Annotated in this window: 257 protein-coding genes, 2 tRNA genes, 1 pseudogene and 1 riboswitch; of the genes and pseudogenes, 99 read left to right on the top strand and 161 right to left on the bottom strand. The window is 71.9% G+C overall.

Annotation, left to right across the window (positions count from 1 at the left end; all coding sequences use genetic code 11):
- A partial coding sequence (locus tag AB0C38_RS15560; protein ID WP_360672661.1) for an ATP-binding protein occupies window positions 1-1,462 on the bottom strand: 1,462 nt, incomplete at its 3' end.
- Window positions 1,463-1,880: 418 nt separating this feature from the next.
- On the opposite strand from AB0C38_RS15560, the gene AB0C38_RS15555 reads away from it, so the two are divergent.
- The 3 genes from AB0C38_RS15555 (at window position 1,881) to rfbB (ending at window position 5,259) form a co-directional block, all read left to right on the top strand.
- Window positions 1,881-3,173, top strand: coding sequence for a histidine kinase (locus tag AB0C38_RS15555; RefSeq protein ID WP_360672658.1), 1,293 nt, complete (start codon window positions 1,881-1,883; stop codon window positions 3,171-3,173).
- A 206-nt stretch (window positions 3,174-3,379) separates the two neighbouring features.
- The gene (gene rfbA / locus AB0C38_RS15550; RefSeq protein WP_360672655.1) at window positions 3,380-4,267 is read left to right on the top strand and encodes a glucose-1-phosphate thymidylyltransferase RfbA; all 888 of its coding nucleotides are present in this window, start codon (window positions 3,380-3,382) and stop codon (window positions 4,265-4,267) included.
- Window positions 4,268-4,287: 20 nt separating this feature from the next.
- Entirely contained in the window at window positions 4,288-5,259 is a 972-nt protein-coding gene (gene rfbB / locus AB0C38_RS15545) for a dTDP-glucose 4,6-dehydratase (protein ID WP_360672652.1), read from the top strand.
- A 1-nt stretch (window position 5,260) separates the two neighbouring features.
- On the opposite strand, the gene AB0C38_RS15540 is transcribed toward rfbB, so the two are convergent.
- A complete protein-coding gene (locus AB0C38_RS15540; protein WP_360672649.1) occupies window positions 5,261-6,754 on the bottom strand; it encodes a glycosyltransferase family 39 protein in 1,494 nt (497 codons plus the stop codon).
- A 215-nt stretch (window positions 6,755-6,969) separates the two neighbouring features.
- Between AB0C38_RS15540 and AB0C38_RS15535 the strand changes: the two genes are divergently transcribed.
- On the top strand, window positions 6,970-8,205 hold the full coding sequence (locus AB0C38_RS15535) for a macrolide family glycosyltransferase (protein ID WP_360672646.1): 1,236 nt from the start codon (window positions 6,970-6,972) through the stop codon (window positions 8,203-8,205).
- 84 nt (window positions 8,206-8,289) lie between these two features.
- Here AB0C38_RS15535 and AB0C38_RS15530 read toward each other — a convergent pair whose 3' ends face one another.
- Both AB0C38_RS15530 and AB0C38_RS15525 read right to left on the bottom strand, forming a co-directional pair.
- Entirely contained in the window at window positions 8,290-9,138 is an 849-nt protein-coding gene (locus AB0C38_RS15530; RefSeq protein ID WP_360672643.1) for an ABC transporter permease, read from the bottom strand.
- 3 nt (window positions 9,139-9,141) lie between these two features.
- Window positions 9,142-10,164 carry an ATP-binding cassette domain-containing protein gene (locus tag AB0C38_RS15525; protein ID WP_360672640.1) on the bottom strand — a complete coding sequence of 341 codons (1,023 nt, stop codon included), beginning with the start codon at window positions 10,162-10,164 and terminating at the stop codon, window positions 9,142-9,144.
- 181 nt (window positions 10,165-10,345) lie between these two features.
- Here AB0C38_RS15525 and AB0C38_RS15520 point away from each other — a divergent pair, with 181 nt between their 5' ends.
- The 4 genes from AB0C38_RS15520 (at window position 10,346) to AB0C38_RS15505 (ending at window position 14,217) form a co-directional block, all read left to right on the top strand.
- The gene (locus AB0C38_RS15520) at window positions 10,346-11,557 is read left to right on the top strand and encodes a macrolide family glycosyltransferase (RefSeq protein WP_360672636.1); all 1,212 of its coding nucleotides are present in this window, start codon (window positions 10,346-10,348) and stop codon (window positions 11,555-11,557) included.
- Between the two features lie 26 nt (window positions 11,558-11,583).
- Window positions 11,584-12,768, top strand: a complete 1,185-nt coding sequence (locus tag AB0C38_RS15515) for a cytochrome P450 (protein ID WP_360672633.1) — start codon at window positions 11,584-11,586, stop codon at window positions 12,766-12,768.
- A gap of 478 nt (window positions 12,769-13,246) precedes the next feature.
- Window positions 13,247-13,837, top strand: coding sequence for a LuxR C-terminal-related transcriptional regulator (locus AB0C38_RS15510; protein ID WP_360672630.1), 591 nt, complete (start codon window positions 13,247-13,249; stop codon window positions 13,835-13,837).
- 233 nt (window positions 13,838-14,070) lie between these two features.
- Window positions 14,071-14,217: a hypothetical protein gene (locus AB0C38_RS15505; RefSeq protein ID WP_155545886.1), complete on the top strand. Its 147-nt coding sequence runs from the start codon at window positions 14,071-14,073 to the stop codon at window positions 14,215-14,217.
- Window positions 14,218-14,641: 424 nt separating this feature from the next.
- Here the strand turns inward: AB0C38_RS15505 and AB0C38_RS15500 are convergent, their stop codons facing one another.
- Together AB0C38_RS15500 and AB0C38_RS15495 are read right to left on the bottom strand one after the other, a co-directional pair.
- Window positions 14,642-15,700 (bottom strand): ketoacyl-ACP synthase III family protein, encoded by a 1,059-nt coding sequence (locus AB0C38_RS15500; RefSeq protein ID WP_360672628.1) that lies wholly within the window; start codon window positions 15,698-15,700, stop codon window positions 14,642-14,644.
- Window positions 15,697-16,911 carry a macrolide family glycosyltransferase gene (locus tag AB0C38_RS15495; RefSeq protein ID WP_360672625.1) on the bottom strand — a complete coding sequence of 405 codons (1,215 nt, stop codon included), beginning with the start codon at window positions 16,909-16,911 and terminating at the stop codon, window positions 15,697-15,699. The genes AB0C38_RS15500 and AB0C38_RS15495 overlap by 4 nt, the downstream gene beginning before the upstream one ends.
- Before the next feature lie 264 nt (window positions 16,912-17,175).
- Here AB0C38_RS15495 and AB0C38_RS15490 point away from each other — a divergent pair, with 264 nt between their 5' ends.
- Window positions 17,176-18,369 (top strand): aminotransferase class I/II-fold pyridoxal phosphate-dependent enzyme, encoded by a 1,194-nt coding sequence (locus tag AB0C38_RS15490; protein WP_360672622.1) that lies wholly within the window; start codon window positions 17,176-17,178, stop codon window positions 18,367-18,369.
- 52 nt (window positions 18,370-18,421) lie between these two features.
- On the opposite strand, the gene AB0C38_RS15485 is transcribed toward AB0C38_RS15490, so the two are convergent.
- The 15 genes from AB0C38_RS15485 to aceA all read right to left on the bottom strand — a co-directional run bounded on the left by AB0C38_RS15485 (window position 18,422) and on the right by aceA (window position 111,798).
- Entirely contained in the window at window positions 18,422-19,672 is a 1,251-nt protein-coding gene (locus AB0C38_RS15485) for an activator-dependent family glycosyltransferase (RefSeq protein WP_360672619.1), read from the bottom strand.
- Window positions 19,673-19,683: 11 nt separating this feature from the next.
- Window positions 19,684-20,442 (bottom strand): alpha/beta fold hydrolase, encoded by a 759-nt coding sequence (locus AB0C38_RS15480; protein WP_360672616.1) that lies wholly within the window; start codon window positions 20,440-20,442, stop codon window positions 19,684-19,686.
- The gene (locus AB0C38_RS15475) at window positions 20,435-30,766 is read right to left on the bottom strand and encodes a type I polyketide synthase (RefSeq protein WP_360672613.1); all 10,332 of its coding nucleotides are present in this window, start codon (window positions 30,764-30,766) and stop codon (window positions 20,435-20,437) included. The genes AB0C38_RS15480 and AB0C38_RS15475 overlap by 8 nt, the downstream gene beginning before the upstream one ends.
- 31 nt (window positions 30,767-30,797) lie before the next feature.
- Window positions 30,798-39,782 carry a type I polyketide synthase gene (locus AB0C38_RS15470; RefSeq protein ID WP_360672610.1) on the bottom strand — a complete coding sequence of 2,995 codons (8,985 nt, stop codon included), beginning with the start codon at window positions 39,780-39,782 and terminating at the stop codon, window positions 30,798-30,800.
- Complete coding sequence (locus AB0C38_RS15465; protein ID WP_360672674.1) at window positions 39,779-64,096, bottom strand: type I polyketide synthase; 24,318 nt, start codon at window positions 64,094-64,096, stop codon at window positions 39,779-39,781. The genes AB0C38_RS15470 and AB0C38_RS15465 overlap by 4 nt, the downstream gene beginning before the upstream one ends.
- 107 nt (window positions 64,097-64,203) lie before the next feature.
- A complete protein-coding gene (locus AB0C38_RS15460; RefSeq protein ID WP_360672607.1) occupies window positions 64,204-77,592 on the bottom strand; it encodes a type I polyketide synthase in 13,389 nt (4,462 codons plus the stop codon).
- 244 nt (window positions 77,593-77,836) lie between these two features.
- Complete coding sequence (locus tag AB0C38_RS15455; RefSeq protein WP_360672605.1) at window positions 77,837-92,221, bottom strand: type I polyketide synthase; 14,385 nt, start codon at window positions 92,219-92,221, stop codon at window positions 77,837-77,839.
- 1 nt (window position 92,222) lies between these two features.
- Window positions 92,223-103,943: a type I polyketide synthase gene (locus AB0C38_RS15450; protein ID WP_360672602.1), complete on the bottom strand. Its 11,721-nt coding sequence runs from the start codon at window positions 103,941-103,943 to the stop codon at window positions 92,223-92,225.
- Between the two features lie 127 nt (window positions 103,944-104,070).
- The gene (locus tag AB0C38_RS15445) at window positions 104,071-105,270 is read right to left on the bottom strand and encodes a cytochrome P450 (RefSeq protein WP_360672599.1); all 1,200 of its coding nucleotides are present in this window, start codon (window positions 105,268-105,270) and stop codon (window positions 104,071-104,073) included.
- Window positions 105,267-106,487, bottom strand: coding sequence for a macrolide family glycosyltransferase (locus AB0C38_RS15440; RefSeq protein ID WP_360672597.1), 1,221 nt, complete (start codon window positions 106,485-106,487; stop codon window positions 105,267-105,269). Before AB0C38_RS15440 ends, AB0C38_RS15445 begins: the two co-directional genes overlap by 4 nt.
- A gap of 9 nt (window positions 106,488-106,496) precedes the next feature.
- Window positions 106,497-107,927 carry a cation:proton antiporter gene (locus tag AB0C38_RS15435; RefSeq protein ID WP_360672594.1) on the bottom strand — a complete coding sequence of 477 codons (1,431 nt, stop codon included), beginning with the start codon at window positions 107,925-107,927 and terminating at the stop codon, window positions 106,497-106,499.
- A gap of 107 nt (window positions 107,928-108,034) precedes the next feature.
- Complete coding sequence (locus AB0C38_RS15430) at window positions 108,035-109,384, bottom strand: NAD(P)/FAD-dependent oxidoreductase (RefSeq protein WP_360672591.1); 1,350 nt, start codon at window positions 109,382-109,384, stop codon at window positions 108,035-108,037.
- A 31-nt stretch (window positions 109,385-109,415) separates the two neighbouring features.
- Window positions 109,416-109,688 (bottom strand): acyl carrier protein, encoded by a 273-nt coding sequence (locus tag AB0C38_RS15425; RefSeq protein WP_155545874.1) that lies wholly within the window; start codon window positions 109,686-109,688, stop codon window positions 109,416-109,418.
- A 64-nt stretch (window positions 109,689-109,752) separates the two neighbouring features.
- Window positions 109,753-110,373, bottom strand: a complete 621-nt coding sequence (locus AB0C38_RS15420) for a hypothetical protein (RefSeq protein ID WP_360672589.1) — start codon at window positions 110,371-110,373, stop codon at window positions 109,753-109,755.
- A 129-nt stretch (window positions 110,374-110,502) separates the two neighbouring features.
- Window positions 110,503-111,798: an isocitrate lyase gene (gene aceA / locus AB0C38_RS15415; protein WP_360672586.1), complete on the bottom strand. Its 1,296-nt coding sequence runs from the start codon at window positions 111,796-111,798 to the stop codon at window positions 110,503-110,505.
- Window positions 111,799-111,987: 189 nt separating this feature from the next.
- On the opposite strand from aceA, the gene AB0C38_RS15410 reads away from it, so the two are divergent.
- Complete coding sequence (locus AB0C38_RS15410; protein WP_360672583.1) at window positions 111,988-113,415, top strand: UbiD family decarboxylase; 1,428 nt, start codon at window positions 111,988-111,990, stop codon at window positions 113,413-113,415.
- A gap of 193 nt (window positions 113,416-113,608) precedes the next feature.
- Here AB0C38_RS15410 and AB0C38_RS15405 read toward each other — a convergent pair whose 3' ends face one another.
- The 9 genes from AB0C38_RS15405 to AB0C38_RS15365 form a co-directional block, all read right to left on the bottom strand.
- Window positions 113,609-114,196 carry a UbiX family flavin prenyltransferase gene (locus AB0C38_RS15405; protein ID WP_360672580.1) on the bottom strand — a complete coding sequence of 196 codons (588 nt, stop codon included), beginning with the start codon at window positions 114,194-114,196 and terminating at the stop codon, window positions 113,609-113,611.
- Complete coding sequence (locus AB0C38_RS15400; RefSeq protein ID WP_360672577.1) at window positions 114,189-115,355, bottom strand: aromatic ring-hydroxylating dioxygenase subunit alpha; 1,167 nt, start codon at window positions 115,353-115,355, stop codon at window positions 114,189-114,191. Before AB0C38_RS15400 ends, AB0C38_RS15405 begins: the two co-directional genes overlap by 8 nt.
- Complete coding sequence (locus AB0C38_RS15395) at window positions 115,355-116,716, bottom strand: peptidase dimerization domain-containing protein (protein ID WP_360672574.1); 1,362 nt, start codon at window positions 116,714-116,716, stop codon at window positions 115,355-115,357. The genes AB0C38_RS15400 and AB0C38_RS15395 overlap by 1 nt, the downstream gene beginning before the upstream one ends.
- On the bottom strand, window positions 116,713-117,579 hold the full coding sequence (locus AB0C38_RS15390; RefSeq protein WP_360672571.1) for a VOC family protein: 867 nt from the start codon (window positions 117,577-117,579) through the stop codon (window positions 116,713-116,715). Before AB0C38_RS15390 ends, AB0C38_RS15395 begins: the two co-directional genes overlap by 4 nt.
- Before the next feature lie 20 nt (window positions 117,580-117,599).
- Window positions 117,600-118,469: an alpha/beta fold hydrolase gene (locus tag AB0C38_RS15385; RefSeq protein ID WP_360672568.1), complete on the bottom strand. Its 870-nt coding sequence runs from the start codon at window positions 118,467-118,469 to the stop codon at window positions 117,600-117,602.
- A 57-nt stretch (window positions 118,470-118,526) separates the two neighbouring features.
- Window positions 118,527-118,605, bottom strand: a tRNA-Trp gene (locus AB0C38_RS15380).
- Window positions 118,606-118,661: 56 nt separating this feature from the next.
- The gene (locus tag AB0C38_RS15375; protein ID WP_360672565.1) at window positions 118,662-119,756 is read right to left on the bottom strand and encodes an FAD-dependent oxidoreductase; all 1,095 of its coding nucleotides are present in this window, start codon (window positions 119,754-119,756) and stop codon (window positions 118,662-118,664) included.
- Window positions 119,756-120,835: a hypothetical protein gene (locus AB0C38_RS15370; protein ID WP_360672562.1), complete on the bottom strand. Its 1,080-nt coding sequence runs from the start codon at window positions 120,833-120,835 to the stop codon at window positions 119,756-119,758. The genes AB0C38_RS15375 and AB0C38_RS15370 overlap by 1 nt, the downstream gene beginning before the upstream one ends.
- Before the next feature lie 14 nt (window positions 120,836-120,849).
- Entirely contained in the window at window positions 120,850-121,815 is a 966-nt protein-coding gene (locus AB0C38_RS15365) for a hypothetical protein (protein WP_360672558.1), read from the bottom strand.
- Between the two features lie 236 nt (window positions 121,816-122,051).
- Between AB0C38_RS15365 and AB0C38_RS15360 the strand changes: the two genes are divergently transcribed.
- Complete coding sequence (locus AB0C38_RS15360; RefSeq protein WP_360672555.1) at window positions 122,052-123,113, top strand: LLM class flavin-dependent oxidoreductase; 1,062 nt, start codon at window positions 122,052-122,054, stop codon at window positions 123,111-123,113.
- A 65-nt stretch (window positions 123,114-123,178) separates the two neighbouring features.
- Here the strand turns inward: AB0C38_RS15360 and AB0C38_RS15355 are convergent, their stop codons facing one another.
- Complete coding sequence (locus AB0C38_RS15355; RefSeq protein WP_360672552.1) at window positions 123,179-123,841, bottom strand: GPP34 family phosphoprotein; 663 nt, start codon at window positions 123,839-123,841, stop codon at window positions 123,179-123,181.
- A gap of 322 nt (window positions 123,842-124,163) precedes the next feature.
- Here AB0C38_RS15355 and AB0C38_RS15350 point away from each other — a divergent pair, with 322 nt between their 5' ends.
- Entirely contained in the window at window positions 124,164-125,762 is a 1,599-nt protein-coding gene (locus AB0C38_RS15350) for a beta-N-acetylhexosaminidase (RefSeq protein ID WP_360672549.1), read from the top strand.
- Complete coding sequence (locus AB0C38_RS15345) at window positions 125,747-126,502, top strand: class I SAM-dependent methyltransferase (RefSeq protein ID WP_360672547.1); 756 nt, start codon at window positions 125,747-125,749, stop codon at window positions 126,500-126,502. The genes AB0C38_RS15350 and AB0C38_RS15345 overlap by 16 nt, the downstream gene beginning before the upstream one ends.
- A gap of 70 nt (window positions 126,503-126,572) precedes the next feature.
- On the opposite strand, the gene AB0C38_RS15340 is transcribed toward AB0C38_RS15345, so the two are convergent.
- The gene (locus tag AB0C38_RS15340; protein WP_360672544.1) at window positions 126,573-128,012 is read right to left on the bottom strand and encodes an AMP-binding protein; all 1,440 of its coding nucleotides are present in this window, start codon (window positions 128,010-128,012) and stop codon (window positions 126,573-126,575) included.
- Window positions 128,009-129,139: an acyl-CoA dehydrogenase family protein gene (locus AB0C38_RS15335; RefSeq protein ID WP_360672541.1), complete on the bottom strand. Its 1,131-nt coding sequence runs from the start codon at window positions 129,137-129,139 to the stop codon at window positions 128,009-128,011. Before AB0C38_RS15335 ends, AB0C38_RS15340 begins: the two co-directional genes overlap by 4 nt.
- Window positions 129,140-129,226: 87 nt before the next feature.
- Between AB0C38_RS15335 and AB0C38_RS15330 the strand changes: the two genes are divergently transcribed.
- Window positions 129,227-130,393 (top strand): macrolide family glycosyltransferase, encoded by a 1,167-nt coding sequence (locus tag AB0C38_RS15330; RefSeq protein ID WP_360672538.1) that lies wholly within the window; start codon window positions 129,227-129,229, stop codon window positions 130,391-130,393.
- Window positions 130,394-130,450: 57 nt separating this feature from the next.
- Here the strand turns inward: AB0C38_RS15330 and AB0C38_RS15325 are convergent, their stop codons facing one another.
- Together AB0C38_RS15325 and AB0C38_RS15320 are read right to left on the bottom strand one after the other, a co-directional pair.
- Window positions 130,451-131,284 carry an ABC transporter permease gene (locus AB0C38_RS15325; protein ID WP_360672535.1) on the bottom strand — a complete coding sequence of 278 codons (834 nt, stop codon included), beginning with the start codon at window positions 131,282-131,284 and terminating at the stop codon, window positions 130,451-130,453.
- A 1-nt stretch (window position 131,285) separates the two neighbouring features.
- Entirely contained in the window at window positions 131,286-132,257 is a 972-nt protein-coding gene (locus AB0C38_RS15320) for an ATP-binding cassette domain-containing protein (protein ID WP_360672532.1), read from the bottom strand.
- A 229-nt stretch (window positions 132,258-132,486) separates the two neighbouring features.
- Between AB0C38_RS15320 and AB0C38_RS15315 the strand changes: the two genes are divergently transcribed.
- A complete protein-coding gene (locus AB0C38_RS15315; protein ID WP_360672530.1) occupies window positions 132,487-132,753 on the top strand; it encodes a hypothetical protein in 267 nt (88 codons plus the stop codon).
- 102 nt (window positions 132,754-132,855) lie between these two features.
- Here AB0C38_RS15315 and AB0C38_RS15310 read toward each other — a convergent pair whose 3' ends face one another.
- Window positions 132,856-143,109 (bottom strand): SDR family NAD(P)-dependent oxidoreductase, encoded by a 10,254-nt coding sequence (locus AB0C38_RS15310; RefSeq protein WP_360672527.1) that lies wholly within the window; start codon window positions 143,107-143,109, stop codon window positions 132,856-132,858.
- A complete protein-coding gene (locus AB0C38_RS15305) occupies window positions 143,106-144,326 on the bottom strand; it encodes a macrolide family glycosyltransferase (protein ID WP_360672524.1) in 1,221 nt (406 codons plus the stop codon). The genes AB0C38_RS15310 and AB0C38_RS15305 overlap by 4 nt, the downstream gene beginning before the upstream one ends.
- 165 nt (window positions 144,327-144,491) lie before the next feature.
- On the opposite strand from AB0C38_RS15305, the gene AB0C38_RS15300 reads away from it, so the two are divergent.
- The 3 genes from AB0C38_RS15300 to AB0C38_RS15290 are packed head-to-tail and all read left to right on the top strand — an operon-like array spanning window position 144,492 to window position 147,717.
- Window positions 144,492-145,937: an NDP-hexose 2,3-dehydratase family protein gene (locus AB0C38_RS15300; protein ID WP_360672521.1), complete on the top strand. Its 1,446-nt coding sequence runs from the start codon at window positions 144,492-144,494 to the stop codon at window positions 145,935-145,937.
- Entirely contained in the window at window positions 145,916-146,932 is a 1,017-nt protein-coding gene (locus AB0C38_RS15295; protein WP_360672518.1) for a Gfo/Idh/MocA family oxidoreductase, read from the top strand. Before AB0C38_RS15300 ends, AB0C38_RS15295 begins: the two co-directional genes overlap by 22 nt.
- Window positions 146,932-147,717: an NAD-dependent epimerase/dehydratase family protein gene (locus AB0C38_RS15290; RefSeq protein ID WP_360672515.1), complete on the top strand. Its 786-nt coding sequence runs from the start codon at window positions 146,932-146,934 to the stop codon at window positions 147,715-147,717. Before AB0C38_RS15295 ends, AB0C38_RS15290 begins: the two co-directional genes overlap by 1 nt.
- A gap of 130 nt (window positions 147,718-147,847) precedes the next feature.
- On the opposite strand, the gene AB0C38_RS15285 is transcribed toward AB0C38_RS15290, so the two are convergent.
- Window positions 147,848-148,810, bottom strand: a complete 963-nt coding sequence (locus AB0C38_RS15285) for an ATP-binding cassette domain-containing protein (RefSeq protein WP_360672512.1) — start codon at window positions 148,808-148,810, stop codon at window positions 147,848-147,850.
- A 251-nt stretch (window positions 148,811-149,061) separates the two neighbouring features.
- Window positions 149,062-149,625 (bottom strand): hypothetical protein, encoded by a 564-nt coding sequence (locus AB0C38_RS15280; protein WP_360672509.1) that lies wholly within the window; start codon window positions 149,623-149,625, stop codon window positions 149,062-149,064.
- Between the two features lie 115 nt (window positions 149,626-149,740).
- On the opposite strand from AB0C38_RS15280, the gene AB0C38_RS15275 reads away from it, so the two are divergent.
- Entirely contained in the window at window positions 149,741-150,328 is a 588-nt protein-coding gene (locus AB0C38_RS15275) for a TetR/AcrR family transcriptional regulator (protein WP_360672506.1), read from the top strand.
- A 6-nt stretch (window positions 150,329-150,334) separates the two neighbouring features.
- On the opposite strand, the gene AB0C38_RS15270 is transcribed toward AB0C38_RS15275, so the two are convergent.
- On the bottom strand, window positions 150,335-151,891 hold the full coding sequence (locus AB0C38_RS15270; RefSeq protein ID WP_360672503.1) for an alpha-L-arabinofuranosidase B: 1,557 nt from the start codon (window positions 151,889-151,891) through the stop codon (window positions 150,335-150,337).
- 357 nt (window positions 151,892-152,248) lie between these two features.
- Here AB0C38_RS15270 and AB0C38_RS15265 point away from each other — a divergent pair, with 357 nt between their 5' ends.
- Window positions 152,249-152,602 (top strand): hypothetical protein, encoded by a 354-nt coding sequence (locus AB0C38_RS15265; RefSeq protein WP_360672500.1) that lies wholly within the window; start codon window positions 152,249-152,251, stop codon window positions 152,600-152,602.
- A 3-nt stretch (window positions 152,603-152,605) separates the two neighbouring features.
- Here the strand turns inward: AB0C38_RS15265 and AB0C38_RS15260 are convergent, their stop codons facing one another.
- From AB0C38_RS15260 to AB0C38_RS15240, 5 genes are all read right to left on the bottom strand, one after another.
- On the bottom strand, window positions 152,606-153,358 hold the full coding sequence (locus AB0C38_RS15260) for an MBL fold metallo-hydrolase (protein ID WP_360672497.1): 753 nt from the start codon (window positions 153,356-153,358) through the stop codon (window positions 152,606-152,608).
- A gap of 12 nt (window positions 153,359-153,370) precedes the next feature.
- Window positions 153,371-154,621: a DUF6596 domain-containing protein gene (locus AB0C38_RS15255; RefSeq protein WP_360672494.1), complete on the bottom strand. Its 1,251-nt coding sequence runs from the start codon at window positions 154,619-154,621 to the stop codon at window positions 153,371-153,373.
- Complete coding sequence (locus AB0C38_RS15250) at window positions 154,618-154,941, bottom strand: YciI family protein (protein WP_360672491.1); 324 nt, start codon at window positions 154,939-154,941, stop codon at window positions 154,618-154,620. Before AB0C38_RS15250 ends, AB0C38_RS15255 begins: the two co-directional genes overlap by 4 nt.
- Window positions 154,942-154,958: 17 nt before the next feature.
- Window positions 154,959-155,570, bottom strand: coding sequence for a dihydrofolate reductase family protein (locus AB0C38_RS15245; protein ID WP_360672489.1), 612 nt, complete (start codon window positions 155,568-155,570; stop codon window positions 154,959-154,961).
- 124 nt (window positions 155,571-155,694) lie between these two features.
- A complete protein-coding gene (locus tag AB0C38_RS15240; RefSeq protein ID WP_360672486.1) occupies window positions 155,695-156,291 on the bottom strand; it encodes a TetR/AcrR family transcriptional regulator in 597 nt (198 codons plus the stop codon).
- A 36-nt stretch (window positions 156,292-156,327) separates the two neighbouring features.
- On the opposite strand from AB0C38_RS15240, the gene AB0C38_RS15235 reads away from it, so the two are divergent.
- Window positions 156,328-156,675, top strand: coding sequence for a cytoplasmic protein (locus AB0C38_RS15235; RefSeq protein WP_360672483.1), 348 nt, complete (start codon window positions 156,328-156,330; stop codon window positions 156,673-156,675).
- Window positions 156,676-156,710: 35 nt separating this feature from the next.
- On the opposite strand, the gene AB0C38_RS15230 is transcribed toward AB0C38_RS15235, so the two are convergent.
- The 3 genes from AB0C38_RS15230 to AB0C38_RS15220 all read right to left on the bottom strand — a co-directional run bounded on the left by AB0C38_RS15230 (window position 156,711) and on the right by AB0C38_RS15220 (window position 158,791).
- The gene (locus AB0C38_RS15230; RefSeq protein ID WP_360672481.1) at window positions 156,711-157,721 is read right to left on the bottom strand and encodes a HEAT repeat domain-containing protein; all 1,011 of its coding nucleotides are present in this window, start codon (window positions 157,719-157,721) and stop codon (window positions 156,711-156,713) included.
- Window positions 157,715-158,380: a HEAT repeat domain-containing protein gene (locus AB0C38_RS15225; RefSeq protein WP_360672478.1), complete on the bottom strand. Its 666-nt coding sequence runs from the start codon at window positions 158,378-158,380 to the stop codon at window positions 157,715-157,717. Before AB0C38_RS15225 ends, AB0C38_RS15230 begins: the two co-directional genes overlap by 7 nt.
- Before the next feature lie 338 nt (window positions 158,381-158,718).
- Window positions 158,719-158,791 (bottom strand) — tRNA-Asn (locus AB0C38_RS15220).
- Between the two features lie 166 nt (window positions 158,792-158,957).
- On the opposite strand from AB0C38_RS15220, the gene AB0C38_RS15215 reads away from it, so the two are divergent.
- Entirely contained in the window at window positions 158,958-159,128 is a 171-nt protein-coding gene (locus AB0C38_RS15215; RefSeq protein ID WP_166641722.1) for a hypothetical protein, read from the top strand.
- Here AB0C38_RS15215 and AB0C38_RS15210 read toward each other — a convergent pair.
- From AB0C38_RS15210 to dnaG, 3 genes are read right to left on the bottom strand one after another with little or no spacing between them, the layout of a single operon-like run.
- Window positions 159,125-159,886: a trans-aconitate 2-methyltransferase gene (locus tag AB0C38_RS15210; protein WP_360672475.1), complete on the bottom strand. Its 762-nt coding sequence runs from the start codon at window positions 159,884-159,886 to the stop codon at window positions 159,125-159,127. The genes AB0C38_RS15215 and AB0C38_RS15210 overlap by 4 nt on opposite strands.
- A 45-nt stretch (window positions 159,887-159,931) precedes the next feature.
- Window positions 159,932-160,453: a hypothetical protein gene (locus AB0C38_RS15205; protein ID WP_360672472.1), complete on the bottom strand. Its 522-nt coding sequence runs from the start codon at window positions 160,451-160,453 to the stop codon at window positions 159,932-159,934.
- Between the two features lies 1 nt (window position 160,454).
- On the bottom strand, window positions 160,455-162,362 hold the full coding sequence (gene dnaG / locus AB0C38_RS15200; protein WP_360672470.1) for a DNA primase: 1,908 nt from the start codon (window positions 162,360-162,362) through the stop codon (window positions 160,455-160,457).
- 60 nt (window positions 162,363-162,422) lie between these two features.
- Here dnaG and AB0C38_RS15195 point away from each other — a divergent pair, with 60 nt between their 5' ends.
- Window positions 162,423-163,376, top strand: coding sequence for a sigma-70 family RNA polymerase sigma factor (locus AB0C38_RS15195; RefSeq protein WP_360672467.1), 954 nt, complete (start codon window positions 162,423-162,425; stop codon window positions 163,374-163,376).
- Here AB0C38_RS15195 and AB0C38_RS15190 read toward each other — a convergent pair.
- The 3 genes from AB0C38_RS15190 to AB0C38_RS15180 form a co-directional block, all read right to left on the bottom strand.
- Window positions 163,348-164,118, bottom strand: a complete 771-nt coding sequence (locus AB0C38_RS15190; RefSeq protein ID WP_360672465.1) for a hypothetical protein — start codon at window positions 164,116-164,118, stop codon at window positions 163,348-163,350. The genes AB0C38_RS15195 and AB0C38_RS15190 overlap by 29 nt on opposite strands.
- Before the next feature lie 65 nt (window positions 164,119-164,183).
- The gene (locus tag AB0C38_RS15185; protein WP_360672461.1) at window positions 164,184-164,750 is read right to left on the bottom strand and encodes a carboxymuconolactone decarboxylase family protein; all 567 of its coding nucleotides are present in this window, start codon (window positions 164,748-164,750) and stop codon (window positions 164,184-164,186) included.
- A gap of 23 nt (window positions 164,751-164,773) precedes the next feature.
- Entirely contained in the window at window positions 164,774-166,132 is a 1,359-nt protein-coding gene (locus AB0C38_RS15180; RefSeq protein ID WP_360672458.1) for an MFS transporter, read from the bottom strand.
- Between the two features lie 24 nt (window positions 166,133-166,156).
- On the opposite strand from AB0C38_RS15180, the gene AB0C38_RS15175 reads away from it, so the two are divergent.
- Window positions 166,157-166,609, top strand: a complete 453-nt coding sequence (locus tag AB0C38_RS15175; RefSeq protein WP_360672455.1) for a MarR family winged helix-turn-helix transcriptional regulator — start codon at window positions 166,157-166,159, stop codon at window positions 166,607-166,609.
- Here the strand turns inward: AB0C38_RS15175 and AB0C38_RS15170 are convergent.
- Window positions 166,606-167,310, bottom strand: coding sequence for a carboxymuconolactone decarboxylase family protein (locus AB0C38_RS15170; RefSeq protein WP_360672451.1), 705 nt, complete (start codon window positions 167,308-167,310; stop codon window positions 166,606-166,608). The two genes, AB0C38_RS15175 and AB0C38_RS15170, sit on opposite strands and share 4 nt — an antisense overlap.
- A 103-nt stretch (window positions 167,311-167,413) precedes the next feature.
- Here AB0C38_RS15170 and AB0C38_RS15165 point away from each other — a divergent pair, with 103 nt between their 5' ends.
- Genes AB0C38_RS15165 through AB0C38_RS15155 form a run of 3 tightly spaced genes read left to right on the top strand, consistent with a single transcriptional unit; the run spans window position 167,414 to window position 168,787 of the window.
- A complete protein-coding gene (locus tag AB0C38_RS15165) occupies window positions 167,414-168,013 on the top strand; it encodes a TetR/AcrR family transcriptional regulator (RefSeq protein WP_360672448.1) in 600 nt (199 codons plus the stop codon).
- Between the two features lie 38 nt (window positions 168,014-168,051).
- Window positions 168,052-168,396, top strand: coding sequence for a VOC family protein (locus AB0C38_RS15160; protein ID WP_360672445.1), 345 nt, complete (start codon window positions 168,052-168,054; stop codon window positions 168,394-168,396).
- A gap of 4 nt (window positions 168,397-168,400) precedes the next feature.
- Complete coding sequence (locus AB0C38_RS15155; protein WP_360672442.1) at window positions 168,401-168,787, top strand: VOC family protein; 387 nt, start codon at window positions 168,401-168,403, stop codon at window positions 168,785-168,787.
- A 10-nt stretch (window positions 168,788-168,797) separates the two neighbouring features.
- On the opposite strand, the gene AB0C38_RS15150 is transcribed toward AB0C38_RS15155, so the two are convergent.
- Window positions 168,798-169,337: a DinB family protein gene (locus tag AB0C38_RS15150; RefSeq protein ID WP_360672440.1), complete on the bottom strand. Its 540-nt coding sequence runs from the start codon at window positions 169,335-169,337 to the stop codon at window positions 168,798-168,800.
- 49 nt (window positions 169,338-169,386) lie between these two features.
- Between AB0C38_RS15150 and AB0C38_RS15145 the strand changes: the two genes are divergently transcribed.
- On the top strand, window positions 169,387-170,067 hold the full coding sequence (locus AB0C38_RS15145) for an alpha/beta hydrolase (protein WP_360672437.1): 681 nt from the start codon (window positions 169,387-169,389) through the stop codon (window positions 170,065-170,067).
- Window positions 170,068-170,071: 4 nt separating this feature from the next.
- Here AB0C38_RS15145 and AB0C38_RS15140 read toward each other — a convergent pair whose 3' ends face one another.
- The 12 genes from AB0C38_RS15140 to AB0C38_RS15085 all read right to left on the bottom strand — a co-directional run bounded on the left by AB0C38_RS15140 (window position 170,072) and on the right by AB0C38_RS15085 (window position 182,974).
- Window positions 170,072-171,883, bottom strand: a complete 1,812-nt coding sequence (locus AB0C38_RS15140) for a glycosyl transferase (RefSeq protein ID WP_360672435.1) — start codon at window positions 171,881-171,883, stop codon at window positions 170,072-170,074.
- Window positions 171,880-172,971, bottom strand: a complete 1,092-nt coding sequence (locus AB0C38_RS15135; RefSeq protein WP_360672432.1) for a serpin family protein — start codon at window positions 172,969-172,971, stop codon at window positions 171,880-171,882. Before AB0C38_RS15135 ends, AB0C38_RS15140 begins: the two co-directional genes overlap by 4 nt.
- A 340-nt stretch (window positions 172,972-173,311) precedes the next feature.
- Window positions 173,312-174,586, bottom strand: coding sequence for a deoxyguanosinetriphosphate triphosphohydrolase (locus AB0C38_RS15130; protein ID WP_360672429.1), 1,275 nt, complete (start codon window positions 174,584-174,586; stop codon window positions 173,312-173,314).
- Window positions 174,587-174,618: 32 nt separating this feature from the next.
- A complete protein-coding gene (locus AB0C38_RS15125) occupies window positions 174,619-175,272 on the bottom strand; it encodes a YdcF family protein (RefSeq protein ID WP_360672426.1) in 654 nt (217 codons plus the stop codon).
- Window positions 175,273-175,304: 32 nt separating this feature from the next.
- Window positions 175,305-175,910 (bottom strand): response regulator transcription factor, encoded by a 606-nt coding sequence (locus AB0C38_RS15120; protein WP_360672423.1) that lies wholly within the window; start codon window positions 175,908-175,910, stop codon window positions 175,305-175,307.
- Entirely contained in the window at window positions 175,907-177,109 is a 1,203-nt protein-coding gene (locus AB0C38_RS15115) for a sensor histidine kinase (protein WP_360672420.1), read from the bottom strand. The genes AB0C38_RS15120 and AB0C38_RS15115 overlap by 4 nt, the downstream gene beginning before the upstream one ends.
- Before the next feature lie 28 nt (window positions 177,110-177,137).
- Window positions 177,138-177,878 (bottom strand): ABC transporter permease, encoded by a 741-nt coding sequence (locus AB0C38_RS15110; RefSeq protein ID WP_360672417.1) that lies wholly within the window; start codon window positions 177,876-177,878, stop codon window positions 177,138-177,140.
- A complete protein-coding gene (locus tag AB0C38_RS15105; protein ID WP_360672415.1) occupies window positions 177,875-178,807 on the bottom strand; it encodes an ABC transporter ATP-binding protein in 933 nt (310 codons plus the stop codon). The genes AB0C38_RS15110 and AB0C38_RS15105 overlap by 4 nt, the downstream gene beginning before the upstream one ends.
- Window positions 178,808-178,960: 153 nt before the next feature.
- Window positions 178,961-180,349, bottom strand: a complete 1,389-nt coding sequence (locus AB0C38_RS15100) for a glycine--tRNA ligase (protein ID WP_360672412.1) — start codon at window positions 180,347-180,349, stop codon at window positions 178,961-178,963.
- Between the two features lie 88 nt (window positions 180,350-180,437).
- Window positions 180,438-181,082 carry a class F sortase gene (locus tag AB0C38_RS15095; RefSeq protein ID WP_360672409.1) on the bottom strand — a complete coding sequence of 215 codons (645 nt, stop codon included), beginning with the start codon at window positions 181,080-181,082 and terminating at the stop codon, window positions 180,438-180,440.
- Between the two features lie 170 nt (window positions 181,083-181,252).
- Window positions 181,253-181,891 carry a class F sortase gene (locus tag AB0C38_RS15090; protein WP_360672406.1) on the bottom strand — a complete coding sequence of 213 codons (639 nt, stop codon included), beginning with the start codon at window positions 181,889-181,891 and terminating at the stop codon, window positions 181,253-181,255.
- The gene (locus AB0C38_RS15085) at window positions 181,892-182,974 is read right to left on the bottom strand and encodes a hypothetical protein (protein WP_360672403.1); all 1,083 of its coding nucleotides are present in this window, start codon (window positions 182,972-182,974) and stop codon (window positions 181,892-181,894) included.
- A 277-nt stretch (window positions 182,975-183,251) separates the two neighbouring features.
- On the opposite strand from AB0C38_RS15085, the gene AB0C38_RS15080 reads away from it, so the two are divergent.
- Window positions 183,252-183,617, top strand: coding sequence for a metalloregulator ArsR/SmtB family transcription factor (locus tag AB0C38_RS15080; protein ID WP_360672671.1), 366 nt, complete (start codon window positions 183,252-183,254; stop codon window positions 183,615-183,617).
- Window positions 183,617-184,030, top strand: coding sequence for a Fur family transcriptional regulator (locus tag AB0C38_RS15075; protein WP_360672400.1), 414 nt, complete (start codon window positions 183,617-183,619; stop codon window positions 184,028-184,030). The genes AB0C38_RS15080 and AB0C38_RS15075 overlap by 1 nt, the downstream gene beginning before the upstream one ends.
- 143 nt (window positions 184,031-184,173) lie before the next feature.
- On the opposite strand, the gene AB0C38_RS15070 is transcribed toward AB0C38_RS15075, so the two are convergent.
- The 19 genes from AB0C38_RS15070 to hrcA form a co-directional block, all read right to left on the bottom strand.
- On the bottom strand, window positions 184,174-184,914 hold the full coding sequence (locus AB0C38_RS15070) for a TIGR03943 family protein (RefSeq protein WP_360672397.1): 741 nt from the start codon (window positions 184,912-184,914) through the stop codon (window positions 184,174-184,176).
- A 238-nt stretch (window positions 184,915-185,152) separates the two neighbouring features.
- A complete protein-coding gene (locus AB0C38_RS15065; RefSeq protein ID WP_360672394.1) occupies window positions 185,153-186,154 on the bottom strand; it encodes a permease in 1,002 nt (333 codons plus the stop codon).
- A 119-nt stretch (window positions 186,155-186,273) separates the two neighbouring features.
- Entirely contained in the window at window positions 186,274-186,699 is a 426-nt protein-coding gene (locus AB0C38_RS15060; protein ID WP_360672391.1) for a YbjN domain-containing protein, read from the bottom strand.
- Window positions 186,696-187,508, bottom strand: a complete 813-nt coding sequence (locus AB0C38_RS15055; RefSeq protein WP_360672388.1) for an isoprenyl transferase — start codon at window positions 187,506-187,508, stop codon at window positions 186,696-186,698. Before AB0C38_RS15055 ends, AB0C38_RS15060 begins: the two co-directional genes overlap by 4 nt.
- 59 nt (window positions 187,509-187,567) lie before the next feature.
- Window positions 187,568-188,374 carry a DNA repair protein RecO gene (gene recO / locus AB0C38_RS15050; protein WP_360672385.1) on the bottom strand — a complete coding sequence of 269 codons (807 nt, stop codon included), beginning with the start codon at window positions 188,372-188,374 and terminating at the stop codon, window positions 187,568-187,570.
- 60 nt (window positions 188,375-188,434) lie between these two features.
- The gene (locus tag AB0C38_RS15045; protein ID WP_360672382.1) at window positions 188,435-188,905 is read right to left on the bottom strand and encodes a CD225/dispanin family protein; all 471 of its coding nucleotides are present in this window, start codon (window positions 188,903-188,905) and stop codon (window positions 188,435-188,437) included.
- A 69-nt stretch (window positions 188,906-188,974) separates the two neighbouring features.
- Window positions 188,975-190,021: an RDD family protein gene (locus AB0C38_RS15040; RefSeq protein ID WP_360672380.1), complete on the bottom strand. Its 1,047-nt coding sequence runs from the start codon at window positions 190,019-190,021 to the stop codon at window positions 188,975-188,977.
- A gap of 186 nt (window positions 190,022-190,207) precedes the next feature.
- Window positions 190,208-190,657 carry a DUF2752 domain-containing protein gene (locus AB0C38_RS15035; RefSeq protein WP_360672377.1) on the bottom strand — a complete coding sequence of 150 codons (450 nt, stop codon included), beginning with the start codon at window positions 190,655-190,657 and terminating at the stop codon, window positions 190,208-190,210.
- A complete protein-coding gene (locus AB0C38_RS15030) occupies window positions 190,654-190,977 on the bottom strand; it encodes a CD225/dispanin family protein (RefSeq protein ID WP_360672374.1) in 324 nt (107 codons plus the stop codon). Before AB0C38_RS15030 ends, AB0C38_RS15035 begins: the two co-directional genes overlap by 4 nt.
- Before the next feature lie 28 nt (window positions 190,978-191,005).
- Window positions 191,006-191,308 carry a CD225/dispanin family protein gene (locus AB0C38_RS15025; protein WP_360672371.1) on the bottom strand — a complete coding sequence of 101 codons (303 nt, stop codon included), beginning with the start codon at window positions 191,306-191,308 and terminating at the stop codon, window positions 191,006-191,008.
- A gap of 1 nt (window position 191,309) precedes the next feature.
- Window positions 191,310-192,206: a GTPase Era gene (gene era, locus AB0C38_RS15020; RefSeq protein ID WP_360672368.1), complete on the bottom strand. Its 897-nt coding sequence runs from the start codon at window positions 192,204-192,206 to the stop codon at window positions 191,310-191,312.
- Window positions 192,203-192,541 (bottom strand): cytidine deaminase, encoded by a 339-nt coding sequence (locus AB0C38_RS15015; protein WP_360672366.1) that lies wholly within the window; start codon window positions 192,539-192,541, stop codon window positions 192,203-192,205. The genes era and AB0C38_RS15015 overlap by 4 nt, the downstream gene beginning before the upstream one ends.
- Complete coding sequence (locus tag AB0C38_RS15010) at window positions 192,534-193,880, bottom strand: hemolysin family protein (RefSeq protein ID WP_360672363.1); 1,347 nt, start codon at window positions 193,878-193,880, stop codon at window positions 192,534-192,536. Before AB0C38_RS15010 ends, AB0C38_RS15015 begins: the two co-directional genes overlap by 8 nt.
- 9 nt (window positions 193,881-193,889) lie before the next feature.
- Window positions 193,890-194,462, bottom strand: a complete 573-nt coding sequence (gene ybeY, locus AB0C38_RS15005; protein ID WP_360672360.1) for an rRNA maturation RNase YbeY — start codon at window positions 194,460-194,462, stop codon at window positions 193,890-193,892.
- Complete coding sequence (locus AB0C38_RS15000; protein ID WP_360672357.1) at window positions 194,459-195,532, bottom strand: PhoH family protein; 1,074 nt, start codon at window positions 195,530-195,532, stop codon at window positions 194,459-194,461. Before AB0C38_RS15000 ends, ybeY begins: the two co-directional genes overlap by 4 nt.
- An 87-nt stretch (window positions 195,533-195,619) precedes the next feature.
- On the bottom strand, window positions 195,620-195,982 hold the full coding sequence (locus tag AB0C38_RS14995; protein ID WP_360672354.1) for a histidine triad nucleotide-binding protein: 363 nt from the start codon (window positions 195,980-195,982) through the stop codon (window positions 195,620-195,622).
- Window positions 195,983-196,357: 375 nt separating this feature from the next.
- Window positions 196,358-197,110, bottom strand: coding sequence for a 16S rRNA (uracil(1498)-N(3))-methyltransferase (locus AB0C38_RS14990; RefSeq protein WP_360672351.1), 753 nt, complete (start codon window positions 197,108-197,110; stop codon window positions 196,358-196,360).
- Between the two features lie 3 nt (window positions 197,111-197,113).
- Window positions 197,114-198,283 carry a molecular chaperone DnaJ gene (gene dnaJ / locus AB0C38_RS14985; protein ID WP_360672349.1) on the bottom strand — a complete coding sequence of 390 codons (1,170 nt, stop codon included), beginning with the start codon at window positions 198,281-198,283 and terminating at the stop codon, window positions 197,114-197,116.
- 31 nt (window positions 198,284-198,314) lie between these two features.
- Window positions 198,315-199,337, bottom strand: coding sequence for a heat-inducible transcriptional repressor HrcA (gene hrcA, locus AB0C38_RS14980; protein WP_360672346.1), 1,023 nt, complete (start codon window positions 199,335-199,337; stop codon window positions 198,315-198,317).
- Between the two features lie 244 nt (window positions 199,338-199,581).
- On the opposite strand from hrcA, the gene AB0C38_RS14975 reads away from it, so the two are divergent.
- From AB0C38_RS14975 to AB0C38_RS14960, 4 genes are read left to right on the top strand one after another with little or no spacing between them, the layout of a single operon-like run.
- The gene (locus AB0C38_RS14975) at window positions 199,582-200,106 is read left to right on the top strand and encodes a YbaB/EbfC family nucleoid-associated protein (protein ID WP_360672343.1); all 525 of its coding nucleotides are present in this window, start codon (window positions 199,582-199,584) and stop codon (window positions 200,104-200,106) included.
- The gene (locus AB0C38_RS14970) at window positions 200,106-200,432 is read left to right on the top strand and encodes a type VII secretion target (RefSeq protein WP_360672340.1); all 327 of its coding nucleotides are present in this window, start codon (window positions 200,106-200,108) and stop codon (window positions 200,430-200,432) included. The genes AB0C38_RS14975 and AB0C38_RS14970 overlap by 1 nt, the downstream gene beginning before the upstream one ends.
- On the top strand, window positions 200,429-201,625 hold the full coding sequence (locus AB0C38_RS14965) for a hypothetical protein (RefSeq protein ID WP_360672337.1): 1,197 nt from the start codon (window positions 200,429-200,431) through the stop codon (window positions 201,623-201,625). The genes AB0C38_RS14970 and AB0C38_RS14965 overlap by 4 nt, the downstream gene beginning before the upstream one ends.
- The gene (locus tag AB0C38_RS14960; RefSeq protein WP_360672334.1) at window positions 201,622-202,107 is read left to right on the top strand and encodes a hypothetical protein; all 486 of its coding nucleotides are present in this window, start codon (window positions 201,622-201,624) and stop codon (window positions 202,105-202,107) included. The genes AB0C38_RS14965 and AB0C38_RS14960 overlap by 4 nt, the downstream gene beginning before the upstream one ends.
- Here AB0C38_RS14960 and AB0C38_RS14955 read toward each other — a convergent pair.
- Window positions 202,088-202,948, bottom strand: coding sequence for an aldo/keto reductase (locus AB0C38_RS14955; protein WP_360672331.1), 861 nt, complete (start codon window positions 202,946-202,948; stop codon window positions 202,088-202,090). The two genes, AB0C38_RS14960 and AB0C38_RS14955, sit on opposite strands and share 20 nt — an antisense overlap.
- A 68-nt stretch (window positions 202,949-203,016) precedes the next feature.
- Window positions 203,017-204,513, bottom strand: coding sequence for a CoA-acylating methylmalonate-semialdehyde dehydrogenase (locus AB0C38_RS14950; RefSeq protein ID WP_360672328.1), 1,497 nt, complete (start codon window positions 204,511-204,513; stop codon window positions 203,017-203,019).
- A 132-nt stretch (window positions 204,514-204,645) separates the two neighbouring features.
- Here AB0C38_RS14950 and AB0C38_RS14945 point away from each other — a divergent pair, with 132 nt between their 5' ends.
- Entirely contained in the window at window positions 204,646-206,280 is a 1,635-nt protein-coding gene (locus AB0C38_RS14945; RefSeq protein WP_360672324.1) for a PucR family transcriptional regulator ligand-binding domain-containing protein, read from the top strand.
- A gap of 28 nt (window positions 206,281-206,308) precedes the next feature.
- Window positions 206,309-206,671 (top strand): SSI family serine proteinase inhibitor, encoded by a 363-nt coding sequence (locus AB0C38_RS14940; RefSeq protein ID WP_360672321.1) that lies wholly within the window; start codon window positions 206,309-206,311, stop codon window positions 206,669-206,671.
- 100 nt (window positions 206,672-206,771) lie between these two features.
- Here AB0C38_RS14940 and AB0C38_RS14935 read toward each other — a convergent pair whose 3' ends face one another.
- The 3 genes from AB0C38_RS14935 to AB0C38_RS14925 form a co-directional block, all read right to left on the bottom strand.
- A complete protein-coding gene (locus tag AB0C38_RS14935) occupies window positions 206,772-208,121 on the bottom strand; it encodes a DUF4173 domain-containing protein (protein ID WP_360672318.1) in 1,350 nt (449 codons plus the stop codon).
- 552 nt (window positions 208,122-208,673) lie between these two features.
- A complete protein-coding gene (locus tag AB0C38_RS14930; RefSeq protein WP_360672315.1) occupies window positions 208,674-209,690 on the bottom strand; it encodes an ATP-binding protein in 1,017 nt (338 codons plus the stop codon).
- Window positions 209,687-210,379: a response regulator transcription factor gene (locus tag AB0C38_RS14925; RefSeq protein WP_360672312.1), complete on the bottom strand. Its 693-nt coding sequence runs from the start codon at window positions 210,377-210,379 to the stop codon at window positions 209,687-209,689. The genes AB0C38_RS14930 and AB0C38_RS14925 overlap by 4 nt, the downstream gene beginning before the upstream one ends.
- 220 nt (window positions 210,380-210,599) lie before the next feature.
- On the opposite strand from AB0C38_RS14925, the gene AB0C38_RS14920 reads away from it, so the two are divergent.
- The 7 genes from AB0C38_RS14920 (at window position 210,600) to AB0C38_RS14890 (ending at window position 218,655) form a co-directional block, all read left to right on the top strand.
- A complete protein-coding gene (locus tag AB0C38_RS14920; protein WP_360672309.1) occupies window positions 210,600-212,153 on the top strand; it encodes an NCS1 family nucleobase:cation symporter-1 in 1,554 nt (517 codons plus the stop codon).
- A gap of 10 nt (window positions 212,154-212,163) precedes the next feature.
- Window positions 212,164-212,946: a nitrilase-related carbon-nitrogen hydrolase gene (locus tag AB0C38_RS14915; protein ID WP_285480918.1), complete on the top strand. Its 783-nt coding sequence runs from the start codon at window positions 212,164-212,166 to the stop codon at window positions 212,944-212,946.
- On the top strand, window positions 212,946-214,328 hold the full coding sequence (gene hydA, locus AB0C38_RS14910) for a dihydropyrimidinase (protein WP_360672306.1): 1,383 nt from the start codon (window positions 212,946-212,948) through the stop codon (window positions 214,326-214,328). The genes AB0C38_RS14915 and hydA overlap by 1 nt, the downstream gene beginning before the upstream one ends.
- Before the next feature lie 10 nt (window positions 214,329-214,338).
- Window positions 214,339-215,337 carry a TIGR03842 family LLM class F420-dependent oxidoreductase gene (locus tag AB0C38_RS14905; protein ID WP_360672303.1) on the top strand — a complete coding sequence of 333 codons (999 nt, stop codon included), beginning with the start codon at window positions 214,339-214,341 and terminating at the stop codon, window positions 215,335-215,337.
- A 72-nt stretch (window positions 215,338-215,409) separates the two neighbouring features.
- A complete protein-coding gene (locus AB0C38_RS14900) occupies window positions 215,410-216,855 on the top strand; it encodes an alpha/beta fold hydrolase (protein WP_360672300.1) in 1,446 nt (481 codons plus the stop codon).
- Between the two features lie 125 nt (window positions 216,856-216,980).
- Entirely contained in the window at window positions 216,981-217,556 is a 576-nt protein-coding gene (locus AB0C38_RS14895) for a GNAT family N-acetyltransferase (protein WP_360672297.1), read from the top strand.
- A gap of 172 nt (window positions 217,557-217,728) precedes the next feature.
- Window positions 217,729-218,655: a restriction endonuclease gene (locus AB0C38_RS14890; protein ID WP_360672294.1), complete on the top strand. Its 927-nt coding sequence runs from the start codon at window positions 217,729-217,731 to the stop codon at window positions 218,653-218,655.
- Here AB0C38_RS14890 and AB0C38_RS14885 read toward each other — a convergent pair.
- From AB0C38_RS14885 to AB0C38_RS14870, 4 genes are all read right to left on the bottom strand, one after another.
- Window positions 218,634-219,863: a serine hydrolase domain-containing protein gene (locus tag AB0C38_RS14885; protein WP_360672291.1), complete on the bottom strand. Its 1,230-nt coding sequence runs from the start codon at window positions 219,861-219,863 to the stop codon at window positions 218,634-218,636. The two genes, AB0C38_RS14890 and AB0C38_RS14885, sit on opposite strands and share 22 nt — an antisense overlap.
- 109 nt (window positions 219,864-219,972) lie before the next feature.
- The gene (locus AB0C38_RS14880) at window positions 219,973-220,785 is read right to left on the bottom strand and encodes a siderophore-interacting protein (protein WP_360672289.1); all 813 of its coding nucleotides are present in this window, start codon (window positions 220,783-220,785) and stop codon (window positions 219,973-219,975) included.
- A 29-nt stretch (window positions 220,786-220,814) separates the two neighbouring features.
- Window positions 220,815-221,090, bottom strand: coding sequence for a hypothetical protein (locus AB0C38_RS14875; protein ID WP_360672286.1), 276 nt, complete (start codon window positions 221,088-221,090; stop codon window positions 220,815-220,817).
- 92 nt (window positions 221,091-221,182) lie between these two features.
- Window positions 221,183-221,599 (bottom strand): SgcJ/EcaC family oxidoreductase, encoded by a 417-nt coding sequence (locus tag AB0C38_RS14870; protein WP_360672283.1) that lies wholly within the window; start codon window positions 221,597-221,599, stop codon window positions 221,183-221,185.
- 80 nt (window positions 221,600-221,679) lie between these two features.
- On the opposite strand from AB0C38_RS14870, the gene AB0C38_RS14865 reads away from it, so the two are divergent.
- A complete protein-coding gene (locus AB0C38_RS14865) occupies window positions 221,680-222,384 on the top strand; it encodes a TetR/AcrR family transcriptional regulator (protein WP_360672280.1) in 705 nt (234 codons plus the stop codon).
- On the opposite strand, the gene AB0C38_RS14860 is transcribed toward AB0C38_RS14865, so the two are convergent.
- Window positions 222,381-223,301: an NADP-dependent oxidoreductase gene (locus tag AB0C38_RS14860; RefSeq protein WP_360672277.1), complete on the bottom strand. Its 921-nt coding sequence runs from the start codon at window positions 223,299-223,301 to the stop codon at window positions 222,381-222,383. The two genes, AB0C38_RS14865 and AB0C38_RS14860, sit on opposite strands and share 4 nt — an antisense overlap.
- A 61-nt stretch (window positions 223,302-223,362) precedes the next feature.
- A complete protein-coding gene (hemW, locus tag AB0C38_RS14855; protein ID WP_360672274.1) occupies window positions 223,363-224,580 on the bottom strand; it encodes a radical SAM family heme chaperone HemW in 1,218 nt (405 codons plus the stop codon).
- An 83-nt stretch (window positions 224,581-224,663) separates the two neighbouring features.
- Between hemW and AB0C38_RS14850 the strand changes: the two genes are divergently transcribed.
- From AB0C38_RS14850 to AB0C38_RS14805, 10 genes are all read left to right on the top strand, one after another.
- Complete coding sequence (locus AB0C38_RS14850; protein WP_360672270.1) at window positions 224,664-224,786, top strand: hypothetical protein; 123 nt, start codon at window positions 224,664-224,666, stop codon at window positions 224,784-224,786.
- Between the two features lie 13 nt (window positions 224,787-224,799).
- Entirely contained in the window at window positions 224,800-224,934 is a 135-nt protein-coding gene (locus AB0C38_RS14845) for a putative leader peptide (RefSeq protein ID WP_360672267.1), read from the top strand.
- A 98-nt stretch (window positions 224,935-225,032) separates the two neighbouring features.
- Window positions 225,033-226,721: a nitrite/sulfite reductase gene (locus AB0C38_RS14840; RefSeq protein ID WP_360672264.1), complete on the top strand. Its 1,689-nt coding sequence runs from the start codon at window positions 225,033-225,035 to the stop codon at window positions 226,719-226,721.
- The gene (locus AB0C38_RS14835; protein ID WP_360672261.1) at window positions 226,718-226,873 is read left to right on the top strand and encodes an Insertion element protein; all 156 of its coding nucleotides are present in this window, start codon (window positions 226,718-226,720) and stop codon (window positions 226,871-226,873) included. The genes AB0C38_RS14840 and AB0C38_RS14835 overlap by 4 nt, the downstream gene beginning before the upstream one ends.
- Window positions 226,870-227,565 carry a phosphoadenylyl-sulfate reductase gene (locus AB0C38_RS14830; protein WP_360672258.1) on the top strand — a complete coding sequence of 232 codons (696 nt, stop codon included), beginning with the start codon at window positions 226,870-226,872 and terminating at the stop codon, window positions 227,563-227,565. The genes AB0C38_RS14835 and AB0C38_RS14830 overlap by 4 nt, the downstream gene beginning before the upstream one ends.
- Window positions 227,566-227,576: 11 nt before the next feature.
- Entirely contained in the window at window positions 227,577-228,497 is a 921-nt protein-coding gene (gene cysD, locus AB0C38_RS14825) for a sulfate adenylyltransferase subunit CysD (protein WP_360672255.1), read from the top strand.
- Window positions 228,497-229,759 (top strand): GTP-binding protein, encoded by a 1,263-nt coding sequence (locus tag AB0C38_RS14820; RefSeq protein ID WP_360672252.1) that lies wholly within the window; start codon window positions 228,497-228,499, stop codon window positions 229,757-229,759. Before cysD ends, AB0C38_RS14820 begins: the two co-directional genes overlap by 1 nt.
- Window positions 229,756-230,493, top strand: coding sequence for a CbiX/SirB N-terminal domain-containing protein (locus AB0C38_RS14815; RefSeq protein WP_360672249.1), 738 nt, complete (start codon window positions 229,756-229,758; stop codon window positions 230,491-230,493). Before AB0C38_RS14820 ends, AB0C38_RS14815 begins: the two co-directional genes overlap by 4 nt.
- Before the next feature lie 167 nt (window positions 230,494-230,660).
- Complete coding sequence (locus AB0C38_RS14810; RefSeq protein WP_360672245.1) at window positions 230,661-231,290, top strand: cyclase; 630 nt, start codon at window positions 230,661-230,663, stop codon at window positions 231,288-231,290.
- Window positions 231,291-231,375: 85 nt separating this feature from the next.
- Window positions 231,376-232,149, top strand: coding sequence for an enoyl-CoA hydratase family protein (locus tag AB0C38_RS14805; RefSeq protein WP_360672242.1), 774 nt, complete (start codon window positions 231,376-231,378; stop codon window positions 232,147-232,149).
- 89 nt (window positions 232,150-232,238) lie between these two features.
- Here the strand turns inward: AB0C38_RS14805 and AB0C38_RS14800 are convergent, their stop codons facing one another.
- From AB0C38_RS14800 to AB0C38_RS14790, 3 genes are read right to left on the bottom strand one after another with little or no spacing between them, the layout of a single operon-like run.
- Entirely contained in the window at window positions 232,239-232,607 is a 369-nt protein-coding gene (locus AB0C38_RS14800) for a barstar family protein (RefSeq protein WP_360672239.1), read from the bottom strand.
- Entirely contained in the window at window positions 232,604-233,062 is a 459-nt protein-coding gene (locus AB0C38_RS14795; RefSeq protein ID WP_360672236.1) for a ribonuclease domain-containing protein, read from the bottom strand. Before AB0C38_RS14795 ends, AB0C38_RS14800 begins: the two co-directional genes overlap by 4 nt.
- Window positions 233,063-233,073: 11 nt before the next feature.
- The gene (locus AB0C38_RS14790; RefSeq protein ID WP_360672233.1) at window positions 233,074-233,277 is read right to left on the bottom strand and encodes a hypothetical protein; all 204 of its coding nucleotides are present in this window, start codon (window positions 233,275-233,277) and stop codon (window positions 233,074-233,076) included.
- Between the two features lie 59 nt (window positions 233,278-233,336).
- Between AB0C38_RS14790 and AB0C38_RS14785 the strand changes: the two genes are divergently transcribed.
- From AB0C38_RS14785 to AB0C38_RS14775, 3 genes are all read left to right on the top strand, one after another.
- Window positions 233,337-234,302 carry a zinc-binding dehydrogenase gene (locus tag AB0C38_RS14785; RefSeq protein ID WP_360672230.1) on the top strand — a complete coding sequence of 322 codons (966 nt, stop codon included), beginning with the start codon at window positions 233,337-233,339 and terminating at the stop codon, window positions 234,300-234,302.
- Window positions 234,303-234,438: 136 nt separating this feature from the next.
- Window positions 234,439-235,482 (top strand): alpha/beta hydrolase, encoded by a 1,044-nt coding sequence (locus AB0C38_RS14780; protein ID WP_360672227.1) that lies wholly within the window; start codon window positions 234,439-234,441, stop codon window positions 235,480-235,482.
- Between the two features lie 93 nt (window positions 235,483-235,575).
- Window positions 235,576-237,042, top strand: a complete 1,467-nt coding sequence (locus AB0C38_RS14775; protein WP_360672224.1) for an amino acid permease — start codon at window positions 235,576-235,578, stop codon at window positions 237,040-237,042.
- Here the strand turns inward: AB0C38_RS14775 and AB0C38_RS14770 are convergent.
- The 3 genes from AB0C38_RS14770 to AB0C38_RS14760 are packed head-to-tail and all read right to left on the bottom strand — an operon-like array spanning window position 237,039 to window position 239,033.
- Window positions 237,039-238,088 carry a nitronate monooxygenase gene (locus AB0C38_RS14770; RefSeq protein ID WP_360672221.1) on the bottom strand — a complete coding sequence of 350 codons (1,050 nt, stop codon included), beginning with the start codon at window positions 238,086-238,088 and terminating at the stop codon, window positions 237,039-237,041. The two genes, AB0C38_RS14775 and AB0C38_RS14770, sit on opposite strands and share 4 nt — an antisense overlap.
- An 18-nt stretch (window positions 238,089-238,106) precedes the next feature.
- Window positions 238,107-238,463 (bottom strand): nuclear transport factor 2 family protein, encoded by a 357-nt coding sequence (locus AB0C38_RS14765; protein ID WP_360672218.1) that lies wholly within the window; start codon window positions 238,461-238,463, stop codon window positions 238,107-238,109.
- A gap of 60 nt (window positions 238,464-238,523) precedes the next feature.
- A complete protein-coding gene (locus AB0C38_RS14760; protein ID WP_360672215.1) occupies window positions 238,524-239,033 on the bottom strand; it encodes a MarR family winged helix-turn-helix transcriptional regulator in 510 nt (169 codons plus the stop codon).
- A gap of 107 nt (window positions 239,034-239,140) precedes the next feature.
- Here AB0C38_RS14760 and AB0C38_RS14755 point away from each other — a divergent pair, with 107 nt between their 5' ends.
- On the top strand, window positions 239,141-240,913 hold the full coding sequence (locus AB0C38_RS14755) for a family 20 glycosylhydrolase (protein ID WP_360672212.1): 1,773 nt from the start codon (window positions 239,141-239,143) through the stop codon (window positions 240,911-240,913).
- A gap of 27 nt (window positions 240,914-240,940) precedes the next feature.
- Here AB0C38_RS14755 and AB0C38_RS14750 read toward each other — a convergent pair whose 3' ends face one another.
- The 4 genes from AB0C38_RS14750 to AB0C38_RS14735 form a co-directional block, all read right to left on the bottom strand.
- The gene (locus tag AB0C38_RS14750) at window positions 240,941-241,591 is read right to left on the bottom strand and encodes a hypothetical protein (protein WP_360672209.1); all 651 of its coding nucleotides are present in this window, start codon (window positions 241,589-241,591) and stop codon (window positions 240,941-240,943) included.
- Window positions 241,592-241,709: 118 nt separating this feature from the next.
- Window positions 241,710-243,797: a hypothetical protein gene (locus AB0C38_RS14745; protein WP_360672206.1), complete on the bottom strand. Its 2,088-nt coding sequence runs from the start codon at window positions 243,795-243,797 to the stop codon at window positions 241,710-241,712.
- A 5-nt stretch (window positions 243,798-243,802) separates the two neighbouring features.
- The gene (locus AB0C38_RS14740) at window positions 243,803-244,771 is read right to left on the bottom strand and encodes a hypothetical protein (protein WP_360672204.1); all 969 of its coding nucleotides are present in this window, start codon (window positions 244,769-244,771) and stop codon (window positions 243,803-243,805) included.
- A 22-nt stretch (window positions 244,772-244,793) separates the two neighbouring features.
- Window positions 244,794-245,519, bottom strand: coding sequence for a Crp/Fnr family transcriptional regulator (locus AB0C38_RS14735; protein ID WP_360672201.1), 726 nt, complete (start codon window positions 245,517-245,519; stop codon window positions 244,794-244,796).
- 354 nt (window positions 245,520-245,873) lie between these two features.
- Between AB0C38_RS14735 and AB0C38_RS14730 the strand changes: the two genes are divergently transcribed.
- Together AB0C38_RS14730 and AB0C38_RS14725 are read left to right on the top strand one after the other, a co-directional pair.
- Window positions 245,874-246,320 carry a pyridoxamine 5'-phosphate oxidase family protein gene (locus tag AB0C38_RS14730; protein WP_360672198.1) on the top strand — a complete coding sequence of 149 codons (447 nt, stop codon included), beginning with the start codon at window positions 245,874-245,876 and terminating at the stop codon, window positions 246,318-246,320.
- Between the two features lie 26 nt (window positions 246,321-246,346).
- Complete coding sequence (locus tag AB0C38_RS14725; protein WP_360672195.1) at window positions 246,347-246,916, top strand: PH domain-containing protein; 570 nt, start codon at window positions 246,347-246,349, stop codon at window positions 246,914-246,916.
- A 7-nt stretch (window positions 246,917-246,923) separates the two neighbouring features.
- On the opposite strand, the gene AB0C38_RS14720 is transcribed toward AB0C38_RS14725, so the two are convergent.
- On the bottom strand, window positions 246,924-247,493 hold the full coding sequence (locus AB0C38_RS14720; protein WP_360672192.1) for a Uma2 family endonuclease: 570 nt from the start codon (window positions 247,491-247,493) through the stop codon (window positions 246,924-246,926).
- A 132-nt stretch (window positions 247,494-247,625) separates the two neighbouring features.
- Window positions 247,626-249,467 carry a translation elongation factor 4 gene (gene lepA / locus AB0C38_RS14715; protein ID WP_360672189.1) on the bottom strand — a complete coding sequence of 614 codons (1,842 nt, stop codon included), beginning with the start codon at window positions 249,465-249,467 and terminating at the stop codon, window positions 247,626-247,628.
- A 115-nt stretch (window positions 249,468-249,582) separates the two neighbouring features.
- Here lepA and AB0C38_RS14710 point away from each other — a divergent pair, with 115 nt between their 5' ends.
- Window positions 249,583-250,203, top strand: a complete 621-nt coding sequence (locus tag AB0C38_RS14710; protein WP_360672186.1) for a class I SAM-dependent methyltransferase — start codon at window positions 249,583-249,585, stop codon at window positions 250,201-250,203.
- Here AB0C38_RS14710 and AB0C38_RS14705 read toward each other — a convergent pair.
- Window positions 250,200-250,574: a VOC family protein gene (locus AB0C38_RS14705; RefSeq protein WP_360672184.1), complete on the bottom strand. Its 375-nt coding sequence runs from the start codon at window positions 250,572-250,574 to the stop codon at window positions 250,200-250,202. The two genes, AB0C38_RS14710 and AB0C38_RS14705, sit on opposite strands and share 4 nt — an antisense overlap.
- A gap of 23 nt (window positions 250,575-250,597) precedes the next feature.
- Window positions 250,598-251,461, bottom strand: a complete 864-nt coding sequence (locus AB0C38_RS14700; RefSeq protein WP_360672181.1) for a DMT family transporter — start codon at window positions 251,459-251,461, stop codon at window positions 250,598-250,600.
- A 354-nt stretch (window positions 251,462-251,815) separates the two neighbouring features.
- Between AB0C38_RS14700 and rpsT the strand changes: the two genes are divergently transcribed.
- Window positions 251,816-252,076 (top strand): 30S ribosomal protein S20, encoded by a 261-nt coding sequence (rpsT, locus tag AB0C38_RS14695; protein WP_360672178.1) that lies wholly within the window; start codon window positions 251,816-251,818, stop codon window positions 252,074-252,076.
- Between the two features lie 73 nt (window positions 252,077-252,149).
- Here the strand turns inward: rpsT and holA are convergent, their stop codons facing one another.
- Window positions 252,150-253,130, bottom strand: a complete 981-nt coding sequence (holA, locus tag AB0C38_RS14690; RefSeq protein ID WP_360672175.1) for a DNA polymerase III subunit delta — start codon at window positions 253,128-253,130, stop codon at window positions 252,150-252,152.
- 136 nt (window positions 253,131-253,266) lie between these two features.
- A riboswitch (SAM riboswitch) is annotated at window positions 253,267-253,400 on the top strand.
- A 12-nt stretch (window positions 253,401-253,412) separates the two neighbouring features.
- On the opposite strand from holA, the gene thrC reads away from it, so the two are divergent.
- On the top strand, window positions 253,413-254,678 hold the full coding sequence (gene thrC / locus AB0C38_RS14685) for a threonine synthase (RefSeq protein WP_360672172.1): 1,266 nt from the start codon (window positions 253,413-253,415) through the stop codon (window positions 254,676-254,678).
- A 173-nt stretch (window positions 254,679-254,851) separates the two neighbouring features.
- Here thrC and AB0C38_RS14680 read toward each other — a convergent pair whose 3' ends face one another.
- The 7 genes from AB0C38_RS14680 to nadD form a co-directional block, all read right to left on the bottom strand.
- Window positions 254,852-257,233 carry a ComEC/Rec2 family competence protein gene (locus tag AB0C38_RS14680; RefSeq protein WP_360672169.1) on the bottom strand — a complete coding sequence of 794 codons (2,382 nt, stop codon included), beginning with the start codon at window positions 257,231-257,233 and terminating at the stop codon, window positions 254,852-254,854.
- Window positions 257,230-257,949 carry a ComEA family DNA-binding protein gene (locus tag AB0C38_RS14675; RefSeq protein ID WP_360672166.1) on the bottom strand — a complete coding sequence of 240 codons (720 nt, stop codon included), beginning with the start codon at window positions 257,947-257,949 and terminating at the stop codon, window positions 257,230-257,232. The genes AB0C38_RS14680 and AB0C38_RS14675 overlap by 4 nt, the downstream gene beginning before the upstream one ends.
- A 321-nt stretch (window positions 257,950-258,270) precedes the next feature.
- Entirely contained in the window at window positions 258,271-259,128 is an 858-nt protein-coding gene (locus AB0C38_RS14670; RefSeq protein ID WP_360672163.1) for a DegV family protein, read from the bottom strand.
- 4 nt (window positions 259,129-259,132) lie between these two features.
- Window positions 259,133-259,861 carry a diglucosylglycerate octanoyltransferase gene (gene octT / locus AB0C38_RS14665; protein ID WP_360672161.1) on the bottom strand — a complete coding sequence of 243 codons (729 nt, stop codon included), beginning with the start codon at window positions 259,859-259,861 and terminating at the stop codon, window positions 259,133-259,135.
- 3 nt (window positions 259,862-259,864) lie between these two features.
- Window positions 259,865-260,479 carry a histidine phosphatase family protein gene (locus AB0C38_RS14660; RefSeq protein WP_360672158.1) on the bottom strand — a complete coding sequence of 205 codons (615 nt, stop codon included), beginning with the start codon at window positions 260,477-260,479 and terminating at the stop codon, window positions 259,865-259,867.
- Window positions 260,476-260,871, bottom strand: coding sequence for a ribosome silencing factor (gene rsfS, locus AB0C38_RS14655; RefSeq protein WP_360672155.1), 396 nt, complete (start codon window positions 260,869-260,871; stop codon window positions 260,476-260,478). Before rsfS ends, AB0C38_RS14660 begins: the two co-directional genes overlap by 4 nt.
- A gap of 59 nt (window positions 260,872-260,930) precedes the next feature.
- Complete coding sequence (gene nadD, locus AB0C38_RS14650) at window positions 260,931-261,524, bottom strand: nicotinate-nucleotide adenylyltransferase (protein ID WP_360672153.1); 594 nt, start codon at window positions 261,522-261,524, stop codon at window positions 260,931-260,933.
- Window positions 261,525-261,697: 173 nt separating this feature from the next.
- Between nadD and AB0C38_RS14645 the strand changes: the two genes are divergently transcribed.
- From AB0C38_RS14645 to AB0C38_RS14625, 5 genes are all read left to right on the top strand, one after another.
- Entirely contained in the window at window positions 261,698-263,809 is a 2,112-nt protein-coding gene (locus AB0C38_RS14645; RefSeq protein ID WP_360672150.1) for a RecQ family ATP-dependent DNA helicase, read from the top strand.
- 165 nt (window positions 263,810-263,974) lie between these two features.
- Window positions 263,975-265,246, top strand: coding sequence for an MFS transporter (locus AB0C38_RS14640; protein WP_360672147.1), 1,272 nt, complete (start codon window positions 263,975-263,977; stop codon window positions 265,244-265,246).
- Window positions 265,247-265,314: 68 nt separating this feature from the next.
- Entirely contained in the window at window positions 265,315-267,036 is a 1,722-nt protein-coding gene (gene argS, locus AB0C38_RS14635; RefSeq protein ID WP_360672144.1) for an arginine--tRNA ligase, read from the top strand.
- A 12-nt stretch (window positions 267,037-267,048) separates the two neighbouring features.
- A complete protein-coding gene (locus AB0C38_RS14630; protein WP_360672141.1) occupies window positions 267,049-267,438 on the top strand; it encodes a PPOX class F420-dependent oxidoreductase in 390 nt (129 codons plus the stop codon).
- A complete protein-coding gene (locus AB0C38_RS14625; protein WP_360672138.1) occupies window positions 267,435-267,719 on the top strand; it encodes an antibiotic biosynthesis monooxygenase family protein in 285 nt (94 codons plus the stop codon). The genes AB0C38_RS14630 and AB0C38_RS14625 overlap by 4 nt, the downstream gene beginning before the upstream one ends.
- Before the next feature lie 135 nt (window positions 267,720-267,854).
- Here AB0C38_RS14625 and proB read toward each other — a convergent pair whose 3' ends face one another.
- The 5 genes from proB to AB0C38_RS14600 all read right to left on the bottom strand — a co-directional run bounded on the left by proB (window position 267,855) and on the right by AB0C38_RS14600 (window position 274,272).
- On the bottom strand, window positions 267,855-268,964 hold the full coding sequence (gene proB / locus AB0C38_RS14620; RefSeq protein ID WP_360672135.1) for a glutamate 5-kinase: 1,110 nt from the start codon (window positions 268,962-268,964) through the stop codon (window positions 267,855-267,857).
- On the bottom strand, window positions 268,961-270,421 hold the full coding sequence (gene obgE / locus AB0C38_RS14615) for a GTPase ObgE (RefSeq protein WP_360672132.1): 1,461 nt from the start codon (window positions 270,419-270,421) through the stop codon (window positions 268,961-268,963). Before obgE ends, proB begins: the two co-directional genes overlap by 4 nt.
- Before the next feature lie 107 nt (window positions 270,422-270,528).
- Window positions 270,529-270,789 (bottom strand): 50S ribosomal protein L27, encoded by a 261-nt coding sequence (gene rpmA / locus AB0C38_RS14610; RefSeq protein WP_155545674.1) that lies wholly within the window; start codon window positions 270,787-270,789, stop codon window positions 270,529-270,531.
- 43 nt (window positions 270,790-270,832) lie between these two features.
- Window positions 270,833-271,147, bottom strand: coding sequence for a 50S ribosomal protein L21 (rplU, locus tag AB0C38_RS14605; protein WP_003067132.1), 315 nt, complete (start codon window positions 271,145-271,147; stop codon window positions 270,833-270,835).
- 164 nt (window positions 271,148-271,311) lie between these two features.
- On the bottom strand, window positions 271,312-274,272 hold the full coding sequence (locus AB0C38_RS14600) for a translation initiation factor IF-2 N-terminal domain-containing protein (protein ID WP_360672129.1): 2,961 nt from the start codon (window positions 274,270-274,272) through the stop codon (window positions 271,312-271,314).
- A 545-nt stretch (window positions 274,273-274,817) separates the two neighbouring features.
- Between AB0C38_RS14600 and AB0C38_RS14595 the strand changes: the two genes are divergently transcribed.
- The gene (locus tag AB0C38_RS14595; protein WP_360672127.1) at window positions 274,818-276,260 is read left to right on the top strand and encodes a S8 family serine peptidase; all 1,443 of its coding nucleotides are present in this window, start codon (window positions 274,818-274,820) and stop codon (window positions 276,258-276,260) included.
- 220 nt (window positions 276,261-276,480) lie between these two features.
- Here the strand turns inward: AB0C38_RS14595 and AB0C38_RS14590 are convergent, their stop codons facing one another.
- From AB0C38_RS14590 to AB0C38_RS14560, 7 genes are all read right to left on the bottom strand, one after another.
- Entirely contained in the window at window positions 276,481-277,311 is an 831-nt protein-coding gene (locus AB0C38_RS14590) for an ABC transporter permease (RefSeq protein ID WP_360672124.1), read from the bottom strand.
- Complete coding sequence (locus AB0C38_RS14585) at window positions 277,311-278,117, bottom strand: ABC transporter permease (protein WP_360672121.1); 807 nt, start codon at window positions 278,115-278,117, stop codon at window positions 277,311-277,313. Before AB0C38_RS14585 ends, AB0C38_RS14590 begins: the two co-directional genes overlap by 1 nt.
- The gene (locus AB0C38_RS14580; protein WP_360672667.1) at window positions 278,117-279,073 is read right to left on the bottom strand and encodes an ABC transporter ATP-binding protein; all 957 of its coding nucleotides are present in this window, start codon (window positions 279,071-279,073) and stop codon (window positions 278,117-278,119) included. Before AB0C38_RS14580 ends, AB0C38_RS14585 begins: the two co-directional genes overlap by 1 nt.
- Before the next feature lie 30 nt (window positions 279,074-279,103).
- The gene (locus tag AB0C38_RS14575; RefSeq protein WP_360672118.1) at window positions 279,104-282,418 is read right to left on the bottom strand and encodes a phosphodiester glycosidase family protein; all 3,315 of its coding nucleotides are present in this window, start codon (window positions 282,416-282,418) and stop codon (window positions 279,104-279,106) included.
- A gap of 113 nt (window positions 282,419-282,531) precedes the next feature.
- On the bottom strand, window positions 282,532-283,251 hold the full coding sequence (locus tag AB0C38_RS14570) for a maleylpyruvate isomerase family mycothiol-dependent enzyme (RefSeq protein ID WP_360672115.1): 720 nt from the start codon (window positions 283,249-283,251) through the stop codon (window positions 282,532-282,534).
- Between the two features lie 52 nt (window positions 283,252-283,303).
- Window positions 283,304-283,714 (bottom strand): nucleoside-diphosphate kinase, encoded by a 411-nt coding sequence (ndk, locus tag AB0C38_RS14565; RefSeq protein ID WP_155545666.1) that lies wholly within the window; start codon window positions 283,712-283,714, stop codon window positions 283,304-283,306.
- A 242-nt stretch (window positions 283,715-283,956) separates the two neighbouring features.
- On the bottom strand, window positions 283,957-285,504 hold the full coding sequence (locus AB0C38_RS14560; RefSeq protein ID WP_360672112.1) for an alkaline phosphatase D family protein: 1,548 nt from the start codon (window positions 285,502-285,504) through the stop codon (window positions 283,957-283,959).
- A 123-nt stretch (window positions 285,505-285,627) separates the two neighbouring features.
- Between AB0C38_RS14560 and AB0C38_RS14555 the strand changes: the two genes are divergently transcribed.
- Window positions 285,628-287,982, top strand: a complete 2,355-nt coding sequence (locus tag AB0C38_RS14555; RefSeq protein ID WP_360672109.1) for a penicillin acylase family protein — start codon at window positions 285,628-285,630, stop codon at window positions 287,980-287,982.
- A 1-nt stretch (window position 287,983) separates the two neighbouring features.
- On the opposite strand, the gene AB0C38_RS14550 is transcribed toward AB0C38_RS14555, so the two are convergent.
- Both AB0C38_RS14550 and AB0C38_RS14545 read right to left on the bottom strand, forming a co-directional pair.
- Complete coding sequence (locus tag AB0C38_RS14550) at window positions 287,984-288,343, bottom strand: DUF4233 domain-containing protein (RefSeq protein ID WP_360672664.1); 360 nt, start codon at window positions 288,341-288,343, stop codon at window positions 287,984-287,986.
- A gap of 35 nt (window positions 288,344-288,378) precedes the next feature.
- Window positions 288,379-290,034: a folylpolyglutamate synthase/dihydrofolate synthase family protein gene (locus tag AB0C38_RS14545; RefSeq protein WP_360672107.1), complete on the bottom strand. Its 1,656-nt coding sequence runs from the start codon at window positions 290,032-290,034 to the stop codon at window positions 288,379-288,381.
- Between the two features lie 74 nt (window positions 290,035-290,108).
- Between AB0C38_RS14545 and AB0C38_RS14540 the strand changes: the two genes are divergently transcribed.
- Together AB0C38_RS14540 and AB0C38_RS14535 are read left to right on the top strand one after the other, a co-directional pair.
- Complete coding sequence (locus tag AB0C38_RS14540; protein WP_360672105.1) at window positions 290,109-290,744, top strand: class I SAM-dependent methyltransferase; 636 nt, start codon at window positions 290,109-290,111, stop codon at window positions 290,742-290,744.
- A gap of 72 nt (window positions 290,745-290,816) precedes the next feature.
- The gene (locus AB0C38_RS14535) at window positions 290,817-291,677 is read left to right on the top strand and encodes an SGNH/GDSL hydrolase family protein (protein ID WP_360672101.1); all 861 of its coding nucleotides are present in this window, start codon (window positions 290,817-290,819) and stop codon (window positions 291,675-291,677) included.
- On the opposite strand, the gene AB0C38_RS14530 is transcribed toward AB0C38_RS14535, so the two are convergent.
- Both AB0C38_RS14530 and AB0C38_RS14525 read right to left on the bottom strand, forming a co-directional pair.
- Window positions 291,661-292,437 (bottom strand): alpha/beta hydrolase, encoded by a 777-nt coding sequence (locus AB0C38_RS14530; protein WP_360672098.1) that lies wholly within the window; start codon window positions 292,435-292,437, stop codon window positions 291,661-291,663. The genes AB0C38_RS14535 and AB0C38_RS14530 overlap by 17 nt on opposite strands.
- 11 nt (window positions 292,438-292,448) lie before the next feature.
- The gene (locus AB0C38_RS14525; RefSeq protein ID WP_360672095.1) at window positions 292,449-293,246 is read right to left on the bottom strand and encodes an alpha/beta hydrolase; all 798 of its coding nucleotides are present in this window, start codon (window positions 293,244-293,246) and stop codon (window positions 292,449-292,451) included.
- An 85-nt stretch (window positions 293,247-293,331) separates the two neighbouring features.
- Here AB0C38_RS14525 and AB0C38_RS14520 point away from each other — a divergent pair, with 85 nt between their 5' ends.
- Window positions 293,332-294,219, top strand: coding sequence for a LysR family transcriptional regulator (locus AB0C38_RS14520; protein WP_360672091.1), 888 nt, complete (start codon window positions 293,332-293,334; stop codon window positions 294,217-294,219).
- A gap of 81 nt (window positions 294,220-294,300) precedes the next feature.
- Here AB0C38_RS14520 and AB0C38_RS14515 read toward each other — a convergent pair whose 3' ends face one another.
- Window positions 294,301-296,922 (bottom strand): valine--tRNA ligase, encoded by a 2,622-nt coding sequence (locus tag AB0C38_RS14515; RefSeq protein ID WP_360672088.1) that lies wholly within the window; start codon window positions 296,920-296,922, stop codon window positions 294,301-294,303.
- A 57-nt stretch (window positions 296,923-296,979) separates the two neighbouring features.
- Here AB0C38_RS14515 and AB0C38_RS14510 point away from each other — a divergent pair, with 57 nt between their 5' ends.
- From AB0C38_RS14510 to AB0C38_RS14490, 5 genes are all read left to right on the top strand, one after another.
- The gene (locus AB0C38_RS14510) at window positions 296,980-297,279 is read left to right on the top strand and encodes a hypothetical protein (RefSeq protein ID WP_360672085.1); all 300 of its coding nucleotides are present in this window, start codon (window positions 296,980-296,982) and stop codon (window positions 297,277-297,279) included.
- A gap of 49 nt (window positions 297,280-297,328) precedes the next feature.
- The gene (locus AB0C38_RS14505; RefSeq protein WP_360672082.1) at window positions 297,329-298,330 is read left to right on the top strand and encodes a hypothetical protein; all 1,002 of its coding nucleotides are present in this window, start codon (window positions 297,329-297,331) and stop codon (window positions 298,328-298,330) included.
- A 108-nt stretch (window positions 298,331-298,438) separates the two neighbouring features.
- Window positions 298,439-298,876 (top strand): MarR family transcriptional regulator, encoded by a 438-nt coding sequence (locus AB0C38_RS14500; protein WP_360672079.1) that lies wholly within the window; start codon window positions 298,439-298,441, stop codon window positions 298,874-298,876.
- A gap of 65 nt (window positions 298,877-298,941) precedes the next feature.
- Window positions 298,942-300,243, top strand: coding sequence for an MFS transporter (locus AB0C38_RS14495; protein ID WP_360672076.1), 1,302 nt, complete (start codon window positions 298,942-298,944; stop codon window positions 300,241-300,243).
- Window positions 300,244-300,289: 46 nt separating this feature from the next.
- Window positions 300,290-302,596 (top strand): FdhF/YdeP family oxidoreductase, encoded by a 2,307-nt coding sequence (locus AB0C38_RS14490; protein WP_360672073.1) that lies wholly within the window; start codon window positions 300,290-300,292, stop codon window positions 302,594-302,596.
- Window positions 302,597-302,600: 4 nt separating this feature from the next.
- On the opposite strand, the gene AB0C38_RS14485 is transcribed toward AB0C38_RS14490, so the two are convergent.
- From AB0C38_RS14485 to AB0C38_RS14470, 4 genes are all read right to left on the bottom strand, one after another.
- Entirely contained in the window at window positions 302,601-303,176 is a 576-nt protein-coding gene (locus tag AB0C38_RS14485; protein ID WP_360672070.1) for a hypothetical protein, read from the bottom strand.
- Between the two features lie 299 nt (window positions 303,177-303,475).
- The gene (locus AB0C38_RS14480) at window positions 303,476-304,882 is read right to left on the bottom strand and encodes an LCP family protein (RefSeq protein ID WP_360672067.1); all 1,407 of its coding nucleotides are present in this window, start codon (window positions 304,880-304,882) and stop codon (window positions 303,476-303,478) included.
- Between the two features lie 57 nt (window positions 304,883-304,939).
- The gene (locus AB0C38_RS14475) at window positions 304,940-305,065 is read right to left on the bottom strand and encodes a hypothetical protein (protein ID WP_284742082.1); all 126 of its coding nucleotides are present in this window, start codon (window positions 305,063-305,065) and stop codon (window positions 304,940-304,942) included.
- Window positions 305,065-306,420, bottom strand: coding sequence for an OFA family MFS transporter (locus AB0C38_RS14470; protein ID WP_360672063.1), 1,356 nt, complete (start codon window positions 306,418-306,420; stop codon window positions 305,065-305,067). The genes AB0C38_RS14475 and AB0C38_RS14470 overlap by 1 nt, the downstream gene beginning before the upstream one ends.
- A gap of 103 nt (window positions 306,421-306,523) precedes the next feature.
- Between AB0C38_RS14470 and fdhD the strand changes: the two genes are divergently transcribed.
- On the top strand, window positions 306,524-307,348 hold the full coding sequence (gene fdhD / locus AB0C38_RS14465; protein WP_360672060.1) for a formate dehydrogenase accessory sulfurtransferase FdhD: 825 nt from the start codon (window positions 306,524-306,526) through the stop codon (window positions 307,346-307,348).
- 9 nt (window positions 307,349-307,357) lie between these two features.
- Here fdhD and AB0C38_RS14460 read toward each other — a convergent pair whose 3' ends face one another.
- Complete coding sequence (locus AB0C38_RS14460; RefSeq protein ID WP_360672057.1) at window positions 307,358-307,483, bottom strand: hypothetical protein; 126 nt, start codon at window positions 307,481-307,483, stop codon at window positions 307,358-307,360.
- A gap of 9 nt (window positions 307,484-307,492) precedes the next feature.
- Window positions 307,493-308,932 (bottom strand): carotenoid oxygenase family protein, encoded by a 1,440-nt coding sequence (locus tag AB0C38_RS14455; protein WP_360672054.1) that lies wholly within the window; start codon window positions 308,930-308,932, stop codon window positions 307,493-307,495.
- Between the two features lie 73 nt (window positions 308,933-309,005).
- Here AB0C38_RS14455 and AB0C38_RS14450 point away from each other — a divergent pair, with 73 nt between their 5' ends.
- Both AB0C38_RS14450 and AB0C38_RS14445 read left to right on the top strand, forming a co-directional pair.
- Complete coding sequence (locus AB0C38_RS14450; protein ID WP_360672051.1) at window positions 309,006-309,713, top strand: TetR/AcrR family transcriptional regulator; 708 nt, start codon at window positions 309,006-309,008, stop codon at window positions 309,711-309,713.
- A gap of 76 nt (window positions 309,714-309,789) precedes the next feature.
- Window positions 309,790-310,755, top strand: a complete 966-nt coding sequence (locus tag AB0C38_RS14445) for an alpha/beta hydrolase-fold protein (protein ID WP_360672048.1) — start codon at window positions 309,790-309,792, stop codon at window positions 310,753-310,755.
- A gap of 127 nt (window positions 310,756-310,882) precedes the next feature.
- Here the strand turns inward: AB0C38_RS14445 and AB0C38_RS14440 are convergent, their stop codons facing one another.
- From AB0C38_RS14440 to AB0C38_RS14410, 7 genes are all read right to left on the bottom strand, one after another.
- Window positions 310,883-311,803: an anti-sigma factor RsbA family regulatory protein gene (locus AB0C38_RS14440; protein ID WP_360672045.1), complete on the bottom strand. Its 921-nt coding sequence runs from the start codon at window positions 311,801-311,803 to the stop codon at window positions 310,883-310,885.
- A gap of 53 nt (window positions 311,804-311,856) precedes the next feature.
- Entirely contained in the window at window positions 311,857-312,264 is a 408-nt protein-coding gene (locus AB0C38_RS14435) for a hypothetical protein (protein ID WP_360672042.1), read from the bottom strand.
- 50 nt (window positions 312,265-312,314) lie between these two features.
- On the bottom strand, window positions 312,315-313,610 hold the full coding sequence (clpX, locus tag AB0C38_RS14430; RefSeq protein WP_360672039.1) for an ATP-dependent Clp protease ATP-binding subunit ClpX: 1,296 nt from the start codon (window positions 313,608-313,610) through the stop codon (window positions 312,315-312,317).
- Between the two features lie 229 nt (window positions 313,611-313,839).
- Window positions 313,840-314,493, bottom strand: a complete 654-nt coding sequence (locus tag AB0C38_RS14425) for an ATP-dependent Clp protease proteolytic subunit (RefSeq protein ID WP_360672036.1) — start codon at window positions 314,491-314,493, stop codon at window positions 313,840-313,842.
- A gap of 28 nt (window positions 314,494-314,521) precedes the next feature.
- Complete coding sequence (locus tag AB0C38_RS14420; RefSeq protein WP_326943371.1) at window positions 314,522-315,127, bottom strand: ATP-dependent Clp protease proteolytic subunit; 606 nt, start codon at window positions 315,125-315,127, stop codon at window positions 314,522-314,524.
- A gap of 138 nt (window positions 315,128-315,265) precedes the next feature.
- Window positions 315,266-316,657, bottom strand: a complete 1,392-nt coding sequence (gene tig, locus AB0C38_RS14415; RefSeq protein ID WP_360672032.1) for a trigger factor — start codon at window positions 316,655-316,657, stop codon at window positions 315,266-315,268.
- 129 nt (window positions 316,658-316,786) lie between these two features.
- Window positions 316,787-317,377 (bottom strand): TetR family transcriptional regulator, encoded by a 591-nt coding sequence (locus tag AB0C38_RS14410; RefSeq protein ID WP_360672029.1) that lies wholly within the window; start codon window positions 317,375-317,377, stop codon window positions 316,787-316,789.
- Window positions 317,378-317,515: 138 nt separating this feature from the next.
- On the opposite strand from AB0C38_RS14410, the gene AB0C38_RS14405 reads away from it, so the two are divergent.
- Window positions 317,516-319,612 (top strand): fatty acid desaturase, encoded by a 2,097-nt coding sequence (locus tag AB0C38_RS14405; protein ID WP_360672026.1) that lies wholly within the window; start codon window positions 317,516-317,518, stop codon window positions 319,610-319,612.
- A 34-nt stretch (window positions 319,613-319,646) separates the two neighbouring features.
- On the opposite strand, the gene AB0C38_RS14400 is transcribed toward AB0C38_RS14405, so the two are convergent.
- A complete protein-coding gene (locus AB0C38_RS14400) occupies window positions 319,647-320,210 on the bottom strand; it encodes a hypothetical protein (RefSeq protein WP_360672023.1) in 564 nt (187 codons plus the stop codon).
- Window positions 320,211-320,399: 189 nt separating this feature from the next.
- Here AB0C38_RS14400 and AB0C38_RS14395 point away from each other — a divergent pair, with 189 nt between their 5' ends.
- From AB0C38_RS14395 to AB0C38_RS14385, 3 genes are all read left to right on the top strand, one after another.
- Window positions 320,400-321,938 carry an ATP-binding protein gene (locus tag AB0C38_RS14395; protein WP_360672020.1) on the top strand — a complete coding sequence of 513 codons (1,539 nt, stop codon included), beginning with the start codon at window positions 320,400-320,402 and terminating at the stop codon, window positions 321,936-321,938.
- Window positions 321,939-321,942: 4 nt separating this feature from the next.
- Window positions 321,943-323,832, top strand: coding sequence for a glycosyltransferase family 39 protein (locus tag AB0C38_RS14390; protein ID WP_360672018.1), 1,890 nt, complete (start codon window positions 321,943-321,945; stop codon window positions 323,830-323,832).
- Window positions 323,833-323,926: 94 nt separating this feature from the next.
- The gene (locus AB0C38_RS14385) at window positions 323,927-324,484 is read left to right on the top strand and encodes a GNAT family N-acetyltransferase (RefSeq protein ID WP_360672015.1); all 558 of its coding nucleotides are present in this window, start codon (window positions 323,927-323,929) and stop codon (window positions 324,482-324,484) included.
- On the opposite strand, the gene AB0C38_RS14380 is transcribed toward AB0C38_RS14385, so the two are convergent.
- Both AB0C38_RS14380 and AB0C38_RS14375 read right to left on the bottom strand, forming a co-directional pair.
- A complete protein-coding gene (locus tag AB0C38_RS14380) occupies window positions 324,429-325,607 on the bottom strand; it encodes a hypothetical protein (RefSeq protein WP_360672012.1) in 1,179 nt (392 codons plus the stop codon). The two genes, AB0C38_RS14385 and AB0C38_RS14380, sit on opposite strands and share 56 nt — an antisense overlap.
- Window positions 325,604-326,662: a helix-turn-helix transcriptional regulator gene (locus AB0C38_RS14375; RefSeq protein ID WP_360672009.1), complete on the bottom strand. Its 1,059-nt coding sequence runs from the start codon at window positions 326,660-326,662 to the stop codon at window positions 325,604-325,606. Before AB0C38_RS14375 ends, AB0C38_RS14380 begins: the two co-directional genes overlap by 4 nt.
- 235 nt (window positions 326,663-326,897) lie before the next feature.
- Here AB0C38_RS14375 and AB0C38_RS14370 point away from each other — a divergent pair, with 235 nt between their 5' ends.
- The 6 genes from AB0C38_RS14370 (at window position 326,898) to AB0C38_RS14345 (ending at window position 332,380) form a co-directional block, all read left to right on the top strand.
- Window positions 326,898-327,515, top strand: a complete 618-nt coding sequence (locus AB0C38_RS14370; protein ID WP_360672006.1) for a hypothetical protein — start codon at window positions 326,898-326,900, stop codon at window positions 327,513-327,515.
- Between the two features lie 21 nt (window positions 327,516-327,536).
- A complete protein-coding gene (locus tag AB0C38_RS14365) occupies window positions 327,537-328,199 on the top strand; it encodes a Crp/Fnr family transcriptional regulator (protein ID WP_360672003.1) in 663 nt (220 codons plus the stop codon).
- A gap of 80 nt (window positions 328,200-328,279) precedes the next feature.
- Window positions 328,280-328,552 carry a hypothetical protein gene (locus AB0C38_RS14360; RefSeq protein WP_360672000.1) on the top strand — a complete coding sequence of 91 codons (273 nt, stop codon included), beginning with the start codon at window positions 328,280-328,282 and terminating at the stop codon, window positions 328,550-328,552.
- A gap of 110 nt (window positions 328,553-328,662) precedes the next feature.
- Window positions 328,663-329,166, top strand: coding sequence for a hypothetical protein (locus AB0C38_RS14355; RefSeq protein WP_360671997.1), 504 nt, complete (start codon window positions 328,663-328,665; stop codon window positions 329,164-329,166).
- A gap of 101 nt (window positions 329,167-329,267) precedes the next feature.
- Window positions 329,268-330,524 carry a bifunctional glycosyltransferase family 2/GtrA family protein gene (locus AB0C38_RS14350; RefSeq protein ID WP_360671994.1) on the top strand — a complete coding sequence of 419 codons (1,257 nt, stop codon included), beginning with the start codon at window positions 329,268-329,270 and terminating at the stop codon, window positions 330,522-330,524.
- Window positions 330,524-332,380, top strand: a complete 1,857-nt coding sequence (locus tag AB0C38_RS14345; RefSeq protein ID WP_360671991.1) for a glycosyltransferase family 39 protein — start codon at window positions 330,524-330,526, stop codon at window positions 332,378-332,380. Before AB0C38_RS14350 ends, AB0C38_RS14345 begins: the two co-directional genes overlap by 1 nt.
- 39 nt (window positions 332,381-332,419) lie before the next feature.
- Here AB0C38_RS14345 and AB0C38_RS14340 read toward each other — a convergent pair whose 3' ends face one another.
- Window positions 332,420-333,007 carry a hypothetical protein gene (locus AB0C38_RS14340; RefSeq protein ID WP_360671988.1) on the bottom strand — a complete coding sequence of 196 codons (588 nt, stop codon included), beginning with the start codon at window positions 333,005-333,007 and terminating at the stop codon, window positions 332,420-332,422.
- A 316-nt stretch (window positions 333,008-333,323) separates the two neighbouring features.
- Between AB0C38_RS14340 and AB0C38_RS14335 the strand changes: the two genes are divergently transcribed.
- On the top strand, window positions 333,324-334,082 hold the full coding sequence (locus tag AB0C38_RS14335; RefSeq protein WP_360671985.1) for a hypothetical protein: 759 nt from the start codon (window positions 333,324-333,326) through the stop codon (window positions 334,080-334,082).
- Here the strand turns inward: AB0C38_RS14335 and AB0C38_RS14330 are convergent.
- Window positions 334,061-334,789: an AfsR/SARP family transcriptional regulator gene (locus tag AB0C38_RS14330; RefSeq protein ID WP_360671983.1), complete on the bottom strand. Its 729-nt coding sequence runs from the start codon at window positions 334,787-334,789 to the stop codon at window positions 334,061-334,063. The two genes, AB0C38_RS14335 and AB0C38_RS14330, sit on opposite strands and share 22 nt — an antisense overlap.
- A 112-nt stretch (window positions 334,790-334,901) precedes the next feature.
- On the opposite strand from AB0C38_RS14330, the gene AB0C38_RS14325 reads away from it, so the two are divergent.
- The 3 genes from AB0C38_RS14325 to AB0C38_RS14315 all read left to right on the top strand — a co-directional run bounded on the left by AB0C38_RS14325 (window position 334,902) and on the right by AB0C38_RS14315 (window position 339,281).
- Window positions 334,902-335,612, top strand: a complete 711-nt coding sequence (locus AB0C38_RS14325) for a serine/threonine protein phosphatase (RefSeq protein ID WP_360671980.1) — start codon at window positions 334,902-334,904, stop codon at window positions 335,610-335,612.
- A 115-nt stretch (window positions 335,613-335,727) separates the two neighbouring features.
- Complete coding sequence (locus tag AB0C38_RS14320) at window positions 335,728-337,722, top strand: hypothetical protein (protein WP_360671977.1); 1,995 nt, start codon at window positions 335,728-335,730, stop codon at window positions 337,720-337,722.
- Window positions 337,723-337,742: 20 nt separating this feature from the next.
- A complete protein-coding gene (locus AB0C38_RS14315; RefSeq protein WP_360671974.1) occupies window positions 337,743-339,281 on the top strand; it encodes an ABC transporter substrate-binding protein in 1,539 nt (512 codons plus the stop codon).
- Here AB0C38_RS14315 and AB0C38_RS14310 read toward each other — a convergent pair.
- Window positions 339,267-339,752, bottom strand: a complete 486-nt coding sequence (locus AB0C38_RS14310) for a DUF2127 domain-containing protein (protein ID WP_360671971.1) — start codon at window positions 339,750-339,752, stop codon at window positions 339,267-339,269. The genes AB0C38_RS14315 and AB0C38_RS14310 overlap by 15 nt on opposite strands.
- A 181-nt stretch (window positions 339,753-339,933) precedes the next feature.
- Between AB0C38_RS14310 and AB0C38_RS14305 the strand changes: the two genes are divergently transcribed.
- From AB0C38_RS14305 to AB0C38_RS14295, 3 genes are read left to right on the top strand one after another with little or no spacing between them, the layout of a single operon-like run.
- On the top strand, window positions 339,934-340,203 hold the full coding sequence (locus tag AB0C38_RS14305) for a hypothetical protein (RefSeq protein ID WP_360671969.1): 270 nt from the start codon (window positions 339,934-339,936) through the stop codon (window positions 340,201-340,203).
- Window positions 340,204-340,231: 28 nt separating this feature from the next.
- Window positions 340,232-340,807 (top strand): DUF6879 family protein, encoded by a 576-nt coding sequence (locus tag AB0C38_RS14300; RefSeq protein WP_360671966.1) that lies wholly within the window; start codon window positions 340,232-340,234, stop codon window positions 340,805-340,807.
- Window positions 340,804-343,092, top strand: coding sequence for an NB-ARC domain-containing protein (locus AB0C38_RS14295; RefSeq protein WP_360671963.1), 2,289 nt, complete (start codon window positions 340,804-340,806; stop codon window positions 343,090-343,092). The genes AB0C38_RS14300 and AB0C38_RS14295 overlap by 4 nt, the downstream gene beginning before the upstream one ends.
- Here the strand turns inward: AB0C38_RS14295 and AB0C38_RS14290 are convergent.
- Window positions 343,082-343,516 carry a hypothetical protein gene (locus tag AB0C38_RS14290; RefSeq protein ID WP_360671960.1) on the bottom strand — a complete coding sequence of 145 codons (435 nt, stop codon included), beginning with the start codon at window positions 343,514-343,516 and terminating at the stop codon, window positions 343,082-343,084. The two genes, AB0C38_RS14295 and AB0C38_RS14290, sit on opposite strands and share 11 nt — an antisense overlap.
- The gene (locus AB0C38_RS14285; RefSeq protein ID WP_360671957.1) at window positions 343,498-343,692 is read right to left on the bottom strand and encodes a zinc finger protein; all 195 of its coding nucleotides are present in this window, start codon (window positions 343,690-343,692) and stop codon (window positions 343,498-343,500) included. Before AB0C38_RS14285 ends, AB0C38_RS14290 begins: the two co-directional genes overlap by 19 nt.
- Window positions 343,693-343,770: 78 nt before the next feature.
- Here AB0C38_RS14285 and AB0C38_RS14280 point away from each other — a divergent pair.
- A pseudogene (locus AB0C38_RS14280) lies at window positions 343,771-343,944 on the top strand (Scr1 family TA system antitoxin-like transcriptional regulator); the annotation flags it as partial.
- 38 nt (window positions 343,945-343,982) lie between these two features.
- Here AB0C38_RS14280 and AB0C38_RS14275 read toward each other — a convergent pair.
- From AB0C38_RS14275 to AB0C38_RS14265, 3 genes are read right to left on the bottom strand one after another with little or no spacing between them, the layout of a single operon-like run.
- Window positions 343,983-344,558 carry a TetR/AcrR family transcriptional regulator gene (locus AB0C38_RS14275; RefSeq protein WP_360671954.1) on the bottom strand — a complete coding sequence of 192 codons (576 nt, stop codon included), beginning with the start codon at window positions 344,556-344,558 and terminating at the stop codon, window positions 343,983-343,985.
- 54 nt (window positions 344,559-344,612) lie between these two features.
- Window positions 344,613-346,943 carry a GH92 family glycosyl hydrolase gene (locus tag AB0C38_RS14270; RefSeq protein WP_360671951.1) on the bottom strand — a complete coding sequence of 777 codons (2,331 nt, stop codon included), beginning with the start codon at window positions 346,941-346,943 and terminating at the stop codon, window positions 344,613-344,615.
- Complete coding sequence (locus AB0C38_RS14265) at window positions 346,940-347,944, bottom strand: hypothetical protein (protein ID WP_360671948.1); 1,005 nt, start codon at window positions 347,942-347,944, stop codon at window positions 346,940-346,942. Before AB0C38_RS14265 ends, AB0C38_RS14270 begins: the two co-directional genes overlap by 4 nt.
- Window positions 347,945-348,141 lie beyond the last annotated feature (197 nt).

Here is a 348,141-nt window from a genome sequence, read left to right as displayed (position 1 = left end):
TCTCCCGTTGTGCCCGCGCCCCCCGGGGGCGGGGGCTGCCCGGGGCGCCCCCGCGCCCGGGCCGGCCGTGTGCGGGGGTCCCCCACCGGTCCGCGAGGTCCCGGGCACCGGGGTGGCGGGCCGCGGCCGCGCGGGGGGCGGTCGCGGCCCGGTCCCGCAGCAGGCCGCGCGCGGCCTCCCGGGTCGTGGCCGCGGCGGCGAGCGCCGCCACCGGCACCGCGGGCGAGTCCGTGCCGAGCCGTTTGGCCAGCCGGTCGACCAGGCCGCCGAGCGGCGCCTGCCGCCGGCCCGCGGCGTCCGCCGCGGTGACCGCGAGCGCGAACAGCACAGCCACGGCGCAGTGGTCACGCCGGTCGCGGGCGTGGCCGGCGGCCGTGCGCAGCTCGGTCATCGCCGCTTCCGGGTCGAGCTCGAGCCGGGCGGCGGCCAGCGCCAGCCGGACGTCGAGCCGGGCCGGCTCGGCGGCGGCCGCGCGGGACAGGTGGGCGACCGCGCTCGCCGGGTCGCCCCGGTGCTCCGCGGCGGTCGCGGCTTCGAGCGCGAGGTCGATCATCCAGCGCTCCTCGAGCCGCGGCAGCGCGCCGAGGTGCGGGGCGACCTCGGCGGCGGGCCGGGCGTCGTCGTTGAGCACCCTGGCGGCGCGCAAATGCAGGTGAGCGAGTTCTTCGGCGGGCGTTTCCGCGAGCAGGCGGGATCGGACCGACCGGTCGAGCACGCTTCCGGCGAACAGATTCGCGCGTCGAATTCCGTCGATGGCGATCCGCACCGGCCGCGCGGGCAGCCCGCACAAAGCGGCCACCCTCGTCACGTTCTGTTCGTCGAGGACCGCGACGGCGGTGGCCACGGTCCGTGCCTGCGCGGACAGCCCGGCCAGCGCGTCGACCGGGCTCGACGCGGCGACTTCCCAGCGGTGGCACCGGTCCTGCGCACCGATCTGCCCCAGCGCCCAGGTGCCGGGGCCGGACTCGTCGGGGCGGCGGCAGAGGACGAGCAGAAACCGCTCCGCGCGGCCGCACCGCAGCAGGAAGTCGAAGAACCGCACCGACGATTCGTCGCACCATTGGGCGTCTTCGACGACGATCACCGAATTCTTTTTCCGCAATGGTCCCGAAAGCAGCAGCGACCGCAGAGTGCGGAATTTCCGGTGGAGTGCGGAACCGTCTTCCGCGGGCAGTTCCAGCGTGCGCGCAATGGCTCCGCCCGGATCGGCGTGACCCGCGAACAGTTCGGTGAGCGCGTGGAACTCGGGAGGCTCGGCGACGCCCCCGCCGGAAAGACGAAGAATATTCGCAGACCGGCCCGCGGCCGTCGCTTCGAAGCCCGTGAGCAGGGCGCGGACGCCGCCATCGGGCGTTCCGTCCACCAGCGCGGCCTGCGCGGACTCCGTCCACGCGAGTACCGCACACCGGGACAACGTGCCCGGATCACCGGCGAAGACCGGATTCGGAGTGGGTTCCGACATGCCGCCATCGACCTTTCCTGCAAGCCCGGCAAAACCGAGCCCTTTCCCGCAGCCCCCAGAGCCGCCGAAGGATCTGACCGTCCGAACGCTATTGACACCGCCGCCGGGATGAAAACCACCGGCAGTGTCCGATCTGTGCCACTTCCTCCACTAACAGGTGACCGTACCAGGCGCGACGCATGCTGTCAGCGAAGACCACCACCCGGACGGGTGACATACTTGTAGCATTACCGAGCGCCTAAAACTGGACATTTAACCAAGACTTGAGGTCCCCCTTGTTGCCCGTGGGCCGACGGGGTGAAGGGGAACCAACGAAAGTTGTCGGTCCGTCCACCGCGGGGCAACTTTCGTCGCTAGTCCGGTCCGGGAAGCGGCGGTCAGCCTCCGGGCGGGTGACCCGGGAGCTAACGTGGAGCCCGTGTCGGACGTCACTCCAGGTACTCGAACCACGCTGCGTGAGCAGCTTGGCGCCCGTGTGGGGCCCAAGCACGAACTGGCGACCCTGCTCAGCGTGGCGGTGATCTTCGGCGCGCTCGACGTGGCGATCAGCATCAACAGCCACCCCACGACCGGCTGGGCCGGCCCCCGCGCCGACCTGATCCTCCAGCTGGTGGTCGACGTCTCGGTGCTCGGGCTGCGCCGCTTCCCCAAGACGGTCGCGGGCATCGCGCTGGCGGTGACCTTCGCGACGGTGTTGGCCGACGCGCTCACCCCCGGCCTGCTCTCCCCCGAGGACCCGGCCAGCCCGCTGATCCTGCCCCGCGTCACGTCGGTCATCGTGATCTTCCTGGTCCGGCTGGAGAGCCCGCGCGTCGCGTTCGCCTTCGTCGGCGCTTTCGCGGTCATCGGCAGCGAACCGTGGGCACCCAGCTGGACCATCACCCCGGTCGGCCTGCTCAGCACGATCGGCCCCGCGGCGGTCGTGCTCTACCTGGACGCGCGCAAGCAGCTGCTGCAGGAGCTGCGCGACCGCGCCGAGCGGGCCGAGCGCGAGACGCACCTGCTGGCCGAGCAGGCCCGGTTCGAAGAGCGCCGCCGCCTCGCCGCGGAGATGCACGACGTCCTCACCCACGGGCTCAGCCTGATGGTCCTGCACGCCGGGGCGCTGGGCATCAGCTCGAAGGAACCCGACGTCCGCAAGGCCGCCGAGGAGATCCGCGCCCGCGGCGCGATGGCGCTCGACGAGCTGCGCGACCTGGTCGGGGTGCTGAACACGACCTCGGCCGACATCTCCGAACGGATGGCGAACCCGAGCCCGCGCACCGGCTCGGCGGGCACGCCGGAGCAGACGCCCGACCCCTCGACGCTGGTCGCCGAGTCGGTCGCGGCCGGGATCCCGGTGGAGCTGGACGTCGAAGGCGAGCGCTCGCAGATGTCCCCCACGATCGCGCGCACGGTCCACCGGATCGTCCAGGAGGCGCTGACCAACGCCCGCAAACACGCCGCGGGCGCCGAGATCCGCGTCGAACTGCGCTACCGGCCGGACGGCGTCGGCATCCGCGTCGTCAACACCCCGCCCCGCCGCCAACCGGACGAGGTGCTGGCCGGCAGCGGCTCCGGGCTCGGCCTGTCCAGCCTGCGCCACCGCGTCGAGCTGGTCGGCGGCACCCTCCAGGCCGGCCCGACGCCGGACGGCGGGTTCCGCATCGCCGCGGACCTGCCGTCGTACGTGCCGACGACGGAGACGCGCCAGAAGTCCGCCCACCGCTGACCCCCGCCGCGATGCCATGAACGACCCTTTCACCTCGTCCGACGTCATGAACGAGTCGTTCATGACGTCCGGCGGCGGCTCCCGCGGTGCCGGTGGCCCGACCCGTGCGAAGGGTCCGCCGGGCCAGGACTGGAGATTCTCCTACTACTCCCGCGCTTAGGGTCGGGCCGACCGCGATCCTTACCGACCAAGAACGTGGGGCCCACATGAAAGGCATCATCCTGGCCGGCGGCAGTGGCTCCCGACTGCATCCGGTCACGCTGGGCGTCTCCAAGCAGCTCGTCCCGGTCTACAACAAGCCGATGATCTACTACCCGCTGTCGGTGCTGATGCTCGCCGGCATCACCGAGATCCTGCTCATCTCGACCCCGCACGACCTGCCCGCGTTCAAGCGGCTGCTCGGCGACGGGGCCGAGCTCGGCCTTCAGCTCAGCTACGCCGAGCAGGCCCACCCGAACGGTCTCGCGGAGGCCTTCATCATCGGCGAGGAGCACATCGGCGACGACACCTCCGCCCTCATCCTCGGCGACAACATCTTCCACGGGCAGGGTTTCTCGGACATGCTGCGCGCCGCGACCCACGACCTCAAGGGCTGCGTCCTGTTCGGCTACGAGGTCTCCGACCCGCACCGCCACGGCATCGGCGAGGTCGACGCCGACGGGAACCTGATCTCCATCGAGGAGAAGCCGGCCGACCCGAAGTCGAACCTGGCGCTCACCGGCCTCTACTTCTACGACAACGACGTGGTCGAGATCGCCAAGGGGCTCAAGCCGTCCGCGCGCGGCGAGCTGGAGATCACCGACCTCAACAACGTCTACCTCGACCGGGGCCGCGCAAGCTGCGTCGACCTCGGCCGCGGCTTCGCCTGGCTGGACACCGGCACGCACAAGTCGCTGCTGGACGCCGGCCAGTACGTGCAGACGATGGAGGCACGCCAGGGCGTGCAGATCGCCTGCCTCGAAGAGATCGCGCTGCGCATGGGCTTCATCGACGCCGACCGGTGCTACGCGCTGGGCGAGCGGATCGGCAGCTCGGGCTACGGCGAGTACGTCATGGACTTCGCGCGCCGCGCGCGGCCGCTCACCACGGTCTGAACCCCCGGAGGATCCTTCCCATGCGCATGGTGGTCACCGGCGGCGCCGGTTTCATCGGCTCGGCCTACGTCCGCAACGTGCTTTCCGGCCACTACGCCGGTTTCGAGCCGGACGAGCTGGTCGTGCTCGACAAGTTCACCTACGCGGGCAACCGCGCGAACCTGGCGCCGGTCGCCGCCGACGAACGCCTGCGTGTCGTCGTCGGCGACATCTGCGACCCCGAGGTCGTCGAGCGGGAGCTGACCGGCACCGACCTCGTCGTGCACTTCGCCGCCGAGTCCCATGTGGACCGTTCGATCGCGGGCTCGGCGGAGTTCGTCCGCACCAACGTGCTCGGCACCCAGACCCTGCTGCAGGCCGCGCTCGAGCGCGAGGTCGGCAAGTTCGTCCACGTGTCCACCGACGAGGTGTACGGCTCCATCGACGAGGGCTCCTGGCCCGAGGACCACCCGGTCGCCCCCAACTCGCCCTACTCGGCGTCCAAGGCGTCCTCGGACCTGCTGGTCCGCGCCTTCTTCATCACCCACGGGCTCAACGCCTCGATCACGCGCTGCTCCAACAACTACGGGCCGTACCAGTACCCGGAGAAGGTCATCCCGCTGTTCGTCACCAACCTGGTCGACGGGCTCCAGGTGCCGCTCTACGGCGACGGCCTCAACGTCCGCGACTGGCTGCACGTCGAAGACCATTGCCGCGGCATCCAGCTGGTGGCCGAGCGAGGACGCGCCGGCGAGGTCTACAACATCGGCGGCGGCACCGAGCTGACCAACCGCGAGCTCACCGAGCGGCTGCTCGAAGTCACCGGCCGCGACCACACCGCCATCCGGCCGGTCGAGGACCGCAAGGGCCACGACCGCCGCTACTCGGTGGACATCACGAAGATCTCCACCGAGCTCGGCTACACCCCGCAGGTCGACATCGACACCGGCCTGCGCGACACCGTCGACTGGTACAAGAACAACCGCGACTGGTGGGAGCCGCTCAAGGGCTGACCTACTGCGTACGCAGCTTGGGCCACAAGGCGTCCCACGCGGTGTTGCGTCCACTGAAGACGGTCATCAGCTGCGGCACGACGTCCTGCCGGTGGGCGAACGCCCCAGTCACCAGCGGGCTCGCGTCGCCGACGAACAGGACGCTGTCGACGCTCTCGTCCGGGTGCCCGAAGTAGAAGTACCCGCGGTGCGCGCTGTAGACGTTCGGAAGTCCACGCTCGGCGCCGAAGAGCTGGAGGTCGGCGGCGAACGCGTAGCTGTCGGTCATGATCGCCGTCCGGGCGCGCTGCTCCGGCGGCAGCGACCGGTAGACCTGCACCACGGCGTCGGAGAGCTGGCCCAGCTGACCGTCGGACTGCACGAAGACCTTCGCCGTCAACGGCACCAGCGGCACGTCCGGAATTCGCTCGGCCCAGGACTTCGGGTAGATCGGCATCGCCACGAGCGCCTGCAGGACCGACGCCGCGACCAGGAGCCAGCCGACCGCCTTCGCGGCCGTGGGCCACTTGACGTCCTGCAGGCCCACGGCACCGGCCGCGAACAGCAGCGCGTACAGGCTGTAGACGTAGTAAGAGCGGCCGGAGGTCAGCAGGTAGGCCACGATCAGCAGCAGGAACGCGACGCCCAGGAAGCGGTAGGGCCGCAGGTCACGCGCGGCGAGCAGGCGCCCGAAGCCGAACAGCGCGAGCGGCACGCCGATCACCAGGCCGGGCCCGGACAGGAGCTCGAGCAGGAACGGGCCGGTGCCCGGGAACTCGGCCGCGACGACCTCGGACATCCGGGCGTACGGCCAGCCGTTGGCGGCCTGCCAGACCAGCGTCGGCACCGTGGTCAGCGTCGCGACGAGCGCGCCCGCCCACAGCAGCGGACGGCGCACGAGGTCGCGCGGCCCGAAGACCAGCGACGCCGCGGCGAGCGCCACCCACAGGGCAGGCACCAGGAACTTCGTCTGCAGCGACACGGCCGTGACGAGCCCGGCGGCGAACAGCAGCCGGTCGTCGGCCACGCCCTCGCGCCGCTGCCGGGTCCACCGCACGACCAGCCAGACGATGAGCGACCAGAAGAACGGGTCGATCGAGTAGGTCGCGAGGTAGTGGCAGATCAGCGTGGCGCCGGACATCGCGTACGCCGCGGCGGCGACGGTCTGCGCGACCCGGCGGCCGCCCAGCTCGCGGGCGATCAGCGCGCTCAGCACGATCCCGCCGACGGCGGCGAGCGTGGCGGGCAGCCGCAGAGCGACCAGCGAGCCGGGGAACAGGTGGTCCAGCCCCGCGGCCAAGAACGGCACCAGCGGTGGCTGGTCGAAGTAGCCCCACGCGGGGTGGTCGCGGCCGGCCACCACGAAGTAGGCCTCGTCGAAGGAGAACCCGTAGTTCCGGCTGGCGATGAGGAGCAGGGCTCCGGCGACTCCCGCGATCAGGAGAACCGGAGTCCGCGCGAACGCCGGGCGCGTGCGGCCCGGCCGGCTGTCGGTGGTCTCACTGGTAAGGGTCATACCTCAAGTAGACCCAAGGTGACCCCTCCCGCGAGACGGCCGGGAGTCCTCATTCCGAGCAACGAAAGTCGATCAAGACGCGCGGATCCGCAACCTTCGTAGTCACTCTGAAGTGATGTTTAAGCACGTAAAGTGAGGGTAACGAGCCCGAGGGATTCCCCTAGACTTCGCCGCGAAACCGGCTCCGGCCTGGGCTTTCTCGCGATACTCCAGCGATGACCCAGGGCCGGCACATCGTCTTCTTCAGCTTTCCGGGCGTCGGGCACATCAACCCGATGCTGGGCCCGGTCGCAGCGCTCGCCGAGCGGGGCCACCGGGTCACGTTCGTCGTCGCCGACCAGTTCACCGGCCTGCTGCGCGACAGCCCCGCCGACGTGCTGCCGTACCACTCGGACTTCCCCGCGTCGGTCACCAAGGTCGACAGCGCCGACGACGCCGTCACGATGATCATCGACCTGATGCGCGAAGGCTTCGCGGCGCTCGAACCGGCGCTGGAGCGCTTTTCCGGCGACCGGCCCGACCTCATCGTCCACGACACGATCAGCGGGAACGCCGCCCGCGTGCTCGGGCGCGCCTGGGACATCCCGCTCGTCGAGAGCTGCCCCGTCTTCATCGAGAACGACGACGACGAGATCCCCGGCTCGCCCCAGCCGCCCGAGGACCACCCGGCCGCGACCGACTTCGACCACCAGGACCCGCGCCTGGCGCGGTTCGGCGAGGAGTTCGGCGCCGGCGTCTCGGCGCTGCTCACCCGCCACGGCCTGGACCCGAACCTGGCGATGGAAAGCCTCAGCCCGGCCGGCGACGAGCCTCGCCTGGTCTTCATCCCGAAGGCGTTCCACTACGGGAGCGAGACCTTCGGTTCGCGGTACCTGTTCGTCGGCCCGACCGTGGACTGCCGGCCCCTCGAAGGCCACTGGACCCCGCCGGGCGACGGCCGGCCCGTGGTGCTGATCTCGCTGGGCACGTCGATGAGCAAGGACCTCGGGTTCTTCACCGGCTGCATCGAGGCGTTCCGCGGCACGCCGTGGCACGTGGTGCTGACCCTGGGGCGCGGCGCGGACCTGGCCGCGCTCGGCGAGCTGCCGCCGAACGTCGAGGCGCACAACTGGATGCCGCACCCGTCGGTGCTGAAGTACGCGTCGGCGCTCGTGTGCCAGGCCGGGATGGGCAGCGTCCTGGAGGCGCTGCGCTACGAGGTCCCGATCGTCGCGGTCTCCCACAGCGGCGAGACCCTGGCCAACGCCCACCGCGTCGCGGAGCTGGGCCTCGGCCGGCACATCCCGGTCACCGAGGCGAGCGGCCAGGTGATCTTCGACGCGGTGACGGCGATGGCGGCCGACGACTCGCTGACCGCCCGGCTCGGGCTGATGGCCAAGGAGATCGAGCAGGCGGGCGGCGCGGCCGCGGCCGCCGACGCCCTGGAAGCCTTGCTGGCGAAGCAGAAGTAGGGGTTTCGGCCTCGGCCCGATGCAGTGAATGACTCATTCCTGGCGTCCAACGCCAGGAATGAGTCATTCACTGCGTCCGGAACCTCAGGCGGAGCGGCGGAAGCCCCGCGTGGCGACGATCGCCCCCGTGATGCCGATCAGGCCGGCCGCGCCCAGTGCCGCCAGACCGCCGATCCCCACCGGGTTGCCCAGCGCCAGGTTGCGCGACGCGTCGACCGAGTACGTCAGCGGGTTGACCGTGGCCACCGCGCGCAGCCACGCCGGCAGCGACGACAGCGGGACGTAGGCCGAGGACGCGAACATCAGCGGGAACATCACCATGGACGTGACGCCCTGCATCACCTCGACGTTGGAGATCCACACGCCGATCGCCATGAACATCCAGCTGAGCGACCAGCCCACCGCGATGCACATCAGCCACGCCAGCAGCACGCCGGTGAAGCCGCCGCCGGGCGAGAACCCGAACAGCGTCGCGGCCAGCACCAGCATGATCGCCAGCTGCAGCGCGTGCCGCACGACGTCCGCGAGGCTGCGCGCCACCAGCACCGACGCCGACGCGATCGGCAGCGTGCGGAACCGGGCCACGACGCCGTTGCGCATGTCGTCGAGCAGGCCGACGCCCGACTGCAGCGCCACCGACAGCGAGCCCATCACCAGCACCGCCGGCATCAGGTAGTCGATGTAGGACACCCCGGCCGGGAACGAGCTGGTGCCGGCCAGGCTCGCGAACACCTGGCTGAACAGGATCAGCATGATGAGCGGCTGCAGCAGGCCCAGCAGCACGAGTGCCCGGGACGCCACGACCGCCCGCAGCGAGCGGCCGGTGAGGATGATGATCTGCATCGGCACCGAGGTGCCCCGCCACGGACCGCTGCCGCCCGGTCCGGCCACCGCGGAATGGTCCGAAGTGGACAACGTCGTCGGTGCGCTCATGGGTCAGTGCCTCTCGGTGTCTGTGGGGGAATCGACCGGCCCGCCGGAGAGCGCGAGGTACACGTCGTCGAGCCGCGGGTCGACCAGCGCCAGCTCGACCGGCTCGACCGCGACGTCGTCGAGCGCCCGGACCACGCGCACGAGGTCGGTGGACTTCTCCACCGGCACGGTCAGCGCGAGCCCGGCCAGTTCGTCCACTCCGGACACCCGCGGGTCCAGCCCGGCGAGGCGCACGGCGTCCGCGGCGCGCTCGGCGTCGGGCTTGTCGGCCAGCGTCAGGGTGACCGTGCGCTTGCCGACCTGCGCCTTGAGCGAGGCCGAGGTGCCGGCGGCGATCACCTTTCCCTGGGCCAGCACGACGATCTTGTCGGCGAGCCGGTCGGCTTCGTCGAGCATCTGCGTGGTGAGCAGCACGGTCGAGCCGTCGCGCACGAGCTGTTCGACGATCTCCCACATGGCGATCCGGGCCGCCGGGTCGAGGCCCGTCGTCGGCTCGTCGAGGAAGATCACGTCGGGGTGGCCGACCAGGCTGGCGGCCAGGTCGAGCCGCCGCCGCATGCCACCGGAGTAGGTCTTCGCCGGGCGCCCGGCCGCTTCGCGCAGGCCGAACGCGGTCAGCAGCTCGTCCGCCCGTTCCTTGGCCTCCTTGGTGGAGGCGCCGAGCAGGCGGGCGATCAGGATCAGGTTGCGGAAGCCGGAAAGCTGCTCGTCCACCGATGCGAACTGGCCGGTGAGCCCGATGCGGCTGCGCAGGGCCACGGCGTCGCGCTGCACGTCCAGCCCGGCGACACTCGCCCGGCCCGACGTCGGCGTAACCAGCGTGGTCAGCACGTTGACCAAGGTCGTCTTGCCGGCGCCGTTGTGGCCCAGCAGCCCGCACACGGTGCCGCGCGGCACCTGCAGGCTGACGTCGTCGAGCGCGCGGACCTTGCCGAAGTTCTTGGTGATCCCCTCGGCTTCGACCATCACGTCGGAGGTGGCGGGCCGGGCGGCAGGCGCCGGCACGACGGGCAGGGTGCCGGTCACGGCGCGAACCTGCCGGAGATCGGGTGCACGATCAGGATCACGGCCGGTTCCTCCAGTTCGCAAAATCGGACATGTCTACGGGTAGCACACGGAGAATCCCCTTTTCCCTGCTCACGGCGTGACCCGAGGGGTTCGCCTAGACATGGTTGACTGCCCGCCGCGCGCGACTAGCTTTCGATGCATGACTCCCCCGCCGGGAAGCCACATCGCCTTCCTCAACTATCCCGCCCACGGGCACCTCAATCCGACGCTGCCCGTGGCGGCCGAACTCGTGCGCCGCGGCCACCGGGTGAGCTACGTCGTGGCCGAGCAGTACGCCGATGCCGTGCGCGCCACCGGCGCCACGGTGCTGCCGTACGAGTCCCACGTGCCGAAGTCGTGGGACACCGTGGCGATCCCGGAGGAGATCACCGGCGACGTCGTCGCGGAGGCGGGCCTCGCCCAGGCGCTGGAAGGCTTCGCGCCGCTGCCGACGGCGCTCGGCGCCTTCGAAGCCGACCGGCCGGACGTCTTCCTGTACGACGCTTTCGGGTACCCCACCGGACGTCTGCTCGCCCGCAAGTGGGCGATCCCGGCCATCCTGTCGTGCTCGACTTTCGTGGCCAGCGAACGGTTCTCGCCGTACGCCTCGATGGCGGGCAAGGTCCCCGCGCCCGACCCGGAGCACCCCGCGCTCGCCAAGGCCGCGTCGGTGGTCGGGGACGTGCTCGCCGAGCACCTGCCGGGCACCTCCGCCGCCGAGCTCGCGGAAGCCCGTGAGGACACCAAACTCGTCTTCCTGCCCCGGGAGTTCCAGCCCGGCGGCGACACCTTCGACGACGGGTTCGCCTTCGTCGGCCCCTGCCTCGGCGACCGCGCGGGCGGCTGGACCCCGCCGGACGACCGGCCGGTGCTGCTGATCGCCATGGGCAGCTTCGGCTACCACCACCAGCGCGAGTTCTTCGCCTCGTGCCTCGAAGCGTTCGCCGGCTCGCCGTGGCACGTCGTCATGACGATCGGGCGCCTGGTCTCGCCGGCGGAGCTGGGCCCGGTGCCGCCGAACTTCGAGCTGCACCCGTGGGTGCCGCAGCCGGCCGTGCTGAGCCGGGCGAGCGGGTTCGTCTCGCACGCCGGGATGGGCAGCACCATGGAGTCGCTCGCGCTGGGCGTCCCGCCGGTGGTCGTGCCCCGCACGCTGGAGCAGGAGCTCGTCGCCGACCGGCTCGCCGAGCTCGGCCTCGGGGTCCGGCTGGAGCCCGGCGCCGTCGGGGCGGAGTCGCTGCTCGAAGCCGTCACCGACCTCGCCGAGGACGCCGGCGCGCACGAGCGCGTGGCGCGGATGCGCGAGCACATCACCGACGCCGGGGGTGCCGCGGCGGCCGCGGACCGCGTCGAGGCCCGCCTGACCGCCTGACCGCCCGACCCAGGAGTGAATTCGACGTGGACACCACCGAGCTGACCGCTGCCCCGGAGATCGCCCCGGACGGCGGCGCCTCCCTGCTGACCTGGCTGGAGAAGATGCGGGCGGACACGCCCGTGTGGCAGGACGAGGCCGGGGCGTGGCACGTGTTCCGGTCCGCCGACGTCCGCCGCGTCAGCACCGACGCGCAGCTGTTCTCCTCGGACACGACGCGCCTGACCTCCCCCGGGGACCAGGCGCCCCCCGGCACCCTGCTGGTCATCGACCCGCCCGAGCACCGCAAGCTGCGCCGCCTGGTCAGCCAGGCGTTCACCCCGAAGGTCGTCGCCGACCTCGAGCCGCGGATCACCGAGCTCACCCGGGAGCTGCTGGCCGAGGTCAAGCCCGACGCGACGGAGTTCGACCTGGTCGACGTGCTGGCCTACCCGCTGCCGGTGATCGTCATCGCCGAGCTGCTGGGCGTGCCCGCCACGGATCGCGCGCTGTTCCGGGGCTGGGCCGAGGCGCTGATGGCCCTGCAGGTCGACGACCCCAGCACCGGCGAGAAGCTGGCCATCGCGATCGAGGAGATGGAGGCGTACCTCAACGCCCAGATCGCCGACCGGCGCGCCCGGCCCCGCGACGACCTGCTGACCCGGCTCGTGGAGTCCTCGATCGACGGCGAGCGGCTGACCGACGAGGAGGTCGGCAACTTCACCGCGCTGCTGCTGCTCGCCGGGCACGTCACCACCACCATGTTGCTCGGCAACGTGCTGCTCTGCCTGGAGGACGCCCCCGGCGTCTACGAGCAGGTGCGGGCCGACCCGGCGCTGGTGGAGCCGCTGCTCGAGGAGGTGCTGCGGCTGCGGCCGCCGTTCCCCCGGGTGGTCCGGGTGACCACGGCCGACACCGAGGTGGCCGGCACGGTGATCCCCGCCGACTCGATCGTCTGGGCCTGGGTGGTGTCGGCGAACTACGACGAGCGCGAGTTCACCGACCCCGGGCGGTTCGACCTGGACCGCAAGCCGAACAGCCACGCCGCGTTCGGGCACGGCATCCACTTCTGCCTGGGTGCGCCGCTGGCGCGGCTCGAGGGGCGGATCGCGCTGGAGCTGCTGTTCGAGCGGTTCGAGCACCTGCGGATCACCCCGGGTGCCCCGGTGCCGTTCCACGCCGGCGGTGTGTTCGGCGTCCAGCAGCTGTCGGTCACGACCACCGAGGGCTGAACCCTTCGCGGGCGGAGGGTGAACGCCCGGTGCCGCCCGACCGTAGGTGTGTCCCGGGGTGCCGTACCTCCGGTCGGGCGGACCCCAGTGTTAGCCCCCAACCCCCGCACCGGCATTGACGGGCCATACCCCGTTGGCTAGCGTACGAGACGTCGTTTGGTTTGTTTCCAACGAAACGGACCGAAGCGGATCTGGCCGGGTGGACTCGAGGATCGTTCTGGGGAAGGAACTCGAGTTTTCCGCTGGGGTGGTGTGAAGAACCCATCCGGACAGGTGCCGTGGACCCTCTTGAGGGGAGAGCTCGGGGGTCGTCGACGTCTTTCGTCCGTGGACAATGCCTACGAAAACGTAGAACGAATCTGGGGGTTCGAACTCTATGAACACGCGTGTCGATTCCTTGGTCGAGCGTCCGGCGGCCATGGCGCACGGCCTTCCGGCCGTCGCCGAGAGACAGAATCAGAACGTCCCCTCCTGCGACATGTCCGATGTCTGCATCGCGAATCTGGCGCCCGACCTCCGGGTGATCGAGGCCAATGGTGACTTTCTCCGCCAGCTGGGCCGGACCGCGTCCGACGTTTTTGGACAGAGCTTTGTGGACTTCGTGCACCCGAGTGCGAAACAGTTCACCCTCCAGCAGCTGGCGCGGCTGAACGAAGGCCGCCGGGACCGCTTCAGCGCGCGCCTGGTGGGCGTCCGGCCCGCGCAGCCGGTGCTCTCGGGCGGGCTGACCGGCATCGCGGTGCGCAGCCAGTCCGGCCAGGTCACCACGATCGTCGTGCTGATCAAGCCGGACCGCGCCGCGGAGGCCCCGCGCCCGGCGATCGAGAAGACCAAGCTGCTCAGTGAGCTCGACGCGAAGGTGCTCGAGGGCGTCGCGGCCGGGATTTCGACCGTGCAGCTGGCTTCCAAGCTCTACCTCAGCCGGCAAGGGATCGAGTACCACGTCGGCGCGATGCTGCGGCAGTTCAAGTCGCCGAACCGCTCGGCGCTGGTCTCGAAGGCGTACTCGCAGGGCATCCTGTGCATCGGCCAGTGGCCGCCGAAGGTCACCCCGCAGTACATCCGCTGATCGTTTTTCCTGGGCCGGCCGGGCCGCCCGGGTTGGGGTCGATGTCCGGTTTGCGCCGGTATCGACGTCCACCCGGCGACCCGGCCGGTTCTTTTTCCCGAGAGCCGGGAAATCCCTGGGATATGGGTCGCCGAGGGTGCGCTCGGCGGTACCCTGCGCTATCCTGCGAAGGCAGGGATCGATTTTCACCCGGTTCCTTTCGGACCCACTGGCGTAAAGAAAGGATGAAGCGGATGGGCGTTTTCGGGAAAAAGGAAGACGATTCCAAGAAGAAGCCGTCGGACTCCAAGGCGGACAACGCGAAGGCCGACGACGAAAAGAACCGCAAGCGTCGCAGCCGCCTTCTGGGTGGCGCGTACGGCGGCGGCAGCGGCGGCTGACCCCGCACACAACCGACCGAACGAATCGGGTGGGACGAGGGCAACCTCGGACCACCCGATTCGCGTTTCCGGGTATGCGCAGGGACTGTGTAATGAGTTCACGGGATGTTGGTCAGTTTCCACCTGCAGTCTGCGGTGGCTACTCTGTGGCAGCTGTGGTCGCACCCGGAGTGACCGGTGTGGTGCGATGTGGGCGGTTCAGGGGGTGGTCCGGCGTGGTCCGTAGGGGTCGGTGCGGGGTACCCCGCACCGGGGAGGTGGCGGACGCGCGGGCGAAGGTCATGAACGACTCGTTCACCTCGTCCGACGTCATGAACGAGTCGTTCATGACGTCGGGAGCCTGCCGGCCCACCGGCACCGGGCACGCGAAAAGGCCGCCCCCACCGGACCGCGTCCGCTGAAGGCGACCTCAGGCTTCCCCGCCTCAGCTCGTCCGGGGCACGACCGGCCCGGCCCACTCCGGCACGTCGAGGATCTCCACCACCGCGCCGGCCACGCTGACCCCCGGGGCGATCCCGACCATCAGCACGTGGTCACCCGGCGCCAGCTGGCCCGTTCCGAGCATGTTCGCCAGCGACGCCACCTGGTCACTCGCCCCGAGATGACCCAGCCCGCGCCCGAAGTCCCAGTTCGACTTCTCCAGCGGGATGCCCAGCATCGCCAGCAGGCCGTCCTCGACGTACTTGCGCGAGCCGTGGTTGTACGCGATGCGGCTCACCCCGTCGATCCCGATGCCCGCCTCGGCCAGCACGCGGTCGATCAGCTCGGAGCGCGTCTTCAGCAGGTTCAGGCCGCTGTGGAGCATCGTGTCGCGGTTCTCGAAGCCGAAGAAGTCGATGCGCTCGGCGAAGTCCATGAACCGGCCGATCGTCGCGCCCGGGGGGAACATCGGCTCGTCGCCGCGGTGCATGCCCTCCAGCTCGGGCACCGTGATCGAGCTCGCCGACTTCAGCCGCGCGAACCCGGACGTCGTGTTCAGCACGACCGCCGTCGCGCCGTCGCCGATGACGAAGTCCGGGCGCAGGCAGCGCCAGCGGTTCACCAGCGGGGACGTCGAGTTGTCCGACGCCACCGTCATCGCCGTCCCGCCGCCGCGCGCGATCAGGTACGTCGACGCCAGCTCCAGCGCACCGAACATGCCGTTGCAGCCCTGGCGCAGCTGGGCCGCGAGCAGGTCGCCGCCCACCAGGTGCCGCTGCAGCCAGAACTGCGGGAACCAGCCGTCCGGGCCCGAGTGGTAGTTGTCCGCGTACAGCAGGACGTCCAGCGCCTCCGGGTCGACGCCCGCCCGGGCCACGGCCTCCTGCCCGGCCCAGAGCGCCATGTCCGGGGCCGGGGTCTCGCCGGCGCAGGCCGCGCCGGTCAGCCCGGACGTCTCGGCGTCCTCGGCGGTCATCCACCCCTGCTCGATCGCCGCCTCGACGCCGGTGGTCGCCGGCACGTACGTGCCGATCCCGCTGAGGTAGACCTCCGCCAGCTTCACTTCGCCTCCACTTTCGCTCGGAGCCACGATTCGACGGCGTCGGCCGCGCGGGTCTCCCCGCCGGCCAGCGCGACCTGCCCGCACATCCACCGGACGCGCTGGGCGACCACGGGATCGGACGCGGTCGTGGCGACCGCTTCGAGGAGTTCCTCCTCGGTGACGTCGGTCCGCGAAACCACCTGGCCCAGCCCTAGATCGGCGATCCGGGCCGCGGTCACCACCTGGTCGCTCTGGGACGGCGTCACCACCATCGGGACGCCGTAGTGCAGCGCCTCCATCGCGCTGCCCAGCCCGCCGTGGGTGACGAACACCTTGGTGTGCGGCAGCAGCGCCGCGTGCGCGACGAACGGGTGCGCCTCGATGGTGTCCGGCAGCGGGCCCAGCTCGGCCGGGTCGACCCAGCGCCCGAGCGTCAGCACGACGTGGTACGGCTGCCCGGTGAAGGCGCGCACGCACTTGCGGAAGAAGCCCACCTGCTCCCGGCTGCGCGAGGTGCCCAGCGAGATCAGGACGAGCGGCAGCCCGTCCGCGGGCGGGGTCCACTCCCCCGGCGGCGCCGTCCGGTCGAAGCACGGCCCGATGAACGCGAAGCGGTCGCTGAAGGTCTCGCCGTGGATCTGGAACGCCTTCGGCAGGTAGACGAGGTGGTAGCCGGGGTCGCCGCCGGCGGTGTCCAGTTCGGACAGACCGTGCCGGGCCAGCAGCTGCCCGGCGTGCTCCACGAACGCGGCCAGCGCGGGGTCGGTGAGGTCCGGCGGCGCGGCGGCGTCCGTCTCGGCCTGGGCCTCGTTCAGGCGGAAGTGCTCGTTGGAGGCGAACTCCGGGACCGACTGCACCGTGGGCACCGAGAACTTCCGCGCGATCAGCCGTGCCGTCTCGGACGCCGCCAGGTCGTGCACCACCAGGTCCGGCGGGTCGTCGGCGAACCGCCGCATGGCGGCGTCGAGCGGCGCGAGGCCCTCGCCCATGAACGCCAGCATGGCCCGCAGCGCGTAGCCGTCGGAGGCGGTGTCGCCCAGCCCGGTCGCCCACGGGAACGTCGAGGTGTAGGGCAGCACTTCGGCGCCGGTCGCCGCCACCTTCGCGGCGAACTCGTCGACCACCGCGAAGGTGACCCGATGGCCGCGGCGCACCAGCTCGGCGACGATCGGGAGGACCGGCGCGACGTGGGCGTACGCGGGGAAACTGAAGACGGCGATGTGCCTGCTCACCGGTGCATCGTCGGGCACCGGGACCCCGTGTCGCACCGGCTACCACGCAAGTTCTGGCTATTCCCCCCAAAACCGCTTTGAACGTTTCTACGCCGGGACGACTAGGGGGTTCCACAGAGTTTCGCGCCAGGATCCGTCACGCGGTCACGGCGTACTTATCCTGCAGAAGACCGCACGAGGGGGATCTCAACACCTGTTGTAAAGCAACGAAATGCACGTCATCGCGGGAAAGGGCAGACCGCGACCCCTGGGGAAGGACCTTTCATGAAGACGAGCGTTGACGACCTGGCACTGTTCGGGGGCCCGATGGCCTTCGACAAGACTCTGGTGGTGGGGAAGCCGAGCACCGGTGACCGGGCGAAGTTCTACGAGCGGCTCGAGGTGGCCCTCGACAGCGGACGGCTGACCAGCGGCGGCCCGCTGGTCAGGGAGTTCGAGGCGCGGATCGCCGACCACGCCGGTGCGAAGCACTGCGTCGCCACCTGCAACGGCACGATCGCGCTCGAGGTGATGGCCCGGGCGGCCGGGCTCACCGGCGAGGTCATCATGCCGTCCATGACCTACGTCGCGACCGCGCACGCGATGCGCTACCTCGGCCTGACGCCGGTCTTCTGCGATCTCGACCCGGCCACCGGGTGCATCGACCCCGAGCAGGTCGAGCGCCTGATCACCGACCGCACGACCGGGCTGGTCGGCGTGCACCTGTGGGGCCAGCCGGCGGCCATCCAGGAGCTCGAGAAGATCGCCGAGCTGCACAACCTGACCCTCTTCTTCGACGCCGCGCACGGCATCGGCTGCACCTTCGGCTCCCAGCCCCTCGGCGGGTTCGGCAAGGCCGAGATGTTCAGCTTCCACGCGGCGAAGGTCGTCACCACGTTCGAGGGCGGCGCGATCGTCACCAACGACGACGAGTTCGCCCAGCGCGCCCGCTACACCCACAACTTCGGCTGGGGCGAGGAGCACGTCACCGAGTTCGCCGGCACCAACGCCAAGATGAGCGAGGCATCGGCGGCCATGGGGCTGACCTCGCTGGACGCGCTACCCGCGACCATCGCCGCCAACCGCGCCCACTACGAGCAGTACAGCGCCGAGCTGGCCGGGCTGCCCGGCCTGGAGATGCACCGCTACGACGACGAGAACCGCAACAGCTACCACTACAACGTCGTCAAGGTCGACGAGGACGAGTGCGGCCTGTCCCGCGACACGATCCTCGACCTGCTGCGGGCGGACAACGTGGTGGCGCAGCGCTACTTCTCGCCGTGCGTGCACGAGTGCGAGCCCTACCGGACCGAGCGGCCGGTCTCGCTGCCCGCCACCGACGCGTTCTCCCGGCGGGTGCTGACGCTGCCGACGGGCCCGTCGGTGACGAGCGAGCAGGTCCACGAAGTCTCGGCCCTGGTCACCTTCGCGATCGAGCACGCACCCGAGATCCGCCGCCGCCTGGCCTCCCGCGGCTGACGCACTGCCATGAACGACTCTTTCATGTCGCCGGACGACATGAAAGAGTCGTTCATGACTTCTCGGCGACCAGCTTCTCCAGGTCGGCCACCAGCTCGGCCGGGGTCGGCTGGGCCAGGGCGAGGTCACGCAGGCGACGCGCGTTGGCCGCGAACTCCGGTTCCCCGACCAGCCGGGCCACCGCAGACCGCAGGTCTTCGGCGGTGAAGCCGTTGTGGGTGAACAGCAGTCCCGCGCCTTCGTCGACCAGCCGCTGGGGACGCACGAGGTGGTCGGCGATCGGCGTGGTCACCGTCAGCTGCGGGACCCCGGCCACCAATGCCGCGCCGTAGCTGCCGAAACCGCCGTGGTGCACGATCGCCGCGCAGCTCGGCAGCACCGTGTGCAGGGCGACCGACTCGACGACCCGGACGTTCTCCGGGACTTCGTCCAAGGCCTTCCGTTGCTCGGGCACCAGCGCGGCGACCACCTCGATGTCCAAAGTGGACAAAGCGGTCAGGATGTCCGGAATGGACACGTAGTCGCCGCCGAACGCGTCCGTGTTGGACGAACCCAGCGTCAGGCACACGCGCGGCCGTGACGGCGGTTCGCGAAGCCAGTCCCACACCACCGCCCGGCCGTTGTAGGGCACGTGCCGCACCGGCAGCCGCCGGACGCCGGAGTGCGCGCCGAGCGACTCCGGCAGCGGGTCGATCGTCGCCTGGCCGGTGACGAGCTCCTCGTCGAAGTCCACGCCGAACGGGCGCCCGGTCAGGTCGAGCCAGTCGAACAGCGGATCTTCCCGCTCCTCGGCCGGCTGCTGCGCCATCACCTGGAGGAACGTCCGGCGCATGGCGCACCAGACGTCGGCCCAGCACAGCTGCCGGACGTGCGCGGCGCCGCACGCCTTCGCCGCGATCGCCCCCGCGTAGGTCAGCGCGTCCCAGACGACCAGGTCCGGCTGCCACTCCCGCGCGTAGGCGACCAGGTCCCCGACCATCTCGTCGTTGTAGATGGCGAACCCCGCCCACACGGTGAACGTGTAGCGCTGGTGCAGCGCCTCCCAGGTGTGCGACGCCGGGTCGGTGTCGTTCCAGTTCGCGATGTCGGCTTCCTGCGCGTCGCGGTTCTGCTTCATGCCCTCGTGCATCGTGTTGTCCACGCCGACCGGCACCGCGGTCAGCCCGGTGCCGGTGACGACGTCGGTGAACCCGGGCGACGCGGCCACCCGCACCTCGTGCCCGGCCGCGACCAGCGCCCAGGCAGCCGGGACCATGCAGAACAGGTGGGACTTCTCGTCCAGCGTCACGAACAACACGCGCACGGGAGTGCCTTTCAGTGGTGGCCGGAGAACGTGCCCGCGAGCCGCGTCGAGATCAGCCGCAGCACCTCGGGCTGGTGGTCGGCGAGGAAGAAGTGCCCGCCGTCGAACACCTTCAGCTCGAACTCGCCGTCGGTGTGGTCCTGCCAGGCGCGCGCCTCGTCGAGGGTGGTCTTCGGGTCGGCGTCGCCGGTCAGCACGGTGATCGGCGTGCTCAGCTTCGGTCCCGGCGCCTTGACGTAGGTCTCGGCGGCCTTGTAGTCGTTGCGGATGGCCGGCAGCGCCATCCGCAGGATCTCTTCGTCGCCCAGCACCGCCGCGTTGGTGCCGCCGAGCTTGCGCATCTCCGCGATGACCCCGTTGTCGCCGAGCTTGTGCACGGACTCGTCACGGCGGCACGCGGGCGCCCGGCGGCCCGACGCGAACAGGTGCAGCGGGGACACGCCGTCGCGCTCCAGCCGGGTGGCGACCTCGAACCCGAGCGTCGCGCCCATGCTGTGCCCGAACAGCGCGAACGGCCGCCGGGTCCGCTCCGCCAGTACTTCGGCGACCCGGTCCGCGAGCTCGGGAATGGAGTCGATCCCCGGCTCCAGCCGGCGGTCCTGGCGGCCCGGGTACTGCACGGACAGGACCTCGACCGAGCGGCCGAGCCCGGCGGACATCGGGAAGTAGAAGCTGGCCGAGCCGCCCGCGTGCGGCAGGCAGAACAGCTGGACGGCGCCCGCGTCCGCGTCGTGGTAGCGGCGGAGCCAGAGCTCCGGGTTCTCAGTCATGCGTGAACTCCGTCCTCAGGGTGGTGCCGAGCCAGCCGCGCACGGTCTCGGCGGTGGTGGCGGCGTGGTCCTCGACCATGGTGAAGTGGTTGCCCGGCACATCGACGACGGTGTCGGCGGTGTCCCAGTGCGTCTGCCATTCCTCGGGAGCCAGCCGCCCGTCGTCGACAGGGGGTTCCGACGAGCGGACCAGCAGCAGCGGGACCGACAGCTTCGCGGGCGACCAGCCGGCCATGAGCCGGAAGTACCAGCTCATCGCCGAGAGCCGGGCGACGTCCATCGGCGCGAACACCTCTTCGCGGTCGAACATGCCGCCGAACAGCTCGTCGCGGAACCGGTCGAGCGGTGAGTCCTCTCGCGGCAGGTAGCTGTCGAGCAGCACGACGGCCAGCGGCGGGGTGCCCCGCTCTTCGAGGACCTCGGCGGCGGCGTGCGCGAGCATCCCGCCCGAGGACGAACCGAGCAGCACGAACGGCTCTCCGCCGGCGACGCGCAACACCGAGTCCGCTTGTACCTCGGCCACCGCGCGGACGCTGTTCGGCAGGGCCTCGCCCTTGACGAACCCGGGCGCCGGCAGTGCGTGCACGTCGTGGTCGCCGCGGAACGGCGAGGCGAACCGGGCGTACTGGTGCACCCCGGCCAGCGCCACGTACGAGCTGAAGCAGATCAGCTTCGGCGTGCGCTCCCCGGCCGCCAGTTGCACCGACCCCGGCTGCTCGGCCAGGTCGGCGGGCGTGTCGAAGGTGGGCCGCAGCAGCGCGGCGTTCTGCAGCAGCTCGAAGCCCTCCTTCATCTTGCCGAGCTCGCAGGCCGTGCGGAACAACGCGCTGAGCGTCTCGCCGGCGTCCACAGTGGACGCCGGTTGCGCGTCCGCGCCGACGTTCAGCTCCGCCCGCAGGTGCGCGGCGAGGTCCGCCGGTGCCGGGAAGTCGAAGACCAGCGTGGGCGGCAGCCGCAGGCCGGTGGACGCGCCCAGGGCGTTGCGCAGCTCGACCGCGGTGAGCGAGTCGAAGCCCGCGACGAGGAACCCGACGTCCGGGCGCACGGCCTCGGGGCCGGCGTGGCCCAGCACCGTGGCCGCGGTGGCCCGGACCAGGTCCAGCAGCACGGTTTCCTGGTCCTGCTGAGCTTTCCCGGCCAGGGCGGCACGCAAGGCGGCCTCGCCGGACACCGGGGCGGCGGCCGACGCGGCCCGCTTGGCCGGGCGCACGAGTCCCTTGAGGACGGAAGCGACGTGGCCGCCCAGTCCCGTCAGGTCCAGCTTCGCGGGGACCAGCGCGGGTTCGGCGAGCGCGGTGGCGGTGTCGAACAACGCCAGCCCCTGCTCGACCGGCAGCGCGTGGACGCCGCCGCGCGACATCCGCTTCCGGTCGGCGGAGTCCAGCGCGGCACTCATCCCCGTCCCGGCGTCCCACAGGCCCCAGGCCAGCGCCTGGGCGGGCAGGCCGCGGGCGGCGCGATGGGCCGCGAGCGCGTCGAGGAAGGCGTTCGCGGCGGCGTAGTTGCCCTGCCCGGGTCCGCCGAAGGTGGCCGACACCGAGGAGAAGAGCACGAACGCCGAGAGGTTCCGGTCCGCGGTCAGCTCGTGCAGGTGCCAGGCGGCGTCGACCTTGGGCCGCAGCACCGCGTCCATCCGCTCCGGGTTGAGCGAGGACAGGACACCGTCGTCGAGCACCCCGGCCGCGTGCACGACCCCGGCGAGGTCGGGGATGCCCGTCAACAGTTCGGCGAGCGCGGCCCGGTCCGCGGTGTCGCAGGCGGCGAGCCGGACGTCCGCGCCCAGCGCGGCCAGCTCGTCCCGGAGCTCGGTGGCGCCGTCCGCGTTCCGGCTGGTCAGCACGAGCCGCCGGACGTCGTGCGCGGTGACCAGGTGCCGGGCCAGCACGCGGCCCAGGCTGCCGGTGGCGCCGGTGAGCAGCACCGTGCCGTCCGGCCCGAAGGGACGCTTGCCGGTGGCGGCTTCGGTGGTGGCGCGGGTCAGGCGGGCGGCGAGCAGGGCACCTTCCCGGATGGCGAGCTGCGGTTCGTCGGCGAGGACCGCCGACGGCAGCGCCGCCGCGGACTCGTCGTGGTCGTCGAGGTCGATCAGGCGGACCCGGCCGGGGTGCTCCGACTGCGCCGAGCGGACCAGGCCCCACACCGGCGCGCATGCCAGGTCAGGGACGTCGTCGCCGGCCGCGGCGGCCACCGCACCCCGGGTCACCACGACCAGGCGGGAGGCGGCGAACCGCTCGTCGGCCAGCCAGTCCTGCAGCAGGGAGAGCACGTCGTGCGCGGTCGCCCGCGCGGCGTCCGGCAGCTCGCCGGCGGCCGGAGTACGCACGGCCAGCACCGCTTCCGGCACGGCCATGCCGAGGCCGACCGCGGCACCGAGTGCCGCGAGATCCACATAGGACTCACACGTGACGCCGGACGCGTCGAGCACCGGCCCGAGCTTGAGGTCGTCCTCGCCGACGACGGCCCACCGCCGGGCGACGGCTTCGACCGGCGCCGGCGGGACGGGCTGCCAGTCGAGCCGGAACAACGACTCGGGGGTCTTCCGGACCGCCGGCACCGACCCGGCGACCAGCGGGCGCAGCACCAGCGCGTCGACCGACGCCACCGGGTGACCGGCCGGGTCGGCCAGGCTCAGCTTGACCGTGTCGTGGCCGTTCGGGGTCACCGTGACCCGGACCGCGGTGGCGCCGCTCGCGTGCAGCGTCACCCCGCTCCAGGAGAACGGGAGGTAGTTCCGGCCCGCCCACTCGGCGACCGTGCCGAGCACGTGCAACGACGCGTCGAGCAGCGCCGGGTGCAGGCCCGACCGGGCCGCGTCCGCGTGTTCTTCGGGCCGCAGGGCCACTTCGGCGTGCACCTCGTCGCCGAGCCGCCAAGCCGCGCGCAGGCCCTGGAAGGCCGGGCCGTAGCCGAACCCGCCCTCCGGGCCCCCGGTGTAGAGGCCGTCGAGGTCCAGGGGCTCGGCCCCGGGCGGCGGCCACTGCGTCAGGTCTTCGGGGACGGGACCGGGTTCGGCGGCCAGCCGGCCGCTGGCGTGCCGGGTCCACGGCTCGTCGTCGAGTCGCGAGTGGACGGTGACCGGCCGCGTGCCGCTGTCGTCCGGCGCACCGAGGACGACCTGCAGCTGGACGCCGTCACGGGCGGGCAGGGGCAACGGCGTTTCGATGACCAGTTCATCGATGCCGCCCGCGGCGACCTGCTCCGCCGCGCGCAGGACCAGCTCGACGAACCCGGTGCCGGGGAACAACGTGCTGCCCGCGACGACGTGGTCGGCGAGCCAGGGGTGGGTGCGCGGCGAGATCCGGCCGGTGCACACCACGGCGCCGTCGTCGGCGTTCGTGACCGACGCGCCCAGCAGCGGGTGGTCCGGCCGGTCGAGGCCCGCCATCGTGACGTCCCCGGCCGGTGTCAGGGAGAACTCGGGCCAGAACCGCTCGTGCTGGAAGGCGTACGTCGGCAGCGACTCCGGTTCGCCGGTTCCGCCGAGGACGGTCCCCCAGTCCACGGTGGAGCCGCTGACGTGCAGTTTCGCCAGTGCGGTCAGCAGTTCCCTCGGCTCGTCCCGGTCCTTGCGCAGCGCGGCGGCGACCAGTGCCCGGTCGTCCAGGCAGGACGCGGCCATCGCGGCGAGGACGCCGTCCGGGCCCAGCTCCACGAACCGGGTCACGCCCGCTCCGGCGAGCGTGGCGACGGCGTCGGCGAACCGCACCGTCCCCCGGGCCTGGCGCAGCCAGTACTCCGGCGAGGTCAGCTCGGTCGCCGGTGCGCCGGTCACCGTCGAGACGATCGGGATCGCGGGCGGCGCGAACGTGACGCCGGCCAGGACGCGGCCGAACTCCGCGAGCATCCCGTCCATGTCCGGCGAGTGGAAGGCGTGCGAGACGCGCAGCCGCCGGGTCTTGCGCCCGGCCCAGTGCCGCCCGACCTCGAGGACGCCGTCCTCGGCGCCGGAGACCACGACGGACGTCGGCCCGTTGACCGCGGCGAGCTCGACACCGGCGGGCAGCGTCGGCACGACCTCGGTCTCGGTGGCCTCGATCGCGAGCATCGCCCCGCCCGCGGGCAGGGCCTGCATGAGCCGGCCGCGCGCGGCGACGACGGCGCAGGCGTCGGAAAGCGACCACACGCCCGCGACGTGCGCGGCGGCCAGCTCGCCGATCGAATGCCCGGCGAGCTGGTCCGGCCGCACACCCCAGGACTCCAGGAGCCGGAACAGGGCGACTTCGACCGCGAACAGCGCGGGCTGGGTGTAGGCGGTCTCGTCGAGCAGCTCGGGTTCGGTGTCGACGACATCCCGGAGCGGCCGGTCGAGGTGGCCGTCGAACTCCGCGCACACCTCGGCGAAGGCCTCGGCGAACACCGGGAACTCGCGCCGCAGTCCGGCGCCCATGCCGAGCCGTTGCGCGCCTTGGCCGGTGAAGAGGAACGCGGTCGCACCCTCGGCGCGCACGCCGGTGGTGACGCCGGGCGCGGGACGGTCGGCAGCGACAGCGGCCAGGCCCCGGACCAGTTCGTCACGATCGGTACCCACGACGACGGCGCGGTAGCCGAACACGGTACGGGCGGCGAGAGCCGTCCCGATCTCGGCGGGCTCGGCCGAGTGGGCCGCGGCGTGGCTCAGCAGCCGTTCGGCCTGCCCCCGCAGAGCTTCCGGAGTGTGGCCCGACACCATCCACGCCGTCAGGTCGCGCGTCTCGCCGGGCTCCGCTTCGGGCAGGGTCGGCGCGGCCTCGATGATGACGTGGGCGTTGGTGCCGCTCACCCCGAACGACGAGACGCCGGCGCGGCGGGGACCTTCGCTTTCGGGCCACGGCACCGGCTCGGACAGCAGCTTGACCGCGCCGGCGGACCAGTCCACATGGGACGAGGGCACGTCGGCGTGCAGGGTCCGGGGCAGCAGGCCGTGCCGCAGGGCCAGCACCATCTTCATGACGCCGGCCACGCCCGCCGCCGCTTGGGTGTGGCCGACGTTGGACTTGACCGAACCCAGCCACAGCGGCCGGTCGCGGTCACGACCGTACGTGGCGATGAGCGCCTGCGCCTCGATCGGGTCACCCAGCGACGTCCCGGTCCCGTGCGCCTCGACGGCGTCCACATCGGACGGTGCCAGGCCCGCACTCGCCAGCGCGGCCCGGATGACGCGTTGCTGCGAAGGACCGTTCGGGGCGGTCAGCCCGTTCGACGCGCCGTCCTGGTTCACCGCGCTGCCCCGCACGACCGCCAGCACCGGGTGCCCGTTGCGGTGCGCGTCGGAAAGCCGTTCCAGCACGAGCATCCCGGAGCCCTCGCCCCAGCCGGTGCCGTTCGCGTCGTCGGAGAAGGCGCGGCAGCGGCCGTCCGGCGACAGGCCTCGCTGCCGGCTGAACTCGACGAACGAGCCCGGCGTCGACAGCACGGTGACCCCGCCGGCGAGCACGAGCGAGCACTCCCCCGCACGCAGGGCCTGGATCGCCCAGTGCAGAGCGACCAGCGACGACGAGCACGCCGTGTCCACGGTGACGGCCGGGCCCTCGAGCCCGAGCGCGTAGGAGATCCGGCCCGAGAGCACGGAAGCGGCGTTGCCGGTGCCGAGGTAGCCTTCGGCGCTCTTCGGCGACAGCGCGAGCAGTGCGGGGTAGTCCTGGCCGTTGGTCCCGGCGAACACCCCGACGGGCTGACCGCGCAGCGACTCCGGGTCGATGCCCGCGCGTTCGAGGGCTTCCCAGGACGTCTCGAGCAGCAGCCGCTGCTGCGGGTCCATGGCCAGGGCTTCCCGGGGCGAGATCCCGAAGAAGGCGGGGTCGAACAGCGTGGCGTCGTCGAGGAAACCGCCTTCGCGGGCGTACGACGTGCCCTCGCTGTCGGGGTCCGGGTCGTAGAGCGCGTCGAGGTCCCAGCCGCGGTCGGCCGGGAAGCCGCCGATCGCGTCGCGGCCCTCGGCGAGCAGCGTCCACAGCTCGTCCGGGCTGTGGACGCCCCCGGGGAACCGGCAGGCCATCGACACGATCGCGATCGGCTCGTCGTCGGTCCGGGCAGCCGCGGGCGCGAGCACCGCCGGTCCCGCGTCGCCGGCCAGGTGCGCGGCCAGGGCCTTGGGGGTGGCGTAGTCGTAGATCAGCGTGGCGGGCAGCGGCTGCCCGGTGGCCGCGGCCAGGCGGTTGCGGAGTTCGACGGCGGTCAGCGAGTCGAAGCCGAGGTCCTTGAACGCCCGGTCCGGCTCGACCGCCGCGGCGTTCGCGTAGCCGAGCACGAGCGCCACCGCGGTGCGGACGACGTCGAGCACGTTGGCCGGCCGGTCCGCGGCGGGTTCGGCGACCGGCCGGGTCCGCGGCGGGACGAGCCCGGTGAACACCGGCGGCAGGACCGGGGCGGCGCCGAGCACGTCGAAGTCGAACCGGATCGGCAGCACGGCGGGCTCCCCGCCGCGGCAGGCCGCGTCGAACAGCCGCAGACCCTCCACAGTGGACAGCGGGATCATGCCGGTGGCACCCAGCCGGCGGCGGTCGCGGTCGGCGAGAGTGCCGGTCATGCCGCCGGCCTGCTCCCAGAGCCCCCAGCCGAGCGCGAGCGCGGGCCGGTCGTGGTCGCGGCGGTGGCGGGCCAGCGCGTCGAGCCAGACGTTGGCCGCCGCGTAGTTCGCCTGCCCGGCCGGGCCGAGCGTGCCGGAGATCGAGGAGAACACGACGAACGCGGTCAGCTCGACCTCGGCCGTCAGCTCGTGCAGGTTGGTGACGGCGTCGATCTTCGGGCGCAGCACGGCGTCCAGGCGCTCGGGGGTCAGCGCGGACACGACGCCGTCGTCGAGGACGCCGGCCACGTGGACGACACCGGTCAGCGGCCGGTCCGCCGGGATACCGGCCAGCAGCGCGGCCAGCGCGTCCCGGTCGACGGCGTCACAGGCCGCGACCACCGGTTCCGCGCCGAGCTCGGTCAGGTCCGCGACCAGCTCGGCCGCGCCGTCGGCGTCCGGGCCGCGACGGCTCGCGAGGAGCAGGTGGCGCACCCCGTACCGGGTGGCCAGGTGGCGGGCGACCAGCGCGCCCAGCGCCCCGGTCCCGCCGGTGACCAGCACCGTCCCTTCCGGACCGAAGGACGCCGACGGGCCGGGCTCGGCCGACGTGAGCTTGGCCAGGCGTGCCGCCCGGATCTCGCCGTCGCGCAGCAGGAACTCGGGTTCGCCGGTGGCGAGCGCGGCGGGCAGCAGCCGCACGGCCGCCGGCTCGTCGAAGTCGGCGAGCACGAACCGGCCGGGGTTCTCCGCCGCGGCCGACCGCACCAGGCCCCACACCGGAGCTTGCGCGAGGTCCGTGACCCCGTCGGCGACGGCGGCGGCGCGGGTCAGCACCACCAGGGTGCGGCCGTCGAACCGCTCGTCGGCCAGCCAGGAGCGCACGAGGTGCAGCGCGCGCCGCGCGGCCTCGCCCGGGGTGTCCGCTTCGGACCGGGACAGGAACGGGGCGACCAGGACATCGGGCAGCGCGCCCGCTTCCGCGACGCTGTCGAGGTCGGGGTGGCAGGCCAGCGCGCCCAGCTCGGCGAGCAGGGCGGCGCCGAGCTCGCGGTGGCCGGAGCCGAGCACGGCCCACGCCGCTGGGATCGGCTCCCCCGCCGGGACCGGCACCCAGTCGAGCTTGAGCAGCGAGTCCCGGGTGGCGCCGCCGACCGGTTTGGGCAGGTCGGGCCAGTAGGTCTCGCGTTGGAAGGCGTACGTCGGCAGTTCCGCCGCCCGCGCGCCGGTGAACAGCTCGCCCCAGGCGGCCCGCGCACCGCGGACGTACACGCTCGCGACGGCGGACAGGGCGGTCCGGACCTCGTCGCGGTCCTTGCGCAGCAGCGAGGCGACCGTCGCGCCGGGCAGGCACTCCTCGGTCATGGCGGCGAGGACGCCGTGGGGGCCGAGCTCCAGGAACCGGGTGGTGCCGAGGTCCGCGAGCGCGGCCACGGCGGTGGCGAACCGGACGGGCTCCCGGACCTGCCGCACCCAGTAGCCCGAGGTGGCCAGCTCGTCGGTCACCGGCACCCCGGTCACCGTCGAGACGATCGGGAGGCGCGGCCGGGCGTAGGTGATCCGCTCGGTGACCCGGCCGAACTCGGCCAGCATCGGGTCCATCAGCGGGGAGTGGAAGGCGTGGGAGACGGTGAGCCGCCGGGTCCGGCGGCCGAGCGCGGCGAAGTGCCGCTCGATCTCTCCGGCGGCGGCTTCTTCGCCGGACACCACGACGGAGTCCGGGCCGTTGACCGCCGCGAGGGAGACGGCACCGGTGAGCAGCGGCGTCACCTCGTCTTCGGTGGCCTGGACGGCGACCATCGCGCCTCCGCGCGGCAACGCCTGCATGAGACGTCCGCGCGCCGCCACCAGCTCGGCGGCGTCGGCGAGGGAGAACACGCCCGCGACGTGCGCGGCGGCCAGCTCGCCGATCGAGTGCCCGGCGAGGTGGTCGGGGGTCACGCCCCAGGACTCCAGCAGCCGGAACAGCGCGACCTCGACCGCGAACAGCGCGGGCTGGGTGTAGGCCGTCTCGTCCAGTTCTTCGCCCGACCAGACCACTGTCTTGAGTGGACGGTCGAGGTGCCGGTCGAACTCCGCGCAGATCTCGTCGAACGCGGTGGCGTAAGCGGGAAAACGCTCGTACAGTTCGCGGCCCATGCCGGCGCGCTGCGCGCCCTGGCCGGTGAACAGGAACGCGGTCAGCCCCTCGGCGACCGCGCCGCGGACGAGCCCGGGCACGTCGTCGCCCTTCGCGAGCGCGCGTACGCCCTCGGCCAGTTCGGCCGCGTCGCCGACCAGCACGGCCCGGTGCTCGAAGGCCGAGCGGGTCGTGGCGAGCGCCAGCCCGATCCCGACGGGGTCACCTTCGACCCCGGCCAGCCGGGCGGCCTGGGCGCGGAGCGCGGCCTCCGTCCGTCCGGAAAGGACCCACGGCACGACCGACGGCGTGGTTTCGTTCTGGGGTAATGCTTCTTCGGCCGGGGGCGCGGCCAGGAGCACGTGCGCGTTGGTGCCGCTGACGCCGAACGCCGAGACGCCCGCGTGGCGCACCCGCCCGTCCGCCGGCCACGGGACCGGCTCGGTCAGCACGCGGACGTCGCCGGCCGACCAGTCCACCCGCGACGTCGGCTGCTCGACGTGCAAGGTCTTCGGCAGGACGCCGTGCCGCAGGGAAAGCGCCATCTTGATGACGCCCGCCACGCCGGCTGCGGCCTGGGTGTGCCCGAGGTTCGACTTGATCGAGCCGAGCCACAGCGGGCGTCCGGCCGGCCGGTGCTCGCCGTAGGTGGACAGCAGGGCCTGCGCCTCGATCGGGTCGCCCAGGCTGGTGCCGGTCCCGTGCGCCTCGACGGCGTCCACATCGGACGGTGACAGACCCGCATCGGCGAGCGCGGCGCGGATGACCCGCTGCTGCGACGGGCCGTTCGGGGCGGTGAGCCCGTTCGACGCGCCGTCGGAGTTGATCGCCGAGCCCGCGACGATCGCGAGCACGGGGTGCCCGTGGCGCCGGGCGTCGGACAGCCGCTCCAGCAGGACGACGCCGGCGCCCTCGCCCCAGCCGGTGCCGTCGGCGCCGTCGGCGAACGCCTTGCACCGGCCGTCCGCGGCCAGTCCCTGCTGCCGGCTGAAGCCGATGAACGCGCCGGGTGTGGTCATGACGGTGACGCCGCCGGCGAGCGCGAGGTCGCACTCCCCCTCGCGCAGCGCGTGCGCGGCCCAGTGCAGCGCGACCAGCGAGGACGAACACGCCGTGTCGACGGTGACGGCCGGGCCTTCCAGCCCGAGCGCGTAGGAGATCCGTCCGGAAAGGACGCTCGCCGCGTTGCCGGTGCTCTCGTAGCCGTCGCCGACGCCGGGCGCGAGGCTGAGCAGCCCCGGGTAGTCCTGGCCGTTGGTCCCGGCGAACACGCCGACCGGCGCACCCCGCAGGGACGCCGGGTCGATCCCGGCCCGCTCCAGTGCTTCCCACGACGTCTCGAGCAGGAGCCGCTGCTGCGGGTCCATGGAGAGGGCTTCGCGGGGCGAGATGCCGAAGAAGGCCGCGTCGAACGCGCCCGCGTCGCGGACGAACCCGCCCTGGCTGACGTAGCTCGTGCCCGGGTGGTCCGGATCGGGGTGGTAGACGGTGTCGAGGTCCCAGCCGCGGTCGTCCGGGAAGTCCGTCAGCGTGTCGGTCCCGGTTTCGAGCACCCGCCAGAGGTCCTCGGGCGTCTCGACGCCACCGGGGAACCGGCAGGCCATCGACACGATCGCGATCGGCTCGGGCGTGGTGGATTCGGCCTCCCGCAGCCGTTCCCGGGTCTCGTGCAGGTCGGCGGTGACCTTGCGCAGGTACCCGAGCAGCTTCTCCTCGTTCACGTCGCACCCCGCCCGCCGGCGAACCCGCGCGTCACGCGAGTCCCAGCTCGTTGTCGATGAAGTCGAAGATCTCGTTCGAGCTGGCCGTTTCGAGCTTCTGCCGCGCGGTCCCGGCCTCGTTGGGAGCCCCGGTTTCGGCCAGCCGGCCCAGCAGTGCCTGCAGCCGGGCGGTGACCCGGGTGCCGGCGAGCTGCTCGGCGGTAAGCCCGGCGAAGGCCGCTTCGATCCGGTCCAGCTCGGCCTCGGCCGCCGCGGCCGGGTCGGCCGGGCCGAGCTCGCGGCCGAGGTACTGGCCCAGCGCCGCCGGGTTCGCGTAGTCGAACCCGAGCGTCGCGGGCAGGGGCAGGCCGGTGACGGCGGCCAGCCCGTTGCGCAGCTCGACCGCGGTGAGCGAGTCGAGACCCAGTTCCTTGAACGCGAGCCCGGGATCCACTGTGGACGGAGTGGCGTAGCCGAGCACGGCGGCGACCTCGGCGCGCACCAGGTCGAGCAGCGCACGCTCCCGCTCGGGTCCGGTCAGGACGTCGAGCTTCGCCCGGAAGTCCGGCTCGGGCTTGACGGCCGCCATGAGCGCCCGCCGCGCCTCGGGCAGGTCGTCGAGCAGCCGGGCGGCCCGGACGGCGGTGAAGCCGGGGGCGAACAGCTCCCAGTCGACGTCGGCCACGGCGACCACGGCCTCGCCGCCGCTCAGGGCGCGGTGCAGGGCCGCGGTGGCCACGTCGGGGGTCAGCGGGCGGATGCCGCCGCGTTCGGCGCGGGCGCCGGTCCCGGCCGCCATGCCCGCGCCGGCCCACGGGCCCCAGGCGATGGAGGTGGCGGGCAGGCCGAGTCCGGCCCGGTGCTCGGCGAGCGCGTCCAGCACGGCGTTGGCCGCGACGTAGTTGCCCTGCCCGGCCGCGCCGAGGGTGGCGGCCAGGGAGGAGAACAGCACGAACGCCGACAGGTCGCGGTTTCGCGTCAGCTCGTGGAGGTTGACGGCGGAGTCCACTTTGGATCGCAGGACGGTCGCGAGCCGTTGCGGCGTCAGGGAGTCCAGGACGCCGTCGTCGAGGACACCGGCGGCGTGCACGACGGCGTCGAGGCCCGGCAGCGAGTCCAGGAGCTCGGCGGCGGCGTCGCGGTCGGCGAGGTCGCAGGCGGCGATCGTCACCTTGGCGCCGAGCGCGCTGAGCTCGGCTTCCAGCTCGGCCGCCCCGGGCGCGGCGGGGCCACGCCGGCCGGCCAGCACCACGTGCGGCGCACCGGTGCGCGCCAGCCACCGGGCGACCTCGGCGCCCAGCGCGCCGGTGCCGCCGGTGACCAGTACCGGGCCGGTCGGGGTCCAGGACTCGGCGGGCTCCTCGCTCGGCGCCCGCACGAGCCGCCGGGCGAAGGCACCGGCCGGGCGGATGGCGAGCTGGTCTTCGCCGCTGGCTCCGGCCAGGGCGGCGACGAGCCGGGTCAGCTCGGGTTCGCCGGGCTCGGCGGACAGGTCGGCCAGACCGCCCCAGCGGTCCGGGTGCTCCAGCGCGGCGGCCCGCCCGAGGCCCCAGATCCCGGCGGACAGCGGATGCGCGAGAGGTTCGGATCCGACGGCGACGGCGCCGGTGGTGACCGCCCACAGCGGCGCGCCGAGGCCCGCGTCCCCGAGCGCTTGGAGCAGGGTGGTGCTCAGCGCCAGGCCGAGGGGTACGGCCGGCTGACCCGGGGTGGCGCGGTCGGCCAGGCCGAGCAGCGAAAGCACGCCGGCGATGGGCACGCCGGCGGCGGCCGCGCCGAGCGCTACGGGAGCGGGCTCGCCGCCCACACCACCGACCGAATCGGCACTCACGCCGAGGTCGGTCCCGCCGACCGAGCCGAGGTTGCCCTGCGCCGACTCGGCGCCCGAGCCGAGGCCGAGCAGCTGCCCCGCGAGGGTGTCGCGGTCGAGGTCGGCCTCGCCGAGCGTCACCGGCACCGGCTCGGCACCCGCCTCGACCAGCGCCGGGAACACCGCCTTGACCAGCGGTTCGTCGGCACACCCGGCCGGGACCACGACGAGCCAGCGCCCGGACAGGGCCGCCCGGGGCCGGTCCGCGATCGGGCGCCACGACACGCGGTACTGCTTGCTGTCGGCCGGTGCGGCCACCGGGACCAGCGGCTCCGGCCAGAACGCCTCACGTTCGAAGGGGTAGGTCGGCAGCGCGACCTGCCGCACGCCCGGGGAAAGCGGCGTCCAGTCCACCGCCTGCCCGCTGACGTGCAGGTTCGCCAGCGCCAGCAGCGCTGTCATGGCTTCCGGCCGGTCCTTGCGCAGCATCGGCGTGGAGCCGCCGGCCAGCGCGCTCAGCGTTCCGTCCGGGCCCAGCTCGACCAGCCGGGTGACCCCGGCCTCGCGCAGCGTCGACACCGCGTCGGCGAACCGCACCGGCTCGCGTACCTGCCGGACCCAGTACTCCGGGTCCGTGAAGTCGGCGTCCGGGGTCACCGTGGACACGACGGGGATGCGCGGCCCGGCGTAGCCGATCCCGCGCGCCACCTCGGCGAACTCCTCAAGCATCGCGTCCATACGTGCCGAGTGAAACGCATGCGAGACCCGTAAATCCCTAGACTTCACCCCGCGCGCGGTCAGCTCGGCGGCGATCTCGGCGAGCGCGGCGGCCTCGCCGGACAGCACCGTGGACAGCGGCCCGTTGACCGCGGCCAGGTCCGCGCGGCCCGCGGCGATCTCGAGGACGTCCTGCTCGGCGGCCTGCACGGCGAGCATCGCGCCGCCGGCGGGCAGCGCCTGCATGAGGCCCGCCCGGGCGGCGACGAGCTTGCCCGCGTCCGCCAGGGAGAACACCCCGGCGACGTGGGCCGCCGCCAGCTCGCCGATCGAGTGCCCGGCCAGGTAGTCCGGCCGGACGCCCCACGACTCCAGCAGGCGGAAGAGCGCGACCTCGATCGCGAACAGCGCGGGCTGCGTATACCCCGTCCGGTCGAGCGCCGAGGCGTCGCCGAAGACGACGTCGCGCAGCGGCCGGTCCAGCTCGGGGTCGAGCACCGCGCACACCGCGTCGAAGGCGTCGGCGAACACCGGGAACCGCTCGTACAGCTCGGCCCCCATCCCGACGCGCTGCGACCCCTGACCCGCGAACAGCAGCCCGGCCTTGCCGTCACCGGCCTGCCCGGTGACGACCCCCGGGTGCTTCGCGCCCGAGGCGACGGCGGTCAGCCCGGCGAGCAGGTCATCCCCCGTTACGACCGCACGGTGGCCGAACACCGCCCGGGCGGCCAGCGAACGGGCGACATCGGCCGGGGGCACGTCCGCCCCGTCGACGAACTCCGCGAGCCGCTTGGCCTGCGAGCGCAGCACCGCCTCCGACCGGCCCGACAACGGCCAGACGACAACGTCGGCCGCGGGCGCCTCCATCGTTTCCGAAACGGGCGGCTGTTCGAGGATGACGTGGGCGTTCGTGCCGCTGAAGCCGAACGACGACACGCCCGCGCGGCGCGGCCGCTCCGAAAGCGGCCACGGCTGCGTCTCGGTCAGCAGCGCCACCGCGCCGCTGTCCCAGTCGACGTGCCGCGACGGCCGGTCCGCGTGCAGGGTCTTCGGCAGCACGCCGTGCTCCAGCGCGAGAACCATCTTGATGACGCCGGCGATCCCGGCCGCCGCCTGCGTGTGCCCGATGTTGGACTTCAGCGACCCCAGCCACAACGGCTGCGAGCGGTCCCGGCCGTAGGTCGCCAGGAGCGCCTGGGCCTCGATCGGGTCACCCAGCGCGGTGCCGGTGCCGTGCGCCTCGACGACGTCCACATCGGACGGTGAAAGGCTCGCGTTCGCCAGCGCCGCCCGGATCACCCGCTGCTGCGAAGGCCCGTTCGGGGCGGTGAGCCCGTTCGACGCGCCGTCCTGGTTCATCGCCGAGCCGCGCAGCACCGCGAGCACCGGGTGCCCGAGCCGCCGCGCGTCCGACAGCCGCTCGACCAGCACGACACCGGCGCCTTCGCCCCAGCCCGTGCCGTCCGCCTCGTCGGCGAAGGCCTTGCACCGGCCGTCCGCCGCGAGCCCGCCCTGGCGGGAGAACTCGACGAACGCGCCGGGCGTCGCCATCACCGTCACGCCACCGGCCAGCGCCATCGCGCACTCGCCCGAGCGCACCGACTGCGCGGCCAGGTGCAGCGCCACCAGCGACGCCGAGCACGCCGTGTCCACCGTCACCGCCGGGCCGCCGAGGCCCAGCACGTACGACACCCGGCCCGACACGACCGAAGCCGCGTTCCCGGTGCCGACGAACCCGCCGAAGTCCTCGCCCGAGCCCGCGAGCACCGCCGGGTAGTCCTGCCCGTTGGTACCGAGGAAGACACCGATGTCCGGACCACCCAAAGGGTCGACCCCGGCGCGTTCCAGGGCCTCCCACGCGGTTTCCAGGACGAGCCGCTGCTGCGGATCCATCGCCAGGGCTTCACGCGGCGAGATGCCGAAGAAGGCCGGGTCGAACTCCGTGACGCCGTCGACGAACGCGCCGCCGCCCGTGACGACCCCGGCCGCCGCGAGGCCCGCGAGGTCCCAGTGCCGGTCGGCGGGGAAGCCCGCGACCGCGTCACCGCCGGAAACCAGCAGCGCCCACAGGTCTTCCGGGGTCCGCACGCCGCCGGGGAACCGGCAGCCCATCGCCACGACGACGATCGGATCCTCTGTGGACACCGCCGCGCGCTCGACGACCGGCGCTTCGCTCGGCGTGCCCGCCAGGTGCTTGGCCAGGTGGGCGGCGGTCGGGTAGTCGTAGATCAGTGTCGCGGGCAGCTCGGTCCCGGTGGCCAGGCCGAGCCGGTTGCGCAGCTCGACCGCGGTCAGCGAATCGAACCCGAGGTCGGCGAACGACTTGTCCGCGGCGACCTCCTCGGTGTACCCGAGCACCGCCGCGACCTGACGGCGCACGAGCGTCAGGAAGTCCTCTCCGGACAGCTCAACCCGCGGTGCTTCGCCTGCTGCTTCAGGGAGTTCGGTGAGCAGGCGGCTCGGCCGCACGGCGGTGAGCGCGGGGCCGTAGACTGGCCAGTCGATGTCCGCGAGCGCGACCGTGACGTCGCCGGCGCCCAAGGCCCGGTCGAGTGCCGACAGGGCGAGAGCGGGGTTCAGCGGCGTGAGCCCGCCGCGCCGCAGCCGGTCGCGGACGGCTTCGTCGGCCGCCATCCCGGCGTCGGCCCACGGCCCCCAGGCCAGCGAGGTCGCCGGGAGTCCACGCGAACGTCGATACGCGGCCAAGGCGTCAAGGTAGGCGTTCGCCGCCGCGTAGTTGCCTTGCCCGGCGGAACCGACGGTGCCCGCCAGCGACGAGAACAGCACGAACGCCGAAAGCTCGCGATCGACGGTGGCCTCGTGCAGCAGCCGGGCGGTGGTGGCCTTGGCACGCAGCACGCGATCGAGCTTTTCGGGGGTGAGGCCGTCGAGCACGCCGTCGTCGAGGACACCGGCCGCGTGCACGACGACACTCAGGTCCGGCAAGGAGTCAACGAGCGCGGTGACCGCGTCCCGGTCGGTGCAGTCGCAGGCCACGACGGTGATCTCAGGTGCGGTCGGTTCGGCCGCGCCGCGACGGCTCGCCAGCACGACACGGGACGCCCCGCGCTCGACCGCCCAGCGGGCCAGGTGACCACCGAGCGCGCCGGTTCCGCCGGTGATCAGCACTGTTCCGGCGATCGTCCACTCAGGACGCTCAGCGGACAGCGGTGCGCGCACGAGCCGCCGGGCGAAGACCCCGGCCGGCCGGATGGCGACCTCGTCTTCGGCGCCGTCGGCGAGCACGCCACACAGCCGGTCGAGGGCACGGTCGTCGAGGCTCTCGGGCAGGTCGACCAGACCACCCCACCGGCGCGGGTGCTCCACCGCGGCGGACCGGCCGAGGCCCCACACCTGAGCCTGGTCCGGGTGCGCGAGCCGGTCGGACCGGCCGGTCGAGACCGCGCCCCGGGTCGCGCACCACAGCGGCGCGGACCAGCCGAGCCTGCCGAGAGCCTGCACGAGCGCGAGCGTGTCCTCCACCGCCAGCAGCGAAAGGACACCGGCGGGTTCGTCGCCCGGCAGGGCAGCGACGGCCGGGACGTGCAGCACGTCCGCGCCCCGGTCGCGCAGGCCTTCGACCAGGTCGCCGGCCCCTTCGCCCACCACGAGCCAGCGGCCGGACAACCGGGTCGCGATCGTCCCGGCGACCGGGCGCCAGCCGATCCGGTACCGCCAGTTGTCCACTATGGACTCTTCGTGGTGACGGCGGCGCCAAGCGGCCAGCGCGGGGACGACGTCGCTCAGCGGGGTCTCCGGAGGCACGTCGAGCGCACGGGTCAAGGCGGCGAGGTCCGCGCGCTCGACCGCCGACCAGAACTCCCCCGCGCCGGTGTCCACCACCTCGGACGACTCCGGTGAGGTCAGCCAGAACCGTTCACACTGGAAGGCATACGTCGGCAGCTCGACGCGGCGGGCGCCGTCGAGCAGCGCGGTCCAGTCGGGCGAGCCGCCCCGGACGTGCAGCTCGGCCAGCGCGGACAGCACCGACTCCCGCTCGTCGCGCGACGCGCGCAGCATCGCCACGACGGGGACGTTCGCCATTCCGGTGAGGGTTCCGTCCGGGCCGACCTCGACGAACCGCGTGGCACCCTTGGCTTCCAGTGCCGTCACGCGGTCGGCGAACCGGACCGGCTCGCGCACGTGCCGCACCCAGTACTCCGGGTCGGTCAGCTCGGCGGCTTCGCCGGTGACGAGGGGGATCTTCGGCGCCGAGAACGTCAGCCCGGACACGACCCGCCGGAACTCGGCCAGCATCGGGTCCATCAGCACCGAGTGGAAGGCGTGCGACACGGCGAGCCGCTTGGTCTTGCGCCCGCGGGACGCCAGTTCGGCCGCCGCGGCGAGCACCGCGTCCTCGTCGCCGGACAGCACGACGGAGTCGGCCGCGTTGACCGCGGCGAGGTTCACCCGCTCGCCCAGGAGCGGCGCGACCTCGGCTTCGGTGGCCTGCACGGCGACCATCGCCCCACCGGCCGGGAGGGCCTGCATCAGCCGGGCCCGCGCAGCGACCAGCGTGCAAGCGTCGGCCAGCGAGAGGATCCCGGCGACGTGCGCCGCCGCCAGCTCACCGATGGAGTGCCCGGCCAGGAAGTCCGGCTTCACGCCCCAGGACTCCAGCAGCCGGAACAACGCGACCTCGACGGCGAACAACGCGGGCTGTGTGTAACCCGTGTCGTTCAGGGACTCGCCCGAGATCGCTTCGGCAAGGGGAAAGTCGAAGCCCGCGCACACCGCGTCGAAAGCCGAAGCGAACACCGGGAACTCGCGATGCAGCCCCGCACCCATGCCGATCCGCTGGGAACCCTGACCGGAGAAGAGGAACGCGGTCTTGCCGGTCTTGCCCGGCGCGACACCCTCCACAAGGGACGGCGCCGGTTCGCCGGCCGCCAGCGCGTCCAGCGCCGTCACCGCTTCGCTCGCGTCGGCGGCGAGCACCACGGCCCGGTGCTCGAACGCCGAACGTTCGGTGGCCAGGGACAGCGCGGTGTCGGCGAGCGGCAGATCCGGGTGCCCGAGCAGGTGTTCGCGCAACTGGACGGCCTGCTCGCGGAGGGCTTCGCCGGACCGCGCGGACAACGCCAGCGGCACCGGTCCGCCGGGCGAAGAAGCCGGCGAGGCAGGCACCGGGTCGTAGCTTTCCAGGACCACGTGCGCGTTGGTCCCGCTGATGCCGAACGACGAAACGCCGGCCCGGCGCGGAGTTTCGCCGGCCGGCCACGAAACGCTGTCGGTGAGCAGCTCGACGGACCCGGCCGACCAGTCGATGTGCGGCGAGGGCTCGTCGACGTGCACCGTGCGCGGCAGCACCCCGTGCTGCATCGACAGCACCATCTTGATCACCCCGGCCACCCCCGCGGCGGCCTGGGTGTGGCCGATGTTGGACTTGACCGAGCCGAGCCAGAGCGGCCGGTCGCGCTCCTGCCCGTAGGTCGCCAGCAGCGCGTGCGCCTCGATCGGGTCGCCGAGCGTGGTGCCGGTGCCGTGCGCCTCCACGGCGTCCACATCGGACGGCGTGAGCCCGCCGCTGGCCAGCGCGGCCCGGATGGCCTGCTGCTGCGCGGGACCGTTGGGCGCGGTGAGACCGTTGGACGCGCCGTCGGAGTTGACCGCGGACCCGCGGACCACGGCCAGCACCGGGTGCCCGTTGGCCAGCGCGTCGGACAGCTTCTCGACCAGGACGAGCCCGACGCCCTCGGACCAGCCGGTGCCGTCGGCCGCGGCCGCGAACGGCTTGCACCGCCCGTCGGGCGCGAGGCCGCGCTGGCGGCTGAACTCCAGGAACATGCCGGGCGTCGACATCACCGTCACGCCGCCGACGAGCGCCAGCGAGCACTCGCCGCGCTTCAGCGCCTGGGCGGCCCAGTGCAGCGCGACCAGCGAGGACGAGCACGCGGTGTCCACGGTGACCGCCGGGCCCTTGAGCCCGAGCTGGTAGGCGACCCGGCCGGAGATCACCGCGGTCGAGTTGCCGGTGAGCAGGTGCCCTTCGACGCCGTCGGGCAACGCGGTCAGGCCGGAGCCGTAGCCGGTGGACGTGCCGCCGACGAAGACTCCCGCCTTCGTGCCGCGCAGCGACAGCGGGTCGATCCCGGCGCGTTCGATGGTCTCCCACGCCGTTTCGAGCAGCAGCCGCTGCTGCGGGTCGGTGGCCAGCGCCTCACGGGGGCTCATCCCGAAGAAGCCGGGGTCGAACTCCGCCGCGTCGTAGACGAACCCGCCCTCGCGGACGTAGCTGGTGCCCGCCTGCTCGGCGTCGCCCGAGTACAGCGCCGCGGGCCAGCCGCGGTCGGTCGGGAAACCGGCCATGCCGTCGCCGCCGGCGGCCAGCAGCTGCCACAGCTGCTCGGGGGTGCGCACGCCGCCGGGGAACCGGCAGCCCATGCCGATCACCGCGACCGGCTCGGCGTCCCGGTCCTCGACCTCGCGCAACCGCTGGTTCGCCGCCCTCAGGTCGGTGGTGACCTTCTTGAGGTAGTCGAGCAGCTTCTTCTCGTTGTCGGAGGTCACGCCCCGAACTCCTTGTCGATCAGGTCGAACAGCTCGTCGGCGGACGCGGCCGCGACTTCGTCGTCCGACTGTGGGTCCTCGGGGGTGGTGCCGGTCCACCAGGCGAGCAGGCTCTGCAGCCGTTCGGTGATCTCCTCGCGGCCCTCGTATCCCTCGGGAAGTGAGGCGAGCGAACCGCGCAGGTCCTCGACCAGGCCGTTCGCCGAAGGCGCCGGCGGCGCGATCTCTTCGAGCAGGTAGCCGGCCAGCTCGAGCACCGTGGGGTAGTCGAACACCAGCGTGGCGGGCAGCCGCTTCCCGGCGACCGCGCCGAGCCGGTTGCGCAGCTCGACCGCGGTGAGCGAGTCGAAGCCCAGCTCGCTGAACGCCTTGCCGGCGTCGATGTCCACTGTGGACGCGTGGCCGAGCACGGCGGCGACCTGGCCGGAAACCAGCTCCACCACCAGGTCCTCGCGGTCGGCGACCGGCGTCGCGGCCAGCCGCTCGGCCAGGCCGGCCGGCTCGGCCTTCGCGACGGACGCGACCGCCCGCCGCGCCGGGGCGGTGACGAGCCCCCGGAACAGCGGGGCCACCGCGCCCGAGGACGCCAGCGCGGCCGTGTCGACCCGCATCGGCACCACGGCCGCCTCGCCGGAGGCCACGCCCGCGTCGAGCAGGGCGAGACCGAGCTCGGCCGACAGCGGCAGCAGCCCGGCGCGGGCCATCCGGCCCAGGTCCGTCTCGGTCAGCCCGCTGGTCATGCCGACCGCGGCCGACCACGGGCCCCACGCCAGGGCCACCGCGGGCAACCCGAGAGCGTGCCGGTGAGTGGCGAAGGCGTCCACGAAGGCGTTCGCGGCCGCGTAGTTCGCTTGCCCCGCACCGCCGAACAGGCCGGCGGCTCCGGAGAACAGCACGAACGCGGTGAGGTCGGCGTGGCGGGTCAGCTCGTCGAGGTGCACGGCGGCGTCGACCTTGGGCCGCAGCACCTTGTCGAGGCGGGCCGCGTCCAGCGAGCCGACGACACCGTCGTCGAGCACCCCGGCGGTGTGCATGACCGCCCGCAACGGGTGGTCCCCGGGAATGCCGGCGAGCAGGTCGGCCAGGGCGTCGCGGTCGGCCGCGTCGCACGCCGCCACCGTGACGGTCGCGCCCAGCCCGGTCAGCTCGTCCCGCAGCTCGGCCGCACCGTCGGCCGCGAGGCCGCGGCGGCTGGTGAGCAGCAGGTGCCGCGCGCCGTGCTCGGTGACCAGGTGCCGGGCCAGCAGCCCGCCGAGGCCGCCGGTGCCGCCGGTGATCAGGACCGTGCCCTCGGGGTCGAGCGGCGCGGGCACGGTCAGCACGACCTTGCCGACGTGCTTGGCCTGCTGGAGGTGCTTGAACGCCGCCGGTGCGCGGTGGACGTCCCAGGCGGTGACCGGCACCGGCCGCAGCACGCCCCGGCCGAGCAGGCCGAGGATCTCCCGCAGCATCTCGGCGATCCGGTCGGGCCCGGCCTCGATGAGGTCGAACGCCTGGTAGGCGACACCCGGGTGGGCCGCGGCGACGTCGGCGGGGAGTCGAACGTCGGTCTTGCCCATCTCCAGGAACCGGCCGCCCCGCGGCAGCAGCCGCAGCGACGCGTCCACGAATTCCCCGGCCAGCGAATCGAGCACGACGTCGACGCCCCGGCCTTCGGTGGCCGCGAGGAAGCGGTCCTCGAAGTCCAGGGTGCGCGAGGAGGCGATCCGGTCATCGGCGAGGCCGTGCTCGCGCAGCGCGTCCCACTTGCCGGCGCCGGCGGTGCCGAACACGTCGGCGCCGAGGTGCTTCGCGAGCTGGACCGCCGCCATGCCGACGCCGCCGGCGGCCGCGTGGACCAGCACGGTCTCCCCCGCCTGGACGCGGCCGAGGTCGACCAGCGCGTAGTAGGCGGTGAGGAACACGATCGGCACGGACGCCGCCTCGGCGAACGACCAGCCGTCCGGGACGCGGGCGACGAGCCGCTGGTCGGCGACGGCCAGCGGCCCGAACGCGCCGGGGAACATGCCGAGCACCCGGTCGCCGACGGCGAGCCCGGTGACCCCGGGGCCGACTTCGGTGACGACGCCCGCGCCTTCCAGGCCCATCGCCCCGGCCTCGCCGGGGTACATGCCGAGCGCGTTGAGGACGTCGCGGAAGTTCACGCCCGCCGCGCGGACGGCGATCCGCACGTGCCCGTCCGGCAGCGGTCCGGCGACCTCCGGGCACGGCAGCAGGGTGAGGTTCTCCAGGATGCCCTTGTCGACGATGTCGAGCCGCCAGTGCCCGTCCTTCGGCGCGCTGAGCACGCCTCCGGCGGCTTCGGCGCGGACCAGCCGGGCCGCGTGCGGCTCGCCGTCGCGCACGGACACCTGCGGTTCGCCGGCGGCGAGTGCGGCCGGGACCGCGCCGTAGGACGCTTCCTTGCCGTCGACGTCCACCAGCTGGAACCGGCCCGGGTTCTCGGCCTGGGCCGAGCGGACCAGGCCCCAGACCCCGGCGTTGGCCAGGTCGGTGACCTCGCCGCGGTGGGCGACCGCGCCGGAGGTGACGAACACGAGCTTCGCGCCTTCCAGGGCGTCTTCGGCCAGCCAGCGCTGCACGGTGGCGAGCGCCAGCCCGGTGGCCGCGCGGACCGAGCCCGGCAGGTCCGCCGTCCGGCCGGCGGGGGCGAGCGGGGCGAAGACGACCTCGGGCGACGTGGCGCCGCCGGTGATCGCGGCCACCAGCGCGTCGATGTCCACATGGGACGCGAGCGGGCCGGACGTGCCGAGCTGGACGCCGAGCTTGTGCTGGTCCGGGCCGAGCACGGCCCAGGACCCGGTGTCCGGTTCGGACCCGGTGTCCAGGGGGACCCAGTCCACCTGGAACAGCGAGTCGCGCAGCCCGCTGGGCTCCGCCGTGGCGAGCATCTCCGCCGAGACCCGGCGCATCGCGAGTGAGTCCACGGTGGCGACCGGGTGGCCCGCGTGGTCGGCGATGGTGAGCGCCAGCGCGTCCGGTCCGGCCAGGCTGAGCCGGACACGCAGGGCGCTCGCGCCGGACGCGTGCAGGGTGACGCCCGACCAGGAGAACGGGAGCCGGCTCTGCCCGGACCCTTCCAGGGGCAGGTAGAGCAGGGCCTGCAGCGCGGCGTCGAGCAGGGCCGGGTGCAGTCCGAAGCGGCGCGCGTCGGCGCGGGCCGATTCGGGCAACGCGATCTCGGCGTACACGTCGTCGCCGGACCGCCAGGCGGCGGTCAGGCCGCGGAAGGCGTCTCCGTAGGCGAACCCACCCGCCGCGTAGGTGTCGTAGAAGTCCTCCACGGCAAGGGGTTCCGCCTTCGCGGGCGGCCACTCGGACAGCGGTTCGCCGGGGTTCCCGGCTTCGACGGCGAGCAGGCCGGTGGCGTGCAGGACCCACTCGTCGGTGCCTTCGACCCGCGAGTGCGCGGTGAAGGCCCGTGTCCCGTCTTCGCCGGGGGTTCCCACCGAACACTGCAGCTGGACGCCGCCGCGTTCGGGCAGCACCAGCGGCGCGGCCAGGGTCAGCTCCTCCACCCGGGCGCAGCCGGCCTGGTCCGCGGCACGGACCGCCAGCTCCAGGAACGCGGTGCCCGGGAGGAGCACCTGGCCCATGACCTCGTGCCCGGCCAGCCACGGGTGGGTGGACAGCGCGAGCCGGCTGGTGAACAGCACCTCGTCGGCCCCGGCCACGGAGACCGCCGCGCCCAGGAGCGGGTGGTCGACCGCGGTGAGGCCGGCGGCGGCGACGTCGCCCAGCGGCATGCCGGACAGGTGCGGCCAGAAACGCTGGTACTGGAACGCGTACGTCGGCAGTTCGACGCGCTGGGCAGCCGTCCCGGCGAACACTGCGGTCCACTCGGGACTCTGGCCGTGGACGTGCAGTTCGCCGACGGCGGCCAGCACGGTGACCCGCTCGTCGCGGCCCTTGCGCAGGGTGGGCACCACGACGGCCGCGTCGACCATCGGTGCGAGGACGGCGTCCGGCCCGATCTCGACGAACCGGTTGACGCCCAGGCCGTGCAGGGTCGTGACGGCGTCGGCGAACCGCACCGCCGCGCGCACCTGGCCGACCCAGTACTCCGGCGTCAGCACGGACATGACCGCACCGGTCACCGTGGACACGATCGGCAGGCTCGGCTCGGTGAAGGTGACCTGCTCGGCCACCTTCGCGAACTCGGCCAGCATCGGGTCCATCAACGGCGAGTGGAACGCGTGCGACACCGTGAGCCGCTTGGTCTTGCGGCCCAGCGCGGTGAAGTGCTGCTCGATCCCGTCGAGGTCGTCGCCGGAGACCACAATGGACGTCGGCCCGTTGATCGCGGCGATGCTCACCGTGTCCGTGAGCAGCGGCGTGACCTCGTCTTCGGTGGCCGACACCGCCAGCATCCCGCCTCCGCGAGGCAGCGCCTGCATCAGCCGGCCACGCGCGGCGACCAGCCGGCACGCGTCGGCGAGGGAGAACACGCCGGCGACGTGCGCGGCGGCCAGTTCGCCGATCGAATGCCCGGCCAGGTACTCCGGCCGCACGCCCCACGACTCCAGCAGGCGGAACAGCGCCACCTCGACCGCGAACAGCGCGGGCTGGGTGTAGCCGGTCTCGTTGAGCAGGTCTTCGTCGCCGAAGACGACGTCCCGCAACGGCCGGTCCAGCTCGGTGTCGAAGTGCGCGCACGCCGCGTCGAACGCTTCGGCGTACACGGGGTGCGCGTCGTACAGTTCACGGCCCATGCCGAGCCGCTGCGCGCCCTGCCCGGTGAAGAGGAAGCCGATCCGGCCTTCAGCCGCCGGACCGGGGAGAGGTCCGTCGGCGAGGTCGCGCAGACCCCGCAGCAGCTCTTCGGTCTCGGTGCCGATCACCACCGCGCGGTGCTCGAACGCCGAGCGGCCGGTGGCCAACGACCAGCCGACGTCGGCCGGTCGCTCCCCGGCGATGCGGCCGGCCAGCTGGGCGGCCTGGGCCCGCAGCGCGGCTTCGGACCGTCCGGAAAGGACCCACGGCACCGGGCCGGACCACGTCGGTTCGGCCGCCGGGGACTCTTCGGGAGCCTGCTCGACGATCACGTGGGCGTTGGTGCCGCTCACGCCGAACGACGAGATCCCGGCGCGGCGCGGGTGCCCGTTGGGCGACCACGCGACGGCGTCGGACAGCAGCCGGACGTCGCCGGTGCTCCAGTCCACATGGGACGACGGAGTAGCCGCGTGCAGCGTCTTCGGCAGCAGGTCGTGGTGCAGGGACAGGACCATCTTCATGATCCCGGCCGCGCCGGCGGCGGCCTGGGTGTGCCCGATGTTGGACTTGACCGAGCCGAGCCACAGCGGCCGGTCGCGGTCCTGCCCGTAGGTGGCGAGCACAGCCTGCGCCTCGATCGGGTCGCCCAGCACCGTGCCGGTGCCGTGCGCCTCGACAGCGTCCACTTCGGACGGCGCGAGACCCGCGTCGGCCAGCGCAGCGCGGATGACCCGCTGCTGCGACGGTCCGTTCGGGGCGGTCAGGCCGTTCGACGCGCCGTCCTGGTTGACCGCCGAGCCGCGCACCAGCGCGAGCACCGGGTGCCCGTTGCGGCGCGCGTCGGACAGCCGTTCGAGGAGCACCATGCCGGCGCCCTCGCCCCAGCCGGTGCCGTCGGCGTCGTCGGAGAACGCCTTGCAGCGGCCGTCGAGCGCGAGGCCGCGCTGGCGGCTGAACTGGATGAATCCGGAGGGAGTCGACATGATCGTGACACCGCCGGCCAGCGCGAGCGAGCACTCCCCCGACCGCAGCGCCCGGGCGGCGAGGTGCACCGCGACCAGCGAGGACGAGCAGGCCGTGTCGACCGTGACGGCCGGGCCTTCGAGGCCGAGCGCGTAGGAGATCCGGCCGGACACCACGGATCCCGCGTTGCCGGTCATTGTGTAGCCCTCGACGCCCTCGTCGTCGCCGAGCGCGAGCAGCGGGGTGTAGTCCTGCCCGTTGGAGCCGGCGAAGACGCCGACCGGGCCGCCGCGCAACGACGCCGCGTCGATCCCGGCGCGTTCGATGGCTTCCCAGGCGGTCTCGAGCAGCAGGCGCTGCTGCGGGTCCATGGCCAGGGCTTCGCGCGGGTTGATGCCGAAGAACGCGGCGTCGAACCGGCTCGCGCCGTCGAGGAAGCCGCCACGGCGGGTGTAGGACGTGCCCTGGTGGTCGGGGTCCGGGTCGTAGAGCGCGTCGAGGTCCCAGCCGCGGTCGTCGGGGAAGTCGGTGATCGCGTCCGCGCCGCCGGAGAGCAGCGCCCACAGGTCCTCCGGCGAGCGCACGCCGCCGGGGAACCGGCACGCCATCGAGACGATGGCGATCGGGTCGTCCTCGACGGTCCGCGGCGCGATGTCCACTGTGGACGTCGTCTCGGCCGGTTCGCCCAGTTCGCCCTTGAGGTGCGTGACCAGGGCGGTGGTGGTCGGGTAGTCGAAGATCAGCGTCGCGGGCAGCTTGAGCCCGGTCGCGGCGCTGAGCCGGTTGCGCAGGTCGACGGCGGTCAGCGAATCGAACCCGAGGTCGGTGAACGCCCGGTTCGGCTCGACGTCGGCCGGTCCGGCGTAGCCGAGCACTCCGGCGACCTGGGTCCGGACGAACTCGAGCACGTCACGCTCGGTCAGCCCGACGCTCTGGGTCTTCTCCCCCGCGGCCTCGATCGCGGCGCGTGCCTCGGGGATGCCGAGCAGCAGCGGGCTCGGCCGGACGGCGGTGAACGACGGCACGTACCGCGCCCAGTCGACGCCCGCCACGGTGAGGGTGGTCTCGCCGTGGTCGAGGGCCTGCTGCAGCGCCGAGATCGCCAGTTCGGGGTCGAGCGCGTGGATGCCACCCAGTCGCTGCCGTTCGGCGACGGCGGTGGCGTCGGCCATCCCGGTGTCGGCCCACGGGCCCCAGGAGATCGACGTCGCGGCCAGCCCGAGCGAGCGCCGGTGTTCGGCGAGCGCGTCGAGGTAGGCGTTGGCGGCGGCGTAGTTGCCCTGGCCGGGCCCGCCCCAGACACCCGCGGTGGAGGCGAAGGAAACGAACGCCGACAGGTCGAGGTCCTTGGTCAGCTCGTGCAGGTGGAACGCGGCGAGTGCCTTGGGCTTGAGCACACTCGCGAGGCGGTCGGGAGTGAGCGAGGACAGCACGCCGTCGTCGAGCACACCGGCGGCGTGGACGACGGCGTTCGGCGGGTACTCGGCCACGAGCGCGGTCAAGGCGTCGCGATCGGAGACGTCGCAGGCCACGACGGTCGCCTCGACACCGAGTCCGGCGAGTTCTTCGCACAGCTCGGCCGCACCCGGGGCGTCCGCGCCACGACGGCTGGTCAGCACCAGCCGCTCGGCGCCGCGGCCGGCCAGCCAACGGGCGACCTTCGCGCCCAGGCCACCGGTACCGCCGGTGACCAGGACGGTCCCTTCCGGCGTCCAGGCGCGGTCCGGGGTCGCCGAGCCGAGCGGAGACCGCAGGAGCCGGCGGGCGAAGACCCCGGACGCCCGGACGGCGACCTGGTCTTCGTCCCCGGTGAGCGCGGCGACCACGCGGGCGAACGCGCGCTCGTCGAGGTCTGCGGGCAGGTCGAGCAGACCACCCCAGCGACCGGGGTGTTCGAGGGCGGCGACGCGGCCGAGACCCCACACCGGGGCCTGCGCCGGGTTGCGCAGCGCGTCGGCCTTGCCGGTCGACACGGCACCCCGGGTGAGCGTCCACAAGGGAGCTTCGAGGTCACCGAGGGCTTGGATCAAGGTGAGCGTGTCGACGAGCCCGCGGTAGGACTCGTCGGTGCCCAGCAGCGACAGGATCCCGGCCGGTTCGACGTCCCCGATCCGCTCGGCGAGGGCGGCGCGGTCGATGCCGACTTCGGCGTCGACGGTGATGGTTTCCGCACCGAAGCGGTCCAGCGGCAACCTGGTCTCGTCATCCGGGCGGCGCACGACGAGCCAGGTGCCCTGGAGGCGCGGCGAGACGTCGACGGTGACCGGCTGCCAGCCGACGCGGTACCGCCAGTTGTCCACTGTGGATTCTTCTCGGCGGTGCCTGCGATAGGCCGCCAGTGCGGGCAGGAGGCCTTCGACGGCCGACGCGTCCAGCCCGAGCGTCTTGCCCAGTTCACCGGCGTCGTCGCGTTCGACGGCCGACCAGAACCCGGCGTCGGCCGCGTCGGAAGCCGCGGCGACGTCGCCCGGGCCGGGCAGCGTCGGCCAGTACCGTGCGCGCTGGAACGGATAAGTCGGCAAATCCACAGTGGACCCACCGGCGAGGACCGGCGAGAAGTCCACTTCGGCCCCGCGCGCCCACAGTTCGCCAGCCGAGGTGAGGAAGCGGGCGAGCCCGCCCTCGTCGCGGCGCAGCGAACCGGTGACGACGACGTCGTCGAGGGTCCCGGCGATCGCGGTGCCCAGCACGGGGTGCGCGCTGGACTCGACGAACACGCCGAAGCCCTGCTCGCCGAGCGCCACGGTGGCGGGCGCGAACAGCACGCGCTGCCGCAGGTTCCGGTACCAGTAGGCGGCGGTCAGCTCGGTGGTGTCGAGCCAGTCGCCGGTGACGGTCGAGTAGAACGGGATCCGCGCCGGTTCCGGCGAGACCGGAGCCAGGACGTCGAGCAGCTCGGCCTCGATCGCCTCGACGTGCGCCGAGTGCGACGCGTAGTCGACCTGGACCTTGCGGGCCCGGACGCCGTCGGCGGCGCAGCGGGCCACCAGCGCGTCGACCTGGTCCGGCTCGCCGGAGACGGTCACTGCGGCGGTGCCGTTCAGCGCGGCCACGGACAGGCCGGGGTATTCGGTGAGCAGCAGTTCGACGGCTTCGGCCGGCAGGGCCACCGACGCCATCGCGCCCCGGCCCGCCAGCGACGTCCGGATCACCTGGCTCCGCAGCGCGACGACGCGCGCGCCGTCTTCCAGCGAGAGCCCGCCGGACACGCAGGCCGCGGCGATCTCGCCCTGGGAGTGTCCGATCACGGCATCGGGCCGGACGCCGAAGGACTCCCACAGCGCGGCGAGCGACACCATGACGGCCCAGCAGACCGGCTGCACGACGTCGACCCTCTTCAGGGCTTCCGCATCTCCCAGGACGTCGGTCAGCTGCCAGTCCACGAACGGTTCGAGCGCGGTGGCGCACTCGGCGAGCCGGTCGGCGAACACCGGCGCGGCTTCGGCGAGTTCAAGGGCCATGCCGACCCACTGCGAACCCTGGCCGGGGAAGACGAACACGGTCTTGCCCGGCGTACCGGCGACCCCGCGCACGGCGGGATCGGTCAGGCCTGCCAGCAGCGCGTCCCGGTCGGCACCGACGACGACGGCCCGGTGTTCAAAGGCCGACCGCGTGCTGGCCAGCGACGACGCGACATCCGCGATGTCTTCCGTGGCCAAGACACTGGCGAGCCGCTCAGCCTGCTGCAGCAGCGCGTCGGCGGTCCGCCCGGACAGCAGCAGCGGCACCGCGACGGGCGTCGCACGCTCAGGCCGTTGCGCGACCTCTTCGGAGAACTGTTCCAGGATCACGTGCGCGTTCGTGCCGCTCATGCCGAACGAGGAAACACCGGCTCGGCGCGGACCTTCGGCAATCCACGGCAGCGTTTCGGTGAGCAGGCTGACGTCGCCCGCCTCCCAGTCGACGTGCGGTGACGGGACCTCGGCGTGCAGCGTCTTCGGCAGCAGGCCGTGGCGGATGGCCTGGACCATCTTGATTACGCCGCCGACGCCGGAGGCCGCCTGCGCGTGCCCGACGTTGGACTTGAACGAACCCAGGTGCACCGGCCGGCCTTCGGGCCGCTCGCGACCGTAGGTGGCGATGATGGCCTGGGCCTCGATCGGGTCGCCGAGCTTCGTGCCCGTGCCGTGCGCCTCGACGACGTCCACATCGGACGGCGTCAGCCGCGCGTTGGCCAGCGCCCGGCGGATCACCCGCTGCTGCGACGGCCCGTTCGGGGCGGTGAGGCCGTTCGACGCGCCGTCGGAGTTGATCGCGGAGCCCTTGATCACCGCGAGCACGCGGTGGCCGTTGCGCTCGGCGTCGGAAAGCCGCTCCAGCAGCAGCATCCCGGCGCCCTCGGCCCAGCTCGCGCCGTCGGCGTCGGCCGAGAACGGCTTGCTGCGCCCGTCCGCGGCCAGCGCCCGCTGGCGGCTGAACTCCACCAGCGAGACCGGCGTGGACATGACGGTCACGCCGCCGGCGAGCGCCAGCGTGCAGTCGCTCTCCCGCAGCGACTGGCAGGCCCAGTGGATGGCCACCAGCGACGACGAGCACGCGGTGTCGATCGAGACCGCGGGCCCTTCCAGGCCGAAGGTGTAGGCGACGCGGCCCGACAGCACGCTCGGCGAGTTGCCGGTGCCGAGGAAGCCCTCGAAGCTGTCGGTCGCGGCGCCGAGGAGGCCGCCGTAGTCCTGGTAGGTGATGCCGGCGAAGACGCCGGTGCGGCTGCCGCGCAGCGTCGCCGGATCGATCCCGGCGCGTTCCAGCGACTCCCAGGACACTTCCAGCAGCAGGCGGTGCTGCGGGTCCATCGCGACGGCCTCGCGCGGGCTGATCCCGAAGAAGCCGGGGTCGAACGCGCTCGCGTCGTGCAGGAAGCCGCCCTCACGGGCGTAGCAGGTGCCCGGCGCGTCGGGGTCGCTGTCGTAGAGCGCCTCGAGGTCCCAGCCGCGGTCGGTGGGGAACGGCGAAATCGCGTCGCCGCCCTCGGCGACCAGCCGCCAGAGGTCGTCGGGGTCGGCGATGCCGCCGGGGTAGCGGCACGCCATGCCGACGATCGCGATCGGCTCGTCGACCCGGGTGACGACCTCGGCGGTCTCTTCTTCCTCGCCGAACAGCTCGGCGTGCAGCGCCTTCGCCAGCGCGACCGGGGTCGGGTGGTCGAAGACGGAGGTCGCGGGCAGGCGCAGGCCGGTCGCGGTGGTGAGCGCGTTGCGCAGCTGGACGGCGGTCAGCGAGTCGACGCCCAGCTCCTTGAACGCCCGGTCGGCGCCGACCGACTCCGGTCCGGAGTGGCCGAGGACCAGCGCGGCCTCGGTGCGGACGATGTCGAGCAGGGCCCGGTGCCGGTCGGTTTCGGGCAGCCGGGCGAGCTTCTGGTGCAGCGCGTTGCCCGCGTCGGCCACCTGGGCGACCACGCGGCGGGTCTTGACCGGCTCCTTCGCCGTCGCCTTCTCGACGGTGCGGAGCGCACCCCTCGTACCCAGCAGGTCGAACGTCTCACCGGGACGGCAGGCGAGCGCACTGCGCGCGACGGCTTCGAGCACCGCGGTCTGCGCCGCGACCAGGCCGTCGCCGCCCGCGGCGGTCAGGACCACGAGCTCGACGCCCAGCTCGGCGAGGTTGAAGGCGATGTCCGCGCGGTCGCGCAGCTCGGCCGCGCCCTCGCCGAGTCCGATGTGGACGGCGGTGGTGACGTCCGGGACGTCCCGGAGCGCTCGCGCCAGTTCGTACCGGTCGGCGGGGTCACAGGCGATGAAGTCCCCTTCCCGCAGGGGTTCCGAACCGAGCACGACGAGCCGCTGGACGCCCCGGTCCTCGACGAGGTGCCGCGCGACGGCGGCGCCCAGTTCGCCGGACGCCCCGGTGAGCAGCACGGTCCCTTCGGGCTTCCAGGCGTCCGGCGTGACCGCGGTGGTCCGGGGCTCGTAGCCAACACCGTCACGGAAAGCGAGCCGATCCGCACCGGGCTCGACGGCGGCGCCGTCGACGAGGGCGAACCGGCCGGGGTGTGCGGTGAGCAGCGGCTCGACAGCACCCCAGACGGCGGCTTCCACAACGTCGGGAATTTCGCCATCGCGCACGGCGACCGCGCCGCGGGTGACGAAGACGAGCCGCGAACCGGCGAACCGCGGGTCGGCCAGCCAGGATTCGGCGAGCGCGAGGGCACGCTGCGCCGAAGCCCAGACGGCCCAGGTGAGGTCATCGGTGTCCTCGGGCCGGCAGGAGGCGAACACGACCTCGGGCACGGCACCGGCGGCCGCGAGTTCGGCGAACTCCTGGTAGGTGGGGAGGCTGTCCAGGCCGAGACCGCCGAGGTCCCCGAGCCCGGCGGCGCGCGAGAGGTCGACGCGCGGGCCGGCGGCACCCGCGATCCACTCCACGCGGTGGTGCGTGGTGGCCGCGCGGCGGGTCGCCGGGCGCAGGACCACCGCGTCGGCCGTCGCGACGATCCGGCCCGTCGGGTCCGCCAGGGTCAGCTGGACCGTGCTGCCCACCCGGCGCAAGCGGACTCGCAGCTCGGTCGCGCCGGTCGCGTGCAGGCTGACGCCCGACCACGAGAACGGCAGCATGTCCGGCAGGTCGGCGAAGGCCAGCGCGTGCAGGGCCGCGTCGAGCAGCGCCGGGTGCACGCCCCAGTCGTCGGCGGAAGTCCCCGCCGGCAGGGCGACCTCGGCGAACACGTCGCCGCCCGAGCGGTACGCCGCCCGCAGGCCCTGGAACGTCGGCCCGTAAGCGAACCCGGCCGCCGCGCGCTGGGTGTAGAAGTCTTCGACCGCCACCGCACCGGACGGCGGCCACTTCGTCAGATCGTCCGAAGTGGACAGGCCGGTCGCCAGGAACCCGGTGGCGTGCCGGACCCAGCCGTCGCCGCGGGTGTGGATGCCGAACGCGCGCCGGCCGGCGCCGTCCGGGGCCTCGACGCGGACCTGCACCGGCACGCCGCCGCGCTCGGGCAGGACCAGCGGGCTCTCCAGGACCAGCTCTTCGACCTGGTCGCAGCCGGTCTCGTCGGCCGCGCGCAGCGCCAGCTCCACGAAACCCGCGCCGGGGAACAGGATCTCCCCGTCGACGCGGTGCTCGGCCAGCCACGGCGAACCCTCGGCCGACAAAAGCCCGGTGAGCACGACGCCGTCCTCGCCGGCCAGGTCCACGGCCGCACTCAGCAGGCCGTGCGACGCACCGGTCTGCCCGAGCGACGCGGGGTCGCCGTCGACGTCCGGCACCTCCAGCCAGTACCGCTCGCGCTGGAAGGCGTAGGTGGGCAGCTCGACCCGGACGCCGTCGCGCAGCACCTGAGCCCAGTCCACCCCGCCGCCACCGACCTGCACCGCGGCGAGCGAGGAGAACAAAGTGCGGACCTCGGGACGATCGGCCCGCAGTGCCGGCACGGCGACCACGTCGTCGTCCGAGCACTCGGCGACCATCGCGGAGAGGATCCCCGCCGGGCCCAGCTCGAGGAACCGGGTCACCCCGCGCCCGGCCAGCGTGCGGACGCCGTCGGCGAACCGGACCGTCGCGCGGACCTGCCGGACCCAGTACTCCGGGTCGCCCAGCTCGGCCGCCGAAGCGAGCGAGCCGGTGACGTTCGACAGCACCGGCACGACCGGCTCGTGGTAGGTCAGCCCCGCCGCGACCGCGCGGAACCCGGCGAGCATGCCGTCCATCCGGGCGGAGTGGAACGCGTGGCTCACCCGCAGGCGCCGGGTCTTCACCCCGCGCTCGGCGAACACGTCAGCCACCGCGAGCACGGCGTCCTCGTCGCCGGAGAGCACGACCGACGACGGCCCGTTGACGGCAGCCAGCGACACGCGGTCGGTCAGCAGCGGCGTGACCTCGTCCTCCGTGGCCGCGACGGCCACCATCGCCCCGCCCTCGGGCAGGGCCTGCATCAAGCGCGCGCGGGCGGCGACGAGCGTGCACGCGTCCTCGAGGGACAGCACCCCCGCGACGTGCGCGGCGGCGAGCTCGCCGATGGAGTGGCCGCCGACGAAGTCGGGACGCACGCCCCAGTCTTCGAGGAGCCGGTACAGCGCCACCTCGACCGCGAACAGCGCGGGCTGGGTGTATTCGGTCCGGTCCAGCAGCTCGCCGGCGTCGATGACGCCGCGCAGCGGCCGGTCCAGGTCGGCGTCGAAGTGCGCGCACACCGCGTCGAACGCCGTGGCGAACACCGGGAACTCGCGGTACAGCTCGCGGCCCATGCCGATCCGCTGCGCGCCCTGCCCGGTGAACAGGAACGCCGTGCGGCCGGGCGCGGACGTCCCGCGCACCACCGCGGCGGACTTGCCGCCCTCGGCCAGCGCCGTGAGCCCGGCCCGCAGTTCTGCGTCATCTTCCGCGAGCACGACGGCGCGGTGCTCGAACGCCGAGCGGGTCGTCGCCAGCGACCAGGCCAGGTCGGCCGGGTCGCTCTCCGGGAGAGCGAGCAGCCGCGCGGCCTGCGCCCGCAGCGCCGCCTCCGACCGGCCGGACAACGCCAGCGGGACGAGCCCGGTGCGGCGCGGCCGCGGCAGCTCGGGAGCGGTCGCGGGCGCCTCTTCGATGATGACGTGCGCGTTGGTGCCGCTGACGCCGAACGCCGACACCCCGGCCCGGCGCGGACGCTCGTCGGCCGGCCACGGCATCGCTTCGGTGAGCAGCGAGACGCTGCCCGCCGTCCAGTCCACTTCGGACGAAGGCTGCTCGGCGTGCAGGGTCTTCGGGAGCAGTCCACCTTGGAGGGAAAGCACCATCTTGATCACCCCGGCGACCCCGGCCGCGGCCTGGGTGTGCCCGAGGTTGGACTTCAGCGAACCGAGCAGGAGCGGACGCTCGCGGTCGCGGCCGTAAGTGTTCAGCAGGGCGTGCGCTTCGATCGGGTCGCCGAGCCGGGTGCCCGTGCCGTGGCCTTCGACGGCGTCCACATCGGACGGTTCTAGGCCGGCGTCGGCGAGCGCGGCGCGGATCACCCGCTGCTGCGACGGGCCGTTCGGGGCGGTCAAGCCGTTGGACGCGCCATCGGAGTTCACCGCGGAACCGCGCACCACGGCGAGCACGGTGTGCCCGCGCCGCTGCGCATCGGAAAGCCGTTCCAGCACGAGCATGCCGACGCCTTCGGACCAGCCGGTGCCGTCGGCCCCGTCGGAGAACGCCTTGCAGCGGCCGTCCGGCGCGAGGCCGCGCTGCCGGCTGAACTCGACGAACGCGGCGGGGTTGGCCATCACCGCGACGCCGCCGGCCAGCGCCAGCGAGCACTCGCCCGAGCGCAGGGACCGGGCGGCGAGGTGCAGCGCGACCAGCGAGGACGAGCACGCGGTGTCCAGCGTGACGGCCGGGCCTTCGACGCCGAGGTGGTAGGCGATCCGTCCGGAAAGGACACTGCCGGCATTGCCGGTGAGCAGGTGCCCGCCCAGGCCTTCGGGGGCCTCGCGCAGGCCGGCGGCGTAGCCCGAGACGCCCGCGCCGACGAACACGCCGGACGCGCTCCCGGCCAGCGACCGCGGGTCGATGCCGGCCCGTTCCAGGGCCTCCCAGGAGCTCTCGAGCAGCAGCCGCTGCTGCGGGTCGGTGGCCAGCGCCTCGCGCGGGCTCATCTCGAAGAAGGCCGCGTCGAACTCGCCCGCGCCGGTCAGGAAGCCGCCGTCGCGGGAGTAGCTCTTGCCCTCGGCGTCGGGGTCGGGGTCGTAGAGGCCCTCGACGTCCCAGCCGCGGTCTTCGGGCCAGGCCGAAATGGCGTCGCCGCCGTCGGCCAGCAGCCGCCAGAGCTCTTCCGGCGAGGTGATCCCGCCGGGCAGGCGGCAGCTCATGCCGACGATCGCGATCGGCTCGTCGACGTCCTGCTCGCGCTGCGCCGGGGCGGCGACGGTGTCGGTGCCGAACAGCTCACCGGTCAGGAAGTCCGCGAGGACGGTGGCCGACGGGTGGTCGAAGACGAGCGTCGACGGCAGCTTCAGCCCGGTGACGGTGCTCAGGCGGTTGCGCAGCTCGACGGCGGTCAGCGAGTCGAAGCCCAGGTCGCGGAAGGGCCGGTCGACGGCGACGTCGCGCGGGTCGGCGTGCCCGAGGGCGGCCGCGGCCTCGGCCTGGACGAGCTCCAGCACCTCGCCGGCGGACAGCTCCCGCAGCGGGGCGTCGTCGACCGGGACGTCGAGCGCGTCGCGGACCTCGGGCAGGTCGCCGAGCAGGGCGCTGGCCCGGACCGACGTGAACCCGGGTGCGAACCGCGCCCAGTCGACGTCGGCCACGGTCACGGCGGTGTCGCCGGTTTCCAGGGCCTGACGCAGGGCGGTGATCGCCAGCTGCGGGTCGAGGGGCCGGAGGCCGCGACGGCGCAGGTGGTCTTCCGCGCCCTCCTCGGCCAGCATGCCGCCGCCTGCCCAGGGGCCCCAGGCCACCGAAGTCGCGGCCAGCCCGGCCGCGCGGCGCCGGCGGGCGAGGCCGTCGAGGTAGGCGTTCGCGGCCGCGTAGGCACTTTGGCCGCCGCTGCCCCAGACGCCCGCGATGGACGAGAACAGCACGAACGCGTCGAGGTCACGGTCGCCGAGGACGGCGTCGAGGTTCGCGGCGCCGGCGAGCTTCGCGGCGGTGAACCCGGCGAACTCGGCCACGCCGAGTCCGGAAAGAGGCGCGGACTGGGCGACTCCGGCGGCGTGCACGACGGCGCGCAGCCCGTCGATGCCGTCGATGAGCGCGGCGACGGCTTCGCAGTCGGTGACGTCGCAGGCCGCGATGGTCACGGTGACGCCCAGCTCGGTCAGCTCGTCCCGCAGTTCGGGCGCGCCGGCGGCGTCGAGGCCGCGGCGGCTGGTCAGCACGAGGTGGTCGGCGCCGCCGCGGGCCAGCCAGCGGGCGACCTCGGCGCCGAGCGCCCCGGTCCCGCCGGTGACCAGCACGGTCCCGGTCGGCCGCCAAGCCGGGCCGGACGTCGTGGCGGGTGCGCGTTCGAGGCGCGCGGCGAAGACCGCGGAGTCGCGAACGGCGACCTGGTCCTCGGCTCCGCCGAGGACACTCCCCAGCCGGGCGACCACGCGGTCGTCGAGGGTGGCGGGCAGATCGACCAGGCCGCCCCAGCGGTCGGCGTGTTCGAGGGCGGCGGTGCGGCCGAAGCCCCAGAACGCCGCCTGCGTCGCGCTGCGGACCGCGTCGGCGCGGCCGACGGAGACCGCGCCCGAGGTGGCGCACCACAGCGGTGCGCCGTCGCCGAGCGTCTGCACGAGTTCCAGGGTCGCGGCGAGGCCGATCGTGATCTCCGGCGCGTCCGGCGCGGGACGCTCGTCGAGGGCGAGCAGCGACAGCACGCCGGCGAAGTCACCGTCGATGCCGGCCAGGTCGGCGACCCGCACCGGGACGCAGTCGAGGCCCGCGGTCAGCGCCACGAGGGAGTCCGGCTCGACGCCGCGCTCCGGGAGCACCAGCAGCCAGGTGCCGGGCTTTCCTTCGGCCGGCGTCAGCGGACGCCAGTTCACCGTATACCGCCAGTTGTCCACAGTGGACAGGTCGGCCCGGTCGCCGTGCCAGCGAGCGAGCAGCGGCAGGGCGGTTTCGAGGCCCGCCAGCTCGGCCTCGGCGACGTCCAGGGTCGAGGCGAGCGCGGACAGGTCCGCGCTTTCGACCGCCGACCAGAACTCGCCGTCGACCACGTTCGCCGGAGTAGTGATTGCCTCGGGTGTGCGCGGCCAGAAACGCTCGCGCTGGAAGGGATAGGTGGGCAGCACGACGAACGACGCCGGACGCAGGATCGCGGCCCAGTCCGGAACGTGCCCGGAGACGTGGAGGTGGGCCAGCGCCGCGAGCAGCGTCCGCTCCTCCGGCCGGTCCTTCCGCAACGTCGCCGTCGCCGTCGCGGGCAGGGTGTCCTGCGCCAGCGCGGTGAGCACCCCGTCCGGGCCCAGTTCGACGGACCCGGTGACGCCCAGCCCGCTCAGCGCGGCGACCGCATCGGCGAACCGCACCGGCTCGCGGACCTGGCGCACCCAGTAGACCGGCGTCAGGATCTCGTCCCCGGCCAGCCGACCGGACACCGTGGACACGATCGGGATCTTCGGCGCGTGGAAGGTCAGCCCGTCGGCGACGGCCGCGAACTCGTCCAGCATCGGGTCCATCAGCGCCGAGTGGAACGCGTGCGACACCGTGAGCCGCCGGACCTTCCGGCCCAGCCCGGCGAAGTGCCGTTCAACGGCCTCGACGGCGCCGACCGCACCGGACACGACCGTCGCTTGAGGACCGTTGATCGCCGCGAAGCCCGCGCCGTCGCCCAGCACGGCGGCGACCTCGTCCTCGGTGGCCTGCACGGCGAGCATCGCGCCGCCCTCGGGCAGCGCCTGCATCAGACCCGCCCGAGCCGCCACCAGCTTGCAGGCGTCCTCAAGGGACAGCACACCAGCGACGTGCGCGGCGGCCAGCTCGCCGATCGAATGCCCGGCGACGTAGTCCGGCCGGACGCCCCAGGACTCCAGCAGCCGGAACAGTGCCACCTCGACCGCGAACAACGCGGGCTGGGTGTACCCGGTCTCGTCGAGCGCCGAAGCGTCGCCGAAGACGACCTCCCGCAGCGGCCGATCCAAAGAAGAGTCCACCAGCGCGCAGACCGCGTCGAAAGCGTCCGCGAACACCGGGAAGCGCTCGTACAGCTCCGCGCCCATCCCGGCGCGCTGCGAACCCTGACCGGAGAACAGGAATGCCGACTTCCCGGCGCTCTGCGTGCCCCGGACCAGGTTCGCCGCCGGCCCACCGGCCGCGAGGGCTTCCAGGCCGGTCGTCAGCTCGGCGAAGTCCGCGCCGAGCACGACGGCCCGGTGCTCGAACGCGGCACGCCCGGCCAGGCCGGAGGCCACGTCCGCGATGTCGTTGTCCCGCAGTCGCAGCAGGTCGCGGGCAGCGTCGCGCAGCGCGGCCTCGGACCGTCCGGACAGGACCCACGGCACGAGACCGCCTTGGGCCGTCGGAGTCTCGACGGCGGGAACGCCTTCGAGGATGACGTGGGCGTTCGTGCCGCTGACGCCGAACGACGACACGCCCGCGCGGCGCGGGCCGTCGTGCTCCGGCCAGGACCGCGCCTCGGTCAGCAGCGCCACCGCGCCGCTGTCCCAGTCGATGTGCCGCGACGGCTGGTCGACGTGCAACGTCTTCGGCAGCAGGCCGTGGCCCAGGGAGAGGACCATCTTGATGATCCCGGCGACGCCCGCCGCCGCCTGCGTGTGCCCGATGTTGGACTTCAGCGAACCCAGCCACAGCGGCTGTTCGCGCTCCCGGCCGTAGGTGGCCAGCAACGCCTGCGCTTCGATCGGGTCACCCAGCGTCGTGCCGGTGCCGTGCGCCTCGACGGCGTCCACATCGGACGGTTCGAGACCCGCGTTCGCCAGCGCCGCCCGGATCACCCGCTGCTGCGAAGGACCGTTCGGGGCCGTCAGCCCGTTCGACGCGCCGTCCTGGTTGACCGCGGAGCCGCGCACGAGCGCCAGCACGGGGTGTCCGTTGCGGCGCGCGTCCGACAGCCGCTCCACGAGGATGAGGCCGACGCCTTCGCCCCAGCCTGTGCCGTCCGCGCCGTCGGCGAACGCCTTGCACCGGCCGTCTTCGGCCAGCCCGCCCTGCTTGCTGAACTCCAGGAACGCGCCCGGCGTCGTCATCACGGTCACGCCGCCGACCAGCGCCATCGAGGACTCGCCCGAGCGCAGCGACTGCGCGGCCCAGTGCAGCGCGACCAGCGACGACGAGCACGCGGTGTCCACCGTGACGGCGGGACCTTCCAGGCCCAGCACGTAGGAGATCCGGCCGGAGACGACCGAACCGGCGTTCCCGGTCCCGGCGTGCCCTTCCGAGCTGCCCTCACCGGATTCGCGCAGCAGTGCCGCGTAGTCCTGGCCGTTCGTTCCGATGTAGACGCCGACCTGGGAGCCGCGCAGCGACGACGGGTCGATGCCCGCGCGCTCGAACGTCTCCCACGAGGTCTCCAGCAGCAGCCGCTGCTGCGGGTCCATGGCGAGGGCCTCGCGCGGCGAGATCCCGAAGAAGCCGGCGTCGAACTCGGTGACGCCGTCGAGGAAGCCGCCGTGGCGCGTGTAGCTGGTGCCCTCGTGCCCGCGGTCCGGGTGGTACAGCTCGGCCAGGGGCCAGCCGCGGTCCTCGGGGAAGGTGCCGACGGCGTCGCGGCCGCCGGCGAGCAGGTCCCACAGGTCTTCGGGGGACCGCACGCCGCCCGGGAGGCGGCAGGCCATCGACACGATGGCGAGCGGCTCGTCCTCGACGGCCGCGGCGGGCCGCGTGACGACCGGCGTCGCGACGGAACCGGCCAGCTCCTCGCGCAGGTAGGTGGCGACGGCGGCCGGGGTCGGGTAGTCGAACACCAGCGTCGCGGGCAGCGGGCGCCCGGTCGCGGCGCCGAGGCCGTTGCGCAGCTCGACGGCGGTCAGCGAGTCGACGCCGAGGTCCTTGAACGCCCGCTCGGGCTCGACCGCCTCCGGTCCGGGGTAGGCGAGCACGGCGGCGGCCTGGGTGCGGACGACGTCGAGCAGGAGCAGCTGCTGGTCCTCTGTGGACAGCTCGGCCAGCCGTGCGACCAGGGGCTGCTCTTCGGGAGCGTGCATCGCGTCCCGCGCCTCGGGCAGGTCGCCGAGCAGCGGGCTGGGGCGGGTGGTGGTGAACCCGGGCACGAACTTCGCCCAGTCCACGTCGGCGACGATGGGGTTCGCTTCGCCGCCGCCGATCGCGCGGCGCAGGGCGGCGACGGCCAGGCGCGGGGCCATCGGCGGCACGCCGCCCCGGCGCATCCGGTCGGCGACCAGGTCGTCGGCCGCCATGCCGCTGCCGCCCCACGGGCCCCAGGCCACGGAGGTGGCGGGCAGCCCGGCAGCGCGGCGCTGTTCGGCCAGCGCGTCGAGCCCGGCGTTGGCCGCGGCGTAGGCGGCCTGCCCGACCGCGCCGAGGCTGCCCGCGAACGACGAGAACAGCACGAACGCGGACAGGGCGCGGTCGCGGGTCAGCTCGTCGAGGTGGCGGGCGGCGTCGACCTTGGGCCGGAACACGGTGTCGAGCTGCTCGGCGGTGACGCCGTCGAGCACGGCGTCGTCGAGGACGCCGGCGGTGTGGATGACGGCGTCGAGGTCGGGCAGCGGCTCCAGGAGTGCGGCCACGGCGTCGCGGTCGGCGACGTCGCAGGCGGAGATGGTGATCCGGGTGCCGAGCGCGGTCAGCTCGTCTCGCAGCGCCGTCGCACCCGGGGCGTCGAGCCCCCGGCGGCCGGCCAGCACGAGGTGTTCGGCGCCGGCCTCGGCGAGGGTGCGTGCGACGACCGCGCCCAGCGCGCCGGTGCCGCCGGTGATCAGCACGGTCCCGGCGGGCGACCACGGCTCGGCAGCCGGGCCGGTGGTCCGCTTCAGCCGGCGGCCGAAGACGCCGGACGCGCGCAGCGCCACCTGGTCCTCGGCCGAGGTCAGGACGGCCGTCAGCCGGTCGAGGGCGCGGTCGTCCAGCTCGCCGGGCAGGTCGACCAGACCGCCCCAGCGCTGCGGGTACTCCAGCGCGGCGACGCGGCCGAGGCCCCACAGCGGGGCTTGGCCGGCGGCGCTCAGCGGGTCGGACTGTCCGGTGGAGACGGCGCCCTGCGTGGCGATCCACAGCGGCGCTTCGACGCCCGCGCGGATCAGCTCGATCGTGCGCAGCAAGGCTTCGGTGTCCCAGGCCAGCAAGGAAAGCACGCCGTCCACATCGGAGTGTTCGGCGAGCCGGTCGAGCGTGACGGGGATGAACCCGCGGCCCACCAGTGCGTCGAGCACCGGCGAGGTGAAGTCCGCGGGGACGACGGCCAGCCAGGTGCCGGAAAGCGGTTTCGACGACGGCGACACCGGCAGCCAGCCGATGCCGTAGCGCCAGGCGTCCACAGTGGACTTCTCTTGCCGCTTCGCGCGGTAGGCCGACAGCGCGGGCAGCAGCTCGCTGATCGCGTCTTCCGGCAGGTCCAGCACCTCGGCGAGCGACCCGGAGTCCACCGCGGACCAGAACGCGTCGTCGCCGGTCGCGGTGGTGACCGAGGGTTCCAGCCAGTAGCGCTGCCGCTGGAAGCGGTACGTCGGCAGTTCGAGGCGGCGGCCGCCGCCCAGCACGGCCGACCAGTCGGGTCCGTGGCCGGCCACGTGCATCCGGGCCAGACCGGTCAAGGCGGCCGGTGCCTCCGGGCGGTCCCGGCGCAGGAGCGCGGCCACGGCCGCACCGGCGGGCAGGCAGTCCTGGGCGAGCGCGGCCAGCGCGCCGTCGGGGCCGAGCTCGAGGAATCCGGTCACGCCGGCTTCGCTCAGCCAGCCGACGCCGTCGGCGAACCGCACGGCCTCGCGGACATGCGAAACCCAATAGTCGGGCGAGGTCAGCCTGTCGGCGAGGGTGCCGGTGACGTTGGAGACGACCGCGATCTTCGGCGGGTGAAAGGTGAGACCTCCGAGGACCTGGCGGAACCCGTCGAGCATCCCGTCCATGCGGGCGGAGTGGAACGCGTGCGAGACGTCGAGGCGCTTGGTCTTGCGGCCGAGCCCGGCGAAGTGCTCCGCCGCGGCCAGCACGACGTCCTCGTCCCCGGAGAGCACGACCGACGACGGCCCGTTGACGGCCGCGATCGACAGCCCGTCGACCAGCTCGACTTCGTCTTCGGTCGCCTGGACGGCGACCATGGCGCCACCGGTGGGCAGCGCCTGCATGAGGCGGCCACGAGCGGCGACGAGCGTGCACGCGTCGGCCAGCGAAAGGACCCCGGCCAGGTGCGCCGCGACCAGCTCGCCGATGGAGTGACCCACCAGGTAGTCCGGGGTGTAGCCCCAGGACTCGGCCAGCCGGTACAGCGCGACCTCGACCGCGAACAGCGCGGGCTGGGTGTACGCCGTCTCGTCGAGGTGCTCGCCCGAGGTGATCACCGTCCGCAGTGGACGGTCGAGGTGGCGGTCGAACTCCGCGCACACCTCGTCGAAGGCGGCGGCGAAGACCGGGAACCGCGCGGCCAGCTCGCTACCCATGCCGGCGCGCTGGGAACCCTGGCCGGTGAAGAGGAAGGCCAGCTTCCCCGGCCGGATCGCGCCGCGCACCAGGCCCGGTGCGACGCCGTCCGCGGCGAGGGCGTCGAGGCCGCGCAGCAGCTCGTCCCGGCTGTCGGCCAAGACGACCGCGCGGTCGTCCAGGGCCGCCCGGCCGGTGTCCAGCGACCAGGCGAGGTCGGCCAGGTTCGCTTCCTCCGCGACGGACCGGAGGCTCACGGCCTGCTCACGCAGAGCGGCCGTGCCGCGTGCGGAGACCAGGAACGGCCACGGACTGGCCGAAGCCGGGACTTCTTCGGTCGCTTCGGCCGCGGGCGGTTCGGAGAGGAGGACGTGGGCGTTGGTGCCGCTGACGCCGAACGCGGACACGCCGGCGCGGCGGGGCGCGTCGCGCTCCGGCCACGGCATCGGTGCGCCCAGCAGCTCGACCGACCCGGCGGTCCAGTCCACGTGGGACGACGGCTCGTCCAGGTGCAGGGTGTGCGGCAGGTGCCCGTGCCGCAGGGCCAGGACCATCTTGATGACGCCGGCCGCGCCGGAGGCGGCCTGGGTGTGCCCGATGTTGGACTTCACCGCGCCCACCCGCAGCGGCCGGTCCGCCGGGCGGTTCTGCCCGTAGGTGGCCAGCAGCGCCTGGGCTTCGATCGGGTCGCCCAGCGTGGTGCCGGTGCCGTGCGCCTCGACGACGTCGATGTCGGCGGGCGAAAGACCGGCGGCGGCCAGCGCCGCGCGGATCACGCGCTGCTGCGACGGGCCGTTCGGGGCGGTCAGGCCGTTGGACGCGCCGTCGGAGTTGACGGCCGAGCCCTCGACCACGGCGAGCACGGGGTGGTTGCGGCGCCGCGCGTCGGACAGGCGCTCGAGCAGCAGCAGGCCGACGCCCTCGCCCCAGCCGGTGCCGTCGGCGGCCTCGGCGAACGGCTTGCAGCGGCCGTCACCGGCGAGCCCGCCCTGGCGGGCGAACTCCAGGAAGACGGCCGGGGTCGACATGACCGTCGCGCCGCCGGCCAGCGCGAGCGAGCACTCCCGCTTGCGCAGCGCCTGGCAAGCGAGGTGCAGGGCGACCAGCGCCGACGAGCACGCCGTGTCGACGGTGACCGCGGGCCCTTCCAGGCCGTAGCTGTAGGCGAGCCGGCCGGACAGGACGCTGCCCGCGTTGCCGGTGAGCAGGTGCCCGGCGACCTCGCCGGTGTCGCTGCCCACGCCGTATCCGGACGGCGTCGAGCCGACGAAGACGCCCGCGGACGTCCCGGCCAGTGAACCCGGGTCGATCCCGGCGCGTTCGAAGACCTCCCACGACACTTCGAGCAGCAGCCGCTGCTGCGGGTCGGTGGCCAGGGCTTCACGCGGGCTGATCCCGAAGAACGCCGGGTCGAACGTGGTGGCGGTGTCGATGAAGCCACCGGTGCGGGCATAGTCGCCGTCGCTGACTTCCCAGCCACGGTCGGCCGGGAACGCCGACATCGCGTCGGTCCCGCCGTCGACGAGGTCCCAAAGCTCCTCCGGCGAGGTGACGCCGCCCGGGAACCGGCAGCCCATCGCCACGATCGCGATGGGCTCCCGCTCCCCCTCCTCCAGCTCCTGGAGGCGTTGCCGGGTCTCGGCAAGGTCGGTCGTAACCCACTTCAGGTAGTCCCGGAGCTTGTCCTCGTTCACCAGCGCCCTCGCCTGTGGTCCTTATGGGGCCTCTTTCCGGGGGCTCCGGGTGGCGAAGCCCCCGGCCCGGGGCGAAGCCCCGCATGTCACGGTCCACCGGCGCCGGGCCATCACGACCTGCCTAGCTCCCGGTGGATGAAGTCGAAAATTTCGTCGTCCGTCGCGCCTTCGAGCTGCTGGGCCGCCCGGGGGCGGCCGTCGGACGCCCGGGCTTCTCCCAGCTTGTTCAGCATGGTCTGAAGTCGGCTGGTGATTTGACCAAAGGCGTCATCGTCTGGGGAAACCCCTGAAACCATCGCCTCGATCCGGTCCAGCTCCGCCAGTGCCGCCGCCGGGCCCGCTAGGGTCTCGCCGACCAGCGCCGAGAGCAGGAACCCGGCCAGTGCCGACGGCGTCGGGTGGTCGAAGACGAGGGTGGCGGGCAGCTTGAGCCCGGTCGCCCCGCGCAACCGGTTGCGCAGCTCCACCGCGGTCAGGGAGTCGAAGCCGATCTCCTTGAACGGCCGGTTCGCGTCGATCTCCTCGGCTCCCGCGTGCCCGAGCACCCGGGCGATGGCGTCGCGGACGTGGTCGAGGACCACCCGCTCCTGCTCGACGGGCGGCAGGCCGGTCAGCCGGCCCGCGAAGTCCGCCGGCGTCGACTCGGCCTCGGCCGGCCGGGCTTCGAGGGCCCGGCGGACGGCGGGGAGATCGTCGAGCAGCGGCCGCGGCCGCGCGGCGGTGAAGCCCTGGATGAACCGCTCCCAGTCGACGTCGGCGACGGTGAGGACGGCCTCGTCGCGGTCGATCGCCTGGCCCAGCGCGAGCAGTGCCCGCTCCGGCGGCATCGCGCCCACGCCTCGGCGGCGCAGGTGCTCTTCGGCGTCGTTGTCGCCCGCCATGCCCGCGCCCTGCCACGCGCCCCACGCGACCGAAGTCGCGGTGAGCCCGCGGTCGCGGCGTCGCTGGGCGAGCGCGTCGAGGAACGCGTTGCCCGCCGCGTACGCGCCTTGCCCGCCGCTGCCCCAGACGCCGGCGTTGGAGGAGAACAGGACGAACGCGTCGAGGTCTTCCAGGAGCTCGTCGAGGTGCGTGGCGCCGGCGACCTTGGCCGACACGACCTCGGCGAACTCGGTCAGCTCGGTGTCGTCGAGCGCGGTGCCCTGCACGACGCCGGCCGCGTGGAAGACGGCCCGGACGGGCTCACCCAGCTCGTCGAGCAGCGTTTTCAGGGACGCGCGGTCGGCGATGTCACAGGCGGCGATCGTCGTGCTCGCGCCGAGCGCGGTCAGCTCCTCGCGGAGTTCGGCCGCGCCGGGTGCCGCTTCGCCGCGCCTGCTGGTGAGCACCAGGCGTTGCGCGCCGCGGCCGGCGAGCCAGCGGGCGACGTGGGCACCGAGGGCGCCGGTGCCGCCGGTGATCAGGACGGTGCCGTCCGGCCGCCAGTCGCGGGCCGGGGCGCCGTCGCCGAGCGGGGCCGGCACCAGGCGGCGGGTGAGGACCCCGGACGCCCGGACGGCGACCTGGTCCTCGTCGCCCGCCGCGGCCAGGACCGCGGCCAGCCGCTGCCGGTCGCGCTCCCCGGTCGTGTCCGGCAGGTCGACCAGGCCGCCCCAGCGGTCGGCGTGCTCCAGGCCGATGACCCGGCCCAGCCCCCAGACCTGGGACTGCGCCGCGTCCGTCACCTTGTCGGCCCGGCCGGTGGCCACCGCGCCCGCCGTGGCGAGCCAGAGCGGAGCCGTGATCCCGGCGTCGCCGAGCGCCTGGGTCAGGAGCAGGGTGTTCGCGACGCCGCGCGGGAGCACCGGGTGTGCGGTCGCGTCGAGGGCCAGCAGGGAGAGCACGCCGTCCACCGGAGCGAGATCGACCAGGCGCTTGCCGAGCGCGGCGCGGTCGGTGGCCCCGACGGTGATCGGGACGACGGTGGCGCCCGCGTCCTCGATCGCCTGCCTCGCGGCGTCGATCCACGCGTGGTCGCCGCCCTCCGGCGTCACGACCAGCCAGTTTCCTTCCAGGGGTTTCTGTTCGGTGGTGAGGGGTTTCCAGGTGATGCGGTAACGCCAGCCGTCCACAGTGGATTTCTCGAGCCGGGTGCGCCGCCAGGACGCGAGCGCGGGCAGGACGTCGCCGAGGGGTTCCGGCGCGATGGCCAGGGTGCCGGCGATCGACGCCAGGTCTTCGCGTTCCACCGCGGCCCAGAACTGGTCGTCGACCGGGTCGCCCGTGGCCATCACGGGCTGCGCGGTCTTCGGCCAGAAGCGCCGGTGCTGGAACGGGTAGGTGGGCAAGCCGACTGTGCGCGTCTCGGGGACGAAGGTCCGCCAGTCGACGTCGTGCCCCTGCGTCCACAGCTCGGCGACCGAGGTCAGGAACCGGCGGGGGCCGCCTTCGCCGCGGCGCAGCGTCCCGACGACGACGCCCGGGGTGTCGTCGAGGGTCTCCTGGATCGCGGACAGCAGCACCGGGTGCGGGCTGACCTCGACGAAGAACCGGTGTCCCCGCTCGACGAGCGCGCGGGTCGTGTCCAGGAAGCGGACCGGCTCGCGCAGGTTCCGGTACCAGTACCCGGCGTCCAGGGTCGCGGTGTCGACCGGCTCGGCCGTGACCGCGGAGTAGAACGGGACGTCGCCCGTGCGCGGGCTCAGGCCCGCCAGGACCTCGTGGAGATCGTCGCGGATGCCTTCGACGTAGACCGAGTGGGAGGCGTAGTCGACCGGGATGCGCCGGGCCCGGATGTCCTTTTCCGTGCACTGGGCGATGAGTTCGTCCAGTGCGGCCGGGTCGCCGCAGACGACCGTCGAGGTCGGGCTGTTGTAGGCCGCGATCGCGACCCCGTCCGGCAGCAGGTCCGCGACGCGCTCGGCGCCGAGCGCGATCGAGGCCATGCCGCCTTGGCCCGCGAGTCCGGCGGCGATCGCCTTGCTGCGCAGCGCTACGACCTTCGCACCGTCCTCGAGGGACAGTCCGCCCGCGACGACCGCGGCCGCGATCTCGCCCTGGGAGTGCCCGGCGACGGCGTCGGGCTCGACTCCGTGCGCCCGCCAGAGCGCGGCCAGGGACACCATCACGGCCCACGAAGCCGGCTGCACGACGTCGACCCTCTTGAGGGCTTCCGCATCGCCCAAGACGTCGGTCAGCGACCAGTCGACGTGCGGGGCCAGCGCTTCCGTGCATTCCGCGAGCCGCTGCGCGAAGACGGGCTCGTCGAGCAACTCGACGGCCATGCCCGCCCACTGCGCGCCCTGGCCGGGGAAGACGAACACGGTCTCCCCCGCGGCCCCGGCGGTCCCGGTGACGGCGGCGGTCAGTTCGCGGAGGCCGGCGCGGTGCTCATCGAAGACGACCGCGCGGTGCTCGAACTGGGACCGGGTTTCGACCAGCGACCAAGCAATCTCGGCGACGCTCCCGGACACCTCGGCCAGCGCGGCCGCCCGGTCACGGACCGCCGGCTCCGACCGGGCGGAGATCACCCACGGAACCAAGGCTCCTTCCACGTCCACAGTGGACTCGACCGGCGGTTCGGGGACCTGCTCGACGATGATGTGCGCGTTCGTGCCGCTCACGCCGAACGACGAGATTCCGGCACGGCGCGGGCCTTCGCGCTCGGGCCACGGCTGCGGCTCAGTCAGCAGGGATACCGCGCCGCTATCCCAGTCGACGTGCCGGGACGGCTCGCCGACGTGCAGGGTCGCGGGCAGCACGCCTTCGCGCATCGCGAGGACCATCTTGATGACTCCGGCGACGCCCGCGGCCGCCTGCGTGTGCCCGACGTTCGACTTGATCGAGCCGAGCCACAGCGGCTCTTCCGCGTCGCGGTCCCGGCCGTAGGTCGCCAGCAACGCCTGCGCCTCGATCGGGTCGCCCAGCGTGGTGCCGGTGCCGTGCGCCTCGACGGCGTCCACATCGGACGGTGTCAGGCCCGCGTTCGCCAGCGCCGCGCGGATCACGCGCTGCTGGGACGGGCCGTTCGGCGCGGTCAGGCCGTTCGACGCGCCGTCCTGGTTGACCGCGGTGCCCCGGACAACGGCGAGCACCGGGTGCCCGTTGCGGCGGGCGTCGGAAAGCCGTTCGACGAGCACGACGCCGACGCCCTCGCCCCAGCCGGTGCCGTCCGCTTCGTCGGCGAAGGCCTTGCACCGCCCGTCGGGCGCCAGCCCGCGCTGCCGGCTGAACTCGACGAACAGGCCGGGGGTGGACATGATCGTCACGCCGCCGGCCAGCGCCAGCGAGCATTCGCCCGCCCGCAGCGACTGGGCGGCCAGGTGCAGGGCGACCAGCGACGACGAGCACGCCGTGTCGATGGTCATCGCCGGGCCTTCCAGCCCGAGCTCGTAGGAGATCCGTCCGGAAAGGACACTGCCGGCGCTGCCGGTGGCGAGGTAGCCGTCGACGCTCTCCTCGCCGAAGTGCAGCGCCGCGGTGTAGTCCTGCCCGTTGGTCCCGGCGAACACGCCGACGGGCGCGCCGCGCACCGAAAGCGGGTCGACGCCCGCCTGCTCCAGGGCTTCCCAGGAGGCCTCGAGCAGCAGCCGCTGCTGGGGGTCCATGGCCAGCGCCTCGCGCGGCGAGATCCCGAAGAATTCGGCGTCGAACTCGTCGGCGCCGGCCAGGAACCCGCCTTCGCGCACATAAGTCGTTCCGGCGTGGTCGGGATCGGGGTCGTAGAGCGCGTCGGTGTCCCAGCCGCGCTCGGCGGGGAACTCCGAAACCGCGTCACGGCCCTCGGCGAGCAGCGCCCAGAGTTCGTCGGGGTTGCGCACCCCGCCGGGGAAGCGGCAGCTCATGCCGACGATGGCGATGGGCTCGTCGGTGTTCTGCACGACGGCCATGTGTTCGGCCTCGGCTTCGCCGAGCAGTTCCGTGCGCAGGTATCCCGCGAGCGCCGTCGCCGTCGGGTAGTCGAACGCGAGGGTGGCCGGGAGCCGCAGACCGGTGGCGGTGTCGAGGCGGTTGCGCAGCTCGACGGCGGTCAGCGAGTCGAAGCCGAGCTCCTTGAAGGTGCGGCCGGCCGCGACGTCGTCGGCCGAGCGGTGGCCGAGGGCGAAGGCGACCTGCTCGCGGACCAGTTTGAGCAGCTGCCGGTCAGCGTCCACCGTGGACAGTCCGGCGAGGTCGAGCGAGCCCGTGGTGGCCGGTGCGAGCTGCCGCACCTCGGGCAGGCCGGCGATGAGCGGGCTCGGGCGGTGCGCGGTGAGGGCGGCGGCGAACCGCTCCCAGTCGACTTCGGCGACGGTGACCACCGGGCCGCCGCCGGTCGCGGCCTGCAGCGCGGCGATGGCGCGATCGGGCCGCAGCGGGGCGAGCCCGGTGCGGCCGAGGTGCTCTTCGGCGGCGGCCGCGGTGGCCATTCCGCCGTCTGCCCAGGGGCCCCAGGCGATCGACGTCGCCGCCAGCCCCTGGGCGCGGCGCTGTTCGGCGAGGGCGTCGAGGTAGGCGTTGGCGGCGGCGTAGTTGCCCTGCCCGGCCGCGCCGAAGGTACCGGCGCAGGAAGAGAACAGGACGAACGCCTCGAGTCCGGCGGTGAGCTCGTGCAGGTGCCGCGCGGAGACGGCCTTGGCGTCGACGACCTCGGCGAGGCGTTCGGGGGTCAGGGCTTCGAGGACTCCGTCGGCCAGGACCCCGGCGGTGTGCACGACGGCGGTGAGTTCGCCGACGGACCCGAGAGTCGCTTCGAGCGCGGCGCGGTCGGTGACGTCGCAGGCCAGGACGTCGACGCGCACGTCGAGTTCGGCCACCAGGTCCTGGGCACCGGGGGCGTCGAGGCCCCGGCGGCCGAGCAGGACGAGACGTTCGGCGCCGGCCTTGGCCAGCCACCTCGCGACGTGCTTCCCGAGGGCGCCGGTGCCGCCGGTGACCAGGACCGTGCCGCTGGGCTGCCACAGTGCCGCCGGGCGCGGGGTGCGACGGACGAGGCGGCGGGCCAGGACCTGCGTGCCGCGGAGGACGACCTGGTCTTCCCCGGTCGTGCCGCCGAGGATCGAGTGGAGAAGCCCGAGCGTCTCCTCGTCCACGTCGACGGGCAAGTCAACGAGCCCGCCCCAGCGGTGCGGGTGCTCCAGGGCGACCGTGCGCCCGAGGCCCCAGACCATCGCCTGCGCCGGATCCGGCACGTCACCCTCGGCCGCGGCGACCGCGCCCTGGGTGACGCACCACAGCGGCGCGTCGATCTCGGCGTCACCGAGGGCCTGGACCAACGCGAGCTGGCCTTCGACATCCAAAGTGGACAGCAGGCCGTCGAGGGTCCGGCCCTGCAAGCGTGCGGCGAGGGACGCACGATCGTCGGCGGGGCCGACTTCGAGGACGTCGTCGAGGAGCCGCGTGCCCGAGCCGGCGGGGACCACCGCGAGCCACCGGCCGTCGAGCCGGGTCTCGCCGGTGTCGACGGGCGTCCAGGTGACTTCGTACTGGCCGGCCGGCGACTGGCCGCGCTCGCGCCAGGCCGCGAGGGCCTCGACGTCGCCGCTCTCGACGGCCGCCCAGAACCGCGCGTCGGGCGCCGGGCGGGTGTCCAGCCAGAAGCGTGTGCGCTGGAACGGGTACGTCGGCAGCGTGACGGCGCCGGCGGGACGCCCCGGGTGTGCCGCCTGCAGGAGCGCACGCCAGTCGACGGTGTGGCCGCGCGTGTGCGCGTCGCCCAACGCGGTGAGCAGACTCGCGTACTCGGCACGGTCCTTGCGCAGCAACGGAAGCGCGGGGAACGCGGCCAGTGCCGAGAGCACACCGTCGGGGCCGAGTTCGACCCCTCGCGTCACGCCGAGGCTGGCGAGCGCGGCTGAAGCGTCCGCGAACCGGACCGGCTCGCGGACCTGGCGCACCCAGTACTCCGAGCTCAGGATCTCGTCCCCGGCCAGGCGACCGGACACAGTGGACACCAGCGGGATCTTCGGCGAGGTAAAGGTCAACGAGCCGGCCACGCGGGCGAACTCGGCCAGCATCGGGTCCATCAGCGCCGAGTGGAACGCGTGCGACACCGTGAGCCGCCGAACCTTGCGCCCCAGCCCGGCGAAGTGCCGCTCCACCGCTTCGACGGCTTCGACTTCACCGGAGACAACCACGGCCTCGGGGCCGTTCACCGCGGCCAAGCAGACGCCGTCGGTGAGCACCGTGGCAACTTCGTCTTCGGTGGCCTGCACAGCCAGCATCGCGCCGCCCTTGGGCAGCGCCTGCATCAAGCCCGCCCGAGCGGTCACCAAACGGCAAGCGTCCTCGATGGACAGAACTCCAGCGACGTGCGCCGCGGCGATTTCGCCGATCGAGTGCCCGGCAACGTGGTCCGGGACCACGCCCCACGACTCCAGCAACCGGAACAGCGCCACCTCGACCGCGAACAACGCCGGCTGCGTGTACCCGGTCTCGTCGAGCGCCGAAGCGTCACCGAAGACAACTTCACGCAACGGTCGATCCAAAGAAGAGTCCACCAGCGCGCAGACCGCGTCGAAGGCGTCCGCGAACACCGGGAATCGCTCGTACAGCTCCGCGCCCATCCCGACCCGCTGCGAACCCTGGCCCGAGAACAGGAACGCTGTCTTGCCCGGCTCGGCGAGGACCGGGGTCGTCGCGGCGAGCCCGGCGAGCAGGTCGTCGCGACCGTCTCCCACGACCACGGTCCGGTATTCGAACGCCGAACGCGCGGCCAGTGCGAGCGCGATGTCGACCGGGTCGCCGTCCGGCAGCCCGCGGGCGGCGTCACGCACCGCCTGCTCGGTCCGGCCGGAAAGCACCCACGGCACGACACCGACCTCGGGTTCATGGTGGACAGCGGGAACCGCGGGCGGCTCCTCGATGACGACGTGCGCGTTGGTCCCGCTGACCCCGAACGACGACACGCCCGCGCGGCGCGGCCCGTCGCCCTGCGGCCAGGCCTGGGCCTCCGTCAGCAACCGAACTTCGCCGGACGTCCAGTCCACCCGGTCCGACGGCCGGTCCACGTGCAGCGTCTTCGGCAGCGTTCCGCCGCGCAGGGCGAGGACCATCTTGAGCACGCCCACCGCGCCCGACGCCGCCTGCGTGTGGCCGACGTTGGACTTCACCGAGCCGAGCCACAGTGGACGGTCACGGTCCTGGCCGTAGGTTTCCAGCAGAGCCTGCGCCTCGATCGGGTCGCCCAGCGTCGTGCCCGTCCCGTGCGCCTCGACGGCGTCCACATCGGACGGTGCCAGGCCCGCGTTCGCCAGCGCCGCGCGGATCACGCGCTGCTGCGACGGGCCGTTCGGAGCGCTCAGGCCGTTCGACGCGCCGTCCTGGTTCATCGCCGAGCCGCGCAGCAGCGCGAGCACCGGGTGGCCCAGTCGTTGCGCGTCCGACAGGCGCTCGACCAGCACCAGCGCGACGCCTTCGCCCCAGCCGGTGCCGTCGGCCGCCTCGGCGAAGGACTTGCACCGGCCGTCGCCAGCCAGGCCGCCCTGCTTGGCGAACTCCTGGAACGCTCCCGGCGTCGCCATCACCGTGACGCCACCGGCCACCGCCATCGACGACTCGCCGGAGCGAACCGACTGGGCGGCGAGGTGCAGCGCCACCAGGGATGACGAGCACGCCGTGTCGACGGTCACCGCCGGGCCTTCGAGACCGAGCACATAGGACACTCGTCCGGACACGACCGCGCCGGCGTTCCCGGTGAGCAGGTGCCCTTCGACCTCCTCTGCCGCTTCGGTGTGGCCGGTCGCGTACCCCTGCGTGCCGCAGCCGACGAACACACCGGCCGCGCTGCCGCGCAGCGAGCGCGGGTCGATCCCGGCGCGCTCGAAGACCTCCCACGCGCTCTCCAGCAGCAGCCGCTGCTGCGGGTCCATGGCCAGGGCTTCGCGGGGTGAGATCCCGAAGAAGCCGGCGTCGAACTCGTCGGCGTCGTGGACGAACCCGCCGATGCCGGTGACCGCGTCGAGGTCCCAGCCGCGGTTCACCGGGAAGGCCGAGAGGCCCTCGGCGCCCGAGGAGACCAGGTCCCACAGGTCTTCCGGCGAGCGCACGCCGCCGGGCAGGCGGCAGGCCATCGACACGATCGCGATCGGCTCGTCCGCGTCCACCCGGGACACAAGCTGATCGGCCGCCACGGGGCCGGCGTCGAGCAGCTTGTGCCCCAGCAGCGCGGCGAGCCGCCGCGGGTCCGGGTGGTCGAACAGCACCACGGCGGGCAGCTTGAGCCCGGTCGCCGCGACGAGGCGGTTGCGCACCTCCAGCGCGATCAGGGAGTCCACGCCCAGGTCGCGGAAGGCCCGGTCCGGCTCGACCGAGCCCGGCCCGGGGTAGCCCAGCACCGCGGCGGTCTCCGCGCGCACGAGGTCGAGCAGTGCTTCCGCCTGTGCGGACCCGGTCATGGCGGCAAGCCGTTGGGCCAGCGGAGAATCCGTCTCGACCGGCGTCGTTTCGAGGACTCGCCGGACTTCGGGCAGCTCGTCGAGCAGGGGCCGCGGGCGGGCCGCGGTGAAGGCAGGGGCGAACCGCGCCCAGTCCATGTCCGCGACGGCCAGGAACGTCTCGTCGGCGTCGAGGGCCTGCCGCAGCACGGTGAGCGCGAGGGCGGGGTCCATCGCGCGGATGCCCCGGCGGCGCAGCTGTTCCGCGGAGCCGTCGCCGGTCATACCCGCCCCGGCCCACGCGCCCCAGGCCACCGACGTCGCGGTCAAGCCGCGGTCCCGGCGGTGCTGGGCCAAGGCGTCGAGCGAGGCGTTGGCCGCGGCATAAGCGGCCTGGCCGCCGCCACCCCAGACCCCGGCGTTGGAGGAGAACAGGACGAACGCGTCGAGGTCCCCGGTGAGCAGGGCGTCGAGGTTGGCGGCGCCGTCGACCTTCGCGCGCAGCGTGTCGGCGACCTCGGCGCGGTCGGTGTCGGCGAGGGCGGCCGAGCGCCCCACCCCGGCCGCGTGCACGACGGTGCGCGGCTCGACGTCGGCGAGCAAGGCGGCCAGGGCGTCGCGGTCGGCGACGTCGCAGGCGGCGATGGTCACCTCGACGCCAAGCGCCGTCAGCTCTTCGCGCAGCTCGGGGGCACCGTCCGCGTCGAGACCACGGCGGCTCGTGAGGACGAGGTGCTCGGCACCCGCCCCGGCCAGCCAGCGCGCGACGTGCGCGCCGAGCGCGCCGGTGCCGCCGGTGATCAGCGCGGTTCCGCTCGTCCGCCACTCGCGGGCCGGGCGGGTGGTGCCGAGCGGCGCCGGGACCAGGCGGCGGACCAGCACCCCGGCCGCCCGGATCGCGACCTGGTCCTCGCTCGCGTCGGCGAGCACCCTGGCCAAGCGGCCGAGCGCGCGTTCGTCGAGGTCTTCGGGGAGGTCGACCAGGCCGCCCCAGCGGTCCGGGTGTTCCAGGCCGACGACGCGGCCCATGCCCCAGACCTGGGCTTGGTCCGGGCTGGTCAGCCGGTCGGCGCGGCCCGTGGAGACAGCGCCGCGGGTCAGCAGCCACAGCGGCGCGGCCACGGCCCGAACCAGCTCGATGGTGGCGTAGAGGCCGTCGTCGGCGAAGGCGAGCAAGGACAAGACGCCGGTGACGTCCTCGGTGGGCAGCTCCGGGAGCGGGGCGCCGGGCTCGACGGTCAGCAGGACCGGCTCGGCACCGTGCGCGGCCAGGCCCTCGACGAGGCCCTCGGCCGGGTACCCGGCCGGGGCGACGACCAGCCAGCGGCCGGTGAGCTCCGCCTGGGGCGGGTTCGCCGGCTGCCACGTGATCCGGTAGCGCCAATTGTCCACAACGGACTGTTCGGTACGGCGTTTGTGCCACTGGGCGAGGCCGGGCAGGACGTCGGCGAGCGCCGTCGCGTCCACGTCCAGGGAGCCGGCCAGCGCGTCGACGTCGCCACTGTCCACAGCGGACCAGAACTGCTCGTCGGCCGCGCCCTCGGTCTTCTCGGCGGCGGTCAGCCAGTAGCGTTCGCGCTGGAACGCGTAGGTGGGCAGGTCGACGTGCCGCGCGCCGGGGAAGAGCCCGGCCCACTCGACCGGGCCACCGCGGCTCCACAGCTCGGCCAGCGACGTCAGGAAGCGCGGCAGGCCGCCTTCGCCGCGGCGCAGTGACCCGACGACGACGGGCCCGTCCAGGGTCTCCTCGACGGCCGCGGCGAGCACGGGGTGGGCGCTCACCTCGACGAACGTGGTGAACCCCGCCTCGGCGAGGCCACGCACGGCCGTGTCGAACAGGACCGTGCGGCGCAGGTTCCGGTACCAATAGGCCGCGTCCATCGTCGCGGTGTCGATCCGTTCGCCGAGCACCGAGGAGTGGAGCGGGATCTCGGCTTCGCGCGGGGTGACCGGGGCGAGCGCGGTGAGCAGGGCGTCCTCGATCGCCTCCACGTGCGCGGAGTGCGAGGCGTAGTCCACCGGGATGCGGCGGGCGCGGATGCCTTCGGCCACACAGGTTTCGACCAGCTCGTCGAGGGCTTCCGGCTCACCGGACAGCACGACCGAGCCGGGGCCGTTGACGGCCGCGACGCTGATCCGGTCGTCGAGGCGGGCGGTGACGTCCTCGAGGGACAGCGCGACCGACGCCATCCCGCCCTTGCCGGCGAGGACCTCGGCGATGAGCTTGCTCCGCAGCGCGACCACCCGCGCACCGTCCTCAAGAGACAGTGCACCCGCGACGCAGGCCGCGGCGATCTCGCCTTGGGAGTGCCCGACGACGGCGCCGGGCCGCACGCCCGCCGACTGCCAGAGCGCGGCGAGCGAGACCATCACGGCCCAGGAGGCCGGCTGCACGACGTCGACCCTGGCCAGCGCGTCCGCGTCGCCCAGGACGTCGGTCAGCTGCCAGTCGACGTGCGGGGCCAGCGCGACGGCGCACTCCGCCATCCGAGCCGCGAACACGGGCTCGTCGAGCAGGTCCACGGCCATCCCGGCCCACTGCGCGCCCTGGCCGGGGAAGACGAAGGCCGTCTTGCCCGGCGGCGTGGCGACGCCCCGGACGACCTCGGCCGACGGCGTCGCGTCCGCGAGCGCGTCCAAGCCGCGGACGAGGTCCTCGACGGTGTCGCCGAGGACGGCGGCGCGGTGTTCCCAGGCGGTGCGGGCGGTGGCCAACGTCATTCCGACGTCGGCCGGCTTCTCGTCGGTGACCCGCTTGCGCAGCAGGTCGGCCTGCTCGCGCAGAGCTTCGGCGGTGCGGGCGGACAGCACCCAAGTCGTCGGGCCTCGCGACTCCTCGGTTTCCTCCGGCGCGGGTGTGGGCTCGGCGGCTTCGAGGACGACGTGGGCATTGGTGCCGCCGACGCCGAACGAGGACACGCCGGCCCGGCGGGGTGCGCCGGTCTCGGGCCAGGCGGTGTGCTCGGTGAGCAGCTCGACCGAGCCCCGCGTCCAGTCGACCTGGGTGGACGGCTCGGTGAGGTGCAGCGTGCGGGGCAGCTCGCCGTGGCGCAGGGCCAGGACCATCTTCATCACGCCGGCCACGCCGGCGGCGGCCTGGGTGTGCCCGATGTTCGACTTGATCGAGCCCAGCCGGAGCGGGTGCTCGCGGTTCCGGCCGTAGGTCGCGAGCAGGGCTTGCGCCTCGATCGGGTCGCCCAGCGTGGTGCCCGTCCCGTGCGCCTCGACAGCGTCCACTTCGGACGGTTTGAGGCCGGCGTTCGCCAGCGCGGCGCGGATGACCCGCTGCTGCGAAAGGCCGTTGGGGGCGGTGAGGCCGTTGGACGCGCCGTCGGAGTTGACCGCGGAGCCGCGCAGGACCGCGAGCACCGGGTGGCCGTTCTTGCGGGCGTCGGACAGCCGCTCGACGAGCAGCACGCCGGCGCCCTCGCCCCAGCCGGTGCCGTCGGCGGTGTCGGCGAACGACTGGCACCGGCCGGACGCGGAGACGCCGCCCTGGCTGGTGAACTCGACGAACACGGCGGGCGTGGCCATCACGGTGACGCCGCCGGCGAGCGCCATGGAGCACTCCCCCGCGCGCAGCGCCTGCACGGCGAGGTGCAGCGCGACCAGCGAGGACGAGCAGGCGGTGTCGACGGTGACGGTGGGGCCTTCGAGCCCGAAGGTGTAGGCGATCCGCCCCGACGCGACCGACACGGCGCTGCCGGTGAGCAGGTGGCCGCGGACCTCGTCGGGCAGGCCGTCGAGGTCGGTGGAGCCGTAGGCCTGGTTGCTGCAGCCGATGAACACGCCGGTGTCGCTGGCTTGCAAGGTCTTCCGGTCCAGCCCCGCGCGTTCGAAGGTCTCCCAGGAGACTTCGAGGAGCAGGCGCTGCTGCGGGTCCATGGCGAGGGCTTCGCGCGGCGAGATGCCGAAGAAGCCGGGGTCGAAGTCAGCGGCCTTGTCGAGAAAACCGCCCTCGGCGGTGTTGCTGCCGGCCAGCTCGTCGGCGGTCCAGCCGCGGTCGGCGGGGAAGCCGGTGATGGCGTCGCCGCCGTCGCGTAGGAGGTCCCACAGCTGTTCGGGCGAGCTGACGCCACCGGGGAACCGGCAGCTCATCGCGACGACGGCGATCGGTTCCCTGGAGGCGGCCGCGAGCCGGTCGTTCTGCTCCCGCAGCCGCTTGTTGTCCCGCAAGGACGCCCGGAGCGCTTCGACGACCTTGTCCTTGTCCGAAGACAGTGCCACCAGGTACCTCCAGGTTCACGGCGTGGTCGCCTCGAGTGAAACGCATGGGGCACCCGCAAATCCCTAGACTTCCCGCCCCGGTCCGCCCGCCTCGGACGCAGTGAATGACTCATTCAGGTCTTGGCTGGCGCGCTCGGCCGCGACAGCGGTCATGAACGACCCTTTCACCTCGTCTGACGCGGTGAAAGGGTCGTTCATGACGTCTGGACTGCCGTGGCCCGGCCGCCGGGGCCCCGCCGCCGGGTCAGTCCAGGTCGAGCTCGTCGATCAGGGCGAACATCTCGTCGTCCGTGGCCGACTCCAGCTTCTCCTCGACCGCCGTGACCGTGCCGGCCGCGCCGTTCACCCGGGCCAGCAGCTCCTGCAGCCGCGTGCCCAACGTCGCCCGCGCCGACGAGTCCGCCAGCAGCTCCGGCAGTGCGAACTCCACCCGGTCCAGCTCCGCCAGTGCCGGCAGGATCGCCGCCGGGACGTCCGGGACCAGCTCGGACCTCAAGAACTCCACCAGCACCGTCGTCGACGGGTAGTCGAACAGCAGCGTCGCCGGCAGGCGCAAGCCCGTCGCCGCGCCCAGGAGGTTGCGCAGCTCCACCGCGCTCAGCGAGTCGAAGCCCAGCTCGAGGAAACCTCGGTCCGGCTCGATCGCGTCCGGGCCCGCGTAGCCCAGGACCGTCGCCGCGTGCGTGCGGACCAGGTCGACCAACGCTCCGTCGCGCTCGGCCTCCGACATCCCGGCCAGCCGGTGGGTCAGGCTGTCCACCGGGTCGGCCGGGGCCGCCGTCGCCCGGACCGCGCGCCGCACCGGGGTGCGGATCAGGCTGCGCAGGATCACCGGGATCGCGTCCTCGCCGACGCGGTCGCGCATGGCCTCCACGACCAGCCGCACCGGCAGCAGCACCGCCTCGTCGAGGGTGCAGGCCACGTCGAACAGGTCCAGCCCCTCCTCCGACGGCATCGGCTCGACGCCGCCGCGGGCCAGCCTCGACAGGTCCGCCTCCCCGAGCTTGCCGGTCATGCCGCTGCGCTCGGCCCACAGGCCCCACGCCAGCGACAGCCCGGGCAGCCCCTGCGCCCGGCGCACGTGCGCCAGCGCGTCGAGGAACGCGTTCGCGGCCGCGTAGTTCGCCTGTCCGGTGCCGCCGAACGTGCCGGCGAGCGAGGAGAACACGACGAACCCGGCCAGGTTCATCCCGGCGGTCAGCTCGTGCAGGTGCCAGGCCGCGTCGACCTTGGGCCGCAGGGCCGTGTCCAGCTGGCGGGTGGTCAGCGCGGACACGACGCCGTCGTCGAGGACGCCGGCCGTGTGCACCACCGCGGTCAGCGGGTGCTCGGCGGGGATGGCCGCGAGCAGCGCGGCCACCGAGTCCCGGTCGGCGACGTCGCACGCCGCCATGGTGACGTCCGCGCCCCACGCCGTCAGCTCTTCGACCAGCTCCTGGGCACCTTCCGCGGCCGGCCCGCGCCGGCTGGTCAGCACCAGCCGCCGGGCGCCGCGCGCGGTCACCAGGTGCCGGGCGACGAGCGTGCCGAGCGTTCCGGTGGCCCCGGTGATCAGCACCGTGCCCTCGGGGTCCCACGTGGTGACCGGCGCCGGGCTGGTGGCCGGGACCCGCGCCAGCCGCGGCACCTGGATCGCGCCGATCCGGACCGCAACGTGCGGTTCGCCGCAGGCCACGGCGGACGGGAGCGCCGCGTAGGAGACTTCGCGGTCGTCGAGGTCGACGAGCACGAACCGGCCGGGGTTCTCCGACTGCGCCGAGCGGACCAGGCCGACGACCGCCGCCGTCGCGAGGTCGGTGATGCCTTCGCCGACCCGCGTCGCGATCGCGCCCGTGGTGACGAACACCAGGCGCGAGCCGGCGAAGCTCTCGCTCGCCAGCCAGCCCTGCACCTGCTCCAGCGCGCCGTGCGTGGCGGTCCGGACCGCGCGCGCCACGTCCTGGTCGGCCTGCGGGGCGCTGGTCATCACGACCACCTCGGGCACCGGGGCACCCGCCGCCACGGCCGCGCCGAGCGCGTCGAAGTCCGGGTAGGACTCCACCGGGACGCCGGCCGTGCCGAGCGCCTTGGTGACGCGGACGCCGACGTCGTGCCCGACGACCGCCCAGCGTTCGGCCGCCGAGTGGCTGACCGGGGTGATCGGGGCCATCACCCAGCCCACCCGGAACAGCGACTCGTGGTACGCCGACCGCGCGACGTCGAGCTGTTCGGCCGAGACCGGCCGCAGCGTCAGCGCACCGATGGTGGCCACCGGCAGCCCGTCCTGGTCGGCGACCGCCAGGGAAACCGTGTCGTCGCCCTGCCCGGTGACGCGCACCCGCAGGGCCGACGCGCCGCCGGCGTGCAGGGTCACCCCCGACCACGCGAACGGCAGCACCGCCCGGCTTTCGTCGCGCAGGGCGACGGTGTGCAGCGCGGCGTCGAGCAGCGCCGGGTGCAGGCCGAAGCGTTCGGCTTCCGCCCGCTCCTCCTCCGGCAGGTCGACTTCGGCGAAGATCTCGTCGCCGACGCGCCAGGCGCGGTGCAGCCCCTGGAACGCGGGGCCGTAGTCGAACCCGTTGGCCGCGATGCGGTCGTAGAGCCCGTCGAGGTCGATCGGCTCGGCGCCGGCCGGCGGCCAGGCCCCGGTCAGGTCACCGGCCGCGGGGGCGGCCGTCGCGGCGAGCGAGCCGCTGGCGTGCGTGGTCCACGGCTCGTCCTCCATGGCTTCGCCGGGGCGGGAGTAGATGTCGATCGAGCGGGTGCCGAACCGGTCGGGGCCGCCGACGGCGACCTGCAGCCGGACACCGCCGGTCTCCGGCAGCACCAGCGGCGCGGCGAGGGTCAGCTCCTCGACGCGTTCGCAGCCGACCTTCTCCGCGGCGTGGACGGCCAGTTCCATGAACGCCGTCCCGGGCAGCAGCACGCTGCCGAGCACGACGTGCTGCGCGAGCAGCGGGTGGCTCGTCGCGGAGAGCAGGCTCGTGAACAGCGCGCCGTCCGAACCGGCCAGCGAGACCGACGCGCCCAGCAGCGGGTGCTCGGTTTCGCTGAGGCCGGCCCCGGTGACGTCGCCGGCCACGGCCGGGACGTCCAGCCAGTACCGCTCCCGCTGGAACGCGTAGGTCGGCAGTTCGACGTGCCCACCGCCGGCGAGCACCGCGGCCCAGTCGACGTCGGCGCCGGCGGTGTGCAGCCCGGCGAGCGCGGTGAGCAGGGAGCGTTCTTCGTCGTGTCCCTTGCGCAGCACCGATCCCACGCTCAGCTCGGCCGGGCCGGCGCAGTCCGGGACCAGGGCGGCGAGCACCGCGTCCGGACCCAGTTCGACGAACCGGGTGACGCCTTCCGCGGCCAGGCCGCGGATGCCGTCGGCGAACCGGACGGCCTCCCGCACGTGCCGCACCCAGTACTCCGGCGTGGCCAGCTCGTCCGGGTCGGCGAGCGTGCCGGTCACGTTCGACACGACCGCGATCCGCGGGTGGTGGTACTCGAGCCCGGCCGCGACCGCGGCGAACTCCTCGAGCATCGGGTCCATCAGCGGCGAGTGGAACGCGTGCGAGACCTCCAGGCGCTTGGTCTTGCGTCCCAGCGCGGTGAAGTGCTCCTTGAGCGCCAGCACGGCTTCGGCGTCGCCGGAGACCACGACGGCCGCCGGGCCGTTCACCGCGGCCAGCGAGACCCGCTCGTCGAGCAGCGGGACGACTTCGTCCTCGGGTGCGGCGATCGCCACCATGGCCCCGCCTTCGGGCAACGCTTCCATGAGCCGGCCGCGCGCGGCGACCAGCTTCGCTGCGTCGGCCAGGGAAAAGACGCCGGCGACGTGCGCCGCGGCCAGCTCGCCGATCGAGTGGCCCGTGAGGAAGTCCGCGCGGACGTCCCAGGATTCCAGGAGCCGGAACAACGCGACCTCGACGGCGAACAGCGCGGGCTGGGTGAAGCCGGTCCGGTCGAGCCGGGCGGCGTCGTCACCGAAGACGACGTCGCGCAGCGGCAGGTCGAAGTGCGCGCACACCGCGTCGAAGGCGTCGGCGAAGACCGGGAACCGCGCGTACAGCTCCTGTCCCATGCCGAGCCGCTGCGCGCCCTGTCCGGTGAAGAGGAACGCCGTCCGGCCGGCCCGCGCAGTGTGCTGCCGCAGGCCGGCGGCGGGCCGGTCGGCGGCCAGCGCGGCCAGTCCGTCGCGCAGCTCGCCGAGGCTCTCGCCGACGACCACCGCGCGGTGCCCGAACTTCGCCCGGGCGGCGAGCGAGCGGGCGACGTCGGAAGCATCCACTTCGGACTCGAGGAACGTCAGCAAGCGCCGGGCCTGGCCGCGCAGAGCGGCTTCGGTCCGGGCCGACACCGGCCACGCGGTGAACTGCTGCGATGTGACGACGTCCGAAACCGGCTCGGGCAGCGAGGGAGCCTCTTCGAGAATCGTGTGCACGTTGGTGCCGCTGACCCCGAACGAAGAAACCGCCGCGCGGCGCGGGTGGCCGTTCGTGGCCCACTCGACCGGCTCGGACAGCAACTGGACCTGCCCGGCAGACCAGTCGATGTGCGGCGACGGGGTCTTGGCGTGCAGCGTGCGCGGCAGGACGCCGTTGCGCAGCGCCTGCACCATCTTGATCACGCCCGCGATGCCCGACGCGGCCTGGGTGTGCCCGATGTTGGACTTCACCGAACCCAGCCACAGCGGCCGTTCCCGGTCCTGCCCGTAGGTGGCGATGAGCGCCTGCGCCTCGATCGGGTCACCGAGCGTGGTGCCCGTCCCGTGCGCCTCGACGGCGTCCACATCGGACGGCGTGAGCGCGGCGTCGGCCAGCGCGGCGCGGATGACGCGCTGCTGCGCGGGCCCGCTCGGCGCGGTCATGCCGTTGGACGCGCCGTCCTGGTTGACCGCGCTGCCGCGCACGACGGCGAGCACCGGGTGCCCGCGCCGCCGCGCGTCGGAAAGCCGTTCCACCAGCACCATGCCGACGCCCTCGGCCCAGCCCGCACCGTCGGCGTCCGCGGAGAACGCGCGGCACCGGCCGTCCGGCGACAGCGCGCGCTGCCTGCTGAACTCGACGAACGTGTCGACCGAGGAGATCACCGTGACGCCGCCGGCCAGCGCGAGGTCGCACTCGCCGGAGCGCAGGGCCTTGACCGCCCAGTGCAACGCCACCAAGGACGACGAGCACGCCGTGTCGACCGTGACCGCCGGGCCCTCGAGCCCGAAGGTGTAGGCGATCCGGCCGGACGCGACACTGCCCGCGCTGCCGGTCGCCAGGTGCCCCTCGAACTCGCCCGGCGCGTGTCGCACCCGGGAGCCGTAGTCGTGGTAGTTGGAGCCGACGAACACGCCGGTCCGGCTGCCGCGCAGCAGCGCCGGGTCGATGCCCGCGCGCTCGACGGCCTCCCACGACGTCTCCAGCAGCAGCCGCTGCTGCGGGTCGATCGCGGGTGCCTCGCGCGGCGCGATCCCGAAGAACGCCGGGTCGAAGTCGGCCGCGTCGTGCAGGAAGCCGCCGCCGCGCGTGTAGAACGTGCCGGGCTTGTCCGGGTCGGCGTCGAAGAGGCCTTCGACGTCCCAGCCGCGGTCGGCCGGGAACTCGCCGACCGCGTCGACGCCGTCGGCGACGAGCCGCCACAGGTCGTCCGGGTCGGCGACGCCGCCGGGGTAGCGGCAGGACATCGCGACGATGGCGATCGGCTCGTCGGTGCCCGCCACCACCGGGGCGGCGGTTTCCGTCAGCTCGTCGCCCACCAGCTCGCGCCGGACGTGCCCGGCGAGCGCGACGGCGGTCGGGTGGTCGAAGACGAGCGTGACCGGCAGCCGCAGGCCGGTGACTTCACCCAGGCGGTTGCGCAGGTCGACGGCGGTGAGCGAGTCGAAGCCGAGGTCGCGGAACGCGCGGTCCGGCTCGATCGACTCGGGGCCGGGGTAGCCGAGCGCCACCGCGGCCTGGCTCTGGATCAGCGCCAGGACCAGCCGGTGCTGCTCGTCCTCGCCGAGGCCCGCCAGCCGCTGTGCCCAGCCGCTTTCGACGGCTTCGGCTTCCGGCGCGGCGGCCTCGGGGATGCCCAGGAGCGCGGCGCTCGGCCGCCCCTGGGCGAGGGTCTTGCGGTAGCGGTCCCAGCGGATGTCGGCGACCGCGAGCACGGTCTCGTCCTCGTCGAGGGCCTGCTGCAGCGCGACGGTCGCCAGGTCGGGCGTCATCGCGGGCAGGCCCTGCTCGGCGAGGCCTTCACCGCGCCCGCCGGCCCACGCACCCCAGGCGATGGACGTCGCGGGCAGTCCCGCGGCGCGACGCTCGCGGGCGAGCGTGTCGAGGTAGGTGTTGGCCGCGGCGTAGCTCGCCTGCCCCGGCCCGCCGAGCGTGCCCGCGAGCGAGGAGAACAGGACGAACGCCGAAAGGTCGCGGTCCGCGGTCAGCTCGTGCAGGTGCCGCGCGGCGTCGGCCTTGGGGCGCAACACGTTCGCGATCCGCTCGGTGGTGAGGCCGTCGAGGACGCCGTCGTCGAGCACGGCGGCGGCGTGCACCACCGCGGTCAGGTCCGGCAGCCCGGCCAGGAGTTCGGCCAGCTGGTCGCGGTCGGCGACGTCGCAGGTCGCGACGGTCAGTTCGGTGCCGAGGTCGGCCAGTTCGGCGGTCAGCTCGGGCAGGTCCAGCCCGCGCCGGCTGGTGAGCACCAGCCGCTCGGCTCCGGCGCCGGCAAGCCAGCGGGCGAGGTGCGGGCCGACCCCGCCGGTGCCGCCGGTGAGCAGCACCGTGCCGGACGCCACCCACGGCGTCTCGGTGCCGCGGGCCGGCGTCGCGCGGACGAGCCGGCGGCCGAAGACGCCGGAAGCGCGCACGGCCACCTGGTCCTCGTCGGGCGACCCGAGCACGGCGGCGAGCCGGGCGAAGACGCGGGCGTCCAGGTCGGCCGGGAGGTCGACGAGCCCGCCGAAGCGCTGCGGGTACTCCATGGCCGCGATCCGGCCGAAGCCCCAGGTCAGCGCCTGCTCGGCCGCACGGATCGGGTCCGGGTCACCGACGCTGACCGCGCCACTCGTGGCCCACCAGAGCGGCGCGTCAATGCCGGCGTCGCCGAGGGCGTGCAGCAGCGTCAAGTTCGGTTCGAAACCGTCGAGGGCCAAGAGCGAAAGCACGCCTTCGCACGGGCCTGCCGCACGCAGCAGTTCGGCGTACCGCTCGCGGTCCCCTTCGGACGGGAGCTCCAGCAGGCGCGCGCCGAGTCCGTCGGCGACGGCCTGGCCATCGTGCCCGGCGGGCGCGATCACCAGCCAGTTCGGCACGATGGTTCCGGTCGCGACGCTGAGCGGGGTCCACTCGACCCGGTAGCGCCAGTTGTCCACAGTGGACCCGGCCTGGCGCTTGGCGCGCCAGGCGGCGAGCGCCGCGAGGTCGGACTGCTCGACGGCGGCCCAAAACTCGTCGTCCAGCGGGTCGGCGCCGGCCGGGGCGTCGAGCCAGTAGCGCTGGTGCTGGAAGGCGTAGGTGGGCAACGGGATCGTCGCGGCACCCGGGAAGACCGGCGCCCAGTCGACGTCGACGCCGCGGACGTACAACTCGGCCAAGGACGTGCGGAACCGCGCCAGGCCGCCTTCACCGCGGCGCAGCGTGCCGGTCGCGATGGCGGCAGGGACGGCCTCGGCGATCGCGGACGTGACGACCGGGTGCGGGCTGACCTCGACGAACACCGAGTGCTCGCGCGCCGCGAGCACCTCGACGGTCTGGTGGAACAGCACCGGCTGCCGCAGGTTGCGGTACCAGTAGCCGGCGTCGAGGGTCGCGGTGTCGATCGGCTCGGCCGAGACCGTCGAATAGAACGGGACCTCGCCGGTGCGGGGCTCGATCGCGGCGAGCACGTCGAGGAGTTCGCTCTCGATCGCTTCGACGTGCGCCGAGTGCGACGCGTAGTCCACCGGGATCAGCCGGGACCGGACGCCGTCCGCCTGGCACCGGGCGAGCAGTTCCTCCAGCGCCTCGGGTTCACCGCAGACGACCGTCGACGACGGGCTGTTGAACGCGGCGGTGGTGATCCGGCCGGTCCAGCCGGCCAGCAGGCTCTCGACCTGCTCGGCGCCGAGCGCGACCGACGCCATCCCGCCCCGGCCCGCGAGCCCGGCGGAGATCGCCTTGCTGCGCAACGCCACCACGCGGGCACCGTCCTCAAGGGACAGTCCACCGGCGACGACGGCCGCGGCGATCTCGCCCTGGGAGTGGCCCACCACCGCGTCCGGCGTCACGCCGTGCGACTGCCACAACGCGGCCAGCGAAACCATGACCGCCCACGACAACGGCTGCACCACATCGACCCGGTTCAACGCACCTTCGCGCAGCTCGGAGAACGGCGACCAGCCGACGAAGGACTCCAGGGCCGCCGCGCACTCCGCGAACCGCTCCGCGAACACCGGCGACGAATCCAGCAGTCCCACGGCCATGCCGGCCCACTGCGCACCCTGGCCCGGGAAGACGAACACCGTCCGGCCGACCGCACCCGCCACGCCGGTGACCACCGACGCGCTCGGCGTTCCGACAGTCAGGCCGTGCAGCCCGGTCAGCAGTTCTTCGCGGTCGTCGCCGAGCACCACGGCCCGGTGCTCGAACGCGGTGCGCGTCGAAGCGAGGGACCAGCCGACGTCGGCGAGGTCCGCGGGGCCGAACGCCGCCAGCTTCTCCGCCTGCGCGGCCACTCCGGCCGCCGAACGGGCCGACAGCACCCACGGCACCGGTCCCGCGACCGGCTCACGCTCGATCTCCGGTTCGGGAGAAGGATCGTGTTCGAGCACGACGTGGGCGTTGGTGCCGCCGACACCGAACGACGACACACCGACGCGACGCGGTCCCGGCTTGTCCGGCCACGGCGTGGCTTCGGTGAGCAGTTCGAGGGAACCGGACGACCAGTCGACGTGCGGCGACGGGTGTTCCGAGTGCAGCGAGCGCGGCAGGACGCCGTGGCGCATGGCCAGCACCATCTTGATGACGCCGGCCGCGCCCGCGGCGGCCTGGCTGTGCCCGATGTTCGACTTGACCGAGCCGAGCCACAACGGGGCCACGCGGTCGCGCCCGTAGGTGGCCATCAGCGCCTGCGCCTCGATCGGGTCGCCCAGCGTGGTGCCCGTGCCGTGTGCCTCGACAGCGTCCACTTCGGACGGTTCGAGGCCGGCCGCGGCCAGCGCGGAGAGGATCACGCGCTGCTGCGACGGGCCGTTCGGGGCGGTCAGGCCGTTGGACGCGCCGTCCTGGTTGGTCGCGGTGCCGCGGACCACGGCCAGCACGCGGTGTCCCTTGCGCTTCGCGTCGGAAAGCCGCTCCACGAGCAGCATGCCGACACCCTCGGCCAGGCCCATGCCGTCCGCCTCGGCGGAGAACGGCTTGCTCCGGCCGTCGGCGGCCAGCGCGCGCTGGCGGCTGAACGCGACGAACGGCGCCGGGGTCGACATCACGGCGACGCCGCCGGCCAGCGCGAGGTCGCACTCCCCCGACCGCAGCGCCTGGCCGGCCAGGTGCAGGGCGACCAGCGACGACGAGCAGCCGGTGTCGATCGTGACCGCCGGGCCTTCGAGCCCGAAGGTGTAGGCGACGCGGCCCGACGTGACGCTGCCGGTGCCGCCGGTGACCAGGTGGCCTTCGACGCCTTCGGGGACTTCCCGCAGCCGCTGGCCGTAGTCGTGGCCGCTGGCGCCGACGAACACGCCGGTCCGGCTGCCGCGGACGGTGGCCTGGTCGAACCCGGCGTCTTCGAAGGCTTCCCACGAGGCTTCCATGACGACGCGCTGCTGCGGGTCCATCGCGAGGGCTTCGCGCGGGCTGATGCCGAAGAAGCCCGGGTCGAACTCGGCGGCGTCGTAGAGGAACCCGCCCGCGCGGGTGTAGCTGTGCCCGGCGCTGTCGGGGTCGGGGTCGTAGAGGGTGCCGGGGTGCCAGCCGCGGTCGCCGGGGAACTCGCCGATGGCGTCGGCCTCGGCCATCATCAGGTCCCACAGCTGCCGCGGGCTGCCGATGCCGCCGGCGAAGCGGCAGCTCATGCCGACGATGGCCAGGGGCTCGTCGGTCGCGGTGACCGGCGCGGCGACAGCAGGTGCGGGGGCCGAGGTGCCGAGGACCTCGGTGCGGACGTGCCGGGCGAGAGTCGTCGCGTTCGGGTAGTCGAACACCAGGGTGGCGGACAGCTTCAGGCCGGTGGCGCCGGTGAGCCGGTTGCGCAGCTCGATCGCGGTGAGCGAGTCGAAGCCCAGCTCCCGGAACGCCCGCGACGCGTCGACGTCGTCCGGCCCGGCGTACCCCAGGACGGCGGCCGCGTGCTTGCGGACCAAACCGAGCAGTTCCCGCTCTTGGTCCGGTTCGGACAGTGCGGACAGCTTGGTGCGCAGGACACCCGCGGCGCCGGTCTGCTCCTCGGTGACCTCCGACTCGGCGGCCAGCACGGCCGCGACCTCGGGCACCTCGGACAGCAGCGGCCGCGGGCGGGCGGCGGTGAAGACCGGGACGAACCGCTCCCAGTCGATGTCGGCGACGGCCAGGAACGGCTCGTCGTGGTCGAGCACCTGGCCGAGCCCGAGCAGGGCCGGTGCCGGGGCCATGAACGGGATCCCGCGCCACTTGAGCTGGTCGGCGACGACGTCGGAGACCATGCCGTCGCCGGCCCAGATGCCCCAGGCGACCGAGGTGCCGGCCAGCCCGCGGGCGCGGCGGCTCTCGGCGAGCGCGTCGACGAAGGCGTTCGCGGCGGCGTACGCGCCGTGGTCGCCACTGCCCCACACGCCGGCGACCGAGGAGTACAGCACGAAGGCGTCGAGGTCGGCTTCGCCGAACAGCGCGTCGAGGTGGCGGGCGCCGGCGAGCTTCGCGCGGGCGCCTTCTTCGAACTCGGGCAGGTCGGTGTCCGCCAGCGCAGCCAGGAGGCCGACGCCGGCGGTGTGCACGACCGTGCGGATCTCCGAAAGGCTGCTGACCAGCGAAGTCAGCGCCTCGCGGTCGGCGACGTCGCAGGCGGCGATCGTCACCTCGACGCCCATCGCCTCGAGTTCTTCCCGCAGCTCGGTGGCCCCGGGTGCGTCGGGCCCGCGGCGGCTGGTGAGCACGAGGTGCTCGGCCCCGCGGCCGACGAGCCAGCGGGCGACGTGCGCGCCGAGCCCGCCGGTGCCGCCGGTGACCAGCGCGGTGCCGCTCGTCCGCCACTCGGGCGCGGTGCCCTCGACGGGGGCGCGACGCAGGCGGCGCTGGTACAGCCCGGAGTCGCGGACGGCCAGCTGGTCCTCGTCGCCGATCCCGGCGAGCGCGGCGCAGAGCCGGGCCGCGGCCTGCTCGTCCAAAGTCTCCGGCAGGTCGATCAGGCCGCCCCAGCGGTCGGGGTGCTCGAGGGCGAGCACACGCCCGAGGCCCCAGGTCGTCGCCTGGCCGGGACGCGGCGCCTCGTCGCCGGGCACGACGACGGCCGTCCCCTGCGTGGCGAGCCACAGCGGCGCGCCGACCCCGGCGTCACCAAGTGCTTGGGAGAGCAGGAGGTTCGCGGCCAGACCGCTGGACAGCACCGGGTGGGTGGCGTGCGCACTCTCGTCGAGCGCGAGCAGCGAGAGCACGCCCGCGACGTCGGACTCGCCCCGCAGCCGCTCGGCCAGCGACGCGCGATCGTCGGCTTCGTCGATCGTCAGGGTGCGGACCACCGCGCCGGCCTTCTCCAGGGCCTCGAGGCAGACGTCGGGCGCGTGCACGACCAGCCAGGTGCCGGACAACGCCGCTGCGGGTGCGGCGACCGGGTGCCAGGTGATCCGGTACCGCCACTGGTCCACCGTGGACAGCTCGGTGCGGCGGTGGCGCCAGTCCGCCAGTGCGGGTAGCACCTCCTGCCACGGCGTTTCCGCGGAGACGCCCAGCTCGCCGGTCAGGGCGCCGTCCTCGACGGCGGTCCAGAACCCGTCGTCCGGCGCGGCGGTCTCGACCGGGGTCTCCAGCCAGTAGCGCTGCCGCTGGAACGGATATGTCGGCAAAGCGACCGGGCGGGCTTCGGGGTGGACGGCCGTCCAGTCGACGTCGTGGCCCTGCGCCCACAGGTGCGCCACCGACGTCAGGAACCGCGTCAAGCCGCCTTCGCCGCGCCGGAGGGTGCCGACGACGGCCGCCGATCCGGGGTCGAGCGCGTCGTCGAGGGTTTCCTGGATGCCGCCGCCGAGCACGGGGTGCGGGCTCGACTCGACGAAGAACCGGTGCCCGTCGGCGATGAGTGCCTTGGTGGCGTCCTGGAACCGCACGCGGTGGCGCAGGTTCCGGTACCAGTAGGCGGCGTCCAGGGTCTCCGCGGTCTCTCCGGTGACGCTGGAGACGAACGCGATCTGCGGGACGCGGGGTTCGAGGTCCGCCAGGGCTTCCAGGAGTTCGGCTTCGAGGACTTCGACCACGGCGGAGTGCGACGCGTAGTCCACCGGGATCCGGCGCACGCGCAGCCCTTCGGACTCGGCGCGCGCCAGGACCTCCTCGACGGCGGCGATCTCGCCGGAAACCACCACCGACGCGGGTCCGTTGACCGCCGCGATGGACACGCGCCCGTCCGCCAGCAGCGCCGTCACCTGGGCTTCCGGCGCCGCGACGGACGCCATCGCGCCCAGGCCGGCGAGCCGCCCGGCGATCAGCTTGCTGCGCAGCGCGACGACCTTCGCGCCGTCGGCCAGCGACAGCGCGCCGGCGACGACGGCGGCCGCGATCTCGCCCTGCGAGTGCCCGACCACGGCGTCCGGGGTGACGCCGTGGGCCGCCCACAGCGCGGCGAGCGAGACCATGACCGCCCACGAGACCGGCTGCACGATGTCGACCCGGTCCAGGGCCGTCGCGTCGCCGAGGACGTCGGTCAGCTTCCAGTCCACGAAAGCCGACAGCGCCGCCTCGCACTCGGCCATCCGGGCCGCGAACACCGGGGCGGCGGCCAGCAGGTCCACGGCCATCCCGGCCCACTGCGCGCCTTGGCCGGGAAAGACGAGCACGGTGCCGCCCACGGCCTGGGCCTCGCCGCCGACGACCGCGCCGCCGGCGGCCGTGCCGGATTCGGCGATCTCGCGGACGCCCGCGACCAGCGTGGACAGGTCCCGGCCGATCACCGCGGCGCGGTGCTCGAACGCCGAGCGCGTCCCGGCCAGGGACCAGCCGACGTCGGCGATATTCGCGGCCGGCAGTTCGGCCAGCTCCGCCGCGCGGGCCTTCAGCGCGGCGTCGGACCGTCCCGACAGCACCCACACTGCCGTGTCCACAGTGGACTCCGAGGGAACCTCGGGTTCGTCGGTGACGCCTTCCAGCACGACGTGTGCGTTGGTGCCGCTGCCGCCGAACGAAGACACGCCGGCCCGGCGTGGAGCGCCCGTCTCGGGCCACTCCACCTGCTCGGTCAGCAGCGAAACCGCGCCGTCGGTCCAGTCGACGTGCGGGGTCGGCTCGCCGACGAACAGCGTCTTCGGCAGGACGCCCGCGCGCAGGGCCAGGACCATCTTGATCACGCCGGCGACGCCGGAGGCCGCCTGCGTGTGGCCGATGTTCGACTTGACCGTGCCGAGCAGCAGCGGCCGTTCGCGGTCCCGGCCGTAGGTCGCCTGCAGGGCCTGCGCCTCGATCGGGTCGCCCAACTTGGTGCCGGTGCCGTGCGCCTCGATGACGTCGACCTGCTCGGGCGTGAGCCGCGCGTTGGCCAGGGCCGCCTCGATGACGCGCTGCTGCGCAAGTCCGTTGGGGGCGGTCAGGCCGTTCGACGCACCGTCCTGGTTGATCGCGGTGCCGCGGATGACGGCGAGCACCGGGTGGCCGTTGCGGCGCGCGTCGGACAGGCGTTCCAGCAGCACGACGCCGACGCCCTCGCCCCAGCCGGTGCCGTCGGCGTCGGCGGAGAAGGCGCGGCAGCGGCCGTCCGAGGACAGGCCGCGCTGGCGGCTGAACTCGACGAAGTTGCGGGGATTGGCCATCACGGTCGCGCCGCAGGCCAGGGCCATCGAGCACTCGTCGTTGCGCAGCGCGGAGACCGCGAGGTGCAGGGCGACCAGCGACGACGAGCACATGGTGTCGACGGTGACGGCCGGGCCCTCGAGCCCGAAGGTGTAGGCGAGCCGGCCGGAGAGCACGGCGGCCGAACCGCCGGTGAGCAGGAGCCCTTCCAGGCCTTCGGGCGCGGTGACCATGCCGCCGGCGTAGCCCTGGTTGCTGGCCCCGACGAACACGCCGGTCGAGCTGCCGCGCAGGGCCGCCGCGTCGAGCTTCGCCCGCTCGAAGGCCTCCCAGGTGGTCTCCAGCAGGAGCCGCTGCTGCGGGTCCATCGCCACGGCCTCGCGCGGGGAGATGCCGAAGAACGCCGGGTCGAACTGCGCGGCGTCGGTCAGGAAGCAGCCGTCGCGGACGTAGCTGCGGCCGATCCGCTCGGGGTCGGGGTCGTAGAGGTCCGGGTCCCAGCCGCGGTCGGCGGGCCACGGCGAGACGGCGTCCCTGCCCTCGGCAAGCAGGTCCCACAGCTGTTCAGGATCGTTGACCCCACCCGGGAACCGGCAGCTCATCGACACGACGGCGATCGGCTCGCCGCGGCGCTCGGTGACGTCGTGCAGGCGGCGGTTGGCCAGCTTCAGATCGGCCGTGACCCGCTTGAGGTAGTCACGGAGCTTGTCCTCGTTGCGCATCTGCGTCCGCTCCTGGGAAGGTTTTCCGGTCACGTCAAGAGATTCCGAGTTCTCGGTCGATCGCCGCGAACATCTCGTCGTCGGTCGCCGTGTCGAGTTCCAGGCCGTCGTCGTCGCCGGGGTCGTCGCCCGTGTCGTCCCACTTCCACAGCAGCTTCCGCAGCCGGGCGGTGACCAGCTCGGCCGGCAGGGCGGCCAGCGCGGCCTCGATCCGGTCCAGCTCGTCGTCCGCGGTGTCCTCGGTGAACAGGCCTTCGAGCACGTGCTGGGCCACGGCGGCGGGGGTCGGGTAGTCGAAGACCAGCGTGGCGGGCAGCTTCAGCCCGGTCGCCGCGCTGAGCCGGTTGCGCAGGTCGAGCGCGGTCAAGGAGTCGAACCCGAGCTCCTTCAACGTCTGCGTGGGCCGGACGGCGTCGCGGCCGGGGAAGCCGAGCACCGTGGCCGCCTCCGCGCGGACCAGGTCGAGCACGACCCGCTCGCGTTCGTTTTCCGACGCCGCACGCAGCCGCTTCGCCAGCTCGCCGTCACTGTCCACAGGGGACTCCTGCTGCGCTTCGGGTAGCTCTCGCAGCAGCGGGCGTTGCCGGGACGCGGTGTAGAGCGGGGTGAACTTCGCCCAGTCGATGTCGGCCACGACGGTCGTCGGACCGCCGGTGTCGACCGACGGCTGGATCGCGGTGACGGCCAGCTCGGGCCGCATCATCGGGACGCCACGCCGTTCGAGCTGCGCGCCGACGTTTTCGTCGACCATGCCGCCGCCCGCCCAGGCGCCCCAGGCGATCGAGGTCGCCGGCACCCCGCGGTCGTGCCGCTGCTGGGCCAGCGCGTCCAGGAACGCGTTCGCGGCGGCGTAGCCCGCCTGGCCCGCGTTGCCCCAGACGCCCGCGCCCGAGGAGAACAGGACGAACGCGTCCAGGTCGCCGCACAGCTCGTCGAGGTTCCGTGCGCCGCGCACCTTGGCCTCGGCCAGCTCCGCGAAGTCGGCCAAGGTCACGGCGGTGATCGGGCGTTCGACGTCCACCGCGCCCGCCGTGTGGACCACGGCGTTCACCGGGGGCAGCTCCGCGAGCAGTTCGCGAAGGGCGTCGCGGTCCGAGACGTCACAGGCGGCGACAGTCACCTTCGCGCCGAGTGCCGACAGTTCACCGGTCAGGTCCGCGGCCCCCGGGGCGTCGCCGCCCTGGCGGCTGAGCAGGACCAGGTGCTCGGCACCGTTCGCGGCAAGCCAGCGGGCGACCTGCCCGCCGAGCGCGCCGGTGCCGCCGGTGACCAGCGCTGTGCCGTGCGGCCGCCAGCGGACGGGCGGGGACGCCGCCGCGCGGACCAGCCGGCGGGCGAACACCCCGGACGGCCGCAGGGCCACCTGGTCTTCGCCGTCGTGGCCGGTGAGCACGGCCGCGAGCCGGCCGGCGGTCGTGGCGTCCACCGTCTCCGGCAGGTCGACGAGGCCGCCCCAGCGATCGGGCTGGTCGAGCCCGAGGATCCCGCCGAGGCCCCAGGCCATCGCCTGGGTGGAGCTGTGCAGAGGCTCGCCAGGGCCGGTCGAGACGGCGCCGCGGGTCGCGAACCACAGCGGGGCGGCGATCCCGGCGTCGGCCAGCGCCTGGGTGAGCAGGACGTTGCCGGCGAGCCCGGCGGTGAGCACGGGGTGCCTGGCGTGCGGCTCGTCGTCCAGCGCCAGCAGGGAGACCACCCCGGCCGGGGTGTCTTCCGCGGCCAGCAGGACGGCCAGCTCGGAGCGGTCCTCAGTGGACACTTCGAGCAGGCGGACGTCCGGGCCGAGCAGGTCCCGGTAGTCGGCCCCGGCGGGCACGACGGCCAGCCAGCCGGCGTCGAGGGTGGCCGCGCGCGGGGTGGCCAGGGGGCTCCACCGGACCTCGTAGCGCAGTTCGTCCACTGTGGATCGGACGACCGGCGCCGAGGAGCGCGGTTCGAGCCAGAACCGCTGCCGCTGGAACGGGTAGGTCGGCAGCGGAACCGTCCGCCGGACCGGGTACAGCACCGGCCAGTCGACGTCGTGGCCGTGCGCCCACAGCTGGGAGAGCGAGGTCAGGAACCGCCGGAGGTCGCCCGCGTTGCGGCGCAGGGTGCCGACGACGGCGGCACTCTCCTCCGTCTCGTCGAGGGTCTCCTCGATCCCGCCGCCGAGCACCGGGTGCGGGCTCACCTCGACGAAGAACCGGTGCCCGGCGTCGATGAGCGTCTTCGTGGCGTCGTGGAACCGCACCGGCTGACGCAGGTTGCGGTACCAGTACTCGGCGTCGAGCGTGCCGGTGTCGACCGGGGTGCCGGTGACGCCGGAAATGTAGGTGATCGACGAAGTCCGGGGCCGGACCGGCGCGAGGACCTCCCGCAGCTCGGCCTCGATCGCTTCGACCGCGGCCGAGTGCGAGGCGTAGTCCACCGGGATCCGCCGGACCCGCAGCTCACCCGCTCCGGCGATCAGGGTTTCCAACGCTTCGACTTCGCCGGAGACGACGACCGAGGCGGGCCCGTTCACCGCGGCGAGGGAGAGCCGGCCGTCGTACGGCTCCAGCAGCGGCGTGACGACGGACTCCGGGGCGGCGATCCACGCCATCCCCCCGCGTCCCGCGAGCCCGGCCGCGATCGCCTTGCTGCGCAACGCCACCACCCGGGCGCCGTCCTCGAGGGACAGTCCACCCGCGACCACCGCGGCCGCGATCTCCCCCTGCGAATGCCCGACGACCGCGTCGGGCTCGACCCCGTGCGCCCGCCAGAGCGCCGCGAGGGACACCATCACCGCCCACGACGCGGGCTGCACGACGTCGACCCGTTCCAGGGCTTCGGCGTCATCCAGGACCTCGGTCAGCGACCAGTCGACGTGCGGGGCCAACGCGGCAGCGCACTCCGCGATCCGCTCGGCGAACACCGGCGACTCGTCGAGCAGCCCGACCGCCATGCCCGCCCACTGCGCGCCCTGACCGGGGAAGACGAACACCGTCTCCCCCGCGGTCCCGGTGGTGACCGGGCCCCCTGCGGCCAGCTCGCGCAGCCCGGCCAGGAGCTCGTCCCGATCGCCGGCGACGGCGGCCCGGTACTCGAACGCCGACCGGGTGCCGACCAGCGACCAGCCCACCTCGGCGACGCCGTGCTCGGTCTCCGCCAGCGCCGCTGCCTGCTCGCGCACGGCCGCTTCGGAACGGCCTGACAGCACCCACGTACCCACGGTGTCCGGCAACGCGTCCACCGGAGTCTCTTCGGGCGCCTGCTCCAGGATCACGTGCGCGTTGGTGCCGCTGATGCCGAACGCCGACACGCCCGCGCGCCGCGGGGCCCCGGTCGCCGGCCACGCGCGTTCCTCGGCCGTCAGCTCGACCGCGCCCGACGACCAGTCGACCTCCGCGGTCGGCTCGTCGAGGTGCAGCGTCTTGGGCAGCTGCCCGTGTCGCATCGCCTCGACCATCTTGATCACGCCGGCGACGCCGGACGCGGTCTGCGTGTGCCCGAGGTTGGACTTCAGCGATCCGACCAGCAGCGGCCGTTCGCGGTCCGGTCCGTAGGCGGCGATCAGCGCCTGGGCTTCGATCGGGTCGCCCAGCGGGGTCCCGGTGCCGTGGGCCTCGACGACGTCCACTTCGGACGGTCGCAGGCCCGCTCCCGCCAGCGCGGCGCGGATGACCCGCTGCTGGGATCCGCCGTTCGGTGCGGTCAGGCCGTTGGACGCGCCGTCGGAGTTGATCGCCGAGCCGCGCAGCACCGCGAGCACCGGGTGCCCGTGACGGCGCGCGTCGGACAGCCGCTCCACCAGCAGGACGCCGACACCTTCGGCGAGGGCGAACCCGTCGGCGCCGGCGGCGAACGGCTTGCAGCGGCCGTCGGGCGCGAGCCCGCGCTGGCGGCTGAAGCCGAGGAACTGGCTCGGCGTCGACATCACCATCGACGCGCCGGCGAGCGCCATCGAGCATTCGCCGGAGCGCAGCGACTGCGCCGCGAGGTGCAGGGCCACCAGTGAGGACGAGCACGCCGTGTCGACCGTGACGGCCGGGCCTTCCAGGCCGAGGACGTAGGCGATCCGGCCGGAGGCGACGCTGGACACCGCGCCGGTGACCAGGTAGTCCTCGCCTTCGGTGCCGCTGCCCGAGCCGTAGGCCTGGTCGGTCATGCCGACGAACACCCCGGCCGGTGTGCCGTGCAGCGCGGCGGGGTCGATCCCGGCGCGCTCGAACACCTCCCAGCAGACCTCCAGGAGCAGCCGCTGCTGCGGGTCCATCGCGACGGCTTCGCGCGGCGAGATCCCGAAGAACGCCGGGTCGAAGCGGGTGGCGTCGGCGAGGAACCCGCCGTGGCGGGCGTAGGTGGTGCCGGGCCGGCTCGCGTCGGTGTCGTAGAGCGAGCCGAGGTCCCAGCCGCGGTCGGCGGGCAGGCCGGAGATCGCGTCGACGCCGTCGGTCAGCAGGCTCCAGAGCTGTTCGGGGGTGGTGACCCCGCCGGGGAAGCGGCAGCCCATCGCGACGATGGCGATCGGGTCGCCGTCGGCGGGGGCCGCGACCGGGACCGGCGTCGCGTCCACAGTGGACTCCGGGGTCACCTCGGCGAGGAGGTGCTCGGTCAGCAGCGCGGCCGTCGGGTGGTCGAACACGAGGGTGCTCGGCAGCTTCAGCCCGGTCGCCGCGCTCAGCCGGTTGCGCAGCTCGACAGCGGTGAGCGAGTCGAAGCCGAGGTCCTTGAACGCACGCCGGACGTCGACGGTCTCCGGGCTCGTGTGCCCGAGCGCGGCCGCGACCTGCTGCCGGACCACGGTGGACACGAACTTTTCGCGCTCCGGCCCGGTGAACGCGGCGAGCTGATCACCCCAGCCCGCCGTTTCCGGGGACTGTTCGCGGAGCTGCTTGACCGCGGGCTGTTCGGCGAGCAGCGGGCTCGGCCGGACGGCGGTGAAGACGTCGGCGAACACCGGCCAGTCGATCTCGGCCAGCGCGACGAACGCCTCTTCGTGGCCCAGCGCCTGCCCGAGGCCGGCCAAGGCGAGCTCGGGCTCGATGACCGGGACGCCGCGGCGGGCGAGGACGTCGTGCAGGGTCTCGGCGATCATGCCGCCGCCCGCCCAGGGGCCCCAGGCAACCGACAGCGCGGTCCGGCCGAGCGCGCGGCGGCGCAGGGCGAGCGCGTCGAGGTAGGCGTTCGACGCGGCGTAGGCGGCGTGGTCGGCGACGCCCCAGACCCCGGAAATCGAGGAGAAGAGCACGAAGGCGTCCAGCTCGCGGTCGCCGAGCAGGTCGTCGAGGTGCTGTGCGCCGAGCACCTTGGCCCGCAGGACGTCGGCGATCGCGGCCGGGTCGGTGTCGTCGAGCGTCGCGAGCGTGCCGACACCCGCCGCGTGGACGACGGTCCGGAGGTCGTCGATGCCGTCGACCAGCTCCCGGATTGCGTGCGCGTCGGTGACGTCGCAGATCACGGCGCTCACTCGGGGGCCCAGCTCGGCCACGTCGGCGTCGCGGCGGCCGGTCAGGACGACGTGCTCGGCCCCGCGCGCGATGAGCCACCGGGCGAGGTGCCTGCCCAGCGCACCCGTGCCGCCGGTGACCAGCGCCGTGCCGCGGGTTTCCCAGGTCCGGGCCGGGGTCTTGCCCCGCAGGGACGCGGGGACCAGCCGGCGGGCGAACACGCCGGACGGCCGGATGGCCACTTGGTCTTCGTCACCGGACAGCACCGCGGCGAGCTTCGCGGCGACACTTGCGTCCCAGGGCTCGGGCAGGTCGATCAATCCGCCCCACCGGCCGGGGTGTTCCAGCGCGGCGACGCGGCCGAGGCCCCAGACCGCGGCCTGCGCCGGCTCCGGCGGCGAGTCGGTGTCGAGCGCGGCGACCGCGCCCCGGGTGAGGGACCACAGCGGCGCGTCGATCCCGGCGTCGCCGAGAGCTTGGACGAGCACGGCCGTGCTGGTGACCGCGTGGATCGGGTCGTCGGAGGTGGTCAGCGCGAGGACGCCGTCCGGCGTCAGCCCGGCCAGCCGCTCGGCGAGGGAGGCGCGGTCGTCGTCGGCAGTGACGAGCACCTCGACGAGGCCGAGCCCGGTAAGCGCGCCCGCGGTGGGCGTGAGCAGGAGCCAGGTGCCGGTGAGCGGCGTGGCGGGCGGCTCGGGCAGCGGGCGCCAGGCGATGCGGTGGCGCCGGCTGTCCAGATCCGCCTGGCGTCGCCACCGGGACAGCGCGACCCGGGCGTCGCGCCACGGCAGGTCTTCGGCGAGGCCGAGCGTGTCGTCGTCGAGCGCGGTCCAGAACCCGCTGTCGTCGGTGGGCTTGGCCGCCGGCTCGATCCAGAACCGCTGCCGCTGGAAGGGGTAGGTGGGGAGGGAAACCGTTTGCCGGCGCGGGTAGAGGGCCGACCAGTCGACGTCGTGGCCGTGCGCCCAGAGCTGGGCCGCCGACAGCAGGAACCGGCGCAGGCCGCCTTCGCCGCGGCGCAGCGTGCCCACCACGGCCGCTTCTTCGAGGGTCTCCTGGAGCCCGCCACCGAGCACCGGGTGCGGGCTGACCTCGACGAAGAACCGGTGCCCGCGCTCGGCGAGGACCTCGGCTGTCTCGCGGAACCGCACCGGCTGACGCAGGTTGCGGTACCAGTACCCGGCGTCGAGGCTCGCGGTGTCGATCGGCTCGGCGGTCACGGTCGAGTAGAACGGGATGTTGCCAGTGCGCGGCCGGATCGGGGCCAGCACCTCGCGCAGTTCGGCTTCGATCGCCTCGACGTGCGCCGAGTGCGACGCGTAGTCCACCGGGATCACCCGCGCACGGACGCCGTCGCGTTCGCAGCGCGCGACCAGTTCCTGCAGGGCAACGGGATCGCCGCACACGACGGTCGACGACGGGCTGTTGAACGCCGCGATCGAGATCCGGTCGTCGAGCAAGGCGGTCACGCGCTCGGCGTCGAGCGCGATCGACGCCATGCCGCCCTGGCCCGCGAGTCCCGCGGCGATGGCCTTGCTGCGCAACGCGACCACGCGTGCACCGTCCTCAAGGGACAGTCCACCCGCGACGACGGCCGCGGCGATCTCGCCCTGGGAGTGCCCCACCACGGCGTCCGGCGTGACCCCGTACGACTGCCACAGCGCGGAGAGAGACACCATCACCGCCCACGACAGGGGCTGCACGACGTCGACCCGGTCCAGCGCACCTTCGCGCAGGACGTCGAAAGGCGACCAGTCGACAAAGGACTCGAGGGCTGTCGCACAGTCGGCGAACCGCTCGGCGAAGACCGGCGACTCGTCGAGCAGCCCGGCCGCCATGCCGATCCACTGCGCGCCCTGCCCCGGGAACACGAAGACCGTGCGCCCCACGGGTCCGGTGCGGCCGGTGACCACGGACGCACCCGGGGTGCGTGCGGCGATCTCGCGCAGGCCGTCCAGGAGTTCGGCGCGTTCGCCGACCACTGCAGCGCGGTGCTCGAAGGCGGTGCGCGTCGTGGCGAGGGACCAGCCGACTCCGGCGACGCCGTGGTCCGTCTCCGCCAGTGCCGACGCCCGGTCGGCCACCGCGTCTTCGGAGCGGCCGGACAGCACCCACACACCCAGGGAGTCCTTTTCGGACACCACCGGAGCGGCCTCCGGGGCCTGCTCGACGATGACGTGCGCGTTGGTCCCGCTGATGCCGAACGACGAGACCCCGGCCCGGCGGGGCGCGCCGGTCTCCGGCCACGGCTGCTCCGCCGAGGCGAGCGTGACCGCGCCGCCGGACCAGTCCACGCGCGGGCTGGGCTCGTCGGCGTGCAGAGTCCGCGGCACGACGCCGTGACGCAGGGCCTCGACCATCTTGATCACGCCGCCGATGCCCGCCGCGGCCTGCGTGTGCCCGAGGTTCGACTTCAGCGAACCGAGCAGCAGCGGCCGTTCACGGTCCTGGCCGTAGGTGGCGAGCAGCGCCTGGGCCTCGATCGGGTCGCCGAGCGGGGTGCCGGTGCCGTGGGCCTCAACGACGTCCACTTCGGACGGTGCGAGCCCGGCGTCGGCCAGCGCGGAGCGGATCACGCGCTGCTGGGACGGACCGTTGGGCGCGGTGAGGCCGTTGGACGCGCCGTCGGAGTTGACCGCCGTGCCCCGCACGACGGCGAGCACGGGGTGGCCCAGCCGCTGGGCGTCGGACAGCCGCTCGACCAGCACGACGCCGGCGCCCTCGGCCCAGCCCGTGCCGTCGGCGTCGGCCGAGAACGCCCGGCAGCGGCCGTCGCGGGAGAGGCCGCGCTGGCGGCTGAACTCGACGAGCATGCCGGGACTGGCCAGCACGGCCGCGCCGCCGGCCACCGCCATCGTGCACTCCCCCGCGAGCAGCGCGCGCACCGCGAGGTGCAGCGCGACCAGCGAGGACGAGCAGGCGGTGTCGACCGTCAGCGCCGGGCCCTCCAGGCCGAGGACGTAGGCCAGCCGGCCCGAAGCGACGCTGCCGGTGGTGCCGGTGAGCAGGTGCCCGTCGAAGCCTTCGCCGCCCTCGAACAGGCGCGGGCCGTACTCGGACGAGGTGGCGCCGACGTAGACGCCGGTGCGGCTGCCCTTCAAGGACGCCGGGTCGATGCCCGCGTGTTCGAAGGCCTCCCAGGTGGTCTCCAGCAGCAGCCGCTGCTGCGGGTCCATGGCGAGGGCCTCGCGCGGCGAGATCCCGAAGAAGTCGGCGTCGAACTCGGCGACGTCGGTGAGGAAGCCGCCGAGGCGGGCGTAGGACTTGCCGGCCTTGCCCGGATTGGCGTCGTACAGGTCGTCGAGGTCCCAGCCGCGGTCGGCGGGCAGGGCTCCGATGACGTCCCGGCCGTCGGCGACGAGCTGCCACAGCTCGTCCGCCGACCTCACGCCGCCGGGGTAGCGGCAGCTCATCGCGACGATCGCGATCGGCTCGTCGGCGCGGGTCGCGACAGCCGGGGAGGTCGCGGCAGGCTCGTCACGCAGCATCGCGGCGAGGCGGGCCGGGGTCGGGTGGTCGAACACCGAGGTGGCGGGGACCTTCCGGCCGGTCGCGGCGGACAGCCGCTCGCACAGCTCGACGCCGATGATCGAGTCGAACCCGAGGTCCTTGAACGACGCGGTGGGGTCGATGGCGTCCGGGCCGGCGTGCCCGAGCACCAACGCGGTGTACGCGCGGACGGTCTCGAGCAGGTCCTGGGACGGTTGCGGGCGGGCCTCCGGCCCCCGGCTTCCAGCGTATCGGTGCGCACCGACAGTTTCGGCGGTGTCGACGTCGAGCCAGAAGCGCTCGCGCTGGAAGGCGTACGTCGGCAGGTCGACCGGGCTCGCGCCCGGGAACGCGGCCGTCCAGTCGACGCCACCGCCGCGGGTCCACAGCTCGGCGACCGAGGTGCGGAAGCGCGCGGGACCGCCGTCGCCCCGGCGGAGCGTGCCGACCGCGGCGGCCGGCCGGTCGGCGTCGGCCGCCGTCTCCAGCAGGCCGCCGACGAGCACCGGGTGCGGGCTGACCTCGGCGAACAGGCCGATCCCCGCGTCCAGCGCGGCCCGGATCGCCGGGGCGAACAGCACCGGCTGCCGCAGGTTGGCGAACCAGTGGTCCGCGTCGAGCCGTTCGGTGTCGAGCAGGCCACCCGCGGTCGACGAGTAGAACGGCAGCTCCGACGGCTGAGGCCGGATCCCGGCGATGAGCCGCAGCAGCTCGTCCTTGAGCGGCTCGGCCTGCGCGGAGTGGGAGGCGTAGGCGATGGCGATCCGGCGCGAGCGCACCTCGCGCGCGGTCAGCTCGGCCTGCAGCTCGTCGAGGGCGTCGAGGTCACCGGACACCGCCGTGGTCGCGGGGCCGTTGACCGCGCCGACCGAGAGCCGGCCGGGGTAAGCCTGGAGCAGGTCCGTCACGGCCGCGACCGGCAGGTCGACCGACAGCATGCCGCCGTTGCCCGCCATCCGTGCGGCGAGCAGCTTGGCCCGGAGTGCGACGATCCGCGCCGCGTCGTCCAGCGACAACGCGCCCGCGACGACGGCGGCGGCGAGTTCGCCCTGGCTGTGCCCGAGCACGGCGGCGGGTTCGACCCCGTGTGCCCGCCACTCGGCGGCCAGGGACACCGCGACCGACCAGAACACGGGCTGCAGCACGTCGGTGCGGTCGAGCGAAGGCGCGCCCGGCGCCTCCCGCAGGACGTCGACGACGTCCCAGTCCAGGTGTGGTGCGAGCGCGGCGGCGCATTCGGCCAGCCGCGCGGCGAACACCGGCGAACCATCCAGGAGCTCGGCGGCCATTCCGGCCCATTGGCCGCCCTGGCCGGGGAAGACGAAGACGACGCGGTCGTCGTTCGTGGCGGTGACGCCCTGGGTGCGGCCCAGTCCGTCCGCGACCGCGCGCAGCGCGTCCCGGCCGTCGGCGACCGCGCGGTGCGCGAAGGCCGTGCGGCGGTTCGCCAGCGACCAGCCGACGTCCACAGCGGACAGTTCCGGGTGTTCGTCCACATGCGACAGCAGCCGGGCCGCCTGCGCCCGCAGTGCCTCGGCGGTGCGGGCCGAGAGCAGCCAGGGCGCCGACGCGTCCGTCGCCGCACGGGGTGCGACGGGATCGGCCGCTTCGAGCACGACGTGGGCGTTGGTCCCGCCCATGCCGAACGAGCTGACGCCGGCGATCCGGGTTTCGGCGTCCCAGCCGGTCTTCTCCGCCACGACGTGGAGCTTCAGCGCGTCCAGCGGGATCGCCGGGTTCGGCGTCGCGAAGTTGAGGCTCGCGGGCAGCGTGGCGTGGCGCACGGAAAGGACGGCCTTGAGCAGCCCGGCGATGCCCGCCGCGCCCTCCAGGTGCCCGATGTTGGTCTTGACCGAACCGACCGGCAGCGGCTCGTCCCGCCCGGCGGCGAAGACCTCGCCCAGCGCGGCCGCTTCGATCGGGTCGCCGACCTTGGTCCCGGTGCCGTGCAGCTCGACGTAGCCGACGGCGGACGGCTCGATCCCGGCGTCGGCGTGGGCGCCGCGCACCACCGCGGCCTGGGCCCGGGCGTCCGGGACGGTCAGGCCCTCGCCGGCGCCGTCGTTGTTGACCGCGGTGCCGCGGATGACGCAGAGGATCTCGTCGCCGTCGGCACGGGCCCGCGAAAGCGTCTTGAGGACGACGAGCCCGCCGCCCTCGCCGCGCACGAAACCGTTGGCGCGGGCGTCGAAGGTGAAGCACTGCCCGTCCGGGGACAGGCCGCCGAACTTCGCCGCGGTGACGGCGTTGCCCGGCGCGAAGTTCAGGTTGACCCCGCCCGCCAGCGCGACCGGGCATTCGCCGCGGCGCAGGCTCTGCACCGCCAGGTGGACGGCGACGAGCGAGGACGACTGCCCGGAGTCGACGGTGAAGCTCGGGCCGTGCGCGCCGAGCAGGTGGGAGACGCGGTTGCCCAGCAGGCTGCGGTGCACGCCGGTGATGGTGTGGTGGGTGATCGCTTCGGGGTCGCTCGCGTGCACGAGCGCGGCGTAGTCGTCCCACATGGCGCCGACGAACACGCCGGCGGAGCTTCCGCCGAGGCTCGCGGGCACGATCCCGGCGTGTTCCAGGGCCTCCCAGGCGAGTTCCAGCACCAGCCGCTGCTGCGGGTCCATCGCGGTGGCCTCGCGCGGCGAGATGCCGAAGAACGCGGCGTCGAAGCGGTCGACGTCGTCGAGGAACCCGCCTTGGCGCACCCCGGACACGTCCGGGTCCCAGCGTCCGGCCGGCACGCCGGTGATCGCGCTGCGGCCCTCGGTCAGCAGCCGCCAGAAGGCGGCGGGCCCGTCCGCGCCCGGGAGGCGGCAAGACAGCCCGACCACGGCGACCGGCTCGCCCGGAGTGCTCGCAAAACCCGTCATCTCACGCTCCATCGGCGGGCGGATTCCTTCCTGTGGCGAGAGGGAACTGCTCGACGTCCACGGCAACACAGGCGCCACAAGGCTGTCCACGGCGGACAGGTCAGGTCTAGTGCGGTGTCTAGAGGACTCAGGAGGTCCAGGTGACGGGAAGCGCGTGGACGCCGTAGTGCAGCATGTCGTCGCGCAGGGGGACCTGCTCCTGCGGAACCGCCAGCCGGAGCGCCGGGAAGCGCGTGAAGAGGGCCTGGAACCCCACCTGCATCGTGAAGCGGGCCAGGTGCTGGCCGATGCACTGGTGGACGCCGTGGCCGAACGCGACGTGGCCCTGGGTCACCCGGGTGATGTCGAACCGGTCGGGGTCCGGGAAGCGCTCGGGGTCGCGGTTGGCCGCCGGGAGCGCGACGACCACCGTCTCGCCCTCGCGGATCACCTGCTCCCCCAGCTCGACGTCGGCCAGCGCCGCCCGGCTCGCGCCGAGGTGCGAGACCGTCAGGTAGCGCAGCAGCTCTTCGACGGCGTTGGGCCACAACGCCGGCTCGGCCCGCAGCCGCTCGAGCTGGTCGCGGTGCTCGAACAGCGCGAAGGTGCCCAGGGCCAGCATGTTGGTCGTCGTGTCGAACCCGCCGCCGACGAGCGCCCAGGCCAGGTTCACCAGCTCCGGCCGGTCCAGTTCGCCGGTGCGGGCCAGCTCGCCGAGCATGTCGTCGCCCGGGTCGTCGAACGCCGCGTCGACGAGCCTCTCCAGCGTGCCGCCGACCACGGTGATCGCGGCGATCAGCTCTTCCAGCGAGTACCGCATCCGGGCCACGACGTTCAGGTGGTGCAGCAGTTCTTCGCGGTCCGTCTCGGGCACGCCGACCAGCTCGCACATCAGCCGGGTGGCCAGCGGCTCGGCGTACGCGGCGACCAGCTCGGCTTCGGTACCGTTCGCGGCCATCGCGTCCAGCAGCTCGCCGGCGATCCGTTCCGCGGCCGGGACCAGCTCCCGGGTGCGCCGCACGGTGAAGTACTTCGCGATCAGCTTCCGGTACCGCGCGTGGTCCGCGCCGTCCATCTTGGGGAACGCGCCGGGCGCGGCCGGTTCGGGCGCGTAGGTGTCCATCGGGAACGGTGGCGGCACCGCGAGCGCGACGAGGTCGTTGCGGTGGCTGAACCGGGCGTCGGCCAGCACCGCGCGGACGTCGGACAGCTTGGTCACCAGCCAGCCGGTGGCCGGGCCGGGACTGACGTCGAACGCGAGAGGGCTGATCCCCGGCAGCGCCCGGTATTCGTCGGGCGGGTCGAACGGGCAGCTCCGCTTGACGGGCAACGGCGACGGCTCGGTCACTTCCGGCTCCCTCCGGTCAGGTTCGCGGCGGCGACCCTGGCCTCGATCTCGTCGGCGGCGCGGACCGCCCCGCCCGCGGCGTGCACCTCGCGCTTCATGAGCTGGACGCGCCGGCGCACGGCGTCGTCCTGGTCGACGGTGAGCACCGCGTCCCGGATCCGTTCGGCGGTCACGGTTTCCTTGTCCAGCGAGGCACCCAGGCCGAGGCGCCGGATCTGCCGGGCGTTGATGTGCTGCTCGGGGTGGTGCGGCACGGCGATCACGGGCACGCCGAAGGACAGCGACTCCATCAGGCTGCCCATCCCGCCCTGGCAGAGGAACACCGAGCAGTGCGGCAGGACGTCGCCGTGCGCGACCCACCGGTGGGCCTCCACATGGGCCGGAAGCGGCCCCAGCGTCGCCGGGTCCACCCGCTTGCCCAGGGTGAGCACCACCTGCCACGGCAGGTCCGCGAAGGCTTCGGCGCAGGTGCGGAAGAACTCCGGCCGGTCGTTGACGGTGGTGCCCAGGGTGATCAGCACGACCGGCCGGCCGTCGGCGGGCGGTCGCCACGCCCCGGACGGCGAACCGGCCGACGGCCCCACGAAGGCGAACCGCTCGTCGAAGGTTTCACCGGCCGGCTGGAACGCCCGCGGCAGGAAGACCAGCGTGAACTCGTCGCCCCCGGTGAAGAACTCCTCCAGGGTCAGGTCCCCGAGGCCGTGGGCGGCCAGGTGCTCGCCCAGGCGCGTCACGAACCGGGCGATCGCCGGGTGCGCCGGGTCGACCGCCTCGCCGAAGGTCTGGTTCTCCTTGGTGAGCGAGAAGTGCTCGTTGGACGCCACGGTGGCCGAGAGCTGCACCGTCGGCAGCGCGTGCTTGCGGGCCAGCAGCCGCCCCGGCGCCCACAGCGTCGTGTCGTAGACCAGCAGGTCCGGCGCGCACCGGTCGAAGACGCGCTCCACGGCGGGCAGCACCGCCATGCTCTGTTCCAGCAGGTGCAGCGGCGCCTTGGCGGCCTCGTCGGCGTCGGTGATGTCCGGCTGCGCGGTGGACAGGTCGCAGCCGTAAGCCGCGGCCCGGGCGCCGATCGCGACGACCCGGTCCGCGAACTCGTCGGACGTGAAGCAGGTGACCCGGTGCCCGCGACGGACGAGCTCGGCGACCACCGGCAGCGCCGGGGTCATGTGCCCGTAGGCCGGGTAAGGCAGAAAAGCGATGTCACGTGCTTCGGTCATGACCAGCTCCTACGCGGCGGGAAGGGGCTCCGCGGGCAGGCCCCGGCGCTTGTAGCGTTCGATCAGCGAGAGCGCGGGCGAGGTGGCCACGGTGGTGACCAGGGTCATGACCACCAGCATCGCGAACATCGTCGGGCTGATCACCTTGAGGTCGAGCCCGATGTTCAGCACCGCCAGCTCGGTGAGCCCCCGGCAGTTCATCAACGCGCCCAGTGACCACGCGTCCCGCCTGCCGATGCCGGACAGCCGCGCGGCGATCAGGCTCCCGCCCCACTTGCCCAGCATCGCCACGGCGACGATCAGCAGGCACCAGAGCCACAGCGTCGGGTCGGAGCCGATCAGGTCGAACTTCGTGCGAAGTCCGGTGTAGACGAAGAACAGCGGCAGCAGCAGCGTGACCGTCAGCGCGTGCATCTGTTCGGTGGCTTGGCGGATCGGCAGCGAACCGCGCGGCGTCACGGCGCCGAAGAGGAACGCGCCGAAGATCGGGTGGATGCCGATGGCGTTGGTGGCCAGCGCGGACAGCAGCAGCCCGGCCAGGAGCACGGACACCACCGCCGTGGTCGGCAGCGCCTTCTGGCCCTGCTCCGTCGGCGCGAACAGCCGGCGCAGCAGCGGGCGCACGATGAACAGCATGAACGCGAAGAACGCGATCGTGAGCCCCACGGTCACCAGCGTGGCGGCCATGGAGGTCGCGCTGGCGATGGCGACCACGAGCGCCAGCAGGCACCACGCGGTGATGTCGTCGACGGCGGCGCAGCTGAGCGCCAGCGCGGCGATCGGCAGCTTCGTCATCTTGCGGTCGGTGATGATCCGGGCCAGCACGGGGAACGCGGTGATGCTCATCGAGATGGCGAGGAACAGGGCGAACGGCAGGCGGGCGACGCCGGCGCCGAGGGTCGGGTGCAGGACGAACGCGAGGACCACGCCGGACAGGAACGGGATCGCGACGCTGACGTGGCTCACCAGCACCGCGGCCTTGCTGCGGCGGCGGACCAGTTCGACGTCCAGCTCGTAGCCGACCAGGAACATGAAGATCACGAGCCCGATCTGGGCGAACGTGTTGATCGTCGAGGCCAGGAAGTCGGGGAAGATCCAGTGGTAGGCCGCGGGCCACACCCAGCCGAGGAACGACGGCCCGAGCAGGATCCCGGCGAAGATCTCGCCGATCACCGTGGGCTGCGCCAGCCGCTTCGCGACCGCCGAGAGCAGCCGGCAGGCCAGGAAGATCACCGGCAGGGCGAACAGCAGCTTGGCCACCGGGTCGGCCGCTCCGCCGGTGTGCCCGGTCGGGGCGTGGCCGTCACCGCCGCCGGTGCGCAGCAGGAAGAAGGCGGCCACGACCGGCAGGACCACCATGGCCAGGTAGGAGATCCACGTCCGGCCCTTCCGGGTGGGGGGCGCGGCGGACTCGGTGGTCCGCTCGTCGAGCGATGACATGACTGGCCTTCTCCGATCAGCCGCGGGTGGGGTGGGCCGGGCACGGACGTGGCCGTCCACACGGAACTCCCGTGGGGACGGCCACGCCGCGACGACCTGGTGCGTTCCTAGAACAGGGCCAGTGCCGAAGAAGAGGCCTTGAGGCTGCCGAGGTGCCCGTGCCACAGGTGCGTGGGGTCGGCCTCGACGGCGGCGACGTACTCCTTCATCGCGGTCAGGGCCGCCGGCTCCTCGGCGTCGTAGACGTCGCCCTGGAGCATCTGGATGACGTCCTTGCGGTAGCGGTCGTCATCGATGAACGCGGTGAACAGCACGTTCAGCCGGTAGTACATCGAGATGAAGTCGTACCAGATGTTGACGCCCTTGCGGAGCGTGTTGACGTAGTTGTCGAACCGCTCGCGGCGGAAGTCGCCGGCCTGGTGCGCGGCGATGACGTCCTTGGCCGCCAGGCGGGCGCTGTTCATCGCGACGCTGACACCGCTGGAGAAGATCGGGTCGACGAAGCGGGCGGCGTCGCCGATGAGCACCAGCGAGTCACCGGCGATCTGCTTCATGCCGTAGCTGTAGTCGCCCTCGGTCTTGAACTTCCGCACGCGCTTGGCGTTCTTCAGCGCGTCCAGCATCTCCGGCCGGGTGCCGACGGAGTTCCAGAAGAAGCCCTCGAGGTCGTCCTTGTGCTCCTTGAACTTCTCCTTCTGGGTGACGACGCCGATCGAGGTGATGGTCTCGGTGATCGGGATCTGCCAGACCCAGGTGTTCTCCTGCGGCAGGAAGTGCACGTGGATGTAGTCCGCGTCCTCGGGACGGCGCGCCAGCGACGCGCGGTCGAGGCCCTCGAACCAGGTGTGCACGGCGTACTGGTTGAACACCTTGTCCGGCACCTTGACCTTGAGCTGCTGACCCAGCAGGGTCTGGCGGCCGGACGCGTCGAGCACGACGCGGACGGCGACCTCCAGGGGCTGGTCACCGATCTTGGCCTGCAGCACCGGCCGGTCGCGGTCGGTGAAGTCGACCCGGTTGACGCGGACGCCCTGGTAGACCTTGGCGCCGAGCTCCTCGGAGTGCTTGAGCAGCAGCGAGTCGAACTGGCCGCGGTCGACATGCCAGGCGTAGACGCGGTCCACGCCGTTCTGGTCACGCTCCTCGTAGGCGATCTCCGCCACGCCGAGGCCGTGCGAGCCGGCGTCGAAGTCGAGCGTGCTGGTCGGGCGGGTGTCCGAAGACGTCCACGCCGCACCGTACTTGCGGGGGAAGCCGGCCGCTTCGACCTTCCCGATGACCCCGATGTCGTGCATCACGGGGATGACCGCGGGGACGAGGGACTCGCCGACGTGCTCGCGAGGGAAGGTGTCACCCTCGAAGACCACCACCGAAAGGCCGGCCTTGGCGAGGTAGGACGCCGCCGTGGAACCGGCCGGGCCGCCGCCGATGATGCCGACATCGTAGTCGTAAGACACTGGTTCTCCGTTCTGGAAACGAAACAGGGGGTCAGGCGACCGGGGCGCGCAGCGAAGTCACCAGGTCGGCGATGCTTTCGATGTCCTTGAAGTGCCGGGCCACCATCTCCGTGGGGGGAACCCGCACGGAGAACTCCTCACGGAGGTAGGCGACCAGCCGGGTGGTTTCGATCGAGTTGAGCAGGCCCCAGTCCAGCAACGGCGTGGTGGTGGTCAGTTCCCCCACGTCCTTGCCGTCCAACAGGTGCTTCTCGACGAACTCAACGAGCTTTCGCGTGATGTCCACGCGCTCGTCGTCTGCCATTTCTTCCTCCAGTGACGGCACAGATCCACGCACAGGGTTGTGCTGGGGAATTCGGATTTCCGGGTCAGTCGGTGCCCGCGTCGTGCGTGGCCTTGTTGCGCGAGCCACGGCGGGGGCGCTCGAGGCGCTCGGTCTCGGCGTTGATGTGCTTGCGCGGGGCGAACGCGACGTACCGGCCGCCGGACATCTTGGCCTTGAAGTTCTTCATCCAGCCGTGGTGGCCGAAGTTGCCGAACTTGTCGAAGCCGACCAGCGAGATGCCGCTGCGGTCGTAGTGGCCGCCGACGAGCAGGCACCACTGGCGGTAGTCGGGGTACTCGTTGGTCATGTGACGGTAGGTGAGCACGAAGGCCAGGTAACGGCGGAAGTCCATGCCGTCGAGGCCTTCTTCGTCGTACACGCGGGAGATGGCCTGGGTGCTCTGGCCGAGCATCTCGGGGATCGGCGAGGCCGAGCAGACGAGCCAGTGCGACTCGTCGGTCATCGGGCTCTTGATCATGTTCTGCTCGACTTCCCAGCGGAAGTTGGTGTTCAGCTTCCCGGTCTCGATCATCTGCGCCTCGGAGATCTCCTGGGGCACGTAGATGAGCATTTCGTTGCTGGTCTCGAGCTCATCGATCTCGGCCTGCGTGAACGGGCATGGCTTCACCGCGATTTCAGTGGTTCCATAGACTCCGTAAACCATGTCTTCGAGGTTCTCGGGCATGCGCATGGGCAACCGTCCTGAATTCCATTTTCGCGTGGCTGATGTGTCGTCAATTCGTTTCTAGCACGAAGTCGTTTGGGGAAACCCTCAGAATTATGGGGTGCCTGCTCAGTAGAATTGCGACTTCTCCGTGGAGTCCATCAGCGCGACGGTGTTGCTCGACGGGTTGACGACCGTGCTGACCAGGTCGAAGTAGCCGGTGCCGACCTCGCGCTGGTGGCGCGTCGCGGTGTAGCCGGCGGCCTCGGCGGCGAACTCGCGTTCCTGGAGCTCGACGTAGGCCGTCATGCCTTCGTCGGCGTAGTCGCGCGCCAGGGCGAACATCGAGTGGTTCAGCGCGTGGAAACCGGCGAGGGTGATGAACTGGAACTTGTAGCCCATGTGCCCCAGCTCGCGCTGGAACTTCGCGATCGTCGCGTCGTCGAGGTGCTGCTTCCAGTTGAACGACGGCGAGCAGTTGTAGGCCAGCAGCTGGTCGGGGTACTCGGCCTTGATCGCCTCGGCGAACTGGCGGGCGACCTCGAGGTCCGGCTTGGACGTCTCCATCCACAGCAGGTCGGCGTACGGCGCGTAGGCGAGGCCGCGCGCGACGCAGGGTTCGATGCCGCCGCGCACGCGGTGGTAGCCCTCGGGGGTGCGCTCGCCGGTCAGGAACGGCTTGTCGCGGTCGTCGACGTCGCTGGTGATGAGGTTCGCGGCCTGGGCGTCGGTGCGGGCGATGACGAGGCTCGGGACGTCGCAGACGTCGGCCGCGAGGCGCGCGGCCTGCAGCGTGCGGACGTGCTGGGAGGTCGGGATGAGCACCTTGCCGCCGAGGTGGCCGCACTTCTTCTCCGCGGCCAGCTGGTCTTCCCAGTGCACGCCGGCGGCACCGCCGGCGATCATGCCCTTCATCAGTTCGAAGGCGTTGAGCACGCCACCGAAGCCGGCTTCGGCGTCCGCGACGATCGGCGCCAGCCAGTGCGGGGCGCCCTGCTCGTCCTCGGCCCAGCTGATCTGGTCGGCGCGCAGCAGCGCGTTGTTGATCCGGCGCACGACCTGCGGGACCGAGTTGGCCGGGTAGAGGCTCTGGTCCGGGTAGGTGTGGCCGGACAGGTTGGCGTCGGCGGCGACCTGCCAGCCGGAGAGGTAGATGGCCTTGAGGCCCGCGCGCACCTGCTGCACGGCCTGGTTGCCGGTCAGCGCGCCCAGCGAGTGGACGTAGTCCTCGGTGTGCAGGAGGCTCCAGAGCCGCTCCGCGCCCAGGCGGGCGAGCGTGTGCTCTTCGGTCACGCTGCCGCGCAGCCGCAGGACGTCCTCGGCGGTGTAGTCCCGGCGGACTCCGCGCCATCGGGGGTCCTCGGCCCAGGACCGGGCCAGTTCGGCCGCCGCGGCTTCGCGGGGCGGCGCTGCGGTTACGGTCATGTCGTTCTCCTGACGTACGACGACGCGCGGCTTCGTGGACGAGACCATTTAGCACCGCGCGACCCCCGCCCGGCGTCACCCCGGAGTCAGGACGAAGCATTCCCCTAGTTCTTGCCGTGCGCGCCCCGCCGGTCCCCCGACCGGGGCCGATACTCGGATCGCGAGCCACGTGCGAACGGAAGGCGTTTGATGGCAAAGGATCTGCGGACATTCCTGGCCGAGCTGAACTCGGCGACGCCGGAGCAGGTGAAGGTCGTGCGCAAGGAGGTCGACCCCGAGTTCGAGGTCACCGCCCTCGTCGACAAGCTCGAGGACGACCCGGCCTACCCCGGGTTCCCCGCCGTGCTGTTCGAGAACGTCGGCGGCTCCGAGATCCCGCTGCTGATCAACCTGCACGGCACCTACGAGCGGCTCGCGCGCAGCATCGGCTCGAACGTGCACTCGATGGTGCCCGAATACGCGCTCCGGGAGGGGTCCGGGATCAAGCCGGTCACGGTGGACACCGCCCCGGTGCAGGAGGTCGTGCTCACCGGCGACGACATCGACGTCGGCCTGCTGCCCCTGCTCAAGCACCAGGAGCTGGACGCGGGCAAGTACATCACCTCGGCGGTGACCATCTGCCGCGACCCGGACAGCGGCAAGATCAACGCGGGCATCTTCCGCCACCAGCAGCAGGGCCGCGACCAGGTCGGCATCCAGGTCAACCCCGCGCACCACACGGCTTACGTGCTGCGCAAGCTGCGCGAGCAGAAGAAGCCGATGGAGGTGGCGCTGGTCATCGGCCACCACCCGGCCCTGCTGATGGGCGCGGTGTCCAAGCTGGAGGGCATCGGCGGCGAGCTCGACGTCGTCGGCGGCCTGCTCGGCGAGCCGCTGGAGATGGTGCCCTGCAAGACGGTCGACCTCGAGGTGCCGGCCCGCGCGGAGATCGTCATCGAGGGCGTGATCGACACCGACCCCGACGCGACGGCCGTCGAGGGCCCGTTCGGCGAGTACCCGCGGTTCTACACCCGGACCGGCCCGCAACCGTACGTGAAGATCACCGCGATCACCATGCGCCGCAAGCCCATCTTCGTCGACGTGTTCAACGCCCACACCGAGCACAGCATGCTGGGCGGGCTCCCCCGGATGGGCAGCATCTACCGCCGGGTCAAGGAAGCGGTCCCGACGGTGACGGGTGTGCACCTGCCGCTGTCCGGCATGGCCCGCTCGCACCTGTACATGTCGATGAGCAAGCGCGTGGAAGGTGAGCCGAAGCTCGCGGCCTGCGCCGCGCTGGCGGTGGATCCCCTGCTCAAGCACGTGTTCGTGGTCGACGACGACGTCGACGTGTTCAACGAGGTCGAGACGCTCTGGTGCCTGGCGACGCGCTTCCAGGCCGACCGCGACCTGACGATCATGCCGGGTTTCCTCGGCGGCCAGCTCAACCCGGTGACCTACGGGCACAACCGCGAGGAGAAGGGCCCGATGGAGACGAAGCTGATCTTCGACTGCACGAAGCCCGTGCCCCCGGCGGTCTTCCCGCCTTCGTGCCGGGTGCCGCCGGAAGTGGTGGAGCGGGTGGACCACCGCGGGCTGCTGGAGGACGGGGACGCGTTGACGTCCTATCTGGACTGAAGGTCGCCCTCACCGGCATCGAGACCAGTGGGGGCGATCTTCCACCACCCACGAAGAAGGCCCCCTGCGGCGGAGGGGGCCTTTTCGGTTGCCGGGCGCGGGTTTCGTGGCCGGTCCGGAACGTCATGAACGACTCTTTCACGGCGCCGGACGACATGAAAGAGTCGTTCATGCCATCCGGGCACGGAGCCGGTCAGTGGGTCGCGGGGCCGTGCCAGCGTTCGACCAGCTCGTCCGGCGGCTTGATCCCCAGCAGGTCGCACAGCCGGCCCACCTGGTGATCCACCAAGTCGCCGAGCGTCGCAGGGCGTCCGTAGAACGCCGGCATCAGCGGCGCCAGAATCCCGCCCATCTCCGTAACCTGGGTCATCGCGCGCAAGTGCCCCAGGTGCAACGGCGTCTCGCGCAGCGCGACCACCAGCTTCCGCCGCTCCTTCAACGTCACGTCAGCCGCCCGCACCAGCAGGCTGTCGTTCTGCGACCAGGCAATCGCCCCGAGCGAACGCACCGAGCACGGCAGCACGATCATCGCGTCGATCGGGAACGACCCGCTCGAGATCGGCGCCGCGATGTCACCCGGCCGGTAAGTGAAATCCGCGAGGGAGGAGACGTCCGAAGGCTTCCAGTCGGTCTCGAAGGCGATCGTCTGCCGGGCCGCCGGCGTCACCACCAGGTGCGTCTCGACCTCCGGCATGCCCTTGAGGATCTCCAGCAGGCGGATCCCGTAGATCGCCCCGCTCGAGCCGGACATCCCGACCACCAGCCGGAAAGGCTCAGTCATGCTTCGCCCGCCTCTTCTCGGCCTGACGCTCCTTGACTTCCTCGACCGGGCCGCGCCGGGCCTCCTCCTCGACCATCCGCCGCCATTCGGTCAGCGAGACGTCGGGGCGGTACAGCCGCTCCGGCGGAGCGTCGGTGACCTCCACCATCAGCCGGTCCTCGTCGTTGAACATGCCGTGGAACACCCAGCGCGCCCAAGTCCAGTAGTAGAACCAGAACCTGCGGTTGCGCCACTTGCCCTGGTTCATCACGGCGAGCTGGACGTACGTGTGGTCCTCCGCGGTCGCGGCGACCCACCACTCGAAGTGCGACCACTCCGCGTACTTCACCCGCAGCGTGCCCGGCAGCCGCAGCGACACCTTGGTCTTGTTGCCCTCGCGCCGCCGGTACCACGACTTCTTCGGGAAGTCGCCGAGGCCGGGGAACGACGCGCTGTAGTGCATCTTGTCCTTGCGGCGGGTGATCCACGGTCCGTCGCGGATGACCTTCATCTCGCTCCACACCGGCATCTTGACCCGCTTGGTCCACAACGCGTTGCGGTGCAGCCATTTCGCGTGACCGTCGTCGAAGCCGTTCTCCGCGCCGAAGCGCCAGTTGCCGTCCCGCACGGTGATGCGGCCGACGACGACCGCGTCCGGGTCGAGCAGCTCCTCCGGGACGTCGTCGGCGAACGGGCGGGCCGGGCCGTCGCCCAGCCACACCCAGACCAGGCCGCGGGCCTCTTCGACCGGGTAGGTGCGCACGGTGACCTTGCCGCAGATCGGCGACTCCGGGCCGTCGGTGATCGCGGCGACCAGCACGCCGGTCTCCAGGTCGAACGTCCAGCCGTGGTAGCAGCAGCTCCACGTGCCGGGGAACTCCTGCGAAGACATCTTGTGGCTCAGCGGGACCCCGCGGTGCGGGCAGCGGTCGTGCAGCGCGCGGACCTCGCCGCCGTCGCGGATCAGCATGATCTTCTCGCCGAGCACCTGGATCGCGCGGGGCTTCTTGCCGATCTTGCGCGACCACGCCACCGGGTACCAGTACTCGCGGAAGCCGAGCGCCGCCTTCTCGTAACGCGGCCAGGTCGACCAGTCCCGGCGGCCGGGGCCGCCGACGGTAGCCTGCCGCCGCGCCGGGCGGACCTGTTCGTCGTCAACAGGAGGCATTACGTCGGTCATCAATTGTCTCCTCGACTGCTCGCGGGAGGCTCACGCAGTTCGGCGCGCTGCCGGGTGGTCACGTCCACCACCACGCCGACCAGCAGGTCGACCAGCCGGCGCATGGCGGGCAGGTCCGCGACGCCCATGGAAAACCCTTCGAAGGGGCCGGGGACGGCGGGCATCGGCAGGCCGATCCGCGCGGTCGGGATGCCGTGGCGGCGCAGCACGCCGCCGTCGGACAGCCCGCTGCCCGGCTTGCCCGGCACGTGCGGCCGCCCCTCGACGTCTTCCCAGGCCCGGACCAGCCGGGTGACGACCGGGCTGTCGGCGGGTGTGGCCGAGCCCGCCTGGCCGGCCACCAGCTCGACCTCGATCCCGACGGCCGGCTCCGACGCCCGCAGCTCGGCGACGATCGCCTCGAACTGGCCGGCCACGTCGTTGACCGTGGTGCGCGGGTTGACCCGCAGGTCGACCCAGAACTCGCAGGTCTGCGGGTTGAACGCCGGCTTGGTCCCGTCGCCGGCCCGGATCGCGGTGACCGCGCCCTGCGGCGCCACCTGGCCCGAGGAGTTGCGCGCGGTGTACTCGGCGAACCAGGTCTCCAGCCGCCCGATCATCCGGGCGCCGGCGAGGATCGCGTTGTTGTAGTGCCCCTTGTGCCGGCTGCCGGTGTAGCCGACCGAACCGCGCACGACGACGCGGAAAATCGCGAACCCGACCTCTTCGTGCACCACCGAGTAGCCCGGCTTGAGCACGATCGCGAGGTCCGAGGAGCACTGGCCGTGGTCCATCAGGAACTGGGTGCCGACGCCCATGCCGGAGTTGCGCCGCGAGGACTGCTCCCCGGCCAGCACCGGCATGCTGCCGCCGACCAGCGCGACCACCAGCTGCCCGTCCAGCGGCACGCCGGAGCGGTGCACGGCGAGCGCGGCGGCCAGCGCGCAGCAGGCGAACGCCTTGGGGTTCTCCGCGCCGAGCCCGACGATCTTGTCGACGTACCGCTGCGCGGGCAGCGTGAAGTCGTCGCGGGGCCGTTCCCCGAGCCACGGCGCGTCCTCCGGCCCCGGCGCGAACGCGGTGTCGAGCGGCGCCAGCACGAGCAGCTGCGCGCCCGTGCGGCCGGTGCCGACCCGGGTGACGAGGTTGGCCTGGCGTTCGTCGATGGCCTGCACCCGGCTGTCGATCCCGGCCGAGGTCATCACGTCGCGGAAGTACTCGGCCAGCTCCCGCTCGCAGCCGGTCGGGCTGGGGATGTCGGTGGCCGCCTGGCACAGCAGCGCCAGCTCTTCTTCGTCGACCGCGGCGCGGGCGGCCTTGACCCACTCCCGCTGCCACCCGGACAGCTTGGTGATGTCCGGGTCGATGGCGTCCGGCGTCATGAGGTCTTGATCTCGTTGCCGTTTACGTGGTGGTGCCCCCACAGGCTGGTCGGCCCGGCCAGCTGCCGCGTCGACCAGTCGGCGGTGTCGACGTCGAGTCCGTCCCAGCCGTACTCGACCTCCCAGCCCGACGGCGTTTCGAGGTAGAACGACACGGCCCGGTCGTTGGTGTGCCGGCCCAGCGTGCGGGTGACGATGCCGCGCTCGAAGGCGACGTCGATGGTCGAGCCGACGTCGTCGAGCGTCGTCGTCTCCAGCATGATGTGCCGCAGGCCGGGCTCGTCGGTCTCCACCAGCGCGATGGAGTGGTGACGCGGGTTGCAGTGCAGGAACGCGATGAAGCCCTTGAACGTGTCGCTGACGCCGAACCCGAGCGTGTCCACCAGGAACGAGAGCGTTTCGGCGTAGTTCGTGACGCCGACGACGGCGTGGCCCATCCCGTGCTCGCCGGTCCGATAGCCGGCCAGCGTCCGGGTCAGGCGCAGCGGCCGGAAGTCGGCCTCCTGCCCGTAGAACAGCTCGTGGCGCAGCCCCGACGGGTCCTCCAGCCAGAGCATGCCGGCGACGCGCCGGTCGGCGCACTCGGCGGCGGTCGCCCGGGTCACCGCGACGCCGGCCGCGGCCAGCTCGTGTTCGAGCGAGGCCAGGTCGGCGGCGCTCGCCACCTCCCAGCCCAGCCAGGACAGCGCTTCGCTCTCGCCGTGGCGCACGTCGAAGCGGTAGGCCCGCTCGTCCATGCGCAGCAGCAGGCGCCCGTCGCCGGCCTGCTCGCCGGGCAGGCCCAGGACGTCCGCGGCGAAGGTCTCCCAGGCCGCGAGCTCCCTTGTGGACAGTCCGACGTAGGCGAGACTGCGGATGCGCATGGGGTTCGTCCTCCTGCTGTTCACTCCGGGCTGCCCAGGAAGTCCAGGACGACGCGGTCGTGCTCCTCCGGCTGCTCCCACTGCGGCCAGTGCGCGGCGTCGGCGACGCAGTGGAAGGCCGCACCCGGGATGAGCTTCGCGATCCGGCGGCCCACGTCGGGCCCGCTGCCGGGGTTGTGGTCCGACCACAGCACCAGCGTCGGCACGCTCACCGCCGCCAGCCGTTCCTCGGAGATCTTCCGGTTCGGCCCGGAGCCGAACCCGAAGGAGTTCTCGAACACCGTGTGCAGCGCGGCGTTGGTCGCGGGCTCGGCGTAGATCCGGCGGCGGACCTCGACCAGCTCGTCGGTGACCCGGTCGGGGGTGGCCATCAGCCACTCCAGCCGGGTGCGGATGGTCTCGGGGGTCGGGTTCTCGATGGCGGCGAGCGAGCGGGCACGCAGGGCCTCGCGTCCTTCGGCGGGCCGCTCGTTCACCGAACCCGGCGCCCACTTGATGCCGGCGGTGGTGTTGAGCACCAGCTTCCCGACGCGGTCGGGGTGCTCCAGCGCGAGCGTCAGCGCGACCCAGCCGCCGAGCGACTCGCCTTCGACGTGCGCGCGCTCGATGCCCTGGGAGTCCAGCAGGTCGAGCACCTGCTCGACGTAGGTGCCGACGGCGTCGTGGGTGAACTCGGGCTTGCCGGAGTAGCCGTGCCACAGCAGGTCCATCGCCATGGCGCGGTAGTGCCGGCCGAGCCGGGTGACGTTGCGCGCGTAGGCCTCGGCGTGCCCGCCGACGCCGTGCAGCAGCACCAGCGCCTCGCCGTCGCCGGCCTCGATGACGCGGGTCCGGTGCTTTTCCCCGAGGACGTGGGTCTGGCTGCCGAGCAGCTCGGTCCAGATGGTCACCTCGGTCACTCCCAACGGTTCGGCGGGCCCGGCCGGAACCGGTGGCACTGGTGTTTCTGGCAGGGGCGGCAGGACTCGAACCTGCAACCGTCGGTGTTGGAAACCGCTGCTCTGGCCAATTGAGAGCTACACCCCTTCGCGACCGGCTTCCCGGTGCGAGATCATTATGCGGCGAATTTTTTGGGGAACTTGCTAGCTTGTCTCCCCGGTGCCGAAGCGGTCCGGGGTGAAGACGTCGACGAGGTCGTCGGGCACGCCGTCGACGATCCGGCCGGCCAGCGCGCGGCCGAAGAGCGGCCCGAGGGTGACCCCGGCACTCGCGACGGCCTCGTAATACCCCGGCACGGCCGACAGCGGGCCGACGCTCGGCAGCTCGTCGCGGGCGCAGCGCGCGTCCACGACCTCAGCCGTCCGGACGGTCGCGGTGCCGAGCAGCGGCACCACCTTCGCCGCACGGTCCAGGAGGTCCTTCACGTACTCCGGGTCGGGGGCGCCCGAGCGCGGGGGCAGCCCGCGGTCGACGCGGTCCGAGCGCAGGACCACGCGGCCGGGGCCGTCCGGCCGGATGCTGACCTCGGGCGCGCGCAGGATGTAGTCGAGCGGGTCGCCGTCGACGAGCAGGTGCGCGATCAGGCTGCGCCGGGGCGGGCCGAGGAACGGGCGGGCGCCGGCCAGCGCGCCGACCTCGTCCGCGGCCGACCCGGCGGCGTTGACCACGGCGTCGGCCTCGATCCGGCGGCCGTCGGCGAGCCCGACGCCGTCGCGCGACACCGAGGTCACTTCGGCGTTCAGTTCCAGCGTGGCGCCGAGGGAAACCGCCTCGTCGAGCAGGTGGCGGGTGAACGCGACCGCGTCGATCCAGCCCTCGGCCGGCAGCACGGCGACCGTGCCCGTGGTGGGGAAAACCACCGACGAACCCAACGCGCCGGCCGCTTCCGCGGCAGCGTGCCGGTCGATCGGGCAGCCCCACTCGTCGAGCTGGGCGAGGTAGCCGGCGAACGACTCGTCGTCGGTCCACGCCACCGTCCCGGTGCGGTGCCACCACGACGCGGGCGCGAACTCGCCGGCCAGGGCCGCGTGCTCGGCGATGCCCGCCTGGTTCAGCTCGAAGTACGACTTGGGGAAGCGCCGGTACGCCGTCGCGGTGGCGAACCCGATCTCCGTGGTGCCGGAGGCGGGCCGGTCCGCGCGGTCGACGCAGTGCACGCGAGCGCCGCGCCGGGCCAGGTGATAGGCCGCCGAGGCGCCGATGACCCCGGCGCCGATGACGACCACCTTCGGCGGCATCAGTACAGACCTTCCGGAGCGGCCTGGCTCACCTGCAGCGGGCGCACGTTGTACACGCCGTCCACCGGCCACTCACCCTTGGTGTCGTAGCGGGTCGCCTCGTCGCGCTCCATCAGGTTGGGCAGGAAGAGGTCCTCGTGCAGCACGGTCAGCTTCAGCTGGCCCGACTGTCCCTTGTCGACGGTCCGCCGGAAGTCCTCCGGGTCCACCACGGACATCGTCACCTGCGGGTACGTCGGCGCGTAGGGCAGGATCGCGCCGCCGTCCTCCGGGTGCAGGCTGACCGCGTTGCCGAAGGTGTTGCCGTAGCCCGACCGCACGAGTCCGCCGTCGAGCGCCTTGACGAAGTCCTGGTACATCTGCGGGCTCATGTGCGTGCCGCCCAGGCGGACGCCGTCGAGCGCCGCGACCAGCTCCGGGTGCCGCGCGATCAGCTTCTGCAGCAGCGCCGGCGTCGTGTTGAGGTAGTGGACGTGCTGGGAGCTCAGGCAGTCGACGATCTGGCCGAGCACGTGCTCGGTGTACTCCCCCAGCTCCTTCATCTTGCCGGCGCGGATGAGCTGCTTGATCCACCGCGGGTCCATGTCGATGCCGTACACCAGCCCGGCCAGCTGCTCGGAGAGCTCGATCGCGCCGTTGCCGATCTGGTGCGGCCCGCTCGGCGTCGCCTGCAGCCAGGTGCGGCCCGCCTGGTACCCGTCGAAGAGGTACGACCAGCGCCGCCATTCCACGCGGTGGGTCATCATGTCTTCGGTGTAGAACACCCGCACGGGGTCGCCGGTCGTGCCGCCGGACTCCCACACGCGCCCGATCAGCGGCCGCGGCACGGTGCGCGGCACCAGGTCGCCGGGGTCCAGCCCGCGCAGGTCGCCGGGCGGGAACGGGCCGAACTCGGCGAGCTGGTCGTACCGGGTGATGTCCATCGGGTCGAACGACAGCTCGGTCGCCCGCTTCAGCCAGTACGGGCTGCCGAGCTCCGGGTTGAAGTGCCGCCGCACCACGTGCCTCGTCCACGCGTCGAGGTCGAGGGACAACCAGTGGTCGGTCAGGCTGGCACGTTCGTGCGTGCGGGTGCTCACGGTTTCTCCTTGCTTCAGACGCCGGGGGCGACGAGGTCGACGGCGTAGTCGTAGATCGCGGTCATGGCCTCGGTGACGTGGTGCGGCTCGGTGATGCGCACGACGGGGAACGGGAAGTCGAGCACGCCGGCGGGCAGCGTCGGGCCGAGGACGAAGGCGAGCCGGACGCCCTGTGCCTTCATCCCGGCGCACACGTGCGGCAGGCTCATCGTGGTGGTCTTGTTGCGCTGGAACAGATCGCGGACCTCGTCGGCCGTCGTCAGCGCGCGCTCCTCGAGGAACGAGCACACCGGGATCCGCGGGTCCGCCACCGCCATGGCCCGGACTGCCGGTGCCATGAAGTCGGTCGCGTACTGGCGCAGCGGGGAGTGCACGGCGAACGGCTGGCCGTCGATGACGCTGATCATGCCGGGCGGGCTCTGCGCGACCAGCTTGTCCAGGGCCTCGGCGGTGCCGCTGAGCATGAGCAGCCGGGCGGTGCCGTTCGAGAGCACGCCGAAGTCGCCGCCGAGGTACACCCCGGGTCGCCGGTCGCCGTAGTAGAACGTCGGGTCCTCGGTCACCGGGAGGAAGGCGATGGCCGCGCCTTGTGCCGGAGGCGCGGGGTCCGGCAGCGGCGTCTTGGCTTCGCGCACCAGCAGGTCGAACAGCACCCGGCGGTCCACCGCACCGGCGACGGAGCTCGCGATCAGGCCGCCGAGGCTGATCCCGCCGGCGACCGCGGGGTGGATGTCGGACTCGGCGAGCACGTCGTGGATGCCGAGCGCCAGCGCGGCCAGCCGGATGCCGGCGAGGCTGAAGCGGTCGTGGTCGCCGCGCGGTTCGAACTCGCCGCGCAGCAGGGCGCGCGGTTCGATGCCGGTCCAGTCGCGCACCTGCTCGTACGACCGGCGCATGGCCGGGTACGCCTCGTGCAGCTTCGCGCCGTGCTCCGGGTCGGGATCGGAGATGTTCGCGCCGAACAGATATCCCAGAGTCACCGAATTCTCCTGACGAACGTTTCCGAAGCGGCTGCCGCGACGCTACGCATCCCCCTACGCGCGGAACCGGGCTAGCATGGGGGCTCTAGGCAAAACCTCAGCTCCGGGCGCGGGACTCCTTAAGAGTTCCCCCAGGGTTGGCCTGCTAGGGCGGCTGTCGCGAGTACGGCGAATGGGAAAAAGGTGGCAGCCGGCCCATCCAGGCTCGTCACCCTATTCGCCGGAGGTATCAGAACGTGGAGTATGGCGTCTCGCTGTTGCCGGACTGCGACCCGGAGACCACGACCGCCTCGCAGTACTTCCAGGATGTGCTGCAGGTCAGTGTGCTCGCCGATCAGCTCGGCCTGAACTACGTCAAGATGACCGAGCACTACCTGCGCTCCTACGGCGGATATTCCCCCAGCCCGCTGGCCTTCCTGTCGGCCGTGGCCGCGCGCACCCAGTCGATCCGCCTGATGACCGGCGGCATCCAGGCCTCGTTCCACCACCCCATCCAGATCGCCGCGCACGCCGCGCAGGTCGACGTGATGAGCGGCGGCCGCCTGGACGTCGGTTTCGCGCGGGCCTTCCTGCCGTACGAGTTCGAGGCCTTCGGTGTCGACATGGACACCAGCCGCGAGCGGTTCCTCGCCACGATCGAAGCCGTCGTGCGGCTGTGGAACGAAAAGGACGTCACCGAGGACACGCCATTCTTCAAGTACGAGAAGGCGAACTCGCTGCCGGCGCCGGTGCAGCAGCCCGGCCCGCCGGTGTGGGTGGCCGCGCTGGCGACCCCGGCCAGCTTCGACTGGACCGGCCGCAAGGGCTTCAACCTGCTCATCAGCTCGACCCAGCTCAACGAGATGGGCCGCAAGCGCGAGTACGTCGAGCTGTACCGCAACGCGTTCATGGAGGCGCACGGCGACTCCGGCCGCAAGCCGAAGTTCGCGGTGAGCATCCCGCTGCTGATCGCCGACACCGACGAAGAGGCGCGCGACCTGGCCGTGCCGTTCATGCTGAAGTCGTTCAACGCCTTCAAGGAAGCGATCCTGTCCTGGCACAACGTCGAGTCGCCCGCGTACGAGGGCTACACCGCGATGGCGCGCCAGATGGCCAGCTTCGACCTCGAGACCGACGGGCTGGAGGCCAAGGCGGTCGTCGGCTCGCCGGACACCGTGCTGGGCCGCATCGAAGAGGTCCGCGACGTGCTCGGCCCGGACGTCATCCTGTGGAACCTCGACTTCGGCGGCCAGTCGCTGGAGACGATGTCCCGCACGCTGAACCTATTCGCGGACAAGGTCATGCCCGCGCTCGGCTGATCCCCCCTGCACACGAAAAGACCCGGTGGCCGCGTGGCCACCGGGTCTTTTCGTCCGAGCGTGCGTCAGCCGCTGAAGCCGAGGCCACCCTGGGCGGCGATCATCGTGAGGCGGATGCCGCGCAGCGCCTTCTCCAGGCCGGGCGCGACCTCGCCGACGCGGTCGGTCAGCTCCTCGATGCGGTCCTTGTACTCGCCCTTGCTCTCCTTGCGCGTGACGACGCTCGGCACCGTCCCGGCGGCGGCGAGCGCGACGAGCGCGGCGTCGTCCGCGCCGACCTGGGCGACCGGGGTCGAGCTGTGCAGCACCTCGACGGCGTGCTCCTGCAGCGCCTTGGCCAGCGACGGGTCGGTCGCGGTCACGTGGGTCTTCGGCACGACGCCCAGGACCTTCTTCTCCTGGACCGTGAGCAGCTTCTGCTCCACGAGCTGCTCCTCGATCGCGTCGAGGGTCTCCTTGTAGTCGTGCCGCAGCCACGACTTCCAGCTGCGCTTCTCGTTGCCGATCTGCGCCAGCAGCCGGTCGAGCACCGGGTCACCGGTCGGGTCCGACTTGACCAGCACGGCGTCGCCGTCTTCATCGGCGATGTTGCCGCGCAGCGCCAGCTCCGTCAGCACGCCGGCACGGGTCAGGAACGCCGTGCGGGTGCGGTCGTAGAGGTCTTCCTTCTCCAGGTCGTAGGCGAGCAGGTAGGCGCGGTAGTGGACGGCGGTCGGCGTCTCGGTCATGGTCGGTCACCCGTTTCTGTGTCGGTCGTCGGTACGGGCCGGGATCCCCGCGTCCGGCCGGATTTTCCCCCCGACGGACGCGCCTGGCATTGCGTATTACCCGATCTTGGCCGATCCGACACCGCCGAAAAACGGCCAAAGGTTGACAGTCGGTGACGGAAGGTTGTCGGCTCACAACCTTAGTTGTTCCGGCGTGCGGAGTAACGGGGCTTAGCAGTCTCCCCAGACGTCGGCCGATCGGGTGGACTCGCCCCCGGTCAGGCCATTAAGAGAAAGAGACCACTTTCTTCTTCCCGTCACCACTATCCGCAATGGACGGCTCATGACCGCTCGAAGTGTCAGGCGTGGGGTGCTGTTCCTCTCCCTCCTCGGCCTGCTCGCCCCCGTGGTGCCCGCAGGCGCCGCCCCGCGGCCGGTTCCGGCCGCATCGACCCTGCAGCAGGTCGTGCCGGCCCCGGTGTCGGTGACGCCGGACCCGGCCGTCCGCTACCTGCTCGGACCGGCGACGGTGGTGTTCACCTCCGGCGGCGCCGACGCCCGCCAGGTCGGTGACTACCTCGCCGGGCTGCTCCGCCCGGCGACCCGCTTCCGGGTCCCCGTGATCACCGCTCCCGCCCTCCCCGGCGTCCCGAAGGCGCTGCCCGGGATCTCGCTGCTGCTCGGCGGCGCCGACTCCCGCGTCGGCGCCGAGGGCTACACGCTCGACAGCACGGCGTCCGGGGTGACCATCCGGGCCGCGAAGCCCGCCGGGCTGTTCAACGGCGTGCAGACGCTGCGTCAGCTCCTGCCCGCCTCGCTCAGCGGGACCCTCACGGTGCCCGGCGGCCACATCCTCGACTACCCGCGGTACTCCTACCGCGGCGCGATGCTGGACGTGGCGCGGCACTTCCTGCCGGTGTCCGACGTGAAGAAGTACCTCGACGACATCGCGCTGTACAAGGTCAACAACCTGCACCTGCACCTCACCGACGACCAGGGCTGGCGGCTGCAGATCGACGGCTGGCCGAACCTGACCGTCAAGGGCGCGAGCACCGGCTCCGGCGGCGGGGCCGGTGGTTTCTACACCAAGGCCCAGTACCGCGACATCGTCGCCTACGCGCAGAGCCGGCACATCACGATCGTGCCGGAGATCGACATGCCGTCGCACTTCGGCGCGGCGCTGGCCTCCTACGCCGAGCTCAACTGCGACGGCGTCGCCGGCCCGATCTACACCGGACTCACCCCGGCCCCGCGGTCGGACCTCTGTGTCGACAAGCCGATCACGTACAAGTTCATCGGTGACGTGCTCAGCCAGCTCGCGGCGCTGACCCCGGGCGGCTACCTCGACGTCGGCGGCGACGAGATCCAGGACCTCGACGACGCGCAGTACACGGCGTTCATGGCGAAGATCGCGCCGATGGTGGCCAAGACCGGCAAGAAGCTGCTGGGCTGGGCGGAGATGCTCACCGCGACGCCGCCGCAGGGCGCGACCGGCGAGTTCTGGATCTACGACGGCACCCAGAACGAGGTCGGCCAGGCCAGCCAGCAGGGCGCGAAGCTGATCATGGCGCCGTGCGTCTACACCTACCTGGACATGAAGTACGCCCCCGGCGTCCCGGCCGACATCGGCCTGGAGTGGGCGGGCGACATCAGCGTCCAGGCCGCGTACGGCTGGGACCCGACCGCGGTGGTGCCCGGTGCGCTGAACTCGAACATCGACGGCGTCGAAGCTCCTTTGTGGACGGACACCGTCCGCAGCCTCGACGACGTGCGCCTCCTGGCCTTCCCCCGGCTGCCCGCGATCGCCGAAATCGGCTGGTCCCCGCAGGCGAGCCACGACTGGACGTCGTTCGCGTCCCGGCTGGCCGCCCAGGGCCCGCGCTGGACGGCTCTCGGCGTGAAGTACTACGCGGCCCCGGAAATCCCGTGGCCGAAGAACTGACCCGGCGGGAGAAGCCCACGATGGCGAACAAGAACGGGCAGGTCTGGGAGGCCTACTGGACGGACCTCCCGGACCGCACGGGCGCGGCCTTCTGGGACTGCGAGCCGGCCGACGGCGCGGCGGCGCACGCCGAGCTGTTCAAGGCGCACTTCGACCCGGCGCTCCCGCTGGTCGACCTCGGCTGCGGCAACGGCACCCAGACGAAGTACCTGGCCGGGCTGTACGACCGGGTCGTCGGCGTCGACATCGCCGAAGCCGCGCTGAACCGGGCCCGGCTGGAGAACGCCGCGGACAACGTCGCGTACGAGCTGCTCGACGTGCTCGACGACGCGTCCGTGACGGCGTTCCGGGAGCGGTACGGCGACGTGAACATCTACCTGTCGGGCGTGATCCACCAGCTGCCGGTCGACCGGCGGGTGGCGTGCGCCCGAAACCTGGCCGTGCTGGCCGGGCAGGGCGGGTGCGTGTTCAACCAGGAGCTGACACCGGCGAGCTACACGTACATGCAGCAGCTGATCGCCGACCCGGCCAACGACTTGCCCAAGCTGGAGCGGGTGTCGATCTACTTCGGCATCGGACTGCAGCCGGCGGCGGGCGAGGCAGAGCTGGAGACGGTCTACGAGGTAGGCGGCTTCACCATCCTCGACGGCGGCGAGCTGCTGCTGCGCACGACGGAGACACTGGCCGACGGGTCGGGCCTGAACCTGCCGACCCACTACGTCATCGCGCGAGCCTCCTGACGGCACGAAAAAAGGGGCGGTCCCGGTGCCGGGACCGCCCCTTTTCCGTTTCCCGGTCGGGGCGGGAAAGTCAGTGCGCGGCGGCCAATGCGGCCCGGTCCGTCTTGCCGTTGGCCGTCCGCGGTAGCTCGTCCACCGAGGTCACGTCGTCCACGATCATGTACTTCGGCAAGTGGGCCGCGCAGTGGGCCTTCATCCCCAGCAGCGTCACGCGCTCGCCCGGGCGCGCGACGATCACCGCGCGGAGGCGGGCGTCGATACCCGCTCCCGCGACGATCACCGCCACCTCCGCGACCGCCGGGTGCCGGGCCAGCGCCGTCTCGATCTCGCCCAGCTCGATGCGGTGGCCGCGGAGCTTGACCATCGCGTCGCGGCGGCCCGCGTACTCCAGCTCGCCCGCCTCGTCGTACCGGCCCACATCGCCGGTGTGGTAGCCGCCCAGCTGCGGTGCCGCCCCCCAGTACCCGAGCATGACGGTCGGCCCGTGGACGACGATCTCGTCGTCCGGCGACAGCGTCAGCGTCGCGCCCGAGCACGCCCGCCCGATCGGCAGGCCCCCGGTCCGCGCGAGGTCCGCCGAAGTCACCTCGTAGCTGGTGACGACGTTCGTCTCGGTCGGGCCGTACCAGTTGAACAGCCGCACGTCCGGCCACGCGCGGCGCAGCGTCTGCACCCCGGCGATCGGGAACGGCTCCCCGGCGAACACGCAGACCCGCAGCGACGCCGGCGCCGGGCGGTCGAGCAGGCCGCCGTGGCGCATCATCAGCAGCAGCGCCGACGGCACCGAGTACCAGACGCTGATCCCGCGGCCGTGCAGGAAGTCGGTCAGCTCCGCGGGTGAGTAGGACAGGTCCGAACCGGCCAGGTCCACCGACGCCCCGGCGAAGAACGCGCCGTAGAGGTCGAACACCGACAGGTCGAAGTTGAACGGCGCGTGGTTCGCGAGCCGGTCCCCCGCGTGCAGCCCGGTCTCCGCCGCGGCCCACCCGACGAACGCGAGCGCGTTGCGGTGGCTGATCAGGACGCCCTTCGGCGCGCCCGTCGAGCCTGAGGTGTAAAGGATGTAGGCGGGCTCGTCCGGGCCGACGTGCTCGAGCGGCGGCACACTGTCACTTGTGGACAGTGCGGCGAACGAGCTCAGCGGCGGCGGGTTCGCACCCCAGTCGGCGGAAAGCCCCGCCTCGTCGGCGACCACCAGCGCGGGCGTGCAGCCCTCGGCGATGAGCCGCACCCGTGAGACCGGGTTCGACGGCGCGACGGGCACGTAGACCGCGCCCAGCCGCAGCGACGCCTGCATCAGCGCCACCACCTCGACGCTCTTCTCCGCCCAGATCAGCACCCGGTCACCGCGGCGGACGCCGGCCGCGTGGAGCCCGGCGGCCTGCCGGCCGGCCAGCTCGTCGAGCTCGCGGTAGGTCACGGTGACCGCGCCGGAGTGCACGGCCGGGGCGTCCGGCGTGCGCTCGCTCGCGGCGAGAACCAGCTGGTGCAGCAGTTCCACAGAGCTCACATCCCCAGTTCCATCGCGACCAGCTGCCGCTGCACGTCGGACGCGCCGGAGAAGATCGTGCCGCCGATCGCGTCCCGCAGTGCGGCTTCGATCCCCTGCTCGCGCAGGTAGCCGCGGCTGCCGAACAGCTGCACGGCGTCGGTCGCGCTCGCCACCGTCCCCTCGGACACCGCGAGCTTCGACAGCGCCGCGAACAGCGTCGCGTCCTCGCCCTCGTCCAGCGCCCAGCAAGCGCGGTACAGCAGCAGGCGGGCGCTTTCGGCCCGCAGCTTCATCTCCACGATCCGGTTGGACACCGACTGGAACTCCGCGAGCCGCTTGCCGAACTGGCGGCGGCTCTTCACGTGCTCCAGGCAACGCTCGATCAGCCGGTCCTGCACGCCCAGGTACAGCGCGAACAGGCAGGCCCGCTCCCAGCCCATCGAGTGCTGGAAGATCGCCGAGCCCTGGCCGGGTTCGCCGAGCACGGCGTCCGCGGGCACGAAACAGCCGGTGAAGGTGACTTCGGAAGCCACGCAGCCTTCCATGCCGAGCTTGCCGAACGGCTCACCGAAGGCGATCCCGGGCGAGTGCGCGTCGAGCGCGAAGGCGGTGATGCCCCAGTGCCCGGCGGCCGGGTCGGTGACCGCGTAGGTGACCAGGACGTCGGCGACGGGACCGTTGCTGACGAAGCTCTTGACGCCGTCGAGCACGAACCCGCCGTCGACGGGGGTGGCCGTGGTCCGCAGCGCGCCGACGTCGGAACCCGCTTCGGGCTCGGTCATCGCGTTGCCCGCGATCAGGTCGCCGGCGGCGAGGCCGGGCAGGAGACGCTCGCGCAGCGCCTCTCGCGCGAAGTCCACGATCGGCATCGTGCAGGCGAACAGGTGCGCGGCCGCGCCGAAGACGAGCCCGGTGTCCGGGCAGCCGCGCCCGGCGGCCTCGAACACCCGCGCGGTCTCGAGGGCGGTAAGGCCGCCACCGCCGTGGCCGGTGGGCACGCTGGCGCCGAGGACGCCGAACTTCCCGAGCAGGGCCCACTTCTCGCGGCTGAACACGTACTCGGACGCGGCCGGGAAGGCCGCCCGCGTGTCGGCCACCGTCCGGTCGTAGCGCTGCCGCTGCTCCGCGGTCCAGCCGAACTCCATCCGCCCACCTCCACCAGGGTCCCCGGCCGAGGCTAACGGCGGCACGTCTAGCGAAAACCCTGAATACGCGGTGCGAGCATGGCTGGTGTGACCCGACACGTCGTGCTCTGCACCCTGCCCGGTTACGGACACGTGACGCCCGTGCTCGACGTCCTCGGCGAGCTGGTCCGGCGCGGTCACCGGGTCACCGTGGCCACCGGCAGCGCGTTCGCCGACCGGATCGCGGCGACCGGCGCCCGGCCTCTCGTCTACGACGGGCCGGCCGACGACCCGGGTTCGCACCGCCTGGCCGCCGCGCTGACCGGCGCGTCGAGTTGTCTCGAGCCGCTCGCGCCGGTGCGGAAGCTGCTGGCGGACGACCCGCCCGACGTCCTCGCCTTCGACTCGACCATGTGGATCGCGGGCCGGGTGCTCGCTGACGACGTCGCGTGCCCGACGGTCCAGCTCTCGGCGTGCTTCGCCTCGAACGAGCACTATTCCCTGCCGGCGCACGTGGCCCGTTTCCCGGCGGAGTCCACAGTGGACGACGATGAGCCGTACGACTTCCTCGCCGACCTGAACTCCCTGCTGGCGGCCGAGGCCCCGGGGCGGACCGCCGAGCAGTTCCTCGACGACGGACGCGACCACAAGCTGGTCTTGATTCCTCGCGACTTCCAGTACGCGGGTGGGAAGTTCGACGCGCGGCACACGTTCACCGGCCCGTGCTTCGGCCCGCAGCGGCCGCTGACCGGCTGGGAGCCGCCGGCGAACGGGAACCCGGTGCTGCTGGTGTCCCTGGGCACGTCGGCGTTCAACGACCAGCCGGACTTCTTCCGCCAGTGCGCCCGCGCGTTCGCGGACCTGCCGTGGAACCTGGTGATGACCCTGGGCGGCGGCGTCGACCCGGCCTCGCTGGGCCCGCTGCCGCCGAACGTCGAGGCGCGGCAGTGGGTTCCACACCCGGCGGTGCTCCGGCACGCGTCGGCGTTCGTGACGTCGGCGGGCATGGGGAGCGTGATGGAGGCGTTCTACTGCGGGACCCCGCTCGTCCTGGTGCCGATGCACGGCGAGCAGGAGGTCAACACGGAACGGGTGGTGGAGCTGGGCCTCGGCCGCCGTCTGCCCCGCGAAGAGCTGACGCCGGAAGCGATCCGCGACGCGGTACTGGCGGTGGCGGCCGACGAAGGCATCGGCGCCCGCATGCGGGCCATGCGCGACCACACTCATGAAGGCGGCGGCGCCGTCACGGCCGCCGACCGTATCCTTGCCTGCTGACCCCGGAAACACTGAAGGGGACCTCCCCATGGGAAGTCCCCTTCAGGTGACCGAAACTCAGCCGGAGTCGCGCTTGCCCATCAGGGAGAACGCCACCACCAGCGCCACCGCGACCCACGTCAGCAGTGTGCCGCCGCCGGTCAGCGGGCCCAGGTAGGTCACCGAGTCCGTCTTCAGCTGGGCCGTGCTCAGCTGCTCCGCCGCCGACGCCGGGAAGTACGCGAGGATGTCGCGCTGGACCCACGTCGGCAGCAGCGCGCCGAGGATCGCCGGGGCGAAGATGAAGCCGATCGCCGTCGCGATGGCGCCCGCCGCGCTGCGCATCATCACGCCGAACGACAGCGCCAGCAGTGCGAACGCCGCGAACTCCGCGCCCCAGCCGAGCAGGCTGCGCAGCACGCCCGGGCCGCCGAGGCCCAGCGTCGGGATGGCCGGGTTGATGCCGAGCACCAGCTGGCCGATGAAGAACGCCGCCGCCGCGAACAGGGTGCCGAGCACGAACGTCAGCAGCCCGACGACCACGGCCTTCGAGATCAGGACCCGGCCGCGGTGCGGGGTGATGGCCAGCGTGAGCCGCATCATCCCGGTCGAGTACTCACCGGACACGGCGAGCACCCCGAGCACCGAAATCAGGATCAGGCCGAGGTTCATCCCGACCATGCTGGTGCCGGCCGAGTCGAAGTCCGCGGTCTGCCCCGCGGGCAGGTTCTTGTAGTCCTGTTCGGTCAGGAAGCTGAACAGTACGGAGAACCCGACGCTGACCACGGCCGCGGCGATGACGACGAGCCAGGTCGAGCGGACCGACTTGAGCTTGGTCCACTCCGCGGCCAGCGTGTTGGTGATGCCGGGCGAGGTCTTCGTTTCCGGCAGTGAAGCCGTTGCGGTCGTCACGTTATTCAGTCCCTTCCGACGCGAGCGCCCGCACCGTCTCGAGTACCTTCTCCTCCGCCGGCGGACCGCCGTTGTGGGAGCGGTACTGCACGCTGTCCTTGGTGAGGTCCATGAACGCGGCCTCGAGGCTCGCGCGGACCGGCGTGAGCTCGTGCAGCCCGAGCCGGCGCTCCAGCGCGAGGTCACCGATCTCCGGCGCGTCCAGGCCGACGACGTTGAGCGAGCCGTCGTCCAGCTTCGTCACCTTGCCGCCCGCCCGTTCGAGGGCCTCGGCGAGCTCGGCGACCTGCGGCGAGACCACGTGGACGTGGCTGCGCGCGCTGCGCTGGGTGAAGTCGGCGATCGGCATGTCGGCGATGAGCTCGCCCCGGCCGATCACGATGACGTGCGCGGCGGTCTCTTCCATCTCGTTCATCAGGTGGCTGGACACGAAGACCGTCCGCCCTTCGGCGGCGAGGTCCTGCATCAGCGTCCTGATCCAGTAGATGCCCTCCGGGTCGAGCCCGTTGACCGGCTCGTCGAACAGCAGCGTCGGCGGGTCGCCCAGCAGGGCGGTCGCGATGCCGAGCCGCTGGTACATGCCGAGGGAGAAGTTGCCGACCTTCTTGCCCGCGACGTCGGTGAGGCCGACGGTGTCGAGCACCTCGTCCACCCGTTTCCGCGGGATGCCGCCGGCCTGCGCCACCCACTGCAGGTGCCGGTACGCCGTGCGCGCGCCGTGGACGGCCTTCGCGTCAAGCAGCGCCCCGACCTCCCGCATCGGCGCGGGCAGATCCCGGTAGGGCTTGCCGTTGACCGTGACCGAGCCGCCGCTGGGGGCGTCCAGGCCGAGGATCATCCGCATCGTGGTCGACTTGCCTGCCCCGTTGGGTCCCAGGAAACCGGTCACGACGCCAGGCTTGATGTCGAACGACAGGCCGTTGACGGCCGTCGTGTCCCCGTATCGCTTCGTCAGATCTCGTGCTGTGATCAAGCGCCTGCTCCGTATTCGTTCCTGTAGTACCTGAGAACAAGTGAACCGGCTGCCACCACCGTCGGGCTAGTACACAAGGTCGCTTGTCACCGCAACCAAAGTTGCAACCCCCACTCGGGGCGTGATCTTCCCAGCACCCCCGGCGACCTGCAACTCGAACGCCCAGGCCCAGCGTCAACTTTAGATGATCGGAAGACCACTTTTTAGGACTCACGACGCCGGATGCCGTGTGCTTGAATCGATCACAAGAGATTTCGTCGACCACTTTTCGGAGGAGATTCCGATGGCCAAAGAACAAGGGCGCCCGTTCGTTTCCCTCGTCATGGGACTGATTCTCGTCGCGGGCGGGGTCGCGATCATCATCAACGCGGGCGAGCACACCATCGGCGTGATCGGCGGCGGGGTCACCATCGTCGTGGGTCTGCTGTTCTTCGTCCGCAGCGCCACTTCCCGCAAGACGACGGCCGCCGGACGGCGCCGCTTCTTCATATCCTGAACATCCTGAACATCCTGAAAACCAGCCATCGACGGAACTCGGCGGCCGTCCTGGTGCCCCAGTCGGGGGGACACCAGGGCGGCCGCTTCCGTTCGCCCGTCGTTATTCGTCGCCGAGCGCCATCCGCACGAGGTCGTCGACGTCCATCTCGCCGAACGCGTCGTCTTCGGACGAATCCGGGGCCGGGTCGCCGTCGCGCAGCTTCAGCACCGCCTCCAGCAGACCCGCCTCGCGGAACCGGGCGACCGGAATGGACGCCAGTGCCGCCCGGATCGCCCGCTCGTCACCGTCGTCGGCCGGCTCCTCCTCGAAGGACTCCGGGAACAGCTCCTCGCCCACGTACCCGGCCAGCGCCGCCGGGGTCGGGTAGTCGAAGATCAGCGTCGCCGGCAGGCGGATCCCGCTCGCCGCGCTGAGCCGGTTGCGCAGCTCCACCGCGGTCAGCGAGTCGAAGCCCAGCTCCTTGAACACCCTCAGCGGGTCGACGGTTTCGGCGCCGCCGTAGCCCAGCACCGCGCCCACCTGCGCGCACACCAGCTCCAGCAGCGCCTGCCGCCGGTCCTCGCCGGACGTCCCCGCCAGCCGCTGCCGCAGGTCCGCCTCGGTCGCCCCGGCGGCCGCGGCCCGGCGCCGGACCGCGGTCCGGACCACTCCGCGCAGCTGCTCCGGGACGTCCGTCGTTCCCAGCACGCGCGAGTCGACCAGCATCGGCACGAGCACCGCGTCGGGCGCGCCCAAGGCCGCGTCGAACAACGCCAGGCCCTGGTCCGCGGGCAGCGGCGGCAGCCCGGACCGCGCCATCCGGCGCACGTCCGCGTCGGACAGGCTCGCCGTCATGCCGCCGGTCGGCAGCCACGGGCCCCAGGCCAGCGCCAGCGCGGGCAGTCCCGCCGCGCGCCGCTGCCGGGCCAGCCCGTCCAGGAAAGCGTTTGCGGCGGCGTAGTTGCCCTGCCCGGGCGCCCCGAGCACGCCCGCCGCCGACGAGAACAGGACGAACGCGGACAAATCGAGGTCGCGCGTCAGCTCGTCCAAGTTGGCCGCCGCGGAAACCTTCGGCCGCAGCACGGTGTCCAGCCGGTCGGGGGTGAGCGCGTCGACGAGACCGTCGTCGAGCACCCCGGCCGCGTGCACCACGGCGGTCAGCGGGTGCCGCTCCGGCACGTCCGCCAGCAGCTTCGCCAGCGCGTCCCGGTCCGCCGCGTCACACGCGACGACCGTCGTCTCCGCCCCGAGTGAGGACAGCTCGGCCCGCAGCTCGTCGACGCCCTCGGCCGCCGGACCGCGCCGGCTCGCCAGCAGCAAGTGCCGGACGCCGGAACCCGCGAGGTGCCGGGCCAGCAGGCGCCCGAGTCCGCCGGTGCCGCCGGTGATCAGCACGGTGCCGTCCGGATCGAGCGGCGCGGGCACGGTCAGCACGACCTTGCCGACGTGCTTCGCCTGGCTCACGTGCCGGAACGCCGCGGACGCGCGCCGGACGTCCCAGGTGGTGACCGGCAGCGGCGTCAGCACCCCGGCCTCGAACCACTCCAGCAGCCGGTCGAACAGCTCGCTGATCCGGTCGTACCCGGCCTCGACCAGGTCGAACGCCTGGTACCGGACACCCGGGTGGTCGGCCGCGACGCGCTCGGGGTCGCGCACGTCGGTCTTGCCCATCTCCAGGAAGCGGCCACCGCGGGGCAGCAGCCTCAGCGACGCGTCCACGAAGTCCCCGGCGAGCGAGTCGAGCACGACGTCGACGCCGCGTCCGCCGGTCGCCGCGTGGAACTCGCCTTCGAAGTCGAGCGTGCGCGACGACGCGATGTGGTCGTCCGCCAGGCCGGAAGCCCGCAGCGTGTTCCACTTGCCGGTGCTCGCGGTGCCGTAGACCTCGGCGCCGAGCTGCCGCGCGAGCTGGACCGCGGCCATGCCGACGCCGCCCGCCGCCGCGTGCACCAGGACGGTCTCGCCGGGCCGCAGGTCACCGAGGTCGGTCAGGGCGTACAGGGCGGTCAAGAACACCACGGGCACCGAAGCGCCCTGCGCGAACGACATCCCGGCGGGCAGCCGGCAGAGCATCCGCTCGTCGACCTCCGCCACCGGCCCGAACGCGCCGCCGAACATGCCCATCACCCGGTCGCCCGGCGCGAACCGGGTGACCCCGGCGCCGACGGCCGTGACGACCCCGGCGCCCTCCAGCCCCGGCGAGGTGGCCGGGCCCGGGTACATGCCGAGCGTGTTGAGCACGTCCCGGAAGTTCACGCCGGCGGCGCGCACGGAGATCCGCACCGCGCCCGGCGCGACCGGCTCGGCGAACTCGGGGCAGGGCACGACGGTCAGCCCGTCGAGGGTGCCGCGGTCGGCGATGTCGACCCGCCAGTCCCCGGCGGGGACGGCGAGCGCGTCGGTTTCCTTCGCCAGCCGCGCCACCCGGACCACGCCCGAACGGACCGCGACCTGGTTCTCCCCCACCGCCAAGGCATCGGCGACGTCCGCCGAGCCGTCGGAGTCGACCAGCGCGAACCGGCCGGGGTGCTCCGACTGCGCCGAGCGCACCAGGCCCCAGACCGCCGCGAGGGCGGGATCGGCCGGCCCGTCACCGTCTTCGGTGACGACCGCGCCGGAAGTCAGCAGCGTGAGCTTCGCCTGGGCGAAACGATCTTCGGCGAGCCAAGACTGAACGAGGGCGAGCGCATCGTGGGTAGCCTCCCGCACGGGCCGCGTCGCGAAGGAGACTACGACGACGTCCGGGACCTCGGTGACGTCGGCGAGCGAGTCGGCGACCGTCCACGACAGGTCCGCCGAGTCGCCGTCGTGGACGGGCCAGGTGAGCCGGTACAGCGCGTCCGGCCGGGCCACGAGCTGGTCCGGAGAGAACTCCCGCAGGGCCAAGGAATCCACGGTGGCCACGGCCCGGCCGGCGGAGTCGGCGATCGTGATCGCGAGGGACTCGGCGCCGATCTTGGTGAGCCGAACCCGCAGGCCGCGCGCCCCTTCGGCGTGCAACGAAACCCCGCGCCAGGAGAACGGCAGCCTGCCGTTCGGGGCCGGGGTGAACGGCAGGAACGCCGCCGCGTGCAGGACCGCGTCGAGCAGCGCCGGGTGCAGGCCGAACGCCGAGGCGTCCGCGTCCTCGGGCAGCTCGACCTCGGCGTAGACGTCGTCACCGTGCTTCCACGCCTGGCGCAGGCCCTGGAAAACCGGCCCGTAGCCGAATCCGCTGTCCGCGAGCCGCTCGTAGAGCCCGTCCGTCTCCAAGGTTTCCGCACCCGGGGGCGGCCACTCGGTGAGGTCGTCGCCGCGCGCCGGGACCGCCGGTGTCAGCACGCCGCTCGCGTGCAGCGTCCACGGGCTGTCGGGAGCCGCGTCCTCCGCGCGCGAGTGGATGGTCAGCGTGCACGCCCCGGACTCGTCCGGCGCGCCGGTGAGCACCTGGAGCGCGACACCGCCGGTCGCGGGCAGCACCAGCGGCGCCCCGAGCGTCAGCTCCTCGAGCTGGGGGCGGCCGGCGCGGTCGCCCGCGTCGACGGCGAGTTCGACGAACGCCGTCCCGGGGAAGAGCACCGAGCCGCCGATGCCATGGTCGGCGAGCCAGGGGTGGGTGCGCAGGGAAAGCCGGCCGGTGCCGAGGAACCCGGCGGCCCCGGCCAGTTCGGCGGTGGCGCCGAGGAACGGGTGGGGGCTGGCGGCCAGCCCGGCGGTCGCGACGTCGCCGGTGCGTCCCGCCGTGGGCCAGAACCGGCGGCGCTGGAAGGCGTAGGTCGGCAGCTCGGCGCGCTCGCCGCCGGGGAGCAGCTTCGTCCAGTCCGGGGAGAAGCCGTGGACGTGGGCTTCCGCCACGGCGGTCAGCAAGGTCTCGACGTCCGGGCGCTTCCGGCGCTGGGTCGCGGTCACGAAGACGGCGTCCTCGACGCAGTCGGAAACCATCGCGGCGAGCACGGCGTCCGGGCCGACCTCGACGAACCGGGTGACGCCGAGGGAGGCGAGCCGGCCGACGCCGTCGGCGAAGCGGACCTCGTCGCGCACGTGCCGGACCCAGTGCTCGGGCCCGGCGGCGGTGACGAGCCGGCCGGTGAGGTTCGAGACCAGCCCGATCTTCGGGTCCTGATAGGACAGTCCGGCCGCGACCTCACGGAACCGCGCGAGCATCGGGTCCATCAGCGGGGAGTGGAACGCGTGGCTGGTGCGTAGCCGCTTGGTCTCCCGGCCGAGCTGCGTGAAGTGCGCGGCGATGCCGAGGACGTCCTCTTCGACGCCGGACACGACGATCGACGCGGGCCCGTTGACGGCGGCGATCGCGGCCGACGCGGTGAGCAGCGGCCGGACCTCGTCCTCGGTCGCCCGCACGGCCACCATCGCACCGGTCGCGGGCAGCTCCTGCATGAGCCGGCCGCGCGCGGCGACCAGCGTGCAGGCGTCGTCGAGGCTCAGCACCCCGGCCACGTGGGCGGCCGCGAGCTCGCCGATCGAGTGGCCCATGACGAAGTCCGGGGTCAGCCCCCACGACTCCAGCAGACGGAACAGCGCCACCTCGACCGCGAACAGCGCGGGCTGGGCGAATCGCGTCTGGTCGAGCCGATCGCCGCCCTCGGCGATCACCTCGCGCAGCGGGAGGCCGAACCGCGCGCAGGCCGCGTCGAAGGCGTCGGCGAAGACCGGGAACTCCTCGCGCAGCGCGAGTCCCATGCCCGCGCGCTGGGCGCCCTGGCCGGTGAAGAGGAACGCCGACCGGCCCTCGTCGGAGACACGACCGCGGACGACGCCGGGCCCTTCGCCGCCTTCGGCCAGCAGCCGCAGGTTCGCCGACGCGGTGTCCCGATCGGGAGCGAACAGGACAGCGCGGTGGTCGAACGCGGTCCGGGCGGCCAGTGCGGACCCGAGGTCGTGGGCCGGCACCGGGAGCAGGGCGGCGGCCTGTGCGGCCAGCGCCGCCTCGGTGTGCCCGGACACCGGCCAGAGAAGCGACGCCGTCTCGTCCACAGTGGAGCCGACGGACGCGGGGGCCTGCTCCAGCACGACGTGCGCGTTGGTCCCGCTGAAGCCGAACGCGGATACCGCGGCCCGGCGCGGCCGGCCATCCGCGGACCAGGCGACGGGCTCGGTGAGCAGCCGGACGTGCCCGGCGGTCCAGTCGACCCGCTCCGACGGGACGTCGGCGTGCAGCGTGCGCGGCAAGATCTCGTGGTTCAGCGAGAGGACCATCTTGATCACTCCGGCGACCCCGGCGGCGGCCTGGGTGTGCCCGAGGTTGGACTTGATCGCGCCGAGCCACAAGGGACGCTCGCGGTCCTGCCCGTAGGTGGCGAGCAGCGCCTGGGCTTCGATCGGGTCGCCGAGCCGCGTGCCGGTGCCGTGCGCCTCGACGGCGTCCACATCGGACGGGGTGAGCCCGGCGTCGGCGAGCGCGGCGAGGATGACGCGTTGCTGCGAAGGGCCGTTCGGGGCGGTGAGCCCGTTGCTCGACCCGTCCTGGTTGACCGCCGAGCCGCGCAGCACCGCCAGCACTCGACGGCCGTTGCGCTGGGCATCGGAAAGCCGTTCCAGCAGCAGGATTCCGGCACCTTCCGACCAGCCGGTGCCGTCGGCGGCGTCGCCGAACGCCTTGCAGCGGCCGTCTTCGGCCAGGCCGCGCTGCCGGCTGAACTCCACGAACCCGGCGGGGGTGGACATCACGGTGACCCCGCCGGCCAGCGCCAGCGAGCACTCGCCGGACCGCAGCGACTGCGCCGCGAGGTGCAAGGCGACCAGGGAGGACGAGCACGCCGTGTCGACGGTGACGGCCGGGCCTTCGAGCCCGAAGGTGTAGGAGACGCGGCCGGAGAGCACGCTCGCCGCGTTGCCGGTGCCGAGGTGCCCGGCGACGTCGTCCGCCGAGTCCCGCAGCAGGGACGAGTAGTCCTGGCCATTGGTCCCGGCGAAGACGCCGGTGCGGCTGCCGCGCAGCGCCGCCGGGTCGATCCCGGCGCGCTCGAAGGCCTCCCAGGCGGTCTCCAGCAGCAGCCGCTGCTGCGGGTCCATGGCGACGGCTTCGCGCGGCGACACCTCGAAGAACTCCGGGTCGAACCCGGCCGCGTCGGCGAGGAAGCCGCCTTCCCGCGTGTAGCAGGTGCCGGGGTGGTCGGGGTCCGGGTGGTAGAGCGTGTCGAGGTCCCAGCCGCGGTCGCCGGGGAACGGCGAGATGACGTCGCGCCCGGCTTCGAGGAGTTCCCACAGCTGCTCGGGCGTGTCGACGCCGCCGGGGAAGCGGCAGCTCATCGCCACGATCGCGATCGGCTCGTCGACGCTCGGGTGCGTGGCCTCGGCGGGCTTGAGGTCCGCCGCGCCGAACAGGTGCTCGGCGAGCGCGCGCGGTGTCGGGTGGTCGAAGACGAGAGTCGAGGGCAGGGTCAGGCCCGTCTCGCGGCCGAGGGCGTTGCGCAGCTCGACCGCGGTCAGCGAGTCGAAGCCGAGGTCGGCGAAGGGCCGGTCCGCGCGCACGGACGCCGCCGAGTGGCCGAGCACCGCGGCCACCTGGGCGCGGACCAGTCCGAGCGCGTCGGCGGGAACTCCGGACGGCGCCGACGGTTCCCCGGTGAGCCCGCTGAGCAGCGGCCGGGTGGCGTCGAGGTGGTCGGTGGCGAGGTCGATGGGCACGACCAGCGCGTCGGGAGCGGCGAGAGCCCGGTCGAACATCGCCAGCGCGTCACGGGCGGACAGCGGCCGCACGCCGCCTTGGCGCATGCGGGCCACGTCGGCGTCGGTCAGCTGCCCGGTCATCCCGCCGTCCGGCACCCACGGGCCCCAAGCCAGCGACACCGCGGGCAGGCCCAGCTCGTGCCGGTGCTCGGCGAGCGCGTCGAGGAAGGTGTTGCCCGCCGCGTAGTTGCCTTGCCCGGCGCCCCCGAGGACCCCGGCAGCGGAGGAGAACAGGACGAACGCGGACAGTCCTTCGGTCAGCTCGTGCAGGTGCCAAGCCGCGTCGAGCTTGGGCCGCAGCACGGCGTCGAGCCGCTCGGGGGTCAGCGACGAGACGACGCCGTCGTCGAGCACGCCGGCCGCGTGCACCACGGCGCTCAGCGGGCCGATCTCCCCGAGCAGCTCGGCCACGGCGTCCCGGTCGGCGACGTCGCAGGCGGCCAGGACGACTTCAGCGCCTTCGGTCGCCAGCTCGGCTTGAAGCTCTTGCGCGCCGGGCGAATCCGGGCCACGCCGGCTCGCGAGCACGAGCCGCCGGACGCCGTGCGTCCGGACGAGGTGCCGGGCGAGTTCGCCGCCGAGCGAACCGGCCCCGCCGGTGATGAGCACGGTGCCGGCCAAGCGGCCGGTTTCGGCCGAAGTGGTCTCGACGAGCCGGGGCGCGGTGACCCGGCCGCCGGCGTAGCTCGCTTCCGGTTCCCCCCAAGCAAGTACGGTCGGCACCTCGTCCGCCAGGAGGAACCGGCCGGGGTGCTCGGCCTGCGCGGAACGGACCAGGCCCCGCACCGCAGCACCGGCGAGCCCCCGAGTGACGAAGACGAGCTTGGAGTGCGCGTAGCGGTCGTCGGCCAGCCAGGTCCGCAGCATTTCCAGGGCTTCGCGCGCCAGCCCGTGGGCAGCCTCGACCAGATCTCCCTCGGCCTCGGACCGGAAGAAGACCACCGGCGGGACGTCGGAACCCAAGTCGTGCCAGTCGACCGCCTCGACGGCCTCGGCCGCCACGGGAACCTGCTCGACGCGGTACAGCGCACCGGCCGGCTTGACGGCCCGCTGCCCGTCCAGCCAGTAGCGTTCCCGCTGGAAGGCGTAGGTCGGCAGGTCCACGACCCGCGCGTCCCGCCCGGCGAACACGGCTTCCCAGTCCGGGCTGAACCCGGCGATGTGCAACCGTCCGACGGCTTCGGTGAAGGTACGCACCTCGTCGCGGTCCCGGCGCAGCACCGGCACCACCACCGCGTCCGGCACGCAGTCCCCGGCCATCGCGGCGGCCGCACCGCCGGGCCCGGGCGTGACGAACCGGGTCACCCGGTGCTCGGCGAGCCAGCGCATCCCGTCGTGGAACCGGACGGTGGCGCGGACGTGCTCGACCCAGTACTCCGCGGAGGCGACGACGGCCGGTTCGCCGGTCACGTTCGAAACCACGGGGATCTTCGGCGCCGTGTAGGTGACCGTCTTCGCGACCGCGCGAAACGCGTCCAGGATCGAGTCCATGTGCGGCGAGTGGAACGCGTGGCTGACGCGCAGCCGCTTCGACCCGGCGAACCGCGCGGCGATCTCCTCGACGGCGTCGACGTCACCGGAAACGACCACGGCCTCGGGACCGTTGACCGCCGCGATGGCGACGCCCTCGCGAAGCAGCGGCCGGACCTCGTCCTCGGTGGCGCGCAGGGCGGCCATCGCACCGGCGTCGGGCACCGACTGCATGAGCCGCGCCCGCGCGGCGACCAGGCGGCACGCGTCCGGGAGGTCGAAAACCCCGGCGACGTGCGCGGCGGCCAGCTCGCCGATCGAGTGGCCCATGACGAAGTCCGGCGTGAGGCCCCAGGACACGAGCAGCCGGTGGAGCGCGACCTCCACGGCGAAGAGGGCGGGCTGGGTCACCTCGGTGCGGTCCAGGTCGCCGCCGTCGAGGATCAGCTCGCGCAGTCCGGCGAAGCCCGCGCAGACCTCGTCGAAGGCTCGCGCGAACACGGGGAACGCGGCATACAGCCCGCGTCCCATGCCCGGCTGCTGCGCTCCCTGGCCCGCGAACACGTAAGCCGTCTTGCCCGGGGTGGTTTCGCCGGTGAACGCCAGCTCGGTGAGACCGTTGCGCAGTTCCTCGGCGGTCTCGGCGAGCACGACGGCGCGGTGCTCGAACGCGGCCCGCGTGGTGGCCAGCGAATAGGCGACGTCGACCGGCCGAAGCCCGTCCACTTGCGACAGCAACCGGGCAGCCTGCTCACGCAACGCCTCGGGGCTCTTCGCCGACAGGACCGCGGGCACCAGCCCGGCCGGACCACCCGGCTCAGCGGGTTCCACGGGTTCTACGGGTTCGAGGGCGGGCGCCTGCTCGATGATCGTGTGCGCGTTGGTGCCGCTCACGCCGAACGACGAGACCCCGGCGCGGCGCGGCCGCTCGCCCGCCGGCCAGGCGACGGCCTCCTGCAGCAGCTCGACCTCACCGGCGTCCCAGTCCACTTTGGACGAAGGGACCTCGGCGTGCAGGGTGCGCGGCAGCAGCTCGTTGCGCAGCGCCATCACCATCTTGATCACGCCGCCGACGCCGGCCGCGGCCTGCGTGTGCCCGAAGTTCGACTTCGCGGAGCCGAGCCACAGCGGCGCCCCGCCCGCGCGTTCACGGCCGTACGTCGCCAGCAGCGCCTGCGCCTCGATCGGGTCGCCCAGCGTGGTCCCGGTGCCGTGCCCCTCGACGACGTCGACGTCCGCGGCGGACAGCCCGGCGTCGGCGAGTGCGGCGCGGATGACCCGCTGCTGCGAAGGACCGTTCGGCGCGGTGAGCCCGCTGCTCGCGCCGTCGGAGTTGACGGCCGAGCCGCGTACCACCGCGAGCACCGCGTGACCGTTGCGCTGGGCGTCGGAAAGCCGTTCCAGCAGCAGGAAACCGGCGCCCTCGCCCCAGCCCGTGCCGTCGGCGGCCTCGGCGTAGGAGCGGCACCGGCCGTCCGGGGAAAGGCCGCGCTGCCGGCTGAACCCGATGAACGTGACCGGCGTCGACATCACCGCGACACCACCGGCCAGCGCCAGCGAGCAGTCCCCGCGCCGCAGCGCCTGCGCGGCCCAGTGCAACGCGACGAGCGACGACGAACACGCGGTGTCGACGGTGACCGCCGGCCCTTCGAGCCCGAAGGTGTAGGCCACCCGGCCGGAGGCGATGCTGGCGGCACTTCCGTTGCCCACATAGCCTTCGAGGCTCGCGGGCAGGTCGGTCAGGCGCGTGGCGTAGTCGTTGTACATCACCCCGGCGAACACGCCGGTGCTGCTGCCGCGCAGCGACGCGGGGTCGATCCCGCCGCGTTCGAAGGCCTCCCAGGCCGTTTCGAGCAGCAGCCGCTGCTGCGGGTCGATCGTCTGCGCCTCGCGCGGGGAGATGCCGAAGAACTCCGGGTCGAACTCGTCCGCGTCGTGCAGGAAGCCGCCGTGGCGGGTGTAGCACTTCCCGGCGCGTTCCGGATCGGGGTCGTAGAGCGCGTCGAGGTCCCAGCCACGGTTGACGGGGAACCCCGAGATCGCGTCGCGGCCCGAGGCCACGACGTCCCAGAGGTCCTCCGGCGAGCGGACGCCGCCGGGGAACCGGCAGCTCATCGCCACGATCGCGATCGGCTCGTGCTCCCGGTCCTCCGCGTCGCGCAGCCGTTCGCGCGTCCGGTACAGGTCCGCGGTGACCTTCTTGAGGTACCCGCGCAGCTTGTCGTCGTCGCTCATGCCTTTTCTCCATGGGTGGATCGCACGGCACGTTCGAGCACGTCCGCCGCCCGTTTCGCGCCCCCGGACGCCTTGATGGCGGCGCGCATCCGCGTGACCTCGGCCGCCACGGCCGCGTCGGCGGCGACGGCCAGGACGGCGTCGCGCACGTCGTCCCCGGTCACGTCGTCGAGCAGCGCGCGGCCCAGCCCCAGCCGCTCGACCTGCTGCGCGATCGCCCGGGTCTCCGGCCGCAACGGCACGGCGACCACGGGGACGCCGTGGCCGAACGCGCCCATCAGGGAGCCGGTCCCGGCCTGGCAGACGACGACGTCGGTGTGCGGGAGGACCGCGCCGTGGTCGAGCCAGGAGTACAGCTCGACGTTGTCGGGCATGGCCGCCGCGACGTCGTCGCCGACGTGCCCGGCGGTGGTCATCACGACCCGCCAGCCGGTGCCCGCGAACGCCTGCCCGCAGGCGGTGAAGAACCCGGGGTTGCTGTTGGACGAGGTGCCCAGCGACACCAGGACGACCGGGACGTCCTCGGCGGGCGCGGCCCAGCCGCCGGCGGCCGCGCCGTCGTCGCCGGTCGGGCCGACGAACACGAAGTCGTCGCCGAAGCACTCCGGGCGGGGCTGGAAGGCGCGCGGCACGAACACGAGGTTCGCCACGACCTCGCCGCCGCCCGGCGGGAACTCCGGCGGGGTGTCCAAGCCGACCTTCCCGAGCAACGCCGTGATGCGCTCGCCGCAGGCGGCCAGCGCGGGGTGCGCGGGATCGAGCGGCGGCCCGGCCGGCTCGGTTTCGCTGCCGTTGAGGGGGACCTCGTCGTTGCCGCCGAGCCCGGCGAACAGGCGGACGACGCCGCAGCCGGCGCGCCGCGCGACCAGCCCGCCGACGTCGGTGCTCAGCACGTCCTCGACCACGAGGTCCACCGGGCGGTCCGCGAACTCCGGCCACGCCGTGGTGAGCGGGGCGTAGGCCTCGTCGAGGTAGTGCGCGAGGACCTCGGCCAGGTCGTCGGCGGTGTGGACGTCCGGCATCGACTCGGGAAACGCCGACGGGTAGGGCACCACTCTCGCGCCGGTCTCCGCGACCACGTCGGCGAACCGCTCGGCGACCACGTAGGACACCGAGTGCCCGCGCGAAAGCAGCTCGCGCACGACCGGCAACGTCGGCCGGATGTGACCGAAGCCGGGAAAACTGAAGAAGGCGACATGCCCGCCGGAAACGTCCACGCCGGTCACCCTAGGTCGGCCGGGAGCACGCACCGGTCCGTGCACAGGAAATCCGATGATTCGCCTAGTGTCACCTCGGCGCCCGGCGAAAGACCAGCATTCCTCCTAGTTTCTCCTCGCTACAAATAGGACATCCCGTCCGCCGGCCACGCGAGGTGAAAATCCATGGAACGTCACACTGGAACCGGCTTGCTCCGCAAACCGGACGTGACGTTGCCACACCGGCTCGCCAAGTCCGCCGCCGCCACCGACGGCGTCGCGACGCCGAACGCCGTGGTCGCCAAGTGGATCGAGGACCGCAACCTCGCCCACCGCCACGAAGTCCGCCGGATCGAGTTCGGCGACCTCCGGCAGTGGGGCTTCGACCCCGGCTCCGGGAACCTGCGCCACGAAAGCGGCCGTTTCTTCGGCGTCGAAGGGCTGGAAGTCGACACCGACCACGGCCCGGTCACGCACTGGTCGCAGCCGATCATCAACCAGCCGGAAATCGGTATCCTGGGCATCCTCGTCAAGGAGATCGACGGCGTCCTGCACTGCCTGATGCAGGCGAAGTCCGAGCCGGGCAACGTCAACGGCGTCCAGGTCTCGCCGACGGTCCAGGCGACGAAGAGCAACTACACCCGCGTGCACGGCGGGCGCCCGGTCCCCTACCTGGACCACTTCCGCGACCCGGACCCGGAAACCGTGCTCGCCGACGTCCTGCAGTCCGAGCAGGGTTCCTGGTTCTACCGCAAGCGCAACCGGAACATGATCGTCGAAGCCGCGGAATTCGCCGGCGAGGACGACCTGCCCGACGACTTCCGCTGGCTCACCCTCGGCCAGCTGCACGAGCTGCTCCGGCACGACAACCTGGTCAACATGGACGCCCGCACGGTGCTGTCCTGCATGCCGGGCGGGCTGGAGGGCCACGAGGCCGACGCCGTGAGCGACCTCGCCGCGGCGATCGCGCGCTCCTCGGCCCAGCCCACCGGCAGCCTGCACACCCGCACCGAGGTGCTCAGCTGGATCACCTCGCGCCAGGCCCAGCACGTGGTGCGGACCAGTCCGCTCCCGCTGGGCGAGGTCGCGAACTGGGTCCGGACCCCGGCCGAGATCTCGCACGAGCTCGGCCTGTACTTCAGCATCATCGCCGTCGACATCGCCACGAACGGGCGCGAAGTCGCGCAGTGGACCCAGCCGCTGATCCGGCCGCACGGCGCGGGGGTGGTGGCCCTGCTGGTGAAACGCGTCGACGGCGTGCTGCACGCGCTGCTCAACGCGCGGGTCGAGCCCGGGTACCTGGACGTGGTGGAGCTCGCGCCAACCGTGCAGTGCACGCCGGACAACTACGTGCTCACCCCGGCCGCGGACCGGCCGCCGTTCCTCGACATGGTGCTGGGCAGACGCGACGACCAAGTGCTCTTCTCCGCCCAGCTTTCCGAAGAGGGCGGCCGGTTCCACCACGCGTACAGCGACTACCAGATCATCGAGGTGCCCGCGGACTTCCCGGACGCCGGGCTGGCCGACTTCCGGTGGCTCACCCTCAACCAGCTCAACGAGCTGCTGCGGCACAGCCACTACGTCAACGTGCAGGCCCGCAGCCTGATCGCGTGCCTGCGGGGACTGCGATGAGCCGGGCCCTGCGGCTCGGCGCGCTGGGCTGCTCGTCGATCGCCGCGCGCCGCACGCTGCCCGCCGCGGCCGCCGTGGGCGAACTGGCGCTGACCGCCGTCGCGGCCCGCTCGCCGGAGAAGGCCGCGGAGTTCGCCGCGCGCTTCCACGCCACCGCGACGACCTACGACGAGCTGCTGGACCGCTCCGACGTCGACGCCGTGTACGTCTCCCTGCCGACCAGCCTGCACCACGAATGGACCAGGAAGGCGCTGCTGGCCGGGAAGCACGTGCTGTGCGAGAAGCCGCTCACGCTCAACCTCGAGCAGGCCCAGGACCTGGCCGAGCTGGCCACGAAGCTGAACCTGGTGCTGCGCGAGAACTTCACGTTCATCCACCACCCCCAGCACACGCGGGTGCGCGACCTGCTCGACGCCGGGCGCCTCGGCGACCTCCGGACGTTCACCGCGTCGTTCGGCATCCCGCCGCTGCCCGCCGACGACATCCGCTACCAGCCCTCGCTCGGTGGCGGGGCGCTGCTCGACGTCGGCGTCTACCCGCTGCGCGCGGCACTGTTCCTGCTCGGCCCCGACCTGCGGGTCACCGGCGCCACCCTGCGGTTCGACGAGGGCGGCGTGGACGTCGCCGGGCACGCGCTGCTCACCTCGGCGACCGGTGTCACCGCGTCCCTCGACTTCGGTTTCCAGCACAGCTACCGCTCGCGGTACGAGCTCTGGGGCAGCGTCGCCGCGCTGTCGCTGGACCGCGCCTTCACGCCACCGCCGGGCCGGCAACCGGTGCTGCGCATCGAAGAACAGGACCACGTCGAAGAACTCTGGCTGCCCCCGGCGCACCAGTTCGAGCTGTCGCTGCGCTCGTTCGCCGTCGCCGCGCTGGCCGGGCGCGACGACTCCGAGGCGGCTTGGTTCGCCTCTTCCGTGGACACCGCGCGGCTCGCCGACGAAGTCTTCTCGAACGCGGCCGGGGTGTCCGACGACCGGACGGTGGCCCGCTGATGGAGATCATCGGGAACGGCTTCATCGCGCACCACACCCGGCAGCACTTCGGCGACCGCTACCCGGACGTCACGCTCATCGCGGCGGGCGTCTCGACGGTGCTCGTCGACGACGTCTCGGCGTTCCAGCGCGAGTCGACGCTGGTCTACGACGTGATCGACCGCTGCCGGGCCACCGGCCGCACGGTGATCTTCCTGTCCACCGCCTCGACCGGCATGTACGGCGCCGACCAGTCGGTCGGCAGCGAGGGCGGCGCGGTCTTCCCGCTCACGCCCTACGGCCGGCACAAGCTGTGCCTCGAACACGTCTGCGCGCTCTCCGGCGCGCGGTGGCTCGTCCTGCGGCTGTCGCACATCGTCGGGCCGGGCCAGGCGCCGCACCAGCTGCTGCCGTCCCTGACCCGCCAGGTGCTCTCGGGCTCGGTCACGCTGCACTCCGGGGTTTCCCGCGACCTGCTCGACGTCGGCGACATGATGCGGATGATCGACTCGCTGCTCGGCCAGGGCGTCCGGGACGAGGTCGTCAACGTCGCGTCGGGCCGGTCCGAGGCGATCGAGGACATCGTCGACGGGCTGGAGGAGCGCCTCGGCACGCGCGCCGAGCGCAAGCTGGTCGAGATGCCGGCCAAGCGCGGCGACGTGCGGATCGACAAGCTGCGGTCCCTGGTCACCGGGTACGACGACTTCGGCATCGGCCCGGGCTACCTGAAGCTGCTGCTGGACCGCAACATCGACGAGCTGGCCGACGCGGCCCGCCGTCACCTCGACGCTTCGGTCAGCGCCTGAGCTGTTCGTCCCTTGTGGACGGCTTCTTCTTGCGGCACGACGTCCGGCGCACCGTACTGGGGGCTGGGCGCACCGGACGTCGTACCTCGCAGGCGGGAGGGGGGAGTGCTCCCGCCGGGTCTTCAGCCGCTCACGGCGGCGGGGCGCGGTGTCCCGCCCGTCCGCGGGCGGAAGCGCGGCGCAGCGACGGCACGGCCCGCTCGCCCGAGCGGTGGCGGACGGTGTCGCGCGTCAGGTCCAGGAAAGCGGTCTCGAGGCTCGCACGGCGCGAAGTCAGCTCGTGCAGCCCGATCCCGCGGGCGCGGGCGATGTCACCCACGCGGGCGGCGTCCATGCCGGCGACGACCAGCGCGCCGTCGCCGGCCGCCGAAACCGTGGCACCGCCCCGGCTCAAGGCCTCGGCGAGGTCCGCGCCGCGGGGCGTCCGGACGCGGACGTGGCCGCGCTCGGTCAGCCGGGTCAGCGGCAGGTCCGCCACGAGCCGGCCGGCGCCGATCACGACGAGGTGCTCGGCCGTCTCTTCCATCTCGGTCATCAGGTGGCTGGAGACGAAGACCGTGCGGCCCTCGTCGGCCAGCCCGCGCAGGAGCGTGCGCACCCAGCGGATGCCCTCGGGGTCCAGGCCGCCCAGCGGTTCGTCCAGCAGCAGCACCGGCGGGTCGCCGAGCAGGGCGGTCGCGATGCCGAGCCGCTGGCACATGCCCAGCGAGAAGGTCCCGATCCGCCGGCCTGCGACCTCGGTGAGGCCGGCGGCGTCGAGGACTTCGTCCACGCGGCGGCGGGAGACGCCGCCGACCTGCGCGACCCACTGCAGGTGCCGGTACGCCGTCCGGGCACCGTGCACGGCGGTCGCGTCGAGCAGCGCCCCGACCTCGTGGAGGGGCGCGGCGAGGTCGGCGTAGGCCTTCCCACCGACGGTGACCGTGCCCGCGCTCGGCGCGTCCAGCCCGAGGACCAGCCGCATGGTGGTGGACTTCCCGGCGCCGTTCGGCCCGACGAACCCGGTGACGACGCCGGGTTTCACGGCGAAGGACAGGCCGTCGACGGCGGTCGTCGGCCCGTACCGCTTCGTGAGTCCCTGAGCTTCGATCATCGGTTTCCCCTCCACCGCGGCCGGACCGCCCGCGCGCGGTGCCCCAGTGATCAGCTAACCGGTCCCGGTGGCACTGGGCTAGCGGAAAAGGTCGCTGACCGCGACAACCTAAGTTGATCGCTCCTGGATAAGTAGTCCACGAATGGAGTAGGAAGCATCTTCCAAATTGCGATTCCCTCTGTCCGGGGTGGATATTTCCCGCGAAAGAACCCGCGTTGCTCCGAATGGCGCACCGGCGCCGATGCCCACGTTCACGCGGTGGCCGAATCCGCGCGGCCCTTCAGCCGCAACGCGGAGACGAGGAAGAAGACGCCGCCGAGCGTGGCGTAGCCGGCCAAGGTCGTCAGCGAGGCACCGTCCTTTGTGGCCTGCAGGACGAACGACGCGCCGGCCAGGACGGAGATCCCGCCGCTGAGGATCATCGGCCACTGGCCGCCCAGGCCCCGGCGGAGGACGGCGACGACGAGCTGGACGAGGCCGGCCACGATCGCCCAGGCGCCCCACACGCGCAGGACCCCCGGGATCCCGGACGAGGCGGCGACGGCCAGGCCGGCCGCGGCGAGCAGGCTGATCGCCGCGTTCACGTAGAGGCTCGCGACCGGCTTGGCCGCCTTCGACGAACGGGCGTCGACGAGGGCCGCGGCCACGTCGAACACCGGGTACAGCACGAGCAGGGCGATGCTGACCGGACCGAGGCTCGACGCGGTGACGAACAGCAGCCCGGCCCACACGATCGCGAACGCGAAGCGGGTGAAGTACAGCCGCCGCAGGGGCTGCGCGGTGCCGGTGGTGGCCGGCTCGGTGGTGGTGCTCATGGCTCCTCCTAGGTAGACAGACCGTTCTATCTCGGTCCAACTATGGCAGGGCGCCCGCCGAAGCGCAAGACAGACCGTTCTATCTGCTACCCTGGAGCCTGGTGAAGGGAGCGAAGTGTCCGAAGCACGAGCACGGCTGCTCACCACGGCGAGCCGGCTGTTCTACTCGGAGGGGCTGCACTCGGTCGGGATCGACCGGGTCATCGCCGAGGCGGGCGTCACCCGCGCCACGCTGTACCGGCACTTCCCGAGCAAGGACGACCTGCTGGTCGCCTACCTGAGCGAGGCCGACCGCGCGATCCGCGCCGGCGTGGAGGCCGCTCGCACCGGCCAGGCGTCCGCGGCTGACGCCGTCCGAGCCGTCGCCGGGTCGATCGCCGACGGCATCCGGTCCCCCGGCTTCCGGGGCTGCGCCTTCCTCAACGCCGCGGCGGAGTACCCCGACCCCGCGCACCCGGTGCACCGGACCGTCCTCGCCCACCGGGGGTGGTTCCTGGACGTCGTCACCGAGCTGCTGGCGCGGACCGGCGAAACGGCACCCGAGCCCGCGGCGAGGCATTTCGTCATGTTGCGCGACGGAGCGATGGCCGCGGGCTGCCTGACCGATCCGGCCCCGGTCTGCGAAACGTTCCTCCTCGGTGTCGAGGGGATCTTGAAGTACCGGGACGCTGCGGTCGCCGGTCAGGCGGCCCGAGGCGACTGAAGGGTTTTACGGGGTCCAGGGCGAGCTGACCAGCCAGCTCACGTCATCGCTGTAGGCGGCGGCGTTGTCGAACGTGTTGGAACCGCCGTTGCTGGCGATGTAGACGACGTTGGCGTAGTGGCGGACGTACCGGTCGGCGTAGTTGGCCGACCGCAGCGAGGTGCCCTGGCCGCTGCGGCCCGCTTCGGGGCAGAACGTCGCGTCCTGGGCGAACAGTGAGCTCCCGTCGTTCGCGGTGAGGTACAGCTGGAAGTTCTGGTGCCGCAGGTACTGCCCGGCGGCGTTCTTCGATTCGAACGACACGCACGACGCGTTGCCCAGCCCGGCTCGCACGATCCAGGACGCGTTGCCCTTTTCGGTGGACGAGCTCGAGCCGCTGATCACCGCCGTGTCCACCGCGGTGCCGGTGTGGTGGATGTACCGGTCCGTGCAGCACGCCGTGGTCGCGCGCAGGGACACGGTCGAGCCGGGGGTCAGCCCGCTGCCCCCGCTGCCGACGCTGTAGGCCGCCGCGGTGATGTTGGCCTGCACGGCGTTCTCGGTGGCGTCCGACGGGTAGCCGGCCGTCATCACGCCCTCGTAGAAGGTGCCGCGGGCGCCGACGCTGTTGTCGCCGCCGATGCCCAGGATGATCGCGCCTTCCTTCTTCATCGGGTTGTACCCCGAAGCGTTGGGCCGGCTCCCGTTGTAGAACGTCGACACGCTGCCCGACTGCGCGTTGCCGCCCCGGATCGCCCAGTGGTTCGGCTCGCCCTTGACGATCGCCGTCAGGAACCGGTGGCTGATGGACGGGTCGTTGGCGTTGTAGCCGGGGTTGACTCCCGAGAACAGGCCGTTCTCCAGGTCGGCCATGATCCACGGGCCGTTTCCGGTGCCGTAGCCCCAGACCTTGATGTTGCCGAAGTAGATGGCCTCCATGGTGCCGTTGCCGTTGTCCCGGCTGTTGCGCTCGGCGTTGCCGTAGTCGAAGCAGCAGCCGCCGTTGTAGTGCGTGCCGTCGAAGACGGAGTACATGCCTTCCGGCTGGTCACCGGTCGCAACCCCGTTCGTGTTGTTGTTGCGGTAGCCGGTTCCGGGGGCGACGTAGACGCCGTAGGCCTTGTGGCCGCCGACGGTGATCGGCGCGGAGGTCGCGTTCGCGAGGTTGTCGTAGCCGCCGGCGGCCGGGCCGTTGAACCCACCGGGAGGTGCCTGGGTGAGCCGGTTGTTCCGGCCGGTCTGGTCGTAGATGACGGTGATGAGACAGGTGGTGCCGGAACAGAAGGAGTCCTGCGTGGCGGCGTTGGCGACGCCGCCCGCGCTGAGCGGGCCGATGTCGCGGGTGCTGCTGTCCGACGCCCGCCTGACCTGGTAGAGCGGGCCGTTGTAGGCGCCGTAGAGAGCGCGGGTGGTGCTGTGCGCGGCCACGCAGGGCGTACCTCCGCTCGCGTAGAGGTCGCACGGCCCCTGCGTGGCGGCCTGCGAGGTACCGGGGGTGGCGACCAGCCCTCCGGCGAGGGCGGCGACCGCGGCGGCGATCCGCGAAATCGTCCGCAGACGACGATTCTTCGGCCGTGGAGTCATGTTTTTATTCCTCCGTTGCGTTGAGTGCCGGCAAATCTTCGATCGACAGCAGAATCGGACACCCCGGGCGCGAGCGGGCCCGGAAGACGCCGCGGTGCCAGGGGTTCGATACACGTGCGCGCACGGTGAGGCGCGAAGGAGATTCGGTGAAGGAGCGGCTATTTCATTGGCATCTCTCCGACTTCGTCGTCGAAACCAAGCCTAATGTTAGCGCTAACATTCAGCCGTACGCTTGAATTGTGGGCGCTTACCGGCCGGGCGTCAAGAGTCGGTCGGCGGAACTTCCGGGATGGTGGCCGGCGCGTGTGGCACGATCGGCGACGGGGTTCCTTTCGCGACACGAAGGCGGCGGGTCAGGTGGCACGAGTACTGGTGGTCGGACTCGATCCCGCCAGGATCGAAGGGTGGGACCCGGAGCCGGTCCTGGCGGCGATCAGCCGGGGCCGGGCCCGGTTCGGCGAACTCGGCCTCGAGGCGGACTGGTGCCTCGTGGACCTCGACGCGGACCCCGCGGGAAAGATCGCGGCGGCGCTGACCGACGCGGACTACGCCTGCGTGGTGATCGGCGGCGGGATCCGCAAGCACGAACCGCTGCTCGAGTTCTTCGAAACGGTGATCAACCTGGTGCACCAGGAGGCTCCGGGCGCGGCCATCGCCTTCGACCGGAACCCCGAAGACTGCGCCGACGCGGCGCTGCGCCGGCTGCGCTGACGTTCACGACTGCCGGGCCTGCTCCAGGTTCGCTTGGTGGGGGCGGGAAAGCCAGTCTTGGGCGAGCCGCGCGTCGACCGGATCCTCTCCTCGCCGCAGCGCGTCGAGGTACGCACGATCGGCGGCGAAGCGGGCCGCCACCTCGGGCCCCTCGGCAACGGCACCGTGGCCGGGGACCACGACATCGACGTGCCGGGCCGCCTCGCCCAGCCGGTCGAGTGCCGCCTCGTAGGCGTCCACCTGACCGGGACGCCGAGGGTCGAGCAGCGGGATCAGGACATCGGAAAGCATGTCCCCGGCGAGCAGGACGCCGCGGTCCGCGAGAAGGAGAGCGGCGTGGCCGACGGCGTGCGCGTCGTGCTCGACGATCTCACCCGGCACCACTCCCCCGTCCGCGGGCAGCGGGGTGAGGAGCGCGACCAGCTCGAGCGGGATACCCGACGCGCTCTCCGCCGCCATCTGCCGCGCCCGCTCCCGGGCTTCGGTGGCGGCCTGGGCGCCGGCGGCGGTGGCGTAGCGCGGCACGTCGCCGAACCGGGAATGCCAGAGCAGGTGGTCCCAGTGCGGATGCGTGGAGAACCCGGCGACCACCGGCAGGCCGAGCCGGTCCACGTCGTCGGCGAGCTCGGCCAGATCGGACCCCGCGATGCCGGGATCGACCAGCGTCAGCCCGGCCTCCCCGCGCACGACGACGGCGTTGCTCCAGACCCATTCGCTCTGCCGGACCCAGACACCGTCGGCCACCTGCTTCAGCATCGGCTCACTCTGTCAGGTGCCTCCGTCCGGCGCGAGCTGGTCGCGGCGGCGGGTCAGCGAGGCGGTCTCGGCGGTGTTGCCCGCCAGCTCGATGGCTCGGTCGTACGCCGCGCGCGACGGCCGGCTCCGGCCCAGCCGGCGCAGCAGATCGGCGCGGGTGGCGTGGTAGGCGTGGTAGCCGGCCAGCTTGTCCCCGAGGCGGTCGACGGCCGCCAGCGCCACCTCCGGTCCGTCGAGCTCGGCGACCGCGATGGCCCGGTTGAGCGCGACGACCGGCGAGGCGTCGAGGCGGACGAGCTGGTCGTAGAGGGCGACGATCTGCGACCAGTCGGTGTCGCGGACGTCGCGAGCGGAGGTGTGCACGGCGTTGATCGCCGCGAGGATCTGGTAGCGGCCCGGAGCGACCCCGGCGGCGGCCGCGACGAGGCGCTCGCGCACCAGCCGGTGCCCCTCGGCGATCAGCGCCGCGTCCCAGGCCCCGCGGTCCTGCTCGTCGAGGGCGACCAGTTCGCCGCCCGCCGAGACCCGGGCGGGGTGGCGGGCCTCGATGAGGAGCATCAACGCCAAGAGCCCGGCTACCTCGCCGTCGTCCGGCAGGAGGGCACGGATCAGCCGCGTGAGCCGGATCGCCTCGGCGGTCAGCTCGTGCCGCACGGGATCGGTGTCCGGGCCAGTCGCCAGGTATCCCTCGTTGAAGATCAGGAAAAGGACGGCGAGCACGCCGGAGACGCGGGCCGGGAGGTCCTCGGCGGACGGCACCCGGTAGGGGATGCCGGCTGCCTTGATCTTGGCCTTCGCGCGGGTGATCCGCTGCCCCATGGCACTTTCGGCCACCAGGAAGGCGCGGGCGATCTCGGGCATGGTCAGCCCGCCGACCATGCGCAGCGTCAGCGCCAGGCGGGATTCCATCGCCAGCGCCGGGTGGCAGCAGGTGAAGATCAGCCGGAGCCGGTCGTCGTCGATGGCACCGAGCGGCTCGGGCGGGTCGTCGTCGTACCCCATCCGAGCCTCCTTGTGTTTGTCGTCGCGCTTGCTCTCGCGCCGGATCCGGTCGATGGCCTTGCGGGTGGCGGTGGTGGTCAGCCAGGCGCCGGGGCTGGGCGGCACGCCGTCGGCGGGCCACCGTTCGACGGCGGTCGCGAACGCCTCGGCGGCCGCCTCCTCGGCGATGTCGAGGTCACCGAAGCGCCTGGCCAGGGCGGCCACCACCCGGGCCCACTCCTCGCGGTGGACCCGGATCACCGCCTCTTCGGCGTCGCTCACAGGAACGGCCGCACCTCGATCTTCCGGTCGCAGATCTTCGACGCCTCGGTGGCGAGCTCGAGCGCCACGTCCAGGTCGGGGGCTTCCCACACCCAGACGCCGGCGAGGTACTCCTTCGACTCCACGAAAGGCCCGTCGCTGACGACCGCCTGCTCGCCCCGGTTGTCGACGACCGTGGCCGCGCCGGTGTCCGCGAGCCCGCCCGCGAAGACCCAGTAGCCCTCGGCGACCAGCCGTTCGTTGAACTCGCTGATGGCGGGCTGGCGGTCGGTGCTGCCGGGGTTGCTCTTGTCGTCGATCACAGAGACCAGGTATCGCATCGGAAAATCATCTCCTGTCAGTTTCCCGCGTACCGCGGGCGCCCGGCCGGCCGGAGGACCTGGATGGTCACGCCCTTCGCGTCGGCCCGCGACTCGACCAGGTCGAGCGCGAGATCCGGGCCGGCGTCCGGGAACAACCGCGTGCCCTGGCCGAGGATCACCGGGACCACGATCAGGGTCATCTCGTCGACCAGGCCGTTCGCCAGCAGCCACCGGACCAGGGTGCCACTGCCGTGCACCTGCAGCTCACCCCCGGGCTTGGCTTTCAGCTCACCGACGGCCGCGGCGAGGTCACCGCCGAGGACGGTGGTGTCCGCCCAGCGCGGCGCGGTGAGCGTGGTCGAGGCAACGTACTTCGGGGCGGCGGCCAAGGCCACGCCGATGGGATGCGTGCGCATCTGCTCGACGGATCCCCAGGAGCCGGCGAACAGGTCGTAGGTCCGCCGTCCGAACAAGAAGGCCTCGGCGCGCTGGTAAGTCTCGGCGATGAAAGTCCGGGTCTCGTCGTCCCCCGCGCCGAGGGCCCAGCCGCCGCGCTCGAACCCGTTCCGGCGGTCCTCGTCCGACGCACCGCCGTTGCCCTGCACGACTCCGTCGACGGTGATCTGAGTGATGGTCGTCAGCTTCACGATGGCGGTTCCTCACCTCGGCGCCGCCCCTCGTGGGCAGCTTCACCCCTGCTACGAAGACCCCCACCGCGATCCGACAACCGGTCCCGGACTTCTTCGAAGATCTTTCCGGACGCCGCGCCATTCAGTCCGTGGGCTCGAGGGCCGCGCGAAGGATCGCCCGCGCGGAACCGGCCAGTACCTCGGCGGCGCGTTCGCGGTCGAGCCCGCCGATGTCGGTGAGCCACACCAGCGACTCGATGCCGGTAGCGGATCGGATCGCGACGGCGGTTTCGCGGATGTCGACGTGCGGATGAGTCTCGGCCAGCGGCGCCAGCGCCTCCTCGATCCAGCGGATCGCCCGGCCGCCACGCAGGATCGGCTGCGCCGCCCCCGGCTCCAGGGACAGCCGCAGCTGCGCTCGCAGCTGCGGCTCCCAGCGCACCACGAAGTCCAGGAACGACCGCATGACCAGCTCGAGGCGCGGCTCCGCCTCAGCCGGCGCGTCGACCGGCAGCAACCCGACGCCGTCCTCGATTTCCGGGTAGGCGGCGAGCAGCAGGGCGCGCTGGTTCGGGAAGTAGCGGTACGCCGTGGTCCGCGAGATGCCCGCGATGGCGGCGGCGTCCTCGACGGCCGGCGACTCGCCCGCCGCGAGCAACTCGTGCGCGGCCGCCACCAGCGCGGCCCGCGTCCGGCCCTTCTGCCGCCGGCGGCCGGTGGACTCATATGGTACGTCCATGCCATCATGGTACTTCAGTGCCATAAGGAGGCAGCCATGGCCGACGACCCCACGGACACGAACCCCGAGCTGTACCGAGTCGCCTTCGAAAACGAGCGGGTCCGGGTGCTCGAATACCTCGACGGACCAGGCGATCGGACCGCGCCGCACCGGCACCCGGACAGCGTGATGGTCACCCTCAGCTCGTTCCGGCGCCGGGTCCACGCCGGCGGCCAGGAAGTCCGCGTCGATCTGCCGGCAGGCGCCGTCCGGTGGCTCGACGAACAGGAGCATTCAGGCGAGAACGTGGGCGACACCCCGACGCACTCGGTGTTCATCGAGCTGAAGGAACCTCGTCCCGACGGCATCGTCTCGACCACCGCCTTGGGGCCCGCTCAACCATGAGGACGCACCTCCGGGCCACAACCTGCGTCCGCCGCTTAGTCACCGACGCCGTCGAGCACGTCAGCGAGAGCCGAGGCGATCAGGGCCACGGCCCGGTCCTCGTCGCCGGCCGACTGCCGCAGGACGTCGCGCGCGAGGGTGCCCGGCAGCTCGGCGAGCGCCTGGACCAGGCGGATCCGCACGGCGGCGTCCGCCGTGTTCGCGGCCAGCTCACCGGCCAGCGCACCCAGGATCCGCTCCGCGAACGCGGGGTCCAGGGCCAGTGCGCTGAGCACTTCCGCCGCTTCGACGTCGTTCGTGCCCTTGACCACCATGTCGACGAGAACCGGGACCGCGGCGGTCACCCCGCGGCTCCCTGAGGCCAGCGCGGCGTGCCGGCGCACGTCCGGGTCCGGGTCTTCGAGCGCGCCGGTGAGCACCGCGGTCGCCTCGTCGCCGGGGAGCTCGGCGATCGCCAGCACCGCGCGCCGCCGGACGTCGACGTCGGCGGAACGCATTCCGGCGGCCACGCCCGCCACGCCGTCGGTGCCCGCTCGGGCCAGCGCCCAGCGCAGGGCGCCGGCGACGTTCGGGTTCGCTTCGGTGAGGACCGCCTTGGCCAGCAGCTCGGCGGGCATCTGCACGTCCTCGGCCGGCGCCAGGGCCGCCTGCTGCCGGCGTGACGGACTGGGCGAATCGAGCCCGTGCAGGAGCTCGACGACGTGCAGGACGCCGTCCCAGCCGGCGGGCTCCGAGGCGTCGATCGCCCGGAGCCGCTCGAGGAGTTCCTGTTCCCGCTTCAGCCGGTCTTCGGACCGCCGGACGAGGTCGCCGACCAGCGCGGACGGGGTGAAGCCAGGGTCCGCCAGCGCACGGCCGACCTGCCGCAGCGACATGCCGAGGGACCGCAGCCCTTCGACGTGGAAGATCCGGCGGATGTCCTCTTCGGAGTATTCGCGGTACCCGCCCACCGTGCGACCGGTCGGCCGCACCAGCCCGAGGGAGTCGTAGTGCCGCAACATCCGCGTACTCACCCCGGACCGGCGGGCCACCTCGCCGATCAGCACCCCGTCGACCCGGCTCGTTCCGGCCCGAGGGCAACGACCCGCTTCGCCTCGTCGACGGCCAGGTCGAAGCCGTCGTCCGGGTTGTGCAGCAGCCGTCGCGTGGCGTGGGCGTGGGCGCGCACACCCGGGTCAGGACTCGCCAGCCCCGGTTGCAGGGCGGGCTCGGCCACGTCACCGAGGGCGAGAAGAGCCCGGCTGAGGCTCAGCTGCACGTCCCGGTCACCGCGCCCGAGCTGACGAGCCAGTTCCGCGGCCAGCCCGCCCTGCTCGTCGGCGGGCACGAGGACGACGGCAGCGCGCCAAGCGCTCCGCGCGACCTCGTCGTCGACGTCGCGCAGCAGCGACGGCGTGATCGCGGGCCACGCCGTCCGGTCGCCGATCTTCGACAGCGTGTGCAGCGCCTGGCTGCGGGCCTGCGCCCGCCCGGACCGCAGTTCCGTGACGAGCAGAGGCACGGTGAGCTCCGCCGGGAGGCGGGTCAACGACCAGGTGAGCATGTCCCGCACGAAGAAGTCCGGTTCGATCGCGCACCGGGCCACAAGCGCACCGGCAAGCCCAGGATCAGCCTGCGTCCCGGCAGCCAGCGCGGCCTGCAGCCGGATCGACGAGTTCCCGGCGCCCAACGCCTCGAGCAGGCGCGTGTCCGATGAGCGGTTCATGGTGACCACCTCCTCCCCGCAGTGAAGACCTTGTCACTGTGTCAAGGTCAAGAGGATCACGCGACCTGGTGGATCAGCAGGACCGGCACCGCGCCGAGAAGCCCTGCGGTCTCGGCGAACTGCGCTACCGGAGTGGAGTCCAACCTCGAATCGGTCAAGCCCGGCCTGGAGCGGGTCTCCGAAATGATCAGCGGCGGTCGCGCCGGGTGCCGGCTTGTCCGGAACCAGCAATGCCATCCCGTTTTCGTTACACAGAACCAAACCAGGGGCTGGGCGCATTTCTTCTGTCCGGCCGACCCAGGACACAAAGAAGCCCAGGCCACTGGCCTGGGCTTTTGCTCCCCCGCTTGGACTCGAACCAAGAACCCTCCGGTTAACAGCCGAATGCTCTGCCAGTTGAGCTACAGGGGAATGTTGCTCACTTCCGGTGCCGGTCTCTCCGACCGACGAGAAGAACTTTAGCCCATGCCCGCACACCCTCCGCACCCACCCCCCACTTGGCGCAACCGCCCCCTGCGCGCCGTTTTCCTGGACAATGGACAGTCGGACGACCTGTCGACGGAAGGCGTGGACGCGGATGAAGAAGTTCCTGCTGGGGGCAGGCCTGGGGTACGTGCTGGGCGCCAAGGCAGGCCGGGGGCGGTACGAGCAGCTCGTGCGCACCTACCGCCGGGTCGTCGACCATCCGATGGTCCAGGGTGCCGCCGGGGTGGCCCGGGCCAAGATCAGCGAGAAGGTGCGCCGCTAGACCTGGGCCACGACGAACACGCGGCGGAACTCGAACCACGTCGTGCCGTCGGTCCTGGTCGGGTACGCCGATGCCAAGCGTGGGGCCAGTTCCGCGCGGAACTGCTCCCACTCGGCGTCGGGCAGGGCCGCGCGGATCGGGCGCAACGCCGTCCCGGTGATCCACTCCAGCACCGGCGAAGGCCCTCGCAGCGGCTGCACGTACGTCGTCTCCCAGGCGTCGACTCCGCAGCCCGCGTCGGCCAGGAGGTTCGCGTACCCGAGCGGGCTCGAGACCGCGTCGTCCTCGCGGAGGACCACTTCGGCCAGCCGGGACGACCACGCCGGGGACGCCGCCAGTTCCCGCGTCAGCGCGTGCGAAGGCGCGTTGAAGTTGCCCGGCACCTGAACCGCCAGCCAAGCCCCTGACGGCAGCTCCGAAACCCATCGGCGCAGCAGCGCGTCATGGTCCGGCACCCACTGCAGCACGGCGTTCGACACCACGACGTCGGTGTCCGGCGCCGGTGTCCAATCGCGGACGTCGAGCAGCGACGCGTCCAGACCGCGGGCACGGGCGGCCGTCACCATTTCGGGTGAACTATCGCCGCACTCCAGGGCCGCGCCGGGCCAGCGTTTCCCCAGGTCGAGAGTCAGGTTGCCCGGACCGCAGCCGAGGTCGACGACGCGCCGCGGCGACTTGGCCCCGATGCGCGAGACCAGGTCGTAGAACGGCCGGCCCCGCAGGTCGGCGTAGTCGAGGTACTTCTCGGGATCCCACACGAGCCGCCTCCAAACAGTACGCTTGTACTGAGTACGAGCGTACTGCTACTCGGCGGGGTTGACCAGCTTCGCGGCGGCCTGCTCGGCGATGGCCGCGACCAGCTCGGCGTCGGTGCCCGGGTCGGGCCGGACCTGCAGGACGGTGCCGTCGCGGCCGGGCACCTTGCGCTGCACGAACCAGGCGCCCCCGGACCCGATCTCCTGCCGGTGCCGCGACCGGATCGAGCCCTCGACGCGTTGGTAGGCCTCGCGTGGGACCTTGCCCGGCGCGGCCAGCCGGAAACGCACCGGCGGCAGGTCGGCCAGCAGGACCGCCGCGCCCGCCTCACCCACTTCGGCCGATTCGGTCAGCGTGAACACGCCGGCCGCCCAGGCCGCCTTGCCGATCAGGTGCCAGCCGACGCGCCGCGCGCCACCCTCGGCCGGGATCCACAGCCCGAGCTGCGTCACGACCAGGTGCCCGCCGCCGTCGATCGGGGCGCTGACGACGACGTCTTCCCCCGGCGAAAGCGAACCGGTGAAGTCCGCGGGCGTACGGTCGCCGAGCAACCGGCGCAACAACTTCATCTCAGCCCCACGCGCCGGCGGCCGCCTGCTCGCCCAGCGACTTCTTGTACTGCTCCAGCGCGACCAGGTCGCCGAACAGCGCGCGGTAGTCGTCCGGTGCTTCGACCGGCGAGAGCCGCTGCAGCTTTCCCTTGATCTCCGCGATCTGCCGGCCGACGAGGCCCTCCTGCAGCCGGGCGAGGATCGAGGAGATGTACCGCGAGTCGACTTCGTCCTTGGCCTGCAACGGTTCCACGGCCAGCTCGGACAGCACGCGCCGGACCGTCCCTTCCGGACAGTGCGGAGCGGCCGCGTCCAGCAGCGCCGGGCCGGTCAGGCCCGAACCCGCGCCACCCGCCTTCAGGACGGCTTCGTGCACCGCGACGTACACCGGGTGCGTGAACGCCTCCAGCGGCAGCGCGTCGTACTCGGGCCCGGCGATCGCGGGCTGCTGCAGCGCCGCTTTCAGCGCCTCGCGCTGGACGGCGAACCGCGGATCCTTCGGCGCCGGGCGGGCGACGTCCTGCGAAGGCGCCGGGGTCTCCGGGGCGCCGACGCGAGCCGGTTGCTTGAGGGGGGCGCCACCGCGCCGGTCGGTCGCGCCCGCGCTGCCGCGGACCCGGTTGACCACCTGCGCGACGTCCTGCCAGCCGACCCACCACGCGAGCTTCGACGCGTAGCCGTCGCGGGCCGCGCGGTCCTTGATCGACGCGACCATCGGCACGGTCCTCTGCAGCGCCGAGACCTGGCCGTCGACCGAGTCGAGGTCGTAGTTCTTCAGGGTGCTCCGGATGACGAACTCGAACAGCGGGGTCCGCCGTGCGACCAGGTCCTTCACCGCGCTGTCGCCCTTGGCCAGGCGCAGCTCGCAGGGGTCCATGCCGTCCGGCGCGACCGCGATGTACGTCTGGCCGGCGAACGTCTGGTCGCCCTCGAACGCCTTCAGCGCGGCCTTCTGACCCGCTTCGTCGCCGTCGAAGGTGAAGATCACTTCGCCGCGGAAGGCGTCGTCGTCCATCATCAGCCGGCGAAGCACCTTCATGTGGTCTTCGCCGAACGCCGTGCCCGACGACGCGACCGCCGTCGGCACGCCCGCCGCGTGCATCGCCATCACGTCGGTGTAGCCCTCGACCACGACGACCTGGTGCTTCTTCGCGATCTCGCGCTTGGCCAGGTCGAGGCCGAACATGACCTGGGACTTCTTGTAGATCGGCGACTCGGCGGTGTTGAGGTACTTCGCCGAGATCCGGTCGTCGTCGAACAGCCGCCGCGCGCCGAAGCCGACGACCTCGTTGCCGACGTCGCGGATCGGCCAGACGAGCCGCCGGTGGAAGCGGTCCATCGGGCCGCGCTGGCCCTCCTTGGACAGCCCCGCCGTCAGCAGCTCCTTGACCTCGAAACCGCGCGTGAGCAGGTGCTTGGTCAGCTTGTCCCAGCCGCCGGGGGCGTAGCCGCAGCCGAACGTCTTGGCCGCGGCGGCGTCGAACCCGCGCTCGGACAGGAAGTCCCGGGCGGTGCGCGCTTCGTCGGTGGACAGCTGCTCGGCGTAGAACTCCTGGGCGGCGCGGTGGGCCTCGATCAGCCGGCTGCGGCTGCCGCGGTCGCGCTGGATCGTCGCGCCGCCGCCTTCGTAGGTGAGCCGGATGCCGACCCGGTCGGCCAGCCGCTCGACGGCCTCCACGAAGGTGATCAGGTCGATCTTCTGGACGAACTTGATCACGTCGCCGCCCTCGCCACAGCCGAAGCAGTGGAAGGTGCCGTGCGTCGGGCGGACGTTGAACGACGGGGTCTTCTCGTTGTGGAACGGGCAGAGGCCCTTCAGGCTGCCCCCACCGGCGCGGCGCAGCGCCACGTACTCCCCGACGACCTCGTCGATCCGGTTCCGCTCGCGCACCTCCGCGATGTCGCTCTCCCGAATCCGTCCTGCCACGTCACCCACTCTAGTCTTCCCCGTCTCCCCGGCTCCGCCCGTGTGCGGCACACTCGGGACATGGCCTCCACGCCCACCGCCCAGGACACCTTCGCCGCGGAGTTCGCTGCCCACCGCGGTCACCTGATCGGGGTCGCCTACCGGCTGACCGGCACGCGCGCCGACGCCGAGGACGCGGTCCAGGAGTCGTGGCTGCGCCTGGCCGGGCTCGACGACGCCGGCCGCGCGGCGATCCGCGACCTGCGCGGCTGGCTCACCACCGTCGTCGGCCGGATCTGCCTCGACCGGCTCAAGTCGGCCGCCGCGCAGCGCGAGCGGTACGTCGGCCAGTGGCTGCCGGAGCCGGTCGTCACGCCGTTCGGGCAGCCGGTGAGCGAGGACCCCCTGGACATCGCGGTCCGCGACGACGGCCTGCGGATGGCCGCCATGGTCGTGCTCGACAAGCTGACCCCGGAGCAGCGCGTCGCGTTCGTGCTGCACGACGCCTTCTCGGTGCCCTTCGCGGAGATCGCCGACGCGCTCGGCTGCTCGGTCGAGGCCGCGCGCCAGCACGCGTCCCGGGGCCGCAAAGCCCTCGCCGATGCCGACCCGGCCCCACGCGTCCCGCTCGACGACCAGGCGCAGATCCTCGAGAAGTTCGTCGGCGCGCTCCTGGCCGGCGACATCCGGGCGATGACCGAGCTGCTGGCCCCGGACGTCGTGCTGGTCGGCGACTCGAACGGCAAGGGCCGCACCACCCGCCAGCTCATCCTGGGCCCGGACAAGATCGCCCGGTTCTTCATCGGCCTCATGCGCAAGTACGAGCCGGGGGTGGTCGAGCGCGGCGCGCCGGTGCTGGTCAACGGCGACCTGGGGATGTACCTGCCGCCGATGCCGGGCCGCGAGGGCTTCCTCGCCCTCGACGAGCACGTGCAGTCGATCAGCGTCCGCGACGGCCGGATCGTGGCCATCTACGACATGGTCAACCCGGACAAGCTGACCCGGATCACGCGTCCCGCCGCCGCGCCTGAGTGATCCCGGCCGCCAGCAGGAGCACGGCGAAGGCGCCGAAGTAGGCCAGGGCCCAGCCCGGGCTCAGCGGCGAGTCCGACAGGACGGTCGCGTTGCCGCCGTCCCGGCCGGCGTTCGCTTCCCCGCTGCCGCTGAGGAACTTGGTGATGGCGTTCAGCGGCAGCCACCGGTGGATCTCCTGCCCCACCCGGGGGATCAGCGTGACGACGTTCTCCGCCATCAGCGGGTAGGCGACGAGCAGCGCGACCGCACCGGCGGTGTACCGCACGAGCAGGCCCACGCCGACCCCGCAGACGGCCGCCAGGGCGAACACCGGACCGGTGCCGGCGACGATCGTCCAGTCCGCGACGCTGTCGAGGGCCAGGTCGGCGTCCGGGGCGAGGACCCGCGCCACCAGCCAGGCCGTGAACGCGGCGACCTCGCCGAGCCCGAACGCGTACCCGGCGGCGACCACGGCCTTCGCGACCAGCACCGGCCACCGGCTGGGCACGCCCTGGAACGTGCCGTGGATCGTGCCTGTGTGGTATTCGCTCGTCACGGCGAGCCCGGCCGCCACCAGGACGGCGACCATCCCGAGCTGGTAGCCGAACTGGGTGCTCGCGACGGTGGGCGGCAGCCGCGACTCGGTCGCCGTGAGGGCGGTGAGCGCGGCCGGGCCGGCCAGCGCGACGAGCGCGAAGACGCCGCACACCCACGGGGTGGCGATGCTGAAGAGCTTGATCCGTTCACTGGCGACGAGGTGCATGCCGGAACGGTCCCGCGGCGGACCCCGGTCGCGCGTCCGACCGGGGTCCGATTCCCGGGGTCCTACTACGGGAGCGGGACGCGGCAGGCGTCGCCCGAGGTGAAGCCCTGGTCGACGATGCCGAGCGCGCTGTTCATCCGGGCGCGCGAGTTCTCCAGCGCGATCTGGTAGGTCAGCTCGACGACGCCCTCGCGGCCGAACTCGCGCTCGAGCACGGCGACCTGGTCATCGGTCACGGTGACCTGCTCGCCGGACATCGCGTCGGCGTAGGCGATCGCGAGCCGCTCCTGGTGACTGAACGCGGGCGAGGTCGCGTAGTCGTCGATCTTCTTGAGGCGCTCGATGTCCAGGCCGTCGTGCTTCTGCAGCATCGTGCCGAAGTCGACGCACCACGAGCAGCCGATCCGGGTCGCGACGCGGTAGACGGCGAGCTCGCGCACGTTCGCCGGCACCTTCTTCGAGGCCCGCTCAACCAGCAGCTCGTGCACGGCGTTGGCTCGCAGCAGGCCCGGGTGGTGCGCGGCGACGGCCATCGGCTCGGGCACCGCGCCGTAGCGCCGCCCGGCGAACCGGTACACCAGCTTGAGGAACGGGCCGGCGTCGGACGTCTTCTTCGCGGGGATGCGAGGCATCTGCGTTCTCCCTTCGTTCGCGGTCACGAAGGGGACGAGACCGCTTCGGAGGACGTGACAGCGGGGGCCGTGACGCAGGCCACGAGCATGATCGCGGCCGCGGAGGCGAACACGACGGTGAGGCCGGCGGCGCCGAGCCCGCCGGTCGTGGCCAGCGCGAGCCAGCCGAACACTGCGGCGCCGGCCAGCCCGCCGGCCTGCCGGGCGAAGGTCAGCGAGCCCAGGGTCACGCCCATCAGGTCACGCCGGGCGCGGGTCTGGCCCAGGACGGTGTACGCGGACGTACAGACCGCGAAGGCCGCGCCGATCGCGAAGAGCCCCGGCGCGAGGAGCCAGGGAGTACCGCCCAGAGCGGCCGCGACGGCGACCGCAGCGAGTCCGGCCATGCCGAGCAAGCAGCCGAACCGGCCCCACGCCGTCATCTCCGGGCGTTTGCGGGCCAGCGCCGCGAAGGAGGCGGACAGCGCGAGCTGCCCGGCGGTCATCGCGACGAGCAGCACACCGATCCCGGCCGCGGCCGCACGCAGCGCGGCGACCAGTGCGACGTAGGTGAAGGTGCCGTAGAGCGCGGCACCGGCGAGGCCGTTGACCACCACCGCGCGCGCGAGGACGGCGTCCGCGAAGACCTTCGGCGAGATCAGCGGGCTCGGTGTGCGGCGCTGCCTGCGCACGAACAGGAACCCCGTGACGACCGCGGTTCCGGCCAGGATCGGCGTCCACAGTGGACTTTTCGCGGGGCCGTCGACGGTACCGAGCGCGACGACGGCGGAACCCGCGACGGTGAGCAGCACGCTGCTCCCGACGTCGAATTTCTCCGTGGTGCGGCGGGATTTCGCGGGCAGCCCGCGCAGGCCGAGCACCAGGGCGGGCACGCACAGCGGGAGGTTGACCAGGAAGATCCAGCGCCAGCCCGGACCCGCGGCGAGCAACCCGCCCAGCGGCGGCCCACCCAGGGTGGCGGCCGCGAAGACCGCCGTCTGCCAGCCCTGGCGGCGCAGCAGCTCGTCGCGCTCGAACAGCTCGCCGAGCGCGCTCATCGCCGTGACGATCAGGCCGCTCCCACCCAGGCCCTGCAGCGCGCGGGCGGCGATCAGCGAACCGAGGTCGGGCGCGGCGGCGCACCACGCCGAGGCCGCGGCGAACACGAGGACCGAGCCGGCGAACGAGATCCGGCGGCCGTAGAGGTCGCCGAGCCTGCCGTGCAGCGGCGTCGCGACAGTGAGGGTGAGCAGGCCGGCGGCGGTCACCGCGACGAGACCGGTGCGGGCGTGCAGGTCCTCGCCGATCGAGGGCAGCGCCGCGGTGACGATCAGGCCGTCGAGCTGGGCCATGGCCATGCCGAGCAGGAGACCGGCGAAAGCAAGGTTCCGAGATGCGTGCATAAAGCACACGTTATAACGTGCCTTATGCACGCATCAAGCTCCGACGGCGGCCCGGCCCTCTTCCGTCTGGTCCGGCACTGGGCGCGCCAGTGGGCCCCCGACGTCGTCGAGCGCTTCGCCGACGGCGCCCCGCCGGCGTGGACGGTGCCGAACCTCCTGGTCATCCAGGCCGTCGACGGCGCCACGGCGGACGAGGTGACGGTTGCGGATGTGGCCCACCAGCTGGGCATCGACCGCTCGGTGGCCAGCCGGATGGTCGGCGAAGCGGGCCGGGACGGCTTCGTGGTGCGCTCGACGTCGGCCCGGGACGCGCGCCGCGCGGTGCTGACGCTCACCGACGCGGCGAAGGAGTTCCTCGCGGCTTCACAGGCCCACCAGCGTCAGGCGTTCGAGGCGCTGGTGGGCAACTGGCCTCGCGAAGACCGCGAACGTTTCGCGGGCTACCTGGGTCGCCTCGCGGACGAAGTCCTCGGTTAGTCCAGGATTTCGTTCAGCACTTCCCAGGCGTGCCAGGCCCGGGTCACGCCGAACTGCGCGGTGAACCGCAACGCGGCCCGCACGTCCTCGGGCGACGCGCCGCCCCGCAGCGCGCGGCCCACGTGCGTGCGGAACGTGTCGGCCAGCGTCCGGTAGTGCACGTCGACACTGAGGCTGACCAGGCCGCGCTCGCGTTCGCTGAGCGTCCCGGGCCCGTGCCCGGTGCGCATCCGCGACTGCAGGTCGAAGTAACCGGTGAAGTGCGGGTCCAGCTCGTCCAACCGGGCGCGCACCGCGTCCGGGAGCGGACTGGGCGCGGCGTCCGGCCCGGTCGACAGCAGCTCGGGCGCCAGCGGTTCGGCCTTCTCATGCGAAATCCCGAGTTCCGCTTCAAGCTCGGTGATCCGCTCGATGCCCGCCGTCGCGGCGTGGTAGCCACAGTCGTACGAGACGAACCGCAGCAGCTCGCGGATGTCCGAAGTGGACACTCCGGCGGCGAGCCCGGTCCGCACGTGGGCACTGAACGCCATCCCCAAGCTCGCCTGGCAGACGTCGGCCGTGACGCAGAGGAACGTCTTCTCCCGGACGGTCAGCTCCGGGATCGCCCGGACGTACTTCGCGGTGGCGCCGACCATCTGGGCGAACACCGGGTCGAGCGCGGCCAGCCGGTCCAGGTTGGCCGGCGTTTCGGTGGTGGTCAAGATCGTGCTCCCTCAGTGTGGTGAACATTCGTAGCACTACAGCTGTAGTGCGAGTGACGCTACACCTGTAGCGCAATGGGTGTCCAGCTACACTGGGCCGACCATGACCGAGAACCGCCGTCGCCCCAACGCCCGCGGCCAGGGCGAGCTGCTGCGCGAAGAGATCGTCACGGCCGCCGTGCGGATGCTCGACGAGCTCGCCGACGACGAAGCGCTGTCCCTGCGGGCCGTCGCGCGGGAGGTGTCGATCGCGGCGACGTCGGTCTACCTGCACTTCCCGGACCGCGATGCGCTCGTCCTGGCCGCGATGCAGCGCTGCCACGAAGAGCTCGTCGGCGCCGGGGACGCCGCCGCCGCGGAAGCACCGGACCCGGCGGCCGCGCTGCGCGACCGGATCCTGACGCAGGCGGCGTGGGCGCGCGAGCACCCCGGGCTCTACAAGGTGCTGCACGAGAGCAAGGTCCACCGGCGGCTCGGGATGCCGTTCAAGGAGGTCATGGTCGCGCGCACGATCGACGCGGTCCAGGCGTGCATGGACACGGGCCTGGCGCCGGCCGACGACGCCGCGACCGTCGCCATCGACCTGCGCACCGCCGTCAACGGCATGCTGGCGCAGCGGATCAACGAGCCCGACCTGCCCTGGCCGCCGGCCGTCGAGCAGGTCGACCGGTTCCTCGCGAAGCTGGTCGGCCTGCGACTTTGACTTGTGATCACGCCCGGAACCGGCTTGGGTGAGCGGCCATGAGCCCCCAGACGGTGATCCCGCGGATGGTGGTGCGCGATCTCGTCGCCGCCGTCGCGTTCCTGCGCTCGGTCTTCGGTGCCACCGGCGAAGCCGAAGGCGGGCGGCCCGCCGAGATCCGCATCGGCGACTCGCTCCTCATGGTGTCGGCCGAAGGCGAGCGCGAGCTGTTCCCCGCGTTCCTGTACGTGTACGTGGCCGACGCGGACGCGACGTACCGCCGGGCCTTGGACTGCGGCGCGACCAGCCTCGAGGCACCGGCGAACACGCCCTACGGTGACCGCCGGGCGATGGTCCGCGACCCGTTCGGCAACGTCTTCCAGATCGCGCACCGCCGTGGCTGACCGCGTGCCGAAGCTGCGCCAGGTCGTCCTCGACGCGACGGACGCCCGCGCGCTGGCGGAGTTCTACCGGCAGTTGCTGGGCTTCTCGTACCGCCCGGGCGATCCGGACGACTGGGTGGTCTTGCTCGACGCGTCCGGCGTTCCGCGGCTGGCGTTCCAGCAGGTCGCCTCGCTGCCCCCGCCGACCTGGCCTTCCGGACCGCGCCCGCAGATGCTGCACCTCGACCTGACGGTGGACAGCCTCGCCGACCTGGACGAGCAGCACGAGCGGGCGCTCTCCCTGGGCGCGCGGCTGCTGGCGGACCACGCGGACGATCCCGAGGAGCCGCTGCGCGTCTACGCCGACCCGGCGGGCCACCCGTTCTGCGTGTTCGTCAGCCCGCCGGGCTGAGGCCGCCTCGCTACTCCCCGGTGCCACCGTCGATCGACTCGCGGATGAGGTCGGCGTGGCCGTTGTGGCGGCAGTACTCCTCGACCATGTGGGCCAGGATCCAGCGCAGGCTCGGCGAAGTGCCGTCCCGCCGGGTGTGCTTCGACGGCTGCGAAAGGTCACCCTTCGCCAGCGCCTCCGCGTACAGCTCGCGCGACCGCGTGACCGCCCCTTGCCAGAGCTCGCGGAGCTGCTCGGGCGAGTCCTGCGCCGCGGAATCCCAGTCCCAGTCCGGGTTTTCCCGCCAGTCGACGGTGTTCCACGGCTCTGCCGGTTCGCGGTCGAACAGGACGCACGAAAACCAGTAGTCCTCGACGTACGCGAGGTGCTTGAGCAGCCCGCCGAGCGTCATCGTGGCCGGTGGGTGCGTCGCGCGCAGGCCCTTCTCGTCCAGGCCGGCACACTTCCACGCGAGGGTGTCGCGGTGGAAGTCGAGGAAGCCGAGCAGGATCGCGGCTTCGTCGCCGTCGACGGGCGGCTCGGTCCGCCCCTGGTCGTCCACTGAGGTCACGGGCGCCGACTCTACCGAAATTGTCGGACCCCTCCACTAGGTTTCCGGCATGGCTGAATTCGTACTGGTGGCAGGCGCTTGGCTCGGTTCGTGGGCGTGGGACGACGTGGTCCCGCGGTTGCGCGAAGCGGGCCACGGCGTCCATGCGGTGACGTTGTCCGGCGTCGCCGAGAAACGGGAGGTTCCCGCCGGGCAGCAGACGCACGTGCGGGACATCCTCGACGTCGTCTCGCAGGGCGATTTGCGGGACGTCGTGGTGGTCGGGCACAGCTATTCCGGCATCCCGGTGGGGCAGGCGGCGGAGCAGATCGGCGATCGGCTGAAACGCGCGGTGTTCGTCGACTCGAACGTGCCCACCGTCGGGGAGTCGTTCGCCTCCGCCTGGTCCGAGGCGCGGGTGGCGGCGCTCACGGACAGCGGCTTCTGGCCACCACTGACGGCGGAAGACTATGCGGGACAAGGGCTTTCGGACGCCGAGATCGCGCGGATTGTCGAAGGTTCGACCCCGCACCCGGCAGCGTCGCTGACCGAACCCGCGGTGCTTTCCCGTCCGCTGGGCGAGCTCCCGGCGACCTACATCAAGTGCCTGCTCGACGGCGACACTCCCAGCCCCGATGTGGCGAAGCTGCTCGAGAGCGAGCGGTGGGAGCTGGTGGAGATGAACACCGGTCACTGGCCGATGTTCTCTCAGCCGGCGGAGCTGGCGCGGATCCTGCTGGAGGCCGCTTGATCGGTTACGGCGTCAGCGGGCGCACGTCCCAGATCCAGACTCCGCCGACGAACTCGGCCGGCTTGCGCAGCAGAAGCTCCACAGTGGACTTCAGTGCTTCCTGGTTCTGGCGGGGGCCGACCACCAGCACGTCCGCGTTCCAGGCGCGCAGGTCGGCCAGCGCCTGGGTGCGGTCGGCTTCGGTGACGTCCGCGGTCTGCCCCGTCTTCTCGACCTCCGCGAACAGGTCCGACGTCGGCAGGGGCACCGCGCCGTAGCGGCCGCGGCGGTCGTCCGCCGAGGTCGGGCCGACGAAGTAGCCCTCGGGCATCGGGTAGCCGAGGCCGGCGTCGACCTGCCAGTGCAGCGGCTCGGCCTCGCCGGTGCTCGGCAGCGGAACCGGCACGAGCGAACCACCCGGGGCGATGTACTGGCGCCAGATCCCGTCGGCGAAGAAAGGAGGTGAGAGCGGGCGTTCGTGCGTCACCAGCTCCGTCGGCGCGATCGGCAGCAGCACGGCGACCACCGCGCCGATCCAGATCATGCGCAGGGGGAACCGGGGTTTGCCGTCCAGGGGCTCCGGTTGCTCGGCCGCCGCCGTCCAGACGCGGTGCGTCGCGATCGCCAGGAGCCCGCCGACCACCGGGATACAGCCCATCGCCAGCCGGGATTCGAGCAGCGAGTCCAGCAGCGGCAGCTGCCCGAGCCACTTCCACGGCCCGGCGATGCCGGTGTCGTCGTGCGCCACGGTGATTTCGATGCCCAGCGAAAGGAGGGCCATCACGTACATCGTGATCGCCAGCGCGCGCGAAACGACGTCGCGCCAGAGCCAGATCGTGAGCACCACCATGAGCACGATCAGGGGCCAGCCGAAGAACGCGTTCTCCTCGGTGCGGTTCATCGACACGTCCGCGGCCGCCTCGGGCGCGCCGGCGATCGACTGCGTCGCGAAGCGCGTGAACGCCGCCGTGTCGTTGCCCGCCGAACCGTGCAGCAGCGAGTGGAAGCTCTGCGGGCCGAAGAACTGCCAGTACAGGGGGAACCCGGCGATCAGCAGCGCGACGACCGCGCCGATGCCGATCCCCTTGGCCAGCGGCGCCAGCATGCCGCGGATCTCCGCGCGGTGCGGGATCAGGTAGGCGATCGCGAACACGATGAACGTCAGCGCGAAGATCGCCAGCGGTTCTTCGCCGAGCAGAATCTGCCAAGCGACGAGCAACCCGAGCACGATCCCGTTGCGCACCGGGCGTTCGCCGTGCGCGATCTGGATGGTCTTGAGCGCGATGAACGGCAGCACGAACAGGACGACGAAGTTCGGGTGCGCGTTGCCGTGCGAGATCATCGGCGGGGCGAAGCCGCAGAACGCGCCGCCGATCGCGGCCGCCGTCCGGTTCGGCACCAGGTGGCGGGAGAACACCCAGTACCAGCCGGTCGCGGTGCCGGCGAGCCCGGCGGTGAGCACGATCGCCCAGGTCAGCGTCGCGCCGAAAGTCAGGGTGATCGGCGCGAGTGGGACGTTGAGGCCGAACATCGCCGCGTTGGCCGCCATGTTGACGCCGTGCGGGTAGTTCTGGAGGTCCGTGGTGAAGGGGTTCTGGAAGTGCAGCACGGCCTTCGCGACGACCGTCGAGTACCACTCCCACTGGCTCTGGTCGGCGGCGCCGTTCCAGAGGTAGCCGCGCTTGAGGTCGAACCAGAGCCCGTTGTAGAGCAGGATCGTGAACAGCAGGAACCCGCCGGTGATGGCGGAGTCCTGCCACGCCCAGCGCTTCGGGCCTTCGGGTGGTTCGGGGGCGGGCGGAACGAGGTCGGGGACGGCTTCGGACTTCAAGCTCACGGTTCGACCACCCTGGCGAGGAAGTGGAGGGCCCCGGTGCCGGCGTGCCGGACCAGCAGCAGGAACGGCCGGTCGACCGTGACGGTGACCGGGTCGTCGATGATCATCGAGGTGAGGCGCATGATCAGCGCGGTCGCCGCGGCCCCCTCGAAGCCCTGTTCGTCCACCCGCAGCACGGCCTGGTGCACCACCTCGGACACGGTCAGCCGCGGGTCCGGGGAGAGCCCGCTCAGGTCGGCCTCGTCGGTGAACATCGTGCGGACGCCGAGGCCGCGCAGCACGCCGGTGAGCGTGCTGGGGACGTCCAGCGAGATCTTGGGCAGCGCGAGCTCGACGGCCTTGAAGCCGATCCCGTCGAGCACGCTCGTCAGGGTCGCCTGGTCGAGGGCCGCTTCGGCTTCGGCGAGGTCGCCGTCGGGCAGCAGCACCACGGCCTGGAAGCCGCCCGCGGCGACCAGCTGCACGGCCTGCCAGCCGGCGACGTGCGCGTAGCCGACGCGTTCGCTGAGCCACATGGTCGGGACGTCACGAGTGCCGGACGGCGCGTGGAACGGCGCGTCGGTGGTGTTCGCCTCGCGGAACGGCAGCTTCCACGCGGCCTTCAGGTACAGCGCGTTGACCAGCACGGCCGCGACGTCCGAGGCGATCGAGCCGGGCGGCAGCAGCTCCGGGATGAGGCCGCGCGTGGTGCGTCCGACGTCCTCGTTGATCAGGGCCCGCGCGGCTTCGGGCTCCTTCTCGAAGGGAGCGCTCGCGACGGCGGCGCCGGGCCACGCGGCCAGCTCGGCCTTGAAAGAGTCCTCGAGCGGGAGCCGGTCGTCGGCCCACAGCGTGTTCGAGACGGCGACCTCGGCCTGCTCGCCCCGGGCCTCTTCGACGGTCTGCACGGCCTCCCGCAGCAAGGCGGTCTGCTGGTCGGGATCGCCGAGCAGGGCGACGAGCTCGTCGCGAGTCTCACCCCGCGCGGCTCGCGCGGCCAGGGTCAGCGCGCTGGCCACCGAATACGGCGAGAAACAGGAGTTTCCGCCCGCGGCACCGAGGGCCGCGTGGACGGCGAGGGCGAACCGGAGGTGGCTGTCCGTGGCCATGCGGGCGAGACTACCGGAACGGTTCACCCCACCGGGCGGCCACGCGGAACTCCGCCCACGGGTGACAAATCCCCCACGCGGAGGAGTACAGCCGAATGCCGGAACCACCGCCCACACAGGCCCGCACTCCACACCCAGACGGTCGACTCACGTACCCGAAGGGTCGACTTACGCACCTGCAGGGTCAGCTCGCGTGCCTAGAGGGTCGGCTCGCGTGATTGGGAGGTCAACTCGCGTGATTGGAGGGTCGACACGGCGAAGACCCACGCCCGCGCCGTGGTGACCCTTCAATCACGCGTGTCGACCCTCGGATCACGTGTGTCGACCTTTCGAGCACGGGTCAGCGGTGGTGGCGGGTTACGTGCCACGAGTACCACGTGTGGGCCTGCGCGTCCGTGAGCGAGGCGACCTGGTCGATCACCACCCGCAGCAGCCCCGCGTCGTCGCGCGCGGTGTTCCAGGCCGGGACGAACAGCGGGTCCAGGGACTCCGGTGCCCGGCGGGCCAGCGCGTGGACCAGCTCCACCAGCAGCTCGCGCTGGCCTTCCTGCATCGCCAGCCGGCGGCGGTCGCTCATCACGTACCGCAGCGCCAGCGCCTTCAGCAGCGCCACCTCCGCCGCGACCTGCTCCGGGACGCACAGCCGCGCCCGGTAGCGGCCCAGCGGCCCCTCGCCGTACTCCGCGCGGGTGCCTGTGACCGCCGCCGTCGTGAAGCGGCCGACCAGTTCGCTCGTCAGCCGCTTCAACGCCACCTGCGCGCCCGGGGAGCCGTCCGGCTCGGCCGACGTCAGCGCCGCCACCACCGGCAGCGCCAGCAGCTCCGCCGCCGCATCCTCCAAAGTGGACACCGACTGCGCCGAGAAGTGCTTGGCCGCGGCCTCGGCGACGGCCGCGCGCTCGTCCGGGTGGGCGAGCACGCGCAGCTTGATCCGGCCGGCCAGCACCCCGTCCTCGACGTCGTGCACCGAGTACGCGACGTCGTCCGCCCAGTCCATGATCTGCGCTTCCAGGCACGTCCGCTCTTCCGGCGCCCCTTCGCGGACCCACGAGAACACCGGGACGTCGTCGGCGTACACGCCGTACTTCACCTGCCCCGGCTTGCGCGGCCACGGGTACTTCGTGGTCGCGTCCAGGCACGCGCGAGTCAGGTTGAGCCCCACCGGGTCGCCGTCGGCGGACAGGAGCTTCGGTTCCAGCCGGGTGAGGATGCGCAACGTCTGCGCGTTGCCTTCGAAGCCGCCGCACGAAGTGGCCACCTCGTCGAGCGCGCGCTCGCCGTTGTGCCCGAACGGCGGGTGCCCGATGTCGTGCGCCAGCCCCGCGGTGTCCACCACGTCCGGGTCCGCGCCCAGCTCGTCGGCGATCCCGCGCCCGATCTGCGCGACCTCCAGGGAGTGCGTCAGCCGCGTGCGCGGGACGCCGGTGACCTCGGCGCCCTCCCCCGGCCCGACCACCTGGGTCTTGCCCGCGAGCCGCCGCAGGGCCGCCGAGTGCAGCACGCGGGCCCGGTCGCGCGAGAACGCGCTGCGCCCGTCCGCGCGCGTGCCGGGCAGCGCCGCGCCCTTCGCCGGTTCCGGCAGCAGGCGGGCGGTGTCGTGCTCGGTGTAGTCCACCCGACCAGCCTAAACGCGGCCACCGACAAAACTCAGCCGAGGAAGGTGGCGAAGAGATCGTCGGCCGGGGTCTTCGTCAGCCGGTAGTACAGCAGCGCGCCGGTCTCGCGGATGATGTAGCGCACCTGCGTGACGCGCTCCTGCACGATCGGCCCGCTGTGCGTCGGTGCGGTCCAGGCGTCCAGGCCCAGGTCGTCCGCCATGGTCCGGGCCCGGAAGGAGTGCCACGGGTCGCTCACCAGCACCACCGAGTGCCAGCCGCGCCCCTGGACCTCGCTGGCGACCGCCCGGAGGCTCCGCAGCGTGTCGCTGCCCTCGCCGACCGCCAGCGTCGCCGAAGAAGGCACGCCGTGCCGGGTCAGCCAGAGCTGGCCGGCGCGGGCCTCGGTGAAGTTGTCCTCGGCCTTCTTGCCGCCCGCGGTGACGATCGTCTTCGCGACGCCCGAGTCGTAGAGCTGCTTCGCCTTGACCAGCCGCGCCGCGTAGATGTCCGACGGCTTGCCGTTGTACTGCGCCGCGCCCAGCACCACGATGACGTCGGCGGGCGTCCGGTCGTTCTCGCGCGCGACCTGCCAGACGCGGAACGCCGTGCCGCCGACGAGCGCGAGCAGCATGAGGACCGTGCCGAAGGCGATCCGGCGCGCCCAGCTCGCGCGCGTCGGTTTGGTGCGTTCAGCGGTACCCACCCGGACCATCTTGTCAGAAGGCCACCGGCCGCTCAGAGCCAGCCGCGTTCCTCGGAGACCCGTACCGCTTCGGCCCGGGTCCGGGCGCCGGTCTTGCCGATCGCGGCGGACAGGTGGTTGCGCACGGTGCCCTCCGACAGGTGCAGCGCCCGCGCCACGTCGGCCACCGTGCTGCCGTCCTTGGCCTCCCGCAGCACATCCCGCTCCCGCGCGGTGAGCGGGCTGGCGCCGGTGGCCAGCGACTCGGCGGCCAGCGCCGGGTCCACCACCCGGAGTCCACTGTGGACGCGACGGACGGCCTCGACGAGCTGCTCGGGCGGAGCGTCCTTGACGACGAACCCGGCCGCGCCCGCCGCCATCGCGCGGGCCAGGTAGCCCGGCCGGCCGAACGTCGTGCAGATGATCACCCGGCACGACGGGAGCGCGGCCCGCAGGTCGGCCGCCGCCTCCAGGCCGTCCTTGCCCGGCATCTGCACGTCGAGCAGGGCGACGTCGGGCTTGGCCTCGCGCGCGGCGGCCACCACCTCGTCGCCGGAGCCGACCTGCCCGACCACCTCGATGTCCGATTCGAGGCCGAGCACGGTCGCCAGCGCGCCGCGCACCATGGCCTGGTCGTCGGCCAGCAACACCCGGATCAAGCGAGTCCTCCCGCGGCTTCGGCGCGCACGGCCGGGGCGGCCGCGCGGGGTTCCGGCTGCGGGACCTCCGCCCGCACCAGCAATCCTCCCCCGGGCCGCGCCGAGGCCCGCAGGGTGCCCCCGGCCGCGGCCAGCCGCTCGGTCAGCCCGCGCAGGCCGTTGCCCGCGACCACCTCGGTGGCGGTGCCGTCGTCTTCGACCTCCAGCCAGGTGTCCCCCAGCTTCACCTTGACCAGCTTGGCCCCGGAGTGCCGCAGCACGTTCGTCACGGCCTCGCGCAGCACGTACCCGAAGACGCTCTGGAGCTCGGGCCGCACGTTGTCGACCGCGTGCGGCAGGTCGGCGTCGATCTCCGCGGCCCGCAACGCGGCCCGGGCGCCGACGATCTCGGCCGACAACGACACCTCCCGGTACTCCGACACGGTGGCGCGGACGTCGGACAGCGCACTGCGGGTGAGGCCCTCGACCTCGCGGATCTCCTGGACCGCGCGCGGGATGTCGCCGGCGCTCTCCAGCACCCGCCGGGCCAGCCCCGCCTTGACGGTGATCGTGGTGAGGCTGTGCCCGAGCAGGTCGTGCAGGTCGCGGGCGACGCGCTCGCGTTCGTTCGCCACCGCGAGCGTGGCGATCTCCTCGTTGGCCAGCTGCAGCCGCCGGACCGCCCGGACCAGGCTGGACATGAAGAACATCGCCATCGTCACCGACGCGACGGTGACCAGGTCGCCCCAGCCGTCGCCGAACCGGCCGTCCAGCAGCAGGATCCCGGCCCCCAGCAGCAGCGCGAGGCCGTCGAGGATCACCACCCAGGCCAGCGGTAGCAGGAACACCAGCGCGGCGGTGCCGTAGAGCATGACGAACGGGTTGGCGCCCGTCGCGGCGACCACGGCGAGGCCCAGGGCGAGCATCCACACGCTGTAGGCGAACCGGAACGGGCGGGCCCGGTCGAACGCCAGCGGGAAGAGCGCGTACGAGGCCGCGACGCCGTAGACGAGCACCCACATCGCCACCACGCCTGGCGTCACCGGGTCCCTGGCCAGCAGCGACTTCGTCACCGGGATGAGGTAGGGCAGGGTGAACACGACCGACAGGAGCGGCCACCGGAACTTGTCCGGCCCGCTGCGGCCCCGGTTGGGCGGCGGGTCCTCCCACCACGTCTCGTGGTGGCTCAGCCCGTACTTCTGCGCTTCGTCCTTGGCCATCGCCGTTCCCGTTCCCCGTCCCCGGCCCTCAGACCCGGGCGCTGTCCTTACGGTAACGCCTGATCACCAGCGCTCCCAGCACGACCGTCCACCCCGCGAGCACCGCCACCGCGCTCGGCAGCGACACCACCATGTCGGTGGTCACCGCCGGCCGGGCCAGCTGCAGCACCCAGTACGTCGGCATGATCTGGGCGACGTCGTGCATCCAGGTCGGCATGGTCTCGATCGGGATCCACAGCCCGCCGAGGAAGCCCATGCCGAGGGTGACCAGCATGTTGATCGGCTGCATCGAGTCGGGCGTGCCGAACTGCCCGATCAGCAGGCCGAGCAGCACCAGCGGGATCGTGCCGAGGAAGATCCCGGCGAAGATCCGCACCCAGCCCGCGGCGTCGAGGTGCACGCCCTCGGCCACCACGGCGAGCACCGGCACCAGGATCAGCGCGGGCAGGCCGACGAGCATGCCCGAGATACCCTTGCCCGCCAGGTAGCCCGTGCCGGTGAGCGGGGTCAGGCGCAGCTGGCGCTGCCAGCCGAGCGCGCGTTCCAGCGCCAGCCGGGCGCCGCTGGTGTTGGCCGCGGCGAACGTCCCGAAGGTCATCATGTTGATCATCACGACGGCAGCGAACGCCGCGTGGTCGGGTGCGTCGGCCTTCACGAAGACTTCGGCCTGCAGCAGGAACATCAGCACCGGGAACGCGATGACGAAGATCAGGAACCGCGGCGCCCGGAAGTTCCGGCGGATCTCGGTGAGCAGGTAGGCGGCGTTCATCGCACGGACTCCGGGGTCTCGTCGGCGGTCAGGGAGAGGAAGGCGCCTTCGAGGCCGACGGCACTGATTTCGACGTCGTGCACCGCGGGCACCGCGGCCTTGAGCGCCCACAGCGTCGCGTCGGAGTCGCCGGTGGAGATCGCGACGCGGTCGCCGCGCAGTTCGAACTCCTTGACGCCGGGCAGGGCCGCGATGACGGCTTCGGTGGTACCCGGGACGGCGGCGCGCAGCGTGCGGCCGCCGGCCAGCGCCCGGACCTCGGCGACCGAGCCGTCGGCGACGACCCGGCCGCGCCGCATCAGCACCACCCGGTCGGCGAACTCCTCGGCCTCTTCGAGGTAGTGCGTGGCGAACACGACCGTGCGGCCGGACTCGGTGAACGAGTACATCGACTGCCAGAACTCGCGGCGGGTGCCGACGTCCATCGCGGCCGTCGGCTCGTCGAGGATCAGCAGATCGGGGTTGCTGACCAGCGCGACGGCGAAGCGCACGCGCTGCTTCTGCCCGCCGGAGAGCTTGTTCGCCCGGCGGTCGGCCAGCTCGTCGACCCCGGCGGCGCGCAGGGCCTCGGCCACCGGCATCGGCCGGCTGTGCAGGGCCGCGACCATGCCGACGGTCTCCCCGACGGTCAGGTCGTCCATCAGGGCGCCGCCCTGCAGCATCGCGCCGATCAGGCCGGCGCGGACCGCGTCGATCGGCCGGCGGCCGAACACGCGCACCTCGCCCGCGTCCGGCGTGGTCAGGCCGAGGATCATGTCGACGGTGGTGGACTTGCCCGCGCCGTTGGGGCCGAGCAGGGCGACCACCTCGCCCGGGGCGATGGTCAGGTCGACGCCGTCGACCGCGTGGACGTCGCCGTAGTGCTTGCGCAGGCCGGTGAGGTGGACCGCGGCCCCCGCCGCCACCGCCTGGATGTCGTTTTCTCGCATGCCCCCAGGCTGCCGCCCGGACGGCCCCCGTCCGCAGGCCGAGCGTCACGACCTGGGGGTGACAGGTGTCAGGGGTGCGGCTCGCCGGAAAGCCGTGAAGGCCTCCTTACCGGCATCTTGAGCCGGTAAGGAGGCCTTCACGGACCTTCGGGGTCAGCAGCCGATCAGGCGGCCGGCCAGGTACGACTCGAGCTTGTCGATCGCGACGCGTTCCTGCGCCATGGTGTCGCGGTCGCGGACCGTGACGGCGTGGTCCTCGAGGCTGTCGAAGTCGACCGTCACGCAGTACGGCGTGCCGATCTCCTCCTGGCGGCGGTACCGCTTGCCGATCGACCCGGCGTCGTCGAAGTCGATGTTCCAGTGCTTGCGCAGCAGGTCGGCGACGGCCTTCGCCTTCGGGGTCAGGTCGGCGTTGCGCGACAGCGGCAGCACCGCGGCCTTGTACGGCGCGAGCCGCGGGTCGAGCTTCAGCACCACGCGCTTCTCGGTGCCGCCCTTGGCGTTCGGCACCTCGTCCTCGTGGTAGGCGTCGATCAGGAACGCCATCATCGACCGGCCGACACCGGCCGCCGGCTCGATCACGAACGGCCGGAACCGCTGCTTCGAGGTGGGGTCGAAGTACGACAGGTCGACGCCCGAGTGGTTCGAGTGCGTGGTCAGGTCGAAGTCGGTGCGGTTGGCGATGCCTTCGAGCTCACCCCACTCCTGCCCGGCGTTGAACGCGAAGCGATACTCGATGTCGACGGTGCGCTTCGCGTAGTGCGAGAGCTTTTCCTTCGGGTGCTCGAAGTGGCGCAGGTTGTCGGCCTTGATGCCGAGCTCCGTGTACCACTTCGTGCGCTCGTCGATCCAGTACTGGTGCCAGGTCTCGTCCTCGCCCGGCTCGACGAAGAACTCCATCTCCATCTGCTCGAACTCGCGCGTCCGGAAGATGAAGTTGCCCGGCGTGATCTCGTTGCGGAACGACTTGCCGATCTGGCCGATGCCGAACGGCGGCTTCTTGCGGGCCGTCGTCTGCACGTTGAGGTAGTTGACGAAGATGCCCTGCGCGGTCTCCGGACGGAGGTAGTGCAGGCCTTCTTCGGTCTCCACCGGGCCGAGGTAGGTCTTCAGCATCATGTTGAAGTCCCGCGGCGCGGTGTACTTGCCGCGGGTGCCGCAGTTCGGGCAGGGCACGTCGGACAGGTCGTCCTCGGTGGTCTCCTTGCCGCTGCGCGCCGAGTACTCCTCGGCGAGCTGGTCCGCGCGGAACCGCTTGTGGCACGAGAGGCACTCGATCAGCGGGTCGGTGAACACGTTGACGTGCCCCGAAGCCACCCAGACCTGGCGCGGCAGGATGACCGAGGAGTCGAGGCCGACGACGTCGTCGCGAGCCTGGACCACGGTCTTCCACCACTGGCGCTTGATGTTGTCCTTGAGCTCGACCCCGAGCGGCCCGTAGTCCCACGCCGAGCGGGTACCGCCGTAGATCTCTCCGCTGGGGAAGACGAAACCACGGCGCTTGCACAGGCTGACTACGGTATCGATGGTATTCGTGGGCACTCCACGCTCCGGAAGCATGCGGGGACGGTTATCGGACTAGAACGTCCAGGGTATCCGCCGGGGCCCAGTGCTTTTCGCGCAGGTGAGGCTACGGCCGGGACACCAGCGACGCCGTCACGACGCGGTTGTCCTCGTAACCCTCGGAGCCGCCGACGTACTCGCCCCCGCAGGTGACCAGGAGCAGCTTGTGCGGGCCGTCCGGGTCGAACAGCTGCGCCGACCGGCCGGCCAGCTCGGTCTTGTGGATGGTCTCGGTCGCGTCGACCCGGTAGACCCAGGCCCCGCCCGCGGCGTCGGTCAGCTTGACCTCCTGACCCTGCTTGACCTGCCACAGCTCGTTGAACGGGCCCTTCTTGCCCTTCCAGTTGACGTGCCCGGAAAGCAGCGCGACACCGTGGTCGGCGCCCAGCTTCGCGCCCCACCAGGCGGCTTCGTCGAGCCCCTCGGGGATCTTGAGGGCGCCCGCGTCGTCGAGGTCCTCCTGGACGAGCTTCGCGGCGCCACCCCCGGGCAGCGAAAGCTGCGACGGCGCCTGCCCGATGTCCTGCTTCGCGGGCTGCTCCGCGGCGGCGACGGGCGTGGTACTGGCGCCGTTCGCGCCGGCGGGTTCATCCTTTCCGGTGAAGATGAGCAGGGTGGCGACGAGCGCCGCGACCACGAACGCGCCGGCGACGCCGACGATCCACCAGCGGCCGGAGCCCTTCTTCCGCTCCGCCGGGTTCTGCTCCTGCATGCGCCTGTGCTCCTTCGCTGGTCGTGCTGTTGCGAAGACACACATGCCGTGCGGAGTGCGGGAGGTTGCATCGGATCGCGCCGGGTCCGGCCCGGCGGATGCCATGAACGACTCTTTCAGGGCGTCTGGCGCGGTGAAAGACTCGTTCATGACCTTCCGGTGGCGCGCGGTCAGCCGGTGGGGCGCGTCACCAGCTTGGCCGTGACCAGGCGGTTCTCGTCGTAGCCCTCGGTGCCGCCGACGAAGTCGCCGCCGCAGGTCACCAGGACCAGGCGGTGCGGGCCGTCCTGGGCGAACCACTTCGCGGCCTGTTCCGGCAGCGTCTCCTTCGGGAGCGTCACCACGTCGTCGACGCGGTAGACCCAGCGGCCGCCCTTCGCGTCGACCACGCTCACGTCGTCGCCGTCGCGCATCCGCCAGAGCTCGTCGAACGGGCCGCGGTGGCCCTCCCAGTTCACGTGCCCGGACAGCAGTGCCGCGCCCTGGGCGGCGCCCAGCTTGGCGCCCCACCAGGCGGCGTCGCCCAGGCCGCGCGGGATCGGCAGCACGCCGCGGTCGGTGAGCTCCGTCCGGACCAGGCGGGCGGTGGCGCCGTCGGGCAGCCGGACCGTGCCCGGGCGCTGCTGGGCGGCGGACTCGCTGTCCGCGGGCAGCACGGCCGGGGCCGCGTTCTCCCCCGGCAGTGAGCCGGGCGGCGGCGCGGCGGCCTGGGTGCTCGTCGGCGGCAGCCAGCTCAGCACGATCACCCCGGCCGCGAAGGCGGCCACGGCCAGCGCCGCCGAGACGGCGGCCAGCCCGGTGCGCAGCACCTAGTCCGTCCCGGAGTTGCGCCGCCTGCCGAGCAGCAGCGCGACGGCCCCGAAGAACACCCCGCCGAAGAGCAGGCCGATGCCGAGCGGGACGCGCGAACCGTCACTGCCGGTGTCGGGCGCGGCCGCGCCGAGGTAGCCGGCCGGGACCTGCGTGGGCACCGCGGCCTGCGAGGCGTTCGTGCCGCCCGAGGGGCCGCCGGCCTTCGCGACGAAGCCCTTCGGGACCGAGCAGCTGACCCCGCCGAGGACGATGTTCGTCCGGACGTCCTGCAGCGCGGTGCCCGCCGCGTCCTTGACGTGGGTGGTGATCTCGACGCGCCAGCCGGCGACGGCGGTGTAGTCGCCCCCGCGCCAGCCGTCCTGACGGATCAGCTGGTCGAACGCGCCGACGCGGGTCAGCCTGAGGTCGGAGACCGTGGTGTCCTTGCTGGCGTTCGTGATGTCGCCGGGCGGGCCGAGCCGCAGGTTCTTCAGCTCGATGCCGGCGTTGCCGCCGGGCATCGGGACGATCCCGAGCCCGTCACCCTGGCGCACCCACAGCTTGCTCACCGACGAGGTGCCGGTGAGCTTCGCCGGCCCGGTGCAGTCCACGGCCGTCTTCGCGCCTTCGAGCACCAGCACGGTGTTGTCGACCGGCTTCGCGCCGCCCTGCCAGGTGTCGCGAAGCGCGTAGTTGGTCTCGGCGACGGCGGTGGGCACGGTGCTCGCCTGCAGCGCGGCGACGACGTTGTGGTCCCGGCTCGCGACACCCGCCGGGAAGGGGTTGCCGTTGCTGTAGCGGCCGAGGTCGATCTGGTAGTGCCCGCCGAAGGTGGCGCGCTCGCCGTCGTCCTTGGGCACCGAGACGCGGTCCGTGCCGAGCTTCGACTGGCCGGGCAGCAGCGGGGAGCGCTGGGTCTCGGTGATCAGGGCGCCGCCCTTTTGGCCTTCGCTGCCGATCCGGACCGACGCGATGTTCGCGAACGAGACCGGCCCGGTCTTTTCGTCGACGGCCTGGCTCTGCGCCCCGGCCACCCCGGCGCCGACCAGCGGGAAGAGGACGGCCGTCAGGGCGGCTGCTTTCGTCACGAAACGGGTCATGTCTCCCCACTGCTCTGCTTCGGGCGGGTCGCCAGCGTACGAGAAGCGACGAAACGCTCCGCGACAACCTTGCACCGTCCGCCACGACATGCGAAGCCGAAGCGGCAATTCCCCACGAACTCACCCGAATGGAGTAATACGACCGGCCGTAGTCCGCAGAGCGCGGTGACGCAGGAGGTGCTATCGCGGGGAACACTAGGATGGGTGGTGCCGTTATCGGCAATGACTACGGAATTCATGGTCGCCGGCGGCGATGACGAGCAGCGTGGAGGCGGGAATGGCGACGGTCACCGGAGGTGGCGCCCAGCCGGGCCTCTCGGAGTGCGCCCCGGCGGTGGCCGAGGCGCCGGCCCACCCGCCGGCAGCGGTCCTGAACGACGCGGGCGACCTGCTGCGCGCGCTGGCGGCGCCGGTCCGGATCGCGATCGTGCTGCAGCTGCGCGCGGCCGACCGGTGCGTGCACGAGCTGGTGGACGCCCTCGACGTCGCCCAGCCGCTGATCAGCCAGCACCTGCGGGTGCTGAAGACCGCCGGGGTGGTCCAGGGTGAGCGTCGCGGCCGCGAGGTCGTCTACCGGCTCGCCGACGACCACCTCGCGCACATCGTCGTCGACGCCGTCGCCCACGTGCAGGAAGGAAAGTGATGAACGCCGTCGCGCCGCGCAGCCAGGCCCCGGTGCCTGGGCGCCGATCGACCCGCCAGCGAGCCGCGGTCGTCGAGCTGCTGAGCACCGTCGACGACTTCCGTTCGGCCCAGGAACTGCACGACGAGCTGCGCAAACGTGGCGACGGCATCGGCCTGACGACGGTCTACCGCACGCTGCAGTCGCTGTCGGAGGCCGGCGAGATCGACGTCCTGCGCACCGACTCCGGCGAGGCGATCTACCGGCGTTGCTCGGCGCACCACCATCATCACCTGGTGTGCCGCCTGTGCGGCCGCACGGTGGAGGTCGAGGGGCCCGCGGTGGAGCGCTGGGCGGAGAAGATCGCGGCCGAGCACGGCTTTTCGGAGATCTCGCACACGGTGGAGATCACCGGGACCTGCGCCGAGCACTGAGCCGGCGAGCGCGCGTGCCGGCTCAGTGCCGGCACCCTGGCCGCGAGGTCGCGCCGGCCGCCGAGATGACGTGAACGACTCTTTCAGGGCCGCCCACGTCATGAACGACTCGTTCATGACGTTCGGGCCGCCGGGAGCCTGGTTCAGTACTCGTACGGGTCCTTGGGTGCCGGGACCGTCGTGATCGAGGCCAGGGTGAAGTCCGGCGTGTAGCTGTTGTCCTTCGTCGCCGTGCCGGGGACGACCTGGCCGGTCACCTGGATCCACGCGTCGCTCGCGAGGTGGTCGGCTTCGCCGCCGCGGAGGTGGACCGTGACCGGGAACGCGTCCGCCGCGCAGCAGCTGATCACCAGGCGGGCCAGCAGCGTGCCGCCGCCGGTGTGCACGACGAAGCCGGTCAGCGAGACCGTGCGGCGGTCGAGGGTGCCCGCCGCATCCCAGCCCGCGCGGCTGACGAACTCGTTCACCGCCAGCGGCACCACGTTCCCGGCCGGCAGCGGCGGGAAAGCGGCGGCGTTGGCGGCGGCGGCGGCGCTCGCCGGGACCCGCGCCTCAGTCCGGATCACCGAGTCGGCGCCCAGGGCGGGTGGCGCGACGAGGAAGACGGCCAGCACCGGCACCAGCAGCAGCCAGGCGGGCCGTGCCGAGTGCGAGTGGCCGTCGTCGTCGTGGCCGGGGTCCGGTCCGGCGGCGGCTTTCGCCCGCGCGGCCAGGAGATCGCGCACGATGGCGACGGCCCCGAGCAGCACCATGACCGCCCCGCCGGTGATGATCCACGGCTGCTGCGCCGGCTTGACGTAGCGCAGGTAGTCGCCGTTGACCGCGATCTTGACCAGCGCGCCGCCGAGCAGGATCAGCAGGATGTTCTGGGTTTCGCGTTTCACGCCGCCTCCACGGTCGACAAGGGGGTGCGCGAGGATCTGCTGACCACACCGGCCCGCGAGGCGGGCGACAACGCGTTGGCCGCCAAGGACTTCCGGCCCGCGCTCCGCGAGCGGCCGAACCGCAAGGTCCGCCGGGCAGGCACCGACTCCCTGCCCGCCGACAACCTCCGCCTCACGCCGGCACTCCGCGAGCCGCGCGGCCGGGCACCCACCGGCGCTCGCGAGCCGGCCATCGCCATCACGCCACCCCCACCAGCAGGCCTGCCACCACGGCACACACCACCGCCACCACGAACGTCGCCGGGGCGAACCGGGCCGCGAACGACCGGCCGAACGTGCCCGCCTGCAACGCGAACAGCTTCACGTCCACCGCCGGCCCCACCACAAGGAACACCAGCTTCGGCAGCATCGGCAACGCCGTCAGCGAAGCCGCCACGAACGCGTCCGCCTCGCTGCACAGCGCCAGCACCACCGCCAGCACCGCCATCACCACGATGCCCAGCACCAGCTGCTCGCCCAGCGCCCCGAACCACTTCGCCGGCACCAGCACGTTCAGCGCCGACGAGATCAGCGCTCCCAGCACCAGGAAGCCGCCCGCCTCGACCAGGTCCGTGCGGGCCGTCTCGGCGAACACCCGCCACCGGTGGCCGCTCGGGACTTCGGGCAGGCGCCGCAACGCGCGGGCCGTGATCCACTCCAGCTTGCCCCAGCGGGCCCACAGCCAGCCCATCACCATCGCCGTCGCCAGCGAACCGGCGAAGCGCGCCAGCACCATCTCCGGCTTGCCCGGGAACGCCACCGCGGTCGCCACCAGCACCACGGGGTTCACCGCCGGCGCCGCCAGCAGGAACGTCAGCGCCGCCGCCGGCGCCACGCCCTGCCCCATCAGCCGGCGCGCCACCGGCACCGAAGCGCATTCACAGCCCGGCAGCGCGACCCCGGCCAGACCCGCGACGCCGACCGCCGCGCCGGCCCGCCGGGGCAACACCTTCTCCAGCACGCGGGCCGGCACGAACGCCGCGATGGCCCCGCTGATCAGCACGCCCAGCACGAGGAACGGCAGCGCCTGCACGCAGACGGCGACGAACACGGTCGAGCCGGTGCGCAGCGCGGGCACGTCGAACGCCTGCTGCAGCCAGCCCTGGGCGAGGATCGCGACCAGCAGGATCGCGCACAGCACCTCGACGGAGCTGATGCGGAACCGGCGGGTGCGCCGAGCCGAGTCGGAAACGATGTTCACGACGGCGATGATGCCAGAACGGTCCGACAGCGAGAGCGCCGCACAGCCGCGAACGGTCGAGAAGTGCCGGATTCCGACCGGAATTCGCCGTTCGCGGCAGGAAGAACGCCCCGAGTGGGTTACTCGCCGGGCACGATTCCCGGCAAATCGGTCCGCAGCTGCGACGCCGTCGACACCACCAGCATCAGCAACGTCCCGAGCGCCGACGCGTCCAGCCCCGCCCCCGGGAACGCGTACCGCAGCGTCACGTCCGCGCCGTTGTCGGAGTGCCCGACGCCCAAGGTCCCGAACAGCCCCTGCCCCGCCCGTTCGGCGACGGCGATCGACAGCTCCGGGCTGTCCGCGAGGTCCCAGCCGACCACGCAGGTCAGCGTCAGCACGGTGAGGCCTTCGCCGAGCCGGGTCGCCTGGATCACGCACGGGACGTCGCCGTGGGCGAACGTCAGCGCGCCGTCGTCGTCGACGTGCACCTCGAGGTAGCGCTCGAGGGACTCCTTCGCCTGCGTCAGCAGCTCCGCGGTCTCGGCCGCTTCGGTCGCGCTCATGACGACGCCTGGTCGACAGCGGCACCGAAGCGTCGATCCCGTTTCGCGAACTCCAGGCACGCGCGCCACAGGTGCGTCCGGTCGAAGTCCGGGAACAGCGTGTCCTGGTAGACCATCTCGGCGTAGGCCGACTGCCACAGCAGGAAGTTCGACGTCCGCTGCTCGCCCGAAGGCCGCAGGAACAGGTCCACGTCCGGCATGTCCGGCTGGTACAGGTACTTGCCGATGGTCTTCTCGTTGACCTTCTCGGGGTTCAACTTGCCGTCCGCGACGTCCCGCGCGATCCGCTGCATCGCGTCGCCAAGCTCGGCGCGGCCGCCGTAGTTGACGCACATCGTCATGTTCAGCGCCGTGTTGTGCTTGGTCTTCTCTTCGGCCGCCTGCAGCTCCTTGATCACCGACGCCCACAGCTTCGGCCGGCGCCCGGCCCAGCGGATGCGCACGCCGATCGAGCCGAGGTAGTCGACCTGGCGGCGGATGGTGTCGCGGTTGAAGCCCATCAGGAACCGCACCTCTTCGGGGCTGCGCTTCCAGTTCTCCGTCGAGAACGCGTACACCGAGAGCCACTTGACGCCGATTTCCACCGCGCCGGCGGCGACGTCGATCATCACCGCTTCGCCGCGCTTGTGGCCTTCGATCCGCGGCAGGCCGCGCTGGTTGGCCCAGCGGCCGTTGCCGTCCATGACCAGCGCGACGTGCTTCGGCACCAGCTCGCGCGGGATTTCCGGCGGGACCGCGCCCGACGGGTGCGGATCCGGGGCCCGCAGCTCGGATCGCGACGCCTTGTTCTCGCGTCCCCTGCGCAGCACGGCGGGCCTCCCTGGATGGGTGAAATCGATCAGGCCCGACCCTACTGCCCGCGCACCACCTATCCCTCGGGGGTCCGGGTGGCGGAGCCCCCGGCACGGGGCGAAGCCCCGGATGTCACTGCAGTCTCCCGGGCACGTCGCTCGACCAGGGGAAGGGACCGGAGCTGACGCTCCAGATGCCATTGCAGGTGGGCCGCGACCAGGCCACTCGCGTCGCGGCGGGTGCCCGGCAACGTCGATTCGGCCATCGGCCACTCGCCGTGGAGCAGGGCCGTGAGCAGGTCCAGGACCTCGGGCGCGGGGTGCACGCAGCCGGGCACGCGGCAGTCCTGGCACATCGAGCCGCCGGCGGTGACGCTGAACGCGACGTGCGGCCCGGGCAGGCCGCAGCGGGCGCATTCGGTGAGCGCGGGGGCCCAGCCGGCGTAGGACATCGCGCGGAGGAAGAACGCGTCGAGCACGAGGGACGCGTCACGCTCCCCGGCGGCGAGGGACCGCAGCGCGCCGCAGACGAGGAGGTAGAGCTTGAGCACCGGTTCGCCCTCTTCGGCCGAGAGCCGGTCCGCGGTTTCGGCGATCGCGCTGGCCGCGGTGTAGCGCTGGTAGTCGGCGACCAGCGGCAACGCGAACGCGTCGACGGTCTCGACCTGGGTGATCACGTCGAGCGTGCGGCCGGTGTAGAACTGCACGTCGACGTGGCCGAACGGCTCCAGCCGGGCCCCGAACCGCGACGAGGTGCGCCGCACGCCCTTCGCGACGGCGCGGACCTTGCCGTGCCGGCGCGTGAGCAGGGTGACGATCCGGTCGGCCTCACCCAGCTTGTGCGTGCGCAACACCACCCCGGTGTCGCGGTAGAGGTTCACCACCCCGACATCGTCCCACTCTCGGGTGATGCCGGGGTGGAGCGCCCCGCTGAAGAACCGGGATCAGCAGTAGTAGCCGTAGCAGGTGCTGACGGCCACGGCCGAGACGATGATCGCGATGATCGCCACGACGCAGCCGATGCTGCCCAGGATGGTGGAGATCAGGCAGAGCGTCTTGGTGGTGCGCGACGCCTGCTCCGCCATCATGTAGTTGCCCTGCATCTTGTACGTGCCGACCTCGTTCGACTTCATGATCGCGAAGATGCCGAGGATCAGGCCGCCCAGGAAGAGCGAGGCGATCGCCCAGCCCTTGTAGTCCTTGATGGCGTTGATGTCGCCGCCACCGCCGGGCATGCCGTAGCCGGGGGCGCCGAAGCCCCCGGTCGGGGGCTGGCCGTACGGGGCGGGCTGGCCGTAGGGCGCGGGCATGCCGCCCGACGGCGGGCCGTAGCCGGGCTGCTGCGGCTGCTGGAAACCGCCGGACTGCGGCTGCTGACCGTAAGGCGGCTGCTGCTGACCGTAGGGATTGGTCATGAACTGGTACCCCAACTACTCGTGAACGTCCGCCGGATCACCCCGGCGTGATGCGGGAAAAGGCGTGCGTCAGTGGTGCGGCGGCTGGTTCGGCGGCTGGCCGAACTGGCCGGGGTCGATCTTCTGGGTCTCGCCGGCTTCGCCTTGCGCCTCGGGACGCAGCATCTGCGTGCGCTCGGCCTGCTCGTCGAACGCGGACCCGCCCCCGGCGGGAGTGTCCGGGCGGAGCATCTCGGTGCGCTCGACCTCGTCGAAGGCGGAACCGCCCGGCGGCGGGGCGAGCGGCTGGCCCGGCTGCGGCTGGCCGAAGCCACCGGACTGCGGCTGCTGCGGGAAACCACCGGAGGACGGCTGCTGCGGGAATCCGCCCGACTGCGGCTGCGGCTGACCGAAACCACCGGAAGGCGGCTGCTGCGGGAATCCGCCGGCCTGCTGGCCGAACTGACCCGGCTGTTGCCCGGCCGGCGGGTAGCCGCCGAACGGCTGCGCGCCGGGCTGGCCCGCACCGGGCTGCCCGTAGGGGGCGGCGTCGTCGGCGTTGATCACGACGGTGCCGACGATCTTGTCGGCGAGGGTCTGGGACTTGTCGTCCCACAGCGGCCACAGCCAGCCGACGTAGCAGATGACGCCGTCGACGAAGTGGGCGAGATCGCGCAGGAACGCCATGCCGGCGCCGATCGGCTGCCCGGTGGCCTCGCTGACGAGCTTGATCTTCGCGACGCGCTTGCCGAGCGACTGGCCGGTGTTGCCCTGCTGGATCCAGCGGTTGAAGACGGCCCAGCCGATCCAGGCGAGCGTGCCGAGGATGACGATGATCTGCAGGATGCCGATCTTGCCCATCAGCGCCACGATGATGAAGATCAGGTACAGCAGCGCGAGCGGGCCCATGTCGATGAGCCAGCCCAGGGCGCGCTGGCCCCAGTTCGCGTAGTTTTGCGGTGCACCGAAGGGAGTTCCCGGCTGGCCGAACGGCGACGGCTGCCCGTAGGGTGCCGGCTGCCCGTACGGCGCGGGCTGCCCGTACGGCGGCGGCGCCTGACCGGGCTGCGGTTGTCCGAACGGCTGCTGGCCCCCGGGCTGCTGCCCTGGCGGCTGCTGACCGTAGGGATCGGTCATCTGGGTATCCCCCTCGCTGGTCACTCCACCGCACGCTCCGTGCGGAACCGGGTGCGAATGTACGGCACTGGTCCGCGGGAGCGTACTCGGTTCACCTGCGGCCGCGCTGCCCAGGCATCCACTGTCCGGGTGAACCGCACGAGCCTCCGACGCGGTGCGTGGCGAAGCGGTTCCCGTCCGTCGAAATCAGACGCGCAGACCGGTGAACGGGGCGAACGGGAGGTTGCGAATGACGAACCAGACCGCGAACACGACGCCGACGGTCAGCGGGGTCCAGCGCCAGTGCAGCCAGCTGTTTACCCAGCGGCCGCGCAGCCGTCCGACCGTCCAGGCGGCGGTGCTCCAGACGAAGAGGAGGATGAACACGAGCGACACGGCGTTGTAGTGCAGGGCCGCGGGAAGGTCGCCGTGCATCAGGCTGTAGGCCATCCGCATGCCGCCGCAGCCCGGGCAGTCGATGCCGAACAGCGCCTTGGTCGGGCAGACGGGGAGCCAGCCGCCGGGGGTGGTGGGGTCGCCGATCAGGACGGCCGCGCAGCACACGCCGAGCCCGCCCACGACGGCCATCGGGGCGCCGAGGGCGCGCAGCGTGGCCTTGGCGCCGCGGGCGGGGTATCCCGTGTAGACGGTCGTCATGGCACCAGCGACCAGGCGGAGAAGCCGACGAAGGCGACCATGACGGCGATGAACGCGAGGTAGAGCCCGATCAGCACGCCGAACGAGATCGCCGACCACATCGCCCACTTGCGGGCTTCGTCGGCGGCCCGGTGCGCTTCCGCGTGGAAGCCCTGGAACCACAGGGAGTTGACCTGGCTCGCCTTCACGATGGCGACGATACCCAACGGCAGGCAGCACATCACCGTCGAGAGGATCGCCCAGACCAGGTTGTTGTCCGGCGGCGGCCCGTAGTTCGGCCCCCAGCCGTGGGGCGGGTACTGCGGGTAGGGCGGGGTCACCGGTGTCTCCTCCTGCTGCCGACGTTCCTCAGTGGGACGCGGCGTCGTCGAGCAGCGTTCCCAGCAGCAGGACACCGCCGGCGACCAGGGCGACCCAGAACACCACGCCGACGACGGCACCGATGATCGCCCAGCGCCGCGCGGCACCGGCCGCGCCGCGGGCGGCGTCCGGGTCACCCTGCGCCCAGAGCCGCTCCACCTTGGCCGCCTGGAAGATCGAGACGATGCCGAAGGGCAGGCAGATGATCGCGGCGACGATGCCCCAAGCCAGGTTGCTCGCGGGCGGGGGCCCGGGGTTGTAGTCCGCGGGCGGCCGCGGTGGCTCGGTCACGTCAGAACCCGAGCCGGCGCAGCTGGCGGGGGTCGCGCTGCCACTCTTTGGCCACCTTGATGTGCAGGTCGAGGTAGACCTTCGAGCCGAGCAGCGCCTCGATGTTCTTGCGGGCGGTGGCGCCGACCTCGCGCAGCCGCTCGCCCTTGTGCCCGAGGATGATGCCCTTCTGGCTGGGGCGCTCGACGAAGAGGAACGCGTGCACGTCGATGAGGTCGTCCCGGCCTTCGCGGGGCAGCATCTCTTCGACGGTGACGGCGATCGAGTGCGGCAGCTCGTCGCGGACGCCTTCCAGTGCCGCCTCGCGGATGAGCTCGGCGACCAGCGTCTGCTCGGGCTCGTCGGTGAGCTCGCCGCCGGGGTAGAGCTGCGGGCCTTCGGGGAGCCTCGTGACGAGCAGGTCCGCGAGCGCGCCGACCTGGAAGCCGTCCACGGCCGAAACCGGGATCAGCTCGGCGAAGTCCATGACGTCCTGCAGCGCGAGCAGCTGCTCGGCGACCTGCTGCGGCTGGACGAGGTCGGTCTTGGTGACGATCCCGATGACCGGCGTCCGCTTGGCGATCTTCTGCAGCTCGGCGGCGATGAACTTGTCGCCGGGCCCGATCTTCTCGTTCGCCGGCACGCACAGGCCGACGACGTCCACTTCGGACCACGTCGTGTGCACGATGTCGTTGAGCCGCTCGCCGAGCAGGGTGCGGGGCCGGTGCAGGCCGGGGGTGTCGATGAGGACGAGCTGGGCGTCCTCGCGGTGCACGATGCCGCGGATCGCGTGGCGCGTGGTCTGCGGTTTGCTGGAGGTGATCGCGACCTTGGTGCCGACGAGGGCGTTGGTCAGCGTCGACTTGCCCGCGTTGGGCCGCCCGACGAAGCAGGCGAAGCCGGACCGGTGTTCCGTCATCGCTCGAGCACCTCGAGAATCGCGCCGTCCGGGGCGGCGAGGATGATTGGCGCGTACCTCGCGAGGTCGCGGACGGCCTGCACGGACGCGCCCTTGAGCAGCCCTTCCTCGCTGACGACGGCGGCGGCTTCGATGCCTTCGGCGCCGCTGGACAGCGCCGCGGCGACCGCGGCCTGGAGCGCGGTGAGCTTGAACGACGGCTGGTCGACCGTGCCCGCCGCGTAGGTGCGGCCGTCGGTGTCGCGGACCGCGGCGCCTTCGGGGGCCTGGATGCGGGCGCGCGAGGACCGGGCGAGGGTGACCAGCTTCTGGTCCTCCGCCTCGAGGTCAGGCATGTTCGACGCTCCTGTCGCGTTCGTCGGGGTGGGGCAGGCGCGTGCGGCGCCGGGTGGTGCGGTCGGCCGGGTCGGTCATCGCGTCGGCGTCGGCCGGGTGCACGACCACCGAGGTGATCCGCATGCGGCCGCGCCGGTCCTTGCCGCCTTCGGCGAACAGCCGGAGGCCGGCGACCTCGGCTTCGGCCCCCGGTAGCGGGACCCTACCCAGTCGTTCCGCGAGCAGCCCGCCCACGGTCTCCACGTCGTGGTCTTCGAGGTCGATGCCGAAGAGCTCGCCCAGGTCGTCGACGCTCATCCGGGACGAGACGCGAACGGCGCCGCCGGTGAGCTCCTCGACCTCGGGGCGCTCGTCGGCGTCGGACTCGTCGGTGATCTCGCCGACGATCTCCTCGAGGACGTCCTCGATGGTGAGCAGGCCGGCGGTGCCGCCGTACTCGTCGACGGCGATCGCCATGTGGTGGTGCGAGCGCTGCATCTCCTTGAGGAGCTCGTCGAGCCGCTTCGAGTCGGGGACGAAGGATGCTTCGTTCATCAGCGTGCCGACGACGGTGCTCGGGCCGTCCGGGTCCATGTACGCGGCCATGAGGTCCTTGATGTTGACGACGCCGACGATGTCGTCGACGGACTCGTCGATCACCGGGAGCCGGGTGAAGCCGGTGCGCAGGGCCAGGGCGAGGGCTTGGCGGACGGTCTTGGTGCGCTCGATCCAGACGATCTCCGTGCGCGGCACCATGACCTCGCGGGCGATGGTGTCGCCGAGCTCGAACACCGAGTGGATCATCTCGCGCTCGGAGTCCTCGACGACGCCGCGTTCCTGGGCGAGGTCGACGAGCTCGCGCAGCTCGACCTCGGAGGTGAACGGGCCTTCGCGGAAGCCCTGTCCGGGGGTGATGGCGTTACCGATGAGGATGAGCAGCCGGGACAGCGGGCCGAGGACCGAGCCGAGGACGCGGACGGGCCCGGCGACGTAGCGGCCGATGCGGTAGGGGTGCTGGCGGCCGAGGGTGCGCGGGCCGACGCCGATGAGGACGTAGCTCACGACGATCATGACGACCGCCGTGACCAGCACGGCGACGCCGAGCGGCCGGAGCCGGGTGCCGACGAAGACGGTGACCAGCACGGTGGCCGTGAGCTCGCAGCCGAGGCGCAGCAGGAGCAGCAGGTTGATGTGCCGGCGGCGTTCGGCGACGACGGCGGCGAGCTGGCGGGCGCCGGGCAGGCCCATCCGGGCGAGGCCGTCGGCCCGGGCTTGCGACACGGTGCTGATGGCGGCGTCGGCCGCCGCGAACACGCCCGCGAGGAGCACGAGCGCGATCGCGAAGAGGAGCTGGACCATGGCTGGCGCCTAGGGCGTTTCCCCGGTGGGTGGTTCGCCGGCCGGCGCGACGCCCGCGTCGAGCCCGGCGATGCCGAGCACGCGGTCGTCGGTGTTGCGCTGCGCGTCCCGCTTCTCCAGCGCGGCGACGGCGTCCTGGTACTCGCCGAGGATGCGTTTCTGGAGGGCGAACATCTCGCGTTCCTCGGCGGGTTCGGCGTGGTCGTAGCCGAGGAGGTGGAGGCAGCCGTGCACGGTGAGCAGGTGCAGCTCGTCGATCAGGCCGTGGCCCGCGGTCTTGGCCTGGTCCTTGGCGAACGCCGGGCAGAGCACGATGTCCCCGAGCAGCGCCGGAGACGCGTCGGGCGCGTCGGGGCGGCGGGAGGAGTCGAGCTCGTCCATCGGGAAGGCCATCACGTCGGTGGGGCCGGGGAGGTCCATCCAGCGTTCGTGGAGGTCTTCCATGACGTCGAGGGTGACCAGCAGGATGGACAGCTCGGCGAGCGGGCTGACCTCCATCTTGTCGAGGGCGTAGCGGGCGGCCGAGACGATGGACGTCTCGTCGACGTCGACGCCGGACTCGTTGGCGATTTCGATGCTCAACGCCGGTTGCCCTTCCAGCCGTTGCTCTGCTGGTCCTGGGCGTCCTGCACGGCCTGCCACTTTTCGTAGGCGTCGACGATGTCGCCGACGAGCTTGTGCCGGACGACGTCCTGGCTGGTCAGTTCGGAGAAGTAGAGCCCTTCGACGCCGCCGAGGATGTCGCGGACGACGCGGAGGCCGCTGCGCTGCCCGTTGGGCAGGTCGACCTGGGTGACGTCACCGGTGACGACGATCTTGGAGCCTTGCCCGAGGCGGGTGAGGAACATCTTCATCTGCTCGGGCGTGGTGTTCTGGGCCTCGTCGAGGATGATGAAGGCGTCGTTCAGCGTGCGGCCGCGCATGTAGGCGAGCGGCGCGATCTCGATGGTGCCGGCCTGCATGAGCCGCGGGATCGACTCGGGCTCGACCATGTCGTGCAGCGCGTCGTAGAGCGGCCGCAGGTAGGGGTCGATCTTCTCGTTGAGGGTGCCGGGCAGGTAGCCGAGGCGCTCGCCGGCTTCGACGGCGGGGCGGGTCAGCACGATGCGGGTGACCTGCTTGGCCTGGAGGGCCTGGACGGCCTTCGCCATGGCGAGGTAGGTCTTGCCGGTGCCGGCGGGGCCGATGCCGAAGACGACGGTGTGCTTGTCGATGGCGTCGACGTAGCGCTTCTGGTTGAGCGTCTTGGGCCGGATGGTCTTGCCGCGGCGGGAGACGATGTTGAGACTGAGGACCTCGGCCGGGGATGCGTCCCCGGTGCTCAGCATCCCGATGGTGCGGCGGACGGTGTCCGGGCCGACCTGCTGCCCGCCGGTGGCGAGGGTGACGAGGTCGGCGAAGACGCGCTCGGCGAAGGCGACGTCGGCGGGCGTGCCGGTCAGGGTGACTTCGTTGCCGCGAACGTGCACGTCGGCGGCCAGGAGCTCCTCGGCGACACGGAGGTTCTCGTCACGGGAGCCGAGCAGGCTGAGTGCGGCGGCGTCGGGAATGGGGAACCGGGACTGCGCGGCCTGGACGGCGGCATCCTCGGTCTTGGCGACGTCCCGGGGGGCGTCGGGTCGGGCGGCTCCACCCGGTTCGGTTCCGGCCACGTGGCCTCAGGCCTGCTTTCTCGGTGAGGGAGAACGGACCCCACCGATGCTACTGGCACCCACCGACAGAACGCAGACGGGTTTCGCCTAGTCCTGCTCAGGAGCCCCGAAGAGCCCCAGAGGCTCCCCACCAAGAACATGAGCATGAACATGAAAAACGGTCTGCCCAGCATCACCATCGGTGTTGAACACAACCCGATAACCACTCTCAAGGACACCCTCAAGCTCAGCAACCTTACGAGCAGCAAGAGCAACAGCAGCAAGCAACTGAGGGTCACCAGCAGCAAGCTCCCCCAGGTTCCGATACCGAACCTTGGGCACCACAAGCACATGAACCTTCGCCTGAGGCCGAATATCCCGAAAGGCAAAGGTGGAGTCATCCTGGTAGACGACATCAGCAGGGATCTCACCAGCAATGATCCGCTCGAAGAGAGTCTCATCCTCACGCATGAGGAACACCTTATCGACAGAGAGCCGCCCCACCAGACAGGCACCGAGCGGCAGCCGCGGGGGGTCCGGGGGGAACCCCCGGCTGGGGGTCTGGGGGTTTGACCCCCAGAGAACACAACGAACGCGTAGCGGCCCACTGAGTCGAGCGGAGCGAGAGGAAGGGGGCCGCGGAGCGGTAGACCCTGGGGGTCGATCTACCGCCACCGCGGCGGCCGCCGGACCGAGGGGGGAGGTGCCCGGCGGGGTCTGTGCTTTCCCAGTGGCGCGCCGAACCGGGAACGGTGTGTGGCGCGTTAGTAAACGAGAGTAACCGGTCGGAGTGTGATCGCGCCATAACTGGGCGCAAAATCGGGGGTCTTTTTTCTGGTGATCTTCTTACCGCCAGCGGGTCGTCAGGGCGCCTAGTGCGCCCAGTGCGACGGCCGCGGCGGTGGACGTGCGAAGCACCGTTGTGCCGAGGCGGACGGCTCGGGCTCCGGCGTCTCGCAGGGTGCGGAGTTCTTCGTCGGTGATGCCGCCTTCGGGGCCGACGATGAGGAGGAGGTCGCCGGTGTCCGGGAGGTCGAGGTCGGTGAGGCGGTCGGGGACGTCGGACTCGAGGACGACGGCCAGGGACATCGTGGCGGCGAGGCCGGCGAGCTCGCTGGTGGCGGCGGGTTCGGTGACGTCGGGGACGTGGGCGCGGCGGGCTTGTTTGGCGGCCGCGCGGGCGGTGGCGCGCCAGCGGGCGAGGGCTTTGTCGCCGCGGCCGCCGTCGTCCCATTTGGCGACGCTGCGGGCGGCTCGCCAGGGGACGATCGCGTCGACGCCGGCTTCGGTGGCGAGCTCGACCGCGAGTTCGCCGCGGTCGCCTTTGGCGAGGGCTTGGGCGAGGACGACGCGCAGGGCGGGCGGTTCCTCGGTCCAGCGCTCTTCGATCGTCAGCGTCAGGGCGGCGTCGCGGCCGGGCTGGACGGTTTCGACGACGCAGCGGGCCATGGTGCCCGCGCCGTCGGAGAGGACGAGCCGCTCCCCTGTGCGCAGGCGGCGGACCGTGGCCGCGTGCCGGGCTTCCTCGCCGTCGAGGACCGTGCGCCCGCTTGTGGGCACCGAGGTGGCGAGGAAGACCGGCAGGGTGGTGTCGGGCACGGGTCAGCGGTGGTTCTTGGCGCGCAGCTTGGAGAACAGGCCGCCGTGCTTGGTGCCGTTGGACGCCAGCGTCGGGACTTCCTCGCCGCGCTGCTGGGCGAGCTCGACGAGGAGGTCGCGCTGGGCTTCGTCGAGCTTCGTCGGGACCACGACGTCGATGTGGACGTGGAGGTCGCCGCGGCCGTCGACGCGGCCGGAGGACCGCAGCCGGGGCATGCCCTTGCCGTTGAGGACGAGCTCGGCGTTGGGCTGGGTGCCGGGTTCGACGTCGAGCTCGTAGTCGCCGTCGATGAGTGTCGAGATGGGCACCGTGGCGCCGAGGGCGGCGGTGGTCATCGGGATGCGGAAGTTGCAGTGCAGGTCGTGGCCCTGCCGGACGAAGACCTCGTGCGGGGTCTCGTCGATCTCGACGTAGAGGTCGCCGGCCGGGCCGCCGCCGGGGCCGACCTCGCCCTGGCCGGACAGGCGGATGCGCATGCCGTCGCCGACGCCCGGCGGGATCTTGGCGGTGACGTTGCGGCGGGCGCGGATGCGGCCGTCGCCGCCGCACTGGCGGCAGGGGTCGGGGATGACCTCGCCGAAGCCGCGGCAGACCGGGCACGGGCGGGCCGTGACGACCTGGCCGAGGAAGGACCGCTGGACGGACTGGACCTCGCCGGCGCCGCCGCAGGTGTCGCAGGTCTTGACGCCGGTGCCTTCGGTGGTGCCGGCGCCGCGGCAGAGGTCGCAGACGATCGCGGTGTCGACGGCGATCTCCTTGTCGACGCCGGTCGCGCAGTCCTCGAGGCTGAGGCCGAGCCGGATCAGCGCGTCGGAGCCGGGCTGGACGCGGCTGCGGGGGCCGCGCCCGCGCCCGCCGCCTCCGCCGGCCGCGCCGAAGAAGGCGTCCATGATGTCGCCGAGGCCGCCGAACCCGGCGAACGGGTCGCCACCGCCCGCGCCGCCGCGGCCGCCGCCGTCCATCGGGTCGCCGCCGAGGTCGACGATCTTGCGCTTCTGCGGGTCGGACAGCACTTCGTAGGCCGTGGTGACCTCGCCGAACTTGTGCTGCGCGTCTTCCGACGGGTTGACGTCGGGGTGCAGCTCCCTGGCCAGCTTCCGGTACGCGCGCTTGATGTCCTGATCGCTCGCGTTCTTGGCCACCCCGAGGATGCCGTAGTAGTCCCTCGCCACCGTCTCTGCTTCTCCTTCTGCTCTGCCCGGCTCAGCGGCCGGCCAGGATCTGCCCCACGTAGTTGGCGACCGCGCGCACCGCGGCGATCGTGCCGGGGTAGTCCATCCGGGTCGGGCCGACCACCCCCATGCCGCCGAGCACCATGTCCTGGCCGTAACCGATCGAGACGACCGAGGTGCTGCGCATCTGCTCGTCTTCATTTTCCTCACCGATGCGCACCGTGATCGCACCGGGGTTGCGCGCGGCGGCCAGGAGCTTGAGCACGACCACCTGTTCCTCGAGCGCTTCGAGGACCTGGCGCAGGGAACCCGGGAAGTCGGCGACGTTGCGCGTGAGGTTCGCGGTACCGCCCAGGACCAGGCGTTCTTCGGGGTGTTCGGCCAGCGACTCGACCAGGACCGTGGTGACGCGGATGAGCGCGTCCCGCAGCTCGCCGGGTGCCTGGTCGGGCAGTTCGGCGACGCGCGCGGCGGCGTCGGTGAGCCGTCGTCCGGACATGGCCGTGTTGAGCACGGACCGCAGCCGGGCCACGTCTTCTTCGGTGACGACGTCGCCGAGGTCGACCGTGCGCTGGTCGACGCGGCCGTTGTCGGCGATCAGCACGAGCATCAGCCGCGCCGGGGTGAGCGGCACCACTTCGAGGTGGCGCACCTTGGCGTTGGTCAGCATCGGGTACTGGACGACGGCGACCTGCCGGGTCAGCTGCGCGAGCAGCCGGACCGAGCGGCGGAGGACGTCGTCGAGGTCGGTGCCGCTGTCGAGGAAGGTGGTGATGGCCCGGCGCTCGGCCCCGCTCAGGGGCTTGATCTCGGAGAGCCGGTCGACGAAGAGGCGGTAGCCCTTGTCGGTCGGCACCCGGCCGGCACTGGTGTGCGGCTGGGTGATGTAGCCCTCTTCCTCGAGCGTGGCCATGTCGTTGCGCACGGTGGCGCTCGAGACGCCCAGGTTGTGCCGCTCGACGATCGCTTTGGAGCCGACCGGCTCCTGGTTGGAGACGTAGTCGGCCACGATCGCGCGCAGCACGTCGAAGCGACGTTCCTCCGCGTTGGCCACCGGTTCCTCCCCTACCTCGCTCGCTGCTCACCTTGAGTTTACGGAAGCCTGAGCGGGTCGTGCTCAACCCCGCCCACTGGGTAGGGGCCGGCTCCCCCGACGTCATGAACGAGTCGTTCACCTCGCCCGGCGACATGAACGAGTCGTTCATGTCGTCTCCGCGCCGGGTAAAGAACGCGCAAACGAATTCCCATGCATTCTTCTCAAATGAATTCCCGGCTTGTAGCGGGAACCGAAAAGCGGTTTGCTGCCTCTGATCCGCATGCCCTCCCCCGACTCCGAGGTCACCGTGAACCGCATTGAACCCGCTTCGGCCGGAATGCCCGATATCGCCCGGCGCGCGGCCGAGGCGAAAGCCCGGCTCGAGCGGGTCTCGGCGACCGCCACGAGCGCCGACGGGGCCGTCACGGTCACCGTCAACACCAGCGGTGCGCTGCAGGAAATCACCTTCGGCCCGCGGGCGGACGAGCTGCCGCGGGCCCGCCTCGCCCAGGCCGTCCTCGCGGCGGCCAAACGCGCGCAGGTCGACGCCGCGCAGCAGCTGACCGCGGTGATGGCGCCGGTGATCGGCGCCGACAGCGACGCGATGCATTTCCTCCGGGAACAGATCCCGGCGCCCGAATTGCCGGAAGAAGAACCGGCACCGCCGCGTTGGGAATTCACCGAAACGCCGCGGGAAACCCCGCCGCCGCCACCTGTGCGCCCGGCCCGGCCGCGCCCGGACGACGACGAAGACTTCGGCGGCCCGATCCTGCGCCGGGGGCTCTGATGGCCGGGCGGGCGATGAAGGTCGACTTCGACGTCCTCGGCGGCCACGAGGACGAGATCCGGGAGATCGCCGACCGCGTGCAGCAGGCGGTCGACGCCGCCGGCACCGCCGGCGCGCTCGACTTCGACGCGTTCGGTCTGGTCGGGCAGGTGTTCGCGGTGCCGATCCAGGGCTGGGTGGACACCGCCGACAGCTTCCTGAGCGCGGCCGTCGAGGCCGGCCACGAGGTCGCGGACCGGGTGAAGACCGCGCACACGGCGTTCCGCGACCACGAACAGAAGACGAAGAGCCTGATCGAGGGCATCGGCAAGGAGCTCCCGGCATGACCGAGAACGCACTGGTCGCGACGGCCGAGTCGCCGGGCGGCTTCTGGAGCGGCATGGGCGACGGCTCGAAGGGCGAGCTGGACAACCTCAACGCCCAGACCGGCGGCGCGGGCATCTTCAGCGACGCCGCGTCGACGCTCACCGACGCGCGCAACGGTGACTGGGGCAACCTCGCCATGGACGTCGGCACCGACGCCCTCGACCTGCTCGGCGCGGCGATGGACCCGCTCGGCACGCTGGCCAGCGCCGGGGTCGGCTGGCTGATCGAGCACATCAGCTTCCTCAAGGACGGCCTCGACAAGCTCGCCGGCAAGCCCGAGGCCGTCACCGCCAAGGCCGTGACCTGGACGAACATCGCGAAGCAGCTCACCGAGACGGCCGAGAGCTACGAGCAGCAGGCCAAGAAGGTCCAGCAGTCCTTCAGCGACTGCGGCTCCGCCGAGGCCTACCAGCGGACGGCCGAAAGCTACGTCAGCGTCCTGCGCGGCGCCGCGTCGCACGCCGGAGACGCGTCGACGGCCATGAACGTCGGCGCGGCGCTGGTCGGCACCGAGCGCGGGCTGATCCGCGACATGATCTCGTCGTTCGTGGGCGAGCTGATCGTCAAGGCCCTCGCCGCGCTCGCCGCGTCCTGGTGCACCTTCGGCGGCACGATCGCGGCGTTCATCGCCGACACGGTCATCGAGGGCGGTGTGCTCGCCGAGAAGATCAGCACGCGCATCGCGAAGATCGTCGAGAAGCTGGAGAGCCTGGCGAAGGGCGCGGGCAAGTCGAAGGCGGCTCTCGAAGGCGCGGCGAACGCGTTGAAGAAGGTGGGCAAGGGCGTCGACAAGCTCGTGGACAAGTCGGTCGACACGGCCGCCGGCATCGAGCGCAAGGCCAACGAGCTCAAGCAGGCGGGCAAGGAGGCGAAGTCCGCCGAGGAAACGGCCGAAGGCTGGAAGGACGCCTGGCGGGAGAAGGTCCCCGGCGGCGAAAAGCTGGAGGGACCGGGCAAGACGTACTCCGAAGAGGGCCGCAGCGTGCTCAAGCCGGGTGCGTGGCAGGAGTCCGGCGGCTATCCGGGCTGGAAGCCCGCGGACACGGTCGGCGTCGTGACCGAAGGCCGCCGGCAGGAGAACGAGCAGTACGACCGGTACCACGAGAGCCAGGAGGCTTACGAAAAGGAGCACCCCGAAGGCGAGGGCGAGTGAGCGAGCAGGCCGACGTGGAGCTGGCCAACCGCAACGGCCGGCTCCACCCGTCACAACGCGGGAAGCTGCTCGACTTCACCTTCTGGACAGCGGCGGTCCTGGTGGTCGCCGGCCTGGTGACCGCCGCGCTCGCGGTCGCCGACGGGGCGGCGGCCGCCGCCGTGCCGATCCTCGCGGTGACCGCCTGGTTCGCCTTCGTCTGCGGGCGACGGCTCTCGGAGGTCACGAGCGGGCGGCTGGTCGTGGTCACCGGCTGGACGCACGACTTCGGGAAGGTGCACGGGAAACGGCCCGAACGCGGCCAGTTCCCGATCTACGTCTACGAGATCATGGAACGGATGTGGTTCACCTACCTGGTCGCCGGGGACCGCAGTTTCCGGCTCGACGACCGCGAGCTTCGTGCGCGGATCCAGGCGGAGCGGACGAACGCCGTCTACCTGACTCCGCGCACGAAGCTGCTGGTCAACGTCCTGCCGGCGTAGCCCCGATCGCGTCGAACTCGGCATCGGTCAGCTCGATGTCCGCGGCGGCGACGTTGTCCTCGAGGTGCGCGACCGACGAGGTCCCCGGGATCGGCAGCACGACGGGCGACCGCTTGAGCAGCCAGGCGAGCGCGAGCTGCGACGGCGAGGCGTCGTGCTCCTTGGCGAGCGCGGTCAGCGGGCTGTCCGGCCCGGCGAGCGCGCCGGTGGCGAGCGGGAACCACGGGATGAACGCGATGCCGTGCTCGGTGGCGTGCTCCAGCAACGGCTCGGCGTCGCGCTTGGCCAGGTTGAAGAGGTTCTGCACGGAGACGATCTCCGCGGTCTTCTGCGCTTCCTTCAGCTCGTCCACGCCGATCTCGGACAGGCCGATGTGCCGGATCTTGCCTTCGTCCTGGAGCTTCTTCAGCTCGCCGACCTGCTCGGCCACCGGGACCTTCGGGTCGATCCGGTGCAGCTGCAGCAGGTCGATCCGGTCGACGCCCAGGTGCCGCAGGCTCAGCTCGACCTGCTGCCGGAGGTACTCGGGCCGCCCGACCGGGATCCACTGGTTCGGGCCCTGCCGGGTGAAGCCGGCCTTGGTCGCGATGACGACGTCGTCGGCGTAGGGGTGCAGGGCCTTCTTGATCAGCAGGTCGGCGACGAACGGACCGTAGGCGTCGGCGGTGTCGATCAGGGTCACCCCGAGTTCGACGGCCCGCCGCAGCACGCGCACGGCCTCGTCCGGATCCTTCGGGTCACCCCAGACCCCCGGCCCGGTGAGCTGCATGGTGCCGTACCCGAGGCGGGTGACCGGGAGGTCGCCGCCGATGGTGAAGGTGCCGGACTTCTTCGCGCTCATTCGTCTTCCTAACGTCGTCCGCGGATCCCCAGGGGTCAACCCGGCGGACCCGCGGACGATTCCCGGCGTCAGGAGTTGCGCGGGAAGCCCAGGTTCACCCCGGCGTGCGACCGGTCCGGCCACCGCGACGTGACGACCTTCGTCCGCGTGAAGAAGTGGAACCCCTCCGGCCCGTAAGCGTGAGTGTCGCCGAACAACGAGTCCTTCCAGCCGCCGAACGAGTAGTAGCCCACCGGGACCGGGATCGGAACGTTCACCCCGACCATCCCGACCTCGACCTCGTTCTGGAACCGCCGCGCCGACGAGCCGTCGCCGGTGAAGATCGCCACGCCGTTGCCGTACGGGTTCGCGTTGATCAGGTCCAGCGCGTCGTCGTAGGAAGCCGTGCGCGCCACCGACAGCACCGGGCCGAAGATCTCGTCCGTGTAGATCGACATCTCCGGGCGGACGTGGTCGAACAGCGTCGGGCCGAGCCAGAAGCCGTCCGCGGAACCGGTCACCTCGAGCCCGCGCCCGTCCACGACCAGGGACGCACCCGCGTCGACCCCGGCGTCCACATAGGACTCCACCCGCGCGTGGTGGGCCGCCGTCACCAGCGGTCCCATTTCGGACGACGGGTCGCGCCCGTCGCCGACGCGCAGCACGGTCATCCGCTCGGTGATCTTGCGCACCAGCTCGTCGCCGATCGGGTCGACCGCGACGACCACCGACACCGCCATGCAGCGCTCGCCCGCCGAGCCGAAGCCGGCCGACACGGCGGCGTCCGCGGCCAGGTCGAGGTCCGCGTCCGGCAGCACGACCATGTGGTTCTTCGCCCCGCCGAGAGCCTGGACGCGCTTGCCGTGCCGGGTGCCGGTTTCGTAGACGTAGCGCGCGATCGGCGTCGACCCGACGAACGAGATCGCCTTGACGTCGGCGTGCTCCAGCAGCCCGTCCACCGCCGCCTTGTCGCCGTGCAGCACGTTCAGCGCACCCGCGGGCAGCCCGGCCTCGGCGAACAGCTCCGCGATGAACACCGCGGCCGACGGGTCCTTCTCGCTCGGCTTGAGCACGACGGTGTTGCCGCAGGCCAGGGCGTTCGGGACGAACCAGAGCGGCACCATCGCCGGGAAGTTGAACGGCGAGATCACGCCGACCACGCCGAGCGGCTGCGCAATCGAGTAGACGTCGACGCCGGTGGACGCGTTCTCGCTGAAGCCGCCCTTGAGCAGCTGCGCGGCGCCGCACGCGTACTCGACGTTCTCGATCGCGCGGGCGACCTCGCCCGCCGCGTCGGACTCGACCTTGCCGTGCTCGCTCGTGACGATCTTCGCCAGCTCGTGCTTGCGCGCGGCCAGGAGCTCGCGGAAGGCGAACAGCACCCGCGTCCGGCCGGCCAGCGACGTCCCGCGCCAGCCCGGCAGCGCGGCCTTGGCCGCGGCGACGGCGGCTTCCACCTCGGCCTCGCCGGCGAAGTCGACGTGCGCGGCGACCTGCCCGGTGGCGGGGTCGAACACCTCGCCCGAACGCGCGGCGGTCCCGGTGAACGGCTTGCCGTCGATCCAATGGCTGATGCGGTCGGTCACGGCGGGCGCTCCTTCGGTCGGGTACGTCTCCCCGAGTCTCCGGGCGGGCGCCACGCCAACGCCATCGACAACGTGTACGGAGTCACCGTCCCGGCCGTACAGTCTGTCCCTGCCCATCAGACCCGAGGAGCCATGTACCCGACCGTCGCCGAGGTGCTCGCGCTGCCGGTGCTGCGCCAGGGCCGTCCGCACGTCGTCGCCGGCATGGCCGGGCTCGACGCCCCGGTGCGCTGGGCGCACGTCGCCGAGGTCGCCGACATCGCGCACCTGCTGCGCGGTGGCGAGCTGGTGCTGACGACCGGGGTCGCGCTGCCCGACGACGGCCCCTCGCTGGCCCGCTACGTCGCCGACCTGGCCGGCGTCGGCGCCGCCGGCCTGGTGATCGAGCTGGTCCGGCACTGGAACGACAAGCTGCCCGCCGCGCTGGTCGAGGCGGCCGAGAAGCACGGCCTGCCGCTGGTGACGCTCTCGCGCGAGACCCGGTACGTGAGCGTCACCGAGGCGGTGAACGGCCAGATCGTCGACGCCCAGGTCGCCGAGCTGCGCGCCGCCGAGCGCGTCCACGAGACGTTCACCGCGCTGACGGTCGCGGGCGCCGAACCCGGCGTCGTCCTGGGCGAGGTCGCCCGGCTGACCGAGCAGCCGGTGGTACTGGAGACGCTGTCCCACGAGGTCCTCGCCTACGACGCGGCCGGGGTGGATCCGGCCGAGCTGCTCACCGGCTGGCCGGCCCGCTCGCGCGTCGTCCAGCTCGGCGAGCGGACCGGCTACCACCCGGGGTCGGGCTGGCTGGTCACCGTCGTCGGCGCGCGCGGGCACGACTGGGCCCGGCTCGTGCTCGTCTGCGCCGACCAGCCGCCGCACCGCCACCGGGTGGTCGCCGAGCGGGCCGCGTCGGCGCTGGCCGTGCACCGGCTGGTCGCCAAGGACTCCGACGGCCTGGAGCGGCAGGCCCATCGAGCCGTGCTGCACGAGCTGCTCGCGTCGCCGGCGCCGACGGCGGAGCTGCTCGCGCGCGCGTCGGCGCTGGCCGTGCCGCTCACCGGGCGGCAGCTGGTCGGGCTGGCGGTCCGGCCGAAGCTGACCGGCAGCCGGCCTGCGTTGTCGACCCCGCCGGTGCTGCGCGAGCTGGCCGAGGCGACGGTCCTGGCGGCGCGCCGCGCGAAGGTGTCGGCGCTGGTGGCGACGGACGACCTCGGCGTGCGCGCGCTGATCGCGCTGTCCCCGGAGGCGAACGCCGACACCGTGCTGCACCGGCTTGCCACCGACGTCCACGAGGCCCGGGGCAGCGCGCCCGGCGTGCTCGCGGTCGGCACGACGGTGTCCTCACCCGCCGAAGCGGGCCGGACGCTCCTGGAGGCCGGCCAGGTGGCGGCGGCCGCTTTGGGGGCGGGCCGCGAGCGCGTGCTGCACCGGCTGTCGGACGTCCGCCTGCGCGGCCTGCTGCACCTGCTGTCCGGCGACGAGCGGGTGACGGCGTTCGCCGTGCGCGAGCTCGGGCCGCTGCTGCAGCGCGACGCGGCTTCCGGCAGCCGGCTCGTCCAGGCGTTGCGGCACTACTGCGAGCAGGGCGGCAACAAGTCGGCGGCGGCCGCGGCGGCGCACACCTCCCGGACGGCGTACTACCAGCAGCTCGCCCGGATCGAGCAGGTCCTCGGCGTCCGGCTGGAGGACCCGGAGTCGATGCTCTCGCTCTACGTGGCCTTGCTGGCATTGGACCTCACTCGGTCGAGCGAAGAAGACTCACCCGGACGAGGAGCACAGTGATCGACCTCCGGCTGCCGATGGAACCGATATGGCCCTACTCCCCCTCGCAGCCTGCTTGCTGAGCTTGAGCTGTCTCGCCCCGGCGCAGCCGCCGGCGTCGACGTTGCAGCTGACCAGCCACGACACGGCCAACCGCATCGGCTCGGCGGTCCTGACGTGCGACCCGACGGGCGGCACCCACCCCCAGCGCGACAAGGCGTGCGCGGTGCTGTCGAGCGTCGGCGGCGACTTTTCGCGGATCACCGCGCGGCACCAGGCGTGCACGCTGATCTACGCCCCGGTGGACGTGACGGTCATCGGTACCTGGCAGGGAAAGCCGGTGTCGTTCCGGACGTCCTACCCGAACCGGTGTGCGGCGGACCGCGACTCGGACGACGTCTTCGCGTTCTGACGCTCCGACGCTTTGCGCGCGGAAGCCGCCGGGCCGCCCCCACGACGGCCCGGTGGCTTCCGCGCAACGCTTTTAACTACGCACCGCCCGCGCCGGCGGTTCAACAGTTGCCGAGAGTCACGTCGCGGGCGCTCGAGCGGCTGAGGTTCCAGGCGGGCCAGCCGTCGGGGGTGTCGCCGGCCAGGACCTCGCGCAGCACGCACGTGCGCAGGGGCTCGGGCAGCCGGGCCGACACCACCGGGACGACGTCGGTGGAGAATCCCGCCAGATACCGGTGGTCCAGGGGTTTGCCGACGGCCGCGCGGTCGAGGTTGGCGCCGGCGATGAGGCGTTCCGGGTCGAGGACGGCGAGCACCAGCAGCGCCGCGGCGGCGGTGCCGATCGCCGCGCGGGGCAGCCACGTCGAGCGGAGCTTGACCAGCGACGCCAGTACCAGCACGAACACGGCGCCGAACCACAGTTCGCAGACCTCGACCAGCAGCCGCAGGACGGTGAAGCCGTAGGCCTCCTGGTACGTCCACATGCGACTCAACGCCGACCCGACGAGTACCAGGCTCAGCGCGCTCAACGCGCCCAGCAGGACGCGCTGGCGGAGCCGGTCGGCCTTCGTGACATCCGGGGCCCAGCGCAGCGCCGCGGCGACGATGGCCAGCGTCAGCACGGTGACGGCGCACAGCTGCCAGAAGCCGCCGCGGGCGTACTCGGCGGCCGTCAGGCCGCTGGTGCGCAGGACGTACCCGGTGCCGCCGAACAGCACGACCAGCCGGACGCCGACGAACACGCTGAACAGCAGGACCAGGACGGTGAGCGGGACCGTCCACTCCAGACCATATTTTGTCCGATGTGGACGTTGTGCGCCCGCGCGATGCGGTGGGGCGGCGAGGAAGTAGCAGGCCCCGGCGACGAGCAGTGCGAAGACGGCGAACACGCAGCACCAGCGCACGAGGACGTCGACGCTGAGATCGGGGATGACGGCGTTGACGACGGCGGCGAAGGCGGCATCGGCGCTGGCGAGCAGCGGCACGAAGACGGCGACGAGCGCGGCGGTGGCCAGCACGGCGAGGCCGATCCGCCGGGCGACGCCGTCGCGGCGGGCGGCGAACTGTCCCACCCCTCGGCCGGCCCACGGAACGGCGCGAAGGGCCTCCAGCGGGACGGCGAGGATGTCGTAGAGGAAGGAGTTGACGGTCCGCTTCCCCACGACGGCCAGCGAGCCGCAGACGACGGCCCCGAGCACGCAGAGGACGAACAGCCACCCGGACGCCCGCACGGCACCCATTCCGAGCAGGGCGAGGGCGAGGAAGGCCCACCCGGCGTTGCCCCAGGTGAAGGGACCGGCGCCGGCCCGCGACCGCCGATCCGCGAGGAAGACGGCGAAGGTGACGGCCAGCCCGGCCAGCAGCCACCCGATCCCGGGCCGGTCGACGGGCAGCACGAGAGCGGAGGCCAACCCGGCCAACCCGGCGGCGGGCAAGACGGCAGGAGGAAGCGGGACGACGGCCGACCTGGGCGGCGGAATCGGCTGCAGGAGAACAGGAGGAGCGGCCACGGCGACCCCACCGGCCCGGACTTCACCGGCTGTTCCCCTGGCACCCGCCCGTTCGCCCGCCGGCCCCGCAGCTCCGGCTGCCCCGCCGGCACCCGCCCGTCCACCCGCCGGGCCCGCGGCTCCGGCGGGCTCGGCCGAGCCGACCCGTCCACGCCCGCCGGCGTAGGCACCACCGCTCGCCGCCTCCAGAGCGGCTCGGGCCGAGGACGCTGCGGCGAACCCGCCGGCCCGAGCCTCACCCGCAGCCCCCGAACCGCCTCCCGCCGACCGCTTGCCCCGCGGCACCCGCTTGTCCGCGCCCGGGTCTCCGGGCTCATCGATCCTGCTCTTCGGCATCGTCCTCAACTCTCGTTCGCATTCGCAAATGTCCCTGCGCGCACCGCTCGTTTCGCCGCTTCCGAAGGTCGGCCCAGCCACCCAGCCGAAGCCGAAGCCGAACCAGCCGCCGGTAGCTCAGCCCGTCGGCAGCGTCACCCGGATCCGGCTCCCGGCCCCCGCCGAGGGCTCCACCACCCCGATCGTCCCGCCGTGCAGCTCCACCACCCACCGCGCGATCGCCAGGCCCAGCCCCGTCCCCCCGCCGGACGGCCGCTCCCCCCGCGTGAACCGCTCGAACACCCGCACCCGGTCCGCCGGCGCGATCCCCGGCCCCTCGTCGCACACGTCGATGCGCAGCTCGCCCGGCCGCGCCTCGGCCAGCACCTGCACCGAACCGCCCGCCGGGCCGTGGCGGACCGCGTTCTCCAGCAGGTTCGCCACCACCTGGAACAACCGCCCGCGGTCCGCCAGCACCACCGCGTCCTCAGGCGAAACCGACACCGAGAACGTCACCCCGCGCACCAGCGCCGCCTCGGAGACCGCCTCGGACAGCAGCGAAGACACCGAGAACGACGTCTTGTGCAGCGGGATCGCCCCCGCGTCGAGCCGCGACAGGTCCAGCAGCTCGTCCACCAGCGTCGCCAGCCGCTCGGTCTGCTGCAGCGCCGTCTTCAGCGTCGCCGGGTCCGGGTCCTCGACGCCGTCGACCAGGTTCTCCAGCACCCCGCTCAACGCCGTGATCGGCGTGCGCAGCTCGTGGGACACGTTCGCGATCAGCTCGCGCCGCTGCTTGTCCGCGTCGCCGAGGTCGCCGGCCATCAGGTTGAACGCCTGCGCCAGCTCGCCCACTTCGTCCCGCGTGGTGGCACGGACGCGGCGCGTGTAGTCGCCCTTCGCCATCGCCCGCACCGCGCCCGTCATCTCGCGCAGCGGCCGGGTCATCCCGTGCGCCAGCACCTGCGACAGCAGCAGCGCCAGCACCATCGCCGTGATCGTCGTCCGGGGCGGCAGCCAGCCGATCTGCCAGTTGAAGAACGCGAACGCGACCCCGCCGGAGGCGACCATCAGGATCGCCAGCTTCAGCTTGATCGACCGGATCCCGTCCAGCGGCCGCGGCAGCAGCTCGACCACCCGGACCAGCAGAGCCTTCACGATCCCGCCTCCAGCGCATAGCCGACGCCGTGCACCGTCCGGATGAGATCGGCGCCGAGCTTGCGCCGCAGCGCCTTGATGTGGCTGTCGACGGCCCGGGTGCCCGCGGACGTGCCGTGGACGTCCCAGTCCCACACCTCCGACAGCAGCCGTTCCCGCGGTTGCACCGCCCGCGGCCGCCGCGCGAAGTGCACCAACAGGTCGAACTCGATCGGCGTCAGCTGCGCCGCGACACCGGCCCGGGCGACGCGCCGCTGGTCGACGTCGATCTCGAGGTCGCCGAGCACGATCCGGGTGCCCAGGACCGAAGACGAGCGCTCGACCCGCCGCAGCAGCGCGTGCACCCGCGCTGTCAGCACCCGCATCGAGAACGGCTTCGTGAGGTAGTCGTCGGCGCCGACCCCCAGCCCGACCAGCATGTCCATCTCGTCGGCGCGCGCGGTCAGCATGAGCACCGGCACCGGCCGCCGCCCCTGGATCCGGCGGCAGACCTCCAGGCCGTCGAACCCCGGGAGCATGACGTCCAGCACCACGAGATCCGGCTCCGACGCGGTGTCCGCTTCGACCGCGGCCGGCCCGTCGTGGGCGACGTCCACGCTGAACCCCTCGGCCCGCAGGCGAGCGGCGATCGACGCGGCGATGGTGACGTCGTCCTCGACGACGAGCACCCGCCGCACTCCTGGTTCCATGAAAACGACCTTAGGGATCGGCGGTGGAGAGGGTCCGCGCGAAGTGTGGAGATCCTGTGGAGACGTTTCCCCCGCTTTGCCGGTTCGTGACGACGAGATGTGTGACGCACGTCATGCACCCTGACGGCCGTTCGCGCAATCGACAGTCTGCACTCCTGATCAGGGAACAGTGAACAGTCTGCCGTTGCCCCGGTCACGACCCGGCGCGCAGGATTCCGCAATGGCGCCGACACCCGCAGACCAGCGCGTGCACGAGGACGGCCGGGTCGAGCTCGCACCCGGTGCCGTCGGGTCCCTCGAAGGCAGCCGGTTCTTCAACGACGAACTGGCTCCCGTCCCCGTCGAGAAACGGACCTGGACCACCTACAACTACTTCGCGCTCTGGATGGGGATGGCGCACAACATCCCCAGCTACGCATTGGCCGCGTCGCTGATCGCGCTCGGCATGAACTGGGTGCAGGCGCTGATCACCATCACGATCGGCAACCTGGTCGTGCTGGCGCCGATGCTGCTCAACAGCCACGCCGGCACGAAGTACGGCATCCCGTTCCCGGTGTTCGCCCGCGCGTTCTACGGTCTGCGCGGCGCCAACCTGGCCGCGCTGCTGCGCGCGTTCATCGCGTGCGGCTGGTTCGGCATCCAGACCTGGGTCGGCGGCGAAGCCATCTACGTCATCCTCGGGCGCCTGCTCGGCTCGTGGTGGCGGGACGCGCCGGAGATCGCCGGGCAGCACTGGACGCTCTGGCTGTCGTTCGTGGTCTTCTGGATCGGCCAGATGCTGATCATCTGGCGCGGCATGGACGCCGTCCGCCGGTTCGAGAACTGGACGGCGCCGCTCGTGTCGGTCGGCTTCCTGATCATGCTCGGGTACGTGCTGGTCAAGGCGGGCGGGCTCGGCCCGATCCTGGCCGACGGCGGCAAGCTCGGCTGGGGCCCGGACTTCTGGAAGGTGTTCGCGCCGTCGCTGATGGCGATGATCGCGTTCTGGTCGACGCTCTCGCTCAACATGCCGGACTTCACGCGCTTCGGCGGCAGCCAGCGCAAGCAGGTCCGCGGCCAGATCCTCGGCCTGCCCACCACGATGACGTTCATCGCGATCGTGGCCATCCTGACCACGTCGGGCGGGCACGTGCTCTACGGCGAGGACATCTGGGACCCGGCGCAGCTGGCCGACAAGTTCACCAGCCCGGTCGTGGTCGTCGTCGCGCTGGTCGCGCTGGTGCTCGCGACGATCTCCGCGAACCTCGCGGCCAACGTCGTCAGCCCGTCCTACGACTTCTCCAACGCCTTCCCGAAGAAGATCACCTTCGCGGTCGGCGGCGGGATCACCGGCGTCATCGGCATCCTGATCCAGCCGTGGCGCCTCTACTCCGACCCGAACATCTACATCTTCGCCTGGCTCGGCTTCTACGGCGGCCTGCTCGGCGCGGTCGCCGGTGTGCTGGTGGCCGGGTACTGGGTGATCGCCCGCACGAAGCTCAAGCTGAAGGACCTCTACACACCCGATGGGGTGTATTGGTTCACCGGCGGCTGGAACTGGCGCGCGCTGGTCGCGACGCTGGTGGGAGCCGTTCTCTCGGTCGGCGGCGCCTATGGCGGGCCGTTCCCCGACGGCGGGCTCATCCCGTTCCTCAAGCCGCTTTACGACTACAACTGGGTGGTCGGCTTCGTCGGCGCGTTCGTCGTCTTCGCCGCCCTGTCCGCATCATCGAACAAGGAGGAAGCCAGTGAGCGTGGTCCGAGCCGCATTGATCCAGCAAGGGTGGACGGGTGACAAGGAGTCCATGATCAAGGCGGCGGTCGACCACATCGCCTCCGCCGCCTCGCAGGGCGCCCAGGTCGTCTGCCTGCAGGAACTGTTCTACGGCCCCTACTTCTGCCAGGTGCAGGACACCGAGTTCTACTCCTACACCGAGGGCATCCCGGACGGGCCGACGACCAAGCTCATGCAGGAGGTGGCCGAGCGCCATGGCGTGGTGCTGATCGTGCCGATGTACGAGGTCGAGCAGCCCGGCGTCTACTACAACACCGCCGCGGTGATCGACGCCGACGGCACGTACCTCGGCAAGCACCGCAAGAACCACATCCCGCAGGTCAAGGGCTTCTGGGAGAAGTTCTACTTCCGGCCCGGGAACCTGGGCTACCCGGTGTTCGACACCGCCGTGGGCCGCATCGGCGTCTACATCTGCTACGAGCGGCACTTCCCGGAGGGCTGGCGCGCGCTGGGCCTCGCCGGGGCGAAGATCGTGTTCAACCCGTCGGCGACCAGCCGCGGCCTGTCGCAGTACCTGTGGAAGCTGGAGCAGCCGGCGGCCGCCGTGGCGAACGAGTACTTCGTCGGCGCGATCAACCGCGTCGGCGTGGAACCGCTGGGCGACAACGACTTCTACGGCCAGACGTACTTCGCCGACCCGCGCGGGCAGCTGATCGGCGACGCCGCGTCCGACACCGACGACGAGGTCGTCATCCGTGACCTGGACATGACGCTGCTCGACGAGGTCCGGGACCTGTGGGCCTTCTACCGCGACCGCCGGCCGGACACCTACGGCCCCCTCACGGAGGCCTGATGACCACGCTCATCAAGGGCGGGCAGGTCGTTTCGCCGTCCGGCGCGCTCCTGGCGGACGTCCTCGTCGACGGCGAGACCATCGCCGCCGTCGGGACGCCCGGCACGCTGACCGGCGACGAGACGATCGACGCCACCGGCAAGTACGTGCTGCCCGGCGGCATCGACGCGCACACGCACATGGAGATGCCGTTCGGCGGCACGCACTCCGTCGACACGTTCTCCACCGGTACCACGGCAGCGGCCTGGGGCGGCACGACGACGATCATCGACTTCGCCGTGCAGGCCAAGGGCACGTCCCTGTTGTCCACTTTGGACAAGTGGCACGGCAAGGCCGACGGCAACTGCGCGATCGACTACGGCTTCCACATGATCGTCTCCGACGTCAACGACCAGTCGCTGAAGGAGATGGAAGCCTGCGTCGACGCCGGGGTCGGCAGCTTCAAGATGTTCATGGCCTATCCGGGGGTGTTCTACTCCACGGACGGGGAAATCCTGCTGGCGATGCAGAAAGCGCGCGAAATCGGCGCTACGATCATGATGCACGCGGAGAACGGCATCGCGATCGACCAGCTGGCGGCGCAGGCGTTCGAAGCGGGGAACATCGACCCCGTCCAACACGGCCTCACCCGGCCACCGGAGCTGGAAGGAGAAGCGACGTCGCGGGCGATCCAGCTCGCGAAGGTCACCGGTTCGCCGCTGTACATCGTGCACCTGTCGGCGTCGCAAGCGCTTGCGGCCGTGGCGGAGGCGCGCAACGACGGCCAGAACGTCTTCGCCGAGACCTGCCCGCAGTACCTCTACCTGTCCATTGAGGACTTGGCGAAGCCGGACTTCGAGGGCGCGAAGTACGTCGCTTCGCCGCCGCTGCGGGAGAAGTCGCACCAGGCGGACCTGTGGCGCGGGTTGCGGACGAACGACCTGTCCGTGGTGTCCACCGACCACTGCCCGTTCTGCTTCAAGGACCAGAAGGAGCTGGGCCGCGGCGACTTCCGCGCGATCCCGAACGGCATGCCGGGTGTCGAGCACCGGATGGACCTCCTGCACCAGGGCGTCGTCGCGGGTCAGCTGACGCTCGGGCGCTGGGTCGAGACGTGCTCGGCGACGCCGGCGCGGATGTTCGGGCTGTACCCGCGCAAGGGCGTCATCGCGGCGGGTTCGGACGCGGACATCGTGCTCTACGACCCCACGGCGAAGCAGACCCTGTCGGCCGAGACGCACCACATGAACGTGGACTACTCGGCGTACGAAGGGTTCGAGCTGACCGGTCGTGTGCACACGGTGCTGTCTCGTGGGCGTGTCGTGGTGTCGCCGGACGGGTTCACCGGGTCGACGTCGCACGGCAAGTTCCTGTCCCGCTCGCTGAACCAGTACCTGAACTGAGGAGCGGCCGATGGACTTCGGGATCGTGCTGCAGACGGACCCGCCCGCGCGGGACGTCGTGCGGCTGATGAAGGACGCCGAGGACGCCGGGTTCCGCTACGGCTGGACGTTCGACTCCTGCGTGCTGTGGCAGGAGCCGTTCGTCATCTACTCGGCGATCCTCGCGGCGACGTCGTCGATGGTCGTGGGGCCGATGGTGACCAGCCCCGGGACGCGGGACTGGTCGGTGATGGCGTCGACGTTCGCCACGCTCAACGACATGTACGGCAACCGGACGGTCTGCGGCATCGGGCGCGGCGACTCTGCCCACCGGGTGGTCGGGAAGCCACCGTCCACCTTGGCCACCGTCCGCGACTGCATGCGCGTGGTGAAGGACCTCGCCGAAGGCCGCGCGGTGACGATGAACGAGACGACCGTGCAGATCCCGTGGATCCGCAACGGCCGGCTCGAGATGTGGATGGCCGGGTACGGGCCGAAGGCGCTGAAGACGGTCGGCGAGCACGCCGACGGCTTCATCCTCCAGTGCGCGGACCCGGCGATCGCGCGCTGGACGATCGGCGCGGTGCGCGACGCGGCGAGGGCGGCCGGCCGTGACCCGGGCGGCATCACGATCTGCGTCGCGGCCCCGGCGTACGTCGGCGAAGACCTGCCGCACCAGCGGGAACAGCTGCGCTGGTTCGGCGGGATGGTCGGCAACCACGTCGCGGACCTGGTGGCGCGCTACGGATCTTCCAGTGCGGTGCCGACGGAGCTGACCGACTACATCCGCGAGCGCGAGGGGTACGACTACAGCCACCACGGCAAGGCGGGCAACCCCTCGACGGAGTTCGTCCCGGACGAGATCGTCGACCGGTTCTGCCTGCTGGGCCCGGCGTCGGCGCACGTGGAGCGGTTGCAGGAGCTGGCCGAGCTGGGCGTCGACCAGTTCTCGCTGTACCTGATGCACGACGACCGCGAAGCGACCCTGGCGTCCTACGGTTCGCAGATCATCCCGAAGCTGACCGCGTAGGGCTCGCCCTACCCCGGTTCCGGGGGTGCGCACCAGCGCGCCCCCGGTCCCGGCGGCGAGACGATCAGGGCCATGACAACTCGGAAACTCCGTGCTGCGCTGGCTCTGGGGGCCGCCACGCTCGCGGTGGGCGCTCTCGCGCCCGCGGCGTCGGCGAGCCCCGCCGGAATCGTCTGGGAATCGGCGTGCGCCGCCGGGTACCAGTGCGGCCACCTCGACGTCCCCCTGTCCTACCAGGACCCTTCCGCCGGCACCGTGTCCATCGCCGTCGGCCGGTTGCCCGCCACCGACCAGGCCCACAAGCTGGGCACGATCTTCTACAACCCCGGCGGCCCCGGCGCGTCCGGCCGGTTCGCCCCCGCGTTGACGCCGGAGCTGCACCGGCGCTTCGACATCGTCGGGTTCGACCCGCGCGGCGTCGGCGCGAGCTCGAAGATCCACTGCTTCACCGATCCTTCGCAGGTCGAGGTGCTCCAACGGGCACTCGGCACGTTCCCGCTGACCCGCGAAGCCGAACAGCAGCAGCTCGCGGACACGAAGACCGTCACCGACCTCTGCGAACAGAACGCCGGCCCTCTGGCCGACCACCTCTCGACCGGGACGGTCGCCCGCGACCTCGACCGCCTGCGGGCGGCGTTCGGCGAGGCGAAGCTGCGGTACTACGGGAAGTCATACGGCAGCTACCTCGGCGAGACCTACGCCAACCTGTTCCCCGGCCGGGTGGGTTCGGTGGCGCTCGACGCCGTCGACGACCCGGCGCGCTGGGCGAGCGGCACCGGCCCGATGAGCTACCGCCTGCGCGGCTACGAAGACGGTCCGCGCGCCCTCAAGTCCTTTTTGGACGCTTGCGCCGCACGCTGCACCTTCGACTACGACGCGATCCTGGACCGGCTGGAAGCCGGCCCGATCACCGTGACGGACACGGCCGGGAAGCAGGTCGTCGTCACCTACCAGAGCGCGATCGCCACGATCCACAACTACCTGACCGACGCCCAGGCGGCGCCGCGGCTGGCGGCGTTCCTCCAGGCGCTGGCGGACCCGGCGTCGCGCGCTCCGGTCTCGGCGGGCGGCCCGCCGGACGTCGACTCCCTGCTGGGCGGCGGCGCGACGCTGTGTTCGGACGCGGCGAACCCGCGCGATCCGGCCGTCTGGTGGGACTACGCCCGGCGCGCGGACCAGGTCGGCCGCGGATTCGGCCCGTACGACGTCTACAAGACGCTGCCGTGCGCCACGTGGGACGTCGCGGACACCGGCCGCTACGCCGGCCCGTGGAACCGGCCGACGGCGCCGATCCTGCTCCTCGCCAACCGCCAGGGTGACCTGGAAACGCCGTACGCCGGCGCGCAGCGGACCGAGAACCTGCTGGCCAACGCTCACCTGCTGAGTCTCGACACGTACGGCCACGGTTCGCGCGGCAAGAGCGCGTGCGTGGACGCCTCGCTCGACCGCTACTTCGTCGCCGGTTCGGTGCCCGCTCGCGGTGCGGTCTGCGCCCCGGACCGGGGCCCCTTCGGCTGAAGTCTTCGAGGTCGCCCAGCCGGCCTTCGTGGCCGGCTGGGTTCCCCTGGAAACCCTTTGCTGCCAACGTACTCGTTTTTCGTGAACTTCTCCCTGCCGGATCGGGCGGCCGCTAGGGTGGGCCGGTGACGCTGCCGCCGCCGGGATTCGACCGCACGCTCCTCCTCCGCGACGGCCGCCGGGTGTGGGTCCGCCCGCTCACCCCGCGGGACGCGCCGGAGCTGGGCGAAGCCATCCGCACCGCGGACCCGGAGACGCTGCGCCGCCGGTTCTGCGGGTCGGCGCCCCCGGTGACGCCCCGCTTGCTGGAACACCTGACGGTGCTGGACTACGAGCGCCGGTTCGCCCTGGTGGCCCGCTGCGCGGAGGGCCCGGGAGTGGCGATCGCCCGCTACGAGGCAACGGGCAGGCGGACGGCGGAGGTGGCGATAGTGGTGGCCCCGGCGTGGCGCCAGGTGGGGCTGGCCTCGGCCCTGCTGCACATGCTGGGACTGGCGGCGCTGGAGCGCGGGTTCGACCGGTTCACGGCGGTGTACTCGGCGGACAACCGTCCGGTAGCCGAGCTGCTGGACTACGCACGCGGCCGTAAGGTGATCGCGGAGGGGGTCGCCGAGGCGGAGATCCGCATCCGCGACCACCCCCAGGCACCGCGTGTTCCGGTTGCGAGAGCGAGTTTTTCCTTTTTCCAGCGAAGTCCGTAACAGACACCGATCCACGGCGGGCACGTCGTTCCCGCACAGAACGGCACCGGCATGGAGAACGGCCTCGAGACCGAATAGGCGACCAAGAACGCCTTGGTGATGCCGTTCATCAGCACTGTCCCGCAGGTACGACTTGGTCACCCGGCCAAGGTGATCCCGGAGTTCACCGCTGATGTGGATTCGAAGCGGCGCGAGAAGATCGACTAGGCGATCGTGCACAACGGGCAGGTGGAGGCGGATCGAGCACGCTTCCCAGCTCTTCCGCTACTTCGCCGTCACGAACGCCCGGATCGCCGTCCTGACGAACGGTCAGGTTTACGAGTTCTACACCGACCTCGACGCGCCGAACCGGATGGACGCCAAGCCGTTCCTCGTGCTGGACTTCGCCGACATCGACGAGACCCTGCTGCCCGAACTGGCCAAGCTCACCAAGGAGTCCTTCGACCTCGACTCGGTCATCAGCGCCGCGGGCGAGCTCAAGTACATCGGCCAGCTGAAGCGCATCCTCGCGGCGCAGTTCAAGGAGCCCGAGGACGAGTGGGTGAAGTTCCTGACCACGCGGGTGTACGAAGGACCGTTCACCCAGCGAATCCGTGAGCAGTTCGGTCCACTGGTGGCCAAGGCGACCCGCCAGTTCCTGAACGAGCAGGTCAACGACCGGTTGAAGAACGCGCTCGGGGCACCGGACTCCTACGTGAGCGTCACGCCGCAGGCCGACCCCGCGGTCGCCGAAAGCCCGGCTCGCGAAGACGGCAACGGTGAGCTCGTCACCACCGAAGAGGAGATCGAAGGCTACCGGGTCGTCCGGGCGATCGTCTGCGGCGAAGTGGCGGCGGCGCGGGTCGTCCCGCGGGACACCAAGACCTACTTCGGCGTGCTGCTCGACGACAACAACCGCAAGCCCATCGCGCGGCTGTGGTTCAACCGCTCGAAGAAGTACCTCGGGGTCTTCGACGAGAACAAGGTCGAGACGCGCATCTCGATCGCGAACGTCGAGGAGATCTACGCCCACGCCGACCACCTGCGGCGGACGGTGGCGCGGTACCTGACCGCGCCACCGATCGCCGCCGAGGAAGCTCAGTCCACCAGTGCCTGGTAGACCAGCTGCCTCAGCTGGGACCGCAGCCGGTAAGTGCTCGACGGCAACAGTTGCGTGTAGAACCCCACCGTCAAGTCCTCGTCCGGATCCACCCAGAACGCCGTGGAAGCCGCCCCACCCCACGCGAACTCCCCCGCAGACGACAGAGTCCGCGCCTTCACCGGGTCCTCCAGCACCGAGAACCCCAGCCCGAACCCGTGCCCGTCGAACGGCATCTCGGCGAACAGCGGGCGGCCGTACTCCTCCAGGTCCACGTGACCCGGCAGGTGGTTGCTCACCATCAGCGACACCGTCCGCGGGGACAGCAACCGGACGTCGTCCAGAGCTCCGCCGCGCAGGAGCAGCTCCGTGAAACGCCAATAGTCCGACGCCGATGACACCAGCCCGCCGCCGCCGGAAAGGCAGTCCGGGCGGGACTTCCCGAGCGCGCCGAACGCCTCGTTCCGCACCGCCCGGCCCGAAGCGGGGTCCGGCACGTACAAAGCAGCCAACCGGGAAACCGAAGACGCCACGAACCCCGTGTCCGTCATGCCCAGCGGCGTGAAGATCCGCGACGAGAAGAACTCGTCCAGCGAAAGCCCGGAAACCACCTCGACGAGCCGCCCCAGGACGTCCGTCGCGATCGAGTAGTTCCACTCCGCGCCCGGCTGGAACAGCAGCGGCAACGACGCCCACTGCTCCGAACACGCGGCCAGGTCCAGACCCGGCGGCGTGCCCCACTCGAACCCCGCCGCACGGTAGATCGCGTCCACCGGGTGGCCGTGGTGGAAGCCGTACGTCAGGCCCGCCGTGTGCGTCAGCAGGTGCCACACCCGGATCGGGGAGCGCGCCGGCTCGGTCAGCGGACGAAGCGCCGACCCCTTGACGAACACCCGCGGCGAAGCGAACTCCGGCAGCCACCGCGAGATCGGGTCGTCCAGCTCCAGCAGGCCGTCTTCGACGAGCATCATCGCCGCGACCGACGTGATCGGCTTCGTCATCGAGAAGATCCGCCACAGCGTGTCGGTCTCCACCGGTGTGCCCGCTTCGACGTCGCTGTGCCCGCCGCTGCCGACGTGCACGATCCGGCCGTGCCTGCTCACCACCGCGAGCCAGCCCGGTAACCGTCCATCTTCGACATAACGGTCGAAATGGTTGTCCAGCCGGGAAAGCCGGGCCGCATCGAACCCGGCTTCGGCCGGCTCGACGTCCACCTTGAGGTTCGCCATCCCGCGAGGTTACTGTGCCGTTGGCATCAATCCGGCCACAGCCACGGCCGAAAGACTTCGCGGCAACGGTTACCAACCGTGCGGGGTCGGCCTGCTTTTGGCCGGATTGCTACCTCTCACGGGCCCGTTCGGCCGCTTTCTCTTCACGCCAGGCTTCGTCGTTCTTCCCGGCGCGCCAGTACCCCGAGATCGACAGCAGCTCGCGCCGCACCCCGCGCTCGTCGAGCAGGTACCGCCGCAGCTCGCGGACGAACCCCGCCTCGCCGTGCACGAACGCCTGGACGACGCCCTCGCGCCACGGCAGCTCCCGCACCGCCGCGGCGACGTCGCCGCCGGACGCGCGGTGCAGCCACGTGATCTGCGCGTCGGCCTTCGTGACCAGCGGCTGCTCTTCGGCGGCGTTCTCGACCAGGATCACGGCCCGCGCCGGGACGCCGGCGGGGAGCGCTTCGAGCGACGCCGCGATGGCCGGCAACGCGCTTTCGTCCCCGGCCAGCAGGTGCCAGTCCGCCTCGGTGCCCGGCGCGTACGCGCCCCCGGGGCCGGACAGCAGCAGTTCGTCCCCCGGCTGCACCGTGGCCGCCCACGGGCCGGCGATGCCCTCGTCACCGTGGTGGACGAAGTCGAAGACGAGCTCGCCGGCCTGCGGGTCGAACGCCCGGACGGTGTACGAACGCATCCGCGGCCAGTGCTCCCGCGGCAGCGTAGCCCGGCACTCCTGGACGTCGAACGGCTCCGGGTACTCGACGCCCGGCACCTTGAACAGCACCTTCACGTACGCGTCGGTGAACGCGTTCGGCGTGAAGTCGGCGATGCCCTCGCCGCCCGCGACGATCCGGATCATGTGCGGGGTCAGCCGCTCGGTGCGCAGCACGCGCAGTTTCACCGCGGGCCGTCCGGACCGCCGGGGTGCTTCGGCCATCGGCCAACTCCTCGCTCAGCTACTAAGGCTTACCTAAGCACCGTACGCGCAGATTCCGGCCCACGGCCATCCGGCCGCCCCAGTTCTTCGATCATCCGGGCAAAAGCGACAGAGGTCCGCGCACCGAACCCGAGGAAGAACCGGTTGGCCAGCGGGACACCCCAGCGTCCCCAGGAAGCGGCGTTGACCACGCGATGCTCGACGCGCGCGCCGCCCGGATCGGCCGTGACACGGTACTCGCCGCGGTACCACCAGCCACCCTGCACCGCGAGGAAGCCGCGTTCGGCGTCGACCTCGGTCCGCATCGGATGGCCACCCCCGGTCACCCGGCGCCGCACCTCTTCGAACACCTCCGCCGGTGGCCGCGCGACGACTCCCGACGCCTCCGCAAGCGTTTTCATCCGCGCGGATCCGAGACGCGGGTGTTCTGGAACGCCGTGATCAGCCACTCGCCGTCCTCCCGGACGAGCACGAAGCTGACGGTCGACTCGCGGCCCTCGTCGGCGGTGTCGGCGCCGGTGACCGACGAACCGCCGCCGACGACCGCCACCGCGACGTCTGGGCGAACGAACCGCACCTTCGCCGACGCGCCGAGCTGCCCGGTCAGCTTCGAGCCCTTGAGCGGCCCCTCGAACAGGGCGCGGTGCGAGCTCTCGATCGCCTCGCGACCAGGGAAGTTGAGCCCGAAGAACGTCACGTAGTCCGCGTCCTCGGTGAAGAGCCGCCCGTACGCGGCGGCATCGGCGGAGTTCCAGGCCTCGGTCAGGCGGCCGAGCACGGCACGGACGTCGGTTTCGGCGGTGGTGGTGGTCATGAGATCCCCTTACGAACGTTGTTCGTTTGACGAACACCGTTCTACATACGAACGACGTTCGCGTCAAGTACAGTGTTCGTGTGACCGTTCCTCCCCCGCCGTGGCGCAGCGCCCCGCGCCGCCGCGCCGCGAAGCCCGCGCTCTCCCAGGACCTCGTCGTGAAGACTGCGCTCGAGGTGCTGGCGAAGGAGAGCCTCGACGCGGTGACCATGCGGCGGGTCGCCCAGGAGCTGGAAACGGGACCGGCGTCGCTCTACGCGCACGTGGCCAACAAGGACGAGCTGGCGGAGCTGATGCTCGACGCCGTGCTCGCCGAAGCGCCGATCCCCGACCCGGACCCGGCGCGCTGGGACGAGCAGGTGAAGGAGCTCGTCCGCGGCCAGATCCGGGTGATGGTCGCCCACCCCGGCATCGCCCGGGTGGCGTGGGACATCGCCGTGCCGGTCACGCCGAGCTCGCTGCGCCAGGGCGAGGCGATGCTCGCCCTGTTGCGAGCGGGCGGCCTGACGCTCAAGCAGGCGACGTTCGCCGGGGACGCCCTGGCGCTGTACGCCAAGGCGTACGCCTACGAGGCGAGTGGCTGGACCTGGGGCGACATCGACGAAGCCGAGACGGCGAAACGCGGCGAGCAGATGGTGGCGTACATGCGGTCACTGCCGCCGGAGTCGTTCCCGAACATGCTGCAGATCGGCGAGTTCTTCTCCGCCGAGACCGCGACCGAACGCCTCGAGTTCGCCCTCGACGTCTACCTCGCCGGCCTGAAGGTCGTGGCGGCGAAGAACTAGGGCCGCAGGACGATCTTGCCGCGCGTGTGCCGCTGCTCCAGCTCGCGGTAAGCCTCGCGCACCTCGTCCAGCGGGTAGACGCGCGCGATCGGCACCTCCAGGAGCCCCTTGGCCACCAGCAGGCTCAGCTCGCGCAGCACCTCGGCCGACGCCCCGGCCATGTTGCCCTCGGTCTTGACGTTGTACTTCCCGGCCGCCTCGTAGTCGATGATCGTGTCGATCCGCCCGGGGTGGATCCCCAGGTGCAGAGCCAGTTCCACGTAGCCGGAGCCGAAGGTGTCGACGAACGCGTGGACGCCGTCCGGCGCGGCTTCCTTGATGCGCTCGAGAACGCCGTCCCCGTAGGCCACCGGGATGACGTCGAGCTCGCGCAGCCAGTCGTGGTTCGCTTCCCCGGCCAGGCCGATCACCGTGGCCCCGGCCAGCTTCGCGAGCTGGACGGCCAGTGATCCGACGCCACCGGCCGCGCCCGAGACGACGACCGTGTCTCCCTCGCGCGGGCAGACCGCGGCCGTTGCGGCGTAGGCGGTGGTACCGGCGACGAACAGCGCGCCCGCGGCCTCCCACGAAACGCCGTCGGGTCGCGGAGTGAGGTCCGAAGCCTCCGCCACGACGTAGTCCGCGTGGCTCGACCGCGTGTGCACGAAGCCGATGACCTCGTCGCCGACCTCGATCTCCTCGACGCCGTCGCCGAGTTCCGCGACGACCCCGGCGAAGTCGCTGCCCTGCCCGGACGGGAACGTCGCGGGCCAGCGTTCGTGCAGGAATCCGCGCCGGATGGCAGCCTCGCCCGGGTTGATCCCGGCGGCGCGGACCTCGACGAGCACCTGCCCCCGTCCCGGCACCGGCCGCGGGACGTCCTCGACCCGGAGGACGTCCACGTCGCCGTACTCGTCGAACCTGATCGCGCGCGCCATGGGGCCTCCTCGAAGTCGTTGCTCGATACAAGCAACGACGCGGTCCCCAGGTTTAATCCCGTCAGCCCGCCAGGCGCCGGACGACGCCGTCGGCCAGCAGCCGCCCTCGGTCGGTGAGCACCGCGCGGCCCCGGGAGTCCAAAGCGGACGGATCGAGCAGTCCCTCGGCCGCCGCCGCCCGGGCTTCCGCGAGTCCCGGTTCGTCCAGCACGTCCAGCGGGAGTCCTTCGGCGACGCGCAGTTCGAGCATGATCCGCTCGAGGTGCTGGTCGTCGTCGGTGAGCACCTCCCGCCCGCCCGCGGGCGAGTCGCCGGCGGCCAGCAGCGCGGTGTAGCGCGCCGGGTGCTTGACGTTCCACCAGCGCACGCCGCCGACGTGGCTGTGCGCGCCCGGACCGGCGCCCCACCAGTCGTCGCCGCGCCAGTAGCCGAGGTTGTGGCGGCAGCGGGCGGCGTCGGAGGCCGCCCAGTTCGACACCTCGTACCAGCGCAGTCCCGCCGCCGACAGCGTCGCGTCGATCATCTCGTAGTCCGTGGCCAGCACGTCGTCGTCCGGCGCGGGCAGCTCGCCGCGGCGCACCCGGCGGGCCAGCGCCGTGCCCTCCTCGACGATCAGCGCGTACGCCGACACGTGGTCGACACCAGCCGCGAGCACGGCGTCGAGCGTCGCGAGCAGGTCGTCCGGGCGCTCGCCGGGCGTGCCGTAGATCACGTCGAGGTTCACGTGCTCGAACCCGGCCGCGCGCGCTTCGGCGGCGGCCTGGCCCGGCCGGCCCGGGGTGTGCACGCGGTCGAGGATCTTCAGCACGTGCTGCGCGGCCGACTGCATGCCGAGCGAGACGCGCGTGTAGCCCGCTTCGCGGATCCCGGCGAAGAACTCCGGCGAGGTCGACTCCGGGTTCGACTCCGTCGTCACCTCGGCGCCCGGGGCGAGCCCGAAGACGTCGCGGACGGCGTCGAGCACCGAGCCGAGGCCGTCCGCACCGAGCAGCGACGGCGTGCCACCGCCGACGAACACGGTGTCGGCGGCGGGCGGCACGACCAGCACGCGAGCGGCGAGCTCCAGCTCACGCCGCAGCCCTTCGAGCCAGGACTGCGGCGACGAGCCGGAGTCGAGCTCGCCCGCGGTGTAGGTGTTGAAGTCGCAGTAGCCGCAGCGCGTCGCGCAGAACGGGACGTGCACGTAGACCCCGAACGTTCTGCTGCCGAGCCCCTTCAGCGCGCTCTCCGGCAAAGCCGGATCGATCGAGGTGGCGGAGTCGGAACGCAGTACGGGCACCCTCGAATTGTCCCCTACGACGCCGGGAGGTCCGCCGCCGCCCGGTCCGGCTCGGCCGTGACCGGCAGGCCGACCAGGTCCGGTTGCGCTATCCGGCCCTGACCGGCCTGACCGTCGAGCGGTTGACATCGCCCGAGGCGTTCGCCGGGCACTCGGACGCGCAGGTCGTGGGCCTGCCGGCCGACCGCATTCTCCCAGGCGAGTGACCCTTCTCCCACCATGCGGGCACCGCTGGACCACATTGTGGACGCGTGGCACGCTGACGCCGTGACTCATGCCGGTGTTCTCCTCGTGGCCCGCCGCCACGTCGACCTCCTGCGGGTCGCCAGCGCCCTCTGCGTACCTGTTCGCTGACTGCCGTCGCCACCACGAATTCTGGACAGCCGGCGCCGGAGGACACCCGCGAGCCGGTGGTCCTCCGCTGCCACGAAAGCCTCTCGGAGGACGCCGCCATGGCCACGCCCCAGACCCCCGCCCGCCCCGCGCGCGTCAAGCAGAAGCGCGGCGAAGGGCAGTGGGCGCTCGGATACCGGGAGCCGCTGAACCCGAACGAGCGGTCGAAGAAGGACGACCACCCGCTCAACGTGCGGGCGCGGATCGAAAACATCTACGCCCACCGCGGGTTCGACGCGATCGACCCGGGTGACCTGCGCGGGCGGTTCCGCTGGTTCGGCCTCTACACCCAGCGCAAGCCGGGGATCGACGGCGGCCGCACCGCGACGCTGGAGCCCGAAGAGCTGGACGACCGCTACTTCATGCTCCGCGTCCGGCTCGACGGCGGCGTGCTGAGCACCGGCCAGCTCACCGTGCTCGGCGAGATCTCGCAGGCGTACGCGCGCGACACCGCCGACATCACCGACCGGCAGAACATCCAGTACCACTGGATCCGGATCGAAGACGTCCCGAAGATCTGGGCGCAGCTCGAGAACGCCGGCATGACGACGATGGAGGCCTGCGGCGACAGCCCGCGCGTCATCCTCGGCTCGCCGGTCGCGGGCATCGCGGCGGACGAGATCATCGACGGCACGCCGGCCATCGACGAGATCAAGCGCCGCTACATCGGCCGGCCGGAGTACGCGAACCTGCCGCGCAAGTTCAAGACCGCGATCTCGGGCCAGCCCGACGTCGCCCACGAGATCCACGACATCGCCTTCGTCGGCGTGAACCACCCGGAGCACGGGCCCGGCTTCGACCTCTGGGTCGGCGGCGGCCTGTCCACCAACCCGATGCTCGGGCAGCGCCTCGGCGCCTGGGTGCCGCGCGACGAGGTGCCGGACGTCTGGGAAGGCGTCATCTCGATCTTCCGCGACTACGGCTACCGCCGGCTGCGCTCGCGGGCCCGGATCAAGTTCCTGGTCAAGGACTGGGGCGCCGAGAAGTTCCGCCAGGTGCTCCAGGACGAATACCTCAAGCGCGAGCTGATCGACGGCCCGCCGCCGATCGACCCGGCCGTGCCGATCGACCACGTCGGCGTGCACCCGCAGGTCGACGGCAAGTTCTACCTCGGCGCGGCGCCGATCGCCGGCCGCGTCTCCGGCGGCACACTGGTCGCCGTGGCCAAGGCCGCCGAGCGGGCCGGCTCGGGCCGGGTCCGGCTCACCCCGCAGCAGAAGCTCGTCGTGCTCGACGTTCCGAAGGAGCAGGTCGAGACGCTCCAGGCGGAGCTGGCCGAGCTGGGCCTGGAGACGAAGCCGTCGCCGTGGCGGCGCAACGTGATGGCGTGCACCGGGCTGGAGTTCTGCAAGCTCGCCATCGTCGAGACGAAGGCCCGCGCGCAGCAGCTCGTCACGGACCTGGAGAAGTCCCTCGCGGACATCCAGGACGGCCTCGACACGCCGGTGACCGTGCACCTCAACGGCTGCCCCAACTCCTGCGCCCGGATCCAGACCGCGGACATCGGCCTCAAGGGCCAGATCGTCACCGACGCCGACGGCAACCAGGTCGAAGGCTTCCAGGTGCACCTCGGCGGCGGCCTCGGCCTCGACGCCGGGTTCGGCCGGAAGCTGCGCGGCCACAAGGTGACCGCTTCGGAGCTGACCGGGTACGTCGAGCGCGTCGTGCGCAGCTACGTCGCCGGGCGCGAACCCGGCGAACGGTTCGCGCAGTGGGCCGCGCGGGCCGAGGAAAGCGCCCTCCAGTGACCGCCACCGAACGCGCGGTGCCGTACCACTGCCCGTACTGCGGCGACGAGGACCTGCGGCCGGAAGAGAACGGCGGCTGGCTGTGTTCCGCCTGCCGCCGGGTTTTCTCGGTGAAGTTCCTCGGACTGTCCCTCCCGGAGGTGTCCCGATGACCGCCACAGCCGACTACAAGACCCTCGCCGAACGAGCGTCGAAAGAGCTCGCGGACGCGACCGCGGACGAGGCGATCCGCTGGACCGTCGAGACGTTCGGCGACGACTTCGTCGTCGCGTCCAACATGCAGGACGCCGTGCTCGTCGACCTCGCCACGAAGGTGAAGTCCGATGTGGACATCCTCTTCCTGGAGACCGGCTACCACTTCCCGGAGACGATCGGCACCCGGGACGCGGTACAGGCCGTCTACCCGAACGTCAAGATCGTCAACGCGCAGGCCGAACAGAGCGTCGCCGAGCAGGACGCGGAGTACGGCGAGAAGCTGCACGACCGCGACCCGACGCTGTGCTGCAACCTGCGCAAGGTCGTGCCGCTGCGCAAGACGCTCGGCAACTACTCGGCGTGGGTCACCGGCGTCCGCCGGGTGGACGCGCCGACCCGCGCGAACACCCCGATCGTCACCTGGGACGACCGCAACGGCCTGGTGAAGGTCAACCCGATCGCGGCGTGGACCGACGACGAGTTCACCGGCTACATCCGCGAGCACGGGATCCTGGAGAACCCGCTGGTGTCGATCGGCTACCTCTCGATCGGCTGCGCGCCGTGCACCGCTCGCGTCGAGGCGGGCCAGGACCCGCGCAGCGGCCGGTGGGCGGGCCAGTCGAAGACCGAGTGCGGACTGCACGGCTGAGGAAGGGACGCATGACGACCTTGGAGCCCGCTACCGATGCGGCACAGGACAACTTGGCCGCGCTCGAATCCGAGGCCATCCACATCTTCCGCGAAGTGGCGGGCGAGTTCGACCGGCCGGTGATCCTCTTCTCCGGCGGCAAGGATTCGACGCTGCTGCTGCACCTGGCGATCAAGGCGTTCTGGCCGGCGCCGGTGCCGTTCCCGCTGCTGCACGTGGACACCGGGCACAACTTCGACGAGGTCATCGAGTTCCGCGACCGCGTCGTCGAGCGCCACAGCCTGCGCCTGGTCGTCGCGAAGGTCCAGGACTGGATCGACGACGGCCGCCTGGAAGAGCGCGCCGACGGGATGCGCAACCCGCTGCAGACCACGCCGCTGCTGGACACCATCTCGGAGCACAAGTTCGACGCCGTGTTCGGCGGCGGCCGCCGCGACGAGGAACGCGCCCGGGCGAAGGAGCGGATCTTCAGCCTCCGCAACTCCTTCGGCCAGTGGGAGCCGCGGCGGCAGCGGCCCGAGCTGTGGAACCTCTACAACGGCCGGCACCGCCCGGGCGAGCAGGTCCGCGTCTTCCCGCTGTCCAACTGGACCGAGGCCGACGTCTGGAACTACATCGCCCGCGAGAAGGTCGAGCTGCCGTCGATCTACTACGCGCACCAGCGCGAGGTGTACCTGCGCGACGGCATGTGGCTCGCCGAAGGCCCGTGGGGCAGCCCGCGGCCGGGCGAAGAGGTCACCGAGCGGACCGTGCGGTACCGGACCGTCGGCGACGGCTCCTGCACCGGCGCGATCGAGTCCACCGCGACCACCGTCGAAGACGTCATCGCCGAGGTGTCGGCGTCCCGGCTGACCGAACGCGGCGCCACCCGCGCCGACGACCGGATGTCCGAGGCGGCCATGGAAGACCGCAAGCGTGAGGGGTACTTCTGATGAGCTCGCTTCTTCGCCTGGCCACGGCCGGGAGCGTCGACGACGGCAAGTCCACACTCGTCGGCCGGCTGCTCTACGACACCAAGTCGGTGCTCGCCGACCAGCTCGACGCCGTCACGCGCGCGTCCGTCGACAAGGGACTGTCCACACCGGACCTGTCCCTGCTCGTCGACGGCCTGCGCTCGGAACGCGAGCAGGGCATCACCATCGACGTCGCCTACCGCTACTTCGCCACGCCGAAGCGGTCGTTCGTGCTGGCCGACACGCCCGGGCACGTGCAGTACACGCGCAACACGGTGACCGGCGCGTCCACCGCGCAGCTGGCCGTGCTGCTGGTCGACGCGCGCAAGGGCGTCATCGAGCAGACCCGGCGGCACGCGGCGGTACTGGCCCTGCTGGGCGTGCCGCAGCTGGTGCTCGCGGTGAACAAGATCGACCTGGTCGACTACGACGAGGCGGTGTTCACGGTGATCGCGAAGGAGTTCGCTTCGCACGCCGAAACGCTGGGGTACCCCCAGGGTTCGGTGCTCGCGATCCCGGTCTCGGCGCTGGAGGGCGACAACGTCGCGACGCGCTCTTCGCGCACGCCGTGGTATTCCGGTCCCAGCCTGCTGGAGCACCTCGAGGAGGTGCCGGTCGCGCCCGACCCGCACGACTGGGCACTGCGGTTCCCGGTGCAGTACGTGATCCGCCCGCGCACGCCGGAGTACCCGGACTACCGCGGCTACGCGGGCCAGATCGCCGCGGGCACGGTCCGGCCGGGCGACGAGATCGTCGTGCTGCCGCAAGGCATCCGCAGCCGGATCGAGCGCATCGACACCGCCGACGGGCCGCTGGACGAGGCCGGCGCCGGGACGTCGGTGACGCTGCTGCTCACCGACGACATCGACATCTCGCGCGGCGACCTGATCGCCGCCGCGGACTCCCCGCCGCGGATCACCGACGAGATCACCGGCACGCTGTGCTGGCTGTCCTCGAAGCCCCTCAAGCCGGGCGCGCGCGTGCTCGTCAAGCACGGCGCCCGCACGGTCCAGGCGCTGGTCGGCGAGCTGCACGCGCGGTTCGACGAGCAGGCACTGTCCAGTGTGGACGCTCCGGGCACGCTGGAGCTCAACGACATCGGGCTCGTCACGCTGCGGCTGGCCGAGGAGCTGGGCGTCGACGACTACGGCGTCAGCCCGCGCACCGGCGCGTTCCTCGTGATCGACCCGAAGGACGGCGACACCCTCGCCGCGGGCCTGGTGGGTGAGCGCTTCTCGTGACACCGCCCCTGGTCGCCGTCGCGCACGGCAGTCGTGATCCCCGCTCGGCCGCGACCGTGCGGGCGCTCGTCGACGTCGTGCGCGCGCAGGCGCCGAGTCTTTCGGTGCACGAGTCCTTCCTGGACCTTTCTTCGCCCAACGTGACGGACGTGCTGCGGTCGTTGTCCGCGGCCGGCCACCGGGCCGCCGTCGTGGTGCCGCTGCTGCTGGGCAGCGCGTTCCACGCGCGGGTCGACCTGCCGGCCCTGATTTCCTCGGTGACGGCTTCGTGCCCGGGCTTCCGCGTCGAGGTGTCGGACGTCCTGGGCGCCGACCCGGCGTTGGAAGCGGTGGCCCTGGACCGGCTGGCTTCCGCGCCTCGCCGGCGGGGGACGGGCGTGCTGCTGAGCGCGGTCGGCTCGTCCAACGCCGCCGCCAACGCGGTCGTCGCCTCGCTGGCCACGCGGTGGGAGGAGCGGCTGGGTGTCCCGGTGAGCGAGGCGTTCGCTTCCGCCGCCCAGCCGGACATCCCCGCGGCCGCCGCCCGGCTGCGGGCCCGCGGCGTGCGGCACCTGGTCGTCGCCTCGTGGTTCCTGGCGCCGGGCCTGCTGCCGGACCGCATCGGGCGGCTGGCCCGCGAGGCGGATCCGCGCGCCTTCGTCGCGGCGCCGCTGGCCGACGACCCCCGCGTCGCCGACGTCGTGATCAGCCGGTACGCCACCGCGGTGAGCGGGCTGCTCCGCCAATACGCCTAGCTCAGCGCGCTCGCCACCGCCGTAAGGCGAGTCTTATTCACATTTGTCGTCACCCTGCGCGCATGGGAATGGTAAATCCTTGACGTGCTAGTTAACTTGCCGGTAACTATCTAAGCGCTGCGCGGCTCTCTTTCCTCCCCTCCAAAACCGCAGGTAGGTGGATACAGATGAAAGCGCTTCACTTTTCCCGGCTGGCTGCCCTGACGGCGGCCGCGGCCCTCCCGATCGCCCTCGCCGCCCCGGCTTCGGCGGCCACCACCATCGCCTTCGACTGCCAGGCCGACGCGCCGATCATCGGGCCGCAGCAGGTGTCGCTCAACCAGGACGCCGACGTCACCGCGCCCGCCACGGTCGCGCCCGGCGGCGCGTTCGACGTGGTCATCGACCCGGCGCCGAACGAGGTGCCGGGCGAGGTCAGCGGGAACACCGTCAAGAACATCAACACGTTCGCGCTGAAGTTCCCGATCCCCGCGAACTCCACCTTCGTCAGCGCGGACCTCGCGGGTGGCTCCGGCCTCGGCGACACCGCGCCGACGATCGCCGTCGCGGACGGCGTCGCGACCCTGAGCTTCCCCGGCCCGATCGCGGGCGGCGCCACGTTCGAGCTGCCGACCGTCACGGCCCACCTGACCGCGGGCCAGTCGGGCACGATCGAGACGAAGCTGTCCGGCACCAGCTACAGCGATCCCGGCCTGACGTTCAAGGCCGTGGCGGGCACCATCATCGGCGACATCACCGCGCCGACGGCCTGCTTCCCCAACCCCAGCCCGGTCTTCACCACGACGACGATCGGCTGACCGTCCGGGCCACCCCGTGGGCCTCACCCACGGGGTGGCCCGCGTAACACCGGTGACGTGCGGGGAATGTGCGAAGGTGTCGGTCATGGCTGACGAACTGGTGCACTACGACGTGGTGGGCGGCACCGCCACGATCACCCTGGACTCCCCCCACAACCGCAACGCGCTGTCGGCGCAGCTGCGCCGCGAACTGTCGTCCTCGCTCGCCACCGCGGCGGCCGACGACGCGGTGCGGGTGATCGTGCTGACCCACGCGGGCCCGGTGTTCTGCGCGGGGATGGACCTCAAGGAGGCTCGCGGCGCCGGCGCGGGCGACCAGGGCGTGAACGAGTTCCCGAAGATCCTCGAGCAGCTGTGGACCAGCCCGAAACCGGTGGTCGCCCGCCTGGCCGGCCCCGCCCGCGCCGGCGGCATCGGCATGGTGGCGGCGTGCGACATCGCGGTGGCGGTGCCGGAAGCGACGTTCGCCTTCTCGGAGGTCCGCATCGGCGTGGTCCCGGCGGTCATCTCGTTGACGGTCCTGCCGCGGTTGAACCCCCGCGCGGCGCACGAGCTGTTCCTGACGGGCGACACGTTCGACGCTCGTCGAGCTGTGGAGATCGGCCTGCTGAACTCGGCGGTGCCGTCTTCCGAGCTGGACGCCGAGGTGGCACGGTTCGTCAAGGCGTTGGCGGCGGGCGGGCCGAACGCGCTGGCGGAGACGAAGGCGCTGCTGAGCCGTCCCCGCCCGGCGACGCCGTCGGAAGGGTTCGAGGAGATGCTCGGGCTGTCGGCCAAGTTCTTCGCGAGTGAGGAAGGCCAGGAGGGCATCCTGGCCTTCGCCCAGAAGCGCAAGCCGAACTGGGTCCCGCAGGACTGAAGCGCCCCAATGTGGCCTTCGGTGCGTTCAACGCACCGAAGGGCCCCTTGGGTGCGTTCAACGCAACCAAGGCCATATTGGGACGCCGTTCAGGCGTCCGGCAGTACCACCGTGAGCCGCCACGAGCCGGCGCTGCGGCCGCTCGGCCCGAGTGCTCGCTGCGCGTCCGAGAGCACGCTGCGGATCGCCAGGTACGTCTTGGGTTCGGTCTTGCGCAACGCGTCCGAGCCCGGCCAGATCAGCACGTGCTCCCCCGGCGGCAGCCAGGACAGGTCGGTCAGGCAGTCGTACAGCGCGTCGAGGTTGTGGCCGAAGTAGTCCGGAAAGGACAGTGCCTCGGCGAACGCGCTCAGCGTGCTGGCCTTGTCCACCGTGGGCCGCGAGTTCACCAGGTGCGGGTACGCGCCCCGTGAGAAAGCCTCTTCCGCGGCGGCCTTCGCCTGCTCCGAGTCGCTCATCGGACCGGGTCCACGACGACGAACGACGAGTAGTGGTCGCCGGTGTAGTAAACCTCGTGCGCCTGCCCGGTGATCAGCCGCCGGGCGCCGCGGTCGGCGCTGCCCGGGGTCTTCACCGTGTACTCGTGGTAGTAGCCGGACTTCTTGCCGGGCAACCGCTTCTCGCGGTTCTCGAACACGACGTCGTCGTTGCGCGGGTACGGGTACGGCCCGCCCTTTTCGATCAGCTTCCACGTGTCGCCGGCCTGCGCCGGCAAGGTCGACAGCGCCTTGACCGGCAGCCCGGAGTCCGTGCCGGGGACGGCCGCGGAGCCCTTCGGGGGCGCGCTCGCCGAGCTGCTCGGGGCGGGGGACACCGGCGAGTCGCCGCCGACGGCGTCCTTGACCAGCCAGCCCCCCAGCACCAGCACGAGGAGGCCGATCAGCGCGGCGGTGATCCGCCTTCGGTTGAACATGGTGCGCCAGCCTAAGACGGGGTGTCGGAGCGGTCGTCGTCACGCCCCGGAGCGAGCCAGTGGGCGAAGAGCCCGACGAGCTTGTCGAGCACCCACGCGGCGGCCAGGCACAGCGGCACGACGGCCACCATGACCAGCACGAACTGGACCGGGAACCAGGCCTGGGCGAGCCAGAGCTCAACCCCGTCCCACCAGTCGGCAAGCCCGTTGAACACGGTGTGAGCCTACGCGCGGTCTGCTGCCCCCGCGCCCCTGGGGCGGTACGTTGCCAAGCATGTTCGCCGTGTACGCGCAGGAACCCAACGCCGACAGCCCCCTGGACTCGCTCGTCGTCGGCGAGCGACCCGAACCCGACGTGCCGGACGGCTGGGTCCGGGTGCACGTCAAGGCCGCCAGCCTCAACATGCACGACCTCTGGACGCTGCGGGGTGTCGGGATCAAGCCCGAGCAGTTCCCGATGATCCTCGGCTGCGACGGCGCGGGGACCCTCGACGACGGCTCCGAGGTCGTGATCCACTCCGTGATCAACGCGCCGGGCTGGCAGGGCGACGACACCCTCGACCCGAAGCGGACGCTGCTCACCGAGAAGCATCAGGGCACCTTCGCCGACCAGGTCGTCGTGCCGGCGCGCAACGTCGTCCCGAAGCCGGCCGCGCTCAGCTTCGCCGAGGCCGCGACGATGGGCACGGCCTGGCTGACCGCCTACCGGATGCTCTTCGTGAAGTCGGGGCTGCGGCCGGGCCAGACGATGCTCGTGCAGGGCGCCTCCGGCGGCGTCTCGACGGCGCTGGTGCAGCTCGGCCGCGCGGCCGGGTTCCGGGTCTGGGTGACCGGGCGCAGCGAGGAGAAGCGCGCGCTCGCGTCGAGCCTCGGCGCCCACCAGACGTTCGAGTCCGGCGCGCGGCTGCCCGAGCGCGTCGACGCCGTGTTCGAGACCGTCGGCAAGGCGACCTGGTCACATTCGGTCAAATCACTCAAACCGGGCGGGATCATCGTGGTCTCCGGCTCGACCAGCGGTCCGGACGCGGGCGCGGAGCTGCAGCGTGTCTTCTTCCTCCAGCTGCGGGTCGCCGGGTCGACCATGGGCACCCGCGACGAGCTCTCGGACCTGCTCGCCTACCTGGACCTGACCGGGGTGCGGCCCCAGATCGGCGCCGAGCTGCCCTTCACCGAGGCCCCTAAGGGGTTCCAGGCGATGCTCGACGGCGACACCGCCGGCAAGATCGTTTTCACCCGTTAGAGGGCGCTGAGCTGGGCGGATCGTGTTGTTCCGCCCAGCACGGCATCTGGTGAATCCTTAACGTACTCAGTTCGAGATCTGGTCGTTAGCACCTGAATTCGACCGAAACCCAATGCTCGCAAGCTAATCTGTAGTCATGACCGCGACGAAGCGGCCTGCCTCGGCTGGACCGGGCGGCCGGTCCACCAGCGACCCGGACCCGATCCGGGTCTCCTTCCGGCGCTACGCCGGCGTCCGAACCCGCGTCCTGGAGGTCGGGGACCTCACCCCGGACCCGGACCTCCCCCGTCGCTCGCTGCGTCGCCGCGCGGCCACGCCCCACGTCCGGCCGAGCGCGCCGCGCCTGGTGCTGCTGCACGGTTACTGCGACAGCGCCGACACGTGGCGGCCCGCCCTGGAGCAGCTCGCGGCCGCCGGGATCCCGGCGATCGCGGTCGACCTGCCCGGGTTCGGGGACGCGCAGCCGCTGCGGCCCGGCCCGATGCTGCCGCAGCTCGACGCGTTCACCACCGCCGTCGTCCGCGAGCAGGCCGTGCTCGGCTCGGTCGTGCTGGCCGGCAACTCCCTCGGCGGCACCATGAGCCTGCGCGCGGCCCAGAACAGCCGTCTCCCGATCTCCGGCGTCGTCTCGATCGCCGCGCCGGGGTTCGTCGACTCGTGGCTGATCCGGGCCGTCGCCCGCTATCCGTTCCCCTTGCGGCTGTACTCGGCGCTGCCGGTCCCCGTGCCGGGCTTCCTGGTGCGCAAGGTCGCCGAGCAGGTCGTCCCGCGGCTGCTCTACGCCGACTCGGGCGCGGCCGACGCGCTGCAGGTGCAGCGCTTCACCGCGCTGTTCCCGGACTACCGCGCGACGAAGAACCGGCTGGAAGAAGCCCGGCAGCTCGTCGCGGAGCTGGCCGACGCCTACCGCCTCGAGTCGGTGAAGGTGCCGCTGCTGGTCGTCGCGTGCGGCAAGGACAAGCTCGTCACCGCCGCGTCCGGGCGGCAGCTGCACACGCTGGTGCCGCACAGCAGGCTGCTGGTCCGCGAGGACTGGGGGCACTGCCCGCAGCTGGACGACCCGGTGGAGATCGCGGAGCTGCTCACCTACTTCGCGGCGAGCGCGGTCCGGACCACCCAGGCCAAGCGGGCCGCGGCGACGGCGTCGGAGGCCGTGAGCGAAGACACCGCGGCAGGCTGAGCGGCTCACACTGTCTTCACTCGGAGTTGGCGGTAGGTTCCGGCGTTGGGTCCGTGATCCGGGCCCGTCCACCGCGACGTTCGGGAGAAGATGATGTCCGCTCCAGGAGGCTTGGGTTCCGGTTCCAGCTCCGGCATCTTCCGGCGCAAGCCGATCGACCAGATCCAGGACACCTCGGAAGCGGGTGGCCTGAAACGCACCCTCGGCTTGTGGCAGCTGACCGCCATCGGCATCGGCGGCATCATCGGCGCCGGGATCTTCGCCCTCGCCGGCAGCGTCGCGCACGGCGACGACTCGGCCGGCATCCCCGGTGTCGGCCCGGCCGTGCTGATCTCGTTCCTCATCGCCGGCATCGCGAGCGCGGCGGCCGCATTCTCCTACGCCGAGTTCGCGGGCCTGATCCCGAAGGCCGGTTCGGCCTACACGTACGGCTACGCGGTGCTCGGCGAAGTCGTCGGCTGGTTCATCGGCTGGGACCTGCTGCTCGAATACACCGCGATCGTGGCGGTGGTGGCGATCGGCATCTCCGGCTACTTCAGCTTCCTGCTCGGCCAGCTCGGCCTCGACCTGCCCGCCTGGATGCTCGGCGCACCCGGCACCGGACCCGGCCACAAGGTCGATCTCTTCGCCATGCTGCTGTGCCTGCTGATCGCCTACCTGCTCAACCGCGGCATCCGCAGCGCCGCCCGGTTCGAGACGGTGATGGTCGGGATCAAGGTCCTGATCGTGCTGGTGGTCATCCTGGTCGGCTTCTTCTACGTCAAGACGGGCAACTACACGCCGTTCGCCCCGGCCGGCTTCGGCGGCGCGGTGACCGGCGCGGCAACAGTCTTCTTCGCCGTCTTCGGCTACGACGCCATGAGCACCGCCGCGGAGGAGTCCAAGGACGCGCAGCGGCACATGCCCAAGGCGATCCTCTACTCGCTGGCCATCTCGATGGTGCTGTACGTGCTGGCCTGCCTGGTGCTGACCGGCATGCAGAAGTACACCGAGATCGACCCGAAGAGCGGCTTCTCGACGGCGTTCAAGTCGGTCGGCCTCGACGGGCTGGCCACCGTGATCGCGATCGGCGCGATCGTCGGCATCCTCACCGTGCTGTTCACGTTCCTGATGGGCGCCACCCGCGTCGGCTACTCGATGAGCCGCGACGGCCTGCTCCCGGCGTGGTTCGGCAAGACGAACGAGAAGCGCCAGGTGCCGAGCCGGATGACGTGGATCCTCGGCGGCGCGTCCGCGATCATCGCCGGGGTGCTGCCGATCGGCGAGGCCGCGGAGCTGACGAACATCGGCATCCTGCTCGCGTTCGTCGTCGTCTGCGTCGCGGTGATCGTGCTGCGCTACAAGCAGCCGAACCTGAAGCGGACGTTCAAGACGCCGGGCATGCCGGTGGTGCCCGCGATCGGCATCGTGTTCTCGATCTGGCTGATCACGTTCCTGCAGCCGGAGACCTGGATCCGGTTCGCGATCTGGTTCGCCATCGGCATGGTCATCTACTTCCTCTACAGCCGGCGGCACTCGCTGCTGAACCGCGTGCCCGGTGAGGTCGAAAAGACGGACTAGCGGATCCGGTCGAGGCGGGCGGCGGCGTCGCGCGCCTCGACCTTCAGCCGCTCGAGGATGACGGCGGCCGACGCGTCGTAGGCGAGCGGGTAGGTCTGGCCCGCCCACAGCGAGATCGCTTCCGGGTCACCGGCCTTCGCCGCCGCCTTGCGCACCGGCCCGGCGAGGCTGTTCAGCTGCGGGTAGGCCGCGGGCGCGCCCTCGGACAGCTCGTCCATGAACTTGTTGACCAGCCCGCGCGCCGGGCGGCCGCTGAAGGCCCGCGTGAACGCCGTCTCGCGCTCGGCGACGGCGAGCGCCTTGCGGTGGGCCTCGGACGTCCCGGCTTCGTCGGCGCGCAGGAAGACCGTGCCCAGCTGGGCGGCGACGGCTCCGGCGGCGAGCACGGCGGCGACGTCCGCGCCGTGCACCAGGCCGCCGGCCGCGATCAGCGGCAGCTCGACGTGGGCGGCGACGAGCCGCAGCAACGCGAGGACGCCGTACTCGGCGCCGCCACCGGGCCGGTTCGCGTCGTCGGTGAACAGGCTCCGGTGCCCGCCCGCTTCGAAGCCCTGCAGGACGAGCGCGTCGGCACCGAGGTCCGCGGCCCGCCGCGCGGCTTCCGGGGTGGTCACGGTGACGACGACCGCGCTGCCGGCTTCCTTGAGGCGCAGCACGTCCGACGGCGAAGGCGGCCCGAAGGTGAACGACACCACGGGAACGCGCTTCTCGAGCACGACGTCCAGCTTCGCGGGGTACGCATCGTCGTCCCACTTCGGTTCGCCGAGTTCGACGTCGTACTCGCGGGCGAACGCCTCGAGCCGCTCTCGGTGCGCGCTGATGTCGGCGCCGGTGTCGGGCTGCGGGACGAAGAGGTTGACGCCGAAGTCCCGGCCGGTCAGCTCGCGGGTGCGGTCGATCTGCGCGGCGAGCGCCGCCGGCGTGAGCATGCCGGCCGCGAGGAAGCCGAACCCGCCGGCCTCGGTGACCGCGGCGACCAGCTCGGGCGTGGTCGGGCCGCCCGCCATCGGGGCGGCGATGACCGGGAACGTCAGCTCGTCGAACATGCCCCGACCCTAACGGCCTCAGTCCGGCAGCAGCATGGTGTAGAGCTTCTTGATGCGGCCGTCCTCGACGAGGGCGACATCGATCCCCCGCGCGACCGGCGGCGCGCCCTCCGGGCCGAAAGCCCAGGCCAGGTGGCCCAGGTCGTGGTTGACCAGCACCGGACCGGCCGCGGCGAACACGAACCCCGGCGACTGGTCCAGCAGGCCCTTGGCCTTGGCGTCCAGCTCGCCGTGCCCGTTCGCCACCCCTTCGGGATCGGCGAACGTGACGTTGGCCGCGTAGGTCGCGGCGATCGCCTTCGCGCGTCGCTCGTCGTCACGTTCGTTGAAGACCTGGAGCAGGTTGGCTTCCATCAGCTCGGCCACCGTCGTCATCGCGCACCCCTTTTCTCTTTTCTCGACCGCCACATTACGTGAAACATCACGCAACCGGGATCAGGGGTGGTCCACCGGCCGGGGCAGGCTGCCGTGCTCGACGAGTGCGTCGTAGACCCGCTCCAGCGAGGTCGCCAGCCGCGCCATCTCGCCCGGCTCGAGCGCGTCCAGGAAGGCCTTGCGCACGAACTCGACGTGGTCCGGCGCGGCTTCGCGCAGCGCATCCCAGCCGGCCTCGGACAGCACGACGTCGACGGCCCGGCGATCCTCGGGATGGGCGCCGGTTTCCACCAGACCGCGCTCGCGCATCCGCTTCAGGTGGTGCGAAAGCCGGCTGCGCTCCCAGCCGATGCGGATCGCGAGGTCGGTGACCCGCATCCGGCCGCCGGGCTCGCTCGTCAGGGCGACCAGCACGTGGTAGTCGGCGAGCGAGATGCCACTGTCCGCCCGCAACTGCCGGTTCAGCTCGTACTCCAAGCGGAGGTGCACCTTCATGTACGCGTACCAGACGGCCGTCTCGCCGCCGGAAAGCAGCGCGAACGGCGATCCCGGCTCGAAGTCTTGCGGCACCACGCGAGCTTAACCACCCACTCTGGTCTAGACCATCGCCCCGGGAAATGCGACGATCCGGGCAGGTGCGACGGCGATGTCGTGCCCTTCCCGCCAGGAGGTCCCCGGTGAAGACTCCCTTCGCGCGGCGGCTCGGCCGCGCGCTCGCCGTACTGGCCCTGGTCGGCGCCAGTACGGCCGCCGCCCAGCTGGCGCCGGCCGCGGCGGCCACGCCCGCGCTGCAGTCGATCGTGCCCGTGCCGGTCTCGGTGACCCCGGCGGCCGGGGTCACCTTCCCGCTGGTCTCGACGACGAAGATCGTCACCGAAGCCGGGTCGGCGCCGGCCAAGGACGTCGGCACCTACCTGGCCGGCGTGCTGCGGCCGTCGACCGGCTTCGCGCTGCCGGTGTCCGACGCCCCGGCGTCCGTGCCGGCCGACAGCATCGCGCTGCTGCTGAGCGGCGCGCCCGCATCCGTCGGTACGCAGGGCTACCAGCTGGTCTCGACCGCGTCCTCGGTCACCCTGCGCGCCCAGACGGCCGACGGGCTTTTCGCGGGCGTCCAGACGCTGCGGCAGCTGCTGCCGGGCCGGGTCGAAAGCCCTTCGCTGCAGACGGGCCCGTGGACTGTCCCGGGCGCAACGATCGTGGACTACCCGCGCTTCGGCTACCGCGGCGCGATGCTCGACGTCGCGCGGCACTTCCACCCGGTGTCGACGGTCAAGCGGTACCTCGACCAGCTCGCCCAGTACAAGATCAACAACCTGCACCTGCACCTGGCCGACGACCAGGGCTGGCGCATCCAGATCGACAGCTGGCCCCGCCTGGCGACCTACGGCGGCAGCACGCAGGTCGGCGGCGGCGCGGGCGGCTACTACACGAAGGCGCAGTACACCGACATCGTGAACTACGCGGCCTCGCGCCACATCACGGTCATCCCGGAGATCGACATGCCGGGGCACGTGAACGCGGCGCTGGCGTCGTACGCGGAGCTGAACTGCAACGGGGTGGCGCCGGCGCTGAGGACGGACACGGCGGTCGGCTACAGCTCGCTGTGCATCTCGAAGGACATCACGTACACGTTCATCGCCGACGTCCTGCGCGAACTGGCGGCGCTGACCCCCGGCCCGTACCTCCACATCGGCGGCGACGAAGCCCAATCGACGTCGGCGGCGGACTACGTGACGTTCGTGAACAAGGTGCTCCCGCTGGTGGCGGCGACGGGCAAGTCGGTGGTGGGCTGGCACGACATCGCGAAGGCCACGTTGCCGGCTTCGGCGTCGCCGCAGTTCTGGGGGACGTCCACGTCGGACGCGGGCGTGTCGACGGCGGTCTCCCGGGGCAGCAAGGTGATCCTGTCGCCGGCGAACAAGGCGTACCTGGACATGAAGTACAACAGCTCGAGCCCGATCGGCCTGTCGTGGGCGGGGTACATCGAGGTCCAGGACGCGTACGGCTGGAACCCGGGGTCGTACCTGTCGGGCGTCGGCGAGTCCGCGGTCCGCGGGGTGGAGTCCCCGCTGTGGGCGGAAACGGTGACGAAGCCGGCGGACATCGACTACCTGGCGTTCCCCAGGTTGGCAGCGCACGCGGAGCTGGGCTGGTCCCCGTGGTCGACGCACGACTGGACGGCGTTCCGCACCCGGCTGGGCGCCCAGGCCCCGCGCTGGGTGGCGCAGTCGATCAACTTCTACCGGTCGTCGCAGGTTTCGTGGGACACGGGAGGGACGACGAACCCGGGCACGTGCGCGAACCCGGCCTGGAGCGCTTCGCAGGTGTACACGGGCGGGAACGTGGTGTCGCACAACGGCCACAAGTGGACGGCGGGCTGGTGGACGCAGGGCGAGGAGCCCGGAACAACGGGCCAGTGGGGAGTGTGGACCGACAACGGCGCTTGCTGAGTCCGGTGGCCGGGCCGGAACACAACACTAGTACTGCGCGGCATCGCCGTCCGGAAAAACCACTCGGGCGGCGAGGTCGTGGCGGTCGCGTTCCGCGAGCAGCCTCTTGAGAACGGTCAGTGCGCGCAAACGACCAGGTTCATCGATCGTCGTCAGCAGTTCGTCAAGCAGCACTCCCGCAGAGTCAGGGCCCTGCTCGGGCGCCAGAACTTCCTGCAGTTTCTTGAACTCGGTGGCGGTCTCCACGACTTGCTCTGGCTTGTCCTGGTTCTCCAGGAACCAAGCTGCTGTCGCGCGCAACGGGTCCAGGAGCAGCGTGCTCATCCGCTCTGTCCGCCGTGCGCGTTGCTCCTCCACCCAAGATCCGACCAGCTGATGACGAGCGGCTTCCTCCCGCGCGGCCACGGCGGCGACCAGTTCCGCGTCGGTGTCAATCGACACGCAGTGACCGCGAGCCATTACCCCCGTTTCCGGCACCTGCTCCCAGCGGTGGAGGTCGGCATTCAATCCGTAGCGGAGCCGCTCTTGAGCTGTCAAGGGATGGCGACGAGCCACGTCGTCAGCCCGCCTCGCAACACCGTGCAGCGCGATGTCCAGCAGGGCGGGCGGAGCCGGGGCGGCTCCGCCCCACCGGGCCTCGACAAAGACGGTGACGGTGAATCGCAGGCGACCGTCCACGCTCGGCAACGACAGCCCAGTGGTCGCAGCGACGGTCGACGGCTCCGGTATTGCCACGGCGGCGTGCTCCTCCGGTTCGTCTCGGCGTCGCCAACGTTTGCTTCGTACCGTCACGTGCTCACTCCGCTTGCAAGATGGGATCGACCTCGTCCAGCCGAGTCCACAGCTGGAACAGGACCTCATCCACGGGGTGATTACCGAGCGGTCCCAGGGGAATACCCTGGATCCTGCTTGCGAACTGCAACTGCGCGATCCGCCGCGGTTCGAACCGGGTCGCTTGGACGAGCGGCTCAACCATCAGAGGACGCCGCTCGGCCGGGGCAGCGGCCGCTGTGTAGATCCAGGTCCGCACGACCGGGCGAAGGTCCTCAGGGGGCAGCTTGTCGAGCGCCTGATTCCAGAAGGACGACGTCGTGTCGGCGTCCAGGTCGTCAAGCTGCTCCTTCAGCACGAAAGAAGCACTGGAAGACAGCAGTTGCAGCCGTGCCGGGGTCGCCTCATCAAACCACTCCGACAGGTAGCGCAGGAACCGGGCGCCGCCGAGGTTGGCGCCGATCCCGTGCACCGCCGTCCGGACCGCGTCCCGGACTTCCTCGTGCTCCGAGCCAGCGAGGTGCTTGAGGCGGGTCAACGCAATGCGGGGAAACTCGGTCCCGAGTTCGCCGCACACCTCGGCGGTAAGCAACTGCAGATCAATGTTGGCACCCTTGGACCAGCTGAGCAGTCGGTTACGGATCGGCGGTCCCAACGACGTGTCCGTGGCCGTTGTCATAAGCAAGCGTACCGCGATCGAACGCCGGTATCGTGACTCCGAGGTCTGGAGCGAGGTGGTCCCCTCCGAGCCCTTCGCCGTCCACTGCTCCGCGAGTTTGAGGGCGATCTGGTAGCCGGCTCCGACCGCCAGCTCTGCGCTGCGGTCCGCGATGCGTTCCAGATCTTCGCCCGTCAGATCCGCGAACTTCCGTGGTATCTCGCCGATCCACGACAGCATCGAGTCGTGAAGGCCACGGTGTTCCCGCCAAAAATGCTGGAGCACGTCGAAGCCGAAGCCAGGTTGCTGGAACTCCCGGGTTTCAGCGTCGAACGGTTCAATGTCAAGGTGCCGCAGCCGGGCGTAGGGACTCGGGCGGAGCAGCGGTACCCGCTCCTCCACTTTAAGCTTGTTCTTCTTCAGCATCGCGTCGGCGGCGTTCACAATATGCTCCGGCGCCGATCCTTCCAGCACCGCGACGGCCAGCAGCAGTGCGAGCCACTCCGAGTCGCCCGCCTCCTGGTGCTTCCCAATTTCCCCGCGCAGATCGATCTTCTGCCCGAGAAGAGAGTCGCGGAGCGCTTCGGCCGGGTCCTCTCCGCGACCTGCCCGTCGCTCGACGGTTTCGGCAAGCTCCTTCACCTGCGGTGGCCACATCCGTTCGAGACGAACCTGCGTCTCGGCGGTAGCGAGTCCCGCCGCATCGAGCACGGTCAAGTAACGCGTAAAGACCTCGACAGACGAAGGCTTTCCCAGCTCGTGCACTCGACCGGGGAGGCGTTCGCCGAACTTGCGGATCTGGTCGTGTGGAACGATAAGGATCAGGTAGCTTCGGTGCTGTTCGAGCTCGCGGGCGAATTCCACCAGCGCCCACTGCACCTGCTGGAGCTCACCGCCCGGACCGCGCATGTCCACGAGAACCACGGCACGCTCGTGGACACTCAGCATGTCTTCGGCCCTCAGCTGGAAATCTTCGTCGATGAGCTCCTCGCGGACAACAAGGTCCGGATCATTCCGCTGCAGCTCGTAGCCCAGCCGCAGGCCAGCCGCGAACTGGCCGGCATCGGCCTCGGGTGCGGAGAGGACCAGAAGCCGTTCATCGCGGAGGATTTCGAAGGCCGTCCGTGTACCCTCGGCCGCCTGCTCGGGCAGCAGCCCCGGAGGGCCGACGTACTTGTCTGCGAGTTGCCGGAGGGCCTCGCGGTCTTGAAGTCCGCGTCCCCGCCGCGGGCGGGTCTGGGCGCGGCTGCCCCATTCCAGGGCTTCTCCGCGCGCGTAGTAGTTCTCGATTCTCAATATGCTGAGGTCACGTCCGGCCGTCGCATTTTCACGTCCCGCGACTGAAGGGACTGTGAGAGCCAACGCGGCCGCTCGGACCTGCTGTGAAGCCAGGGGGGATGCAGCAGGAAGCGGCTCGAGCATGCCGAAGCTGTCGACGTCGGGTTCGCCGGTCACTGGCCTCACCGCTTCTGAGCGCTGTCGTCAGTGGCGGAGTGATGGCTGCTGGCCGGGCCGAAGTTGGCGTCAGCGCCAGTCAGGAAGGTGCCCGAGAAGTCCTGATTGTGCGTTGTCTGGTCCCTGCCAGCCGTAACGTTGTTGTCGCCAGTCACCGAGACGCCTCCGCTGACGTCTCGCACCGACCTCTGCTGAACATCGCCCGACACGTCGTGGCCGGCTTCGAAGTTCGTCTCCTGGTTGAGGTCATCCGTGTCCGGATCATCGACCCTGGGCGCTGCTGCTGGCGATTCGTCCGCTGTGCTCTCGTCGAACAGCAGGCCCGACCGGAGCAACTCGCCGGATGGGGCGGGGACGCGCAGGTACCCCACTTCCGAAAAGCCCTTTCCTGGTACCCGTAGTGACGTTTCGACGAATTCGCTCGGCCGGCGCACTGTCCGCCCTGCCGATACGACGTCCTTCATAACCGACTGCGAGACGGCGCTAGCCACGAACGTGACGACCGGGTCCGAGTGTTCGAGCAATGCCCTGACCTCCTGCGAGTCGGCCAGACGAACGGCGTTGACCATGACACTCCCAGCGGGCGAGTCGGTGACGCCGGCGTCAAAAGCGTGGACCGGCCCCAGGTCCACCGCGGCCCGCAGCCGGACCTCGATGCCGCGGCTGCGGAACCGGGGGGAGTTCAGGCGCAGTTCGACCTGGAGCGCGTCGAAGAACTTGTCGACTACGGCACTGAGCAGGTCACGACTGAAGCCGACGAGGTAGCCGTCTCCCCTAGGCGCGAGGAACTCGTTCTGCTGCCACAGATGTTCGACACGGGCGCGCATCGCGGCCTGCTGCATGATCTCCGGGAGCAAGGCGACGATGGCCTTCTGCTGGTCATTGTTGTATTTACTGAACTCACGGACATCGACTGCGAGCACTCCGACGTATCGTCCCACGGTCGTACTGTCTTCTTGGAGAATCGGCCCCACCACAGCTCCTCTAGTGTTTCGGTCACGGTGGGACCAAGGTTGCCTGCGATTCACTGACAGTTTGTCCAGAACTGGACACAGCGACGTATGCGATCTTCGTGAGGTTGGTGACCTCGACGCTCCCTCGCGCGATCCTGATCCATCCTGCGGCTTTCCATTCAGCCAAGACCGGTGTGATCGCCGAGCGGGCCAGCCCGAGGGCCGCAGCCAATTCCTCCTGGGACATCGCAATTGTCGTTGCTCGGGGATGGTCCGGACCTGCAGCCTTGATGACGGAGAGAAGCAAGGCCGCCAGCCGAGCCGGCGTGGTGCGATGGGCGAGTTGCCAGGCATGGGTCGCGCTTTCCCGCAACTTGCCGAGGATGTAGCTGTTCAACTGCTGCCCGAGCCCGAGGCGTTCGACGAATTCGTCGAACCGCTGGTCCGGCAGCTTAGAGGTGATGCCAGGCTCGATCGTCTGGACGGAGGTCGATCTGAAACCGCTGTCCGCAGTCGCCAGTTCACCGATCACGTCGCCAGGTCCACGGACTGCGAGCATGAGTTCACGACCGTCGGGCTCGGCGTAGACGACTTTGACTCTGCCGGACAGACACAAGTACACCCAACCGCCTGGAGCTCCTTGGTGTAGCAGATACTCTCGGGCTTGATGGTGCGCCCGGACACCCTGCTGCGCCAGCGTCGCCCAGGCCTGTGCCGGGACAAGCGCACGGAAACCACGTGGACGCGGGGACCGGCCGGGAGTGGGCATGACCTCATGTCTAGTCATCGACTAGCGGGAACGGAGCGGCACCGGCATGTGATCACTCGAATGTCCGGTCCGGTCGCAGGTGACCACCCGTAGCCGCTCACCGTGGGCCATCATCTTGAGGCTGTGTGGGTGAGGCCTCAGGCTGCGCCGCACGTCGCCAAAGGACCGGCGTAAGCGCGATGGGGTCAGTACACCTGTCTGACGCGGGGGGGGGTGCTTTCGCCGGTGGTGCAGCCATGGCACAGTGGTCCGGCGCCCGCGCGGCGACCTCGCAGGACTGTGCGGACGGTGAGCGCCGCACTCCACCTGGTGAAACCGGACCACCCGGTTCGCCCGGCGGGTTAGGTTGTGGCCATGAGCGTTGATCTGGAGCAGGTTCGCACCCTGTCGCTGCGGGAAAACGGCCTGGCCACCGTCGCCACGACGCGGGGCGATGGCACCATCCACTCCTCCGTCGTCAACGCCGGCGTCTTCGCGGACCCGGTGACCGGCGCCCCGGGCGTCGCGTACGTCGCCGTCGGACGGGCGCACAAGCTCGCGCTGCTGCGGCGAGCCGGGCACGCCACCGTGACCTTCCGCCGCGGCTGGAACTGGGTCTCCGTCACCGGCGCCACCCACCTCGTCGGGCCGGACGATCCCGACCCCGCCTTCGACGCCGCGGGCCTGCCGAAGCTCCTGCGCGACGTCTTCGTCGCCGCCACCGGCACCCACGACGACTGGGACCAGTACGACCGCGTGATGGCCGAAGAGCGGCGGGTCGCGGTGTTCGTGACGGCCGACCGGATCATCGGCAACCCCTGATCCGCCCGGCCCCAGGAGTCGTTCCGTTGTCCTCCACCCGTGTCACGACGCCCGTCAAGGTCCTCGTCGGCGTGCTCCTCGTCGCCGACGTCGGCTTCGGCGCGGCGCTCGTCTCCGGCCTGGTGCGTGACCTCTCGCCGTGGCTGGTCGGCGGCGCCTACGCGGCGACCGTGCTCATCGCCGTCGTGGCTTTCCGCGCCTCTCGCGCCCGCATGCTCAAGCGCGGCTTCGAGGGTCTGCAGGACCTCACCGTCGGCGACGAAGGCGTCCGCATCCCCGCGGGCACGCTCAGCACGCGAGTGGTGCCGTGGTCGCAGATCGCCGACGTCAACGTCCGCCGTTCGGCCCGCTTCGGCGACGGCTACCTGCGCGACGCGCTCTGGCTCGACCTGGTCACCGGCGGCGGCGTCGAGAGCTCGGTGCAGCGGTACGCACCCCGCGGCCGGCTCGCGCCCGCGCCACCGCAGAGGCGGCAGTTCGAGCAGACGGCGATCCTCGACCCGGCCCTGTTCGACGCGGTGGTCGACCGGCTCCGGAAGGAGCTGCGGAACCGGCAGCTGCACGCCCAGCTCCGCGGCACGCCCCGCATCCGCTGACTCGCGGTCAGCCGAGCCGGCCCAGCAGTTCTTTCGGCACGATCCGCACCGGGAACGGCCGCTCGGCCTCGAACGGTTCGTCACCGGCCGCCTTGCCGACCTGCTGGTAGTGGCCGTCTTCGTCCAGTTCGAACACGATGAGCGCGGGCTCGACCGGATCGATCACCCAGTAAGCGGCCACGCCCAGCCGCTCGTAGACCGCCTTCTTGGTGTTGAGGTCGTGGACCGCGGTGCTCGGCGACAGCACTTCGACGGCCAGTACCGGTGGCACCGGGAGATCCTTCTCCGTGAAGTCCTCGTCCCGGCCGACCAGAACGTCCGGCTGTAGCTCGATCTTGTCACCGTGATGTACCGCGAACGGCGCCCCGACGACGTAAAACTCGGGCGGGCACGCGGAGTCGAGCACACCATAGAGCCGGTACCCGATCGTCTGGTGTCTCAGACCAGGTGCGGGGGTCACGATGAGCACCCCGTCGATGAGTTCATATCGTCGGCCGCTGTCGGGCATCCCGTCGAGGTCGTGCACCGTCAGGGGGCCCGAATCGGCGGGATGCTCGATGTCTGCCATGACCGTCATGGTGCTCTCCTTTCGCTCTTCGCACCAGAGCACACCAGAGAGCACCGACAGAAACCGCATCGAACACGGGTTCGGCGCCCATATTCACGCGGAGGCGTGAATATGGGCGCCACTGTCACATCACTGCGACACTTATTTCTTGTTCTTGCCCGAGTCCTCAGTGGACAGTGCGGCGACGAAGGCCTCCTGCGGGACCTCGACCCGGCCCACGGTCTTCATTCGCTTCTTGCCTTCCTTCTGCTTCTCCAGCAGCTTGCGCTTCCGCGAAATGTCACCGCCGTAGCACTTGGCCAGAACGTCCTTGCGGATCGCGCGAATCGTTTCGCGGGCGATGATCCGGGCACCGATGGCCGCCTGGATGGGCACCTCGAAGTTCTGCCGCGGGATCAGCTCACGGAGCCGGTTCACCATGCGGTTGCCGTAGGCGTAGGCGTCGTCCTTGTGCACGATCGCGGAGAACGCGTCCACACCCTCGCCCTGCAACAGGATGTCCACCTTGACCAGGTCCGCCGCCTGCGTGCCGGCCTCTTCGTAGTCCAGCGACGCGTAGCCGCGCGTACGCGACTTCAGCGTGTCGAAGAAGTCGAAGATGATCTCGCCCAGCGGCAGGTTGTACCGCAGCTCGACCCGGTCCTCGGACAGGTAGTCCATGCCGAGCAGCTGGCCGCGCTTGTTCTGGCACAGCTCCATGATCGTGCCGATGAACTCCGACGGCGCCAGGATGCTGACCTTGCTGAGCGGCTCCAGCACCTTGTCGATCTTGCTGCCGGTCGGCCAGTCCGACGGGTTGGTGACGTGGATTTCCTTGCCGTCGTCCAGCACCACGTCGTAGACCACGTTGGGCGCGGTGGAAATCAGGTCGAGGCCGAACTCGCGCTCGAGCCGGTCGCGCGTGATCTCCAGGTGCAGCAGGCCGAGGAAGCCGCAGCGAAAGCCGAAGCCCAGCGCCACCGACGTCTCCGGCTCGTAGTCGAGCGCGGCGTCGTTGAGCTGGAGCTTGTCCAGCGCCTCGCGCAGCTCGGGGTAGTCGGAACCGTCCACCGGATACAGTCCGGAGTAGACCATCGGCTTCGGTTCGCGGTATCCCGCCAGTGCTTCCTTCGCGCCGTGGCGCTCGGACGTCACGGTGTCGCCGACCTTCGACTGGCGGACGTCCTTCACGCCGGTGATCAGGTAGCCGACCTCGCCGACGCCGAGTCCCTTGCTGGCCTTCGGTTCCGGCGAGATGATGCCGACTTCCAGGAGCTCGTGGGTGGCGCCGGTGGACATCATCTTGATGCGCTCGCGTGGCGTGATCTTGCCGTCGACGACCCGGATGTAGGTGACGACGCCGCGGTAGGTGTCGTACACCGAGTCGAAGATCATCGCGCGGGCCGGTGCGTCCGCGTCGCCCTGCGGCGCCGGGACCGACTTCACGACCTCGTCGAGCAGCGCGCCGACGCCGATGCCGGTCTTGGCCGAGACCCGCAGGACGTCGTCCGGCTCGCAGCCGATGATGTGGGCCAGCTCACCCGCGTACTTGTCGGGGTCGGCCGAGGGCAGGTCGATCTTGTTGAGCACCGGGATGATCTGGAGGTTGTTCTCCAGCGCGAGGTAGAGGTTGGCCAGCGTCTGCGCCTCGATCCCCTGCGCGGCGTCGACCAGCAGGACAGCGCCTTCGCACGCCTCCAGCGCCCGGGAGACCTCGTAGGTGAAGTCCACGTGGCCGGGGGTGTCGATCATGTGCAGGACGTGGTCCTGGCCGTCGACCTGCCAGGGCAGCCGGACGTTCTGGGCCTTGATGGTGATCCCGCGCTCGCGCTCGATGTCCATCCGGTCGAGGTACTGCGCGCGCATGGCCCGCTCTTCCACGACGCCGGTGAGCTGCAGCATGCGATCGGCCAGGGTGGACTTGCCGTGGTCGATGTGCGCGATGATGCAGAAGTTCCGGATGAGCTCCGGAGGCGTGAAGGTCGTGTCGGCGAACGTCGTCACTCGAATGAGTCCTCGGAAAGTCGGGGATGGCCACCTCTATGCTCCCATGGCGCTCCGGGTGCGGGTGGGGGTCATCCCCGATGCGAGCCCACGTGATCCGTGGTGCCCTCGAAGTATGAGCACTTCGCACCAGCCGGCACCACCTCCCCAGCCGGATCCAGGCGGCTTCGGCCGCGTCCTCGACCGTGCTTTCGGTCACCCTTCCGGAGCCCTCGGCCGCCTCGGCGGCTGGGTGATGGCGCGCGGCAACGCCGCCACCGAACACCGCATCGTCGACTTGGCCAAGATCGAACCGGACGAGACCGTCCTGGTCGTCGGACCCGGCCCCGGCGTCGGCCTGGACGCCGCCGCGCGGCTGGCCGGGCGCGTGATCGGCATCGACCCCTCGCCCGAAATGCTCGCGCTGTGTCACGAGCGGTGCGGCGACCGCGTCGAACTGCGCGAGGGGTCGGCGGCGCACACCGGCGAGCCCGACGAGTCCGTCGACGTGGTGCTGACCGTCAACAACGTCATGCTCTGGGACGACCGCGCGGCCGGGTTCGCCGAGCTGGTCCGGGTGCTGCGCCCCGGCGGACGCCTGCTGCTGTCCGCGCACGAGAAGGAGCTGCCCGTGAGCAGGCACGTCTTGGCCGACGAAGCCGCCGAAGCGGGCTTCGCCGACCTGCAGACCTGGACCTGGGAACCGCCCGGCTTCGCCGCGCTGGCCGCGCAGTTGCGCGCCGTCAAGCCCGCTTAGCGGGTGTCCGTGCGGATCGGGTGACCTTCGGGCACCTCGACCAGCACGATCCGCGTGCCGTCCGGATCGGCGATCCAGGCCTCGTCGAGGCCCCACGGCTCGCGCTGGGCGTCCCGCACCGGCTCCAGGCCCTTCGCCTTCAGGTCGGCCAGGGTGCCGGCGAGGTCCCGGACCTGCACCCAGAGCACCAGGTCGGGCGACGAACCCGTCTCGCCCCGGCCGGAGACCTCCAGGGAACCGTGGCCGAGGAAGAACACCGTCCCGCCGGGGAACTCACGCTCCACAGCCAGGCCGAGGGTGTCGCGGTAGAACGCCGTCGTCGCGTCGACGTCGCGCGGGCGGATCAGCAGCCGGCTCTTCAGGACTTCCATCCGACCATCCCTACCGGACGCGCTCAGGCGGCCGCAATCGCGGCGATGCCGGAGAGCACGATCACCGACCCGGCGAGCCGCCGCACGGCGTCACGCTCACCCAGCACCAGCCAGGCGGCGAGGCCGCCGAGCACGATGCTCAGCTCCCGGGCGGGCGCGACCAGGCTGACCGGCGCCATCGTGAGAGCGAACAGCACGAGGATGTACGCGATCGGCGAAAGCAGCCCGACGACCAGCACCTCGCGGCGCTGCTCGCGCCAGATCCGCGTCACCTCGGCGCGGCCGGCCAGGGCGCCGGGCACGAGCATCACGCTCTGCAGGACCGAGCCGAGGCCGAAGTAGACGACCGGGGGCACGCCCAGGCCGGTCACCGAGTGCGCGTCCCAGAGGGTGTAGCCGGCGATGAAGGCGCCGGTCAGGAGGCCGTAGACGATCCCGGCGCGGCGCCCCGCCACCGGGCCGTCCTTCCGGCCCGTGCTGATCACCAGCACTCCCGCGATGACCAGGAATGCGCCGACCAGGCCGAGCCAGCCGGGCCGTTCGCCGAGCACGAGGACGGCGGCGAGCACCGACAGCAGCGGCCCGGTGCCCCGCGCGACCGGGTAGACGACGGAGAGGTCGCCGACGCGATATCCGCGCTGCAGCACGATGCCGTAGGCGATGTGCAGCACCGACGTGACCACGGCCGCCACCAGCCAGCTCCACTGTGGACGTTGCGGCTCGACGACCAACAGCACCACCGTCACCGGCAGGAGCACGACCGCGGAAGCCGTGTAGTAGAGCCAGACGAACTGGGTGCCACCGGAGGAGATCCGCTTGGCGGCCAGGTTCCACGCGGCGTGCACGACGGCGGCGATGAGGACGAAGGACAGTGCGGTGGTGTTCATGGGACCCCTTACGGGTTTTCGCGCGCGCGAAAACCGGGTCCTCCAGGCTTTTGCCCCGTCAGATGAACGGCAAGTCTTCCGGACCCGCCGATGGTGCCGCTCGGACCAGGCCCACCGGTCCTGGTTGTGTGGTGCGGTGCGCGGACCGGCGACGGAACCCTAGGCACTACCGGCGTCCACCGTACTCCTGGTGATCGGCACCGCGCAGATCCCGGCGGCGGGGGTCGCGGGCCGGGCTGTTAAAGTTGTCGCTCGTTGCCGTGCGGCATTCCGTCATGGAGGAAACCCGCTCTTTCGAGCGGGGCCACTTGAGCGCGGCGGCGAATCTCACCCGAGTGAACCAGGAGTTGCCCTATGGCCAACATCAAGTCGCAGATCAAGCGCATCACGACGAACGAGAAGGCGCGTCTGCGCAACCAGGCGATCCGGTCCTCGGTGAAGACCGCGATCCGCAAGGTCCGCGAAGCCGCCGAGGCCGGCGACAAGGCCAAGGCCGTCGAGCTGCAGCGCGACGCCGCCCAGAAGCTGGACAAGGCCGTCTCGAAGGGCGTGCTCCACGCCAACCAGGCCGCCAACAAGAAGTCGGCGCTGGCGAAGCGCGTCAACGCGCTCTGAGCTGGTTGATTTCTGGGCTGTTGATTTTCCAAGAAGGCCCCGGCTCCGGCCGGGGCTTTCTTCATGCCCGGGGTCAGCGGTCGCCCTTGGCGGCCGCCACCTGGAGGACGGCGCGCTCCAGCGCGTAGCCCGGGTCGGCCGCCACGCCCTTGACCTCGGCGTTCAGCCTCGCCACGACCCGCATCGCCGTCGCCAGGCCGTCCTGGTTCCAGCCCCGGGACTGGCCCTGGGCCTTGCGGATCTTCCACGGCGGCATGCCCAGCTCGCCGGCCAGCTGGTTCGGGTTGCCCCGGCCCGCGCCCGAGACGCGGGCGATCGTGCGAACGGCGTCGGCCAGCGCGTCCGCGACCAGGACGTGTGGGACGCCCAGCTGCATCGCCCAGCGCAGCGACTCCAGCGCCGCCGAGCGGTCACCGCTCACGGCCTTCTCCGCCACCGCGAACCCGGTGACGTCGGCCCGGCCGCGGTGGTAGCGGTGGACCGCGTCCGCGTCGACGGTCCCGCCGGCGTCCGCCACCAGCTGCGTCGCCGCCGAGGAGAGTTCCCGCAGGTCGGAGCCCACTGCCTCGAGGAGCGCGGCGACCCCGGCCGCGTCGATCTTGCCGCCCACCCGGCGCACCTCGTGGCGGACGAACTGCTCCCGCTCGGCGGGCTTGGTCAGCTTCGGGCACTCGGTGATTTCGGCGCCGGCCTTCTTCAGCACGGCCGGCAGCGACTTGCCCGCCTTGCTGCGGCCGCCGCCGGTGTGCACGACGACCAGCACGATGCCGTCCGCCGGGTCCTTCAGGTAGGACGCCACGGCGTCGGCCAGCTCCTGCGAGATGTCCTGCGCCGACTCCAGGACGATCACGCGGCCTTCGCTGAACAGCGACGGGCTGACGAGTTCGGCCAGCTCGGGGGCTGTGAGATCGGACACCCGGACGCGGGTCAGCTCGGCCGTGGCGTCGATCGCGCGGGACGCGGTGAGCGCCTCACGGACGGCGCGCTCGATCAGCAGTTCTTCCTCACCCAGGACCAGGAGCAGCGGGGCCGGGGCGGTGGCTTGCGCGGTCACCCGAGGATCCTCTCACTTGCGGTGTCGTGCGCCCGCTCCGGTGATGTCGAGCGGGCACCGTGGCACGGCTCGAGCGTCATGTCGTACGGTGTCTTCGAGGCAGCGCTCGTTCTGGTGCGCGCCGACAACTGAATACCGCTCATCCAGAGGGGCAGAGGGAACGGCCCGACGAAGCCCCGGCAACCGGCGTACAGCCTGTCATCCCGCGATCGCGGGATAGCTGACGACCACGGTGCCAATTCCGGCCCGCTTCGGCGGGGCAGATGAGGAAGGAACCTCGCGATGACCGCAACCCTCGGCACGACCTCCACCACGAAGACCCCGGATCTCGGACCGGCCGTCGAACTGGTGTCGAAGGAAGAGGGCCACCGGCAGCCGCTCGCCCCCGAGTTCGTCTCCGCCGAAGACTTCTCGCCGCTCGAGGTCGCCTACGACTTCGGCCGCGTCCGCCGCGAAGACATCGAGGCCGGCCCCAAGAACATCTGGCGCTACAAGAAGCTCCTCCCGGTGCCGTCCAACGTCGAAGAGATCCCGAACACCGAGCCCGGCGCGACCCGGCTGATCCGCGCCGACCGCCTCGCCAAGGAGCTCGGCCTCAAGCGTCTGTGGGTCAAGGACGACACCGGCAACCCGACGCACTCGTTCAAGGACCGCGTCGTCGCCGTCGCGCTGGCCGCGGCCCGCGAGTTCGGGTTCGAGGTGCTCGCGTGTCCGTCGACCGGCAACCTGGCCAACGCGGTCGCCGCCGCGGCCGCCCGCGCGGGCTGGAAGTCGGTCGTGCTGATCCCGAAGACCCTCGAGCGCGCCAAGATCCTCACCACCGCGGTCTACGACGGCGACCTGATCGCCGTCGACGGCAACTACGACGACGTCAACCGCCTCGCCACCGAGCTCGCCGGTGAGCACCCGACGTGGGCGTTCGTGAACGTGAACGTCCGGCCGTACTACTCGGAAGGCTCGAAGACGCTGGCCTTCGAGGTCGCCGAGCAGCTCGGCTGGCGCATCCCGCCGCAGATCGTCGTGCCGATCGCCTCCGGTTCGCAATTGACCAAGGTGGACAAGGGTTTCCGCGAGCTGGGCCAGCTCGGTCTCGTGGACGCCAGCCCGTACAAGGTGTTCGGCGCGCAGGCCACCGGTTGCTCGCCGGTGTCGGCCGCGTTCCGCGCCGGCCAGGACGTGGTCCAGCCGGTGAAGCCGGACACGATCGCCCGCTCGCTGGCGATCGGCAACCCGGCCGACGGCCCGTACGTGCTCGACATCGTCAACCGCACCGGCGGCGCGATCGAGGACGTCAGCGACGAAGAGGTCGTCGAAGGCATCCGGCTGCTGGCCCGCACCGAAGGCATCTTCACCGAGACCGCCGGCGGGGTCACCGTCGCGACGGCGAAGAAGCTGATCGAGTCGGGCAAGCTGGACCCGGAAGCCGAGACGGTGCTGCTGATCACCGGCGACGGCCTCAAGACCCTCGACGCGATCGAGAACCACGTCGGCCCCAAGGCGACGGTCCCGGCTTCCGCCGCGGCCGTGAACGAGGCGCTCGGCTACTGACATCCGCGCACCGGGGCGGGCCCACCTGGCTCGCCCCGGTGAGTGCCTCCTTCCGGGCTGTTGTCGTGGTCGCACGCGTCGAAAACCTCGCCGATGAAGGCGGACAGCGCTGGGTGAGACGCCGGATGACTGACGAACGCAGCCACCACCCGGCCCGCCCGGTACGACCGGGCTCAGCGGCGAGGCGGGCCGCGCGGCTCGCCTCGGCGTGCTGTCGCCGGGCCTGCTGGGTCGCCGACCACCGCGGTGTCGCCGTCCACGTCGGTCCGGGTGACCAAGGCGCCCAGCGCGGTCAGGGTGTCCATTGTGGACTTGTTGGGGTGCCCGTAGGTGTTGCCCGCGCCCACGCTGACCAACGCCACCCGGGGCGCCACCGCCGCGAGGAACGCCGGCAGCGAGTAGCGCGAGCCGTGGTGGGGGACCTTCAATATCTCCGCCTTCAGGTTGTCGCCGTCGGCCAGCAGGTCGGCCTGGGCCGCCAGCTCGACGTCACCGGTCAGGAGCACCCGGCCGGCCGGGGTCTGCGCTCGCAGGACCACCGAGCTGTTGTTGATCGTCGTGCCGTCCTGCTGCCCGGCCGAGCGAGCCGGGACGTAGCGCGGGCCGAGCACGTCGAGCGCCAGGCCGGGCCACGCCAGCCGCTCCCCCGGCGTCAGCTCCACCAGGGGCACGTGCTGCCGGCGAGCCTCCTCCGCGACCTGGCGCCACGCCCACTCCGGCGCCCGCCCCGGGCCGACGGCGATCCCGCCGACCGCCCGGCCGTCGAAGACCGACGAGAGCCCGCCGATGTGGTCGGCGTGCAGGTGGCTCAGCACCAGCAACGGGATCCGGTCGACGGCCAGCCGGTGCAGGCACTCGTCCACCGGCCCCGGCTCGGGTCCGGTGTCCACGACGACCGCGCGCCCCGGCTCCGCCGTCGCCAGCACGACGGCGTCGCCCTGCCCGACGTCGCACTCGACCATCGCCCAGTTCCGCGGTGGCCACGCCGGCGCGAGCACCCGGACCGGCACGAACACCAGCAGCGCACCGGTGACCAGCACCGCCATCACCAGCCGCACGCGCCGGTGCCGGGCGGCCAGCACCAGCACCACCAGCACGGCGGCGGCGAGCAGCCCGCCCGTCCAGCCGCCGGGCCAGGCGACGACCGCGCCGGGCGCCCGCGCGCCGTGCCGCGCCACCGTGATCAGCCACCGGGCCTCCGGATCGGCCAGGTGCACCAGGACCTTGCCGGCACCCGGCCACCACGGGCCGAGCACCGTCGCCAGCACGCCGAGCACCGTCGCCGGGGCCACCACGGGCGCGGCGAGGACGTTGGTCAGCACCGAAACCAGGCTCACCGTGCCCGCCATGCCCGCGAGGACCGGAGCCGTCACGAGGAAGGCCGCCAACGGGATCGCCAGTCCCTCGGCGAACCCCGGCGGGACGCCGCGACGAGCCAGCGCGGCGGCCCAGCGGGGCGCGATCAGGACCAGCCCGGCCGTGGCGAACACCGACAACGCGAACCCGAAGTCCGTCGCCATCGCCGGATCCGTCACCACCAGCACGCACACGGCGAACGCCAGCGCGGGCAACGCCGAGCCACGCCGGCCCAGCGCCAGAGCCAGCAACGCGACCGCCGCCATCACCCCGGCCCGCAGCACGCTCGGCTCCGGCCCGACCAGGACGAGGAAGCCGGCCAGGCACGCGCCGGCCGCCACTGCCGACAGCCGGGGCCCGAGCCGCAGCAAGCGCAGCACCAGCAGAACCGCGCCACACGCCACGGCGAGGTTTCCCCCGCTGACGGCGGTCAGGTGGGCCAGCCCGGCGGTGACGAACTCCTGCTCGACCCGCGTTGACAACCCGCTCGTGTCGCCCAGGACCAGACCCGGCAGCAGGCCGGCGGGTTCGTCCGGCAGGACCTGGCACAGGTCGTGGAGCCCGGCGCGCAGCCCGGCCGCGGTCCGCTGCCACCACGATGCGGGCCCGAGGTCGCCCGGCGGGCCGCGCACGGACAACACCGCGACGGTCAGGTCGGAGCCGCGCGGTGGCATCAGCAGGCCGGTCGCCGTCACGTCCTGGCCCGGCAGCAGCGAAGCCCACTGCGCGACCGGCGCCAGCAGCAGGATGCGGCCGGACGACGTGACCGGCCGGCCGTCGACCGACGCCGCGCGGACCTCGGCCGTCAGCACCACCGACCGGGCACCGGCCTGCTGGTCGGCATACCCCGCGCCGCGCACGGGCTTCGGCCGCTCGGCGACGACGACCCGCAACGACGCGGGAAGCCCGTCAGCCGAGGCCACGCGAAGCTCGTCACGCTGCGCGTCCCGGATTCGCCAAGCGACCGGGCCCGCGGCGACGAGTCCCAGCACCAGCAGGGCCGCCGCCGCGCCGAGCGCCCGGGGACGCCCACGCCCGCGCCAGAGCACCAGCCCGGCGAGCACCGCCGAGGCGAGGCCCGCGGCGACGGCCGTCCACCAGCCCAGCAGCAGGCCGCCGAGCGCGGCGAGCCAGCACGCCAGCGCCGCCGGGACGAGCCGCATGTCCTGCCGGGTGTCGGTCGTGGGAAGGGTGCTCATCCGACCGTCACCTGCTCGCGCAGCTTTTGAAATTTACTTTCTCCGATGCCCGAGACATCGCGCAGCTGCTCGACTTTCGCGAAGCCGCCGTGCTCGGTGCGCCACTGGACGATCCGCTGGGCCGTCACCTCGCCGACGCCGGGCAGCGTGTCCAGCTGGTCCGTGCTCGCCGCGTTGAGGTCGACCTTGGCGCCCGCCGGCGCACCGGCCGGCGCGGCGGCGGGCGCCGGGATCCCGACCGCGAGCTGCTCCCCGTCGGTCACCCGGCGGGCGAGGTTCAGCGCGCTCAGGTCCGCGCCGGGATCGGCGCCGCCCACGGCGCGCAGCACGTCCGCGACGCGGGCACCCTGGGCCACGGTGACCAGACCGGGTGACCGGACGCGGCCGATCACGCTGACGACGAGACCGGCCGGGGGTGCGGCCCGGGCCGACGCCTCGCTCGCCGGTTTCGCGCTGGGCAGCGCAGGCGGTGGCTCGGGCGCCGGCGGGCCGCCGAAGAGCGCGACCGAGCCGAGGACGATCACCACGACCGACACGAGGACACCCGCGAACGCCCACCGCCGGCGGCCGGCCCCGGCCGGCCCGCCCGGCAGCCAGCGCCGGACCAGCCGGCCGCCGGGCCCGACCGTGCTCGCGTCGGGCGAGAGCTGGTCGGCCAGCCAGGAGAGCCGGTCGTTGACGTGGGGGCCCGGATCCCGGGCGGGCTGCTCGAACACACGATCGACGTTAGGGCTCGCGGGGAGGCGTCCGACAGGGGTGCCGCCGCGTCCTGTGGACAACCGGGGTGATGTGGACGGATCCACCCCGCCCGGGCCGGGAACGGCCGTTTCCGTCGTACCCGGGTGGCATGCTGGAGGGTTCGGCGCGTCGGCGGCCAGGCGCTGTCCTGCGAGTCTGCTCGATGGGCTTCGTGATCCAGGTGGTTCCTGGCGGTGCGGGCGGAGCGCCCTCGTACCGGGTTGTACTCGGGTGATCCGCCCGTGCTGTCAGGGGCCGCCTGGGCGCGAAGACCGCGAACGTGACTTGCAGGACAGTGCCTAACCGCGGGAGGGAACCGTCCGCTGGACGACCACCCCGAGCACGCCGGGCCCGGTGTGGGCCCCGATCACCGCGCCCAGCTCGGAGACCACGCAGCCCGCCGACCGAGGTACGGCCACTTCCAGCCGGTTCGCCAGCTCGACCGCGCGGTCCGGCGAGGCGAGGTGGTGGACGGCCAGCTCGACGTCGTCGTCCCGCGCGGCCTGGGCGGCGAGCTCGACCAGCCGCGCGAGTGCCCGGTTCATGGTGCGAACCTTCTCCAGCGGCAGGATCCGCCCTTCGGACATGTGCAGCACCGGCTTCACCGCCAGCGCCGTGCCGAGCAGCGCCGCCGCCGGGCCGATCCGGCCGCCGCGGCGGAGGTGGTCGAGCGTCTCCACGACGAACAACGTCGACGAGCAGCTGGCCGCGGTCACCGCGGCGGCTTCGACCTCGGCCGCGTCCGCGCCGGCGGCCGCGGCGTCGGCGGCGTGCAGGGCGGCGAACCCGAGCCCCATCGCCGTGGTGCGCGAGTCGACCACGCGGACCCGGTCCGGCCCGACCTCCTGCGCCGCCAGCACCGCCGCTTCCCAGGTGCCCGACAGCTCGCGCGACAGGTGCACCGAAACGATCGAATCGGCGCCGTCGGCGAACGCCGCGCGGTACTCCTTCACGAACTCCGTGGGAGTCGGGCGGGACGTCGTGACGATCTTGCGCTGGCTCATCGCTTCGGCGACCGCCGCCGGGCCGGTCTCGACGCCGTCGAGGGAGACCACGCCGTCGACCAGGACGTGCAGCGGCACCACCCGGACCGCGTGCCGTTCGGCGAAGCCTTCCGGCAGGTGGGCGGTGGAATCCGTGACTACGGCGACCGACACGCCGTCAGCCTACGTGGCCGGGGGCCAGCACCGGCGCCATCACCGCGGACATCGCCTCGCCCACCGCGGCGTGCCCCTGCCAGCCCCAGTGCATGCCGTCGGGGTTGCCCTCGCCGCTCAGGACGTGTTCTCCGACAACGGCTTCGAGGTCGAGCAACGGAACTCCGGCCCGCGAGCCCCAGGCCGCCATCGCGGCCGCCGCGGCCGGGCGCGCGGTGTGCACGTTGCCGTACGCCGCCGCCCGGTGCACCGAGGGCAGCATGCTGAAGATCGGCAGCTCGGGCCGCAGGGCGCGCAGCGCGCCCACGGCCGTGTCGAGGTACTGCACGGTGAGCTTGGCCGGCAGCACCGTGGGACGGCCGCGGAACGCGACCGACAACCGCGGCTGCGCGGCGAGATAGGCCTTGCGCACCACGCGCCGCACCGGGTCGGGCCGCAGGTACTTCAGCCCCGTGCGCAGGTAGGTCGGCAACGGCGAGGGCAGCGTGTCCATGCTGCCGACGGCCAGCACGACCGCGTCGACGTGGCGCAGGTCGGCCCACACGCGCGGGTCGCCGGTCAGCGACCACCAGGCGTCCCGGGCGGTCCAGCCGATCCCGGCGACCAGGTCGGCGGTGCCGCCGAGGGCCGCGGCGGCGACGTTGGGCCACAGCCGCGGTTCGTCCGCGGCGCAGGGTCCTTCGGGACCGTGAAAGCTCAGCGAATCGCCGAACACGAGCAGGCGCGGCCCCATCGGCTAGCCGTGCATCCCCGCGTTGTAGGCGTGCAGCCGCCACTTCCCGTCGCGCGCACCCAGCTCGACCCAGTGGCAGTTCGAGATCCCGCCGAGCGACGGCCAGGCCTCCACCGGCAGGTTCAGCAGCCGCGCCGTGAGCGCGGTGATCAGCCCGCCGTGCGCGGCCAGCAGCACGGTGTCGCCCACCGAAGAGTTGGCCTGCTGCAGGTCGGTGACGACTTCACTCGCGCGGTCGGCGACGTCGAGCCGGTTCTCCCCGCCCGGCGGCGCCCAGGTCGCGTCCTTGCGCCAGCGGTCGCGTTCACCGGGGTAGGCCTCGTCGACCTCGGCGCCGGTGAGCCCCTGCCACTCGCCGAGGTGCGTCTCGCGCAGCCGCTTGTCGATCCGCAGCGGGACGCCGATCGCGTCGGTGAGCACGGTGGCCGTGTCGGTCGCGCGGCGCAGGTCGGACGCGATGACGAGGTCCGGGGAGAACCGGGCCAGCGCGGGGACCGCGAACCGGGCCTGGTTCCAGCCGACCGGCGTCAGCGCCGAGTCGAGGTGCCCCTGCATCCGCCCGGCGGCGTTGTAGTCCGTCTCGCCGTGGCGCCAGAGCACGAGCCGCCGCGGGCTCACGGGACGTCCGGGTCCTCGTCGGCGGTCGACTCTTCGAGACCGGCCACCTCGATGCGCGGGCAGTCCTTCCACAGCCTTTCGAGGCCGTAGAACGTGCGCTCTTCGACGTGCTGGACGTGCACGACGACGTCGACGTAGTCCAACAGGACCCAGCGGCCCTCGCGGGCGCCTTCGCGGCGGACCGGCTTGTGCCCGCCCTCCCGCAGCTTCTCCTCGACGTTGTCGACGATCGCGCCGACCAGGCGCTCGTTGGACGCGGAGGCGATGACGAAGGCGTCGGTGATGACGAGCTGCTCGGACACGTCCAGCACGACTACGTCGCTGGCCTTCTTGTCCGCCGCCGCGTGTGCGGCCGCTACGGCCAGCTCTCGTGCCTCGGACGTGGCTGCCACGGTGCTCCTTCACAGATCGGGTTCGCCCGAGAAGAGTACCCGCCGGGACCAGCGGCCTTTCAGTCGCTCTTCCGGTAGAGATCCTTCTTGGTGATGTAGCGGACGACGCCGTCGGGAACGAGGTACCAGACCGGCTCCCCGCGCTCGACGCGGTCGCGGCAGCCGGTCGACGAGATCGCCATCGCGGTGACCTCGACGAGGCTCACCTTGCCGCTGGGCAGGTGGTGCGAGTTGAGCCGGTAGCCGGGCCGCGTGACGCCGATGAAGTGCGCGAACTCGAACAGCTCCTCGGCCTTGTGCCAGGTCAGGATCTGCTCGAGCGCGTCGGCGCCGGTGATGAAGTAGAGCTGGTCGCCGGGGTACTCGGCGGCGAGGTCGCGCAGGGTGTCGACGGTGTAGGTCTGGCCGGCGCGGTCGATGTCCACGCGGCTGACCGAGAAGACCGGGTTGGACGCGGTCGCGATGACCGTCATCAGGTAGCGATCCTCGGCCTTGGTGACCTTGCGGTCGGTCTTCTGCCAGGGCTGCCCGGTGGGGACGAAGATCACTTCGTCGAGCCCGAACCGGGACTGGACCTCGCTCGCCGCGACGAGGTGGCCGTGGTGCACGGGGTCGAACGTGCCGCCCATGACCCCGATCCGCCGTGGTGACATGACTCGGGAGCCTATACATCGCGCGCGCGGGACGTCGGGTGCTGTTCACCACCTCCCCCGACCGGGCAACGAATGTGATTCAGGTCACATAACCACCCGTATTCGACACGAACGGTCCGTTCGCGACGCCGCCGATTCCCGGTTCGTCGGTGCCATGGGGTAGACGTGGGGACGTGGACACGACCAGCACCACCCCAGCCCTCCGCGACTGCGCCGAGACCCTCCTCCGGGCCCTGGCCGGCGATTCGGCGAAGCTGCGCGAAGACCAGTGGACGGCCATCGAGGCCCTGGTCGCGCACCGGCGTCGCGCGCTGGTCGTGCAGCGCACCGGCTGGGGCAAGTCGGCGGTCTACTTCCTGGCCACGGCGCTGCTGCGGGAACAGGGCAGCGGGCCGACGGTCATCGTCTCGCCCCTGCTCGCCCTGATGCGCAACCAGATCTCGGCCGCGGCCCGCGCCGGGATCCACGCGGCGACCATGAACTCCGCGAACCCCCAGGAGTGGGACCAGGTCCAGGCCTCGGTCGCGGCCGGCGAGATCGACGTGCTGCTGGTCAGCCCCGAACGGCTGAACAACCCGGACTTCCGCGACAACGTCCTGCCGAAGCTGACGGCGAGCACCGGCCTGCTGGTGGTCGACGAGGCGCACTGCATCTCCGACTGGGGCCACGACTTCCGGCCGGACTACCGGCGCCTGCGCACGCTGCTGGGCGACCTGCCCGACGGCGTGCCGGTGCTGGCGACCACGGCGACGGCGAACGACCGCGTCGTCACCGACGTCGCCGAGCAGCTGGGCCTCGGCACGGGCACCGACACGCTCGTCCTGCGCGGCACCCTCGACCGGGAGAGCCTGCGGTTGTCGGTGTGCCGGCTGCCGACGTCGCAGGCGCGGCTGGCGTGGCTCGCCGAGCACCTGGCCGAGCTGCCCGGCTCGGGGATCATCTACACGCTCACCGTGGCGGCGGCGCACGACGTCGCGTCGCTGCTGAAGGACCGCGGCTACCCGGTGGCGGCCTACACCGGCAAGACCGACCCGGCCGACCGGCAGGCGGCCGAGGACGACCTGCTCGGCAACCGCGTCAAGGCGCTGGTCGCGACGTCCGCGCTGGGCATGGGGTTCGACAAGCCGGACCTCGGGTTCGTCGTGCACCTCGGGGCGCCGTCGTCGCCGATCGCGTACTACCAGCAGGTCGGCCGCGCGGGGCGTGGCGTGGACCGCGCCGAGGTCGTGCTGCTGCCCGGCGAGGAGGACAAGGCGATCTGGGCGTACTTCGGGTCGCTCGCCTTCCCCGACGAGCTGCGCGTCACCCAGGTGCTGAACACGCTCTCCTACGCCGACCGTCCACTTTCGACGGCCGCGCTCGAGCCGTCGGTGGAGCTTTCCCGGTCGCGGCTGGAAATGGTGCTCAAGGTCCTGGACGTCGACGGCGCGGTGCGGCGCGTGAAGGGCGGCTGGACGAGCACGGGCGAGGACTGGCAGTACGACAGCGGCCGCTACAAGCGCGTCGCGGAGGCACGCAACCGCGAGCAGGACGCGATGGTCGGCTACCTGGCCACTGACAGCTGCCGGATGGAGTACTTGCGGAGGCAGCTCGACGACCCCGAGGCGGCGCCGTGCGGCCGGTGCGACAACTGCACCGGCAAGCACTGGGACACGACGGTGGCCGACGACGTCGCCGAGGCGACCCGGGAACGGCTGCAGCGGCCGGGCGTCGAGGTCGCGCCCCGGAAGCAGTGGCCCACCGGGATGTCCTCTTTGGACGTTCCGGTCTCCGGCCGGATCGGCGCCGACGACCAGGCCGAGCCGGGCCAGGTGCTCGGGCGGCTCACCGACGTCGGGTGGGGCAACCGGCTGCGGGAGCTCGTCGGTACCGGCGCGCAGGACACCGACGTGCCCGACTCGGTGTTCAAGGCCTGCGTGCAGGTGCTCGCCGGGTGGCAGTGGGCGGAGCGGCCGGTCGCGGTGGTGGCGGTGCCGTCGGAAACGCGGCCGCGGCTCGTCTACAGCCTGGCGACCCGGCTGGCCGAGATCGGGAAGCTGGACTTCCTCGGGGCGCTCGACGCGGACGGCCCGCCGCCGCGCCAGGCGAACAGCGCGCAACGGCTGGCCGACCTGTGGAAACGGCTGAGCATGCCGTCGGATCTGGCCGCGACGTTGCCGTCGGGGCCGATTCTGCTGGTCGACGACGTCATCGACACCGGGTGGACGATGACGCTGGCCACCCGGCTGCTGCGGCGGGCCGGGGCGCCGGCGGTGCTGCCGTTCGCGCTGGCCAGCACGGCCTGACCGGAAGGAGACCAGGTACCCGGAGGGGTCGGCTCGCGTACCCGGAGAGTCGGCTCGCGTGCCTGGAGGGTCGGTTCGACGGGCGAACCGGGCAGTGGGGATCTTTCGCACCGCGAACGAATGTGGCAAAGTCCCGTTGCACCTTCGGGGGACGTGGAGGCTGCCATGACCGTGCAGGTTCAGCACCGGCTGCCGGTGCGCAAGCTGTTCGCGGCGAGCGCGGGCAATGCGCTGGAGTGGTTCGACTGGACGATCTACGCGACGTTCAGCATCTACTTCGCCAGCGCGTTCTTCCCGGCCGGGAACGACACGCTCGCGCTGATCAACACCTTCGCCACCTACGCGCTCGCGTTCTTCTTCCGCCCGCTCGGCGGAGTCCTGCTCGGGCGCTTCGCGGATACGCGCGGCCGCAAGCCCGCCATGATCCTCACCATCCTGCTCATGGCCGGCGGCTCGGTCGCGATCGGGCTGCTGCCGACGTTCTCGCAGGTCGGCTGGCTCGCGCCGATCCTGCTGCTGCTCGCCCGCATCGCGCAGGGGCTGTCGCTGGGCGGTGAGGTGTCGAACGCGTCCGCCTACCTGGGCGAGATCGCGCCGCCGGAGCGTCGTGGCCGGTACTCGGCGTTCTTCTACATCTCGACCGGGTCGGCCGTGCTGATCGCGACCGTGCTCGGGTTCGTCCTGGCCCGGGCGCTGGACAAGGCGCAGCTCGCGTCCTGGGGCTGGCGGCTGCCGTTCCTGCTGGGCGGCGTCTTCGGCCTGATCGGGCTGTGGCTGCGCCGCAGCCTCGCCGAGACCGAGCTGTTCGAGCAGACGAAGGTCAAGGCGCGGAAGCTCGAGCGGCCGCTGCTGACGACGCTGACGCACCACCCCAAGGCCGTCGGCAGGCTCGTCGGGTTCACGATGCTCTCGACCCTCTGCTACTACACGTTCTTCAGCGCACTGACGTCGTTCGCGGTGAAGAGCCGGCACGCCGACGCGGACGCCGTGTTCCTCGCCCTGTCCGTCGGCACGGCGTTGTTCATCGCCCTGCAGTACCCGATGGGCGCGCTCGCGGACCGGGTCGGGCGGAAGCCGCAGCTGCTCGTCTGGTCCGGGGCGACCGCGGTCGTCGTCGTGCCGCTGTCCACCTTGATCGGCCCGAACGTCGGCGGCCTGCTCGTGGTGTTCTGCGTCGGGCTCGGGCTGTACACGGCGATGACGTCGATCGCGCCGGCCATCATGAGCGAGCTGTTCCCGACCGAACTGCGCGGGCTGGGGATCGGTGCCTGGTACAACCTGACCGTCGCGATCTTCGGCGGTACCGCGCCGCTGCTCATCACCGTCTTCGGCGCGGTCTCGCCGACGCTCTACTTCTGGTACGTCGCGGCCGGCGCGGCGATCGCGTTCGCCGTCATCCTCACGCTGCCCGAGACCAAGGGCAGCGAGCTGCGCTAAACCCTTCGTCACCGGCCGGTCACGCTCGCTACGCTGCGTGCTCCGAACCGAGCCGAAGGAGGGACACCGTGCAGACCGCCGACGTTACCGAGGAACTGGCGCGCCGCGTGGTGGCCGCCGCCGGCCGGGCGCTGGGTGTCGAGCTGACACCGGAGCAGGCGCTGATCCAGGCGTCGCCCCGCGAAGGCGTCGACTACCAGGGCAACCTCGCGATGAGCCTGGGCAAGCGGCTCGGCCGCCCGCCGCGCGAGGTCGCGGAGCTGATCGCCGGGGCACTGGAGCTCGACGGGATCGCCGATCCGCCCGAGGTCGCCGGGCCCGGGTTCCTCAACTTCGTGCTGCGCAAGGAATGGCTCGAAGACGGCACCGCCGCACTGCTCGGCGATCCGCGTCTCGGCGTGCCCGAAACGACTGAGCCGCGGCGGATCGCGCTGGACTACAGCAGCCCGAACGTCGCGAAGGAGATGCACGTCGGGCACCTGCGCACGACGGTGATCGGTGACGCGCTCGCGCGGCTGCTGCGGTTCGCCGGGCACGAAGTGCTGCCGCACAACCACCTCGGCGACTGGGGTACGCCGTTCGGCATGCTCATCGAGCACCTCCTCGACGTCCCGGCCGGGCAACGCGCCATCGCCGACCTGGACGCGTTCTACCGCGAAGCGCGTCAGAAGTTCGACGGCGACGGCGCGTTCGCGACGCGGGCCCGCAACCGCGTCGTACTGCTGCAAAGCGGCGACGAAGAGACCCTGGCCGTCTGGCGGGAGCTCGTCGCCGAATCGACGCGGCACTTCGACGAGGTCTACGCGCTGCTCGGCATCACCTTGACGGACAAGGACATCTACGGCGAGAGCTTCTACAACCCGTACCTCGCCTCGGTGGTCGACGATCTCGATAAAGCCGGCCTGACGGAGGTCAGCGACGGCGCGGTGTGCGTGTTCCCCGAAGGGTTCCGCAACCGCGAAGGCGACCGGCTGCCGCTGATCGTCCGCAAGCGCGACGGCGGCTACGGGTACGCCGCGACCGACCTGGCCACCGTCCGGTACTGGACGGCCGAACGCGGCGCGACCGACCTCCTCTACGTCGTCGGGACGCCGCAGGCGCAGCACTTCGCGATGCTGTTCGCCGTCTGCCGCGCCGCCGGCTGGCTGACCGGGCACGCCGAGCACATCGGCTTCGGCACGGTGCTGGGCGCGGACGGGAAGACCATGCGGACCCGGGCCGGCGACACGGTCAAGCTGGCCGACCTGCTCACCGAAGCCGTGACGCAGGCGGCCGCGGTCGTCGCCGAACGCAGCGAGCTCGACGCGGAAAGCCAGGCCGAAGTCGCCCGGGCGGTCGGCATCGGCGCGGTCAAGTACGCCGACCTGTCCGGCGACCGCGAGCGCGACTACGTCTTCGCCTGGGACCGGATGCTCGCCAAGGAGGGCAACACCTCGGTGTACCTCCAGTACGCGCACGCGCGGACGCGGTCGATCCTCCGGAAGGCGGGCGCGCTGCCCGAAGGCGCCGAGGTGCTCCTGGAAGCGCCGGCGGAGCGGGCTCTGGCGCTGAAGCTGCTCAGGTTCGGCGAAGCGCTGAAGGCCGCGACAGACGGCTACGCACCGCACAAGCTCTGTACGTACCTGTACGAGACGGCGGTCACGTTCTCCCGGTTCTTCGAGGAATGTCCGGTGCTGAAAGCGCCCTCACCTTCGCTGCGCGCGTCCCGGCTGAGGTTGACTACGCTGACGTCGCACACGCTCGCGCTCGGGCTCTCCCTGCTCGGCATCGAAGCGCCCGACCAGCTCTAGCGGGAGACCACTGTGGAACTACCCGGCGACCTGCTCGCTTTGCTGCGCGAGCCCAGCCTCTGCTTCCTGTCGACCTTGATGCCCGACGGCTCGCCGCAGCTCACCCAGACCTGGGTGGACACCGACGGCACCCACATCCTCGTCAACACCGTGCTGGGGCACCAGAAGCAGCGCAACATCGAGCGCGACCCGCGGGTGGCGCTCAACGTCGCCGACCGCGACCGGCCGTCGCGCTACTACGCGATCCGCGGGCAGGTCATCGACACGACCGAGGACGGCGCGGTCGAGCACATCGAGAAGCTGGCGCAGCGCTACCTCGGCGGCCCGTACCCGTGGTGGGGCGGCCGCGACCAGACGCGGCTGCTGCTCACGATCAAGCCGGACCGGATCAACCCGACATGATCATCGTCGCCGGCTGGCTCGCGGTCGCTCCCGAAGAGCGTGCCACCTACCTCGAGGAGTGCGCCGAAGCCGTCCGCCTCGCGCGGGAGGCGGACGGCTGCCTGGAGTACGCGCTGGGCGCCGACCTGCTCGACCCCGGCCGGATCACCGTGTACGAGCGCTGGGAGTCCGATGCGGACCTCGAGCGGTTCCGCGGCTCCGGACCGTCGGACGAGCAGTCGGCGCAGATCCTCGACGCCTCGGTGGCGCGCTACCGGATTTCCGCGGTCGAGGCACCGTGATCGGAGAGGCATCACGTGTGATTGGGAGGGCATCACGCGTGATTGGAGGGGCGACACGGTGATGCCCGGCCGATCACGTGAGATGCCCGTGGGAGCACGGGTGATGCCTGCCGGATCACGCGAGCCGGCGGAGGGCTAGCGGCGCAGGGGGACCAGGTCGTCGGCGTGGACCACCTCGCGGCGTTGCTCCGCCGGGAGCTCGTGCGTTGAGCGGCCGACCAGGTCGGGCAGCTCGGTCGCGTCGAACGCCACCACTCCGCGGGCCACTGCGCGGTCCTTCGCGTCCACCAGGTCGACCACGTCGCCGGCCTGGAACTCGCCCTCCACGCCCGTGATCCCGGCCGCCAGCAAGGACCGGCGGCGGCGGACCACCGCCGTCACGGCGCCGTCGTCCAGGCGGAGCTTGCCCGTCGTGTCCGCCGCGTAGCCCAGCCAGAACCGGCGGGCCGACAGGCGGGTGTCCGCCGGGGCGAACGCCGTTCCCGGCGAGGCCGTCGTCAGGGCCGCGGAGGCTTCCGAAGCGGCCGCCAGCAGGACCGGGATGCCCGCGCCCGCCGCGGTGCGGGCCGCCGCCAGCTTCGACACCATGCCGCCCGTGCCGAGGCCGGAGCTGGACATGCCGACCGAGATTCCGTCCACATCGGACTCCGAGAGGACCTCGGTGAGCTTGCGGGTGGCGCCGTCGCGGGGGTCGCCGTCGTAGAGGCCGTCCACATCGGACAGCAGGATCAGCGCGTCCGCACCGATCAGGTGGGCCACCAGGGCGGCCAGGCGGTCGTTGTCGCCGAAGCGGATCTCTTCCGTGGCCACCGTGTCGTTCTCGTTGACGACCGGGACCGCGCCCAGCGCCAGCAGCCGCGAGAACGTCCGCTGCGCGTTGCGGTAGTGCGACCGGCGGACGACGTCGTCGGACGTCAGCAGCACCTGGCCGACCGTCAGCGAGAACCGCCCGAACGACTCGGCGTACGCGTGCGCCAGCGCCAGCTGGCCGACGCTCGCCGCCGCCTGCTGCGTCGCGAGGTCGCGAGGTCGCTTGCCGAGGGCAAGCGGGGCCAGCCCGGCGCCGATCGCGCCCGAGGAGACCAGCACGATCTGCGTGTCGGCCGCGACCCGCGAAGCGATCGCGTCGACCAGCGCGTTCAGCCGGACCGGGTCGAGGCCGCTGCCCGCGGTGGTCAGCGCCGACGAACCGACCTTGACCACCAGCCGGCGGGCGGCCGCGATGGCTTCCCGCGTGCCGCTCACGCGTCGAGGTCCAGGTCGTCGCCTTCCGGCTCGTCCGGGCCGTCGCGCCGGATCCGGCGGGCTTCCTTGCGCTCGGCCGCGCCGATCCGGTCGTGGTTCTCGAGGCGGACGTCGGTGCCGCGGCCGGACAGGTGCATCGCGACGCTCGGCGTCGACGGCTCCCACTCGAACTGGACGTCGCCGATCGTGACCGGGCTGCCCGGCCGCGCGCCGAGCTTCGCCAGCTTGTCCTCGACGCCGAGGCGGTTGAGGCGGTCGGCGAGGTAACCGACGGCTTCGTCGTTGCCGAAGCTCGTCTGGCGGATCCACCGCTCCGGGCGCGTGCCGCGCACGATGAAGGCGCCCTCTTCCTCGGGGTCGGCTTCGACGGTGAACCCTTGGTCGTCGACGGCGAGGGGCCGCAGCACGATCGTCTCCGGCTCCAGCACCGGCTGCATCTCGCGGTACTCCTCGACCACCTTCGCGAGCGCGAAGGTCAGCTCGCGAAGGCCCTTGCGCGACGCCGTGGAGATCTCGAACACCCGGAGCCCGCGGGCTTCGAGCTCCGGCCGGACGAACTCGGCGAGCTCGGCGGCTTCCGGAACGTCGATCTTGTTGAGGACGACCACGCGCGGGCGCTCTTCGAGCTTCCCGCCGAGGCCCGGCGTGTACTTCGAGAGCTCCAGCTCCAGAGCGTCCACGTCGGACACCGGGTCGCGGCCGGGCTCCAGCGTCGCGCAGTCGACGACGTGCACCAGCACCGCGCAGCGCTCGATGTGGCGCAGGAAGTCGAGTCCGAGGCCCTTGCCTTCGGACGCGCCGGGGATCAGGCCGGGGACGTCGGCCATCGTGAAGACGGTGTCGCCGCCGGTGATCACGCCGAGGTTCGGCACGAGCGTGGTGAACGGGTAGTCGGCGATCTTCGGCTTGGCCGCGGACAGCACCGAGATCAGCGACGACTTGCCGGCGGACGGGAAGCCGAGCAGGCCGACGTCGGCGACCGAACGCAGCTCCAGCACGAGGTTGCGGGCTTCCCCCGGCTCGCCCAGCAGCGCGAAGCCGGGCGCCTTGCGCGCCTTCGACGACAGCGCACGGTTACCGAGGCCGCCGCGGCCGCCCTGCGCCGCGACGAAAGTGGTACCCGGGCCGATGAGGTCGGCGACCATCTCGCCGTCTTCGGTGAACACGACGGTGCCGGACGGCACCTTCATCACCAGCGTCTCCCCCGCCGCGCCTGCGCGGTCGCCACCCTGGCCCAGCTTGCCGCTGCCCGCCTTGGCGTGCGGGCGGAAGTGGAAGTCGAGCAGGGTGTGCACGTTCGGGTCGACGACCAGCAGGACGTCACCGCCGTTGCCGCCGTTGCCGCCGTCCGGGCCGCCGAGGGGCTTGAACTTCTCGCGGTGCACCGAGGCGCAGCCGTTCCCACCGTCACCGGCGGTCAGATGGATCACCGCGCGGTCCACGAACCGGGACGCCATGACTTGCCTCTTTCGTTCACGAGCAGGGGATACGCAAAACAAACGAGGGGTGGTGCCGGATATTCCGGCTCCACCCCTCGTCAGAAGGTCTTCGTCGAAGCCGAAACTCAGGCTTCGACCGGCACGACGATGTTGATGGTCTTGCGACCACGCTTCTCGCCGAACTGGACCGCACCGGCGGCCAGGGCGAACAGCGTGTCGTCGCCGCCACGGCCGACGTTCACGCCGGGGTGGAACTTGGTGCCCCGCTGGCGGATCAGGATCTCGCCGGCGTTGACTTCCTGGCCGCCGAAGCGCTTGACGCCGAGGCGCTGGGCGTTCGAATCGCGACCGTTGCGGGAGCTGGACGCACCCTTCTTGTGAGCCATAGCTCAGTCCTCTTTCAGTCTTGCGAAGATCCGGAGAAGTTCTTTACAGCGAGATGGCGGTGACCTCGACGCGGGTCAGCTTCTGCCGGTGACCCTGACGCTTGTGGTAGCCCGTCTTGTTCTTGAACTTGTGGATCCGGATCTTCGGACCCTTGGTCTGCTCGACGACCTTGCCGGTGACCGAGACCTTCGCCAGCGCGTCGGCGTCCGTGGTGACATCGCCACCGTCGACGTACAAAACGGCGGGGAGAATGTGCTCGGTGCCCGGCTCGCCCTCGAGCTTCTCGACCTCGACCACGTCGCCGACGGCAACCTTGTACTGCTTGCCGCCGGTCTTGACGATCGCGTACGCCGACACGGAAGTCTCCTGCATTACTCGACAATGGGTGGGGGCTTGCGCAACCGGCCCACCGAATGGAAACGGTGGTCCAGGACTCACGCAGGCGACCTGCTCTGGTGGCAGGCCGTACTACAGGTTACGTGGGGTGCCCCGGTGCGTTTCCACCGGGGTCCCCTAGTCGTTCACTGACTCTGGTCGGACGCGTGCACCGGCGGACCTGCCGGACGCGACGCGGTCCGGCGCGACCGGCGCCGGGTGGGACGCGTGGCCGGTTCCGGCACGCTGACGTCGGGTTCGGCGGCCTCCGAAGACGCCACGGACTCCGTGACCGGCTCTTCGGCCGGCTCCGGCGCCGAGGACCGCTCGACCGCCGGCTCCTCCTGCGGCACCGGGGCCTCGTCCGCCTCGGTGGTCACCGGGACGTCCGCGACCTCGGTGGCCGGCTCGGTGACGGCCTCCTGACGGGTCTCTTCGGCAGCCTCCGCGGCTTCGGCCGGGTCGGTCACCTCCGGGACGTGCCCGTTGCCGTTCAGCGCGCCGTGGTCGTGGTCCTTGGCGGCCTTCGAGGCGTTGGCCATCGCCGCCACCGCCGACGCGACGGACGCGCGCTGCTCCGGCGGCGGGACCGCGTGGACCTCGGCCTTGGCGGCCTCGGCCTGCTCCTTGGCGGCCTCTTCGCCCTTGCCGCGGCCCCGGGACCGGCGGGAGCTCTTCTCCCCGCCGCCGCCGTTGCCGCCGTTGCCGCTGTTCCCGCCGTTGCCGTTGCCGCCGTGGGAGTGCGTACCGCCGCCCGTGCGCTGCACCTCGGTCGAGACGAGCACGCCCCGGCCCTTGCAGTGCTCGCACGGCGTCGAGAACGCCTCCAGCAGGCCCGTGCCGATCTTCTTGCGGGTCATCTGCACCAGGCCGAGCGAGGTGACCTCGGCGACCTGGTGGCGCGTGCGGTCGCGGCCGAGGCACTCGGTCAGGCGGCGCAGCACCAGCTCGCGGTTGGACTCGAGCACCATGTCGATGAAGTCGATCACGATGATGCCGCCGATGTCCCGCAGCCGGAGCTGGCGGACGATCTCCTCCGCCGACTCCAGGTTGTTGCGGGTCACCGTCTCCTCGAGGTTGCCACCCGAACCGGTGAACTTGCCGGTGTTGACGTCGATGACCGTCATCGCCTCGGTGCGGTCGATGACCAGGTAACCACCGGAAGGCAGCCAGACCTTGCGGTCGAGGGCCTTGGTGATCTGCTCGTCGATCCGGTGGTCGGCGAACGCCTCGCCGGTGCCGGTGTAGCGCCTGAGGCGCTCGGTCAGCTCCGGCGCGACGTGGGTGACGTAGCCGTTGATCGTCTCCCAGGACCGGTTGCCCTGGATCTCCAGCTTGGTGAAGTCCTCGGTGAAGAGGTCACGCACGACCTTGACCAGCAGGTCGGGCTCTTCGTAGAGCATGGTCGGCGCGCCGCCCTTCTTGCCGGAACCGGCGGCGGCCTTCTCCTTGATGACGTCCCACTGGGCCTTCAGGCGGTCGACGTCGCGGCCCAGCTCCTCCTCGCCGATGCCCTCGGAGGCGGTGCGGATGATGACACCCGCGTCCTCCGGGACGATCCGCTTGAGGATGTCCTTGAGCCGGCGGCGCTCGTTCTCCGGCAGCTTGCGGGAGATGCCGGTGGCGCCGCCCGCGGGGACGTACACCAGGAAGCGGCCGGGCAGCGAGATCTGCGTGGTCAGCCGGGCCCCCTTGTGCCCGACCGGGTCCTTCGTGACCTGGACCAGCACGGAGTCGCCGGTGGACAGCGCCTGCTCGATCTTGCGGGCCTTGCCCTCCAGGCCGGCGGCGTCCCAGTCGACCTCACCGGCGTAGAGCACGGCGTTGCGGCCGCGGCCGATGTCGATGAACGCGGCTTCCATGCTCGGCAGCACGTTCTGGACGCGGCCGAGGTAGACGTTGCCGACGATCGAGCCGGAGCCCGCCTGCGTCACGAAGTGCTCGACCAGCACGCCGTCCTCGAGGACGGCGATCTGCGTCGAGTCGCCCTTCTCGGCGACGACCATCGTGCGCTCGACCGCCTCGCGGCGGGCCAGGAACTCGGCCTCGGACAGGATCGGGGCGCGGCGGCGGCCGGCCTCGCGGCCGTCACGGCGGCGCTGGCGCTTGGCCTCCAGGCGGGTCGACCCGCGGACGCTGCGCACCTCGTCGCGCGCCGGGCGCTCGCGCTCGGCGCGTTCGGCCTGCTCGGCCTTGGCCTGGCGGACGTGGGTGACCGTGTTGGGCGGGTCGTCGGTGGTCTCGGCCTCGTCGCCGTCCGAGCCCTTGCGGCGACGGCGGCGGCGACGGCGCTTGCTGCCACCCTCGCCGTCGTCGGAGTCGGAGTCGTCGGACTCCGCGGCGGCGCTTTCGGTCTCTTCGGTGTCCGATTCGTCCTTGGCGGGCTTTTCTTCACCGTTGCGGGAGCGGCGGCGCGGCGGCTGCGGCTCCTCGGCCTGGCCGTCTTCGCCGTCGTTCTCGTCGCTGCCGTCGGCGCCCTTGCCCCGGCCACGGCCGCGACGGCCGCGGCGGCGACGGCGGCGGCCGGCGCCGTCCTCGTCACCGTCGTCGTCCGGGTCGCCGGCGGTGGCGGGCGTCGTGTCCTCGGCCTCTTCCTCCTCGACGGCCTCCGGCTCCGGGCGGGACTTCGGCTCCGGCCGGGACGGCGGCTCGGCGAACGGGTCGGCGGGCTTGCGGGCCGGCTTGGTGGCCGCGGGCTCCGGCGGCAGGAAGACCGGCGACGGCGCGGCGAACACCGGCAGGTGCGCGCGGGCCTTCTGCCGCGGGCGCGGCTTTTCGGCCTCCGCGGCCGGCACCTCGGGCGCCGGCGAGGTCTTCTCGGGCTCGGGCCGCGCGGGCTCCGGCGTGGCGGCCGGCGCCTGCTCGACGTCACCGGCCGAGAACGCCTCGGCCACCTTGTGGGCCACTTCCCTGGTCACGCTCGACTGCGCGCCGCGCACGCTTTCGCCCAGCTCGACGAGCTTGGCGAGGACGTCCCGGCTGTTCTTTTCGAGCAGCTTCGCCAGCGCGTGCACCCGGATCCGGGCGGGCAGGTCGGCGAGTGGACCGCTCGCGGGTGTGGCGGGATTCCCGCCGGTGTGCTCGGCGGGTGTTTCCGCGTTCGACATGTGTCTCCTCCGCCCCCGGGCGCGTCTGCCGGTTCTCACCGGCAGGGACGCGGCCGCGCAGGGGCCCCTTTCTGTTCGTTCCGCCGTGGTGGTCACCAGCGACGGGAATCCTGGCCCGACGACCGGGCGCCGCACCGCCGCATCCCGGCGGCGCGCAACCCGGTCAAAGGTCTGCTCGGAGCTGTGCGTCGGCACTCGCGGCCCCCGGGCCGCCCGCCACGTCGTCCAGCCGCCCGCCTCGCGGGCGGCGACGCGCGTCGTGCCGGTCGTGCACATCACCGGGCCACAACACCGCAGGCAGCACCTCTCACGTGCGCCCCGCGGCCCAGCGGCCACCCCGAGTATCCCACACCGGGTGACTGCTCCGGTGTACTCGGTACCTCCGGCCACGCCGCCGGGCGCGCCGTGCCGTCCCGCCGCACCCCGGCCGGGGGAACTTGACCGTAGCGCTTGTCCCCCGGGCACGGGGTGGCTACCGTGCGGCTCGGGGTGACCGGGATCTCGCGCGCCGGCACCCGCGGTTCCTGCGTCCGGTGGGAGGTCCGGTGTCCCTGCTGGCGCGGCCCCTGCGGGCGGCCGTGTGCACCGTCCTGGTGCTTTCGGGATGCGTCACCGCCGGTCCCGCGGCGGCCGACGAGCCCGGCTGCGGCCACGGCCGGAGCCTGCGCTACGTCGTCACCTTCGACCGCGGCACGGCCGAATCCACCGCTCGCGCGCGGGTCACCGGCGCGTGCGGGGCCACCACCGTCTACTACCCGCAGATCGCCGTCGCCGTCGCCACCTCGGGCGACCCGGACTTCGGCGGGCGGATCGGGCTCGACCGGGCGTTCAGCGCCCAGGCCGAGCGGCTGGCCGCGCAGCGCGCCACCGAGGTCAAGCCGCAGCCCGCGCGGGCGACGCTGCCCGCGACCGACCCGGCTCGCGTTCCCACCGCGGACCTGAGCGGCCGGCAGTGGGACATGCGGATGATCAACGCCGGCCACGCTCCGGAAGTCTCGAGCCGCGCGGACGTCTCGCACGGCAGCCGGGACGTCGTCGTCGGCGTCCTCGACTCGGGGATCGACCCCGCTCACCCGGACCTCAGCGGCGCCCTCGACCGCGACGACTCCGCCGGCTGCCTGACCGGCGCCCCCGACCGGTCGCCGTCGGCCTGGGCGCCGACGACGTCGGTGCACGGCACGCACGTGGCGGGGATCATCGCCGCGGCCGATGACGGGCACGGCGTGACGGGAGTGGCGCCCGGGGTCAGGGTGGCGTCGGTGAAGGTGATCGACGACCGCGGCTACGCCGACCCGGAGGCCGCGGTGTGCGGGCTGATGTGGGCGGCGTCACGGCACATGCGGCTGACGAACAGCAGCTTCTTCGTGAACCCGTGGACGCTGTCGTGCATCCGCGGCGACGACCGCGGGGTGGTGCACGAAGCGCTGGCGCGCGCGGTCGAGTACAGCACGTCGGCGGGCACGCTGAACGTCGCGGCGGCGACCAACGAGGCCGTCGACCTGACGCCGTCGGCACGCTCCGGCTCGCCCGCGGCGGGTTCGGGCTGCGAAGCGCTGCCGGCCGCGCTGCGGGACGTCGTCGCGGTGTCCGCCGTCGGCTCGGACCGCGTAAAGGCGGGCTACAGCTCGTACGGGCTGGGCGTGATCGACGTCACCGCGCCCGGCGGTGAGACGGGCGAGTGCGTGCTTTCGACGGTGCCCGGCGGGTACGAGCCGCTGTGCGGGACGTCGATGGCCGCGCCGCACGTGACCGGGGTGCTGGCGCTGCTGGCGTCCGCGCACCGCGACGCCGGGCCGCGGCAGCTGCGGCGGACGCTGGACGGCCAGGCGATGCCGATGCCGTGCCCGGCCGACTACGACCTCACCGGGGACGGGACCCAGGACGCCTACTGCGCGGGCTACGAGGGGTTCAACGGCTTCTACGGGCACGGGATGGTGGACGCGCTGGCCGCCGTCGCGCCGCGGGGACGGCCCGACCCGGCCCGCTGACCCGCTCCGGCTCGTGCAGGGACCGGGACTCGCGTGATCGAGGCCGGAACTCGCGTGATCAGAGGCGGAACTCGCGTGTCTGGAGCGGCATCTCGCGTGATCCGGCGGGCATCTCGCGTGATTGAAGGGGCATCTCACGTGATTGGAGGGTCGACTCGCGTACCTGGAGGGTCGACTCGCGTGCCTGGAGGGTCGGGCTGGGTGCCTGGGGGGTCGGTTGTCAGGTCAGGAGGAGTTTGGCTATCCGGCGGGTCGAGGCCCAGAGGCCGACCGCGCCCAGGACCAGCAGGTAGGCCAGGTTGGCCAGCATGCTGCCGGACAGCAGGCCCGTCGCGAGGCCGCGCATCAGCTCGATCGCGTGGTACAGCGGGAGGCAGCGGACCACCCACTGTAGCGGCTCCGGGTACACCGACAGCGGGAAGAACGTCGTCGCGAACAGGAACATCGGCATCAGGGCGAGCGCGATGTAGTCGAACTGCGCCGTCGACCGCAGGAACGTCACCAGGGCCATGCCGATCGCCGAGAAGGCCAGCCCCACCAGCAGCGCCGCCGGGACCATCAGCAGCGCCCACCACGACGCCAGCAGCCCCATCGCCGCCGCGATCGCGAGGAACGCCACCGCGTAGATGCCGCCGCGGGTCATCGCCCAGCCGATCTCGCCGATCGCCACGTCCAGTGGGCCGATCGGCGTCGCCAGCATCGCGTCGTACAGCTTCGCGTAGCGCAGCTTGAAGAAGAGGTTGTACGTCGACTCGAAGACCGCGCCGTTCATCGCCGACGTCGCCAGCAGCGCCGGCGCCACGAACGCGACGTAGCCCATCGGGCGGCCGTCCGGGCCCGCCACCTCGGTGACCAGCTTGCCGAACCCCAGCTGGAAGGCCAGCAGGTACAGGAACGGCTCGGCCGCGCCGGACACGAAGATCGCCCAGCTGTTGCGGCTCACGCGCACCGACCGCTCGACGAGCATGCGGGCGCGGCCCGCGTACAGCCCGGACGGCAGGATCCGCAGCAGCAGACCGGCCCGCGCCGGGGGAGCTTGGACGCTCACCATCACTCCATCAGCCTCCGGTAGAAGGCCCGGTGCGCGACCGCCCACCCGGCCGCGAACAACGCCGCGAGCACCGCGAAGTGGCCGAGCATCGCCCAGCCGCCGACTCCCCCGGCGCTCACGCCGCGGGCCAGCTGCGTGCCGTGCCACAGCGGGGAAAGCCAGGCCAGCCAGCGGATGGCGCCCGGCAGCTGCGAGATCGGGAAGAAAGTGCCGCTGAACAACGTCATCGGCATGACGACGAAGCGGAAGATCAGCCCGAAGCGCTGGCCCTCGTCGAACGTCCGCGCCGCCAGCGCGGTGATCGGCGTGGCGCACGCGAGCCCGGTGACCGTGCCCACGAGGATCACCAGCAGCACGCCGGGCCCGGTCCAGGCGCCGAAGAACAGCGCGACGAACGCGTAGATCGCGCCGGCGAGGGTCAGCCGCAGGGTCGTCCAGATCAGGTGGCCGCCGAGTACCTGCCCCGGCGACACCGGTGTGGCGGTGACCGCCAGGTAGTCCTTCTGCCACTTGAACCCGGACAGCACGGGGTAGCTCGAATCGCCGACGGCCTGTTGAGCGGCACCGGCGGCGAGCAGCGCCGGCGCGATGTACTGCAGGTAGGACAGGCCGCCGGTGACCGCGCCCGGGCGCACCTGCGAGCCGAAGCCGAGGCCCATCGCGGCGAGGAACAGCACCGGTTGCAGCCCGGTGGAGTACAAAGTGGACAGCCAATGGCGCCGGTACCAGGTCCAGTACCCCTCGACGCGCAGCCAGGCGCCGTGCCAGCTGCCGACGACGCGGCCGGTGGGTTCGACGGTGGTCATCAGTCGACCAGCGTCCGGCCGGTCAGCCGGAGGAACACGTCCTCCAGGGAACTGCGGCGCACCAGGCTCGACAACGGCCTCAGCCCGCGCGAGTGCGCGTGCTCCAGGGTGTCCTCGCCGTCGTTGCTGTAGAGCAGCACGCGGTCCGGCAGCACCTCCACGCGCTCGGCCAGCCCCTCGACCTGCTGCGCCGCCGCCACCTGCTGCCCCACCGCGAACCGCAGCTCCACGACCTCCCGCGTCGAATACCGGCTGATCAGCTCCGACGGCGACCCCTCCGCGGCGATCCGGCCGTGGTCCATCACGACCAGGCGGTCGCACAGTTGTTCCGCTTCATCCATGTAGTGCGTGGTGACGATCAGCGTCGTGCCCTGCTCCTTGAGCCGGAACAGGCGGTCCCACAGCAGGTGGCGGGCCTGCGGGTCGAGCCCCGTCGTCGGCTCGTCGAGCAGCAGCAGCTCCGGGTCGTTGACCAGCGACCGCGCGATCGTCAGCCGGCGTTTCATGCCGCCCGACAGCGGGTCGACCTTGTCTCCCGCCCGGTCGCCCAGCTGCGCGAACTCCAGCAGCTCGTCCGCCTTGCTCCGGGCCGCCGCCCGCGAAAGCCCGAAGTAGCGGGCATAGATCAGCAGGTTCTCCCGGACCGTCAGCTCGACGTCCAGGTTGTCCAGCTGCGGCACCACGCCCAGGCGCGCGCGGATCCGCGGCCCGGCGACCTCCGGATCCAGCCCCAGCACGCGCAGGTCGCCGTCGGTGCGCGGGGACACGCACGCGATCATCCGCATCGTCGACGACTTGCCGGCGCCGTTCGGGCCGAGGAAGCCGAACGCCTCGCCGCGCCGCACCTCGACATCGATCCCGCGCACGGCCTCGAACTCGCCGAAGCGCTTCACCAGTGCCTTGGCCTGTACCAGCGCCGGTTCCCGGTCCTCCGATTCGTCCACACCCCCGACCATACGAGCGGGCACCGACAAAAACCGAACGGTTTAGCCGCGCACGGTCACGACCAGCGTCCGGCTCACCCCGTTGACCGTCACCGAAAGCCGGGCGACACCCGGTCGCAGCGCCGTCAGGACACCGGAAGCGGGATCGAACGCGACGACACCGTGCCCGACCGTCCAGTCCGCGCTCACCGGGTACGCCACCGGCACGTCCCGGGTCCCCTGCCGCAGCGTCGCGCGGACGTCGGCGCGGTCGCCGGGCGTCAGCGACGCCGGCCCCGAAACCGTCAGCGAGTCGACGTTCGGCCGCGTCTCGAAGCGCACCGGCTGCGCCCGGTCGGCCGGGTCGACGCGCAGCAGCGTCCAGCCGACGAACCCGCCGTCGCCGGGCGCGGCCGCGGGCGCCTTGCCCGAGTTGCCGTTGACCAGGTACGGCACGCCGTCCACGCGCGACAGCGAGAACACGCCGGCGTGCGAAGCCACCGAAGCGGCCGGCTTGCCGGACGCCTGCTCGAACCCGGTGAGCCACTGGGTCAGCAGCGTGGCTTCCTTCCGGTCGCCGAGCTGGGAGTTCCCGGTCGGGCTCGGGTCCTTCACCGGGTGGTGCATGGCGACGACGACGCCGCGCACGGACCGGTCGGCGGCCGCGGAATCCAGGGCCGAGCGCAGCATCCGGACCTGGTCGAACCCACCCGCCCGCAGCGAACCGCGCGAGGAGTCCATGAGCACCAGCCGGATGCCGTGCACGTCGACGACCTGGTGCGTCACGCCGAAGGCGGCCTGGAAGTTGGCGAGGCCGTTGCCGCCCTCGGCTTCGTGGTTGCCCGGCACGTAGTACCAGGGCACCTTGCCGTCGAGCTCCTCGGTGATCACCTGCTTGGCCAGCACGAAGTCGGGCGCCGTGCCGCGGTCGACGAAGTCGCCGTTGATCAGCACCAGGTCCGGTTTCGCCGCGACGGCCTCGCGCAGGGCTCGGCGGGCCTGCGCGACCAGCGGGCCCGCCGGGTCGTCCGCGGTGAACTGCGCGTCGCTGACGACGGCGACGCGCAGGCCACCGGTCAGGGTGCCGTCGGTGACCAGCGCCGGGTCGTGCGGCGCCGGGTCGTGCGGCGCCGGGTCGGCGGGCACCGCCGTCGTCGGCGCCACCTCGAAGGTCAGGTCGTCGAACACCAGGTGGCCTTCGTACTGCTGGTCCGGCACGTTCTCGACGGCGTAGAAGCGCGCCAAGCGCTGACCGTCGGGCAGGCCGGCCGGGATCGCGGCCGTGACGTACCGCCAGCCCGTCCAGTCCACGCTCAGCGACAGGTCCACGATGGACGCGACGTTCGCCGCGTCCCGCAGCTCCGCCCGCAGCCACGCGCCCTTGCCGTCGCCGTTCACCCACAGCCCGGCCTTCTGCGTGCCCGGCGGCACCGGCAAGGCCGCCGACGGCGTCACGTACGCGGCGCGCGTGGCGGTCGTGCCGGTGAGCCGGTAGTCCAGCGCGAGGCCCTGGCCGCCGTCCCGGCCGGGTGCCGCGGACAGCGCCGCGCCGACGACCGCCGGGAACACCGTGGCCGCCCAGCCAGCCGGCCCGTCCAGCGGCGACGCGACCTGCGGCACGGTCCCCACCGAGGTGGCCAGGTGGGTGGTGAGCCCGGCCGCGGTCGCGGTGATCGCGCTCGCGCCGGACGCGGTCAGCGCGGTCACCTCGTACCCGTCGCCCGAAGGCTCGACCCGCACGACGGAGTGGTCGTAGCCGAGCTTGACGTCGTCGGGCTCCAGCCAGGTGCCGTAGCCGTCGGCGTCGTAGCCGTAGACCTCGAACGTGCTCTTGGCGCCCACACCCGAGAGCGCGACCTGCTCGGTGCTCGTGCCGAGCCGGACCGGCTTGCCCAGCACCGAAAGCGCCGTCTTCCCGGACGCGCGGCCGGCGCGCGCGACGACGTCGACGCCACCGGCGCCGTGGCCGGTGACGACCCCGCGGGTCACCGTGGCCCGCCGCGGGTCGGAGGTGCTCCAGCGCGGGTCGGCGGCGACCGCGGCGCCGGTCTCGTCGTGGCCGTCGGCGACCAGGTGCCGGGTCAGGCCGGTCAGCACGCGGTTCGCGTCGCCGGTGGCCACGGCGGGCACCGGGGAGAACGCCGTGAGCTTGCCGCTGCCCGGCACGGTCGCGAACCCGATCCCGTTGGGCACCAGGCGTTCCCCGCCGTCGGACGGCGCGTTCCGGATGCTCGGCGCGGCTTCGCCCTCGTTGCGCGCCAGGAGCGTCGACGAGCCGCCGCCGTCGAGGTTGATCGCGTCGTCGGCGCCGAGGCTCTTCAGGTGCCGCGCCAGCTCCAGCTCGGTCATCCCGCGGCTGTCGGCCTGGCGTCCGTCCACAGTGGCCAGCCACAGGCGCTTGCCGTCGGCGGAGAAGCCGACCGCCGTCCGCGGGTGCATGGCGACGTCGTCGACCGGCTGCACGACGCCGTCGCGCAGCAGGACTTCGTTGCCGCCGACAGCGACCGCGATCTTCCCGGCGTCCGAGCGCGGCGCGTACGTCACGCCCACCGGGTCGCCCGGCTTGAGCGACGCGAGGGCGTCCGCCCCGGCTTCGCGGGCCAGCAGCAGCGTGGTGCCCGCCGCGATGGGTCCGTCCGCGGGAACGTCGCGTACCTGGGTGACGACGCCATCGCGCAACTCCACCTCGACGACCCGCTGGGCCCCGGCCACCGACGTCCGGCGACCGGAAGCGCCCCACAACGGCGTGTAGACGCCGATCGCGTCGCGGTCGAGCACCGGGCTGTTGAAGTTCGTGGCCCGCACGGTGCCGCCGGGCAGCGTCACGGTGGCTTCGAGGAAGACCGAAGCCAGCCGCGCCTTGCCCTCGTCGGTGACCGCGGCGGTGTAGTTGTGGCCGGCCGCGGGCGCGGTCTGCAGCTGCCCGTGGTCGATGCCGACGCCGATCGGCGCGCCGGTGGCGTTGATGTCGAAGAAGTCACCGTTCACGCCGGCGACCGCGCCGGTGCGCGCGACCTGCTGCGAAAGCGGCGTGCGCGCGGAAACCGTGCCGGGGCTCAGATAAGTCGGCTTCACGACCTTGCTGCCCAGATCGACGGCGAGGGTGTCGCCGCGGATCCAGCCCGCCGGGTCGAAGCGGTCGAACTGGGTGAGGTTCAGGCCGGGCGCGACCTCGGTGGTCGCGCTGCCGGTGACGAGCCCGTCGTCGGGGTCCGCGGCGGCGAAGGCGGCCGGGCCCTGGTGGTCCGACGACGCGGCGGGCGCGGCCTCGACCGGCGGTGTGCCGAGCGGCGCTCTGAGCGGGTCGGCGTGGGCGGGAACGGCGAACGCCGTCGCGACCAGGGCGACGAACGGCAGCAAGACGCGTGACTTCTTCACCAGGTACCCCAGTATCGAGTGAGAGAGTGAGCCGGACCAGCACAGCGCAGTGGCACGGCCGGGGGAAGACTTCCCGGTGAACGCCGCCTGAATGGTCTAGAACAGCTCGCGGGTCAGGCCGTGAAAGGGGCCCGGAGGAAGTGTTCGGCGATCGCGGTGTCACCGCTGAGCCGCGGCGGGGTGGCCGAGCGCTTCCACAGGTGCAGCAGGAGTTCCCGCGCCGTCGCCTCCGCGGTCGCGGCGGGCTCGGCGGCCGGGCCGAGCGCGGGCGGTTCGCCCGGGTGCAGCGTCCAGGCGTCGCCGGTGTCGGTGGTGCGCAGCGCGAGTGGCGCGGCCAGCGACGGCGCGGCATGCCAGCGCGTGACGCGCGGGAGCCAGACGCCGAGGACCTCGTCGACGCCGTCCGCGGCCACGGCCGGGTCGAGCACGTACGCGCTCCCCGAGTCGGCGAGGTGGACGGCGGTTTCGTGCACCTGGCGGCGGAACCAGAACGCCTTGGTCTTCTCGGTGCCGCCGAAGTGCCAGCACCGGTCTTCGGGAGTGGCCTGCTCGAGGGCGTCGAGGAGCAGTCCGGCGCTTTCGGCGTACCAGGACGCCTGGTCGGCGCCGGGACCCGCTTCGAAGTCCTGGGACTGCGGCTCCCCGGTGGTGACGACGGCGGCCGCCCAGCGGTGGACGTGGCCGAGGTGCGTGCCGAGGTCGGCCAGGGTCCAACCGGCGCAGTCGGGCACCTTCGCGGCCGGGTCGCCGACGCGCAGGGCCTCGGCGAACGCGCCGGTCAGCTCCCGCAGCACGGGGAGGTAGTCGCGGGCCGGGAACGGCATCGTCGTCACGGGTGCTCCTGGTGAGAACCGGGGCCACGCGCGGGCGTGGCCCCGGTGCCGATCACAGGTCGGGGAACCAGAGCTTCAGCTCGCGCTCGGCCGACTCCGGCGAGTCCGAGCCGTGGACCAGGTTGTACTGGGTCTCCAGCGCGAAGTCGCCGCGGATGGTGCCCGGGATGGCCTTCTCGACCGGGTCGGTGCCGCCGGCCAACTGGCGGAACGCGGCGATGGCGCGCGGGCCCTCGACGGCGAGCGCGACCAGCGGGCCCGACGTGATGAACTCCAGCAGGTCGCCGAAGAACGCACGCTCCTTGTGCTCGGCGTAGTGCTCCTCGGCCAGGGCCTGCGGAACGGTCCGCAGCTCGAGGGCGGCGAGCTTCAGGCCCTTGCGCTCGATCCGCGAGACGACCTCGCCGACGAGGCCGCGCGCGACGCCATCGGGCTTGACGAGGACCAGCGTGCGTTCAGTCACGACGGTGTTTCTCCTTGATCCTGTTTCGGGGGTCCGGGTGGCGAAGCCCCCGGCCCGGGGCGAAGCCCCGGATGTCATGAGTACGGGGGTGCGTGTCGGTGCGCGTGAGCGTAGCCGACCCTGCTCAGGTGCCCGATTCGCCGGTCGAAATCCGGTCCGCGACGTCATGAACGACTCTTTCAGGTCGCCGGACGTCATGAACGAGTCGTTCATGACATCCGGCGCCGCGGCCGGAGCGGAGGTCAGCGGCCCTGCGGGTGCAGCTTCTTCGACCACAGCGACGCGCCCGTGGCGTCGCGCAGGTCCACTGTCAGGTCGCCGCTTCCGGCGTCGATGTTCAGCTCGCCGAAGTGCTGGAAGCCGTCGATCGGGGCCGTGTTCGCGAGCGGTGGGGCGTGGACGAACACCGCCTCCGGGCCGAACGTCGGGTCCAGCGCGCTCGGGCCGAACGCGCCCGCGTTCAGCGGCCCGGACACGAACTCCCAGAACGGGTCGAAGTCCTGGACGGCCGCGCGGTCCGGCGAATAGTGGTGCGCCGCCGTGTAGTGGACGTCCGCCGTCAGCCAGACCACGTTGCGGACGCGGCGGCGCTGGATCTCCCGCAGCACCCACGCCAGCTCCGTCTCACGGCCGCCCGGCGCGCCGGGCAGGTTGTTCGCCACCGCTTCGATCGCGGTGCCGTCCGGGACGACCAGGCCCAGCGGCATGTCCGCCTGGACGATCTTCCACGTCGCCGTGCTGCGGCCGAGCGCGTCGGCCAGCCAGCGCGCCTGCCGGTCACCGAGGATGTAGCCCGGCTTCGTCTGGTCGGCGGTGTTCGCGTTCCGGTAGGTCCGCATGTCCAACACGAAGATCTCGGCGCGCGAGCCGTACTCGAAACTGCGGTAGACGCGGCCGTCGATGGCTCGGCGCGAGTCGATCGGGTGCCACTCGTGGAACGCCTGGTACGCCCGCGGCGCGAGCACGTCGACGCGCTTCTCGGTGTAAGCCGGGTTGTCGAGGATCTTGCCCGGGTACCAGTTGTTCAAGACCTCGTGGTCGTCCCACTGCACGTAGGCGGGCACCTGGGAAAAGAACCGCTTGAAGTTCTCGTCGAGCCGGTTGTACGCGTGCTGGCCGCGGAACTCCGCCAGGGTCTCGGCGACCTTGGCCTTCTCCGCCGTGACGACGTTGCGCCACGTGCGACCGCCGGGCAGCGCGACCGTCTCCGTCAGCGGGCCGTCGGAGTACACCGTGTCGCCGCTGTGCAGGAACACGTCCGGGCGGCGGGCGGCCATCGCGGAAAAGATCGTCATGCCGCCCAGCGCGGGGTTGATCCCCCAGTTCTGGCCGACGACGTCGCCCGACCAGAGGATCCGGGTGTCGCGGCGGCCCACCGGCGCGGTGGCGAACCGGCCGGTCAGCGGCTCGCTCGTCGCGCGCCCGTCGAGGGACTCCGCCGTGACGCGGTAGTGGTACTCGGTGCCGGGCGCGAGGCCGGCGACGCGGACCTGCCCGGTCCCGCCGGTGGACGGCCCGGCGAGCGGGCCGGGCACCCGGCGGGCGTGCCGGAACGACGGGTCGCGCGCGATCTCGACGACCAGCCGCGACGGCCGGTCGGCGCGCGACCAGACGATCGCCGAGCCCGGCGTGACGTCGCCGGACTGGACGCCGTGGGTGAGCACCGGCCGGTCGCCGCGCAGCAGCGGGGTCGCGGCGAAGGCCGTCGATGGCAGCACGAGCGTGGCGGCGGCGCCGGTGAGACCGGCCTTGAGCAGGGTGCGGCGGGAGTGGTGGGTCGGTTCGGTCATGCGCGGTTTCTATCCCGCCCCGGCCAACGCCGGTTTGCGTGCGGGTGAACGAATCCCCGGGTTTTCCCCCATGTCCGCGCGTCGTGTCCCTCGGTAGCGTGGCGATCACGACAAGGGGGTCAGATGAGACCATTCAGGAAAACCCTGGCGGTTCTGACAGCGGCACTCACCATCACCACTCTCGGCACCGCCGTCGCGGAAGCCGGGGAAACCGGCGGAAAAGCCGTCCTCCGCTACACCGAACACGGCATCCCGCACATCGTCGCGAAGGACTACGCCGGACTCGGGTACGGCTACGGCTTCGCGGCGGCGACCGACAACGTCTGCGAGCTCGCGAACATCTACCTCACGGTGAGCGGGCAGCGGTCGAAGTACTTCGGCCCGGAGGGCGGCGGCTACCCGTCGCTGTCCGAGGCGGAGAGCAACCTGCACAGCGACCTGTTCTTCCAGCGGATCAACGACTCCCACGTCGTCGACCGGCTGGTCGCGCAACCCGCACCGCTGGGGCCGCGGCGTGAGGTCCGCGAGGTCGTTTCCGGCTACGTCGACGGGTTCAACGCCTACCTCGCGCGCACCGGCCGCGCCGGCATCTCCGACCCGGCCTGCCGCGGCGCCGGCTGGGTCCGGCCGATCACCGAGCAGGACTTCTACCGGCACTACTACGCCATCGCGATCACCGGCGGCCAGGGCGTCGTCACCGAAGGCCTGTTCACGGCGCCGCCGTCCGGCGCGACGCCCGCCCCGGGCACCGGCGGCCAGCTGTCGGCGAAGGTCGCGCAGGCGCTGAACGGCAGCGGGCTCGGCAGCAACGGCATCGCCATCGGCGCGGAGTCCGCCGCGGCCGGCCAAGGCAGCGTGCTGCTCGGCAACCCGCACTACCCGTGGCAGGCCGGGCGCCGGTTCTGGCAGAGCCAGCTGACCATCCCCGGCCGCCTCGACGTCGCCGGCGCGAGCCTGCTCGGCATGCCGTTCGTCCAGATCGGGCACACCGCGGACGCGGCCTGGACGCACACGGTGTCCACGCCGGTCACGTTCGGCCTCTTCGAGGTGCCGCTGAAGGCGGGCGACCCGACGACCTACCTCGTCGACGGCAAGCCGGAGAAGATGACCTCCCGCGACGTCACCGTCCAGGTGCGCCAGGCCGACGGCTCGCTGAAGCCGGCCCGCCAGACCTTCTGGGCGACGCGGTACGGGCCGGTGATGAGCGACTTCCAGGGCATTCCGCTGCCGTGGACGACGAAGTCGGCGTTCGCCGTGCGCGACGCCAACGCGACGAACATGCGCGGCCTCAACACGTGGTTCGAGCTGGACCAGGCCCGCAGCACGGCCGACATCGTCCGCGCGCTGAGCCGCACGCAGGGCGTCCCGTGGGTCAACACCATCGCCACCGACCGGGCGGGCAACGCGCTCTACGCCGACATCCAGGTCGTCCCGCACGTCACCGACGAGCAGGCCGAGGTGTGCAGCACTCCCCTGGGGCGGCAGACCTTCCCGGAAGTCGGACTGGCCATTTTGGACGGATCGAAGTCGTCGTGCCAGTGGGGTTCCGACCCAGGCGCGCTCGAGCCGGGCATCTTCGCGCCGTCGCGGCTGCCGCGGCAGCAAAGCCGGGACTACGAGCTGAACACGAACGACAGCGCCTGGCTGGCCAACGCGAAGGCGCCGATCACGGGCTACCCGCACATCGTCGGGGACATCGGCACCGAACGTTCGCCGCGCACGCGGGAAGCGCTGCTCACCGCCGAAAAGGGCGGGTTCACGACGGACTCGATGAAGAAGATGCTCTTCGCCGACCACAGCCTGTTCGCCGACCTCACGGCGGCGGACCTGGCGAACCTGTGCGCGTCCTTCCCGGGCGGGCAGGCGCCGTCGTCGTCCGGCCCGGTGCCGGTCGGGCCGGCGTGCTCGGCGATCGCGAACTGGGACCACACGTACACGCTGGACACGCGGGGTTCGCTGCTGTTCCAGCGGTTCGCCGCGCGGCTCGGCAACGTCGACCGGTTCACCGTGCCGTTCGATCCGAAGGCGCCGCTGACCACGCCCAACACGCTCAACGTCGGGAACGCGGACGTGCGGAAGGCGTTCGGGGACGCGCTGGTGGAGCTGCGCACGGCCGGGCTGGCCCCGGACGCGAAGCTGCGTGACGGCCAGGCGGTCACCCGCAACGGCGAGCGCATCCCGATCCACGGCGGCCCGGGCTTCCTCGGCGTGCTCAACGTGATGACGCCGGCGTGGGACCCGGCCCACGGCAACGTGGAGGTCCAGCACGGGTCCAGCTACATCCAGGTGGTCGGCTTCCGCGGGCGCGCGTGCCCGGACTCCTCGACGGTGCTGACGTACTCGCAGTCGGCGAACCCGAAGTCGCCGTACTTCAGCGACCAGACGAAGCTCTACAGCCGGGGTGAATGGGTGAAGGAACGCTTCTGCGAAGCCGACATCCTGCGCTCCCCCGCGCTGCGGGTCGTCGTGCTGCGGTAGGTCAGGGCTGGGGCTGCTGCTGGCTCGCGAGGGTGCCGGCCGCCATGCGGCGGGCGACGTCCTTGCGCAGCCACAGCAGCCACAGCCAGATCGCCAGGAACACCACGCCCAGCACCGCGATGGCCGGCAGCCAGAACACCAGCGCGATCAGCACCACCTGCAGGCCGAGGATGACCGGCACCGCCCACGGCCGCTTGACGAACCCGCACGTCACGATCAGCACCAGCGCGACCGCCAGCACCGTCCAGCCGGTGCCCGTGCTGATCCCGCCGCCGAGCTTGTTCACCACCGGGAGCGCCAGGGCGACGGTGATCGCCTCCATGATCAGCGTTCCCGACATCACGCCGCGGAAGCCCTTCATCGGGTCCTTCGGCTTGGGGGCTTCGGGCGTCTCACTCACGCCGGCTCCTTTCCGAACAGCGTCCGCGTCTCGCCCGCGGTGACCACCGAGCCGGTGACGAGCACGCCGCCGCCCGCGAGGGGCTCTTCGGGGTCGTCGCTGGTCTCGACCAGCGCGATCGCCGTCTCGATCGCCGTCTCCAGGTCGGTCTCGGCCACCACCCGGTCCTCGCCGAACACCGAGATGGCCAGCTCGTTCAGCTCTTCCAGCGGCATCGAGCGCGGCGACGAGTTGCGCGTCACGACGATGTCGGACACCACCGGCTCCAGCGCGTCGAGGATGCCGCGGGCGTCCTTTTCGGCCATCACGCCGACCACCGCGACCAGGCGGCGGAAGGCGAACTCCTCGGCCACGGTCGCCGCGAGCGCGCGGGCGCCGTGCGGGTTGTGGGCCGCGTCGATCATGACCGCCGGGGCCGCGCGGACCCGCTCGAGCCGGCCGGGCGTCTCGACCTCGGCGAACGCCTCACGGACGGCCTCGACGACCAGCTGCTTGTCCTTGCCCGCCCCGAAGAACGCCTCGACCGCGGCCAGCGCGAGCGCGGCGTTCGCGGCCTGGTGGGCGCCGTGCAGCGGCAGGAAGATCTGCTCGTACACCCCGCCGAGGCCCTGCAGCTTCAGCATCTGCCCGCCGACGGCGATCTCGCGCTCCAGCACGCCGAACTCGCTGCCCGCGCGGGCGACCGCGGCGTCGACCTCGACGGCGCGGTCGAGCAGCACCTTCTGGACCTCGGGGTCCTGCTCGGCGATGACCGCGACCGAGCCGGCCTTGATGATGCCCGCCTTTTCGCGCGCCGCGCCGAGGATGTCCGGGCCGAGGTACTCGACGTGGTCGATGCCGATCGGCGTGATGACCGCGACGTCGGCGTCCGCGACGTTCGTGGCGTCCCAGGCGCCGCCCAGGCCCGCTTCGAGCACGGCGGCCTCGACCGGCGCGTCGGCGAACGCGGCGAACGCCATCCCGGTGAGGATCTCGAACTTGCTCATCGCGACGCCGTCCGCGGCGGCACCGTCCACCATGGACACGTACGGGGCGATGTCGTTCCACAGCTCGGCGTAGCGGGCGGCGGAGATCGGCCGGCCGTCGAGCGCGATCCGCTCGGTGACCAGCTGCAGGTGCGGGCTGGTGTAGCGGCCAACGCGCAGGCCCATCCGGGTCAGCAGCGAGTCGATCATCCGGGCCGTCGAGCCCTTGCCGTTCGTGCCCGCGATGTGCAGCACGGGGTAACCGTGGTTCGGCTCGCCCAGCAGCTGCGTCAGCGCCGAAATGCGGGTCAGCGACGGCTCGATCTTGGTCTCCGGCCAGCGCTGGTTCAGCTCGGCCTCGACGGCCATCAGCTCGCGCCGGGCCTCCGGGCCGTCCGGGCTGCCGTACGCCTCGGGTTCGCCCTGGTCGTCGAGCTCGTGCAGCTCGGTGTCCTCGGGCACGTTCAGGTCGGGCACCGGGCCGGTGGCGAGGTTGTCGCCGAGCTGGCCGACGCCGCCGATCCCGCCGCGCGAGCCGCCGCCCACGTCGAACGCGGTGTCCGGCGCGTCGAGCTCCGGGTCGTGGTCGTCGGAGTCTTCGTAGGCTTCGGCACCCAGCTCGTCGACGCCCGCGAAGCTGTCCAGATCCGACAGGTCCGGCTTTCGACCTGTCTCATCCTGCGGCACTGAATCTCCTCCGGCCTGGGGTTTTCGCACTTGCCTTCCGAGTCTACGTGCGCGGGAGGTGGCACTCTCGACGCATGCCGTTCAACCACAACGACCACTACCACCCGCTGCTGCTGGACCAGCTGCCGCCCGGGCCGGGGATCGCGCTGGACGTCGGGTGCGGCACCGGCCGGTTCGCGCGGCGGCTGGCCGCGACCGGCATGGCGGTGGAAGCGGTCGACGTCTCGGCCGCGATGGTCGAGGCGGCGGCGGGCCTGGGTTCGCCGGGGCCGGGCAAGATCGTCTACCGGCAGGCCGACGTCACCACCGACCCCCTGCCGCCGGCGCACTACGACTTCATCTCGTGCCTGGCGTCCCTGCACCACATGCCGTTCGAAACGGTCGCGAAGCTGCGCCGCGCCCTGGTGCCCGGCGGCGTCCTCGTGGTCCTCGGCCTCGCGAGACCGAGCACGCCCGCGGACTGGGCGCGGGCCATCGCGGCGGTCCCGGTCAACGCCCTCGCGCGGCTGGTCGTCTACGCCGGCGAGCGGCTGAACGGCGGCGGGGAGGACGGCCCGCAGGCGCCGGTCGTCGACGTCTACCCGACCCTGGCCGAGGTGCGCCGTGAAGCGGCCCGGCTGCTGCCCGGGAGCACCGTCCGGCCGTTGCTGTTCTGGCGCACGCTGATCACTTACCGTGAGCACGGCGAGGGTGACCCTACAGGCGGGTGAAGTCCGCCCCCTCGCCGTCCGGTGCTCGCTAGATGTGGAAGGAGCGTTTCCGCCAGCGAGAACGAGGTCTTCATGCGCATCCCCCGGCTGCTCACCGCCGTCCTCTCGGCCGCCATCCTGCTGCCGGCATCGGCCACCGCCGCCTCCGCGGCGGCCATCGGCAGCTACGTCGCCCTCGGCGACTCCTACACCTCCGGGCCGTTCATCCCGGTCCAGCGGGTCGACCCGCTCGGCTGCGGCCGGTCGACGGCGAACTACCCGTCGGTGGTGGCCGCGGCCCTGCACGCCGGGCGGTTCACCGACGTGAGCTGCGCCGGCGCGGACACCACGAACATGACGCGGCCGCAGGGCGTGCCCTTCAACGGCACCAACCCACCGCAGCTGGGCGCGCTGCGCATCGACACCGACCTGGTCACGCTCGGCATCGGCGGCAACGACTACGGCGTGTTCGGCAGCCTGATCTCGACGTGCCCGGGCCTGCGGGCGAGCGACCCGACGGGCAACCCCTGCGAGGAGCACTTCGCCGGCTCGGTGACGTCGGCGATCGACAACATCGGCCCGCGGGTCGAGGCGGTGCTCGCCGCGATCCACGAGCGGTCGCCACGGGCGCGGGTGCTGGTGGTCGGCTACCCGCGGATCGCGCCGGACCGGGGCTACTGCCCGGACGTGCTGCCGTTCGCCGACGGCGACTACGCGTGGCTGAACACCGTCGAGGAGACGCTGAACCGGACGTTGGCCGACGCCGTGGACGGGGACGGGGACGCGGAGTTCGTGGACACCTTCGGCCCGTCGCGCGGCCACGACGCCTGCGCTCGCGGTGGCTCGGCCTGGATCAACGGCAAGAACCAGAACATCTTCGAGGCCGCCGCCTACCACCCGCTGAAGACCGGGATGGCGGGCATCGCCGCGGTGGTGCTCAAGTCCCTGCGCTGAGGAACTCCAGCACGATCCGGGCGAACTCGTCCGGTAGTTCGGCCGGGGCGCCGTGCCCCGCGTCGATCTCGGCGGCGCGCGCGTCCGGGATCGCGGCGATCAGCTCACGTTGCTGGTCCGCCGTGATCAGCCGGTCGTGCGCGCTGCCGAGCACGAGGACGGGCGCGGTGATCGTCCCGAGCACGTGTCTCAGGTCGACGGTCCGGTCGGCCTCGATCTGCCGGTCCGTTCCCGTCTCGATCATCGCGTCCAGGGTCTTGACCAGCTGTTCGTTGCTCTCGGCGGTGGCCTGCTCCCAGTAACGCGGGCCGAACGCCATCAGCGGGAGCATCCGGGCGAAGGTCCCGCTTTCGAGCAGGTCGAGCCAGTAGCGGAACTCGGCGTCCTGCCGTGTGTCGGTGACCGGCCACGCGGCGTGCAGGACCGCTCTCCGGACGCGATCCGGGCGGGTGCCGGCCAAGTGGGCCGCGACGACCCCGCCGAGGGAGTGGCCGACGACGCAGGCCGCGTCGACCCCCGCGTGGTCCAGGACGGTTTCGGCCTGGGCGGCGAGGTCCTCGATGGTGATCGGGCCGCCGTCGTCGGTGGTCAGGCCGGAGCCGGGGAAGTCCGGGGCCAAGACGGTGTAGTCCCGGGCTTTTGCCGTCAACGGCCCCCACTGCTCGCGGGAGGCGGCGGTGCCGTGCAGCAGGAGCAGGGCGGGGCCGTCGCCGGTCCGGTCGTAGTGGACGACGGTGTCTTCGTACGTCACTTGCGGCACGGTCGTCTCCTTCAGGCGGCGCGGCGGGTGGCCGCGAACAGGGCGGGGACGACGGTGCGCAACGCCGCGGTGAAGGCCCGCGGGGCCTCCTGGTGCGGGATGTGCCCACTGCCGGCGATGACGTGCACCACGGCCCCGGGCGTCAGGGCGGCGCACTCGCGCGGGACGTCGAGGGGGATCTCGGTGTCGAGCTCGCCGTGCAGGTAGGCGATGGGGACGGTCAGCTGCGGCAGCCGCGGCCGCGGATCGTAGCGCGTGACCTCGGTGAACAGGTCGTCGAGGTAGACGCTCGAGTCGACGAGCTGGCGCACGGTCCAGTCGATGATCGCCTGCGAGGTGCCCGGGGCGAACCAGTGCGGCACCCAGCCGGCCAGCGTCCCCGGCCGGTCGTCGGCCAGCTGTTCCCGCAGGCCGAGGACCTTTTCCCGCATCGCGGCCGCCGGCCAGAAGGCCGGACCGTCCACCGCGACGACCCCGCCGACGAGCTCGGGGCGCGCCAGGGCCAGCTCGGTGCCGAAGACCGCGCCGAACGACGAGCCGACGACGACGGGCTTCTCGATTTCGAGCGCCTCGATCACGGCGGCGACGTCCGCGGTCAGGCCGTCGATGGTGTTGCCGTCGAGCGGGTGGTCCGACCGGCCGCAGCCGCGCCAGTCGAAGGTGACGACGCGGTGGTCGCGGACGAGGTCGGGCAGGCACGACTGCCAGACGCGGCCGCTCGTCCCCCAGCCGTGCAGGAACAACAGGGCCGGGCCGTCGCCGGCGTCTTCGTAGTGGAGGCGGGTGTTGTCGATGTCCAAGTGAGGCATGCTCTGAGCGTCGCTTCCGGGCGCTCGCGTTTCGAGGGGCAGTCGGCTCCTACACTCATCACGAACACTGATGAATGGGGTTCCGGTGGAACTACGGCAGCTTCGGTACTTCCTCGCCGTCGCCGAGGAGCTGCACTTCGGGCGGGCGGCCGAGCGGCTGCACATCGTCCAGCCGGCGGTGAGCCAGCAGGTCCGGCGGCTGGAGCGCGAGCTGGGGGTGGCGCTGTTCGGGCGGACGACGCGGAGCGTGTCCCTGACCGAAGCGGGTCAGCGGTTCCTGCCGCACGCGCGCGCCGTGCTCGCGGCGGCGGACCGGGCTTCTGATTCGGTTTCCGAGTTCCGCGCTTCCGGGGCTTTGGTCCGCCTGGGCACGAGCGAGGGGCTGGGCGACCGGCTGGACGTGCTGCTCGGCGCTTTTGCCCGGCTCGCGCCTTCGGCTTCTTTGGAGCTGGTCCACGCACCGACGGCACAGCGGCTCCAGCGGGTCCGGGACGGTTCGCTATCCGCGACCATCGTGCGGGGTTCGTGGCCTTCTTCGGGGTTGGATTTCACTCCCTTGTGGACGGACGAGGTCATGGTGGCGCTGCCTTCGTCGCATCCGCTGGCCTTTTCGTCCTCCGTCGCCTTCGCTTCGCTGGCTTCGCTTCCGGCGCGGTTGAGCCCGCCTTCGCGGAATCAGCCGTTGTACGACCTGGTGGTGTCGTGCTGCCGCGAGGCGGGGTTCGAGCCGGTGCTGGGCAAGGAGTTCACGACGGCGCAGGACACGTTGGCGACGCTGGGTTTCGGCCGTCCACACTGGACGGTTTTCTACCGGGCGCACGCCAATCTGCTGCCGATCCCGGGTGTGGCGTTTCGGCCGTTGGTGGACCCTTCACCGCGGATGCAGACGTACTTGGCGACGCCGGCGGACCGGCGGTTGACTCCGGAGCTGGTCGCGCTGATCGAAGCGGCGAGGGCCACCGAGGCTGACTGAGCAGCCCCCGATTTCCAGGCTACCGAAGGGGTACGACAAAGCCCGGCACTCCCGATGGAGCGCCGGGCCTCGAAGTCGACCTCAGGAAGCGGGCAGCGCCGCCAGCCGGGACGTGATGCGGTCGATGTCCGCCGCCGCCGTCTGCTTGCGGACCTTGATCTTCTCGACCACCTGCTCCGGGGCCTTCGCGATGAATGCCTCGTTGCCCAGCTTGGCCTCCGTCTGGGACAGCTCCTTCTCCGCCGCCGCCAGGTCCTTCTGGAGCCGCTTGCGCTCGGCCGCCACGTCGACCGTGCCCGACAGGTCCAGCTCCACCGTCACCACGCCGGCCGCCAGGGCCACCTCCAGGGACGCGCTCGCCGCGAACTCGGGAGCGGGATCCGTCAGCCGGACCAGCGAGCGGACCGCCGACTCGTGACCGCCCGTGTACCCCGCCAGGCGGGCCGCCACCTTCTGGCCCGGCTTCAGGCCCTGGTCCGCGCGGAAGCGGCGGATCTCCGTCACCAGCTTCTGGACGTCCGCGATGTGGGCGTCCGCCGAAGCATCCGCGTAACCCTCGAAAGCCGACGGCCAGGCCGCGACCACCAGGGACTCGCCGCCGGTCAGGGCCGTCCAGAGCTTCTCCGTGATGAACGGGATGAACGGGTGCAGCAGCCGCAGCACCGTGTCGAGCACGTGCCCCAGCACCGACCGCGTGGCCGCGACCCGCGCGTCATCCCCTTGGTACAGCTGGACCTTCGCCAGCTCCAGGTACCAGTCGCACAGCTCGTTCCACGTGAACTGGTAGAGCGCGCCCGCCACCTTCGCGAACTGGAAGTCCTCGAACAGGCCGTCCACTTCGGACACCAGCGCGCCGAGGCGGCCCAGGATCCAGCGGTCGGACTCCGTCAGCTCAGCGGCAGGAGGCAGCGGGGCAGCGACCGACGCCCCGTTCATCATCGCGAACTTCGTCGCGTTCCACAGCTTCGTGCAGAAGTTGCGGGAGCCGGCCGCCCACTCGTCGGCCAGGGCCATGTCCGCGCCCGGGTTCGCGCCGCGGGCCAGGGTGAACCGGGTGGCGTCCGCGCCGTACGCGTCCATCCACTCCAGCGGGTCGATCACGTTGCCGCGCGACTTGGACATCTTCTTGCCCTGTGCGTCACGGATCAGGCCGTGCAGGTAGACGTGGTCGAACGGCTGCTTGCCATCCATCTGCTGCACGCCGAACATCATCATCCGGACGACCCAGAAGAACAGGATGTCGTAGCCGGTCGACAGGACGCTGGTGGGATAGAACTTCGCCAGATCCTCGGAAGACGACGGCCAGCCCAGCGTCGACATCGGCCACAGGCCCGAGGAGAACCACGTGTCCAGGACGTCCGGGTCCTGGGTCCAGCCCTCGCCGGCCGGCGGCTGCTCGTCCGGGCCGACGCAGACGACTTCGCCGTCCGGGCCGTAGAAGACCGGGATCCGGTGGCCCCACCACAGCTGGCGCGAGATCGTCCAGTCGTGCATGTTGTCGACCCAGTCGAAGTACCGCTTGCCCAGTTCCGGCGGGTGGATCTTGGTGCGGCCGTCGCGGACCGCGTCGCCGGCCAGTTTGGCCAGCTCCTCGACCTTGACCCACCACTGCAGCGACAGCCGCGGCTCGACGACCGTGTCGCAGCGCGAGCAGTGGCCGACCGCGTGCACGTACGGGCGCTTCTCGGCCACGATCCGGCCGGCCTCCCGCAGCGCGGCGACGACCGCCGGGCGCGCCTCGAACCGGTCGAGGCCCTCGAACGGCCCCGGCGCGGTGATCTCGGCACGCTCGTTCATGATCGTCAGCATCGGCAGGTCGTGGCGGCGGCCGATCTCGAAGTCGTTCGGGTCGTGCGCCGGGGTCACCTTGACCGCGCCGGTGCCGAACTCGGGGTCGACGTGCTTGTCGGCCACGATCGGGATGCGGCGCCCGGTCAGCGGCAGCTCGACCTCGGTGCCGACCAGGTGCGCGTACCGCTCGTCGTCCGGGTGGACGGCGACCGCGGTGTCGCCCAGCATCGTCTCCGCGCGGGTCGTCGCGACCACGATCGCGTTGTCGCCGTCGCCGTAGCGGATCGAGACGAGCTCGCCGTCGTCGTCGTTGTGGTCGACCTCGATGTCCGAGAGCGCGGTCTGGCAGCGCGGGCACCAGTTGATGATCCGCTCGGCGCGGTAGATCAGGCCCTCGTCGAAGAAGTTCTTGAACACCGTCTGGACGGCCTTCGAGAGGTTCTCGTCCATGGTGAAGCGCTCACGCGACCAGTCGACGCCGTCGCCGAGGCGCTTCATCTGGCCGAGGATCCGGCCGCCGTACTCGGCCTTCCACTCCCAGACGCGCTCGACGAACTTCTCGCGGCCCAGGTCGTGGCGGGAAAGGCCCTCACCGGCGAGCTGGCGCTCGACGACGTTCTGCGTCGCGATGCCCGCGTGGTCCATGCCCGGCAGCCACAGCACCTCGTAGCCCTGCATGCGACGGCGGCGGCTCATCGCGTCCATCAGGGTGTGGTTGAGGGCGTGGCCCATGTGCAGGGAACCGGTTACGTTCGGCGGCGGCAGTACGATCGAGAACGGCGGCTTCTCCGACGAGGCGTCGGCCGTGAAGTACCCGGCCGCTACCCAGCGGTCGTACATCGGTGCTTCCTCGGCGGCCGGGTCCCAGGCACCCGGAAGGTCGGTGGTCTGCTGCGGAGCGTTCTCGGTCACAATGGACAAGTCTACGAACCCGTCACGGCGGGTCACCCAGGGGGAAGGCACTCTCCGATGGCAGAGCCTCAGCAGCCGCAGGATCCGGACGATCGGCGCCTGGAGACGCACCCCGACCTGATGAACCCCGACTGGCAGAAGTACGCCGAGCGGGACGCCTGGCTGGGCGCGAAGAAGGACCTCAAGAAGCGCCGCAAACGCGAGCACCGCACCAGCGGTCACCAGCCGGGGAACAGCCGGTGGCCCGGCGTGCTGGCGCTGCTGCTGGTCGTCGTCCTGGTCGTGGCGGCGGTCGTCGTGCACCAGATCCAGGGCATCGGCGTCAACGAGGACCCGTTCCTGTTCTTCGGCTCGTAACGCCCGGCCCCCGCTGTCGATGATCAGTCATCGACCTTGGGGGAAGCACGTGGACAACGACGACAACTTGCTCGATTCGCATCCGGACCTGATGGACCCGGACTGGCGCAAGCACGCGCAGACGGACGCCTGGCTGGGCGCCAAGAAGGATCGCAAGCAGCTCCGCAAGCAGCGGAAACGCGGCTCCCGGAAGCCCCGGCGCCGCTGGTGGATCTTCGCCGTGTTCGTGTTGATCCTCGCCGTGACCACCGCGGGGATCGTGCTGGTCGGCCGCCGGGCCCCGGCGCCGGAGGCCGCGCCGAACCCGACGCGGGTCCCGCAGTACGCCCGGGTCGACCTCTCCCGGCCCTTCGCGAACACCCCCGCCGACACCTGGCCGAAGGGCCTCGACGGCATCACGGCACCCGCCGCGGTCGCGGTCGGCGCCTTCAAGGCCGACGCGGTCGCGGACGCCTACGCGAAGGTCCGGCAGGTCATCGCGGCGGCGAGGCTGGACCCCGCCGTGCTCTACCAGCACGACTCGAAGGCCTACCTGGCCCTGTTCGCCATGGACTCCCGCGCGGCCATCAGCGCCGACCTCGAGCGGAAGCCCTCGAAGGACGGCCAGGCGGACGTCTCGACCTACCTCACCGAGATCGCCGACGGCCACCACCTGCTCGACCAGGGGCCGCGATCGTTCGGCAGCCTCAGCGCGCGAGCGGGGGAACGGCCCGGCGAACTGATCGTCGACGCGAAGTTCTCCATCGCCTACGCCTTCGACGCCGCTCAGCCGGAGCAGCTGAGCACCCCGGCCGAAATCGTCAGCTTCCTGCGCGCCGACGAAAGCTACGTGATCCGTCGCGGCACCGGCTTCCCCCACGGCGACGGCCTGTGGCCCTTCGGCGGCTCCAGCGCGTACTCGGCTGTCGGCTGCGCCGCCGCGAAGGACGGCTTCCTGGCACCCGGCTACGCCAACCCGCCGGCGCTGCCGACCAGTGGCGACCACCAGGACGCGCCCGGCTACTACGACCCGAAGTACCCGGTGCCGACCCTCGACGGCTGCCCCGACTGACCTGCCGTGAAGGGCACCTTCAGGGCCTTATGAGCCCTGAAGGTGCCCTTCACGGCGTTTGCGTCACATCCAGATGCACAGTCTGGACTGTACAGTTAAACTGTGTGCATGGGCGAAGTACCCGCACACGTCGCTGAAAGCGCCGGCTGGATCCGCGCGGTCGTCGCGCAACTGCACCGGCGGCTGCGCCAGGTCGACAACGCCGGCATCCTGACGCCGTCGCAGTCCGCCGTGCTCAACCGGCTCCACCGCGAAGGCCCCGCCACCCAGGGCGAGCTCGCGGCCGCCGAGCACGTCCGGCAGCAGTCGATGGCCGCCACCCTCGGCGTCCTCGACGAGCTCGGCTACCTCACCCGCACCCCCGACCCGGCCGACCGGCGCCGGGTGGTGATCGGCCTGTCCGAGGCCGGCTCCGACACCGTGCGCGGCATCCTCCAGCACCGCGACGAATGGCTCGCCCAGTCGCTGGCGGACGCGCTGTCCCCCGCCGAGCTCGACGCCGTCACCCGCGCGCTGCCGCTGCTGCAGCGCGTCGCCCAGCACTGAGAGGAGCTCCCACGAGCACCGTCACCGCCCCCGCCAAGTTCGGCGCCCGCCTGGTCACCCCGCTGGTGGCCGGCGCGGTGCTCAACCCGATCAACTCCACCCTCATCGCCGTCGCGCTCGTGCCGATCGGGCAGAGCTTCGGTGCCGGCCCCGGCCAGACGGCCTGGCTGATCTCGGCGCTGTACCTGGCCACCGCGGTCGGGCAGCCGGTGGTCGGGCTGCTGGTGGACCGCTACGGCGCCCGCCGCGTCCTGCTCGGCGGGGCGGTGCTGGTGATCATCGCGGGGATCGCGGGCATGATCCCGCTCTCGGTCGGCTGGCTGACCGGCGTGCGGGTGGTCCTGGGCCTCGGCACGTGCGCCGGCTTCCCGGCGGCGATGGCCGTGCTGCGCCACCACGCCGAAGCCAGCGGCCAGGGGGTGCCGGCCCGCGTGCTGTCGTTGCTGTCGATGTCCGCGCAGACGGTGATGGCGATCGGCCCGACGCTCGGCGGGGTGCTGATCGGTCTCTTCGGCTGGCCCGCGATCTTCGCCGTGAACATCCCGCTCGCCGGGCTGTCACTGGTGCTGGCATGGGCGTGGGTGCCGAAGGACGACCGCGGCGAGCGCACCGCCAAGCCGATCGACGTGCTCGGCATCGCGCTGTTCTCCGCGACGCTGCTCGCGCTCCTGTTCTTCCTGATGGACCCCGGCGCCGAGGCCTGGCTGCTCGCCGTCGTCGCCGCCTTCGGGACCGCGTTCACGCTGGTCGAGCTGCGGCGCGCCGACCCGTTCCTGGACCTCCGGATGCTCGCGGCCAACCGCGCGATCCTGCGCACCTACCTGCGGCAGGCGCTGAGTTTCATCGCCATCTACGCGATCATGTTCGGGTACGTCCAATGGCTGGAGACCACGCGTCACCTGTCCGAGGAGGCGGCCGGGCTGATGCTGCTGCCGATGTCCGGCACCGCCCTCTGCGCCGCGGCGTTCTCCGGGCGCGCGTCCGGGATCAAGGCGCGGCTGGTCACCGTCGCGGTGGCGCTGGTCGGCGGCTCGGCGCTGCTGCTGCTCGTCCACGACGGGACGTGGGTCGGCGCGCTGCTCGCGCTGGCCGCACTGTTCGGCCTGGCCCAGGGCCTGACCAGCGTCGTCAACCAGACGACGCTCTACCGTGAGGCGCCGGCCGCGCAGATGGGCACCGCCAGCGGGTTGTTCCGCACCGCCCAGTACCTCGGCGCGATCGTGGCCTCGACGCTCATCGCCCTCTGCTACGGATCGCACGCCGACTCGGCCGGGCTGCACCGGCTGGCGATCGCGCTGGTCGTCGTCAGCGTTCTCCTGCTGGCCGTCACCGTCGCCGACCGGGGCCTGCGAACCGCGAAGGTGTGACCACCCCCTGTTCGCGCATCCGGTCATCGAGGCGCACGATGAACACATGACCCGTGAAGCGCCGGCGCAGGACGTGGACGAGACCCGCCTCGAGGTGGGTAAGCCGAAGGGCTGGGCGGCCGGGATACCCGGCGTCGCCGTGTCGCTCGCGCGCAGCGTCGAACAGATGGGCACCGGCCGGACCGTCAAGGCGCTGCGGCTGCTGAACCAGCGCGAGGGCTTCGACTGCCCGGGCTGCGCGTGGCCGGAACCGCGTGAGGTCGACGGCGAGAAGCGCAAGCTGGCCGAGTTCTGCGAGAACGGCGCCAAGGCCGTCGCCGAGGAGGCCACGAAACGCCGGGTCGGGCGCGAGTTCTTCGCCGCGCACCCGATCGAGGACCTCCGGACGAAGACCGACTACTGGCTCGGCCAGCAGGGCCGCATCACCGAGCCGTTCGTGCTGCGCGCCGGTGCGACGCACTACGAACCGATCTCCTGGGACGACGCGTTCGAGCTCGTCGCCGGCGAGCTGAAGGCCCTGACCGACCCCAACGAGGCGATCTTCTACACCTCGGGCCGCACCAGCAACGAGGCCGCGTTCCTCTACCAGCTGCTGGTGCGCTCGTTCGGCACCAACAACCTGCCGGACTGCTCCAACATGTGCCACGAGTCCTCGGGCGCGGCGTTGCAGGCGACCACCGGCATCGGCAAGGGCTCGGTGAGCCTGGCCGACATCCACAAGGCCGACCTGATCGTCGTCGTCGGGCAGAACCCCGGCACCAACCACCCGCGGATGCTCTCGGCGCTCGAAGGGGCCAAGGGCAACGGCGCGCAGATCATCGCCGTGAACCCGTTGCCCGAAGCCGGGTTGATGCGGTTCAAGAACCCGCAGAACGTCCGCGGCGTCGTCGGCAAGGGCACGCCGCTGGCCGACGAGTTCGCCCAGATCCGCCTCGGCGGCGACCTCGCGCTGTTCCAGGCCGTCGGGCACCTGCTGCTGGCCTGGGACGAGGAAGCGCCCGGCGCGATCATCGACCGCGACTTCGTCACGCGGTCCACCGAAGGCTTCGACGACTACGCGAAGCACCTGCGGGAGATCGACTGGCCCGAGGTCGAGCGCGCCACCGGCCTGCCGCGCGAGCAGATCGAGCGCGTCGCGCGGATGATCGCGTCCTCGGAACGCACGATCTACTGCTGGGCGATGGGCCTGACGCAGCACAAGCACGCCGTGCCGACGATCTCCGAGATCGCGAACCTGGCGCTGGTGCGCGGCATGATCGGCAAGCCGGGCGCGGGCCTGTGCCCGGTGCGCGGGCACTCGAACGTCCAGGGCGACCGGACGATGGGCATCTGGGAGAAGATGCCGCAGTCCTTCATGGACGCGCTGGCCGGCGAGTTCGGCATCGAGGTGCCGCGCGAGCACGGCCTCGACACCGTCGACTCGATCCGCGCGATGCGCGACGGCGGCGGCAAGGTGTTCTTCGCCGTCGGCGGCAACTTCGCTTCGGCCACACCCGACACGGAGACGACCGCGAAGGCGCTCCAGTCCTGCTCGCTCACCGTGCACGTCTCGACGAAGCTGAACCGGTCGCACGTCGTGCACGGCCGCACCGCGCTGGTCCTGCCGACGCTCGGGCGCACCGAGCGCGACGTCCAGGCGAGCGGCGAGCAGTTCGTCACGGTCGAGGACTCGATGTCGCAGGTGCACACCTCGCGCGGGCGCCTCAAGCCGGCGAGCGAGCACCTGCTGTCCGAGGTCGCCATCGTCTGCCGGCTGGCCGAAACGCTGTTCGGCGCCGGGCACGCCGTGCCGTGGCGGACGTTCGAGGCCGACTACGACCTGATCCGCGACCGGATCGCGCGGGTCGTGACGGGCTGCGACGACTACAACCGCCGCGTCCGCGAGCCGGACGGGTTCGTGCTGCCGAACGCGCCGCGCGACTCCCGCGAGTTCACCGGCACCGCCAACGGCAAGGGCAACTTCGCGATCTCGGAGCTGGAGTACCCGCAGGTGCCCGAGGGCCGGCTGCTGCTGCAGACGATGCGCAGCCACGACCAGTACAACACCACGATCTACGGGCTTTCGGACCGCTACCGCGGGATCGAGAACGCCCGCCGGGTGGTCCTGGTGAACCCGGACGACGTCGCGGCCCTCGGCCTGACCGACGGCGCGATGGTCGACCTGGTCTCGGAGTGGCGGGACGGCGACCGCCGCGCGCCGTCCTTCCGGGTGGTGGCCTACCCCACGGCCCGCGGCTGCGCGGCGGCGTACTTCCCGGAGGCCAACGCCCTGGTGCCGCTGGACTCGGTGGCGGAGAAGTCGAACACGCCCGTGTCGAAGGCGATCGTGGTGCGGCTCGAACCCCGGCCCTGAAGACTCAGCCCTGGTAGTCGCGCTTCAACGCGTCGGTCATGTCGGTGACCACCGCCTGGACGTTGTCGAGGGTCGCCGGCGCGATCATCGCGGCCTCCGTGCCGCCGTCGGCGATGGCCATGCCCAGCACGACGTTCCCGGTGCGCACGGCGGCCCACTGCTCGGAGAACCCGGACTCGTCGCCGATGCCGGTGGCGAGCCGGACGCCCGAGTGGTCGCCGAGCGCGTCGGTCATCAGCTGGCTGGCCTTGACCGCCCCCTGGTCCGCGTCGGAGTCGGTGAACCGCACGACGGCGATCGTGACGAGCCGGTAGTCCTGCATGTTGGGCTTCCCGCGGCCGAGGTCGCGGGCGAACAAGCGCTTGCAGGTGGTGAGCTCGTTGCCCTCGGTGGAGCGGTCCTGGGGGACGACCTTGGCGTCGGCGGTCTTCACCGAGGTCGCCGGGACCTCGACGGTGCCGGGGGCGAGCCGGTCGCGCGCGCTCGGGCCGGGCAGCTTGCAGGCGTCGATCGAGTCGGGGTAGTGCGCCGAAGAGGACGACGACTGGCACCCGGCACACAGAACGGCGGAAGCGAGCACCGGAAGGAGCCACCCTCCGCGGGCAACGCTGTTGCGCATAGGTTCCGGACTTTCCGTATTTCCCGAAATTGACTTTCCGGATCGCCACCGGTCGGGTGATCATTTCCGGTCCGTCGTGCGGCGCCGCCGCCGACGGTCATCGCACCCTGCCTCACCAGGGACGAAGCGTCAAGACCAATCACCCTCGTGGTCCGCCGTGGTCCGGTCGGCGGAAAACGACCTTGCGGTGCTTCGCGCAAATTCTTCGCGCAATTTCGGGTATCCCGAGGAAAAGCCGGGCATTCCATTGCCGCGCGCGATCAATTCACGCAGACGACCCCGCTCGAGGTGATCGGGTCGTCGCCGGCGGCCGGGGCGCCGCCGCCCCCGGTCGTCCCCGGACCCGAGTACACCGACCCGAGCACGACCTCGATGTGGCCCGCCGGCACGGCCGCGGACTCCTGCGTCGCCAGCCCGCCCAGCAGCTTCGCGACCTCCGCGCCCCGCTGCGCGAGGTCGGCGCCGAAACTGACCAGCGAGGTCCGCCGCGAGCCGGTGTTGGCGGTCGTGCCCTTGGCGAACCCGTGGTCCCCCAGGAACCCGGACACGCGGGCCGCGAGACCGGCCTTCGGGCCCGCGTTGGAGACGTCGACGGTGACCGGGGCGGCCGTCGGCGTCGCGGGAGCGGCCGCGCCGACCATGGCCGCCGCGAAGGACTTCACCGCGGCCGGGTCCACCTGCACGGCCGTGGCCCGCGGGTTCTGCGGGTCGTACCGGTAGTCGCGGTTGACGACGGGGATCGTCTCGAACCGGATCCCGCCGCCGCTGACGCCCCGCATCTGCGACACGAAGTCGAGGAGGTTCCACGAGTTGTCGAGCACGACCGACCGCTTGACGGCCTCGATGAGGTCGGACAGCTTCCCGGGATCGGCCAGCGTCCCGGCCGAGAGCACCTGCCGCGCGAGGCTGGCGAGGAACACCTGCTGGCGCCGCACCCGGTCGAAGTCGCCGCCGATGAGGTTGTCGCGCTGGCGGACGAAGGCCAGCGCGTCCGCGCCCGAGATCCGCTGCGGCCCGGCCGGGAAGTCCGCCCCCGAGTTCTTGTCCTTCGTGGCCTGCTTCAGGCAGACGTCGACGCCGCCGACCGCCTTGCTGATCTCGGAGAAGCTCAGGAGGTTGACCTCGGCGAAGTGGTCGATCTTGACGCCGGTGAGGTCCTCGACCACCTGCCGCGTCGCGCGTCGCCCGGCGGTGAGGGCGGCCTGGTCGATCTTGGCCTTGTCGGTCTCCCCCGAGTCGCGCTGCCGCTTCGCTTCCGCGGCCTTCGCGCGGCCGAACGCGGCGTTGATCTTGCCCTTCCCGCCGGGCATGGACACGTAGCTGTCGCGCGGGATGGAGAACGCTTTCACGTCGTGCGTGCCGTTCGGGATCCGCAGCACGATGAGGGTGTCGGTGAGGTCGTCGCCGTTGGCGCCGGCTCGCAGCTCGCGCAGGACGTCCGGGGAAAGCGGCTTCCCCTCCTTGTCGGTCCGGGAGTCCCGGCCGACGAGCAGGATGTCGAGCGAGCCGTCGGCGGGCTGCTCCCCCGGCGGGGTGCCGCCGTCGGCGTCGATCACGCTGTCGCGCGAGACGTCGTCGAGGGCGTGAAGGTTCTCGTAGCCGTATGCGGTACCGCACAGAACCGCGAAGGCGAGCCCGGCGACGGCGATCTTCCCCAGTAGGTGCACGTCCTACCGACGCCGCCGGGCCGCCTCCTGCTGCACGGGTGACTCAGCTCACAAGGGCTAGCCGAAGAGCTGCACCAGCTTCAGGAAAAGCTGGTACACGCCGTAGGCGAAGGGCAGCACGACCCACGCCCAGGCCAGCACGATCAGCGGGACCCGGTTGGGTTTCGTCGCCGGTTCCGTCATCACACCTCACTCCTCGCGGCCGCGCCCGAGGCGACGGGCTCGTGGAACTTCTCCTTCACCGGCCGCACCAGCTCGTTGGCCACGAAGCCGACCACCAGCAGGCCGATCATGATGTAGAACGACGTCGCGTAGAGGTCCGGGCCGGACTTGCCCGCCGCCTTCTCGCTGTCGGCGATCCGGTTGACGATCAGCGGGCCGAGCACGCCGGCGACCGACCACGCGGTGAGCAGCCGGCCGTGGATCGCGCCGACCTGGTAGGTGCCGAAGAGGTCCTTCAGGTACGCCGGGACCGTCGCGAACCCGCCGCCGTAGAAGGACAGGATCACCATCGCGCACAGGATGAACACGAGCTTCGACGAGTTCTCCGTCAGCGCGATCACCAGGTACAGCACCGCGCCCACGCCGAGGTACGTGCGGTAGATGTTCTTGCGGCCGATGACGTCCGATGTGGACGACCAGACGAACCGCCCGAGCATGTTGCACAGCGACAGCAGCGCGACGAACCCGGCCGCCGCAGCCGCGCCGACCGGCGTCGAGGTGCTCTTGAAGAAGTCCACGATCATCGGGGACGCCTTCTCCAGGATCCCGATGCCCGCGGTCACGTTGAAGCACAGGACCACCCACAGCAGCCAGAACTGCGGCGTCTTGATGGCGTTGGCCGCCGAGACGTTCGCGGTGGAGATCATGGCCGTGCCGTGGTCGGTCTTCGGCTCCCAGCCCGCCGGCTTCCAGTCGTCGGCCGGGACCCGCACGATCAGCCAGCCGAGCGACATGAACACCGCGTAGACGACGCCGTGGATGAGGAACGCCGTCGCGATGCTGCCCGTGGTCGGCGTGGCGCCGATCATCGAGGACGACCACGGCGACGCGATCAGCGCACCGCCGCCGAAACCCATGATCGCGATGCCGGTGGCCATGCCCGGCCGGTCCGGGAACCACTTGATCAGCGTCGAAACCGGGGAGATGTAGCCGATGCCCAGGCCGACACCGCCGATCCCGCCGTAGCCGACGACGACCAGCCAGAACTGTCCGGTCGCGACACCGAGCGCCGAGACCAGGAACCCGGTGACGAAGCAGCACATCGAGACGAACATGGCCCAGCGCGGGCCGTTCTTCTCGACGAGCGTGCCACCGAACGCCGCGGACAGGCCGAGCATGACGATGCCGAGCTGGAACGGCAGCGAACTCTGGGTGCCGTTGAGGTGCATCGTCTTTTCGAGCGGGGTCTTGAAGACGCTCCACGCGTAGGCCTGCCCGATCGACAGGTGTACCGAGAGGGCCGCCGGGGGCACCAGCCAGCGGGTCCAGCCTGGGGGTGCGACGATCCGGGAACGGTCCAGGAAGCCGAGAGCCATCGGATCCCTCCGTAGAGTGGGGATGATGGAGGGAATGTATTACTAAATACCCGGCGTTGCACCATGCGAGTGTCAAACTTTCCGGCGGAGAAGGGTGTGGGCCATGGGCAGGGTGACCGTGCGCAGGCCGGTGCGGAAGATCTCCGCGACCGGGGACCGGCGCCGCCCCGACTCCCTGGCGGCCGAAGAACCCCTGGAACTGCGGGTCGGCGGCAAGGCGCTGGCCGTCACGATGCGCACGCCGGGGCACGACGTCGAGCTGGCCCACGGCTTCCTGCTGTCCGAAGGGGTGATCGGCGGCCGCGAGGACATCTCCGTCGCCCGCTACTGCGACGGCGTCGACGACCAGGGCCGCAACACCTACAACGTGCTGGACGTCGCGCTGGCCCCCGGCGTGCCGCCGCCGGACACCGGGGTCGAGCGCAACTTCTACACCACCTCTTCGTGTGGCGTCTGCGGCAAGGCCGCGCTCGACGCGGTCAAGCTCAAGACCCGCTTCCCCCCGGCCGAGGCGGCCTTCGCGGTCAAGAGCGAGACCCTGGCCGGCCTGCCGGACGCGCTGCGCACCCAGCAGAAGGTGTTCGCCAGCACCGGTGGCCTGCACGCGGCGGGACTGTTCACCCCGGACGGTGAGCTCGCCGTCGTCCGCGAGGACGTCGGCCGGCACAACGCGGTCGACAAGGTGCTCGGCTGGGCCGTCCTCGACGGCCGCGTGCCGGCGCCCGGCCACGGCCTGCTGGTGTCCGGGCGCGCCTCGTTCGAACTGGTGCAGAAGGCCGCGATGGCCGGGATCGGACTGCTGGCCGCGGTGTCGGCACCGTCGTCCTTGGCCGTCGAGCTGGCCGAAGAGAACGGCATGACGCTCATCGGCTTCCTGCGCGGCGACTCGATGAACCTCTACACGGGTGACCACCGCGTGCTGACCTGACACTCGAGCTCAATGCCGGGGCAGGTACTCCGTCGCGGCCATGATCCCGTAGACCACGGCGGCCAGCACCAGCACGATCATCGCGATCAGGACGAGCAGCACCACGCAGCCGCCGATCCCGTCCCGTTTGCGCATGGCGTCACCCTAGGCGGACTCGACCCAGTTGCCGTGGAAACCGTTGGGCACGCGGTCCGGCAGGTGGATCGCGGCGACCGTCTCCAGCGTGCCCGCGTCGAGCAGCGTGAGGTCGCTGCGCTGCGTCGCCGGGTCGAAGACGAAACCCATCAGGACGCCGTCGTCCTCGGCCGCGTCCTCGTGGCAGGGGACGAAGACGAACTCGCCGGGCTGCTGTCCCGCGCCGAACGCGCGTTCCTCGCGCGAGCCGGCCTGGAAGTCGTGCTTGAACAGCGCGCCGGCGGGGTTCGCGCCGCCGTCGGCCGACATCGAATAGCCGTAGCGGTGGCGACGGCCGACGAGCCGCTCGTCCACCCGCGGGAACTCCTGGCCGCGGTCGTCGAGGCGCTCCTCCAGGACCTTGCCCGCGCTGAGGTCGACGGTCCAGCGGTCGAGCGTCGGGCCGCCTTCGTCCGGGCCGTGCAGCTCGCTGTCGAACATCTTCGGGTGGCGGACGACGTCGAGCACGATGCTGTCGCCGTCGTCGTAGGCGTTGAGCGGGTGGAAGACGTAGCACGGCTCGACCTCGAACCAGCGGACGTCGCCGTTGCCGCCTTCGCGCGGCATGACGCCGATCCGCGCCGGGTACTTCGGGTTCCAGCGGTACGGCAGGCCGCCGTTCGCGCCGATCTTGCCGGCCATCATCGCGGTCACCGGGTCGGGCACGCGGACCTTGCCGACCATGGCCGACAGCACCAGCTTCGCGGGCGTGCGCAGCGCGCTGGGCACGTTGGCGGCGGCCGCCATCCCGGCGTTGAACGTCACCGGCAGGTCGTAGAACACGACGTGCTTCTCGGTCAGCGAGAAGTCGTGCATCATCGGCGACCCGGTGACCTCGACGTCGACCGTGCGGCGGACGTGGCCCGCGGCGTCGATCACCGAGTACTGGACCTTGTTGCCCATGCCGAAGAAGTACGACACGGCGTGCAGCTCGCCGGTGCGCGGGTCGCGCTTGGGGTGGGCGGTGTAGCCGCCGGGGAGCGTGCCATCGAAGTCGCAGCGGCCGACGGTGTCGAGCTCGTCGGTCAGCTCGTAGATCGGCGCCCCGGCCTCCACCAGCGCGAGGGTCTTGCCGGCGTGGCCGATGACGTTGGTGTTGGCGCCGAGCGCGTCCAGCCCGCAGAAGCGGCTCGCGTCCTCGCCCTCGAGCGTCGCCGCCACGGCCGGGTTGCGCACCCACCGGTTGCGGTACCACTCGGCCTTGCCGTCGCGCAGGCGGACGCCGTGGACCATGCCGTCGCCCATGAACCAGTGGTAGGCCGCCGGGTCCACCTCGGACAGCGGGTTGGGCCCGTTGCGCAGGTAGCGGCCGTCGAGGAAGTCGGGGATGCGCCCCGTGACGGCCAGTTCGGTGATCGTGTGCTCCCGGCTCACCGGGGCGAAGTTGCCTTCGAGGAACTTGTTGCCCATGCCTGACCCCTCCGAAGCTGCCATAACTCGGTTATGAGCCCATTTATAACAGGGTTATGAGATACTGGCAAGCATGAGCCCGAAACCCCGCGCGAACGACGTCAAGGAGCGGCTCGTCGAGGCCGCCATCCGGCTGCTCGACGTGGGCGGCCCCGAAGCCCTGCAGGCCCGCAAGCTGGCCGCGGAGATCGGCGTCTCGACGATGGCCGTGTACACGCACTTCGGGGGCATGGCGGCGCTGGTCGACGAGGTGGCGCGCACGGGGTTCGGGAAGCTCAGCGCGTGGCTGGCCGAGGTCGGCGAGACCGACGACCCGGTCGCGGACATCTTCAGCCTGGCCCGGACCTACCGGCAGGCGGTCGCCGAGCAGCCGCAGCTGTTCGCGGTGACGTTCGGCCAGTCCGCGCCGGGCGGCAAGCGGGCGACGCTGTCCGACCTGACCACCGAGGAGGGCCGCGAAGCCGCTCCGGAGGGCCTGGAGGCGTTCGACCACATCGTCCGGGCGACCGAGCGGGCCATCGAGGCCGGCCGGTTCCGGCCCGCCGACAAGTACCAGGCGGCCGCCCAGCTGTGGAGCGCGCTCCACGGCTTCGTCACGCTCGAGGCGTCCGGCCACTTCGGTGCCGGTGAGCAGGGCATCGACCACATTTTGATACCCCTGGGGATCACCCTGGCGGTGGGTCTCGGGGACACTGTGGAGCGGGCGGAACACTCGACCGAGGCAGCCAAGGCGGCTTGGCGGGCGAAAACCCGAAACGCCGGGCAGGGTGGGAACGACTAACCCGGCGAAAGGGCGCGAGGGGAACGCGGAGCGGGTGCGCGGCGTCCTAAGAGCAGCAGGCGGGGGACGGAGACAGGTGAACGAGGAAAACGGGGAGCGCGGCGAGGCCGAGCCGCAAATCCCGGCGGGGGCGGCGGCCGTCCGCGACGCGCGGCGATGGCTCAGCCGCCGCTCGGTGCTGATCGCGGGCGCGTCCGGGCTGGCCGTGGGCGGCCTCGCCGTCGGCACCGCGACCGGCAAGCTGCCGTTCAGCCAGGCCCTGCAGCGGACGCTCGGCGTGACGTCGTCGAACCCGACGACCCAGCTGGGCAGCACCCGCGTCGAGCGCGTCTACTCCCAGGCCCGCGGCCGGATGGTCGACCTGGTGTTCATCCTGCCGTCGAAGACCCCGCCGAAGGGGCTGCCGATGTCGCTCATGCTGCACGGCCTGCACGGCAACGCCCGCAGCGCGGCCCCGACCGGCACGCTCAAGCAGCTCTCCAGCGACGTCGCGCGCAAGGCGGTCCCGGCGTTCGGCTTCGTCGCCGTCGACGGCGGCGACAACTACTGGCACGAGGTGCACACGGGCGACGACCCGATGGCGATGCTGCTGGAGGAGGTCCCCCAGTGGCTGCGGGCCCGCGGCTTCGCCGGGGACACCGGGCAGCCGTTCGCCTGCACGGGCGTCTCGATGGGCGGGTTCGGCGCGCTGGTGTACACGCGTCGCCGCGTGGAGCGGCGCCAACCGCCGGCCGCGGTCGCGACGCTCGCCCCCGCGTTGATCCTGTCCTGGCAGGAGATGGCCAAGCGGCACATCTTCACCGGCCTGAACGACTGGACGGCGCTGGACCCGCTGCGTCACATCGACGAGACGAAGAGCGTGGCCAACGGCATCTGGTGCGGCACGGAGGACCCGTTCGTCACCGGCGTCCGCCGCTACATCGACGCGGCCCACCCGGCGGTGGCCCACACGGCCCACGGCAAGCACGGCGACCCGTTCAACCGGACGGTGGTCCCGAGCGTGATCAGCTTCCTCGGCAAGCACGTCCCTCGCAAGGACTGACCGCAAGAGCCGGCTCACGTACCCAGAGGGTCGGTTCGCGTACCCAGAGGGTCGGTTCGTGAGCCGACTGTCCAGGTACGCGAGCCGACTGTTCGGGTACGCGAGCCGACCCTCTCGGTACCGGCGTTCAGCAGGTGAAGTGGACCCGGGTCGTCGTGCGGCCCGGGACCCAGTACGTGCGGACCAGATCCGCCAGGCGGTTCACCAGCAGGAGCCCGCGGCCGCCCAGGCTCGCCGCCGCCGGGGGGATGCGGCCCGCCAGGGGCTCGGTGATCGTGCCCGTGTCGGTGACCTCGCCGACCACCTGGCGCTCCTCCGCCCACAGCCGGAGCACACCCTCGCCGCCGCCGTAGAGGACGCTGTTCGTCGTCAGCTCCGCGATCGCCAGGGTGAAGTCGTCACGCCGGGGGCGGCGCAGCCCGTGGCGGGCGGCCCAGATCTCCGCGAACCCGCGCAGCGAGGCCAGCTGCCCGATGTCGAACTTCCGCTCGACCGCGGCCGCCGGGTGGACCAGCGGCCGCATGAAGTCCGCGCGGGCTCCGTCCGGGTCGAACCGGGGGCTGACGAACGGCCCGGCCGGCCCCCACACCTCCGGGTGCGTGCGCTCGGCGTCGGCCAGCGCGGCCGGCGGCAGCGCGGCGGTGTCGTACGGGCAGAGGACCGTCAGGTCACGCCCGGCGAGAGCGTGGTTGATGAGTGCCTCGTGCAGGACGCACGCCGGGTACTCGGCCCCGGTGCGGTCACCCCACATCGGCTCGGCCACGATCCGCACCGGGCCCGCGTGCTCGCCGGCGAAGGCGAGCAGGACCGTCGGCAGGATCGCGCCGGGGTTGCGTCCCACCCGGCACATGTCGGTCAGCCGCACGTCGCGGGCCCGGCCGGCCAGGGCCTTCCCGATGAGCCGGAGGTTCCGCGCGGGGACGGCGACGGCCACGGGTTCGCCCCGGTCGAGGCCTTCGAGCAGAAACGGAATGACGCCGACGAGGTACGCAGAGTCACCACGGTAGAAGAGGGCGGGATGCCGGACCGGTGTCAGGGCATCTACCACGGGACCTTGCTACCCGGAGACAGCCTCGCGCAAACGGTTCGGCCGGAGGAAGTTCACTCCACCCAGCGGCCGACGACCGAGATCAGCCAGAAGCCGACCAGGGTCGCGAGCGCGAACAACAGCACCCAGTTGACCAGCGGACGCCGTTCGGTCGTCCCCCGGGCTCGCCAGAGCGCGTAGCCCGCGACGACGAAGAGCGGCAGCGGGATCAGCGGCAACGGCGACAGCCGGGCCACCACGGCCACGACGCACGTGCCGGCGCACACGGCCAGCACGCCCATCAGCACCCGGTTCACCCACGGGTACCGGTCGAACACGGACGCGATGACGCGTTCGCTCAGCTCGCGAAACCCGAGGACCGGCCCGGCGGGCACCGGCGCCGGTTCGGGTGGCGGCGGTGCCTGCACACCACCGGCGGGGGCGGCGCCCCCGCCGGTGACCGGCATAGAGTCAGCAGTCATTCAGCTTTCCTGTCGGGTCTCCGGGCCGGGTGGCCCGGAGACGCCCGGCCTCAGGCCGACTTCTCGCCGCGCTCGCTGCGCGCGCGCCGCGTCGGCTGCCGGGCGACGATCGTCGGGTTCACGTTCTCCCGGACGGTCTGCTCGGTGATCACGACCTTCGCCACGTCGTCGCGGCTCGGGATGTCGTACATGACCGGCTGCAGCACCTCTTCCATGATGGCGCGCAGCCCGCGGGCACCGGTCCCGCGCAGGACCGCCTGGTCGGCGATGGCCTCGAGCGCGGTCTTGGTGAACTCGAGCTCGACGTTGTCCATCTCGAAGAGCTTCTTGTACTGCTTCACCAGGGCGTTGCGCGGCTGGGTGAGGATGCTGACCAGCGATTCCTTGTCCAGGTGGTTGACCGTCGCCACGACCGGGAGCCGGCCGATGAACTCCGGGATCAGCCCGAACTTGATCAGGTCCTCGGGCATGGTGTCCGAGAAGACGTCGCTCTCCTCGATCTCGGACTTGGTGCGGATCTCCGCGCCGAAGCCGAGGCCACGCTTGCCGACCCGCTCGTTGATGATCTTCTCCAGCCCGGCGAACGCGCCGGCCACGATGAACAGCACGTTCGTCGTGTCGATCTGGATGAACTCCTGGTGCGGGTGCTTCCGGCCGCCCTGCGGCGGCACCGAAGCGGTGGTGCCTTCGAGGATCTTCAGCAGCGCCTGCTGGACACCCTCGCCCGACACGTCCCGCGTGATCGAGGGGTTCTCGCTCTTCCGGGCGATCTTGTCGACCTCGTCGATGTAGATGATCCCGGTCTCGGCCCGCTTGACGTCGTAGTCCGCCGCCTGGATGAGCTTGAGCAGGATGTTCTCGACGTCCTCGCCGACGTACCCGGCTTCGGTGAGCGCCGTGGCGTCCGCGATCGCGAACGGGACGTTCAGCATCTTCGCCAGGGTCTGCGCGAGGTAGGTCTTGCCGCACCCGGTGGGGCCGAGCATCAGGATGTTCGACTTGGCGAGCTCGACGGACTCGTCCTTGGAGTCCTTGGGCCCGGCCTTGTCGTCCGCCTGGATCCGCTTGTAGTGGTTGTAGACCGCTACCGCGAGGGTCCGCTTGGCATCGTCCTGCCCGATGATGTACTGCTCGAGGAACTCGTGGATGTCGGCGGGCTTGGGCAGCTCGTCGAGCTTCACGTCGCCGGCCTCGGCCAGCTCCTCCTCGATGATCTCGTTGCAGAGGTCGATGCACTCATCGCAGATGTAGACCCCGGGGCCGGCAATGAGCTTCTTCACCTGCTTCTGGCTCTTCCCACAGAAAGAACACTTCAGCAGGTCTCCGCCGTCACCGATCCGTGCCATGGCCGTTGACCTCGTCCCCTCCGGCGCGGGTTTCCGCGCCTGACGTGTGTTGCGACGGTGCGACCCCCGGTCACTCACGACCGAGCGGAGCCTCACGCATTGCCACTGACGGTACCCGTCCGATGCCGTGGGCGGGAACACCCACAGGCGCCGGGAGCACGTCAGAGGACGACCCTAAACCAGAGTGCCGGTGTATGTCGTCTTCTCGACACACACCGGCCTGGCGGATCTAGAGAGCCGACGCCTTGCGGTACGGAAGCACCTCGTCGATGATGCCGTACGACTTGGCCTCTTCGGCGGTCAGGATCTTGTCCCGCTCGATGTCCTTGCGGATCTGGTCCGCGTCCTTGCCGGTGTGGTGCGCCAGGATGACCTCCATCTGGCGCCGCACCCGCTGGATCTCGTTCGCCTGGATCTCCAGGTCCGAGACCTGGCCGTAGGTGCCCTCGGTGGCCGGCTGGTGGATCAGCACGCGCGAGTTGGGCAGCGCGTACCGCTTGCCCGGCGTGCCGGCGCCCAGCAGCACCGCGGCGGCCGAGGCGGCCTGGCCGAGGCAGTACGTCTGGATGTCCGGACGGACGAACTGCATGGTGTCGTAGATCGCCATCAGCGAGGTGAACGAGCCACCCGGCGAGTTGATGTAGATCAGGATGTCGCGGTCCGGGTCCTCGTGCTCGAGGTGCAGCAGCTGGGCCATCACGTCGTTGGCCGACGCGTCGTCCACCTGCACGCCGAGGAAGATGACGCGCTCCTCGTACAGCTTGTTGTACGGGTTCGACTCCTTGACGCCGTAGCTGGTGCGCTCGACGTACGACGGGAGGATGTACCGCGACTGCGGGACGGAAGGTGCCCGGAAGTCACCCGGGAGCCTGAAGTTGCTCATGATCGACTCTCCTGTGTGTACTTCGCGCTCAGTTCGAGGCCGGACGGGCGATGTCGCGGGTCAGGACGTGGTCGACAAACCCGTAGTCCTTCGCCTCCTGCGCGGTGAACCAGCGGTCGCGGTCGCCGTCCGCGATGATCTGCTCGACCGTCTGCCCGGTCTGGTCGGCCGTGATCTGGGCCAGCTCCCGCTTCCACTTGTTGAAGAGGTCGGCCTGGATCGCGATGTCCGACGCCGTGCCACCGACCCCGGCGGACGGCTGGTGCATCAGGATCCGCGCGTGCGGCAGCGAGTACCGCTTGCCCGGCGTGCCCGAGGAGAGCAGGAACTGCCCCATCGAAGCCGCCATGCCCATCGCGTACGTCGCGACGTCGGGGCGGATCAGCTGCATGGTGTCGTAGATGGCGAACCCGGCCGTGACCGAGCCACCCGGCGAGTTGATGTAGAAGCGGATGTCGGACTCGGCGTCGTCGGCGTCGAGCAGCAACAGCTGCGCGGTGATCCGGTTGGCGATCTCGTCGTTCACCTCGGAACCGAGGACGACGATGCGCTCCTGGAGCAACCGCTCGAACACCGAGTCGGTGAGGGTGAGCCCTGCGGTTCCGGTCCGCGCCTCGGGCGTGTGCTGCGTCACGTCTGCCTGCCTTTTCGCCGGCGGCGGCCCGGTCGTGACGGCCGCCGCTGTCGTTTCAGATGCTTGAGATCTTGTATCCGACCCTAACGAACTTGGGCGGTGCAGAATGCCTGACACCGCCCAAGTTCGCTCACAGCTTCACTCCGCCGGAGTCTTCGCCGCCTCGTCGGTGACCTGCGTCTCCTGAGTTGCCTCGTCGGCGACCGGCTCGTCGCTGCCGAACAGCTCCGAAAGGTCGACCTCGGCACCCGAGCCGTCGACGACGTTCGCCTTCCGGACCACGGAGGCGAGCGCCTTGCCGCGGCGGACGTCGGCGTAGATCGCGGTCAGCTGGCCGGACTGCTGGGCGCGCTGGACGTACTCGTCCGGGCTGATCCCGAAGCGCTGGGCCTGGTAGATGATCCGCTCGGTGAGCTCGCCGTCGTTGACCGAGACCTCTTCCTTGTCGGCGATGGTGTCCAGCAGCAGCTGCGTGCGGACGGCCTTCTCCGACTCGGTGCGGGTCTCCGCGTCGAACTCCTCCAGCGTGCGGCCTTCGGCCTCGAGGGCCTGCGCGAACTGGGCCTCGTCGTGGTCGAACGGGTGGATCGCGTCGTGCTTGCGGTTCTCGATCTCGGAGTCGAGGACCTTCTCCGGGATCGGCACCTCGGTGCGCTCCAGGAGCTCGTCGAGCACCTTGTCGCGGGCCTGGACACCCTGCTGCATCTTCTTGACGCGGGCGAGACGCTCACGCAGGTCGCCCTTGAGCTCCTCGATCGTGTCGAACTCGCTCGCCATCTGGGCGAACTCGTCGTCGGCCTCGGGCAGCTCGCGTTGCTTGACCGACTGGACGGTCACGGTCACGTCGGCGTCCTTGCCGGCGTGGTCGCCGGCGACCAGCTGGGTGGTGAACGACTTGGTCTCGCCGGCGTTCGCGCCGACGATGGCCTCGTCGATGCCGTCCACGAGCTGGCCGGAGCCGATCTCGTAGGACAGCCCGCTGGTGGTGGCCTCCTCGACGGCCTCGCCGTCGACGGTCGCGGCGAGGTCGATCGAAACGAAGTCGCCGGTCTCGGCCGGGCGCTCGACGCCGGTCAACGTGCCGAAGCGCGCGCGCAGCTCGTCGAGCTGCTCGTCGACCTCGGCGTCGGTCAGCTCGACGTCGTCGACGGTGACCGCGAAGCCTTCGAGGTCGGGCAGCTCGATCTCCGGGCGCACGTCGACCTCGGCGGTGAACTCGAGGACGTCGCGGTCTTCGAGCTTGGTCACGTCGAACTCGGGGTTGCCGAGCGTGCGGACCTCGTTCTCGCGAACGGCCTCGATGTACTTGGCCGGGATGGCCTCGTTGACGACCTCGTCGAGCACCGGGCCGCGCCCGATCCGGCTTTCCAGGACGCGAGCGGGCACCTTGCCGGGCCGGAAGCCCGGGATGCGCACCTGCTGGGCGATCTTGCGGTAGGCGCGGTCGAAGTTCGGCTTCAACTCGTCGAACGGCACCTCGACATTGATCTTGACTCGCGTCGGGCTCAGCTGCTCGACGGTGCTCTTCAAGGTCTTCTCCTCGAGCGGTAACGATTGTGGTGGACAATCCTGCGGAAATGGGCCCAGGTCACCTGCAGACCGGGACGTCCGAGTCTAGGCCAGTGGCCCGCGCCGCCGGGGCGGGGGCCACCTGCGGCGTCATGACCCGAGCATCCGGCCGATCACCCAGCGCATCTGGCCGCTCGCGTGCTCGGCCGAGCCGCTGGGCTGCACCAGGTGGGAAAGCAGCAGCCGCATGAACGCTTCGACCGCGACCGCCCACTCCGACGGCGTCAGCCGGACCTCGGGGTAGGCGCGCGCGAAGACGGCCGCGACGGCGTCGACGGCCCGCCCGAGCACCGCCTCGGGCTGGGAGGTGAGCAGCGGGAGGAAGTCGTCGCGGCCGCCCTGCGCGCCGCCGAGCGCGATTTCGAGCAGCGGGTTGCCGCGGGCGGCTTCGAGGCTGTGCCGGAACGCGGCGGTGACGCCGTCGACCGCGTGGTCCGGGTGCGCGGCGACGTCCGCGTTCACCCGCTCGACGAAGCGGTCGGTCTCGCGCAGCATCAGGGCCTTGGCGAGCTCGGCCTTGGAGCCCAGTTCGTTGTAGACGGTCTGCCTGCTCACGCCGACCTGCGCGGCCAGCTTGCCCATCGTCACGGCGGCCCAGCCGTCGGCGCGGATGACGTCGGCCGCCGCGGCCAGCAGCTTCTCCCGGGTGCGCGCCGGGACTGGAGGGGTGACGGCCTTCACACGGCGATCCTACCCACGGGTTCGGTTCCGCTGGCCGACACCTTTTTTCGAAGCCTGCCACAACGTTTACAAACCCGGAGGAGTTGTCTACGGTGACTCCCGCCTGGCCAGGAGCTTCTCGACCGAGGAGACCGCTCGATGTCCGTCGCCGTCACCGAGCCGCACGGTTCCGTCACAGTGGCGGCGCCCGCGACCGGGGTGGCCACCGCCCGCGCGGTGCCCTCGCCCCGGATCGCGCTGCCCGCCGTCTCGGTGCCGGTCCTGCTGCTGTTCACCGGTGCCCTCACGCTGTGGGGCACCGCGACCTGGCTGCTGCTCGCCGGGCTCGTGCCGCCGGTCGTGACCGTGGTGCTGAACACCGTCGTCACCTTCCTCATGTACACGGTGGTGCACGAGTCGGCGCACCACTCGGCCGGGAAACTGACGTGGGTCAACGAGGTGCTCGGCCGGCTGGCCGTCCCGTTCGTCGCGGCGTACTCGGCGTTCCCGTCGCTGCGGTACGTCCACGGTGAACACCACCGGCACACCAACGGCCCGGCCGACGACCCGGACGCCTGGACGTCGCGGGGCCCGCGCTGGCAGCTGCCGCTGCGCTGGCTGACGCTGGACGTGGCCTACGCGCGCTGCTACCTCACCCGGCTGCGGTGCCGGCCCCCGCAGGAGCTGGCCGAGGCGCTGGTGGTGCTCTCCGCGGCCCTCTCGGCCGCGGTGGGGCTGGTCGCGACCGGCCACGGCGTCGAGCTGCTGCTGGTCTACGTGCTGCCGCAGCGGCTGGGACTGGGCCTGCTCGCCTGGGCGTTCGGCTGGCTGCCGCACCACGGCCTGCCCGCCGCGGGGCCGCGCGGCAGGTTCGGCACGACCCGCGTGCGCATCGGCCTCGAGCGGCTGCTCACCCCGGTGCTGCTGGCCCAGAACCTGCACCTGGTGCACCACCTGCACCCGGCCGTCCCGTTCCACCGGTACCGGCGGGTGTGGCTCGAGAACCGCGAGGCCTACCTCGCCCGCGACGTCCCGATCAGCACGACGTGGGGCCGGGACCTGACCGCGGCGGAGTACCGCGCGGCGGTGGGGCTGGATGCCGAACCCGACGTCGACGTGCCCGCGCCGGCCGCGGCCCCGCTCGGGCCGAGCCGGTTCCACCGGCTGCGGGTGCGCGAGATCCGGCCGCTGACCGCGGACGCCGTCGCGATCACCTTCTACGTCCCGCCGCAGCTGGCCGCGGAGTTCCGGTTCGTCGCGGGCCAGCACGTGGCGGTCCGCGCGGTGCTCGACGGGCAGCCGGTGCGCCGGACGTACTCGATCTGCGCGCCGGTGCAGTCCGGTGACCTCCGGATCGCGGTGAAGCGGCGCCCCGGCGGTGCGTTCTCCGGCTTCGCGACCACAACCCTGGCCGTGGGCGACTTCCTCGACGTCCTCCCGCCCTCCGGCGGGTTCACGCTCACCCCGGACCCCTCGCGGACCGCGCACTACGTCGCCATGGCCGCGGGCAGCGGCATCACACCGGTGCTGTCCATCCTGGTCAGCGCGCTGTCCGCCGAGCCGCACAGCCGCGCGACCTTGTTGTACGTCAACACTTCGGGCGCGACGACGCTCTTCGCGCGCGAGCTGAGCGCGCTCGCCGACGGCTTCGGCGGGCGGCTGCACGTCGTCCACTACCGGACCGACGAGCGCGACCCGGACCTGCACACGCATCGGCCCCGGCAGTTCGACACGATCGGCGAAGCCCTGGCGATTTCGCACGAGCGCTACCAGCGCGGCCGGCTCGACGGGACGCGGCTGCGCGCGATGCTGCAGAACCGCCTGCACCCGGCGAAGGTCGACGAATGGTTCCTGTGCGGGCCGCGCGGCCTGATGGACCTGGTCCGCCGGACGCTGGCCGACGCGGACGTCCCGGACGAGAACGTCCACTTCGAGCTCTTCCGCGGCGCGGCTCCCCTGCGCGACCCGGCGGGCCTGCCGGCCACGGTGGCGGTGACGCTCGGCGGGACGACGACGTGCGTCCAGGCCGAAGCCGGGGAAACGGTGCTGGACGCGGCGTTGCGGGCCGGGTACGAGGTGCCGTACTCGTGCACGGGCGGCGCGTGCGGCACCTGCCGGGCGACGCTGCTGCACGGCCAGGTCGACATGGACGTCCGCTACGCGCTGACGGTCGACGACGTGGCGGCACGCCGGATCCTGACGTGCCGCTCCCGCGCGACGACCCCGGAGGTCGCGGTCGACTACGACCGCCGCTGACCCCGCTTTCCGCCGTGCAGTCGGGCGAGCCCGGTCAGCCGGTCTGCGTGGGCGGGGCTCCCTGGCCGTTGCCCGGCCCCTGGCCCTGACCGCCGGTTTCCCCTTCCGTCACCGACGTCGCCGTCGCGGTGGTGCCCGACTCCGTCGCCACCACCGTGATCGTGTCCCCGGCCGCGAGGCCCGTCGCCTGCTCCGACGTGATCGTGTACGTCTTCGAGAACCCGTCGTCGCTCTTCGCGGTGAGCGACGTCGCGCTCAGTTCCGTCACCTCGCCGGTCTGCATGATTTTCGTGACGTAGCCACCGTTTCCGTCCGAAGACACGTACTCGCCGTGCAGCGCCGAACCCAGGCCGCCCGCGCCGCCCGGCATGCCTCCCGGGCCGCCTTGCATCCCGCCCGGCCCGGCCGCGCTGCCGGTCGACGCCGAAGACGACGAAGCGGCCCAGATCGCCGCTCCCCCGCCGGCCACGATCGCCACCGCGACGGCGCCGGCCGCGATCTTCTTGCCCGGCGTCCAGCCCGGCCGCGGCGGCGTGCCCGGTGCGGGCGCCGCGCCCCACGTCTGGTCCGGAGTGGACGGTGCCTGCGGTGTGGTCATGGTGGTGCTCCTTAACGAGTTCCTTCGGTGCGATCCACGGTGGAGCCGCTCGCTGTGTGCGGACTGTGCTTGCCGTCAGCCGTTCCTGTGACCGGAGGAACTCCGGCAACCGCGACCGGCCGGTCACCGCACAGCCGCCTCACAGGCAGCACACAACCCGCACACACGGCGCGGACGGACGCTTTGTCCATGGCCGCGCGAACCGTCCCGCCGCACCCCCGCCGGGGGCGCCTTTCGCTGCGCGCGAAGCTGACCGGCTCGATGGTCGTGCTGCTCACCGTGGTGTGCCTGATCGTCGGCGTGGTCAGCGAGTTCGCGCTCGACCTGTTCCTCACCCGCCAGATCGACCAGCAGCTGTCCGCCGCGGCGACGCGCTCGCTCGTCTTCGCGAGCAACACCCATCCCGAAGGCCCGGGCCCGCAGCCGGACGGCCAGGCGGGCGAACACCCGCTCGGGCAGAACGTCGGCACGGTGAGCGGCACCTTCGACGGGCAGCGGCTCGTCGACGACAGCAGCATCTCCGAACACGGCTCGCGCCTGAACCTCACGGCGGCCCAGCAGGCCGTGATGCTCTCGGTGCCCACCGACGGCAAGCCGCACACGATGTCCTTCGACGACCTCGGCGAGTACCGGCTGATGGCGCTGCCGGTCGCCGGGACGTCCGCCGTCGTGGTCACCGGCCTGCCGCTGAAGCCGGTCACCGACACGCTGCTCACCGTCGGGCTGATCCTCTTCGGCGTCGCCGCCGCGGGCGTGCTCGGCGCGGCCGTCCTCGGCGCGTTCGCGGTCCGCCGGACGCTGCGGCCGCTCGAGCGCGTCGCGGCGACCGCCGGGCGCGTCTCCGAGCTGCCGCTCGACCGCGGCCAGGTGGCGCTGTCCATCCGCGTCCCGGCGTCCGACACCGACCCGCGGACCGAGGTCGGCCAGGTCGGCTCGGCGCTGAACCTGATGCTCGGCCACGTCGCGCAGGCCCTGGAAGCCCGGCACGACAGCGAACTGCGCGCCCGCCGGTTCGTCGCGGACGCCAGCCACGAGCTGCGGACGCCGCTGGCCGCCATCCGCGGGTACGCCGAGCTGGCCGCCCGCGGCAGCGCGCTGGTGCCGCCGGACGTCGCGCACTCGATGACCCGGATCCAGTCCGAGGCCGTCCGGATGAGCGCGCTCGTCGAGGACCTCCTGCTGCTGGCCCGGCTCGACGCGGGCCGCCCGCTGGACGTGCGCGACATCGACCTCACCCGGCTGGTCGCCGACGCCGTCGGGGACGCCCGGGTCGCCGGCCGCGAGCACCGGTGGCTGCTGGAACTGCCCCCGGACCCGGTGCTCGTGTTCGGCGACGTCCAGCGGCTGCACCAGGTGCTGGCGAACCTGCTGGCCAACGCCCGCACGCATACTCCGCCGGGCACCACGGTGGTGACGTCGCTCGCCCGTTCCGCAGACGGCAGCGCCGTGCTCACGGTGACCGACAGCGGCCCCGGCATCGCACCGGACCTGCTGCCGGACGTCTTCGAGCGGTTCGCCCGCGGCGACTCGTCGCGCTCCCGCATCGCCGGCAGCACCGGGCTCGGGCTGGCGATCGCGTGCGCCGTCGTCGTCGCCCACCACGGCACGATCGAGGTGCACAGCCGCCCCGGCCGGACCGAGTTCGCGGTGCGCCTGCCCGTGGCCGTGCCCGCACAGCGAGTGCACAGCGTCGGCACAAGCCGGCCCCAGCTGGAGACCGGAAGCTGATCTCATGACCGCACTCGCGTCGCGCGAAACAACCGCCGTGACCCCTTCGCCGCCCGCTCGCCGGACGTGGCACCGGCCCGCACTCGGCGTGCTGCTGCTCGGGACGGCCGTGCTCTACCTGTGGGGTCTCGGCGCTTCAGGCTGGGCCAACGCCTTCTACTCGGCAGCCGCGCAGGCCGGTTCGGAGAGCTGGAAGGCGCTGTTCTTCGGCTCCAGCGACGCCGCGAACGCGATCACCGTGGACAAGACGCCGGCCGCGCTGTGGGTGATGAGCCTGTCGACGCGGGTGTTCGGCGTCAACGCGTGGAGCGTCCTGGTGCCGCAGGCGCTGATGGGGGTCGGCTCGGTCTGGCTGCTGCACGCGACGGTCAAGCGGACCTCCGGCCCGGCCGCCGGGCTGGTCGCGGGCCTGGTGCTGGCCCTGACGCCGGTCGCCGCGCTGATGTTCCGCTTCAACAACCCGGACTCACTGCTCGTGCTGCTGCTGGTCGCGGGCGCCTACTGCGTGGTCCGCGCGAGCGAGAAGGCGAGTCCGCGCTGGCTCGCGCTGGCCGGCGTCGCGGTCGGCTTCGGCTTCCTGGCCAAGATGCTGCAGGCGTTCCTGGTCCTGCCGGCGTTCGCGGTGGCGTACCTGGTCGCGGCGCCGGTGTCGCTCGGCAAGCGGCTGCTGCACCTGCTGGGCGCGCTGGCGGCGACGCTGGCCGCGGCGGGCTGGTACCTCGTGGTCGTCGCGCTCTGGCCGGCGGCCGACCGGCCCTTCATCGGCGGGTCGCAGACGAACTCGCTGTGGGAGCTGGTCTTCGGCTACAACGGCTTCGGCCGGATCACCGGCGACGAGGTCGGCAGCGTCGGCGGCGGCGCCGGCCGCGGCTGGGGCTCGACCGGCCTGACCCGGCTGTTCGGCAGCGAGATGGCGGGCGGGATCGCGTGGCTGCTGCCGGCGGCGCTGCTCGCGCTGGGTGCCGGCCTGTGGTTCACGCGCCGCGCGCCGCGCACCGACCGCTCCCGCGCGGCCCTGCTGCTGTGGGGCGGCTGGCTGCTGGTGACGGCACTGACGTTCAGCTACATGGGCGGGATCATCCACCCGTACTACACGGTGGCCTTGGCCCCGGCCGTGGGCGCGCTGGTCGGCACGGCGGCGGTCCAGCTGTGGCGGCTGCGGGCACGTCCCGCGGCGGCGGGCATCTTGAGCGGCGGCGTGGCCTTGACGGCGCTTACCGCCTACCTGCTGCTGGCGGGGTCGTCGTGGCAGCCGTGGCTGGCTCCGACGGTGCTGGTCGGCGGGCTGCTGGCGGCGGTGGCGCTGTTCTTCTCGGCCCACCTGACCCGCTGGGCGGCGTCCGCGGTGGCCGCGTTCGCGCTGGTCGTCGTGCTGGCCGGCACCGGCGCGTACACCTTGGCGACCGCCGCCACGACCCACAGCGGAGCGATCCCGTCGGCCGGCCCTTCGTCCGGCTTCGGAGGCGGCCCAGGCGGCTTCGGTGGCGGCCCCGGTGGCGGCTTCGGCGGCGGTCGCGGTGGCGGCCCGGGCTCGCTGCTCAGCACGACTCTTCCGGGCGCCCAGCTGACCGCGCTGCTCCAGCAGGACGCGTCCCGCTACACCTGGACGGCGGCGACGGTGCTTTCGAACGCGGCGGCGGGATACCAGCTGGCCAGTGGCGCACCGGTGCTGGCGGTCGGCGGTTTCAACGGCACCGACCCGTACCCGACGCTGGAGCAGTTCCAGCAGTACGTGGCGAGCGGCCGGATCCACTACTTCCTCGGCGACGGCATGACGATGCAGGGGTCGAGTGGCTCGGACGCGGCCCAGCAGATCGCGGAGTGGGTGGCGTCGACGTACCAGGCGACGACGGTGGACGGCGTGACCGTCTACGACCTCACGGCGGCCGCCTGACCACCGACGAAAGCAGGGTCGAGGCCTGATGACCTGGTCAACTCCGGGCCGCCTCCGGCACTATGGAAGTAGCCGGAGAACGGAGTCGCTGCAGATGACCGAGCCCCACGTATGGCGGGCCCGATCCGCAGACCTGATCCCGTTCGCCACCACCCTCGGCGACGGCGGATTCCTTCGTGATCGCTTGCGGCGCCAGCGGAATGATCAGGGAGTGCTCTTCTTCGCGTGGCTTCGCGCCCGCCCCGCAGGCGCCGTGTACCTGTGGCTGGAAGAGGCCGAGGAACCGCCGATCCAGGACCATCTCCCCGGCGTCGCGCTGCTCACCCACCTGCAGGTGCACCCGGAGCTGCGCAACCGCGGCGTCGGCGCGGCCCTGGTCAACGCGGTGGAGGAGCATCTCGTCGAGCACGGCCACGACCGGGTCGCGCTGGCGGTCCGCACGGACAACCCGGCCGCGGCCCGGTTGTACGACCGGCTCGGCTACCGGGACTGGGGTCACGGCACGGTGACCTGCTACGCCCAGGTGACCTTGCGCAACGGCAGCGTCCTCGAAGTGCCGGAACGCTGCTACGTGCTGGTCAAGGACCTGGCCGTGGTCACGCCGGCACCGCGGGGCGAAGCGAGGGTGGCCGGCGCTTCGAGCCGGTGCTGATCCGGCCGTCGATCCCGGGCTGGGCCAGGTGGCCGATGCCCAGGGTCGCCAGCGCGCCGTCGATGCCCAGCTCGCCGCGGCGGTCACGCCGGAGCTCGCGGATGTGCCGCTGCCAGCGCACGCAGTCGGACTGCCAGGCCCGCAGGTACTGGACGCACAGCTCCGGCGTGATCAGGTGGCTGCGCCCGATCGAGGCCTTCAGAGCCGCGACCATCCTGGCCTTCTGGCCCGGTTCGATGTCCGAGGACCGCACCCGGTCGATGGTCGTGCTGATGATCCGCCGCCGCTCGGGCAAGAACTCGCCCCAGTACTCGTTGTGGGCGTCAGCCAGGCCGAGACCGTTGTCGAGGAGACCGAACACTCCTTCGGCGAGGGTGTCCCCCAGTTCCTCACCGCGCGCCCGCCGGTCGTCGTTGTACGGGTCGTAGTTGTACTGCCAAGCGGTCCCGGTGACGGCCGAGGGCCGCAGCCGCAGCCCGTCCAGGAGGAAGAACCAGTCCTCGTTGTAGATGTTCGGGAAGAACGAGGAAAACGCGGTCTCGCCGACGACCAGCGCGCCGCCGCCGATGAACACGTCCTGGACGGCGCCCACGTCACGGAGTGCGTGGCAGACCACCGAGTTGTCCGGCATCCCGGCGTTCGCCAGGCCGACGACGGGGTGCTCGTCGAGCAGTCCCGCGGCGGCGGCGAGGTCGCCGGGGTTGGGCAGCTTGATGTCGTCGTCGAGGAAGAGGATCCGCTTCCACCCGGCGAAGCTCGCCAGCAGCAAACCGAGGTTGCGCTTGAGACTGGTGTCGACGGGCCGGTGGAAGCGGCTGAGCCGCAGCAGCTTGTCGGTGGCGAAGTCGGGCACGACCCGATCGGGCAGGAAGTCGACGTCGACCGCCGTCACCCGGACGCCCTCCTGCTTGGCGGCCAGCGCCGCGCTCGAGGCGTTGGCTCGCATGCTGCAGAGGAGCACCAGGTGGGCGTCGACGAGCTTGGCCGCGTGGATGGCCTGTTTCAGGTACGCCGTCGGACGGCCGTTGGGCACGATGATCGCGTCCAGGGGCGCGCGCGGCGTGTCAGCCGAGTCGAAGTGGTCCAGCAGGTCCTGATGCGACTCATGCTGGCGCGCGTTCACTTCGCGGCCTCGGGCCACTCGTGGAGGCGGTTCTCTTCGAGAGTCCAGTCGGGAGTCAAGCCCTGCCCGCCGACGACGGGCACCCGGCTGATGATGCTGAACGACTCTTCGCCGGCGAAGCGCTCCCGGACGTAGGCGGTGTTCCGGTCCAAGAACCGGGCGTCAGTCAGCGCTCTCACCGCGCCCAGCGTTCCTCGACCGTACATACCATTGCATACGGTCACAGTGCGCTTTCGGTTGAACGGAGATACGACCCGGTAGAAGTGCGCGACATCCTCCAGGAGGTGTCCCCGCGCGTCGAGCTGCGGCTCGATGAGCTTCGACCGGCCGTTCTCCTGCACCCGGAACCCGCCGTGTTCAGCATCATCGGCGCGACCGACCTGTTCCACCGGGAGGTCGACCCGATCGATCACGTCCCGGGTCACGCTGTTCCAGTCCACCCCGCCGAGCAGGACCAGATGGCTCGTGTAATCGTCAGGATCGAGCGCGTCGCTGGTCCGGAAGGTGACCGGGTTTCCGGGGTTGCGCGCCCGGATGTGGCCGAACAGCTCGATCAACGCGTCCGGATCCGCGTAGGTGTAGAGCGACACGAAATCGGGACTCTCGGGATCCGCGTAGCTGAGGTGCTGGCGGTACTTCTCCGGGAGCTGGGCGCAAACGATCGTGATCCGCTGGTCCGGCTCGCCGAACATCCAGAGGTCGGTCACCCCGGTCTTCGCGTGCTCGGGTTCCTTGCCTTCACGCAGCCACAGCAGCTCGTCCAGCAGGTCCTTGCGCTGGTCCCGCTCGTCGTCCGTCAGTTCTTCGAGTGGGAGGACCCGCAGGGACTTGCCGTCCCAGGAGCGTCGCGTCGCGAACAGCGTCGCGTACGCCTCCAGCCGCCGGACCGGGAGGCGCACCGGTTTGTCGGCGTTCTCCCAGGACGAGATCAGCGAGATGCTGAGCCCGCCCAGCGCCTGGGCCAGCTGGGCCTGGGTGAGCCCGGCGTCCGGCCACTGCTCCTCGCGCAGCCCCTTGAGGCGGCGGGCGAGCGCCCGCGGCGCGACTGGGGACACAGTCTCCGCCACCCTTCAGTAAATTTCAGTAGTGCCGAGAGTGTTGTGATAGTACTCCCTGTAGCTAAAGCGACGGTCGGCGACCTGCTGAAGCCGGGACTGAACCGTTACGAGGACCCGAACTCCCTCGCACCAAACGGGTAACACCGATTCAACGCTGTTGTTCCAGGGTACTTCAACCCCTACAGTGAACTTGACTGAACTTCAGTTCCAACCTGAAGGCAGGGAGCGGGCCATGGACACTTCAGCTGACATACCCCGGCACCGGGCCATCGTGGCGGTCGACATCGAGAACTCGACCAAGCAGACGAACTCGGTGCGGACCCAGCTCCGTAATGTCCTCTTCCAGCTGCTCGACGAGGCCCTCGCGGCCGGCGGGATCGGCAAGAAGCACCGTGACCCCTTCGTCGACCGCGGCGACGGGGCGCTGTGCCTGATCCGGCCCTTCGACCAGTTGCCGAAGACGCTCCTGCTCACCACCGTCGTCCCCGCGCTCGGGGACCTGCTCGAGAAGCACGCCGAAAGCCGGCCCGAGCTCGCCTTCCGGCTGCGCGTCGCCGTGCACGCCGGTGAGGTGCACCGCGACTCGCGCGCCTCCTACGGCGAGGACGTCGACATCGCGTGCCGGCTCGTCGACGCCCCCGAGCTCAAGCGGCGGCTGCGCGAAACGACCGCGCCGCTCGCGCTCGCCGTCTCGCAGGAGATCCACCGCGCCGTCGTGCGGCACGGCTACCCCGGCATAGACCGGGCGGCGTTCACCCAAGCCGTCCACATCAAGCTCGGCGAAGAACGGCTTCGCGGCTGGCTCTACACGCCCGAAGTGGGCGAGCCGGAGGAGGGACTGACCGCGTAGGACCGGAAACGAGGTGGGGACGTGGAACCGACGGGATTCTGGGCCGACCTGGGCCCGGCCGATCGCCGCGTGCTGGCGGAGTCCGCCACGCGGCGCACCTATCCGCGTGGCGGGACCCTCTGCCGGGAAGGCGACCGCTCGAGCGTCGTGCTGGTGCTGCTCGCCGGGCACGTGCGGATCGTCCACGGGACGCCGGACGGGCGCGAGGTCGTCGTCGGGGTGCGTGGCCGGGGCGACGTCATCGGCGAGCTGGCCGCGATCGACGCGCAGCCGCGCTCCGCGACCGTCGAGGCGCTCGACGACGTGGAAGTGCTCGAGGTGGCGGGCGAACGCTTCGCCGCGCTGTGCCGGACGCGGTCACGGATCTCCTGGGCGCTGCTGCTCGTGCTCTCGACGCGGCTGCGGTCCGTCGGCCGGCAGTGGCTGGAGCTCGGCGGCGGCGCCGCGGCGCGCCGGGTCGCCGCGCAGCTGATGCAGCTGGCCGTCCAGCACGGGGTGCGGCGGGGCCAGGACATCGAGATCACGGTCCCGGCCACGCAGGCCGAGCTCGCGATGACCGCGGCGATCTCGCGCGAGTCCTGGGCGCGCGCGACGCGCGACCTGCGCCGCCAGGGCGTGATCAGCACCGGCAGAAGACAGGTGACGATCCACCGCCTGGCTGAACTTCGACGTCTGGCGAGCTGAATCCCGCCTTCTGTGTCAGCTGACACAGACCGCGCGGCGAGCCGGAGGTTTCCTGGATCCACGGGCAGAGGAGGGCATTCATGGACCCCTACATCACCGCACCGCGCCGGAGCCGCTGGCGCCGGGGCGTCTACGCGGCCGGGCTCGTCATCCCGTTCACCGCCACGCAGGTCTGGGCGCTGTTGGTGCTGCTGCGGCTCGCGCCGCTCGACGGGCTCGTCGGCCAGGCCTTCGTGCTCGTTCTGCTGGGGTCCGTCGTCGCGATCTGGGCGGGGTGGCGCTGGACCTGGCAGCTCGGCCGGGACCGCGACCTCCGGCCCGAGCCCGCCCCGAAGACCCGGATTCCGACATGACGCCCGGGCTGGCGATCGTCGCGGCCCTCGTGCTCGGTATCGCCGCCGGACGTCTCTCACGCCACTTCGGCGGCCTTCTGCGCCGCCGGCTGACCGGAAGGAACACGGAAATGACCAGCAGGCAAGCGTCGTTCCCCGCCCGGCTCTACCACTGGCGGTGGGAGATCCTGGCGGTGACGCTGCTCCCCTACGCCCTGGTGACGTTCGCGCTGTGGGCCGGCCCGATGTGGGCGTCGACGGTCTTCGTCGTCGCGTTCGGCCTGGCGGTGCTGCGACGGCGCCAGGTGCGGACCCGGATCCAGGCGGTCCGGCTGCAGCACCGCCTGCGGGCGGCGTTCCCGCTGCTGCCCCTGCCCGGCGGCCACCGCCCGGCGATCCTGTGGTCCCGCCCCCGCGGCGGCGACATCGTGGTGTCGCTGTTCGGCCGCGAGGCGTTCGAGCACCTGCACCGCAACCGCACGGTCCTCGCGGCGGCGTGCGCGGTCCCGGAGGTGTACGTCGACCGCCACCCGAGGTACGCGAGCCTCGTGACGCTGACGATCAGCCCGACCGAGGCCCCGCGTGAGCGGGCAGTGCTGCCGAGCAACGTGGTGCCGCTTCGGGCGCACAGCTGAGCTCCGGGCCCGGCGTCCACCTGGTGGGCGCCGGGCCCGCGCACAGCAACCGCACAGGGCGATCACACCGTCACCAAAGCGGGAACCGCGACCGTAGGGGCATGACAGCCACCGCCTCCGCATCGCGGCCCGGGACCATCCCGGTCGATCTGGCCGGCCCGCAGCCCGTCCTCGACGTCGTCATCCCGGTCTACAACGAAGAGGCCGACCTCGAACCGTGCATCCGCCGGCTGCACGCGCACCTGGCCGAACACGTCTCCTACCCGTACCGGATCACCGTCGCCGACAACGCGAGCACCGATGCGACGCTGCAGGTGGCCGAACGACTCGCCCGCGAATTCCCCGAGGTGGCCGTCCACCACCTCGACGAGAAGGGCCGCGGCCGCGCGCTCAACGCCGTCTGGCGGGCCTCCGACGCCGCCGTCCTCGCCTACATGGACGTCGACCTCTCCACCGATCTCGCCGCGCTCGGGCCGCTCGTCGCCCCGCTGCTCTCCGGGCACTCGGATCTCGCGATCGGCAGCAGGCTCGCCCGGGGAGCGCGAGTCGTGCGGGGGCCGAAGCGCGAGTTCATCTCCCGCGCCTACAACCTGATCCTCCGCTCGACGCTCGCCGCGAAGTTCAGCGACGCGCAGTGCGGCTTCAAGGCGATCCGCGCCGACGTCGCGCGCGAACTGCTCCCCCACGTCGAGGACACCGGCTGGTTCTTCGACACCGAGCTGCTCGTCCTCGCGCAACGCGCCGGGCTGCGGATCCACGAGGTGCCCGTCGACTGGGTCGACGACCCGAACTCGTCGGTCAACATCGTCAAGACCGCGACCGCCGACCTCAAGGGCATCGCCCGCGTCACCAAGGCCACCTTCACCGGCGAAATCCCGATCAGCAGGCTGCGCGAGCAGCTCGGCCGCCAGCCGATCGGCGTCGACGCGCCGGGCGTGCCGCCGCGGCTGGTGACGCAGCTGGTGCGGTTCGCCGCCATCGGCGTCAGCAGCACCCTCGCCTACCTCGTGCTGTTCCTGCTGCTGCGGACCGCCGTCGGCGCGCAGCCGGCGAACTTCGCCGCGCTCCTGGTGACAGCGATCGGGAACACCGCGCTGAACCGGCGGCTCACGTTCGGCATCCGCGGGCGCGCCGGCGCCGGCCGGCACCAGTTCGAAGGGCTGATCGTCTTCGGCCTCGGGCTCGCCCTGACGAGCGGATCGCTGGCCCTGCTCAACGGATCCACCACCCCCGGCCTCGTCCTGGAGATCACCGTGCTCGTGCTGGCGAACCTCGCCGCGACGATCCTCCGGTTCTTGCTCCTGCGCGGCTGGGTGTTCAACCCGCGCCGCCAGAGCGCCACCCAGAAGGAGTTCTGATGACCGCCGTCCTGTCCGACCCCGTGACGCGAGAACCGCGTCATCGCAGGGATTCCGCGGCGCACGCGCCACCGCGCTGGGTCCGCCCGTCGGTGTTCGGGCTGCTGGCCGCGACCGCCGTGCTGTACTTCTGGAACCTCACCGCGTCCGGCTACGGCAACTCGTTCTACGCCGCCGCCGTGCAGTCCGGGACGCAGAGCTGGAAGGCGTGGCTGTTCGGGTCGCTCGACTCCGGCAACGTGCTGACGGTCGACAAACCGCCCGCGGCGTTGTGGGTCGGCACGCTCTTCGCGCGGATCTTCGGGTTCTCCAGCTTCACCGTGCTCGCCCCGCAGGCGCTGATGGGCATCGCGTCGGTCGGCATCCTTTACCTGACGGTGAAACGGACTTCGGGCCCGATCGCCGGGCTCATGGCCGGCGCGACGCTGGCGCTCACCCCGGTCGCGGCGCTGATGTTCCGCTTCAACAACCCGGACGCGCTGCTCGTGCTGCTCATGGTCGCGGGTGCCTACTTCGTCGTGCGCGCCACGGAAAAGGCCTCCCCCGGCTGGCTCGCGCTGGCCGGTGCCGCGATCGGCTTCGGCTTCCTGACGAAGATGATGCAGGCGTTCCTGGTGCTGCCCGCGTTCGGCCTGGTGTACCTGATCGCGGCACCGACGACGCTGGGCAAGCGCTTGCTGCACCTCGGCGGCGCGGTGATGGCGCTGGTCGTCTCGGCGGGCTGGTTCATCGCACTGGTCGACCTGTGGCCGACGGCGTCCCGGCCGTACATCGGCGGGTCCGAAGGGGACAGTCTGCTCGAACTCGCCTTGGGCTACAACGGGTTGTCGCGGATCTTCGGCGGCGGTGACGGCGGCGGGCCGGGCGGTGGCGGCGGCATGGGCGGCGGGAACACCGGCTTCGGCGGCGCGGCCGGCCTCTTCCGGATGTTCGGGTCGAGCTTCGGCACCGAGATCTCGTGGCTGCTGCCCGCGGCCCTGATCGGGCTGGTCGCCGGACTGTGGTTCACCCGCCGCGCGCCGCGCACCGACCGGACGCGCCTGGCGCTGGTCCTGTGGGGCGGCTGGCTGGTCGTGACGGCGGTGGTGTTCAGCTACATGAGCGGCATCGTGCACCCGTACTACTCGGTCGCGCTCGCCCCGGCGATCGCCGCGCTGGTCGCGATCTCGGGCCGCGCGCTGTGGCAGGGCCGGGACAACCTGGCACCGCGGGCGACGCTGGCCGCCATGGTCGTGGCGACGGCGGTGTGGTCGTTCATCCTGCTCGACCGGACGCCGGACTGGTTCCCGGCGCTGCGCTGGATCGTGGCGGTGCTCGGCGTCCTGGCCGGGACGGTGCTGGTGATGGGCGTGCCCACCGTCCGCAAGGCGGCCACGGTCGTCGCGGCGGCGGTGGTCCTGACCCTGGGCGTCTCCACCGCGGCATACGGCGTCGAGACGGCGTCGGTGGCGCACAGCGGCTCGATCCCGACCTCGGGGCCGACGTCGAGCGCGATGGGCGGGGGCATGGGCGGCGGTCCGGGCGGCGACGAGTCGTCGTCGAGCACGGTCGGCGCACTGCTGGCGAAGACGACGACGAAGTGGGCCGCGGCGACGACGGGCTCGCAGAACGCCGCGTCGCTGGAACTGGCCAGCGGCAAGGCGGTGATCGGGATCGGCGGCTGGAGCGGCTCCGACCCGGCCCCGACGCTGGACGAGTTCAAGGCTTACGTCGCCGCCGGCGAGATCAAGTACTACATCGACGGCGGCCGCGGCGGCGGCCCGGGCGGCGGCTCTTCGGACATCACCGCGTGGGTGACGGCGAACTACACCGCCACCACGGTCGACGGCCAGACGGTCTACGACCTGCAGAGCTGAACCGGGAAGGCCCGGGCTTCTCCGGAAGCCCGGGCCTTTTCACGCGATCCCGCGGGCTTCGCGCACCAGCGTGTCGCGCTGGGCACCGCGGAAGACCGTCGTCTCGACGAGCGCCTCGAAGTGCCGGTACCCGCCCAGGGCTTCCGCCTCGTCGAACGCCGCGGCCGCCGCCGCGGTGCCGTGGCCCCCGCACCCCGCGACGATCACGACCTCCGCGGTCTCCGGGGCGAACGGGTTCGCCGCGCGGATGACCAGGCCGTAGTCCACGCGTGGGTCGCCGGCGTCGTCGTACCGCGGCGAGGCCGCGAAGCCGGACTTGCGGTCGTACACCGACGAGCCGTGCTCCGGATCGACGGTGAACCCCAGCGACAGCACGCCGTCGAGGCGCGCGAGGACGTTTCCGGTCAGGGAATTGCCATCCGGGCCGCCGATCAGGATGAGATCCTCACGGATCTCGTCCTCGGTGAGCGCGTCGGCTTCGACGAGCCGCACGGCCGAGCCGAGCTGGGCCTGCAGCTCCACCGCGGCCACCAGGTCACCCTGGTCCACCATCCCCGGGAGGTCCCGGCCGGCGAAGCGCACGCCGAACACCATGAGCGGCCGGCGGTCGTGCGGCACTCCGCCCATGGCCGGCTCCTTCGGGTCGTTTATCCGAAGTCGTCGCAGGTCAGCGGGTCGTTACGGCCGAGGGCCGCAGGTGGTGACCGACGTCGCCGACGAGGTCGACCGTCGCCCGGCGTCCGGTGAATCGCCACCCGTCCGCGGTACGGGTGAACCGGTCCGCGTACCGGCCGGCCGCGATCGTCTGCAGCGGCAGTCCCGGCGCCGCCTGCAGCACCGTGTCGCGCAGCAGTGCGCCGGCGCCCTCGTACAGAGAAAGTATGGAAACCTTCCGTACCGTGGCGGCCGATGGCGGCAGGGGGCCGCCGACGGGGGTGGATCCATGACGCTCGATCGCCGGAACCTGCTCAAACTCGGGGCGGGAGCGGCCGTCGCGGTCGCGAGCACCGCGCTCATGACCGGCACGGCCGAAGCCGGGACGACCTTGCCGCCCGTGCCGGGCATGCTGGGCGACCGGAAAGCCAACGAACTCTGGTACCAGCTCGACGAAATCGCGCTGTACCACCCGGCCCAGGAGGTCCAGGACGCCTACGCGGTGCTCTTCCCGTTCCTCCAGCAGAACGCGCCGGAGGGCCTGCCCGCGAAGTGGCGGGAGCTCAGCCTCGAACCGGCTTACCCGCACAACTACGCCGAGCTCGTCAAGCCGATCGAGCAGCCGCTGAAAACGCTTTCGACCCTGCAGCTCGGCAACTTCGACCGCTTCTACCGCGGCGACGAAGAGGGCCTCACAAAGGCCTTCGCGGCCTTCGGGCAGGGGATCCTGTTCGACCCGCGGCGCGCCGACGTCGAGTCCGAAGTGCACACCATGGACGGCGATCCGCCGTCGGGCTACCACTTCTGGCACGCCATCCAGCGCGCGCAGCTGGTGCTGGACATCGACCGCCGCCGCTGGGCGCGGATCACCCCGCTGCTCGGCTTCGCCTGGGCGCTGCAGTCGATCGCGCGTCCCGATCACCGGCACGTCAACCCGGGCCTGCCCCGCGAACAGGTCCGCGCGCAGGCCCGGTACTGGCTGCCGCGGTCGACCGCGGAGCTCGACCGCGACTTCCGCTCGTCGCCCTACCCGGACAGCGCCCGCTGATACGCCGCCTGCAGCACCGGGCCCGGCGCGATCCCGAGCCGTTCGCCGAGGATCCGCCGGCCCCGGTGGTAGACCGCCACCGCGTCCGCCGGCCGCCCGCTCGCGCAGAGCGCGGCCATGAGCAGCGCCCGCGCGCGTTCGCGCAGGGGGTGTTCGAGCACGAGGCCGGTGGCGTCCGGCACCGCCCGCAGGTGGTCGCCGGTCGCCACCTCCGCTTCGATCCGGCTCTCCAGGACGCCCAGCCGGAGCTCCTCGAACCGCGCCGACTCACTCGCGCGGAGCGGTTCGGCGACACCCGCGAGGACCGGGCCGCGCCACAGGTCCAGTGCGGTGCCGAACAACCCCGCCGCGCGCCCGGCCCGGCCCGCGCGCAGTTCGTCGTGCCCCGTGGAAGCCAGCCGCTCGAACTCTTCCGCGTCGACCGTGCCGCCGTCCGGCGCCAGCAGGTACCCGCCACCCGTCCGGACGAGCCGCGCGGGCCGCCCGAGTGCCTTGCGCAGGCGGGAAGCGTACGTGCACAGCTGCGCGTCGACCGTCGACGGCCGGACGCCTTCCCACAGCAGCGAAATGAGCCGCTCATCGGGAACCACCCGCCCGCGCGCCAGCAGCAGCGCCGCCAGCAGCGTCCGCGGCTTCCGCCCGCCGAGCGCGGCCGGGTCCCCGTCCGCGCGGATCACCGTCAGTGGCCCGAGAATCCGGAACTCCATGCCCCACCCCGTTCCCAACGTACCCGGACCGACACCGCCGGCACAGGAAAGTCTCAGACGGCCCACAGGTTGGGCGCGGATCATGGAGGGCAGAGGAGACGAGGAGGCCGCGATGATCACGACACGTCCGGGTTACCCGCGCTGGCACACCGCGAGCGCCCAGGGGCCGCGCTCGCTCAACGCCGACGCCGTGGGCGCGTATGCCGCCGCAGGCGGGCCCGGCATCGTGTTCGCGCTCGCCGACGGCGTCGGGGACGAACCCGCCGCCGCGCGGGCCGCCCGCATCGCGTCCGCGGCCGCCGCCCGCACCCCGGTCCACAAAGGACCGGTCGAAGCCGTGCTCGCCGCCCAGCGCGCGGTTCGCGAGCAGACGACCGGGGACGCCGTGCTCGTCGTCGCGATGCCGGCCGAGCACGGCGGGTACCGCATCGCCTGGGTCGGCGACGCCCGCGCGTACGCCTGGGACGGCACCACGCTCGGCCGCCTGACCACCGACCACACGCTCGCCGAGTACTTCCGCGCCCGTCACCAGCCGGTGACCCCGCGGATGGAGCACGTGGTCACCACGAGCGTCCGCACGGCCAAGCCGGACGAGATCGGCACGGCGGAGACGTCGAGTGCGGGCCTGCTCCTGACCAGCGACGGCGTCCACAAGCCCCTGACCGGCAGCGGCATCCGCGCGGTGCTGGCCCGGCCGGGCACGGGCGCGGCCGAGCTGGTCGACGCGGCGCTCGCCCGCGGGGGCTCCGACAACGCGACCGCCCTCTACGTCGAGCCCCTGGAGGCCGACAGCGAGACGGTGCGATTTCCGGTCGCGGCCTAGGCCGGAAGGACCTGACAAAACTGGGCCAAACGGGGAAACCCCATAGCCGAACCGTCACGGAGTGTTTATCCTGGTAACCGGTCGTGTTCGTGGTTACCTGGGGGAGTACGCACCGATGATCGAAACGGAGCATTCCGGTTCCGTCCTGCTCACCCGCCGTCTGCTGTGGAACGGTGTCACCGGCAAGCCGCCGCGGCCGCAGCCGGTCGTCCTGCTGCTCGGCCCGGTCGGTGCCGGCAAGTCGCACGCGCTGTCCGGGATCACCGACCACCTCGGCTGGGGCGTCGTGCACGCCCGGTTCGACTTCGCCGGTGACGAGCCCACTCCCGTCGACGTCCTGATCAGGCTGGCCTACAACCTCTCCCGGAAGTGGCGGCACCGCGCGCAACCACGGTTCCTCCGGTTCACCGTCGCGCTGATCGCCGTCGGCGCGGAGCTCACCACCACCGATCGCGTGCGCGACAAGGAAACGCTGCGCCGGCTGCTCGTGGAGTTCCGGCGCAGCCGGTGGCCGGGGCGCCTCGATCCCCTCGTGCGCGTGCTCGTGAAGACCGCCGCGACCGCGGTGCCGGCGCCGTTCGGCGACGCGTTCGCCGCCGAGGTCCCGGCGCTGATCCAGACCGTCCGCCCGCGGCTGGGCCACATCCTGCGCTCGCTGACCGAGTTCGACCGGTTCAAGACCGGGGACGCCCTCGACGCGCTGGTCGACCTCAACTGGCTGGCGCGCGGCCGCGAGCCCGACCCGGACGGCGTCACCGCGTGGCTCACCGAGGCCTTCCTCGCCGACGTCCGGGAGAACCACCGCCGGATGTCCGCCCCGGAGCGGCGCAGCCCGTGCGACTGCGTCAACCCCGGCAAGCAGTCCCACGTGCACAACTGGGTGGTGCTGCTCGACGACGTCGACCACCCCGGCGGGCTCGCGTTCCTCAAGGCGCTGACCGCGGCCCGCGAGACCTACCGCCGCAGGCACGGCGACCGCGGCACCGGCGATCCGCTGCTGGTCGTGGCCACCAGCGGCAAGTGGGACGGCGAGTGGGAGCGGGAGCTCGCCCGCGCCTGGCGGCCGCCGTGGCAGCCGGACGGGACGGCGGCCCGGGTCGTGCCGAGCTGCCGCGACGCCTCCTACGACGACTGGGCCGAGCACCCGGAGACCGCCCGCCCGTCCGGCTACTACCCCGTGCTGCTCGAACCCCTGGAGGTCCAGGAGGTCGCGGACCTCCTGGGTGACGACGTCCCCCGCGCGACGGCCGCGTTCGTCCACCGGGCCAGCGGCGGCCTGCCGAAGGCGGCGAAGCAGCTGGCCGAGACGCTGGGTGACGCTCCCGTCCGCGACGGCGCCCGCGACGTGCTCGGCACCTCGGGCCCGGACCCGTGGCGCACCTGGCTGGCGGAACTCCGCCTGTCCACTGTGGACACCGAGGCGCTGGTCACGGCCGCGCCGTTCGCCACCGCGCCGTGGCTGGTGCCGCTGCCCGAACACGGCCTGGTCGGCCAGCCGCACGTCGGGCCGATCCTCACCGAGCTCCGCGCGTCGCTGTGGGTGAACGCGCCGGGCAACGGCGGCGGCACCCCCGACCACGTCACCCTGCACCCGTGGCTCGCCGGCAACCTGGTCTCCGCGCTGGCGCGGCGCAACGGCGGCGCGGGCCCGACCTACGCCGCCCAGTTCACCGCGCTGCGCGGCGCCCCGGGCGCCGACGACGTCCGCCGCGCGTACTGCCTGCTCGCCCTCGGCGACTTCCCCGCCGTGGTGGACCTGTTCGAACGGGACTTCCCGGAGCTCCCGCACCGGGAGTGGGTCGACCGGCTCACCGTCGTGGTGCACGCCCCGGACGCCCAGCCGCTCGACGAGGACTACGAGCGGCTCTACGGCAAGCTCGTCGACTCCGACGTCGAGCGGAAACCGGGCGAGCGCACCGAGATCCGCAACAACCTCGCCCGCCTGCTCGCCGCCAGCTGGCTCAGCGCGAACCCGTTCGCGGTGCGCGGCCCCGACCAGAACCACGACATCGGCACGGCGCTGACCGCCTTGTCCTCGAAGTCGCAGCGCTCGGACACCAAGGCGCTCGACGACACCGCCAAACTCGCCTTCCGCGGCCTCTGGCCGTGACGCGCCGGAACGGAACGCCGATGCCTCGCACCGCGCTGCTCGACCGCCTCGCCCCGGGAAACCGGCCCGCCGGACCACCCGTCCGGCCCCGAAGCCTGCTCCACCGGCACTGGATCGTCGTCACCGTCATCGGGGTGCTCGTGCTGGCCGCGGTGATCGTGCCGCTGCGGCCGTGGGAGCGGTGCGGCGCCGGGCTGACGGCGGAGGACGACGTCTGCGTCGGCCTTTCCCTCGAGTCCGGGGCGCTGCGCGACGACGATCCCCTCTCCACCCTCGAGACCGTGATCGCCGACCGCAACGCGCAGGCGGGCGCGGTCTACAAGACCGTCGTGGTGCTCGAGAACCTGACCCCGGACCCGGACGTCGACAGCACCCCGATCGACTTCATCCGGCACGAGGTCCAGGGCGCGATCGCCGCGGCGTGGCCGCGTCCGGACACCACCGGTGTCAAGCTCCTGCTGGCGAACTACGGCTCCAACGCCGAACATTGGCGCGCGGCGGTCGACCAGATTATCGCGTCCGCCGAGAGCGAGCACATCGCCGCGGTGACCGGCATCGGCATCAGCCTGCAGAACACCCGGGACGCGATCGCCGAGCTGTCGAGCCACGGCATCGTCACGCTCGGCGCGACGGTGACCGCCGACGACCTCAACGTCGATGCGAACGGCAAGCGGGTCAAGAACTTCTTCCGCGTCGGCCCGACGAACAGCGACGAAGCGCACGCTGCCGTCAACTACATCGCGAAGCTCCCGAAGCGGCGGACGATGCTCGTCGCGGACGTCAACGAGGCCGACACCTACGCGGGCACCCTGGCGAAGGCGTTCACCGAGCAGCAGCTGGTGCCGATCCAGTTCTCCAAGAAGTACGACTCCCTGGAGGGCCAGCTCACCGGCACGAGCCGAGACGAGTACCTCCAGAAGCTGTTCCGCGGCATGCATTCCGACATCTGCAACGCCCAGCCGGACGTCATCTACTTCGCCGGCCGCGGGGTCGACCTGCGGTCGTTCATCTACGCGCTCTCGAACGACGGCGCGTGCCAGCAGCTCCGCTCGGTGACGGTGATCTCCGGCGACGACGCGGCGACGCTCGTCGACACGAAGCTCCCGCTGACCGGGGACATCGCCGTCACGCCGCTGTACACCGCGCTGGCCTACCCGGACCAGTGGAAGATGTTCACCGGCAACGACGCCGCGCTGACCTACCAGCAGAACTACACGGACTTCCTCAACGCGTACACGGGCACGCACGAGTTCGAGGCCGGCGGCCTCTCCGACGGCGCGGCGATGATCGAGCACGACGCCGTCGCGACGGCGGTCAAGGCGGCCGAGGACGACCCGTCGTCGGGCCCGCGGTCGGTGGCGAACTTCGTCGCGGCACTCGACTGCAACTCCGGCGTGCCCGGCGCCACCGGCTTCATCGCGTTCCGGCAGGACAGCGGCAACCAGATCGACAAGGTGCTCCCGATCCTGCGGATCCAGGCCGACGGCTCGGCGAGCCCGGTCGACCTGGTGTGGTCGCAGGGCCGGCCGCTGGACACGTCGCCGTCATGCACTTCGTGAGCGCTTGAGCTGCCGGTACTCGCGCAGTACGAGGACGATGATGAGCACGTCGAGCGCGGCGAAGAACGGCAGCGCGATCGAGTGGGTGTGGACCGCGCGGAAGACCTCATAGACGACGAAGGCCGCGAGGATCAGCGCCGCGACCGGGTACGCGCGGACGATCTTCTTCGCCAGCGCCCACACCAGGCCGAGCTTGATCAGCCCGTGGGCGAGCAGGTAGGCGACGGCGAAGGTCTTCGTGTCGCCGTGGAGGAAGTTCTCGGTGGCCGACTCCAGGTGCCGCGCGAGGGTGCCGGAGGGATCGCCGAGCAGGTCACGCGTGATGACGGCGTGGGTGAACCCGCTGACGGTCGAGGCGGGGATGAACGCGAGAATCAGCGCCCCGACGACCTGCAGCGCGCCGTCGAGACCCTTGATCGCGATCGCGATCCGGAAGAACTTCTCGGTCGCGGTCGTCTTCGCCTCGGTCATCCTGCCTCCTCGCCCCCTCACTCTGCCCCAACCACGGTGTGTCCGCATCCGCAGACAGCGGGCGCCCAAAAGGGGTCAATTCCTGGCCAATCTCCCCAACCGGCGCCCGATTCGTTGCCAGTGCACCAAGATCATCTCTATGCTGTAATTTCCGTTCGCCGGTAAAGAAGGGGAGCGCGTGATGCCACGTCCGTGGGAAGCCGATCCGAACGCGTCGTTCAAACGTCGTCTCGGGAAGTCCGCAACCGAACTCGGCGGCACCAACGACGACCGGACGTGCCCGGACATCTGGGAACTTTCGAACGGAGATGTCGCGATCATCGGTCGCGATCTCACTTCGGGCTACGCAATGCGACTGCCCCGCGGGGTCAGCATCGGCGCGGATGAGCGGCTCGTCGTCATTCCGGGCATCATGATGCGCACGGCGAAGGAGGACATCCCCGATGCATAGACCTCTCGTCACCCTTCCCGGTGACCGGTTGACACCGGACGAGTACTTCTCCGACTACGACAGGAACTTCTGGCACACCGACAACACCGGTTGCTGGAAGCTCGAGCGCCAGCAGCACTTCGTCGAGAGCGGCAACGCGAGCTGGGAGGCCTTCGATGCGGGCGATTGGCCCAAAGCGCTGAGGCTCATGGAGGAGCGCCGCCACGCCCTCGCCGACTACGAAAAACGCATCGCCGGACACGACTTCGAAGTGCGGCGCATCCGGATCGTCGAAGAACCGATCAGCCCCTATTTGATCTGGGAGCTCAACTCCTTGCACGTGCGGTACCAGGTCGGCGGAAAGATCCGGGTCGTCGACGGAGGAATCGTGGCCGATCTGGAACGGGATGAGGTTCTCCCGGAACTGTTCATCCTCGGAAAGAAGGTCATTTACCAGGTCTTGTACGCCGAGAGCGGTGAACTCGAAGGAGCGATCAGGTCCGACGCACCCGACCTGATCCACCACTGGACGGCGACAGCCGGCCGGCTCTACGACAAAGGCGAAGACCTGGGCGGGTACTTCGCCCGGAAGGTCGCCGGGCGGCAGCCACCCTCGGCGTGGTGAGCCGGCCGATGTCCGGGACCGAGCCGTCCGGCCCGGTCCCCCGCCAGCTGCCCGCCGATGTCCGCGGTTTCGTCAACCGGCTCCAGGACCTCGCCCGGCTCGACGAGATCATCGACGACAGCACCTCTCCCGGGGCGACGATCGTCGTCGTGGGCACGGCGGGAGTCGGCAAGACCTCCCTCGCCGTGCACTGGGCTCACCGGATCCGTGCGCGGTTCCCGGACGGGCAGCTCTACGTCAACCTCCACGGGTACGATCCCGGCCCGCCGATCACGCCGCACGAGGTGCTCGAGCGGTTCCTGCACGCACTGAGCGTGCCGGTGGCGGCGGTTCCGGCCGACCTCGAGTCGCGCGCCGCCTCGTTCCGATCGCTTCTGTCCGGCCGCCGGATGCTCGTGGTGCTGGACAACGCCGCGACAGTCGGCCAAGTCCGGCCGCTGTTGCCGGGCAACAGCGAATGCCTCGTGCTCGTGACCAGCCGAAGCAGCCTGTCCGGGCTCGTGGCCCGGGACGGCGCTCGCCGGCTGAGCCTGCGCGTGCTCTCCGAGGACGAAGCGACCGAGCTGATCCAGCGCATCACCTCCGGCTACCGCGATCAGGACGACACCGCGGACCTCACCGAGCTGGCCGGACTGTGCGCGCGGCTCCCCCTCGCCCTGCGCATCGCCGCCGAACGCGCGATCAACCGGCCCTGGGCACCGTTGCGCGACCTCATCACCGAACTGCGGGACGAATCCGCGCTGTGGGACGCGCTCACCGCCGACGACGATGACGAGTCCGATGCCGTTCGCACGGTTTTCGCGTGGTCCTACCGGGCGCTGACTCCCGAGGCGAGCCGCATGTTCCGGCTCCTCGGGCTGCACCCGGGCGCAGAGTTCTCGCTCGCCGCCGCCGCGGCACTCGCCGGCCGGTCCCCGGCCAAGGTCCGGCGGGTCCTCGACGACCTGGTCGGCGCGCACCTGCTCGAGCAGCCGCAGGCGGACCGGTACCAGTTCCACGACCTGCTGCGGATGTATGCGAACGACCAGGCGCGGGCCGAGGAACCCGCAGACGCCGCTTTCGAGGCCACGCGTCGCGCGCTGTCGTGGTACCTGCACGGCGCGCTCGCCGCCCGGGACCGCCTCGGCGGCGGCGGTTTGCCCTGGACCCCCGCCCCGCCCGAAGCCGAGATCACCCCACCGGCGTTCCCGGACCGGACGGCCGCGCTCACGTGGTACGGGCAGGAGCGGGAAAACCTGGTCCGGGCGGTCCGCGCGGCCGACGACCTGGACGTCTCCGACATCACCTGGCAGCTTCCGGCGGCGCTCTATCCGATCTACGCCGAGCGCAACCATTTCGCCGACTGGATCGAAACGAGCACCATCGCACTCCGGGTGACCCGCCGGCTCGGAAACCGGGCCGCCGAAGCGGAAGTGCTGGAAAGCCTGGGCAAAGCGCACACCCAGCACTTCGACCGGGAGCAGGGGATCGAGCTGCAGTCCGCAGCCCTACGCCTGCGCCGTGAACTCGACGACCCACTCGGCGAGCTGAAGTCGGCCAACGCACTCGGGCTCGCCCGGTTGCGCGCCCGCGACCTGACCGCGGCTCGTGGCCTGTTCGACCGGGTCACCACGCTGTCCGGCACGCTCGGCGACCAGTACTGGCTGGCGGTCGCGACCAACAACACCGCCAACGTCGATCTCGAACTCGAATCCTTCGAGCGGGCCCGGCAACTGCTGACGGACGCACTGGCTCGGTTCCGCCGCCTCGGACTGCGCAGTGGTGAAGGCGACGTCCTGCGCGGCCTCAGCCACACGAAGCGGGGACTGAGCCGGCCTGCCGAGGCGTACGAGCACATCCGGGCCGCCGTGGCCATCGCGCGAGGAGACGAGAATCCGGCGCGAGAAGCGTTCTGGTTGCTGGAAGAAGGACGCGTCCAGATCGACCTCGGCCGGCCGGCGGAAGCCTTGGAGACGTTCCGGCGCTCCTCGACGCTCCAGCGGCAACTGGGTGACCGCGTCCGTGAGGCCGAGACCTGGGACGCCACCGGCATCGCCTACCAAGCGATGGGGCGGGCCGAAGAGGCCGTGCCGTTCTGCCGCCGAGCGGTCTCGGTGTTCCGTGAGCTGGACGAGACTTGGCTGCTCGCCCTCGCGCTCGACCACCTCGGCGCCGCACTGGCCGACTCGGGCAGCGCCAGGGAAGCCGCGGAGGGCCGCCGCGAGGCACTGGTGTTGTTCGAACCCTTCCACGATCCTCGTGCGCAGCGCCACTACGACCGGCTGGCGGCAATCCTCACGAGCTGAGGCGGCCCAGGCACCTTTCGCACCGTTCGTGGCGAGCTGTCCGGCCAGTCGGGTCGGTGCCGTAGAACGGGAAGCACGCCGCGCCGCAGAGGGCCAGGAAGATCGGCCCGCACCGGAGGGGGTGCGGGCCGACCTGGTGGGCCACGGCCAGTGCGCGCCGCCGTGCGCCCGCTTCGGGGAGCCAGCCGTGGTCCGGGAGGGTGGCCCGGACCCGGGCGTCCAGCTCGTCGGCCCGGGTGACGAGGTCCGCGCCCAGGTCGGCGAGCCGCTCCCCCAGGTCGCGGAGGATGTCGGGGCGAGGTGTCTCGTCGTCCAGGGTGCGCGCCAGCCACGAGACGTCGAGGCCGAGCGAGCCGTGCAGGTCGCGGAGGCGGTCGACCAGCCGCTGGTCCTGATCCGCGCCGGTCAGCACCGAGCCAGCCACGCTTCGCGGCAACCGGCGCAGGTCGGGTCGAACCAGTTCCCGCCGAGCTGCGGAACGTCGCACACCTCGACGGTCACCTCTTCCCCGCACAAAGTCGCGAACCGTTCTTCCGGACGCGGCGGGAACGGGCCGTCGAGCGCGTGCCGCTTCCCCTCCGCCTGCTGCCACCTCAACATGATGTCCATTCAATCTGTCCGGCCCGATTGACACCAATACACCGAGAGGGTGATGGACGGAGTTCGTATTCTCGGGCCATGAAAGCGAATTCTTCCCCGTGCGCGGCGCTGACAAATTGGGAGACAGGCATCATTCCCGGACTCCTGCAGACCGCCGGCTACGCGCGGGCGATATTCGAAAGTGCGAACCTCACCGCCGACCAGATCGATGCACGGGTAATCGCCCGCATGGATCGGCAGAAGAGGCTGGATCGCTCCGGCAGAAATGAAGGCGACTGCGTCGGGCCTGGTCAGCGGCCCTCCGCCGGCTCCGCTGACGTCTCCGCCTTCACCACGTCCTCCGCGAAGGCGATCGCCGCCTTGGCTGCGTCGTCGCCGAAGATCGGGCCGTTCGCGTACAGGCCGTCGATGATCACCATCACCCGGTCCGCCAGCCGCGTCGGGTCGGCCGCCGACGTCTCCGCCGCCAGCTCCCGCAGCTGCGTTCGCGCCCGCACCAGGTAGTCCACCGCCACGCGGTGGGCCGGGTGCCGCGGCTCCGGGAACTCCGCCAGGGTGGCGCGCAACGGGCACCCGCGCGAGCCGGGCCTGGTCACCTGCACCCCAGCCTCGCGCACCAGCTCCACCAGCCGTCGCTCCGGAGTGGCCGCCCGGACGCCGGCCACGAGACGGTCCCAGTCGGCGCCGCACCGGCCCAAGTACGCCACCACCAGGTCGTCCTTGCTCGCGAAGCACGTGTAGAGCAGCTTCTTGCCGCAGCCGCACTCGTCGATGATCCGTTGCAGTCCGACGGCGTGCACCCCGTGCCGGTCGAACAGCCGGGTGGCGGTTCCGAGGATGCGCTCGCGGGCGTCCGGCGTCGGCATGCGGGGATAGTAGTGGCCTCCCCGGATCCCGGGGAGGCCACTGCCACTACGCGATCACATCGCCGGCGGCGCCGACTTCGTCCCCCAGCTTGTCGGGGTGTCACTCAGGCGGAACTGGATCTTGCCCGCGCGGAGCAGGTCCTCGTGCGAGATCCAGCTGCGGTCGTAGCCGCGGTGTCCGATCTGGACGTCCTTTGTGTACTGCAGCTTCGCCGCGTTCGCCCCGGGCGCCTCGATCTCGATCTTGCGGCCACCGGCCGGCCGGATCTCGACCTTCTCGAACATCGGGGTGCTGAGCAGGTACGTCCCGGAGCCGGGCTGGGCTTCGAAGACGCCGGCCATGCCGAAGACGAGCCACGACGAGATGGTGCCGAGGTCGTCGTTGCCCGGCATGCCGTACGGCGTGTCGGTGAAGAGCGTCCGCGCCGCGCGCAGCACCGCCGACGTCTTCCAGGGCGCGCCGGTCCAGCTGTACATCCAGGGCGCGTGCAGGTCGGGCTCGTTGTTCGGGTTGAAGGCGAAGTTGTTGTGGTAGTCGTACGCGCCGTGGACCCAGGAGTCCGCGGCAGCCTTCGCCGGGTCCGTGAGCAGCAGCGGCGTGTCGAAGAACGTGTCGAGCCGCTTCTCCGCCTGGCCCGCGCCGCCCATCAGGCCGAACAGCTTCGCGGTGTCCTGCTGGGCCAGCCACTGGTACTGCCACGGCGTGCCCTCGTGGAAGCCGGTGGACTTCGCCGGGTCGGGGTCGCCGACGCCGGTGCCGTCTTCCGCGCGAGTGCGCGGGAAGCCGGTGAAGCCGTGCGACTCGACGCTGGTGTCCCACAGCTTGCCGAAGTTGCCACAGCGGTCCTTGAGGGTCTTCGCCTTGTCTCGGTAGCCGAGGCCCTGCGCCATGGTCGACAGCGCGCAGTCGGCGAGGGCGTACTCGAGGGTCGCCGAGCCGGCCTGGCGGGTGTCACCGAAGGTGTAGCCGGGGACGTCCTGGTAGCCGATCCAGCCGTTCTTCACGTAGGACGGGTTGCCGTCGCGGCCGCGGAAGATCGACTGGTCCGCGGGCACTTCGTTGGCGTTGCGCCACAGCGCGTCGAACAGCTGGCGCGCGGTCTTGTCGTCGAGGAGGCCGCGGCGGTAGTTGTCGACCACCCACGGCGTGACGGGGTCGCCGCTCATCACGTTCGTCTCGCCGCCGGCCAGCGCCCAGCGCGGCACCCAGCCGCCGTCCTGGTAGATCTTGAGGACGGACTTGGTCATGTCCGCGGCCTTGTCCGGGTGCAGCAGCGCGACCAGCTGGTTCTGCGAGCGATAGGTGTCCCACAGCGAGAACATCTGGTAGTAGGTGTCGCGGCTGCGGTGGACGGCGTCGTCGAAGCCGCGGTAGGAACCGTCCACATCGGACCCGACGGACGGGTGCAGCAGCGACCGGTACAGCGCGCTGTAGTAGGTCCGCTGGTCGGCGGTGGTCCCACCGGCGACGCGCAGGCGGTTCAGCTCGTCTTCCCAGGTGTCGTGGGCCGCGTCGCGCGCTTTGCCGAACGACCGGGGCTGCTCGGTCCTGCGGTTCAGCCGGGCGCCGTCGACGGAGGTGTAGGACAGCCCGACGGAGGCACCGACCTGGTTCTTGTCGGTGCCGAAGCTGAGCCACGCGCCGGTGCGCTGGCTGCCGAGCTTCGCGTCACGCTGGTTCGGCGTGAGCTTGTCGTCGGTCCAGGTGCCGAAGCTGGTGAACTTGCGGTCGAACTTGGCCGAGAAGAAGACCTTGTAGCGTTCTTTCTGGGTCTCCCAGCAGAAGTTGCCGCCTTGCAGCCAGCCTTCGACGGTGTCGTCCCCCACGACGTGGACGTCGCCGGCGTAGGTGTAGCCGTTGCTCTCGCCGACCTCGATGAGGACGTTCTCGCTGGTCGCCGTGTCCGGGAAGGTGTAGCGGTGCTGGCCGGTGCGCTGGGTGGCGGTCAGCTCGGCTTCGATGCCGTTGTCGAGCTTGACGCCGTAGTACCCGGGCCGGCGGGTCTCGTCGGCGTGGCTGAACTTGGCGCCGTACTGCGCGGGGTCACTGCTGGTGACGGCGCCGGCGGTGGGCATGAACCTGACGTTTCCCATGGTTTGACAGCCGACACCGGAGAGGTGGGTGTGGCTGAAGCCGAGGGTGGTGTCCTGCGCGTAGTCGTAGGACGCGTACTTCTTGAGCTGGGTGTCCGGGCTGAGCTGCACCATCCCGAAGGGGGTGGTGGCGCCCGGGAAGGTGGTGCCGTCCCCGTTGTTCCCGATCGAGGTGTCGACGAGGGTGGTGGGGTCATCGGCGAACCTCGGGCTCGCCTGGGCGGGGGTCGCGAGGGCCACCGTGGTGGCTCCGGCGAGCAAGGTGGCAAGGACGCGCGTCCGCGTTCTCATCCGTCTCCTCCTGACAACGTTGTCACATATCCGGTGTGATCTTTTCCGTTGTCCGGTGGACAAAGCAACCCCCCAAGGGTCGTGACACCCGGCGGCCGCGGCCGAGCCTCGGCCGCGGCATAGGCGGCACGGAGTTCTCCGAGGACCGTCTCCGGCTCGGTCCGCAGCCGGCTGGGAGGTGTCTGGAGGAACGCGATCCCGGCCGCGGCATAGCGTGCGTTGCGGGCGAGCGTCTTCAAGAAGTGGTCCCGCCCGCTGTGGTAGGTCACCGAATCGATCTCCCAGGCGAACGCGACCTCGTCGCACCATGCGTCCGGTTTCGCGATGCAGTCACCACCGCAGTCGAACACCTTGACATTCCACTGGGCACGCGGGAGCCCGCTGCGCTTCCAGAGGCGCCATGCGTCGGCCTCCGCCACCGACTCGGCGTCGGCGAGCAACGGCCGCAGCGCGCGCATCGGCAACGCACCGCCGCGCCGGCTACCAGTCTCCAGTTCGTGAGCGAGCTGAAGCGGAGTACATCTTCGGCGCTGCACAGCTTCCGCGAACATCGCTTGCACCACCTCGAAATCAGAGATCCTCCGCGCCGCATCGACCGCCGCCCGGTATGCGGGAGCGACGACGAGACCGGTGCGCACCAGCGGGGACGGCAGCCGGGTCGTGCGCTCGATCACCACGAACCGCGTGCTCGCGATCTTCCGAGTGTGCGGCACCAGGACGTGGATCTCCCGAGGATCCGGGATCCGCCGAAGCCCCAGCCTGCTCAGCGCCCACAAGCCGGTGATCACAGCGCTCTCGCCCGCCAGCAGAAGGGCGGCCCGCAATCGTTGCTCGTCGGTGGGCGGGGCCGGGTGACGGAGGACCACTCCGGGCAGCAACAGCTGCCACGGGCCACCCGGCCGGCAACGCCGGTAGACGCTGTTGCGACGCACCCCGGCGTCTTCGAGGTCCGCGACTCGAAGTACCCATTCGTCATCGGCTGCCGGTAGCCGCTCGTCCACGTTCCGCGTCTCACTCCCTCAGCTTGTCGCGGAGGACCGACAAAAACGGGGCTGACGGCGCGAACGGTCCGTTCGTGCCCCCTTCGAACGAGAGCCAAGGCCGATTTTGGTGCGTTGAACGCACCAAAATCGCCGACCTGCACGGCGTGGAACAGGAACGCCGAGTGCATCGCCTCGCGGACGATGTCGTTGCCGCG

Source organism: Amycolatopsis sp. NPDC048633 (assembly GCF_040650695.1).
Lineage (GTDB): Bacteria > Actinomycetota > Actinomycetes > Mycobacteriales > Pseudonocardiaceae > Amycolatopsis.
Note: the sequence above shows the minus strand (reverse complement) of the source record. Positions and strands in the feature narration are given on the sequence as shown.

Bases quoted from the DNA above. Each gene is read 5' to 3' on its own strand.
- AB0C38_RS14710 (WP_360672186.1), top strand. From the start codon at position 249,583: ATGAGCACTTCGCACCAGCCGGCACCACCTCCCCAGCCGGATCCAGGC.
- rfbB (WP_360672652.1), top strand. From the start codon at position 4,288: ATGCGCATGGTGGTCACCGGCGGCGCCGGTTTCATCGGCTCGGCCTAC.
- AB0C38_RS14860 (WP_360672277.1), bottom strand. From the start codon at position 223,301: ATGGCGCGCGCGATCAGGTTCGACGAGTACGGCGACGTGGACGTCCTC.
- AB0C38_RS14820 (WP_360672252.1), top strand. From the start codon at position 228,497: ATGAGCTCGCTTCTTCGCCTGGCCACGGCCGGGAGCGTCGACGACGGC.
- AB0C38_RS14555 (WP_360672109.1), top strand. From the start codon at position 285,628: ATGAGACCATTCAGGAAAACCCTGGCGGTTCTGACAGCGGCACTCACC.
- fdhD (WP_360672060.1), top strand. From the start codon at position 306,524: ATGGGCAGGGTGACCGTGCGCAGGCCGGTGCGGAAGATCTCCGCGACC.
- clpX (WP_360672039.1), bottom strand. From the start codon at position 313,610: ATGGCACGGATCGGTGACGGCGGAGACCTGCTGAAGTGTTCTTTCTGT.
- AB0C38_RS14765 (WP_360672218.1), bottom strand. From the start codon at position 238,463: ATGACGACGGTGGCCGAGCTGATGGAAGCCAACCTGCTCCAGGTCTTC.
- AB0C38_RS14540 (WP_360672105.1), top strand. From the start codon at position 290,109: ATGCCGTTCAACCACAACGACCACTACCACCCGCTGCTGCTGGACCAG.
- AB0C38_RS14955 (WP_360672331.1), bottom strand. From the start codon at position 202,948: ATGAGCGCGAAGAAGTCCGGCACCTTCACCATCGGCGGCGACCTCCCG.
- AB0C38_RS14810 (WP_360672245.1), top strand. From the start codon at position 230,661: ATGAAAGCGCTTCACTTTTCCCGGCTGGCTGCCCTGACGGCGGCCGCG.
- AB0C38_RS15270 (WP_360672503.1), bottom strand. From the start codon at position 151,891: ATGACTCCACGGCCGAAGAATCGTCGTCTGCGGACGATTTCGCGGATC.
- AB0C38_RS15450 (WP_360672602.1), bottom strand. From the start codon at position 103,943: ATGACGGGTTTTGCGAGCACTCCGGGCGAGCCGGTCGCCGTGGTCGGG.
- AB0C38_RS15040 (WP_360672380.1), bottom strand. From the start codon at position 190,021: ATGACCGATCCCTACGGTCAGCAGCCGCCAGGGCAGCAGCCCGGGGGC.
- AB0C38_RS14585 (WP_360672121.1), bottom strand. From the start codon at position 278,117: ATGACCACCGTCGAACCCACCGGCCGCGTCGTCGGCAGCTGGCACGGC.
- AB0C38_RS15215 (WP_166641722.1), top strand. From the start codon at position 158,958: ATGAAGAAGTTCCTGCTGGGGGCAGGCCTGGGGTACGTGCTGGGCGCC.
- AB0C38_RS14945 (WP_360672324.1), top strand. From the start codon at position 204,646: ATGTACCCGACCGTCGCCGAGGTGCTCGCGCTGCCGGTGCTGCGCCAG.
- AB0C38_RS14390 (WP_360672018.1), top strand. From the start codon at position 321,943: ATGACCGCACTCGCGTCGCGCGAAACAACCGCCGTGACCCCTTCGCCG.
- hydA (WP_360672306.1), top strand. From the start codon at position 212,946: ATGACCACGCTCATCAAGGGCGGGCAGGTCGTTTCGCCGTCCGGCGCG.
- AB0C38_RS15105 (WP_360672415.1), bottom strand. From the start codon at position 178,807: ATGCGAGAAAACGACATCCAGGCGGTGGCGGCGGGGGCCGCGGTCCAC.
- AB0C38_RS15015 (WP_360672366.1), bottom strand. From the start codon at position 192,541: ATGCCTGACCTCGAGGCGGAGGACCAGAAGCTGGTCACCCTCGCCCGG.
- AB0C38_RS15035 (WP_360672377.1), bottom strand. From the start codon at position 190,657: ATGACGACCGTCTACACGGGATACCCCGCCCGCGGCGCCAAGGCCACG.
- AB0C38_RS14905 (WP_360672303.1), top strand. From the start codon at position 214,339: ATGGACTTCGGGATCGTGCTGCAGACGGACCCGCCCGCGCGGGACGTC.
- AB0C38_RS15350 (WP_360672549.1), top strand. From the start codon at position 124,164: ATGACCGCTCGAAGTGTCAGGCGTGGGGTGCTGTTCCTCTCCCTCCTC.
- AB0C38_RS14400 (WP_360672023.1), bottom strand. From the start codon at position 320,210: ATGACCACACCGCAGGCACCGTCCACTCCGGACCAGACGTGGGGCGCG.
- AB0C38_RS14475 (WP_284742082.1), bottom strand. From the start codon at position 305,065: ATGACGGAACCGGCGACGAAACCCAACCGGGTCCCGCTGATCGTGCTG.
- AB0C38_RS15425 (WP_155545874.1), bottom strand. From the start codon at position 109,688: ATGGCAGACGACGAGCGCGTGGACATCACGCGAAAGCTCGTTGAGTTC.
- rfbA (WP_360672655.1), top strand. From the start codon at position 3,380: ATGAAAGGCATCATCCTGGCCGGCGGCAGTGGCTCCCGACTGCATCCG.
- AB0C38_RS14805 (WP_360672242.1), top strand. From the start codon at position 231,376: ATGGCTGACGAACTGGTGCACTACGACGTGGTGGGCGGCACCGCCACG.
- AB0C38_RS15435 (WP_360672594.1), bottom strand. From the start codon at position 107,927: ATGTCATCGCTCGACGAGCGGACCACCGAGTCCGCCGCGCCCCCCACC.
- AB0C38_RS14840 (WP_360672264.1), top strand. From the start codon at position 225,033: ATGGCCACGCCCCAGACCCCCGCCCGCCCCGCGCGCGTCAAGCAGAAG.
- AB0C38_RS14600 (WP_360672129.1), bottom strand. From the start codon at position 274,272: ATGTCGAACGCGGAAACACCCGCCGAGCACACCGGCGGGAATCCCGCC.
- AB0C38_RS14270 (WP_360671951.1), bottom strand. From the start codon at position 346,943: ATGAGAACGCGGACGCGCGTCCTTGCCACCTTGCTCGCCGGAGCCACC.
- AB0C38_RS15190 (WP_360672465.1), bottom strand. From the start codon at position 164,118: ATGCACCTCGTCGCCAGTGAACGGATCAAGCTCTTCAGCATCGCCACC.
- AB0C38_RS15375 (WP_360672565.1), bottom strand. From the start codon at position 119,756: ATGCCGCCGAAGGTGGTCGTCATCGGCGCCGGGGTCATCGGCGCCTCG.
- AB0C38_RS14770 (WP_360672221.1), bottom strand. From the start codon at position 238,088: ATGTTCGACGAGCTGACGTTCCCGGTCATCGCCGCCCCGATGGCGGGC.
- AB0C38_RS14405 (WP_360672026.1), top strand. From the start codon at position 317,516: ATGTCCGTCGCCGTCACCGAGCCGCACGGTTCCGTCACAGTGGCGGCG.
- AB0C38_RS15395 (WP_360672574.1), bottom strand. From the start codon at position 116,716: ATGACGCCGGACGCCATCGACCCGGACATCACCAAGCTGTCCGGGTGG.
- AB0C38_RS14940 (WP_360672321.1), top strand. From the start codon at position 206,309: ATGGCCCTACTCCCCCTCGCAGCCTGCTTGCTGAGCTTGAGCTGTCTC.
- AB0C38_RS15205 (WP_360672472.1), bottom strand. From the start codon at position 160,453: ATGAAGTTGTTGCGCCGGTTGCTCGGCGACCGTACGCCCGCGGACTTC.
- AB0C38_RS14425 (WP_360672036.1), bottom strand. From the start codon at position 314,493: ATGAGCAACTTCAGGCTCCCGGGTGACTTCCGGGCACCTTCCGTCCCG.
- AB0C38_RS14700 (WP_360672181.1), bottom strand. From the start codon at position 251,461: ATGAACACCACCGCACTGTCCTTCGTCCTCATCGCCGCCGTCGTGCAC.
- AB0C38_RS14460 (WP_360672057.1), bottom strand. From the start codon at position 307,483: ATGCGCAAACGGGACGGGATCGGCGGCTGCGTGGTGCTGCTCGTCCTG.
- AB0C38_RS14970 (WP_360672340.1), top strand. From the start codon at position 200,106: ATGGCCGGGCGGGCGATGAAGGTCGACTTCGACGTCCTCGGCGGCCAC.
- AB0C38_RS14500 (WP_360672079.1), top strand. From the start codon at position 298,439: ATGGGCGAAGTACCCGCACACGTCGCTGAAAGCGCCGGCTGGATCCGC.
- cysD (WP_360672255.1), top strand. From the start codon at position 227,577: ATGACGACCTTGGAGCCCGCTACCGATGCGGCACAGGACAACTTGGCC.
- AB0C38_RS15510 (WP_360672630.1), top strand. From the start codon at position 13,247: ATGTCCGATGTCTGCATCGCGAATCTGGCGCCCGACCTCCGGGTGATC.
- thrC (WP_360672172.1), top strand. From the start codon at position 253,413: ATGACCGCAACCCTCGGCACGACCTCCACCACGAAGACCCCGGATCTC.
- AB0C38_RS14395 (WP_360672020.1), top strand. From the start codon at position 320,400: ATGGCCGCGCGAACCGTCCCGCCGCACCCCCGCCGGGGGCGCCTTTCG.
- AB0C38_RS14350 (WP_360671994.1), top strand. From the start codon at position 329,268: ATGACAGCCACCGCCTCCGCATCGCGGCCCGGGACCATCCCGGTCGAT.
- AB0C38_RS14800 (WP_360672239.1), bottom strand. From the start codon at position 232,607: ATGAGCGACTCGGAGCAGGCGAAGGCCGCCGCGGAAGAGGCTTTCTCA.
- AB0C38_RS14355 (WP_360671997.1), top strand. From the start codon at position 328,663: ATGACCAGCAGGCAAGCGTCGTTCCCCGCCCGGCTCTACCACTGGCGG.
- nadD (WP_360672153.1), bottom strand. From the start codon at position 261,524: ATGTCACCACGGCGGATCGGGGTCATGGGCGGCACGTTCGACCCCGTG.
- AB0C38_RS14885 (WP_360672291.1), bottom strand. From the start codon at position 219,863: ATGGCGAACCTCAAGGTGGACGTCGAGCCGGCCGAAGCCGGGTTCGAT.
- AB0C38_RS15060 (WP_360672391.1), bottom strand. From the start codon at position 186,699: ATGAGCGCGACCGAAGCGGCCGAGACCGCGGAGCTGCTGACGCAGGCG.
- AB0C38_RS14870 (WP_360672283.1), bottom strand. From the start codon at position 221,599: ATGACCACCACCACCGCCGAAACCGACGTCCGTGCCGTGCTCGGCCGC.
- AB0C38_RS14490 (WP_360672073.1), top strand. From the start codon at position 300,290: ATGACCCGTGAAGCGCCGGCGCAGGACGTGGACGAGACCCGCCTCGAG.
- AB0C38_RS15045 (WP_360672382.1), bottom strand. From the start codon at position 188,905: ATGACCAATCCCTACGGTCAGCAGCAGCCGCCTTACGGTCAGCAGCCG.
- AB0C38_RS14590 (WP_360672124.1), bottom strand. From the start codon at position 277,311: ATGGTGAGCGTCCAAGCTCCCCCGGCGCGGGCCGGTCTGCTGCTGCGG.
- AB0C38_RS15280 (WP_360672509.1), bottom strand. From the start codon at position 149,625: ATGAGCACCACCACCGAGCCGGCCACCACCGGCACCGCGCAGCCCCTG.
- AB0C38_RS15185 (WP_360672461.1), bottom strand. From the start codon at position 164,750: ATGCCTCGCATCCCCGCGAAGAAGACGTCCGACGCCGGCCCGTTCCTC.
- AB0C38_RS15175 (WP_360672455.1), top strand. From the start codon at position 166,157: ATGCACGCATCAAGCTCCGACGGCGGCCCGGCCCTCTTCCGTCTGGTC.
- AB0C38_RS15010 (WP_360672363.1), bottom strand. From the start codon at position 193,880: ATGGTCCAGCTCCTCTTCGCGATCGCGCTCGTGCTCCTCGCGGGCGTG.
- AB0C38_RS14455 (WP_360672054.1), bottom strand. From the start codon at position 308,932: ATGGGCAACAAGTTCCTCGAAGGCAACTTCGCCCCGGTGAGCCGGGAG.
- AB0C38_RS14360 (WP_360672000.1), top strand. From the start codon at position 328,280: ATGGACCCCTACATCACCGCACCGCGCCGGAGCCGCTGGCGCCGGGGC.
- AB0C38_RS14535 (WP_360672101.1), top strand. From the start codon at position 290,817: ATGCGCATCCCCCGGCTGCTCACCGCCGTCCTCTCGGCCGCCATCCTG.
- AB0C38_RS15390 (WP_360672571.1), bottom strand. From the start codon at position 117,579: ATGCGCATCCGCAGTCTCGCCTACGTCGGACTGTCCACAAGGGAGCTC.
- aceA (WP_360672586.1), bottom strand. From the start codon at position 111,798: ATGACCGTAACCGCAGCGCCGCCCCGCGAAGCCGCGGCGGCCGAACTG.
- AB0C38_RS14845 (WP_360672267.1), top strand. From the start codon at position 224,800: ATGCGGGCACCGCTGGACCACATTGTGGACGCGTGGCACGCTGACGCC.
- AB0C38_RS14325 (WP_360671980.1), top strand. From the start codon at position 334,902: ATGATCACGACACGTCCGGGTTACCCGCGCTGGCACACCGCGAGCGCC.
- AB0C38_RS15440 (WP_360672597.1), bottom strand. From the start codon at position 106,487: ATGACCGAAGCACGTGACATCGCTTTTCTGCCTTACCCGGCCTACGGG.
- AB0C38_RS14880 (WP_360672289.1), bottom strand. From the start codon at position 220,785: ATGGCCGAAGCACCCCGGCGGTCCGGACGGCCCGCGGTGAAACTGCGC.
- AB0C38_RS14915 (WP_285480918.1), top strand. From the start codon at position 212,164: ATGATCAAGGCGGCGGTCGACCACATCGCCTCCGCCGCCTCGCAGGGC.
- AB0C38_RS15310 (WP_360672527.1), bottom strand. From the start codon at position 143,109: ATGAGCGACGACGACAAGCTGCGCGGGTACCTCAAGAAGGTCACCGCG.
- AB0C38_RS15505 (WP_155545886.1), top strand. From the start codon at position 14,071: ATGGGCGTTTTCGGGAAAAAGGAAGACGATTCCAAGAAGAAGCCGTCG.
- octT (WP_360672161.1), bottom strand. From the start codon at position 259,861: ATGGGGCCGCGCCTGCTCGTGTTCGGCGATTCGCTGAGCTTTCACGGT.
- AB0C38_RS14780 (WP_360672227.1), top strand. From the start codon at position 234,439: ATGACCGCGACGAAGCGGCCTGCCTCGGCTGGACCGGGCGGCCGGTCC.
- AB0C38_RS15080 (WP_360672671.1), top strand. From the start codon at position 183,252: ATGGCGACGGTCACCGGAGGTGGCGCCCAGCCGGGCCTCTCGGAGTGC.
- AB0C38_RS15335 (WP_360672541.1), bottom strand. From the start codon at position 129,139: ATGGAGTTCGGCTGGACCGCGGAGCAGCGGCAGCGCTACGACCGGACG.
- AB0C38_RS14925 (WP_360672312.1), bottom strand. From the start codon at position 210,379: ATGGAACCAGGAGTGCGGCGGGTGCTCGTCGTCGAGGACGACGTCACC.
- AB0C38_RS14285 (WP_360671957.1), bottom strand. From the start codon at position 343,692: ATGTTGAGGTGGCAGCAGGCGGAGGGGAAGCGGCACGCGCTCGACGGC.
- AB0C38_RS14470 (WP_360672063.1), bottom strand. From the start codon at position 306,420: ATGGCTCTCGGCTTCCTGGACCGTTCCCGGATCGTCGCACCCCCAGGC.
- AB0C38_RS14345 (WP_360671991.1), top strand. From the start codon at position 330,524: ATGACCGCCGTCCTGTCCGACCCCGTGACGCGAGAACCGCGTCATCGC.
- AB0C38_RS14890 (WP_360672294.1), top strand. From the start codon at position 217,729: ATGTGGATTCGAAGCGGCGCGAGAAGATCGACTAGGCGATCGTGCACA.
- AB0C38_RS15135 (WP_360672432.1), bottom strand. From the start codon at position 172,971: ATGGCCACGGACAGCCACCTCCGGTTCGCCCTCGCCGTCCACGCGGCC.
- AB0C38_RS14730 (WP_360672198.1), top strand. From the start codon at position 245,874: ATGAGCGTTGATCTGGAGCAGGTTCGCACCCTGTCGCTGCGGGAAAAC.
- AB0C38_RS15095 (WP_360672409.1), bottom strand. From the start codon at position 181,082: ATGCAGGAGCAGAACCCGGCGGAGCGGAAGAAGGGCTCCGGCCGCTGG.
- AB0C38_RS15110 (WP_360672417.1), bottom strand. From the start codon at position 177,878: ATGAACGCCGCCTACCTGCTCACCGAGATCCGCCGGAACTTCCGGGCG.
- AB0C38_RS14435 (WP_360672042.1), bottom strand. From the start codon at position 312,264: ATGACTGCTGACTCTATGCCGGTCACCGGCGGGGGCGCCGCCCCCGCC.
- AB0C38_RS15260 (WP_360672497.1), bottom strand. From the start codon at position 153,358: ATGCTGAAGCAGGTGGCCGACGGTGTCTGGGTCCGGCAGAGCGAATGG.
- AB0C38_RS14510 (WP_360672085.1), top strand. From the start codon at position 296,980: ATGGCAGAGCCTCAGCAGCCGCAGGATCCGGACGATCGGCGCCTGGAG.
- AB0C38_RS14720 (WP_360672192.1), bottom strand. From the start codon at position 247,493: ATGACGGTCATGGCAGACATCGAGCATCCCGCCGATTCGGGCCCCCTG.
- AB0C38_RS14920 (WP_360672309.1), top strand. From the start codon at position 210,600: ATGGCGCCGACACCCGCAGACCAGCGCGTGCACGAGGACGGCCGGGTC.
- AB0C38_RS15240 (WP_360672486.1), bottom strand. From the start codon at position 156,291: ATGGACGTACCATATGAGTCCACCGGCCGCCGGCGGCAGAAGGGCCGG.
- AB0C38_RS15145 (WP_360672437.1), top strand. From the start codon at position 169,387: ATGGCTGAATTCGTACTGGTGGCAGGCGCTTGGCTCGGTTCGTGGGCG.
- AB0C38_RS15530 (WP_360672643.1), bottom strand. From the start codon at position 9,138: ATGAGCGCACCGACGACGTTGTCCACTTCGGACCATTCCGCGGTGGCC.
- AB0C38_RS15535 (WP_360672646.1), top strand. From the start codon at position 6,970: ATGACCCAGGGCCGGCACATCGTCTTCTTCAGCTTTCCGGGCGTCGGG.
- AB0C38_RS14830 (WP_360672258.1), top strand. From the start codon at position 226,870: ATGACCGCCACAGCCGACTACAAGACCCTCGCCGAACGAGCGTCGAAA.
- AB0C38_RS14705 (WP_360672184.1), bottom strand. From the start codon at position 250,574: ATGGAAGTCCTGAAGAGCCGGCTGCTGATCCGCCCGCGCGACGTCGAC.
- AB0C38_RS15480 (WP_360672616.1), bottom strand. From the start codon at position 20,442: ATGACTGAGAACCCGGAGCTCTGGCTCCGCCGCTACCACGACGCGGAC.
- AB0C38_RS15285 (WP_360672512.1), bottom strand. From the start codon at position 148,810: ATGATCGAAGCTCAGGGACTCACGAAGCGGTACGGGCCGACGACCGCC.
- AB0C38_RS15490 (WP_360672622.1), top strand. From the start codon at position 17,176: ATGAAGACGAGCGTTGACGACCTGGCACTGTTCGGGGGCCCGATGGCC.
- AB0C38_RS15355 (WP_360672552.1), bottom strand. From the start codon at position 123,841: ATGACCGAGACGCCGACCGCCGTCCACTACCGCGCCTACCTGCTCGCC.
- AB0C38_RS14625 (WP_360672138.1), top strand. From the start codon at position 267,435: ATGATCATCGTCGCCGGCTGGCTCGCGGTCGCTCCCGAAGAGCGTGCC.
- rpsT (WP_360672178.1), top strand. From the start codon at position 251,816: ATGGCCAACATCAAGTCGCAGATCAAGCGCATCACGACGAACGAGAAG.
- AB0C38_RS15290 (WP_360672515.1), top strand. From the start codon at position 146,932: ATGGAGATCATCGGGAACGGCTTCATCGCGCACCACACCCGGCAGCAC.
- AB0C38_RS14335 (WP_360671985.1), top strand. From the start codon at position 333,324: ATGACGCTCGATCGCCGGAACCTGCTCAAACTCGGGGCGGGAGCGGCC.
- AB0C38_RS14965 (WP_360672337.1), top strand. From the start codon at position 200,429: ATGACCGAGAACGCACTGGTCGCGACGGCCGAGTCGCCGGGCGGCTTC.
- AB0C38_RS14795 (WP_360672236.1), bottom strand. From the start codon at position 233,062: ATGTTCAACCGAAGGCGGATCACCGCCGCGCTGATCGGCCTCCTCGTG.
- AB0C38_RS14995 (WP_360672354.1), bottom strand. From the start codon at position 195,982: ATGCGTGAGGATGAGACTCTCTTCGAGCGGATCATTGCTGGTGAGATC.
- obgE (WP_360672132.1), bottom strand. From the start codon at position 270,421: ATGGCGTCCCGGTTCGTGGACCGCGCGGTGATCCATCTGACCGCCGGT.
- era (WP_360672368.1), bottom strand. From the start codon at position 192,206: ATGACGGAACACCGGTCCGGCTTCGCCTGCTTCGTCGGGCGGCCCAAC.
- AB0C38_RS15300 (WP_360672521.1), top strand. From the start codon at position 144,492: ATGGAACGTCACACTGGAACCGGCTTGCTCCGCAAACCGGACGTGACG.
- AB0C38_RS14450 (WP_360672051.1), top strand. From the start codon at position 309,006: ATGAGCCCGAAACCCCGCGCGAACGACGTCAAGGAGCGGCTCGTCGAG.
- AB0C38_RS14330 (WP_360671983.1), bottom strand. From the start codon at position 334,789: ATGGAGTTCCGGATTCTCGGGCCACTGACGGTGATCCGCGCGGACGGG.
- AB0C38_RS15410 (WP_360672583.1), top strand. From the start codon at position 111,988: ATGGCAAAGGATCTGCGGACATTCCTGGCCGAGCTGAACTCGGCGACG.
- AB0C38_RS15115 (WP_360672420.1), bottom strand. From the start codon at position 177,109: ATGGCCAAGGACGAAGCGCAGAAGTACGGGCTGAGCCACCACGAGACG.
- rpmA (WP_155545674.1), bottom strand. From the start codon at position 270,789: ATGGCTCACAAGAAGGGTGCGTCCAGCTCCCGCAACGGTCGCGATTCG.
- AB0C38_RS14525 (WP_360672095.1), bottom strand. From the start codon at position 293,246: ATGCCTCACTTGGACATCGACAACACCCGCCTCCACTACGAAGACGCC.
- AB0C38_RS14305 (WP_360671969.1), top strand. From the start codon at position 339,934: ATGCCACGTCCGTGGGAAGCCGATCCGAACGCGTCGTTCAAACGTCGT.
- AB0C38_RS14315 (WP_360671974.1), top strand. From the start codon at position 337,743: ATGCCTCGCACCGCGCTGCTCGACCGCCTCGCCCCGGGAAACCGGCCC.
- AB0C38_RS14310 (WP_360671971.1), bottom strand. From the start codon at position 339,752: ATGACCGAGGCGAAGACGACCGCGACCGAGAAGTTCTTCCGGATCGCG.
- AB0C38_RS14785 (WP_360672230.1), top strand. From the start codon at position 233,337: ATGTTCGCCGTGTACGCGCAGGAACCCAACGCCGACAGCCCCCTGGAC.
- AB0C38_RS15225 (WP_360672478.1), bottom strand. From the start codon at position 158,380: ATGAACCGCTCATCGGACACGCGCCTGCTCGAGGCGTTGGGCGCCGGG.
- AB0C38_RS14775 (WP_360672224.1), top strand. From the start codon at position 235,576: ATGTCCGCTCCAGGAGGCTTGGGTTCCGGTTCCAGCTCCGGCATCTTC.
- AB0C38_RS15165 (WP_360672448.1), top strand. From the start codon at position 167,414: ATGACCGAGAACCGCCGTCGCCCCAACGCCCGCGGCCAGGGCGAGCTG.
- AB0C38_RS14340 (WP_360671988.1), bottom strand. From the start codon at position 333,007: ATGGGCGGAGTGCCGCACGACCGCCGGCCGCTCATGGTGTTCGGCGTG.
- AB0C38_RS14385 (WP_360672015.1), top strand. From the start codon at position 323,927: ATGACCGAGCCCCACGTATGGCGGGCCCGATCCGCAGACCTGATCCCG.
- AB0C38_RS14735 (WP_360672201.1), bottom strand. From the start codon at position 245,519: ATGCCCACTCCCGGCCGGTCCCCGCGTCCACGTGGTTTCCGTGCGCTT.
- AB0C38_RS14370 (WP_360672006.1), top strand. From the start codon at position 326,898: ATGGACACTTCAGCTGACATACCCCGGCACCGGGCCATCGTGGCGGTC.
- AB0C38_RS15195 (WP_360672467.1), top strand. From the start codon at position 162,423: ATGGCCTCCACGCCCACCGCCCAGGACACCTTCGCCGCGGAGTTCGCT.
- AB0C38_RS14875 (WP_360672286.1), bottom strand. From the start codon at position 221,090: ATGCGGACCGAGGTCGACGCCGAACGCGGCTTCCTCGCGGTGCAGGGT.
- AB0C38_RS15235 (WP_360672483.1), top strand. From the start codon at position 156,328: ATGGCCGACGACCCCACGGACACGAACCCCGAGCTGTACCGAGTCGCC.
- AB0C38_RS15160 (WP_360672445.1), top strand. From the start codon at position 168,052: ATGAGCCCCCAGACGGTGATCCCGCGGATGGTGGTGCGCGATCTCGTC.
- AB0C38_RS14580 (WP_360672667.1), bottom strand. From the start codon at position 279,073: ATGGTCGGGGGTGTGGACGAATCGGAGGACCGGGAACCGGCGCTGGTA.
- AB0C38_RS15250 (WP_360672491.1), bottom strand. From the start codon at position 154,941: ATGCGATACCTGGTCTCTGTGATCGACGACAAGAGCAACCCCGGCAGC.
- AB0C38_RS15540 (WP_360672649.1), bottom strand. From the start codon at position 6,754: ATGACCCTTACCAGTGAGACCACCGACAGCCGGCCGGGCCGCACGCGC.
- AB0C38_RS14560 (WP_360672112.1), bottom strand. From the start codon at position 285,504: ATGACCGAACCGACCCACCACTCCCGCCGCACCCTGCTCAAGGCCGGT.
- AB0C38_RS14550 (WP_360672664.1), bottom strand. From the start codon at position 288,343: ATGAAGGGCTTCCGCGGCGTGATGTCGGGAACGCTGATCATGGAGGCG.
- AB0C38_RS15180 (WP_360672458.1), bottom strand. From the start codon at position 166,132: ATGCACGCATCTCGGAACCTTGCTTTCGCCGGTCTCCTGCTCGGCATG.
- AB0C38_RS15075 (WP_360672400.1), top strand. From the start codon at position 183,617: ATGAACGCCGTCGCGCCGCGCAGCCAGGCCCCGGTGCCTGGGCGCCGA.
- AB0C38_RS15520 (WP_360672636.1), top strand. From the start codon at position 10,346: ATGACTCCCCCGCCGGGAAGCCACATCGCCTTCCTCAACTATCCCGCC.
- AB0C38_RS14680 (WP_360672169.1), bottom strand. From the start codon at position 257,233: ATGAGCACCCTTCCCACGACCGACACCCGGCAGGACATGCGGCTCGTC.
- AB0C38_RS14320 (WP_360671977.1), top strand. From the start codon at position 335,728: ATGATCGAAACGGAGCATTCCGGTTCCGTCCTGCTCACCCGCCGTCTG.
- AB0C38_RS15420 (WP_360672589.1), bottom strand. From the start codon at position 110,373: ATGGTTTACGGAGTCTATGGAACCACTGAAATCGCGGTGAAGCCATGC.
- AB0C38_RS14640 (WP_360672147.1), top strand. From the start codon at position 263,975: ATGACCGTGCAGGTTCAGCACCGGCTGCCGGTGCGCAAGCTGTTCGCG.
- AB0C38_RS15405 (WP_360672580.1), bottom strand. From the start codon at position 114,196: ATGACTGAGCCTTTCCGGCTGGTGGTCGGGATGTCCGGCTCGAGCGGG.
- AB0C38_RS15400 (WP_360672577.1), bottom strand. From the start codon at position 115,355: ATGACCGACGTAATGCCTCCTGTTGACGACGAACAGGTCCGCCCGGCG.
- AB0C38_RS14900 (WP_360672300.1), top strand. From the start codon at position 215,410: ATGACAACTCGGAAACTCCGTGCTGCGCTGGCTCTGGGGGCCGCCACG.
- AB0C38_RS15085 (WP_360672403.1), bottom strand. From the start codon at position 182,974: ATGACCCGTTTCGTGACGAAAGCAGCCGCCCTGACGGCCGTCCTCTTC.
- AB0C38_RS14275 (WP_360671954.1), bottom strand. From the start codon at position 344,558: ATGCCGACGCCGGACGCCCGCGAGCGCATCCTCGGAACCGCCACCCGG.